The sequence below is a fragment of the Sphingobacterium sp. MAE genome, assembly GCF_056711605.1.
Genome location: NZ_CM160044.1, coordinates 288,358 through 749,730, shown reverse-complemented (window position 1 = coordinate 749,730; position 461,373 = coordinate 288,358). Strand labels below are relative to the sequence as shown.

The following is a 461,373-nucleotide window of genomic DNA, read 5'->3' as shown; positions in this document are numbered from 1 at the left end:
TATCGAGATCTTTTCCAAAATTGTATACGGTTTCAAAATCGCTCAAAGAGCCACACTCAAAACGATTGCATAATTTACGGCAAGGAGCATTCTTATCTGGATCAAGAATATGAACATTAACATTATAATTAATGGCCTCTTGAATCAACATTCGGCCCAATTGACCACCGCCAAGAACACCTAATTGCAAATCACCATAAAAATCTTTTCCCATGTCTATTTTTCTATATCTATTCTATTAAGCTTTCTGATTGAACAACTGTTCTCCCAGTAAACTTTCTTTTTCAATTTTCTTTTGTAATTCTAAAAAAGCACCGATCAATGCTTCGGGCCTTGGGGGACATCCTTGCACGTATACATCGACGGGTATAACGCGATCAACACCTTTGACTACGTGATAACCGTGTTGCCAATAAGGTCCTCCGCAATTTGAGCATGATCCCATGGAGATCACATATTTTGGCTCGGGCATCTGTTCATATAGCTTGCGGATACGATCTGCCATTTTGAACGTTACTGTACCCGCTATAATCATCACATCTGACTGCCTCGGAGAAGGACGAGGAAATACACCTAAACGATCCAAATCATAATTTGCAGCCATGGCTCCCATCATCTCAATAGCGCAACAGGCTATTCCAAAACTGATTGGCCACATCGATGATAATCTTGCCCAATTGAGTAGGTCATCCAATTTGGCAACAATAACACCATTATTCTGTATTTGACTTTCTAAACTCATGATGTTGCTCCTGGTTTTTTAAATCTCGGCTTAAAAGCTACTTTTGGAGAAGCGGATACGACATCACTCTTTGCTATAACTGCTTCTTCCTGCAGATCTTCTCTATGATTTCGCAATTGATAGGTTGCTTGGTTCAGCATATCATAAGCTGTACTTGGAATATTTACTTTTACATGTGGACGTTGATGAATCGGTTTTACCCATTCTAGATCACCTTTTACCCAAACAAAGATCAATCCTATGATCAATATACCGACAAATAATGCCATTTCAATTAATGTAAACCAACCCCACCTCCCATCGGCTGCGATGTATTCAGCTTGTCCAAAAACGGTCGCCCAAGGAAAAATAAAAATTAATTCGACATCAAAGAGTAAAAATATGAGTGCAATAACATAGAACCTAGGGTTGAATTGTACCCAAGAAGAGCCTACGGCATCTTCACCACATTCATATGTACTCAATTTTTGGGGTGTAGGTTTATTAACAGACAGTAATCGTGCTGCCATAATGGTCATCGCGACTAAAAATATCCCTATCAAAATTATGATAAGTATCTTTCCGTATTCCGATAATTGCCCGGGGTCATCCATTGTGTTACAAAGTTAAAAAATAATTCTATTACAATTAGTACTAAGTCTAAAATACAAAAAATAAATACGATTTGTAAAAGCCTAAAATTATAAATTTCATGTTTTTATGATTTCTGCATCTTCCCTTATCAGATCTGCAGAACTAAATTGGATATCTTTTTAGAATTTTACTAAATGACATTTAAAAAAATACCCTAAAAATTGTCAATTTTTAGGGTACAATGATTTAATAAATATGTTCTATCTTATTTCCCTGGCATTTTAGGCATATTTTTCATAAGTTTTGCTGCCATTGCAGGATTTGACATTTGTTTCATCACTTTACGCATGTCACCAAATTGTTTCATCAACTTATTTACTTCATTGATATCAGTACCTGATCCCTTTGCGATACGAATGCGTCTTTTTTGATCAATAGCATCCGGATTTTCTCTTTCAAATGGTGTCATGGAATCAATAATTGCTTCAATTGGTCTAAATGCATTATCATCTACTTCAATGTCTTTCATCGCTTTACCCACACCTGGTATCATTCCCATCAAATCTTTCATGTTACCCATTTTTTTGATTTGTTGGATTTGTGATTTAAAGTCATTGAAGTCAAATTTATTCTTGCGGATTTTCTTTTGAAGTTCAGCAGCTTGTTTTTCGTCAAATTGCTGTTGTGCGCGTTCTACTAAAGATACGACGTCACCCATACCCAATATACGGGAAGCCATACGTTCTGGATAAAACACGTCTAATGCATCCATTTTCTCGCCCGTACCTATAAATTTAATTGGCTTGTTGACAACAGATTTAATTGACAATGCGGCACCACCACGGGTATCACCATCTAATTTTGTCAAAACAACACCAGTGAAATCTAATCGATCATTGAAGGTTTTTGCAGTATTAACAGCATCTTGTCCTGTCATCGAATCGACAACAAAAAGAATTTCATGCGGTTGTGTAGCTTCTTTTACAGCTGTGATCTCCACCATCAAGGGTTCGTCAATAGCCAAACGCCCTGCTGTATCAATAATAACAACATTGTGTCCACTTCTCTTTGCTTCTTCAACACCTGCTTTTGCAATCGCAATAGGATCTGTTGAATGACGATCTACATATACAGGAACACCAACTTGGCTAGCTAACACTTCCAATTGGTCAATAGCTGCTGGACGATAAACATCACCAGCTACCAATAATGGTTTCTTTCCTTTTTTATCTTTTAGATATAGCGCTAACTTTCCCGAGAATGTCGTTTTACCTGCTCCATTTAAACCAGCAATGAGTATAACTGTCGGATTTTTAGAAACTTCTAACTCGGTAACAGTGCCTCCCATTAATGCTGTCAACTCATCATTCATGATCTTAGTCAACAATTGTCCAGGTGAAATGCTTGTTAGTACGTTTTCTCCTAATGCTTTTTGTTTAACATCGTCAGTAAATGTCTTTGCAGTTTTATAATTCACATCGGCATCCAATAATGCCTTACGAATTTCTTTCATCGTTTCTGCAACGTTGATCTCGGTAATACTACCTTGGCCCTTTAAAACCTTAAAGGCCCTATCTAATTTATCCTGTAAGTTTTGAAACATGATAATTGTAAGTCTATGCTAATATAAAAAGCAAAGTTAAAAAAATTGTCGGAAGCTGAAGCATATAGAATTCAATTCCAAGCGTTAAACATAAAAAAAAGCGAATATTGATAAAAATATTCACTTTTTTATGCTGTAAGTATACTTAAAACAATTAATCTCTTCTTCCAAATAATAGGGAAGCATAATATAATAGAGTAACTAACGCACTTAATGCTGCTACTACGTAGGTCATAGCTGCCCATTTTAAGGCATCTCTGACACCTTCATCTTCTGCCGCACTATGTGTTACACCGTTGTTACTCAACCAAGCTTTTGCACGATTTGACGCATCAAATTCTACAGGTAGCGTCACGAAACTAAATATTGTTGTAATGGCTAGCGCTGCGACACCTATTGCTAAGACAATATAATTTTGTGAAAAGGCCATTAATATAACACCTAACATCAAAACCCATGATGTCAATTTTGAGGCGAAGCTCACCATTGGTACCATCGCTGATCTAAATCCTAACCATTTATATGCTGTAGCATGTTGCACAGCGTGCCCACATTCATGAGCAGAAACTGCAGCAGCTGCTATACTTCTGCCACTGTACACTTCTGGACTCAAATTTACCGTCTTATCAGCTGGGTTGTAATGATCTCCTAAACGATCGGGAATCGAAACGACTTGCACATCGTAGATCCCATTGTCCGTCAACATTTTTTGAGCAATTTCCCCTCCTGTCAATCCACTTGTCAATGGAATTTCAGAATATTTTTTAAACTTATTTTTAAATCGGGTTTGTACGATCAGGCTCACCACCATGATCCCTATAAATAAAATCCAATACATAATATTTTCCTTGTTTTTGTAAATGCTTAATCAAAATATATTCCACCTTACCATAGTAGACAAAATTTCATACACTAATGTACTAAAATCATCCGCGAATCCATAATGGAACGATAAGTGAAACAAAAATATGACATTATTACAGATAAAGTTAAAATAAATGGGATGAACTTCTGCAGTTCATCCCATTTTACAAATTATTATTTTTTCAGTATGTCTTATCCGATCTGCAACATCAAACTTTGTCCTTCTATCATTTTTCTTAGGTTTGCCAATGCATAACGCATACGACCTAATGCTGTATTGATACTTACCTCAGTAATATCTGCAATATCTTTAAAACTCATATCACAAAAATGTCTCATAATTAAAACTTCTTTTTGATCATCTGGAAGTTTTTGAATCATTTTTTTCAAATCAATATCCCTTTGCTCCTTGAGCATTTTGGACTCTACATTTTCATCACTAAAGTCTAATACATCGAAAATATCAAATCCTTCGGTATTGACAATATTCGGAGCTCTTTTCTCTTTTCTGAAATGATCAATAATCATATTGTGTGCAATGCGCATAACCCAAGGTAAAAACTTACCTTCATCGTTATACTTACCGCCTTTTAATGTATTGATTACTTTTATAAAAGTTTCTTGAAAAATATCTTCTGCAAGATATTCATCTTTTACTTTCATATAAATGGAGGTATATATTTTAGATTTATAACGTTCTAACAAAGCTGCTAACGCTGTTTCTTTACCATCTAAATATATATGGATTAATTCTTGATCCGTTTTTTTATTTAAAACACTCATACTTCACCTATTTTTAGCAGTTACCAAATTAATTTAACTAAAACCTGTTCAAAAAAGTAAATGTATTCCGTATAGTAAGATATTTATGAAGTGATCAATTTTTGTATACTCAAAACAAGAGAAAATTATCGAGTAATCAAATTATTACAATATTATTTAAGACTTTTTAACATTTGCACAAAAAAAAGTGCCTTGATTCAACTCTAAGGCACTTTTCCACATAGCAATATGTTATATTTTATTTGTAAAGAGGGAATGCTGCCATCAATTCTTTTACTTTAGAATGGATTTTAGCAAGCTCTGAATCATTTGATGCATTTACAATAGCTGCATCAATTAGTTCTCCAATTTGGATAATCTCTGTTTCTTTGATACCACGTGTCGTGATCGCAGCTGTACCGAAACGAACACCTGAAGTAACAAATGGAGAACGAGAATCAAATGGAACCATATTTTTGTTTGTAGTAATACCTGCTTTTCCTAAAACAGCTTCTGCTTCTTTACCAGAAATATCTTTATTTCGTAGGTCTACCAACATCAAATGATTATCTGTACCACCAGAAATAATTTTATAATCTCTTTCGACGAAGAATTGTGCTAGAGTAGCCGCATTTTTCTTAACTTGAACAATGTATTCCATATATTCGTCAGAAAGCGCTTCACCATAAGCAATTGCTTTAGCTGCGATGGTATGCTCCAAAGGTCCTCCTTGTGTACCAGGGAAAACAGCTAGATCCAACAATTGTGTAATAGTACGAGTTTCGCCTTTTGGTGTTTTTACTCCCCAAGTATTTTCAAAATCTTTGCCAACCATAATCATACCACCACGAGGTCCGCGAAGGGTTTTATGTGTAGTTGTAGTTACGATATGACAGTGAGGAAGTGGATCATTTAATAATCCTCTTGCGATAAGTCCCGCTGGATGAGAAATATCGGCTAAAACTAAAGCACCAATTTCATCAGCAACTTTGCGGATTCGTGCATAGTCCCAGTCACGAGAATAAGCTGAAGCACCACAGATAATCATTTTCGGTTTTTCACGAAGTGCCGTTTCTTCTAATTGTTCATAATCAATTAGACCAGTTTCTTCTTTTACACCGTAAAACAAAGGTTGGTAAATTTTACCTGATAAATTCGCTGGAGAACCGTGCGTCAAGTGACCGCCATGAGATAAGTCAAGACCTAAGATTTTATCACCAGGTTTGATCGTTGCTAAAAACACAGCGGCATTTGCCTGTGCTCCTGAATGTGGTTGTACATTTACCCATTCAGCACCAAATAATTGTTTTGCACGATTAATTGCAATAGTTTCGATTTCATCGACTACCTCGCAACCACCATAGTAACGTTTTCCCGGTAAGCCTTCAGCATATTTATTTGTCAAAACTGAACCTGCAGCTTCCATAACTTGTTTTGAAACGAAGTTTTCTGATGCAATTAATTCGATACCTTCTTCTTGGCGTTTAAGCTCATCAGCTATCAAATTGAAAATGGCTTGATCTCTTTCCATTGTTTTAATCTAGTATAAAATATGAATATTATGATTTTAGTCTACAAAGATAGTATAATACTTAAAAAAGGCTTCACAAAACGCCCTTTATTATTACAAAATATCATAAAATCACCTTATTTATTAAAATATGACAAAATCAATATTCTTAATTCGTAACGAATTACTTCAACGTCATCAACAAGAAGACTTGAAGAAGCGACACAAGTTGTATAATAAAGATTATCGATATTGACATGTTAGGTCATCACAAATTTTTTGTCTGCTCGTTAAGTCCTGTTGCACAAAAGGTAAGGATCAGAATTATAGCAGTGTATAATCAATGTCATAAATTTGTAGCTCTCTTATTTTCTATTAAAATTATGTAATTTTGTTTAAGTTGGTTAAAATATTATCACGATGAGTACAGAGACTATAACAGAGAAAGCTCCTTTAACATTAACTGATGGAGCAATAAAGGAATTAAAAAAGCTGAAAGATCAACAAGAAATTTCAGATGATTTTGGATTACGTATTGGTGTTGAAGGTGGTGGTTGTTCTGGAATGAGCTATATTTTAGGTTTCGACCAGAAAAAAGAAGGGGATAGCGAATACAGTATTGCAGGAATTAGAGTTTTTATGAATAAAGCACACGGCTTATATCTGGCAGGAATGGAGGTTGACTTCAGAAATGGCCTGGATGCGCGTGGATTTACTTTCAATAATCCCAATGCCTCAAGTACATGTGGCTGCGGAAGCTCTTTCTCCGCATAAAAAATTAAAGATATAATCCAAAGCCCAATATTCGCTGGATATTGGGCTTTGTTGGTTTTACAAAAACGTACCTTCTGATCAATATCGAATGCTACAAATGTAGTTTTTTTGACTAAAAAGTACATTAACTCTGCGTCAAAGAGGAATACATATGCCTTAAAACTGTTCATTTTTTAACTTTCAGCTTTCAGCTTAATTGATTAAATTAGCGACCTTTAGAAAAAGATTACGAGACACCGATGTATAAAGAATATAAGCAGCTTAATTTGCCGGAAATAGGCAAAGAAATATTGACCCGTTGGGAACAGGAAAAAATATTCGAAAAAAGTATCACAAACCGTCCAGGAAATAAACCTTACACATTTTATGAAGGCCCTCCTTCGGCTAATGGTATGCCTGGTATTCACCATGTGATGGGTCGTACGATTAAGGATATCTTCTGCCGTTACAAAACTCTAAAAGGATTTCAAGTAAAACGTAAGGGTGGATGGGATACTCATGGGCTTCCAATCGAACTTGCTGTCGAAAAGAAATTGGGGATTACAAAAGAAGACATCGGTAAAAAAATAACTGTAGAAGAATACAATGATGCCTGTCGTACAGAGGTCATGAAATATACTGATGTATGGAATGATCTGACTACTAAAATGGGTTATTGGGTAGATCTTGAAAACCCATATGTGACATATGAAAATGAGTATATCGAAACACTCTGGTACCTTTTAAAAGAATTTTACAAAAAAGGCCTTCTCTATAAAGGGTACACTATACAGCCTTACTCCCCTGCTGCAGGTACAGGATTGAGTTCGCATGAATTAAATCAGCCCGGTACTTACAAAGATGTGAAGGATACTACTATTGTTGCTCAATTTAGACTCATCAACAATCAATTACATCCAGCAATCGGTACTCTGGTAGAAGATACAGCCGAGGATGTAGCTTTCATCGCATGGACGACTACACCTTGGACACTTCCGTCCAATACTGCTTTGATTGTTGGGAAAAAAATCTCTTACGTAAAAATTAAAACTTTCAATCAATATACAGGTGCACCAGTTTCTGTTATACTGGCAAAAGATTTAATTTCAAAACATTTCAAAGCTGAAGGAAAAGACGCTTCGTTTCAAGATTATAAATTAGGGGATAAAGTTATCCCTTGGGAAGTGGCCGCAACTGTTACAGGTGAGGAGCTTGTTGGTTTACGTTATGAGCAATTAATGCCCTATATTACTTCAGATGAACTGCAAGAAAGGGCTTTCCGTGTAATCCCAGGTGATTTTGTAACTACAGAAGATGGTACGGGTATCGTACATGCTGCTCCTACTTATGGTGCAGATGACTTTAGAGTAGCTAAAGAACAAGGTGTACCCGGAATTTTGATTAAGGATGAAAATGGAAAAGAGGTTCCAACAGTAGATCGTACTGGTCGTTTTGTAAAAGAAATTACTGACTTTGCTGGTCGTTTTGTGAAAGAAGAATATTATTCGGATGCTGAACGTGCTGATAAAGATTTCCGTCCTACTGATGTACTCATTGCAATTAAACTAAAAGAAGACAACAAGGCTTTTGATGTCAAAAAATATGAACATACATACCCACACTGCTGGCGTACAGATAAACCGGTTCTATACTATCCATTGGATAGCTGGTTTATTAAATCTACAGCAGTTAAAAATGATCTAGTTGCTCTTAATAAAACTATTAATTGGAAACCTGAGGCAACTGGCACAGGGCGTTTTGGTAATTGGTTAGAAAATTTAGTTGACTGGAATTTATCACGTTCTCGTTACTGGGGTACTCCACTTCCAATCTGGCGTTCTGAAGATGAAAATGAAGAAATATGTGTAGGCTCTATGCCTGAATTAAAGGCTTTATTAGAGGCTTCTTTATTGTCAGATGTTTTAACAGAAAAAGAAAAAGAAACAAACAAATCATACTTAGATAAATTCGGAACGGAACAACTTGACTTACACCGTCCGTATGTAGATGATATCATCTTTGTATCCGATGCGGGTCAAAAATTATTCCGTGAACCTGACTTAATCGACGTTTGGTTTGATTCTGGTGCTATGCCATATGCACAATGGGGTCTAGATTACGAAAAATTAGCAAAAGGAGAAGCGTTACCATTCAAAGATGGATATAAAGAAGCATTTCCTGCAGATTTTATTGCAGAAGGAGTAGATCAAACACGTGGTTGGTTCTTCACACTGCATGCGATATCAACGATGCTTCAAAAATCAGTTGCTTTTAAGAATGTCGTATCTAATGGTTTAGTTTTAGATAAGAATGGAAATAAAATGTCTAAACGTCTTGGTAATGGTATTGATCCATTTGCAACGTTAGATAAATATAGTGCTGATGCTACTCGTTGGTATATGATCAGTAATGCATCTCCGTGGGATAACTTAAAGTTTAACGAAGAGGGATTGGACGAGGTACGTCGTAAGTTTTTTGGTACTTTATATAATACATATGCTTTCTTTGCTTTATATGCGAATATTGATAAATTCAGTTATGCGGAAGCAGATATCGAGCTAGCGAATCGTCCTGAAATCGATCGTTGGGTAATTTCATTATTAAATAGTTTAACGAAAGAGGTAGATGAGTATTATGCAGAATTCGAACCTACAAAAGCCGCTCGTGCAATACAAAATTTTGTTGATGAGCATCTAAGTAATTGGTATGTTCGTCTTTGCAGACGTCGCTTTTGGAAGGGCGAATATTCGGAAGATAAAATATCTGCCTACCAAACACTTTTTACTTGTCTGGATACCATTGCAAAGTTAATGTCTCCGATATCTCCTTTCTTTTCAGATCAATTATACTTGGATCTGAATAACGCAACAGGAAAAGAAACTTTTGAATCTGTACATTTAGCTAATTTCCCAATATATCACGAGCAATTGGTTGATAAAGATTTGGAAGAACGCATGTCCTTGGCTCAAGATATCTCATCATTGACGCTGTCACTGCGCAAAAAAGTAGGCATCAATGTTAGACAGCCCTTAAATAAAATATTACTTCCAGTATTGGATAATAGTTTCCAAGAGCGGGTTGAAAAGGTAAAAGATTTGATACTTTCGGAGACTAATATCAAAGATATTCAATTCATTACGGATACTACAGGTATCATCAAGAAAAAAATAAAGCCAAATTTCAAAGCTCTTGGCTCGAAAGTTGGTAAAGACATGAAGTTAGTGTCTGCAAAAATCAATGCGCTTTCTATGGAAGAGGTTGCGAAATTGGAACGTGATGGCGAAATAATGTTAGCCGATACGCCGTATACGATCCAATTAACTGATGTAGAAATTATAGCAGAAGATGTTGCGGGATGGCAGGTCGCTAATTTAGCTAAATTAACCGTTGCGCTAGATATTCATATTTCTGACGAATTAAGACAAGAAGGATTGTCTCGAGAGTTGGTTAACCGTATCCAAAACCTAAGAAAAGATAAGGGTTTTGAAGTTACTGATCGTATCGTTGTTTTCGTTAGTAAAGATGCTGATATTGAGCAAGCCACGAATAAAAATTTATCTTATATTTGTACCGAAATTCTAGCGGATTCATTGAAATTCGAAGAATCACTAACCACTGGAGATAACATTGATATCGATGGTAAGGAATTGAATGTTTTAATCGAAAAAATTTAAATTATGGCAACTAATAACGAAAAGACACGCTATAGCGATTCAGAGCTACAAGAATTTAAAAGCATTATTTTAGAAAAATTAAGAATAGCAAAAGAAGAACTTTCAGCATTGACTGCCTCACTTAACAATAGTGATGCAAATGGTACAGATGATACTGCAGGAACCTATAAAACACTAGAAGATGGTTCTGCGACTTTGGAAAAAGAACAAACAAATCAATTAGCAGCGCGTCAACGAAAATTTATAGACAATTTGGATGCAGCTTTAGTGCGTATTGAAAATAAAACATATGGTATCTGTAGAGAGACCGGAAAATTGATTCAAAAGGAAAGATTGAAAGCTGTCCCGCACACTACATTAAGTATTGAAGCTAAGAATAAGCAATATTAATATTATTTAAATACAAAAAGATAATGGTCTTTACTGTCGGTAAAGACCATTTTTACAACTATGAAAGGCTATACTAAACCCGTAATTTTAATAATTCTAGTTCTTTTAATTGACCAAATATCAAAACTATGGGTTAAATTAAATATGACCATCGGTCAAAGCTATGAAGTGATTGGTAAATTTGTACAAATTCATTTCATAGAAAACAATGGGATGGCGTATGGAATGGAATTTGGTGGAGAATTTGGAAAACTCATGCTTACTCTTTTTCGTATTATCGCTGTTGGAGCAATCGGCTATGGTCTACATTACATGGTTCAAAAGAAATATAATAGAGGATTTATTCTCAATATTGCTTTAATATTTGCAGGAGCACTTGGGAATATAATTGATTCTACTTTCTACGGTTTAATCTTTAGTGAAAGTACTTGGTATGACAAAGCGACCTTATTCCCTTCGGGTGGTGGTTATGCAACTATTTTTCATGGAAAAGTAGTGGACATGCTTTATTTTCCGCTTATTGAAGGTACCTTTCCCTCTTGGCTACCAATTTGGGGTGGTCAGGAATTTTTATTTTTCCGACCTGTATTTAACATCGCTGATTCTGCAATATCGGTGGGCGTAATTCTGATTCTACTTTTTCAAAAAAAATACTTTAAAGAAGAAAAAGAAGAAAAAACAAGTATCCATAGTGAAATTGTAGAAGATTAAAAATGACTTCCTTAAGTCTTGAAAATTCAAGGCTTTTTTTATTCAATAACAATAGTTAAGACAATGAAATTAGAAATGAAATGGGCAATATTGGCACTTCTAACTATTTTTAGTTTACCCAGCATTGCTCAATATAGCAATCCAGATTTAGTAAAAAAACATATTCATTACCTTGCAAGTGATAAAATGAAAGGTCGAGGTACAGGTAGTAAAGAAGTCTTTAAGGCAGCTGACTATATCGAAAAATATTTTAAAAAACTTAAACTACAACCGCTAGGTGAAAAAGGATTTCGTCAATCGTTTGAAGCTAAAGTCTGGAAAGTTAAAGTGAGTGACAGCATTCGTAAGGCAGATAATATCATTGCATTTTTAGATAATGGTGCACCGCTTACTATTGTTATTGGCGCTCATTATGATCATTTAGGAACTGGTCATCAAGGAAGTTCAAAAGATTCATTAGGTGTTGGTAAAATACATAACGGAGCTGATGATAATGCTTCTGGAGTAGCTGGTTTATTGGAGTTAGCACGCTACTATAGCACAAATAATATAAAGGAAAGTCATAATTTTCTATTTATTGCATTCGGTGCAGAAGAATTAGGATTAATAGGATCCAAATATTTTACCGAACACCCTACCCTACCCTTAGATAAGATAACTGGCATGTTGAACATGGATATGATCGGAAGATTAAATCCTGAACAGGGTGTTGCTGTAATCGGATATGGTACAAGTAAAAAGTGGCCAGAAATATTTGAAGGCATTGCTCCAAAGATTAAGTTCTATACAGGTCATGACGGAAATGGTGGTTCAGATCAAACCTCTTTCTACAAAAAAAATATTCCTGTTTTGTTTTTCCACACCGGTGGTCACCCAGATTATCATATGCCAACAGATGACCCAGATAAAATTAATTACACTGGATTGAATGGTATCATTGATTTCGAAGTCATGGTTATCAACAATATGTTAAAACAAAGTGGAAAACTAGAATTTCAATTCACAAATTAATGATGGTTTCCAACAAAGTGTTAATAACGGGTTCTAATGGTTTTTTAGGACAAAAACTGATTGATCGTCTTAGTAAAGACAGTAGCTACGATACTTTTGCAATCTCTATGCATGAAAATGAGAATCCAAATAAGGAAAATTATCATTTTCAACAATTGGATTTAATGAATTCGGAACTTCTAAATAACTATTTATCAGAATTTAAACCTAACTATATCATACATACTGCGGCTATCACAAGTGTTGAAGCATGTGAAGCTGATCAGGCTAAGTGCCAGAAGATGAATGTTGATGTTGTCGAACAGCTAGCCCAATACTGCAAGCAATCAAATGCTTTTTTAGTACAGTTATCCACAGACTTTGTGTTTGATGGAAAAAATGGTCCTTATAAAGAGGAGGATTTGGCTCATCCATTGAGTGAATATGGGAAGAGCAAGTTACGTTCTGAACAAGTTATCCACAATACGGGATGCGCCTATGCAATTTTAAGAACTATACTAGTATATGGAATAAATGCAAACCCAAAACGCTCTAATTTAGTACTTTGGGCAAAAGAAAAACTATCTAGTAAAGAATCAATAAATGTAGTAAAAGATCAGTGGCGTATGCCAACTTTTGTTGATGACTTGGCAGAGGCATGTATTTTAGCAATTAAAAAACGTGTAACTGGGGTTTTCCACATTAGCGGAGAAGAAATGTTTACAATTGCAGAAGCTGTTTACCAAATTGCGGATTTTTGGAAACTGGATAAATCTTTAATTTTTGAATTAACAGCTTCAGAAATCAATCAATCCGAAAATCGTCCTCAGAAAACTGGTTTTATATTATCAAAAGCAAAATCAATCTTAGGTTATGAACCGACTCCCTTCAAAGTGAGTTTAGAAATAATTGATCAACAATACGGAATCTTCCGTTAATAATAAAAAAGAGATGAAGGATAAATGTGCAAAAGAATCGACTACAGTAATGAATGAATTGGTATTGCCAAACGATACCAACACTTTTGGAAATTTGATGGGTGGTAGGTTGTTGTATTGGATGGATATCTGTTCGGCTATGGCTGCTCAGAAACATTGTAACAGTCCAGTAGTGACGGTATCTGTTGATAACGTATCGTTCAAAAGATCTATTCGATTAGGAGAAGTGGTTACTATTGAGGCTAAAGTGACACGTGCTTTTAATACTTCAATAGAAGTAAGAATGGAAGTATTTGCTCAAAACTTACCTTTGGGTACTAAAGAGAAATCCAACGAAGCATATTACACTTTTGTAGCTATAGATGAACATGCGAAACCGCAACCTATTCCAAAAGTTATTCCTGAAACGGAATTGGAACATAGGCTCTATGACGAAGCCATGAGACGCCGTGAGTTGCGCTTAATCTTAAGTGGTAAACTAGACCCCAATAAAGCGACAGAATTGAAAAACCTAGTCAATCTATTTGATCATAAAGGTTAATTGAAAAAGCCTCAAATTTATCATTTGAGGCTTTTTCAATCTAATTGGGAGTCACTTATTACTCACTCCCTAATGCGACTATACGATCAAACTCTTCGGCTTTTAGTGGCATCACTGATAATCTTCCTTGACGAACTAAAGCAACATCTTGAAGAAATTCATCAGCTTTTATCTGTTCAAGAGTGACCGATTTTTTGAATGTTTCGACTGGAGCTAAATCAACAACAACCCATTTCGGATCTTCAGTTGTGGGATCCTGATAATATTCTTTTACAACTTTTGCTATACCTACTACTTCTTTGCCCTCATTACTATGGTAGAATAAAACAAGATCACCTTCTTTCATTGCTTTGAGATTATTACGTGCCTGATAATTACGTACACCATCCCAAAAGGTTTGACCATCCTTGTTAAATTGTTCCCAACTGTATTTAAAGGGTTCTGATTTGACCAAAAAGTAATTCATATTAAAAAATTAGTTTTGTTGCTCTAATACTTCCATTTTATCCGCAAAATGTGCACAGTAGTCACGTAAATCAGCGATTACTTTCTCTGCCATAGGATCTCCTCCAGAAGAACGAAGAAATGAATCACCTAATGTTTGTAATGTCTCGTAAAAAAACCGTTTCATTTCATCATAAGGCATATCTTTTGTCCACAAATCGATACGCATTGAATTTTTATATGCTGAATCCCATAATGCTAAAAACATGGCTTTTGCAGGTAGTTCATCAGAAGATTCACCATCATTTGAAGACCAAGTTATTGTATTTGGCACATTGGTTTCGTCCAATTCAATCTGTAATTTTATTTCTGCTTTTTTCATTATAATATTGTTTGTTTTAATAATGAGTGAATGCTGATCGCTGTATTTAACAGCTCTTTTCACTCGGTTTTAAAGCCTATGAATCTATTAAAAGTATATCCATTTATAAATGCTATGTATAAATGGGATTATGTTATTTTTATGATCAAAGTCAATATCGCTACTGCTACTATAAAAAATAATTCATAAAGCCATAACTTCTTATCTTGTTTGACAATAACACGAAAGAAAATATCCACGAATAGAAGTACAACAAGTAAGCTGATGAGTGCTGTAATAGTTAGCAACGGATTTCCGTCTGCCATATCTTCTACAAAATACCAAGCTATCAGGCATGCCGATACAATATTAATGGGTGTTAGTCTCACTATTTCGTTCTATAATTTCTTTTAGTCGAAGTTTTAGGACCCTTTTTATTGGATTTAAACCCTGAAGCACGTTGTGATGCTTTTGCTTCTTTCTGTTTAATCACAAATTTCTTTTCGTGAAAAGCTCCTTTAAAATCTGGATCATCTTTTCGCTTTTGATTGTCAATTTCTTTAGCAATGATTTGACGTTCGAAATAAGGAGTTTCTTCTACAAAAACTTCATCTGGTAAAGGTGCAACATCTACAGATTGGCGCATTAACTTTTCAATTTTTCTGAAATAATGCTTTTCTGCATCATTACAAAAAGTAATAGCATCGCCAGAATTAAATGCACGTCCGGTACGTCCGATACGATGAACATAATCTTCTGTAACAATGGGTACTTCGAAATTAATAACATGGGACACATTGGTTACATCTAATCCACGGGCAGCTACATCTGTGGCTACTAAGATCCTAATATTTCCTTCTTTAAACGCATTAATAGAGTTAATTCGAGTATTCTGACCTTTGTTGGCATGGATGACACGTACTTGATCTTTTCCATATTTACGTTCTAAAAAAGCGAAAACATTATCTGCAACTGTCCTCGTTTTACAAAAAACAATTAAACGGTGAAATGACTCATCATCTTTCAATAAATGTTGTAGTAAATTTAACTTTGTCTTTTGATTAGGAACAAAATAGACCCTTTGACTTACTGTGGAGGCTGGTGTTGCTTGTTCAGAAACTTCCACAATAGTAGGGAAAGCTAAAAAATCACCAGCAATTTTACGAACCAGTTCGCTCATTGTTGCTGAAAACAATAAATTCTGTCTTTTACGGGGTACGACTTCTAAAATACGGTGAAGTTTAGAAATAAACCCCATATCCATCATTTTATCGGCTTCATCCATTACAAGAAATTTCAACGATTTTACGTTGATATGTCCCTCTAAGTATAAGTCCAAAAATCGACCTGGTGTAGCTACAATGATATCTACTCCTTTTTCAAGATTTTCAATTTGGGTTTTAGGTCCTAATCCGCCGTATAATACTACCGTACGTAAATCAAGGTATTTAGAAAATGTTTGAATATTTTCCTCGATTTGCATCGCAAGTTCTCGTGTTGGCGACAAAATCAATGCACGTGCATCTTGCCCCTGTGCATATTTCAATTTCATTAATATAGGTAAGACAAATGCAGCAGTCTTCCCAGTGCCAGTTTGTGCTACTCCCATGATATCTTGACCAGCAAGAATTGGTGTAATCGTTTTTTCTTGTATTTCTGTTGGAACCGAATAACCTGCCTCTTCAATTGCGTTCAAAAGCTGCTTATTCAATTTAAAATTTTCAAATGTTTGCTGCATTTTACAAAGGTAATGAAAAGCATTCACTTGCTTATCCTATGCTTTAAATGATTCTGAGATTGACGTAAAATTGACATAACTATTTCATTATTATTCAAAAGTAGCTGTTGCATAAGCTACATTTTGAATTCAAGCAGAATTAAACCACCTTTGTAGTAAATAACTAAACTTTTTTATCAAGTTTGTATGAAAAAATTATGGATCTTATTGCTGCTTATTACAGCAAGTTTGACCACATTTGCTGATGAAGGAATGTGGTTCTTAATGCATTTGAAGCGCCTGAATGAGGCTGATATGCAAAAGAAAGGATTGAAATTGACTGCTGAAGAAATTTACAGTATCAACAATTCTAGTTTAAAAGACGCAATCGTACAATTCAATGGTGGTTGTACTGCTGAAATTGTTTCTGATCAGGGATTAGTATTCACAAACCATCACTGTGGTTATGGAGCTATCGCCGAACTTTCGACTCCTGAAAATGACCACTTAACCAATGGTTTTTGGGCGAAAACAAAATCAGAAGAGCTCAAACCTAAGTCGTTATTCGTTCGTTTCTTTGTTCGTATGGATGATGTTTCAAAAAGAATCTTATCGTTAGTAAATGATAAGATGTCTGAATCTGAACGTCAAAAAATCATTAATCAAGAAATTGCTAAAATCGAAAAAGAGAACAGCGAAAATGGGAAGTACATCGTGAACGTAAAATCATTTTACAATGGAAATGAATATTACTATTTCGTTTATCAAGATTTTAACGATGTTCGATTGGTGGGCACTCCTCCTAACAGTATTGGTAAATTTGGTGGTGACACAGACAACTGGGAGTGGCCACGTCACACTGGAGATTTTTCTATTTTCCGTGTTTATGGTGACAAAAATGGCAATCCAGCAGAATATGCTAAGGACAACGTTCCTTTGAAACCAAAGCATTTTTTACCAATCAGTTTAAAGGGCTTTAAAGAGGGTGACTTTGCTATGATTTTAGGTTACCCTGGTCGCACAAACCGTTGGATGCCTGCTGGTGGAATTGATCAGAATGTAAAATTTGCATATCCTGCTTGGGTTGAAGCTTCTAAAACAGGAATGGATGCCATGAAAAAATACATGGACAAAGATCAAGCAGTTAAAATTAACTATGCTTCTAAATATTCTCAAGTCGCCAATTACTGGAAAAATCGTCAAGGAATGATCGATGCTTTAACTTTACATAAAACTGCCATTACTAAAGCGCAGGATGAAGCAAAATTCAATAAATGGGCTAATAAAAAAGAAAATAAAGAACAATATGGCGACGTTATTGCTACAATCAATGCTTATTATGCCGCAACCAACGAGAAGGCACGTCATGACAACTATTTAAGTGGCATGCTCCGTTCTAGTACCTTGGCAGCATTGCCGTACTCTATAGGTAGTGGTCTAGATATGTATGTGAAGTCGAATGAAGCAAAACGTAAAGAATTGTTACCAAGATTACAAGCAGCTATTGCATCTGGCTACGAAAAAATGTACTTGCCTCTTGAGGAAGATGTTTTAATTGATGAACTAAACCTATATGCAAAAAAAGCTGGTAACATCGCGCCTTACGTTTCAGAATTGGCAAGCAAAAACAATAATGATTTAACTTCGTACATTCGTGAGGCTATCAAAAATAGTATTTTTGCATCTGAAGAGCGTTTGAATAACTTTTTAAGTAATCCTACAGCCATTGCATTAGACAATGACCCACTCTACAAATTATCTTCAGCTTTATTAAATAAATATCGTGAATCTGCAATTGCGGATAAAGATGCTACAGATAAATTTGAAGCAGCACATCGTAAATATGTAGCTGGTGTATTGGCTTCAAATCCAAAAGGTAAATTTTATCCTGATGCAAACAGCACGTTACGTTTAACGTATGGTTCTATTAAATCACTACCTGCAGATAAACGTAATGACGCGGCAGAAAACTACTATACGACTTTAAAAGGTACAATTGCGAAGTACAAAAAAGGAGACGAAGAGTTTGATTTACCGCAGCGATTGATCGATCTACAGAATAATAAAGATTATGGCCGTTACGCTGATAAAGCTGGTTATCTCCCTGTTAACTTCCTAAGTGATAATGATATTACTGGTGGAAATTCGGGATCTCCTGTAATAAATGGAAATGGTGAATTAATTGGCTTGGCTTTTGATGGTAATATCGAAGCAATGGCAGGTGACGTCATTTTTGATCACAAATTGCAACGCACAATATCTGTTGATATTCGATATGTTCTTTTTGTTATTGACAAATTTGCTGGAGCGACCAATATCATAAATGAATTAAAAATTGTAGAATAATAATATTTTACAATTTTTAACAGATTTTTTTCAGAAAAAATATTTTCTATTAAATTGGTTTTTGTATATTTATTGTGTTAATTAGAGTAATAAACAGGACCATAAAACTAAAATTATAATTATTAAAATGGAAAACTACGTAAAATTAAAAGAGTTAGTAGCATCAATCGAAGCAGATGCAGACAAATTTTTCAACAATGGTAACTCTGCTGCTGGTACTCGTGTACGCAAAGGATTACAGGACATTAAAACATTAGCACAAGAAATTCGTAACGAAGTTACTGCTAAGAAAAATGATGGTAAATAATTATTATTTATCTTAATCAAAATAAAAGGCGCTTTAAAAGCGCCTTTTATTTTGATATTATTTTTTTATATTAATAAAGCCCTTAAATATAATATTTAAGGGCTTTTTAAATTATACACAGCTTGGTTTTACAATTACAATAAAAGTAGCTGCATAATATATTTAACCATATCCTTTGTCATCATTCCTGACGAAAGAGTCTGTGTAAATTGCTTATCGACCTCAGCTCTTGTTAATACTTTAACTTTTTTGGCTTCAAATACTTTCTTATCCATTACTGGAGCACTAGAAAGTTCAACTTTAGAGGCAAAATAGGAAACATGTTGATTAGGAACCACAAGCCCTAAAATCATTCCTGGAAGACCATTTATTGATTCAGGACCACCGTATACAGGTATTTCATTTGCATAAAACCCAATCACATAAATTGAATCTGAAGTAACACCATTGGCCCTTCTGCAGTTAAATCCAGCAATTTCACGATATTCATCTGTAATTTTCCATTTAATTTTCTTCAAGGAATCTTGAATTACTATCTTTTCTCCAAATATGTCATTGAATCTTTTATAGCTATTTTGTTCAAGATTAGAAGATGTAACCCCGTCAAAATCTAATGCTAATTGCATCATGTAACGTGATGATGCTGGATCAAGCTCCTTCTTAACAGGCTCAAAAAGAGTTTCACTACCATTAAATTTCAATGTTTTTTGAATTGTAACACTTTGAGGCGCTGTTGTCACCATTTCTTGAAACCAATGACGAGAATTTTCATCTGCTTTTGCTACAAATTGCTTAGCAATGATGTTTTTAATATACATTGTCTTATCAAATGTAATTGTTCCGGTCTTTGAAAAAAGGGTATACTGTGCTTTACTCTCCCCTACTACAAACAGTAAGAATAGAACTGCTATAAATTTTAATACTTTCATAAATTATTTTTAATTCATAAACATTTTTGTGAAATCCCAGCTCAATTTCAACATGTAATAACGTTGGATCGTATCATAACGACGCTGTGTGAAAACTGAGTTATTTTGACTACGTTCAAATCCTTTGTTTTGATTCAGGATATCATTTACTGTAAAATCCAACTCTAATGATTCATTTTTTAAGAACTTTTTACTTACCCCCGGGTGAATCAAAAATTGATCAAGCTTTGTCGCAAAGGCGTCAGTAGAGGCTTCATAGGTATAATCATAGTTGACATAAACTTTAAATTTCTTAGGAAAATAATAGCTCATCCCTCCGTTTGATCCAAAGGTGAAACCATTACTATTTACATCAGGCTGTAAAGAAGAGCTCATAGTTTTGTAACCAGGTGTCAAATTGATATCGAAATCAAATCCCTTTTTCATATTCCTAGAAATGGCATATGTAAAATTATAATTTAATACATCAACTTTATTTAATGCCTTATTGACCATATTATAATTCTTTGACCCATAAACTGCTATCCTAGGAGAGTTTTCAATTCCCAATTCTTTATTCAATTTAAAATGAAAACCACCATATACATTTATTGATTGATTCGTTTTATCTGTTAAATTCTCCCAACGATAAGTACTTTTACCATTATTATCAGTTGTAATATTCTGAACAAATGCGTCATTCTGATTACTATAATTTGCACCCAAATAGGTATAAGAGCCTGAAAGAATTTTAAAAGAATTATAATTTACATTAAAACTATTGCTAAATGAGGGTTTTAAATTCTCATTACCAATCACGAAGTTTAATTGATCGGTATTATCAAGAATGGGCTGAATCTGATTCAAAGATGGCAATTGATTTCTTCCTGAATAACTAAAATAAATTCCTTTCCCTTTTGTAATATTATAGCTAATATTCAAATTAGGATTGTAAGTTAAAAACGAACGTTGAACTTGTTCTTTCGAATGGTTATTAGATTGCTTTAATTGATCATCATTTATACTGTTCGTGAAATTGGCTCGAAGTTTTTCATCTTTATAAGTTAGTGCAACCTTATAATTATTAGAAAACCTATCGTAACTATAATCATTACTAAAACGATTATCTAAGACATTATAATTACCTGCTTGATCTCTGTTATAAGAGAACTGCGATGAATTATTATCATTTTTATTCAAACCATAATTTAGAGAAAGATTCAATTTCTTCGTTAGTGGTTCAGTATAAGTTAATGTAGCACCTTTACTTGTATTATTACCATTATTTAATTTATACTGATCGGTTATTGTATCTCTTGACAATACATTTTTTTCATAATACTTAATTTTTGAAAGTAAATATCCATCACCATCATTTTCAGCTCTATTGATATTCATATTCAAAGAGATCGAACGACCGGCTTTTTTAAATTTCTTTGTTAGGAAAGCGTTAAGACCAAAAGATTGCGCATTCGAATTTCGACTATTATTCGTCGAATCAGAATTTAATGAATCACCATTCTTATTTGTCATTTTTGAAAAAGACCGATCGTCAGTCCAATTTTTACTTTTTGAGGCATTACCTTGAATGGTTAACGTTGTCAACGAATCAAACTTCAAGTCATACTTCAAATTCATTCTTTGTTTCGTTAAATCAGATTTAGCGTTTCTTACTTTATCTGTAAATTGAATACCGTCCTCGAGATTATTTTGTTTATTTGTCGTCTCGTTACCATCACTTTCAATTTTTCCGTATTTGTAACTTAAATTTAATTTATGTTTATCTGTTTTCCATTTATCAAAAAAGTTGACACCTGTATTGATGACTTTAGGTATTCCTATAGAGCCAGATCCTGAGAAATCATCTCCTCCTGAACTGAAATACATTCCATCATCATTGTAACTAACTCCTGAATCCGAGCCGTATTTCTGAGCATCTTCCCAAGACAATGATGTACCACCGTTATTTCCAAATAATCCGTAAGCGGATATCTTTTGTGAACCTTTAAATTTGTTTAGCATTAGCTGTCCATTGTAGTAATCATCAGTTCCCGCTCCGGCAACAGCTTTACCAAAGACTCCGTTTTTAGAACCTTCTTTTAGCTTTACATTGATCGTTTGTTCTTTATTTCCATCATCGACTCCAGTACGTTCCGCTTGTTCAGACTGCTTTTCATAGACCTGCACTTTGTCGACCATGTCCGAACGAATATTACGAGTTACTAATTTTGGATCATCCCCGAAGAACTCTTCACCGTCAACTAGAACTCTTTTCACAGTTTTACCTTGGGCAGTAATCTTTCCTGATGCATCAACCGTAATACCCGGCAATACTTTCAATAAATCTTCGACTTTTGCATTTTTTTCCACTTTAAAGCTACCTGCATCATACTCCGTAGTATCTCCTTTAATAGTGATCGGAATGCGACCTGTCACGATAACTTCTTGTAAAAGCTGTGCTGTATTTGTCAAACCAACTTTTAATGCTAAATAATCTTGATTTGGTAAAATTTCGGTATAATAGTCTCCATATTTGGGATAACTTACAATAAGTACTGCTTCACTGTGTATGGGTGTACTTAACGAAAAATTACCATTTTCATCAGATCTGGTAAAATCTAAAAGAATAGAGTCTTTGGCACTCAAAAGCATGACTGTTGCATTTGACAACTTCTGCTGATCTTTGGCATCACTAATTTTACCTTGAATTTTACTCTGAGCAAAGCAAAAGCTCACAAGCATCGGTAATAGCAACAGCAAATGGAAAATCGTTTTTCTTTTCATCTAAAAACTATAATTATCACGTTGGTTAATAAAACTGTGCAAATATATTGTATTGTTGTTCTTATTAGATGAGCAATGCATGGAAATGTTACAACAATTTTAATCTTTTTTTTAAATCCTTTAATAATGATTTTAAAACCATAATTCTCAAAGTGAAATTATAATGTTTTACCTATTTTTGTTATAAATACATTCATACTATGCAAACGATACAAGAATATGTTGAGGCAAACAAACAACGATTTTTAGATGAGTTGTTTGATTTATTACGCCTCCCATCAGTAAGCGCTGATCCAAAATTCAAAGGAGATGTTGAAAAGACTGCGGAATTTGTCGCACAAAAGTTAAAGGAAGCTGGCGCAGATCAGGTAGAAATCTGTCAAACTGCTGGTAATCCTATTGTATACGGAGAAAAGATCATTGACCCTTCACTTCCTACAGTATTGACTTATGGACATTATGATGTGCAACCTGCAGATCCATATGAATTGTGGGATACCCCGCCCTTTGAACCAACTATTCGTGATGGTAAAATCTATGCGCGCGGCTCTGCTGATGACAAAGGACAATTCTACATGCATGTGAAGGCATTTGAATACATGATGAAAAATAATGCACTTGCTTGCAATATTAAATTCATGATAGAGGGTGAAGAAGAAGTTGGATCTGTTAATCTTGGAACTTTTGTCAAGGAAAATAAGGAAAAATTAAAAGCTGATGTCATTGTTATTTCTGACACCTCTATGATTAGTCTAGAAACTCCATCATTAGAAACAGGACTAAGAGGACTATCATATGTAGAAGTAGAAGTAACCGGTCCAAATAGAGATTTACACTCTGGCGTTTACGGGGGTGCTGTTGCAAATCCTGCTACCGTATTAGCAAAATTAATTGCATCATTGCATGATGAGAATAATCATATCGCAATTCCTGGATTTTACGACGATGTGGTCGAACTCTCTCAGGAAGAGCGTAATGAATTGAATAAAGCTCCATTTGAAATCGAAGAATATAAAAAAGATCTAGGTGTAGAAGCATTATGGGGTGAAGAAGGCTATTCTACCATAGAGCGTACAGGTACTCGTCCGACATTGGAAGTAAATGGTATATGGGGTGGCTATATTGGTGAAGGTGCAAAAACTGTACTACCTTCTAAAGCATTTGCTAAAATCTCCATGCGTTTGGTTCCAAATCAAAATTCACAACGTATCACTGATTTATTCAAAAAACATTTTGAAGCAATTGCTCCAAAATATGTCCATGTAGAAGTTAAACCGCATCATGGTGGTGAACCAGTCGTCACTCCTACAGACAGTGTAGCCTATAAAGCTGCTGAAAAAGCACTCACGGAAACATTTGGAGTAAAACCTATTCCTACTCGTGGTGGTGGTTCTATTCCTATTGTTGCTTTATTTGAAGAAGTTTTAGGATTAAAAACGGTTTTGTTAGGTTTCGGGCTCAACAGTGACAACTTGCACTCTCCAAATGAAAAGTACGGGATTGAAAATTATTTGAAAGGTATTTCGACGATTCCTCTATTTCATAAATACTATGCTGAATTAAGTAAGTAAAACTTACGATAAATGTACAAAAGGGGGATTTATATCCCCCTTTTTATAATATATTAGCCCAAAATTAAGACACCTTACTATTTGATGATTATATTCTTAAAGAAACTGCACAGCTACTTTTACTTCGCAAGTGTTTTTATCATTTTCTGCTTTCTTTTTCCTGCCATTTGGTTGTATGCAAGAAATCCAATAAAGAATTATACTAAAATAGCTTTTCTTAGGAGATGGATGAGTTTACTCGGGTCGTATTGTGCAGGTATTTTTTATCGCGTCAAGTTTGAGGAAAAGATTGACTGGTCTAAGCCCTATATCCTTTGTGCTAATCATACTTCGGTTCTAGATATTACAGCGATGACCTATATTTCACCCAGAGCGATCACCTTTCTTGGAAAAGCTGAATTATTAAAAAATCCTGTGACCCGAATTTTCTTCAAAACAATCGATATACCTGTTGATCGTAAAAGTAAAATGTCATCTTTTAGATCATTCAAAAAAGCTAACGACATGTTAAAAGAAGGAAAGACGCTCGTTATATTTCCTGAGGGAAAAATTGATAAACAATATCCTCCGACAATACATCCATTTAAATCCGGAGCATTCCGTATGGCAATCGAAAATAATATTCCGATCATACCTATTGTGATCGAAAATGCATGGGAAATCTTATGGGATGATGGTCATAAATTAGGTTCACACCCCGGCACAGTAAACATACAAGTATTTGCACCAATAAACACGCGAGAATACACTGAAAAGAATGCTTCGGATTTAGAAGATCACGTTTATAATAAAATGCTATTACATTGGAAATTGCAGAATAAATTGTAATTTAATAACCAAATAAAAAAATGTTCGTTATGGCTTCCTCAACATTAATTGAAATTCAAGAAATTGCCCGACAGTATACAATTGGAACAGAAACAATACATGCATTAACATCTGTTTCTTTAAATATAAAGAAGGGTGAGTTTGTTGCATTGATGGGACCATCTGGATCTGGAAAATCAACATTAATGAATATTTTAGGCTGCTTGGACACTCCTAATCATGGCGCATATATTTTAAATGGTATTAATGTTAGTGAAATGTCTGATGATGAATTGGCTGAAGTCCGAAATAAAGAGATAGGTTTTGTTTTTCAGACTTTCAATTTATTACCCAAAAGCACAGCATTGGAAAATGTTGCTCTTCCTTTGATATATGCTGGTATTAAACAAAGTGTACGAGAAGAAAAAGCTACTCAAGCTTTAAATAGTGTTGGCTTAGGTAATCGTATAGATCACCGTCCCAATGAGCTTTCGGGCGGGCAACGCCAGCGTGTAGCAGTTGCACGTGCATTGATCAACAATCCTTCTATCATTCTTGCTGATGAACCGACAGGAAATTTGGACACCAAGACTTCTATTGAAATTATGGGACTTTTAGAAGAAATTCATTCGAAAGGAAATACGATTATCTTGGTAACGCATGAGGAGGATATCGCACAACATGCACATCGAATCGTCCGAATGAGAGATGGTCTAATAGAAGCTGATTATCCTAATACTGATATCAAATCAGTTTCTCCTCGATTATCTGCTTTAGAAGAAAAAGGTGACGATTTTGAAAATATTTAGCATATTAACGATAACTTCATGATATTTTTTTCAACTGAATATCAACACATTAATATCATTCATGAAAAATAAATAACAAATAACTTGCTAAAGACAAATTAAATTATATTTTTGCGAAAATTGAAAACTTAATCTGTTTTTATTATGTATTGGACATTAGAGTTAGCTTCGCATTTAGAAGATGCCCCTTGGCCGGCAACAAAAGATGAATTAATCGACTATGGTATTCGTTCTGGTGCTCCTGTTGAAGTAATCGAAAATTTACAAGATTTAGAGGACGACGGTGAGCCTTATGAAAATATAGAAGAAATTTGGCCAGATTATCCTACTAAGGATGATTTCTTCTTTAACGAGGACGAGTATTAATAAAAAATGCCTTACAATGATTTGTAAGGCATTTTTTATACCTATTAATCCTTTTAACTATATTTTAGTCTTAATTATTATGATGACATACTTAAAAGGTATATGTTTGCTTCTACTACTCATAGCACCAAAGATTAATTTTGGTCACGAATATGAAACTGCTGACACGAATTTAGTTTTTATAAAGAAATTTGTCGCGGCACTTTATGATCAATCTCTGGCCACTGACGTCATATTGAGTCAATATATAACGATCAACAAGGAACTAACAGATGAATATTTTGAATATCTCGAAGCAAGTTTGAATGAAGTAAGACTTAATATTCAGATGAAAGACAGCAGTCAGATACACTATATCAACTACTTTCAACTTCCTAAGAAAGAAACAAAAGATATCGATCTAGAAGGAAAAAATGCAAATCATATTTACTTCCTAAAAGTAAAGAATAAGTTGGTTGTATCACTTTACTTAGATTCGGGGAAAATTGGATCTTTTACATTGGTTTCGAAAGGAAATAATTTAGCTCATTTTGTGACATATTAAAATAATTCACTAAATCCTTGTTTTTTTTAAAATAATCAACCATATTTGCTATAACAATAATAAAATGAATATAAACGTATTAAATAAGTCTTGGTGGTGGCATAACAGTTAAACTGTTGTGGCAAAAAACTATTGCTTAGATTTATCTATACATCAAAATAGTAGGCTTGCCTTTTTAGGTAAGCCTTTTTTTATTTTAATAGCAGCATGAAAAAAATATTAGCGCATTTATTCGAATATAAATCATTCAGCAGAAAAGAGGCTTATGACATCCTGATCAATATTACAGAGGGAAAATATGATAGCCATCAAATCGCAGCATTCATGACCGCATATGGCATGCGGAGCATCCGTGTGGAAGAACTAGGTGGATTTAGAGATGCCATGTATGACCTATGCCTTAAAGTAGATTTTGACGGTTATAATTTAATCGATTTATGTGGTACAGGAGGCGATGGCAAGAATACATTTAACATTTCTACATTAGCCTCATTTATTGTAGCTGGAGCAGGTTACCATGTCGCTAAACATGGTAATATTGGTGTTTCTTCAGGCTGTGGTTCTTCCAACGTCATGGAGTATTTAGGTTATCAATTTACAAATGACAAGGGCGAACTCTCCAGACAACTTGAAGAAGCAAATATTTGCTTTCTACACGCACCATTGTTTCATCCTGCAATGAAAACTGTTGCCCCTATTCGAAAGGCACTAGGAGTAAAAACTTTTTTTAACATGTTAGGTCCATTAACGAATCCTGCAAATCCGAAATTTCAATCTGTTGGTGTTTTCAGTCTCGAGCTAGCAAGATTGTATGGTTACCTATATCAGGAGTCGGAGAAACAATATTCGATTATACATGCACTCGATGGCTATGATGAAATATCTTTAACGGGCGACTTTAAAGTCATCACAAACGCTGGTGAACAGTATTACAGTATCCCTCAGTTGGGATTTAATATTGTACCCCCAGCATCATTAGCGAGTGGAGAGACGATCAATGAGGCCGCAGATACATTTTTAACCATTATCAGCAATAAGGGCAATGATATTCAAAACAATGTCGTACTTACAAACGCAGCATTTGCAATTAAAACATTTGATCCTGAGAAGACCTTTGCTGATTGCTTTAATGAAGCTGAAGAATCATTACGGAGTGGAAGAGCATTAAATAGTTTCAAAAAACTTATAAATAAATAACATGAGCTTAAAAATCAAAGTTTGTGGTATGAAAGATCTAGACAATATGCTTGATCTGATTAAATTACCGATAGACTATATGGGTTTGATCTTTTATGAGCAATCAAAAAGATATGTTAGTAGCCTAGATGCCCATTTTATAAAATCCATCCAAGGGATAAAGAAAATTGGTGTTTTTGTCAATGCGACTGAACAAGAAATTTTAGAAAAAATAGATACTTTCGGATTAACTGGAATACAACTTCATGGACATGAAGATCCAAATTTTTGTTTAGAATTTAAATCACGTAGCATCATGATCATCAAGTCTTTTGGAATTGATGAAAAGTTTGACTGGCAATCATTGAAGAAATACGATGACGCAGTTGATTATTTTTTATTTGATACCAAAAGCGTCAATCACGGTGGTACGGGAATACAATTTGATTGGAACCTATTAAAAAACTACACGCTCGAAAAACCATACTTCTTGAGTGGGGGCTTGAGTGCTGAAAATGTGATAGCAGCAAGCCAATTTCCTGATCATCGTTTATATGGTCTCGATTTAAATTCAAAATTTGAATTTAAATCGGGGATAAAAAATGTAGAATTATTAGAACAGACATTGAAAAACATGAGTTATGAGCAAATATCAGGTTAATGAAAAAGGATACTATGGGCAGTTTGGTGGTGCTTACATTCCAGGAAATGCTATATCCAAATGTAGAAGAACTGCGTGAGCAATATTTAGATATCATTCAAGAACCGAGTTTTCAGCAAGAGTTTAATCAACTTTTGAGAGATTACGTTGGAAGACCATCACCGCTATACTATGCAAGCCGTCTTTCAGAAAAATATGGGAGTAATATCTACTTAAAAAGAGAGGATCTCAATCATACGGGTGCGCATAAAATAAACAACACCATCGGTCAAATCTTATTAGCACAACGATTAGGTAAGAAAAGAATTATTGCTGAGACAGGCGCCGGACAACATGGAGTGGCAACTGCTACGGTATGTGCTTTAAAAGGTTTACAATGTGTCGTGTATATGGGCGCGATCGATATTGAAAGACAAGCACCGAATGTTGCTCGTATGAAAATGATGGGAGCTGAAGTTATCCCTGCAGAGTCGGGAAGTAAAACACTAAAAGACGCTACTAATGAAGCCCTTAGAGATTGGATAAATAATCCTGTAGATACACATTACATTATTGGTTCTGTTGTAGGCCCACACCCCTACCCCGATATGGTTGCGCGCTTTCAGTCGATCATATCAGAAGAAACAAAAAAACAGTTGTTTGAAAAAACTGGTAAATACAATCCTGATTATGCGATAGCATGTGTAGGAGGAGGCTCCAACGCAGCAGGTATGTTTTACCATTTCGTAGACGAAGAATCCGTCAAACTGATTGCTGTAGAAGCTGCAGGATTAGGTGTAGACTCTGGCGAGTCTGCCGCAACAACAGCACTTGGAAAAGAGGGTGTGCTACATGGAAGCCGATCGCTTCTGATGCAGACCCCAGATGGACAAGTCATAGAACCATACTCCATATCTGCAGGTTTGGATTATCCGGGAATTGGTCCACAGCACGCCTGGTTATTTAAATCTGGCCGTGGCAACTATGTGAGCGTAACTGATAAAGAAGCAATGGAAGCTGGACTGTTATTGACAAGACTTGAAGGGATCATACCAGCCATCGAAAGTGCTCATGCGCTAGCATATTTAGAAAAGATGGAATTGAAACCAGAAGAAACTGTGGTCATTTGTCTTTCAGGTCGTGGAGACAAGGATTTGGACAATTATATGAAATATTTCGGTTTTTAATACAATGAGAAAAATACAAAAAAAAGGAGATCAGGGTCTCCTATCTATATATTTTACGGCCGGATATCCGACGCTGGACAGTACAGTGGCTATCGCTAAGAAATTGGAAGAATCAGGAGCTGATTTTTTAGAAATAGGGTTTCCATACTCTGATCCTGTTGCTGATGGTCCTACCATCCAACATAGTTCAGAGATAGCACTAAAAAACGGCATGACCGTAGAGACTCTTTTTGAACAGTTAAAAGAGCTCCGTAAACATGTCACTATTCCTGTATTTCTAATGGGATATGTGAATCCTTTGTTACAATATGGCGTAGAGCGATTTTGTGCCGACTGTAAAAAAGTTGGTGTTGATGGCATTATCGTACCGGATTTACCCATGTATGAATATGAGGAACTGTATAAAAATGTTTTTGAACAAAATGATGTTGCCAATATTTTTATCGTTACTCCACAGACTTCTGAAGAGCGAATTAGAAAGATCGACAACCTTTCTAACAGTTTTATCTATTTACTATCTTCTAATGCAACAACAGGAACAGAATTAAGCGTAGGAGATAAGACAACTGCCTATTTTCAACGCATAAAAGATATGGATCTAAAAAGTCCTTTAGCAATTGGCTTTGGAATTTCTAATAGACAATCTTTTGAACAAGCAACAACTTATGCAACAGGAGCAATTATTGGAACTGCATTTGTCAAACTATTGGCTAAAGAAAATTATTTGGACGAAATTCCAAATTTTATTAAATCAATAAAAGGTTAATAAAAAAGTCCTTGCCTGCGCAAGGATTTTTTTATTTTTACTTATGAAATTCTTTAAGATCAATATTGTAGCAATAATATGACAACTAGAATTTTTTAGAGCGCTAGTTGTTTATTAGCTTTGTAGAAATGAAACAGTTGATCATACTTATCTTGATTTTTCACTATTCTCTTACAGCGACTAGTGCAACTGTGTATTTTCATTTTTGCCACGGAGAGACACAATCTATCTCTCTGAATAAAGACGAGTCATCACATGCAGAATGTACATTATGCAAAAAAAACGACTCCTGCCATAAAAGTCCTATTTCGGAAGAGCATAAATCCACTGATGATAATAAATGTAAAAATGTTTCTGTCGATTTAAAAAACGTTGATGACAATCATTTTTCATCAGATAGTGCAAAGGTTTATCCAGTTATCAGTCCTGCTATTCTAGTATTAAACTGGATTATTATAAATCAAAACTACTTCGAAAACATTGCCAATTCCAAATGTGTTTTCGTGTCAAATAAACCGATGTCAGCATCTGATATCTCTCCTTATTTGATAAACTGTAACTTCAGAATCTGATTTTTAAATTTTTTAATAGGTCTTTAAAGACAACCAAGGTCACACTTTAGCTATAAAAGCTGAAGTATACTACTATTTCAAAATTTTAAAAAAATCATGAAACAATTATTAAAATACGCACTTATACCTTTATTTATTTTTCTTGCAAATACTTCGCTGAAAGCTACATCTAATATTGCTAAACAAGACAGTACGGTAACATTACATGTCGCTGGAAACTGCGGTATGTGTAAAAAACGTATTGAAAAAGCAGCCAATCTTCCGGGGGTGTCGAACGCCGTATGGAGTGAAGATACCCAGAAGCTGGCATTAACTTATAGTGCTAAAAAATCAACATTAGAAACGATTAAAAAAAGCATTGCGGCTGTCGGACATGATGTTGAGAATGTACGAGGAAACGATCAAGCATATGCCGAATTGCATGAATGCTGCTTATATCCTAGATTAGAAAAAGTTCAAGCTTCGCCATTAACAGTTAGTGCTACAACAAACAATAGTAGTGCTACAACAACCGTTTCTGTTGATAGCACAACCACTATGCATGTAGCAGGAAACTGTGCTCTATGTAAAAAAAGAATCGAAACTGCGGCAATTATTAATGGTGTTACATCAGCAATCTGGGATGTAAACACAAAAGAGCTGGTAGTAAAACATAATCATCAAAAAGCACCTTTAGAAGAAATAAAAAAAGGCATTGCTGCCGTTGGACACGATGTAGACAATGTACGTGCCGATGATCAAGTATATGAACAATTACATGAATGTTGTTTATATCCGAGAATGGAAAACGGTAAAATTACGGCTGTAAAAGCAAAGAAAGATGATCATCATGACCACAACCACATTCTAACGGGCGTAGTTGTTGAAGAAAATGAAAAAGGAGACCTCAATCCAATCACAGGTGTTAATATCCATTGGTTAGAAGATAAAAGCAAAAATGCAAGAACAAATGAAAATGGTGTTTTCAAATTACAGCATCATGGAAATTTTAAGAAGATCGTTGTGAGTTTTGCAGGTATGCAATCAGATACGATTACGATAAAAGACTTGCATGAAGTATTGATGATAAATGCAAAAAGCAATGTCTTATCTGAGGTGGTCGTAACAGGAAGCAGAAGATCAAACTTCATCAATCGAATGAATCCTGCGCGAGTAGAGGTATTAACAACTAAAGAACTATTTAAAGCAGCATGTTGTGATTTAAGTGAAAGTTTCGAAACAAATGCTTCTGTTGATGTCGTAAGTAATGATGCTGTAACAGGTTCTAAACAGATTCAAATGCTAGGATTAAGCGGTATATATACACAGCTTACTGTAGAAAACTTACCAGGCCCTAGGGGGTTAGCAGCTCCACTAGGTCTAAACTCGATATCTGGAAGCTGGATCGAATCTATTCAAATTGCAAAAGGTATTGGTTCCGTTGCAAATGGATATGAAAACATGGCTGGACAGATTAATGTTGAACTTAAAAAAACTCAAAATTCGGACAGACTTTACTTCAATGCCTATGCTAACAACATGGGAAGAACAGATGTAAACTTAAATTTGGCTCAAAAAATTAACAACAACTGGTCTACCTCTGTTCTATTACATGATAATTTCATGTATAATAAAACCATGAACTTCAGTGATAACGGTTTTCGTGATATCCCTGTTGGAAACCTCTTTTCGGGTGTAAATCGTTGGAACTATGAAAACGGAAAAGGCTTCATGGCACAGTTTGGAATAAAATATTTAAATGATGACCGTACAGGTGGTCAAACAGATTTTAACAAAAAAACAGATAAAGGAACAACTAACAGATATGGTTTAGGTTTTGATATTGAAAGAATCGAAGGTTTTGCTAAAATCGGATATGTATTTCCAGAAAACAGACACCGAAGTATAGGTCTACAACTAGCAGGTTCAAACTACAATCAAAAAAGCTATTTTGGTTTGAAGAATTATAATGGTGAACAGCAGAATGGATATGCCAATCTAATTTTTCAAGATGTACTCGGAACTGTAGCACACAAATACCGAGTAGGGGCTTCGGTTAATTATGATAACTATGATGAGCTATATTTGGATGTTCAAAATTTCAAAAGAAAAGAAACTGTCTCAGGTGCTTTTGTAGAATATACTTTTAGTCCGAATGAAAAGTTTGATGCCGTAGTCGGTTTAAGACAAGATTATAACTCACTATATGGTTGGTTTACTACACCTCGCTTAAATTTACGTTATGCACCTTTTACAGGCAATACAATGCGCTTAAGTGCTGGTAGAGGGCAAAGAACGGCTAACATTATTGCAGAAAATATGTCTGCACTAGCAAGTAGCCGTACATTAATTATAAAATCTCCAGACAATTTTAAAAATGCCTACGGATTAGATCCTGAAGTTTCTTGGAATACTGGCTTTACAATTGATCAAAGTTTCAGATTGTTCAACAGAGAAGCATCTGCATCAGTTGAGCTATTTAGAAATAGTTTTGAAAATCAGGTTGTGGTCGACTATGAAAACCCTAGAGAAATATCTTTTTATAACTTAACAGGTAAATCATATTCAAATAGCCTTCAGGCAGAATTACGCTTCAATCCTTTACCTCGGTTAGAAACAAGACTCGCATATCGTTTACTCGATGTTCAAACTGACTTTGAAAGTGGCAGAAAAAGTAAACCGCTACTGGCTAAACACAGAGGTTTTACCAATCTAGCTTATACATTACCTTCATCAGGATGGAGCTTTGACTATACCCTAAATATTGTAGGAGACAAAAGAATACCTTCCACAACACAAAACCCAGTTGAATATCAGGTAGCAACAAAATCAAATGCTTATGTGACGATGAACGCACAGGTAAGTAAAGATTTTGGAAAAAATAAAAATTTCACAATTTATGTCGGCGGTGAAAACCTAACAAATTATTTCCAACATAATCCAATTTTAGGGGCTGATGATCCATTTGGTTCTTACTTTGACACGTCTCTATTATGGGGACCACTAACGGGAAGAATGTTCTATACCGGTGTAAGATTTCATATCAACTAAAATAAAAAAGGGAACTAACGTTCCTTTTTTTATTTTAGTTTTTAATTCCTGATAAAGCCGAGCTGTCGGCAACCCCACTACATTCGTATATTCTCCTTTTATACTTTTAATCCCTATACGTCCTATCCATTCTTGTATACCATAAGAACCCGCTTTGTCATAAGGTTCATACCTATCGATGTAATACATAATTTCTTCATCACTTAATGGATAAAATTCGACTTCAGTTGATTCCGAAAAAGTAGTTATTTTACCCTTATTCAAAATGCAGACGGCAGTAATCACTTCATGAATATCTCCGGACATTATTTTCAATACTTGAAACGCTTCATCTCTACTTTTTGGTTTCCCCAATATATCCTGTGCTGAAGTAACAACAATCGTATCTGCTGTAATAACATATGCATCAATAAAATCATTTCCAAAAGCTTCTGCCTTCTTTTGTGCAATTGCACAAACTACATCTCGAGCATTTAATTTAGAGTCGACGACTTCATCCGTTTCGCGAACTATTATCTCAAAGTTCAAACCTAATTCCTTTAATAGTTGACTTCTTCTCGGAGATTGAGAACCCAATATTATATTTTTTTGTTTTAAATCGATCATACCTAATTACTTTTGACAGTGGTGTCAATCTGCCATTTTCCTTGTATTTTCATTACCTTTTCAATTACATCGCGAACGGCTCCGTCTCCACCAATTTTTGGAGAAATATAGTGGCAAATAGCTTTGATCTCTTCCACAGCATCAGCTGGACAAGCTGCTAAACCTGCAAGTTGCATGCATTCAAGATCTGGCATATCATCGCCCATATACAGAATGTCACCAAAAGTCAAGTCGTAACAAATCAAAATTTCTTTCAACTTTTCAATTTTATTAACAATTCCTGAATGAATTTCTTTAATCCCAAGCCCCGCAAGCCTTTTCACAACTCCTGTAGAATTGCCACCTGTAATAATGATGATTGGATAATCTCGTTTAACGGCTAGTTGCATGATATAACCATCCTTAATATTAAAAGTACGCATCTGATCTCCAGCTTCGTTAACAAGTACACGACCGTCCGTCAATACCCCATCCACATCCAATACAAAAGCTTTCACGCTTTTTAGATTATCAAAAATCATAGTTCTTTTTTTTCAAAAATAAGTAATATATAATTTGAAATGCTATAGATCAATCTTAAATTTTTCTTAATAAAAGACAAGTAATTATCACAATTAGACAAAAAATCATTTTAATGTCATAACAGTTGTTGCGCTAACAACTTTCTTTCAAAAACATTTGGTAGAAACAGCTATTTAGGTGTATCTTTGTAGAAGATAATTAAGGTTATCTATTACAAAAAAGTAATGTAGCATGTCATTAATAAATAGTTCAAATGACATTCATATAACATTAAATCAAATGTTTATCATTAATTTTGTAGTATCAAATCACCCTTAAAGATGGTGGTTTATTTAAAATGTCTTTTCATAATTTAGGTTTATAATTGGTTAGTAACAAACCCTGATGCCCATCATCAGGGTTTTGTTTTTTAAACAACTAGCAATCAAAAAAAAATAGCTGCAAACAGTTGTTAACAGCTATCAATTAGTATTCTAATTTCTTATTTAAGTGGTAGCGATTTAATATCAATCTTTGGTTTCTCACCAGTAACTTTTCTAGTGAACTTACTATCAGCAGGTACATAATTATTAAAAAAACCAAAATTTTTCAAATAAAATCCTTTATCATTGACACCTCCAGAGTAATCCATCCGATACCCCTTTCGTCCTGTGTTATCAACAGTAAATCGACCTTCCGTGCAAGGGTACCAATTTCCTTGATTATCAGCTACCCATTGATTAGAAAAGTGTACTTCTCTTTGATAAATGCCTTGTTCAGGACTAAAGTTTTCGAGGAATGAATGAAATCCCGTTAAATATTGACTCGTTTGCGGACGTTCAAATTCGGCGATAATTTGCCACTTTCCTACTTCTGGAGCATAAAACCATGCCGTATACGCAGTATAGTTATTCTCGACAGGTCTGCCTCGCAACAAAAATTTATAGGTATTTCCAGCTATCCAATTAAATTTCAAATAACTTTGCCCACCAGACCCCTCGTTTCCAAATTCACCAGTATGAACGCTGTTTCCTTTGGTCTTCAGTATGATTTTATGATCGTCAGGTATTTGTTTAGGATCATCTGTTGTGAAAGGACTCCACACAGAAAATAAAATACGACGTTCGGTGCTACTATTGACTTGCATGCCAAAATAACCTACATTAAATCCATTAGACATAAAATATGAACCCTCAACATCATTTCCTTTAGGAACAGTTACTTCATTATAATAATATTCAATTTGTTTATCTTTTGGCTGTTGATATCCCATATGCGTAGATGGACCACGTCTTCCCCAATAAAAAAAGTTGTCTTCATTATTTCGCACAAAATTCATATGACCTTCTGAAGCAGTCCCAGTCAAAACATACCCTGCTACAGTTGGATACAACGAAGCATCCGAGGTTGCTTTTAATTCCATCGAATAGTAACCCGTATCTGCAATTGTAAAATCAGCAATAGATATTGATCCTTTTTGATTTGGTTTGATATTTAACTTGGCACTTTTGTCTCCTAATGTAAAAATAAATTCACCACCCTCATTTGCTGCAGAGACTTGAATAGCAACATGTACTTGACCTGTCTTGCCAAAACGAACAAATGTTTTGACCGAACGGTTTTTATCTTTCCAATTCTCGATATTTCCAGTTTTCAAGATCGATTCTTTATGGTTGTTTTTTGGGTATTCCCAACTATTACCACCTATGGGTACAAAACTCTCTTTTTTTATATCAGTCGTCTGCCCATATACAAATGCTAAATTTAAAAAGAGAAATAGAGTTAATAACTTTTTCATTGATTTCATGTCTATAACAATTAATTATAGCATTAAATATACTGATAGGAATAAGAAAATAGAACTGTGAAAAACGCTCAGAAAAAAAACAACCGATTGCATTGTAACTGCAATCGGTTGTTAAATCGTATAAAAAAACTGTTACATCAGATTTTAATCCTTCTGATGACCTCTCGTATCATGACCTGGTTTGGAAATAGAAGTCCGCATATCTGTATCTGCCTGAATATTCTGCATCTTATAATAGTCCATCACGCCTAAATTTCCATTTCTAAAAGCTTCGGCCATCGCTAATGGCAACTGTGCTTCGGCCTCAATAACTTTCGCTCTTGCTTCTTGCGCCTTAGCACGCATCTCTTGTTCGTTTGCAACAGCCATAGCCCTGCGCTCTTCAGCTCTTGCATTAGCAACTTTTAAATCAGCTTCAGCTTGATCGGTTTGTAATTTAGCACCTACGTTTTCACCGATATCAATGTCTGCAATATCGATAGATAATATTTCAAAAGCTGTCCCACTATCTAGTCCTTTTGATAGAACAGTTTTTGAGATACGATCTGGGTTTTCGAGAACCTGTTTGTGGCTTTCCGAAGATCCGATTGTTGTGACAATCCCTTCACCAACGCGAGCTAAAATCGTTTCTTCACCTGCACCTCCAACCAATTGATTAATATTTGCCCGAACCGTAACCCTTGCTTTTGCTATTAATTGGATTCCGTCTTTTGCAACAGCAGCTACTGGAGGTGTATTAATTACTTGCGGATTAACCGATAATTGAACAGCGTCAAAAACATCTCGACCAGCCAAATCAATCGCTGTAGCAAGTTTAAAGTTTAAAGGAATATTAGCTTTATCTGCTGAGATTAAAGCTTTAATCACTTTATTAACATTTCCACCAGCCAAATAGTGAGTTTCAATTTCATTTGATGTAATATTTAAACCCGCTTTTGTTGAAGTGATCATTGCATTTGTCACCAAAGATGGTGGTACCTTACGCAACCTCATCAAGACCAAATTCAATAAACTTATTTTTACATTAGAAAGTTGAGCCGTAAACCAAAGATTGACAGGTAATAAATAAAGCAAAAGAAATAAGGCCACGACACAGCCTACAATCATTAAAGCAAAAGAAAAATTTGGATCCATTTGATTAGATTAATTAAATAGTAATTTTCTTAAAGATATTAAATAATGATCAAAAATATACTATAGTAGATCGAAAAGTGAAGATAAATAATCAAAAAGTAATAAGTTATAATACAGCAAGCATTCATATATACTGGAAAAATTAACAATAAAATCTACGATTACTTACTCATTTTTTTTACTACTTTTACTTATCATATATAATCATTTTAATTTGTGAGATTTCAATAAAGATTTTCTAAAAACCGCTAAATATTAAGCATATATAAGTATTCAAAAAAAGAATACTTGCAAAATAGCAAGTAAAAAAAACAAATAATAATTACCTCATCTCTAATATCAATTAGAGATCTATTTAATGCATTTTCAACATATTAATCGCTATACCAGAATGAAAAAGCTACGTTTTCAGCAACAACTTATCATTGGAATTATATTTTCATTTCTCATCATACTATCCGCATCACTTTTTCTTTTTGTTCAATTGGAAAAACACTCAACTTACGAAAGAGATGTTATTCAGAATGCTGAAGCCAAATTTGATCTGATCGATAAAGTCAAAAACAGTATTGCGAAAGTTAATCATGCAAAACTTGAATACCATACTGAAGAAAAAGAAAGTGCACTTATGCCCTATGTCAATGAAATCAACCTACCCTTAGAAGTTATAAAAAACTTAAGCAAAAAAGATACATATTTTATTTTTGACAGCAACAAATTAAATAACCTAAAAAACTCACTGCTAGAATTTTATGATTTCGACCGTGATATTGAACTCAGTAAAAAGAACAAGTATCATGTCTTAAATATTAACAATAAGCGATCAGATATTCAAAATCAAATATCTATAATTTCTAAAGAACTCATTGATAAAAGAAAAGAATTAATACAAAAGTCAACAGATCAATTAGAAAAGACCATGTTTATCACTTACTTTTTAATATTCGTTGGTCTTGCTATTATGGTCTATATTTTCATTGTTGTACTTAATGTCTTTAAGACATTAAAAAAGAGCATTGTAGATCAAAAAGAATCAAATGCTGCATTATTAAAACTTTCAACGGAAGTCGAACAGAATAATGCCATTTTAAACAACATTAATATATTAGACGAAGATTTAAGAGGTGATTTTAATGAAAAAGAGATTGCCACTATTGGTTTAAATAATATTTGTAAAACGACTAATGCATTAGCCGGTACAGTATATGTAAAAAAAGAAAATAGCACTAATTTCTATCTTTTAGCAAAAAAGGGTATTCCGGCAGAGACTAACATAAAAAATATAATCTTAGAAGGTGATGGCATATTGAGTGATGTCATGAAAGACAAAAAACTTCAGATAATTCGTGATGTCAATGCGGATAAATATCACGTTGCTTCTTCTTTGATCAATAAATTTGAAGCACACTTATATCTTATTCCTATTGTATATGAAAATGAATCCATCGGCATCATCGAGTTAATCTGTCAAATGGAAAGCAAAAAGGAAGAACAACTGATCGAATATCTAAATAGTGTAAGCAAAATACTTGCGATCAGTTTAACAGTTGCACAAGCACATACAAAAATGGCAGAGCTGTATGAAGAATTACAACAACAAACGGAAGAGCTCGAAGCACAGCAAGAGGAATTAAGAACAACAAATGAGGAACTTGGTTACAAAACCAACTTACTTGAAGCTTCAGAAGAGGAACTAAGAGTACAACAAGAAGAGTTAGTACAAACAAATAATGAATTGGATGAAAAAGCGAAATTACTCCAAGAACAAAATAATGAATTGGAGAAAGCTAAAGACAAAATCGCTCTAAAAATTCGCGAAGTAGAATTAGCTTCCAATTACAAGTCTGAATTTATGGCCAACATGAGCCACGAGCTCCGTACTCCGCTAAATAGTATCTTAATTTTGGCCAAATTATTACAAGATAATAAACAAGAAAATCTGACAACCGAACAGATTAAATATTCCAATGTGATTCACAATGCAGGAACAGATCTTTTGCATCTCATCAATGACCTCCTTGATTTAGCAAAAATTGAGTCTGGTAAAGTTGAGTTATCTCAAGAAAATATCGACACGAAAGATCTAATCGATTATATTGAAGTTTTTTTTAAAAATACAGCAGAAGATAAAAAGATAAATTTTAAAATAAAAACATCTTCCAATGTCCCTATTCACTTTTTCTCAGATGAATATCGAATACAACAAATTTTGAAAAACCTACTTTCTAATGCGTTCAAATTTACGCATGCAAACGGAGATGTAATCATGGAAATCGACTTGGATGGTGATGGCGGCCTGTCTTTCAAAGTGACAGATACAGGTATTGGTATCGCTGCAGACAAACAAAAATTAATTTTCGAAGCGTTTAAACAAGAAGATGGTTCTACAAGCCGCAAATATGGTGGTACGGGATTAGGTTTGTCAATTTGTAGAGAAACAGCAAAATTATTAGGAGGAAAAATTTCTTTAACAAGTAAAGTTGGAGCAGGTAGTTCTTTCACATTTACGTTGCCGTTAAATGAATCGACAACTATCGCAAAAATGAAAGAAATTGTGATTGAAGAACCGCGGGAAATAATAAAAACTTCCACTTCCCCAATAATTAGTAAAAATGAATCTACAATTCATAGTGATGAAAATTCAAATACATTACTCATTATTGAAGATGATCTCATATTCGCCGATATACTAAAAGACTATGCCGAAGCGCACCATTATGAGGTCATATTAGCACATGATGGTGAAGAAGGGCTAGAAAAAGCATTTTTTCTAAAACCAAAAGCGATCATTTTAGATATTATGCTACCCAAAATAGATGGGTGGAATGTACTTAAATCTTTAAAGGCCAATCCAAATACATCTGCCATTCCAGTACATATGATGTCTGCTGGTACATATTTGGCAAATGAACCTATTATCGCCGGAGCAATTGGCTTTATGGCTAAGCCAGTATCTGAAGAAACATTAGAAAAAACGTTTAAAAAAATTCAAGCAATGCTTGAAAACTCAGTAAAAAAAGTGTTATTAATTGAAGATCAACACATCCAAAGTGACTTTATAAAACATGGACTTAAAGAAGAAAAAATAATAGTTGATCAAGCTTACGACGCCAACAAAGCTCTTGAATTATTAGCAAATAAAGCGAATAAATATGACTGCATTATTTTAGATCTAAACTTACCAGATAAATCAGGTGTTGAATTACTGGATGAAATAAAATCAGATGAAACGTACAGAGAAACACCAATTATAATCAATACCGCGATGGAATTGACTTCTGAACAAACAGCCAGAATTTTGAAACATTCACAAGCTATGGTTCTTAAATCAGCCAAATCCAATGATCGACTCATCGATGAAGTTCGCTTATTCTTAAATAAAATAAATCAGGAACCAGAAGATAAGGGCCGTATTACAAATAAAATAAAAGATTTTAAGCTTGAAAAAACTTTAGAAAATAAAACTATTTTATTGGCAGACGATGATATGAGAAATATTTTTGCATTGACTAGTGCATTTGAAAGCTATAATATTCAAGTAGAAATTGCCAACAATGGACAAGAAGCATTAGATATCCTTAATGAAGATAATGCGATTGATCTGGTCCTTATGGACATTATGATGCCTGTAATGGATGGTTACGAAGCTATTGAACAAATTCGTAAAAATAGAAAATATATTGATTTACCAATTATTGCTATTACAGCCAAAGCGATGAAAGGTGATAAAGAAAAAGCAATCGAGGCTGGGGCTAATGACTATGTCAGTAAGCCAATAGATATTGATAAATTAATTTCATTAATCCGTGTTTGGGTTAGTTAAATAAATTAAATATGCTAAACTATACCGAATTAGACGAAATAATAGAAATCATTAAAAATTTTCATGGTTTGGATATATCTGGATATTCAAAAGCATCTTTAAAAAGACGAATAACTAGAATTATGGATCTTAATAAATTGGATCTTGTCGGTTTAAAATCAAATTTAATAAATCAAGAAGGTTTCCTGAATTACTTTATACCTGAAATGACTGTTAACGTCACAGAGATGTTCCGAGATCCAGAATTTTATATTGCTGTAAAAACGAAGCTCTTTCCGTACCTGGAGACTTATCCTCACATAAAAATTTGGAGTGCAGGATGTTCAACGGGCGAAGAAGTTTACTCATTAGCTATTTTATTAAAAGAATGCAATTTACTAAGCCGTTCCTTCATATATGGCACTGATATTAACCATCTCGTTATAGATAAAGCCAAACAAGGCATTTATAGTTTAACGAAGTTAAAAGAATATTCAGAAAACTTTATTAAAACAAAAGCTGAGCATTCATTATCAGAATATTATACGGCCATGTATGACGCAGCAACCATTCAAAATGATGTAAAGAAACACCTCTTATTTTCAATTCATAATCTGATTACAGATGGTATTTTCAATGAGTTTCAAGTCATTACTTGCCGCAACGTTTTAATATATTTTGATATCCAATTGCAAGAAAAAGTATTTGATCTATTTTATGACTCACTTTGCAAATTAGGATTTCTATGTTTGGGCTCAAAGGAATCATTGATTAACTATAAACGTGCGCATCTATTTAAATTAATTGATAAAAAAAACAATATTTATCAAAAAATAGCGTAATGAAAACATCATGAATAAAATATTCGTAATGGTCACATCGCTGATAAAAACAATTCAACCTGATGAAAAAGGGAAATAAAATATTGCTATTGGGGGGGTCTGCAGGAGGTTTTGGGGTGATCTTAAACTTATTAAAATCAATTCCTAAAAATTTCCCAATCCCAATAGTTGTAATTGTCCATCGAAATCCAAAATTTGAATCTAATTTTGAGTATGTTTTAAAAAATACATTTGCCATACAAATTAAATCCGCAGAGGACAAAGAAACAATTGAAGGGGGAAAAGTTTACTTTGCTCCTCCAGGCTATCATTTATTAATAGAACCAGATTTCAAACTCTCATTGGACAATTCTGAACCAGTTCAATTCTCAAGACCTTCCATAGATGTTACCATGGAATCGGCTTCTGAAGTTTATCAAGAAAACTGTATTGCAATCCTCTTTTCTGGAGCAAATCAAGATGGAGCAAAAGGATTATTAGCGATTAAAAATAATGGGGGAATAAGTATCGTACAGCATCCCGATTCTGCAGAAGTTGCAACAATGCCTCAAGCAGCAATAGACATAAATGCCCAGCATCATATTTATACGACTGAAGAAATTGTCAAGTACATTCATCAATTAAATTGATTAATAAATGAAAAACATAAACTTATTAATAGTTGATGATAAAATCGAAAATATCATTAGTTTAACAGCGCTTTTAAATGATATTGAAAATATCAATATTATAAGTAGCCAGGATCCTAATGAAGCTCTTCGCTTATGTTATAAGCAAAATATTGACATTGCTTTGGTAGATGTACAGATGCCTGAAATCAACGGTTTTGAATTTGTATCCCTCATAAAACATAACCCTAAGACCAGTCACATTATTGCGATTATGGTCACAGCTATCTCTAAAGAGGAAAAGTACCTCATTCAAGGATTAAATAGTGGTGCTGTAGATTATTTATATAAACCACTAAGCCCAGAAATAACAATTGCTAAGGTAAAATCTTTCGTGCAGCAGGTACAGACTCAAAATGAAATCAAAGAAAAAAATAATGCCTTAGAAAAGTCTAAAGAAGAATTAATACGGGCAAAAGAAGAAGCTGAATTAGCTCGAAAATCTAAAGAAACATTTCTAGCCAATATGAGCCACGAAATACGCACTCCTATCAATGGGGTAATGGGTATCGCACAAATGCTCAAAAACTCCCCCCTATCTATAGAACAACAAGATTGGGTCAACAAATTAAACAGTGCGTCACTGAATTTACTTAATATCGTTAATGATATTTTAGATCTGTCAAAATTTGATTCGGGTATGATGAAACTCGAACTCGAACCGACCTCAGTACATGATATTACAGACGATTTAAAAAATCTATTTGTACACAAAGCAATACATAAAGGATTAAATTTCTCTATCAAAATAGATGATAAAATCGATAGTTTCTTCTTAGCGGATCCTCTGAGACTTAAACAAATTCTTACGAATTTTATATCAAACAGTTTCAAGTTCACTGCCCATGGTCGTATTGATCTATGCATTAATCTTATTGATAGCAATACATCCAAATTATATCTACAGTTTATCGTCATTGATACAGGTATAGGGATACCAGAGCAATCATTGGAAAAAATATTTTTTGCCTTTGAACAGGGAGAAGACGGTATAACCAAAAAATTTGGTGGAACAGGACTAGGATTAGCCATTGTAAAAAAGCTCGCTACATTACTTGGAGGAAAAGTCATAGCTTCGAGCGAATATGGAAAAGGTAGCACATTTACTTTTGAATGTTGGTTCGATCGAACAACAGCGGTCAAAAAAACGAAACCCGAAAAGATATTATATTCAGAATTAAGCAGTTTTGACAATTTAAAAATTTTAGTTGCAGAAGATAATGAACTAAACAGTTTCATGTTAGCCAATATTCTAAGAACTTGGAATTGTCAGATTGAAACGGCAAGTAATGGGAAAATAGCATTAGAAAAAGTGGAAGAGAAAACATTCGATATTATTTTCATGGATTCTCATATGCCTATTATGAGTGGTTTTGAAACGATTAGAAGGATACGAGAGCATAGTAATCCTGATATCGCTAATATTCTCATTATATCAATTTCAGCATCCGTATTAGAAGCAGAACAACAAGAAGCGCTTGAGGCAGGAGCAAACAAAGTGATCGGAAAACCATTTGATCCAAACCATCTACATGCCATGATTGAAAAATTATTACGCAAAAGAAACAATTAAAAGCAATATTTTGCCTATTTTTAGTAAAAAATATAATAACATAATGAAAAAATTATTTGTTTTACCAGCCATTGCTTTAGCAATATCTTTTGCTTCTTGCGGAGGCAATTCAACAACAAAAGAAAACAGTGCAACAACTGAGCAAACGCCTGCAGATGCCACAGTAGCAGAAACGATCCCTGGAATTGAAAATGTTGAACTTTCTAACACACTAGCATTAGAAGGAAATGATGCAATGAAATTTGACAAAAATTTATTCCGCGTTAAAGCAGGAGAACCTGTAGAATTAACATTTAAAAATGTAGGATCAATGCCTAAAGAATCGATGGGGCATAATGTCGTTATCTTAAAACCAGGAACTGATCTAGCTACATTTGGTGGTGAAGCTGCTGGAGCAAAAGCGGATGAATATGTACCAAAATCGGCTCTTTCCTCTGTAATTGCACACACAAAATTATTAGGACCTGGTGAAACAGACAAAATTACTTTTACATTGGAAAAAGGAAATTATGATTTCATCTGTAGCTTCCCTGGACACTATGGTGTAATGCAAGGAAAAATTGTTGCAGAATAATCAATAAGAAATATGACTTTAAAGGCATTCCTAAAACAAGGGGTGCCTTTTTTATGACCTTACATTTTTAATGAAATTAACAACAGGTCTTTATTTCAAATTTATACATGATTTTAACAAAAATAGGTTTCCTATAAAGTTAATTATAACTAAATTTGCTGAAACATTTAAAACGTAATCGATGCAATACGACGTAATAGTAATTGGAAGTGGACCAGGCGGATATGTAGCAGCAATCCGTTGTGCACAATTAGGGTTAAAAACTGCTGTCATTGAGAAGTATAGCACTTTTGGAGGAACTTGTTTAAATGTAGGCTGTATCCCTTCAAAAGCTTTGTTAGATTCATCAGAACATTACCACAATGCTGCACATTCCTTCGAAGCACATGGTATCAGCTTAAGTAATTTAAAGGTTGATATGAAAAAAATGATTGCTCGCAAAGATGATGTTATCAACCAAAATACCGCAGGTATTACATATCTTTTTAAAAAGAACAAAGTTGAAAGCTTTCAAGGAATTGGTTCATTTGTAGATAAAAACACCATTAAAATCACAAAAGAAGACGGTACTTCTGAGCAAATCACAGGTAAAAATGTAATTATTGCAACAGGTTCAAAACCGACCTCTTTACCATTCTTACCAGTAGATAAAAAGAGAATTATTACTTCTACAGAAGCGTTAAATTTGACAGAGATCCCTAAGCACTTAATCGTTATTGGAGGTGGTGTAATTGGGCTTGAATTAGGTTCTGTTTACGCTCGTCTAGGTTCTAAAGTTTCCGTTGTGGAATTTGCAAAGTCGATCATCGGTACAATGGATGGTGGCTTAGGCAAAGAATTACAACGTGTTTTGAAAAAATCTGTAGGAATGGAATTCTATACTGGTCACAAAGTAACAGGTGCTACTGCAAAAGGTAAAACAGTTACCGTTACAGCTGAGAATCCAAAAGGAGAAATCATTTCTTTAGAAGGTGATTATTGTATTGTAGCCGTTGGACGTACAGCATATACTGAAAACCTAGGTTTAGAAAACATAGGTATTACGGTTGAAGAAAGAGGTAAAAAAATTACTGTAAATGATCATTTAGAAACAATTGTTCCAGGTGTTTATGCAATTGGAGATGTTGTAAAAGGTGCTATGCTTGCACACAAAGCAGAAGACGAAGGTATCTTCGTAGCAGAACGCATTGTAGGTCAAAAACCACATATCGACTATAATTTAATCCCTGGTGTTGTTTACACTTGGCCTGAAGTTGCCTCAGTTGGTAAAACTGAAGAGCAATTAAAAGAAGCGGGTGTTAAATACAAAACTGGTTCATTCTCATTTAAAGCTTCTGGTCGTGCCAAAGCTTCAATGGATACAGATGGTTTTGTAAAAATATTAGCCGATGCCGAAACTGATGAAGTTATTGGAGTACATATGATTGGTCCAAGAGCTGCAGACATGATAGCAGAAGCAGTAGTCGCTATGGAATACCGCGCATCAGCAGAAGATATAGGCCGCATATGCCACGCACATCCGACCTACACTGAAGCAATAAAAGAAGCTGCTTTAGCGGCAACCGCAAATAGAGCAATTCACGCTTAAAAAATATAAAAGGGGGAAATTAACATTTTCCCCTTTTTTAAGTTCTTACATCGCTTAAAAAAACACATGAACTTCTATACAAGAAAATGGGTAAAACCAGAAGATTTAAATCCTAATGGTTCGCTATTTGGAGGAACACTGCTGAGATGGATCGACGAAGAAGCTGTTATTTATGCTATCGTACAACTTTCAAATTCATATGTAGTCACAAAATACATCTCTGAAATCAATTTTGTAAGCTCCGCACAACAAGGTGATATCATAGAACTAGGAATAGAAGCAATTAATTTTGGAACAACATCGATCACTATGCGTTGTGAGGTCCGAAATAAAATTACACGAAAAACGATACTCTCCATTGACAAATTAGTATTCGTCAATCTCAATAAGGAGGGAGTACCGACCCCACACGGACGGACAGAAATTACTTATGCTTACGTAGGTATTGATAAAATAAAAAAGGATGACAGTTAAATCATCCTTTTTTTATGATTTATTTCTTTTGACCTGTTATTATCTTTTTCACATCCAGCTCCACCCAAAAACCTACTATGGGGATCAGGGAAGCTAATAAATAAACCAATGGACGTCTCCAATTCCATTTATACTCCACGGTACACATAATCAACATAATGACAAAAATAACCACAAAAAATCCATGAATTGAACCAGCGATCTTTACCGCTTCAGGAGTTTCAAAAAAGTATTTCAGTGGCATAGCCAAAAAAAACAAACAAATAGTTGAAATCGCTTCCCAAAGTGCAATTTGTCTAAAAATACGGAGCATAAAAACTTGATTTAAAAATGTCTAATCTCAAAAATAGAATTATTTAATGAGATGAATATTTTATAATTAATGGTTTGACCCTCCTTTGACATAATTAAAATTTTTATCGCATTTGTTTATTAGAATCTGCCAATTTAATGTCGATGTAATTTATAACATTCAGAAAAAATGCGTACTTTTGAAACAAGCTTTGCTATTTTGAATATCTTGAAATTCAAAATAGATTGAGCATTCAACTACACAATAATTATTTTATGAATTACGACATCATTGTAATTGGTAGTGGTCCTGGTGGATATGTTGCTGCCATTAGAGCCTCACAATTAGGTTTCAAAACTGCTATCATCGAGCGCGAATCTTTAGGAGGTATTTGTCTAAATTGGGGCTGTATACCAACTAAAGCTCTATTAAAAAGTGCACAAGTTTTTGAATATTTAAATCATGCTGCTGAATATGGTATCAATGTACAAGGCGGTGAGCCTGACTTTGATGCAATTATTAAAAGAAGTCGTGGCGTAGCTGATGGAATGAGCAAAGGTATTCAATTCTTAATGAAGAAGAATAAAATTGACGTCATCAATGGTACTGCAAAGATCAAAAAAGGTGGTAAAATCGATGTAAAAGCTGCAGATGGTTCATCAAAAGAATACACAGCCAAACACACGATTTTAGCGACTGGAGCACGTTCACGTGAATTACCTAACCTGCCTCAGGATGGTAAAAAAATTATCGGATATAGACAAGCACTAGTTCTTCCAAAACAACCAAAATCTCTTGTTATCGTTGGCTCTGGAGCTATCGGAATCGAATTTGCATATTTCTATAATGCCATTGGCACGAAAGTAACAGTTGTAGAATTCATGGACAGAATTGTTCCAGTTGAAGATGAAGAAATATCAAAGCAATTAGAAAAAAGCTTAAAGAAACAAGGCATTAACATTTTAACTTCATCCGAAGTACAGTCTGTTGATACATCAGGTACTTTAAGCAAAGTAAATATCAAGTCTGCAAAAGGTATGGAAGTGATCGAAGCTGAAGTAGTCCTATCAGCAGTAGGTATCATGCCAAATATTGAAAATTTAGGTCTTGAAGAAGTTGGAGTAAATACAGATCGTGGTCGCGTTGTGGTTGACGATTATTATAAAACAAACATTGATGGTGTCTATGCTATCGGTGATATTGTAAAAGGACAAGCGTTGGCGCACGTAGCATCAGCAGAAGGAATTTTATGTATAGAAGCGATCAAAGGTCTTCATGTAGAACCAATCGATTATAACAACATCCCAGGATGTACTTACTGTTCTCCTGAAATTGCCTCTGTAGGCTATACAGAGAAAGCAGCAAAAGAAGCTGGTTACGATATTAAAGTTGGTAAATTCCCTTTCTCAGCCTCTGGCAAAGCGTCAGCTTCTGGAGCGAAAGATGGTTTTGTAAAAGTTATATTTGATGCAAAATACGGTGAATTCTTAGGAGCCCATATGATTGGTGCAAATGTTACTGAAATGATTGCCGAAATTGTGGTAGCAAGAAAATTAGAAACAACTGGTCATGAAATGATTAAAGCGATCCATCCTCACCCTACAATGAGTGAAGCGATCATGGAAGCTTGTGCTGATGCTTATGATGAAGTGATTCATTTATAACATCAACACGATTAATATAAAATAGAAAGAGCTTATCATATGATAAGCTCTTTCTATTTTATATTAAAAAAAGAAGGATTACATAATCAATCTTGATTTGAAAACAATCTGTTGTGGAGCCAAGTCTGCATTATTTATTTTCTCAAATAAAATCTCTGCAGCCTTTTTGGCTTGATTTCCTGGAAATTGTTCGATACAACCCATTGGAGGATTTTCCATATATTTCCATAAAGGATAATTAGCATAGCTAATAAAATGAATATCATGATTTAAAACCAGTCCCCTGTTTCGAGCTGCCTTCATAACATCCAAAGTCACAAAATCATTGAAAGAAACAACAGCAGTTGGCCTTTCCGGTAGAGCATACAGTTTTTCCATAGCTGCCTCATTCCCTTCAGTAGTCAGATCTGTATTTACTATATATTTTTCATCATAATCCAAACCATTACGCTTTAATGCAGACAAGAAAGAATTTTTGCGCTCTTCACTTGCAGGAAGCAATTGGGGGCCATTGATAAGTGCTATTTTAACATGACCTCGAGCAACAAAAGCATCAATTGCCTCATTCATACCAGTTGCAAGATCACTCTCCACTTTATTGATTTTAGGAATATCAGGAACGCAGTCAAAAAATACAATAGGAGTTCCAGAGTTTTCTAATTTCTCTAGAAACTCTAAGTTTGTTGTATTCTTTCCTACTGACATCAAAACCCCGTCAACACGATGACTCTTAAATGTTTTCAATATCCTTTCTTCCCTTTCAGCATCATCCAATGATTGGCCCATGATTACGGTATACTTACGATCATTAGACACATTTTCAATTTCACTAATTGCAGAAGAAAAGAATGGTTCAGAAAGGCTTGGTAATAAAACACCGATCGTAAACGTTTTTCGTTGCTTAAAAAATATAGCCGTTTGATTTGGCTCGTAATTCAATTCCTCAGCCACTTTTTTCACACGCATGGTCGTCACTAACCCAATACTTGGATGATCATTCAATGCTCGAGATACAGTAGATGGCGAAATTTTTAGCTTCTTAGCTATTTCTTTGATTGTGGTTGGTTTATCCCCTTGCATACTCATAGTCGAATCTCACTAAATTTACATTCCGATAAATATAACATTTTTTAGCATATTTTTAGAATAAGAGTTTTATTTAAGAAAAAACAGATTTAAATGCAAATTATAAACAATTGACTATCAATAGCTAAATCGAAAAACTACCGATCAATATGTACAAATTCACTTTTAGCTATTTGAAGTTCTTCAGCGATAAAATCCAAGGGTTCCAGATTACGAAACTGCAACTCATCGACAAAATATACCCTTAATTTAGAAGCCAATGCACCCCATTCAATATGCTTTATTTTATTCAATTGCATTAACGGATTACCTTTTGTCAAAATACAAATCTGTTTACCATCAGTAACAATAGCGTTCAACAATTCTATGATACCTTCCTTCATCAATAATTTAACTGGTAGTACCGCGTTGACAAATAGTCGCTCAAAATGCTCTTTATACTTCAGATCAAAGTGAAAATTATCTGCCGCATGCTCAAAAATTAGCTCTTCACCCTGATGCTCCAAATGATCTTTAAAGAAAGAAACCAAATCAGCTTGAGGCGGAAAAGTCTCCGTAAACTCCAAAAAGTTAGCAAAGAGATAATACACCTGTAATACATAATCTCGCTTTGGATAAATAACGTCATCCAATTCAAAAATAAAAACTTTTTTATCTGAAGGAAAGTCCTGATATTTTAACATAAAAATTAATCTTTTGCCACAGCACACAGAGCGAAATCATCGCCCGAGTCAGAAATAATAAACAAACCGTCCATGGATGAATCAACCGTTTCAAAATCATTAAGTAAAGATTTACCAGCAATTAATAAAACCAAAGACAATTCTTTGCTCGGATTCTCAATTACAAAGTAGTCTTGCAATACATCATGCGAGGGTACAATTACTTTAATATCATATTCTTCAAATAAAACTTTAGCCTCAGATAAAGGTTCAAATTCATAACTCCCCAAAGGCAAAACGTAATCAATATGTTGGTCTAAACTTATTTTTAGTACTTCATGCGCATATGTCGGCATTAGCCCAGCTGGAATTTTAAAATATTTTCCAGAATTTAATAACAGCGATGGAATTTCTTCCGAACTCGCAAAAAAAACATCAAATTCATGCTCTAATAGCTTAGCAATACGCTGTCCTAACGCTCTAGTACCAAAGGTTATCAGTATTCTTTTCTTCATCAGAATAATTATTTAATTAATGAGTGTTAGCTATGTAGATATTATTGAGCCCGTTTCACTCGATTTTAAAAACGTTGAAGCTATCATAAACACGAGATACCACGTAAAAGTATGCCAACAGTATTCATGATGCTCAACATATATTATAATGCAATCACATTCCCGTCGCGCATATGAATGGTGCGATCAGAGATACGAGCCAACTCCTCATTATGAGTAACGATAACAAAAGTTTGTTGAAATTTATCTCTAAGATCAAAAAACAATTGATGTAGTGCCGTAGCATTTTCCGAATCCAAATTACCAGAAGGTTCATCAGCAAGGATAATAAATGGATTATTAATCAGCGCACGCGCAACCGACACCCGCTGTTGTTCTCCTCCGGACATATGTGTAGGTTTATGGCTGGCACGATGTGCTACACCAAGCAAATCCAATATCTCCAGGGCACGAATCTCTGCCTCTTTACGTCCTACACCTTTGATAAAAGCAGGTATACATACATTCTCTAATGCCGTAAATTCAGGCAGTAAATGATGAAACTGAAACACAAAACCGATGTGTTCATTGCGAAATGCACTGAGTTTTTTTGCGCTCAAACCACTAATATTAGTCCCATTAATATACAATTCACCTTTATCAGCCAAATCCAAAGTCCCGATAATGTGAAGAAGCGTACTTTTTCCAGCCCCAGAGGCGCCAACAATACTCACGATTTCACCTTTTGCAACTTCGATATCCACACCTTTTAAAATAGGCAAAGGACCATATGATTTGAAAATACTTTTGGCTTGTAACATCATATGACAAAGTTAAATATTTTTTACGAACAAACCCTTTGAATAAATCAAGACCTTTTAACTCCATATCCGCCAATTAGTATATAATAAAAGTCAATTTAAGCTAAATTTATGCTCCAGAACTTGACCATTCACTTAAAAAATAATACTTTTACAACACAAACATTTTTGCAATGAACATTCACGAATATCAAGGAAAAGAAATACTTAAAAGTTTTGGCGTAAGAGTACAAGAAGGTATTGTTGCTGAAACTCCAGAGCAAGCTGTAGAAGCTGCTAAAAAATTGAAAGAAGAATACAATTCGGACTGGGTTGTAATCAAGGCTCAAATTCATGCTGGTGGTCGCGGTAAAGGTGGTGGCGTTAAATTAGCTAAAAACCTAGAAGAAGTATCACAACGTGCTACAGATATCATCGGTATGCAATTAGTAACTCCTCAAACTGGTGCTGAAGGTAAAAAAGTAAATAAAGTATTAGTTGCTCAAGATGTTTACTATCCTGGTGAAAGTGAAACTAAAGAATTTTATGTATCTGTGTTATTAGACCGTACAAAAGGTCGTAATATCATTATGTATTCTACAGAAGGTGGAATGGATATTGAAGAAGTAGCAGAGAAAACTCCAAATTTAATCTTCAAAGAAGAAATCGACCCTAAAGTTGGTTTACAAGGTTTCCAAGCACGTAAAATTGCTTTCAACTTAGGTTTAACAGGTGCTGCACACAAAGAAATGGTGAAGTTCGTTGCTGCTTTATACAAAGCATACGATTCAACAGATTCTTCGATGTTCGAAATCAACCCTGTATTAAAAACATCTGACGATAAAATCTTAGCTGTAGATGCGAAAGTAGATTTAGATGAAAACGCATTATACCGTCACCCAGATTATGCAGCATTACGCGATGTAACTGAAGAAGATCCTACAGAAGTCGAAGCTGGTAAATCTAACTTAAACTACGTAAAACTTGATGGTAACGTAGGTTGTATGGTAAATGGTGCCGGTCTTGCAATGGCAACCATGGACATCATCAAAATTGCTGGTGGTGAGCCTGCAAATTTCTTAGATGTAGGTGGTACTGCAAATGCTGAAACTGTAAAAGCTGGTTTTAATATTATTTTATCAGATCCAAATGTAAAAGCAATCTTAATTAACATTTTCGGTGGTATCGTTCGTTGTGACCGTGTAGCACAAGGTGTAATTGATGCTTACAATGAAATCGGTAATATCCCTGTACCAATTATCGTACGTCTTCAAGGTACTAATGCTGCTGAAGCAAAAAAACTAATTGATGATTCAGGCTTACAAGTTTATTCTGCAATTCAATTACATGAAGCTGCTGAATTAGTAACAAAAGTATTAAAAGGTTAATTTCCCTTTAAAAACAATATCAAAAGCCTCTGGAAATTTTCAGAGGCTTTTTTAATTGAATAAATACATACAATTTCTAAATAAATCACTGATTTTTATAAATTATACGCTATTTTTGAATCTCGTATAAAAAAATAAGATCCTGATCTAATATTTAGACCTTATTTGAAATGCTACAATAAAAATGGAACATACTCGTATAAAAGAATTATTAAATGCCACTGATTTTGGGCATGAAGTTATTGTTAAAGGTTGGGTTAAAACTTTCCGTAACAATCAATTTATAGCAATTAATGATGGATCTTCCGTTCACAATATCCAAGCAGTAGTTGATTTTGAAAACACACCAGAAGCTTTGTTAAAAAGAATCACAACTGGTGCTGCATTACGTGTAAAGGGAAATTTAGTTGAATCACAAGGTAAAGGTCAAAAAGTTGAGATCAAAGTAAACGAATTGACGATTTTAGGTGATTCAGATGCAGAAAAATATCCTTTACAACCCAAAAAGCACAGTTTAGAGTTTTTACGTGAAATCGCTCATTTACGTTTTCGCACAACAACTTTTAATGCCGTATTTAAAGTTCGTAACGCCTTGGCATTTGCAGTACACAAGTTTTTCAATGATAAAGATTTTGTATATATGCATACTCCAATTATCACAGGATCTGATGCCGAAGGTGCAGGAGAAATGTTCCGTGTAACAGCACTAGATCTCAATAATCTTCCACGTACAGAAAGTGGTGACATTGACTTTAAAGAAGATTTTTTCGGCAAATCAACAAACTTAACAGTTTCTGGACAATTAGAAGGTGAACTAGCTGCAATGGCATTTGGCAACATCTATACATTTGGACCAACATTTCGTGCTGAAAATTCAAATACGACACGTCACTTAGCAGAATTCTGGATGATTGAACCAGAGATGGCGTTTTACGAATTAGAAGATAACATGGATCTTGCAGAAGATTTGCTCAAATATGTGATCAAATATGCACTGGATACATGCCCCGAAGAAATTGAATTCTTAAAAACACGTTTATTAGAAGAAGAAAAAAATAAACCTGCTGCAGAAAGAGCAGAGCTAAATCTAATCGACAAATTAACATTTGTACTCAACAATGATTTCGAACGTGTAACCTATACAGAAGCCATTGATATATTAAAACGTAGCAAACCAAATCAAAAGAAGCAATTCAAATACTTAATTGACGAATGGGGAGCTGATTTACAATCCGAGCACGAACGTTATTTAGTTGAAAAACACTATAAAAAACCAGTCATACTCATTGATTATCCAGCGGAGATCAAATCATTTTATATGAAGCAAAATGATATTGATGCCAACGGGCACAAAACAGTACGTGCTATGGATATACTTTTCCCTGGTATCGGTGAGATGGTAGGCGGATCCCAACGCGAAGAAAATCTGGACAAGTTATTAACCAGAATGGCTGAAGTTAATATCCCAGCAGAAGAAATGGAATGGTTTTTAGATACACGTCGTTATGGTTCGGCACCTCACTCAGGATTTGGATTAGGATTTGAGCGTTTAGTATTATTCGTAACAGGTATGACCAACATTAGAGATGTCATCCCATTTCCGCGCACGCCAAACAACGCAGAATTTTAATCAATAGCAAACACATAAAAAGCGGTCAAAACCCATTCAGTTTTGGCCGCTTTTCTTTTATCTACAAATAATTTGTAATTTAGCAATATATCAAAATCTTATGTTAGTCCGAATATACCATAATAATCCAAATGAGAAATCAATACAACAAGTAGTTGATATTCTAAAAAAAGGTGGAGTTATCATCTACCCCACCGATACGGTTTACGGCATCGGATGCGACATTACGAATCAGAAAGCTATTGAAAAAGTTTGTGAGATTCGAGGGTTAAAAGCAGACAAGGCCAATCTATCCTTTATTTGCTATGACCTGACAGATATATCACTATATACCAAACCTTTCGATACAACAGTCTTTAGGGTATTAAAAAAAGCTCTACCTGGACCATTCACTTTTATATTCAATGCCAGTAGCCAAGTTCCAAAATTATTAAGTTCAAAAAAGAAAACTGTAGGTATCCGGGTTCCTGATAATAATATCGTACGTGAAATAGTTCGTGTACTGGGCAACCCCATTGTCACAGCCTCCATTCGTGATGAAGACGACATTTTAGAATATTCGACAGATCCTGAACTCATTCACGAAAAATATGAAAACTTGGTCGATTTAGTTATTGATGGCGGTTACGGTGATAATGTTGCCTCAACAGTTGTAGATCTGACAGAAGGTGAATTTGAAATCATCAGAGCTGGTAAAGGAAATTTAGAGGAATATCTATAAGATATTCCTATTCTCCACCTGTTCTTTTAAAGCCACATTAAAAGACTTAAAATCATTGTAGGTTACACCATAGATCATCTTTCGAAAAAAATAAATCAACACTCACGAAAAGTATTCTCCTTGAGTCAAGACTGTTTCATGATCAGATTTTTTCTCGAGTATAAAATAATGTTCACCATCAAACAATCCTGGTACAATAAGACTACCCTTCCAACGAAGTTCCTTCAAAGGAGTAATGTTTAGAAACAGAGGATTCATAGTCATACTGGACCCCTTAGACTGTTCTAATCTAACCTTAGATCTTTGTCCAACACTTGGAATAGAAAAAAACTGCTTTATTGTAGGACTCCAGTCCGGATATTTATTAAAATCAGACAATACGATCCAAACCGATTCGATTGAAGCTTTAATAGTGATTGAATTTTCGATATGTGCTTTCATATACCAAAACTAGTATATTCAAACAACCATGCCCTTGACTTTTATCAAGAATTTATCTTCGCTCTAATACGGCTCAAAGTTTCAGGAGACATACCCAATACAGAAGCTATATATTGAAGAGGAACACGATTAAACAGCGCTTTATTCTGTTCAAAATACAAATGGTAACGTTCTTCAGCCGTATGAGCTATAAAATTATAAATACGATCTTCTAATTGTAAAAAACACTTGGCAATAAATCGCTTCTCTAAACGATTCCAGTCAGGTATATGTATTTCAAATTGAAGATAATCCTTTTTAGAAATGGAAAGCAATTTAGTATCTGTCAACATCTGGATGCTCCAACGCGCAGGTTGATCAAAAAGAAATGAAGATAGATCCGTAACAAAGTACCCCTCCTGTCCTATCCATTGTGTAACCTCGCCTGAGGCCGTTTCTTTAAAAACCCTTACGATCCCAGATTGAATAAAACTCAATCGCTCACAACGATTATACTGTTCTAAAAAATAGGTGTCTTTTGAGAGATTTTCTTCCAAGAAAGAAGATAATATAGGTGTTAGGTTCTTTGGAGAAATATCAAAAAGTTGGATGATTTGGGATTCAAAAAATGTATTCATCTATTGAAGATAATCATTTCAAATTAAATTATAGGACCACTAGCTCCTCGACAATAACACGGCCCACATGCTCATTGACACGCCCGAGTATCTGTTTACGCATTAAAACCAGTTCATTTTTAATAACTGCAGATTCGACTTTCACAAATAGCTTTTTATCTTTGATATAAATTTGCTTTGTACGGTTAGCAATAGCTTTACCAATCAATGTCGGCCACACTGCCAAAATAGAAGTTTCCTCAAATTTACGTTTTAATTTGTATGCATCAAGAAGACGTTCAATAGCTTCCTTTATGGTGATATCATCACTAGAACGAATATATTCCAATGCACCTTTATACTTCTTATCATACATAAACTTCACCTCCTGCTATGTCAAAGATACGTACTGGACTAGCAATCGCATCAAAAATTCGCTTAATTCTTTTTGCATCTGTATCTGTCAGAAAAATTTGACCAAATTCATCATCCGAAACCATCTGCATCAACTTGTGGGTACGCTTATCATCCAATTTATCAAAGATATCATCCAAAAGCAAAAGAGGTTTAAACCCTTTCTTTTGTTGAAAGAAAGAATATTGGGCTAGTTTTAATGCGATTAAAAAAGATTTTTGTTGTCCTTGAGACCCAAATTTTTTCAAAGGCATGCCTCCGTGAATCGTAAAAATCAAATCATCTTTATGGATACCAACCGAAGTTCTCTCCAACGCGCGATCCCGATCAAGATTTTTCTCTAAAATATTCAAAAACGAATCCTCCATTAAAGGAGACTCATAGACAAGCTGAACAGTCTCAGCATTCTCAGTAAGATATAGATAATGACGATCAAACTCCGGCTGAAATTCAGTCATAAAAGCAACACGTTTACCATATATTACTGTACCAACTTCTTCAAGTTGCATATTTAAAACCTCAACAAGCCCCAAATCCAATACACCACTTTGCTTAGCCTGCTTCAACAGCATATTACGTTGGGCAATGATCTTATTATAAATGATAAGTGTATCCAGGTATTTATTATCAGTCTGAGAAATGACATTATCAATAAATTTACGGCGTTCTTCACTACCATCCGTAATAATCATACTGTCATTAGGAGAAATCATCACTAAAGGAAATTGACCGATATGATCAGCCAATCTAGGATAATCTTTTTTATTCTTCTTGAACTGTTTCTTTTGATTACGTTTGATGCTACAGGAGATCACATCATGAAGCTGATCCTTTTCAAAAGACCCCTGCAACATAAACCAATCTTGGCCCTGTTTAATATGTTGCGAGTCAATGGGATTAAAATAACTTTTACACAAAGAAAGATAGTGGATAGCATCCAACAGATTTGTCTTACCAACACCATTATCCCCGGCAAAAGCATTTACCTCTGGCAAGAATTCTAAAGAAGATTCTGAATAATTTTTAAAATTTAAAACTGAAAGCTGTCGCAACCACATAGCACAAAGATACGCTATTTTGAACAGGAAGTCATTTATTTTATTTCCTCAAAATCTACAAATTCACCAGCATCGTCAGCCACTTTTCTTTTATGTTCCTGTTTAGGTGGAACATAATCTACCGAAATACGTCCATCGTTTTTTGGTGCCGATTGTGAGCGGTTATCACCTTGACCAAATGTCTCATAATGGAAAGACCCCCCTCCATTGGTATAAGTAGAGCCACCTTGCTGCTGCGCTTTTTTCATAAGCTTTTCCGCAGCCTTACGCATCGCAAATGGTAATAATAATCGTATTAAGAATTTAACTAAATACCATACAGCGAAAGCAATCAATAAAAATTTTAATAATCCTGCCATAACTTTATATTCGTTGTCATTTTATCAAAAATAATGAAACTCTTTTAAATCACTTGTCTTACAAATGTCAGTAAATTTTGATTTAACAATTTTTAAGTATTTCTAAGTACAAGACTTTGCTTGTTCGATAGCGCGAAATAGTTCATCTTGACGTTGTGTACCGATCACATATACCAGACCATCCTTGTCCGTAAGCCAAACAGCATCTTTACCACCTGCATAAAATTTGATTTTCCCATTGATATGAAGATTATATACCGGATTATTAAAGAAAAATTTACTAAATGGCTTCTTTTCAATCTTGACAATCGAACTTAATTCGATTTTAACCAAGCGAGTTGTCCATAATCCGCTTAACATGACCTTACCCTCAAATACCTCAATACGGTACAATAAAAGATACATCATAACCACAGATGTAATGATGATCGCGATACCAACAAGCATAAATAATTGGCTAGAAAGTAATTGATCAATATTTAGATACACTGCTGTAAAACAAAACAAAGCAAGAACCAAACGCACACTTATCCACACGCGGTCTCGTCCCAAATATTGGTTCTCAGTATATAGAAGTCCCTCTTTCATCATACTATTTACAAATTAAAACAAACACTTTTTTAGTATTTCCACTTATTTTATATCGATTATCGAGTTGATAAGTCGCTACCCAGATGATGTCCCCGTTACCATTTACTAAAATCGGAATATTTTCCTTCTCAAAAACATTCACCTTATAATTTGTAAAAAGATCACTCAACTTCTTTCTTCCCGTCATTCCCAAAGGATAGAAAAAATCACCAGTTTTCCAAGCACGCAACGTCAATGGAAAAACCAACAATTCGGCATCTATTTTTGCCATCTGCTTATCTGGCACTATAGACAAATCAAAACTATAATCACATGTGACATTATAATTCCTCCAAGATACAGATTTAGTTTCTGAAGTAATAACAGTTTCATTATCCTGCTTATACTCCTTTTCACGAATGATCAAAAAATCGCGATCTAATAATAAATCATAGCACTCCGACTGAAAAAGTCGACCAGATTCTTTATCAAAACAAGTTTGAAGATCTGCCAATACATTTTTACTAAAACAAAATGGGGAAAACAGTTCATATAGCAGAGGCAAATCCGTTATATGTTTGCGAAGCACTTCTTTTTCGATAATCCACTCATCATGCTCTTTAGAAAAAATAGAATCCCGAAGAGGAGCAATAAACTGCTGCAGTAACGTATAGCTTTCCTTAAAATGAGCGATGTTCTGCTCAAATACCCGCTCAAAATCAGGCTGTATTTTCTTAAATTGAGGAATAATATCGATACGTACTTTGTTACGAGCATATTTCGTTGAAAAATTTGATTGATCATCACGATATGGGATTTGGTATTCCTGAACATAATGCAATACCTCCTCAGCTTTAAGAAACAGTAAAGGACGAATCAACCGGTCACGTTTTGCCTGAATTCCCTGCAGACCTTGAAGACCTGTTCCACGGGAGAGGTTTAGGAGTACTGTTTCTATATGATCATTCAAGTGCTGTGCAACAGCTATCTTGTCAAAACTTAAAGCTTCTCTTAATTCCTCAAACCAAGAATAACGCAGTTCACGGGCAGCCATCTGTATAGAGATTCCTCTCTTTGAAGCCACCTGTTCTGTATCGAAATGCTTAACATAAAAAGGAATACCATGTGCTTCAGCAAAATCCCGAACCAGGCACTCATCCAGATCAGATTCTGCACCACGTAATCCAAAATTACAATGAGCAATAGCTATCTGATAACCGGCCTTTGCCAATAAAAAGGTCAAAAGCATCGAATCGCGTCCACCGCTCACTGTTAACAAGATCTTATCATGAGCCTCAAAAAGACTGTTATCCTTGATAAAAAATGTTAATCTTTCCAGCAAATTCATATATCAAAGATAATGTATATTTATTGAGCATATATTTGTTTAAATGAAAAATTACCATTAATCAACAAGTTCAATTAAAATACATATTTTTGTCTCTGTGAAACAATACTTTCTGTCCTTTATATTTATGGCCCTCGGCCTCATGCTAGCATCTGCACAACAGCAAGATGAACTCCGTTTATTGTCGTCCTCAAACATGATCACTGGTATGTCTAATAATGCAATGTTTTATCGACCAGTATTTGAGCATAAAGGATCGACACTCTCAGCCGATAGTGGATACTTACATAAAGACGAAATTGGTAGACAATTTTTTGAAGCTTATAGCAATGTCATCATAACACAACCAACCGGAACGCAAATATTTGCCGATAAACTTCACTATGATGCAGCATCACAAAATGCAACACTAACGCAAAACGTCCGTATGGTCAGTCGATCTTCCATCTTGACTACCAATCATTTGCAGTATAATATGAGGAGTAGTGTGGGTAATTATTACGGAGGCGGACGTATTACAAGCGGTACCGATACCATCACAAGTACCAATGCCACTTATTTCGAAAATACGCAAGATGCCTTTTTTAATAAAAAAGTGGTGGTGCGAACACCCAATGTCAAAATATATACCGATTCCATGAAGTATAATTCGCCTAGCAGTATGACTTACTTCTATACCCCGACCAATATCAAAGGGAATAAAGGCGAAAATCTATACACAGAAAAAGGAGATTATAATACAAACACCGGTGTTGCCAATTTCACCAAGAAAAACCTATATACCGAAGGTAGTAAAATGCTTAAAGGTGATACTTTACACTATGACAGACGTACAGGGGAAGGACAAGCGATTCGCAACGTTGTTTTTATTGATACTACAGACAAATTTTACGCGTACGGGAACAAAGGATTATACCGCCAATCCGACGAATCCATTACCATGACCGACAAACCTTTGATCATCTCTGTCGTAAAAAAAGATAGTACTCAGCGAGATTCAACAGATAGACCTACATCCAAAAACACATCTAACAAAGAAATCAAGAAAAAAGATAAAAACGAGAAAAAAGAAGAAGTTGTTGCCAAAGAAGAAAATCAATCAAATGGCAATAAACCTATTAAAATAGACGCAGTAACATTGCCAAAAGACTCTGTTCAGATGGATTCTATTTTTATGACCGCAGATACACTCTTCTCGAAAATGATTCTACGTAGCGCATACATACCAAAAAATTTCAAACTAAGTCGTGATGGAGGAGAGTTAGATGTAGAAGTCGATGAAGACTATGGTGACGATGAAGATAGCACAAGTACCAATTTTACAGAAGGTCTAGATTCACTTCAGTTGAAAGGTGATACCTTAGCAAAAAAAGAAGTAAAATTACAGGTAAACCCCAAAAATACAAAAGACAAATCCACCATTCTGAAAGAATCGACGAAACAAAATACTAAAAAAGAAAATTCAACATCCAGTAAGGCACCTGCAAAACCTGTTATTAAAGATTTAAATCGATTTGAGTTAGAAAAAAACAGCAAAGCAGATAGTCTACTAAGAAAAAATGCAGTCGTCCCAAAAGCAGATTTTAGTGATCAAATCTTTAATAAAGCCCTACGATCTGCAAAAAATAATACGGGGCAGTCCGCAAGTCCACCCGACACGGCAAAAACCCGTATTGTAAAAGCATATCATAATGTACGGATGTTTAAATCAGATTTTCAAGCTGTTGCAGATTCAGTTTATTATGGCATGGCAGATTCCATGTTCAGATTAATGGGAAAACCAATGATTTGGGCCGAAAAATCACAAATATCCGGAGATACAATTTTTTTACAATTTGTCAATCAAAAATTGGACAACACCTTGATTGTAGGCAATGCCTTCATGGTAAATGCTACATTAGATTCTGTCAAATATAACCAATTAAAAGGACGTAAAATAACAGGATTCTTTGATAAAAATAGTTTAGAGCGCATGTTTGTTGATGGAAATGCCGAAAATATCATCTATGTCGTTAATGAAGAAACCAATGTCGCCACAGAGTTATTCCACGACAGAAGTAGTCGTATTAAGATTTACATGGAAAATAATAAATTAAAAGAATATGTTTCCATACGAAAGGTAGATGGCAAAGTTTACCCAATTGCCCAGTTGACACAAGAAAAAGAATTCCTTCCAGGATTTATTTGGAAACCAGAAGACAGACCAAAGTCAAAACAAGACTTACTCAATCGAAAACGATCAGTTGCCAAAGAAGAAATAAAAGCACCGCAAGCTGAAAGCAAAGAAGGAAAACCGAAAGAAAAAATATTAAAAAATATAGACAAAGAGATTGAAGATAACGTTCCAGAAACGATGAAAAAACAAATTGAAGTAAAGGAACAAATCAAACAAGTTGAACCGAGACCCGTCTCCCCAACTCAGACACCGATCAAAAGATAATTAAAATCTGATTTAAACAGAATTTACAAAATTCATCTCCTGATTGAAGTTATTACATAAAAAAGGTCTGATTACTCTTATCAGACCTTTTTTATGTAATAGGAATAGTCTTCCTCATCAGTAAGTAAACACCACACCAGCTCCCAAACCCATATCACTATCATAGTGAGCTCCCAATGAAATGTATTTTGTCCATACATAACGAGAACCAACAGTATATTCTTTATCCGTATTAACCATCCAATTCATTCGTAGACGTGGAGTTAACGGAATATCTTCCCTTCCCAATTGAAAACGTAGTTTACCATTAGTATCCACGCGCATATCAGCTATCACCAACCAAGGTAAAGTATAAGCAACACCGAATACAGGAACTTTACGATTACTTTTGTTCGCCTTCTGACCAAACATATTACGTTCAGGATCCCCAAACAAGTTTTTTTCATGACCAGTTAGTTTTTTATAATGATAATCAAAACCAACATAAGGCATCACATACTGCATTTTATCAATGAACCGTCCCACCGTTGTTTCGCTCTCGTATCCCTGGGAAGCTTTATAACCCACATTCCACATTTGAGAAATCTGCCAACGTGTGTTTGAATAAGTAACCAATCCCTCAGTACCATTACTCTGTACACTAGCTTCACCAGATAAAGTAAACATACGATCATCCATTTGCACCATCTTATAGGCTTTTACTGGATCATGAATTTCTGGATTTGGTTCAGAATTTTCATACGTAAATATCCTCCCCATACCACTCATCATATGGTAAAGAATGTGGCAATGAAAAAACCAATCTCCGTCCTCAGTTGCTGCAAACTCCAGTGTCAATGTTTCCATAGGCATAATATCCACCACATTTTTAAGAGGCGAACGCTCACCATATTGATTGACCAATCGAAAATCATGTCCATGGAGATGCATAGGGTGTCGCATCATAGAATTATTATAGAGTTTAATTCGAACATTTTCTCCACGTTTGATCAAAATTTTATCTGATTCCGAAACCGTCTTATTATTCAAAGTCCATACGTAACGGTTCATATTACCAGTCAACTCGAAACTTAGATCTTTCCAGGGCCCATTAGGAAGCGTTGTGACCTCTACCGATTGCAACATGTTATAGTTTAAGGTTAGTAAATCGCCCTTCCCTGTATGATTGTGGTCATGCTCTAATTGTTTTCCCTCAATGCCTTTCGTCAACTCCAGATCCATTCCACATTTGGGACAGGTACCTGGCTTATCAGAAACAACATCAGGATGCATAGGACATACATACACTTTTTTGTTAGTTAAATGATCAGCAACATTTGAACTCGACTTCTTCAACTCAGGATACATAACAGCATTCATATCGACCTGCTGTAAACTCATTTCATGCCCCATGGGTTTCATATCACCGTTCATCTTCATCATACCATTCATCATCTTCATTCCCGCAAAATAATCCAGTTTAGGCAATTTATCAGCAGGCATATCCATACCCGACCCAAGCCATAATGAAGCATGGTTAGTACGATCTTCAGCAGTAGCTAAAAATTCATACTTCATATTCTCAGGAATAGTAACCACCACATCATAAGTTTCTGAAGGAGCGATGAGCATACGATCCACCTCTACAGGCCTTACATCATTAGCATCATTGGCGATAACTTTGAGTTTACCACCAGCAAAACTAAGCCAAAAATAAGTAGATGCACTACCATTAACAATTCTTAATCGAACTTGATCACCCGCCTTGAATTGTGATAAATGTTGTGTTGGAGCACCATTCAATAAAAATTTTTCATAGTACACATCACTCACATCCATCGCGGTCATTCGCTTCCATTCATTAGTCAATTTAACGCCCAATCGCCCCGCTTTAATAGCTTCACTATAACTTTGTGTTGTTTTCTTTTTAATAGCGAACCAATCATTACCCGCGTGCAACCGTCGATTGATTTCATGCGGATTCATATCACTCCAATCACTTAACACAACTGGTATTGTAGGGATATCAGGTTCAGTCCTTTTGTTAAAAATCAACGCACCATACAGCCCGATTTGTTCTTGAAGAGAAAAATGACTATGATACCAAAAAGTGCCATCTTGCAGTACCGGAAATTTATAGACATAAGTCTTGTGAGGAGGTATAGGATGTTGTGTCAAATGTGCTACACCATCCATGCGATTAGGTAAAAATATACCATGCCAATGCACACTAGTCGGTTCATCACTTTGATTGTGTACATAAATAAGTGCCGTATCACCAACTGTAAAAACTAAGGTAGGAGCAGGAAGACTGCCATTTACAGCAATAGCTTGACGCTTTTTACCAGTAAAATTCACAATTGAATCAGTAACGAATAAATCATAACGAATAGTTTTAACATCAGCAGATCCTTGAGGTAGGTGCAAACCTGCACGAGCCCCCGAGATGGCTTTCGTTTCAATATCTTTTTCAAGATTCGATATAGTGAATCCAGGGATTTTAGATGGATCTGTAGTAGGATGTGCTACTGGAACAGCAAAATTTTTAAAAGGGGTGTAACGATCATTAGTTCCCAAATATGGATTAACAGCAACAGTATCATGAGGATTCGAATCTTGCTGGTCGATATTCTTTTTGACTAGTTCCATTCCACATTTTGGACATTTTCCCGCTTTCGAAGAGGTCACTTCAGGGTGCATCGGACATACATACGAAACAGTCGATTTACTAACTTGTTCGTGATGATGTTGAGCATAAGAATGAGAAAAGAAAACAAATAAACCAACGAAGAGAGTTATGTATTTTAAAATCATAGCGCATTTTTTAATGATAAGTTCAACATATCTGAAAAATTTCTAGACTTCAAAAAGAGAAGCAATTGATTAAATCTGCATGACAAAAATAACACTTTATTGACACCTTAGAATTATAACATTTCAGGTTAAATTTACACAATTTAAGCAGAATATCAACGACTTACAGATAGCATGATTCTTCTTGCACTATCTGCTAAAAAGATAAGTCCAGAACCTAACATAATAATATCCTTAATAACCAATCGTCCAGATGCTGATAAATAAGGAAACCCGAAATAAGGTGTCGGAAAATCACCACCTAGATTTGACACAAATGTTTCTGGGGTTGTTATCAAAAATGATAACGTCACCAAGGACATCCCAAATGTCAAAATACCACTAAGCAATCCTATTTTCGGGAACCATATACCCAATAAAACACAAAGTCCAATACCTACAATAACAGCTCCTAAACCATAGGAAAATAAATAAGTGCCATTTACATGGTGCCAATCTACATTTGTTTGAATTGTTTTGCCTTCCGGATTTTTATACTGTTGATATTCTGGCGCCTTCTTGCTGTAAAAAAAAGACATAACGGGACTATTGGCTACAAAAGGAACAATACCATCAGCTTCGTACTGAAATGCCTTTAAACCTCCTATCCACACCATCACAAGAAAGACGGTAAAACGCAAAAAATTAATAAACTGATTTTGTAATCCTGCTAAAAAAGAAATAAGTCGGTACATAGTTGTCTATATTTGATATATGTACAAATTTCCAATTAATAAAGCAGCTATAGCATGGACAAATCCGTAAATTTAATAGATTATTTAGCCACAATGGAGATACCCACACGCTCTCGAAATGAAGAAGGAGAAATCCCGACATTCTTCTTGAAATATCGACTAAAATAAAACTCATCTTCAAACCCAAGTTTTGCAGCAATCTCTTTAATCGATAAATAGGTTAAGTGCAGCAGTTTTTTTGCTTCTAACACCACACGGTCTTGAATAAATTGCGAAGGAGATTTTCCCAACTCTCTCTTAATTTTTTTACTAAATGAATCCAATCCCAAAGCAAGTTCATGAGCATAAAATTGTACGGATCGCTCTATCAAAAAAAATGCTTCCAGCAATTTTTGAAATTTTAACCCAACCGTTAATTCATCCTGATAAACATGCGTATTAATCAATTGTGGAGACTTCACTTTACTGCACAAAGCCAATATCAATTGTAAGTATGACTTGAGTACAGATTCAGAAAAAGGACTATCATCGGCCTTTTCGATGCATATTTTACAAAAAATTGATTCTATTTCCTCAAATAAAGCAGGCGTAACTGTCACAAAAGGGGACAAATAAATATTATTAAATAATAGACCGTTACAGGCAACCTCTTTCTTGTGATATTCTATACAATAAAAATCACCATGAAACTCTAGCTTCTTGATCAATCTTGAATCTAGATCGTACAAGTCAAAATGTTGATAAGGCGACAAAAAAACTAAAGAATAATGCGGACAAATATAATTTGTAAAATCAACAGCAAAATTACGCTGCTCTTTAAGCATAATAATTTGGTAAAAAGGAGATTGAAAATCGTCCTCAAAAGCACTAGAATTAAGATATTGAATATCAATTAACATGGAGCAATGGTTTTGATCACCTATTAAATATCGCTAAAACTAATTCCCTAATAATACTATCGCTTTGAGCAGCATCGAAAACTAGAATAGTAATTAAAGTAAAGATCGTTGACCAGTCTGCTCAAAAAACTTATCAAGGACCATGATAGAAATTAGATCTTCCCTGTGTTTATTTTTAAACTGTTGAACAAATTTCTGTGCAGACACAATAATTTCCTCCGCTTTTTCAGGATGCGAAATATAATAATTTAGTTTTTCCTCCAAATCGCTATAGTCATCCCTAATATGTATGTAATGTACATCAGGTAGTAATAAACCTTCCATAAACCAAGTTTCAAATTTTGGCGTCGGCATCACTGCGATTGAATTAGAAGACATGATCCATTTTAAATTTGTCGCAACATCATTACCCTCCAATGCCAATAAATTTATAATGCAAATGCTCAGATATCGACATCGTTGGCTTAAACCAGCGCATACCCCTATTCCTTTTGGCGACATCTCCAAGATCACACATAGGATGATCAAAATAAAGATTAAAAAAAGCTTTTCTATGCTCCTGATAAACTGTAGCACGTCCGAGTAACATATTCTTTTTATCCCGAAATGCAATTTCATCGTTGATAAAATTAAAATGCCTCACTTTATCCAAATTCAGAAGAACAGCATTGTTATTACCGCTTCTAATAGGTCTACTCTTAACAATTGCAGGAGTTTCAGGCACATGAACAACATCTCCTGGAATCATATCAATCATCAGGTCACCTTTAAAATACCTTAGATATTGCTTCAAATCAAAGTAATAAACAGAACCACGATCTGGGCGTTTCAGATCTTTCAGTCTACACCCAGCAGATCCTATTATTTGTTCATGATCCAATTGATTATAATAATTTAAACGAGCACAAAAATTTTGATCAGATAATATCAAATCACGGTTGAGCACTTTTCTTTTATACCGGTACCAGGGTAGAAAAGAAAATTCACGAAAAAATGCTCTTAAATAATACCCGAATTTAAAGTTCTTATTTTTAAAAAATACACGCTTGGTATTCATCATTATTTGCTCAAAAATTCAACCATTTTTTCAATAGCAATAGCACGATGACTAATTTTATTTTTCTCATCCGCTGTCATTTCAGCAAATGTATGAGCATAACCATGAGGTACAAAAATAGGATCGTAACCAAATCCATCAATACCTTTGCGTTTATCGATAATATGACCTTCAACGCTACCCTCAAAAAAGTATTGCTCTCCATTTAAATATAAAGAAATCACTGTTTTAAAACGAGCATTACGGTCATCCGCGTCTTGTAATTTTTCCAGCACCAAATTGATGTTTTGCTCCATATCCCGTGTACCCGAATAACGTGCAGAATACACTCCAGGTTCACCATCTAAAGCATCAATCTCTAAACCAGAATCATCTCCAAAGCAATTTAGTTTATATTTATTGACCAGATAATCCGTTTTTTGTTTCGCATTTTCATAAAAAGTAACTCCAGTCTCTGGAATATCGTCATGACAATTGATATCAGCCAAAGACTTAAGTAAAAATTGCTCTCCCACCATAGCTTGCACCTCTTCCAATTTGTGGGCATTATTAGTAGCAAAAATAAGTTCAATCATTTGAATAGGATTTTATTTAAATGTAGAAATATAAAAGGAAAATAGCTAATGATAGACGAGAAAGACTATCCTTGATGCTGAATTAAAGATTTAAACTCCACCCAAAAAGACTTTTTCTTAACCATATCAGCAAACATCTCTTCAAAACTATAAGTATTAAATACAGTAGCTATGCGCCCATGCATATAAGAATTATGTGCGATTTCAGGCAATTTCAAAGATTTAGGATCAACACCCAATAGAATAATCTTTTTAGGCGCGAAAAAAGTCATGATTCTTTTAAAGTCATTTGGATTATGAGTATTAGCCAAATTCACAACAGCAACATCATCAGATGTCAATTTTAAGGCTCCAATTGTTTTGATAAAAGCATCCTCAGCCTCAGGTGAAAAATAAGGAAAACTTGGATATCTTAAAATAAACAAGATTCCTTTCGTTTTAGAACCTTGATAGATAAATTCCTCCACAGCTTCCTGATGAGCAGGAACCTGCGAAGGAATTAAAGAAGAAGATACAGACTCCGTTTCTACCGAAAGATTACCGATAGCATCAGCTGTCGCGAAAATAGTCTCGGACATAAATGCCTGTAAAGCAATCGGATCTGAAGTCAATAAATTCGACATATTTTATTATTTACCCAAAATGTAAGAAAAAATCAGGGGAGCAACAATAGTCGCATCGGATTCAACCACAAATTTTGGAGTATCAATATCTAATTTACCCCAAGTGATCTTTTCATTCGGAACAGCGCCCGAGTAAGAACCATAAGAAGTTGTTGAATCAGAGATTTGACAGAAGTAAGACCAAAAAGGAACATCTTCCCACTCTAAATCTTGATACATCATCGGAACAACACAAATTGGGAAGTCACCAGAGATACCACCACCTATTTGGAAGAAACCAACACCCTTACCAGAAGAGTTAGCACGGTACCACTCTGTCAAGTAAATCATATATTCAATACCTGATTTCACAGTATGAACATTCAATTTACCTTTGATTACATTAGAAGTAAAGATATTACCAGTCGTTGAATCCTCCCATCCTGGGCAAACAATAGGTAAATTCTTCTCTGCTGCTGCAACAATCCAAGAGTTTTTAGGATCAATCTCATAATATTGCTCCAATACACCAGAGTTTACAACTTGATATAAAAATTCATGTGGCAAATAACGCTCGCCCTTTGCCTCAGCAGCATGCCATACATCTTCCAAGTGTTTTTGCAGACGGCGGAAAGCTTCTTCTTCAGGAATACAAGTATCTGTAACACGATTATAATGTTGATCTAATAATTCTCTTTCTTGCTCTGGAGTCAAGTCACGATAGTTAGGTACACGTTTATAATGTGAGTGTGCCACTAAATTCATCACATCCTCTTCCAGGTTAGCACCCGTACATGAAATGATATGTACTTTATCTTGACGGATCATTTCAGCCAAAGAAATTCCCAATTCAGCAGTACTCATTGCACCACCCAAAGAAATTAACATTTTACCACCTTCCAATAGATGAGCCTCATAACCTTTAGCTGCATCCACCAATGCCGCAGCATTGAAGTGAAGGTAATTTTCCTCAATAAACTGAGAAATAGGACCTTTTTGTGTACTCATAATATTTCGCTACTTTTAATACAATAATAAGTGCTACAAAGGTACTGAATATTATTTATTTTAAGCCCAGAGGACTGGCAAACAGCAAACTCTTCCATCATTTTTTAACAAATGTTAAAAATTTAAGATCATCAAATCACCCAACGTTCACAACGATCTAAAAATTCTTGTTTAATATCCGCACCAATCCCTATATGATCAGAAATATGGATATGATAACCGTTGTATTGAATCCCACCACTAACAGGATCTTCCAAATGTCCGACCATACAAGTGTCCAAATCATAAAACTTCACATTCGGCGTTGCATAAGCAAAATGAACTTTCGCGGCTAAAGCCAATCGACTTTCAAGCATCCCCCCTATCATACAGGGAATATTAAACTCAGCAGCCACCGCAGCAATTTTTAATGCCTCATGAATACCACCAGATTTTGAAAATTTGATGTTGATATAATCACAAGCGTCAGCACGGCAAAGGCGCTCAGCATCATCATGTGAATACACCGATTCATCAGCCATAATTAAAACAGTAGTTTCAGTACGAAGTGCAGGTAGCAAATGATCCAGATAAGTGCGCATGGGCTGTTCACAAAACTGAATCTTAAATGGTTCAAGCCCTTGCAGCGCCTCCACCGCTCCCTCGTAAGACCATCCCTGATTGGCATCAATCCGAATAGGAATATCAAAACCAACAGCTTTACGTATTTCTCGAATACGTGCGACATCCGTTTTAGGATCCTTTCCTAATTTTATTTTTAACATAGCAGCCCCAGCATTGTAAAGTTCTTTTGCCTTAGCTGCCATTTCTTCTGGACTCGCAATACCTAACGTAATATCAGTTACGATTTCCCTTGGACTTCCTTTCAGAAATTGATAAAGAGGAACGCCAGCATTTTTAGAAGCAATATCATACAATGCCATGTCAAAAGCCGATTTAATGGTTGTATTATTGGCGATATACAAATTTAACTCAGCAAGACGAGCTTCAAGCTCCAAAGGATCTTTCCCCTTCCAGATTTTAGCAAAATCACGAGCTATGACTAAACAAGTATCTTGTGTTTCGCCAACAATCATTGGAAAAGCAGAACATTCTCCAACACCAAATATCCCAGTATCAGTATGAACACGAATAAAAGTATTCTGGGCAAAATCCATTGTACCCGTTGCAATGACAAAAGGTTCCATAGGAATACTTAATCTATAAATTTCTATTTCAGTGATCTTCATGGCTAAAAATATCTTATATGATCACCTCACAAGGTGATCATAATAAAGCTAAGATAGATAAAGTATATCAAAAAATAGAGACACTAAAAACTAGATTAAGGCTAACTCCACATACAAATACAAAGAGTAACCCTGACAGGTGACCCAAAAAACGAACTACAGCGTATCAAAAACTTGAATACAAATCACATAAAAATGCAATATCAGCAACAAAAACAGTTAAATTTATAAATAACATAATCTATTTTAAAATAATTTATAAATTCTATAAAATTTTAATGATTTTGTTCATATATTAGCAAAGTAATAATTGAATAAGGAAGATGATTGAAAGTAACACAAATCAGCAAGGGCTATACGACCCGAGTTTTGAGCACGATGCATGTGGGGTTGGTTTTGTCGCACACATAAAAGGAATAAAATCACATGCACAGGTAAGAGATGCCTTGACCATGTTAGAAAATATGGAGCATCGTGGTGCTTGTGGCTGTGATCCAGAGAGTGGAGATGGCGCAGGTATCATGATTCAATTACCACATGAGTTTCTTTGGGAAGAATGTATCAACCTCGGTATACAACTTAAAGAACCAGGATATTATGGAGTAGGAATGGTTTTCCTTCCCAAAGAACCTGAAATGAACAAAATTTGCAGAACAGTTATACAAGAAGCAGCAACCGAAAGGGATATGAAATTCCTTGGATTTCGGGATGTGCCAGTAAGTAGAGCAGGTATAGGCCCGACAGCATTAAGCGCTGAACCAGAAATAGTTCAATTCTTTATCGACAGACCCGAGACAGTACATAACACGGAAGAATTTGAACGCAAATTATTTGTCCTAAGACGTTTGATTATCCAAAAAATCAAACAGTATCAAGAATACCCACTACCGCTTTACTTCGCTTCCCTATCTTGCAAAACAATTATTTATAAAGGTCAGCTCACCACCTACCAAGTTGGCACATATTTCAAAGACCTACGCGATCCAAGAGTTGTTTCTGCATTTGGATTAGTACACTCACGATTTTCAACCAATACCTTCCCTTCCTGGTCATTAGCACAGCCCTTCCGTATGTTAGCGCATAATGGTGAGATCAACACATTAACAGGAAATCTCAACTGGTTTTACGCAGGCATGCGTGCCCTTTCCTCTCCTTATTTTACAGAAGAAGAGATGGAGATACTCCTACCTGTTGTCGATCGTGGTCAATCTGACTCAGCATGTTTAGACAATGTAGCAGAACTTTTATTACACAGTGGCCGTAGCCTTTCCCATGTCATGCTCATGCTAGTACCCGAGGCTTGGGATGGCAACACACAAATGGACCCATTAAAGCGAGCATTTTACGAATACCACGCCACATTAATGGAACCTTGGGATGGTCCAGCAGCACTTTGTTTTACCGATGGAAAATCTATAGGAGCCACCTTAGACCGTAACGGGTTACGTCCATTACGATATGCAATTACTTCAGATCATCGTGTTATCGTTGCTTCAGAGGCAGGAGCACTTCCAATCGATGAATCAACAATTATCAAAAAAGGAAGACAGCAAGCTGGTAAAATTTTCTTAGTCGATATGGAACAGGGTAAAATTTTATCCGACGAAGAAGTAAAAGGCGACCTAGTACGTCAACAACCTTATGGCGATTGGTTAGACAGTTATAAAATCAAATTAACAGAATTAGCTGAGCCACGTGTTACATACACGTATCTATCCAAAGAATCAGTCTTTAAGTATCAACAAACTTTCGGATATTCGAGAGAAGACTTAGAAACAATCTTAACGCCAATGGCGCTGACCGGCTATGAGCCAACAGGCTCGATGGGCTCTGATGTACCATTAGCTATACTGTCCGATCAGCCACAACATCTATCCAGTTACTTTAAGCAGTTTTTTGCGCAAGTAACCAACCCTCCTATTGATCCAATAAGAGAGCGCCTAGTCATGAGTCTGGCAACATTCATTGGAAATGCAGGCAACATACTTATTGAAGACAAAAAATTCTGTCACTGCGTAACCCTAGAACATCCCATCTTAACATCAAAAGAATTAGAAAAACTAAGATCAATAGACACGGGTGTATTTCAGGCAAAAACCCTACAATCATATTTCAGAGCAGATGGACAAAGTGGATCCCTTGAAGCCGGATTAGAACGTCTTTGTCGCTATGCAGATGATGCTGTCCGTGATGGATTCGAGGTATTAATACTTTCAGATCGCGCTATTGACTCACAACATGCACCTATTCCATCCATACTAGCTGTATCCGCAGTACATCACCATTTAATCAAAACAGGAAACCGAGGCGCAGTTGGTCTTGTTGTAGAAGCTGGAGATGCTTGGGAAGTTCATCATTTTGCCTGTTTACTTGCATTCGGAGCAACAGCCATTAATCCATATATGGCCTTAGCAAGTATCCGGACGATGAAAGAACAAAGTAAAATCGAAACCGAATTAACTTGGCCCGAACTTTCTAAAAACTATGTAAAAGCAGTAAATGCAGGATTATTAAAGATATTTTCAAAAATGGGAATATCGACACTACAGTCCTACCATGGTGCACAGATCTTTGAAGTATTGGGTTTAGACAAAACTGTCGTAGACAAATATTTTTGCGGTGCTGTATCCCGTATCGGCGGCTTAAATCTTGACGATATAGCACAAGAAGTACTGACAAAGCACTGGGTGAATTTCAAAGAAAGCCGTACTCCACAAACGTTACTTCCAGAAGGTGGTCTATACCAATGGAAACGAAGAGGAGAAGGACACCTTTGGAACCCAGATACCGTACATCTTCTACAACAAGCTTGTCGAAATGACGATTATGCAACTTATAAAAGATATGCAGAAAAAATAAACAACCAAAAAGAACAGATGTTCACCTTACGTGGTTTATTAGATTTTGCAAGACACAGAACCGCAATCCCTTTAGAAGAAGTAGAACCAGCTAGTGATATTTTAAAACGCTTTGCCACAGGTGCGATGTCATTTGGTTCCATTTCACATGAAGCACACAGCACATTAGCAATTGCAATGAACCGCATCGGTGCAAAATCAAATACAGGCGAAGGAGGTGAAGATGAACTTCGTTATCAACCCCTTCCAAATGGTGATTCCATGCGTTCCGCAATTAAGCAAGTTGCATCAGCACGTTTTGGTGTAACATCCAACTATCTAACACAGGCAGACGAAATACAAATCAAAATGGCTCAAGGTGCCAAACCTGGAGAAGGCGGTCAGCTACCAGGATCTAAGGTTAATGAGTGGATCGCCAAAACAAGACATTCAACACCAGGTGTAGGCCTAATTTCGCCCCCTCCACATCATGACATCTATTCCATTGAAGATTTGGCACAATTGATCTTTGATCTAAAAAATGCAAACCGCGCTGCACGTATCAATGTAAAACTAGTCTCAAAAGCCGGTGTAGGAACCATTGCTGCCGGTGTTGCAAAAGCACATGCAGACGTTATTCTTATTGCAGGATTTGACGGAGGAACAGGAGCTTCACCAATCAGTTCTACAAAGCATGCTGGTCTACCTTGGGAATTGGGATTAGCAGAAGCACACCAAACTTTAGTAAAAAACAAACTGAGAAGCCGTATTGTACTACAAGCAGATGGTCAGGTAAAAACTGGACGTGACATAGTCGTAGCAACCTTATTAGGAGCTGAAGAATGGGGCGTATCAACAGCTGCACTTATTGCTGGCGGATGTATTATGATGCGGAAGTGTCACTTAAATACATGTCCGGTAGGTGTAGCTACGCAAGATCCAGAATTAAGAAAGCTATTCACAGGCAAACCTGAAGATATTGTTAACCTATTCCGCTTCATGGCCGAAGAAATCAGAGAGACCATGGCAGAATTAGGCTTCCGTACCATCAATGAAATGGTAGGAAAAGCACAGTTCCTTAAAAAACGTGAGAACATAGATCATTGGAAAGCTTCTAAAATTGATTTCTCAGGTATATTATATGTGGAGCCCAACGACCCTGATCAGTCACTTTACAATACCGAAGAGCAAGATCACGGCATGGGTATGATCTTAGACTGGGGATTATTAAAGCAAGCAAAACAGGCTCTAGAAAACAAAACTCCTGTATTTGGAACCTTTATTGTCAAAAATACAGATCGTACTATCGGAACTTTACTATCCAATGAAATCTCTAAACTCTATGGATCCGAGGGCTTACCTGACAATACCATAAATTACAAATTTGAAGGTTCAGCAGGACAAAGCTTTGGTGCATTCTCAACAAAAGGACTATCATTTGAATTAGAAGGTGAAGCAAATGATTATGTTGGTAAAGGTTTATCTGGCGCACAATTAGCGATCTATCCAAAAGCAGAAAGTAAATTGATTCCACATGAAAATATCATCATCGGTAATGTTGCCCTATTTGGTGCCACATCGGGGCATCTCTTTATCAATGGACAAGCTGGCGAACGTTTTGCAGTTCGTAACTCAGGCGCAACAGCAGTAGTAGAAGGCCTTGGTGACCACGGATGTGAATACATGACCGGGGGGCGTGCGCTTATCTTAGGACCTACAGGAAGAAATTTCGGAGCAGGTATGAGCGGTGGTATTGCCTGGATTTACGATAAACAAGGAACATTTAGAGACAATTGCAATACCGAAATGGTGGATCTTGATCCATTGGAGCAAGAAGATGAAACAGCAATTATTGCATTGCTAAAAAGACATATTTTACTCACAAACAGCAAAATTGCACAACATATCCTCGAAAACTGGACTGCTGAGAAAAACAGCTTTATCAAAGTATTCCCTAAAGAATACAAACAGGTATTACGTACAAAATTAGTTGAGGCATAATCAGGAGGAAAAATCATGGGAAAAATAACAGGATTTAAAGAATACGATCGTGAGCTTCCGCAAAAAGAACCGGTAGCTTACAGAATACAGAATTTTCAGGAATTCAATAAAGGATACACAGATAGTCAACTCAATACACAGGCAGCACGTTGTATGGACTGCGGTATTCCATTTTGTCACTCAGGATGTCCTCTGGGCAATGTAATACCTGAATTTAATGATGCCGTTTACGATGGAAAATGGGAAGATGCATACAACATATTGACCTCAACCAACAACTTTCCAGAATTTACAGGAAGAATTTGTCCGGCACCATGTGAATCAGCATGCGTACTAGGCATACACAGTTCTCCTATTACCATAGAAGAAATTGAAAAACATATTATTGAAATTGCTTTCAATAAAGGCTACGTAAAACCTAACAAAAGTTATATCAAAACAGATAAACGAATTGCTATTGTTGGATCAGGACCTGCGGGTTTAGCTGCAGCCGCACAACTCAATAAAGCTGGACATGAAGTTGTCGTTTTTGAACGTGATGATCAACTTGGAGGTTTACTCCGTTATGGCATACCAGATTTTAAATTAGATAAAAAAATAATTGATCGTCGTATTGCCATTATGCAAGAATCTGGCATTAAATTCAACGTAAATGCAGAAGTCGGAAAAAATATTTCAACCCATGAGCTATTAGCTTTTGACGCAGTTATACTTGCAACAGGATCAACAGTACCATGGTATCTCGACATTCCTGGGAAAGACCTAAAAGGTGTTCATTACGCTATGGACTTTTTAAAACAACAGAACAAAAAAGTAAGTGGCATAGATTATACAGATGAACCTATCATAGCACAAGGCAAACATGTTGTTATTATAGGAGATGGCGATACAGGATCCGATTGTATCGGAACTTCCAATCGCCAGCTAGCACAAAGCATCACACAAATCGCACGCAAACCAATTCCAGCCAAACAAAGATTAAAAAATAATCCGTGGCCACTGGATCAAGTTACATTTAGCACGTCATCTTCTCAAGAAGAAGGATGTGAGCGACTTTGGGCAACCGAAACCAAAGCATTCCTCAGTGATGAGCACGGGAATGTCAAAGCTGTTCAAATCATAGAAGTCGAGTATCAAGTCGATGATTATGGAAAAAGAACACAATTGGGCCAATCAGAACCAAAAGAGATTCCCGCAGACCTCGTATTACTTGCAGTCGGTTATCAACATACAGAACAGCAGTTGCCACAACAATTAGGCGTCAAAGTCGATGCCAGAGGCAATATAGTAGCGACTGAAAAAGATTATCAAACTTCCGTCGATCATATCTTCACTGCTGGAGATTGCAGAAAAGGACAGTCCTTAGTTGTGTGGGCAATATCAGAAGGTCGAGAATGCGCCAGAAAAGTAGACGAGTTCCTAATGGGCCAGTCAGAACTTGAAAGCAAGGAAGCTATTCATACTTACGCTTAATACCAATCCTAAATAGAAAAGAATGAGCCCTGTAAATTTATTTACGGGGTTTATTCTTTCATCATATTTCTACACATCACGTCCCTAAATGCGATTATTTAAGCAGAGTCTCTCAAAAAAATAATGATCAAAAAACAAGATTGATAAGCACAGATGATCACGTTAGTATAACTATCCATCAAGTATAGCTGGACACAAAAATCACTATCGCATGATGACAAGAAATTCCTATTAATAAATCTTTCTGATCACCAGATCCTGCTTCCGTTTCTCGATCTTTGTTTTTAAGTAAGGATAAAAGAAGACTGCACCTAAAACAATAGCAGCACCTCCATAAAAACCTAAACTCATCGTCTCTTTTTGACCGAAAATCAGCATGGCCAATAAAATACCATATACAGGTTCCAGATTAGTCGTCAATGCTACTGTAAACGCACTCAATTCTTTCATCACAGCAACACCTAACACATAAGCAACGGCAGTACACAATACACCTAAGATCAATAGATAAATTAAATCCGACTGATTGAGAACCATCTTTTCATTAAAATCTCCACTGAATAACATAAAAACTGACACCCAGAAAAAAGCACCTAGCATTTCATAAAAAGTGATTAATGTAGCACTCGATTTTTTTACCATTCTTGCATTTGCAATAGAAAAAATACTCGCACAAAATGCACAAGCCAAACCCGCAACAATACCCTCAATATAATTAGATTCAAATTGAAATATCATATATATACCCATGATAATCACTACTCCAACGATCATATCCATCATGGCTATCTTTTTCCTATTGATCAGAGGCTCCAAAATAGAAGTATACAATGTCAAAGAAGATAAAGTAACCAAAGCAACCGACACCGTAGATACCTTAATGGCATAAAAAAACAGAACCCAGTGTAATCCCACTATACCTCCCACCATCATGAAAGAAATAAAATCTTTTCGCGATACAAGAATCTGTTGCTTACTAACGATAAGATAGATAAACAAAGAAATAGCAGCGATGAGAACGCGATACCACACAAGATGTATCGCAGAAATAGAGATCAAATTTCCTAGAATACCAGTAAAACCCCATATTAGGATCGTTAAATGCAGAATGAGAACATTCTGATTAATTTTTATTTTAGACATATAGGGACTTGTTTATTTTGGCGCTCTTATGGCCAGATAGATTGCAATAATTAAAAACGTTACATTGGGGATCAATACCGCAATCAATGGTGGAAGCCCACCTTTTAACGAGAACATATTGGCAAATTGAATAAATACAATATAAGTAAAACTCAATCCGATACCCACACCCAGACTCAATCCAATACCTCCTCTTACTTTCTTTGACGACAGGGCAACACCCATTAACGTCAATACAAATGCTGAAAATGGATATACATAACGCTTATACTTTTCCAGTTTAAGATCCGTCATCATACCAGTCCCCCTAATTTCTTCTTTATAGATACGCTCATTAAGCTCCTTGGTATCCATAGCAGTGAAAATATTATCATAAAGTTCAAAATCACTAGGTTTCATATCCAAGGTCGTATCTTTCACCGTACCTTTATCCATGCGTTCATGCAGACCATTAATGATACGATTCGAATAATCATGTATTTTCCATTTCGTCGTCACCGAATCCCATGTAATACGTTCAGCAATTAACTTTTCCAATAAAGTATCACCCTTAAATTTCTCTAAGACAAATTTATAGCCAACCTTAGCATTATTATCAAAGTTATCGATATAAACATAACTGTTTTTATCAATTTGCATATGAGTCGATACCTTTGTATTATCCTTCAAGGGCTTGACATACACATTTTCAAACCCGATCTTGATCTTATTCGTTCGAGGAATAATATATAAGTTGAATATAAATGAGACAGCAAATATCAGCGTAGCAGAAAAAGCATAAGGTCTTAAAAGGCGGTTGAAACTATATCCAGCACTTAATATTGGGACAATTTCTGTTTGATCTGCCATCTTTGAAGTAAAAAAGATGACAGCAATAAAGTTGATCAAAGGACATAAGAAATTCAAATAAAACGGAATAAATCCAGCATAATATTCAAATATAATTTTGTCCATAGGAGCATTATATTTCAAGAAATCATCCAACCGCTCAGAAATATCAAAAATAACCATGACGACCGTAAAGATAGCCATCGTGAACACAAAGGTGCTCAGGTACTTTTTAATAATATAACGATCGATTATAGAAAACATAATACTACTAAGATGCAAAAATTACAAACGTTGACCCAATACTTTAACCATTTTATTTTTCCAATCGTAGAATGTACCGTCTACAATTTTCTCACGAGCCTCGTTGACCAACCATAAATAAAAGTGTAAGTTATGTAGAGAAGCAATCTGTGCACCTAAAAGTTCTTGTGAACGGATCAAATGACGTAAATATGCTTTTGTATATACTTGATCGGAGTACAGATCACTATCAGGATCAATTGGCGAAAAATCGTCCTTCCATTTTTCATTTTTGATATTGATCGTTCCATGACGTGTAAAAAGCATACCATTACGTGCATTACGCGTTGGCATGACACAGTCAAACATATCAATACCCAAAGCGATATTTTCAAGTAGATTGATTGGCGTACCCACACCCATCAAGTAACGAGGTTTATCTTCGGGAAGAATATGACACACAACTTCGGTCATCGCATACATTTCCTCAGCAGGTTCTCCTACCGATAAACCTCCGATTGCATTTCCTTCACGATTGAAAGAAGCAATTTTCTCAGCAGACCTTTCGCGTAAGTCTTTATACACAGATCCTTGAACAATTGGGAACAAAGTCTGGTCATATCCATATAAGGGTTCTGTACTGTCAAAACGATCACAACATCTTTTTAACCAACGGTGAGTCATTTCAATAGAACGACGCGCATAGCCATAGTCGCAAGGATAAGGCGTACACTCATCAAAAGCCATAATAATATCTGCACCGATCACCCGCTGCGTATCCATTACATTTTCCGGAGTGAATAAATGCTTTGAACCATCAATATGTGACCGGAACGTTACACCTTCTTCTCGTATCTTACGGTTGTCTGACAAAGAGTAAACTTGATAACCTCCAGAATCTGTTAAAATTGGGCGATCCCAACCATTAAATTTATGAAGACCACCAGCCTTATTCAAAACATCCAGTCCCGGTCGTAAATATAAATGATAAGTATTTCCCAAAATGATTTGAGCTTTAATATCATTTCTCAGCTCATGCTGATGAACACCTTTGACCGTACCTGCTGTACCAACAGGCATGAAAATAGGAGTTTGAATTTTTCCGTGAGCTGTCTCAACAACACCTGCACGCGCTTTAGAAAATTTATCTTGTACTTGAAGGGTGAATTTCATTAATATTTAATTTTTGGGGACTCTAATTTGATGATTTTTACTATTTCAGAAAACAAATTCCCCAGCTTGTTTTTTTAAAAATCTTTGCAAAAATACTATAAAAACCAATGCAAAGACTGTCCTTTTACAAGATTTTAACATTTACACTAGAAAAAACATTATTAAAGCAAATATCCTTCTAACATACTATCTTTGCAAACTATGTCCATCATACAACAATACGCCATCTATTACCCCTATATCGCCTTTGGCGTCATCTGTTTATTACTGCTCATCCAGCTGTACTATATTATATTTGTGTACGGAAAACTAAGTCTTCATAAAGTGCGCTCTTATCAAGAACAAGATCAATTTGATCCCATCTCTGTTATCATCTGTGCACATAACGAACAGAAAAACCTCCAACAATTTTTAACCTCCATTTTAGAGCAAGACTATCCTCAATTTGAAGTCATTGTTGTCAATGATTATTCGACTGATGAAACCAAATGGGTTTTAAAAGATTTTCAAGAAAAATATGAAAACCTTAAAATTGTTGATATAAAAGAACATATTCGTCTTAAACACGGAAAGAAATTCGCTGTTACACTCGGTATCAAATCAGCCATTTACGAAAAACTGGTCTTCACCGATGCCGATTGTAGTCCAAACTCCAACAATTGGTTAAAAGAAACAGCAGGAGCGCTAAGCCAGCCCAACAAAGAAATTGTCATCGGGTATTCGCCATATTTCAAATATAAAGGCTTCTTAAATAAACTCATCCGCTTTGAGACAACCCATACAGCAATGAGTTATCTATCCTATGCCTTAAAGAAAGACGCATACATGGCCGTTGGAAGAAATATGGGATACACAAAAAAACTATTTTTCGGTAAAAAAGGATTTGCTTCCCACATGCATATCAAATCTGGAGATGATGATCTTTTCGTCAATGAAAATGCAACCAAAAAAAATGTAGCCCTATCCATACATCCTGATGCCATAGTGTATTCTGAACCTAAAACAACTTGGAAAACCTATTACAAACAAAAAGCGAGGCACTCAGGAGCATCCGTCATTTACAAAAAAAGACATCAGCGCATGTTGGGCACGCAGCTCATCACGTCCTTTTTATTCTACTGTGCACTAATTCTTACGGCAATTATTTTTCCACACTATTGGTATATACCACTAGCCGCATACCTCATCAGATTAATAACACAGATTTTAGTTTTCAGATCAATATATCGAAAATTAGCAGTTTTTGATCTCATTTGGTGGTTGCCATTATTAGACATCATCTACTATTTCTATATTTGCATCAACGGTTTATTCAACCGAAAAAAGAAATCCATCAGCTGGAAATAATATTCATTTTTAAAACAATCACATTGAATCCTACAGTAGACATTATATATCAGTATTTTCCAAACTTAACAGAAGTTCAGAAAACACAATTTGCACAACTAGCAGAACTTTACCCGTTTTGGAATAATCAGATCAACGTTATTTCACGTAAAGATGTTGAAAGCCTGTACTTACACCACGTGTTACATTCCTTAGGTATCGCAAAATACGCCATGACCTTTGCACCAGGCACACGTATCCTTGATGTAGGCACTGGTGGAGGTTTCCCAGGAATACCATTAGCTATATTATTCCCCGAAGTACAATTTCACTTAGTAGATTCTATCGGCAAAAAAATTAAAGTAGTTCGCGAAGTAGCAGCAGCACTAGGACTTCAAAATGTAGAAGCAGATCATATTCGTGCCGAGCAATTGGATGACAAATACGATTTTATTGTGTCACGAGCGGTAACACGATTAGCAGATTTTGCTCCTTGGATTCGCAATAAGTTCTTGAAACAAGATAAAAATGGAATTCCAAACGGTATTTTATACCTCAAAGGTGGAGATTTAGCAGAAGAAATTAAAGAATCTCGCTTAAAGGCCGAGCTGCACCCACTATCTAATTATTTCAAAGAAGATTTTTTTGAAACAAAATTTGTGGTTTACGTACCGATGTAATTTAGGGATTTAAAATCTCTAATTTAGGGAGACTCAGACGTTGATGAATAATTTCGACAGAATCAAGGTAGTTCTTTAAACTGTGTTGCACATAAGCAATCTGGTCGTAATGATCTGCCTTGCGCAACCATCTAGAGGAAGGTTCATAATAAGCACGAAACTTAACCAAAGAGTCTCCCGTTAGAACAGTGTATGCTTGAGTTAAAGCAGTCCATTTTGCTAAGACCTTGTCCTGTTCAAACTCACGTTCAAACTGCTTCTGAAGCCGTCGAGAAGCACGACCTTGCCTGCTCAAAAGATTATAAAACTTATTGAGATTAACTGCCAAACCACCCTGATGGGGTAAGGTCACCATGTTTTTCGTATCTCCCCAAAAGTATATCGACCTATACGTAACCAGCTTTTCGGCCATTTTCTCTTCCGCTGATGATTTTTCCCCGACTATTTGTGCAGTATCCAATATGGTGGTATCCTGCTTAATTATTTTTGTACTCCGAACACTGGTATCTTGAAAGGAAAAGACAAAACAAGCAGATGAAGGCAACGCACCGCTAACAGATAAAAGTAGACAGATAGACAGCAAAAAAAATAAGCGACCTGTATTCATTTCTTTATAATTAGTTATTTAAAAATAATAACAAAAGAAAGCTAATTGGCGATTTTAACTTTGTTTAACTGTCTATCAATCTTTAATGACTAACCCAATTCCTCAATAATTTTCTTACCGATCGCATTGATCTCTTCGTCCATACCAAACATCGGTAAGCCCGTCTCAGGATTAGTTTTCAACCACACATTCTCTGTATCTTTAATAATCTGCACATACTCTACCCCCTCTTTAAAAATAACATAAGTATCTTCTTCTTCCGGGAATACCGAGTAAACAACATTTTCAATTTCTATATCAAAAGGCTCTTTCATTTCCATATTGCAAAAATTTAATGGACAAAGTTATTGGTTTTCTTGAGTAATTCAATACCTCTCTCCATTTCCTCTTTCAGAGGACCATGTTCAGCCATAATATAATCAAGTAGTACAATAAATCAATAATGCCATCAGCTGAAATATACTAGAATATATCAATTTTTAGTTTTAAATCACAGAACTAAAGCCTATCTTTAAAATACCAACTATGAACTTTTACCATCAAATAGCACTTACCAAAATTAAGGGGGTAGGACCTAAAACTGCGCGCATTTTACTCGCTCACTGTGGTTCTGTGCAAGAGATTTTGGAGACTAAAGCAAGCACATTAGCAAAAATTCCGGGAGTAAGCAGTAGAACAGCAAACGAAATAGCAGCAAAAAACTATCAAGAAGCAACCGAAAAAGAACTTGCATTTGTTGAAAAACATCATATACAAGTGCTGTGGATCGACAATTTAGATTATCCACAGAAATTAAAAAACTGCGAAGATGCACCTCTTGTTCTATATTACAAAGGCAATACTCATCTCAATAAACAACGGATCGTTAGTATCGTTGGTACAAGAAACGCTACAAATTATGGTCGTAAAATTTGTGACAAGCTTATTGAACAAATGCAACCATTGAATACAACAATTGTCAGCGGGCTCGCCTATGGCATTGATATCATGGCCCATCGAGCTGCACTTCATCATCAGATACCTACAATAGCCGTATTAGGTCATGGGCTAGACCGCATATATCCTCCTAGTCATAGAGAAACGGCAACAGCCATGCTGCAGCACGGAGGTCTACTGACCGAATTCCCTTCCGACAGCAATCTCGACCGCCAAAACTTTCCTATGCGCAATCGTATTATTGCAGGAATGTCCGACGTAACAATCGTGATCGAAGCCGCTATAAAAGGAGGTGCCCTCATCACTGCTGAAATAGCCAATAGCTACAACCGAGATGTATGCGCCTTTCCAGGTGCTATAGATCAAGCCTACTCAGCTGGATGCAATTATTTGATCAAGACAAACCGTGCTCATCTAATTCGAGATGCCAAAGACCTCTGTTATCTCATGAATTGGGAACCTCAGCAAGAACAAATCGGTGTACAATTACCACTGATACCCAAAGATTTAAATCGTGATCAACTTTATCTCTATACTTTCTTACAAGATAAACAGCAAGCTGGAATTGATGAGATCACGCATTACTGCAAGTGGCCTCAAAGTAAGCTCGCGATGATCCTACTCGAAATGGAGATGAATGGTCATATCACCTCTTTACCTGGCAAAATATATAAAATTTAAACCTAAACAACCTTATAAAACTAAATGAAAGAAAATACAAACACCAAAACAATTTGGAAGGTAATTGGAGCCTCTTCCATGGGAACCCTCATCGAATGGTATGACTTCTTTATTTTCGGAAGTCTCTCCATCGTTATTTCAACCAAATTTTTTCCAGCAGACAATCCCACTGCTGCATTCCTTTCCACCCTAGCCACATTTGCAGCAGGCTTTGTCGTACGACCATTTGGCGCACTCTTTTTCGGCCGATTAGGAGACCTGATTGGGAGAAAATACACATTTATGGTTACATTATTATTAATGGGAGGTGCGACATTCCTCATCGGCTGCATCCCAAGTTATGAAAGCATCGGTTTTTTCGCACCCTTATTAGTACTGATTTTACGTTTATTACAAGGGCTTGCGCTTGGAGGTGAATATGGTGGAGCAGCAACATATGTTGCCGAGCATGCACCAGAAGGCCAACGTGGCTACTGGACATCCTGGATACAAACAACAGCAACTTTCGGTTTATTTATCTCTTTAGTTGTTATACTGGTAACAAAATACATCTTAACCGAACAACAATTTGACGCATGGGGATGGCGTGTTCCCTTTATTCTATCCATACTCATGGTCTATGTATCTTATCTCATCCGTAAAAACATGAGCGAATCACCCGAGTTCGCCAAAGCCAAACAAGAAGGTACAACCAGTAAAAATCCCTTAAAAGAAAGCTTCGGTAATCGTTACAATCTTAAATTTGTACTACTAGCTTTATTTGGCGCCGCAATGGGACAGGGAGTAGTATGGTACACCGGGCAATTCTACTCCATGAGTTACATGAAAACCGTTATGCATCTCAATTCTGACGAAGCAGATATGATCTTAGGAACAGCATTGCTGATCGGAACACCATTTTTCATTCTTTTTGGTTGGTTAAGTGATAAAGTCGGAAGAAAGTGGATTATGCTTTTAGGGATGCTATTCGCACTTTGTACCTACCGACCTATTTACAAAGCGATGTACCAACTAGCAGATACCACAACAAAAGAAATAAGTTTCAGTAAAATCCAAAAATTAAATAATAATCAACAACTTACCATAAAGGAATACACAGATGGAACTCAAATGCAAGAAACAAGTGAACTAACAAACACAAAACAAACCATTATCAAGAAGAATATCACAGTACATGGCAAAAACCGCATATGGTTAACCGCATTAATATTCATCCAGATTATTTACATAACCATGGTCTATGGTCCAATTGCAGCTTTTTTAGTCGAAATGTTTCCAGTCAAGATACGTTACACATCGATGTCACTTCCCTACCATGTCGGAAATGGTATTTTCGGAGGCCTATTACCCGCAATTTCGACTTACCTGACCACCAATGCACAAGTCGCACAAGATCCTGAATTTTATCTAGCAGGACTATGGTATCCCATCATTATTGCAGCCGTATGCTTCATAATCGGATCACTATATATAAAAAATAAACCTAATCATCTCAACAATGGATAATCTAAAAAAAATATTAGGCATTCTATGGATTGCCCTAGCCCTTTTCACCGCATACTTTTGCCTTTTTGAGCTCGCAATTCCCAAAATAAAGATCGGTCACCAAGAAGATTTAGTATTCGGAATCATCATTATGTTTATTTTGACCCCGATTATATCACTAGGATTAGGGCTTTTTGGCTATTATTCCCTTTGTGGAGAGTATGCAAAAGACAAAACTTAAAATTATTGTAGCTGACTATCAATACAGTAAGCACAAATAGCAAAAAATCTTTCTTTAGAAGGATTTTTTTTCTACTTTTGTGACGGGTAAGTCTTTTACGACCAGCTCCCATTGACTCCCCCAGGTTGGGAACAAAGCAAGGGTATTTGGTTGAGCGGTGCGATAAAAGGAGCTTACCCATTTTTTATGCCCAAAATTTCGGGTAGCTTCCTTTCACAAATCGTAAATACACAGCAATTTTAAGGAATACTTCTACTAAACAAAATAATTTTGTTTATTTGTAACTGAATTAGAACTATCGTATGAGTTGGTTTAAAAGAGATAAAGCCGGAATAAACACGGCAACAGAAAATAAAAAAGAGGCGCCAGACGGATTGTGGAACAAATGTCCTTCATGTAAAAAACCGTTGTTGAACCTTGAACAAATCGAAAACAATTACGTTTGTCAATACTGTGGATACCACCTTAGAATTGGTTCTGCAGCTTATTTTTCAATCATTTTTGATAATAATGAGTTTACTGAATTATTCCCTACACTAAGCTCAGGAGATCCAATAAATTTCTTCGATTCAAAGCCCTACACAGAACGTTTAAAAGAAAGCCAAGCAAAAACTGGATTGGTAGATGCTATTCGATCTGGTCATGGCAAGATTGATGGTCAAGAATTAGTGATTGCCTGTATGGACTTTACCTTCATCGGAGGATCAATGGGATCTGTAGTAGGTGAAAAGATTGCACGCTCCATAGATTATTGTATCGAACATAAACTTCCTTTTATGTTGATCTCAAAATCAGGTGGTGCACGTATGATGGAAGCTGCATTTTCATTGATGCAGATGGCAAAAACTGCCGCAAAATTAGCATTGTTAGCTAAAGCAGGCTTACCATATGTATGTTTACTTACAGATCCAACAACAGGAGGAGTAACTGCTTCTTACGCAATGTTAGGTGATATTAATATCGCTGAACCTGGAGCTCTAATTGGCTTCGCAGGACCTCGTGTAATCAAAGAAACGATTAAAAAAGATCTTCCAAAAGGATTCCAAACATCAGAATTTATTCTAGAACATGGTTTCTTGGATTTTATCGTGGATAGAAGACAATTGAAAGATAAAGTATCGACCTATTTAAGATTGGTAAAGTAATCCAAATCTATTCAATAAAAAATATACCTGGCAGACATGCTAGCTTTAAAATAAGAGCGCTATCGGTAGCGCTCTTATTTTTTGTAATATTGTCCAAAAGCCCAAAACTTTCGCTGCGACAAGTAATCAAAATTAGCCTCATTAGCATAAGCTTCACGCTCGTAAGAAATATTTAAATAAGCAGTATGAAAATCACGGTATTGTACATATCGAAATAAAAATTCAAGTAGATAGCTCATATAAAAAAATATAATCAACAACTCAGCAGCCTGCCTGATATGAATCCGCTCATGATTGATCAATTGTTTATTCTCTTTAAACATACGCTTTTTCAGAAAAATAAAAGGATAAATAGTAATGGCATCAGCCTTCCCAAATGAAAATATTTTTGTCCAAAAACGACTAACCAAAATCATAACTCTTCAAATTTAAAAATTCAATTTTACTAAAATGCGATAGATCAATATCGCCCCCCACTAAGACAGATCTGCAACAAACAGTTCAACAGAGAGTATAAAAATAACAAAGCATGACATAAAAAATATGAATAGATATGAAAACGAATAAATTTGTCTTAGATACACAATACAATTGCTTATCTAAGTAAATTTATCTAAGTTTGTTATATAAAACTTAGTAAATCAGTATGCCTTACAAAGAGCGCGAAATTAATAAATTGTATTATACGATGGGTGAAGTGACAGCAATGTTTAATGTCAATGCATCCCAAATTCGTTTTTATGAGCGTGAATTTGATATTATTCAACCCAAAAAGAATAAAAAAGGAAATCGTCTGTTTACACAAGATGATATTGCTAATTTGAAAATTATTTTCAACTTAGTCAAAGATAAAGGATATACACTCCAAGGTGCTCGAGAGTATCTACGCACCAATAAATCAGAAGCAAAAGAAAATCAACGCGTTGTTGATTCCTTAGAAAAATTAAAAAGCTTTTTATTGGAAGTGCGCGATAGCTTATAAATTTTAGCCTTATCTTCCAGCGAGCTCAATAATTTCTAAATGCTCGATTTTACTCCCATTAATTTCAAATCGCATCAGTGTTCTCACCTTATGCCATCCCTGTTTACCAGCAGCACCAGGATTCAGATGTAGACATTTTAATTTCTGATCATACATCACCTTCAAAATATGTGAATGACCTGTAATAAATAATTGAGGCGGATCTTCGGATATCTTTTTCTTAATTCTCGGAGCATATTTACCAGGGTACCCTCCAATATGCGTCAACCACACATCAACCCCCTCACAGGAAAATCTCAAATCTTCAGGAAACCGAAGCCGTAACGCTTGATCGTCGATATTACCGTAGACACCACGCAGAGGTTTAAAGCCCTCCAGCTGATCAGCAACATTGCTATTACCAAAATCACCAATATGCCATATCTCATCACAATGCTCGAAATGTTTAAATACAGCTTCATCTAAATAAGAATGCGTGTCAGAAATCAATCCAATCTTTGTCATACTAAAAAGCTAAAAAATAAGGTTTCAAAGCAGTTTTATACATATCCGAATAAACACCCTTTGCTTGATAAATAATAAAATCAGAGACTACAGCCTCACCACAATAACCCTTCTGATAAATAACAATTTTTCGAATGACCACATCATTTTCAAAAGATCGGATCAAGATCTCCCGTTCTAATCTCAAATCCAATTTTTCGGCTATTACTTTCAAGTCATCCGCCAATAACGTAGGTAAGATCAAAGCCAAGCACCCATTTGGAGATAGAGATTGAGCCGAAAATTGCAATAATTCATTAAAAAATTCTAAATTGGTATGTCTAGCCAATTTCTTTCTTGCATCTGGATTATGCAAAGAATCCGTGTAAAAAGGTGGATTAGAAATAATAAAATCAAACGGCTTAGTATCATCCAAATCTTGAAATGAACAAGCATGCATCACCATACGATCACTAAAGATAGAATTTCTAAAATTTAATACCGCCCGGTGAGCGGCCTCTGGATCAATCTCTACAGCGACCACCTCACTTTTAACATAGCGCTGTGCCAACATCAAAGCGATTACCCCGGTTCCTGTACCAATATCCAATATACGGGATGAAGAATCAATCTGAACCAATGCAGCCAGTAATACACCATCTGTATTAATTTTCATCGCACAATCCGACTGATCCACCGCAAACTCTTTAAATTGAAATATAGAAGCCATCCCCACAAAGATAATTGTTTTAGAGCCGTTGTGTTGGTCAGATCAATATAAAAATTAAATAAATTTTCGTTACTTTATACGATCAACTAAAGTCCATATGAATCGTTATATATTTGTCATACTCTTCAGTATCATTTCATTAATCAGTAATTTCACATACTGTGCAGCACAAGAAACATGTGAATCTACCATAAAAAATTCTCTTGAGGCAATAACCAAATTATTAAATACAAATCAATATGCTCAATTAACACCAATAGTGGCACAAATCGAGCAAAGCTGTGGTCCCACCGAATTAGGCCAACGGATCAAAATTATAAATTTAATTATAGCAAAGCAGCAGAGTAGCAATTCGATAGAAAAATATATAGAAAATGGTTTTGATGAACAATTAATCATTCGATTTCGGAATGCCGAAAGAGAAGATTACATTTACCAATATGAGTCCAATAAACAGCAATATAATTATTTCCCATTAAGGCACCCCATTGACCTATTGATCAAAACACGGTCAAAAGCATTATTGCAATCACAATCCTATGTCCTGTCAGAAGCCGAAGTCGATATCTTAAACCTTTTTTCTAACAACGAATTATTAAAAAACCAACAAGGAGCAATCCAGGATACTGGGCAAAACAATAGCCAGACAATCATAAAAGATCATACCGAAAACACGATCAAAGAAGAACAAGAAGACCCAATAGCCATAGCAGATTACTACAACAAGTCAAGAATCGGTTTTCTACCATATATAGGAGTATATGGACCACTAGGAGGTTCAAATACAACATTTGGTCCAAACATGTCACTCGGATTTTCCATCATGAGTTCTTTAGCCAAATCATTTATTTTTGAAGGAGGATTTAAAGTGCGGATCAATAGCAATGATAAAAATTTTGATTACAATTATTACGGTACGACAGAATCTGTAAATGCTGACTTTGGTCTTTTTTTCGGAGGTGCTCTTGGATATAAAATCTACGATAACACCAAATTTATTGTCATCCCGAAACTTAATTTAGGAATAGACATGGTAGATACTGGAATATCCGAAGACATTTATACCGATGGATACTACGATTCTTTTGGGGATTATATATACGGAGGAAATTCAAAAAAATTGTACACCGTTAATACCATGCATCTTGGACTAAGTATAGCCGGCATGCGACAATTAAAAGGAAAAAATTATATTGGATTAGAAGCTGGATACCACTATACACCATACCAATGGGATAGTAAACTCATGAGCAACATCTATAATCACTACGGAAGCGTAGAATTATTTTTTCGCTTTTAATTCTTTAGTAGACGTTGGATCTCGTCCAACTTCATAAGAGCCTCGACAGGAGTCAACGTATTTACATCCAAATTATTCAGCATATCACGGATTTTCTCAAGCACTGGATCATCAATTGAGAACATCTGCAATTGATAAGCCTGCTTTTGAATTTTCCGCATACTATCCTTGATCTGTTCCCCACCTGTTCGCTCCTGTTCCAATCGTTTCAATATTTCATTGGCCCGAGAAAGCAATTTCGGAGGCATACCAGCCAATTTAGCAACATGAATACCAAAACTATGCTCTGACCCGCCATGAACTAACTTACGCAAGAATATCACCTTATTATTGACCTCCTTAACCGTCACATTATAATTTTTAATACGCGGCATAGAATTCGTCAATTCGTTTAATTCATGATAATGAGTCGCAAATAAAGTTTTGGCTTTAGCAGTAGGATGATTATGTAAAAACTCAGCAATAGCCCAAGCAATAGAAATACCATCATAAGTACTTGTACCACGACCGATCTCATCCAGTAAAATTAAACTACGGTCCGAAAGGTTGTTCATGATACTCGCAGTCTCATTCATCTCAACCATAAAAGTCGATTCACCAGAAGACAAATTATCCGAAGCACCTACACGCGTAAAAATCTTATCAACAAGACCAATTTTAGCTTCCTTTACAGGCACAAAAGAACCAATCTGAGCCATCAGCACAATCAGAGCAGTCTGACGTAAAAGCGCAGACTTACCCGCCATATTCGGCCCTGTAATGATGATGACCTGTTGCGTGTCGTTATCCAAATAGACATCATTCGTGATATAATCCTCACCAATAGCCATTTTCTTTTCAATAACTGGGTGTCGCCCCCCTTTAATATCCAAGACCTTACTTTCAGAAATCTCCGGTTGAACATAATAATTCTTTTCTGCAATAACAGAAAAGTTCAAGAGTACATCCAATTTTGCAAGCAGTTGGGCATTCAACTGGATCGGTTTGATATAAGCAGCAATAGCGACCAGCAATTCAGCATAAAGACGATTTTCGATAACCTGAATCTTTTCTTCCGCTCCCAAGATTTGATCCTCATATTCCTTAAGCTCCTCCGTAATATAGCGTTCAGCATTGACAAGCGTCTGTTTACGAATCCATTCAGAAGGCACCTTATCGCGATGCGTATTGGTCACCTCCAAATAATACCCAAATACATTATTAAAAGCGATCTTTAGAGAAGGAATACCAGTAGCCTCCGCTTCTCTTTTTTGGATTTCAATTAAATAATCTTTACCACCAAAAGCTATTTTACGCAGACGATCCAATTCATCATCAACCCCATCAGCAATGACATTACCCTTATTGAGAGCCACCGGAGGTTCAGCAAAAACTTCTTTCTCGATCTTATCACGGATGATCCCACATACATTCAACTGTTCAGCAATGACGCGCAACGCCTCCGAATTTTCCTGATTGGTCAACTCCTTTAATTTCTCAATAGCATACAAAGCACGTTTCAACTGCACAATCTCTCTAGGCGAAGCTTTCTGAAGACCAATTTTAGAAATTAACCTTTCCAGATCGCCCACATATTTGATCTCTTGAATCAAAGCATCACGCAATTCTTTATGCTCCGTGAAATACGCAACAACATCCAACCTTTCCTGAATAGACTTACGATCTTTCAACGGCATCACAATCCATCTTTTCAATAAACGAGCACCCATCGGAGAAGCCGTTTGATCCAATACATCTGACAACGTCGTTGCATTTTCGTTAACAGACCCGATCAATTCCAAATTTCGCACCGTAAAACGGTCTAACCACATATGGCGATCTTCTTCGATACGTGCAATATTTGAAATATGCTGTAAGTTGCGATGTTCAGTTTCATTTAGATAATGCAAGGCAACACCAGCAGCAACAATTCCAACAGGCATCCGATCAATACCAAAGCCTTTCATCGAATTAACTTCGAAGTGCTTCAATAAACTCTCCGATGCGTAATCACCAGTATAAGGCCATTCATCAAGTGTATAAGTATAATATTGGTTACCAAAAAGATCTAAAAACTCTTTAGACTGCTTGCGTGACATAATAACTTCAGTAGGTTTAAAACCCTGCAAAAGCTTATCAATATAAGATTGAGTACCTTGCGCCACCAAAAATTCTCCTGTAGAAATATCCAAGAAAGAAATTCCAATTTGCGTTTTATCAATAAAAATCGATGCGAGATAATTATTCGATTTCTGCTGAACAATATTATCATTATAAGACACACCAGGTGTAACCAATTCTGTTACGCCACGTTTAACAATGGTTTTAGTTTGCTTAGGATCCTCCAACTGATCGCAGATTGCCACACGTTGACCCGCACGAACAAGTTTCGGTAGATAGGTCTCCAAAGAATGGTGAGGAAAACCTGCCAAAGCCGTTTCAGATTCAGTTCCATTTCCCCTTTTGGTTTGTACAATACCTAAAATACTGGCGGCCTTAATCGCATCTTCACCAAATGTTTCATAAAAATCGCCTACACGGAACAACAACAAAGCACCAGGATATTTAACCTTGATTGCATTATATTGTTGCATTAATGGAGTTACCTTTTTTTCTGCCTTTGCCAATTGGATTTCGTTTATGATAATAAGCCGTAAAAATAACATAATCTACCTGATTAGACAAACGATCAAAGAGAATATGAAAACTTAATCCACTTTTTTAACTTCTAACACATCTTTCATCGCTCCTATCCTCAACTAAACGATCATACCATACACCTAAGCCTAGACGAAAAAACATGTTATTGAAAAAAAGCAGCGTACAAACCAGATCTACCAAAACAATTAGACAAAATATTTCGTTCCTTTGCATAGTTTTTCAAAAGATATGGCAATTAAGAGAACGAATCAGGTTAAGAAAAAAAAGATTCAAACAAGCTGGAAAAAAAAGTTAAAAATTTGGTCATTACGTATCATTGGAGGTTTCTTTGCAATAACAATATTTTGGGTATTGGCACTTAAATTTATCAATCCACCCATCACGTGGCTCATGATTCAACGAGGTTTTGAGCTTCAGGCCGCAGACAAAGGATTTAAGCTAGAGAAAGACTGGTTAAATTACGAAAAGCTTTCAGACAACTTAAAACATGCTGCAATAGCTGGAGAAGATGCACACTTTATGACGCATTGGGGATTTGATACCGATGCCATTCAAAAAGCAATAGAAAAGAACAAAGATGGAAAAAACCTCCGTGGAGGAAGTACCATTAGTCAGCAGGTCGCAAAAAATGTGTTCCTGTGGCCAAAAAGATCATGGCTTAGAAAAGGTTTAGAAACCTATTTTACAGTTTTGATCGAAACATTCTGGAGTAAAAAACGAATTTTGGAAGTCTATCTCAATGTCATCGAAATGGGACAGGGAGTATATGGTGCAGAGGCAGCATCTCAATACTATTACAAAAAATCAGGATCAACATTATCAAAAAAGCAAGCTGCGCTAATCATTGCCATTTTGCCTAATCCAAGACAGTGGGATGCCCGAAATCCATCTACATATGTCAATCGTAGAGCAAATAGCATAGTTCGGTATATGGATCATTATCAAATACCCGAGTAATCCAAACAGCCACTTAATCTAAGGAATTGATCATAATGAGATAAAAAAAGCGATGACCAATTCATCGCTTTTTTTATCTCATTATCCAAATACACGCTTATGCCAACTTTGACCAAAAGGTATTTCCCATTTATCATCAAGAGAAGCCAAAGAAGTAATGGTATTATCATATACCACCGTATCATCATTAATGTGCCCCATCTTAACTAACTCTTCAAATTCACTTCTAGAAGCAGCATAAAGTTGATCACCGACTTTGTAAGCAACACGCATACGATCAAATAACTGAATATTAAAATCCTGTTCCAAAGTTTTTAAAAAACGTACAGAACTATCGATCGAACAACCAGAAGCGGCAGCAATTTGCTCATCAACCGAAAGAACAATAAATAAGTTAGACTTAACCTCGGCCTGAGCTGACAAAGGTTCGCCATGAACTTTCCATCCCGCAGCAAAATCAGCCAATCTTTTTTGAATCAAGATCGCTTCTTCATCTGTAAAAAAACGATTAGATTGATACACCCATGCACTAGTCATACTCATAAAATTAATTAGTGAACATAATAAGGTGAAATCATCAAATAAACGATCACACCCGTTACCGCTACATACAACCACATTGGATAGGTAATACGCGCAATTTTTTTATGCCTTTCATACGATCCAGCAATACCTCTTACATAAGTAATCAATACAAAAGGGATAATAATCACAGACAAAACAATATGGGTTATTAAAATAAAAAAGTAAATAGGACGTAAAATACCTTCCCCACCATAAGATGTCGAGTTAGAAGTCATATGATAAGCAACGTACATGCCTAGAAAAGCTACAGAGCAACAAACACAAACTTTGATTAATCGCTCGTGCAATTTTTTATTTCCCTTTTTTATCGCAGCCACAGCCCAAAATAACAAAATAGCAGTAATACCATTTATAGTAGCATAAATTGGAGGTAAAAACCCTAACGGTTCAACATCATAGCCCAATTTACGCAAATTAACACCAAACAAAGCGGCCACCAAAAGTGGGATAACTACCGATAAAACGATAATCCACTTGTTATATTTTTTTTCTTCTGCAGTCTGTCCCATTTTATTTCGTTTCAATCTTAGGTGGATTATTTCTGATCTCCTCCACCGCCAACAATTTAATCTCATCACTCAGGCGTTCCACTTCCTTCTTCATCGTGATATCGTAGAATCCCCTTATTCTTCTTTTTGAATCAATTAAGATATAAGAAGAACCAATTACAAAAGGTTTATTCGGATCACCCGTAGCCAAAGCATCCTGCAACAAACCAGTTTGAGCAAATTTAAAAATATCCGAAGAAGGATGAGTCACAAAGTACCAACTTTTATCAGACGGATCGATATTCTTAATGTAATTTTTTAAAACCTCTGGAGTATCATATAGTGTATCCACAGTAATAGAATAAAACTTAATTCTTCTATTATTTCTAAAATCACCAGAAACTTTATTTAGGCTATTAATAAGAGTTGTTGAAAATGATTTATCTCTTGAATAGAAAAGATGTACAATAGATATTGCACTGTCATTTTCAAAAAGGTGGACCGGTTTACCATCGTAGTTCTTAAAAGAAATTTTTGGTACTTCATGATATAACGTATCCATGATATCCCTTCCCCATTTACGATGTGTCGTACCCGGCACTACTTTATCGCCAAAGATAGGTAGCGTAGCGTACGAATTGGCCATACCACTTTTATTTAGTACTACATACAAAAAACCTGGCAATAATAGAATTATTGCCAGGATCATGATCGTTTGAATACCTTTATTTTTTCCAGTATTTTTGCTCATTTTTGTTATTTATTTTCCCACAATTGGTGAGGGTGCAAGTCATTCAACAAGAAGTTACCTTCTGTAAGCATTAAAATGATAAAATAAATAATGAAAATAAATACAATACTTACAGTAACGATGAAACTAGATTTCTCAAATTTCAAGTGCATGAAGTAAGCAACGATATAATAAGCTTTTACTAATGTTAATACAATATAGATTGTATTAACCAAAGCACCTTTTGCTAAGATTTGCCAGTGATGAACAAATCCCAATGCGATTAAGAACTCTAGAGCAGTTAGTGCTAAAAGGACGAAGAAAATTCTCCAGATACCTTTTTTATCCATTCCTTCTGCGTGTCCATGCTCATCGTGAGCAATATTATCGTGATGTTGTGACATAGCTTTTCTAAAATTAAAAACTTATAATTATACTAAATAGAAGAATGTAAATACAAACACCCAAACTAAATCCACAAAGTGCCAGTATAAACCTACTTTTTCAATCATCAAATACGATCCACGGTTCTGGAAAGTATTATTTAAAGTCATGCACAATACAATAATATTTAAGATAATACCTACTGTAACGTGAAAACCGTGGAAACCCGTGATTGTAAAGAACAAATTAGCAAATTGTAGTGCTGACGTATACGAGATATCATGTGTAAAGTAAGGCTGTAAAGCATCCTTTATGGCATCACCTTCTAAGCCCGTACCTGGATTCTGACCAAACCAAAAACCAGCGTGGTGTAAGTGAGTCCATTCGATAGCTTGACATCCTACGAAACAGATACCACCCAATATAGTCCAAAGCATCCACTTAACGACTTCATTTTTTGAATTACGATGACCTGCCTCTACAGCTAATACCATAGTAACAGAAGACATAATTAAAATAAAAGTCATGATACCCACGAAAACTAAAGGTTGTCCGTGTTCAGCAATACCTGGTATAGATTGGAAGATCTTATCCGCATCTGGCCATGTACTATGTGCAAATCGTTGCGTTCCGTAATAAACCAAAAACGCAGAAAATGTAAAGGCATCCCCAACCAAGAAAAACCACATCATGATTTTTCCGTATTCCAAATTCCAAGGTGACTTTCCACCATTCCATGGACCGGTTTTTACCTTATCCAATTGTGATACAGTTGTACTCATTGTTTACTATTATTGATTCAAAAGTAAGAAAACATATATATAAATCCATAAAAGATCGAGAAAATGCCAAAAAATACTGGCTAGATTCATGCGGAATTGATTGCCGTCTGCAGGAAGTGGTTTATACACTCCTACCAAAGCGGTAATCAATACGATCACTCCCGCAATAATGTGCGCTAGGTGCATTCCAGTAAAGATATAGACAAAAGACTGCGATGCATTATTATTTACAAAATAAACACCTCGTCCGGCCAATACTTCCCACGAATGAACTTGAAGCACGAAAAATAAAATACCCAAAATTAGGGTTACAAAAAGTAAAACTTTCTGTCTTGATAAATTACCCACTTGCGCCGCTTTATAAGCCAAATGGATAGTAATACTACTCAAGACAATAACTAGCGTACTATAGATAAAAGTATCGGGCAGCAATGTTTTGAGCCCCTTATCAACGCCACTCGCCGTATAGACGATAAAGCCACTTGACAGTGCAGCAAACATCATAAACATACCCAACATCCCTAACCACAAGCTAAATTTTTGAGCTTTACGTGATACTAACTTCTCGTCAGTCGGTTGTTCTCCTTGATTTAACATTATTTCAAAGGTATAAAGTCAAATAATAAAATCAGTTGTGTAATTGGCAGATAAAAAAATGAAGTAAACATCACCTTTCTAGCAGAAGGTATGTCCTGATTCTTAAAAAGCATAAAGCCATAATAAGCAAACACAATACCTCCAATTACGGAAACAGTTGTAAAGATCCACCCTCCAAAACCATAATACATCGGAAGAAATGCCGCAGGTATCATCAGCAATGCTGAAAAGAAAACCATAAATGCAGAAATCTTATCACGCTTTGTCGTTGGCAGTAATCTAAAACCAGCCTGTTTATAATCATCATCAATCACCCAGGCCAAAGACCAAAAATGTGGAAATTGCCACAAAAACTGTATACCAAATAAGATAAATGGAATCATCACGATTGCACTCTCATTTGTTTGGCTATAGATGGCTAAATCATCCTGGCTAAACGCTGCAAAATAACCAATTAATGGCGGTAATGCACCAGGGAAAGCTCCTACAAATACAGCTATTGGTGATTTTCTTTTTAATGGTGTATACAGAAAAGCGTATAACAAAATGGAAAATACTGATAATAACCCAGCCACAAAATTCAAACGTACTAGTACCAAAGTACCTAAGATTCCCATAAATAAACTGAGAATCAAGGCCTGACCTGTCGTCATCCTTCCAGAAGGTAGGGGACGGTCGGCAGTACGGGTCATTAATTTGTCCAAATCCTTTTCAATAATCTCATTGAATCCATTTGCTGCACCAGTCACTAAGAATCCTCCCAATGTCAGTAACAACCAATTCATCCATAGAATATCTCCACCAAGCTGCTTAGCACCAATCAAAAAAGAGATAGATGCCGAAAAAACAACCGTTAATGTCAGTCTTAACTTAACTAATTTCTTGAAATCAGAAATAAATTCTTTCATAGCGACAAATGTCCTCTTTTTATTTGAGTGTACAAAGTAAAACTACCTTACCAGTACATTCATTTCATTCATTCAATTAACGTTGTGATTTTCCTAGTAACAACATCAGATAATATTGACATCCAAATAAGAGGCTACCAATAACTAAGTGAGTTGTCTGTGCGAAAGCCGGAAGAGCAAATCGTGCCAAAATAATTCCTGACAACATTTGAATACCAACTAAAATAAAAAGTATAGTAGCATATTTTGCTTGGACTGTACTCCCACTAAATTTTGTACGCACTAAAAAGAACAATACAATTACTAAAATCAAAGAACTATATGCAAGCCAACGATGTATTTCAAAATGTTGGCCAATACGTTGTATAAAATCTTCTCGAGCAACACCCGAAGCTGTCAATGAATCAACAATTTCACGTACTTCCGTTCCGAAGACAACTTGCACCACCATTAAAACTAAAGAAATGGCTGCAAGCAATTTTAATCCCTTAGAATCACGATTTATCAATATACCCTTATCGCGTAATGTCGTCGCCTTAAAATAAGTATAGATGGAAATAGCCACAATGACCAATGCTAAAAGCATATGCACAGTGATTACCCAAGGAGTTAAATTAGTCGAAACGACAATAGAACCCAACCAAGCCTGAACAACAACAACAAATACGTTAATCACGGACCAAATAAAAATTGATCGCTTAGATTTAATATAAGTAAAAGAATAAACAGCAGTAAACAGTAAACAAAAACCAGCAACAACACCTACCAAACGATTGATGTACTCTGTCCAAGTCTTTGCTACATTAAATTCCTCATGTTCAAGGATACTTTTGTCATGACGAATTTTATTTGCTAAATCACGATAACCGAAAAAATCGATCATATTAGCAAATCGCTCATTTTTCTTAGCTCTACCTGTGATGTAATGCTCTTCATAACCAACCGGTAACTGCGCAATATCTGTAGGAGGTATAATTCGATTAAAACACTTTGGCCAATCGGGACATCCCATTCCAGAACCAGTACTACGCACCACACCTCCAGCAACAATCACTAAAAACAAAACAATAATGGTAATGAAATTAGATCTAATATAACGCTTTTCAGCAGCTGGAAACATATTTTTACCGTTTTATGTTACAAATAATATTTGGAATAAATCATTTCGCACAACTTACTCCAAATACCATATTTAATTATTTTTTATTTTGAGCATCCCATTCTGTCTGGATACGCTCAGCTTCTTCATTACCTTCAAAATCATGAAGGAAGTTAGAATTCATAGTTTCAGAGAAAGGAACATTCTGAGGAATAAAATCTTCATGATGTCCTGGCTTACTGTAGTCATATGGCCAACGGTGTACTGTTGGGATCTCTCCTGGCCAGTTACCGTGGATATGTTCCACAGGAGTAGTCCACTCTAAAGTATTTGAATTCCATGGGTTTTGCGGTGCTCTTTCTCCAAAGAAAATCGAATAGAAGAAGTTGAATAAGAAAGCCACTTGACCCAAACCAGCTACGATAGCAGCCCAAGTAATCAACATGTTTACAGAAACCCATTTCTCCATGAAAGCAAATTCTGTAAAAGCATAATAACGACGAGGAACACCATCTATACCCATAAAGTGCATTGGAAAGAATACCAAATAAGCACCAATGAAAGTCATCCAGAAATGTAAGTAACCCAATTTCGTGTTCATCATACGACCAAACATTTTAGGATACCAGTGATAAACACCACATAACATACCGAAAATAGAAGCAGATCCCATTACCAAGTGGAAGTGGGCTACAACAAAGTACGTATCATGTAAGTTGATATCTAAAGCAGCATTACCTAAAAACAATCCAGTAAGACCACCAGAGATGAAGAATGACACTAAACCAATCGCAAACATCATAGCTGGAGTGAAACGAATATTACCTCTCCATAATGTCGCCATATAGTTAAATGCTTTTACCGCAGAAGGGACTGCGATAATCAATGTTGTGATCATAAATACTCCACCTAAGAAAGGATTCATACCTGTCACAAACATATGGTGACCCCAAACGATAAATGATAAAACTGTAATACCAATTAGCGAGTAAACCATTGCATGATAACCAAAGATTGGTTTACGAGAGTTTGTTGAGATAACCTCCGAAGTAAGACCCAATGCAGGCATAACAACGATATATACCTCAGGGTGACCTAAAAACCAGAATAAGTGTTGGAACAAGATTGGAGAACCACCTTCATTCGGTAAGATCTGACCTTGAACAACTAAATCTGACAAATAAAATGACGTACCGAATGAACGGTCAAAAATCAATAGAACAACAGCAGATACTAATACTGGAAAGGATAACATACCTACGATAGCAGTCAAGAAGAATGCCCAGATTGTTAAAGGCATTTTCCAAAGATCCATACCTTTAGTACGCATATTCAAAATTGTACTCACGTAGTTGATACCACCGATTAATTGTGATGCTACAAATAACACCATACTGACCAACCACAAAGTCATACCTGTAGCCGAACCAGCAATTGCCGTTGGCACTGCAGATAGTGGAGGATAGATCGTCCATCCAGCAGAAGCAGGTCCACTTTCAACAAAGAAAGAAGCAATCATAATAACTGAAGCTACAAAGAACATCCAGTATGACAACATATTCATGAAAGGAGACGCCATATCGCGTGCACCAATTTGATAAGGAATCAATAGATTACTAAAAGTACCCGATAGACCCGCTGTTAAAACGAAGAATACCATGATGGTACCGTGAATGGTGACCAAAGAAAGGAAAAAATCAGGAGCAATACGACCACCTGCAGCCCATTTACCTAAGAATACTTCCAAAATTGGAAATTCTTTATCCGGCCAAGCAAGTTGGATACGGAATAAGATGGATAAGATCATAGCAAATACCGCCATGAAAATACCTGTGATCAAAAATTGCTTAGCAATCATCTTGTGGTCACCACTGAAGATATACTTCGAGATGAATGACTCTTGATGATGATGTCCGTGCGAATCGTGATGCTCAGCGCTATGAGAAATAACTGTACTTGACATATTCGTTTTTAAAATTCAATTATTCTAATTAATTTAATGAAGCCGTAACGTGTACGCTATCTTTTAACTGCGGAGTTTTAGCATCTTTAGCGGCAAACTCTTTCTGTAAATCCTCAGTAAAATATTTGTTTTGCGTTGCTAACCACTCTTTATATTCAGCCTCAGTAACAACGACAACCTTTTTCTGCATATTATAGTGACCTGAACCACAGATTTTGTTACATAACATAACATAATCATATTTGTAGTCATTCATACGCTCACGCATTTCTTCTGTAGTTACCGTAGGAGTAAATTGGAAGTAATTTGTCATTCCCGGTACAGCATTGATTTGAACGCGGAAGTCAGGAATATAGAACGAGTGAATAATATCCTTTGAAACAATATGAAAACGAACAGACTTATTAACTGGAATTACAATGTCCGAACCTTGAATATCATCCCAAGAGTTTTTATCATTGAAATCAATACCATAAGGATTAGTCGGAGTTGTCATTTTATAATTACGTTTACCGATCACACCATCAGCTCCTGGATAACGTACACTCCAAGCAAATTGCTCACCTAATACTTCAATCTGAAGAGCAGATTTCTGTAAATCTTCCGGAACATTGGTAATTGACCTCCAAGTAAAGAAACCGAATAATACCAATACAGTCAAAACAACAGCAGGAACGATCGTCCAGATTTTTTCAATAGTATTGTTATGCGGCAAATAGTATGCTTTACCATTTTTCTTCATTCTATAGATGAACGTGAACGTCAATAATAAAATGTGAGTAATCACCAATACAAAAGTTGTGATAACAGTAGTAATGATAAACATGGTATCAATTTTAGCCCCATGCTCAGTCACAGCATCCCTCCACGCCATGCCACCATGGTGCGAGTAAGAATAATAAACACCTCCTAAGAAAACAAATAAGAAGATGAATAATAACGATGCTTGAAACGTATTTGAAGCTAAAGGATTATGTCTTTTATTCATCTTATTTGTTAACTCATAGATCGAGATAACTTTACCAATAACAGCAACTACTGTACAGATAACTAAAAATAATAAAACATAATAAATGAAGTTTTTATAAACCTGAGGGTCTATTTTTTTCTCTTCCTTAGCAGCGTCAACCTTTGTTGTAGACGCATCTGCGGACGCAGCTACTTCTGTCTTCGCAGTCGTTGCCGAATCAACAACATTTGCTCCAGTAGCTGTTGCATCAACTGCAACAGCTTCCGTAGCTTTAGTCGTATCTACCACTACAGTATCTTGACTTGCGAATGATGGGACTGCAAAGAACAATCCGATTGCAAGTACAAAACCCGAGATGGATTTGAATCTATTATTTAATTTAAAGCTCATTTCTTTATAACGATTTTACGTAATATCCCTTTAAAAGCGAAACTATATTTGGTGATGTAAACTCTCATCCAAGAAAGGATGATTTTTAGCAACTAAACCTTGTTTACTCAATTTATTCATTACTAAGAATGTAAACAAACCAACAAAGCCAAGAGCTGTACCAATTTCTACAATACCAAATCCGCGGTGTGATTCAACTGTACCAGGCATGATCATGATATAATAATCCAACCAGTGACCCGCCAATAATAAGATGGCAACAAACAACATAGCATTTTGCTTACGTTTGGCATCACGATCTACCAATAATAATAAAGGAGCAAGGAAATTGATGATAATATTTAACCAAAACCATGGTTTATATTCTGGCTCCCAACGTTTATAGAAATATACAGTCTCCTCAGGCATGTTAGCATACCAGATTAAGATAAACTGTGCAAACCAAACATATGTCCAGAAGATAGAGAAACCAAAGATCAATTTACCTAAATCATGTAAATGATTTTCGTTTACCCAACTCATATAACCAGCTTTCTTTAATACAATTAAGATGATTGTAATAACACAAAGACCACTTACCCACATTGCTGCGAAGTTGTACCAACCAAACATAGTCGAGAACCAGTGTGCCTCTAATGACATGATGGTATCAAATGACCAAATTGGAGTTGTAAAACCAAATATAACTAAAAATATAGCCGACAATTTGAAACTCTTTTTATAAGAATTCAAACCACCCTCTAAATCTTCTTTGTATGATAATTTTGCCAAGATAATAGCAAAAATACTATAAAGTCCCATGAAAATTACTTGGCGACTTAAAAAACCTGAAAAATTCAAATACCAAGACTTACCAGCGATGATACTATCATAATTAGGACTATTAGGATCTGTAAGACCCTCTGCATACCAATGATGGTATAAATTGTGAGTGCTTAATCCTAATCCAACAATCACTAGTAAAATGATTGATGCAATAGGCAAAATACCTGCCATTGCCTGTGGTATACGAACGAGACCAGCTGACCAAGCAGATTGTGTTACATATTGTAAGGCTACGAAAAAAGCTCCGGCAGCACATACACATGTAAAATAATAACCCATCAATAATAAGTTAGCATAAGTACGCTCTACTAGAATATGATCGCCCATAAGCATTCCGTAGGCTACTGCAGCTATACCAACAACGATTGCGATAATACTGAATGTTTTTGCTTTACCAGCAAACTCGTATCGCTCGTTGAAATTATAATCGTGATGATGATTGTGAGTTCCCATTTATTTGTCTGATGTTAGATTATTTCTTTTGTAATTCATGAACGTACATAACGACTTCCCAACGTTCTTCAGGAGACAACTGCGATGCATGCGATCCCATTGAGTTGTGACCGTAATAAATCGTATGGTAAATCTTACCATCTGTCAAATCAGCCATCATACCACCACGTGAAGAGCTCGCGCCATCAGTTTTGTGATAAGATGGTGGATTAGGAAAATTCTCCAGCTTACGAGTGCCTTTAGAATCTGTAATTTCACGGTCTTTCGTAATAGAACCATCACCTTTACCTTCAGGACCGTGACAAACAGCACAGTAAGTAGTAAATAAAGCTTGACCTTTTTCAAGTCTTGCTTGTGATAACTCTAACGGATTAGTAAACTCACGACCCGCACGTTCATAATCTTCTAAAGTATTGGCATATTCAAATCTGGTAAAACCAATTGGATCTGTACCCTTTGGTGGTGTTTGCGCAGTTTGTTTATTTTTAAAATTCTCGTTTGGTTGATCAGGATTGTACGCAATCGGATCATACATGTTGCGAGAAAACTCCCAACCTGTACTACGAGTAGTCTTGTCACCACAAGAAGAAACGACTGCTGTCAACGACAGAGCTGCACATACTGTAACTAGTAAATTCTTCTTATTCATAACTAACATATTTTCTATCATTGTACTTAACTTCTACAGCACCTGTTTCCTTCAATATAGTATCGATCAAAGCATGGTCTGTGTTTTCACGAGCATCTATAGCGATGATAAAACGATCATCAGTAGCTCTTAAATCCATAACACGAGGAGTACGTCCCGGGAATAAGTGATTGCGATAAAAGAAAGTCGCCACCATACCCAAGGCACAAATTAAAATAGTAACCTCAAATGTCACAGGAACAAAGTTCGGAATTGCGAATGAAGGTTTACCACCAATATTCATTGGCCAGTCATGTACCATTGTATAATACAATAAACTAAATCCCAATAAGGTTCCTAACGCTCCAAAGCAAAATGCTGCAATTGGCAAACGCGAAGGTTTAACGCCCAATTTAGCTTCAATACCGTGAATTGGCATTGGAGTAAAGCAATCATAGATGCTTACATTATTTTTCTGCAATTTGTCGATCCCATGCATCATATCATCTGGATCAGCAAAACTACCTAATATATATTTTGTATTGCCCATTGCTATTATTTTAACTCTTTAATTTCTTGTTCTGTTACCGAATCATATTTGCCTAAAGAATCTCTAAAGTATTCCACTTGTTCTGCTGGGAATGCACCTTCTTTAACCAATTTAGTTTTATGTTGTAAACTTGAGCTTTTCAACAATAACTTCACTTCCGCAATTGCGATACCCGGTAAGAAGCGTAAGAACAATAAGAACAACGTAAAGAATAAACCGATAGATCCAACGAAGATACCAACGTCTGTCCATGTTGGGTAAAACATCGCCCAAGATGATGGTAAATAATCACGGTGTAATGAAGTCACGATAATTACGAAACGCTCGAACCACATACCAATATTTACCACAATAGATAATATCCAGGAAATGGGAATACTTGTACGAATTTTCTTAAACCAGAATAACTGTGGTGAGATTACGTTACACGTCATCATCGACCAGTAAGCCCAAGCATAAGGACCAAACATACGGTTTTCAAAAGCGTACATCTCGTATTCAGATTGAGAGTACATCGCAATGAACAACTCCGTTAAGTAAGCAATACCAACGATAGAACCTGTCGTCATGATAATTTTGTTCATGGCTTCAATATGGAACATCGTGATATAGTTCTCAAAATTCATGACTTTACGTAAGATCAACAATAAAGTTTGCACCATCGCAAAACCAGAGAAGATCGCACCAGCAACGAAATATGGAGGGAAGATTGTTGTATGCCATCCTGGGATAACAGAAGTTGCAAAGTCAAAAGATACAATCGTGTGTACCGAAAGTACCAATGGCGTAGAGATACCTGCCAAAATTAATGACACAATCTCAAAACGTTGCCAAGTCTTTACAGATCCATTCCATCCAAAAGATAGCACAGAGTAAATTTTTTGTCTAAGGCCAGTAGCACGGTCACGGATAGTCGCGATATCAGGTAACAAACCACAGTACCAGAATACCAAGGATACCGTGAAATAAGTAGAGATCGCAAATGCATCCCATACTAATGGCGAGTTAAAGTTAACCCATAGAGATCCAAACTGATTTGGCAATGGAAAAATCCAATAAGCCAACCAAGGACGACCCATGTGGGCAACGACATATGTTGCAGCACAGATAACGGCGAAGATCGTCATGGCCTCTGCTGAACGGTTAATGGAGTTACGCCAGTTTTGACGGAAAATTAATAATACGGCCGAAATTAACGTACCAGCGTGACCGATACCAACCCACCATACAAAGTCGGTGATATCCCAAGCCCAGCCTACAGTTTTATTTAGACCCCAAGCGCCGATACCTGTCCAAAAGGTATAACTAACGCTGACTACCCATAATAAAGCACCTAATACGGCTACAGTGAAACCGATCCACCATGCTTTATTCGGTTTATTTTCAACCGGTAGTAAGATATCATCCGTAATTTTAGCATACGTAATGTCCTTACCGGTCATTAATGGTTCTCTTAATATTGATTCGTTATGCGATGACATAGTATTTTTATTTCAAATAATGAACAAGATTACGCCTCAAAAGTGTTTCTAACTTTTGTCATATAACCGATACCCGGTTGTACATTGATTTCCTCAAGTACGTAATAAACACGCTCATTGCGTAATGCTTTAGATACTTCCGATTCTGGATCATTAGCATCACCAAAGATAATTGCATTTGCAGAACATGCTTGTTGACATGCCATTTGGATATCACCGTCTTTTACTTTACGGTTCTCCATTTTCGCATGTAACTTACCAGCTTGAATACGTTGGATACACATTGAACATTTTTCCATAACCCCACGTGAACGTGTTGTTACATCTGGGTTCAATACCAATTGCGTAAACTCATTATTCAAGTAGTTGTCAAAACGTGAATCATTCCAATAGTTGAACCAGTTAAAACGACGTACTTTATATGGACAGTTATTCGCACAGTAACGTGTTCCGAAACATCTGTTGTAAGCCATATGGTTTAGACCCTCTGATGAGTGTACAGTAGCTAATACTGGACATACAGTCTCACAAGGTGCATGAGCACAATGTTGACATAACATCGGTTGGTGAACAACAGTTACATTTTCGAAATCATTGATATGTTGAATTTCTTTTTCCTTAGTATACTCTTTACCATCCTCTTCAATAGTGTAGTAACGGTCAATACGTAACCAGTGCATCTCACGACGACGACGAACCTCATCACGACCTACAACAGGAATATTATTCTCTACGTTACAAGCAACAATACAAGAGCCACAACCAGTACAAGCATTCAAATCGATTGCCATTACCCATTTATGACCTGGTTGCTCATACTTGTTCCACAAATCGTATGTTTTGTGTTTATCCGTAAAGCGACCTGACTCAGAGTTAGGATCTTTTAAATATTTAGCGAAAGTAGTTTCACGCACAATGTTACGACCCTCAATAGTATGATGCGTCTGAGTTTGTGCTAACTGGTATATCGTATTCGATTTTGCAAGAGTTGCTTTCGCTACAAATTGAATAGTACCATTTACTAAGCTTGCAAAAGGGTAAGCATTTTTACCTACATGATTACCAGCTTTACCAACTTTAGTACGTCCGTAACCGATAGCTACTGAAACAGTACCCAAAGCTTGTCCCGGTTGTTGAACAACTGGTAACTCAACTTTGTAACCATTTGCTTCAACAGTAATTGTTGCATCTTCACCCAATCCCAATTTCTCAGCATCTTTAGGATTTAAAGCAGCATAGTTATCCCAAGTTACTTTAGAAACTGGATCTGGAACCTCTTGTAAGTAAGCATTGTTTGCATATCGACCATCACGCAAAGCACTTGGTTCATATAATTTCAATTCGAAATCACCGACTACTGTTTTTGCAGCAGCGATAGCAGCACTAGCGGCAGCCTCTACATTACCAGAGAATGAATAAGCAGCTGCTGTTTTAGCACCCTTATATTCAAAACCAGTTTGTAAAACGCTATTCCAGTTCTTCGTACTACCAACTAAAATTGTAGAAGTCCAAAGATTTTTAACAAATGTATAGATATCAGTCGTATCACCAGCCCAAACCAATAAAGATTGATCTGCCTGACGAGTGTTGAATACCGGATTGATTGCTGGCTGAACTATAGAGAATAGACCTTCTTTTGGAGAAGCATCACCCCATGACTCTAAGAATGTATTCGTTGGAGCGATAGCCGTCAATTCCGAAGCTGTTTCATCAGCACGTTGAGAGAAAGATAATGTAAAATCAACTTTCTTCAATGCAGCTTTCACATCTTCAGATTTGAAATAATCATAAACAGGGTTACTGTTTAAGAACATCGCAACACCAACTTGACCAGCCTTAGCGTTTGTCAGGAATTGTGCAAATGCCGCATCAGAACCTTGATGTTGTTTAGAGAAATTATCTAAATCAATTGTAGATCCATATGAAGCCAAAGCACTGTTAATTGCATTTGCTAAAGTCTGAATGTTAATATCATTCGAACCAGCCACTACAACTGCAGCACCTTTATTATTTAACAATTCTTTTGCTGCTAGCGTAACAGCAGTTTGTGCTCTTTTAGCAGTAATACCACCAGCTAAAGAAGAACCTGTAACCGCATTATATAAAGAGATTAATACAGCAGCTTCTTCCGAAGGTTTAATCGCAATACGCACATCCGCATTTGAACCCGTCATACTAAGACCAGACTCAAATTGAATATGACGTGACATCTTACCATTTTTCAATGATTTATAGTCACGATTTTTAACATATTGTTGTGTATGTTCTTCTCCCGCTAACCAAGTTCCTAAGAAATCAGCAGCTACAGAGACAACAACATTTGCTTTATCAAAATTATAAGAAGGAACGACCGCTTTACCAAAAGCATTTTTGTTCGCTTCAATAATTGCGCTGTAAGAAACAGCATCTACTTGAACTAAATTAGTTGTAGGATACTTAGCCGTTAATTTGGCAATAGCAGCTAACGTAGTAGGACTATTTACTGTACTAGAAACAATAGTAATTTGTTTACCAGCAGTAGCAGCTGCGTTTAATGCAGCGATAACAGTGCTATCCAATTTAGACCATTCAACATCCTGCCCTTTTAATTGAGCAGTTTTTAATTTAGACTCATCATATAAATCTAAAACTGATGCTGCAGTTCCTGAATCTGTACCTTGATTTAAACCAATTGCATTCGGGTTAGCCTCTACATTAATAGGACGACCTTCACGTGTTCTCACTAAGATACTCTGACCATTAAAAGTCGAAGTATAAAAGTTAGGAATACCAGGAGTAATCTCCTCAGGTTTAATTAAATAAGGAACTGCTTTATGCACAGGTGTGCTGTTACATGCTGCCAAAGTAACAGCCCCAACACCAAAACCTAATGCTTTTAAGAAGTCACGGCGTGGAGTTTTTGTACTCAACCCTGCTTCATTTAAGACATCTTCTACAGGAATAGATTCGGCAAACTCACCCTTACTCTTTTCAACAAAAGCAGGTGTTTGTTTCAATTCTTCCAAACCTTTCCAATATTTTTTATTGCTATCCATTTAAGCTGTATATAAGATTGCGTATTTCTGAATAATTATTAATAGTGACATTTACCACACTCAAGACCACCGATCATCGCCGCTGTCATTTTCTCACCTTTTTTGATGCTTTCATGCGCCTTGATCAAGTCTTCGTAGTATTTGTTATCTGATTTCACATCTGTTGCCTTATGACAATCCACACACCATTTCATCGTCAAAGGAGAGTATTGGTATACTTCTTCCATGGTTTCAATTGGACCGTGACAAGTCTGACACTCCACTCCTGCCACTGTAACGTGCTGTGAGTGATTAAAGTAAGCAAAATCTGGCAAGTTATGAATGCGAACCCACTGAATCGGCTTAGGGTTGTTACCATAAGTACGAGTCTCTGGATTCCAATCCAATGCACGATAGATTTTAGCAATCTCTGGCGAAGTCTCACCATCATAATGCTCAGAACCTGTGATCGTATTGTGACAGTTCATACAAACATTCGCTGAAGGAATAGATGCATTTTTAGATTTAAAAGCACCACCATGACAATACTGACATTCAATCTTATTGACACCAGCGTGCAATTGGTGAGAGAATTTAATCGGTTGAACGGGCTGATAACCTGTATGAACACCAACATTCCACATGGTTTTCCAACCACCAACAGCCAACAACGCAACCAACATCAACACAGCAAATCCGACCAATTTCTTGTTCTTAACAAAACCCTGTGCAAATGCCAAGAATTTCTTGTTAGTCTTAGGCTCTTCCTCAGCTTCAACAGCAGCCTGATTAGTTGCGATCACCCTTTCCAGAGTACGGATTACACGGTTTAAAACAACGATAACAACAATGGCCAAAACAACTATACCTAATAACCCGAAGATCATAAATAAATTAGCATTGTCATCTTTCGCAGCCGCACCACCTGCCGCACCCTCTTCTTTAGGTTTCTCAGCAGATTCAGCTTTAATGTAAGCCAATACAGACTTAATCTGATCATCAGATAAATCTGTAAAAGAAGTCATCACGGATTTATTATACTCCTCAAAAATGGCAATTGCATCTTTATCACCAGAAGCAATTAGCGCTTGAGAGTTTTTGATCCATTTAATCAACCACTCCTCAGACTTTGTCTCAGTAATACCCTTTAGGGCAGGACCGACGACCTTTCTATCAACTTTGTGACAGCTCGTACATTTAGCTTTGAAGATTTTTTCACCTTCCTTGACATCTTGCGCATGCAGCGTCGCAACGGCAAACAACAGCACCAAACTCATTGATACTACCCTCGCAAGTTTTCCCAAAACGGATGAGATATTTCTCATATTTAACACTTTATACTATTTATTTGTGAATATAAAAATTTAAACACCATTCTAGACAAAGCACACTCTGCCTAGTAATGCCACAAAAGTATAACTTATTAATAAATCCCTGACAATTTTGTGACGTTATTTATCAATTTATAATCGTTCTAAATTATTTCAAAACGACTATTTAAGGCAGATTTAAACCACCTCTTGTACTTCGAGGCGGAAATCGATAAACTTCAAATATAAGACTTCAATATGACATAAAAAAAGCGCCACTACTTTAAATTTATTGGGATCCAAATTCTTCCTAACAGTACATTGACAAAGAATTGATTAGAGAATTGTAACTTTACAGATAGGAATATAAGATGAGAAAATCATTAATTTTATATAGCATAATGGTTTTAATGACCTCATGCAATAAACACCAAACTCCAGCTCAAAAACAAACAGCAATTTTTAAAATAATGGAAGAGTCAGCAAAATATAACCAGTTAAGTCCCGAAGAAGAATATGTCATTCTTCATAAAGGCACAGAACGTCCCTATACGGGCACCTTATTAGATAATAAGGCAATGGGGACATACATTTGTAAAAGATGCGAAGCCCCCTTATATCGATCCGAAGACAAATTCGATTCGCATTGTGGATGGCCAAGCTTTGACGATGAGATTTCAGGCGCCGTTCGTAAAGAAACAGATGCCGACGGAAGAAGAACTGAAATTCTATGCAATGCATGCGGGGCACACTTAGGACATGTTTTTATCGGAGAAAGATTAACCGATAAAAACATACGCCACTGTGTTAATTCAATTTCTATGAAATTTGTCGCAGATACTACGCCTTTAAAATAGAAGATTCGCGCACTTTTAGCTCGCAGGGTAATGTCAAGTGTTTAATCGCTTTGGCCTTACCCTGCAATTTTAGCAGTAAAATATTAATAATATGATCCGCGATTTCTTCGATAGGTTGCGAAACTACCGTAATAGCAGGTTCATGCAATTTAAAGACAGTATGGTCATCAAACGCAATCAATGCAGGAAGTTTGTAATTATGCTTCTTACCAGATTTAAGGCCCGTAATCGCTAGATAATTGGTCGCAAACAAAACAGCATCCAATCTATTGTCAACAACAAACTCATGCAATTCATCTATCGCCTCTGATTCTGATGCATCCAATTGTATTTTTTTAATATAAGCCTGCTTTTTAAACTGATCCATTGCTTTCATATAACCGCCCAAACGATCACGCATCTGTGTTTGATCGGAATAAAGAGAAACTAGACCGATCCGCTTATACCCCTGCTCATTGAAATGGACAGTCGCATCAAAAGCCCCTTGAAAATTATCAGCAATAACATAATCCGTCTCCACATCAGGCAGGTATCGATCAAACAAAACAACAGGTACATTTGATTGGATCAAATTAGAAATCGTATCCTCAATTCCCTCCGAAGGCGTAATGATAAAACCGTCCACCTGTCGATCGTTAAACATCCCGATTAACTCCTTAGTCTTTTCACTATCATTGTTCGTACTACAGTAAATAATACGATACCCCTGTTCATAGACTTTTGTTTCAATAAGGCGTGCAATATTTCCAAAAAAAGGATTTGAGATATCTTCGATAATCAAACCTATAATTTTGGTTTTACCAGTACGTAAACTCTTAGCAAGTTCATTAGGCTTATAGCCTACCTTTTTCACATAATCAAGAACACGCTTGGTCAACGACTCACTGATGCGCTTTTCTTTGGCTTTGTCATTCAATATAAAAGATACTGTAGTAACCGAAACCCCTAAAGCTTTTGCGATGTCACTGATCAAAATTCTCTTCTTCATTAAGTCGTATATGTTTATAAATTTGAGTTACTAATCTAAAAAAAAATAAAGTAATAAAGCTATTTATTGTAAAAATATTTAAGCTAAAAGGATTTATTAAGCAAAAAAAATACTATATTTCGCCCCTAAATAAGACCAAACTAATTACTTATGATTCGATTGAATTACAATAAAATTTTACTAAGTATTCTTGCATTCACACCATTAGGTTTAGCAGCACAACAAAATTTGACACCATTTGTCAATCCTTTCATCGGTTCCGAAGATCATGGACATGTCTTTGTAGGCGCTAATGTACCGCTAGGAGCAGTACAATTAGGTCCCTCGCAAATAGCACAGACATGGGATCAATTTAATGGCTGGGACTGGTGCAGTGGTTATAATTACAAAAGTAAAGAAATATTAGGCTTTACCCATACCCACCTTAGCGGAACTGGAATTGGAGATCTCAATGACATTATGATTGTACCCGCTACAGGCAAGGTACAATTGCAACAAGCCGAATTCAACAAAATGAATACAGGATACGGTTCGAGCTTCAAAAAAGAAAATGAAATTGCGCAACCTGGATTTTACAGTGTGCTATTAGACGATTACCAAGTACAAGCAAATTTGACAGCTACAGAGCGCGTAGGTTATCATCAATACGTATACAATAAATCGGACAATGCCCACTTATTCATTGATCTTTCTTTTAGGATGAACTGGGACAAAACAACCGATTCTTATATCAAGCAGATCAATGATAGTACGTTTGTTGGTTATCGATTTTCTTCAGGATGGGCAAGTGATCAAAAAGTTTATTTTGCCTTAAAAACATCTGTACCTATTCAAAAGGTACAATTTTACGATGATAAAGATCAAAAATTTGGTACTTCAACAGTAAAAGGTCAAGCAATAAAAGCTGCCCTATTTTTTGATGCAATTAAAAATAAAACCATTGAAATTAAAGTTGGTATCTCAGCTGTCAGTACGACAAACGCTTTAGAAAACATACAGGTTGAAACTCCAACATGGGATTTCGCCCAAGTAAAAAAACAAGCAAACGACAAATGGAACAGCACTCTGAATAAAATTCAATTTGAAGGAGATGCGGACACAAAGACCATTTTTTATACCGCCTTGTACCATACTTATTTTGCACCAACAATCTTTAACGACGTCAATGGTGATTATTTAGGGACAGACAAACAAGTTTACGAAAAACAAGACTTTACCAATCATACCGTATTTTCATTATGGGATACCTACCGTGCATTACATCCATTGATGAATTTGCTAGAAGACCGTAAAATCAATCAAGATTTTATCAAAACGATGCTTGCCATCTATCAGCAACAAGGGAAATTACCGGTTTGGCATTTACAAGGTAATGAAACGAACACCATGGTAGGTCTACCAGCGATACCAGTAGTAGCAGATGCAGTCATAAAAGGTATCTTGGATGAAAAAGACTATGAATTGGCTTGGGAAGCAGTAAAAACAACAGCCATGGGCTATGAAAATGGCTTAAAGTATGTACGCGATCTCAAATACATTCCCATCGACAGCATGGATCATGAGTCAGTAGCTTGGGCATTAGAATATGCAATTGCAGATTATAGTGCATTCAAAATGGCAGAAAAATTAGGAAAAAAAGAAGATGCCATTTACTTTGAGAAAAGATATAAACTTTATGAACAATACTTCGATAAAGAAGTCGGACACTTTGTAGGTAGAAAAGTAAACGGTGAATTTAGACGACCATTCAATCCATTAATGGCAAAACATCGTGAAAATGACTACTGTGAAGGAAATGCATGGCAATATACTTGGTTGGTACCGCAAGATGTTAAAGGATTGATCAATCTTTTTGGAGGAGATAAAAACTTTTTAAAGAAATTAGACGAATTTACAACGATGTCATCTGAGTTAGGTGAAGAAGCATCCAATGATATTACAGGTTTGATTGGTCAATATGCACAAGGTAACGAACCGAATCACCATGTACCATATCTATATGCATATGCAGGAGAAGCATGGAAAGGCTCAGCACTTGTGCGCAAAGCAATGATGGAGTTCTACACAAGCAAACCGAATGGTTTATGTGGAAATGACGACGCCGGACAGATGAGTGCATGGTACGTGTTTTCAGCAATGGGGATGTATCCTCTAAATCCGATCAGTGGAGTGTATGTATTCGGTTCACCAATGATGGAAAAAGCAACCATTACACTTCCTAATGCAAAACAATTAACCATAAAAGTTAAAAATCAAGCCAAGAAAAATAGTTACATCAAAAGTATCAAACGTGATGGAGTAGCCTACTCAAAATCGTTTATCACATATGACGAAATACTAAAAGGTGGAAACATTGAAATCGAAATGAGCAGCACTCCAAATAAAAATTGGGGAAAAGCACCACAAGATAGACCCATTGCCGTAGACAATTAGACTGCAAGTCTGTCAGGCAACTATTTATGGAATAGCTTTTGATAATAATCAACAAAAGGAGATTAAAAATGTCAGAATTAAACAACAACATCAATATCCAAGATATTGAAGACGGAAATAATCAGCAAGATTTCTATACAAATTTCAAGGAAAAATTGATTGCTGTAGAACAGTTTCCATCCTTGTATAAATTCAAATTCATTGTTAAAGCCGATTTGGAGAAAATAGAGCAGGTAAAACAGGTATTTACACATGCGAGCACCAAATACGCTGAAAAAGAATCATCAGGTGGTAAATATAAATCCATCACTGTAGAGACTTTTGTGAATAATGCCGATGAAGTAATTGATTATTACAAAGAAGTATCAAAAATAGAATCCGTTATCATGTTATAACAAAACGAAAACAGGCTGTCAATTAGACAGCCTGTTTTTGTTAAAAACAAAAAAGCTCACTTTTCAGTGAGCTTTTGTATATGATTAAGTTTTTTTAAAAACTTATGCTTGTGGTGCATCAGTTTTTGGAGCATCTGTAGCAGGTTTATCTTCACGAGGAGGACGAGGCAACAAAGCTTTACGAGAAAGTTTCAATTTACCTTGTTTGTCGATATCCAACAATTTAACCGTTACTTGATCACCTTCTTTGAATATACCATCCATGGTCTCAAAACGTTTCCAATCAATCTCAGAGATGTGTAATAAACCATCTTTTCCTGGCATGATTTCAACGAAAGCACCAAAAGGCATAATAGACTTCACCTTACCTTCGTAAGTAGCACCAACTTCAGGTTTAGCCGCAATATTCTTAATACGTGTACTTGCATCATCAATCGCAGCTTTATTATCCGCAAAAATCTGCACGATACCTTTACCATCCACCTCTTCTATCGAAATAGTCGCGCCAGTTTCACGTTGCATTTCTTGGATAATTTTACCTCCAGGGCCGATGATAGCACCAATAAATTCTTTATCAATGATAATCTGAACGATACGAGGAGCATGAGGTTTGTAATCTTCACGAGGTTCAGCAATCGTTTTCTTCATCTCACCTAAGATATGAAGACGAGCCTCTTTCGCTTGATCCAAAGCCTGCGTTAACACTTCCCATTTCAAACCGTTGATCTTTAAGTCCATTTGACAAGCTACGATACCTTTTTCAGTACCTGTTACCTTAAAGTCCATATCTCCTAAGTGATCTTCATCACCTAAAATATCCGAAAGAATAGCATACTTACCTGTTTTCTCATCCGAGATTAATCCCATAGCAATACCAGAAACCGGTGCTTTCAATTTAACACCTGCGTCTAACAAAGCCAAAGTACCAGCACAAACAGTTGCCATCGAAGAAGAACCATTAGATTCTAAGATATCAGAAACAACGCGGATCGTATAAGGGTTTTCAGCTACCGGAGGCAGTACCTGTCTCAATGAACGTAATGCTAAATTACCGTGACCTACTTCACGACGACCAGGACCTCTATTAGGTCTAGCCTCACCTGTAGAGAATGCCGGGAAATTGTAGTGAAGGATAAATTTGTTATAACCGTTGATGAATGCACCATCGATCATTTGCTCTGCATCTTTAGCACCTAAAGTAACAGAAGTCAATGATTGCGTTTCACCACGTGTAAATACAGCAGAACCGTGAGCTGCAGGTAAATAATTTACTTCTGACCAGATAGGACGTACAGTACGTACATCGCGACCATCAAGACGTTTTCCTTCATCCAATACTAAATTACGAACAGCATCGTATTGTACATCGTGAAAATATTTTTTGAATAAAAATTTCGTATCCTCATCCAATTCTTCAGGAAGTGTCGCTCTAAATTCTTCAGCAATCTTTGCGAAAGCTTCAGTACGATCATGTTTAGCAGATGCCGAAGCAGCAACAGCATAAACCTTATCGTAAGTAGCGCTGAAAATTTCAGCTCTCAATGTTTCATTTGTCGGTTCGTGGTTGTACTCACGTTTTACATGCTTACCGACCAAGTTTGCTAATTCAACTTGAGCAGCAACTTGTTTTTTTATTGCCTCATGAGCAAAAGCAATAGCTTCTACCATTTCAGCCTCAGAGATTTCACTACATTCACCTTCAACCATACCAATATCTTGAGCAGAACCAGCAACAATAAATTCTAAAGTTGCTCTTTCTAATTCAGACATTTTTGGATTGATCACCAATTGACCATCGATTTTCGCAACGCGAACTTCAGAAATAGGACCATTGAAAGGAATATCAGAAACTGCAATCGCAGCAGAGGCAGCTAAACCAGCCAATGCATCTGGCATAATATCTTTATCAGCAGAGATCAAAGAGATCATTACTTGCGTATCTGCGTGATAGTTTTCAGGGAATAATGGACGTAAAGCTCTGTCGACTAAACGAGAGATTAAGATCTCGTAATCTGACAAACGTGCCTCACGACGTAAAAAGCCACCAGGAATACGACCTGTAGCCGCGTATTTCTCTTGGTAGTCAACAGATAAAGGCAAAAAGTCAACCCCAGATTTCGCTTCCTTAGCAGAAACTACTGTCGCAAGAAGCATCGTGTCACCTTGTTTTAATACTACTGCACCATCAGCCTGTTTAGCCAATTTACCAGTAGAAAGCTCGATCTGGGAGCCATTGCCCATATCAATTACTGTTTTGATTTCGTTATAACTCATTCGTTGTTATTTGCGATACGCTTTTCATCTTTTGGCAGCGTACCTAATATATAAAAATATTTAATTTCTCCGCAAAGATAAGGTAAAATATTCATAATCAAACTCAGATCAGTTGCTTTTCTATGCAATTATAATTGATCAATAACAGCAAAGATCTCCTGTTATCCTAGTGTAGAAAATCTACATTAAAAAAACAAATATATCAAAAATCGGAATTTAGAAAAAAAAGAGCAAAAAAAAGCCGTCTCCAAAGAAGACGGCTTTTCTAAAGTTTTATACTAAAAGCTTATTTGATGATATCACGTAGACCTAGACCTTTGATGATCGCACGGTAACGGTTGATGTCAGTTTTGTACAGGTAAGCTAATAATGAACGACGTTTACCTACTAACATTTGTAGTGCACGTTGTGTGTTAAAATCTTTTCTGTTTTTTTTCAAATGCTCAGTTAGGTGAGCAATTCTCTTAGTGAATAAAGCTACTTGTCCTTCTGTAGAACCTGTGTTCGTTGCCGAACCTGCAAATTCTGCGAAGATATCTGCTTTGTACTCTTTACTTAAATACATCTCTGAAATAATATTAAAGCGTTAAAAATTTTTGTTAATTGACTGCAAAGGTAGTACTTAAACTTTACTTTGCAAATTAAATGCAGATTAAAAATCAAGTAGCCCTTCAGAATAGATGACGCAGATTTGCTAAATTTAGCTCAAAGTATCCTTAAATCCTATGATTCAAAGGCAATCATAAACCGCAGTATAACCATTAAACCTTAACGTATATTTTCTTTTTGTCCAAATAGTAACAGATCACCCACATAAAAGCAAGAAAACATAAAGAATAAAAAAATGACCCCACTTCAGGAGGTCCTGGCAATGGTTTACAAATATGAGTATAAAACCATGTAAAACCACTCGTATATACCTGCGTTCCATCCTCACCAACGCCATTTGGAATGCGGATGAGTCCAACCAAACGAGGTAGTACACCACTCAAAACAAATATGAAGAGCGGGTTTTTACCAAAAACATCAAAAAACTTGGTTAAACCATTTTTCACTCCTTGCACCTCAATAAACCAAATCATCCCTCCTATCGTCATGATACCTAGCCCTGTAGTATATAGTACATACGAGCTTGTCCATATTTTTTTATTGATCGGAAATCCTAATGACCAGATCCACGCCAAGACAACCAATATAAAACCAGTAACAAATAAACCCGAAAGCAATTTAAAATGAGGCTCATTACTCGTAGGAACTTTAGACCATAACCAATCCACCTGTCCCTGCTTTTTAATAAATGTACCAGCCAAATAACCAAATACCACTTGCACAATCGCTGGCAAAGTACTCATCAGCCCCTCCGGATCAAAAGGCACACCCTCCCCTTTATAGATATGTGCGATTCCCAATAATTTGATATCAATAGAAGTTCCAAACCAGCCCGCTAAACTATAAGGATCACCAGGCTGTCCTGCAAAAGCACAGATAGCCCAATAAGACAATAAGATAATTGTTGAAATCCAGATCAACGCTTTCTCTTTAAAATAATAAGCTAATATAGAAGCAAAACAATACGCCAAAGCAATGCGTTGCAAAACCCCAAAAATTCGAATTCCTTTTTCTGGATTTTCCGGATTGACCCAATGCTTAAACCCCAGTGTATCCCCACTCCATTGAATAAAAGGAGCCCAGTTCAAAAATAAACCAATGGCAAATATTAAAATAGTTCTTTTGATTACCTTTTTCCAAAACATAGCATCACCAGCCTCCTGAAGACGAGGGATGACAAAAGACATCGCATTACCGACAGCAAATAAGAAAAAAGGAAAAACCAAATCAGTAGGTGTACAACCGTGCCAGCTGGCATGTTGTAAAGGAGCGAACATATGTGCCCATGTTCCGGGATTGTTGACCATAATCATCAGAGCAACTGTCGCTCCTCGAAATACATCAAGTGAATAATAACGTTGTTTCATAATCTAGATTGTTTAAGCCAAAGATATTCTTTTTAGAACAGAAAAAAAGCCTCGTTTTACTTTGTAAATATTAAAAATTGAGGCATATTGATTGGTAAGACCAAAATAGTTGGTAAGATCTCATAAACACCATCCAAATTGCTTTATTAAGATTTACATTCATTAGAAACTTTTGAAAATTATGGAAACAAAAAAGATTTTTACCATCATAAAAATAAATAAGGGTAGTATACTTATTAAAAATAATTATAAAGTCTTGGCTTTTTGAAAAAATTTTTATTTCTTTACTAATTCAAAATAATCACACGAGTATATAAAGATAATGAATAGTCAAATTTTAAAAGCACTTTACTTCCATCAAACACAATCGATTGCACAACTAAGTAAAACTTTTAATAAAAGCATACCACTTGTTACTAAAGGCATAAATAGCCTATTGGACATGAATTTGATAGAAGAGAGTGGTTTTGCAGTATCTACAGGTGGAAGACGTGCTATTCAATTTAAACTTAACAATAACCTTTCGCATCACGTGTTGATTATCGCTCTTGATCAATTCTACACATCCATTTATATATTCAATCTCGAAAACAACGTTATTGCACAGATCACAGATCAGTATAACCCATTATCTCGCCACACAATCGCTTTACAAAATATCATTGAACATACGGAGAAATTGATCACCAAATCTCAAATTCCATTAGATGATTTCATCGCAATGGGTATCAGTATGCCTGGATTTGTAGATAATGAGAAAGGGATAAATGACTCATACGATAAGAACTGTAATCTTCATCATATAAAAAAACATATTGAAGAGCATTTTAAGATTCCTACCATGATTGAAAATGACTCCACCTGCATTGCATTTGCAGAACATATGTTTGGTGCTGCTAAAGATATGAAAAGCGCATTAGTGATTAATTTAAATTGGGGAGTAGGATTAGGTATGATCGTAAATGGGCACCTATTTAAAGGATCCAGTGGTTATGCTGGGGAATTCAGCCATATCCCCCTTAGCAATAGTAACGCACTTTGCTCATGTGGAAAAAAAGGCTGTTTAGAAGTCGAGGCATCACTCACCGCAGCAGTAAAACATGTAGAAATCGCCTTAGATTCGGGAGAAAAATCAAGTTTAGAAACCGAAAAATATCAAGACTTATTAGCAAAGGGGGATGCTTTGTTAGAAAATGCCATTCAAGGCGATCAATTGGCTATCGCAAGCCTTGGAAAAATTGGTTATATGCTAGGAAAGGGCATCGCCACTTTAATTCATATACTCAATCCCGAAGCAATTATTATCAGTGGAAGGGGCGCTAAGGCAGGTCACATCCTTATGCCACAAATTCAGACAGCAATTAATGAATTTTGCATTCCTCGTTTGGCCAGTACCGCACAATTAAAAATATCCGAAACAAATAAACATGCCCAAAGCTTAGGCACCGCGGCATTTATCATAGAAAACACATTACAAACCCTTATAAAAACAGACTAAATTAAAATTATCAACAGATTCGTATGAGTTATTTTTACAAAAAAAGTGCGGGACTAGCATTATGCACCTTATTTAGTGCAACATCCTTATTCGCACAACAAACCATTACAGGAAAGGTCATCGATGCTAAAGGAGCTCTCTCCGGTGTAACAGTTTCAGTCATCGGAACATCTCGCGCTGCACAAACTAATACCAATGGAACTTTCACAATTCAAGCCTCACAAGGTGAAACTTTACGATTTACGATTATTGGATACAAAGCATCAGAAATTATTGTTGGCTCAACTAAAACGATTAATGTTACGTTAAATGAAGATGCTTCAGCATTAGAAGAAGTCGTGGTGACAGCAATGGGGATTAAAAGAGATGCCAAAGCTTTAGGATATGCTTCCACTACCATCGGTTCCAAAGAACTAACACAAGCTGGAACAACCAATATCGGTTCGGCACTATACGGTAAAGCACCAGGTGTACAAATCAACTCTGCACCTGGAGGAGCGTCAAGCGCTGTTAACATACAGATACGCGGTATCAACTCACTTGCAAATAACAGACAGCCTTTATATGTTGTAGATGGAGTCATGATCAGAAATGATCAACAAGCTGGTTCAAAAGGTTTAAACAATACTGGAGGTATAACAGATCCAGGATCACAAGCCATCTGGGGAGATAATCGTATACGTGGGAATGGGATGTTAGACTTAAATCCTAACGATATCGAGTCCATGACGATTTTAAAAGGAGCTAGTGCAACAGCACTTTATGGTTCCGATGCCGCGAGCGGTGTAATTGTAATCACAACAAAAAAAGGAATCAAAGGTAAAGGACTTGGTATCGACTTTAACTATACTGGTTCTATTGAAACAGCAGCTTTCCTACCGCGACTACAATATGAATACGGTCCAGGATATGATGCAGCTACAAATGTGCAAGCAGGAGGAACTGAAGAAGGTTGGATGACAAATGCACTATTTCCTGGAGATAGACTATTAAATTATAATGCTTGGGGACAATTTGGACCAAAATATGACGGACAAGATGTACGATGGTGGGATGGTTCTTTAAGAAAATATTCAGCCAACAAAGGTAATTATGGAGATATATTTGACACTGGACACAATAATAATTTCAATTTAAGCCTTTCCAATCAATCTGAGAAAATCAATTATAGACTATCTGCTTCCAATATGGACTACAAGGCAATTGTTCCTGGAAGCAAAATGAATAAAAGTACCTTCAACTTAAACAGCACGATAAAACTTGCCGATCGCGTAGATTTAGATGTAGTAGCATCCTATATCAGCACGGTTACTAAAAACAGACCCGGTCTAATGGGTGATGTATTAGCCTCATATGGTGGTTTTTTCAGTGGCGCAGAAGATGTCGAAAAAATGAAGAATCAATTGTATCAAACTTCTGATGGCTTCCGGTACAATCCATTTGGATCAAATAGACCAGAATCTTTCCCAGTCAATTATCGAGGTGTGAATTTACTTAACTATTTCTGGCAGCAAAAAAGAAATATTTATGAAGAAAAAGAAAATCGATTCTTAGGAAGCACAACATTAAATTGGGGTATATTAGACAAACTCAAATTTAGAGGTCGTCTGGGAACAGATTTTACAGGATTAAATATCGAAAATAAAGAGCATAACGAATATGCTGTACAGTACAATGCGACAAATAGTACAGGTAAATTTGAAGTTTCTAAAGGAATATATAAAATCATCTACGGAGACGCCTTACTAACCTATGCAGATAAAATTTCAGATGATTTTGATTTTAGTGTGAGCGGAGGTTTTCAGTCACGTATGGAAAATTATGATGATCAGATGTCTAGAACAGAAGGAGGACTTGTATCCGCCAACTGGTTCAGTCTAAATAATACATTTGGTCAAGCAGTAACAACACACGTGAGAAAAGAGCTGGTCAAATATGCATACTTTGGATTACTGAATCTTTCTTATAAAAACTACCTATTCTTAGAAGGTACAGGACGTAAAGAATATTCATCGACCTTACCATCAAAAAATAACCCATATCACTACGGGTCAGTAAACACAAGTTTCGTCTTTTCAGAAGCATTTGACCTGCCAGATTTCTTTAACTACGGAAAAATTAGGGCATCTTATGGAGTTGTAGGTAACGACGCACCTATCTATGCCTCTAATTTAGCATTTAAACAAACTTCATTAATCACCGTAAATGGACCTGTGCCAGCATTGGCTCCAAATTCTTCTTATGGAAATGAAGACTTAAGACCTGAGAAAAAAACGGAAAAAGAAATCGGTTTAGATTTAAAATTCTTTAAGAGCAGACTTGGTTTAGACATCAGCTATTATGCAAATGCTATCGATGATCAGATCATGCCATTATCAACGGCTTACACCACTGGAGCTTCCACACAATTCCTCAATGTGGGTAAGATATCCAATAAAGGTTGGGAAGTTGCATTAAGTGGTACTCCTATCAGAAATGATAATTTCTCTTGGAACACAAGATTAAATTTCTCAAACAACAAATCAAAATTAGACAGACTTATTGATCAAGTACCAAAACTAGTTTTCTACGATGCAGATCAAAGTTCTATCCGTATGGAAGCGAGACCAGGTGAAACCTTAGGAAACATTTACGTTTTTCCTCGTGCGACAAATGAAAAAGGTGAGTTACTAATATCTGATGATGGAAATTATGTAATTGACAAATCAACCTATGTAAAAGCAGGAAACATCATGCCAAAAGCAATTGGTGGTTTGACCAATACATTTAACTACAAAAGTTTCAGCTTAGATTTTACAGCTGACTATAGATTTGGTGGTCAAATGATCTCAACACCACATAAATATGCATATGGAGCCGGAAGATTAGAGAGCACATTGGAATATCGTGAATCGGGTATTACATTAGACGGAGTCAATGTCAACACAGGAGCAAAAAATGAAGTCAAGCTTTCTGGAGCAGAATATTACATGAATAACTTTTATTGGGGAAACAATGCTTGGAATGAAAAAGCAGCAGTACTTGACAATAATTTCATCAAATTAAGAGAAGTGGTCATCGGATATAATATACCGGAATCAGTAACTCAAAAATTGAAATTAAATAGTTTACGCGTGTCTCTGATCGGTCGAAATCTATTCTACTTTTACAGATCTATCAAAGACATAGATCCAGAAGCACCTGTTGGAAACTACTGGTATTCACAAGGCATTGATATCGGTTCAAATGCAGCTACTAGAAGTTTCGGTTTCTCTTTAAATGCTAAATTTTAATACAAAAAGAAATGAAAAAAATTAATCATATCCTGTTATTTGCAAGTCTTCTATTAACCTTATTCAGTTTTCAATCTTGTAAAACCGAATTAGAAGACCGATACACGGATCCCGAACAAACGACAGAACCAAATATTGCTGCTTTTTTAACGCAGATTTTAAATAACTCCCGTCTCAGATCAGAATACTGGCACTACCGTACCTTTATTTTCACGCACCATGCAAGATATACACAAACAGCATATTTTGAAAATGAGAATACCATGTATCAGCAAAGTGATTCTTATACAAATGATTATTGGAGAGATTTCTATGCCCCTGGAATGATAGGTGTCTACCGAGCTATGGAAAGATCATACAATGGATTAACAGCTGAAGAGAAAGTTAGCCGTGATTTATTTATGAACGCAGCTAAGGTCGTATTATACGATCAAGCATCAAAACTGGTTGATAATTTTGGTGACATTCCATTTTCAGAGGCAGGAAGCTTGCCTCTTACAGATGTCATTAAACTTGGTAAATTTGACGATCAAAAAGAATTATACAATACTTTTTTAAATGGATTAAAAGAAGTCAATACCTATTTCAAAACTGCAACAAGCACAAATGAATTTAATCGTGCAGATATTTTAAACTCCGGAAATCTGATTAAATGGCGTAAGTATACAAATTCATTGCGTTTACGTTTATTAATGCGAATTTCAAATGTAGATGAAAATAGAGCAAAAACAGAAATTATGGAAATACTCAATAATCCCAATGAGTATCCTATAGTTGATGGATCCAATAACGGCGAGTACAATGCTGGATCTGATGATATTTTATTACAACCTCTTACCACATATACCTCAAGTCTAATAGACGCGGTGAGAGAATTACCAAGTCACTATGCACCAGACTATATGTTAAATACAGTCTTAAAAACAGCAGATGATCCGAGAATGGAAGTATTATTTGATAAGTTTGGAGAAACAGTACAAGGTAAATTTGTTGCTAACAAAACATTCCAAGCAATGCCTATTACTTTTACTGCAGCTCAAGCAAATGCACAGTACACGAAATATGCGGTGGTTGATTCTGCTACAGCGTGGATAAACTCAAAATTACCAGGAGTTTTGATGACTGCTTCTGAAACCAATTTAATCAAAGCAGAAGCACAGGAAAGATGGGGTACAGATGTTGCTGCAAAAACAGCTTATGAAACAGCAGTAAAACAATCAATATCATTCTATTATTACTTAAATGCAAACAGCTCCCATCAAGTGAAGCTGACTAAACCAAGCAGCGAAGTAATAAATAAATTGATTACAGAATCAAATATTGCATTTTCAGGTGATAAAATCACGAAATTAAAGCTTATTGGTACACAAAAATGGTTGCATTTTGGATGGTTACAAGCAGAACAGGCGTGGTCAGAATACCGTAGAACAGGATACCCTACTCTACCCGCATTCCCAGCCTCGACCTTAAATGGTTTACAAGCTCCACCAGTAAGACTCACGTATCCTTCATCAGAAATGACCAACAATTCAGAAAACTATCAAGCAGTGCGTGCAAAAGATACGCGCGATACCAAGATTTTCTGGGATGTAAACTAATACCTAATATTCAAAAACAGCTCATAAAGAAAGCCACTTAAAGTGGCTTTCTTTATGAGCATTTTATTTATATTTAAACATGCAAAAACTCAACACGATCATAACAGCTGTGCTCATGGCGACAACCTCCACCTTAGCACTTGGTCAAGCACATAATGTATCTTCAGGCTATCAAAAGCCAACCGACCCCATCGTCATCGAAAATCTGGAACAATGGCAAGACATGAAATTCGGTCTTTTCATGCATTGGGGTACATATAGTCAATGGGGTATTGTCGAAAGCTGGAGCTTATGTCCCGAAGACGAAGGCTGGACACAGCGCAAACCTGAACATGGAAAAAACTATTTCGATTATGTGAAGAATTACGAAAATCTACAAAAAACATTTAATCCAACAGATTTCAATCCTCAAAAATGGGCCGATGCAGCCAAAGCAGCAGGAATGAAATATGTAGTATTCACGACTAAACATCACGATGGATTTGCCATGTTCGATACAAAAGAATCTGATTACAAAGTCACATCTCCCAATACACCATTTTCAACAAATCCAAAAGCAAATATCACCAAAGAAATATTCAGCACATTCAGAAATGATGGTTTTAAAATAGGGGCTTATTTTTCCAAACCAGATTGGCATACCGATTTTTATTGGTGGAATTATTTCCCGCCTAAAGATCGTAACGTAAATTACGACCCCGCAAAACACCCAGAAAGATGGGAGAAATTTAAAAACTATACATACAATCAACTTAATGAACTTACTTCAGAATACGGAAAAGTAGATATCCTATGGTTAGATGGCGGATGGGTACGACCATTTAAAACCATTGACCCATCTGTCGAATGGCAGCGTACCATTAAAGTGGAGCAGGATATTGATATGGATCGCATAGGTACTATGGCTCGTAAAAATCAACCCGGCATTATTGTCGTTGATCGCACTGTACCTGGTAAATGGGAAAATTATGTTACTCCAGAACAGGCGATCCCCGAACACACCCTAGACATACCTTGGGAAAGTTGTATTACCATGGGAGATTCTTTTAGTTATGTTCCCAATGATCAATATAAACCAACCAAGAAAATTGTAGAAACGCTCATCAAAATTATTGCAAGAGGAGGTAATTACCTGCTGAACATTGCCCCAGGACCAAATGGAGACTATGATCAAGCAGCTTACGATCGATTAAAAGAATTGGCAGCATGGATACAGATTAATCAAGGAGCCGTATATGCGACCCGACCAATTGCACCTTTCCATGATGGAGACTATTATTATACTAGAAGTAAGGATAGTAAAACGGTCAATGTATTTCATATCGTAGAAGGTGAGCGTTACCAACAACCCGCGCAATATGTCTTTAATCTACCTGATCAATTCAAAATTAAAGATATAGCCATACTGGGTCATAAAGGAAAAGTAAAATGGTCACAAAAAGATAATCAAATAACAGTGATAAACCCAAATACTAAATTGAATTATGCAACCGTAATTCAAATAAAGAGTAAGTAAATTTTAATTCCAAAATCATTTTCAAAGCCTACTGTTAGAAATCACAGTAGGTTTTTTTGTTTAATAAGCACTCGTTTTTCACCATCTATCCATTTAATTCATAAAAAATTATTACCAAAATAATATTTTGAAAAACCTAGCTAATACCTCTCTTCATGCATTACGTTGAGTCAAATCTTAATCTAAATATTTCTATAATATTTAAATCATATTAATTCCCGTACACAAGAAAATTAACTTCTTAAAAAAAAGTAAAAAGTTATTGCATCTTTTAATAATATTGTTGTAACTTTACTATTACGGAAAACCAATCCAAATTATGAACGATCAAATTATAAAAGCCATTTACTTTCAGAAGCTGCAATCGATTGCACAGCTCAGTAAAACTTTTAACAAAAGTATACCCCTGATTACCAAGTCCGTAAACTCATTATTAGAGATGAATTTAATTGAGGGGAATGATCTTGCTGCCTCAACCGGAGGCAGAAGAGCTATTCAATTTAAGATCAATAATAATTTATTAAAGTATACTTTAGTTATAGCCTTAGATCAGTATTACACGTCCATTTATATCTTTGATTTAGAGAACAATATCATAGCAGAAATCGTTGACATTTACAATCCACTAAAAAATAAAGACAAAGCCCTAGATATCATTATCGGTCTAACAGAAGAATTGATCACTTCGTCTAACATACCTACATCAAACTTCTTAGGCATCGGCATTAGTATGCCCGGTTTTGTAGATACGGAAAAGGGAATCAATGATTCTTTTGATAAACAATCAAAATTATACCACATAAAAAAACATATCAGCGAGCATTTTAATATGCCAACGATTATTGAAAACGATTCTACTTGTATCGCTTTTGCAGAACAAAAATTTGGTGCGGCCAAAAATATAAAAAGTTCATTAGTCATCAATTTAAATTGGGGTGTTGGACTAGGTATGATCGTAAATGGACAAATATTCAAAGGATCTAGTGGTTATGCTGGAGAATTTAGCCACATACCACTTAGTGATAGCAACGAGTTATGTTCCTGTGGAAAAAAAGGTTGTTTAGAAGTCGAAGCATCATTAACTGCAGCGGTGAAAAATGTCCAAGCAGCACTTAACGCTGGGGAAAAATCCAGTTTAGAATCCGAACAACAGAACAATCTTTTGGCGCAAGGAGACGCATTATTAGAAAGTGCCATCAATGGCGATCAACTTGCTGTTGCCAACTTAGGTAAAATTGGTTATATGTTAGGAAAAGGGATAGCTACATTAATCCATATTCTCAATCCAGAAGTTATTATCATTAGCGGAAGAGGCGCCAAAGCAGGAACCATTCTGATGCCTCAGATTCAAACAGCGATCAATGAATTTTGCATACCACGATTGGCACAAGCAACGCAAATCAGAATATCGGAGACGAATAAACAAGCTCAAAGCGTAGGAACAGCAGCCTTTATTATCGAAAACTTAATACAAACACTAATAAAAACCAACTAATTAAATTATTCAACCAATTCGTATGAGTTATTTTTACACAAAAAGTGCGGGATTAGCATTATGCACCTTATTTAGTGCCTCTACCCTATTCGCACAGCAATCTGTTACAGGAAAGGTAACAGATGCTACAGGACCTGTTTCCGGCGTAACGGTTTCCGTAAAAGGGACTTCACGCGGAACACAAACAGCAGCAGATGGTAGTTTTACCATTCAGGCTGCGCAAGGAGAAACACTACGTTTTTCTAACATTGGATACAAAGCAACAGAAATTATTGTTGGCTCAACTAAAACGATTAATGTTACTTTAACAGGTGATGCTTCAGCATTAGATGAAGTAGTCGTAACAGCGATGGGGATTAAAAGAGCTCCAAAAGAATTAGGGTATGCAATGAGTACAGTAGGCGCAGAAGAACTGACCAAAACAGGTAGCCCGAACTTTGCAGGAGCATTATACGGCAAAGCACCAGGGGTACGGATTTCAGCAGCGCCAGGAGGGGCAACTTCCGGTATCAACATTAATATTCGTGGGACAAACTCAATCACCGGTACATCACAACCTCTCGTCATTATTGATGGGGTTCCCATGCGTCAAACAACATTTAACAACTCTGATTATTGGGGTGATCAAAGATCTAGAGGTAATGGCTTAGAAGATTTAAATCCAGAGGATATTGAAAATATCACAATTCTCAAAGGGGCGTCTGCTGCTGCTTTATATGGTTCGGAAGCACTCAATGGTGTTGTTATGGTAACTACCAAATCTGGAAAAGGTGGCAAAGGTTTCTCTATAGACTTCAATGCAACTTACACCCATGATCAAATTGCCTATTTACCGAGATTTCAAGATGTAAGAGGACCGGGATATGGTATAGATTATTCTCCCCAAGGACAAGCAGAAGATAAATTTTTTTATTATGGAGCTGATCGTGCAGTTGATGGCGTTACAAGAGGAGTATTACCTACATCTATCAACTTTGGTCCAAAATTCGATGGCCAACCTATTATTTCATGGGATGGAAAAGTTCGACCGTATGTTGCTCAAAACTCTTATAATAAATTATTCAATAATCCCAATAATTCAACAGTAAACCTTGCATTAGGCCATTCAACGGACAACTCGAATATTCGTTTCTCATTGACACGCCAAGATAATCAAATGACTTCACTGGATTCTTATAATAAAAAGAATATCGCTAACCTTGGAGCAAGTTTTAAACTATGGCAAAAACTATCTACAGACGTTACAGTTAACTTTATTAATCAACATACACATAATAGACCATTACTTACTGATCGCCTCATCAACAACTTTACAGGAATGATCTCCACATTCGACAATCCTGACTGGTATTTAGACAAATATCGAACTAGTTTAGGTTATAAGTATGTTGTCGACGGTCCTAATGCACAAAGCTTAACACCTGATGAAAATCTAAGATACAACGGTTACAAAGCGGATGTATTGGATTACATGTGGAACGTAAAAGCAAAACAATATGATGAATATTCAAATCGTCTCATCGGATCCTTCACCAACACCTATCAAATAACTGACGATCTATTCCTAAGAGCTCGCTTTTCTGCAGATATTACAGGAGGAAGGATTGAAGATAAACAACCAAACGAACGTCCACTTGCTTTTGAAAACACGGGTTATTACTCGTTAAAAAATCAAAATGCAAACATTTATTATGCTGATTTCCTAGCTTCCTATAGTAAGCAAGTGACTCAAGATATTAAATTAGGAGCAATACTTGGCTATACTGCCACAAAATCCTTAAGTACCGATGTTGAAGCAGCTACAAGTGGAGGACTCAGCGTAAGAAATTGGTTTGACGTAAATTCCTCGGTAAATCTAAGCAGAGGTTATAGCGTTAAACGAAACAGACTACAAGATGCTGTTTTTGGAACATTAAATTTTAATTTCAAAGATTACTGGTTTGTTGAAGGAACATTAAGGAGAGAAGTTGTATCAACAATGCACCCAGATCGCAACATATTGTATTACCCTTCCGTAAATTCAAGTTTAATCTTGTCAGAAGCCTTTGATCTTCCGGAGTTTTTTAATTATGCTAAATTAAGAGGATCGTTTGGTATAGTGGGTAAATATCCAGATATATACAGAAGTGCATTAAGCTTTACACAAAATTCTTTAGGAATTCAAACTGGCTCATTGCCTACGCTCTACACCAACATACCCACATCAAGCTTCGGTAACGAGCTCATTAAACCAGAGAATAAGCACGAATTTGAATTTGGTATAGAAACGAAAATGTTTAAAAATAGATTAGGTATCGATCTTACTTATTATAATGGAAAAATAGTAAACCAAATTCTTGATTTTACACTTCCGATTTCATCGGGTTCTTCATCAATCCTAGCAAATGTTGGTACACTTAGAAATAAAGGTTGGGAATTTGCTATTACCGGGGTACCAATTCAAAACGAAAACTTTAGATGGAACTCTGTCTTAAACTTTGCATCAAATAAAAATGTTGTTGAAGAACTTCCCGGAAATGGTTCTTTCTTGAGACTTAAAAATTACGACGGCGATGCCGCAGAATTAATCGCAGTTGTTGGACAATCTATGGGTGATATCATGGTACATCCGTATGCAACAGATCCAAATGGGAACAAAATTGTTTCTGACAATGGACTCTACAAATTAGAAGCAGATAAATGGATCAAAGCGGGTAACGCAATGCCAAAGGTTACAGGCGGTTTTATTAATACATTTACGTACAAAAACTTTACGCTTGATGCCCTAATTGACTTCCGTTGGGGTGGACAGGTTATGCCAACAGGTATTAATTGGATGATTAGTAGAGGATTGTTAGAAGAAAGTTTAAATGGTATGGATGCAGAACACGGTGGCTTAAGTTATTATAAGGTAGGCACACAAGGTATAGCAACAAATGGAACACAAGGTCCCAATGGAGAAAAAGTATATAATGATGGAATGCTAATGCCAGGAGTATTAATTGATGGTTCGACAAATAATAATATCATTTCCCAAGCTTATTACTATGCCCAAACCTACAATTGGGGCGGTCCTCAATATTCAAACTCCAATTATGCGCTGTATGTAAAGGATAACAACTATATTAAAATGCGCGAACTTTCATTCGGGTACAGACTTCCTTCTTCCGTTACATCTAAATTAAAAGCAAAAAACATTCAAATTTCAGCTTTCGGGCGTAATCTATTCTTTATCTACCGGAGTATTAAAGATCTTGATCCTGAACAAATGACAGGAGGATCTTACTGGGTTAATCAGGTATCAAATGCAGGTACAAGTCCAGCAACAAGAACATATGGTTTAATGTTAAGAGCAAGTTTCTAATTATGAAAATTAATAAATACTTTGTGATCGCTGGGTTATGCACAGCTTCACTTTCTACAATAATATCTTGTAAGAAATCATCGTTTGATGAACTATATCGAGATCCTTCAAAGGTGACCGAAACAACAATAGAGAAACAATTCACTGGAATATTATATACTTATCGTGAATTAGTTATCCCAACATATCGTAACTATTTTGTAACACTAGCACCTACAATTCATCGCTCTATCCAAACAATTGGCTGGCAAAATGCCGATGAACAATTGACTCCAGGGGCAGCCGCAATCACAGACCGTTGGGAAAGATACTATCAAGGTTTAGCACAGTTTAGAGAATTTGAAAAAATTTATAATGCTGCACCTGAATTAGAAAAAAATGATAAAAAAATATTTTATCTGGCTGCTAAGATATTTTTCTATGATATGACCCAGCAACAAGTTGATTTGCATGGTGATATTCCTTGGTCAGAAGCAGGCAAACTAAGTACAAATGGAGGTGACTATACAATTTCCTACCCTAAATATGATAAAGCAAGCGACATCTATACAAGCATGCTAGATGATCTGAAAGCGATCAACACTGAACTTGCGAATATAAATGTTGCCAAGGGTATTTTAACCGGGTTCAAAACCCAGGATTTAGTAAACGCAGGATCTGTTGATTTATGGAGAAAATATTGCAATTCATTACGTCTCCGTATGTTGACCCGAGTTGGACAAGTACAAGCTTTTTCTGCGAGAACCAATCAAGAAATTGCTGACATTATTACCAATGCGCCATTAGTATTAGAGAACAAAGACAATATCCAGGTAGATATTTTTGATCTAGCTACAGACATTAATTCCAAAGGATTTAGAGACGCTCTTGAAAGCTGGAACAATAATATCGCTGGTAAGATTATGATTGATGATATGGTGGCCAAAGCTGACCCAAGATTACCGTATATGTTCGAACCTGGACCTGGAGCAAATGGAAAATATATGGGGTTAGACCCTGCTCTACCTGCTGCTTCACAAGCTGAATTGTTAATTAATACGACACTAAACCCTAGTAAAATCACTACTTATAATAGGTCGACATATTCTAGAAATGAAAAGTTCCCTGGCATCTTGATGACAGCTTCTGAAGTCAAATTTTTAATTTCAGAATTTAGATTACGTGGTGGAAACGATGCTGCGGCAAAAACTTCATTCGAGGATGGTATTAAAGCTTCGATTGAAATGCAACAAAACATCCGCACACTAAGTAATAATAATGATGTTACAGCTCCTTCCATTCCTACAGCAGAACAAATAAATCAATACATTTCCAATGTGGGATGGGCTGGAAATAAATTACAACTTATTGGAATGCAAAAATGGTTACATTTTAATATTATTCAATCTATAGAAAACTGGTCAGAAGTAAGGAGGTTAGACTATCCTATTTTCGCTTTTCGAATTGCACCGTCAGACAGACAGAAGACCGTACCAGTTAAATGGAACATAGCACAATCAGAATTGTCTAATAACAGAACAAATTACGATGTTATAAAAGACCAAGATAACGTTAATACCAAAATTTTCTGGGACGTTAATTAGAAAGACAAACCACTAGAAGAAAGCCACTCACGTGGCTTTCTTCATTTTAGACTTTTGATCAAAAGTCTAAAATGAAGAATCACAATAACTGAGATACAGCTCCTATATCCCTAAATTAAAAATAACCATCGAAAGATAGAGAAGCAATCAACTTGATAAACGATAAAAATAAATCGAACAAAAAGCATAGATAAATTTGGATATAAGACTCAAATTGCAAAGCTTTACAATTTGAATACATCAAATGCCAACATACATTAACTTTTTATGAATAAACTAGCCCTAACGATTGTCATCCTACTTATACTCTCTTCATGTCGCAGCTATCAACCCGTATTATTAACATCATCACAAATTTTCAAAGAAGGTCAGGTTTCTTTCAAACAATGCCATGCTTCGACAATTCAATCGATAGGTAAAGATAGCTTAATTGCCTCCTGGTTTGGAGGAACACACGAGTCCAATCCAGATGTCGTCATATGGACATCGCGCTATACAAATGGAAAATGGGAAACACCAGTTCAGGTTGCAGATGGTCATCTTAATGAAAAAAGGTATCCAACATGGAATCCAGTGTTATATCAGCATCCACAATCTGACACGCTATATCTCTATTATAAAATAGGACCAAACCCAAGAGAATGGAAAGGATATGTTAAATATTCGCTCGACAAAGGAAATACTTGGTCAACAGCAAAAGCCTTACCAGCAGGAGTTCTTGGGCCAATCAAAAATAAACCAATCACTTTAGACAACGGAATAATATTATCACCGTCAAGCACCGAGTCAAAAGATGAAATTTGGAAAGCACATATAGAGATCAGCAAAGATCGTGGAACCACTTGGACGATAGCTAAAATTAATCATGAAAGTCCAGTTCAGGTCATACAACCTAGTATTTTACAACATAAGGATCGAAAAATTCAAGTTTTATGCCGAAGTAAAGAAAACAAAGTCATGAGTTCCTTTTCCAATGATCATGGAAAAACATGGCAACCTTGGCAAGCTACAAATTTGCTTAATCCAAATGCTGCAACAGATGCCATACGTTTAAAAAATGGTCAGTTTATGATCGTTTATAATCCAGATCTTGCCGGAAAAGATTGGTGGGAGGGGCGTACAAAGCTTCGAGTAGCATTATCAAAAGATGGTCTCAAGTGGAGAGACGTATTGATATTAGAAGACGGCCAAACTGGCGATGAATACTCCTACCCGACCATCATACAAGACCCACAAGGTTTGATACACATCACCTATACTTGGAACAGAAAAAGTATAAAGCACATCGTTTTAAAATAAAAAAGTAAGTGTGGCCAAAAGTGCCACACTTACTTCATCGAAAAGAAGCAAAGTATTTAGGCAGTTCTTTAAAATACCCTTGCCATTTCGAAACATCTTTTTTTTATTACAAATAATCTTTCTTCAATTCAAGAACCCCTTCAAGGCGCACATCATCCGAAGCAGACCCGATCAATAATTTAAATTTTCCCTTCTCCGTTTTCCACCTGTTATCCACAGCCCATAATTTTAGATCCTCTTTCGTGAGCTGAAAAGAAATTTGCTCACGCTTTCCCGCTCCAATATTCTTACGCTCAAAACGTTTCAATTGCTTTACAGCAGTAACAACAGAACTAACTTCGTCAACCACATACAATTGAGCCACCTCATCACCCTTCAGTAGCCCTTTGTTTTCCACATCAAAAGAAACCGTGCACACAAAATCACTAGCTCCCTCTTTCACATCAACCAAAAGGTTAGAATATTCAAATTTACTGTAGCTCAATCCATAGCCAAAAGCATATAAAGGTTTAGCCGTCATCTCGACATAATCATGATGTTTTGGTTTATTATGATTATAATGAACCGGTAACTGTCCTACAGAACGAGGAATAGACACGGGTAGGCGCCCTGCTGGATTGTAATCTCCAAAGAGCACATCAGCAATCGCCAATCCGCCTTCTTGCCCAGGATACCAAGCATTCACAATAGCAGGCACATGAGCCGAAGCCCAATTGAGATTCAAAGGTCTACCCATGATCGTAACCAAAACCACAGGTTTACCTAATTTTTCTAATTCTTGGATCAATCGCAATTGATCACCCATCATATCCAATGATACGCGATCAAAACCTTCACCACTTTCCATATCACTCACCGCATTGATATCCACATTAGCAGCACCAGTCGCCTGATAAGAAGTTTTAAAATCCCGAGCACTAGAACCACCTAGCACAACGACCACAACATCAGACAATTTAGCTGCTGCAACTGCCTCCTGAATATGACTATTCGAAGTGTCCCGAATAGCGCATCCTTTCACATAATCAATCTGAGTACCTTTTCCCACCGCAGCACGAATACCATCCAATACGGTCTTGACCTTATCATCCGCTTGAGGCGCAGTATAATCCCCCAACTGATTATAGACATTATCGGCATTAGGCCCTACAACAGCGATACGCTTAATTGTTTTTTTAAGCGGCAAAAGATTACCTTCATTCTTAAGCAGTACAATAGATTCTTGCGCAACTTTTCGAGCCATAGCCCGATTCACTTCCGTTCCCACCTTCTTAACAACCAATTTTTCATCCACAAAAGGACGATCAAATAAGCCTAAATTAAATTTCATTCGCAGTACCCGAGCTACGGCAGTATCGAGCACAGCACCCTCAACAAGTCCATTCTTTATTGCCTGCTGCAGGTTAGCACCATACCCAGTACCACTCAAATCAACATCTAAACCCGCATGTAAACTCTGTGAAGCAGCTTCAGCACCATTAGAGGCAGTAGCATGTCCACCATTCAATCCCGAAATACTCAATAAATCCGAAACAACAAATCCATTAAATCCCCATTCCTCACGTAATATATCTTTCAGAAGCCAAGGATTTGACGAACAAGGAATACCATCAATACTATTATAAGCAGTCATGACCGAACCAGCACCAGATTTTACAGCCTGTTCAAAAGGATATAAATAATGTTGTCTTAAGGCCCTTTCCCCAATAGAAACAGCCTCACCATTATGCCCTCCCTCAGGAACAGCATAGGCCACAAAATGCTTAAGTGTCCCAATGATCTTATCCTCTTGACCAAGCATATCACCCTGAAATCCTTTTATCATTGACTTTCCCATCTGACCAATCAGGTAAGCATCCTCACCATACGTTTCCTCGGTACGTGACCAGCGCGGATCGCGAGCGAGATCCAAGACAGGACCATAGCCATTTTTACCCCCCACCGCATAGGTTTCCTGTGCGATAGTAGCCGCCATCTGTTGAATCAAATTCGGATTCCAAGTACTTGCCTGTCCAATAGCTGTTGGAAAAACAGTAGCACCTATAGCCATATGACCATGTGGAGCCTCCTCCGATAACAACAAAGGAATACCCAAACGTGTGCTATCCAACATATAACGTTGAATCGCATTCGTAGCACGAGCAGCTTCAACTGGACTCAATCCATTTGAAAGAGTCTTCTGTGTCCAAGGGTCAGCACGAAATGTTGCCCATAGCATACCAATATGTTGATCCTTTACCGCTTTTTTTAATTTAGCACTTACCGATATACCATCAGTTCCCTTATCATACATTTCCCAGCCCAATAATTTAGACAACTGACCAACTTTTTCATCAGTTGTCATTCTGCCCAAAAGATCTTCAACCCGTTTCTCAACAGGGATTTTACTATTTTTATAAGGGATTTGCTGTGCCTGTAGATTAGGAATGGTCAAAAATATCATTCCACTAAAAAAAATGCTGCTAAGTTTCATTCTAAATGTATAAAAACAATAAGTAGTCGGTTTGTAAACTACTAAAATAACGTTTTAGCTTTAAAAAAAAGCAGTCTTGTGAAATAATATCAACAAAAATACACGACATAAAAAAGATGATAGTTCTACACGACCTTCAAACAATTTCTAACTTTTTAGAGCAGTTTACACAAAATCCTTTTTATGCCATATTATCTGGCTAAGCCAGTATTTCTTATACAATACGGTCCTAATCGATTCAACTACTTTTTTACACCTTTAAAATAATATTTTACAGGAACAACAAACGCAGCCGGATTATTATTTTGAGAGGTAATGATCAATCGATTTCCCTCAAACGCTACGAGATAAGAAGAATACGGATCGCTATCAGAAAATTTGATGGTAGCTTTCTCTTTGTTGAAAGTAAAACCATTTGTATTTTTTCCTTTAAAAATACCTAGTTCAAACATACCCTCTTGCGCCGTACAACTTTTAGCACCTTTATCCAACCGCATTTCATTGGATTCGTCCTGAAATAAAAAGAGATAGCTATTGTCCATTTCACAGTCATCCGGTTTATAGTTGACCAGCTGGTTTTCAGACCCCTCATTGACATGTATGGGTTGCCAGATATAGGTAGATAATATTTTTTGAAAGTCTTTCGGATCATCATAAATTGGCGTACCCTTATCTTTTGCACAATTTGTCAATAAAGAGAAGAGAACAATCGCATAGATCATTTTTTTTATCATAGTTTATCGTGTTAGTCCTATGATAACGTCACTCTTGCACAAATTGCTACAAAAAAGATGGCTAAGCACAAAAGTACCTGCTTATGAAGCTACAATAGCAAGACGCAGAATTTCATTGATCATCATCCAACTCACCATTCATAATCTTGTTAATACGATCCTCCAAAACAGATTGATGCCAATCCTCTAAAAGTTTTTTAGTATGCGCAACGACATCACTACCTCCAGCTTCCATTATCCTCACCCACTTTTCACCAAATTCACCGTATGCTCTCAACGTATCTTCCGAATCTGTATACTTCAGAAGATATTCCATCATAAATAGATTAGCCCATCGATCAGGATCCAAGGGAAAACACATATACTGTGCAATATCCACCTGATCGATAAATGCCTGAAGCACCTCTTGCGGAGTAAAATTAAAAATATCGCAAAATTGCTTAAACTCTTGTGTAAGCTTAATAGTTTCTAAGTTTTTCATAAGAATAAATTTTAAAAGAGGTTATAATTTCAACGATATACTACAAAATTCGTATAGTCCAGCGGCAAACAAATGGAGACTTATCAACCATTAAAGGCTAGTAAACTGAAGCATTAATTTTCACATAGTGATCTAACCATTCTTGATAAAAAACAGTTCGTTGCTGTAAATCACGACAAAAGAAATAACGCTTATCCAATTCCTGAATTTCCATAATAAGTAATCGACATTTCGGAGACTTTTGATATTGTTGATCACAGATATGACCATAACCGTCATAAACACGCATATACACTCCTAAAACTGGATTATATACAGCTTTATTTAGATGTAATCTTGCCAAATGCTCAGGTATAGCCACACATTCCATGATTCGGTTCAAAAACTGCGTCACTGAAATGCCGGTAAGAATAGATTTAAACAGTAAATCTTTATTCAACGTAATCGTATTCTCCTCATCAAGATAAATAACTTCCTTTAATTCAAGACCTTTCGAAAAGATATCATAAAGTCGATGAGTCAACAACTTACCTTTGCTTCTCTTTTGCGCATTGCTGTAATTTTTGTTTATGGACAATTTGATTTGACTTTGAATGAGCTTCACACCCTTATCTTGATCTTCTTTATTCAGTTTAATCTGTAGGACTTGATTTTGACCTTCATCTTCCTGACGCACATATTCAAAAGATTTAGTAACCAAATTATAAACCGAATGATCATGGAAATTTTGATCCATATAAGAAAAATGATTCACATATAGTTGCAAAAAATCCGGTACCGCAATACCAAAAAGTTCACAAGCATATCTAAAACTTGTTGGTATTACGATAGTTTCCGAATCCGTATTTTTCATCATGCTTTGATTTTATGTAATAAGAATTTTAGTGATACAGGATCTACCAATAAACAAAAACTCCTTGCGCTACTACGTCTTAATGAAACAGCTCCTAAGCATGTCAAATACTTTTGAGATATATAATAGATACAAAGCAACTATGCATCGATCCCGGCTATACGTATTTACGCCAACAGGCTTTGGTTTCTTGAAATAACAAGTTCCCATTTATCCTTATATAATAAGGTTCCTCAAAACGCTTTTTCCCTAGCGAAAATCTTCAAAAAATTTAAATTAATATTCTCGAAAAATTATCGCAGTCCCTAACTTGCTTCCACAATTCGTTGTTCAATAGATAAAACGACACCTTTAAGCAGTCTTTCGTACAGCTCAACAATAGCACGGGCCTGATTTATGATCAACGTTTTGTGCTTTTCATCCATATCCATAGCAGCACTTTTCCACCATATATCTTTAGGTTTTAAAATAATTGACAGAATCAGCTTATTCAGATCATGAGTATTCATAATGCCATCTATAACATCTGTACTTGCAACAGCAGACCAGTCCATCAGATCCGACAGATCCATATTTTTAGGAATATATCCAATGGCGCACTGCACATAAGTTTGTATACCGATAATATAAAGTTCACGTAGCAATAGCAAAGCCGTGTCAGGCATCAATTGAGGCGCATCTGTCATCGTCATCAACAAATTGCGCATAACAGAACCAGCATTTTCAGAACAGCTTTTAACGTGCTCCAGTTGATCGCTCCAATCTATCTCTTGAGCTTTCAAATGCGTATGGAAAGTAGACTTTTGCCTTAAAATCCAAGATTTTTCCCAAACGATATTCACAAACCGACTTCCGAGTGCCAGATGCTTTTCCACATGAGGTAAATCCAAAAACACCATAGAAGCTCCAACATCACCAAAATTTCGCTGTCGAAAAGAAAATGGCAAGTTCTTCTTAGTCAGGACGACCAGATAAAGCTGAATTTTGACACCATCAGATTGATGAACTTCCTCGTTTTGAAAAGGGTTGCCTTTTGATAATCCAGCACTTTGATAGTTAACCAATAAAATTTGTTCGGGCCGATAGCTCGAAAAGATCTTATCGATAATGATATGAGCATCATCTTTGTACTTTTGCGGCCAAGGAAAACCAGAAAAATCTTTTAAAATAGGAGAATCTACAGCTACATTGTTATTCTGCTTGCGATCTACAACAGAGATTTTATCAACACTACCCCCCAACTGAGTAACCTGTGCGATGCGATCACTTTGCTTTTTACGATAGGCAGCTACACCATCATTCATAAAATCAACCATGTCATCCATAGCTTTTCCTAAAGCTTGACATTGTACCAATAAAAACTCAAATTCCTCTTCCAAAATATCGATACGATCCTTTTTTTTCGAATATAGATAACTGCTATCCAGCAGTCTGAGCAGACGTGTACTATGGACATCATAAGTAAAAATTTCGAAAAGTCCGGGCACTGCTCCGCGCATCACTTTCAGCAGATGTTCCAGATTTTGTGACTTCCCAATAGCCCCTCCTACCATGCTTTGAAACCCCTTTAACCGCAACATAACAAACTGATGCAACATGACAGTCGCCTGAAAAAAGTCCATCTTTGATCTAAAAGAATAACAAGCAACCATAAACTCCTCGGCCACCTTTTTTCCTTGAGCATAGTCCAACACAAACATCTCCATTAAACTATTTACAAGCTTATTGGATACCGTTGGATAACCTTTCTTTCCCGATTGATAAAGCTGATGCGAAGGCAGCGAAGCATAAGTATAATATAAACTTCCCTTTTTCAATTGACTGACCCAATCACTAGTCCAAATAACAGTAAAAGGAATCTCTGGCATATCCGCCATACAAAGATGAATAATAGGCGAAACGCTTCTGACAGAAACACCTTTGATAGGGTTGACAACTAACAGTAGATGGGGGCTTTTACGGCCCTCATCTAAGAATTGAAACAAAAAAATGCGATCGACGTCCATCCGCTGAACCAATCGATCAACTAAAAACTGAGTGTTAAGTTCCATAATCAAGTTTTATAAAAATTATTAAAATGTACAGATATTCTATACAAATGTAAAAATAATATTGAAAATAAAAAATATATGATATAGATTTAGCATACATTTGTTCATTTATTAAACCAAAATACACATCAATTATTTACATAAAACGATTTAAACTATATCACATCCGTGTCTTATGCACATATTCAGTACATGTTTATCATAAGACCAATGATAGTATATGTCCTCTTGGTATGTAACAGTAGGTATTTGAATCTTGACAGAATGATGTAAACATATTATTTCCATGTTTAACTCGGACTTACCACGGATCTAACACGCATATACAACGGAGGGACCTTGCGTGTCTAATGATTAGATCGTACTTTTCCCTAGTATCATGATCATATTACCCCGACATACGATACCGATATGCAGCAATATTGGCCTATAGGGATATCCGCTAATTGCATTTGCTCTAACTAACAATAAAAAGGAGCTCCATTAACAATTTTATAATGGACAGAACTCTCTATTTATAAATTTAAAAATGATTAATACTTCACCATTTCAATTTTTATAAAAAAAATTAAAAGTCTGATTTTTAATTATTTATTTCATTAACTTCATCAATATGAATCATTTTATTAGCTATAATTATGGGATATATTGACGACGGCTATCTACGTGGGTCACTTGGAGGACTCGTACATCGCAAAGTAAATAACAAAAATATCGTCCAAACTAAAAGCAGCTCCAAAACCAGGCAAAGCAGGTGGACAGTAGCAGCTTCCATTGACTTTGGAAAAGCCAGCAAAGCCGGTTCATTAATAAGACGCACATTTAATGGCCTCCATCTGGGATTCCATGACAGTACGATGCATAATCGCCTCATCACTTATCTTAAACGTGTCATGCGGGCAAATGGGCAATACCTGGGGCAAAAAACTATACATCTTGGAAAACTAGACCGTTTGCTGAACTTCCAATTTAATGAAAAGTGCCATATGCATGATTTTCTCTACTTTGATCCCACCTTGAATATGCAAGTTGATCAACAGCTACAGATACAATTTCCGAGCTTTAATATAAAAAATGATCTGTATAGGCCTCCCTACACCCATTCCATTCGTATCAAAATAGGAGTAGGGATCTATAATTTCGATACCCATACGGTCTTTAATATCGTCGAAAAGCATTTGGATCTTGATCTTGTTAACGGACCAAAAGTACAGGACAAACATCAATTTTTAATTGACTGCACTGCAAGACAAGCCCAGTCCGCTATTGTAGCGATGAGTATTGAATATTATGGAGTGATCGCGGACAGATTTATATTGCTAAATCATAAAGAATTACATCCAACGGCCATCATAGGCGCATTTGCAGTCTAAAATTTGGACTAGCAACTAAACATATAACATGATAATGGATTTGTATCAGCATGAAAGTCATCATCGACCAGACACCATGAGCGATGATCGCTAAAGCACAGCTATCATCGCTAAATTTAAGGAGCAGATCAATCCCTAGTAAGTATTCCTTAGATGATGATGTAGACATACAAATTGAGATCTTAATCTAATATAAATTTCGTATCTCGCCCCATTCTCATATCAAAATTTATGCTGAAACTTAATTCATTCACCTATTATGATATAAAATAACTTAAAAACTGTTTTGCGCTACATGGAATATTTTTACTATCTTACGTCTATCTTAAGACCGTAACCGCTATGATGAAGTCCTTGAAAAGAATTCTATTTGCTTTTTGTCTATTTTTCATATTTACGACTGCACTTTTTGCACAGCAGAATTCAAAAACACAATGGTTTACCCACGACCGTTTTGGCATGTTTATTCATTGGGGACTTTATAGTGCAGCCGAAGGCTTGTGGAAAGGTGAAAAACTGCGCTATGCAAACAATTATGCAGAATGGCTACGCTATCGTAATCGGGTCTCCAAAGAGGAATATGGTGAACTGGCAAAGCGATTTGTATGGGATCAGATCAATCCAGAAAAATGGGTACTACTCGCCAAAAAAGCTGGAATGAAGTATATCATCATGACGGCCAAACATCATGATGGAGTAGCCATATGGGATACTAAGATCGGTGATTACAGCCTCAGTAGATTAAGCGGAACCAATCGAGATATCATCAAAGAATTAGCTGTAGCATGCAAGAAGCATGATATGAAACTTGGGTTTTACTATTCACATTGGATCGATTGGGAACATCCATATGCATGGAATCATAACCAAGAATTGACAGGACATGTTACCGACCAACAATATAATCAATACTGGCAGGAAAAAGTAATCCCACAATTGCGCGAGCTGTTAACCAACTATGGCGATATCGCACTGATGTGGTTTGATATGTGGATTCCATATGAAAAATCAATTATTAAAAAGCAACAGCTGCAACAAGTCGTTCAACTCATTCATACCCTGCAACCGAAGTGCTTGATCAATTCCAGACTAGGTTTACCAACAGACGAAAAAAATATAGATTTTGAAACATTCGGTGACAATCAGTTTGGAACTACCTATGTTGACCATCCATGGGAAACTCCCGGTACAATCGCTCACTCTTGGGGATACAATGGACAAGAGAACGAGTGGAAATCGACAAGCCAGATCTTCAATTCATTGATATCAAATGTCAGTCTCAACGGTGGCTATACTTTAAATATCGGACCACGGGCAGATGGAACACTACCCTATGAGAGCATCTCCAGACTTGAAGATATAGGCAAATGGCTCCAACGACAAGGAGAGAGCATTTATGGTGCCACTGGATTGGATTTAAGAGTCAATCAGCACGATTGGGGCTACCTCACAACAAAAACACATGGCAAGCAAACACAGGTGTATGCACAGGTTTTTAATTGGCCCCTTGATCGGATATTGCGGATATCTGGAATAAAATCAAAACCTTCACAAGTCTCCGTTCGAATTGGTGCATCTGAAACCTCTTTAAAGTTTAAACAGAAGAGTGGATTATTACATATACAATTGCCAGCAAAACAACCTGATCCTTTTGTATCGACTATTTCGCTGACCTACAACGAACCCTTACAGCTCGATAAAGAGATCGTAGCGGAATCAACATTTGGAGGCTTTGCTTTAAATAGTACAAATGCACTTCATCAAGATAAATTACAAATAACCAAATATGACGGCAAGAGGCCACAGCATATTCAGACTAACAATGAGACGATCGAATGGATGATTGATTTTCCTGAAGTAGGTGTTTATAAAGTGGATATATCTGCACATAATCCGAATAAAATCTTCTCGACTATTTCAATTCAAATAGGGACACAATCCGTAACTGAAAAACTAGATTCAAATGGAAAAATGGTCGTTGAACCCAATGAAAACAACTATACAGACGAGTTTGTCAATACCAGTTTAGGGTCTATTAAGATCGATCATACGGGCCCGCAAAAGATATCATTCAAGAAAGAAGGAAGTGAACATCTTTGGCTGAATAGCATCTGGATAGAAAAGAAAAATTAAAAAAAATCAATACATCATCTAAATATAATACCTAAATGCTCAATTTTAATCATTAAATTGAATAAAATGTGCACTTTTGCATGCTTCAATATTAAAAGGCTTTCTAACTTGATCCACGAATGGAACCTGACTACCACGCATTGAACGAACAGTACTCCTACCCGATAACTTTAGGGATTGAGGGCTTATTAGCGCTTGATAAAGATGGTTATATGCTATCCTACAATGAGCAAGTCAAGCTTTTATTACCTATAGACAAAATTGGCAATAAAAAATTTCAAGAGGCCTTGATTTTTTATGCTGTAGAAGATCAGCGTATCATCCCTACTGAAGAACTCTCTTTTTATAATACATTACAAACCGGTGAAAAACAGATTGATCATAATTATGGCATAATGACAGAAGAAGGACATCTTAAATGGCTCTCTTTTAGCTCTAAAATAGTACCCGAAAGATCTGACATGCATATGATTATCGCCATTTGCGATGTGACCAGATTAATAACAGAAAATAAAGATCTGCTCGAGAAAAAAAAGCATCTTCAGCTTCTTGTCGCTTCGCTCGACGATCTTGTATTTGAAGTAACGAAAGAAGGTGTTTTTACAAACTATTGGACGAGTAATTCAGATCTATTATTTTACAAACCCGATGAATTTTTAAACAAAAACCTAAAGGATTTATTTCCACTACCGATTTCTAAGAGAGCCTTAGAATTGATTGACAAAGCACTTACCTTAAATAAGGTTTGCAAAATGGAGTTCATATCCAACTTCGACACCCATAAGGGGAAGTGGTACAAAATGAAAGTAATGCCTATTCATTTAACCAAAGACCGTGTTGCCATTGTGGTATCCGACATTTCTGAAAAAGTAGAATCACTAGAAAAAATAAGATTTAACCAGCATAAATTTAATCAAGCATTTCATTTCTCCGGCCTAGGCATTTCTCTGACCAATTTACAAGGCAATTGCATTGAAGCAAATAAAACCCTAAGCAAAATCTTGGGATTTTCACAAGAGGAATTGTCTACCATTAATTTTTTAGATTATACACATCCCGACGATCTTGAATTTGACTATAAACAAAGACAAAGACTTGCCAGAGGAGAAATTGATAGCTTTACTTTAGAAAAACGCTATCAACACAAGCTAGGGCATTACATTTGGTGTTCTGTTACAATTTCAGCGGTTCACAATCAATTTAACGAGCTCTCTTTTTTTATCGTTCAGCTACAGGATATATCCGATGCTAAAAAGAACCGCGAGATTCTCGAACGACAAAAACATGAACTTGAGCTGGTAAAAATTGAATTGGAAACAAAAGTTAAACAGCTGGAAGATTTCAATCAGATTGTTGCCCATAACTTAAGAGGACCTGTTAGCAATATACATATGCTCCTTAGCGAATTGAAAGATGAAAGTAACATTGATGTTAAAAATGAATATTTAGATCTTTTAAAAACCAGCAATGATAGCTTGACCGATACATTAGAAGAATTATCGGAGATATTGGAATTACGAGAAAATACAAATATTTTAAAAGATAACTGTAATTTTTCTTTGATTTACACAAAGATCTACAGTCAATTTATCGGCGAGATCCAAAGTAAAAACGCCCAACTAACAGCCGATTTCCAAGTTGAAAACATCCACTATCCTACAAAGTATTTGGAAAGTATTTTCAATAATTTACTCAGTAATGCTTTAAAATTTACAGATCCAAATATAGCACCTCAGATTCATATCAGAACATACATTGAAGATAACACCCCCATTTTCAGCATAGAAGACAATGGCATAGGAATTGACTTACCTAAATATAAGTCACAACTTTTCATGTTTCGAAAAGTATTTCATCGTGGTTTTGATAGTAAAGGTATCGGTCTATTTATCACAAGGTATCAAGTTGAAGCCCTAGGTGGTAAAATAGACATTAAAAGCGCTCCAGGTAAAGGCACTACTTTTTTAGTGAGATTTCTAAAAACAACAACATGAAAACTTCTAATTCCACAAAAAAGAGCATGATAACGGTAGTAGACGATAATGCCATTCTACGTGTTATTTTTAACAACATGATTAAAAGCTTTCCAGATTTCCCACTTGAGATCAACCTATTTGAAAATGCACTCGATGCATTGGATTATTTTGAAAATAAAAAACAACAGCAAGATATGACTCCAGAAATCATATTCGTCGATATCAACATGCCATTTATGACAGGTTGGGAAATGATGGATAAATTAGAACATTATGGTTCGGATTTTTTAAGTCAAATGAACATATATATTATCAGTTCATCAACCAGTAGAAGCGATCAGGAACAGATAGCACATTATCCTTTTATCGATGGGTATTTATTGAAGCCGATAGATAAATCGAAACTGTACGAATTGATTCGTCAACTAAATTCCGAAGTATAGGAAAACGTTACTCATCAGAATCAGCTGCCCCCAAAAAAATGCATCACAAAATAGTTTTTGTTGATGTTAGATTGATATATCCACCAGCTTAATAAGCTCAAAAAAGAGACCAGAAAAATAATTTTTCTGGTCTCTTTTTTAACTAGCTGACGCTCGACTAGGTATCAGTGTTATACCAACTTACACGCTTCAGTACCAACTGATGCGCACAAAACGTACATTAATAAACCGACAATTCATCAACAAATAACCAAGCTGCAGATCCCGCACCTGTTGATCCTGATGGGATTTGATTCAAATGCTGAACTTCAATCTTTACATATTTTGCCGTCTGCTGATCAAACTGTAATTTGATGGTTCCTTTCGATTCGGAAATCACCTCTTTTCCCACCTCTTTTACAAGCGTAAAATTTTGATTGTCGTTGGATACATAAACTTTTACCGACTGCGGATAATAAATCCAGCTCGCATTTTGATCTACGACATTCAGTTCAACATTTGAAAATGTCGTTGCTGTACCAAGATCAATCGTTGCTACTAAATCTTTGGCATTAAAACCTAGCCAATTTTTTTTGAAATATTGCTTGTTTCCATAAACACCATCGACCAAGGTCGCACCACCGCTTCCATAATACGCTTCACTTGGTTCATGCAGCAATTGGATCGATTTTCCAGTCGATTTACTGATAACAAAATCCTGTTTCAATACCGATCCAATCATCCGATCAACAGCAAAGTTTGCCGCATTGATGGTTACTGTTTTATCGACTAAAATTGGACTTTTGTAAATTGGACTTTGGATATTCGGCTCAGTTCCATCTGTTGTATAACGTATCGTTCCATCGTTCTTTATTGTCGACAATTCGTAGTACATCTTTCCCTCCTTAGAAACAATGCTGCCATTTAGTTCAAAAATAGCCTTACTATAATTGATGCTCTTACGATCAAGATAATTAAACTCATGGATGACTCTTTTCTCAAAAGATTTATATTGGTCAGGATTGGATGTACCCCAAGCCACTTCGGATAAAGCTAGCAATCGAGGAAAAAGCATGTACTCGACGTGCTTAAAATTTGTAATATATTCGGTCCACATATTCGCCTGTGGCCCCAAAATATGTTTCGCTTCTTGCGCACTCAATTCTTTAGGAACTGGATTAAAAGAATATACTTTATCCAAACGCAGTTCTGCATTAAAAGCTAACGGTTCAGATTGTGGATTTCCTTGATAATAGTCCAAATACATATGACTTACAGGAGTCATTATCGCATCATGTCCCGTCTTAGCAGCATGAATACCACCTTCGATACCTGTCCAACTCATCACCGTAGCATTGGGAGCCAAGCCGCCTTCTAAAATTTCATCCCAACCGATGATACTTTTACCTTTTGCATTGATATATTTCTCCATCCGTTTGATGAAGTACGATTGCAATTCAAATTCATCTTTCAATCCCTCCTTCTTAATGAGATCTTGACAGTGTGCACAAGCCTTCCATCGTGTTTTCGGAGCCTCATCACCACCGATATGGATATAATGACTCGGGAACAAAGTAACGACTTCATCGATTACATCTTCCAATAAGGAAAAGGTTTCTTCCTTTGGACAGTAGATATCATCCATGACACCCCAAGATGTTCCTACTTTAAACGGTCCACCGGTACAAGAAAGTTCAGGATAGGCCGCCAAAGCTGCTAGCGCATGACCTGGCATCTCGATTTCAGGAATGACTTCGATATGCAGCTTTTTTGCATAGGCCACCACATCTTTTACCTGTTCCTGTGTATAAAATCCGCCATAGCGACCATCTTTTGTCAATTTGGAATCTTTCACATCTTGTGTTACCGCTCGAAAAGCACCAATTTCTGTTAGCTTTGGATGACTTTTAATTTCGATACGCCATCCCTGATCATCGGTTAGGTGCCAATGAAATTTATTCATTTTATAGCGCGATAAATAATCCAAGAATGATTTGACCTCATTGGCAGTAAAGAAGTGTCTGCTCACATCAAGATGAACCCCTCTATACGTAAATTTAGCATAATCCTTGATTTCCAATGCCGGTATACTACCTTTTGCCCGATGCTCCTCTACAAGCTGTAGTAAGGACTGCACAGCATAAAAAGCTGCATCTTCTGTAGATGCAGAAATGACAATACCTTTAGCATCGATTTTTAATTCATAATAATCGTGCTGACCTGCCACCTGATGATTTATTTTCTGAAAACGTATCGTTCCCGATTTTTTAAGATTAACTTTTGATCGCAATAGACCTTCCAGTTGATTAGCTAAATATTTAGCCTGTGTTTCAAATGAGCCCGTTCCGATCACAAGATTACCTTGCAAAGAAAATGAAGGCTGTTGTAGTACTTCCACATGTTGCGGCATCGGAATGATATATTGCTGTCCGAATGAAGATAAAGAACAGAAGAAGATAAAACTTAAAAATAGGATTTTACGCATGATATGATTTGGTCTTTCAACAAAAATAGGATTATTTTCAAACAATTAAAACGTTATAGCACATCTATTTTATAACAAAAAAGGAGATCATATAATCTCCTTTTTTATGCTAGTAGTTATGCCGACCTATTAAATCGCTGCCGTTTTATCTTTTAACCATGCTTGCTCTTCCTCATTTAATCGACTCTTCAGTTTATCGAAAACCCATTGATTATACTGGTTCAACCAGTTGATATGCTGTTGGTCTAATAAGGTTTTATCAACTAGATCTGTAGCGATATAACAGATAGTCAGCGTCTCAAAATCCATAAAATCACCAAATATAGAAGACTCCGCATTTCGCGATAAAACCAAATTTTCGATACGGATACCATGCTTTCCTTCGCGGTATAAACCAGGTTCAATAGAGCTGATCATCCCCGATTCTATAGCAACATCAATATTTGCAGAGTTGAAAGTTTGCGGTCCTTCGTGCACATTCAAGAAAAATCCTACACCATGTCCAGTTCCATGTCCATAATTGCGAAGTGTGGCCCAAATCGGGCGACGGGTGATCGCATCAATCTGATAACCTTTAGATCCTTGCGGAAATATGGCCTGACTACCTTCTATAGTTCCTTTTAATACGATGGTATAATCTTCTTTTTCTTCCTGCGTGATCTCACCCAACGACACGACACGTGTGATATCTGTCGTACCCGTTTGGTATTGGCCTCCAGAGTCCACGAGTAACAATCCTTTTGATTTTAACGTATAGTTGCTCTCAATAGTTGCAGAATAATGTGGCAATGCACCATGGTCTAAATAACCAGCGATGGTATTGAAACTAATATCATTAAAACCAGGTTGTTCCTCTCTAAACTCCTGTAATCTTGCTGCAATAGATATTTCAGATTGATCACCTTGTGGTACCGCCGTTTCCAACCATTTAAAAAATTTGGTCAGCGCAACGCCATCATTGATCATGGTTTCACGCGTATGTGCAATTTCCACTTCATTCTTCACTGCTTTTAAAGACGTCGAAGGATTGATTTTTTCAATAATATTAACCGCAGCAGGTATAGCGTCGTAGATCGCAAAACAGGTTCTCTTCGGATCGATCAATATGGAATCGACCGCTAAATGGCTAACCTGAGTATATACGTCTTCATAAGGTTTCACCTGCACCCCCGAAGATTGTAAACTTATTCTTGTAGCCTCATCCAATTTAACAGGCTCAATGTATAAGATAGCTTCATCAGCTGTTATATAAACAAAACCTAAAACAACTGGATTACAAGGAACATCACGACCACGGATATTGAGCAGCCAAGCGAGATCATCTAGAGAAGATATAAGATGCGCCTGCGCTCTATTCTTGACCATGACAGCACGTACTGCAGCTAATTTAGATGCTGTTGATTGTCCTGTTGTTGTATCAGCCAATAAATATGCTTTTGCAGTAGGTAAAGAAGGTCTTCCCTCCCAAAGCGATGATAATAAATCAACGTGACCGTCAACAATAATATCAATAGGTTTTAATATATCTTTTACCGATTGTGCGACTAATAAAGAAGCTAAATTTCCATCAAATGCAACCTTTGCTCCTTTCGCTAATTGTTCACCCAACCATTCTGCATATTCGGCATTGCCCTGAACTTTTAATTTTACCAATTCAAATCCAGTCCCAGCCAATTGTTCATTTGCTTGAACAAAATAACGGGCATCCGTCCATAAACCTGCAAAATCTTGTGTAATAACTAACGTACCTGCTGAACCCGTAAAACCCGAAGTCCATGCAATACATTTATAACGATCTGGTAAATATTCACTTATATGCGGATCAGAAGAAGGGATAATGTAACCATCAACACCTTGATCTTTCATCAGACTTCTTATTGCCGCTAGTTTTTTCTGAATGCGTCATTGTTTCTCTAATTTGATCATGCAAGTTAGGAAAATTTGAAGAAGTAAACCACTAATCGATATTTTTACGTTTATGGTTATTTTGTCAAAATAAGCTATTATATCCCGCATCACCGTACCAAGCTAGCGTCCTGTAAAAGGGAAAAAGATAACTTTCTTCGGGGGCAGGTATATAGCTTGACAGCCCTGAAAAATTAGTGATGGGTTTACCTAAGAAAGTGCGGGTATTCGCTTTAAATATAATGGCCTTGTCGATCGCAGACTTAAAAGACAATAACTGGTCCGATGGAAGATGTTTCTCAAATAGATCTAAAAAATCATATGCTTTGACAGGAGTATTAGGATCTAGATCTAAGCGCTGTACATTATTTCTGTTTATCCCCGACAAGAACTGTGGATTTTGCGACAACAATTGCGCGGTCTTGTGTGCCAGCCCGGGCAATTGCTTAGTATCTACCAGCGAAAAGGTAGCAGACTGCTCCAAACCTATTTTTTGTTGATAATACCCGACATATGCTTTTGCGATTGCGGTCAATCCATGTTTAACATCACGATCAAATAATAAGGAGTTGATCTGATGGTATGGCATGCCGACACTCAATACTTCAGTTGGCGATGCGAGGATATAGGGTGCAGCCTCACGAAGTTCATATAACACTTCTACAGATGCCATAGAACAAGCATCAAAAATAAGAAAATCCAACCCTTGAGGTAAAGCTGATTGAAGCTGCTGTACATCCATACGGCTAAAATGATCATCGCCAAAAGACCTAGTACCCAATTTACCAAGATTCGCAGGAACCCAGTTGGTTGCATGAGACCATAAAATAGCTCCATACGAATGCGACGGAGAGAGACCCTTCATATCCGCAAATATGATTTTCATCATCTCTGGATCGGAAGAATCATGATCACTATATGTTTTAAGAACCTTACTTTTAATTTCTGGACTAGTATCGTACTGAATTTCATATATTTTGGGCTGCTGACCAAATAATCTGGCATAGACCAACAATTTACCGTCGATACTCACAAATCCTTCTTCCATCTGATTGAGATTTTGATATGCTTCTGCTGATAAGCTATTGTTTGCAGCCATATAGACCATCACCGTACGAGAAGCTATCGGAGCAATGGTATCATCCTCTTTCTTTGCGCAGCTCGTGACATAAAGTAAAACAATACAACTATATAAATAAATTAAACTACGCATGTGTAACGTTAAAATAAAATCTAATATAAATCTTAAAATAGACCGAGGTAGGAAAAATATTGAGAATACCTAAATTACGGATAAAAAATAAACAAGAAGAGAAAGCGATCCTCTTCTTGTTTACAACTTCATGTATTAATCAACCCTATTATTTTGTACCGACAAGTTTGATGTCATCAATACGGTAACCATTTGTATTGTCTGTTTCTTTGCTATAGAATTCGAGTGTGATGCTGTTACTATTTGCAATGCCTGAGATATCAATAGTTGAAAATGTATTTGCTTCTGCACCCAGTACTCCTGTAGGGACAGCGAGTTCTACACCATTAACACGAACTTTTACCCCTGTCATTGGCAAGCTCACTGCGTTACCAGCTAATTTATAAGATAACTTCAGATTGGTAACGCCGGCAGCATTAATTCCTTCGATTTTAAACCCGGTATCTTTGTTTGCTGGTAGCCACACATGTCCATTTATTGTTGAAGTAGCACGCACATCTGCATATGTAGCTGTGTAGAGATCCGAATATGTCACGCCTGTTGCAGTATAACCTGCATAGGTACCAATTCTATCCTTTTTTGATGCTTTAGGATCAGGATCACCAAAAGTTTCCAAGAAAATTGTCTCTTCTTTTCCTGGATCAGTAGGAGTCTGACTGCCATCGATGTCTACATTTACAGATCCCCCAGGTACAGTTGTCCAGTCTGTAATAGTACCATTGCCGGTTACTGCGACTTGGTTAACTCCATCATTTTTCAACAAAACAATATCGTAAGTATATTTCTTACCTGCTTCAAAGGTCGTATTAGCTGGCAAAGTCCATTTAAAGGTGCCTGATGCTAATGTAAAAACCAACTCTTTAGCAGAAAAATCACCAGGAAGCAGGATTGCTTCCACCAACTGTGCATCCGTTTGTGCTGTAGTTTTTGCTGTAACATTCTGCACAGCAGCAGCTCCGCTCAATATACCGGTCGCTAGATCTAATGCTGCTGTAGTATTGACATTACGGTAGACCACCTGTAGTCCATTTATATCTGTCAAACCATTTCCTGGTTTAACAGCTAATGCGACTTTAGTCAGTTTATGATTAAAAGTAAGATTAGCAGCTCCACTAGCTTTTGTCAAGCCTGTTGCATTGTTGGAGTAGAGCACATCAATAGCAGCTGGAGCACTCTGATCTGCGACGGTGACAGGCAATATCGCTCCTTCAAGATTTGTTGTATATGGATAGTATGCAATAAAATCTACTGATCCTGTCTGTGGATAGTTGATGATATCTGCTCCTTGTCCAGAGAAATTACCATTACCGCCAGTACTATATTTTTTATTGGCGGCTAATGGATTAGACAATCCATCACCTTGTTTCATAAATACACCTACAGCATCGTCAGCATCCCAAGCATTACCTGTGACACGTGTAGCTACGCTACCCGCAATCGAAGAAGTAAATTGCACCTGTGCGTTATCATTTGTTCCCAAATCGCGATAGTCATCGTTCTTACAAGAATGTCCTACAACAATCAGTGCCAGTGCAGCACCTAGAAATTGGTTCTTTTTCATGTTTTTTATATCTGAATAATTGATTTAATAATGTATGATCATATCGCTATTTACGCCATATCTGTGTATTGATAGTCGATTTAGTTTCCTGATCTAATGCAGGGAAAAATGTAAATCCAGTTTCTTTCTCCAGAGATTCAACCGTCACCGTATAGCTCATGTAATCTGTATTAGTCGGCGTCACATTGTTCATACGAAATCCTATAGTATAATAATCGGAACCTTTTTTCATAGCCAATACTTTGTAATAATATTTGGGTTTTGCGACATCTTTCCCAGAATTATCCTTCACATAATCGACGACCTTGTCTGTTGCGGTCGTGACCATCGCACCCGTCACTACATACATGGTATCTACTCCCGACTGGGTAGTCCAGGTACGGACTTTATTTTCAAGATCAGCCCATAAACCTTGATTTAAGGATCTATTCTGCGGCGTCATATTTGTATAATAGAACGTGGATGCATTTTCAGCGAAATCGTATGTCCGGTCTCCGCTCGGTAACTGATGACCACGGTCGAGCAATAACGTCGCATTATTGGGATATCCCTTTTCGAGATTTGCTTGAAAATTTGATGAAAATGCGGGATCGTAGGCCCACACATCTGTCCGTTTCTGACTTCCGAGATAATCCTTGCTTAATGGATAAGCTACCCAATAAGCCACCTTATATTCGGTATCATACAACATGGAGTAATTTCTCTTTGTAGAAGACGACATTTTGAGATTGTACTTGACCGTGGCACTTTCTGATATTACCGGCAGCTCCATATAGGCTGCTGTAGGTTGCGGAGTAACAGTTCCGTCCTTCCCCAGTGTGATGTCATACTGATATCGGTAACCCTTTTCATAGCTTTTACCTTCACCTATGCTCCAAGTGTAAGATTTCCCATCGGCCTTTGTAAATACGATTTTATTTTCTGCCGTAAGTGTACCTGGGTAAATTGTCCATTCGACGATCATTTCATTCGTCGAATTCTGTGACACCCGAGCAGCAATATCTGTGTTTGTATTACCTTTTATCCATTGTCCCGAAGAAAGATTGAAACTCGCTCTCGATGGCAGGGCTATAAAATCAGCTTTTAAACCCTGTAGATCCGCTCCCTTAATTTTAAGTTCCAGTTTACTCATTTGTCTGTCAAACGATAAGGCTACCGGACCTTGCCCCGAAGTCAATCCTGTTGTATTTCGTGCTACCATGAAATCAAGTTGAGCTTGATTCTCCTGATTCGTGATGTCTAGTGAAGGTGTTAATGTACCATGCTCTTGATAAGGATAATATGCAACAAAACTCACTTTACTTCCTCGTGGAAATTCTAGCAAAGCCTGTGCATTTTGAGGTGAAAAATTACCATTACCAGGAGTTGTGTATGGTTGGTTAAAGCCATTGTTTACAATAGAAGCTTCGTTTAAAGCCATACCATGTTGGAACATAAAAATTCCAATGGCATCATGGGCACTCCATTGAGTTCCTTGAACTCTTGTTTGCGGAAGACCCGCAATTTTACTTGAAAAATATACCTGATTGGAGGTATACTTTGAAATTAGGTCAGTTTCCTTACGGCATGAAGAAAACATTAAAGCCACGCACCCTAGCACATAAAGCCAGTTCTTTCTCATCTACTTAAATTAATATAATACCCAATAGGAGGTCGATTACGATGAATCAACACTCAAAATTAACGTTCCAAAAATAACATAAGGTTAATGCATTTTTAATATTTTATTAAGTTTTTTATCAAAAGATTTAATAAAATCAAGCACTGAACATCTGCAATTATCACCTAAATACGAGATCAATCATTAATAATCAACTTATTAGAATCTATCATTCATCACAATTAATGACACGAACATAACTTAGAGCCATTTTTTTTAGATGAAACATATTGATAATAGCGCTGAGCACAGAGCGGAAGATTATGGATTTTTATATTTAGCTAGCAAGAAAAAGAAAAGCATGACAACAACAGTCAAAACTTAACTTATTATTAATTTAAATCCATGATTTACAACGAAATATTATCCGCTTGGGTAAACATTCCAATATGTCATATTGCTTTTAAAAACATAAGGACACGACCGATAAGCCGTTTTTGAGCATGTCGGATCATATTCATTAACAATTCTAAATCAAGGAGCACTTCCATTTTTATGAAAATAGGCATAGATCCTAGTTAGGTTTACAGACAGGCATAGAGGGGTATTAAAGTATTACTTTTTGACTTTCATATTAAACATTTCTGAGCAAACAATAGTATCTTTATGAAAACAGAAAAGATTATCATTAATGAAAACCAGTACAACCTTAACCCTTGTTAGTATTTGCTTATTCCCGTTACTCCATACATCCGCATTCTCACAATCCGCATCAAAATCCAAAATTGAAGCAGCCTATCGACAATTTGAAAATGATCCCTCATTAAAAAATGCAACAGCTTCTTTGACCGTATTAGATGCAAGTACGGGAGCACCTATTTTTGAACACAATCAAGATGTGGGCTTGGCTACTGCGTCAACGATGAAAGTCATTACTTCAGCTACCGCATTTGACATTTTGGGAAAGGATTATAAATTCAAAACACTTTTAACGTACACAGGAACTATTCAGGCAGATGGTGTACTAGAAGGCGATATTATTATTGAAGGATCTGGAGATCCTACTTTAGGAAGTAGCCGCTATCCCGAGTCAACGGAAGAACAGATCATCAACAAATGGATATACGTCATTCAAAATGCAGGTATTAAAGAAATAAAAGGCCGTATCATAGGTGACGACACACGTTATCAAGGGTACAAAGTGCCTGGAGGTTGGATCTGGTCTGATATTGGAAATTATTATGGTGCCGGTGTCTCTTCACTTAACTGGAGAGAGAATGCAGTAGGTGTGGTCTTCTCTCCCAATGATGCGATCGGCAAGCCCGCTCCTATTAAAAATTTGACCGCAGATCTTTCTTATCTCAAAATTATAAATGAGGTGACAACAGGTAAAAACGGATCTGGTGATCAGGTATATGCCTATTCGGGCCCCTATGCTTCTACCATCTACATCCGCGGAACTTATGGCTTAGACCTTAAAAAGACTATTGAGATTTCCGTTCCCGATCCCGCATATGATGTAGCCTTTCAATTAGAAAAAGCACTGGATCATGTCGGGATCAAAACAGCAACATCAGCAAGTAACGGTCAAGTTCTTGCCGGAACAACGATCGTAAAACATCACTTAGACACCCATGAGTCACCTGATCTTGCTACCATTGTTTATTGGTTCAATCAAAAGAGCATCAATCTTTATGGCGAAGCACTCTTAAAGGCAATTGCTTATCAAACTGCACAAAAGACAGAAACAAGCGAAGGTGCATCTTTGATACAGAAATATTGGGAAACTAAATTAAAGATTAACAATAGCGAACTTAACAATCAAGATGGATCAGGTCTTTCTCCTCAAAATAGAGTTACGACAGCAGCAATGACCAAAATCATGCAGTACGCTCAATCGCAATCCTGGTTCCCCGAATTCTATAAAAGTTTACCAGAATATAATAATATGAAGATGAAAAGTGGCACCATCGGAGGTGCATTGGGCTATACTGGCATCCAAAATAACAGTTCAGGAGAGAAATATACCTTTACTCTTTTAGTCAACAATTATTCCGGATCAGCCACCGCCATGCGCAAACGAATGTTCACCCTTCTTGATGTATTAAAATAAATTGACCCTTCAGAATAAATTTTTGACTATTTATCATTTCTTTCTCAAAAAAAGAATGATACATTTGTAACCTTAGTTTAACAAACTAGCACTATATAAAAGAATTAAAATGAGTAATGTAAATCGTAAACAAGCGGCATTAGACTACCATTCCATGGGTAGACCTGGTAAAATAGCTGTTGTGCCAACAAAGCCAACAAATTCTCAAAGAGATTTATCGCTAGCTTATTCACCAGGTGTTGCTGAGCCTTGTTTAGCTATCGCTGCAAATAATGAAGACGCTTACAAATATACCGCAAAAGGTAATTTAGTTGCGGTAATTAGTAATGGTACAGCCGTATTAGGTCTTGGTGATATCGGTGCTGTAGCTGGTAAACCAGTTATGGAAGGTAAAGGTTTATTATTTAAAATCTTCGCTGATATTGATGTTTTTGACATTGAACTTGACACTAAAAATGTAGATGAGTTTGTCAACATTGTGAAAGCAATGGAACCTACATTTGGTGGTATTAATTTAGAAGATATTAAAGCTCCAGAGTGTTTTGAAATTGAAAGACGCTTGAAAGCTGAAATGAATATCCCAGTGATGCACGATGATCAACATGGTACAGCTATTATCTCTTGTGCTGCTCTGATCAACGCTTGTGAACTAATCAATAAAAAAATTGAGGATGTAAAAATCGTTGTAAATGGTGCTGGTGCTGCTGCTATTTCCTGTACTGGAATGTACGTATCTGCTGGTGCTAGAAAAGAAAATATTGTCATGTTAGACAGTAAAGGTGTGATCCGTCGTGATCGTGAAACATTGGATGCGATGAAAGCAACTTATGCCACTGATCGTGATATCCATACCCTTGCTGATGCTGTAAATGGTGCTGATGTATTTATCGGACTTTCAGCTGCAGACGTATTGACAGCAGAAATGTTATTGACCATGGCTGATCAGCCGATTGTATTAGCTATGGCTAATCCTAACCCAGAGATCGCTTACGATTTAGCAGTTGCCACGCGTAACGATGTGATTATGGGTACAGGACGTTCAGATTACCCGAACCAGGTAAACAACGTATTAGGCTTCCCTTATATCTTCCGTGGTGCTTTAGACGTACGTGCTACTGCTATCAATGAAGAAATGAAAGTGGCTGCGACAAAAGCGATCGCTGATCTAGCTAAACAACCCGTTCCTGAAGAAGTTAATCTAGCTTATAACACCAACAACCTAAAATTCTCTGCGGATTATATTATTCCAAAACCTAATGATCCACGTTTGATCACTGAGGTTTCTGTGGCTGTAGCGAAAGCGGCAATTGCATCGGGTGTTGCAAAACATATCATCGAAGACTGGGATAAATACAGAGAAACACTTCGCAAGAGATTAGGTCAGGATGATGCGATCATGCGCAATCTGACCATGGCAGCAAAACGGAATCCGAAACGTGTTGTATTTGCTGAAGCAGATAATTACAAAACGCTTCGTGCGGCACAAATCGTAAAAGAAGAAGGTATTGCAGTTCCTATTTTATTGGGTAAAAAAGGAAAAATCAATGCGTTAATTAACGAATTCGGTTTTGAATTGGCTGATGTACAAATCATTGATCCATTGGAAGAAATGGAGTCAGAACGTGTCAATGAATATGTTGAACATTTATTTGTAAAAAGACAACGTCGTGGTCTTTCTAAATTAGATGCTAAAAAACTTCTAATTGATCGCAATTACTTTGGAGCAAGTATGGTTCAATTTGGAGATGCTGATACATTGATCTCAGGATTAACAAAGAACTATGCCAATACCATCAAACCTGCGATCCATGTTATCGGCGCTAAAGAAGGTAGCCGTATCGCTGGTATGTATATGATGTTGACAAAAAAAGGTCCGATCTTCTTAGGTGATACTACGGTCAATAAAGAGCCTTCTGCAAAAGAGTTGGCAGATATTACCGTATTATTGGACAAAGCTGTTAGAAAAATGAATGTAAGCCCTCGTATTGCTTTACTTTCTTATTCTAACTTTGGTTCTAACGAAGGAAATACACCAACTAAAGTACGTGAAGCCATTAAAATCGTTCACAAAGATCATCCAGAAATTGTTGCTGACGGCGATTTACAAGCAAACTTTGCTCTGAATAGTGATTTGTTAGAAGCAAATTTCCCGTTCAGTACATTGAAAGGACAGCCAGCAAATACATTGGTATTCCCAAATTTAGAATCAGGTAATATTGCCTACAAATTGTTACAAGAAGTGGGCAATGCAGAAGCTGTGGGACCAATCTTACTGGGTATGAACAAACCTGTTCACGTATTACAATTAGATAGTTCAGTTCGCGAAATCGTGAATATGGTTACTATTGCTGTAGTCGATGTACAGTCACATGAAAAACAAGGTAATTAATTCTTTTTCCGTATCGCTATGTATGCATATTTTAACGGGAAATTAGCACATAAAGCCCCCACTCACGTCGTTCTCGATGTGGGTGGAATTGGCTATTATATCCACATTTCCTTAAATACATTTTCCTTAATAAAAGACCAGGAGCAGTGTAAGCTATTCATCTCTTTTCAGGTAAGGGAAGATGCACATACGCTCTACGGGTTTGCAACTGAAGGAGAAAAGAAGTTATTTGAAAATCTGATTTCGGTATCTGGCATCGGTCCAAATACAGGACGTATGATTCTTTCATCCAATACTCCAGAAGAAATTCAATCTGCCATTGTCAATGGTCAGGTTACGCTCATTCAGAAAATAAAAGGTATTGGTCCTAAAACAGCACAACGCTTGATTTTAGAATTGCAAGATAAATTGAAAAAACAAGGTGTAGAATCCCTTTCAACGATTCCGATGGCACAGTCTCTACCAGACGAAGCACTATCTGCTTTGGTCATGTTAGGTTTCAACAAAGCCACTTCTGAGAAAGTATTGAATGCTGTGATTCAAACAGATCCAAATCTGACAGTAGAGGGTATGATCAAATTGGCCTTAAAAAAATTGTAATCTGTTAAGGAAAGAATTTTTATATTTTACAAGCGCTATTATTCTGTTAACTTTGAGCAGCATAATAGCGCTTTTTTTATGGCAGAAGATTTAACAATAAACAAAGGAACGAAGAAAGATCAATACATAGGCTTAGTTCCTCAAATCAGAGGTTTGGTTACAGGTGAGACCAATCAAATAGCTAATCTTGCAAATATTGCTGCGGCACTGAAAGAACAGTTCAATTTCTTTTGGGTGGGTTTTTACTTAATCGAGGGTGAACAGCTGGTGCTCGGTCCATTTCAAGGACCTGTAGCCTGTACACGTATTCAATATGGTCGTGGAGTGTGCGGCACTTCCTGGAAAGAAAACAAAACCATAATCGTACCTAATGTGGAGGAATTCCCTGGACATATTGCTTGTAGTTCCCTATCAAAATCAGAAATCGTCATTCCGATATATCAAGACAATAGCATCATTGGCATATTGGATGTCGATAGCGATGAGCTAAACGCTTTCGATGAAATTGATGCTCAATATTTAACTGAAATCGTTTCTTTACTGTCATAGACAGGTTTGACATCATTTTAATGCCCAAACCTTGATCAATTTATCATCTCCTGCTGTCAAGAAATATTGACCTCCATCAATCCAAAGTCCTGTATTGATGGATAGCGTATGGGAGTCATAAAATTTATCACGGTTGATCACTTTAAGCAAAGAAAATGTTTCCTCATCCCAAATTTTGAATGATTTGTCACGGCTTACTGTTGCAAAAACAGGATAATTGGGGTGCGGATAGATGCCATATACGGTAAACATATGGGGCACAAAACTGTATTGCTCTTTTAAACTCGCAACATCAGATATTTTAACAGCAGCATCTCTTGCCCCACTAATGAGCTTAAGGTTATTACGCGAAAAGATAAGACTTGTAATGGGCATGCTGTGCTTTTGATTGGCAAGCAAGAAATGATAGTCTTCTGCAGAAAATAAAAATATATCACCGTTCTTATCTCCAAATGCAATTTTCTTTTGATCATGCGATAAGGCAATGGTCCGAATGGTATTTGATGAAATGGCAAATTCATATATTTTTTTATAATCCTTCAGGCACCATACACTCGCGACACCATCCTCTCCTACGGCTACCAATTCATTTTTAGCAGGAATACTCTGAAGCGCAAAAATAGCTTTATCGGAGACCATCAGATTGGCTATTAATGTCTGATTTTCCACATCAACAATCATCACCTTCCCCTCACGAAGTGCGATGGCAAGATAAGATGTATTGGGTATTAAATGCAATGCATAAATCGAAGAACTAACTGCACATAAAATGCGTTTGAATGTTCTGTTTTGAGAATCCCATTCAACCACACCTTTATCATTGCCCCCAGAAAAAAATGTATGCGCAAAATATCCTTTTTCTAAAGCGAAGATGGGATTTTGATGTCCTGTTAATGTTGCTGCTAGCTCTATTTCGAATTTATCCATAATAAAAAATTGCCGTATACAAACTTAGATAAATTTACTTTTATATCATGATTATGCTATAAAAGTAAATTTATCTGCTATTTTCTGAAAGCAACCTCAGTGCATCTTTATTATCTTCAGCTTCCACCAATTCTTGGAGTAAAATCGCATGGAATATAATTCATGTGACCCTAATTTTATGCTGTATTTTAAAATTAGCGTATTATTGATGTCTGCTTTCTAAATTTTTAGCAATGGTCTCCAAAGAAATACCTTTCTCACGTAGTAGAACCAACAGATGGAATAATAAATCTGAAGTTTCATTGATAAAATCATGCTCAGTCTCTGTCAATGCTGCGATAACAGTTTCAACAGCCTCTTCACCTACTTTTTGCGCGATCTTGTTAATTCCTTTTGAACGTAAACGATTGACATAAGACTCGTCAGAAGGAAATTCATAACGATGCTTAATAATACGTTCGAGCTCCAATACGAAATTTTGATTAAATTCTGTATTGAAACAGCTGCGACTACCGGTATGACAAGTCGGGCCTGCTGGTCTTGCTTTAATTAATACCGTATCTTGATCACAATCAATATGCAATCCTACCACTTCTAGAAAGTTTCCACTTTCTTCACCCTTAGTCCACAATCGATTTTTACTTCTTGAAAAAAAAGTAACGCGCTTTTCGGCTTGTGTTTTTTGCCATGCTTCTTCATTCATATAGCCGAGCATCAACACTTCCAATGTTTGGGCGTCTTGTACAATCACTGGGACAAGTCCGTCACTTTTTGAAAAATCTAACATTTCTATTTTTATATTGTATGGAAGTCTTGAGTAGGTTAACTTCATAGCACTCACGCTCTAACCTACTAACGATCTAACTTCCCTAACTATCTAACCTGCTCACCTTATCTTACCACAATCCCATTGCTCCTTAGCGTATCTTTTAATGCTGGGATCAGTATTTCCCCATAATGAAATACCGAAGCTGCTAAAGCGGCATCAACATTGGCTTGTTGAAATACATCCACAAAATGCTGTTGATTTCCCGCTCCACCAGATGCAATTAAAGGAATCGTAATCGAATCATTGATTTTTTTCAATAATCCATTATCAAATCCATTTTTTGTACCATCATGGTCCATAGATGTCAGTAAAATTTCACCTGCACCCCGCTCTTGCGCTTCGCGAACCCAATCTTCAGTCTTTAGTTCTGTTTGGATACGCCCCCCACTTAAATGAACAAAATTTTGTCCTTCTAGGTACCGCGTATCAATTGCGACAACAACAAATTGCGCTCCAAAAGCTGCAGCGAGATCATTAATTAACTGGGGATTACGCACTGCTGCCGAATTGATCGAAATCTTATCAGCACCAGAATTTAACAGTATCTCAGCATCCTTCATTTCGTTAATTCCACCCCCGATTGTAAATGGAATATTAACTTGACGAGCCACTGCTTTCACCAAATCGATCGTTGTTTTACGGCCTTCATGTGTGGCCGCAATATCTAGAAAGACCAATTCGTCTGCTCCTTGTTGGGAATATTGCCAAGCCAATTCAACAGGGTCACCTGCATCACGTAAGTCAACAAAATTGACTCCCTTTACTGTTCGACCATCTTTAACATCAAGACACGGAATTATACGCTTTGCTAACATCCTTAGAAGTTAATTAACGATTTCAGATTCCAATCTTTGATTTCTTCAATGGTAATCCTATTCTCATAGATTGCTTTACCAACCACAACAGATTCCATCGTTCCCAATGCGTTTAAATTGCTAATATCTTCCATAGAACTAATACCTCCAGATCCTATTAATTTGATAATTGGGGAGTGATCTAATAATTTCTTATACAACTCAACTCCTGCACCACCTAATTTACCATCTTTACTGATATCAGTACATAAGAATCTATAAAAACCTAATGCAAGACATTTATCGATATACTCAATTAATTTGATCGGAGATGACTCTAACCAACCGGAATACTTAATCACCTCGTCCAATACATCAATAGCGATCACGATATGATCAGCATATTTTACTTTGCCTTCGTTCAAGGTACTCAACTCTTCCAAAAATGATGGATTAGTAATTGCTTGCGTACCTACAATAACACGGTAGATACCAGCATCCACTAATTCCTTAACTTTATCAATACTGCGAACACCGCCACCGTACTGAATTTTCATTTCTGTTTTTTGAATGATGTCAAATAAATATTCTTGGTTACTAAAATCACCTTTTGCACCGTTAAGATCAATGATATGTACCAATTCTGTACCATTTGCATGATATTTCTCAATCTGCTCTTCTAAACTGATCTCATAAGTAGTGACGTCATTATAGTTTCCTTCTCTCAAACGAACAACTTTCTTATCTAATACGTCAATAGCGGGTATAATATACATTGTAAACTTTTTTTATTTGCTAACTTAATTTTGAAAAATTCAATAATAACTGCTCCCCTACTTTTCCGGATTTTTCGGGGTGAAATTGTACACCGTAGAAATTGTCCTTCGCTATAGCGGCCGAAAATGGTAGTCCATATGCACACATCGCAGCAGTGTATGCTGTATCATATTCAATGAAATAGGAATGTACAAAGTAAAAATAAGCATTATCTTCTATATTGCTGAATAATGGATTGTCATTTCTAATGGATACGCTATTCCATCCCATATGGGGAACTTTCTCTTTAATTTTTTGATCAAAGTGCAAAGTCTTTAAAGGAATGATGGAGAGTAGGTCTGCATTTCCTTCCTCTGAAAAATCGGTCAGCAACTGCATTCCCACACAAATACCCAATACTGGTTTTTTAATCGTATGAATACATTCTGCCAATCCAGAAGCACGAAGTTTTTGCATTGCTGCCCCCGCATGTCCTACTCCAGGAATGATGATGCGGTCGTACTGATCTAACTCCTCTTCCTGATTGACCATACCATAGGTAAGGCCCACGCGCTCTAAAGCTGCTGTCAATGAAAAAATATTACCAGCTCCGTAATTTATAATTCCTATCATTTTTATTGTTTTTAGATCTGAGATACCAGACCGCCAATAAGAGACAATAGCTAAACTATTCCCCTCTCCTCTATTTCTACAAAACTCCTTTAGTACTCGGCAGCTCCATATAATCAGCATCACGTCGTACTGCTTTCTTTATTGATTTGGCAAATGCCTTAAAGATCGCTTCTATTTTATGATGCTCATTGTCGCCTTCAGCTTTAATATTCAAATTGGACTTTGAAGCATCGGAGAATGATTTGAAAAAATGGAAAAACATTTCTGTTGGCATATCTCCAATTTTCTCACGCTTAAATTCAGCTTCCCATACAATCCAGTTACGTCCACCAAAATCCAGTGCGACTTGTGCAAGACAATCATCCATAGGTAAAGTGTAAGAATAGCGCTCGATACCGCGTTTATCACCCAATACCTTCAAAAATATTTCTCCTAACGCTATACCTGTATCTTCTATGGTATGATGCTCATCAATATGTAGATCTCCTTTTGCTTTAACAGTCAAATCGATCGCACCGTGACGTGCTATTTGATCTAACATGTGATCAAAAAAAGGTAAACCTGTTTCTATATCTGCTTTACCCGAACCATCTAAATTCAATTTGATATAAATATCGGTTTCATTCGTCTTACGATGATGTTCACCGGTACGTGTACCCAACTTCAAATATTCATAGATAGACTTCCAATCGGTTGTTTCCAAACCTATTGTTTCACTGTCGATCAGTACATTTTCCAAAACACCAAGATCATCATTATTGCGTAACCAAATGGCTTTGGCACCTAAATTTTGAGCCAATTTCACATCATTTACACGATCACCAATAACAAAAGACTGCGCTAAATTGTACTTTGAAGGATCAAAATAATCCAAGAGCATGCCAATACCAGGTTTACGCGTTGCCGCATTTTCATGAGGAAATGTGCGATCGATATGTTCTTTCGAAAAAACAACTCCTTCTGCTGCAAATGTGTCTATAATAAATTGATGGACAGGCCAAAAATTTTCCTCTGTATGCACTTCAGTACCTAGACCATCTTGATTGGATACTAATACTAATTCGAAATCTAATTCTTTCGCGATGCGTGGAAGGTATTGCAATGCACCAGGGTAAAACTTAAGTTTAGCAAAAGAATCAATTTGTTGATCCTCTGGTTCCAAAATTAAAGTACCATCACGGTCGATAAACAATACACGTTTGAGCTGATTAGGCATTATTTTAAATATTGAATGTGGTTAATTTTTCTAATAATATTTGGTTTTCTTCTGGTGTGCCAATGGTAATGCGCAGACACCCTGCACACAGTTCTACCTTCGAACGGTCACGAACAATAATACCGCGCTCCACCAAATGCGTGTAAACACCTCTTGGATCGTTCATTTTTACTAAAATAAAATTTGCATCTGAAGGGGTGATATGTTGCACCATTTCAAGTTGCTGCAAAGCTTGCATCAATTTCTCGCGCTCTTCAACGGTTTGCTTGATCCAGCCATTGACTTGATCGACATGTTCCAACGCTTCTAGTACGATGTCTTGTGTCGCTTGATTAATGTTATAAGGTGGCTTTATTTTATTGAATACCGCTATAATTTCGGAACTGGCAAAAGCCATTCCCAAACGTAAAGCAGCTAGTCCCCAAGCTTTCGAAAGTGTTTGCAAAACAACCAAATTTTGATATTCAGCAAGTTCTTGAGTGAATGATTTTATTGGAGAGAAATTGATATATGCCTCATCCACTACAACCAAACCATCAAAATTATTCAAGACCGTTTCGATATCATGACGGTTGATACTGTTTCCTGTAGGATTATTTGGTGAACAAATAAAAATCAATTTAGTATGTTCATCAATTGCATCTGCTATCGCTGGAAGATCTAATTGATAATCAGGTGTCAAATTGACCTTGCGAAAAGCAACATCGTTGATGTTAGCTGAGACCTCATACATACCATATGTAGGTGGCACTAAAATCACATTATCGATCCCCGGATTACAGAATGCACGAAACAGGATATCGATGGCTTCATCACTTCCATTACCTAAAAACATATTCGCTGCAGGAACACCTTTGATCTGTGACAACTTATGCTTTACTTGATGTTGAAGAGGATCTGGATAACGGTTGTAGTTATGCGCTAAAGGAGAACCAAAAGCGTTTTCATTGGCATCAATTAATATTGATGCTTCCCCCTTGAATTCATCTCTAGCAGAAGAATAAGGTACGAGATTTTTAATATTTTCCCGTAATAGTTTCGTTAAGTTGAATGGAGTATCCATTAATTTATTAAATTTTAAATCGTAAACTTAGATAAATTTGCTTAGATACACAATCATATTTGCGGATGTAAGCAAAATTATTCGGTAGCATAGCTCTTTAATGTATCTTCTAATAGGTGCTGTGACGACCAGTTTCCCCTAGGTTTTTGAGTTTTTTTAATAAAAAGAAAATCGACCGATATCATTATACGCTAAACCATTTTCCTTCTTGAGATAACATGGTATCCGGGAATATGGATTGCGCTTCTACTAATAAGGGTTGTAAATCTTTATATCGTGCAGAATAATGCCCGAGTAACAATTTACTGGCATGTACTTCTTTTGCAATTTCTCCTGCCTCTAAAGCCGTGGTGTGAAATGTTTCCTTTGCGCGATCAACCATTTCATGGAGAAAGGTAGATTCGTGATAAATCAATGTCGCATGCTGAATATAAGGCAGGTAGTTCGCTGTACGAACGGTGTCAGAACAATATACATAACTTCTGGATAATGGTGCTGGTAAAGTAAAAGCATCAGCTTTGAATACCTGTCCATCTTCACGGACATAGTCTACTCCATTCTTTAACAATTGATAATAGGCTACCGGTATTTTTGCTTTTTCGATCTCCTCTACGAGAAGGTGCCGCGAACGCGGTCCTTCATCAAAACGAAATCCCGTACATGCAATACGGTGTGTCAGCGGAAAAGTGCTTACTTTAATGGATCGATTTTCAAAAATTACCTGCGGTTCTTCAGCCGAAGTTTCATGAAAGATCAGATCGTAACGAAGTATAGTCTCCGAGTATTTGAATTGGACTGCAAGAATCTCATCTAGACCCTTTGGCCCATATAAATGAAGATCACTCTTGCGTCCTATCAGGTGCATGGAGGACAATAGCCCGACTAAACCGAGATAGTGATCCCCATGCAAGTGACTGATAAAAATATGATTAATCTTATTGCTTTTAATTCCATAGCGCGTCAATTGCATCTGAGTACCTTCTCCACAATCAACTAAAAACAATTGTTCATTGAAGTTTATGACTTGACTTGTTGGATGCCTATCGTACATAGGCGTAGCGGAGCTATTACCTAAAATCAAAACTTCAAATCGCATATTACTTTTCTTTCTCGCCTCTATAATCCAGTTCTAACTCATGTGCAAAAACACGATCTTCGGCATCCTTAACCGAATTAACAATGATAAATCGGGTTTGCAAATGTGTCATTTCCAATACATCGAGAACTTCAGAGTCTAAATTTGCAAGAATAAAAAGTCCACCACTTGAATCACAAAGGCGATTCGCCAATAGCGCTAGACGAATACTGCTTTCATCTATTTTTCGCACATTGGATAGATCTAAAATGATATTACGCTGACCAACCGTATTTCTCAGCAGAAATTCACCTTTCAGTTTTACGGCTTTTTCTGCATCAAGGTTATCACAAAGCGGTTCTATCACAATATAACGGTCATGCTTATCAATCGTATATTTCATAATTTAGATTCTTTCAATTAATACTTTAATTGTTTTAAAGCCTGTGCAACATGACGTTCAACACGGTTTAAAACGTCTTCCTCATTTGGATAGACAAACTTTTCGCCTACAATATGCTCATAAAGTTCGATATATCGTTCAGAAATTGATTTTATTATTTCATCTGTCATCTCCGGCACTTGTTGTCCATCTTTACCTTGAAATCCATTTTCAATTAACCATTTACGAACAAATTCTTTGGACAACTGTTTTTGCGGTTCACCACTTTCTTGACGTTCGGCATAACCTTCTGCATAAAAATAACGTGAAGAGTCTGGTGTATGAATTTCGTCAATCAAGATGATTTCGCCATCTTTTTTTCCAAATTCATATTTCGTATCGACCAAGATCAATCCTCTTTCCGCTGCGATTTCTGTACCACGTTGAAATAACGCTTTTGTATATTTTTCCAACTGGATATAGTCCGCTTCGCTAACGATTCCTTGAGCTAAAATAGCGTCTCTTGAAATATCCTCATCGTGACCTACAGCAGCTTTGGTAGTCGGAGTGATAATAGGTTCAGGTAATTTATCATTTTCTTTCAGCCCTTCTGGCAATGATTCACCACATACGGAACGCTTACCCGCACTGTACTCACGCCACGCATGCCCCGATAAATAGCCGCGAATCACCATCTCTACTTTAAACGGCTCACACATGCGACCAATAGTCACACTTGGATCTGGAACAGAAACTACCCAATTTGGAATAATATCTTCAGTTGCTTTCAAAAATTTAGCTGCGATTTGGTTCAAGACCTGACCCTTGTAAGGAATAGGCCTTGGCAACACGACATCAAATGCCGATATACGGTCGGAAGCAACCATCGCCAAATATTCATGTGCAATGGTGTACACATCACGTACTTTACCTCTATAAAAAGCGGTTTGATTTTCGAAATTAAAATTTGTTTCTTGTATTGCGTTCATATTATGAGTGGATAGTCTTTCACTATCTCCATTTTATTATTGACTATTAAATATCTCCGTATGCTTCTAAAATACGTTTTACCAATTTATGACGTACGACATCTGCTCCACTTAAATGAACAATATCGATTCCTTCAATATTATCCAGCAACCTGACAGCTGTTGCTAGTCCAGATTGGTTTTTTCTCGGTAAATCAATTTGCGTTACATCGCCAGTGACAATAAATTTTGCAGTTGGCCCCATTCGGGTCAAAAACATTTTCAATTGCATATCTGTCGCATTTTGAGCCTCATCCAGGATCACAAAACAGTTGTCCAAAGTACGCCCACGCATAAATGCCAATGGGGCAACTTCAATTGTTCTATTTTCCAAATATCCTTTCAATTTTTCAGGAGGAATCATATCGTCGAGTGCGTCATACAATGGACGAAGATAGGGATCCACTTTTTCCTTCAAATCTCCAGGTAGAAATCCTAAATTTTCACCAGCTTCTACCGCCGGTCGTGTTAGGATGATACGTTTGATTTCTTTGTTGCGCAACGCACGGACAGCTAAGGCCACAGCTGTATAAGTCTTGCCTGTACCTGCAGGACCAATTGCAAATAGGATATCACTTTTAGAAATGCTATCCACCATCTTTCTTTGATTTGGTGTACGGGCACGGACGATAATCCCATTTGGACCATATACGATAGGTTCCGCACCGATCGAGGCCGCTTTTTCTGCTAACAACTTTTCCTCTTGTTCTGCAGACCCAGAGGCTGCCTGCATCAAATTTTCCAAATCCATCAAAGAAAGTTTGTTGTACTTTTCCAAATGGCTGATAACATCGTCAAAGGAATTTTTAAAAGATTCGAGTTGTTTTTCATCACCCAGCACTTTCATTTCATTGCCTCTAGCGACAATTCTCAATTTGGGATATTGCTTTTTTATATAGTCAAAGTGCTCATTTTGAGCACCCCAAAGTATCGCTAGATTGACATCATCCAATGTAATTTGCAATTCGTTCAAATCATTCAATTTAAGGTGAATTATTTCCGTAATGGTAACATATTAACAACCATCAACCAATATTCAAAAATACAGTATTAATATGAATTCTGACAGCAGAATATACAATAAAAATAAAAAAAAGAGTTCATTATTTATTTTTATATTGGTGGCTATCAAGATTAAAAAGTCAGTTCGTAATCGGAGCGTATGGAATATGATGATTGTATTTATTTTTATCAGAAGACATTACGTACTTTTGTGTACCTTTTCTTTTTTTTGAGTTAATTTTACATTAATTTTGAGGTTTTGGTTGATAGATTAAATCCATAACAAAAAGAAATACAGGGTATATCATAAAGGGAAATAAACAAGAATGGGAGTTATTACATTAACAACAGATTTAGGACATAAAGATTTCTATCAGGCAGCATTAAAAGGCAGTTTGATATCGGAACTCCCCGATGTCCGAATTGTTGATATTACGCATGAAATACCTGCCTTCAATATTCCGAGAGCGGCATTTGTATTGGCTAACGCCTATCATTATTTCCCAAAAAAAACGGTTCACATTATCGGGATAAACACATTATTTCACGAAGGCTCGCGCTACGTAGCAATGCGCTATAACGATCATTTCTTTGTCGGAGCTGATAATGGGATATTCAGCTTGCTTTTAAATGGAGAACAACCTCAGGAGCTTGTCGAAATAAACCTGATTCAGGATCTTCGATACCTGCATTTCCCGCTGGCGGATATATTGACCAAATCGGCCTGCCATATCGCAAAAGGAGGTAAATTGACTGACATTGGCAATAGCATTGACCAAACAGTAGAAAAAGTGACCTTACAACCGATATTCGACAACGACACGATTCGTGGCAATGTCGTTTATGTAGATGCATTTGGAAACGCAATCACAAATATCTCTAAAGAACTTTTCAATCGGGTTCAAAAAGGAAGAAGTTTCACCTTATATTTTAAAAGAAGTGAAACCATCACCAATCTTTCTTGGAATTATAATGAAGTAACCGAAGGAGAAAAGCTATGCTTGTTTGGAATTAGCAATTTTTTGGAAATCGCCATGAATAAAGCCAATGCAAGTCAACTATTGGGCTTGTTTGACGATGAGTCACATATCATCCGGATCGAATTTCACAATTAGTTGCTCCATGGATTATTAAACTTTTTCACGATTCATCTGTCTTACACGAAGGTTTTAAAAATATCTTAATATGCAGTCATTAAAGCGACTTTCTGTTCTTTTTCTCTTTTTAATAAGCTTATCTGCCTCTGCTCAAAATGCAGACTCCACTTCCTTTGAAGCACAACGAATGCGTGTCAATAAGCTCATTGAAGACCGAAAGGTAAAATTTGGAGAATATGATATGAGTTTGGAGAAGAAAACAGGAATATTTGGACTGTTTAAATCAAAAGATGATATGCAGAAGACCATCGATATTTTAAAAAATATCGTCATCACCGACAATAATATCTTTCTTGAAACACGCAGGCTTATCAGCATCAAAGATGATGAAAAACAAAAATTTCAAAACTTAGCTTCGGAATATGATAAGCAGGTTTCAGCCTATATGGCGACCATCAACAAACTGCAAAAAGAGAACGAAAAGCTCAAAAAAGAACGTGATAACATAGATTCCAGCGATAAAAGCACAAATATTTTTCTATATATCGCCCTAGGTATCATAGCTGTACTGGGTTATTTGCTGTATCAAAACCAAAAAATTACTAAAGGATGATAAGTGATTGACCTAGAGTGCTTATTTTTGCAGGTCTCAATATTAAATTGATGGTCTATGGCAAGAGGATTTAACAGCGGAAATAAACAAGAAGAAGAACTACCAAAACCGAAACTTAATAAGGAATTATTTAAAAAAGCGGCACAAATTCTTTCATATCTAAAACCTTTTAGAACGAAGTTTTTGTTAGGTATGCTTTTTTTAGCTCTTTCTAGTTTAGCTATGCTGACGTTCCCAGCACTTTTGGGTGCTATGATCGACGCCGCGGAAGGAAGACAAACCTATAAATGGCTCCCTGCAAACGTATTCGAAATCGGCTCTATCGCTTTCGCCATCCTCACCTTTACTTCAATCGTATCCTTTTTTAGAATTCGCATTTTTGTTGAAATAGCAGAAAAATCTCTTGCTTGTATACGTCGAGATTCTTACCAAAAATTAATGTCTCTTCCGATGGAGTTTTTTGCAAATAGGCGCGTTGGAGAACTAAACAGTAGACTGTCTGCAGATTTAGCACAGATACAGGATACCATGACCACTACATTAGCTGAAATCTTGAGACAATGCATCAGTTTATCATTTGGCGTAGCTTTATTGGTTTTTGTGTCGCCAAAATTGGCTTTAATGAATCTTTGTATACTGCCGATACTCGTTGTTACAGCCATCGTTTTTGGTAAATTTATCCGTAATCTCTCCCGTCAAGCTCAAGATAAATTAGCAGAATCAAATACCATCGTTCAAGAGACCTTACAGGGTATTAGCAATGTTAAAGCTTTTGTAAATGAATATTATGAGACCAAGCGTTATTCAAATAAGCTCGACGCAGTTGTCAAATTAGCAGTGCGAGGGGCGACTTACCGTGGCGCATTTGCTTCTTTTATCATCTTCTGCATATTTGGAGCTGTCATTGCCGTCATTTGGTATGGTTCGACGCTCGTGTTTCTGGGAGAAATGTCTGTTGGAGATCTGACCACTTATATCTTATATTCGATGTTTGTTGCCGGTTCGATGGGAAGTTTTCCAGAGCTATACGCCAATATTCAAAAAGCTTTGGGCTCCAGTGAACGCGTTTTGGAAATCTTAAGTGAGGAACAAGAGCCCATCACGATTGATGAAACTTCTAAGGAAATCAGAAAACACTTTCATGGTGACCTGACATTCAATAATGTATCCTTTTCTTATCCAAGTAGACCAGATATTAAAATTTTAAAAAATATCACTTTTCATGCTAAAGCGGGACAAAAGATTGCTATCGTCGGTCCAAGTGGTATCGGAAAGTCGACCATAGCTTCTTTGGTGTTGCAGTTTTATAAGCCCGATGGCGGCGAAATACTTTATGATGGCATGAGCAGTGAAGAATATTTACTGACCGACATCCGCAATCAAGTCGCTATTGTACCTCAAGACGTTCTTCTTTTTGGAGGCACCATTCGTGAAAATATTGCTTATGGCCGATTGGATGCCGAAGCAGATCATATTATTACTGCTTCAAAACGAGCTAATGCCCACGAGTTCATCATGAACTTTCCCGAGGGCTATGATACACTGGTTGGTGAAAGAGGCGTCAAATTATCTGGTGGTCAACGCCAACGTATCGCTATTGCCCGTGCTTTATTAAAAGATCCAGCCATATTAATCTTAGATGAAGCAACTTCATCACTGGATTCTGAATCTGAGAGACAAGTTCAGATGGCATTGGAAGAACTGATGAAAGGCAGAACTTCAATTATAATCGCACATCGACTGTCTACAATTGTAGACTCTGATCAAATTATGGTGATCGAGAATGGTACCGTATCTGAATCGGGTAATCATATCGAACTGATGAGCAAAGGCAGTGGGCTCTACCATCATCTATACTCCTTGCAGTCAAAACAAAAGGTTCAAATGTAAAAATTTGTTAATTAAGTATCACTCTCAAAACTTTTCTCTTACTCAGCTGTTTATTTGGTATCATAGTTGAATGAACTACATTAGAGAATATAAAATATGAGCGATATGAAAAATAAAAATGGATTAGTAGCATTTGCGTTAGTAGGTTTAGCAGCAGGTGCTGCAGCATGGTATTTATTAGGTACTGATGACGGTAAAAAACAATTAAGTCGTGCTAATGACGGTATTAAAGATCTAACTCGTTCTTTAAAAGACGTATCAAAGAGAGAAGCAAAGAGAGCACGTAAATTAGCAAATCAGGCTTCTGAAGAATTACATGCTTTAAAAAACAAAGCTACAGAAGGTTTGGGATCATTAAAAGATAAAGCTTCTGATGAATTTGATGCTTTAAAATATAAAGCTAAAGAAGCAGGCAAAGAAGCGTTGAACAATACCAATGGAGCGGCGCATAAATTAGCTGATCACGTTGATGATGCTGTTGATGCAGCAAAAAGCAAAGTTGATAAAGCATAATACTTTTTAAATTTACTTCCCCGTTGCACTATTCACTCAGCATATTACAATTCATTTGTATCTTTGTGCTGTATGAATTTACTACAACAGGTAAAAACTTTAGTCTATAAAGATGCTATTCTAGAATGGCGGTCTAAATATGCCATCAATAGCATTTTACTATATGTAATATCTACAGTATTTGTTTGCTACCAAGCATTCAAATCTGTAGATGCTACCATATGGAATGCACTCTTTTGGATCATTATGTTATTTGCATCTGTCAATGCAATAAATAAAAGCTTTATCCAAGAAAGCCAACAACGCCAGCTCTATTATTATTCCATCGTAAACCCCAGAGCAATCATTCTTTCTAAGATTTTCTACAACATGTGCTTAATGGCGTTTTTAGCTATAATAGCATTTGTAACGTATTCCATTATTTTCCGAAATCCTTTAGGAGATCCTTCCTTGTATTTTTTTACGGTTATCCTCGGCAGCATTAGTTTTGCTTCGGTTTTCACGATGGTATCTGGCATAACGTCAAAAGCGGGCAACAATAGTACACTGATGGCCATCTTAAGTTTTCCCGTGATCATCCCTTTATTAATTGTATTGATTAAGCTGTCACAAAATGCCATGCAAGGAATAGATCGGGCACAAAGTATAAATGAAATCGTCGTTTTAATTGCAATTAATATCATCACAATAACTGTTTCTTTATTGTTATTTCCTTACCTTTGGCGTGATTAATTTCACAATTACAATTTTTAAATATTCATTATAATGAGAAAAAGTTGGTGGAAAATTTTGGCAGTAGTCTTAATTTCCTTAGTCATCATTGCAGGGCTGCTTGGTCCGGTACCTGCTTTATTCCTTCTTCATGAAACCATCCGAAATGTTTATTTCCATGTCCCAATGTGGTTCGCGATGCTATTTCTATATTTAATATCTGTTATATACAGCATCAAATACCTGAATACGGGTAAGCAAGAGTATGATTTCATGGCTGTAGAAGCCGTCAATACAGGTATTACCTTTTGTTTTATGGGTTTGGCTACCGGTATGCTCTGGGCTAATATAACATGGGGAGATCCTTGGCCCAATGACCCTCAACTCAATGGGGCAGCGATTGCGACACTAATGTATTTGGCCTATCTGGTATTAAGAAATGCCCTTGAAGAGGAACAAAAAAGAGCAAAAATATCTGCTGTTTATAATATTTTCTCTTTCCCGATTATGGTCGTATTACTTTATGTACTACCAAAATTGACCGATTCTTTACATCCTGGAAGTGGAGGAAACAACGCTTTTAGCACCCTAGATATGAACAACCAATTACGACCAGTATTTTACACAGCTGTTATTGGTTGGATTTTGATCGGTACATGGATGCTTTCCTTGCGCTACCGCATGCGCCTCATCGAGAGCAAACAAAATGAAATTAATTAGTTTTTTAAAATTTATTACACTGGATATGAAAAAGTTATCACTGTCAATCGCTTTAGTTTTAATGTCAACATTGAATATATTTGCGCAAAGCGATATTGATATGGCTACTGGGCTAAGAAGTTCAGGTAAAATATATGTGGTTGTTTTGGTTATGCTCGTTCTATTTTTAGGAGTGGCTAGTTATTTGTTTATCTTGGATAGAAAAATAACAAAATTGGAGAAGAAACAAGATCAGAAATAATTGCCATTTAAGATGTTTTAAGCAATGCTATCATAGGAAAAATATGATGGCATTGTTGGTTATTACAATACCAATTCGAAATTAAAATAGTAATATTGTAGGTAATAAATGAAAAAGGGTATACATGATTATCAGTCAATTTAGGAAATACACACCCATTAATATTGTTCTTCTTATCCTTATCGGGTTTTTCTTATGCTTTGGCGTATTCATTCACCTACCTGAAAAACTTACTCCTATTCTATTTGAACCCGCTTTGGGCAATTTATTAGGGAAAGATGGGATCAATGCCCTATCTCCTCAAATGAATGTGCTGGTCACATTAGGTTTGACAATTATTCAGGCGACCATACTCAATCGTATCATCGGCCATTTCAACTTGTTGGGTAAACCTAGTTTTTTGGTGGCTCTTATGTACTTGACTCTGGCCAGTTTATTTTTACCTTTCCTGGTCATATCCCCTACGCTAATCTGTAATTTCATTTCCGTGTGGATGTTAAGCAAATTATTGAGCTTATACCGCCAACAAGATATTAAAGCACTCATGTTTGATCTGGGTATGATCGTAGCAATCGGAAGCTTAATTTATTTCCCATTCATTATTATGTTTCTCTTGCTGTGGATCAGTCTGATCATATTCAGACCGTTCAATTGGCGAGAGTGGGTCTCACCTTTATTAGGTTTTGCTACCATTTATTTTATTCTTGCGGTGATTTATCTGTGGTTAGGAAGAATACAGGACTTTTATAGCATCTGGCTCCCCTTGACCAAGACATTTCCGACAACCGTTCAAATGGAAATCCATGATTATTTTGTGTTGATTCCCATTCTATTTAACCTGATTCTTTTTCTATTCATTCTAAAAGATAATTTTTTCAAGAGTGTTGTCCATATTCGTAAATCATTTCAGCTCTTATTTTTTATGTTAATACTAGCCTTAGGTTCATTCTATTGGAACAAGCAAATAACAGAAACGCATTTTCTATTATGTGCTCCACCTTTAGCGATTTATATGGCTTACTATTTCACACATGCGAAGAAGAAGTGGGTTTTTGAGAGTGTATATGCGATCATTATTTTAACAATCTTGTATTTTCAGTTTTTCTAAAATTTTAGGAATCAGTAGTTTAACCTTTTTTAACAAAATCAACTCTACAAGGTCGCAAAAATTAAATAGTTTTGTATGCTGAGAAGATCATCATAAATTATAAATTGGATTCGATTTTTGACCCATTATTACGGTCTTTTCGCATATATTTAGAATCTTTGAACACAAAAAATTAATATCATTTAAATAAAATATAAGTTTCGCAACTTTAATCTATAATCATGCAGAAACGCTTTTTAAGCTCCATTACAAATAAAGTACCTCAAGTGTTATTGACTTTAGGCTTATTATACAGCTCGTCAGCAGCATTTGCGCAGAAGTCGACGTCTGCATCTCCCTATTCACAGTTTGGCTTTGGCCAAATGCGTGAAGATCTACTTCCACAGCAACGTGCTATGGGTGGTTTATCAACTGCTATTCGTTATTTTGGATCAGTTTACAATACCAATCCAAGCAATCCAGCTTCTTACTCTGCAGCTCAGTTCAGTACTTTCGATGCCGGATTATATGGCAACTTTACGCAATTGAGCAGTAGTAACAAGACTGATAATACCGCAGATTTTGCTTTCAGTCATATCACCATGACTTTTCCAATGAAAAAAGCGGGTGGTATTAGTATGGGTATTTTACCTTATTCTGATCTGGGATACAACTCGAACAGCGTACAAAAATTAGACTCCATCAATTATAGAAAAGTATTCACAGGAGAAGGTGGTCTTACAAAAGCATATTTCGGATATGGTGTTAATGTGACGAAAAACTTGAGCGTGGGTGCCAATATTTCTTATTTATTCGGAACATTAAATGATTTTAGGCGAACAGAATTCCCGTACAATTATGGTGCGCTAAATGTACAGCAGCAAGATAAACGTGAGATTCAAGGTATGAGTTTTGACTATGGTGCACAGTATTATGCAACCATTAAAAAAGAGTACTCTTTGACGATCGGTTACTCCGGATCACTTAACAATGCTATCCATGACCGTACGACATCTTATACCACTCGTATAGCTCCTTCGGCAAATAGCGATGACTCCAATATTGCACTAGATACTATTTATAAGACAGATCGCGTGAGAAGGGATCTAAACCTTCCTTTGAAACACAATGTCGGGATTACATTTGCAAAAACGAACCGTTGGTTAGTTGGTGCTGAATTTAAATATGCGGATTGGTCTAAGTTTCAAGTCAGAAAAGATGAAGCAAACCTAAAAACAAACTATGGTTTTGCTATTGGTGGACAGATCACACCCGATCCAACTTCATTTAAATATACCAACTTGATGGATTATCGTATCGGTTTCCGTTATAATAAAACACAATATTATATCAATAAACAGGATATCAATGATATGGCGATCACCTTTGGTGTCGGCCTTCCTTTAGCAAGAAACCCATATTCAGGGGCTTTTTCTAAAATTAATATCTCGGCAGAATTGGGACAGATGGGTACTATCAACAACAGCTTGATCAGAGAAAGATACGTAAACTTAAATGTTGGTTTTACCTTGAATGACCGTTGGTTTAGAAAGAATTCAATTGATTAATCAAGATATCGTTATGGCAACGCATACAATTGCCTCAAAAAAGCATGATACATTGCCTCTACTGCTCCTTCTTGCAGTAGGGGCAATATTCTTTACGGCATGTGAACCCGATCTTAAGGAAGTGGACCGCATTGCCAATCTTAAAAAAGAAGAGGCCGTGGATATTTCTCGTCATGTCAATGTGATCTACAGTGATTCTTCTGTCGTAAAAGCAGAAATGAGTGCCCCCGAAATGCGGATCAAACACGATAGTACACAGGTCTATGAGTTCCCGCAGGGAATAAAAATCATATTCTACGATAAGGATGTACGCGAGACGCAACGGATCACCTCGGATTATGCCATTCAGCACGAAGCTGCAAAGACCACAACTTTTAAAAAGAATGTTGTGGTAACCATGGCTGATGGATCAATTATCAAAACGGATGAAATCGTATACGACGAAGCTCATGAATCCTTTTATAATCATATGCCTATAACAGCCTATTTCAAAGACAATAGAGGAAATCTACAAGGCTCTTCATTCACTTCAGATAAGGATTTTAAGAAAATAAATATTCAAAATTCGACCGGAGTGATGATCGTAAAAGACAATAGTATGTTTCCCTCATTTGGTCAGTAGAAACCGTTCAAAACAAATTTGAATGAAATAAGTTTCGCTTAATCAGAAATTATTACTCTTTTTTTTATAAAAATTGTATCTTGCACCGCATTTAGGCATACTATTTCCTAAATAATGGTATTAACAAGTATTTAAACAATAATAAACACAATAAACAGACTATGGGATTAATGAGCTTTTTGCGCAACCGAGCTGGTTTCATATTAACAGGAGCTATGGCTGTGGCAATTCTAGCATTTTTATTAGGAGATGTTGTCAAATCTGGAACTCCGTTTTGGGCTAAAAACCAAAATCGCGTAGGAGAAATAAACGGAGAGAAAATCGATGTACAAGAATTCAACCAACAAGTTGATCAAACAGCTGAAATGTTTAAACAACAAATGGGTGGAAACTTGACTCCTCAAATGAAATCATACGCTGTACAACAGGTATGGAATCAATTGTTGCAAAAAGAAATCCTAAAAGGTGAAATCGAAAAAATCGGTTTAGAGGTTGGTAAAAATGAATTAAATGATTTGGTAACAGGTCAAAATCCTTCGAATCAAATCGTTCAAGCTTTTACAGATCCACAAACAGGTCAATTTAATCGTAACCAGCTTGTCACATTCATCTCACAAGTGAACAGCTCAGGCAATGCTCAAGCTGCTCAACAATGGGAAATGTTATTAGCTGCTGTTAAAGAAGAACGTTTGAACAACAAATACACAAGTTTATTAAATAATAGTGTGTATGTTACTTCATTAGAAGCTAACGATGAATACCAACAACGTAACAAATTAGCAAATTTCAAATACGTATTATTGGATTATGCATCGGTTAAAGATAGTGAAATCAAAATCACAGATGCCGATTACCAAGCGTATTACGATGAGCATAAAAACTCATTTAAAAATCAAGAAGAAACGCGCACTGTAGAATACGTTGTTGTAGATGCTCGTCCAACAGCTAAAGACATCAACTTTGCAAAAGAGACAATCAACAAGTTAAAAACAGAATTAGCGACTTCTACTAACGATTCCTTATTTGCTTCTATCAACTCCGACAATAAATACCCATATACTTTTGTTAAGAAAGGTCAATTAAGTCCTGCTTTAGACTCTGTGCTTTTCAATGTTCCTGCTGGAACAATAGTAGGTCCTTATGAGTCTAATGGTTTATTTGAAATTGCAAAAGTAACTCAAACAACCGTAGGTCCTGATTCAGTAAAAGCGAGCCACATCCTATTAAATGCAACTGCAGAAGGTGGTGTTCAGAAAGCATTAGCAAAAGCTGACTCGATCAAAGGTTTGTTGGCTAAAGGGGAGAGCTTCGCTTCACTAGCTGTTCAATTTAGTACTGACGAGGGCAGTAAAATTAATGGTGGAGAATTAGGAACTTTTGCACGTGGTCGTATGGTCCCTGTTTTTGATAATGCAGTTTTCAATGGAAAAACGGGTGATATCAAAGTAGTGGAATCACAATATGGTGTGCATATCATCAAAATCGAAAATCAAATTGGTTCTGCAAAATATGTTAAAGCTGCCATCGTAGATAAAGCAATCATTAGTGGTAAAGAGACATTAAGCAATGCACATAGCAAAGCGAATGCCTTCTTAACCGTTGCTACAGCACAGAACTTCGCTCAAGAAGCTCAAAAATTAGGTTTAAAAGCAGCAACAGCTTCTCGTGTATTAGCTATGGATAATACATTGGATGGCAATGAAGCTCCTAGAGAATTGATCAAATGGGCTTTCGACGCTAAAAAAGGAGAGATCTCGGATCGCGTTTTCGAAACAGAACAATCTTATATCTTAGCACATCTTGTGGATGTTCAACCTAAAGGTGTTTTACCGTTGACAGCTGTGAAAAAAGATATTGAGCCTGCTGTTAAGAATGCTGTTAAAGCAAAATTATTGACAGAGAAAATGAATGCTGCATTAAGTGGTGCCGCTTCGCTTGATCAAGTAGGTCAAAAATTAGGTAAAACTCCAGTAGCAGTTGAGAATATCGTTTTGGCAAATCCTGTAATCCCTGGTGTATCTTTGGAAAATAAAGTAGTGGGTACCGTATTTGGTTTACAGCCGAATAAACCTTCTAAAGCAATTGAAGGAGCACAAGGGGTGTATGCTGTTCAAGTAAATGGTTTTGTTAATCCTGCAGCTATTCCTGACTTAAATGCACAGAAAAAACAAATATTAGCTTCAAAAATTCAACGTTCATGGGCTTCTATTTTCAAAGCGCTTCAAGATAAATCAGAAATCACTGACAATCGCGTGAAATTCTTTTAGAATATTTTTAATTAACTTTGTAGCCGGACGAGTATATCGTCCGGCTTTTTTATTATTTGATATGGATATTCAAACTGACATTGTAAATAAAGTTGCTCAAAGTGGTATCATCACTGTAGATCTGGCTAAATTCAAACCGACAGGTGAACTTGTGGAGTACGATATCAAGGATAATCTTTTTCATGGCTTGATCTTAAAAGAGAAGGACTTTAGAGACTTTATTAAAAACCATGACTGGTCAGCCTATACAGGCAAACATGTGGCGATTACATGTTCTTCTGATGCGATCGTTCAAACTTGGGCCTATATGCTATTGGCAACCAAATTAGAGCCATTTGCAGCAACTGTTGTATTTGGAGATCTTGCAGAGCTAGAACGCATTCTCTATGCCAAAGCTATTGCTGAAATCGATATGGCAGCATATACAGACCAGCGGGTGGTCGTGAAAGGTTGCGGCGATATCAAAATTCCTGAATCTGCCTTTGTACAATTCTCGACGAGCTTGGCCAAAGTAGCTAAAAGTATCATGTATGGGGAACCATGTTCTACCGTTCCCGTGTTTAAACGTAAATAGCGGTATTCGTAATTTCAAAATATTTTTGTATTCTTACGTATATGAAAAAGCTAGTCTCGTTAACACTATTAATACTCAGTTTCTGCGGTCAGATATTTGCTCAAGAACTCCCTCATTTAAAAGAATCTGCATTTAAAGGCGGTGAAAAATTGCAATATAAGTTGAAATACGGATTTTTATCTGCAGCCACAGGTTTATTAACGGTCACCGACACTAAAAATGGAAACGGTGCCTCTGCATTCAGATTGTATGCGACGGGAAAAACTGCAGGGGCTTTTGCTCTCTATACTGTAAAAAACGAATACAATTCATATATTGATGGGAAATCTTACCTTCCTTATTACTATACCGAAAATATCAGAGAAGGTGGATACAGGCGTAATGATAAGGTAACATTTGATCAAAAAAGCAGATCAGTAAGCGGAAATAAGGGCAATTTTAAAAGTACAGTTTCACAAACTTTTGATTTATTATCAGCGTACTATTTTGCAAGAAACTTAGATCTTTCATCAGTCAAACCTGGAGAGTCGTTTAAATTAACCTATTTCCTAAATGACGAGATTGCGACGTTAGGGATTACTTATATTGGTGTAGAAACCATAAAAACAGATTTAGGATCTTTAGAATGTCTTAAATTCAGTCCGGAGATAAAGCCAGGCAGAATTTTCAAGAAAAACAGTAAGCTCTATCTTTGGGTAACCAATGATGGCAACCGTATTCCGGTGAAAGCTAATGTAGACATTTTGATCGGTTCTGTAACATTAGAACTTATACAAGCCGATGGCTTGAAACATAAACTTGGCCAAAGGGCGAGTTATTCAAAATAAATAATATCATGATAGAAGTAGGAAATGTATTAGTGCACGAAGATTTGATTAACAATGATTTCGTATGCAATCTTTCCAAATGCAAAGGCATTTGCTGTATAGAAGGGGATTCCGGCGCTCCATTGAAACAAAATGAGCTGGCTATACTAGAGGAGATCTATCCAAAAGTAAAACCTTACATGACAGCTAAAGGCATAGAAGCAATAGAAGAGCAAGGGACACATGTAGTCGATATGGACGGTGATCTAACGACGCCCTGTGTAGATGGCAATAAAGAGTGTGCGTATGTAACCTGGGAAAACGGAATCACAAAATGTGCGATCGAAAAAGCCTATGAGCTAGGAGATATCAATTGGAAAAAACCAATTTCATGTCACCTCTACCCTATCCGTACGACAAACTACCCAGAATTTGATGTGCTTCACTATGACCGATGGCATATTTGCAAAGATGCTTGTACATTTGGCAAAGAGCTACAGGTCCCTGTGTACAAGTTCCTTAAAGATCCATTGATCCGAGAGTATGGTGACGAATGGTACCAAAAATTAGAGAATGCCGTAGATTCATTATAATCTATTGCTTATATTTATAGACATTTAAGGAGATAATAGTGGTTTTTAACCATCTTTCATGCTGAAATTAAAAGAAATACAACGTCCCATCCTCAAGGAATTGGCAACTTTTGAAACTGAATTTAAAGCTTCAATGAAAAGTTCCATTCCTCTGTTAGATCGTATCACAGGATATATTGTTAAAACCAAAGGAAAACAGATGCGTCCCATGTTTGTTTTCTTTTCGGCGGGTCTATGTAATGGTATAAAAGACTCAACCTATCGTGGTGCTTCGTTAGTCGAATTGCTACATACAGCCTCTTTGGTACACGATGATGTCGTGGACAATGCCAATGAGCGTAGGGGCTTCTTTTCGGTAAACGCACTTTGGAAAAATAAAGTCTCTGTTTTGGTTGGTGATTTTTTACTTTCCAAAGGATTGCTGCTTTCAGTGAAACACCAGGAATATGATTTACTGAAAATTGTTTCTGAAGCTGTGGAACAAATGAGTGAAGGCGAGTTATTACAGATTGAAAAAGCGCGCAAACTAGACATTGAAGAGTCGATTTATTTTGAAGTGATCCGTAAAAAGACCGCCTCATTGATTGCCTCTTGCTGTGCATGTGGCGCCTCTTCATCCGGTGCCAACGAGCTAACAGTGAAAAAACTGCATGCTTTTGGTGAAAAAATCGGCATCGCCTTTCAGATAAAAGATGATTTGTTTGATTTTGGAATAGATGATGTCGGCAAACCACTTGGTAATGATATCAAAGAAAAGAAAATGACCTTGCCTTTGATATATGCCTTAAGCCAATCCGATAAGTCGGAGAAAAGAAGAATCATCAATTTGGTTAAAAACCATAGTGAAGACAACAAAAAAGTAGCAGAAGTCATTGCATTCGTTAGACAAAGTGGCGGGTTGGAGTATGCAACTGAAAAAATGTTAGCTTACCAAAAAGATGCTTTTAAAATATTAGATGAATTTCCTGATAATGAATATAAAAACAGGATTGCTAGAGCTTGTCAAATTTACAACTGAAAGAAAAAAATAGAAAATGAGTCACGAGATCATGTTTTTTGGAGGATTTTTAATCTTCATTATTTTAATGTTAGCTATCGATTTAGGTGTGTTTTCAAAAGGAGACAAAACTGTATCCCTAAAAAGTGCTGCCATCATGAGTATCATATGGGTACTTTTAGCGTTAGGCTTTTACTGGGTATTACGGCACTATGGCCACGAATTGCACAATATCCATGATCTAGATCACCTACAACAAGTCATCAAAGCCCATCTGCATGATGTTAAAATCATTCCTGGCGATCTAGAGGGGAGCATCGCATTATATAATAATAACCTTGCCTTAGAATTTATCACAGGCTATGTGGTCGAATATGCCCTATCTGTTGATAATATCTTCGTGATGGTACTCTTATTTTCTTCTTTCGGTATTCCAGAGCGTTACTACCATAAAGTATTGGTATGGGGAGTTATTGGAGCTGTGCTCATGCGCTTTATCTTCATTTTCCTTGGAGCTGCCTTGATTACAAAATTTGGATGGATTCTTTATATATTCGGTGGATTTTTATTGATAACGGGTGTTAAAATGTTCTTAAATAGAAATCAAGAAGATGAAGTAGATCCGCAAAATCACCCTGTCGTAAAATTTGCCTCTAAATATTTTAAAGTAACACCAAAACTTGACGGAGGACACTTCTTCCATGTTGAAAACGGCGTCAAATACATGACTCCTTTATTCTTGGTTTTACTGGTGATCGAATTTACAGATTTAATCTTCGCGGTAGATTCAATTCCTGCCATCTTCTCTGTGACAAAAGATGCTTATGTCGTGTTTTTCTCTAATATCTTTGCGGTATTAGGTTTACGCTCCATGTTCTTCTTATTGGTCAATATCATCCACAAGTTCCATTACTTAAAGGTGGGATTAGCATTTTTATTAATATTTATCGGTTTAAAAATGTTGCTTCACCACTGGCTGGTACAAATCGGATTTTCAACGTCCCATTCGTTGATTATCATCGTCAGCATTCTAGTGATTAGCGTCGTTGCATCCTTAATGTTTCCGAAGAAACAGGATCTCAAAATAGAAAACTAAAAAACAACGGGGCTTTAAAAGCCCCGTTGTTCGTTCAACACAATTTTATTACAATCATTTTCAACGATTGGCACACTGATAACTGAATTTATTTTTAATTTAGCATTATAAAATCATTAACTTTTTAAAAATGAATTGGAATAAATCACTCGTATTAGCGGCATCCTTATTTGCAGCTTCTTTACAAGTAGTACAGGCTCAGGACAATTTAATTAATGCCCTAAAAACAAATCAAAATGATAACAGTAAAGCTGGATTTACTTTTACTGAGGTCATTAATTTAAAAAATACTTCTGTTAAAAATCAAGGTTCTTCTGGTACATGTTGGTCTTACTCTGGTAACTCATTTTTAGAGTCAGAAATGATCAGAATGGGAAAAGAACCCGTTGAGATTTCACAAATTTTCTCTGCTCGTAATACCTACTTAGGCAAAGCCAAAAATTACGTTCGCTTACACGGTGGATTGTCTTTAGGTGAAGGTGGTCAATTTCATGATGTTTTAAATGCATTCCGCCACTACGGTGCTTTGCCACAAACGGAGTACACAGGTTTACACTATGGATCTGATAAAAATAATTTTGGCGAGATGACCAACATGTTGGATGCGATGTTAGCTACTTTTGTAAAGAGCAAAACATTAACGCCAAACTGGGAAAAAGCATATACTGCTGCAATGGATTCATATTTAGGTGAGGTACCTAAAAGCTTCCAATACAAAGGTAAAAGCTACACCCCTCGTACATTCGCTGATCAAGTGATTGGAATTAAACCTGATGAATATGTGGGTATTGCATCTGTTACTGATCAACCTTACTACAGCAAATTTGTATTATTGATTCCAGATAACTGGTCTTTTGATAGTTTTTACAATGTTCAGATCAATGATTTGACTGATATCATTGACAATGCCTTGAATAATGGATATACAGTAGCTTGGGCAACGGATGTTTCTGAGAAAAGCTTCAGCTGGAAAAATGGAGTAGCATACGTACCTGCAAAACCATTCGAGCAAATGACACCACAGGAACAACAAGAAATGTTTGTTGGTCCTAAACCTGAAGCAAAAATTACAGCAGAAGAAAGACAAAAAGCTTTTGACAACTACCAAACAACAGATGATCATGGTATGCACATCGTTGGATTGGCTAAAGATCAAACAGGTAAAGAATACTACATCGTTAAAAACTCTTGGGGTGTTACAAATGACTACAAAGGTTATTTATATGTAACAAAAGAATTTGTTCGTTACAAAACAACATCACTTTTGGTTCATAAAGACGGTATTCAAAAAGATTTAAAGTCTAAAATGAAGATCTAATCCTACATAAACAAGGATTATAAAAATGGGTTACAGAAATAAATTTCTGTAACCCATTTTTTTTACAATTTTATTACATAACTTTAGTTGAATTACAAATTAATTAATGACACTATCTACGAATTGGTTATGAAAAAGATATTATTATTCCTCCTAATTTTACCTTTCATCGCGATCGGGCAAGAGAAAGGGATAACATTCGAGCGGGGACTGAATTGGAACCAAATTAAAGAAAAGGCAAAGAAAGAGAATAAGTATATTTTCGTTGATATATTTACCACTTGGTGTGGACCTTGCAAGTACATGTCATCGACTGTATTCCCTCAAAAAAAAGTTGGCGATTTTTTCAATACAAAATTCGTCAGCACTAAAATTCAAATGGATAAAACAGATACGGACAACGAAGAGGTCAAAAGCTGGTATGAAGAAGCTGAGCGCTTTGCTAAAGATTATAAAATAGCGGCGTATCCCACTTTTCTGATTTTCAATCCACAGGGAGAACTTGTCCACCGTATGGTCGGTGGCGGAGAAGCTGATGAATTTATTGAACGTACTAAAGACGCTCTACATCCAGAAACACAATATTATGCCTTATTAAAAGATTTTGAAAATAATCCAACGGATCTATCTTTAGCACATCGCATGATTAAAGCTGCAAATACAGCTTACGATGAAAGCACTGCCATAAAAGCAGAGGATGTGATCATTTCGCAAACAAAATCCCAAGATCTAACTAAAGAGTGTGCATCTTATTTAATCGCTAATACACGTACAACACAATCTAAAGCTTTTGAATTACTCCGAAATAACCCTGAAAAAATAGATTCGCTATTAGGCAAATATGGTGAAGCAAACCGTGTTGTTGCCTCGGTTGCGATCAATGAAGTTTTAGGAACTAAAATCGATTTTAACAACGAGCCTAATTGGGAAGCCTTAAAAAGCGAGATCAATGAAAAATATAGCAACATCAATTTTGAACCTATTTTCAAACTGATGAAAGCGCAGTATTATGTACAGTCCCGCAATTGGACATCGCTAAGAGATATCATCGACAGCTACTTGACATCTGAAGATTTAAGCTCTAATCAATTAAACAGCTTTGCTTGGGAGGTATTTGAAAATAGTAATGATGCAGCATGTCTGGATGCAGCTCTAAAATGGAGTAAAAAAGCTGTTGAGCAAGATGCCAGAAGTGCCTATTTAGATACTTATGCCAATTTATTATATAAAAAAGGCGATAAAACGAATGCGATCAAGTGGCAAGAACAAGCATTATCACTTGCTAATGATGACGAACAAGAGAATTACTCGGATACGCTATCGAAAATGAAGAGTGATCTTCCTACTTGGGAATTATAATAGTAGAGCATGGTCAATAATCATAAAAAAGGGTTGAAAACGATGCGTTTTCAACCCTTTTTTATGATTAGCCGATAAGGGCTAACTATTTTTTAAAGATTTCATATCGATTACGAATCGATATTTCACATCAGACTTGATCATACGTTCGTATGCTGTATTGATATCTTGGATATTAATCACTTCTACATCCGAAACAATTCCGTGTTCACCGCAGAAGTCTAACATCTCTTGTGTCTCTTGAATACCACCGATCAATGATCCCGCTAAGTTTCTACGCTTGCCGATCAATAAACCACCATGTACAGCAGGAAGAGGTTCAACCGCTCCGACAATACACATCGTTTTATCCAATTTCAATAAATTCAAATAAGGATTGACATCATGTCCAACCGGAATGGTATTTAATAAGAAGTCAAAGCTATTGGTATGTGCTTTTAGCTGTTCTGCATCTTTAGAAATCAAAACCTCATCAGCGCCTAGTTTTTTTGCATCTTCTCCTTTTTCAGGTGATGTCGTGATCATCACAACATGAGCTCCTATCGCTTTAGCAAATTTAACACCCATGTGTCCCAATCCTCCAAGACCAATAACCCCAACTTTATCTCCTTTTTTCACATTCCAATGGCGTAAAGGTGACCATGTTGTTATACCTGCACATAAGAGAGGTGCAGCTGCTTGTACATCAATATTTGTCGGAATACGCAAGACGAAATCTTCTTCCACCACAATGTTCTCCGAATATCCACCATAAGTAATACCACCATATTTGGATTTAGAGCTATTATAGGTACCGATCATACCACTTTCGCAGTATTGCTCCAATCCTTCATCACATGGATGACAATGCTTACAAGACTCGACCATACAGCCAACACCAACAAGATCGCCGACCTTATACTTGGTTACCTTTGGACCAACCTCCAATACACGACCTATGATCTCGTGTCCTGGAACCACTGGGTAATGTGGTTGTCCCCATTCTGCCCTTGCTGTGTGAATATCACTATGGCAAACACCACAATATTCAATATCAATAAAAACATCTTTATCCTGCAGATCGCGACGTTGGATTTGATGTGGTTTTAAATCTTCAGCCTCTGAAAAGGCTGCATATGCTTTTGTACTCATGCTCTTCTATTTTAAGTAAAAATAAAGCTTTTCATAAAAAATCCACTCTTGTTGGGAGTGGATTTACTTTGATATGATATTTATTTCAGTGTTTTGATACCCATATTCCACAGGGTAAATGCATATTTATCGGCAGTTTCATTAATCACCACCTCTGTGGAGCGTCCTGCACCATGTCCAGCCTTGGTTTCAATCCGGATCAACACAGGACGGTCACATTTTTGTTTTGCCTGTAGTTCGGAGACAAATTTATAAGAATGAGCAGGTACTACACGGTCATCATGGTCTCCCGTAGTAACCATTGTAGCAGGATAACAAACCCCATCTCTCACATTGTGGACAGGCGAATAACCTTTTAAGTAATCAAACATCTCTTTACTATCCTGAGCAGTCCCGTAATCATATCCCCATCCTGCACCTGCAGTAAAAGTATGGTAACGAAGCATATCCAATACCCCTACTGCCGGTAAGGCTACTTTTGCAATCGTAGGATTGAGTGTTATCGTAGCACCGACAAGCAATCCGCCATTTGATCCGCCAGATAAAGCGGTATAATCTGGTGATGTATAACCATTACTTTGCAGATATTGAGCTGCTGCAATGAAATCATTGAATACATTTAACTTGTTGAACTGGCGGCCACCATCATGCCATTTTTGTCCATATTCACCACCACCACGTAAATTAGCAACAGCATAGACACCACCATTTTGAATCCAGTTGGCTGTAGACACACTAAACGCAGGACTCAAACTGATATTAAACCCGCCGTAACCATAGACGATAGTTGGATTTTTACCATCCAGTTTCAGACCTTTTTTATAAGTGATGATCATCGGTATCTTCGTGCCATCTTTTGACGTATAGAACACTTGTTTCGATTCAAATTCATCTGAATTAAACTTTACTTTTGGCTTAATGTAAACCTCAGATTGCCCATTGTCGACATTAAATTTGAAGCTTGTAGTTGGGGTGATATAGTTAGAAAAACCGTAATAAATCGTTTTCTCTTTTTTCTTACCTGAAAATCCTCCGGCACTACCAACACCAGGTAATTGAATCTCACGAATCTTTTTACCTGTATAGTCATATTGTTCAATAACAGAAATGGCATCTTTCAGGTAATTGGCAAATAAATATCCACCTCCGGTCGACACATTCAATACATGCTCCGTCTCCGGAATCACATCAACCCAATTTTTAGATTCAGGTTGACGAATATTCATTTTCACCAATTTATTGTTAGGTGCATTTAAATTTGTCTGTACATAAAAGGTGTCACCGTCATTATCGATGATATTGGTACTGCTCGCAAAACCACTTAAAATATTCACAATTTTACTACCTGGCTTAGACAGGTCCTGTACATACAGCTCATTGCCTGTAGTCGTATTGGCAGCAGAAATAATCAAAAATTTCTCGTCGTCCGTGAGATAAGCGCCAATATAACGGCGAGGAACTGCAGTACCTCCAAAAATCATTTTGTCAGTAGACTGTGCCGTTCCCAGTTGATGGAAGTAAACCTTATGCTGATCTGTTTTTTCAGATAATTCTGAGCCTTTCGGTTTATCGTAACTAGAATAATAGAAACCGGTATTTCCTTTCCAAGCGATACCTGAAAATTTAATATCGATCAAAGTCTCCCCGATCTGTTTTTTATCTGCGGTATTCAAGATGATGACTTTTCTCCAATCCGAACCACCTTCCGAGATCGAATAGGCCATCAAGCTTCCATCTTTTGAAAAGCTCACATCTGATAAAGATGTTGACCCATCTTTAGAAAATGTATTCGGATTTAAGAATACTTCTTCTTGTCCACCTTTATTCGATTTTCTATATAAGACAGCATGCTGCTGTAAACCATCATTTTTATAGAAATAGGTATAATCCCCCTCTACAAATGGTGTTCCCACTTTTTCGTAATTCCAGATATCTGTCAATTGTTTTTTCAACTGATCACGATACGGAATCTGAGCTAAATAATCATAGGTCAATTTATTCTGTGCAACAACCCAAGATTTGGTGTCACTCGCTAAATCATCTTCTAACCAACGGTAGGGATCAGGAACTGATTCTCCAAAATACTGATCCACTACTTGACCCTTCTTTGTTTCTGGATATTTCAATTCTTGGGCATTTCCTACATGTGCGGACGACATAGCGATTACTGTTAAAATTAAACTCAGTTTTTTATTCATATTTTTTGAAATGAGGTTATAAACAAATTTAATAAATTTATCAGATGTTTAGCCTGATTAAAAAAGAATTAGATTGTTCAAGATTTTTACAATCTAAATTCGTTTATTGCAAAAAATACCCGATTTTACGGAAGCAAAAACGAAATACCGAATGATACATAAATTATTTTTTACGCTGAGCGTATGGGCTAGTATCCAAGTCACGACAACATATGCACAAATTCATGCAGCTTTACCCATCCAGCAGTACCGAGTGACAGAAACAAAAATAAATGATCTGATTCACACCAAACTGGATGTAAAGTTTGACTATGCCAAGCGTTACCTCTATGGACAAGAATGGGTAACACTAAAACCGCACTTTTATCCCACAGACTCTCTCCGCTTGGATGCAAAAGGAATGGATATTAAAGAAGTTTCTTTACTACATGATCAGCAAAAAACAGCCTTAAAATATAACTATGATGGTGAGTCGATGCTGATCAATCTGGGAAAAACATTTCAATCCACAGATCAATACACGATCTACATATCATATGTAGCTAAACCGGATGAACTAAAAGCAAAAGGAAGTGCCGCCATTAGTGATGCCAAAGGTCTTTACTTTATCAATCCAGATGGAAAAGATCCAAATAAACCGATCCAGATATGGACACAAGGAGAAACAGAAGCTTCATCCGCATGGTTCCCTACAATAGATAAGCCGGCTCAAAAAACGACATCGGATATTTCGATTACTGTCCAAGATCAATATACCACATTATCCAATGGTGCATTAACAAACCAACAGAAGCATGCGGATGGAACACGAACAGATACGTGGAAAATGACACAAGCTCATGCTCCATACTTGTTTATGATGGCTGTTGGTGATTTTAAAATCACGCACGATCATTACAAATCGATTCCTGTAGACTATTATTTGGAGCCAACGTATGCTCCATATGCTAAAGAAATATTTGGAAAAACACCAGCGATGATGGCCTACTACAGCCAAGTTTTAGGTGTAGAATACCCATGGAATAAATATGCACAAGTAGTCGCTCGGGACTATGTATCTGGAGCGATGGAAAATACAACCGCAACATTGCATGGTGAACCTGTGCAAAAGACTTCCCGCGAACTATTGGATGATAATGAGGAAGGAACCATTGCACATGAACTCTTTCATCAATGGTTTGGTGATCTTGTGACAGCTGAGTCCTGGTCCAATTTAACGATGAATGAATCCTTTGCAACCTTTGGTGAAGTCATCTGGCATGGTCATGATGGCGGACAGGATAAAGAAGATAAATCTCGTTTTGAAAAACTTCAAAGCTATTTAAGATCTACTAAAAATGGTAAAAGTCAAACACTGGCGCGTTTTTATTATCATGATAAAGAAGATATGTTTGATAATGTATCCTATTCCAAGGGTTCTGTAATTTTATATGCATTAAAAAATCAAATGGGTGATGCTGCTTTTTACCAATCGTTACAAAAATATCTGACAGACAATGCACATAAAACCGGTGAAACCCATCAGCTCAGGCTAGCTATGGAGGAAATCACAGGAAAAGATTGGAGCCCCTATTTCAATCAGTGGTATTATCAAGGTGGGCACCCCATCCTTGATATTCAATATACCTATGAACAAGGAATGCAAAAAATAGTAATTAAACAGGTACAAGATAGTACGGTACAAACCTTCAGTTTACCTTTAAATATTGATTTTTATACCGCAAATGGTAAAGAGACCAAGGCTATAGTGATTAATCAACGTAGTCAGGAATTTAGCTTTCCCTTTGCTCAGAAACCAAATTTTATAGATTTTGACCCTGCAAAGATCTTAGTAGGAGAAGTTCGGGACAATAAAACACAAACTGATTATAGCTATCAATATAAATATGCACCTAGCTACTCTAACCGCAATCAAGCTGTTAGTTATGCCCTGTACAATAAAAACAAGGAAACGACTCAACTTTTAGTGGCTGCATTAGATGATCAAGAGGAGGAGCTTCGAGCAATTGCTATTCAAGGATTGGATTTATCTGACCCTATCATCAAGAAAATGGTGGAATCAAAAATTATAGCCATGGCTCAGCAAGATGTTAAAACAAAAGTTCGTGCCTCAGCAATATTTGCTTTAGGAAATAGTGGTGATCAAAAAAATCTACCTATAATTGAGAAGGGGTTAAAAGAACAGTCTTATGCCGTCATCAGTGCTTCCTTGTATGCGATTAAAAGATTAGCACCCTCAAAATTAGACCGTTCCATTGCTGCTCTCGATTCTGAAGCAAAAACATATTTAGCTACCTTGATTAAAAAACTTAAAAACAACTCGTAAAAAGAAGAGTTACAATTCGGTACTTCCACAGCAAACGACGTCTGCATAGTCAGGATAGATGGATCGCACCTATAGCCTTGTGAGGTATCGAGTAAAAAAACTAAAACGAATGCACGTGTTTTCACAGACCCTGTCACGTCAATTGTAAATAAACAGACAGATCTAAGTTTGAAATCCGAAGTGATTTAGGTAGTTTTGACCACATGTCAACAGCAAAAAATATCTATTTCGCTTCGGATTTTCATTTAGGTTCTTATCCTCAAAGTAAATCCAAAGAAAGAGAACGTCTGATCATATCCTGGCTCGACCATATTAAAGCAGATGCATCAGAACTTTATCTGGTGGGCGATATTTTTGATTTTTGGTTTGAATACAAGACCGTCGTTCCAAAAGGGTATGTACGTTTTCTTGGCAAACTGGCCGAATTGGTTGATCTAGGAGTCAAATTGACCATTTTTAAAGGTAATCATGATATGTGGATGTTCGATTATTTTAAGGAAGAGCTACAAGCGACCATCATTGATGACGAACTCCTGATAACACGAGATCATAAATCATTCTATATTCATCATGGCGACGGTCTAGGAGCAGGTGACTATAAGTATAAAATCTTAAAAAAATTTTTCCGCAGCAGCATCTGTCAATGGCTTTTTGCCCGTTTACATCCCAATTTAGGTATTGGTATCGCTTCCCGTTGGTCAAAGCACAGCCGACTCGCTAATCACGAAGATGAACAATTTTTAGGTGAAGATAAGGAATGGTTGATTGGTTACGCGAAGGAACTGGAAGCTAAAGAACATCATGATTTTTATATCTTTGGTCACCGTCATTTATCTTATGACCGGAAACTTTCTGAAGGAAGCCGTATTGTAAATCTGGGCGAATGGATGAATGAGCATACATATGCGATCTGGAATGGTCACGAACTCCTACTTGAAAAATGGACGGATTAAAAAAAAGTTTACGCGATTGTTTATTGAATTATTATCCACTGGAGGAAGAGGATATCCTTGCTATTGAAGCAATTACCACCGAGGTAAATATCCCACGCAATACGATTATCATCGAACAAGACAAACTACAACATGATATCTACATCCTCTCATCTGGATTAGCCCGTGTGTACTATGAAGTACCCAATAGAGAGATAACATTAGATTTTAATGATGCTGGATGCATGCTCATGTCCATCAACACCTACGCAAGGAATGAACCCGGCTATGAGAATATCGCTATAGTGGAAGATGCAACTTTATTCAAAATAAATTCTACAGCGTTATTTAAGTTGTATGAAGAAAATATTCGAATCGCTAATCTGGGAAGAAAAATCGCCGAATATGAATTCATCAAAATCGAACAGAGAGCGATGTCCAAACTTTTCAATACTGCGCAAAGTAGATATATGGATCTCCTATCCAAATACCCGACTTATATCAACCGCATCAAATTAGGTTATATCGCTTCCTATTTAGGGATTTCTCAAGTTACATTAAGTCGTATTCGTGCCAGCATTCGCTAATTTTTTAACATAGGTAAAAAATAATTTCATGAATTGTAGCCATCTTTGCAAAAAAATAAGGTTATGAATTGGATATTATTAGTATTGGGCGGACTATTCGAAATTGGATTTACGACTTGCTTAGGAAAAGCGAAACAAAGTGAAGGCTCTGCCATGTATCTGTGGTACTTTGGATTTGTCGTTTCTTTATTTTTAAGTATGGGTTTATTGATCAAGGCAACTCAAACCTTGCCATTGGGTACCGCTTATGCGGTATGGACAGGAATTGGCGCCGTAGGTACGGTTTTGATCGGTATTTTTTTCTTTAAAGAACCTGCAGATTTCTGGCGCATATTCTTCATTTTCACTCTTATCGCATCTATTGTAGGTTTGAAGGCAGTTTCTTCACATTAAGCAATAGAACTATTATAAAAACGACAAAATTTCTTTACTTTTGTAAGCTTAAAAGCTCATGCGCATGTCGCGGAGTTTGAATAATGTGAATTATGTTAGAAAAATTACAGGCGATAAAAGAAAGATGGGAAGAAGTGGAGGCTGAATTAGGCAATCCAGAGACCATCAAAGATATGAAGCGTTTTGCCAAATTAAATAAAGAATACAAAGATTTAGGCAAAATTGTAGATCAATACCATATTTACCGAAATATGGTGAGCAATATCGAAACCAACAAAGATATCATCAGCAATGAGAAAGATCAAGAGCTTCGCGATATGGCGAAAGAAGAGCTTGATGAATTATTAGGTGCAAAAGAAGAGAAGGAAGACGAAATCCGCATGATGCTTGTTCCTAAGGATCCTGAGGATGATAAGAATGCGATTATCGAGATCCGTGGTGGTACAGGTGGTGATGAAGCCGCATTATTTGCTGGAGATTTGTACCGTATGTATACCCGTTTCTTTGAGACAAAAGGCTGGAGAGTTGAGGTAATGGATGTTACTGAAGGAACTTCAGGCGGTTACAAAGAGGTGATCTTGAAAGTTATTGGGGAAGATACTTACGGGCAGTTGAAATATGAGTCTGGTGTACACCGTGTACAACGTGTTCCTGATACAGAAACGCAAGGGCGTGTACACACTTCAGCGGCATCTGTTGCTGTTCTTCCTGAGGCTGAAGAAGTGGATGTTGACATTAACCCAGGTGATGTCGAGATGCATACTTCTCGTTCTGGTGGTGCAGGTGGACAAAACGTAAATAAAGTAGAAACAAAAGTACAATTGACTCATAAGCCTTCGGGTATTGTTGTCGTTTGTCAGGTAGAACGTTCACAATTAGCAAACCGTGAGTTGGCTATGGAAATGCTTCGTACTAAACTTTACGAGATCGAATTGAACAAAAAGAACGGTGATATTGCTGCAAAAAGAAAAACTTTGGTCTCTACAGGTGATCGTTCTGCAAAAATCCGTACTTATAACTACCCTCAAGGAAGATTTACAGAGCATCGTATTGGTATGACAACATATAATTTGCCAGCTATTTTGGACGGTGATATTCAGCCAATTATCGACGCATTACAGTTTGCTGAGAATGCCGAAAAGATGAAAGACGGAGCCGTAGAGTAGTTTTTTTTTAAAATAATATTAGCAAATAAAGAAATAAACGCTATATTTGCACACCTTCAAGAGAGAAGGTAAACGGTCTGGTAGTTCAGCTGGTTAGAATACATGCCTGTCACGCATGGGGTCGCGGGTTCGAGTCCCGTCCAGACCGCTAAAAATAGAGAGTAATCTCGAATAGTTCTTTAACAACATTTAAAATTTGGTCCGGTAGTTCAGCTGGTTAGAATACATGCCTGTCACGCATGGGGTCGCGGGTTCGAGTCCCGTCCGGACCGCCAATTTTAAATAAATCTTTACATTTTTCGGTCTGGTAGTTCAGCTGGTTAGAATACATGCCTGTCACGCATGGGGTCGCGGGTTCGAGTCCCGTCCAGACCGCCAAAAAATAGTAAAAACGGTCCGGTAGTTCAGCTGGTTAGAATACATGCCTGTCACGCATGGGGTCGCGGGTTCGAGTCCCGTCCGGACCGCTGGAAAAAAAAGCTTTCAATGCAAATTGAAGGCTTTTTTGTTTATATCCAGGTTACACGTCCGCACAAGCTGATGGCCCCCTACCCGATCTACAGCCAGCACCTCAACTTATGATAACAGCCTGACCTATTTTTTGATTTTCGAATCAATCGTAGTCAGACCTATCACATGTCGCCAGTTCCACTTATGTTTATTCAATAGCTGAATACCAACATGATCCCATATCCAGATAAATTCTTACTATTTCGATCAAAGCAATCACGATCCTTTCGTATCTATACTTGTCTATAAAAGAGAAGCCCTGGTATACGCGATATACCAAGGCTTCTCTACTGTTATAGCTCAAGCTATTATTCTGCGCTCACAGCGAATTCTGCTGCCGCAGCAAAGTCTTGTCCATTTTGAGAACTCAAGGCTGTAAAACGAATAAAACGTCCCTTAACTGGCTTTGCTAAAGTTATCGTCTTCGGTTTTCCATTATTCTCAAAATTTCCTTCCGCTACAGGATCACTCCAATTTTTACCATCGGTGCTCACCTGCAATTTATATCCTTTGATGGCACCATTACCACCACCTTGACGCGGCGTATAGGTAAACGCTTTGATGGTTTTAATGGTATTTGCGTCAAAATCTACCCAATGAGGATATTGGGCAACTGTAACGGAATACATCGAGTGCCATATGGTACTCGGATCTCCATCTAATAAATGAGACGCTTCGCCCTCTCCTGTTTCTTGACTAGAAGCAAAAATCACCTGCATCGGGATACTTTCAATCTTAGGAAATTCAAAAGAAGCTTTCAATTTTTCATATCCCTGAGCCCAAGCAGTTACGATACCGCCCTCACGCAAGTTGACAGGAGCTTTGTATAGCTGTGGTTTTCCTTTACCAATTGTGTAGTATAATGCTGCCGATGCCTGCTCACTTGCAATATGTAAATCACCGTTACGACTTCTCGAAACTGAGATGGGCATATCGCCAGCTGGAGCGACTTGAGATTTTTGACTATAATCTTGATCGGAAATAGGGCGAATGATAAATCCAAATGATGTCGATTTGGCTTTGACACGATCTTGCTCTAATGGAGGTCCTTGTCCACAACTATTTCCACCTAAACCCGTAACTGCAGCATCGATATGCACATGTGTGCCCGAGCTTTTTGGTAATTTATGGGGGTGACTCGCTAACGTTAATTCCATCTCACTCCAAGGTAATGCCGAAGTTGACATATGGTCTTTAGCAATAAAGACCACACCACTTCCTGCTGCATCAGTTAAAGCAGTCCAGCGCACCTCTTCATTATTGCTCATACTTTGTGGATTGGGCCATGGCACAAACTGATCTTTAACAGTGCTCTTGTGCAGTTCAATATTCTGTGCAGTTTTACGATCTGCATAGTTATTGATAGGACCTCTGCCGTAATAGGTGTAGTTGTTATACTGCTCCGGCAACTGCATACTATATCCTAATCGCGCCAATGCAAGTGTTTCATCATTAGAAGTAACATTTGCCGCTAATTCGAGGGAACCATCTTGATAGACCGTCCAAACCTGATTGGTTATGAACTTAAAGTCATGGGCACCAAATGGTCTATCTTTATGCTCTTCTACTGTATATGTACCTGAAGTACCACCCTTGATAGTCGACGCATGAGGAGCTTGCGATTCTACCATAAATGATAGGACGATCGCTCCATCTGCTCTTGTGTAGATCGAATTGGATAACGCTTTATGTTTTAGATCATGTAATCCTTTTTGAAACCACTGTTGATAAGCCCAATTGTCATTGTCCACAGGTGCACGATAGGCATCTAATTTAGGACCCTCCCCATCACGGATAACTTGTTTGCCGGCATAAGTCAGACTATATATACTTCCATTTTCAGTATCAAATTTGATAACGAAATCAGTGCCTTTAACAACTTTTAGGTTTTGCTCGTCAGCGATCTTCAATAGCGCTTTTGTTTGAACCTGTGCAATAGATGATCTCTGTGCTGCTGTTTTTACCAACAACTGCTCTTCCATTTGTACATATCCTTTAGCAGCCCACAATTGATCTTTTGCTAATAAAAACTGTACTTTAACAAAGTATTCAGACTGTTTGTTGAATTTTTGAATATCAAAAGGTAGGGTAATCACCCTTTTCTCACGTGCAGCGATTGCACCAGCTATGGCTACTGCGACAGGTTTTTGTACTTCTACCCCATTTTCATATAAAGACCAGACGATATCATAATCAGCCAAAGAAGTAAAATAGTTCTTATTAAAGATTTCTATTTTACCCTGTGCTATATCAAGAGCTTGTACACCTACATTCTGATAGACTTTCTTCACTTCATAATATTGCGGCTTAGGTTTCATATCAGCGAAAACCAATCCGTTATTGACAAATGTGCCATCATTTGGCTTATCTCCAAAATCACCACCATAAGCCAGGAATTTTTCCCCAGATTGCTTATCATAATAATACATGGCTTGATCGATCCAATCCCACGTAGCTCCTCCCATAAAGAAATTAGTGGACTCTATAGCTTCCCAATAATCGATCAGATTACCTGATGCATTTCCCATTGAATGGGCATATTCAGAAATGTGGAATGGATATTTCATTTTGAATTGACCCTTTACAGCCTGACGCACCCATTCTATGGAAGGATATTGGTTAGAACCGATATCAACAATGCTATTATTTCGTTCATATTGAACAGGACGCGAAGTATCAAACTTTTTAATCGCATCATATGCCGCTACAAAATTCTTTCCGGGACCAGCCTCATTTCCTAATGACCATAATACAATGGACGGATGATTTACATTAGCGTGGACCATCTCCAGATTGCGCGCGACGTGAGCATTCTTCCATTCTGGGGGATGTGATAGAGAAGCATCACCATAATAGTATTCATGGCTTTCAATATTAGCTTCATCTTCCAAGTATATACCATACTTATCACAGAGATAATACCAATATGGATCATCTGGATAGTGCGAATTACGAACATGATTAATATTCGCTTGTTTCATCAAGATGATTTCTTTTTCCATCTGTTCATGGGTCACGACTTTTCCTTTCTCCGGATTAGACTCATGGCGGTTGACACCTTTAAGTTTTACAGTCTTACCGTTTACATAAAAATAGCGACCAGCTAAACCAAACTCATCATCCGACGCTTTTGTATCTTTGATTTCTACCTTACGGAATCCAACATATGTTGAAGATGTTTCTAGTGTTTTATTTTTACTATCCTTCAATTCGGCCACCAAAGTGTAACGGTATGGACGCTCGGCTGACCATTTGTTTGGATTTGCAATCTGCAAAGTAGCATGGACAAGAGATGAGCTATTGGGATTGACATCGACAACATTACTCGAAACCAGATTGGATTGAACAGCCTTATTGACGTCGCTATACAACTCATTTGCATACAAGCTATAGGTTATTTTCAATCCTTTCGCAATCTTTTTGTCTTTATTCAGAATTTCAGACTTGATCGTCAACGTTCCATCCTGATAATGGGCGTCCAGATCAGGAATAGCAACTAAATCACGGATTTGAACTTTCGGTTTTGATGTCAATGCCACCGTTCTAAATATTCCCGGTAGGCGAAACATATCCTGTGCTTCTATAAAAGAAGCATCTGAATTACGATATACTTCAACAGCAACTATATTTTCTCCTTTTTTATTCAAGTAATCCGTGATATTGAAAGAAGCTACATTGCGTGAGTTTTTTGAAAAGCCCACATATTTACCATTGATCCAGAGGTAGAAAAATGAATCCACACCATCAAAATTGATATAGATATCACGGCCATCCCAATTTGTAGGTACGGTAAATGAGCGTCTGTATGATCCAACTTCATTGCGATATATATAAGTTGTCCAATGCTGTGGAGGGGTACGCATCACCCCGCCGCGCCAATCATCTACTTTGACCTGATGCTGAAATATGACAGGTTGATTCACATAAATAGGCACACCGTATTTGAGTGTACCATCCTTTTGAATACCGGCAATGTTCCAACTCATCGGAACTCCGACATTATCCCAAGAAGAAACGTCAGTGTTAGGATCAGAAAAATTTTTAGGTCTTTCTTCTGGAGTCTTTACCCAATTAAATTTCCAAGTACCGTTAAGGGATTGCCAATATGAGCTATTTTCGGGTAATACCTGACGTGCACTATGCGCATCTTGAAAGGAGAAAAAATAAGCATGTGGCTGCTCTTTATTGAGCGCTAGATCTTGTGGTGATTCCCATTCTTTTCCTGTGGGAACAGTTTCGGCCCCGTAACGAAAGCCCGCGACGGGATCTCCGATTTGCGCGTTCGATTGGAAGGTCGATGCCAATAAAACTGCCATGAGACAGCTTATCCGCATAGATAATGATTTGATCATATTGAATTATTAAATAGAGGTTGTATACAAAAATATAAGCAATATAATGAAATACAAGTCGCGACAATTAATCATTCGATTGCGTAATATTTCCATATATAAATGAAACTGTTTCAGTTACTTCAAAAAAAAAGCTAGAATATACGGATCAAAGTAAAAGAGCTTGCTATCCAATGTAATCTTCACGCATACCAAAACGCTCTTTTTTTCGTTTAAAAAATTTACGCTTATCAAAAAAAAAGAGTAGGTTTGGCCTGAAGTAGAATAGTTTTTTCTACGAAACATCATAAATATTAAACTCGTTGGGTTACTATTAGTTATATTAAGGTATTAATAGGTGAGTAAGATCAGTAAATCAAATAAGCTCGAGAATGATGAGCAAATCATAGCCGGTATTCAATCGGGTAGTCGTATTGCACTTGATGCAATATATGACTTGTACTACCCGTCTATTGCCCATATGATTGCTCAAAATAACGGAAGCGAAGATGAGGCAAAAGATATCTTTCAAGAGGCCGTTATCGTGCTTTATGATAAGATTTCAAAAGGTAATTTTGAATTAAGCAGTAAGCTTAAAACTTATCTTTATTCGATTTGCAGAAGACTTTGGCTTAAGCAGTTAAATCGTGCAGGCTTTGGTTCAGTAGATATCCGGGGTTACGAAGATTCACTACCGGATAACGATGATATCGAGCAACATCAGGAGCTTGATAAAAAGTTTGATCAAATGGAACATGCGATGTCCCTTTTAGGAGAACCTTGCAAAACCATCCTTCATGATTTTTATATTCAAAACCACTCGATGCAGGATATCTGCGAGAAGTTTGGATATACCAATACAGATAATGCCAAAACTCAAAAGTATAAATGCCTGCAAAGATTGAAAAAACTATTTTTCACGCAATAACGAAATAGCATAACAAACAATGAGTATGATGAGTCAACAAGAATTTTTTGAATTAGCAGATCGCTATCTCAGAGATGAAATGGTAAAAGAAGAACGTTCTTCTTTTGAATCTTTCTGTGCAGAAAATCCTTCTTTCTCGGCGCAATTAACGCAGCACCGTGAATTTGTTAATAATTTGAAAGCAACTCAAGCTCGTGTAGATTTTAAACAGCAACTAGCACAAGTTGCTAAAGGATATCACAAATCCCACCATCAAGCTCAGGTGATCCCGATGAAACAAACAAAAATTGTTTCTTTATGGGCCAAATTGAAAGCAAGTTCACTCGTGGCAGCAGCTGTGGCTGTGGTAGCCGTATTTTCTACTTTATGGATTTCAGGTTACTATAAAAACATTGATAAAGCCAACACAGATTATAGTGCATTAAAACGCGATATGAACAATGTGAAGAAAGATGTCAATGAACATAATGCTGCACTTAAAAATATCAACAATAAATCTACAAAAGCAAATGAAGCCTCAGCTAGCCAATTTGGAGCCACAGGTTTTATGGTTTCCAATAACGGTTATGTGGTGACAAATTACCACGTAGTAAGCGGTGCCGATTCTATTTATTTGCAAAATAATAAGGGAGAATCGTATAAAGCACAAGTGATCCATTCAGATGCAGCCAATGATTTAGCGATCCTATTGATAGAAGATGCTAGCTTTAAAAAAGGCAAGGCACTCCCTTATACGTTTAAAACCGGAGCATCTGATTTAGGTGAAGATATTTACACTATCGGTTTCCCTCGTGATGAAGCCGTATATGGCCAAGGATATTTGAGTTCTGCAACAGGATATGCAGGAGATACTATCGCGTATCAAATCTCAATTCCGGTGAATCCAGGAAATAGTGGCGGTCCAGTGATGGATACAAAAGGTAATGTTATCGGAATTATCTCTGGTAAACAGAGAGGTATCGACGGAGCTGCTTTTGCGATCAAAACAAAATCAATCTTAAAAGCATTGGATGAAATTCCGGCAGACTCCCTACAGGGTCAGGTAAAATTGAATAAGAAAAACATGCTTTCTGGACTTTCACGAACAGAACAGATCAAGCGAATACAAGATTATATATACATGGTAAAGGTGTATTAATTTACGATCAGGAATATAAAACAGAAGGGATCAATATAAATATTGATCCCTTTTTTTATGACAATTTCTGATAAGCCCTATAAGTTTGGTTGCGGTGTCGTTCTCAGATACGGTTTGATTTCTTTAAAACCCTTTGGAAATTTTGCAGGAATGTCTTCCGTTTTTATTGCCGGAACCACAATCACATCCTCCCCATGTTTCCAATCAGCTGGTGTCGCCACTGAATAATCTGCTGTTAACTGTAGGGAATCGATCACACGTAAGATCTCATCAAAATTACGTCCCGTAGATGCAGGATAAGTTAATGTCAATTTGATCTTTTTATCTGGGCCAATTATAAATACAGAACGTACCGTTACCGTAGCAGATGCATTGGGATGAATCATATCATACAATTCAGATACATGTCGATCTTCGTCGGCAATGATGGGAAAATTAACCGTTGTATCCTGTGTTTCGTTAATATCTTCAATCCAAGCAAAGTGATCCTTTAGAGGATCAACACTTAGAGCAATGGCTTTCACACCTCTTTTATCAAACTCTGATTTTAATTTTGCGGTACGCCCAAGTTCAGTGGTACATACAGGTGTATAGTCTGAAGGGTGAGAAAAAAACACAACCCAACTATCTTGAATATACTCATGGAAATCAATATCTCCTATGGTTGTTTGCGCTTTAAAATTTGGCGCTTCATCTCCTAATCTTAAACTCATATCTATTTTTTTTAAGTTATACACTATATACTCTACAAATATAGTAGATTTTTATTCATAACAAAGTCAAAGCTTATTTTTTTACAATTGTTAACAAAAATTTATAATATTTTATTATGCAAGCATAATAAAAAATAAGTATATTTACTTACAAACCATTACCAATGTACGCATTATGAATTTTGAATTAAGCGAAGAATATAAAATGATTCAGGAAGCTGCACGAGATTTTGCGCAGCACGATTTAAAACCTGGTGTAATCGAAAGGGATGAAAAAGCAGTATTTCCTTATGAGCAGGTCAAGAAAATGGGCGAATTAGGTTTCATGGGCATGATGGTATCCACCCAGTACGGGGGTGCCGGCTTAGATACGCTAGCTTATACCCTCGTGCTGGAAGAAATTGCAAAAATCGATGCTTCTGCTGCTGTAATTATGTCTGTTAATAATTCACTGGTGTGTTATGGACTGGAAGCTTACGGCACAGAGGAGCAAAAAGAAAAATACTTAAAACCACTGGCCAGCGGCCAAAAATTGGGCGCATTTGCCCTATCTGAGCCCGAAGCAGGATCCGATGCAACCTCCCAACATACAACAGCAATAGATCAAGGAGATCACTATCTATTAAATGGAACTAAAAATTGGATTACCAATGGCGGAAATGCCGATATCTATCTCATCATAGCACAGACCCATCCAGAAAAAGCACATCGCGGTATCAATGTCTTGATTGTAGAAAAAGGTATGCCTGGTTTTACCATTGGACCAAAAGAAAATAAATTAGGAATCCGTAGTTCGGACACACATTCGCTTTTATTTACAGATGTCAAAGTCCCCAAAGAAAATCGGATAGGAGAAGATGGATTTGGATTCAAATTTGCGATGAAAACTTTAGATGGTGGCAGGATTGGTATCGCAGCACAAGCACTGGGTATAGCGGCTGGTGCGTATGATCTCGCTCTCGCATATGCCCAAGAACGTAAAACTTTTGGTAAACCGATTTCTGATCATCAGGCGATCCAATTTAAACTCGCGGATATGGAGGTTGAAATAGAGGCAGCACGGCTACTCACTTATAAAGCAGCTTGGACCAAAGATCAGGAATTGCCTTACAGTAAAGAGGCTGCGATGGCCAAGCTTCATGCCTCAGAAGTAGCGATGAAAACAAGTATTGAAGCGGTACAAATCCATGGAGGTTACGGATACGTAAAGGAATACCATGTGGAACGCATGATGCGCGACGCAAAAATAACCCAAATCTACGAAGGAACTTCTGAAATACAGCGATTGGTCATCGCGAGAGAAATCTTAAAATAAATAAAACAAAAGGGAACAAAATTGTTCCCTTTTGTTTTACAGAGACTGGATAGAAAAGATCAGCCAATGTATGGCACTTTATTGAGAAAGTTTACTGTCTATTGTTGCCAAGTACCCATAATCCTCAAAAGCAAAACTAGATGTCTCTTTCATCACATAATTTAATAACAGCTTAGCTTTCGAAAGCAATTCATGCTGCTGTTCTTTAGCTGGACTTCTCAGGCCATCATGCATCAAGACCAATGCTAAAGGTCTGATCTGCTCCACATCCAATTCCTCTTTTGCATATTGCAACATTTCTATCCCACTTATTTTAAGAAAATTATCGCGGTTATTTTTAAAAAACTCACCATAGGCTTTATCAAATACGAGGGAAGATGGTTCATCAAACACATGCTGCTCATCGACAAGTAATCTCAAAAACTTACCCATTTCATTTGTCCAATTCAACAATGAATTACTTTCAAATCTTATTCCCATATTATCTTATTTGTCCATTACCTGTTACATACCACTTTTCAGTCACTAATTTCTCCAAAGCAAAAGGTCCTCTCGCGTGAAGCTTTTGTGTAGAAATACCAATTTCTGCTCCTAAACCAAATTCTCCACCATCTGTAAATCTGGTAGAAGCATTTGCATATACAGCAGCGGCATCCACAGCATTCATAAATCGTTCCAATTTTTCAGCATCATTAGAAACGATACATTCTGAATGTCTGGAAGAATAAGTCGCAATATGCTCCAAGGCAGCATCAAGCCCATCTAATACTTTTATGGAACATTTTAAATCCAAAAATTCACGTCCAAAATCAGCAGCATCCGCTTTTTGCAAATAAGGATAGCGCAGTTGTTTCAAAATGTCATAACTCTTTTCGTCTGCAAAAATCTCCACCTGTTCTTCGAGAAAAGGGACAATAATATGCTGAAGAAATAAATCCGCAATTGGCGCATCCAATAATACCGTATCCAGGGCATTACATACTGATGGTCTTGATATTTTTGCATTAGCAACAATAGCAACTGCTTTATCAATGGTAGCAGATTGCTCCACATACGTATGGCACACCCCTGCTCCTGTCTCGATAACGGGAACTTTAGCATGAGCGCGAACAAAATCAATCAACGATTGTGAACCGCGAGGTATAATGATATCGACATACTTCGTTGCCGTAAGCAATTCCTGCACAAACTTGCGATCTGTTGGAAGCAGTTGGACAATGTTTGGATTTAGCTGATTTTTAAGCAATACCTGCTGAATGATTTCAATCAATACAGTATTGGTATGAAAAGCATCGGTCCCTCCCCTTAACAAACAGACATTGCCCGATCGTAGACAAAGCGCCGCAACATCGATCGTGACATTGGGCCTTGATTCATAAATAACCGCAACAACTCCTAAAGGAACAGCCTTTTTTTCCAACAACAATCCATTTTCCAATACCTGCTTGCTTAATAGCTGACCGGATGGATCAGGAAGCTGAGCGACATCGAGCACACTTTTAGCTAATGCCTTTATCCGATCCTCATTTAAAATCAAACGGTCCCTTTTGGGATCATCGATATCTACTAATTGCACATCCTTTTCATTTTCTGTAAGAATAGCACCAACATTATTCAACAAAGCATCTGCTAGATCCTGTAAGATCATTTCCTTTTTACCCGAATCCAATTGATTGATATCCCGGGTAGCAGCCCGTGCTGCTTCTAATTGTCTTGTGATATTTTCCATACTATAACAATACGATATCATCGGCATGCGCCAATACAATATCTGTCCGCTTCTCTTTATCTATTAAATCTCCAGCATCCCATTTTGATTTGGCAACGGCAACAATATTTTCTGCCTCATCAAAAACCTGAAAAACCTCTCCTGCTTCAAATTGCTGTACCACGTCCTTGACACCGACCAGCAGCAGACTTTTCCGTTGTAACAACGCTTCCACTGCACCCTGATCGATGATGACTTTTCCTTTAATTAAACTACCGCTGGCCAGCCACTTATTGCGCGAAGAGACTTTCTTTGGTTGAGCCAAACAGATAGTACCCGTTTCACCTTTTATGGCTTTCAGCAGTGCATTTTCCGTTTGCATACTAAAGATAACGGCCCGAATTCCCATCTGATTGGCCAAACGGGCAAAATTTAATTTAGAAGTCATACCCCCCAGACCTACTGAAGATTTATCTGTACGCGCTAATGAAAGCGCGGCCTTATCAATCACTTTCAATTCTGGTATAACGTTGCCCTCTGCGTCCAAAACCCCAAGTACTGAAGTACTAAATAAAATTTGTTCAGCACCAAATCCAACCGCAATTAAGGTTGCAAGTTCATCATTATCAGAAAACTTCAATTCTTTATTACTCACCACATCATTCTCATTAGCTACTGGAATAATGTTATTTTTCCATAACGTCTCATACGTGCTTTTCAATTGCACAAATTGGTTCCTATTGGCAAAATGCTGACGCTCACATAAACTTTGGGCCAATGCAATTTTAAAAGGTTTAAAATAAGTGCTATACAGTTGTAGTAATAGCGGATTTCCAATCGCTGCAGCCGCTTTACGCTCTGACAGTGTTCCCGCATAACGGGTTAAAAACTTTTTACCGGCTGCAACAGCACCTGATGAGACCAGAACGATGTTATAATAGGGCTGTAGTTGAGCTACTTGTCTTGCAATTTCTAATAGGGTTCGTTCATCTACTTCGCCATCCGAAGTAGTAATGGAAGCCGAGCCAAACTTGATGACAATTATTGGCTTTTTCATGTATCTATTTTGTTTAGTTGATTAGGTATTAACTTATTCTTATAAAAATAATGAAGCCTTTTGACAAAAGAAAGGTTTATAAAAAAAATCGACCAAATAAGTATATTTTATATGGTACAGTTTATGTAGAAATACCTGAAATACAAACACCAACATATGAAACATTTACTTAATATGGTCATGGTTGCTTCGATTATGTTTATGTCTTGTCAATCCAAGAACAAACAAGCATCACAATCTCCAGACACTCCCTTAGTTGGAGCAGACAAAGATGCTCACGGTTGTATAGCAAGTGCAGGCTACACGTGGTCAACCTTAAAAGATAGCTGCGTACGTCCTTTCGAACAAATACAACTCGACGTTATCGATAATAAAGAAAGTTATCAAACAGCAGCTTTCCTAATCGTTGACGAAAAGAAACAAGCGGCAGAAGTTTTTGTAAAAGAAAGCCCTGAAAGTATTGTGCTCAAACATGTCCGTGCATATGAGTATGAAAACAAAGATTATAAATTAATGCAGGATCAGCATTGCTGGACGCTGATAAAAGGCAATACCGTTTTATATAAAGAAAAAGAATAATAGAAAAAATAATAAGGAGTGCCCTATACAGCATATGATGCTACAGGCACTCCTTAAATGCTATGTTTATTTAAATCGTTCATCAAATGTTTTCTCTAGCGAGAACATTTCATCCCTGAGTTTGGCAGCTTCTAAAAAGTCCATTTCTTTGGCTGCTTTCTCCATTTTCTTACGAACGGTATCAATCGCTTTTTTAAGCTCTTTCTCTCCCAGATATTGCAATACCGGATCAGCAGCAACGGTTACAGTAGGATCTGGTTCAACATAGATCTGTTGTTCTAGACCATTAAAGTCTGCAACAGAAGTTTGCTCCATAATTTCTGCTTTCGTTTTACCGACAGTGCGCGGAGTGATATGATGCTCTTCATTATATTTCATTTGTTTCTCTCGTCTACGATTGGTTTCATCAATCGTCAAGGTCATACTATCAGTCATCCGATCGGCATACATGATCACCCGTCCTTTATCATTACGGGCAGCACGACCAATCGTTTGAATCAATGATCGTTGAGAACGTAAAAAACCTTCCTTATCAGCATCTAATATCGCGACAAGAGTTACTTCAGGCAAATCGAGTCCTTCCCTTAACAAGTTTACGCCCACCAGCACGTCAAACTCGCCGAGGCGTAATCCACGTAAAATTTCGACCCGTTCTAATGTCTTGACTTCAGAGTGGATATAACGAACTTTGATATTCAACTTCGTCATATACTTGGTCAACTCTTCAGCCATCCGTTTCGTTAACGTAGTAGCCAGTACACGACCACCTGCCTTAATGGCCTTGTCAGCCTCTTCCAGAAAATCATCCACCTGATTGATTGCCGGATGTACTTCAATGATCGGATCTAGCAAACCAGTAGGACGAATCACCTGCTCCACAAAAACACCCTCTGTTTGTTGCAATTCGTAGTCGCCCGGAGTTGCAGAAACATAGATGGTTTGATTGGTCAAGGATTCAAATTCCGGAAAATTCAGAGGTCTATTATCCAACGCCGCAGGTAATCTGAAACCATGTTCTACCAAAGCAATTTTGCGAGATCGGTCACCACCATACATCGCCCGTAACTGCGGAATCGTGACATGGCTTTCATCGATAACAAGTAAATAATCTTCGGGAAAATAATCCAATAAACAGAACGGGCGCATCCCAGGTTCACGACCATCAAAAAATCGGGAGTAGTTTTCAATTCCAGAACAATAACCAAGCTCGCGCATCATTTCCAGATCATAGTTCACCCGTTCTTCCAGACGTTTTGCTTCCAGCATCTTCCCTTCATCTTCCAGTTGTGTTCTGCGTTGCACCATCTCTTCTTGGATAGCCCAGATCGTCGAGGTGAACTTTTCCTTTGGTGTAACAAATAGTGTGGCGGGGAAAAGAGCAAGTTCCTCCATTTTATTTAAGGTCTTTCCCGACAACGGATCTATCTCACTTAACTCATCAATCTCATCCCCGAAAAATGAAACACGGATGGCAAAATCTAGATATGCAGGGTAAATATCAACCGTATCTCCTTTCACCCGAAAAGTTCCTCTTTTAAATTCCGTAGTCGTACGCGCATATAAAATCTCCACTAAACGATGTAAAAAAGCATTTCGAGAAATAACAGTGCCTATTGCAAAGCGAAATATGGACCTTGAAAAATCTTCTGGATTACCCATACCATAGATACAGGAAACAGAAGAAACCACAATAACATCACGCCGTCCGGACATCAAGGCTGTAGTCGTAGCTAAACGCAGTTTCTCGATTTCCTCATTAATGGCCAGATCCTTTTCAATATAGGTATTGGATGAGGCTATAAATGCCTCAGGTTGGTAATAATCGTAATACGAGACAAAGTAATTGACAGCATTATCAGGAAAAAATTGTTTAAATTCTCCGTAGAGCTGCGCTGCTAAGGTTTTATTATGGCTGAGTATTAAAGTCGGCTTTTGGGTTTGCTGGATGACATTGGCAACTGTAAAAGTTTTTCCCGATCCCGTCACCCCTAAAAGTGTTTGGTATTGTTCCCCTTCATTCAAACCTTGTACTAATTCTTTGATAGCAGTAGGCTGATCTCCAGTTGGTTTATATTCAGATGTAAGTTGAAACTTCATAAAATCCTATTCAAGTATGACAAATTTAATCAAAATAAATGAGGCATTTGTATAATAACGTAGGGGACAAAATACCTGAACTATTTTATCATTAATCAAACAGTAAATTGAGATTATTTGTGTAAATTGCTATGATCACTATAATCTACACCATATGCTAAACATCCTAAGTACGCAAAACAGCATCGCCAATCAATACATTGCAGAATTACGTGATGTTACTATTCAGAAAGATCGTATGCGTTTCCGTCGCAATCTCGAACGCCTAGGAGAAATATTCGCTTATGAGATCAGTAAAACATTGACTTACGCTCCCGCAGATGTGGAAACTCCTTTAGGTATCGCGAATACACAGATGCTCCTTGAACACCCCGTTTTAGCGACAATTCTTCGAGCTGGTCTGCCTTTACATCAGGGATTATTAAATGTTTTCGACCGATCAGACAGTGCCTTTATCGCGGCATATCGCCATACCAAGAAGAGCGGTGAATTTGAAATACATAAACAGTATGTCAATACTCCGGATCTTGACAACAAAGTGGTTATTGTCGCAGATCCGATGCTTGCTACTGGCAAAAGTGCCGTATTATGTTGCAAAGACCTATTGGCTGATTATGCGATCAAAGAATTGCATATTGTTGTTGCCATCGCTTCAGAAGAAGGAATAAGACATGTTCAAGCATTTTTACCCAAAGCAATCATTTGGGTAGGAGCAGTGGATAATGAATTGACAAGCAAAGCTTATATCGTACCAGGATTAGGAGATGCAGGAGATCTTGCTTACGGGAGTAAGCACTAATCTTTATAATTTAGTAGTAAAAACTTAATACGGAGCATTGCTCTTAACACATTATATATCAGTAAATTTAATCAACAAAATGAAATACGCACATACACAAACTAACTTATTTTTATATGACTTGGCAGAAATACAATGGCGAAAGCATCAAGACATCTATATGGGATGCTGTTGAAACCAATATCTTAAAAGAAATAGATCTGGGCAATAAACTCAAAGTCTATATCGGAACAGATTCACAAATAAAAAGAGGAACTATCGATTTTGCTACAGTCATTGTTTTCCTCCGAGAACACCGAGGTGGCTTTATGTTTGTTCATAAAGACAAAAGAACTCACCTGATGGGCATTAAAGAGCGCATGCTACTGGAAGTTCAAAAATCAATCGAAGTTGCTTACGAACTATGCCCACTTCTAGAACAGTACCAAGTCGATCTAGAAGTTCACGCCGACATCAACACCAATCCTAATTTCCAGTCAAATGTTGCATTAAAAGAGGCGATGGGTTACATTATGGGAATGGGTTTTGTATTTAAGGCAAAGCCGGAATCTTTTGCCAGTACTACTTGTGCCAATAAGCAAGTGCAGTAAGTGGAATTGGGACTGGAACCTGCTATGAAACCCATACTGTAACGTTGCGAATAGTCCTATTAACATACTGATGCCCTAAAATTATTTTGGGCAAATGAACGCTTTTGCTAAATTCGTATCTTTACCTGCTAAAGACACGAAAGCTATGCCTGCAATTATACAGCAGATTTTTCAACAATTTGCCCAGACCACCATGCTCGAATGGATTGGCACCATCACCGGTTTTCTATGTGTCTATCTCGCAGCCAAACAACATATCCTGAATTGGCCCATCAGTGTGATCAGCGTGCTGACCTATGCCTATATTTTCTATCATAGTAAACTATATGGTGACGCAGTACTACAACTCTATTTTTTAAGTACAGCCATTTATGGTTGGTATTATTGGTCTAAAAAAATCAAAGAAGATGATAAACCGATTGTCTCGTTTACAAATCGTGAAATGCTCTTCACCCTTATTATTATCGTCATCCTAACCGTTTTGCTTGGCACTTTTCTACAGAAAATGACCGACTCGGACGTTCCTTACGCAGATGGCTTTTGTACAGCAGTCAGCTTTGTTGCCCAATTCCTAATGACTCGAAAAGTACTCCAAAATTGGCTCCTGTGGATTTTTGTTGATATATGCTATATTCCCCTCTATTTTCATAAGGGTCTACTACTCACCGCAATTCTATACTTCGCATTTGCCATCATCGCGTGGATGGGCTATAAGGATTGGAGAGTCACTTATCGTACTTTTATGCTATAATGTCCAAACAAGATGCCTAACTTTATACCCACGAATGAGTACATCAAATCCAGACTTAATAAAAATCGCCGTTGTAGGACCTGAATCAACAGGAAAATCTACTATAGCACAAGCAGTAGCACGACATTTTGATACTGTCTGTGTCCCAGAATACGCACGAGAATATTGCAAAAACTTACATAATGAATATACCTTGCAGGATGAGGTCAATATGTACTATGGGCAGATAGCACTGGAAAATACGCTGATCCCACTAGCAAAAAATAATTTGCTTATTTGTGATACGACCATCATGACCATTAAAATATGGTGTGATTATTTATTTGGCGATACGCCTCAAGACGTGAAGGAGGAGATTAACAATCGCCATTATGACCTCTATCTCCTGATGGATATTGATCTTCCGTGGGAAGAAGATCCATTGCGCGACTTCCCTGAGCATCGCGAACACTTTATGGGCGTGTGGGAATCCGAACTAAAATCCTTGAAGGCGAACTATATCATCATATCCGGATTAGGTGATGAAAGACTTAAAAATGCACTAGAAGCTATTAACAGAAAATAAGATTTTCGAAATACATGAAAACTTAACATTAACTTCACATTAGAACGGTAAATTTGTACCGTTGTTATAGCGCGTTTATGACAACAAAATGCTTACTAATGAGCACAATTCTTTGAAATTTACAAATCCCAATCTGTAAAGAGATACAATTAATTGTACCGCTTACTCTTCGTCTTTTGCAAAGTACAACCTATTGCCCTCATGAATGTTTAGCTTAAAAATTAGTACATTCATAAATAACAAAAAAATGATTACATTATTTAATTCATTGCATTTAGACCTGACTGTTACAGCCATTATTTCTTTTATTTATATATTAGCTTGTGTGGCTATATATCAGATGCACAGTACCAAAGACGGTATCCTTTTCTTTCTTTACATCACAGCATCAGCATTCATTATATTTCTGTTTATCAATTTTACCATGATATCCGCAGGTATTGTATTTCTATACATCATGCGATTAGTTTACCGAAATTTAAGAATGGATATTTAAATATATCCGGCTAATAATCATTATTATACAAAAACGCCTCAATTGCTTTCAATTGAGGCGTTTTTTATTTTTAAATATTTGATGTTAGTAACGGTAAGCTTCAGCTTTAAACGGACCATCAACAGTAACACCAATATAAGCAGCTTGCTCTTCGGTCAATACGTCTAATTCAACACCGATATGCGCTAAATGTAAACGTGCTACTTTTTCATCCAAATATTTTGGAAGGGTATATACTTTATTTTCATAAGCAGCAGTATTTGTCCATAATTCCAATTGCGCTAACGTTTGGTTAGTGAATGAATTAGACATCACAAATGAAGGGTGTCCAGTAGCACAGCCTAAATTCACCAATCTACCTTCTGCCAATAAAATAATATCCACGCCATCGATCGTGTATTTATCCACTTGAGGTTTGATCTCAATTTTAGTATTACCGTAATTGCTATTTAACCAAGCTACATCAATCTCGTTATCAAAGTGACCAATATTACAAACAACTGTTTTATCTTTCATTGTTTTGAAATGCTCAGCACGAACGATATCTTTATTACCCGTAGTCGTCACAACGATGTTTGCTTCTTTCACTGCATCAGCAAATTTTTTCACTTCAAAGCCTTCCATTGCTGCTTGTAGTGCACAGATTGGATCGATTTCTGTCACGATAACACGTACACCAGCCGAACGTAATGATTCAGCAGAACCTTTACCTACATCACCAAAACCAGCCACTACAGCTACTTTACCTGCTAACATCAAATCGGTAGCACGGCGGATCGCATCAACTAATGACTCGCGGCAACCATATTTATTATCAAATTTAGATTTCGTAACCGAATCATTGACATTGATCGCAGGTAAATGAAGTGTACCATTTTTCATACGCTCATATAAACGGTGAACACCTGTTGTTGTTTCTTCCGATAAACCTTTGATTTCAGCAATCAATTCCGGGTATTTATCAAACACCATATTTGTCAAATCACCACCATCATCTAAGATCATGTTTAAGGGTTGACGATCTTCACCAAAGAATAACGTTTGCTCGATGCACCAGTTAAATTCCTCTTCATTCATACCTTTCCAAGCATAAACAGGAATACCTGCAGCGGCAATAGCAGCAGCAGCATGATCTTGAGTAGAAAAGATATTACAAGATGACCAAGTTACATCAGCACCCAATTCAACCAAAGTTTCTATAAGCACCGCAGTTTGGATAGTCATGTGAAGACAACCAGCAATACGCGCACCTTTTAATGGTTTTGCTGCACCAAACTCAGCACGAAGGCTCATTAAGCCAGGCATTTCAGCTTCCGCTAATTCTATTTCTTTACGACCCCATTCTGCAAGGCTGATATCCTTAACTTTGTATGGTACGTATGTACTTGCTACTGATGACATATATTCTTCTTTTTAAGTTTTAAATTTATTAGCAAAAATACCAATCAATACCTTTAAATCAAAACGTTGAATTTGAAAGCTTTCAAATTCTGACATTGTTTTGAGACTAATGTCTTGACTTAGCTCCTAACAACCCTTATATTTGTAGTATTAAATTTAAAAAAGAAGATTATGTATCCAGAATATTTAGTAGAACCAATGCGTAAGGAGCTTACAGATGTAGGTTTCGAAGAGTTAAAATCTGCAGAGCAAGTTGATGCAGCTATCGCTACTGAAGGTACAGTATTTGTCGTTGTAAACTCAGTATGTGGTTGTGCAGCAGCAAATGCCCGTCCTGCAGCTAAAGCGGCAGTAAAAAATGAAAAACGTCCTACTAAATTTGTAACGGTATTTGCAGGTATGGAAAAAGACGCCGTTGATAAAGCTAGAAACTATATGTTGCCTTATCCTCCATCTTCTCCTGCAATGGCTCTGTTCAAAGATGGTAAATTAGTTCATATGATAGAAAGACATATGATTGAGGGTCGCTCTGCACAAATGATTGCTGACAATTTAGTTGCAGCATTTGACGAGTACTGCTAATCATTTATTTTGATTTTTGAAAAAGAAAAAGGCTGTTCGAGTTATTCGAATAGCCTTTTTTGATGTGTTAAAAATCAACTTTTTCAGCTGTCAAGAGACAAACACCTGGATCTGTCTCCTATAAAAAACAATATTAATTTCTTGGTATATATGTTTTATTACCATTGCTATTGATATAATATTTGCCACCTTCTGGACCGATATATACAGCATGTCCATTATATTTCTCTGATGATAGCTTATCCGTACCCGATTTTTTAGTTGCTGAAACGCTATTTTTCATTTTAACAGTAGAAACCGAAGCATTACTTTTTGCTTTCTCTACAGCTTTATTAGCCTCTGCTTTTGAAATTTCATTTTCTTTTTTTACAGTTTGCTTTGTTAACTCCCTTGTTTTAGCGGCATCAGACTTGGCTTTTTCCGCTGACTTCACAGCTTTGTCAGCTTCTGTTTTTGCAGCAGCACTTTCTTTTCTAGCAGATTGTTTTGCTGTTTCCTTGGTCACGGTTGTATTATCCTTAACCGTCTTCTCTGCTTTTTTAACTGCCTTATGATGTGGAGGTGTTTCTTGTGCACTGCTTGTTGCAATTCCAAACATAGAAACCAATGCAGCTACTGCTGCCCATTTTTTAAAATAATTTAAGGTATTCATAACCCAATATTTTTAAGTGTAAAACTAGTTACATAAATTCAAAACAAATGCCAATAACAACTAGACTTCAAGCAATTAACACACATTTAACACAACAGATAAATGATAAAAAAGGTTTGACATGTATCCATGCCAAACCTGCTCTTCTTTGTATCGTTTTACTTAAACCTATTTACCCGGAGGTTTAGGTTTAGGCATCATTTTGTTCATTTTTCTATCCATTACTTTTTTTTCCGAAGTAGAATCTTTTGCCACTTCTGGATTTTGTTTTACAGGAATGGCTGGAGCCATCTTTTGCTCTGTTTTTTTGACCATCTTTTCTGGCTGCTTTTGCTGAGCTGAGACGAATGTCAGACTGAACACTGTGAGTATAGCAACCCAAGTGGCTACCAATACCGAAAATTTCATTGTTTTCATAATCAAGATATTTAGTGTCGTTTGGTATGAAGTGCTCAAACCAAGTGCCACAAAGCATACTTTAAAACAATTAACAAACTTATTTACAATACATTAAGAGTCAATAAAATTAATTATTGACTCTTAATAATTTAATGTGCTAAAGCTTCAATAGGACACCCATAAAATGAAACTTGGATAAAACTGTATACGCAAACACGCATCCTAAAAGGACATTATCCATCTATTCCTACCCATTAGATATCACTTGTAGCAGGTGCTCTCCCCTCTTTCTTTGTTTTTTTCACTTTCAGATATAATAAAACAAATGAAAGAATAAAGCAAATCACAGTCGTCCATGCAAGTGCAGCAATAGATGACCGCACATTTTCCACTGTACCTTGTTCAATCACCAGAACCCTAAATATTTCCAAATAATGTGTCAGAGGTATCAATTTTGAAATATGGACGACCCAATCCGGCATTTGACTTAAAGGCCAAGTAAAACCGCTCAAGATAAAACTTGGTGTAGCGATCACCATCAGGATCTCAGTCGCTTTAAGCTGGCTAGGGATTATGATGCTGACCAATATGCCAATAAAGCTGACAGCAAGTAGAAATAGTATGGTCCCAAAGAGAAAAGGTGCCATAGGTATATGCAATGGCATCCGGTAAAAAATTGAAAAACCATAATAGAGGATATATATCCCAATAGACATCAATAAGAAAGGGGCTATCTTAACCAATATCAATAAGAGTACATTCGACGATTTTGAGACTAAATCTTTAAATGTTCCCTTTTCAAATTCAGAAGCAAAACTTAATGCTAAGGCAAGCATCATGACTTGTTGTAGTACAGTCAAAAGAACACCAGGTAGCATAAAATACAAATAATTGCCACTTTTAATATTCTGCCGTATGATAGTCGTTTTAAAAGGTTCATATTGCTGAGTTGCGACATATTCAGGAACACCTTTTTTCTGTTGCGCTTTTATTTGAATTCCTGCCTTTAGCGTTGCAGCGCAAACATTTGCAGCCATACTTGCATAGTTGGATGTCAAGGTATTGGCAGCATTGACAAAAAATGTTAATTCTGTGCTTCTATTATAGTTCACATCCGAATCAAAATTTTTAGGAATTTGAACCACTACCGTAGCTTCATGTTTCAGTGCCTCTTGTTTTGCATTAAACGCATCAGGCAAAATCGCAGCTACATAAATGACTTCACTTTCATTAAACATCGTGATCAGTTGTTTACTCAGCGGGCTTCGGTCTTGATCCACCACGATTATAGGCAAATGGGTTACTTTACCCTTTTGATAGACAGCACCAATTAAAACACCGTATAAAATAGGCGCTCCCACGAAAAGCATGAGCAACACTTTATTTTGGAAAAAGAGTTGAAATTCTCGCTTTAATAAGGATAGGAATGTACGCATAATACTTATTTTGTAGTATCGAGGTGAAGGATAAACGTCGCTTTTGTCAACAATTGCTGCGCATCATCTTTTTGAACCGGTTTCAATTTCACTTCAAATAATGATTCTTGCTGTTCAAAATCAGGATACGCAGTCGCAATATTAGCATATGAACTCAAAGCTTTAATCGAAACCACCTCTGCCGCTATTTTTTTATCCTTGAGATAAGGAAAAGATAGCGTCTGTTTACTGCCAACAGTCAGATTATGCAATTGTTTTTCAGGAATTGTTACCCTAAAGAATGTACCATCGATGAGATATCCCGAAACTAAACTATACCCTGCCAAAGCAAGTTCACCAATTTTCAAATTGATTGTTTCTACCGTCATATTTTGAGGTGCGATGATAAAACGCTCTTTAGTGGCAACATCGACCTCAGAAACAGCACCAATAGCGCGCTCCTTTTGTCCCAAAGCCATCTTCTGCTGTTCTATACGCGCACCGTTTTCCGCATCGGCCAACTCCGCTTGTACTGCTAAGTATTGATTCTTTGCCCCTTGAAATTTCATGTAAACTTCATCATACTGTTGCTGCGCCACCAAAGAATCTTTAATGAGGTTTTGCATTCTTGTCAATGATTTCTCTGCAAATTGATATTGCTCTCGCAGTCCATCCCGTTTAGCACGCAATTGCTTCAACTGGTTATCAGTTGCTCCTTTTACAGCCATATTATATTGCGCCTCAGCAGACTCAAGCGCACCCTTTGCTTGAATGGACTTAGCCTCCACTTCTGGAAATTCGAGAATCATCAAGGTGTCGCCAGCTTGTACAACATCTCCTTCACTCACCAATATTTGATGTACTTTTCCCGGAATCTTAGTGGTGACAGCAATTTGATCCCGCTCAATCTTTCCTTCAAAAGAATTTTTGAGAGGTGCATCATGACCACACCCCTGTATAAATGCTGCGATGACTAGGATATATATATATTTTCTCATAATTATTTGACTAGTGATTGATAAAGACTTCCTTGTGATTTTAATAATTCTAAAACAGCCATACGCTGAACCAACAGTTGATTGTAAAAACTAAGCGATTGCTTATATAATTCGTTTTCCGCACTTAATCTTTCTGTCACATCGATTAAGCCTGCCTCAAATTGCTTTGATGCTAGAACAAGATTATTATTGGCAATTTTAATCTGCTGCTCATGGACAGCCATCTTTTTCATGGACAACTGATAATCCGAATTTGTTTTACGCTGTAAAAGCAATAGCTTATCTTTCGTATCATTCCATTTGTTCTGGTTCATAACCAGATCAAGGTTTGCTTTTTTGATATTATTGCGATGTTGATTACCATCAAATACATCCCATTTAACCCCTACACCTACAGCAAAACCTGGAGCCAGTTGAAAATGATTGGCACTCAGATTTACATCTCCCATAAGCGGTACATCTTTGAATTTAAATTTGGTATCAAATGCATTGAAGTAAAAAGCACTACCAAATGCAAAGATTTGGGGCAATCGTGCACCCTTTTCTTTTTTCAGCACATATTCATAAGCGCGCTGAGAACTCGCCAAAGCTTGCATCTCTTTCCTGTTCTCCACAGCTGGCTGTACAGGATCTACTACAACCAACTCAAGCGGATAACTAACGAGCTTAAGACTATCGACTGGCATCTTGGTCAGTTCTTCTAATTTAAAATATAAAAGCTCACGGTTATTTTGGGATTCTGCTTTTTTACTTTCTAACTCCAACATCGCCAGTTTGATTTTATCACGATCATAGGGTATAGCTAAACCATTTTCAATTGCTTTTATAACCTTGAGATGTTCTTTATTCAATCTTCTTTCCGAATCAGCAATCAACGCATCCACTTCTTTTAATAACATGATCTGATCAAATGTCTGAACCACCTCCTGTGCCAATCCTTCATAACCTGCCTCTGTCATCAATTGCTGTGCTTTATATTTTTCATCTAAAGCTTTTTTGCCATTAGTGATCTGTAATCCGCTAAAAATTACTTGAGTGGCATTTACCCCTGCAAATCCTATCTGAGATGAGGCATTGAATTTCTGAGCACCTTCAAAAAGATTAAGACCGAGCAATGGTAAAGTTTTCGTTGGGAGATCCAATTCACCAGTGCCATGGAGATAACCATACATGCCCATAGCAGTCACATGGGGCAATAATTTTCCGCTAACAGTATGCTGATCTAAAAGCGTCTTCTGATTTTCTAAATAACTATTTTTAATATCGCTATTATTCTGAATTGCCTTTTGTATAGGTTCTTTCAACTGCGGACTTATACCTTGCTGCGCATAGGAAATCCCTTGATGAAAGAATGGCAATAACAATATTAAGCATGAAATTTTTTTAACTAACATATTCATAACTCTTTTAAAGGGTCGATTAGTATCACTATTAACAATACAAAGGTGCGTATGTTTTACGGTTTAATTTTTAAGATATCTTAAAAAGGAAAAATTATACTAACTGCCCTCTAATAACCGATAGCGTTTGTTGAGATATACCTAGATAAGAGGCAATATGGCCTAAAGAAGCATTTTGAAAAAGCTCAGGATTTTCTGTCAACAGCAGTTGATAACGCTCCAGTGCAGTCTGAAATTGCGTATTGTAAAATCGGTTAGAATAGCTGATCACTGAACCCAATAACACTTTTTGTATGATCTGACTTACAATAATATTTGTTTTTGACAACTCATATATCGTTTGAAAAGGTATAAGCGAAATTTTACAGTTGGTGAGTGCCTGAAAACCGAAGATAGATGGTTTTTGATAAAAAACACTTTCTATACCGGTACTAAATGTATTCGATCCAAAAAAAGAATGGGTGATATCTCTGTTATTTTTGAAATAGAATATACGACTAAAACCCGATTCTATAAAATAGATATACCTCAAATAGCTACCCGGTTCAAAGATTATATCTCCCTTATGAAATTCTTTGGTTTCAATAATTTGGGAAAACAATAACGTTAAGTCATCATCAATCGAATATAGGCTTTTGAAATGTTCCAATGCAGTCATATCGTTAAATATGCCAATTAAAAATCATTATTTCATAAAAAAGCCCTAAATATTCACATATTTAGGGCTTTTATAACGTATATATACACCACTATTGCATATCAAACAAATGTTTCTCTGCGTGGTATGAAGATCTTACTAGGGGACCTGACTCCACATATTTGAATCCCATTTTTAAACCAATTTCTTTGTATACATCAAATTGAGCTGGTGTTATCCACTCCACTACCGGATGATGCGCTTTGGTAGGTTGGAGGTACTGACCAATGGTTAAAATATCAACACCTACATTAAATAAGTCCTGCATAGTTTCGATAACATCTGCTTCAGTTTCTCCAAAACCAAGCATAATACCTGATTTTGTACGCAGACCTGCTTCAGAAATACGGCGGAGACATTCTAATGAGCGATCATATTTTGCCTGTATACGTACTTCACGAGTCAAACGTCTAACCGTTTCAATATTATGAGAGACAACCTCTGGACGAACAGCAAGTACACGATCAAGATTTTCCCATTGTCCCTTGAAATCAGGGATTAAAGTTTCTAATGTCGTTGTAGGACTTTCTTGGCGAATAGCGTTAATGGTTTCTGCCCAGATGATAGAACCACCATCCTTCAGGTCATCACGATCAACAGATGTAATGACGCAATGCTTCACTTGCATCAATTTAACAGAATTGGCAACACGCGCAGGTTCATCCAATTCAACTGCTTTGGGACGACCCGTCGCTACAGCACAAAATGAACAAGAACGCGTACAGATATTTCCTAAAATCATAAATGTAGCGGTTCCCGCACCCCAACATTCACCCATATTCGGGCAATTACCACTCTCACAAATCGTATGTAGCTTATGCTCATCTACAAGGCCTCTTACATGTCTGTATTCTTTACCAACTGGCAATTTTACACGCAACCAATCTGGCTTACGCTGTGTTTGTGTTGCAGGAATAACTGGAAGTTCAATCATAAGGCAAAGTTAATGATTATAAATGTAATTTTTAATTGCCAATTTGTTTGAATACTATCATAATATCCGTTTCTAGTTGTACGCATTAGTATTAAACATATTGTTTTTTTTATGATATTTGTGAAACATCACATTTAATCCCAATGCATATGCGATTTAGCCATTCAATAACTTTGGTACTATTAGCGGGGTTGTTGCCTCTGAATATATTTGCACAACAAAATTTCGACTTAATCCCTAAACCGGCAAGTCTGACCTTAGCGGTAGGAACCTATCACATACCGACTCATCCCAAAATCTTTGTTTCACAAGATTTTGTAAGTGCGAGTCAATTATTAGCCGAACATCCTGCAATTGCATCCTTAACCACTGAAATTGTAAAAAAGATCAAGAAAGCACCTAAGGAAGGTATTCGTATCTTAAAAGCTGAAGACTCCGATAAATTGGACAAATCAGCATATCGTATCGCCATCAGCGAAAAAGGAATCGTCGTACTAGCGCATGACGTTGCTCCAGTTATCAATGCAATCTACACATTAGTCCAATTGGGTTATTTACAAGACGATCCAACACAAATTGCTGCACTAGATATAGAAGACAAGCCTACTTTTTCTTATCGCGGACTTCATTTAGACCCATCTCGACACTTTATTCCTTTCAATATCATGAAGAAATTTGTGGACATTATGGCGATCTACAAATTCAATAATTTACACTGGCACCTCACCGATGGTGCAGGATGGAGATTAGAAATCAAACAATATCCAGAACTGACCAAGAAAGCAGCGTGGCGTACACATGTCAAATGGAAAGATTGGTGGAATAATGGCCGTCAATATGTTGATGCAGGAACGCCAAATGCCAGCGGTGGATTTTACACACAAGAACAAGCGCGCGAGCTAGTAGAATATGCGGCTAAAAAAGGAATAAATATTATTCCGGAAATCGAGATGCCTGGACATTCAGAAGAAGTGTTGGCAATTTATCCCGAATTATCGTGTTCGGGCAAACCCTATACCCAATCAGAATTTTGTATAGGCAATGAAAAAACTTTTGAATTTTTAAAAAATGTACTGGATGAAGTCATTGCAATATTCCCTTCCCCTTATATTCACATTGGTGGCGATGAGGCCGATAAAAAACATTGGAAAACTTGTCCTAAATGTCAAGCATTAAAAACAAAAGAAGGCTTAAAATCTGAAGAAGAATTACAAAGTTATCTCATTAAACAAATTGATGAATATGTTCAATCCAAAGGTCGCAAGATCATTGGTTGGGACGAGATTTTAGAAGGCGGTTTGACAAAAGGTGCGACGGTCATGAGCTGGAGAGGTGAATCTGGCGGAATCAACTCAGCCAATGCAGGTCATGATGTGATCATGACTCCAGGATCTCACCTTTATTTTGACTCCTACCAGACAGATCCGAGAACACAACCCGAGACCATAGGTGGATATCTTCCGATCAGCAAAGTCTACGAATATAACCCCATCCCAAGTGGTATTCAAGAAGATAAAATAAAACATGTATTAGGAGCTCAAGGTAACTTATGGGCAGAATATATGCCTAACTATTTTCAACTCGAATACATGGCTTTTCCCAGAGCATTAGCTTTATCGGAAGTGGTATGGACAAAATCGGATCTTAAAAATTGGCCAAATTTTCATAAGCGACTGCAATCGCACTACAAAATCTTACAGCACTTTGATATCAACTACTATCGACCATCCTACAATGTTAAAGGAACTGTCGTATTTGACGAAAAGAAGGGATCTAATAACGTTACCTTAAGTACCGAGCAATTGCATGCCAGCAATATCCGCTACACGATAGATGGATCAAAACCGACCTACCAGGCGACTCCTTATAACAACTCGTTTGATCTATCTGTACCAGCAATTATAAAAGCGGCTTATTTCTTGGACTCTACTCAAGTCGGACCGATCGAAACGATTCAATTGGATGTGCATAAAGCGATCGGAAAAACGGTTACCAACAATAACAAATGGAGTGATGGTTATCCTGCACAACAGGAATTGACGTTAACAAATGGAATCAAAGGCGGACTGACCTACCAAGATGGTCAATGGCAGGGATTTTTGAAAGATCTCGATGTAGTTGTTGATTTTGAGCGCCGTGAAGAAATCAGTAGTGTGGCGATGAACTTCATGCAAATTACCGGCCCAGGAGTATATATGCCGGGAGAATTTAAAGTATTATTATCCGAAAATGGTCGTACATTTAGAGAAGTAGGTATCGTTCAAAATGATGTCTCAGACCAAGATCCGACATTAACATTTAAACGGTTTGAACTTAAATTGGCAAAGCCGCAGCATGCACGTTATGTTCGTGTTGTAGCGACAAATCCTAAAAAAGGATTTCTGTTTGCAGATGAACTGATTGTGTATTAAATACAGCATCAAAATGATGGAGAAGCGCGATTTCAAAACAAGTTGCTTCTCCATTTTTTGTTTCCCTATTTTGTTTAAATGATTTATCTGAAAATAAATTCCAAAAAATCAAATAAAATAATGTAATTTTGCACTCCGACAAAGCGGTCGGAATATACCCTTCTCGAAGCGCATTTTTGATTGTCTTTGTTCATACTTTGAAATTTTATTTTTTGAACTAGATATAATGCCAAGAAACACCTCCATTAAATCGGTTTTAATCATTGGATCAGGTCCAATTGTAATTGGTCAAGCCTGTGAATTTGATTATTCGGGATCTCAAGCAGCCCTTTCTTTAAAAGAAGAAGGCATTGAAGTTTCCATCATCAACTCGAACCCTGCAACGATCATGACTGATAAAGTCATTGCAGACCACGTTTATTTACTTCCTTTAACTGTAGAAAGTATTGAAGAAATTCTTAAAGAACAGCAGATTGACGCCGTGTTGCCTACTATGGGTGGTCAGACAGCGTTAAACTTATGTATCGAAGCTTCAAACATCGGACTATGGGAAAAATACGACGTTAAAGTTATCGGTGTTGATGTTGCTGCAATTGAAAAAACAGAAAACCGTGAAGAGTTCCGTCAATTAATGATTGATATCGGTGTAGGTGTAGCACCTTCCAAAATCGCGAACTCTTTCTTAGAAGGTAAAGAAGCAGCACAAGAAATTGGTTATCCATTAGTCATTCGTCCTTCTTACACATTAGCAGGTACTGGAGGTGGATTCGTACACTCGAAAGATGAGTTCGATGCCGCTTTAAGTAGAGGTTTAAGCGCTTCTCCTACACACGAGGTATTAGTAGAGAAAGCAGTTTTAGGCTGGAAAGAATTCGAATTAGAGTTGCTACGTGATACAAATGATAATGTAATCATCATATGTACGATTGAAAACTTTGATCCAATGGGCATCCATACAGGTGACTCGATCACAGTTGCACCAGGTATGACTTTATCTGACAAATGCTACCAAAGCATGCGTAATCAAGCCATCTTAATGATGCGCTCGATTGGTAATTTCGCGGGAGGTTGTAACGTTCAGTTCTCCGTTAACCCAGAGAATGAAGATATTATCGCTATCGAAATCAACCCACGTGTATCGCGCTCTTCAGCTTTGGCATCTAAAGCAACGGGGTACCCAATTGCTAAAATCGCTGCAAAATTAGCAATCGGCTACAATTTGGATGAGTTACAGAACCAAATTACCAAAACAACTTCAGCTTATTTCGAACCTACTTTAGATTATGTAATCGTCAAAGTACCTCGTTTTAACTTTGATAAATTCAAAGGAGCAAACAAAGAATTAGGCTTACAAATGAAAGCAGTAGGTGAAGTAATGGCAATTGGCCGTACGTTTATCGAGGCATTACAAAAAGCATGTCAATCATTAGAGACAAACCGTGCTGGTTTAGGAGCTGATGGTCGTCAACTACGCAATTTAGAAGAGATCATGGATAGCCTTGAGCATCCAAGTGGTGATCGTCTTTTCCATATCAAAGATGCTTTCGAATTAGGTGTTCCTTTGGAATCTATCCGTAAAGCAACACGTATCGATAAATGGTACTTACTTCAAATTCAAGAATTAGTAGCATTAGAAACTGAACTTCGCCGTTACCAGTTGAATAATATTCCTAAAGACTTCTTTATGACCTTGAAACAAAAAGGTTATTCTGATATTCAAATCTCTTGGTTATTAGGCAACGTTACTGAAGATGAGGTTTATGATCGCCGTAAGGAACTAGGCATTAGCCGCGTGTATAAAATGGTTGATACATGTGCTGCAGAATTCCCTGCACAAACACCATACTACTACTCTACTTTTGAAGAGGAAAACGAATCCGTAGCTTCTGACAAGAAAAAAATCGTCGTATTAGGTTCAGGTCCTAACCGTATCGGTCAAGGTATTGAATTTGATTATTCTTGTGTACACGGTTTATTAGCAGCTAAAGAAGCTGGTTTCGAAGCCATCATGGTTAACTGTAACCCAGAGACTGTTTCCACAGATTTCAACATGGCTGATAAATTATACTTTGAGCCTGTATTCTGGGAGCATGTTCGCGAAATCATTGAATTAGAGAAACCAGTAGGTGTTATCGTTCAGTTAGGTGGTCAGACAGCTCTTAAAATGGCTGATCAGCTAGAAGCTCTTGGTGTTAAGATCATCGGAACAGATTTCCAAAACATGGATTTAGCTGAAGATCGCGGTCGCTTCTCTGATTTATTAAAATCATTAGATATTCCTTATCCAAGATACGGTGTTGCTGAATCTGCAGAAGAAGCAATCCAAGTTGCAAATGAAGTTGGATATCCAGTTCTTGTTCGTCCGTCTTACGTATTAGGTGGTCAAGGCATGAGCATCGTGATCAACGATGATGATCTAGAGAAAGCAGTAGTGAACTTACTGAAAAACCTTCCCGGAAACCGTGTCTTAATTGACCATTTCTTGGATCGTGCTGAAGAAGCAGAATCTGATTCCATCTGTGATGGTGAAGATGTACACATCATAGGTATGATGGAGCATATCGAGCCTGCAGGTATTCACTCGGGTGACTCTTATGCTGTATTACCTCCGTTCAGCTTAACACAAGCTGTACAAGATAAAATGGCGGAGTATTCGGTTAAACTAGCAAAAGCATTAAATGTAAGTGGTTTACTGAATATACAATTTGCTGTAAAAGGTGAAAATGTATATGTCATCGAAGCAAATCCACGTGCATCACGTACGGTTCCATTTATCGCTAAAGCATATGACGTGCCTTATATCAACATCGCAACAAAAATTATGTTAGGTGTAAACAAATTAAAAGATTTCAAAATCGAGCGCAAGTTGCAAGGCTGGGCAATCAAAGAACCAGTATTCTCGTTCTCTAAATTCCCTGAAGTTGATAAACAATTAGGTCCAGAAATGAAATCTACAGGTGAAGCTATCCGTTTCATCAAAGATTTAAATGATCCTTACTTTAGAGATTTAGTGGCTAAAAAATCGATGTTCTTATCGAAATAAGCTTAAAACTCTGATCCAATAAAAAAGCCTTCTTTCTTTTAAGAAGGCTTTTTTATTGGATCAAATTGTTCGAGATCTAAATATCTTTCACACATCTAAATCCGACATTATTCGTCGGACTATTCACTTCTCCCTTGCCCCTGCTTCCTGCTTTATAACGTTCACAATATTGATCATTACACAAAAATGAACCACCACGCTGTACACGTTTAACAGCCCCTGGCTCATCTGGATCGTAAGCATCAGCTGGCCCCTTAGGATTAGCGGAAGAACTTTTAGCATAATAATCAGGACGATAATAATCCGCACACCATTCCCAGACATTCCCCTCCATATCATAAAGACCGATTGAATTTGCTGGAAAAGCTTTAACTGGTGACGTACCGATGTAACCATCTAACTTCGTATTGAGAACAGGAAACTGTCCCTGAAAAATATTTGCCAGATAGCGATCATTATCCAACAATTCATTTCCCCAATAATAGGTCATCGGATTTGATGTACGAGCACGTGCAGCGTATTCCCATTCGGCTTCTGTTGGTAAACGTTTTCCTGCCCACCTTGCATAGGCTTCAGCATCTTGATAAGCAATATGTACAACAGGAAAGTCCTCTTTACCCTTAATATTGGTATTCGGACCTTCAGGATGCTTCCAATTAGCCCCTACGACATAAGACCACCATTGCAGATGATTGGTTAAACCTTGAACCTCTTTTGGTGGTGAAAAAATAGCAGATCCTGGCTTTAACATCGCCGGATCTACACCTGGAAATTCCTTTGGATCTAACGGTCTTTCAGCCACAGTTACATAACCGGTCGCTTTTACAAATGCTTCAAATTGACCATTTGTTACTTCATGTTCATCAATTAAAAAATCATTGATTTTAACTTCATGAACAGGCTTAGCATCCGCAAATTGATCAGACCCCATTAAGAAATAACCTCCAGCAACCTTGATCATATTGACCTGATCAATACCTGAGCCTTCCACAATGTGAAGCGTAGTATCCGCATTAGAAAACCGAGAGGGTATAGTTGTTGCCATATAGCAACGTGAAGAATCTGGAGAAACAAAAAGATCAGCAGTATGGCCTTTTGGTTCACTGTTACTAAAGCATGAAGTCAACAAGACAAAACATGGTATAAAAAGAAATGAATTCTTGCACATAGGTTGGGTCGATAATAAATAAAGATACAATTTAGATATTTTTCAACAAGAATTGAAAATATCGTTAAATAAAAAAAGAGAACAGTTAACTGTTCTCTTTTTTTATATCGCTTACAAAAAGATTATACGTCTAGTTGAACACCACTAACTTTTCCCTCTTTTGAGCGAATTTTTGTTGTACCACCACCGTTTAAAGTAATATCAACCGGTTTATTTGTCTTCCATGCTCCTTTTGTAAAGTCAGGAATGTCGACTGTTCTGGAGTCGCGTTTAACAGAATCAAAACTTAATGGAACGATGCAACTCCAAGAGGCACCATCATAAACATCCTGATCCAATGGAAGACCATTGCGCAAACAATCAATCAATCTCCAGTCCATCATGAAATCCATTCCACCGTGTCCACCAACTTGTTTTGCTTGTTCGCCAATAAATTTCACCAATTCAGGTGTATATTTGGTATATAATTCTTTTAATTTATCTTGTGTAATGAAGCTATGTCCAAAAGCTATGTTTTCAGTAGGATATTTCTGAGCAAAGCCTTTTGTTCCACTTAGCGTATGCAATCTCGAATAAGGTCTAGGCGAAGTAACATCATGTTGCAACATAATCGTTTTGCCCAGCTCTGTACGAATCAACGTCGTATTCATATTACCACGGAAACTCTTACCAACAAATTCTTGATAGAAAGAATCTTTAGCGGCCAATTCTTTTGCCTTAGCCCCCATTTGAAAGTCATTTGTAGACATCGCAACCAAGTGGTTCATTTTATCACCACGATTGATATTCATACACTGTGCCACAGGTCCCAGACCATGTGTTGGATACAAATTGCCATTCAACTTGATGTTTTCACGCAATCTCCACATATTATCATAACCATTTTTTGCAAAATTCAAGTCTAATAAATCGTGGATATAAGCGCCTTCACCATGCAAAATCTCACCAAATAAACCTTGGCGAGTCATGTTCAATGTCAACATTTCAAAGAAATCGTAACAGCAGTTTTCCAACATCATACAATGCTTTTTTGTTTCTTCTGAAACTCTTACGACTTCCCAACAATCTTTTAGTGTCAATGCAATCGGCACCTCACAGGCAACGTGAGCACCAGCTTTCATCGCACCAATACTCATTGGAGTATGATAATCCCAAGGCGAACAAATATATACTAAATCTAGCTTCTCATTTTTTAGCATATCTTTCCAACCGTCCTCACCAGAGTAAGATTTAGCATCTTTTAATGATTTTTTACGTAAGATACCTTGAGCACGTTCTACACGATCTGCATGTTTATCACATAAAGCCACAATTTCCACTCCATCAATGTAAGATAAACGATCCACAGCACCAGGGCCACGCATTCCTAAACCAATAACCGCTACACGCACTTTATCAATTTTAGGAGCGGCATAACCTGACATGTTGAATTTTGTCGCTGCCAATACATTGGAATTTAAAGTTGGTAATGTCACCGCTACAGATGATAAGATACCCGCTTTCTTCAAGAAATCTCTTCTATTAGAATTCATATTTGATAGATATAATTTACATACAAAATTAAAGGGGCTATAGAAAGCCCCTCTAAAATCACCTATTTTAAAACAAACTAAACAGTCTTTGTAATGATTATCAAAACTAATGATAGCAATAGTTCAATAATTAGTTATAGAATCGGTCGTATACCTTTTCTATAACAAGAATACACTACATATTTGATAATAAAAAATAAATAAACAAAGCAATCGTTTGCTTAAAATAAACAACCGTTTGCAAAATGGCATCCCTTACTTATGATATCATGTAAATCTAGTAACCAATTAGTTACATAAAAGTAATTGCACGACACGATGAATATAAAACTTGAGCACATTATTGTGTTACATCATCATCTTGAGTTATAATTCTCTATTTGAGCTCACCATACCTGAACTAACCAAACGAGAGACAAAGATGCATATCTACTTTTAATAAGGATTGTTTCAACAATCTATTAGGCATTAAAATATATGATGCATGGCAAACCATCATCTCTCAATTCGATATCCAAAGATTATACGATTTTAGAAAACCTGTATAAAACGAATTTAATTTTTTCAAAGCCAAAAAGCTCCTATTGAGTATATCATTGAAGAATAACAGGATAGATCAGCTAGATGAATAGAAAGCAGGATATCACCGATTCTACGGCAGTTCACCGGTTGAGCTATAAGCGTATTTCAAAAGCAGGAGTTGCCTGCCGTGGATATGGAGGATGAGCTTGAAGTGGAACCGTGCCGCCAATAGCCATATATAGAACCAGGTCGGACATGAAGGAGAAGAAATGTAAGTGTGCTGCGTCTGCAGTACTGCCGTAGCAAGTCGATATCTTTGGCTGTGAAATGGGTTATCTGCGGCAGCAGGATTGTTAATTGCTGCGTCAGCGGTATTGATTATACTGCAGCCGCGGAATGGCTTGTTCTAAAGCACCGGTACTGGGATATGCTGCATCCGAAAGACAGAAAAAGTTTAGCGCACAAAAAAGCCCCTGCTGCTTAGCAAGGGCTTCTGTATAAAAAAAGGCACCGACCTACTCTCCCACCTGTTACGGCAATACCATCGGCTCTGGCGGGCTTGACTGCTCTGTTCGGAATGGGAAGAGGTAGACACCGCCGATATAGGCACCTAAAATGTTTTTATTAGTCATACAAATGAGATACAATATCCCATCCAACATACCAATCTATAGACAATTGAAAGAAAAACTAAAAGAGGAAGACAACAGTGTCTGCGTTGCTTGAGAAAGCTTCGGGTGATTAGTATTGCTCAGCTATGATATCTCTACCTTTACACCTGCAACCTATCAACGTAGTAGTCTACTACGGCCCTATAAGGAAGTCTCATCTCGTGGCTAGTTTCGCACTTAGATGCTTTCAGCGCTTATCTATTCCCGACGTAGCTACCCAGCCGTACACCTGGCGGCATAACTGGTTTACCAGCGGTCAGTCCATCCCGGTCCTCTCGTACTAAGGACAGATCCACTCAAACTTCCAACGCCCACAACAGATAGGGACCGAACTGTCTCGCGACGTTCTGAACCCAGCTCGCGTGCCACTTTAATGGGCGAACAGCCCAACCCTTGGGACCTTCTCCAGCCCCAGGATGTGACGAGCCGACATCGAGGTGCCAAACCTCCCCGTCGATATGAGCTCTTGGGGGAGATCAGCCTGTTATCCCCAGCGTACCTTTTATCCTTTGAGCGATGGCCCTTCCATACAGAACCACCGGATCACTATGTCCGTCTTTCGACCCTGTTCGACTTGTTGGTCTCACAGTCAAGCAAGCTTATGCCATTGCACTCCACGTACGGTTACCAAGCGTACTGAGCTTACCTTTGAAAGCCTCCGTTACCTTTTTGGAGGCGACCACCCCAGTCAAACTACCCACCAAACAATGTCCTCGGCATGACCGAGTTAGAAACCGAATACAGAAAGGGCGGTATTTCAAGGTTGATTCCATGACTCCTGGCGAAGCCACTTCAACATCTCCCGCCTATCCTACACATCCTGTACCCAATTCCAATGTTAAGCTATAGTGAAGGTGCATGGGGTCTTTCCGTCCCGTTGCGGGTAATCGGCGTCTTCACCGATACCACAATTTCACCGAGCTCATGGCTGAGACAGCGCCCAGATCGTTACACCATTCGTGCAGGTCGGAACTTACCCGACAAGGAATTTCGCTACCTTAGGACCGTTATAGTTACGGCCGCCGTTTACTGGGGCTTCGATTCAATGCTTCTCTTGCGATGACATCCCCTCTTAACCTTCCAGCACCGGGCAGGTGTCAGGCCTTATACCTCATCTTTCGATTTTGCAAAGCCATATGTTTTTGTTAAACAGTCGCCTGGGCCTTTTCACTGCGGCTTCTCCATTGCTGGAGGAAGCGCCCCTTCTCCCGAAGTTACAGGGCCATTTTGCCGAGTTCCTTAGCCATGATTCACTCGAGCACCTTAGGATTCTCTCCTCGACTACCTGTGTCGGTTTACGGTACGGGTTTTTATAACCTGAAGCTTAGCGGGTTTTCTTGGAAGTCTGTTTACCTGCTCTATCAGCGCCGCCGAAGCTTTGCTGTACTATTGGGTTTCAGCAGGGTCGGCGGATTTGCCTACCGTCCCTATACCTACGCCTTTCAACGAACTATTCCGTCAGTTCGCGGCAGTGTCACTACTCCGTCACCACATCGCAGTTATAAAAAGTACTGGAATATTAACCAGTTGTCCATCGGCTTACTCCCTTCGGATGCGCCTTAGGCCCCGACTAACCCTGATCCGATTAGCGTTGATCAGGAAACCTTAGTCTTTCGGTGGGCGGGTTTCTCACCCGCCTTATCGTTACTTATGCCTACATTTGCTTTTCTATCCACTCCACGGCCCATTACCAGACCGCTTCGCCGTAAATAGAATGCTCCCCTACCAGACATACATATTTCAGTATGAATCCATAGCTTCGGTAATACACTTGATGCCCGTTTATTATCCACGCCCGATCGCTCGACTAGTGAGCTGTTACGCACTCTTTAAATGAATGGCTGCTTCCAAGCCAACATCCTAGCTGTCTAGGCAATCGGACCTCGTTAGTTCAACTTAGCGTATATTTAGGGACCTTAGCTGATGGTCTGGGTTCTTTCCCTCTCGGCCTTGGACCTTAGCACCCAAAGCCTCACTGCCGGCCATATCTTATAGCATTCGGAGTTCGTCTGGATTTGGTAGGATTTGACTCCCCCGCACCCAATCGGTAGCTCTACCTCTATAAGACTCCATGCCGACGCTGTTCCTAAAAACATTTCGGGGAGTACGAGCTATTTCCCAGTTTGATTAGCCTTTCACCCCTACCCTCAGGTCATCCGGAAACTTTTCAACGTTTATCGGTTCGGTCCTCCATTACATGTTACTGCAACTTCAACCTGCCCAAGGGTAGATCACAAGGTTTCGCGTCTACCTCATCTGACTATGCGCCCTATTAAGACTCGCTTTCGCTTCGGATACGTGGCTGAACCACTTAACCTTGCCAGACAAGAGTAACTCGTAGGCTCATTATGCAAAAGGCACGCCGTCACTGGACCTGCCAGCTCCGACCGCTTGTAAGCACACGGTTTCAGGTTCTTTTCACTCCTCTGTTCGAGGTTCTTTTCACCTTTCCCTCACGGTACTAGTTCACTATCGGTCTCTCAGGAGTATTTAGCCTTATCAGATGGTGCTGACAGATTCCCACAGGGCGTCTCCGACCCCGCGGTACTCAGGGTACTGCTAGGCTAGCATTCTATACGTGTACAGGGCTATCACCGTGTATCGCTGGGCTTCCCATCCCATTCCACTTCTGTTTGCTAATGCCACATTGCAGCCCTACAACCCCAACCATGCCGTAACAAAGTTGGTTTGGGCTCTTTCCCGTTCGCTCGCCACTACTTGGGAAATCATTATTATTTTCTTCTCCTACGCCTACTTAGATGTTTCAGTTCAGCGCGTTCGCGTATTTTACAGCATACCTTCAGTATGCTAGGTTGCCCCATTCGGAAATCTTCGGATCAAACTCACATTTGCTAATCCCCGAAGCTTATCGCAGCTTATCACGTCCTTCATCGCCTCTGAGAGCCTAGGCATCCCCCGTGTGCCCTTATTTACTTTCTTCACCTCATAGCCCTTTTGCTACTATGGGTTGCGTTTTGATATATATAACCATGGTGCTACGCATTAATCCGTTCGGCCTTGACCGAGGGTCTTCATAATACATCAAGCACACCACAGTATTGTCTCTACTGTTGTCTTCTCTTGTAATTTTTTTTCTTTCAATATGTCAAAGAACTCTTTGTTTCCGCTTTATGTGCCGTAAATATCTTATACGGCGCGGATACCTGTGGAGAATATCGGAGTCGAACCGATGACCCCCTGCGTGCAAGGCAGGTGCTCTAGCCAGCTGAGCTAATTCCCCGTGTATTTTTGGTAGTCCCGAGCAGATTTGAACTGCTGACCCCTACATTATCAGTGTAGTGCTCTAACCAACTGAGCTACGGGACTAGCTTATCTTTCTATCTCTCTGGACCATCCAATCAGGGATGGGCACATTTCTTCAAATGTTTTGTCTCTTGTTTGTTTCTTATATAAACCATGTGTGTACGTAACGAGCTTCAATCCTGAATGCTCTAGAAAGGAGGTATTCCAGCCGCACCTTCCGGTACGGCTACCTTGTTACGACTTAGCCCCAATTATCGGTTTTACCCTAACACGCTCCTTGCGGTTACATGCTTTAGGTACCCCCAACTTTCATGGCTTGACGGGCGGTGTGTACAAGGCCCGGGAACGTATTCACCGCGTCATTGCTGATACGCGATTACTAGCGAATCCAACTTCATGAGGTCGAGTTGCAGACCTCAATCCGAACTGTGAATGGCTTTTAGAGATTAGCACCATATTGCTATGTAGCTGCCCGCTGTACCATCCATTGTAGCACGTGTGTAGCCCCGGACGTAAGGGCCATGATGACTTGACGTCGTCCCCACCTTCCTCACAGCTTACGCTGGCAGTCTGTTTAGAGTCCCCACCTTAATGTGCTGGCAACTAAACATAGGGGTTGCGCTCGTTGCGGGACTTAACCCAACACCTCACGGCACGAGCTGACGACAGCCATGCAGCACCTAGTTTCGTGTCCCGAAGGACTGATCCGTCTCTGGATCATTCACTAACTTTCAAGCCCGGGTAAGGTTCCTCGCGTATCATCGAATTAAACCACATGCTCCTCCGCTTGTGCGGGCCCCCGTCAATTCCTTTGAGTTTCAATCTTGCGACCGTACTCCCCAGGTGGATAACTTAACGCTTTCGCTTGGACGCTTACTGTGTATCGCAAACATCGAGTTATCATCGTTTAGGGCGTGGACTACCAGGGTATCTAATCCTGTTTGATCCCCACGCTTTCGTGCATCAGCGTCAATACTAACTTAGTGAGCTGCCTTCGCAATCGGAGTTCTAAGACATATCTATGCATTTCACCGCTACTTGTCTTATTCCGCCCACTTCAAATAGATTCAAGTCCTACAGTATCAAAGGCACTGCGACAGTTAAGCTGCCGTCTTTCACCACTGACTTATAGGACCGCCTACGCACCCTTTAAACCCAATAAATCCGGATAACGCTTGGATCCTCCGTATTACCGCGGCTGCTGGCACGGAGTTAGCCGATCCTTATTCTTCAGGTACATTCAGCTTCCCACACGTGGAAAGGTTTATTCCCTGACAAAAGCAGTTTACAACCCATAGGGCAGTCATCCTGCACGCGGCATGGCTGGTTCAGAGTTCCCTCCATTGACCAATATTCCTTACTGCTGCCTCCCGTAGGAGTCTGGTCCGTGTCTCAGTACCAGTGTGGGGGATTCTCCTCTCAGAGCCCCTAGACATCGTAGCCTTGGTGGGCCGTTACCCCTCCAACTAGCTAATGTCACGCGAGCCCATCCATATCCTATAAATATTTGATCATAATCCGATGCCGGTAAATGATGTTATGCGGTGTTAATCTCTCTTTCGAGAGGCTATCCCCCTGATATGGGTAGGTTGCTCACGCGTTACGCACCCGTGCGCCACTCTCATGAAATTAAAGCAAGCTTTAATTTCAATCCCGTCCGACTTGCATGTATTAGGCCTGCCGCTAGCGTTCATCCTGAGCCAGGATCAAACTCTCCATTGTAAAATGAAGTGTAAGATCAAGACTATTTATAATAAATAGAATTGTCTTGTATTTTATTTCTAATTCTAAAATTGAACAGGTTGATTTTTTTAACTTTCGTTGTTTCTCAACACTACTCGTTACGTTACATGATTATATTTTTAAAGAACTTTCTTCGCCCCCGCATCTCGCTTCGGCTTTATATGATGTCGGCATTGCGCCGGTATCGGTCTTGTTTGTTTTCCCTTCGTTTCCGTTGGGACTGCAAAGGTAGAAATCTTTTTGGTATCTCCAAAATAAATGTGAAAATTTATTTTTTTGTTTTCCTTTCGTTTCTGCGTTTAAACTAAATTAAACCCTTCTTTTTTCAGTGCTTCCCCTCTCGGATCAGCCGTTCCTCCCTTGCGGAGTGGTGCAAAGATAGGAACTTTTATCCTTCACTTCCTAATGTTTTTTTGCTTATTTCTGAATAATAAGGTTAACTAACTGTGACATTGTGTGATTGATTTGTAAGCAGCGTTCCCAGAGTGTGCCTTATCCTGCAATATTGGGAGGCTAATTGCAGATCGGTGAGGTTTTGGACAACTGTTGTTTAGGCCTTGTTTGCTGTTCAATTTTTTTGACTTTACTGTATCTGCCTATTTGGTGCTGCAAAAAAAACACGGTGTCCGACAGAAATAATAAAGACATCGAACTGTTTTTGGATCTTATCCGTCATCAGCAAGGGCTAATCTTTTATTCACATTGGGCGGTAAGCAGGAAGATGCTCCGCGCCTGCTTTCCACTTTCATGATGTGCCATCCAGCTGGGCAGACTGAAAATAGCAGCAGGATCAATCTGCTTGTATAAGCAAATCTCCCTATACAGGTCAAGCGTCCTTATTATGGTAGATCTTGGACTTCGACTGATTCATCGAAAATCTTTTGGCAGCAAATAGCCTACAATTAGGATCTGATACCACATAGATACCTATACACAGCAATAAGGTTTAGATGCTTCTGAAATAAAATATCTCTCCTGCACGACAGCTGTGTTATTTCAGATTCCTATTGCTCGTGATCAGATTGAAACTTCAGAATGGCATATGTATACTCCCATATTAGTAGATGAAACATAATAAGTAGATAATCAATCGTTATTTAAAAAAATAAACGGTATTATCAATACGATGACATAAAGTAAGCGTACCTAATTAATAGGAAAAGCTTTTTTCCGCCAAAACAAAACCAATATATTCTTTTAAAAGAAAAATGATCTTTCATCATCTGCAATTCCTTCATCATGATTGAAAATAATACAACGGTATTATCTAAGGATGGGACAAAATTAAAAGTAATATTCTACCGCCTATCAGGAACTGTCTCTTCCTGAAAAAGGTTTACAAAAACCGAATATTAAAACCTTAAATTTAATATTATGAAACAGCGTATGACAAAACGTAAATCAGGGGGACAACAAGTTTACAGCGACAGCTTCAAGATCTTAGTTTCCAGGGAGTACCTAACAGGCAAGTTTAGTTATTCCCAACTTGCAGAGAAATACAATCTTCCGGGAGAAGCGACTCCTCGTTATTTTATGAAATGGTACCAGCAGTGGGAAAGCAATCTAGATCTGGAAGTTCCACAGGTTGTAGATTCGGAAGATCCCGGGATAAAAAATGAACAAGAGCTCAGGGATGAGCTTTTTGAGGCAAACCTCAAGATTACCGCCCTGGAGATACTGATCAAAAAAGCGGAGGAGCTCCATGGGGCTGGGTTGGTAAAAAAGTCTGGGGCCAAATCGTCCAAGAAATGAAGTCGTGTTACCAGAATATTTCGGTCACCAGACTTTGTGGACTATTTGGCAGAACTAGGCAGTCCTATTATAAATATATGGGCAGAGAGCAGGAATATTCCGTTCGCAGCGGACTTGTATTGGCCAGGGTACGAGAAATACGGAAGGACTCCCATCGCATGGGTGCCCTTAAGCTTCGCAGCATACTGACCAAAGAAATGGGCAGCGCGATGATTGGACTGGGAAGAGACGCTTTCTTTAGGCTGTTGCGTGAGAATGACCTTTTGGTCAAGTGCAAACGCAGGTATGCCATCACGACCCAATCAGACCACCGTTTCAAAAAGTGGCCCGATCTTGTGCAGCGTAGGCAAGCCCTGCATCCCGAACAGATATGGGTGAGTGACATCACCTACATACGCATCCGGGACAAATGGATCTACCTGTGCCTGATCACAGATGCCTATTCCAGAAAGATCGTGGGCTACAAACTTACCCACAGACCAACAGCCCAGGCCTGTATATCAGCACTCCGGATGGCGATAGCGCATAGGATGTACCCACAGAACATTCTGACCCACCATTCGGATCGAGGTATCCAATATTGCAGCACAAATTATATCAATATATTGCAAGAAAATGGTATTGCCATAAGCATGACACAGTCCGGAAGTCCATACGACAATGCTGTGGCAGAAAGGTTAAATGGTATCCTAAAAAACGAATATCGGATGGGCGAAACTTTTCCAGACTACAAAACTGCGCTTAACCAGCTGGTCAAAGCAGTCAACATATACAATCATTTTAGGCCACATATGGCCTGCAACATGATGTCTCCACAGCAGGCACATCAGGAATGGAAGAACCAAAATGTTCCTGGACTCTTTCAGCGACGTAGTCCGGATGCAAAAAAGTTCCGCATCAAAATGAGGGAAACAGTGGCTAGGCAACGGACAACTGATAACAGTAAGAAAAAAGACAATGACAACCATATGCAGTAGAAAGAAATAGGATGTAAAATATATATAGTAATCTGTTCGGTATATGTAAACCTATTTCAGTATAAGACAAACAGTTTTCTACTTGACTCATTACGGACTATTTAGATCCTTCTCCCTATTCTATCTTCAATAATTATTCGATTGTACAAAACTTATAAAAAGCGAATTCGTTTTTTCAAAAAGGGTAAAGCTACTATCAAGTGGTTAGTTGAAGATCATATGTAAGAGAAATGAGCTAGATCATTTCCCAAAAAAGCGATAGGAAATCTATTCCTATAATCCTACCCTTTAACAGCAAAATATCAACATCTGATACCAGATTGCCACCAAACTGAGAAGCTAAACCGATCCTATTACAAGTCAAGTTCATCGGAAACAGATCCACATACAGAATCATGGAGAGATGGGGAAAGGATATTGAGGTGCATGGCATCATTGCGGCAGCAGTGGGATGGATATCCGAAAGCACCGGTACTGGGATATGCTGCATCCGAAAGACAGAAAAAGTTTAGCGCACAAAAAAGCCCCTGCTGCTTAGCAAGGGCTTCTGTATAAAAAAAGGCACCGACCTACTCTCCCACCTGTTACGGCAATACCATCGGCTCTGGCGGGCTTGACTGCTCTGTTCGGAATGGGAAGAGGTAGACACCGCCGATATAGGCACCTAAAATGTTTTTATTAGTCATACAAATGAGATACAATATCCCATCCAACATACCAATCTATAGACAATTGAAAGAAAAACTAAAAGAGGAAGACAACAGTGTCTGCGTTGCTTGAGAAAGCTTCGGGTGATTAGTATTGCTCAGCTATGATATCTCTACCTTTACACCTGCAACCTATCAACGTAGTAGTCTACTACGGCCCTATAAGGAAGTCTCATCTCGTGGCTAGTTTCGCACTTAGATGCTTTCAGCGCTTATCTATTCCCGACGTAGCTACCCAGCCGTACACCTGGCGGCATAACTGGTTTACCAGCGGTCAGTCCATCCCGGTCCTCTCGTACTAAGGACAGATCCACTCAAACTTCCAACGCCCACAACAGATAGGGACCGAACTGTCTCGCGACGTTCTGAACCCAGCTCGCGTGCCACTTTAATGGGCGAACAGCCCAACCCTTGGGACCTTCTCCAGCCCCAGGATGTGACGAGCCGACATCGAGGTGCCAAACCTCCCCGTCGATATGAGCTCTTGGGGGAGATCAGCCTGTTATCCCCAGCGTACCTTTTATCCTTTGAGCGATGGCCCTTCCATACAGAACCACCGGATCACTATGTCCGTCTTTCGACCCTGTTCGACTTGTTGGTCTCACAGTCAAGCAAGCTTATGCCATTGCACTCCACGTACGGTTACCAAGCGTACTGAGCTTACCTTTGAAAGCCTCCGTTACCTTTTTGGAGGCGACCACCCCAGTCAAACTACCCACCAAACAATGTCCTCGGCATGACCGAGTTAGAAACCGAATACAGAAAGGGCGGTATTTCAAGGTTGATTCCATGACTCCTGGCGAAGCCACTTCAACATCTCCCGCCTATCCTACACATCCTGTACCCAATTCCAATGTTAAGCTATAGTGAAGGTGCATGGGGTCTTTCCGTCCCGTTGCGGGTAATCGGCGTCTTCACCGATACCACAATTTCACCGAGCTCATGGCTGAGACAGCGCCCAGATCGTTACACCATTCGTGCAGGTCGGAACTTACCCGACAAGGAATTTCGCTACCTTAGGACCGTTATAGTTACGGCCGCCGTTTACTGGGGCTTCGATTCAATGCTTCTCTTGCGATGACATCCCCTCTTAACCTTCCAGCACCGGGCAGGTGTCAGGCCTTATACTTCATCTTTCGATTTTGCAAAGCCATATGTTTTTGTTAAACAGTCGCCTGGGCCTTTTCACTGCGGCTTCTCCATTGCTGGAGGAAGCGCCCCTTCTCCCGAAGTTACAGGGCCATTTTGCCGAGTTCCTTAGCCATGATTCACTCGAGCACCTTAGGATTCTCTCCTCGACTACCTGTGTCGGTTTACGGTACGGGTTTTTATAACCTGAAGCTTAGCGGGTTTTCTTGGAAGTCTGTTTACCTGCTCTATCAGCGCCGCCGAAGCTTTGCTGTACTATTGGGTTTCAGCAGGGTCGGCGGATTTGCCTACCGTCCCTATACCTACGCCTTTTAACGAACTATTCCGTCAGTTCGCGGCAGTGTCACTACTCCGTCACCACATCGCAGTTATAAAAAGTACTGGAATATTAACCAGTTGTCCATCGGCTTGCTCCCTTCGGATGCGCCTTAGGCCCCGACTAACCCTGATCCGATTAGCGTTGATCAGGAAACCTTAGTCTTTCGGTGGGCGGGTTTCTCACCCGCCTTATCGTTACTTATGCCTACATTTGCTTTTCTATCCACTCCACGGACCATTACCAGACCGCTTCGCCGTAAATAGAATGCTCCCCTACCAGACATACATCTTTCAGTATGAATCCATAGCTTCGGTAATACACTTGATGCCCGTTTATTATCCACGCCCGATCGCTCGACTAGTGAGCTGTTACGCACTCTTTAAATGAATGGCTGCTTCCAAGCCAACATCCTAGCTGTCTAGGCAATCGGACCTCGTTAGTTCAACTTAGCGTATATTTAGGGACCTTAGCTGATGGTCTGGGTTCTTTCCCTCTCGGCCTTGGACCTTAGCACCCAAAGCCTCACTGCCGGCCATATCTTATAGCATTCGGAGTTCGTCTGGATTTGGTAGGATTTGACTCCCCCGCACCCAATCGGTAGCTCTACCTCTATAAGACTCCATGCCGACGCTGTTCCTAAAAACATTTCGGGGAGTACGAGCTATTTCCCAGTTTGATTAGCCTTTCACCCCTACCCTCAGGTCATCCGGAAACTTTTCAACGTTTATCGGTTCGGTCCTCCATTACATGTTACTGCAACTTCAACCTGCCCAAGGGTAGATCACAAGGTTTCGCGTCTACCTCATCTGACTATGCGCCCTATTAAGACTCGCTTTCGCTTCGGATACGTGGCTGAACCACTTAACCTTGCCAGACAAGAGTAACTCGTAGGCTCATTATGCAAAAGGCACGCCGTCACTGGACCTGCCAGCTCCGACCGCTTGTAAGCACACGGTTTCAGGTTCTTTTCACTCCTCTGTTCGAGGTTCTTTTCACCTTTCCCTCACGGTACTAGTTCACTATCGGTCTCTCAGGAGTATTTAGCCTTATCAGATGGTGCTGACAGATTCCCACAGGGCGTCTCCGACCCCGCGGTACTCAGGGTACTGCTAGGCTAGCATTCTATACGTGTACAGGGCTATCACCGTGTATCGCTGGGCTTCCCATCCCATTCCACTTCTGTTTGCTAATGCCACTTCGCAGCCCTACAACCCCAACCATGCCGTAACAAAGTTGGTTTGGGCTCTTTCCCGTTCGCTCGCCACTACTTGGGAAATCATTATTATTTTCTTCTCCTACGCCTACTTAGATGTTTCAGTTCAGCGCGTTCGCGTATTTTACAGCATACCTTCAGTATGCTAGGTTGCCCCATTCGGAAATCTTCGGATCAATCTCACATTTGCTAATCCCCGAAGCTTATCGCAGCTTATCACGTCCTTCATCGCCTCTGAGAGCCTAGGCATCCCCCGTGTGCCCTTATTTACTTTCTTCACCTCATAGCCCTTTTGCTACTATGGGTTGCGTTTTGATATATAACCATGGTGCTACGCATTAATCCGTTCGGCCTTGACCGAGGGTCTTCATAATACATCAAGCACACCACAGTATTGTCTCTACTGTTGTCTTCTCTTGTAATTTTTTTTCTTTCAATATGTCAAAGAACTCTTTGTTTCCGCTTTATGTGCCGTAAATATCTTATACGGCGCGGATACCTGTGGAGAATATCGGAGTCGAACCGATGACCCCCTGCGTGCAAGGCAGGTGCTCTAGCCAGCTGAGCTAATTCCCCGTGTATTTTTGGTAGTCCCGAGCAGATTTGAACTGCTGACCCCTACATTATCAGTGTAGTGCTCTAACCAACTGAGCTACGGGACTAGCTTATCTTTCTATCTCTCTGGACCATCCAATCAGGGATGGGCACATTTCTTCAAATGTTTTGTCTCTTGTTTGTTTCTTATATAAATCATGTGTGTACGTAACGAGCTTCAATCTTGAATGCTCTAGAAAGGAGGTATTCCAGCCGCACCTTCCGGTACGGCTACCTTGTTACGACTTAGCCCCAATTATCGGTTTTACCCTAACACGCTCCTTGCGGTTACATGCTTTAGGTACCCCCAACTTTCATGGCTTGACGGGCGGTGTGTACAAGGCCCGGGAACGTATTCACCGCGTCATTGCTGATACGCGATTACTAGCGAATCCAACTTCATGAGGTCGAGTTGCAGACCTCAATCCGAACTGTGAATGGCTTTTAGAGATTAGCACCATATTGCTATGTAGCTGCCCGCTGTACCATCCATTGTAGCACGTGTGTAGCCCCGGACGTAAGGGCCATGATGACTTGACGTCGTCCCCACCTTCCTCACAGCTTACGCTGGCAGTCTGTTTAGAGTCCCCACCTTAATGTGCTGGCAACTAAACATAGGGGTTGCGCTCGTTGCGGGACTTAACCCAACACCTCACGGCACGAGCTGACGACAGCCATGCAGCACCTAGTTTCGTGTCCCGAAGGACTGATCCGTCTCTGGATCATTCACTAACTTTCAAGCCCGGGTAAGGTTCCTCGCGTATCATCGAATTAAACCACATGCTCCTCCGCTTGTGCGGGCCCCCGTCAATTCCTTTGAGTTTCAATCTTGCGACCGTACTCCCCAGGTGGATAACTTAACGCTTTCGCTTGGACGCTTACTGTGTATCGCAAACATCGAGTTATCATCGTTTAGGGCGTGGACTACCAGGGTATCTAATCCTGTTTGATCCCCACGCTTTCGTGCATCAGCGTCAATACTAACTTAGTGAGCTGCCTTCGCAATCGGAGTTCTAAGACATATCTATGCATTTCACCGCTACTTGTCTTATTCCGCCCACTTCAAATAGATTCAAGTCCTACAGTATCAAAGGCACTGCGACAGTTAAGCTGCCGTCTTTCACCACTGACTTATAGGACCGCCTACGCACCCTTTAAACCCAATAAATCCGGATAACGCTTGGATCCTCCGTATTACCGCGGCTGCTGGCACGGAGTTAGCCGATCCTTATTCTTCAGGTACATTCAGCTTCCCACACGTGGAAAGGTTTATTCCCTGACAAAAGCAGTTTACAACCCATAGGGCAGTCATCCTGCACGCGGCATGGCTGGTTCAGAGTTCCCTCCATTGACCAATATTCCTTACTGCTGCCTCCCGTAGGAGTCTGGTCCGTGTCTCAGTACCAGTGTGGGGGATTCTCCTCTCAGAGCCCCTAGACATCGTAGCCTTGGTGGGCCGTTACCCCTCCAACTAGCTAATGTCACGCGAGCCCATCCATATCCTATAAATATTTGATCATAATCCGATGCCGGTAAATGATGTTATGCGGTGTTAATCTCTCTTTCGAGAGGCTATCCCCCTGATATGGGTAGGTTGCTCACGCGTTACGCACCCGTGCGCCACTCTCATCAGTTTGTAGCAAGCTACTCCCTGAATCCCGTCCGACTTGCATGTATTAGGCCTGCCGCTAGCGTTCATCCTGAGCCAGGATCAAACTCTCCATTGTAAAATGAAGTGTAAGATCAAGACTATTTATAATAAATAGAATTGTCTTGTATTTTATTTCTAATTCTAAAATTGAACAGGTTGATTTTTTTAACTTTCGTTGTTTCTCAACACTACTCGTTACGTTACATGATTATATTTTTAAAGAACTTTCTTCGCTCCCGCATCTCGCTTCGGCTTTATATGATGTCGGCATTGCGCCGGTATCGGTCTTGTTTGTTTTCCCTTCGTTTCCGTTGGGACTGCAAAGGTAGAAATCTTTTTGGTATCTCCAAAATAAATGTGAAAATTTATTTTTTTGTTTTCCTTAAGTTTCTGCGTTTAAACTAAATTAAACCCTTCTTTTTTCAGTGCTTCCCCTCTCGGATCGGCCGTTCCTCCCTTGCGGAGTGGTGCAAAGATAGGAACTTTTATACTTCACTTCCTAATGTTTTCCGGAAATAGTTTACCGCGACACGGTAAAGGGCTAGAAATGTGACCGATAATTTATCTGGATGCCACCTGATGAGCATGCTGGGTCGGATATGGATTACCTTTTGCTATGGATCACATTGTTAGTTGGTCTGGGGCCATCTGTGTGCGGACACGCCCGTCACCCGTTCATATATGGGTTCTTCACACAAATACTGCGTTACTCGGTTACTAGGTTACTATGTCACTTGATCACTCCGTCACTATGTTACTTAATTAATGCGTCACATCACCCGATCCCTCCGTTAGTTTACAATATATATATAAGATCTTAAAGACAAATTCTGACCAACTACATACCAACTTCACTATTAAATGGGGAATACACCAGACATTACTTAGGGTTTATAGGGAGTTAGTAGGGATATACCCCTACTAACCCCCTATAAACCCCCTGTTATCCCCCTACTATACCGGTATTAAATACGAAGTTGGTCAGAATTTAGTATGCTTTTATAGTAGAACACTATACAGGTACATTGACTCTTATATAGCGTATCAAATTTTCATTGAAATATGATCGATATAAAAAACATACTATTAAATAACTCACACCTAGTTCTACAGGAATGAGGCCAGGGTGAATACAGCAAGATGCATCATCATATTGCTATTAAATGAAAAATAAGGATGGACAAAAATGAAATCGGTATGTAAATCAACATTCAACTGATCTTGTGATAATATCGGGATAATATAAAAACCATCATTTGTTCATCTAGGCTTATTCATAAGGAAACATAGAGCTCTTTACTTTGAATAAATAATTCACCATGATAAGAGTTGCTTTTTTTGCCGAAATCATGATTCCAGATTTTGATGGAGCTGCACGTACAATTTTTCAGCTTGTCGACCGCATCGATAAAAATAGATTTGAGTTTTTGTTTATTTATGGCACAGGACCAGATCAAATACAAGATTTTGAATGTATGAAAATACCGTCTTTAAGTATTCCCATACAGCAAAACTATACTATGGCTATTCCAGCCTTGGTAGATCAACGTATTCGGAAAAGACTACAAGATTTCAATCCTGACATTATTCATATCGCCACACCTTCACTTTTAGGATTTTATGCACAGCGCTATGCTCTAAAAAACCAAAAACCGGTGATCAGTATTTACCACACACACTTCGTAAGCTATATTGATTATTATCTTAAACATTTTTCTTTCTTAGTCGGCCCAACAAAGAAAAGGATTATTCAAACACAGAATAAATTCTATAATAACTGTGACAAGGTCTATGTACCTACAACTAGTATTGTATCTGAACTCACAAAAATGGGTATCAACCCGACCTTGATGCAGATCTGGAAACGAGGAATTGACAACACCTTGTTTTCACCTAATAAAAAGGATGAAAATTGGATGGCAGAAATAACGGGAAACAATTATCCAACAATACTATTTGCCAGTCGTCTTGTATGGGAAAAGAACTTAAAAACACTGATCGACATCTACAGCTTATTAAAGCAACAATCTATTCCCTTAAATTTTATTGTTGCGGGTGATGGTTCGGCGATGGATGCATGTCGTCAAAGTATGCCCGATGCACTTTTTTTAGGTAAACTAAATCATGATGATCTCGCGAAGTTATATGCTTCCTCAACTTTATTTGTTTTTCCTTCTCATTCAGAAACTTACGGCAATGTTGTGATTGAGGCTATGGCATCGGCTCTTCCTTGTGTTATTGCAGATGGCGGTGGTTCTGCAGACCTCGTAACTGAAGGTGTTAACGGTTTTAAGTGTAAATCTAAAGATGCCGCGGCGTTTGTCAAACGCATTATACAATTATTAAGAGATAAACAACTTAGAAATGACATTGGAAATGCTGGATTGCAATTTAGTAAATCAATGGATTGGAATTCATTAGCAGCTGTATATTTTGAGGAACTCGAACAAATGAGTATGGATGCGGCAGATTCCATGATTAAATTTCAGGCAGGTTGATACGGATAAAAATTTTAAAATCAATACTTGTTCTGCTCCTTATTATTTCTTTATCTGTTTTCATTAGCCATATCGATCTGGGAGCAGTATTAAAGGAAGTTGCTCATATGGGTTGGAACTTGGTTTGGATTATCGTTATTACTGGTCTGGCTTATCTTTTTGGAACTGCTGGATGGCAAAACTGCTTTATTGAAAAACCAAAAAGATTATCTTTATGGCAGCTATTTTGTATTCGGCACATTGGTGAAACGATAGGCTTATTCAATCCAACCAGTATAATAGGTGGTGATTATATTAAAACCGTTCTCCTAAAACCTACGGGTACCTCTCCACAAGAGATTGTCAATTCTGTGCTCATATCCCGCTTTTTAGCCATTACAACACAATTTTCATTATTTGGCATTACCGGTTTTTGGTTCTTAACCAGCTCTTTTAATAAAAATATACCTGACCAAACGCTTGTGATCTTATGGATATTGGTCATCGCACTCTTTTCAATTCCTCTGATTATCTTTTTTCTACTCAAAAGGTCTAAAAAACTACAGGTTGCATCGGCATTATCATGCAAATTTTTCAGAAGGCTCAGTATACGCCTTCAGCTCGTGCTCAATGCGGTTTTGGTATTTCATCAAAGTCAACCTTATAAATGTTATCGGGCTTATCTTTATTTTTTTCTGCACTGGGTTGTTGGAGCTTTTGAGCTTTTCCTTATTATATATTTTTCTGGAATTACGATTCCGATTGTACTGAGTCAATTTATGGACATGGGTATTGTGATTATCAAAAGTTTTGGTGCTTTTATTCCAGCTCAAATCGGTATTGAGGAATTTGGCAATAGGTTACTATTGACTAGTGCTGGTATTTATACGATTCAAGTATGGTTGATCATCGCTTTAATCAGGCGTTCACGACAAGTTTTTTGGATCATTTTTGGTTTTTTTGCTTATCTCGGACTTAAAAAAAGGTTGTCGACATCCTAAAATGGAAATTCTCTTCATCAGTCACAAGTTTCCTCCAGCTATCGGAGGTATGGAAAAACAGAGCTTTGAGCTCATTAATGGGATGAGCTCTCTCACTCCAGTTCATCAAATCGTTTATCAAGGGAATGAATCTATTCTGCGATTCTTTTTTCTACTGAATAAACGAATTTTAGCAGTTTTGGATAGACATCCGAACGTCCGACTTATACACTTTAATGATGGCTTAGTTGCGAGCTTGTCTTTACGGCACCGAGGGTATGATCACTTAAAAAAAGTCGTGACGATTCATGGTCTTGATGTAGTGTTTCCTTTGAGGCATTTCCAGAAGAAAATTATTCCTCAGTTCAATCGTTTTGATAAAATTATTGCTGTCAGTCAAGCGACAAAACAAGCTGCTATTGATCGGGGAATTGACCCAAACAAAATTGATGTTATTGCAAATGGTGTGGACCATCATCTCGTTATGGATCCTCACATTGCGATTGATGTTATTTTAAAGAAATATAAGATTGACAAGGATGCGAATAAATTGATCATTGCACTTGGAAGACCTGTAAAACGGAAAGGCATTTCTTGGTTTATAAAACATGTTCTTCCACAATTACCTGCCGGCTATAAACTTATTTTAATCGGTCCTTTTACTATGACCGCAACATGGAAAGAGAAATTACTCTATGCCTTACCCCACCCTGTGCAACATCTTGTATTTTTATTCCTGGGATTTCCATCAGACCAGAAGGTCATACGTCAATATTTAAGAAATCCTGATTATCAAGATCGATTACAGCATATCGGAAAAATTCCCCTTGTAGATGTACAGTCTTTGCTTTGTCATTCTGGACTTTTTATCATGCCTAATATCAAAGTTGATGGCGATATGGAAGGTTTTGGTTTAGTATGCCTGGAGGCAAGTATCTGCGGGGCGACCGTATTTGCTTCGGATCTTGAAGGTATCTCTGATGCTATTGTTCATCAGAAAAATGGATTCCTACTTCCTACAGGGGAGGCTGATCGCTGGATTTCGGAAATCAAAGATGCCCTTGATGATCCTTTGCTTCTACAGAATAGAAGCAAAGAATTTCAAGCGTATTCATTACAGCATTATAGCTGGGAGAAAATGTCTAAAGCTTATTTCACTTTGTTTCAAGATATCATTCAATGTGGATAGATCATCTATTATGAGGTGACATCTTATCATCGCTCATTAGGCGTGGTATTACAATCTTAATCCTATTATTAAATCCAACTTAAAAAGCACTTAATCCCGTGATATCATTGCCTGTGATCAATAGGTGGATATCATGTGTTCCTTCATAAGTAATGACAGATTCTAAATTCATCATGTGCCGCATCATCGGAAAATCACCGACAATCCCCATCGCTCCTAGTATCTGTCTTGATTCTCTAGCGATTTCTAATGCCATATGTACATTATTCCGTTTTGCCATCGAGATCTGTGCCGGCGTAGCTTTTCCTTCATTTTTCAGTACGCCCAAGCGCCATGCTAATAATTGGGCTTTTGTTATTTCTGTCAGAAATTCTGCGAGTTTTTTTTGCTGTAATTGATAAGAGGCTATTGGCTTGCCAAACTGTTCTCTTTCCAAAGCATATTTTACTGCGGTTTGATAACAATCAATTGCTGCTCCAATGACTCCCCATGAAATGCCGTAACGAGCAGAGTTTAAACAGGAAAATGGACCACGGAGTGAATTTACTTCGGGTAAGATATTTTCTAAAGGTATTTCTACGTTTTGAAAAATCAACTCGCCTGTCTTCGATGCACGTAGCGACCATTTATTCGCTGTTTCAGGAGTCGTGAATCCTTCCATATTGCGCTCGACGATACATCCTCTTATTTTATCCTGTTCGTCTCTTGCCCATACGATCGCGATATCACATATTGGGGCATTTGTAATCCACATCTTGGCGCCATTGAGGATATATTTTCCATCCTTTTTGAGCAATCGCGTTTCCATCGCTGCAGGGTCTGATCCGTGATTGGGCTCAGTCAAGCCGAAGCTACCGATGTAGGTTCCGCTGGCTAGTTTTGGGAGATAGTTTTGCTTTTGTGCTTCACTTCCAAATGTAAAGATAGGATACATGACTAAGGATGATTGTACAGATGCTGCCGATCGGATGGCTGAATCACCTGCCTCCAATTCCTGCATGATGATCCCATAAGCTATCTGATCTAAACCTGCTCCACCGTATTGTTGTGGAATATATGGTCCTAATGCTCCAATAGCTCCAAGTTTCAACATCAAATTGGGAATATCATGATGATGTTGAGCCGCATCGTTTATGACTGGTTTTATTTCCGTGCTGACGAAATCGCGAATGGACTGGCGAATGAGCTTGTTTTCGTCTGATAAGAGCTCATCTATATTGAAATAATCGCATGTTAAGTTCATACTAATCATAATTTAATATCTAAATATAGCCAATATTTCGAATATAATTCACTATATTTAAAATATTAACGAACAATATAAACCAATATGATAATACAAGAATTAAAAGAATTGGGTATCCTATCGACCAATTTGGGTTCGTCTACAGGCCAAAATTGGTTTGCAACTGGTCAAAATATTATTTCCAGTTCTCCTGTCGATGCGCAGGCAATTGCTACAGTGACTTGTTCTTCTCATGATGATTATAATCAAATATGTGCACAAGCACAACAAGCGTATGCCACTTGGCGATTAGTACCTGCTCCACAGAGAGGAGAAGTGATCCGATTATTTGGCGAGAAATTGAGAGCGCTAAAGCCTGCTCTTGGTAAACTTGTTTCTTATGAAATGGGTAAATCCCTGCAAGAAGGTATGGGTGAGGTACAGGAAATGATTGACATCTGTGATTTTGCTGTTGGTTTATCGCGTCAGCTCTACGGTTCAACGATTCATTCGGAGCGCCCCTCTCATCGGATGTATGATCAATACCATCCTTTAGGGATTGTGGGTATTATTTCTGCTTTCAACTTTCCTGTTGCTGTTTGGGCATGGAATACGGCTCTAGCCTTAATTTGTGGAGATGTCGTGATTTGGAAACCCAGCGAAAAAACACCTTTATGTGCAATCGCGTGCCAACGGATTCTAGCGGATGTGCTCAAACATAAAAATTTACCAGAAGGTATTTCGAATTTAGTAATTGGTGATAAGGTCGTCGGAGAATGGATGGTCAATGATCGCCATATCCCCTTAATATCGGCTACTGGCTCTACGCGAATGGGTAAAATAGTTGCTCAACAGGTTGCTGGAAGGTTAGGAAAAACTATTTTAGAACTCGGCGGCAACAATGCCATTATCATTACGCCTGATGCGGATCTGAATATGACCACCATTGGAGCTCTGTTTGGCGCCGTTGGTACAGCAGGCCAGCGCTGTACTTCTACCCGTAGACTCATTATTCATGAACATGTCTATGAACAGGTGAAAGCTTCATTGGTAAAGGCTTACGCTCAACTTAAGATTGGGGATCCGCTACTTCCTGAAAATCATGTCGGTCCACTGATTGATAAGATGGCGGTTGAACATTATTTGGATGCACTTTCGGAAATCGAGAAACAGGGCGGTAAACTTATTGTTGCAGGCGGAGTGTTAACAGGCAAAGGTTTTGAAAGTGGCTGTTATGTTAAGCCTGCTATTGCAGAGGTCGAAAATCATTATGAAATCGTCCAAAAAGAAACTTTTGCTCCTATTCTTTATTTAATCAAATATAAAGGGGATGTTTTGGATGCTATCGCCATTCAAAATGATGTCAAACAAGGGTTATCCTCAGCCATTATGACCAACAATCTGCGAGAAGCTGAGCTGTTTTTAAGTGCGCAGGGTTCGGATTGCGGTATTGCGAATGTCAATATCGGAACTTCTGGAGCTGAGATTGGTGGTGCTTTTGGTGGTGAAAAAGACACTGGAGGTGGACGGGAGTCGGGTTCAGATGCTTGGAAAGCATATATGCGCAGACAGACCAACACCATTAATTATAGCACGGAGCTCCCCTTAGCACAAGGGATTACGTTTAATCTTTAATATTGACTTTTTAATTGATAACAGTATGAGTACAGTTCACGAAATATTATCCAAACATTTACTAGCCGATGGCTTTCCAATTGTCATGGATATGGAAAAATCACACGGCTCTTATTTAGTTGATCAAAAAGGAGATGCATATCTCGACTTATTTAGCATGTTTGCTTCGGTCGCCATTGGTTATAACCATCCTCATCTCTTAGCACAAAAGGAATTTTTAGGTAAAATGGCGATTAATAAACCTGCGTTATCCGATATCTATCCTAAAGAGTTCGCTGATTTTATGGAAGTCTTCGAACGTGTGGCTATGCCCAAAGAATTACAGTATTGCTTTTTTATTGCTGGAGGAACTTTGGCTGTAGAAAACACGTTAAAAGCTGCATTTGATTGGAAAACAAGATTAAATTTGGCACAAGGTATCGAAAAAGAGGCTTCTCAGGTTATTCACTTTAAAGAAGCATTTCATGGCAGATCGGGTTATACCCTTTCGTTGACCAATACGAAAGACCCAAGAAAATACATGTATTTTCCAAAATTTAACTGGCCAAGGATTACCAATCCAAAATTGACATTTCCGGTTACGGAAACAGTATTACAAGGAGTCATTGAAAAAGAAAAAATGGCCATTCGAGAAATCAGAAATGCACTTGTTCAATATCCGAATGATATCGCCTGTATCATTATCGAGCCGATCCAAGCGGAAGGTGGTGATAATCATTTTAGAAAAGAATTTTTTCAGTCCTTACGCGATATTTGTGATGAGCATGATATTCTATTGATTTTTGATGAAGTCCAAACAGGGATTGGTTTGACCGGTTCGATGTGGGCCTATCAGCATATTGGAGTTGTTCCCGATTTAGTTGCATTTGGCAAGAAAACTCAGGTCTGTGGATTACTTGCTAATAAGGACAAGTTTGATCGAGTAGAAAAACATGTTTTTCAAGAATCTTCGCGCATCAATTCAACATTTGGAGGGGACTTTACGGATATGATGCGTTTTAAACTGATATTAGAAGTCATAGAGCAGGAAAACTTAATTGAACTTATCACGCAGAAGGGAGCCTATTTTATGCAACAGCTCGAAACGTTAGCGATTCATCATCCGCAGATCAGTAATATTAGGGGACAAGGTTTATTTATTGCTTTCGATTTTGAAAATGAACAGGTAAGAGATCAATTTATTAAAGATGCATTTGCAGAAAAACTGATCTTATTGGGGTGTGGAAAGCTTTCTATTCGTTTTAGACCGCATCTGAATATCCTTATGGAGGAAATTGATGCAGCCATTGCGATTATGAATCGCATCTTATAACAGGTTCTTCTGTATAAAGCTTCGCCATATTCAATGAATCTCTTTACATTTGCGTTTATTATCAATATAACATATGGATGCAGGTAGATTAGCTTTGGTTCAATTGGTGACTATTATTCATTTTGCTTTAATGGCCATTGCGTTATTCCGATTATTTAGACTCAAGGATGTAACTGGAGGATTTGTTATCTTATCCATCTTGGGATTATGTGTTCCCATACTTGGCCCTTTTGCACTGATTTTGATTGTCAATAAGAAGAAAAAGGAGGCAGATCTGGAAGAAGCTAAAAAAAGAAGCTCTCCAGTACAAAAAAAGAAAAAAGCCCGTAAATAATCTTTAAGGGCTTTTTCTTTTTATCCTAATGGGAGTTCAATTGCTTCACGTGGAACGAAATTTCCATTTTCATCCGTAATAAAACTCATGGGTTCATCTGGGTTCTTAATGATTTCAAATAAAAGAAATCCCCAAGGTTTCCAAAAATTCTCTAATACTTGTCCATAGACCTTTACCTGCCAATGATCAAAGATTGGTTTCATCGACATATCTGCCAGGGGCATCGGTTCGACATAAATCATCTTTGGTGTATTCAAATAGGTGTATTCGGGAAGGCGATTAAACAAATAAACAGAATAAAAATAGCGCGCTGCCAGTTCTTCAAATTGAATGGGATGCAATGTTTGATTATCGACCAATCTTAATACATCTTCGTGATAGATATTATTGGTCGCATTGTCTTGCAAACAAGCCACGATTCCAAAATCCTTCATTCTCAACGAGAATATCAAGGTGTTGATTTCATCGCGATAATTGAAGGTCTCTAGCGGATTGTCCACTTGGCTGATGAAGATCGAAAATGGATATGTTCCTTCAAATTCCATGGGTTGCAATAGCGATTGCAACATGGCATGTAGGTTTTTGAATTTTTGAGCTAGAACTTGTGAAAAATTCATTTCCTCTCCCGTCAAGGTTTGTTGACGAATACCGGTTTGAATTTCATTGAAAACTACGCCGTACAATATTTTCGACATCCACTGAAATAAGGTGATTTGAGGTAATGCACGCACGGCATCGTAGCCTGCTGCAAAAGCACGCTCTACTTCAGATTCCATTTTTTCAATGGCTAATGCGGCATCTATTGAACAAGGAAGCTTTAAACTTTTATAAGTAACGATGGATTCGTCCAACATCTTAAAAGGTTTTTCCTCGAGATCAAAAGCACGCATCATCCATACGGGGAAAACCTGAATTTGTTCGTCTAAAGAGGAAAGCTCCTGCCCTGTCAAAAAACAGGTTTTATTATCAAACTTAAATGTTTTAAATGGATTGTATAGTGATGTTGACATATAGTGGACAAAGGTACAGGTTTTATAAAAAGTTAAGTCATCACAAAATAAAAATTCAAATTATGAAAAAATGATTTGATATAAATTGACCTACTGTACTCCTACTTTGAAATTTTCAAAGATTAAGGTTCCTTCAATAGTATTTCCTTCTTTGGTCTTAATCCCTTTTAAGGTTGATGTTCTCCCTTTTTCTAATAGATTTTTCATCTCCTTTTCTTCCAATAAAACACCATTTAACGTACGCCATATTTTAAAATCACAGCCTCTGGCATAATGGTCACATTGCGCAACTTTGTCAAATAATTGAATTTGTCCTGCTGCACATTTTGGGCATTTTATCTTTCCTTTTTGCAGGGGCTTGATCTCTTCATGTGCGATAGAGATGCGCAGTTGGAGTAATTCTTTTGTGATGCGTTCGGTATAGTCTTTTATATGCTTCATAAAGACTTCGTATGAAACCTTATTAGCACGCATTTCTTCTAATTTCTGTTCCCATTTACCTGTTAAGGTTACTTTGGCAATGGAACGATCTTTGACCAAATTGTAAACGGTCAATCCCTTATCTGTGGGGATGAGTTTCTTTTTATCGCGTTTAATGTAGTCTCTTTGAAATAAGGTTTCGATTGTTGCTGCACGTGTAGCTGGTGTACCCAATCCACAATCTTTCATGGCTTGACGCATCTCATCGTCATCAATTTCTTTACCTGAAGTTTCCATTGCTTTTAGCAACGATGCTTCCGTATGTATGGGTTTTGCTTTGGTAAATCTTTCGGATAATTCCAGCGATAAGATTTCCAATAGCTCATTGGCTATCAATTTGGGCAATTGCGCGTTTTCATTATCTTGATCTTCGGTGTTTTTATCTTCGTCCGGCAATTCAACCTGATCTGCAGAGAGTCTCCATCCGTACTGCTTGATTACAGTTCCTTTTGCAATCAATTCGACCCCTGCTGCGTTGATCACAACTGTGGTAATATCTTTTAAGCATACATCAGAAAAACTTTCAACCATACGCTTAGCGATCATATTGTAGATATTCCGCTGTTCTTGTACTAAAGCCCCTGGTTTTTCGTCTGTTACCAAAAGGGCATGGTGATCGGTTACTTTCTTTTCATCTACGGATCTTTTATTCAACTTTGCTCCAATGAGATTTCGCGAAATCGTTGCGATACCCTCTTCCGCTGTATCGGCTAAATGCTGGAATAATTCTTCAATCTGTTCGAACACATCTTCTCCTATATAACGTGATCCAGTACGTGGATAAGTAATTACTTTTTTCTCATAAAGTGCCTGTGCTATATTCAGAGTTTGATCTGCAGAATATCCATACTTTTTATTGGCGTCCTGCTGTAAGGATGTTAAATCAAATAGTAACGGTGGTTGTTCTTTGGTTTCTTTTGCTTCAACTTTAGTTACTAAGGCTTCTGAGCCAACTGTAATTTTAGCAATCGATTCTTCTGCTAGCTCTTTTTTATCTATTTTTTCGGAAGTGGCTTTGAACTTGATATTTTCTTTTTCAAAGCCAGCTTGAATTTTATAAAATGTTTGAGGTTTAAAATCTTTATTTTCTAGATAGCGGGAACAGATCATGGCCAATGTCGGCGTCTGCACTCGACCTAGAGAAAGTAAGCCGCGATTTCCGGCAGCAAGCGTGATAGCCTGAGTGGCATTGATACCAATAAGCCAATCTGATTCTGAACGGGAACGCGCCGACATATACAAACTATCATATTCTGTTCCTTCCTTCAGATTTGCGAACCCTTCTTTAATTGCTTTGTCCGTCTGCGAGGAAATCCATAAGCGCTTAAAGGGAACTGTTGCTCCGAGGTAATAGTAAATATTCCGGAAAATCAATTCTCCTTCTCGTCCAGCATCGGTTGCTACGATCACTTCTTCTGCTTTATCTAACAAATATTTAATGGTATTCAGCTGTTTTAATGCACCGGCATCATCGATTTGCTTACCATCGCGTTTTAGCTTTTTAGATTCCAATTTAAATTCTGTTGGAATAATAGGCAAGTTAGCGATTGACCAATTATGAAATCCATAAGCTTGTGGTGTGCATAATTGCACCAGATGTCCAAAAGCATAGGTGAAAGCATAACCATTTCCTGAAATATAACCATCATTGGTTTCTTTTGCTCCCATAACTCGGGCCAAATCTCGTGCAACGGATGGTTTTTCGGCAATAACGACTTTCATATTTTATGTTTAGATAAAAAACAAGATTGCAAAAACAGATGTTTTTACAATCCTGCTATTTTTAATATTGTATTGTATTAAGCTTAGTCTATGGAAGGAATAATGATTCCTGTTATCTTACGATATAAATCTATCGCATAGACATCTGTCATTCCTGACACAAAATCCAAAACGGATCTAATTTTAGAATAAGAATCCTCTTGGTCTGTATAAAATTGATGAGGGATTAGTGCGACTAATTTTTCATCATAACTGTTTTTATTTTTTTTGAGATAAGCTGGAACAAATTCAGACAACAAAGCATTCATGACTTTATAACCTGCGACCTCAATCTGTACCACTGTAGGCGCATTGTAAATCTTCGCTACTGATATTTTATTAATCTTTTTAAGATGTGCTACAACTTCTGCATCTAACGCATCCATCAAGGCACTAGGAAAAGTTCCTTTTAATAATTGATCTTGCTCATTATAAAATACTTCAACACATGCTCTAGTTAAAGTATTGATTGCTTTTGCTCTCAAAAGCGCTACTCGGCTAGCGGTGTCGTAAAGTGAATCCAAACGAGCTCGTAGATCTTCTCCTCCACAAAGGGGGAGTAATAAATCTTCGACCTCGGGATATGATAATATTTTCAAATGATGTGCATCTTCCAGATCAATGATATTATAACAAATATCATCTGCAGCCTCTACCAAATAGACTAAAGGATGGCGTAAGTAGCCTTTGGTATTGGTAGGATCTTCCAATAGTCCTAACTCAGCTGCTATTGTTTCAAATGTTTCCCGCTCGGATGCAAAGTAGCCATATTTTTTACGATGATGATTTTTTTTAATGTGTCCATCAATCGCGGCGCATGGATATTTCACAATAGATGCTAATGAGGTATATGTTAAAGCGAATCCTTTATCATCTTTGCCATTAAAAGGATGGGTCAATATCCGCAATGCATTGGCATTACCTTCGAAGTGTGTCAAATCTGCCCACTCTTCTTTGGTTACTTGCTCTTGGTACTTACGACCGTCCCCCTCTGTAAAATAAGTTGAAATAGCCGCTTCTCCCGAGTGTCCAAATGCGGGGTTGCCCAAATCATGTGAGAGACATGCTGCAGAGACCATATTTCCGACTTCTTGAAGGTAGGGATAGTGTTCATCGATTTCAGGATCTGCATCTTTCATCTTGGTATAGAACAGACGCCCCAGAGATCGACCGACACTGGCTACTTCTAAACTATGGGTCAATCTATTGTGTACAAATACAGCGCCTGGTAAAGGAAAAACTTGTGTTTTATTCTGCAATCTTCTAAATGGTGAAGAAAAAATCAATCTATCGTAATCACGTTGAAATTCTGACCGTGCTATTAAATGACTATCGCTAACACGATGCTCATAACCCCAACGTTTTGCGGATAGTAATTGTTTCCAATTCATACTTGTATTTACAGACATATTGCAAATATACATTTTTTGATTTTCTAACTGCTGTGGGTTTTTGCAAATTGATTTTTTATAAATATCCAGAATCGTTTTTTAAAAAGTTAATAATCTTTATCTTTAACAAGGAATCAAAAACAATCACCATCATGAGTCATTATCATTTGCCTTCAATCCATAATTTCACCAGTACTTTAAACGAAAAAAACACCCATCTCATTATTTTGAAAAATACAAGGGGCATGCAAGTTGCTTTGAGCGATTATGGTGCTCGAATTGTCAGTATTCTTGTTCCTGATAACACAGGCAAACTTAGAGATGTTGCTTTGGGATTTAGCAATATAGGACTTTATTATCGGGCTGACGAGCAATTTCACGGCGTGACAGCTGGTCGATTTGCGAATCGGATCGCTCATGGAAAGTTTGAGTTAAATGGACAGGTTTATCATCTTCCTATAAATAATGGAATCAACTGTTTACATGGTGGTCCGAATGGATTTCACACCAAAATATGGGACCGTCGTGTGGGTTATGAATCTGAGGCAGAATTTTACCTGGTCTCGAAAGACGGTGAAGAGGGATTTCCTGGCAACCTGAACGTATCTGTCACGTATACCTTAACAAATGATAATGAAATCATCATAAAATACCGAGCGGATAGTGATCAGGATACGGTGATCAATCTCACGAATCATACTTATTTTAATTTAAATGGTGAAGGTTCGGGTGACATATTGAGTCATCAGTTAAAAATAGATGCTGATGCTTACCTTGCTGTCGATGAAAATCAAATTCCGATTGCGACTATTCCTGTAGAGGGAACACCATTCGATTTTAAAGAATTTAAATCAATAGCTCAGGATATCATTGCCGATGATGAACAACTGATTGGAGCGAAGGGTTATGACCATTGTTTTATCAACAATAACCCCATCTCTATGGCTTGTGCAACTGCCTATTCACCGAAATCGGGTATTCGTTTAGATGTTTTTACGACAGAACCGGGTGTACAGTTGTATACTGGAAATTGGATGACTGGAAATGATATTGGAAAATCGGGAACAGCTTATCTTCCTTATGCTGGTTTTTGTTTGGAAACACAGCATTTTCCGGATAGTCCAAATCAGCCTGAGTTCCCATCCACCTTGCTAAAAGCGGGATCAGAATTTACATCGGAGACACATTTCAAATTTTCTATCGAAAAATAGTATTAATTTGGTTAGAAAGTTAAATGGATAGAAAGTTAGATCACTTTTTAGCTTACTAACTTTCTAACCGACTAACTGTTTACGACTTCACCAACTGGCTTAGAGCATTTTCCACTTTTTCAAATCCAAATGCAGATTTTACTTCATCAAACATCCGCTGGATCTGGTCATTACCCAAGTTGCCGATACTTCCTTCGTGGGTATGGTTTACTTCTTTGGATGGTTGAAATTCGCCAGCGTCAATAGCAATTCCAATATTTTTATAGGCTTCACGGAAAGGGACACCTTTGAGCACTTCATTATTGACAACTTCTACGGAGAATAAATAATCGTATTTAGGGTCGTCTAACACATCTTTTTTTACTGATATATGCTCGAGCATAAAAGTTGCTATTTCTAAGCAATCGTTTAATGACTTGAATGCTGGAAAAAGATTCTCTTTGAGCAGTTGCAAATCACGATGATACCCTGATGGAAGATTTGTTGTCATCAATGCAATTTCATTGGGCAATGCCTGAATTTTATTACAACGAGAACGGATCAATTCGAAAACATCAGGATTCTTTTTATGAGGCATAATACTTGATCCTGTTGTCAAATGTGCAGGAAATGAGATAAAACCAAAATTTTGATTGATATATAGCGTTACATCCATCGCAAACTTTGCCAATGTTGCCGCGATAGAACTCATCGCTTGTGCTAAAATACGTTCGGTCTTCCCTCTCCCCATTTGTGCATAAACGACATTGTAATTTAAGTCATCGAATCCTAAAAGGTTGGTAGTCATGGTCCGATTTAGTGGAAAAGAAGAACCATAGCCTGCTGCTGAACCTAATGGATTTTTATTGCACACCTTCCATGCTGCCTTCATCAATTCTAAATCATCTACTAAGCTTTCGGCATATGCTCCAAACCATAATCCAAATGAGGAAGGCATCGCAATCTGCAAATGGGTATATCCGGGAATAAGAACATCTTTATATTGCTCGCTTAGGGAGATCAATTGTTGAAAAAACACCTCTGTGTTGCCAACCATATTTTGAATTTCGGTTCTGAAATACAATTTTAAATCGACCAGTACTTGATCATTTCTAGAACGTCCTGAATGAATTTTCTTTCCTGCTTCTCCAATGCGTTGGGTCAACAGCATTTCTACTTGAGAATGGACATCTTCTACAGAATCTTCGATCTCAAATTTTCCAGCACTTATTTCTTGATAGATGTTTTTCAATTCTTTTTGTACAACAGCAAGATCTTCATCGGTCATCAGTGCGATACTATTTAACATACGAGTATGGGCCAAAGAACCTAATACGTCTGCTGCTGCTAATTGTAAATCCATCACGCGATCATTACCTACAGTAAAGGATTCGACAAATGAATCAACATCTATATTTTTTTGCCAGATTTTCATTTTTTCAATACGTTATTTAAGTGCATGACAAAAATACCATTTGCAAACAAATAAAACAATTGAACTTCGGATCATCGTGCATATCGCAGTGTTTGATATGTAGATTGTAGACATTCATTTGATAGATGAGGAGGTGAAAACGTGAAAATAAAAAATATTTTTATGTTAAATGTTTGTTAAAACTCTTCAAACCGCGATAGTGAGTAAGTAGTTACTTTGTTTTTTGTTTACCCATTGTAGCAACAATTTAATTTTTATATGTTTGTATCATAAGGGAGAGTGAAAGATAAAAATATACGTTTTAAAGTTAGCAAACACTTACTTTTAAAACCGCACAAAAAACCAAACTATGATAGACCATAAAAGTCTTTAAACTTTAAGAAATTTAACCTTAACTAATTATAAACCACAATTATATAGGCATATCCATCCAAGGTATGCCTTTATTCTTTTTTATATTTATCTTTGTACCATAATAGTGTGAATTTTCACTAAACAAAAAACTAATACGATGGGAACAGAAAGTAAAAGACAACAACGTTTTGCTGGAGTATTGCAACAGGACTTGGCCGAATTACTCCAACGTGAAGGCAACAGTTGGGCTCCTGGTGCATTTATTACGGTAACACGTGTACGCGTAACGCCAGACTTAGCTATAGCGCGAGTATATTTAAGTTTTTTCAATACCAAAACGGCTCCTGAGGATTTAAAAGCCATTCGCACTAAAACAACAGAGATTCGATACAAATTGGGTTCTAAAATTAAAAATCAGGTTCGTATCGTGCCACAACTGGATTTCTTCTTGGATGATACCAATGAGTATGTAGAGCATATGGACAAAATATTTGATGAAATCAGCAAAGAAACAAGACAACCAGATTAAACAATCTGGTTTTTTTGTCTATTTTTAAAAATGGTTTTCAATTTAGATTTTGACAGTAGCCGTGTTAGCTTTCCTCATCCAAAGCTAGCTGATGAGGATGGATTGCTTGCAATTGGGGGAGACTTAAGTGTGGATCGCTTAATCTTAGCTTATGAAAATGGCATATTTCCTTGGTTTAGTGATGATAGTCCAATTATGTGGTATGCGCCGCATGAACGATTTGTCATCTTTCCTGAAAACCTTAAGATCAGTAAGAGCATGCGTCAGACCTTGAGAAGTAATAAATTTAATATTACTGTTGACCAAGCTTTTGGGGAGGTTATCGAAAATTGCGCTAAAATAAACCGCAAAGATCAAGATGGAACCTGGATCACAGCAGATATGATCCATGCGTATAGCGAATTGAATAAAATCAATTACGCTCATTCGATAGAGGTCTGGCAAAGCAATGAATTGGTCGGTGGACTTTATGGTGTTTATATCAACGAAGTTTTCTGTGGCGAAAGTATGTTTTCTATCGTATCTGATGCTTCAAAGGCAGCTCTTATTTATTTACTCACTCATTTTAAATTGAAATTTGTAGATTGTCAATTCCATACGCCGCATTTAGCTTCTATGGGAGGAACAAGCATTTCTCAACAAGAATATTTGTCTATTTTAACTGAACAGCATGCAAGTAAATTATAAATCATATTTTGATATTCCGGATGATGTTTGCTATTTAACGACGCCAGGATCAGGTCTATTACCGACAGCTTCCAAAGATTGGCGAAAAGAAAGAGATGCTGAATTTTTCAGTGCGATGACCGATTTACGGGAAAAACAAGGTGAATTTAATCAAGCTGTAAAAAAGAGCATTGGCGATTTTTTCACCATTGCGCCTGACCATGTTTATAACACGTCTAACTTCTCTACAGGTTTTAATGCTTTACTGGGAAGACTCCCGCAACAGGCAAAAGTGCTGCTACTTGAAGGTGATTATCCTTCGGTCAATTTCTCCGTCATCTTGAGAGGTTTTGAATATGTTACTGCTCAAATTGACGAACAATTGGAGGATAATATCATTGCAGCAATAAAAAAACATCAACCTAGCATATTTATCTTCAGCATCGTACAATATATTTCAGGTATTAAAATCAATCTTGAATTTATTAAACAGTTGAAAAGCCAATTTCCTGAATTGCTTATTATTGGTGATGGCACGCAATATTTTGGCACTGAAGTGTTTGACTTTTCCCAATCTGGATTTGATATGGTGGGGGCTAGTGGCTATAAATGGCTACTAGGGGGATATGGAAATGGTTTTATTCTTGCTAGTGACTACGCAAAACATATGCTTTTTCCGGATCTATCAACAGAGAACATTGAAATCGACAGCATGTGGGTGGGTAAAAATATCGATCAGCTGTATTTTGAGCCTGGACATATCGATACACTTGCACAGGGAACCTTACAGAAGGGATTGCAATTTCTTACTGAACTAGGCCTGGAAAATACAACTGCTTATACGCATCGATTGGTACAGCTGGCGAAGGACGAATTGAGCAAAAGAGGGATACTGAGCCAAACTGTCATAAACAGAGCTGAGACGAGCACCATCTTTAATTTACAGATCGATCAGGGACATTTTAATATGTTAATGGAACATCAAATCAAATGTTTCCCACGAGGCAATGGCATTAGAATCGGTTTTCATCTCTACAATGATGAGTCTGATTTAGAAAAATTATTAAAAATTATTGACACTAAAATTTTAAAATAACATGGGTTTCAAAATAGGAGATTTAGTCCGGTTTGTAGATGAACCAATTGAAGGTCATATTACATCCTTTCAATCCAATGACCTGATTGGTGTAACAGATGATACGGGGTTTGAAATACCTGTACTGGCAAGTAAATTGACATTGGTACATGGCAACATGCGTCGTGATGATGACGAACTTGCTGAGCATGCAGAGGAAGTTCCCTCAAAATTTATTGAAAAGGGTATACTATTGGCTATCTCCGGTGATCACAAAGATGGTTTAGCGAAACTGCACATCATCAATGAAACATCTTACGAACTGTTGGTGAGTATTACCGATACGAATATCAATAAAGCTAAGGGCATATTTGCCGAGAAGGTTAGCAAACATGATTCTGTCCAATTTTATTCTGGAAATTTTGCTACTGTTGGTAAATGGCCTACATTTCGTTTTCAAATCATCAAGCACAGCAATACGTTACAATCCATACAGAATCCTATTGTGAAAGAACAACGTGTTCGCCCGGTTGATCTGACCAACCCCAAGGAGGTCAACAATATTCTGGGTGAAAAAGTATGGATCTACGAACTTGATAAAGAAGAGGAGGATCTAGGTCTAGATAAATTAAAATCTCATTTTATTTCGCATCGTCCGAATAAAAAATAAGCTTGGAAAATTTCCAAGCTTATTTTTTTATTCCTCCATTTGCTTGAGCTTCTTAATACTAAGCAATAAGAGGATAATGCCGACTAAATAAACAATCCATCCCCAACGCATGTGCAAAGATTTGGATAGTAAACGATCTGCAAATCCCCATCCGAAGTAATTATTGATTTTAAAATATACTGCGGATATACTGATCAAGTACCAAATGCCTAAGACACGTGTCATCCAACTGTACGCTACTAACTGCCTTACAAAAAAAAGCAAACCCGTCACTCCTATCAGCATATAGGTAATAAAAAACAAGGCGGCATCGGTCTGATAGAGATTCCAATTTCCTTTAATAGGGACTTTCAGCATGGGTAGCATTCCTGCTAAAAGACACAATATCAAACCAGATAATGCTAGGTTTTTCCTTATAATAATCATAATATACAAATTAATATCAGCAAAAATAATCATCTGCTCGTTCAGTTTTAATATTTATTTGCTAAAAATTAATGTGTTAAAGACATCATCACATTGCCTATCCCTGCTATCATGTCAAGCCTAAGATCAACTTCTCATTTATTCCATTGTATTTTCATCCTACTTAGATAATTTCGACTGAAAAAAGCGAAGATACCTTACACAGACCTCTAATCTGATGCTGCCTATACCGTTTTTATTGTGTGATCTTGCGCATATATGCAGAGGTTAAATATGATATTCATCACATAATTTTTGAGCTATCCTTATAAGTGAATACAAATCAGATATTTAACATTAATTTAACACTATTTGTAATCGTTCTAAATTCAGCTGTTTGACAGATTTTTGACATATAGCAAAAGCTTTTAAACTACATTTGCAGAGTTAAAATTAATCGAGGGTATTGCTTTGAAGAATCTTAAGGTATTAGCATTCACACACAAACACGTAGAACTTAAAGACTTAGGTAATCTAGTTATTTGTAATGAGGAATTAGAGAGTAGACTAATGAATCTAAAACATAACTTAGATATTCCTGAGGTTTTTTATATTGGTACTTGTAATCGTGTTGAATTTGTGTTTTATGGTGCTCATGACCTGACAAATGAATTCATTGCACAGTTTATGGAAAAACTCAATTTCTGTGTACCCCAAGAGAGATTGCAATGCTATTTAGGTCAAGTTAACAAATATGAGGGCATGGATGCTTTAAACCATCTTCTTCGTATGTCTTGTTCACTAGAAAGCCTAGTCGTTGGTGAAAAAGAAATTCTAGCGCAAGTACGTCGCGCTTATGAACGTTGTAAAGAAGCTGGTTTTACAGGTGATTTTCTTCGTTTATTGATGGATCGCCTCGTGAAAACTGCGAAAGAAGTTTATACGCATACAAAAATTTCTAGAAACCCTATTTCTGTTGTTTCTTTGGCTTACCGCAAATTAAAGGAAATAAAATCTGTTGAAAATCCAAGGATCTTGATTATTGGTTCTGGCGAAACAAATCAAAATTTAGCGAAGTATTTTCAAAAGAAACAGTCCAGCAATTTTGTAATTTTCAATCGCACGGTTGAAAATGCTGAAAAATTAGCTACTGAATTAAATGCGCAAGCTTTCCCATTATCAGAACTGATCAACTATAAAGGTGGATTTGATATCTTGATTACTTGTACTGGCGCTACAACAGCCATTATTGACAATACCTTGTATCAATCATTATTAAATGGAGAAGTCGATAAGAAGATCATTATAGATCTCGCTATTCCAAATGATATCGATGCTGAAGTTTTGGCTAAAAATGCTGTTCATTATATTGAAGTAAGTTCACTGCAAGCTATTGCAAATAAAAATATTGAGGATCGTTATAGTGAATTGTCTAATGCTGAAAAAATCATAGCGGATAATATTCAAGAATTTTTACCGATCATCAAACAAAGACGTGTTGAAGTCGCCATGCGTCAAGTTCCACAAAAAATTAAAGAAATCAAATCTGTTGCATTAAATGAAGTTTTTGCTTCTGAGGTTCAGGCCTTAGATCCAGAGGCACGTGATGTACTTGAAAAGATTATTAATTACATGGAAAAAAAATACATCAAGGTTCCCATGGTCATGGCTAAAGAGATATTAGTCAAGGTCAATGAGAATGGTGTAAATTAACTTCTCTTTACTCTTAAGGCTCTTTTTTTCATTACTTTCGGATTTATTCTGACAGTTACGTGTCATCTAATCGATACTATTTATTTATTTTTGCTTATCTTAATTAATAAAATAAGGTAAAGTATATAGATTGTGAATAGAAAACTTATCATTGGTACTCGTGGAAGTGCACTTGCGTTATGGCAAGCAAACTTCATCAAAGATCGTCTCGCTGAAATTGGCATAGAATCTGAATTAAAAATCATCAAAACTCAAGGTGATATCATTCAACATCTTCGTTTAGATAAACTGGAAGGTAAAGGTTTTTTTACTAAAGAATTAGAAGAGGAATTACTTCAGGGAACTATTGATTTAGCTGTTCACTCTCATAAAGATTTACCTACAGTCAATCCTCCAGGATTGATTATTGCAGCCGTTTCTGATCGCGAAAATCCCGCTGAATTATTAATCATTCATAAAGATTGTGTTGACATTAAGAAACGTCTTTCATTAAAACATAATGCTACGGTTGGCACTTCTTCTAACAGACGTAAAGCACAACTTTCTGCTATAAGACCTGACCTTGAATTTGCTGATCTACGTGGAAACTTACAGACGCGGATGCAGAAATTGAGAGATGAGCAATATGATGCTATCATGTTAGCAAAAGCTGGTATTTCTCGTATTGATATGGATATTTCAGATTTTCATATTGAAGAGATACCTCCTGTAGAATTGGTCCCTGCTCCTGCTCAAGGTGTATTGGCTGTTCAAATTCGTGAACTAGATGTGGAATTATTTCAGGCATTGCAACCTATCAATAATGAAGAAGTTCAAAGAACAATTGCGGTTGAACGTAAAGTTTTAAATCTCTTTGATGCAGGTTGTCACGCTCCATTGGGGGCTTATTGTCGTAAGGTTGGTGATACATACGAAGCTTGGACTTCCATCGCTGATACGAGTGATGATTTTCCTGATCGTTTTTACGTGAAAGGAAATGACCCTGCACTATTGCCTGAAATTATATTTTCTAAGTACGCTAAAGACAGAAAGCTTCCAAGTTCGGTTTTCATTAGTCGCGATTTGGATGAAAACTCTTATCTATCTCGTTTCTTTGCTAAACATAATATTCAGGCAGATGCACGTTCTTTAATTAAAATATTCCCCATTATCAATAAATTGGATCCATATATCCTAAAGCATGTAGATTGGATCTTTTTCGGAAGTAAAAATGGTATCGAGCATTTTTTTAGCTTAGAACCTCGCTTAAGTAAAAAGACAAAAATTGCTGTTGTTGGTCGTGGTTCGGAAGAAACATTGCGCAAATTTGATCGTGTAGCTGATTTTTCGGGTGAACAGTTCGGGATTAATATGGAGGAAATCGGTGCTAATTTTGCTGCAGTGGCAAATGGTGGTACCGTTTTAATTCCTCGTGCTAAAGGATCTTTAGAAACAATTCAGAAAGCGCTTAGTCCAGAAACTAAGGTGATCAATATGCCTGTGTATGAAACTGTACTTGAGGACAATGTCAATGCTACAAGCGCTGAGGTCTTAATATTTACAAGTCCGAGCAATGCTGAGGCCTATTTTGTCGACAATTTAATTGAACCTGAACAACAAGTCATTTGTATCGGCCGCTCTACTGCTGCGATATTTGATGAAATGGGACTTTCCTATACACTTCCTTACTCACCCGATGAGATCGGATTGGCGGAGGCTATATTTGGATTAGATTATTCTTCATAATACGATTGGAAGAACTTGATGTTCTTCCAATCTTCTTTAAATACATATATCATGTTACAACGTCCGAGAAGAAATCGTAAATCTGCTGTGATTCGCGATATGATTCAAGAAAACCGTCTAAGTACGGGTAATTTAATCTTTCCACTCTTTATTGTAGAAGGGCAAAATCAAAAAACAGCAATTTCATCTATGCCTGGTATCTATCGCTATTCGATTGATAACTTATTGCGTGAAATTGAAAGTTGCATGAAACTGGGATTAAATTCATTTGATCTGTTTCCTGCTGTTGAGGAGTCTTTGAAAGATAAGTTCGCCACTGAAAGTTATAGAAAGGGTACTTTATATCTTCAAGCCATTGAAGAGGTTAAGAAAAACTTTCCTGAAGCTTGTGTGATTACTGATGTTGCGATGGATCCTTACAGTTCGGACGGTCACGATGGTATCGTCGAAAATGGTGAAATCTTAAATGACGAAACATTAGTTGTTTTAGGAAAAATGGCTTTGGCTCATGCACACGCTGGTGCAGATATTATTGCTCCCTCTGACATGATGGATGGCCGCATTGGCTATATCCGTAATATCTTGGATGAAAATGGATTTACAAATGTGTCCTTGATGTCCTATACGGCAAAATATGCTTCATCATTTTATGGTCCATTTCGTGATGCCTTGGGTTCTGCTCCTAAAAAGGGAGACAAAAAGAGCTATCAAATGAACTATGCTAACAGTAGAGAGGCATTGATCGAAGCTCAACTTGATCTGGAAGAAGGTGCGGACTTCTTAATGGTAAAACCTGGTTTGCCTTATCTGGATATCATTAAATCACTGCATGATAACTTTGATCTACCCATTGCCGCTTATAATGTTTCTGGCGAATATGCGATGATCAAAGCCGCTATCGGTAACGGCTGGCTGCAAGAGACGGCTATACTGGAAACGTTAATGAGTTTCCGCCGTGCAGGTGCTACAGCAATTTTAACCTACCATGCCAAAGAAGCAATAGAAAAAGGTTGGATTAAATAAGCAACTTTAGATATAACAAATAAAGCCCAAGTGCAATGCTCTTGGGCTTTATTTGTTATATAAGCATAGCGGATTATAATGACCTTTATCGTGTTTATTATTATGCTATTCCTTACACTGAAATGAGAGATTTTAGTAAATAATTGGATACTTTTGTAGTGTAAAAATGAATCAATATGACACAACAAAATAGCGCTCACACGAAAACTGCTGATATTTCTAGAGAAAAGTCTGCTCAACTTTTTGAAAAAGCGAAACAATATTTTCCTGGTGGAGTAAATTCTCCTGTCCGTGCTTTCAAATCTGTATATGGTACTCCTTTATTTATTGAAAGAGGAGATAAAGCTCATATCTGGGATGCGGATGAAAATGAGTTTATCGATTTTTGTTGTTCTTGGGGTCCTCTTATTCTAGGCCACAACAATGATCAAATTCGTGAGGCTGTAACGGCACAGTTGAGCAAAGGCTTAAGTTTTGGAGCGCCTACTGCTTTGGAAAATGAATTGGCAGAATTGATTATTTCCAATAATAGATTTATCGAGAAAATTCGTTTTGTAAGTTCTGGAACGGAAGCTGTCATGTCGGCAATACGTTTGGCCAGAGGTTATACTAAACGTGATAAAATTGTAAAATTTGAAGGTTGCTATCATGGTCACTCGGATTCCCTTTTGGTAAAGGCTGGATCTGGATTGGTTACTTTTGGTGAGACTTCTTCTGCTGGTGTACCTAAAGCATTTGCGGATGAAACTATTGTGATAGCATTAAATGATGAGGAGGCTTTGGCAGCTGTTTTTGAACAATTTAAAGATCAGATTGCTGCTGTTATTATTGAGGGAGTCCCTGCCAATAATGGTCTTTTACTTCAAACAAAAGAATATATTCATTATTTAAGGGATATCACCAAACAAAATGGGGCTTTACTCATCTTTGATGAGGTTATCACGGGTTTTCGTTTGGGTTTTGAGGGCGCCGCAGCTTATTATGAGGTGAAACCTGACATCATCACTTATGGTAAAATTATCGGTGGTGGTATGCCGGTAGGTGCCTATGGAGCCTCTCAGGAACTGATGAGTTGTATATCTCCAGATGGTGCCGTATATCAAGCGGGTACTCTTTCTGGCAATCCTGTTGCTATGGCTGCTGGAATAGCAACATGCAAAATCTTAACACAGCCTGATTTTTATAAAAACCTGAATGCAACAACTGCTTCTTTCGTTTCGGATATTCGTAACTACATCGAGGAGAAAAAATATGAAGTAAAAATCTTTACGATAGCTTCTATTTTTTGGTTTGCTTTTACGGATCAAGATGCCATCCTAAAGGCGAGTGAAATCGACCCTAATTCGATGGATTTTTACAAAAAAATGCACCGAGAATTATTAAACCGTGGTATCTATTTTGGTCCTTCAGGTTATGAGGTTGGCTTTATTTCTCATGCGCATACGGATGCTGATTTAGCTACTGCTAAGGAACATATTTTCGCTGCTTTGGATTTAGTTTTTGGATAATTGTAAACTTTTTCACGATTTAACTGTTTATATTTATTGTAAGATCAATACATAATAATTATGAAAAAAAATATCTTAAAGTCTGCTGTAGCTGTTTTAGCTATCACGGGAACACTAGCTTCATGTCAAAATACCGCAACTAAAACAACTACGGGACAAGATTCTATCGTATCACATGATACTACTGCTCATACAGAAATTACAGTTACACCTGTCGCGGACTCAAAAGCATTCCCTGGAGCAGATTTAAAAGTTGCATCAATTACTTCTGAAAAAGTGGGAACAGATTCGGCAAAAGTAATGGTAAAATACACGGTTAGTAATTTTAAACTAACGGAGCAAACGGCTCATGATCATCATATGGCTAATTCACATGATGGTCAGCATATTCACTTTATTTTGGACAATAAGCCATATGCTGCTCTATATAAACCTGAACATACGGTGACTGTAGCATTGAATTCTGAGCACTATCTGATGTCATTCTTATCTCGCTCTTATCATGAGTCGATTAAAACAACTGAGGCATCTAAGTTGGTCAAATTTAAGGTTGATAAAGATGGTAAAGTGGTGCAGGATGCTGCAGTTACGGCTCCTTCGCTATTCTACAGCCGTCCAAAAGGTGAATATAAAGGTGAGGATACAAAAGTATTATTGCTAGATTTTTTCTTAGTTAATACGACTTTAGCTGCTGATGGAAACAAGGTACTAGCGGATGTAAATGGAAAACAATTTACATTGGATAAATGGGGTCCTTACGAAATCAAAGGTTTGCCTCTTGGCGATGCGAAAATAAAATTGTCTTTAGTTGATAAAGATGGTAATGCCATCACGGGAGATAATGTTTCAATAGAAAGAGATATCAAATTGTTAGCGCAATAGACTCTATCCAATAAAATTAAAAAGCTTCGAAATATTTCGAAGCTTTTTTGTTTTTAAGCTGTTTTTTATAATCTAATTTTAAAATAGTTAGTTGAAAAAAAATCAGATGGATTACTTACAACTTCATGATATATCTTCCTTTGATATTTATTCTTTAATTAGCAACTAGATAGCTTGTTCTCTTAAAATCATAAGTATCCACACAATTATTAAGATTTTCATAATTATACCTCTGTAATTGATCTTGCCATCAGCGAATGCTTCAAATAACTAAATAGTCAAAGGGATATTGTAATTTTAACTCTCAAAATTATACTTATAAAGTGTTAAATACTAGATTATTACACCAATCATAATAAGCTAATATTGCAAAAAATATAATAAGTCCACTTAGATTAAATATTTTAACCGCTAAGAACTTAATACAGCATTACTTCAACCTAATCTTTAAAATATCAACATTTTTTAAATAAATATAAAGGAAGATTAGTTATTAGCAATCTATATTATTTCTTTAAAAATTCAACTTCAAACTTGTTCAGATAAGGAATACCATCAAAACCAAAATCCTTCAAAATGGGGATATTCATCCAATACAGTGTTAAAGCAGAAACGTCATAAGCGGTCGATATAATGGAATATTTTTCAACTTTTGCATCAGGCTTCGAGCTTGGCGGAAAATCTTCTCCAAAACTTACCCACTTGTAAGAGCCCGTAATTGGAATATTACTCCCTCCCGGAAGTTTAGTAAAGAATTTATCCTCAAGTCCCTCGTCCATTGGCCAATAACCGATTACATTAGAATAATTTGGATGCTTAGTGATATCTGTGAGTCTAAATGTATTCTTAACCGTTTCGTCACTTAAGGCAGTATTAAAATATGTAAGGTTTGCTCCATGAAAAGATGTAGGAACGTCATTATCACCTGCACGGTGTCCTATTCTAAGGGCTTCGGTAGTACTTAGACTTTTATTTCTGCTGATATTCATACTCTTAGATTGTAACTTACCGTCCATGTAGATCTTTAAAGTACGGGTGTTCGCATCTAGGTAATCGACTGTCATCGTTAACGTATGCCAATCTGTACCTGGTTTATCATCCGCAGTTATATCCGATTTACCTACACCCCCGTTTAATGTTCCGCCTACAGTCACTACCCATCCCCCACCTGGATAATACGCCCATTGCCAACCTGTAATATTACCACCATTTAGATTGGTACTATGGCCGAAAAAAGAAGAATAACCACCAGGAACAGCATTAAATTTAACATCCATCTGCACCGTAAAGCTTTTAGTTTGACCCGCATCAAACAAACCTTTATCATCTGGAATGATTGCTTTTGAAGTTTTCTCTGCAAAAAGAACACCATTAAAACCAGATTTCTTCAATTCATACTCCTGAAATGCTGGATTGTATAGCATAATAAAACCATTTTGACTATCACTTTTTCCTCCTCCATGATTAGTGGTTACGATAATTAACCAATCTTCTTGATCATAATTCTTTCTCGCTTTCACGGCATCTAATAGATTTCCAATATAAGTATCCGTTTGATTAAGCGCCGTAACGAAAGCAGGATTACTCGTATTAAAACCATCCTTAATTCCAGCTTCCTGTACTGCTTTAAAATCTACTACAATGGCTCCTAAACTATTCTGGCTCAAAATCGACACAGCACTATCCTTCACCGCTAAATCTGTAGTAACTATTGGGGCATCATCCGCATTACGAATATAATCCCTTAAATTATCTGACGTAGTAACCATAGCAGTCGTAACTGTTTTATATTGAGTAACATAATCAAGCACATTTCTATAATTGACCACGTCACCATGATCTTCATTATTATCATCTTCTGTACGTTCAAAACTATCATCGCTAATGTGATGTTTCATTAAAGAAGTGCCCGTCAGCATCGACACCCATCCTGAAGTGCTAGTAGATGTTGCCAAAGTATTAAAGGTATACTTTGCATTCTTTTTCATCATCGCCATATTTGCTGGCAATGATTTCTGTAATTCCGCGCCGGGAAGGCCATCAATAGTTATGACCAAGACTTTACGCTGAGCCGTACTCAAATCCTTAATTTCTTCAAATACAGGTGGTGGATTATCGTATTTTTTACATCCTGCAATAATCGAAACACCAATCAAGAGCAAGGTAAGAGTTGTATATAATTTAAAATTTAATTTCATATGAATAGCTATTTTAATTTTATCAATTATGGCTTAATTAAGTTCAATTCACCAAACACAACGTATGGGTTCGTTGTATATCCATCCTTTACAATAACTTTAAAATATTTAGCACTTATATTTCCATTGGGAAATATGTATTCGAATTTACTGTTACTATTTGGTAAAACTGCATTACCGACTTTTTCATAGTTTACATTATCTCGGCTGTAATAAACCTCAATATTTTTACCATCTCCCGCTCTATTGCCACCAGGTCTGTTATAAAAATACATTCCCTTAATTGACTGGGTGGCACCAGCATTTAAAACGAACGTGAATGGATAAGATTCACCTGCTTGAATACCTGAATATTTAGAATGATAGAAAGTATTTAGATCGCCGTCAACCAAATTTGCTATAGATCCCTCCTGTGCAGGACAACTCACATAATCAACCGTTGTCTTATATACAATTGGACTTGTCCCACCTGTTTTAGTCAATGGATTATACGTCCATATCTGCTTTGTTAGCAGTGGAAATCTAGCTGATACAGCTGCTGCTACATTCGGACTATAGTCAATTCCCCACGCATCAAAAAATGGTGCTAAATCTGTTTTAGTATATTCTGATAATTTTTCATAAACCCAGTTATGTTTAGTGATATCAGTGGGGTTGGTTCGACTTGCCCGACGAGCTTCTGTATAAAGATGTGCCATCGCATCATATCCATATACTTCAAAAATCTGTACAAAAGGTGTCATTCTTTTAAATGGATCATCCATTGCGGCATCCTTATCAAAATTTTTAGCAGTCGCAGTAACACTGGGATTACTCGCATATTTAATTGCTTCAGGAAAACCTCCAGTTACACCAGGATGCAACTTAGAATAGTTAGCACCTATACGATTCGCTACTTTGAAATTAAACAAATTGTTTGTAGTTTCACCTAAGGTACTCCAGCTCCAAATGCTTCCCTGTTGACAGTTGTGTCCAAATTCATGATATGAACCCCACATCCCTTCGCTTGTGCTAATCTCTTTTAAGCTTGTCATTCCTCTAAACCATTCGGAATCATTATAGCCCACAAATGGAAAACCGTTGTGACCATAACCAGCAGTTAACTGAATATCCAATACTCCTCTCCATGCACCTTGAGGACTACGATCCTTCTCGTTTAGTGCATCGTCTGAAAGTCCCATCCAACCATTAAAGTCTTTTTCAAAGACATCATTCCAAAGCGTCATTACTTTTGTCGGATCATTAATTGGCTCAGATGAACTGAAAGATTTTATAACACGATCTCTTGGAATTAAAAAAACAACACGTTTTGTCCTAAACTCTAACCAAGGTACATTGGATGCTTTCACTTTAGCGATCCATTCGTCATTGCTCATTTCACCCAGAACAAAATCCGGCGATACACAAGCATTAGTAATCGTAAATTCAACAGGTTTTTCATATGCTCTATTCGGCTGAATATAAATGGTTCCGCCATATAAGTTACGAACGTAGTTTGCGCCAGCATATAGGCGTTGACGCATAAAAATAACTGGATCTCGCAATAATGGATATTTACCACTTAAATTATCCGTATGTCCACCTATTTGGACAGTAAGCCCTTCAATTCCTTCAGGTACGACGATTTTAACAAGCTCTCCTGGAGCGGCATAAAAGCCCGTACTATATTGTGGCTGAGGGGCTACAGATATGCGTAAATTTTGAGTTGTTTGATTTGTAAAATTAAGATCTAATGTAAATTTAGCATCTACTACACGAGGTTCTTTCTGATCAACTAAGCCTGGAAAAACCCTTGCTTTAGCATACATAGATTTATCAATATTTCGCATATTTGTATCGATCTCCCCATCTGCTACATTTTTAGAATCATCAGGATAACCATCTGAAATATTATACCCATATTTCTTGCATGATACAGCGCTGATTAACAACGCCAGGCTACATATTATTGTTATGATTTGATTATTTTTCATCACTTAGTCTCTTGGTAAATTAAAAGAAGGATTATAAAATTTCCCCATTAGTCCCCAGTTTTTAGGTACCGAGATGTTCATCCAATTATAAATCATGACTGGAATATCGACACCGTTTGGCACTACTTTAAAAATTGATTGTGAAATAGTTGGTGTAATATTTGGCGAAAAATCACTGAAGTTAACCCAATTAATTTTATTTTGAATATAAAAGGGTGTTGATTTACCTGTAACGTCATTCAATACCTCTCCTTCACCTTCATTACATTTCCAATAACCCGTTAATTTATTGTAATAAGCATCATTTTCTTCATTCAACGGAGTTGTCTTACTTTTCGCAATTATTACGTCATTAGGAAGAGCCATGTTATAAATTGCAAAGTCACTAATCAAACAATTGACATTCCCATCCCCGATAGAACCCAATCGTAGCGGGCTCGATGTATTCAGGTTTCCAAGATTCGTAATATTCAGATCACCTCCTGGTGCGGGAATCCCATCGATAAACAAAGTCAAATAACGAGTAGTGCCATTTTTCCAAAATTTCGCTGTAATATTATGCCAAATACCATCGGCAATATTTCGCGTATGTACCCGCTGCGTATTAACTTGACCAACTTGACTTAGATTGATACCTACTGTACCTCCAGATTCCATAAAGAAAAGCCAACCAACTACTCCTCCACTAAAACTTGCTCGTTTTGATACAAAAGCGGGATAAATCGTACTACCCTGATCCCATCTGATATTAAAACGAATCGTTGCATCTTGATCAGCTCCAAAATTTGCTAAATCGGCATTACGTTGTTCAGCTCTTGAATTTGCTCCTTGATAGCGTTGCGTTGTACCGACATAAGGCAAAGCATCCATCTGGGGCTTATCATACTTATTGGACGTAAATTTGGGGTTATAGAATGCATAAAAGGCATTTCTTGATCCATCCGCATAGATATTGGATCCAGATTCTCCTCCAGATAGACCTCCACCGCGACTAGAGGCGATAACAATCATCCAATTCTCACCTTCATAGGTTTTACGGGCTTTTAAAGCTTCCAAAATTTCTCCGATATAATTATCTAACGTTTGAATGGCTGCGACATAAGCAGAATTAGACGCTGAAAAATCAGATCCGCCAGCAAGAGCTGCGGCATCAAACTGACCAACTAAAAGGGATGCATTACCTGTCGTCAACTCCTGTACAACTGCTTTTTTGACATCAGCGTCATTCGCTAATGTTTTCGTCTCCGTAGCGTCTTTTGCCAAATTAACATTTATCTCCGAATTGCTAGTAAACGAAACCGTTCGCGCATTTTTCAATTCATCTTTGATACGAGTGAAGATTGTTGGTGTTGCCGCATTATTGAATTCTTCAAAACTACTCGAAGTAACCTGATGTTTTGTGTAATCAACACCAGTCAACATAGTAGTCCACGCAGCGGCTTGTGTATAAGGATGATAATTATAGTCCGCAACACCATCATACGTATATATGGACCGAAGGGTAATTTGTGTCAAATTTTTGGGAGCCAACTCTTGAATCACCGAGCCTTTCACTCCATCTAGAATTAAGTATAATACACGCTTAGAGCCATCTCCTACTCCGAGCGTATCGTTTTTAGATGAGTCAGGTAAACTATTGATAAAATCTTTATTACATGCCCCATTCATGAACAATGCTCCCATAAAAAGGATACAACCCAATACCCTTATGCCGACTCTTGATTTCTTATTTCTTTTCATATCTTTTAAATTTGGGTCTTATTTTTTGATCAGTAAACGTAAAATATTACCTGGTAACGTCGAATTAAATCGTGAAATACTTCCCACCAAGATCACCTTCGATTCGTTTGACATTTCCGTTTCAATCATGTCATATATGCGCCCTTTGAAGCCACCTGTATTATTATATCCAGTAGCTAACTTCCCATTAGCGTCTAAAATCATAAAACCTTGCCTCAGATAATCCCCATAGCGATTAAAGGTTCCTGATACAATAATTTTCCCACTGTTCAACTGTGCTGCGAAAGTCACTGCACCACCGCTTATTTTTTCACTGATAAAAGTATCATCTACGGTACCATCGCTATTTAATACAATAACAGCATTAGCAGATTTACCGTTAAATGAGGTAAACAAACCGCTTAAAACAATCTTTTTTGTTACTTCATTATAACGGATTGAATTGATATCCCCATCGGATCCTTGACCAACATTAAACGACTGGTCGACTGAACCATTCAAATTTAATCGAACAATACGATTAGCTGTGATTCCATTGAAACTTGTAAAATTACCGACCAAAATTAATTTACCATCACTCTGCATCATAGCATCGTTGATCGAACCATTCCCAGCTGTCTCACTTTGTCCTGTAGCAGGATTATAATGAAAAGTAGAATCCATCGAACCATCTAAATTTAATTTAGCTATTTGCAACATACGTGTCACATCATAAACTTTATCATCATAGGATGAATTAGGATAATAAATACGTTTATAGTTTTGGAAATTTCCTATGACATACAGTTTTTCACCAAAGATGAAAGTCTTGCGTACGACACCGTCAACACCTCCATTAAAGGCTGGAATAGTATCTGCATTTTTCCATACTTTTTCTGGGGTAGGATTCACTATATCTAAAGTGCGTATCGTGTCCAAAGATCCATTATCATTCAGTCTTGTAATATTATTTATCGTTTGTCGGGTTGGTCTTTTCGAATCATACGCCGAAAAATTACCCGATACAATAAATTTACCATTGTAAGATCCAGTATTAATTCTGTTGATTGAATATATTGTCTTGCTTGCACCAAATGCACCAATGCCAAACCTCATATAATCATCATCATATCCCCCCTCTGGACCCATTTGCACAATACCCGCTTTGGGTTTCTCTTCCGTTGCTTTCAATTCAAAACTATCAAAAGCCCCACCTAGCCAAAATTTACTATTTGGTAATTGAATAATATCATAAATACTTGCATCTCCACCAGTCCCCAATTTGCTAGTACCATTAATTGCTTTAAATGATACATCGACTGATACCTTGCCTCCAATTTTGATTACTGGGCCAAAGAAAGACTGTTCGTTTGCTGTAACCCATACTGATCCCGTACTTGCCATTGCGGGGACAACAAAATTCAAGGTGGAATCCGTGTAAGTTAATACCTCCGCCTCAAGTTCGTTGACGAAGACCTTAAACTGATCTTTATATTTCAGCAATCCATTAACTTTCAATTCTAAGGATGCTCCTGCATTTACAATATCTGGATCTGTTGTCTTTGAAATAAATTGGATATCTAAAACCTGTTTGCCACCTGCATAAGGATCTTCTGCTAAGTCCTTACTCTTAGAACACGAATTTGTTATGCAGGAAAACCCCAGCCCAACGACCAGCAATAAACCTATTCTATATTTTATTTTATGTAACATTTCTTAAATGATTTATAAATTAGCAAATTCATTAAGGAGTGGCCGGAGAAATGCCTCCAGAGATAACCAGATCTATAAAGCTCTCCGTATCAAACCCTAGGGTATGCTTCACGCGATTAAGAACGTGAACAGCGCCATTGTTCGTTTGAACATCTGACATCGATACCGGTACATTAACTAAACGAACCTGTGGATTTGATAAGTCTGGTATGTAAGCCAAAAATAACTGCCTATAACCCGCATACTGCATACCTCCAGCATTATTGTAAATAACACCGACATTCATCAGCCGTCCATCAAAACTGGTGTAATTTTGACCTGGAAAAGTGGTATAGGCTAACGTATCTCGTTGTGGATAATCCTTTAAAAGATTTGTTCCTTTAAAAATATATTGAGATAATACAGTACGCCATACCGTTGGTTTAATCTGTGTCAATTGCGATACCGTATCCTTACCATTAAATCGCAAAGTTTTATTAAGACGCATAATTGCTTTATTTACAGAACCCCCTGGCGGAACAAAAAAAGTAACATTCTCATTTTGAAGAACATCTTCTAAACCTGCCAATTTAATAATGGTCAATGTACTATCAAATACAGGACCCTCTGACTTCAGAAATTCGATCGTGGTCCCATTAAATTTTGGATCATGAATACCTGAATCGTAATAATATTTTTTACAGCTCGAAGATAATAACACGACTATCGCAACAATCAATAGGGATATTTTATTTTTAACGTTTATCATAATTAGTTCCAAAAAGTATTACTGGTTAAATTAGGGTTTGCTCCACGCTCTTCCGCCGTGATAATTAATGGCCATGTCCATGCCCCACGGTTGAAATCTCCAACGGACATCACGGTTTTCGCAAACTCTGTATCTATCACTCGTTTTGTTCTAACCAAATCGAAATAATAATGACCTTCCCCAATGAGTTCACGACATCTTTCAGCGAAAATATCATTCTTTAAAGCTAAACCAGTACTCAGAATATCTGGAGCACCCGCTGCTTGCCTGACCTGATTCAAATATCTATGTGCTGTTGCCTCATTATTCAATTCTGCAGCCGCTTCTGCTGCGAGCAACAAAGCGTCTGGCAACCTAAAAATAATGGCACTATCATCACTATACATCGTAATATTAGTTCCTGAACCCTTCGAGTAGGTATTGATGAATTTCTTAAATTGAAAAGCACTACTTTCTGTACTCATATTCTCAAACCAAGTCGAGCGTCGAAGATCAGCGTTTGATTCCGGAAATAATTTATCAATGTATTTCTTATCGTAGGTTAAAAAGCTTTTGGTCTTATCTTCTTTTCCTCGATAAGGGTAATGTGAGAAGAAAAAAGAATAATTTGCATAATCAGAGAATGTCTCTCCATAATTAAAGTCCTGCAACAAGCCGAAAAGATTTTCAGCAGAACGACCTTTAAAGATACGTTTCGTATTCTCCGTTGAAATAGTCAACAGCGAATAATCCTGATAGGTCGCCATCTCTTCCGCAAGTGAAAGTACAGCAGTATAATACCCCTCTTTGCTTTGCGTGTCCCAAGCTGCTGCCCACATATTCAAATGCATCAATAAAGCGACTGCACTTGCGCGAGTCGGACGAACACCAATCATATTGGAGGAACTCTGTCTAATCGGCAAATCATCTTTTACGGCCTGCATATCAGCAATACATTTTTTCATCACTACAACTTGATCTTCACGTGGAAGCGCTTTGCTATTATATGCATCAGTGTAATATATAACATCTCCAAACATGCGACATAAAAATAGGTAGCTTAAATTTCTTGTAAATACAGCTTCGGCCTGATATTGCTTTCTGTCTGTTTCTGAAAATCCCGGAGCATCTAAACGGCCCGTTTCGTAATACAAAATATTACTTGCCGCAATGACATCATACCAAGCTTTCCAATTCATATTATCTTTTATTCTATTATGATAAGTTGTCGAGCCATTCATTACAGAAGTCATATTATTGGAGATCAAACTATTAACTGGACCACTACCATCACTATCCAGATTTTCAACCACCTTAACATAATTACCGCGCATATCCAATGACGGAATTAACATAGTTCCTCCAAACTTATTTTTCAATTTCAGGTATATACCATTCGTATAGCCTTCAACATCTTTTTTAGTTTTCCAAAAGTTATTACCCGACAAAGCGTCAATGGGTGTTACATTTAGAAACTTTTCACAGCTTGACATTGACAGCAACAATGTTGATGCTATCAATAAATAGGTTATTTTTTTAAATTTCATGATCTCAAACGTATTAAAACTCGATATTTAAACCCAAAGAAAATAATTTAGGCAAAGGATAGTTGCCCCCAAAGTCACGTCCTAGTGCACTTACAGTTTCCGGATTAGCTCCAGAATATCGTGTAATATATCCTAAATTTGCTGCTGAAAAATTCATGCTCATTCTATTCATGCCATATCTTCTTGTCAAGTTTTGATCGAAGTTATAATAGACTTTTATGGAATTGAGCTTTAAGTATGATCCATCCTCTTGGAATAGAGTTTGATTGTAACGGAATGGATTAATACGACCATTACGCACAAAATCCATCGGATTGCCATAGGTTGCAACATCACCATCCTGCTTCCAATAATCAATCATTGATAAAGGAACGATACTACCCATAGTAGTCGGATTTCCGAAGCGCGAGAATTGGTAAGCTAAAGTATTATTCAGAACGTCCCGTTTTAATGTAAACGAAGCATTCACCTCTACACTCCACTTTTTATATTGTAAAAGAGAAAATAATCCCCCTGTTATTGCCGGTTGCGAATTACCTGCTATAACACGGTCATTATTGTCCAACACATAGTTACCATCCAAATCTGTGAATATAGGATCGCCTCCTTTAAAATAATTTAAGGGATCATTTCCGCCCACCCGGTAAGGTAACCCAGTAACAGGATCCACAGGTACTTGTCCATTGGTTGCGTAAACTCCCTTCGTATTGAACAAGAAATTAGACAATGAATTAATCCCCAGTCTTTGATAAATATCTTGACCATCACTGCCCGTAGAAATTATTTTTTCACGTAAACCATCTGGTAATGCTGCCAAAATCTCTCTATTGATAGCAAAACTTCCGGACATGGTCCACTTAAATGGACTTGTAGGTGCTAACGGACGTCCTGTAACTTGAAACTCCCATCCATAATTCACATTACTGATCTCAGTTGATGCAATTTTGTTAAAAGAATTGGTTGATGAAATGACTTTATCTTGGAAGATATTATCATTTTGCTTGTAATAACTATCCATCGATAATGTAAATCTATTGCTAAATAGTGAGAAGTCTATCCCAGCATTATAAGTGGTCGCCTTTGACGGCTCTAATGATAAATTCGGCAAATAATTTAGATCAGTTACCACAGTTGGGTTATTATTGTAGCGATCAGAACCATAGTATTTACCATAAGTGTAATAGATATTACCATTTGGCGAAATATTAGAACCATAACTTAAACGTACAGAGCCATAATCCAACCAAGTAGCGTCTTCCATAAAACGTTCTTTTTCAATATTCCATTTGATTGCAATAGCAGGATTTTTGATATAACCAGCATTAGGACCATTGGTCGACAAACCATCCGCACGATAGTTTAAGTCTAATACATACCGCTGTTTATAGTTATATGAAAACTGCCCAGCAAAAGCCACCGTACGTAGATCATTATACTCAAGCGTTCCTCCTTTGGAACTTGCATAACCTGTCTGCTTGACAATTGGACCTTGCAATTGATCGTTCACAACGCGATCATTTTTCATCGCATCCGACTTAAAAGCTGAGGCTCTTAATTCTGAGAATGCAAACAATGAAAAATTATGGGCATCTTCACCATGCTCTTTAAAAGAAAAGACATAAGATAATTGATTTCTATTGTAAATAGTTGTCGCACGGTCATTATAGGTATAATACAATGCTTGATTATTATTCAATGCCGCCGGTGTAAAATTATCTTTCGTACCTGACTGACCATTATAATTCAAATACGATGATGCTTTAAAGTTTTTAAAGAAATCATAACTTAAATTAACAGTTGCTGTTGTAATCAATACTTTATTATCATCTTCCGTTTTCAAAGCACTTAAAGCACTGTTCACAGAAGAAAATAGCGTTGGAGCAGGCAACAAAGAAGAAGCATCTGCCGCTGCTGCAACACCTGTATTAAACAATCCATTACCACTACCCATACGTTGCTGTTGGATCGAATTGTTTAATTGCGCTTCCAATTTAAACCGTGGATTTGGATTATAGATCATATTCATGTTCAAATTATACCGACTATAGCCTGTATTTTTTTGAACACCTGTTTCATCATAAATCCCTAATGCTACTTTATAATTAAATTTAACATCACCCCCCGATACGTTCAGATTGTGTGTTTGATTATATGTAGGTTTGTAAAAGTACGATTGCCAATCAGTGGAATTATTATAATAAGGGTTATAGCGATCGGACAAAAATGGTGTATTGGCGATCATATCCAACGCATGATAATAAGAAGTATCGTATTTCATAATTTGATCAATACGTAACAATCTTTCATCCTTCCCTCCTATTACAGTTCGTAATTGTGGGACTGTGGATAGGAATGCTGACCCATTATAACGAACAACCGGAACTTTCGAATTACCACGTTTTGTCGTAATTAGTATAACGCCATAGGCACCTCTAGAACCGTACAGTGCTGTTGCTGCTGCATCCTTTAATACAGTAATGTTCTCAACATCCTCCGGAGGAATCTGTGATGCTGGCGAAACGCCAGGCCCCGCTTGTTGAAATCCATATGAAAAATTAGCATTATCATCCACAGGCACCCCATCGATCACATATAAAGGTGATGTCGGCGTCAGGAAAGCCGCATTACCATCACCTGATACACTAATATTAGAAATACCACGAATCGTCACACTCCCTCGCACACCTGGTGCACCAGAAGTATTCTGAATATTAAGACCAGCTACTTTACCTTGCAGTAAACTCATGATATCCGATGCAGGTACACCTTGGATATCTTTCCCTGAAATTGTAACAGCAGATCCCGTACTTAAAGCTCTATTTTTAGTTTGATAACCTGATGTAACTTTCGCTTCATTCAACATTTGAGTTGTTGCCTGTAAAGTCACTGCGATATAGGTTTTGTTATTAACAGCCACTGCAACCGTTTTATAACCCAGAGATTTAAATGTAATCTCTCCATTATCAGGCACGGTGATTGTAAACTTACCATATCGATCAGAACTTCCTATGGCTTTTCCTCCTAAGGAAATACTTACTCCCGATATTGTCTCATTAGAACTCGAAGAGCCACTCGTCACGACTCCCGTCACCTTGATCTGCTTTTGAGCATAAACAAGACTATGCGAACCTAAAGCCAATATGATACCTATCGTATATATATACTTCATTTGAAATACTTTTAATTTAAGTTTAAATTGATTTATTAATCGTTGGTGAATTTCGGTTGATCTCGTTTAAACCAAAAAGTCAACTCCCAATCACCTTTTTGGTAAATATTAAAATTAAAATTTAGGTAATTATTTTGAAGTATATTTCCAAAAGCCATACGATGAAATTTGAATGCAACTCGAGCTTGTCCTCCTGAGGAAGTTGTATATTTTGTAGGATATGCACTTAAAGGAATTGGATAAGCAACATCATATTTCACCTGAAAATTATCCTTAGTCATATTAAAACCGTGCACCAAATTATTCCAATCCGTATCTGCGAACTTATTGGGATCTATTGGGTTAGATAGTGAATCCACAAACTTAAAGGTCAAACTATTACCGTTACCTGTTTTTTTGAATAATACTTGTATATCAGAGCTCGTATTAAGGGGCTGTCCTCGTTCACCAATGATATTCGTACCTGAAGGATTGACAGATATGTTTGTTCCTTGTCCAGTAATCGGATCCAAATTAGAAGGCTCATAAGGTCTTTCTCTAAATGGAGTTAAGCGCATACCCTGAAAATACCGTCTGCCACCAGAATTGGACATTTCTACGTCAAAAACGTAACCCGAGTCCGGTTGAGCAACCACCATATTAGAGTTCGCTGCAGACCACATAATGAAATCACCTGAACGAGGTCGAATTTCAAATAAAGGATGATTCTCTATTTTACGTTTCGCTTCAATTTCCGCTAGCGATTTTTCAGTACCATCATAAATACCTTGCCATACAAGGACAGGATAAAGCTGTGTCAGTTCTGGTGCGGGATCCCCATTGAACCTCCTCATATTCAATATCTTAAAATCAAGAGGTAATGATGAATTTCCATATTGAAATATATTAGTAAATAAGGTATTTCGGCCTAATACAGGCTGGTAAAGCGTCTGTGTATATTTAGAATTATAAGCGATAGACAAGGTCTCTTCAGGTAGATTTTTTTTACAAGAAGAGAAGATAGCTATACCTAAAAATACAGGCAGACCTATTTTAACTATATTTTTTATTCTTTTCATAATTAAGTCTTAATTGTTTAGTCTTTCCGTAAACTCCTTAAAGCCGAAGTTATGAATGGATTCCAAAATATTAATTGTAGCATTGTTGGTTTTGATATTTACCGTAGTCGCTTTTGTTTTACCCCAATCTTGGGTAAAAACAGATCCAAAAGGATTACTAAAATTTAAGGTACTTGCTCCACCACCGATATAACCAGAAGAACTCTCTTTCGAATATTTAATATGCATGGGGTAATCAAATAAAATAGATTGTGCAATGATGCCATCCGAACTATTAATATACGCATCTGTCGTTCTATTACCACGAATGATGTATTTACATATAATCTCTTCTAATCCTTCAAGATCTAAATCTCTCAAGAATAAAGCATCATTTCCTTCCAACTCACGCTTAATATTCAAATACTTAATGGCTGTTTCAAAGTTTTTATTAACTGGTGCAAACAGTGTTATTTGTTGATTAGTCAATGAGTCTTTTAAATCTGGAAAACGGCCCAATACGACTAATAGGGAATCGAAGGTACCCTGCGGTTGTGCTTGGAGATATCCCAATGCAGACCCATTGAAGGATTGCACCTTGTTTTCATAATTGTAATAAGGTGACTCACTTTTAGTACATGCAAACATCCCTAGTGAGACAAGCATTAAGAAAAAGCGTATGCTATTATTTTTTTTTATACTTTTCATGTTGCTATATCTATTATTTCCAATACGGGTTCTGGGTAATACCTGGATTTGCGGTTATGACGTCTTGAGAGATTGGCCAATAAATACCTCCAGCCTCTTCAAACTCGCGAAAGGTCATTGATTTACCATCTTTATTGGCAAAAATTGTCTTTTGTTTTTTAATCCTATTGTAACGCACGAGATCATACCATTTCCAACCTTCCGCCATTAATTCACGTCTACGTTCTTGAAAAATAGCATCTATGATATCTGGGTTTTTAACGGATGAAAAAGTAATTCCTCTCAAATCAGCGGCTTTATTTAAAGATTCAAAAGCTCCATTTGTATCTCCTAGTACTGCCAAAGCTTCTGCATGCAATAAACTGATCTCCTCCAAACGACTAAATAAAAGTGTCGAACTAAATAAAGTAAGGTTACCTGAAGTACTTTCCGGCGAAATGACCTTAATCTTATTAAAAACAGGCATTTCTGATTCAAAATTATAGAAGTAATTGGTACGATATCGTTTGGTTTTTGGGTCAATTCCAAAACGAAGATCTTTAGGATCAGTAAAGATATTCATGATACTATCTTTATTGACAAACATCTCAGGTTTTGATTTCGGAATAAATGGTAACGCAAGAGTCAAACCCTCAATATGCCCATTATTGGTTGCTAATCCATTTCCTGATTCAAAAGGAAATCCAATTAATACTGTTGCGCGTTTAAAAGCGAATGGACTGTAACCATTATCGTTTTCTGTCAGATGAGCCATATTTAGATAAGTAGTACCAAAAGAACCATCGCCATTCAATTTCGTGTGGTTATCAAGTATAAACTTCGTATATGCTGCAACATCTACATAATTACCTTGCCATGCGGCAATATGCGCTAAAATACCATATACGGAAAGACGTGTAAATATGTTACCATTCCAAGAAGCCCATCCTTCGTTATAATAATCTCCAGGTAAGATCGGATCGGTACCACCATATCGAAATGGAACCAACTGAGCTGCGGTCAATAATTCTTTGGTTGCAAATTCAAGAACTTTATTTTGCGATGTTCTATTTTTAGCCTCAAAACTACCATCATGAGAAGAGGTCAGTAAAGGTACATCACCCCATATACGTGTCATATAGAAATAGGCAAAAGCGCGTAAAATTCTTGCTTGTGCGACATCCACATTATTATTGGTTTTAGTGTATCGTACATCCTCATTCATAATTTCTGAAGATCGCTCAATAAAAAGACTCGCGGCACTGATGACGGCATAAAATCTTCTCCAATTCGTTATTCTACTTATAATGGGATAAGATGCATTGAGCTGACCATTAACAATTGCTTTTAGATCACTACGATTGGTAATCGTAAAATCCCCCTGTCTAAGGTCGCCCATTAGCCAGTGGCCATTATCAGAAACAGTAGCAGAACGCATCAAACCGTATACAGACATTAAATTGGCTTTGGCATCCTCCAGCGATTTCCAATTTGTTTCTTCTGAAGCCAACCTATTCGAAGAAACATCATTTATTTTATTACAAGAATATGTGCTAGCAACTAATATTATAGTTAAAAGAGCTAGAGACAATTTACCTGTCCATAATTTTATTTTTATTATTACCTTATTCATGTCTAATAATCCTCTCGTTTATAAATCCAATTTAAATCCTACAACAACAGTTTTCGGAATACTTAAATTAGCGCCATCATAATAACCATTGAAATTAATTAACTCCGGGTCAGTTCCTGTAAATTTTGTTATAGTCAAAAGATTCATTGCTGTGACATAAAGATATAATCGTCTGATCGGTTGATCAGATTTTTTAAAAATTGTAGCCTTAGTCAAGTCATATCCTAGTGTTACAGATCGTAACTTCAAATAAGATGCATTCTCTAAAAAGAGATCTTGATCCACACGGTAAGGATCTACATCACTCCAAGGGTTATAGATCGGATAATTCTTTTCATTATTAAAACTTTGCCATGAAGACACTTCGCGTACCGAGTTGATGTCATTACCCGCTTCTCGGTTAATAAATCCATATCGTTTAGCCTCATATTGATTGATTGCTTTATGACCCGCTGCAAAAATGAAATTAAAATTCAAATCAAAATTTTTGTATGCTAAGTTATTATTCCAACCTCCGACAAAACTTGGGAGACGATCTTCCATTTGGACTTTATCATTGTTGTCAATACGATTATCCTTATTATGATCTTTCCAAATTGGATCACCTACTTTTATAGGAATACCATTAAATGTCAAGCCAACAGGGATCTCAGATTCAGAATTATAAATACCTTCATTATTATACAACCAGTAACTCCCAACGGACTTACCAACTTCCAATCTATTATCCCCGTTAATTAACTCCGTATAACCTTGAGGTAAAGACGTTACTTTATTTTTATTGTAACTCACATTAATTGCAGAATTCCAATTAAAACCGTCTTTATTTGCAATAATAGCTCCATTAAGAGTGAACTCTAGACCTTTGTTATTAATATTTAATCCTGATTTATAATTTAAACTATAGCCTGTTTCTGTCGGTACTGGTACTCCAACAACTTGATTTTTATTATTTCTGTTATAGGCAGAGATTGAAGCATTGATACGATTATTAAAAAAAGTTCCATCTAATGAAACGCTTGCGCGTTCTGCAATTGGCATCTTAATATTGTAACCAATAAAACCACTGTCATAAGGTCTATTGATACCTAACACCGGGCCATACCCTGGGATAGTAGGCTCTTCATACCAACCATTTTCCGACCGATATTGTGGTCCAGCTGCGTAACGGTCATCCAAAAATGGACTTACAGTCTTACCCCAACCTCCTACAATATTTAATTTATCGATGTAAGAATAATCCGCTAAAAACTGATTTTTCAAATTATAATTGATATTAAAGGCTGGTGTGGTTACCCATCTGCTATCTGGCTGACCATTTGATGATCCATCTCTTCTCACGATAGCACCAATATCAAGTATGTTTTTGTATTTATATTTCGCCGAACCATAGAAGGAGAGCATATTATGTACCTCTTTATCAATATATCTAAACACATAAAACTCAGTTGCATTCAGATCGGAAAGATTTACTTTATTCAATTTCACATAATCATTTGGTCCATTATAAGCACGAGCATAATTGTATTTATAGGTATCGCCTTGAAAGATCTGTCCAGCCTCTAGTGCTAACTGACTATCATCAGAAAAATCAAATTCATATGATGCTGAATTGTTAAGGATCAGTCGTTGATTATACCCAAAGTAACTAGATATATAACTTACACCATCCAATAACGTAGAGGGAGTAAAATAATCACGAGTGCCTTCATTGTAATCAAACATAAGAGAACTAGACAAAATCAATTTATTGATGTTTGCACTTAGTGTCAAGTTACCACCTAATGTTGTCACACGATTATTGTCAACATTTTTCTTGTTTTCATCTAAGAAACCATTGTAGATTTCTTTGTTGGGAGATAATGGCGTGGATAAATCTGGAATATAGCGTTGCTCCGCAAACCGATCTCTTAAGCTTTTGTTTCTTTTGCGGTCTAAGCGTGTTGCGTTTACGTTACTAGATACAGTCAGCCAGCTAAATGGTGCCATATTAATTCCAAAAAAAACATTATAACGGTTCAAATTTGTGTCATCTGCATTACCAGCATTTTTAGTTCCTGAACCAAAAAATCTAAAATTTGCACGATCATTTCCACCAGTTATACCCATATCAGCTGAATAAGTAGGTGTATTTTTGTAATATGAGTCACTCCAATTTGAAGGGCCAAAATAAGCCGTATTTGTAGAATCTCTTAAATAAGGCGCATAAGCATCAAATCTTTCTTGATTACCATACTTTTCATAAAAAGGTCTTCTGAAGATATTCTCATAAACACCATTTACTGTATTTACCTTAGGCGCTGGTGCAAAACCAAAGTAAGAATTGATACTAATATCTTTTTGGCCCGATTTTGCATTTTTTGTGATGATATAAATTGCACCATTTGCAGCATTTGGTCCCAACTTAGTTAATTCGTAAGGATCTTTAATAACAGAAATAGATTGAATATTACTTACATCAATTTGCGACAATAAATTTGTAGAAGGACCAATCCGGTTATAATCATACTTCTGAACATCGAATGCAAAAGGATTCTCAGCAACTATAGGAACACCATTTACATAAATAGCAGGCTGTAATGCGTAAACATCTCTTTTAGAAAATAAGATTCCAGAAGCACCTTGTACAATGATGCTTTGCTCCGTACCCGGTTCGCCATTTGGCTCTTGTACATAAACTCCTGCAAGATTTCCTTTGATTATCTGTTGAATAGATAAATTAGGTACGGGGGTTGCAGAGCGCATATTGATCGTATCTCTAACAGATTTAAATTTCTGCATGGCCTGCACCATTTGGCCAATTGTGTCAGTTTTCACATTATAATCGGAATCCTCATTTTTTATAGTATCCAGCAAAGTATATGAGCCAATTTGAACGGGGAGTTTAAATGGGCTTTTTTTTGCGTATAAAGATTGAGTCCCAACAATAGATAAAAACAAAGCACATGAAACGCTTGTGTAAATTTTAACCATTATTTTAATTTAATTTAAGTTTATTCATTAATACTGATGCGCATATTTCACCCTAAACTTGTAAAACTGACCTAAATTGAATTAACACAACAAGAATCACCGTAGTATTTGATATGAAATTAATTTTTTTGGCACAGCAAACTACATTTATTAAACTTCAAAAACTGTTCGAAAACGTTGTTAAATGAAATAGAGTTTTTGAAATTCTACCCGCGCTAAAAATTCTATAATATGTCAGTACTAGTAAAAGGCTAGGTTTAAAAAAAATTTAAGAAATAACACTATTGGTTAGGATAGCAGCTATTACTCTTTGATTATTAAAACATTAATAATTATTTGCTTTACAATAATAGGATAATAATTAACATAAGTTTATAGCACACAACAACGAAATCGTTTGCGCAATCTACACAATCGATTGCAGAAAAATTATGTATAACATAACTGATTTATGCTTAAAATTAGCACTTCATATTATCTGAATATGAATTAAAGGTCGATTTAATAGATTTTTGCAACTATCTTGATTCAAGACTTTTATAATCAAACGAATATAAAAATCAGTCGTTCGTGCAAATAGTATATGGACACTGATTAAATAACTTTGTAGAGAATAATGCATCAGCAAGATAATTACTACACAAGATCTAACTACTGCGGGAACAAAGTGAGGAAGTCTTGATTAATAATCGTAATTAAATGAATAAGATTATTATTTAATTGCTTATGCAACAAAAAAAAGCGAAGCCCATGATGGTCTTCGCTTTTCAATTATATAATATTTTGGAATAGATTTAAAACCCTACACTTTTTAAATTTAAGCCCATTCTTTCGTTTAAACCAAACATTAAGTTCATATTTTGTACCGCTTGGCCTGATGCTCCTTTTAACAAATTATCAGTTGCATTTAAGATTAATAATTTGTTGCCGTGTTTTTCTAAATGAATAATACTTTTATTTGTATTGACAACTTGTTTCAGATCGATATTTTCTCGGCTCACATGTGTGAATGAATGTCCTTCATAATAAGTCTCATACAACTCATAAGCTTGTTCTTCAGATAAGTCTGAATCGACATATATCACTGAAAATATTCCTCTTGTAAAATCACCTCGTTGTGGGACAAAGTTGATTTTCGCTGCCGCACGCTCTAATAATGTTTGATCGGACTGAGGAAGGAATCCATCTTGCAACTGTGCTAAAGATTCTGATATTTCCTGTAAATGTTGGTGTTCAAATGATTTATAGGCTGATAGATTATTATTTCTCCATGAGAAGTGTGTAGTTGGTCCAGGTTTCTGACCCGCTCCTGTCGATCCTGTTGTTGCATTGATATGGATCTGCTCTGGTAATAATCCTTTGTATGCCAATGGTAGAAGCGCTAATTGAATATTGGTGGCAAAGCAACCTGGATTGGCAACATATTGTGCCGATTTGATCACTTCTCTATTTAATTCTGGCAATCCATAAACAAATTGTTGACCTTGATAAGAAGTATTCGCTTTTAAGCGAAAATCCTGAGATAAATCAATAATTTTTACCGATGCATCTACTGGATTTGCGTCTAAAAATTTCTTTGCGTCGCCATGACCTACACACAAAAATAACACGTCAATATTGGAATGAAAATCTGAAGAAAAAGTTAATTCGGTATCGCCAAATAGGTCATTGTGCACTTCATAAATTTTATTTCCTGCATTGGAAGCGCTATTTGCAAATACAATTTCAACTTCTGGATGGTATATCAATATCCGTAATAACTCACCTCCTGTATACCCCGCTGATCCTACTATTCCTACTTTTATCATTTTTTAGTATTTAGATTATTAATTGGACTAGGCCATGCATGTACCTAATATCTGCTTTCATTCCATGATCTATCAGTGAAACCAATGGATGTTAAAAATGGATCCCTATCTCAAATGATGAGTTTGGGATCCATTACTTTTTTTAATAGAAAATTAATGACTTCGAATACATTGTATCTATATATCTTTATTTTCCGTTGACTTTATGCCAAATAATGGTTTGATTACCAAATATTTTAGAGAATCCTTTTACATCATCTCCAGTATACCCAGCATTCATCTCTCCATATGTTCCAAATTTATTAGACATCAAATCATGTTCCGATTCAATACCGATCATAATAAAACGATATGGATGCAACTCGACAATTACTTTTCCTGTAACTGCTTCTTGTGTTGATGTTAGGAATGCTTCGATATCACGCATAACGGGATCATGCATCTGTCCTTCGTGCATATAATTGCCATAGAATCCTGCAATCTGGTCTTTCCAAGATAGTTGCCATTTTGTCAAGGTATGCTTTTCTAAAGCATGATGTGCTTTGATCAATACTACTGAAGCAGCAGCCTCAAATCCTACACGACCTTTGATACCAATAATGGTATCTCCTACATGGATATCACGGCCGATACCATAAGGCTGAGCCAATGCTTGCAATTCTTGAATAACACTTACTGCATCTAATGTTTTGCCGTTCAAGGCTGTTGGTTCACCTTTTACAAAATCAATAGTGATCTGTTGAGGTTCTGTCGCGGTAACAGGTGTTGGCCAAGCAGACTCTGGTAAATATTGATTAGAAGTCAATGTTTCTGCCCCTCCTACTGAAGTTCCCCAAAGACCTTTGTTAATGGAATATTTGGCTTTTTCAGCAGAATATTCAACTCCATGTTTATTCAAATATTCGATTTCATCTTCACGTGATAATTGTAAGTCACGTATCGGTGTTATGATCTCGACTCCTGGAATTAATGTATGGAAGATCATATCAAAACGTACTTGATCGTTACCTGCTCCTGTAGAACCGTGTGCTACGCATTCGGCTCCAATTTTCTTTGCATAATTGGCAATAGCTGTGGCCTGACAAACACGTTCTGCTGAAACGGATAATGGATAAGTTGCGTTTTTCAATACATTACCAAAAATTAAATATTTAATAGTTTCGCGGTAATAGTCTTGCGTTTCATCAATAGCTGTGTGCGATTTTACACCTAAAGCATAAGCTCTCGCTTCAATTTGTTTTAATTCCTCCTCTGAGAAACCACCTGTGTTAACTACTACTGAGTGAACTTCTAAACCTAAATCTTGTGTCAAATAAATACAGCAAAATGATGTATCTAACCCGCCACTAAATGCTAAAACTACTTTTTTCATCTTTTTGGATTAATTCGTTGATCAACCTCACACAGAGGCTAAATCAAAAATATAAAAAACTTAAAACTCCTTAACTACTTTTTTACTCTTATGGAAATTGACCGCAACGAACTTTTTTGCTGATTTCCATAATTTTGCTTCTATCCGCTTCAATAGGGATTGTTTTTGCGTAATACGCTCTAATCTTTCTTTTGCTTCTGCCTTTCGCTGAATTTTTTCTTTCAACTCACGTTCTTTATCAACAGGATCCCAAAGCATCGCTGTACACATGCAGTTCTTACGGTCCTTACTCAATAAAATATCGTAATTTACGCAGCTTTGGCAGCCTTTCCAAAACTCCTCATCTTGTGTCAATTCGGAATAGGTCACCGGCTCGTAACCAAGTTCTGAATTGATTTTCATCACCGCCAGACCTGTTGTTAAACCGAATATCTTAGCATGTGGATATTTTTCTCTAGATAATTCGAAAACTCTTTTTTTAATCGCTTTTGCCAAACCTACTTTTCGAAATTCGGGATTGACAATTAATCCGGAATTGGCAACATAGTCGCCATGTCCCCAGGTCTCGATATAGACAAACCCCGCCCATCGACCATCTTTATGTAAAGCAATAACAGCTTTACCTTCAACCATTTTATTGGCAACATACTCTGGTTTGCGACGAGCAATACCAGTCCCCCGAGCTTTTGCAGACTCGAACATTTCATTGCAAATCTGCTCAGCATATGCAACATGCTCAGGCTTTGCTGGAATAATTAAAAATTCTGAAATAGTCATTGACTTACGACCCAAATAATAAAACGAACAATCGAAATTGCGTTTTGCTATGAAAAAACAATTAATAAAATCGTGGAGCGCCATCATCGGACCTGATGATATTACTAAAAAGAAAGATCACTACCTCATATCAAGCCCGAGGTAGTATGGGTCGTCGAAAGCGAAGAACCGGAATCTCCATAAAAATAAAAGAACAATATCCCCTTACGGCAAACTTTTCAAAAGCATGCAGCTGAGAGAACTTATATATATTGTTATTCTTCATTTTCTAGTTATTGTCTTCCTATGTGACGCTGCAAATGTATAAAATAATTTTTTTCTTTTCGGCAATAATACTGCTCATTTTTTATAAAATGACAAAAAACAATAAAAAGAAGAAAATATTGGACATAAAAGCTATAAATCAACTACTTAAATCAATTTACTGCAATGAATATCGGATAAATAAAAAAACCATTATCCTAATAAAAATGAATATTCTTTAATAACTTACCATCAATGTTTTAAAAAAATAAAGAAATAGAAACTTTTAGTATTCTCATTAAAATTAGATAATTTTGTACTTCATCGGTGAATATATAAAGTTTACCATTAGTACACAACGTCATATGAGCACACCTAGTATCATTTTCTATTGCATTTTTGGTATACCGTACTTTATTTTTATGTATTGGTTAGTTAAACAAGATAAACAAAAGTATGCTTGGGGAATAGCACTTATTACTGTAATCGCTGTCCTTGCTATATATGTATCGCAAAAAGCGAGTAAAGTGGCGATCGATAATTATCAACAGCATCAAATTGATTCTAGACAAATAGAACATGATGAAAAAATGGATAGTTTAAACCATAAATAAATCAAGCGCCAAGGGCGCTTGATTTATTTATGGTTTATTTATCAATATGCTCCAAGGCAAACAAAAATGCATAGTTAAGCGCAATATCCTTGAGATAATCAAATCGTCCTGATGCTCCCCCATGACCATATTCCATATCTGTTTTCAGCAATAATACATGATTATCGGTTTTCATCTTTCTCAACTTTGCTACCCATTTTGCTGGTTCAAAGTATTGCACTTGACTATCGTGTAACCCAGTAGTGACTAGCATGTTGGGATATTCTTTTTCTTCTATATTTTCATAGGGAGAATAGCTCTTCATATATTGATAAGCTTCTTTATCATTTGGATTTCCCCATTCATCGTATTCATTAGTCGTCAGGGGGATACCTTCATCGAGCATGGTGTTGACTACATCCACAAAAGGAACTTGTGCAATGATGCCATTCCAAAGTTGGGGTTCCATATTGGCCACAGCTCCCATCAAAAGTCCTCCGGCACTTCCTCCTTGGGCATAAAGGTGCCCTATGCTGGTCAATTTTTGATCAATCAAATAATGACCACAGGCAATAAAATCGGTAAATGTATTGATCTTATTCATCATTTTTCCTTCCTCATACCATTTCCGTCCCATTTCCTCTCCTCCGCGGATGTGAGCGATGGCATAGATAAAACCACGATCTAATAGGCTTAATCTAGCGCTGCTGAATGTCGGGTCAATGGCATATCCATAAGAACCATACGCATATAATAGTAACGGTGCTGAGCCATCTTTCTTGGTGCTATTTTTATAGACAAGTGAAATAGGAATACGTACACCATCTTTTGATATTGCATATAGGCGTTCTGTTGTATACGCACTTACATCATAACCTCCAACTACTTCTTGTTGCTTCAATAAGATTTTTTCCTTAGTTTCTAGATGATATTCATAGGTCGAGGAGGGTGTTACCAATGAAGTATAGCCGTAACGCAATTTATCGGTATGATATTCAACATTGGTACTTGGGTAGACAGTGTAGGCAACTTCTCCAAAATCAAGATAATGCTGCTCTTTGCTTGTCAAATGATGTACAGCAATATGAGATAACCCATCTTTTCGTTCGGAAATGACCAAATAGTTTTTGAATTCATCGACATCAGTTACCAGTACGTCTTCGCGGTGAGGAATAAATGTTGTCCACTGTGCTTTACTTGTATTTTCGAGTGGGCATTGCATAACTTTAAAATTTATGGCATCATCATTTGTTACGATCAGAAAACGGTCTTCTAAAGCCGTAACTTGATAAAGTACATCTTTTATGCGGGGTTGAAATACTTGAAAATCTCCATCTGGATGATCAGACTTTAGGTATAAAACCTCTGATGAAAGTGTTCCTTCTGATTGAATAAATATATATTCACCATTCTTGGATTTGCTGACACCGATGTAATTGGTATTATCTATTTCAGTGTATACAGTGACGTCATCATCTGTCTGGCTTCCCAATGTATGCCTCTTAATTTTTTCACTTAAGAGTGTCACCGGATTTTTTGATGTATAAAATAGCGTTTTATTATCCTTTGCCCAGATGGAACTCCCCGATGTTCTATGTAGTTCATCTTGATAGATCTCCCCTGTAATTAGATTTTTAATGTATATGGTATACTCTCTTCGTGATACAGTATCGACACCAAAAGACATCAGACTGTTGTCAGGGCTTATCGAGAATCCAGTAGCAGAATAATACGCATACCCCTCTGCCATGGCATCTATATCCAGCAGAATCTCTTCTCTGGCACCAGGCTGATCTTTTTTTCTACAAAACTTAAAATATTGCTTACCTTCTTCTGTACGAGTATAATAATAATATCCATTTTTAAGATATGGAACTGATTCATCTTTTTCCTGAATGCGCGCTTTCATCTCCTGAAACAGCTGCTTTTGCAATCCTGTAGTCGGTTCTAGCACTGCATCTGTATAATCATTCTCTTTTTTTAAATAGTCAATGACCAATTCTGCATCTGGTCCTTTCTTAAAAAAATCATTCATCCAATAATATTCATCGACTGTCTGATCATGATGAATATCTCTTATGTGCGGTTTGACCGGCGCTATAGGGGAGGATAACGACTCTTTTTTTGATTCTTTTGCTTCGGACTGTTCTGCTGAAACTGCTCCTATAATGCTATTTAAAATAATCATACCTAATATACTTTTACAGATGAGATAATCCTGAATAATTAAAAAAAATCAGAATTATATAAAAAGTAAAAATAAGGATGTATTCGCATTATTTAATAAAAATTAACATTTTAAGCCCCTTCCTAGCATTATATTTGCAGATCGTAATAAGATCAAAATATCAACAGATGAATTTAAGAAGATTACTTTATGTATTTGCTATAGGACTAATACCAGTTTTGGGATATACTCAAGATAATAAAAGCGTGCCTGAAAATTGGTTTAATTTAGATTATGAGAAAGATGGTGTTCTAGGCATCAGTACAGAGAGGACTTATGAAAGCCTTTTAAAAGGCAAAAAATCAACACCGGTTATTGTTGCGGTGCTGGATGGAGGGGTCGATGTCAATCATGAAGATCTGAAAAATGTGGTGTGGATCAATGTTAAGGATAGCTTATCTAATGGAATTGATAACGACAACAATGGATTTATCAATGATCGATATGGGTGGAATTTTATTGGTAATGCAAAAGGTGAAAATGTACAGTTCGATAATTTAGAGCTAACCAGATTAATTCGTAAGAATGCGCCGAAATATAGTGGGGTAACTGCCGCTACCGTATTAACGGACCAGGAGAAACGAGCTTACAATGCCTACCTGAAAATGGTCGAAACCTATAATGAAAAATTAGATGATGCAAAGTATGGCGCGATGAACTATGTCGCGCTTAAAGAGAATATAGATAATCTGGTAAAAGGTATCAACAAAGATAAATCACAAATCACCACAGCAGATCTGGACAGCCTTAATCCTGCTGGCAATCGTCAAAAAATAGCAATTCGAATTGCTAAAGAAGAGATCGAAAAAGCTGGGGGATTTGCTAAATTTTATCAGGATTTAAAGGAAGGGGCTGATTATTTTGGTAATCAAATTGCTTATCATTTGAACAAAGATTATGATTCTCGTTCTATTGTTGGCGACAACTATGATGATACTAGTGAATATCACTATGGCAATCCAGATGTAACTGGACCCGATGCACTACACGGTACTCATGTTGCTGGTATCATTGCTGCCGATCGTACAAATAGTATTGGTATTAAAGGCGTGGCCGATAATGTCAAGATTTTATCCGTACGTCTTGTTCCTGATGGTGATGAACGTGATAAGGATGTTGCTAATGGTATTCGTTATGCGGTGGATAATGGTGCAAAAGTAATTAATATGAGTTTTGGCAAGAGCTATATATATAATAAAAAAACAGTTGATCAGGCTGTACAATACGCAATGTCAAAAGATGTTTTGCTCGTGCATGCTGCTGGTAATGATAGTGAGAATAATGATTTATCACCTAACTATCCCAATAAGTTTTTCACGGATAGTCTTGGCGCAATAACTGGAGTTGCTGATGCTTGGATCACCGTCGGTGCAACTGGTCCCCGTAAAGATGAGGAACTTCTAGCTAGTTTTTTCTAATTACGGCAAGACGTCGGTGGATGTGTTTGCTCCTGGGCTATACATCAATTCGACTGCACCGCACTCGGAGTATAAAGAGGAACAAGGTACAAGTATGGCCGCTCCCGTTGTAGCGGGACTAGCTGCCATGCTGCGATCTTACTATCCACAATTAACGGCTTTGGAAACTAAAGAAATTATCATGAATTCTGTTACAAAACTAGAAGATACCGTACGTATTAAATTGGAAGATGGATCTTTTAAGACCGTAAATTTATCTGATATATCCCTTTCTGGTGGTATTGTAAATGCATATACGGCAGTGGAAAAAGCAAATGATTATATCACAAAAAAGAAAAAATAAAATATTGACATAATATTTGCATCTTGTTTTACGTTTTACTTATAAATTTAACGATAACAACAAGGATTGCGTATGGTCGAAAACTTTACAACTGAACATGAAGTTAAGAACATCGAAACAGAAGCAAAATTTTCTGATGAAGATGTGGAGCAACAATTAAAACTTCAGCTACCGAATATGATGATGAATCCAAGTGATTCATGCATTGAACATATTTTGAATTATTCAAAATCGGTAGTTACTAAAAAGGCTTAGTCGGGAGATTAAGCCTTTTTTATTTTTTAAAAACTTGACTATCTTTGGTAGATATGTTGAAAAAAGATAGATATAAAGCTTTTGTAGAATACTTTTCTAAAAATAGTCCAGATGCGCAAACAGAATTGAACTATAGTAATCCGTATGAATTATTAGTCGCTGTTATCTTATCTGCACAATGCACAGATAAACGAATCAATCTGGTGACACCTAAACTTTTTCAACAATTTCCCAATGCAGAAGCTTTAGCGAATAGTAGCGTGGATGAAGTATTTTCATATATCCGCTCGGTGAGCTATCCCAATAATAAAGCAAAACATTTGGTTGGCATGGCAAATATGCTTGTCAATGTTTTTGACTCTGTCGTCCCCGAAAAAATAGAGGATCTGATCAAACTGCCTGGTGTGGGCAGGAAAACAGCAAATGTAATCTCATCTGTTGTTTATAATAAACCTGCTATGGCTGTTGATACGCATGTGTTTCGCGTGAGCAACCGGCTCGGATTAACGAGCCGTGCTACGACACCTCTTGCAGTAGAGAAGCAATTGGTAAAATATCTACCTGAACATACTATAGCAATTGCTCACCATTGGTTAATTCTACATGGACGATACATTTGCTTGGCTCGAAAGCCCCAATGTGATAAATGCCCGATTACTTTTATGTGTAAATACTTTGAAAAGACGCATCAAGTAAAGGAAATCAAAGAAAGCATAACTGAAAAAATATAGACTAACTTTTTTAGTAAAAATATTTTGTGAATTAAAAACTATTGTGTACTTTTGAATCAACAATACTAAAAATATGAGCAACCCAGATAAATTAAAAGCGTTACAGCTTACATTAGATAAATTAGAAAAATCATATGGCAAAGGTGCCATTATGAAGTTAGGAGATGCAGCTGTTGATGCTATCGAATCCATCTCTACAGGTTCTTTAGGTCTTGATATTGCATTAGGTATCGGAGGTGTTCCTAAAGGTCGTATTATTGAAATATACGGTCCAGAATCTTCAGGTAAAACAACTCTAGCGACACATATCGTTGCTGAAGCTCAAAAAGCAGGTGGCATTGCTGCATTTATCGATGCGGAACATGCTTTTGATAAATACTATGCACAAAAATTAGGTGTTGACGTAGAAAATCTATTAATTGCCCAGCCTGATAATGGTGAACAAGCTTTAGAGATTGCAGATAACTTAATCCGTTCGGGAGCTATTGACATTATTGTAATTGACTCTGTTGCGGCTTTAGTACCAAAAGCGGAGATTGAAGGTGAAATGGGTGATTCAAAAATGGGTCTTCAGGCACGTTTGATGTCTCAAGCTTTACGTAAATTAACGGGTACGATTTCGAAAACAAACTGCTGTTGTATTTTTATTAACCAACTTCGTGAAAAAATCGGTGTTATGTTTGGTAATCCTGAAACAACGACTGGTGGTAACGCGTTGAAATTTTATGCATCTGTTCGTTTAGATATTCGTCGTACTTCTCAAATCAAAGATTCGGATGAAGTATCGGGTAATCGTGTGAAAGTAAAAATTGTTAAAAACAAAGTAGCTCCTCCGTTTCGTATTGCAGAATTTGATATCATGTTTGGAGAAGGTATTTCTAAAGTTGGTGAAATCATCGATCTAGGTGTTGAATATAATATCATCAAAAAAGCGGGTTCATGGTTTAGCTATGGAGAAACGAAATTAGGTCAAGGTCGTGATGCTGTAAAAAACTTATTGCATGATAATCCAGATCTAGCAGATGAGTTGGAAGCTAAGATCAGAGCGGAAGTTTCAGGTGTAGATCCTAATCTTGTTTTAGAAGAAGATTAATTTTATATTACATAAATAATTTAGGTATAGCCATTCCCAAAAGAATGGCTATATTTATTTTTAAAACCTTTGCCAATGAAAAATCATATTCTTTGTTATTTTATTCTTTCAATTTTATGTTGCAGTGCACTCGGACTTTCGGCACAACAATTAAAAATATTGACTTATAACATTCATCATGCCAATCCTCCCAGTGAGCATGCTAGCGTTACTAACCTAGATACCATCGCTTCCATTATCAAAAAAACAGATGCTGATCTAGTGGGCTTACAAGAAATCGATGTTAACTTGAACCGTTCCCAAAATACGGATCAAGCGAAAAAATTAGCCGAACTTACGGGCATGCACTACTTTTTCTCCAAAGGTATCAATCTTGATCATGGTGAATATGGAACTGTCATCCTCTCAAAATATCCTATTGTGAAAAGTGAACGTTTCGAACTTCCATCACCAATTGAAAGTGAAAAGAGAAGTTTAGGCATCATCCATATTAAATTAAATGGAAGGACAATCAAATTTGCGAATACACACCTTGATCTGAAAAAAGAAAATCGACTAGCACAAACGGCTTTTATCATCGATAAATTTAAAAATGATCAGGAACTTGTTATTTTAGTTGGAGATCTCAATGCACGACCTGAAGAGCAACCTATCCGCAACTTAGAAAAAGTATTTACACGAAGTGAAATCAAAAACGGATTTACAATACCTGAAGTAAATCCTGATCGTGAAATTGATTTTATCATGATAAATAAAGGAAATCAATTTAAATTTAAAAATCATCATGTTTTATCCGAAACCTACGCCAGTGATCACAGACCTGTGTATGTTGAAATTAATGCCCAATAATAGCTCATGAGTATCAACCGAAGAAAATTTTTAGAAGCCTTAACTATTGCAGGTATAACATTACCAAACATAAGCTTTGCAAATAAAAAAATTGAGGCTAGTAATAGCGTAAAATTTGATTTTATCGTCCCCGCATATTTACAGAATCAGATCAATAATAATATAAGCGTATTTTCGATTCTCAATAAACCTGCATTTGCTTGGCTAGAAATCTTAGATGACAACAATCAGATCAAGAGCAAAATATATCAAAGTGAAGATGGTATGTTGGAAGCAAATACTGACTTGTTTAAGTTTACCATAATTGATGCTCCAAGAAGATTTAAATATAGAATTGTAGCTAAGGAAGTTCTTAAATTTGAGGCTTATAAAATTGTTTATGGCGAGGAAATTAAATCGGATATTCTTTCTGCAAAATTAGCGAAAAAAGACCAAGATCAAATCAGTTGCTTGATATACAACGATGTTCATGAAACAAAGAATACATACAAAGATCTGGTGCCTAATCAAAATCTAGATAGATATGATTTTGCGATTCTTAATGGAGATTCTTTTCATTATGTAAGCAACCAAAATGATATCACCGAAAAACTGCTACAACCCTTTTCATTTTTTGAAACGAGTAAACCTTTTATCATGAATCGGGGAAATCATGAAACTAGAGGCTCATTTTCGCGTATTTTCAAGAAGTATTTCGGTTATCCCGAAAATAAATTTTATCAATCTTTCAAATTGGGACCTATTTATTGGATTCTACTAGACAGTGGAGAGGATAAGCCCGATACCCATGAAGTATATGGTGGGACTGTAGATTATGATCATTATCGCAAAGAACAGGCGGTTTGGTTAGAACAAGTATTGCAATCAAAAGAAAGAAAATCAGCTCAACATACGGTAGTGGTCAGCCACATTCCTATTTTCCACGCTGATGATTGGCACGGCACATTACATAACCGATCCACCTTTCATCCATTGTTTCAAAAATATAAAATTGATGTGATGATTACAGGTCATACACACCAATATGGTTATCACCCCCCTGACCAAGACCATAACTATACACTGTTTATTGGCGGTGGACCCAAGACAGGTGAAAGAACGGTGATCGATGTACATGGTGATAAAAGATCTCTGGACATAAAAATGATCAAAGATAATGGCGATATCGTGGGACATCTCAAAAAATAAAAATTCTATTTTATCATAAACAAGACAAGGCGTTTACTATGTAAACGCCTTGTCTTGTTTATGAGTCCTACTCGATTATTCGCCTTCTTCTAAAAATGGATATTTGTAATTTGTATCCGGATTAAAGGTTTCTTTGATCGTACGTGGAGATACCCAACGTAATAGGTTGATCATAGAACCAGCTTTATCATTTGTACCTGAACCACGAGCTCCACCGAATGGCTGTTGACCTACTACAGCTCCAGTACATTTGTCATTGACATAGAAGTTACCAGCTGCATTGCGCAATGCATGTGTTGCTTGTGCTATTGCATAACGATCTTTTGCGATAACTGAACCTGTTAATGCATAGATAGATGTTTTATCAACAATTTCTAACGTCTCTTCCCATTTGTCATCTTCATAAACAAAAATAGTCAAAACTGGCCCGAATAATTCTTCTGACATGGTTTCATAATCTGACTTTTTAGCTAAGATAACTGTTGGTGAAACAAAATATCCTTTAGATTTGTCATATGTACCACCGATTACCACTTCTGCATCATCGGAAGCTTTAGCACGGTCAATATATTTGGCTAATTTATCAAATGATTTTTCGTCAATAACTGCATTGATAAAGTTTGTAAAATCTTCTGTTCCACCAATTTTGAATGAATTTACATCTGCTGTCATTGCATCTTTCAATGCCGGCCACATCGATGCTGGAACATATGCACGGGAAGCTGCCGAGCATTTCTGTCCTTGGTATTCAAATGCACCACGCACTAATGCTGTATTGGTAACTTGTAGATCTGCTGATGGATGTACCACGATAAAATCTTTACCACCTGTTTCACCAACTATTCTAGGGTATGTTTTATAACGGTGAATGTTTTCTCCAATTGTCTTCCAAATATCTTGGAAAACACCTGTAGAACCAGTAAAGTGAATACCTGCAAAATCTGGGTGTTTAAAGATTACCTCACCTGCATCAGGTCCTGATACATATACTAAGTTGATCACACCAGCTGGCAAACCTGCTTCGATAAAGATCTCCATCAACACTTGGGCAGAATAAATCTGTGCATTCGATGGTTTCCATACGACCACATTGCCCATCATAGCAACACATGATGGCAAGTTTCCTGCAATGGCTGTAAAATTAAAAGGTGTCAAAGCAAATACAAAGCCCTCTAATGGACGTTGTTCTAAACGATTCCATACTCCTTTTCCAGATACAGGGGGTTGTTGTGCATAGATTTCGGTCATGTACTGTACGTTGAAACGTAAAAAGTCAGTGAACTCACATGCCGAATCAATTTCTGCTTGGTAAGGATTTTTTGATTGCGCCAACATCGTTGCTGCATTCAATTTGTAACGGTATTTTGTAGATGCTAATTCTGCTGCTTTCAAAAAGATAGCTGCACGATCTTCCCATGGTAAGTTTTCCCAATCGCTTTTAGCTGCTAAAGCTGCATTGATAGCGTATGTTACATGATTTTTTGTACCTTGGTTATAGTGTCCTAAAAGGTGTTGGTGATCGTGTGGTGGGTTGATCGATACTTTATTTTCTGTACGTACTTCTTCTCCGCCAATATACATCGGAACGTCAATTTGCTTAGCACGGGCTTCATCGATAGCTGCTTTTAATAATTTACGTTCCTTAGTACCAACAGCATATGAGTAAACTGGCTCATTTGTGGGTGTAGGTACATTAAAAAATCCTTTTATCATAGTAATAATTTTATGTTTTCAAAAACCTGAATTTCAATGAGTTTATCAAAATTCAGAATAAATTTACAAGATTTTAATCCGAGTTCCAATTATTCAATTAGTCTTTGGCCGTACTGGTAAAAATATGTTTAAACTTTTCCAATTTTGGTTTAATCACATATTGACAATAACGGTCTTCTTGGTTATTTGCATAATAATCCTGATGATAATCTTCTGCTTTGTAGAACGTACTGTAAGGAACGACTTCTGTTACAATCGGACGCTCATAAAGATGTTCTTCTTTCATCTTCTGTAAGTAATAATTGACTTTTGATAATTGTTGTTTATCATGAACAAATATGGCTGAACGATATTGAGTTCCTACATCATTTCCTTGTCTATTTAGCTGTGTTGGATCATGGGCTATAAAAAACGCTTCCAATAAGGTGTCAAACTTAATTTTCTGAGGATCATATAAGACATTGACAGCTTCGGCATGTCCAGTTGCTCCTGTACTTACCTGGACATAAGTCGGGTTATTTGTTTTTCCTCCGGTATATCCCGAAATCACTTGTTGTACTCCTTCCAGTGTTTTGAATTGTGCCTCTACACACCAAAAACAACCTGCTGCAAAAGTAGCGGTATCCAGTTTTCCGGACTGCATATCGGGTAAGTGGTCAAAAGATAGTGCTTGATTTTTTGTAGCGGAGGGCTGGCATGATGACCATAAGCTGCAAATCGCAAATAATGCAAAAAGATGGATGTAACGATTACTGATATTCATACGATTACAAATTAAAAAAGCGGTAAAATGTGATCATTTTACCGCCTTATATGTTTATACAAAAGCTAAAAAATTATTTAGCCGCAGCATAATTTTTTGCTACTGCATCCCAGTTAATCACATTGAAAATTTCTTCTAAGTAAGCTGGGCGTTTATTTTGAAATTTTAAATAATATGCATGTTCCCAAACATCAATTCCTAAAATAGGTGTACCTTTTACTTCAGCAACGTCCATCAATGGATTATCTTGATTTGGAGTAGAAGTAACTTGTAATTTACCTTCAGCATTGACAATTAACCAAGACCAGCCAGATCCAAAACGAGTAGCACCAGCATTTTGCAATTGTGTTTTCAATTCTGAAAAAGATCCAAAAGTTTCATTGATAGCTGTTGCTAATTCTCCTGTAGGTTCGCCGCCAGCATTTGGACCTAATACGGTCCAAAATAATTTGTGATTATAATGTCCACCACCGTTATTACGAACTGCTGCAGGGTATTTACTAATATTTTTAATGATATCTTCTAAAGACAAGTTTTCTGCTTCTGTGCCAGCAATTGCTTTATTTAAGTTATCTACATATGCTTGATGATGTCTATCATGGTGGATTTCCATAGTAGCTTTATCAATATGTGGTTCTAATGCGTCTGACGCGTATGGTAACGCTTCTAATACAAATGCCATAATTATTTATTTTTGTGTTTATTTAAAAGATTGTTATATGCAAATATAACGTTTAATATAGTTTTATGTTTCGTTTCGGGATGAAATAATCTCATGTTTAGTAGCGTTTTTGACGAAAAAATGATTTAACCAGCTCTGCACATTCTTCACCAAGCTTTCCTGATTCAACAATAGTTTTGGGATGCAAAATTTTATCATGAAATTGCGAGTAGCCTCTTTTGTCGTCCTTCGCTCCAAACACAATTCTTGTTATATGTGTCCAATATGCAGCACCAGCGCACATAACACAGGGCTCTACAGTTACATAAAGTGTACAATCTACTAAATACTTGCCTCCTAAATGATTTGCTGCTGCAGTAAATGCCTGCATCTCTGCATGGGCGGTTACATCATTAAGACGTTGTGTCAAATTGTGACCTCTTCCTATTATATTTCCTTTATGAACGATAACAGCACCAATCGGAACCTCCCCCTCTGCCATTGCTATGTGTGCTTCTTTCAATGCTTGTTTCATAAAAAAATCATCTGCATTGTCTACAGAAGTTCCTTCAAAATCGATATATCGCATATTACATTAATCTAGCGCCATTGGGCACTTTCTTTTCTACTGTTGTTAAAATGATATTTCCATCCTCATCAGCAAATCCTGTTACTAAACATTCTGAATAGAAGTTTGCTATTTGTTTTTTTGGAAAATTAACAACTGCTACTACTTGTCTTCCAATTAATTCATCTTTACTATAATGTACGGTTATTTGGGCACTACTTTGTTTAACACCTATTGTTGAACCAAAATCAATGGTCAATTGATAGGCTGGTTTTCGAGCTTTCGGAAAATCTGCTACGGTAAGGATTGTACCTACACGTAAATCAACTTTTTCAAAATCACTCCAAGATATTTCTTCCATTATAAACGATTACTTTCAATATTACTTAATGACTTGGATAGCGTAAATATAATATATTCTCGATCTCTGTTGAGACGAATCATCAGGTGCTTAATCAGTTTTTCTTCATCTCCCTCTTCAAAGGATAAATCTGCATCATGGAGATGATTATATTTTCTTTTTATTTTTTCTTTCGCTATATTCCAATCAGATGTTGTTATTTTGAGCCTTGTCATTTTTTAGGTATAAAATTTGCTTATATTTTTGAAACTTGATGAAAGTTTAGTTAAAGATACAATTTATATAGAAAATAACAGTTATGAAGAAAATTTTACCTGCATTACTATTAATTTGCGGAAGTGTTGCTACTGCTAATGCACAATTGTTGCCTGGATTTGAAATTGGTTTAAAGGGTGCCTTAAACTTTTCTAAATTTAAAAGTGATGGTAAGTATTTCAATTCAGACAACAAAGCTGGATATCAGGCGGGTCTGTATGGACGTGTCGGTGTATTAGGTTTCCATGTACAACCTGAGATTTACATTACTGGCAAAAACACCACTGTCTCAACAGATGGCGGGGAAACAACAGATGTAAAATTTACTTCGGTTGATATCCCTGTGCTATTGGGAAAACGTTTTGGTTTAGGACCTATTGGTGCAAGGATCCAAACTGGACCTATATTTTCTTTTAAGGTTGATGATAAACAAGATAAAATAATTGCTAATCTGGATCCAAATAGTTATAAAAAAACAAATACGGCATGGGCTTTTGGTGTTGGTGCTGATGTTTCTAGTTTACGTGTGGATCTACGTTATGAAATGGGATTGAATAAAGTCAACGATAGTCAAGCAAATCCAAAAATCAACATGTGGAGTATTGGTCTAGGTTATCGTTTATTTAGTCTATAGACTTTTAAAAAACAATTTATAAGGGGCTCGCTATCATAATTAGCGGGCCTTTTTTGCAAAAGATTTAGAATAGTTCTAAATTACTTCTTTTTCTTGTCAAAATTGTATCATATTTAATATCAAATAGTAGATTTGCCTAATTAAATTAAATTACAAAGGATAATGAGTAAATCAAAGCCAGTTTTAAGTTCTTCAATCGGGAAGAAGCTAATCATGAGCTTAACGGGACTTTTTTTATGTATGTTCCTAATCGTTCACTTGATTGGAAACTTGCAGTTATTTAAAGATGACGCGGGTTTAGCGTTCAACAAGTACGCTTATTTCATGACGCATTTTACCCCTATTAAGGTTGTGTCTTATTTATTGTATGCATCAGTAATCATTCACGTGATCTATGCAATCGTGATTTCATTAAAAAATAAGGCTGCACGTCCGATTGGGTATGCATCTTATGATGGAAGCGCAAACAGCAAGTGGAATTCACGTAACATGGGGATTTTAGGTACTGTTATTTTGGTATTCTTGGCGACGCACATGTCAAATTTTTGGTGGAAATACCATAATGACCAAACACCTTACATCGAGTATCGTACAGATCTATCGACAGGTGTTACTACACATCAAGAAATCCAAGCTGCAGATTTTCATGATTATTCTATCGTTTCTGAAAATGGTGTTGAAATTGTGAAAGCACGTGACTTGTATAAACAAGTTGATTATGCTTTCAAGAATGTTGGTTTGGTTGCTTTGTATGTCATTGCGATGGCTGCTTTAGCATTCCACTTAATCCACGGTTTTCAATCTGCTTTCCAAACAGTTGGATTCAATCACAAAAGATACATTGGACTGGTTCAATTTATTGGTGTATGGGTTTTTGGTGTAATTATTCCAATCCTATTTGCAGCAATGCCATTATATTTCTATTTCCGTTAACAATATTTTAGGATAGTGCTATAAGGCACGATCTAATAAATAAAATATAAGATATGTTAGATTCAAAAGTACCTGCGGGGCCATTGGCTCAAAAATGGTCAAAACATAAATTTGAAATGAAGCTGGTTAACCCTGCTAACAAACGTAAATTTACAATTATCGTTGTTGGTACAGGATTGGCAGGAGCTTCTGCAGCTGCCTCTTTAGCAGAATTGGGTTACAATGTAAAAACTTTCTGTTATCAAGATTCACCTCGTCGCGCACACTCTATCGCAGCTCAAGGTGGTATCAATGCGGCAAAAGATTATCAGAATGACGGTGACTCTGTTTTCCGTTTATTCTATGATACGATCAAAGGTGGTGATTACCGTGCTCGCGAAGCAAATGTGTACCGCTTAGCTGAGGTATCTACTAATATCATCGATCAATGTGTTGCGCAGGGTGTTCCTTTCGCTCGCGAATACGGTGGTTTATTGGATAATCGTTCCTTTGGTGGTGCACAAGTATCGCGTACTTTCTACGCTCGTGGTCAAACTGGACAACAATTATTATTAGGTGCATATTCGGCTTTAAACCGTCAGATACATAAAGGTAAAGTGAAATCATACACTCGTCATGAGATGCTTGACCTTGTTAAAATTGATGGACAGGCTCGTGGTATCGTAACTCGTGACTTAGTTACTGGTAAAATCGAATCACATGAAGGTCATGCAGTATTATTATGTACTGGTGGATACGGTAACGTATTCTTCCTTTCTACTAATGCTATGGGATGTAATGTAACGGCTGCTTGGAGAGCGCACAAACGTGGTGCTTTATTTGCAAATCCATGTTATACCCAAATTCACCCAACATGTATTCCTGTTACTGGCGATCACCAGTCCAAATTAACGTTGATGTCAGAATCATTGCGTAATGATGGTCGTGTGTGGGTTCCTAGAACAGTTGAATTGGCACAAAAACTTCAAAAAGGAGAATTAAAGGCTGTTGATATCAAAGAAGAAGATAGAGATTACTTCTTAGAACGTAAGTATCCATCATTTGGTAACTTAGTCCCTCGTGACGTTGCTTCTCGTAATGCTAAAGAAGCAGTTGATGAAGGACGTGGTGTTGGTAAAACAGGTGTTGCTGTATTCTTAGACTTTGCCGAAGCAATCGGTCGTTTGGGAGAAGATACTGTACGTGAAAAATATGGTAACTTATTTGATATGTACTATCAAATTACAGATGAGAATCCTTACAAACAACCGATGCGTATCTACCCTGCTGTTCACTATACAATGGGTGGTGTATGGGTTGATTATAATTTAATGACTACTGTCCCTGGATTATATGCATTAGGAGAGTGTAATTTCTCTGATCACGGAGCTAACCGTTTAGGTGCTTCTGCTTTAATGCAAGGATTATCGGATGGCTACTTTGTGATTCCTTATACTGTTGGAGATTATCTTGCAAACTTAGGTTCTTTTGCTCCTGTTGATAAAAATCATCCTGCATTTGAAGAAACTCGCAAAGAGGTTGAAACACGAATCAATGCATTATTAGCCTTAAATGGTACTAAAACTGTAGATGATCTTCATAAAGAATTAGGTTTGATCATGTGGGAATACTGTGGTATGGCCCGTACTGCTGAAGGTTTAACTAAAGCTAAAGGATTGATTCAAAACTTGAAAAAAGAATTCTGGTCAAATGCAAAGGTACTAGGTGAAAATGAAGAGTTAAACATGTCGCTGGAAAAAGCTGGTCGTGTTGCTGATTTCATCGAATTGGGTGAGTTAATGGTTGATGATGCATTAAACCGCAGAGAATCTTGTGGTGGTCACTTCCGTTTAGAGTCGCAAACAGAAGAGGGTGAGGCTCTACGTATTGACGAAGAGTTTACTTATGTGTCTGCTTGGGAATTTAAAGGTGAAAATCAACCAGAGGTTCTTCATAAAGAAGAGTTAGTTTTCGAAAACGTTAAATTAACACAAAGAAGTTATAAATAATATCATTGACTACTATTATAGTAGTCAATTGATAGACTCAATATTATTATTATGAGTGCACATATGAATTTAACGCTAAAAGTTTGGCGTCAAAAAAACGATAAATCAAAAGGTCAATTCGTAACTGTACAAGCAAATGATATCGCCGATGATATGTCATTCTTAGAAATGCTTGATATCGTAAATGATGAATTGACTCGTAAAGGCGAAGATCCTATTTACTTTGATCATGACTGTCGTGAAGGGATTTGCGGAATGTGTTCATTAGTGATCAACGGACGTCCTCACGGACCGAAATATGGTATCACTACTTGTCAATTGCACATGCGTTCATTTCATGATGGACAAACAATTGTTATTGAACCTTGGAGAGCTGCTGCGTTCCCTGTATTGAAAGATTTAGCGGTAGATCGTACTGCATTTGACCGTATTCAACAAGCTGGTGGTTATACCAATGTAAATACGGGTGGTGCACAGGATGCTAATAACATTTTGATTCCAAAACGTATTGCAGATGAGGCTTTCGAATCAGCGACTTGTATCGGTTGTGGTGCTTGTGTTGCTGCTTGTAAGAATGCATCAGCGATGTTATTCGTTTCAGCAAAGATATCTCAATTCGCTTTATTACCTCAAGGTCAAACGGAACGTTATGAGCGTGCTCAGGCGATGGTTGATCAAATGGATGCAGAAGGTTTTGGTAACTGTACTAATACTGGTGCTTGTGAAGCAGAATGTCCTAAAGGTATCAAATTAACAAATATTGCTCGAATGAATCGTGAGTACTTGGGTGCAAAACTTTTCAGAGAGGAAGATATCCACGGATAATAAAATATCCTTTTATAGATAAGTCCTTACAAATCTTTTTGTAAGGACTTTTTTTATATATTTATATATTCATTCATTCTCAATTTACAGATTATATAGTGCCAGTATCCTCTAAAATAAGACTTTTACTTATACTGCTGACGTTAAGCTTTATCGTTACTGCTATTACTTTACAACAATCGATCTCGAGTAAGGATATTCTAAACTTTGAAACAGCAAACCTTGAATCAAAAATTCATGAAAAGGAAGATTTGATTGAACACTTATTTGCAGATCCTATTGTTTTAAAAACGTTTAAAAATGCGGAGAAATATCCAGAACAATCTTACCATATCCTTGAAAAATATGATAAAGAGGAAGGGATCGCGCTCTTTATATTTAAAAATCATGAATTATTGCTGTGGAGTTCTAATATATTCGTACCGCTCACAGATGGTGGATTAAAAAATACCGTTAATTATATTACAACAAATGATCGAACATTCATTGTTAAGAAAAAGGAGATTGGCAATACGACCGTCTTGGCTTATGTGACGATCAAGAAATATTTTAATATCAATAATGAATATTTCACAAAAGCATTTTCACCCTTAATTTCTAAAAGTAATAATATTGAAATTGCAGATTATAACGATAGTGGAAATATTAAAAATATATACAGCAAGGATAAAACGTATCTGTTTTCCATTAAATTAAAATCGGGACAGGTTCAGAATTTATTTAGTGTCTTAAAAACGTTATCGTGGATTCTGGCAGCCATATGCTTTATAACGCTCATCCATAATATTGCGAATCTACTGGTTAATAATGGTAAAGTAATACTTGGAGTAATTTTATACTTTACAGCACTGGTGACATTACGTTTTATAGATCTTAACTCTGATTGGCTCAGTATTCATGCTAATCTAGGGATTTTCAATCCAAAAAATTATGCATATAACTATTTGTTTCCCAATATCTGGGGTTTACTGGTTACAACTTTCTTTATTTTCCTTTTTACCTTATTTTTATACAATATAAAAAGTAAATTTCTTTTTGCTGAATATATCAAAAGTAAATTTTTAAAGGTATGTTTTACCTTGTTTTCCATACTGAGCATATACTTCTTCTTTACTCTTCTTTATAGAACATTAGGTACCCTGGTTACACATTCTCCCACTACGGCTGTTGATTTTACTAAACTGGTTGAATTAAATACATTCACTTGGATTGATCTTTTTATCATGTGTTTCAGTTTGATGACGCTAACACTGTATATTGATATTGTGATTTCTACGATTAGAAAGCTTAAAATATCAGATACAGTACTTCTCAATATCCATCTGATTTCCCTTATCATATTTATTATCGTAGGCACTGTATTGAGAGAAAATAATGGATTGGTCAATATTTTACTTGCTGTAATTATACTGATACGCTCTTTCAATTCCTTATTAAAATCAAAATTCAAATTAGCAACTCATATCATCGTTATCATCCTTTTATCGATCATCTGCTCCGTTTATCATGGTCACTATTTTAAAATGAAAAAAGTGGATAATATGAAGCTTTTTATTAGTAATCTAGAAGCGGAGGATGACATTAATGCTATATCACTCTATACAGAAATTGAAAAAGATATACTGAAAGATGAACAGTTAAAACATTTATTCAAAATCAGTTTACCTAATACCAATACTCAAACCATAAATGAATATATCGAGCAAAAATATCTTGGTGGATACCTTTCAAGATATGAATTTATGGGATTCTACTATAATAATAATAAAGAACTTGCTCAGTATAAGAATAATAAAGTAGAAGAGTACAGGGAAAAGGTTATAAAAAATTCATTAAAAATAAGTAATAACTTCTATCGCTTGAATAGTGAGTTAGGAACACATGAGTATTTTTCAATCATAAACCTTCCTATAGATACTCACAATACAGTCTCTCTCTACCTCAATCTAAAAAACAGGTCGTTTAATTATGCGTTACCTTATCCCGAAATACTGGTTGATTCGAGATTAAATAATATGGAGGTCGAATCATTTAGTAATAGCTCTATAGCACTCTATAAAGATGGAAATCTAGTCACCCAATATGGAAAATACAATTATCCAAGTCATGATCATGATTATCCTAAAAAAGTTGGTGAATATATTAATATGGATGGTAAGGACAACTATTTTCATGTGTTGTATAGACCTAATAGTCATACAACATTTTTGGTTAGCAATCCAAAAGAGACAGCTTGGGAATATTTGGCGACCGCTTCATTTTTATTTTTGGTCATATTTATCTTTTTTTCAATCTTTAATACGATCACTTATGGTTCAAATATTTTTAAAAACAAGTCGTTTAAAATTCGAAGTATTAAATATCATTATTTATATTTAGTCAATAGCATACAATATAGCTCTAGAATTCAAACGCTATTTATTTCTTCAATTATATTGGCAATTCTGATATCTGGTATCATATCGTTTGTCAGTATTAATATGCAATTAGCCTATAACAATACTTTGGAAAGAGAAAAAACGGTTACAGATATTAGTAAAAGGCTAGAAAGTATCATTAGTACCACAAATTCTGCTGAAGAAAGGGAGAATCGACTAATTTATTATTTGAAGTTATTATCCGAATCGCTATCAAAAGACTTCTCTCTGTACTCTAAATCGGGTCGTTTATTATACAGTTCGCAACCCAAGATTTATGACCTTAATATCTTATCAACCTTCATGAATCCGAATGCATTTAGAAAATTATCACTTTTAAAAAAATCAGAGACGATAGAGAAAGAAGGTGTAGGTGACTTTAGATATGAATCCAGTTATGCCACTATTAGAGATGAAAATTATGCGACTATTGCATACCTGGCTATTCCAAATTTCAATGCTCAAAAGGATGATAACTTAAATAAAAATCTTCTTTTAAATACACTTATCAATATTTATTCGCTGATTATTATTGGTTTTGGATTTTATGCAGCTTTCGTTGCTAATAAAATCACTGAACCACTAAGTTTAATTAGTAAAAAATTGGCGCAAACAAATTTGGGACAACAGAATGAACCTTTATTTTGGCAGCGAAATGATGAAATCGGCGCTCTCATCAAAGAATATAATCTCATGATATTAAAACTAGAGGATTATGCGAATAAAATAAAGGATAATGAAAGGGAATCTACTTGGAGAGAAATGGCACAACAGGTGGCTCATGAAATCAAAAATCCGCTAACTCCTATGAAGCTTGGTATTCAACAGCTAACCAAATCATACTATGACAATGATCCGAAATTTGAAGAACGATTTAAACGTATTTCAGCATCATTCATTGAGCAAATCAATAGTTTGACACATATTGCTAAAGAATTCTCGGCTTTTGCGAAACTGCCAGACACGAAATATGAGAAGATCAATTTATTGGAAAAAATAAATAAATCAATTGGAGTTTATATACAGAATCCGCAAGCTCAAATTAGATTAATGAATCAAACAAATGATGCCTATCTCTTTGTAGAAGGAGATCGAGATCAAATGATGAGAACTTTTAATAATCTTCTGAAAAATGCCATTGAAGCGGGTTTTGGTAAGAGAAAAATAAAAATTGATATTAGTATTACTGATGGTGATCGGGATGATTACATCATTAAAATAAAAGATAATGGATCAGGAATTCCTCAAGAAATGCGTTCTAAAATATTTGAGATTAATTTTACGACCAAGAGTTCTGGTACTGGACTAGGATTGGTGTTTGTTAAAAAAACAATTGAGGCAATGGGGGGAACAGTTCAATTTGAATCTATAGAGGAACATGGAACAACATTTCAAATTTCAATACCTAAATTTAAGCATATCTAATAAGAGGAAGTAAATATGCGCACTCGCTATTACCCTAGTTCAGATAAGCTATGGTTAGAAACAAAAGAGGAGCTCTTGTATTTGAGCTCCTCTTTTATTTCTGACCATATACCATCAAGGTACATCCTTAGATGGTATCTTTATTTTAGCCTATTTTAAGACCACTGTAGACCTTCCCATGATAGCGTTATCACAATATAAGAGTACTGTATAAGCTCCTTTTACAAACTTCTTATCATCATTCCAATACAACGCATATTCTTCTCCATGATTTGTAAATTCTAAATTGTGCTTAAAAGTATATTGAAGTTTCTCACCATGGGCAAAAAAGGTATTATTCTCATCATTAACAATTAAGTTTCCTTGTGGATCGATAACACGGACAAAAACATCTTTATTTCCAATCTTTGCAAGCGTATTGTCTGCAATTGTAAAATTGATGCTTAACTTATCTACTCTCTTTGCACGTTCTTCTACTTCTACTTTATTATTACGCTTTTCTTGAAGGCCAGATACTGAAATATTAGAAACCTTGAGAGCAGCAGCTACATTAACCTTTGAGGCTAATTTGCTATTTGAACTTTCTAGATTTGTAATTTTAGTCGAGGAGGCAGAAACTTCTTTTTGCAATAAACTGTTCTTTTCTGCCAAAATCTTATTTTCTTGGATTAAGCGATTGACATCTAATGTAAAATAGGCAACATCGCTTTTAAGTGATGTAATTGTTGACTGAGCAAAATCAATATCTGATTGAGATAATTCTTTTCTAGCTAATTTGGCTCGTAAATCAACAATTTTATTTCTTGCATCTTGCTCTTTTGCTATTAAAGGTGGAGATAACTGAACATTTTCAATTTTCATTTTATCTAGCTCTGCCTCGATACGATCAATTTCAACCTCAAGATTTTCCTTTTCAACGGTTAGTGCGTACACTTTTTCTCCTGAAGATTTAAACTTAACATAGAAATAAACGTTGGTAACAATAAGCGCAGCTATTGCTATTATAAAAAAATAAACTTTTGAGGTATTTTTCTTTATTTCTTCCTGTTTATTTCCCTTTACTAATTCAGTTTCCATTACACTTGAATTCCATTTTTTATTAGACTTATTGTATCGTCCTGTAGATACCATTGTACCACAAATATTATTCCAATTTCAAATTATGTAGCTATTAAAAAAATAATATGTTCTATTGCGATAGGTAGATAACAAGATCATAAAAATGACAGATGACATTTATCCATTATCTTTATTTCTTCATGATTTCTAAATCTATCATTACCAAGTTTTTAATCAATGTTTCCACATCGTTTTTTTTGGGATCATGAATTGTATAATGTCCTTTTTTAATGTCATTTTTTACTGGGCTTTGAGTAGAAGGTTCAGCATTTCTGTCATAAACTTTAACAACCGTGTGTCCAAATTTGATATTGTCCTTATCCAGCTTCAACAAACTCAACTGTTCCTCATCGATATCAATTACAACACCCTTTTCTAACTGTCCCTTACCACAAAATTCTACTTCTATTCCCAATGCGGCAAAGGTAAGTCTAATAAATTCCCGCACTGTAATGATAGACTCGGTCGCAACGACATCCTTGGTCTCCGTATCGTGATGAATATGTGGCTTCATTCTCTCCAGACTTAGATGAGATGTTAAATCGTATACATACAGTCGATTTTCTAAACCTAGGGCTATTCGAATAGCATCCCTTATAATTCCGTGAAATATAGATATTTCACTTGAATTGCTACTATTAAAATACATAAGATATACTATTTCAAACAAATAAAGCTATAGTTTCCTATAGCTTTAGCAATTTATATAAAAAAAATCTTTTAATTAACTCTAGAAAAAGTGAATACCAAGTAAGCTTCACCACTAGAAATGGTAACTGGCATACGCATCACTAATTTATTTGCATCTGAATAAGATAAATCCAAACGATAACCAGTGACTACATTTTTAGCTTTATCTCCAGCATAGATTTTTTTGAATTGAAATTGTGGTTCTCCATTATTCTTACCGGGATTGTAGATTGACCAAACTATATCTCTAGAAGCTCCTGGAGCACATAATTTACCATCTGCAGAGAAAGAAATATTTCCTTTCCCGTTACTTGGTAAAACCCATGTACTACCGATAAAACATTCTGCCGGTGCCTCTTCAAATACGCTTTTAATCGTATAAGAAGCAGGTAAATTTTCGCGGTCAATAGTATTTAATATCCAAGTTCCTTTAACAGCGCCTTTCCAGTCTGAAGCACTAGGACCTGAAGACATTGCAGTTGATGAAGAACTAGATGTTGCTCCTTTTGGCTGCATACTACAAGCCGAAAAAACAAACAAACTCAGCATAAGAGTTGTGATAGATAAAAGAACTCGATTCATATTCATTAATTTTATAGTTACTTATTGTATTTTTGCTGTAAATATAACAACAAATCATGATTGAGACATCCAAAAATCATACCATTAGTAAGATTGTAGCAAAATCACTATTACGTATCTTTGTTTTGCTTTTAGCTCTTGCATCTGTTCCTATCTTGTCAAATAAAGGAGCTCAATCTAGTTTAGATGCTAAACATATTGCTTTTCCCAATGAAATGGCTATTGTTGCGCCTGCACTACTTTTTATAATTTTCGTCGTACTACTTATATTCATGCTAAAAAACAAATATTTAAGAGTTGATATCAATTGGCAATTCTCTTTATGTACAATATTTCTACTGATATACTTAATTCTTTTATACTCCCGTATATACCCATTAGTAGCTTAATATAAATAATACGATAAGTTTAACCAAATTAATATCTTTGACAACTAATTTAGAAAGTCATTGCGTAGACTTCATAGCTAATGAATAAAAAATTACTCTGGAAAATAGTTAAGAATATCCTTAAAGTTGTTGTCACTATTGCTGCACTTTATTGGGTATTTAGTAAGGTTTCTATTGATGACTTAAAGGATGCAGTGGTCAATTCTAATCCGATTTTTCTTCTCCTCGCATTTTTAGCCTATGGAGCTTCAATTTTAATATCTTCTTCTCGATTACTTAGTTTCCTTAAAGCAATTGGACTAAATGTTTCGGAAAGATATAACCTCAAGCTCTATCAATTAGGCTTATTTTACAACCTATTTTTACCTGGAGGTGTCGGAGGAGATGGTTATAAAATATATTTTCTTCGTAAAAAATATAATATTAAGGGCCGAAAGCTATTAGGAGCATTATTCTTTGATCGTTTAAGTGGTCTTTGGGCGTTATGTCTTATTATTGCTGCACTGGTTATTTTTATGCCACAGCTAAATATCCCTAATTATTTAACGATTTCTGGATTTATCGCGGGTACAATACTCTACTATTTTATTGTTGGGAAATTTTTTCCTGATTTTAAATCAAATTTTATCAAAACGCACTGCAAAGCAATAGGTGTGCAGTCTATGCAGGTGTTGTCTGCGATAATGATTTTATATGCTTTGGGTTTTGAAGGCAAATTTTCGCCCTATTTGTTTCTCTTTCTTGCTTCGTCCTTAGTAGCAATCATCCCATTCTCTGTCGGAGGATTAGGTATGCGGGAGCTTGTATATATGTGGGGAGCCAATTTCTTTCATCTCGACTCGCATTTGGCCGTTTTGATTAGTTTATTGTTTTATATTATATCGGCAATTATGGCCTTTACAGGTTCATATTATATTTTTCATCCCTCGGCTTTAGGAACTGACAAACTGCCGTCTGTTAAAGAGGTAGAAGAATCTCAAAGTGAAGATTAAATTAAGAAATTATGGCAAATATTGTAATAACTGGCGCAAGCAGTGGTATTGGATTTGAAGCAGTATTAGATCTTACAGCTAAAAAAGAAAACAATGTCATCGCCCTAGCTAGATCGGCTGATAAATTAAAGCGATTGCACGAGATTGCATCGGATTTAAACTTTGATGGGGGCAATTTATATCCTGCTCAATTCGATATCGTATTTGATGATTACCAAACTTTGGTACCATTTATCAAATCAAAGTTTGACCATGTTGATATTCTGATCAACAATGCAGGTATATTGATCAATAAACCTTTTATGGATAGTTCACTGAAGGATATTGCATCTATGTTTCAAACGAATGTTCTGGCTCATGCCAATATGATTCAAAACATCGTTCCTTTAATGCCTGCAGGTTCCCATATCCTTAATATTGGAAGTATGGGTGGATTTCAGGGCTCATCCAAATTCAGCGGTTTGGCGGCCTACTCTTCTAGCAAAGCGGCATTGGCGGTATTAACAGAGTGTCTAGCAGAAGAATTTAAGACCATGGGTATCCGAGTCAATTGTCTTGCATTGGGTTCTGCACAAACAGAGATGTTTGAAACCGCTTTTCCTGGCGTAGAGGCGGGAAAACTGGCTTTTGAAATGGGCAGATATATTGCAGAGTTTGCTCAAAATGGACACCAATACTATAATGGTAAAATTTTGCCGGTGTCGTTAATGACGCCTTAAAATAATAAAAGGGTTTTGAAAGCCCTTTTATTATAATCCTATATGTTCATTTTTATTGTCAGTTGGGCCGTCTTTACTAATTGCCTTAGGATTTTGCTTCAAATAATGCCATGTGATTTTATCTTCCAATTGCGCCTCCCCTTTTGATGCCTTCACTTGAACGATATTGTCTCCCTCCCTTAATTTAACATTTTGAAAGATATAATGCACATCTGTTTCTCCCATAACATAGTTTTTGATCTCTACACCATTTACCCATAGCGTTGGTGTTCCGATATTGGAATAAACAGTTATGGGTGTAACCTCATTGGCTCTTTCCACAACACGACGTTGAGTCAGGTAAAGTACCGGTTGTTTGCTCCAGTTAGCTTTATACCAATAAAATGGATCTTTTTTTAATTTTCTATCGAATGTAACTAATCCTTTATAGTTTCTCGGTTCAACATTTAACGCGGTTATTGGTGTAGCAAAATCAAATGTATTCCAGAGATAGGAAGCTAGAAAGATGGGATGCCTCTTTATCGTTCCCCAATGTATTTCATGAAACTTGGTTGAAAATTCTTCAGGAAAAAATGCAGGATTTGCCCATTGGTTACCGACATCTCCAACAACCTCTTGCTGGTGGTTGGGATTTGCTTCGGCTCCATATTCTGAAAAAATTATTTTATAATCTTTAAAATCTTTTGAAATTTGATCCGCCCACTTATTTACATCACGGATAACACCATTGTACCATCCAAAATAATGGTTGATACCCTGTACATCTGCGTTATTGTTTACAGCATGATTAATGACATTATAACCACTCACTTGAACCGTATAGCGATATGGATCTTCTGTTTTAGCCAAGTCATTCAATTTTGTTGTTAATTCTATGGTATAAGCATTGGGTGTATAAACTTCGTTGTGTAATCCCCAGATATAAATAGAGGGATGATTATAATTTTGCCTAATAAGTTCTGTCAACTGCTGCTTAGCATTTGCTTCTTCTAATGTTGTTACACGATTGACAAATGGAATTTCTGCCCAAACAATAAAACCTATACTATCGCATTTTGCATAAAAATAATCCGATTGTTGATAATGAGCTAATCGAATAGTGGTTGCTCCCATTTCTTTTATAATAGCCAAATCTTCATCATGATCTGCATTTGATAGAGCAGAGCCCTTTCCCCATCGATCTTGATGACGTGTCACACCATACATCGGATATTTAACACCGTTTAAAAAGAAGCCTTCTCCTGTACGCAGTTCAAATTTGCGAATTCCCAATGGCTGAACCACTTCATCAAGAATAATATTTCCATCCATAATCTGTGTGACTACCTTATACAAATAGGGATCGTCTAAGCCTTGCCATACGTGTGGATTTGTTATTCTAATATCTTGAACGACCTCTTGTCTTCCCTGCGGAAGTAAGCGATGTTTTTTTACACCTTTTACTTTTACTGCTCCACCCTGCTCAAAAATCGTTGATACGATTTGCACATCTCGCATTTCTGGAGTTTTATTTTCTAATTTAACCTTTAAAGTGATATCAGCACTTTTCTTATTTACTTCCTTTTGACTGATATATATCCCGGAAGAAGCATAATCTGAAACTGCAATATTGATTTTGTCTGTTACAATCAGTTGTACAGGTCTATAGATACCTCCATACATAGGAAATAAAGTATGATTAACAGGAATTACTTGTGGAGTCGCTTCATTGCTTACTTTAACAAGAATCTCATTCTCCACTCCGAATTTCAGCATATTGGTCAACTCCAACACAAAGGCCGAATAACCACCTTGATGCCGACCAACAATTTGATAATTGCCATTAATCACTGAACCATCATACACCATATTACCTTTCTCCTTCTTTACGGGTAATGGTGAATTATTAAGATAAACTTCGGTATTGGTATTGACACCTTCAAATTTTATAAAAACTCGCTTTCCATCCCATGAGGATTCAGGAACAAAAGTTTTGCGATAATAAGCATCTCCCACATAAAATTTTTCATTAGATGTAAATCGATCATTGCGAACCTGCATGTCTTTTGCATTCCATGTATGTGGCACGGTAATAGATTGCCAAGGGCCTGAGAAAATAGTCCCATATTGTAATACATCGCTAGTGAAGGGACCTTTTTTAAAAGCCCATTCCTGATTAAAAGGTATGATTTCTCTTGCAGAAACTATAGCGGCTAAAATTGTTAAGAAAGTTAAAGTAATAACTGCCTTGAAATTCATAATATATTATTAAAGGTTTTTATTAAATCTTTTTCCATCTTATATGGAGCAAGTGTATAGACAAAGATATAAACCTAATTGAATTGCAAAGAAAAGTTATAGAGGCGGAAATATACTAAAATGTATTGTAGAGACCACATAAAGGGGCTTCTATATTCGAAAATAGCAATTTACAACGTTATCGTATTTTTAATAAATTTGATGGGATGTCACTCAAATAATACATTCAGTCGTCCATTAACCTAAACCGTGAATCCATTTTACAATATCTAATAAAACTTCATTATTTATCGTTTCACTGATTTGTTCATATTCAGACACTGCGCCAGTATTTGCTTTTTGAAATAAGTGATTTAAACCTTCATACTCTTTTAAAACAGTTTTCGGATTAGCGGGTAAGTTCGATTTCAAACTCTTTAAATTTTGTTCAGCTGGTACTTGCACATCAAGACTGCCAAATGCGGCATAAACAGGTACTGTGATCTTCTTAATAAAAGGAACCGGATCTATGCGCATGAAATACCGATAAGATGGTAACAAAAGTGTCTCAAGCTCGAATTTGCTCGCGGAGTTCAATTGTGCGGGATCAATTTTCATGTTATCAAGAATCATTGCCATCGCTTCATGGTGAGGTTTCTTACTCTTAACAATTTCAAAATTCTTTCTATTGATTTCCTGCGCATGAGCTAAAGCGAGATCTGTCATACCAGCGACCTTGCCTATACGATATAATTGGGAAATCATCAACGAATCAATTGGTATCGCTGGTCCTGCTAAAGAAACTATAAATGAAAGCGATGGAAGCTTTTGCCCTGCTAATAACTCGGCTATTAAACCTCCTTCACTATGTCCAATAATACCAATTTTACTGGGATCGACATTAGGTCTCTTCTTTAAAAAATCTATCGCAGCCATAGCATCTTTACTGAAATTCTCGATGGTCCCATTTATAAAACTTCCTTTTGAAAGTCCAACACCACGATCATCATATCGAAGTACAACAATATTGTTTTTCGTTAAAAAATCCGATAATATACGAAATGGTTCATGTCCCATTAGCGTCTCATTCCGATCTTGAGGACCACTTCCTGTCACTAAAACAACTGCCGCAAACTTACCTTTCTGCCTTGGAGAGGTCAAAGTACCGCTAAGAAGCACATCATCATATTTATTCCTAAAATTGACATCTACAGTATCATAATCGTAAGGGGGTGTTACGCGTTGTGATTTAATTACCTGAGTAACCGTGGGAGTTTTTCCTGTTTTGGAAAGATCTAATTTGGCTCGAAATGCCCCTTGTTGAAATTCTCCGCCTATCAAATCATCCTTTTCCATTTTACCAATATATGTGATACCGCCTTGAATAATAACTTCGATGCCAGTGCCACTTATATGAGCTTGTGCAGGGATTCCAAAGGCTCCTTGATCGGGACTATCTGCTTTAGCTTTCCATAGACCTCCTTCTTGCGACAAATGAATAACAAAATTCAAATTTGAATTGCCAACTTTTAGAATTCCTGTCCAACTTCCAGCAAAATTTTGAGAATAAACAGTTATTGTACTCAACAATAAAAGCAATAAACTAATTATATTTTTAACCATTCTTTGTAATAAAATATGAATAAAGTAGATGAAACTACTTTTACTAACAGAACTAATACCAAAATCAAGCCATGATAATGCTTTATTAAAATATACGATCAATATGAAATGCTGGGACGGGGAAACGCAAGACCTGTATGAAATAAAAACCACCAATATCAGCGAATTTGGTATAAAATTTATTATGTCGATATACGATCTTCCACGAATCTAAACTGAATATTGACAATCAAATGAGCGAATAGCAATAAGCTCTCCTAGAACAAATAAGCAGCCGGATATAGTAAAATGTTATTCACTGGGATTTTTAAGAAACTCTTGATTTACTTGGATGGCAATACGGATTAATTCATCTTTTTTTTGAGTACCAATTAAAAGTCTAGATCCATCTTTAAATATTAATTGTAAACCGACTGACCCTTTTGTATTGTAAGCTTTGCCCTGGCTACCATTTCGATATCCCCAGCCGCCATAATCGGCGATGGGATTATAATCCTTAACATACAAATCATCTAGTTGCGACCACAGAATCAATTTGGTTTTTAGTAGAAATGGGAAAAACTGGATAGCTATTCCCTCTTCATTTATAGTCGTTTTTAAGTTTATAAAAGAAAATAAAATAATGATACCTACTACGATCCAAAATGCTGGATTGAAATTCATTTTACTAAAATCACCTTTGAATATATTGACTACATCATAATTTACTGTAGATAGTAGCAAAAAAATCATTAAGACGATCATCCACCAACTCCAAAATGTTTGTTTCTCTTGAAATTTCATATCATTCAATACAGTTATAGCGAAAAAATTTACGATAAGATTATCTCCTTCATTGCGAAAAGTTGGATCACTGTTAGTCATTTGATTGGCCTGTTTGCCAAAGGAAGATAGATTTAAATAAAATAGATCAATATAATTCCTTTTACTCTAAACTAAATGTGTTCAATATATTCCAAATCAACTTCTGTGATAATCTGTATAGCAAGAAGTACAGATTACTTTCACAAATACGGTATTTATTAAAATGTTTTAATCTGACCTCCCTAAATATAAACATTATTAAATCAAAAATATATTTTACGAAAGTGAACTTGAATAATATTAAGAACATCTAACCGCAATAATTATTTGTAAACTATATTAATAATTATATTTGCTGTAAATAATAATTAGATTGAAACATGAAGAAGATTATTGGATTTATTCTGACACCTATATTTTATTTCTTTTTTGGCTTATGCCTTTTAATTTTTCATCCCATTCAATGGTTAAGTCTTAAATTAGGAGGATATAATATGCATAAGAAGAGTGTCGATCTACTCAATTTCTTTCTTACTTATTGCAATTGTCTCCTTTTCAATAGCGTAACTTTTATTGATAATAAAAATATCCCTACGGGGCAACCCATAATTTTTGTTGCGAATCATCAAAGTACATTTGATATACCGGCTATGATCTATTTTTTAAGAAGATTTCATGGCAAGTTCATCTCCAAAATAGAATTAGCCAAAGGCATACCCAGTATATCTTTTAATCTAAAACATGGAGGAGCAGCGAATATTGATCGTAAAGATTCAAAACAGTCCATAGGAGAGATTTTAAAACTTGCGAATAATATGAAAACTAAAAATTGGTCTGCTTTTATTTTTCCTGAAGGGACACGTACAAGAAATGGTAAAATGAAATCTTTTCACGTGGGTGGAATCGCTACCATATTGAAAAAAAATCCAGATGCACTTATTGTTCCAATAGCCATTAATGGTTCTTATGAAATGACTAAAAGTGGTTTATTTCCGCTAACACCTTTTGTAAAAATGAGTTGGGAAGTATTGGATCCAATTGATAAAACCGATAAAACTTTAGAAGAAATAGTTTTAGAAGCGGAACAAAAAATTCGTATGAGAGTCAAAAATGGTTAATTATTTGACTTGCCTTCCTTTCCAATCATATTTCCCAATATTACCCAACACCCCTATATACACGAGATAAATAATATGTAGAGAAGACAGAATCGGTAAGTACTTCATTAATTCCTCTCTATTGGAAAATCGCGTCAAAGGTTGTATAAACAAATATTCAACTATTATCTTAGCCACAAGGACGACCAGAAAAGTAAAAAGATAGGTATAATGATAAAATAGACCCGCTAAAAGACAGGCTAGCATACAAAAATTAAATAGCCAAATCGTAATCCCTAGTAAGACGATTGCTTTGTTTTTATATTTAGTACTTTTTGATGCCCAACGCTTGCGTTGGCTGATAAATGATTTCAATGTGGGTTTAGCATCAGTATATACAATTGCGTCAGTAGATTTACAAAAACCTATCTTATGGGGATATTTAGCAGCAACTTTATGTAAAAATAGTTCGTCATCACCCGAAGCCAACTCATCTATTCCTGAAAATCCACCCATTTCATAGAATACATCTTTACGATAAGCTAAATTTGCACCATTACAAGTTGTTGGGTTTTTATTTCCAATACCAGCAGCTCCCAAACCTATTAAATATAAAAACTCAAGTGTTTGAAGTCTTTCAAAAAAGGATTTTTCTTCTGAATAAACAACTGGCGAAGATAACATGTATAAATCTTGAGTTTCAAAATAACTAATGATCGTTGTCAACCAATTCTCATCCATACGACAGTCAGCATCTGTCGTAACGATAGTATCTCCACTACATAAATCAATGGCTTTTGAAATAGCTAATTTCTTATATGAGTTCAATTTATTACTCTCATTGAGCTGAATCAATTGCACTCCTCTGTCCGCATAGGACAATACAACTTCACTTGTACGATCGTTAGAATGATCATCTATCACAATTAACTCGAGCAGTTCCGAAGGAAATCTTTGATGCAAAATAGCTTCGATAGTCCTTGCGATCCCAGACTCCTCATTGCGAGCTGCGATGATAACTGAAACTCGTCTCGTTGGTTTGTAATTGGATATAACGGTCGGTATCTCAAACCAACCCTTACGCATATACAGCACCAATGCAATATAGATCAGTGCTAATAATATTGTTAAAAAACTAAGACTTAGAATCACCAAAAAAATTTATTTTCAAAACAAAAAAAGAACCTAAAAAAGCTGGAAGTATTAGGTTTACAAACCAAATACAGGATACGATTGCCATTACAGCCAGCTCTTGGTTCGTTATATAACTATAAAGATTACCGGCAACAAAACTTCTTACACTAAAATCAAAAATATCCAATGTAGGTAATGCTGCCTGTACGAAGAACAAAATGAATATCATCAAAATCATTGCCATGACTGGCAATTCTGGCAAAATAACCAACATTAAAATAATATATTGCGAAGTAAAAATGATAAATCGAGCTAATGAGATCAAGATGACCACTAACAATTCCTTAAAAGTATATTCTTCCAAAATGGAGAAGAATGGTTTGATACGTTTCAGAAAACCAATTTTTCCAACGATAACATCTACCCAATGAACATTAAAATATAGAACTAAGAAACCTGTAGCATATAGAATTGCTAATAACCAAATACCAAACCCAATAGATAAAGGGGTTTCCATGTAAGTACATGCAAACCAAGCGATGCTTAATGCTCCCGCTATACTAGTCAATACCAATTGAGCAAATAAACCGACACCCATAGCGACAGCACCCTTAGCTCGATTTTCAGGCTTTAAAAACAAAACTCTTCCACCGTATTCACCAATTCTATTTGGAGTAAAGATAGCCCATGTTAATCCACTAAATACGGACTGGAAAGCTTTACCTAAGGATATTCTTTCAATTCTTATCGAGAGATACTGCCATTTAACAACTTCAAGCATCCAATTTACAAACATTAAAAATACAATAAGACTGAAGGTCAACCAAAAATAATGAGGATCAATCCCAGCTATCAGTGTTTTAAATTTCAGCAGATTATTTGGATCTGATAATTGCTTATAAATGTACCAGCCAGCAAAAGCCAAGACTGCGATTTTAATCAATATACCACTATATTTTTTTTGTGCTTTTGTCAGCATTTCTCAATTTTGGAAACAATGTTACTAAATTTTAGTCAAAGCTAAAGCTATTTTATGGCAATTGTAGTATCCTTTCGTCCTTGAATTTATATCCATATCGAATAAAAAATGTAATATTGCACATGCAGAAGGAGAAAGCGAAAGAAAGAATTATTTTAGGCATTGACCCTGGAACAGTTGTTTTGGGCTATGGGGTAATACGAGAACAAGGAAATAACATTAGTCTGATAACAATGGGCGTAGTTAAAATGGGACACCTTGATGATCATGCGCTCAAACTTCAACGCATATTTAAAAAAACGACAGCTCTAATCGAGGAGTATAAACCTGATAGTGTTGCTCTAGAGGCACCATTTTACGGCAAAAACATTCAAGTAATGCTTAAGCTCGGTAGAGCGCAAGGGGTTGCTATGGCCGCAGCGCTTAATTTTGACATACCAATTTTTGAATATGCACCTAGAAAAATTAAACAATCGGTCACTGGCAGTGGCAATGCCACCAAGGAACAGGTGGCAGGGATGCTCAAGTCCCTACTAAAATTCAATGAAACTCCAGAATTTTTAGATGCAACTGATGGACTGGCTGCTGCAGTTTGTCATTCTTTTCAAAAAAATGCGAGCACAGGTAATAGTAAAAGTTACAGTGGATGGAGTGCTTTTGTGAAAGATAATGAGAAAAGAGTCAAATAAGCTTATAGCTGCACTTGTCTAATTACATTTTTCACATTCAATTCTACAATATCAGTCATAGTTTTACATCTCAAATACTGCTCATTCTCATGTGAGATGGCATAAGCTTCGCGTAATTGCTTAATATTCTCCTCTGTAGATAATTGCTGAGTTTTTGATGCATCTCTCAGATCTGCAATTCGATGCCTCTCACTACGTACCCGATGGACAATCGAAGATCGTTCTTCTTGTTGATACTGCGATACTGTTTTATCAGTTAAATGCTCCATAGACAGCTTGACATAAGGAAAATTCTCTTTAAAAAACTGGGGCATATAGACTTTAGGATTGCCTTCATAAAATTGTTGGTCAAAATCAATTGCACGAATTCGAAATTGAAAATCATCAAAATCAGGAGTGATTTGTACAACGAAGTTATAAGCACGCATGTCTCCTAATAAAGATATAATACAACGTTCATTAAATTTGACAAACTCTTTAGAGATTCGAGTAAGATTATAATCAGGTGTATACATTCTTTGTTTGGCAAAAATATCTCCGGGAATACCCACAATATGCTCTTCCACTAATGTCTCATGATCTACCATATAGTTCACTTGGTTAGGAGACAATATCTCTTCCAATTCCAATCCGTAAATACGTGAAGCATCAGCCTGTTTGATATAAAAGTAATCATAAACATCATTCAATCGATTTACAATTCTAATTCGAAATGGTCTGGTATTTCCAAACGCGCAATATTCGACACGATCAATATACTTATGCTGCACAATTCGGGTATTACCAGATGCCTTTAAATTGGCGTAAATTACTTTCAAACCATCGTAAAGTTGATCGATTAGATATGGTGGATATAGTGGCGTTTCCCAAAAAGTATCATTCCCGTATTTGTCCATAACAGGTATGGTCTCAGTAAAGGAGAGTAGATCCTTATAACTGATAGGTAGTTTTGCGTCACGTTGATATAAACGTAAATATTTATGTAAACCCTCTCCCACAGCATAAATGGGTTTTTTTCTTGAAATTTTAACGTCTTCTATTTCCATAAATTTGGCATTCATGACTTAAAGTCAATAATAATCAAAATGATATAAAAAATTGTTATTCAAATATCACATTAATAATATGTATATAAAATTTTTACTAAATTTACAGACATAAACCAACAAATCTTAGTATTTTTGAAAAATTTAAAATTTTAATCTGTGACGATTATAAAAAACAATAGGTCATCGACACTGATTAACTTAATTAATAACAGCACATTTAATGGAAAACAACTATTCTAATTACGATTTAGACAATCTTGATATTCAGATATTATCAATTTTGATGAATGATGCGTCTATTCCTTATACAGAAATAGCAAAAAAATTAATTGTATCTGGAGGTACCATCCATGTTCGCATGAAAAAAATGGAAGAATTGGGTATTATTAAAGGATCCAATCTCATTATAAATCCACAAAAAGTAGGTTTTGATATCACTGCTTTCTTAGGTATTTATCTTGAAAAAGGATCTCAATATTCAGATGCTGTTTCACAATTAAAAGAAATTAAAGAAGTTGTTGAATTACACTACTGTACAGGTCAATATAGTATCTTTGCCAAAATCATCTGTAGAGATACTGTACATCTTCGTAAAGTATTGAATGAAGATATTCAATCGGTACAAGGAATTCAACGTACTGAAACCATTATATCTCTTGAAGAAAGTATAAAAAGACAGATTAGTTTAGTTTAAACTATGAAATCTTATATAAATAAAAAAGCACAAAATATATTTTGTGCTTTTTTATTTATATAATTTTTTCTAACATGCTTATATAATCGTCGATACCATTCCGTATTTCTTCTATAAAAATAAATTCATCTGCCATATGGGAACGCCCGGAAAAACCTGGCCCCAATTTTACTGAAGGAATTCGTAATAACGCTTGGTCACTCATAGTGGGAGATCCATAAGTCTTCTTTCCAAGGCTAATCCCTGATAAAACAAAAGGATGATCTTCTGGAATTGAAGAAGAACTCAATCTAGTCGATCGCGCTGAAACATCCGATAACACGTGCTGTTTTATAATTGCCAATGTTTCTTCATTACTATAAGCATCCGTTGTCCTGACATCAACAACAAAATTGCAAGTCGCTGGTACAACGTTATGTTGTTCTCCACAATGAATCATCGTAACAGACATTTTGATCGGACCCAGTTTATTGGATTCTCGTTCAAATTGGTAAGATTTAAACCACTCAATGTCTCGAATAGCCTTGTAAAGAGCATTTTCACCTTCTTCTCTTGCTGCATGCCCAGCTATACCCTGCGCTGTACAGTCCAATACCATTAAACCCTTTTCGGCAATAGCAAGATCCATTAAAGTTGGCTCTCCGACGATGGCAAAATCCAAAGTTCCTAAATCAGAAATTATTGATTCTATCCCTCCTTTTCCAGATACTTCCTCTTCCGCTGTCGCTGCCAAACAAAAATTATATTGAAGATCAGATCGATCGTAAAAATAAAGAAATGCAGCAATTAGAGAAACCAAACATCCTCCAGCATCATTACTCCCTAATCCAAAAAGCTTACCATCTGCTTCATCGGGCGAAAACGGATTTCTAGTGTAACCAGTATTGGGTTTTACTGTATCATGATGTGAATTTAATAAGATAGTAGGTTTAAGAGGGGAATAATTTTTATTATAAACCCAAATATTATTTCCTTTACGATACGACTTAATTTGTTTTTTATTAAAAAATTGAGCAATTAAATCGGCTGTTTTACCCTCATCCCTACTAAAAGAAGAAATTTTAATCAGTGATTTCAGTAATATTAAACTCTCTTCAAATAATTGAACACGATTATTCATTATATAAACCTCCAGCCTTTTGAGCAGATAATTTAATCCCTTTTATGAAGGCGGAGCTGAAACCATGATGCTCCATTTCATTCAAACCTGCAATAGTACATCCTTTAGGGGAAGTTACCTTATCAATTTCACTTTCTGGATGCGTTTGTGTTTGAAGTAACAAGTCAGCTGCACCCTTAGCTGTTTGAACCGCCATCTTTAGTGCATCATGGGCATGAAAACCGATTTCTACACCTCCTTGTGATGCCGCTCGAATAGCTCTTAAGAAAAAAGCAATTCCACAAGCGCACAGTGCTGTCGCCGAAGTCATTAAATCTTCATTTATGACAACAACTGCTCCAACGGTCTCAAACATCACCTCTACTTCTTTAACGATATGAGCTGCTGCAGTATCCGTAGCAATACAAGTCATTGATTGTCCAATAGCAATTGCCGTATTAGGCATTGCTCTTACGACCGATGTACCTTGTCCTAGCACTTCTTTAATATCCAAACAGCTCACTCCTGAAACAACAGACACAAAAATTTGATCAGAATCCTTCACTATTGGGGCAATTTCTTCCAGAACTTTCCGTAACTGTTGCGGTAAAATTGCAAAAACAATAATATCAGCATCTTGAACGGCCTGTACGTTATTGTCTGTGACGACAAATCCTAACTGGCTTTCATGACTTAATGCTTTAATATTACGTCTTGTTAAAGTAATTTGTTCTGCTTTGCAAAATTTACTCTTAACTAAACCTTTTGCAAGTGACAAACCAATATTTCCTGTTCCGATAATGGTGATTCTTTTCATGATTCAAAATTCTATTTTAAGGTTAAACAAGTTCCAAATTGCCCTTGTTGGAACAAGTGCAAGTTATTGGCATGACCAATATACACATTCCTAACACCTTTTTGTATAGCATCAAAAGCATTTTGCAGTTTTGGTACCATACCATCATGGATTGTACCATCTTCCTTTAATTTTGGAAACTCATCAGCATGAATTGAATTAATGACCGACTGATCATCTGTAACATCTCTTAATACACCATTCTTTTCAAAACAGTAAACTAAAGACGTATCATATAGAGACGATAGACCAACAGCTAAAGCAGAAGCAATTGTGTCTGCATTCGTATTCAATAACTGGCCTAAACCATTATGAGTGATTGCTGAGAATACGGGAACAAATCCCGCTTCTAAGAATTTTTTAATAGAAGCTGTATTTACAGAATCATGTAAAATATCACCAACAAAACCATAATCAATATCCCTAACAGGACGTTTTATGGCTTTAATAGTTCCGCCGTCAGCTCCACTCAGGCCTATCGCATCACATTTTAAAACTTGAAGTTTTGCAACAATATTTTTATTAGTTAACCCTGCATAAACCATGGTTACAATACGTAACATGGCTTCATCTGTGATTCTACGTCCCTCGACCATCTTAGCCTCAATCCCTAGATCACTCGCCATGCGCGTAGCTATTTTACCACCACCATGCACTAAAATCTTTTTGCCTGGTAATGCTGCAAACTTTTCTAAAAATGAATCTAAAAGTAATTCATCATCAATGATATTGCCACCTATCTTTATAATATTCAGGCTACTATTTGACATCTTTCTCTCTAAATCTTCCAAAATAATATATTTACAAGCTTATTTTTATTTCTTTAAGCTCTCTAGCATACGCTTTAATACTACTTGAGCAGCCCAAACACGGTTACTGGCCTCTTTAATGACTAGAGAATTTGGACCATCCAGAACTTCTGATGACAATTCCAAATCTCTTCTAACAGGAAGGCAATGCATAATTTTTGCGTCATTGGTCAACGCTAATTTTTCGTTATCGATTAACCAATTTTCCTTTACAGGATATACCTGTCCATATTCTTCGTAAGAAGACCAATTTTTCACATATACAAAATCGGCCCCTTGAAGGCTATCATTCAAGTTATTCGATACCTTAGCACCATTTGTAAATTCTTCAGATAATTGATATCCATCAGGATGTACAATTGTAAAATCAACTAAACCTTCTGATTGAGCTTGACACATCCATTCCGAAAATGAATTTGGTACTGCTTGCGGTAAAGCTTTTACATGAGGAGCCCAAGCTAAAACAACTTTAGGCTTCTCCGTTTTTTTATATTCTGTGATGGTTATAATATCAGTCAGACTTTGTAAAGGATGACGGGTTGCACTTTCTAAAGAAATGACGGGTACACCACAATATTGAATAAACTTGTTAAATAAATCTTCCGAATAATCTTCTTCTCGATCTTTTAATTTTGGAAAAGAGCGTAAACCCAAAATATCACAATACTCTCCCATAACGGCAGCTGCTTCACGAATATGTTCGACAGTTGCACCATTCATGACAACTCCATCTTGAGTTTCTAGTGCCCAACCATCTTTATCCATATTCATGACCATGACATTCATTCCTAAATTCATAGCAGCTTTTTGAGTACTCAAACGCGTACGCAAACTCGGATTTAAGAACACTAAGCCCAGCGTTTTATATTTTCCTAAAGATTCTAATTCATTGGGATTAGCTTTTAGCTCCAACGCTTCTTTCACTACGTCAGACACATTTGCAACATCCTTAACAGAAAAAAACTTTTTCATATCTATATTTTAATCAAAATTAACCTTTCAAAATTTCAGCAAACGCTGTTAAAAATTGATCAGCCATTTCTTTTGTTGTATTTAATGCAGGTAATAAACGGATAACAGAAGGCTTAGCCTCTCCTGTGAATATATTATAACTATCTAATAAATCTTTTCTTACATGAGCTAATTCACTAGGCAAATCAATACCTATCATCAATCCACGTCCTCTGACTTCGCTGATCTGTTCAAACTTATTCAATTCGCTTATGAGATAAGCTCCAACTTGAGCAGCATTTTGAATTAAATTTTCTTGTTTAATAACTTCCAAAACAGCAACTGCAGCGGCACAAGCCAAATGATTACCACCAAATGTCGTTCCCAACATACCGTAGGTAGCCACAAATTTGGGAGCTATACTAATTGCACCGATAGGAAATCCATTTCCCATTCCCTTTGCCATGGAATATATATCAGCATCAACACCAGCATAATCATGTGCATAAAACTGCCCAGAACGACCGTAACCACACTGTACAGCATCAGCAATAAATACAGAACCATATTGATCACAAAGTGAACGAATTAACTTAAGAAATGCTACAGATGCCTCACGAATACCCCCGACACCTTGTATTCCTTCAATAATTACAGATGAAATTTCATCGCCATAAGATTGGAATGCCTCAACCAAAGCTTCTTCATCGTTAAAAGGTAAAAATATAACATGATCAGTTTCATTGACCGGAGCAACAATACTTGGATTATCTGTACAAGCAACCGCCAAAGAAGTACGTCCATGAAAAGCTTTTGAAAAAGCAATAACCTTTTTTCGCTTATTATAGAAGGATGCCAATTTTAATGCATTTTCATTAGCTTCTGCACCAGAATTACATAAAAACAAATGATAATCCTCTTTCCCTGAAACCTCACCTAATAATCGAGCTAGTTCACGTTGAATAGGAATCTCGACAGAATTAGAATAAAATCCAATTCGATTTAATTGTTCTGTCACACGTTGAACATAATGTGGATGCGTATGACCAATTGAAATCACAGCATGACCACCATATAAATCCAAGTAAGCATTTCCTTCGGCATCCCACACCGTCGAGCCCTGTGCTCTTACAATATTAATTGGATTAATGGGATAAACGTTAAATAAGTCCATTGATAATGAATAAATAATTAAATGAGAAACATAAGTCCGATATGCATTGCAAATATAGCTAAGTCTTCCTAAAAATCAGTTAAAAATAAAAAAGCCTATCATTTTCATGATAGGCCTTATATCTAAAAAAGTTAAAGAACTAGTCTTTGTTTTCTTTTTCTGTAGTAGTAGCATCAGTTTCTGCTGGAGCTTCTTCAGTTCCTTCAGTTTTTTTCTTAGAAGTACCACGACGACGAGTTGCTTTTTTCTCAGTAGTAGCTTTAGCACCGTAGATTTCATTATAGTCAACCAATTCGATGAATGCCATTTCAGCGTTATCACCTAAACGATTTTCCATTTTGATAATACGTGTATAACCACCTGGACGATTAGCTACTTTTTCCGATATTTCACGGAATAATATAGTAACAGCCTCTTTATCTTTTAAGTAAGCGAAAACAGTACGACGAGAGTGAGTCGTATCGTTTTTAGATTTAGTAATCAAAGGCTCAACATATTTACGTAAAGCTTTAGCTTTTGCTAAAGTAGTTGTGATACGTTTATGTTTTACTAATGACGTTGCCATGTTAGCTAACATTGCCTTTCTATGGCTGTCAGTACGGCCTAAGTGATTTACTTTTTTTCCGTGTCTCATTTTTAATTTAATTTTAATGTATATACCGTCTCTACACAGAGGGAATTATATACAAGCCGCTTATTTTAATATATTAATCTTCGTCTAATTTATATTTAGACAAGTTCATTCCGAATGATAAACCTTTCGATTTAACCAATTCTTGAATTTCGCTTAATGATTTCTTACCGAAGTTTCTGAATTTCAACATATCTGCTACGTCATAAGTAACTAATTCAGATAATGAACGAATATCAGCAGCTTTCAAACAGTTCAATGCACGAACTGAAAGATCTAAGTCAACTAATTCCATTTTCAAAATTTTACGCATATGTAAAATTTCTTCATCAACAACTTTAGTTTCTTCCTTAGTTTGAGACTCAAGAAGCATATTCTCATCAGAAAATAAGATAAAGTGTTGAATTAAGATTTTAGCTGCTTCTTTTAAAGCTTCTTCTGGATGAATAGAACCATCAGTAGAAATATCTAACAACAATTTCTCGTAGTCAGTTTTTTGTTCTACACGGTAGTTCTCAATGGTAAATTTAACATTCTTAATCGGAGTAAAGATCGAATCAATCGCGATTAATCCTACAGGACCATCAACGACTTTATTCTCATCAGCATTTACATAACCACGACCTTTAGCTACGCTCAATTCTACTTCAATTGTAACCGAGTTATCCATGTTACAGATAACCAAATCAGGGTTTAATACTGTAAAGTTGTTTGAGAATTTTGTGATATCACCAGCTGAGAATTGCTCTTGACCATTGATTACTACAAATATCTTTTCGCTATCACCTTGATCACCTGTTTTTTGAAAACGAACTTGTTTCAAATTCAAAATAATCTCAGTAACGTCTTCAACTACACCTTTAATAGTTGAAAATTCGTGCGAAACGCCTGAAAACCTTATCGACGTAATTGCATATCCTTCTAATGAGGACAATAAAATACGGCGCAAAGCATTACCAATGGTTACACCAAAACCAGGCTCCAATGGACGAAATTCGAACGTACCATCAAAATCTGTAGATTTTTGCATGATAACTTTATCCGGTCTTTGAAATGCTAAAATTGCCATTTATTTCTTTTTAAAGTTTTTGTAATAATACTTGCAATACAATAGAATATGCATAATCCATGATGGACTATGCATATTACTACTTTATTTATTATTTAGAGTATAACTCTACGATTAAGTTCTCTTTGATGTTCTCAGGAATGTCAGATCTCTCAGGGTAGCTTAAGAAAGTACCTGTAAGTTCTTTAGCATTCCACTCCAACCATGAGTATTTGTTGATAATTCTACCAGCAACTGAATCAGTGATTGTTTCAAGAGTTTGAGAACGCTCACGAACAGCGATTACATCACCTGGACGTAAGCTATATGATGGAATGTTAACTAATTCACCGTTAACAGTAATGTGTTTGTGCGATACTAACTGACGAGCAGCAGAACGAGTAGGAGCGATACCTAAACGGTAAACCGTGTTATCTAAACGAGCTTCTAATAATTTCAAGAAGATCTCCCCTGTAATACCTTGTTTTGAGGCAGCTTTAACAAACAAATTAGCGAATTGACGCTCTAACACCCCGTAAGTGTACTTTGCTTTTTGCTTTTCTAACAACTGAATAGCATATTCAGATTGTTTACCTCTGCGTTTAGATGCTCCATGTTGTCCAGGAGGATAATTCTTTTTTTCTAACGCTTTATCTGGGCCGAAAATCGGCTCTCTAAATTTACGGGCAATTTTGGACTTAGGTCCTGTATATCTAGCCATTTTTTTTCTCTTAAAGTATCTATTAGCCTTTAGCTAATGAATCTTATCTTTAACCTAATTAAACTCTTCTACGTTTTGGAGGACGACAACCGTTGTGAGGAAGTGGTGTAATATCTTTGATAGTAGTTACATCAATTCCAACAGTTTGTAATGTTCTGATAGCCGACTCACGTCCAGCACCAGGTCCTTTTACGAATACCTCTACTTTACGTAGACCTAAATCGTAGGCAACTTTACCACAGTCATTTGCTGCTTGACCCGCTGCGTACGGTGTATTCTTTTTAGAACCTCTAAAACCCATTTTCCCAGCGCTTGACCAAGAAATAGTTTGACCTTGATTATTAGTCAAAGTAACAATGATATTATTAAACGTAGCATTGATGTGTGCTTGACCAACAGGCTCAATTACAACAATACGTTTTTTTGCAGCTTTTTTACTTTTAGCCATTTCTTAATTTTTATTTAGTAGCCTTTTTCTTGTTTGCAACTGTCTTACGTTTACCCTTACGAGTACGAGAGTTGTTTTTAGTGCGTTGACCACGAACTGGTAAATGCTTACGATGACGTAATCCACGGTAACATCCAATATCCATTAAACGTTTGATGTTTAATTGAATTTCTGAACGCAATGCACCTTCAACTTTAATTTCATCAGAAATTAATGTACGAATTGCTGCCAATTGCTCATCATTCCAATCTTGAACTTTAATGTCCTGACTGATTCCCGCCTTATCTAAGATAAGCTCCGCTGTTGTACGACCGATACCAAAAATGTAGGTAAGGCCGATAACACCCCTTTTGTTTTTAGGTAAGTCAATACCTGCTATCCTTGCCATATATGTTTAGCGATTATTTTTAATTAATTAACCCTGACGTTGTTTGTACTTAGGGTTCTTTTTGTTGATTACAAAAACTTTTCCTTTGCGACGAATGATCTTACAATCAGCGCTACGTTTTTTTATTGATGCTCTTACTTTCATGATCTTAATTATTTTCAAAAGCTTGCACTATCAGACAATCAACCCGTTACTTATAACGGTATGTGATACGTCCTTTAGTCAAATCATAAGGAGACATTTCTAATTTAACTTTATCCCCAGGCAGAATTTTGATATAGTGCATACGCATTTTACCAGAAATATGAGCAATAATTTCATGCCCATTTTCCAATTCTACCCTAAACATAGCATTAGAAAGTGCCTCTCTAATTATTCCATCTTGTTCAATTGAGGCTTGTTTAGCCATATATTCTTGATTATTATTTTGTTAAATAGCCTGCAAACAGGAGTGCAAAGATATATAAAATAATTGAAAATCAACTATTTTTCACCTAAAACTTTCTCTACATGTTCAAATGTCAACAACACATCGGGCTCGCCTTTACGAATAGCGACCATTTGTTCGAAGTGCGCTGACAGTTTACCATCAACAGTACTTACTGTCCATCCATCATCCCAAAATCTCACGCCTGCTTTTCCTGCATTGATCATTGGCTCTATACAAATAACTAAGCCCGACTCTAATTTGGCACCAGAACCGCGTTTACCGTAGTTAGGAACTTCTGGTTTTTCATGTAAATGAAGACCAACACCATGTCCAACCAGTTCTCGTACAATACCAAAACCGTATTTAGAAACATGCTCCTGTATAGCTGCACCGATATCACCTACACGTTTTCCAGCCACAGCTTGCTCTATGCCTTTGTACATAGATTCTTTTGTTACATCAAGTAACAGCTGCGCTTCTTCAGTAATATTACCAACACCGAAAGTGTAGGCCGAATCACTAATGAAACCGTTAAGATTTACGCCACCATCAACAGAAACAAGATCTCCATCTTTGATTATATAATCACTAGGAAATCCATGAACGATCTGATCGTTAACAGAAATACATAGTGAGTATGGAAATCCATGATAATTAAGGAACGCAGGCGTCCCACCATTATCATGGATAAACTCGTAAGCTAACTTATCAAGAGATAAAGTGGTTATGCCAGGTTTGATAACCTGAGCAACTTCACCAAGCAATTGCGAAAGCACATTTGCTGACAATCGCACTTGCTCAATTTCTTCCTCTGATTTATAATATACTTTAGACATCTAAAGAATTTAAATTGCCGACTGATCTACACCTTCTACTGCCGCAGGAGTTCTTCCTTTAATGCGTCCAGTTTTCATTAATCCGTCATAATGACGCATTAATAAGTGGCTTTCAATTTGTTGCAAAGTATCCAACACAACACCTACCAAAATCAATAAAGACGTACCTCCATAGAAATGCGCAAATTGATTATTAATACCGAATAAACTTGCAATAGCAGGTAATATAGCAATGATCGCAAGGAAAATTGCACCAGGGAATGTGATATTTGAAATCACACGATCAATAAAGTTACTTGTTTCTAGACCTGGTTTAATACCCGGTACAAATCCTCCATTTTTCTTCATATCATCAGACATTTGCTGAGGATTAACCATAATAGCTGTATAAAAGAATGTAAATGCTATAATCAAAATAGCAAAAGTTACATTATAAGCAACAGATGTATAGTTACTCAAAGACGTTAAAAAATCTGATTGAAGATTAGGGAAAAACTGACCTAGACTCATTGGCACAAACATAATAGCTTGTGCAAAAATGATTGGCATTACACCGGCAGCATTTACCTTAAGAGGAATATACTGTCTAACTCCACCTACCTGTTTATTTCCAACAATTTTCTTTGCATATTGAACCGGGATCTTACGAACACCTTGTACGATTAAAATCGTAAATACAACTACAAAAAATAAAGCTAAAAATTCAAGTAATAATGGAATTGGCCCACCACCACCTTTACTCATACGTGACACCCACTCCGCGGTAATACCACTTGGCAATTGTGCGATAATACCCGTCATAATGATCAAAGAAATACCATTACCAATACCTTTATCAGTAATTTTCTCTCCTAGCCACATTACAAACAAAGTACCCGCTGTCAAAACTATTGCAGTAAGAATAGTGAACATTGGATCTGCTAACGTTTTTGCTGAAGGCTCAATCTGAGTTCTCACATACGCAAACGCTTGAAGCAAAGTAATCGCTAACGTTAGATAGCGCGTAATTTGATTCATTTTAGTACGACCACTTTCACCCTCCTTCTGCATTTTTTGGAAATAAGGTACCGCGATGCCCAATAACTGAACAACAATGGATGCCGAAATATAAGGCATTACCCCTAACGCAAAGATAGCTGAACGAGAGAATGACCCTCCTGCAAACATATCCAATAGACCAAGTAAACCTTCTTTTTGACCAGAGGCCAAAGCTTGGGGATTTACTCCAGGTAATACAATATGACATCCAATACGGTAAATTAGAAGAAATAGCAACGTATTCAAGATACGCGTGCGTAGATCATCAATTTTCCAAATATTGGTTAAGGTTGTGATTAGTTTCTTCATTTATTAAAGTTTAACGATAGAACCGCCTGCTGCTTCAATAGCTTGTTGAGCAGTAGCCGAGAACGCATGCGCTGTAACTTCAACTTTTGCTTTCAACTCACCACGACCTAAGATTTTTACTTTGTCTTTCTTAGATACTAAACCGTGCGCAACCAATTCCTCTAAGTTTACAGTTGTCAAGTTATGTTTCTCTACCAATTCTTGTAAAGCATCTAAGTTTACACCATTATACTCAACACGGTTTAAGTTCTTGAAACCAAATTTAGGTACACGACGTTGCAAAGGCATTTGACCACCTTCGAAACCGATTTTCGTTGAGTGACCTGAACGAGAACCAGCACCTTTATGACCACGTGTAGAAGTACCACCGCGACCAGAACCTGTACCACGACCAATACGTTTACTACTTTTTACGGAACCTTTTGCAGGTCTTAAATTACTTAAGTTCATTTTAAAACTAAATTGTGTTAGGCCTTCGCTTTCACTAAACAGGTCCTAACGATTAAAAAATTGATTATAATAAAGTAATGGAAAGAACTATATTGTTCTTTCCATATGCTCATATTAAATAGTTTCGATAGCTACTAAGTGATTTACTTTTCTCACCATACCAATAATAGCTGGTGTAGCTTCAACTTCTACTGAGTGATTGATTCTTTTCAAACCTAATGCCTCAATAGTTTTCTTTTGGCGCTCGCTTCTGTCGATAACGCTCTTTATCTGGGTGATTTTGATTTTTGCCATGATAATTAACCGTTAAATACTTTGTTTAAATCGACACCACGGTGCTGTGCTACTGTATATGCATCACGCATGTTAGCTAAAGCATCAATAGTTGCCTTTACCACATTATGTGGGTTAGATGAACCTAATGATTTTGCTAATACGTCTTTGATACCAGCAGACTCTAATACTGCACGCATAGCGCCACCTGCTAAAACTCCTGTACCCGCAATTGCTGGTTTAATCAAAACTGAACCTCCAGAATATTTACCATATTGTGAGTGAGGTACAGTACCTTTGATAATAGGAACTTTAACTAAGTTTTTCTTAGCGTCGTCAATTCCTTTCGTAATTGCTTCAGTAACCTCTTTCGCTTTACCTAAACCGAAACCAACGATACCGTTTTCATCACCTACAACCACGATTGCAGAGAAACTGAAAGTACGACCACCTTTAGTAACTTTAGCTACACGTTGGATACTTACTAAGCGATCTTTTAATTCAATCTCGCTTGATTTTACTCTTTTTATATTGCTTAATGCCATTTCGTTCTATGATTAAAAGTCTAAACCGCCTTCGCGAGCACCTTCAGCCAAAGATTTGATACGGCCATGGTATAAGTACCCATTACGGTCAAAAACTACTTTACTAATTCCAGCTGCAACTGCTTTTTCTGCAACTAATTTACCTACCGCTTTTGATTGCTCAACTTTGTTGCCTGCAGCAGCAAAATCTTTTGAAGCACTAGAAGCAGACACTAATGTCTTTCCAGCAACATCATCAATGATTTGAGCGTAGATACCTTTATTACTTCTAAAAACTGACAAGCGTGGACGCTCTGTTGATCCAGCCAGGTGTTTTCTGATTCCTTTTTTGATTCTCTCTCTACGAGATGCTTTATGTCCTGCCATGGTTATTATTTTTTAGCTGATTTACCTGCTTTTCTTCTTAATACTTCACCTACAAACTTAATACCTTTACCTTTATATGGCTCTGGTTTACGGAAGCCGCGGATTTTCGCTGCGATTTGACCGATTAATTGTTTGTCGATAGATTCCAAAGTGATAGTAGGGTTTTTACCCTTATCAGCAGTTGTTGTTGCTGTAATTTCTTTTGGCAACATAAATACAATCTGGTGAGAGAAACCTAAAGTTAACTCTAATACATTACCTGTGCATGTTGCACGGTAACCTACACCGACTAATTCTTGAGTAGTTTTGTAACCTTCAGTTACACCGACAACCATGTTGCTCAATAAAGAGCGGTATAATCCGTGTAATGCTTTGTGTCTTTTTTGATCTGTAGCACGAGTTACTACGATGTTTCCATCTTCTTGAGCAACTGTAATGTCACGATCAACTTGTTGTGTTAATTCACCTTTAGGGCCCTTTACTGTAACTAAATTCTTGTCAGATACAGTCACCGTTACACCAGCAGGCATAGCGATAGGCGCTTTTCCAATTCTTGACATTTCTTTGTGATTTTCCTAGATTAATAAACGTAACATAAAACTTCACCGCCAACATTTTGTAAGCGAGCTTCTTTGTCTGTCATAACTCCTTTAGAAGTTGACAAAACAGCGATACCCAAGCCGTTCAAAACACGAGGCATAGTCTCAACACTTGCATATTTTCTTAAACCAGGTTTACTCACACGTGTCAACGTACGAATAGCCGAGATTTTGCTAATTGGATTGTATTTCAAAGCAATTTTGATTGTGCCTTGAACTCCAGTCTCATCAAATTTGTAATTAGCAATGTAACCTTTGTCAAAAAGAACTTTAGTAATTTCTTTTTTAAGGTTCGATGCAGGAATTTCAACAACCCTGTGGTTGGCCTTAATGGCATTCCTTACTCGTGTAAGGTAATCCGCTATTGGATCTGTATTCATTATATATAAAAGTTGTGACAACGGTTTCCTTTCCAACTTTTGGAGCAGACCTTTTGTCGATTAATAAATTTTAACGTAAAAAACCCTAGCAAATCTGAAAAAAGATTTGCTGGGGCAAAATTACTTATTTTTTTGATATTACCAAGAAGCTTTTTTAACCCCCGGGATTTTACCGTCTAATGCCATCTCTCGGAATGTTACACGAGAGATACCAAATTGACGCATATATCCTTTAGGACGTCCTGTTAATTTACAACGGTTGTGTAAACGAACTGGAGAAGCATTCTTAGGCAATTTATCTAATGCAGCATAATCACCAGCAGCTTTTAACGCAGCACGTTTGTCAGCAAATTTAGCTACTAATTTAGCGCGTTTTACTTCGCGAGCTTTTAATCCTTCCTTAGCCATTGTTATTAGTGTTTTGATTTTTAAATGGTAAACCGAATTGTTTCAACAATTCTAAAGCCTCAACATCATTTCCTGCACTAGTCACGAAAGTAATGTCCATACCTTGAATTTTGTTGATTTTATCAATGTTGATCTCAGGGAAAATGATTTGCTCAGTAATTCCTAAGTTGTAGTTACCTCTACCGTCGAAACCTTTATCGTTGATACCACGGAAGTCACGAATACGTGGAAGTGATACAGCGATTAAACGATCTAAGAACTCATACATGTTGTTATCACGCAAAGTAACACGCGCACCAACAGGCATACCTTTACGTAATTTGAAGTTTGAGATATCTTTTTTCGATTTAGTTGCAACAGCTTGTTGACCAGTAATTAATGTTAACTCTGCAATAGCGTTATCAATTAATTTTTTATCTGAAGTGGCAGCACCTACACCTTGTGAAACAACGATTTTCTCAAGTTTAGGAACCTGCATAACACTTTTATACTGGAATTTTTCTTTAAGTGCAGTACGGATTTCCTCCGCATATTTCACTTTTAATCTTGGTACGTAAGTCATTATTTAATTTCCTCCCCTGATTTTTTTGCTACACGAACAATTTTACCATCTTCGTTAACTTTACGACCTACGCGAGTAGGAGCTCCTGTTTTAGGATCGATTAAAGCTAAGTTAGAAATATGGATAGCTGCTTCTTTTTCAATAATACCACCATTAGGATTAGCCGCACTTGGTTTAGTGTGTTTTTTGATGATATTAGCGCCTTCTACAACAGCTCTATTAGCATCCACTAAAACTTGCAATACTTTTCCTTGAACACCTTTAGAGTTACCAGCGATAACTTTCACTAAATCACCTTTTTTGATTTTGATTTTGTGTGTAGTTGTTGTTGTTTTTTTGTATGCCATAATTATAAAACCTCCGGTGCTAGTGATACAATTTTCATGAACTGTTTCTCACGTAACTCTCTAGCAACTGGGCCAAAGATACGTGTACCACGTGGTTCATCATTATTATTTAATAATACTGCAGCGTTGTCATCAAAACGAATATAAGAACCATCTTTACGACGAATTTCTTTCTTAGTTCTAACAACTACAGCTTTAGAAACAGTACCTTTTTTTACGTTTCCTGAAGGTAAAGCGCTTTTGATGGTAACAACAATTTTATCACCTATCGAAGCATAACGCTTACCTGTGCCACCTAACACACGGATTACTAAAACTTCTTTAGCTCCGCTGTTATCAGCAACATTTAGTCTTGATTCCTGTTGTACCATGTTATTTAGCTCTTTCTAATATTTCTACTAATCTCCAATTCTTAGTCTTACTCAGCGGACGAGTTTCCATAATTAATACCGTATCGCCGATACCACAGGTATTAGTTTCGTCATGAGCTGTAAATTTAGTAGTTTTTTTAACGAATTTACCGTAGATAGGGTGTTTCACTTTACGCTCAACCTTTACTACGATAGATTTCTCCATCTTATTGCTAACTACTAAGCCGATTCTTGTTTTTCTTAATTGTCTTTCCATTTCGACTTCAATTTATGCCTCAGAGGCTGTTTCTTTCTTAGCTGCAGCTTTACGAGCACTCAATTCAGTACTTAAACGAGCGATATCTCTACGAGCTGTTTTGATTACATTAGGGTTCTCAATTGCAGAAACAGCATGTGCAAATTTCAATTTGCTAAGGGCAGCTTTCTCTTCTACTAAACGAGCAGCTAGATCCTCTGTTGATAATTCTAAAATTTCTGAATTTTTCATTTTATTTCAGTTGTTATATTGGGTTATCATTAGTTTATATATAGCCTTAGGAGTAACGGTCCTAAGGCTTAAATAATGACATTACCAACGATTTATGCTTCTACGTAATCTCTACGTATAACAAACTTAGTTTGAACCGGAAGCTTTTGAGCTGCAAGACGTAATGCTTCTTTAGCAATTTCTAAAGATACACCTTCTGCTTCAAATAACATACGGCCTGGGCGTACTACGGCAACCCAGTATTCTGGAGCTCCCTTACCTTTACCCATACGAACCTCTGCAGGTTTTTTAGTAACGGGTTTATCAGGGAAAATACGGATCCAAACTTGACCTTCACGTTTCATGTAACGTGTCACTGCAATACGAGCTGCCTCGATTTGACGGCTTGTGATCCATGCTTCCTCCATTGACTTGATACCGAAAGAACCAAAAGCTAACTCTGCTCCACGAGAAGCGTTACCTTTCATACGTCCTTTCTGCATCTTTCTGAACTTTGTTCTTTTTGGCTGTAACATGTTCGTTATTTATTTTAATCCCGTCAGCGACGGGATATTTTTAAATCTTATTATTAATTAATCTCTTTTTGCACCACGGTTGTTGCCACCACGATTGTTGTTTCCACCACGACGGTCACCACCACGACCACCTTTACGGTTGTCACGACGATCAGCACCGCCTTCGTTTCCACCACGTGTTTTCACACCAGAAGCTTGACCAATGTTTGGAGATAAGTCACGTTTACCGTAAACCTCACCTTTACAGATCCAAACTTTGATACCGATTTTACCGTAAGTAGTAAGTGCCTCAGCTAATGCATAGTCGATATCAGCACGCAATGTATGTAAAGGAGTTCTTCCTTCTTTGTACTGCTCAGAGCGTGCCATTTCAGCACCACCCAAACGACCAGAACACATAATTTTGATACCTTCAGCACCCATACGCATTGTCGATGCAATAGAAGTTTTCATTGCACGACGGAATGAAATACGCGCCTCTAATTGTTTAGCGACACCCTCAGCTACTAATTTAGCATCTAACTCAGGACGTTTAATCTCAAAAATGTTAATTTGAACATCTTTTTTAGTGATTTTCTTTAACTCTTCTTTGATCTTATCAACTTCCTGACCACCTTTACCGATAACGATACCAGGTCTTGCTGTATGGATAGTAACTGTGATACGTTTTAAAGTTCTTTCAATAACAACTTTTGCTACACCACCTTTTGCTATACGAACAGAAAGATATTTTCTAATCTTCTCGTCTTCTACTAATTTATCGGCATAGTTTTTTCCTCCGAACCAATTAGAATCCCAACCTCTGATGATTCCTAATCTGCTACCTATTGGATTTGCTTTTTGTCCCATTTCTCAATAAATTAGTTTTGTTCAACGTTAGATTTACTGTCAACGATCAAAGTAACATGGTTTGAACGCTTACGAATTCTATAACCGCGACCTTGTGGAGCTGGACGTAATCTTTTCAATTGACGACCACCTGCTACTTCGACTTCTTTAACGTATAATTGACTATCTTCAACTGATTTACCTTCGTTTTTAGCTTCCCAGTTTTTAATTGCAGATAATAATAATTTTTCTACACGGATTGCTGCTTCTTTGCTTGTATGCTTTAAAATATATAAAGCATTCTCTACTTTCTCGCCACGAATTAAGTCCACTACTAAACGCATCTTACGAGGTGAAGTAGGGCAATTTAATAATTTGGCAGTAGAAGCTCCTCCTATTTGAGCTTTCTCTTGCTCTTTGCGCTGTTTTATTAAAACAGACTTTTTAAGTTTTTTTGTTGCTTCCATTACCTATTATTTTTTCTTTTCTGCGTGGCCTCTGAATGTACGCGTAGGAGCGAATTCGCCTAATTTGTGACCTACCATGTTTTCCGTTACATAAACAGGGATAAATTTATTCCCGTTGTGCACTGCAAAGGTATGACCAACAAAATCAGGTGAAATCATTGATCTGCGAGACCATGTTTTGATAACTGACTTCTTGTTAGTTTCATTCATAGAAAGAACTTTTCCTTCTAAGTTGTGATCGATATAAGGACCTTTTTTAATTGAACGAGCCATTATTTTTTCCTTCTCTCAATGATGTAACGATTCGATGTTTTCTTCTTGTCGCGTGTTTTGAAGCCTTTAGCTAAAACACCTGTGCGTGAACGAGGCTGACCTCCTGAGGTACGACCCTCACCACCACCCATAGGGTGATCGACAGGGTTCATAGCTACACCACGAACTCTTGGACGACGTCCTAACCAACGGTTACGACCAGCCTTACCTAACACTTCGATTCTTCTATCATGGTTAGATACTGAACCAATTGTAGCTACGCAAGTCAATAAGATCATACGTGTCTCACTTGAAGGTAATTTGATAATAGCATATTTACCATCACGAGCAGACAATTGAGCATATGTACCAGCCGAACGAGCGATTGAACCACCTTGACCAGGATTCAATTCAATGTTATGGATGATAGAACCCAATGGAATGTTTGCTAATGGGATTGTATTACCTACTTCTGGGGCAACTTTTTCTCCTGCTACTACAGTCATTCCAACTTTTAAACCAGCTGGAGCGATGATATAACGTTTCTCACCATCAGCATAATGCAATAATGCAATACGTGCTGTACGGTTTGGATCGTATTCAATTGTAGCTACTGTTGCAGGGATATCTTTTTTATCGCGTTTGAAATCTATTAATCGGTATACTTTCTTGTGTCCCCCACCGATATAACGCATAGTCATTTTACCGGATTTATTACGACCGCCCGATCTTTTGTTGCTTCCAACTACTAATGATTTTTCAGGAACATTAGTTGTTACGTCAGAATAGTCAGCGCCTACTCTGAAACGAGTACCAGGGGTTACCGGTTTGAATCTTTTAACTGCCATCTCTAATTATATAGTACTGTAAAAGTCAATAGTTTCGCCATCTTTAATTGTAATGACAGCTTTTTTATACTTAGGAGCTCTACCAGAAACAAAACCTGCTTTTGTGTAACGGCTTTTTGCTTTACCTGCTACTACTGCAGTATTAACCGCAAGAACAGTAACACCAAACATAGCTTCAACTGCTGTTTTGATCTGAATTTTGTTAGCTCTGTGATCTACTTTGAAAGCATAACGGTTTAATTTTTCCGTTAAAAATGAAGCTTTCTCAGTTAAGATAGGTTTTTTAATAATGTCCATATTACTTAGCTAATGCCTCCTCCAAAGTTTTAAGAGAACCTGTAGTGAACAATAATTTAGTAGCATTCAATACATCATATGTATTCAATTGATCTACCGTAATTACTTTTGCTTTCTTCAAGTTTCTGCTTGATAAATAAACGTTGTTATCTTGCGCTTGTAAAACCAATAAAGTTTTCTCATTCGCTACATTTAAAGCATTTACTAAAGCAACATAATTTTTAGTTCCGATTGAGTCAAATTTAACTTCATCTAATACTAAAACATTGTTGTCAACAGCTTTGTAGCTTAACGCTGATTTACGTGCCAATTGTTTCAATTTTTTATTCAATTTGAAAGAATAGTCACGAGGTTGAGGACCGAATACACGACCACCACCATTAAACAATGGAGATTTGATAGAACCCGCACGAGCACCACCTGTACCTTTTTGTTTGTGTAATTTACGAGTTGATCCCGCGATTTCATTACGTTGTTTAGATTTGTGAGTTCCTTGGCGTTGATTCGCTAAGTATTGCTTCACGTCCAAATAGATCGCATGATCGTTAGGCTCTAACCCAAATACCGACTCAGGAAGTTGCACCTTGGCACCTGTTTCTTTACCTGATAAATTTAAAACTTTAACTTCCATTTCCTATTTGTCTACAACTACATAAGAACCTTTAGCTCCTGGGATGGAACCACTAACAACGATTAGGTTTTGATCAGCATAAACTTTCAAAACTTGTAAGTTCTGAACTTTAATTCTGTCACCACCCATACGACCCGCCATACGCATACCTTTAAATACACGTGAAGGCCAAGAAGCCGCACCAATTGAACCTGGAGCACGTAGTCTGTTGTGCTGACCGTGAGTCGCACCACCTACACCACCAAATCCATGACGTTTCATTACACCTTGAAAACCTTTACCTTTAGAAGTACCGACTACGTCAACATACTCCCCCTCTTCAAAAAGTGTAACGTCAACTACGTCACCAAGTTGTTTTGCATCTGGAAAAGTTTTAAACTCTACCAGCTTACGCTTAGGCGTTGTATTTGCTTTTGCAAAGTGCCCTTTTAAAGAATTCGTTGTGTTCTTTTCTCTTGCTTCATCGAAGCCAAGTTGAACAGCAGCGTAGCCATCTTTCTCTTCCGTACGTATCTGCGTAACCACGCACGGACCAGCTTGAATAACAGTACAAGGAATGTTTTTTCCCTCTGCATCAAACAGGCTTGTCATTCCTACTTTTTTTCCAATAATACCTGACATGTTGTAAATTAATTAATTAAAAGTCCATCGAAGCAGTAGGGCTTCGCTCAAGACGTATTTCTCCCAATAAGGGACTGCAAAAGTAAGAAGAATTTTCTAAGTATCAAATTATTAGCGCATTATTTTTTTATTTTTTTATCCCGATCAAGAAAATAAAAAAATAACCGATTGAATTATTAAAAATTAATCGAATAGCAGACAACTCACGGATACGATAAACATTTAACTTAATTCACCTTTTCTATCCTTAAAAAATCAAACGATGAAATATAAACCAAACGTAATACCGGCTTACTCAGTAAATAATAAATACCAATTTACAACAACCTAATAACAAAAACACCTATACCTAGTTGATAAAGCTAGGTATAGGTCGTTTAATCAGAATATACAGTCAATTTAAATTTTTATGATAGGCTCCCCATCCAATAATCGTTTATATCGAACTAAAGCTTCTACATAATAGTAGTCCGCATACGTCAAAGGAACATCAACCTCCGTCTCATGTGGAATGGACCCTACACTATGTTTTAAGATATACCCTCCCGATTCCTTATAGTCTGCTTTATAAGGTTTAGAAGACAATGATCGCAACATCTGCTCCGCTTTGACGATATATAATTGACTCTCCCCTCCATCGGTATATTGCGCAAGTTCCAACAATGCAGAAGCCATGACTGCGGCAGTTGACACATCACGCAAATCTTTCTGATTGTAATATTTACTAGAAGTCGTTAATTTATTTTGATCCATATCCCAATAAGGAATCAGATCTTGAGGTAAATTGGGATGATTCAAATAAAACTTTGCAATATTTCTTGCCTGCTGTAAATATTTTTGATCATTCGTTTCCCTAAACATCATAGTATAACCATACAAGCCCCAAGCCTGACCTCTGGACCAAGTTGATTCATCAAAAGCACCTTGTGCAGTCTTCCTAGATATAATACTTCCGTCCATACTATTATAATCAACCACATGATATGAACTATAATCTTTTCTGTAATGATTGACCATGGTTGCATCAGCATGTTTAATTGCGATGTCAGCATAACTGGAATTTCCTGTCATCTTAGATACTTCCATTAAAAACTCCAAATTCATCATATTATCTATAATAACGGGATATGTCCAAGATTGCCCATCCCAGTTTTTACCCCCATCCCATGAACGAATAGTCTTTGTAGCATCCTTATAACGTGTCGCCAATGAGGCAGCACCTGTACTCAGTACATATTTATAGGAAGTAGAATCATTTGTCAACCTTAGTGCATTTCCAAAGCTGCAGTAAAGCATAAAACCCAGATCATGCGTACCTTTATTATTCTTTTCTTTCTCCAAATATTTCAATTTTCTTTTGGCCTCATCTAATAATTTCGGATCCTTTGAATACTCATAAAGGTACAATACAGTACCTGGATAAAAACCAGAACACCACCAGCTAGATCCCCAATTCACATATTTACCATTTTGGAAAGTCGTAGGAATATCAGCTTCTTTTACAGAAGAAGCGAGATAACTAATCTGTTTCTTTGCATCTTCCAGGTTTTGATTCACAAAAGCTTGATCAAGGGTTAGCCTATCCTTCACCAACTTTCTTTTACCTTGGCACGAAGCTCCCTGAAGAGCAAATCCTATTATTCCAAACAGGATTAAATAATTTCTCAAGTTCATTTAAAAAGTAATTTTTGTGGTTTTTAATAATTTACATAATAATCTTTTGGAAACTGTTCGGCATCCCAGCATTTTTGCGAAGTCCATTTTTCAGGATTACAAGTCCAAAATTCATCATTAGCCGGTAGCCCAAGAGGAAGAAAAGACAAAGAGGCTACATACATAGAACCAGCATTCGTATAGTAATCTGCCAGATTCTGTTGCAAATCGCCTACCACCCCCATACGAAGCCATCCTGAAGGTGAAAAAGTCTTATCAATATAAATATTTCTCAATACTGCTGTTAAAGCTGCACGTACTTGTCCCTTAGAAATATCCTCCGGCAATTTATTTTCAAGAGCCACCGCAGCCAAAGGCTGAAACGCTGCATTCTTATAAGTTGAAGATCGACCAACCACCATATAATAACCTTCTGGAGAAATCATACGTTCCAGATGATGTGCATAACGTTGCATTCTTTTATAAGCGCGATCAAACATTTCTTTATATCTCTTATCTACGCTTATATTATGACGCAAGGCTTCCACCAGCATATTATGGATCACATAACCATTATAATGATCAAAACTAAAGTGAGCGCCATCGCTGTACCAACCATCACCCACATACCATTCTGTATCAAATTTGTTTACAGCATAATCTATTTTCTCTCTTGCGCACTCCTCCCCGATGTCATATAAAAACGTTTCCGTCATTGCCGCAAATAAAAGCCAATTACTTTCATTTGGTTTAATTTTACGCAAAAGTTTAAATTCTTCTACAACTCGACTTTTAGTAAGGGGATCTAAAGGTGCCCACAGTGCAACAGGAGCACGCAGAAAAGCTAGAGCTAAATGAGCTGCATCAACCAAAGTTTGCGAAGAGGGACCACGCCAGGTAAAATAATCTGGAGATCTAGGATCTACTCCATGTTTTATTCCCAATAAAGCCTGCTCTCTGAATTTTTTACGCACCCTCCCCTCATCCGTTCCATCATCAGGTAAAGCCAACCAAGGGGCCATACCTGCTAATAATCGACCAAAAGCCTCTAGATAACCCACACCAGGATCACGCTTATCAAAAGTCGGACTGACCTCCATCGGCATATTTCTTCGCCATTGCTCCTTACTGATATTGGTTAATATCGGTGATGCCATCTTACTTAATATGGCTACCCAATAAGCACGGTCATTTTCCTTTCCAAAACAATGCAGTGCCTTTTGATGACCAGCCTCTACTTGCATGGGTACAGAAGTCGACAAGGTCCCTAATCCAATTCCACCTAAAAGCTTCAATAACAACCTTCTTTTCATTTTTTTTATATCTATCTATGTGCACTAGATGTTCTTATTTAATAACCTAAAAGTCTAAAAATCAAATTTTTGCATTAAAAAAGCAATCTTAAAAATATCAACCGACTTGTCAAACGATTGCACAGACGGTTGATATCAAAATCTTTACAGAATGATCAAAATTTAACTTAATTATCCCAACCAGGATTTTGAGTAAGATTTGTATTTCTCTCCCTTTCTAACTGTGGTACAGGCCAAGTAAATAAATGGTCTCCCCCCCAAGTATATGGTGAATTCACTCTACCCCAAACTTCTTTAATACCATTTCCCGCATAAAAAGACGTCGCTTTAAGAGTTTTCCAACGCAGTTCATCAAAATAGATAACACCCTCACACATTAATTCACGACGTCGCTCATCACGAATTTCCTTACGCAAATCATCTTCACCGATACCTAAACGAATAGGCTGCACACTCGCACGAGTACGCACCTCATTGGCTTTTATAACGGCCTCTCCAGGCTTATGCAATTCATTCAGAGCCTCTGCCCATAACAATAATATATCGGCATAACGAATCACGATATAATCATAAGCTCCCGCCTCTCTGTTAGGAATACCAGGATTTGCACCCGTATAGACAAATTTTCGAGGATAGTAATAAAAATTTGGAACAATGTCCGTACGCAAATCAAATACACCTCCAAACTCCTGACGATATGGCCATCTCGAAGTAAACACCTGATCAGTTGCACCATTAGCCCCCACAAAAGTCGAATACGGCAAAATAACATTACTTGACAGCCTAGGATCTCGATCAACATAAGCAGCCATAACACGTTGCTCATTGCTCGTAGGAAGATACAAAGACATATCTAAACCCTTTTTCGTCATATTAGCTATTTCCGTAGCTGTTAAGTTATTTCTTAAGAAAAATACCTCACGTTTTATGGGATCCATAGCATTATAACCCGGAATATAATCGTTCCAATTAAATGGTGAACCGTCCTTCTTTTGATAACGGTCCACCGCATCAGGGTGCACCAAGAACGTATTCCAATTAGAACCAAATGCAGATCTAGACCCAAATCTAAATTGATAATTTGACCCATAACCTGGTAAAGCAATATTCTGAATACTGAATATAATTTCAGGACTTTTCTCATTTTCACCTTTAAACAAATTCTCATAATTTCCGAAAAGAGTATGTCCAAGATCCTTCACTTTTTGAAAATCATCTATAGCTTTTTGCCATTCTTTTCTGTACATATACACTTTTCCTCGGAGAGCATAAGCAGCAGATTTTGAAATTCTTCCAAAATTCGAATTTGTAGCTTCATATCGATTTGGAAGATTAGTTTCGTTAATACAATCAGTCAAATCCTGTACAATCAAATTCCACACCTCATCTTCTGTATTTCTAGGCTTATCTACCTTATTCCATTCAATCGGTTCCGTATATATTGGAACACCTTGGTATAGTTGATTTAAACGATAGTAATAAAAAGCACGCAAAAATTTCACTTCCGCAAGCAACCGTGATTTTTTAACCTCCTCAGTTGGAGAAATATTGGTCAATCCATAGACTGCATCATTAGCTCGATGAATCCCCTCATAAAGATTCTGCCATTCGGAAGAAAATATTCCAGAGGACGCTGTTGCAGTACCATTCATTAAAACCGAATTATCTCTTCCCTGCAACGTAACATAAGTATCATATTCATACAGCATCTGTCCATTACGCAAGTTTTGATATACACCCGTTACACCTTGATCAGTTAGGTTGTCCGTTAACCACATATTATTGGTTAATACCTGTGTTTTTGGTACCGTGTCCAAGAGATCATTATCGCAAGAAGATACCGATATTGCTGTCGCCAAGCTAGCAACAAGCATTAATTTTTTACTCCAAAATGTATATTTTATATTTTTATTTTTCATGATCAGTCTATTTTTAGAATCCAAAATTTAAACCCAATGCATACTGCTTCATTGTTGGGTATTCAGCACCTGCTCCCACTTCAGGATCTAACCCAGGGAAATTGGTAAACATCAACAAATTCTCTCCAGAAAAGAATATTCTTAAATTTCTAACCTTAAATTTCTCCGTGAGCTTCTTATCAAACGTATACCCGATTTGCAGATTTCTCAACTTAAAGAAATTTGATTCGTACAACCAATAATCACTAGACTGATTATTAATATTTTCTGCAGAGGTACCATATTTCAACCTTGGAAAATATCCATTTTGATTTGTACGCGGATCATCAGGATTATTTGGATTATAGAAGTAGTGATCGTCAGCAATTCGTGTCGTCACCTGATTTCCAGAAATCAAGACATTGTTATTATACCCATGATCATTCCAGTAATACTGCGCACCAGACTCTCCTGCCCAAATCATAGACATATCCAATCCCTTATACGAAAATCCAAGACTAATACCGTATATATATTTTGGATTGACAGAAGTACCGGTAAAATATTGATCCGCAGTATTTCCATATACACCATCTTGATTAAGATCCGAATAAATTAGATCTCCATAATATAAAGCAGTACTACCGTACACATCACTGATTTTCTGACTCGAGTTTAAGAAGGAATAACCAGTAGCCTTCATCGCTTTTGCCCATTCATAGTCTCCCTCAGTACGAATCATTCCAGTAGTTGGACCTCCATGAATATTAACAGAACCATCCGCATTAAAATAAGAGCCATCCCCTTTATAGACTTTACGCAAATAAAATTCATTTAATTGACTTCCTTCAAGAATACGGTTGAGCCCCCCGCTAGAAACATCTCCTAAGTTTGTTTGCCAAGTCATTTTTCCTGTACCATCATCAACAAATCCTTCTTTCAACTGACCTTCAAATTTGATTACCCTATTCTTATTATAAGAAAAATTACCCCCTATATTATATCTGAAATCTCCAATCTGATCACGCCAATTTAAATTAAACTCAACACCTGTATTACGCATTGCAGCTTGATTAAAAAAAGGAGGAGTCGTCGTACCCGCAGTAATTGGAACCTCTGCAGCACGAATAATATTAGACGTCTTACGGTCATACACATTCAATTCTACAGATGCACGGCGTTTTAAGGTCGCAAATTCTAATCCGATCTCTTTGTTTTCAGCTTCCTCCCACTGCAATAAATCATTGCCAAAACGAGACAACTGTAAACCATTCATTTGTGTACCATTGAAAGAGTAACCAACCAATCCGTAGACACCGTGCCAACCGTATACATTAAGACCATCTCCCCCATCATTCCCCAATTTACCCCATGATCCACGAATTTTCACATCCTGTATGTAAGGATTCACAGCAGCCATAAAAGATTCTTTTGACAGCATATAACCCAAAGAAAAAGAAGGAAAAGTTCCATATTTTCGATTACGGCCAAACTTCGAAGCACCGTCTCTACGAAGACTAAACTCAGCCAAATATTTAGAGTCATAATCATAGTTCACACGACCAAAGAAGGAACGCATCGAATTATCTGATTCATCTCCTCCGATAGATGACATTTCAGTTCCTGTACCAATATTAGTAATGGTTTCATCAATCAAACCTTTCTTAGAAGCACTGAATCCCGAATCATTATAATAAAATTCGTTATGTCCAATTAACGCACCGATTGTATGCTTGCCTATTTCCGTATTATAGCGCAAAACATTATCAAAAGATTTTCTATAAATTTTCCCATAGGATTGACTTGTTGTCAGCTGTGAAGGCACAGTTGGAGTAACCACCATATTCAGGGTAGAGAAATCATATCGAGCTGAAGGATTTTGATATCCGGTAATCTCATCAAAACGCGACTGATAATTAAATTTGGTTTCAAATGTTAAACCTTTCCAAAGTTTAAGATTAGCGAAAAATGTAGAATTCAATCGAGTTCGCTCATTACTCCCTTTATAATCATACAGATACAATAAAACATTATTTAATTGTGAAGACTCCCCTGAATTTAAAACGGCTCCCCCAAACTTGTCTTCATACTTGGGGTAGATACCCGGAGTTGTTTGATGCAAAAAATTGTAAAGATTAGCATCAGAAGCCAATGAACGATGTTCATTAACAACGAACGTTTGTGTTCCTACAGTCAAGAAATCGGTTACATCAGTTTCCAAGTTAACACGTCCTTCGTAACGCTTCATTCCTGTATTGTACATGATACCGGGATTATCTTGAATTCTTCCAGATAAATTAAAACGAATTTTCTCACTTCCTCCCAATACACTCACATTATGATTCTTCAACCAGCCATCTTCATAGATCCAGTCCCCCCAATTGGTATTAGGATAAGCAACATAATTAGGTAAACCAGAAGGAGCTAAACCATTTGGGTCCGCATTGGCTGCAGTCCATGCATCAATTGCAGACTGTGTATACTGTCCAGTAGTACCAATATTTGCAGCTGCTTCATTAAATAAATTCATGTGGCGCACATAATCATTAACAAATACAGGTTTAGCACTGGGTGAGGTCCTTGAAAATAATCCCGAATAATTGATCTGCGGACCTTGTCCAGCTTTACCTTTTTTAGTTGTTATCAAGATAACCCCATTTGCAGCACGTGCACCATATATTGCTGCAGATGATGCATCCTTCAAAACAGAAATACGTTCAATATCTTCGGGATTTACCGCATCCATTACACCTTGTATCCCATCAATGATAACTAGTGCATCATTATTATTCATAGTTCCTACCCCGCGTACTCGAATAGTAGCACCATCACTCCCCGGTTTGCCATTTCCTACTTTTACCTGAACTCCTGCTGCTAAACCCGAGAGTGCAGAGGAAACATTAGTAACTGCACGATTTTCCAGCTGTTTAGCATCAATAGTTGATATGGACCCCAGTAATTTAGCCTTTTTCTGCGTTCCATAACCCACAACGACAACTTCATCAATAGCAGCATTTCCGTCCGCTAAAGTGATTGTAATAGCGGTTTTTCCATCGACAGAAACTTCTTGATTTTGGTAGCCTACATTAGAAATGATCAACGTTGCCTTACTCGGGACAGAAATCGAAAAATTTCCAGATTTGTTAGTCGAAGTCGCTACTGTTCCTCCTTTTTCTTTGATCGTTACGCCAGATAATGCCCCACCTTGACTATCCGTTATTCGTCCAGACACAGAAATCTTTTGCTGAGCCATAGTCGTGCCTACCGTAAATAGCATCATAGCCGATACCCCGACTGTGTAAAACTTTGCCATACTTTTGGATTTAGTTTATATATTAATTAATTGGTTTATGCCTCAAATTTGAAGCATAATCACAATAATAGAGGGTGATTATTATAAATTTTTAGGGGTAAAATCTTAAATTTGACCTATAAACCAGCCAAAATGAATAATCAGCTAAATCTACTACGATGTTTTTTAACCTTGGGATTCTTGATTGCTCATTGCTATGCACAGGATTTTCGATTTGAACAATTAAGTCAGGAGAATATTCTTGACAAACAACCGGTTCTCTCTATTGCACAAGATCAAAAAGGTAGGCTTTGGTTTGGAGGAGCGGACAATCTTTTTGTTTATGATTCAAAAAATGTCTCCAATTTACGGAGATCTGACACCACACTAAATGATATTGAGTATATTATTAAAATTGGAATTAACGCAAAAAATGATCTTTTTATTGCTACCTCTACCCATTTACATCTATATGATATTAATCGACACAGATATATACAAAAAAACAGTAAACCCTTTAAAGAAAAGATAACCGTTCTAGACATTCAAACGCTATCTGGGCAGACTTTTCTTTGTGCTAAAGATGGGCTTTATCGTGCCAGCCCCAGAGCATCTTCTTACAAACTTGAATTATTATTAGCCCGAGATAAAGTTCACACCATTACACAAATAAGTAGTGATACGTACATCATTGCAAGTCTACAGGGCATTGAAATGATACAATACAAGAATAAAAAGCTTTCTATTATATCCAACTTACAGCTGCCGATTCCATTACAAGAAGAACGTATTATAAGTTCGCTATTATATGACAAAGACAACTTATGGGTAGCAACTAAACTTCACGGTATTTATCGATATGAATTTAAGAATAAGACTTGGGTCAACCTTCATATAGGAAATAGCAATTTATTGAGTAATAATGTCCGTAAAATCACTAAAAACCCGCAAGGAAATATTTTAATCGGTACACTCAAGGGGTTATCTGTATTTGAAAAAGAAAATTATTTTAACAATTATCAACATACTACCTTCAACTATTCGCTATCACAAAACTCCATCTACGATATTTTTATAGATAATCAAAAAATTGTCTGGTTAGGCACCTATTTTGGAGGAATAAATGCCATATACCCAAACGTTCTACCTCTTACTATATATGCTACGCGATCAAATAATTTGCATCGTTTAAATAGTGACATAACAAGCAGTTTTGCACAGACAAAAGAGAAGTATTGGATTGGGACAGAGGAAAATGGAATTAATATCATCAACAAAGCAAGCGGAAATAGCATTTCAGTTCCGCATCTAACAAAATCTAATCTCATCAAAGACCTTTACGTCCGAGAAAACAAGATTTATGCTGCTCAGTACGCCGGCGGATATAATGTCATTGATATCCATAGTCATAAAACGAATCATTATTATCTAGATAAAGACTCTTTCGATGTTAAGAATAATATTTTCGCTATTTATGTCGATCCATCTAAAAAAATCTATTTAGGAACAAATAGTGGATTATTTACTGTCGAAAACAATCAGATTCCTGTTCGAGTTGAAGAGATAAGAAGCAGAGAAGTTACAGACATTCAAGAAGACAGCAAATCTCAAATATATCTTTTACAAGAAAGTAAATTATATGTAAAAAATCAAACCTCTATCTTTAAAGTTATTCCCGAACTAAAGTCGCATTCAATAAAAGGTTTTTTCATCGATCCCTTGGATCAACTTTGGTTTACCACTGACAGTGCACTTTATAGTCTGCAAAAAAATGGTGAAGCAACCTTTCACGTCAAGTTCAATAAAAATAATCTCGGTTGGCCCATCATGATCGACAATATGCTCTGGATCACGAGTGAAAATGGCTTAATTTTCTTTAACCCTAAAACGAAGTACACGAATATTTTAAATCAAAATGATGGTTTACCCGTTAAAAATTTGCAAAGTGCAAAACTGTTCCATGGTAAAGAAGGAAAATTATTCTTGACGACTCTAAATGGGTTAGTATCCATAGATACTAAAAAGATAGCCTTCAATCATATTTTACCTACAGTTTTATTAAGAAATATCTATATAAATGAAAGTACACTGCCATTCGACCGAATTCATGCTACAGCAACGAACAATCATTATCAAATAAGATTACAACACCATGAAAACTATTTAACAATCGATTTTTCAAGCTCTAATTTCATCAAGCCACTAAAAAACAAATACAGATACAAGTTAGATGGGATTGACAAAGATTGGATAGAGACCAATTCAGCAAACATTAAATACACCAATATACCCGAAGGAAGACATAAATTAACCATATTTTCTTGCAACAACGATATGATTTGGAGCAAAACTCCTCTAATCTTAGATATTACGGTACTTCCTCCATTTTGGCGCACCTGGTGGGCATATCTTTTTTATGCACTATCATTTGCTTTAGCCATTCATTTCATAATAAAATTCATTGTGGAACGTGAAATTTTAATTAATTCAGAAAAAGAACACGAAAATAAAATTAATTTTTTCACTCAAATTTCACACGAAATTAGAACACCACTTACCTTAATCACAGCTCCGCTTGATGAATTAATAACAGAAGTGGCCAATCTTCCAACTACACAATTTAAATTAATACGCATCAAAAAAAATGCAAACAAACTTCTAACTGTAGTAAATGAATTATTGGACTTTAAAAAATTTGATGATCATAAACAAGAACTCAAATTGACATCAATTTCATTCAGAGAATATATTGAAGATACTTTTTATCTATTTAATGATTTTGCCCAAACAAAAAATTTAAACTATTATATTAAACACATAGATCCCATCGGCATCCAGTCAATTGATACCATACAATTTGATAAAGTGATGTTCAACCTACTGTCCAATGCTATTAAATATACCCCTGAAAATGGCACTGTCTACTTAGAAGTTATTCAAGATGAAAAAAGAATCACCATTCAGATTGTTGATAATGGCATCGGAATTACATCAACCAACCAATTTAAAATATTCGAAGAATATTATAGAGAAGATCAAGTAAATGATACTATCGGCACTGGTATAGGATTAGCCCTAACTAAAAAAATAATCGAACAACATGGTGGAGAAATTCATTGTCAATCCAAGCACGAGCAACAAGAAAATTGGACTATTTTTACCGTGCACTTGCCGAAAACATCAAATCTTGATTACAGTGAGACTGACAATTCCGTTCAAAGCATTTCTCCATTATCCGCTTTCCCCGCTATTGCAGAAGTAGGATTACAAACGACAATCCTCATTGTTGAAGATAATAAAGAGCTATTAGAAATAATTGCCAATATTTTTAAAGATAATTTCAATATTATTCTTGCTCATAATGGCGAGGAGGCATTAAAAAAAGCGGAAAAAATAGTACCTGATCTAATTATTTCTGACTTCATGATGCCCAATATGAATGGAATAGAGTTATGCAGAGCTATCAAGAACAGTATCATTACAAGCCATATTCCATTTATTTTATTAACCGCTTTAACAGACCATCAATTACAAACTGAGACTTTACAAAGTGGTGCAAACATTTATTTAACAAAACCATTTGATAACAGTCAACTCTTTTATTCTGTACAAAATCTCTTAAATATAAGTAAAAAGCGAAGCCAGAACTTTCAAATAAAAGCGACCATTAGTGATAACGAACAAGACAACAAATTCATTCAATCCTTAAACAGGCTTATCGAACATCACCTACTATCAGATTCATTTGACGTCAATTTTATTTCTCGTGCTATGGGAATGAGTGCTCCAGTACTTTACCGTAAATTAAATGCCATTACAAACCTTTCTCTTAATAACTATGTTAAAAACTATAGACTAAATAAAGCAAAAGATCTATTGCTTTCTGCTCTCAATATAAGTGAAGTAGCTTATGCTGTGGGATTTTCAGACAGAAAATACTTTAGTAAAGAATTTAAAAAACTCTTTGGACAAAATCCTTCTGAATTTATTATTAAAGAACAGCGTAATTCAAATGAATAATAACGTGTTAGTAGTTAGCATGCTAAATTGTTTATGTATTAATTGTACAACATAGTAATAATGGGGCAATAGTAGGATTACTTTTTGCCTTCGGCTAGTAATTTGTTAGCAAACTTGAATCCCTATTTCCAAACAAGTGATCGCTTGTTGATCAATGGAACCGTTATTTCCAAAAAAGCTGTCCTGAGTTGATAAACTTAAACTACTATTTCCAAAAAACAGATCCTGTGTTTAGAAATAGTAGTCACTTGTTCCCAGCAATGTACTCCTTAATCCATAAAGTGTTCAATCCTTTTAAATCATCGATTATTTATTTTCAAAAAGGTGATGGTTCTTATGAACAATGGAACACAGTTTTAGAAAACGTGATTTTCTTTTTAAAAGATTGGATTCCTTTGCCAGAGGATGGATTCCTTTTTCGAAAATAGGAACTACTCTTAGTCAAAGAGCGATTGCTCAGAGCCAAAAAGTAGTTGCAGAAAGGTTCACATGAGCTCCTAAAACGGATAATTTAAGCTTTAAAAAGTGTTTTTACACAACAGTCCCATATAGTGAAGCTATACTTGATTAAGGTTGCAATATGGTTGTTCCACCAACTATATCCATTCTTACCGTATAGTCTACTTATCCTAGAGCTCCAAAAAATTCAATTTTACAATCAGCTCGATCATGATCGCTTGGCATATAGAATTGCAACTCACATTGTCCAAAATAATAAAGAACTGTTAGAGAAGTAAAAAATGTCATTTAGCGATCTCCTGAATAATAGCATTTCCCTCTAGAAGTCTTTTGTATCTAATCAATGCTTCAACATAGTAATAATCAGCATACGTCAATGGTACATCTATTTCAGAATTCAAAGGTAGTGCCCCTACACTATGTTTTAATAAATAACCGCCATTCTTTCCATACTCGGCCTTATAAGGAGCCTTAGATAAATTTGTGAGCATGGTCTCCGCCTTAGTAAGATAAAGCGTCGACTCCTTACCTACTGTATATTGCGCCAATTCGAGTAAAGCAGATGCATACAATGCCGCTGCTGAAACATCACGTAGATCTTTCTTAGCATACATTTTACTAGATTGATCAATCTTATCCTTATCAAAATCCCAATAAGGAATTAAATCTTGCGGTAAATTGGGATGATTTAATATATACTTTGCAATATGTCGAGCCTGATTTAAAAATTCCTTCTTCTTGGTCTCGCGATACATCATGGTATAACCATAGAGTGCCCAACCTTGCCCTCTAGACCATGCAGATTCGTCAAAGGCACCCTGATGTGTTTTTTTGGCAATAACTTTACCCGTGTTCACATCATAATCAATAACATGATATGAGCTATAATCTTTTCTAAAATGGTTTCTCAATGTTGTCTCGGCATGTATTACCGCCAAATCATAATACCTTTTATTTCCAGTCATTTTTGAAACCTGCGTCAAAAACTCCAAATTCATCATATTATCAATGATGACAGGATAATGCCAAGGCTTGTGATCCCAAGACCGAATAGTCTTTGTTGTCTCATTGAAACGAGAAGCGAGCGAAGCTGCGCCAGTAACTAATACATCTTTATATTTCACAGAATCACCTGTTAGACGTAAGCCATTTCCAAAACTGCAAAACAACATAAAACCTAGATCATGTGTCCCTATATTATATTTTTCTTTCTCCAAATAAGGTAACTTCTCTTCCACCTTTTGTAATAACCCTCGATCTTGAGTTCCTTCATATAAGTACCACAGTGTTCCTGGATAGAATCCAGAACACCACCAGCTCGATGATGAAAAGACTTCTTTATTATTTTCAAAAGTTTTAGGAAATTTTTCGTTTGGGATCTCATTTGCCAAGACTTTAATTTGTCGAGCGGCATCATTCAAATTCTGCTGGATAAACTCTTTCGATAATTTCAGATCGCTGGACTGGCCTTGCACAGTACATATTCCTAAAGCAGAACATAATACCATGAGAATCTGTTTTTTCATTTTCATCATAATTGCTATCGTCTTAATTTGCTACTATTTTATACATCACTTGATTCTTTAATTCCTTACTATTTATTGCAACATTTATTTCATAAGCGTTTCTCCCCACACTTTTAGCAATCGTGGATCTTCTATGTTTTTTGTTTCTGAAGAAAAATGAACCGTTCCCCTTTCGAACTATATAAAGCCATTATTCCATTATACGATGTCAGAAGCACGATAAATAATACATAAGATTGGAATAAAAATAATATATGAACTTCTCACAACTTGGGCTCAATTGGACTCTAAAGTGTACTTTTTTTAGTAGACACACAAGGGAAACTTACGAAATCGTTTGAGAAGGGAAGGCATAAAAAAGGGTTATACTGGCTTTTTAAAACCAATATAACCCTTTTTTATGAGTTAAATACGGAATATAAATTCCGATAAAGTATAATTACAATATTTCAGTCTAATACTGTCCTGTACTTAAAAGAACCAGTGTACAAGCATTTTCAGTATCAATACCTAAATTATTAGCAAGTACCGCTAATTCGGGATTTTCAGCACCAGGATTAAAGATAATTCGCTTTGGCTTTGTTGCCAATATGTAATCCATATAGCCCTTCTGATTTGCTTCGCCGACATACATCGTGATCGTATCAATATCCGCATGAATTGGTCCCATTGACTCTATTGCAACACCTGCAACTTCACCCTTCTTAAGACCTACATTCACAATATCATGTCCATATTGCTTCAATTTATGAGCAGCTTTATACGAATACCTTTCTGGATTAGTACTCGCTCCTATTATTAGCGTTTTTTTCATAACTCCTTAATTAAACATCATCAGCCACATTACCAGCATCATTATAAACACCCTTCCTCAAAATAGGCATACCTAAAATTTTATACAATTCATCCAATTTAACTAAACTTCCATTAGTCATATTCGATAACAGTACAATCGTGACATTATTTTTAAGATCCCTCACATACAGATTGCGAAATCCGTGCCACCATCCGGTATGATAGATTATTACATCATTATTTCTATGAAAAGTACGCCATCCCAATCCATATCCAAATATTCCATTTTTAGATTTCGCACGGTCGACATAAGCAGAATCTAATGTTTCTTTCTTTAATAATCTACCTTCATTCAAAGCTAAATCTAATTTATATAGATCCCTTACCGTACTATAAATTCCCTTATCTCCCAGAGGCCCATCTTGAAAATTTTGAACAACAGATCTTCTCCATACTTTATCGTGACCGATAACATCTGTAGGAATTTTTTCATAAATAGCCTTTGACAATGCTGCCGTATTTGTCATGCCTGCCGGATTAAAAACATTTTCCTTCATCCATTCCGCATAACTTTGATTAGTTACCTTTTCAATAATGGCACCTAACACCATGAAATTCGAGTTGTTATAAAAGAATTTACCATCTGGTTTTCCATATCGATTCGGCTTAAATTCTATCAGCATATTCATGACATCTTGATTGGTCATGCCCTTCTTCTTTTCCTTCCAATGCTGCTCCGAAAAATAAACATAATTTGGCAATCCAGATCGGTGAGACAACAATTGTTTAATTGTGATATCTGGATAAGGAAAATTCGGATAAAAATCATTAATGGTTTGATCCAATTTCAATTTCCCCTCCTCGACCAATTTCAAAATACCTATACCTGTGAGGGGTTTTGAAACAGAAGCCAATTCGAATTTTGAATCAATTTTCAAACTATCTTTTAAAAGATAATTGGCCCAACCAAATGAATTTTGATATAAAATCTTTCCATTTTTTGCAATCAGCACATTACCATTAAATCCTGATCTTTTATGCAGATTTTGCATAAATGCCTCAACTTTCGGATCTGCTTCAGATGGATGGTATATGAGTTTTAGACTATCAGTTTTAGCCTGTTCAACTAATGCCTTTTTTTGTTTTTCTTCTTTCGAACTACATGATACTGTTGCTATGATAAGAACAGCAACTAGACTTTTTAATATATATAACTTCACTATTTAACGGATTCTATTTCTTTTCTAATGTATAAATGCTAAAATGCTGATTTTAGTACTAAAAAAAGAAAAAAACAATAAAAAAAGGTCACTTTATATAAAGTGACCTTTTCAATATAAGTATTCGAAGTAAGATTATGCTAATAATCTTACTGGATTTTCTAATAATGCTTTTAACGTTTGTAAGAATTGAGCACCTGTAGCACCATCCACTACACGGTGGTCACAACCTAAAGTCAACTTCATCACATTTCCAGGAACAACCGCACCATTCTTAACAACTGGTACTTGTTGAATTGCACCAACAGATAGGATTGCACCATCAGGAGAGTTGATAATTGATGTAAATTCATCAATACCAAACATACCCAAATTAGAAACTGTAAATGTTGAACCTTCCCAATCTGCTGGAGTTAATTTTTTAGTTTTAGCTTTTTGAGCGAAATCTTTAACTTCTGCAGAAATGTGAGATAATGATTTTCCATCGGCAAAACGTACAACAGGAACTAATAAGCCATCTTCAACAGCCATTGCGACACCAATATTTGTATGTTCATTAAAACGAATCTTATCACCTTTCCATGAAGAATTTACGGCAGGGTGTTTTTTCAAGGCAACTGCAACTGCTTTTACAACGATATCATTGAAAGAAACTTTTACTGGAGCCACTTCATTGATTTGTGTACGAGCAATCATTGCATTTTCCATATCGATACTTACCGTCAAGTAAAAATGTGGAGCAGTAAATAAGCTTTCACCTAAGCGACGCGCAATAGTTTTACGCATTTGAGAAACAGCAACTTCTGTATATCTTTCTTCACCTACAAAAGTTGGTAAAGTGATCGCTTTTGTTTCGGTAGCTACTGGAGCAGACGCAGCAGGAGCAGATTTAGCAGCTGGAACGTAAGATTCAACATCTTTTTTAACAATACGACCACCATCAGCAGATCCTTTAATCTCACTCAGATTGATCCCTTTATCTTTAGCAATTTTACGGGCTAAAGGAGATGCTTTCACTCGAGAATCATCAGCTACATCAGTAGATTTATTTTCAGTAGTTACAGGAGCCTCTTCTTTGGATTCTTCTTTTTTTACTTCTGCAGGAGCAGCTTGAGATGCAGACGCTGGCTTTTGATTTAACAATGGTGTTACATCTGTTCCAGCAGGACCTACAATAGCAATGATATCATTTACTTTAGCAGCTTCACCTGCTTCAAGACCTACATACAACAATGTACCGTCAGCATAAGCTGTCACTTCCATTGTCGCCTTATCAGTCTCTACATCAGCAATAGAATCATCAGATTTGATCGTGTCACCAACTTTAAAATTCCACTGTGCAATCACACCTTCAGTCATCGTATCACTCAACAAAGGCATAGTAATTACGGTAACACCTAAAGATTCCGGAGTCACATTAGATTGTGGAGCTGTTTCAGATGAATTAGAAGTTTCTACTTCCTTTTTCTCTGTTACTTCTTCAGTTTGAGGAGCATCACTTAATAATGCTTGAAAATCTTCTCCTGGTTCTCCAAGAATAGCGATAACAGCATCAATCGCAACTGCTTCACCTTCTTTTGGACCAATATATAAAAGCGTTCCTTCTTGGTATGATTCAAAATCCATCGTTGCTTTATCAGTTTCGATTTCAGCAACTAAATCACCAGAATTAACTTTATCACCAACTTGTTTGTGCCATTTTGCGATAACCCCTTCGGTCATGGTATCGCTCATTTTCGGCATTCTAACTACTTCAGCCATTGTATTTTATTTATCTAGTTAAAGTAACTTATATTAATCTAATATAAATGGATAATCCTCTTGAACGTACACATCTTTGTACAATTCATCAGCTGTAGGGAAAGGAGATTCTTCCGCAAATTTTACAGACTCATCTACAATACTTTTCACTTCAGCATCCACTTCAGCAAACCAAGCTTCATCAGCATAATTGTTTTCAACAATAGCATGCTTTGTCGCTAATAATGGATCACGCCCTTTATATTCTTCTAGTTCTTCTTTCGTACGGTATTTCGCAGGATCGGACATAGAGTGTCCTTTGTAACGGTATGTACGTATTTCTAAGAAAGTAGGTCCTTCACCAGCACGAGCACGTTGAACAGCTTCGTCCATTGCGTTGTGTACCGCTACTACATCCATACCATCTACTGGAGCACAAGGCATATCAAAACCTAAGCCCATTTTATAAATATCTTGCATATTGGTTGTACGTTGTACAGAAGTACCCATTGCGTAACCATTGTTTTCACAAACAAAAATTACTGGTAATTTCCACAACATGGCCATGTTCAAAGTTTCATTGAAAGCACCTTGACGAACAGCACCATCACCCATGTAACATACGTTAACATTATTTGTGCCCAAATATTTCTCAGCAAATGCGATACCAGCTCCTAACGGAATCTGACCACCGACAATACCATGGCCTCCCATCATCTTATGTTCTTTCGAAAAAAAGTGCATAGATCCACCTTTTCCTTTTGAACAACCTGTTGCTTTTCCAAACATCTCAGCCATACATTCATTTGCAGACACTCCTTTTGCTAAAGCATGTGCGTGATCACGGTAGGCTGTAATTAAAGAATCTTCAGGTTTAATTACAGACATGGTACCTGCTACTACTGCCTCTTGTCCAATGTACAAGTGACAGAAACCACGGATTTTTTGCTGTCCATAAAGTTGACCTGTTTTCTCTTCAAACTTACGCATAAGTAGCATAGATCTATACCACTCTAAATATGTCTCTTTTGTTATAGGTGTTGAACTCATTTCAAAGTTTTGAATTTCTTACTAATCTTGACTACAAATCTAATCAATTTGGGTGATATTTTGGTCAGAAAATCAAATTTTCTTCTCGTTTTAGACAGTTCTAAGACATTTGATTTAAACCACATAACAGGAAAGGCAAATAAATGACTGGCTTAATTTAGTAAATTAAAAAAAGAACAAACAAAAAAGCCAAAAGACATAATAATCTTTTGGCTTTTACTATTTTTTAACAAATTTGATTTTAGCTCAATTCAGCAATCAAAGTTGATTCATCAATTTTTCTTTGATCACCTGTTTGCATATCTTTTAATGAAAGCTGTCCAGAAGAAACCTCCTCATCACCGATTAACAAAACATATGGAATCCCTTTACTGTCCGCGTAACTCATTTGTTTTTTCAATTTTGCGGCTGTTGGATAAAGTTCCACAGCAACATTTGCTTGACGTAAGCGATTTAAAAGTGGCAATGTAAAGGACTCGGTCTCTTTATCAAAATTCACAATCAACAGTTTGGTATAATCTCCTTTAGCCTCTGGATAAAGATTCAACTCTTCTAGAACATCATAGATGCGATCGGCACCAAAAGACACACCAACGCCTGTTAACCCTTTTAACCCAAACATACCTGTCAAATCATCGTAGCGTCCTCCGCCTCCGATACTTCCCATAGCTACTTCATTGGTCTTAACCTCAAAAATGCATCCAGTATAATAATTTAAACCACGAGCTAAGGTAATATCCACCTCTACAAACTGCTGTAAAACTTCATTTGAAGAATCCAACTTAGAAATATAATCAAAAGTTTCTTCTATTTCAGCTACGCCCTTCAATCCAATTTCCGAATTTGACAGTACATGTTTTAGCGCCGACAATTTCTCTTCATTTGATCCTTCCAATAAAATAATTGGGCGTAAAATTTCCAAATCAGTTGTTGTAAAACCACGTTCTAATAATTCCTTGTTGACTCCTTCTAAACCGATCTTATCCAATTTATCGATCGCAACTGTCATATCGACAATAAGTTCCGGCTTACCAATAATTTCTGCAATACCTGAAAGAATCTTACGATTGTTGATTTTAATCGTAAAATCTTTCAATCCCAAATTTTTCAGTGCTTCATGATAGATCAACATAAACTCAGCTTCATTGAGTAGACTGGCAGAGCCCACAACATCTACATCACATTGGTAAAATTCACGATAACGACCTCTTTGAGGACGATCTGCACGCCATACAGGTTGAATTTGAAAACGCTTGAAAGGTAAGGAAATATCATTTTGATGCATGACAACGTAACGAGCAAACGGTACAGTAAGGTCATAACGAAGTGCCTTTTCAGAAATATGAGAAATTAATTTAATGGAAGATTTAGATTTAAATAGATCATCAGGAGCTTTACTCAAATAATCTCCCGAATTCAAAATCTTAAAAATTAACTTATCCCCCTCATCACCGTACTTTCCAGTAAGTGTCTGTAAATTTTCAAAAGAAGGAGTTTGAATTTCACTGTAACCATATTTTATAAAAACACGTTTAAGCGTATTGAAAATATAATTACGTTTAAGCATTTCGGCTGGTGAAAAATCACGCGTGCCTTTTGCTAAAGAAGGTTTTACTGTTGCCATTTGGCAAAGTTAATATTTAAGAAGGATTTTTTGAGGCTTCTAAGAAAAAAGCTTAGTCAAGTTCCAAAATTTTCAAATATTCACAAGCTTTTTCAGCAGCAGATTTTTCGGCACTTTTCTTATTGAAATCTTGTCCCAACCCACATACCTCGCCTTGGACAATAGCCTCTACAGAAAACATTTTACTCGATTCTCCTGGTGGATTTTCAATTTGATTGAAAACAACCTCCTTGCCATTATGTTGACACCATTCGATCAATCGGCTTTTAAAATTTGTTTCCGTTTGTTCCAATAAATGAATATCAACATGTGGCTTAATAATGCGATTTAACAGAAAATTTTTAGTAAAAACATAACCTTTATCTAAATAAACAGCACCGATAAGTGCTTCAAAAGCATCTCCTAGCAGAGAGCCTTGTTTATTAGGAAAACTGATCATTCTGGCATCAAACTGAATCAGTTCATTGAATCCCAATTTTCGGGAAAGTTGATTAAGATGGACACGACTAACAATTTTAGATCTCATTTCAGTCAAAAAACCTTCGTCTTTATAGGGATACTTTTTGAAAAGTAATTCAGCAACAACTGAACCCAAAATTGCATCGCCCAAAAATTCCAATCTTTCATTGCTGTTTTTTGAACCTTCCTTAATCACAACAGCTACAGACTTATGCCTAAAAGCCATTTGATAAAGTCGTATGTTTCCAGGGACAAAACCTAACAGGTTCTTGAGCTTTCTAACATAAGCTTTGTCAGCAGAAAAATATAATTTATAAATCCTTGAAAAAGGCATCTTAGTCTAAAAATGGGACAACAGGTATAAAGCACCTGTTGTATCCCAATTATTTTAATAACTTAAATAAAGTAATATTAAGCTTTGTATTTTTTCACAACAATAGTTGCATTGTGACCACCAAAGCCAAAAGTATTACTCATTGCAGCATTTACAATACGCTTTTGAGCTTTATTAAATGTGAAATTTAATCTGTTGTCCAATTCTGGATCATCTGTAAAATGATTAATAGTAGGCGGTACTATATCATTTTGAACAGCTAAAATAGAAGCAATAGTTTCAATCGCGCCAGCTGCACCTAAAAGGTGTCCAGTCATTGATTTTGTAGAACTAATGTTCAATTTATAAGCATGCTCACCAAACAAATCCACAATAGCTTTAGTTTCACTAATATCCCCTACCGGAGTAGAAGTGCCATGCACATTGATATAATCAATATCTGTGAAATCTAGTTCCGCATCATTGACAGCCATTGTCATTGCAAGTTTAGCACCTAAACCCTCTGGATGTGAAGCTGTGATATGATGTGCATCAGCGCTCATACCTCCACCCCCAATTTCAGCATAAATTTTAGCACCACGCGCTAATGCGTGTTCTAAACTTTCTAATATGATCGCACCAGACCCTTCACCAGAAACAAAACCATCACGATCTTTATCAAAAGGACGCGAAGCTGTTTTAGGATCATCATTTCTAGTTGACAATGCATGCATCGCATTAAATCCACCGATTCCAGCTTCATTAATAGTCGCTTCAGATCCACCTGTAACAATCACATCAGCTTTACCCATACGAATATAGTTAAAAGCATCAATCATCGCATTGGTTGCCGAAGCACATGCAGAGACAGCAGAAAAATTAGGTCCACGAAGTCCGTGACGCATAGAAATATGTCCCGGAGCAATATCGACAAGCATCTTTGGAATAAAGAAAGGATTGAAACGCGGTGTTCCATCCCCTTTTGCAAAATTGACAACTTCATCTGTAAAAGTTGTCAATCCCCCAATTCCTGATCCCCAGATTACTCCGATACGATTTGTATCTAAATTTTCAAAAATTAAACCAGCATCCTTGATTGCTTCATCAGATGATGCAATAGCATACTGTACAAAAGGATCTACTTTGCGAGCTTCCTTTCGATCCATAAATTCATGTGGATCGAACCCCTTCACTTCACAAGCGAATTGGGTTTTAAATTTTGACGCATCAAAATGCGTAATGGGAGCAGCACCGCTTACACCATCTAGTAAACTATTCCAATATTCTGAAACGGTATTACCAATTGGTGTAAGTGCGCCTAATCCTGTTACTACTACTCTTTTAAGCTCCATTTATACGATTTGGCCCAATTAAATTAGTTAGTTAACGTTTTTTTCTAAATAAGTGATTGCTTGTCCCACTGTACCAATAGTTTCAGCTTGGTCATCAGGTATTGCAACGTTGAATTCTTTCTCAAATTCCATGATTAACTCTACAGTATCAAGTGAATCTGCACCTAAATCATTAGTGAAAGAAGCTTCTGGTGTTACCTCGTTTTCGTCTACACCTAATTTTTCAACGATAATTGCCTTTACTCTTGAAGCGATATCTGACATGATTTTATAGTTTAATTGTTTAATAAATCTGTGCAAAGAAAAATAAATTTCATCAAATATAAAAATCCAATTGATTTTTAGATTGTCAAATTATTTTCCAGGTAGGTACAGTCATACCCGTAACTCGCTATAAACTAACCTTCTTCAAGTATAACAATAATTCCTAATATGTACAAACAAGAAGTCAATTAATTCAAATTTTACATTAAATTCACAGCATTTGCATCATTTTTTTGTATTTTCGTCAAGAACACAAGCATAAATTTTCACTTTGAATAACAAAACGATACTAAAATGGGACCTAGAATTTGATGCCGAACTTGACTTCGTACTCATCGCCATATCATGTCCTTTAAAAGATTACCGTCTCTGTCATTTTATCAACAAGGTGACCTTACTCGATTTTGTAAGAGGTAAAGAAGATAAGTTTGATCATAATCAAAAATTAAAACAAAAATCTGCTGAAGAATTAGAATATCACATCATTGTCGATCATCATAAAAAATCGATACAGCACTTCACTACTTTTTGGTACATAAACACCAAATTTCAAACTGAGTATTATTTAATCAACAATAAAAGTATTGAGGGAAGCCTGCTTATACCCGAACATGCCAATTTTGATTATTTTATTCTCATCAAAAATTTTATTGATGAAGACGATTTAGATCGGATCATAAAAAACATAAACAAAATACCCGAAGTTGTGTTTGTAAAAGAAATATCACCAAAAATATTGAAATCCAAAGAAAATCTGATATTTTAGCAAACTATTTAATAGTGTACAAGATACACGCCTTAAATCTAAATTATCCTCGTTAGTAAAAACGAGTTTTATAATTTCAAAAAAATGAAATTATATAAAAATAAAAATACATAGTAATAAAAAAATTAGAATGGAAAAAGTTCAAAAAAGGACTAAAATTGTTGCAACATTAGGTCCTGCATCTGCTGACAAACAAGTGTTAACAAATATGATTGCCAAAGGTGTAGACGTTTGTCGTCTTAACTTTTCTCACGGGAGTCAAGAGGATCACCTAAAAGTTATTGAAACCATTAAAGAGATTAATGAAGAAACAAATTTCAATGTCGCTATTTTAGCCGATTTACAAGGTCCTAAGATCCGTATCGGAAAAATGAAAGAAGGTGGTGCTATCCTTGTAAATGGATCACAGGTTGAAATTACTACACATGAATTAATCGGTGATGAAGAGAAAATTTACATCACATACGATAATTTCCCAAATGATGTTGAAGCAAATGAAATCATCCTATTAGATGATGGAAAATTGCAATTACGTGTTATAAACACAAATCATAAAGATACTGTTACTTGTGAAGTTGTACATGGTGGTGTACTTACTTCCCGTAAAGGTGTTAATTTACCAAACACAAAAGTTTCAATCCCTTCTTTAACAGAAGAAGATTTAGATAATTTAAATTTCGCCCTTGATCATGGTGCAGATTGGATCGCTATGTCATTTGTGCGTTCAGCAGAAGACATCTACCAATGTAAAAAAATCATTGCTGAAAAAGGAAGTCATGCACAAGTAATTGCAAAAATTGAAAAGCCTGAGGCTATCGAAAATATTGATGCTATCATTGAAGCTACTGATGCAATCATGGTAGCACGTGGTGACTTAGGTGTTGAAATGCCAATGGAAGAAGTACCAGGACTACAAAAAATTATTGTTCAGAAATGTCGTGATTTATCAAAACCTGTTATCATTGCAACTCAGATGTTAGAAAGTATGATCACAACTCCTCGTGCTACACGTGCGGAAGTTAATGATGTGGCTAACTCGGTTATTGATGGTGCTGATGCAGTGATGCTAAGTGGCGAAACATCTGTAGGTGAATTTCCAGAGATCGTTATCGAAACAATGAGCAAAATCATTATCCACGTGGAACAAACATCTTATCCATATTATAATGAGAAAGTTAGTGAGATTAGTGATGGAACTAAAATTCCTGATGCAATTTGTGCATCTTCAGTATATTTAGCTAAGAAAACAGATGCAGCGGCAATTGCTGTCTTAACATCGTCGGGTGCTACTGCATTTGAAATCGCAAGTTACAGACCTAATGCAGACATTATGGTATTTACAGGAACTAAAAAATTGTTACGTCAATTGAGTTTATTATGGGGTGTTAAAACCTTCATATACGACAAATTTGATAGTACTGACGGTTCTATTCACGATGTCAACAAATTTATTGTGAAAAACAACTATATCGCTCCAGGTTCGATTGTGATCAACACAGCATCGACACCTTTAATCGAAAAAGGAAAAACGAATACCATTCGTGTTTCTCAATTGTAATCAAAACAATATAAAAGATAAAAAAGCTCTCCAATATGGAGCGCTTTTTTTTTGCAATATACCTCAATTCTCTCCAATTCAAAATCTTATTCTTCTCAATTCCAAATACAATTAACACTGACGATCCCAAATAGTCATCAAATTTATTCATGAAGTGAAAGTAAAGTGATTTGAACCTCAATCGTATTCATGTACATCTTGGAAAATGTTATTCACACCTATGATATCCAATTTAATAGGCTAATAAGTAGTTACATAAAGCAGAGATTTTTCATTTTTATTTCAAATAATAAAAAATAAAATGATTTTATTGATAGCAATTTACAATTATCTCCTATTTATGACAATTATATTGATTGAAATAATTGTAAATAAAAATTATTATCATTAATCAACAAAGCAGAACAAAACTTTCATAATCAATAATTTACAAAAAAAACAATTTAATGAGCTTGTTTACTGAAAGATATGCTATTAAGATCTTTCTCTCATAAAAATAACTAGCATCCATGAAAGCATCAAACACTTCCGAAAATTGGCGCTATATAATTCATAAAAAAAGCATAAATTTCACTATAATTAGATTTTGATATTGTTATTAGCTAATTGTAAGTACTGACTATCAATCAGTAACTACCTAAAAGTTCTCAATAATTAGAAAAAGCATTTTAGTAATTACACTTCCCAAAAAAAGCTCACTATGATTAATCATAACATTGACTTCAACAAAGCTAGCTTCAAAGAATTTGAAAATATACCACATTACGATATTGTACAATCTGCAAACGCTTTCCAAGAATTTATAAATTACATGAGCGATCATGATCAAATGAATTTTAGATTTATTACAGCAGGATGTGGTCCAATTGTTCAAGTCAAAACACCATTTATGAAGGTAGCAAAAGAGTGTATCAGCTTAGTGTCCAATGACTACCTCAATTTTACACAACATCCTAAAGTGAAACAGGCTGCGATTGACGGGATTATGAAGTATGGTACAGGAGCCGGAGCATCTCCGCTTATTGGAGGGCACCACGAGTACCATGTGCAACTCGAAGATCAATTATCTAGTTTTTTTAATAGACAACGGGGATCATCAATTGTATATACAACAGGATATTCTGCAAATGCAGCAACTCTACAATGTTTATTAAAGGCGGAGGATTGTGCAATTGTTGACATGGAAGTACATGCAAGTGTTTATGAAGGCTTATTACGTACTAATACTAAACGGTTTCCACATAACAGTATGATTCATTTGGAACGAGCATTGGTCGATGCAGAAAATAAATATAGAACCAAATTAGTGATAATAGATGGCGTATACTCTCAAAATGGGGATTTAGCAAAAATCGACGAAATATATCATTTGTGCGAAAAATATGGTGCTTATTTAATGGTAGATGATGCACATGGGATCGGTGTAATAGGAGAAAACGGAAGGGGCTGTATGGAAATATACAATTTATTAGATAAAGTCCATATTATCTCCGGTACCTTAAGCAAAGCGTTTGGGCACATTGGAGGATTTATTATTTCATCTCCCGAGATCATCAATTATTTACGTCACCAATCCCGCCAACAAGTATTTTCGTCCACCTCCACTCCCGCATCCAATGGGCTTATACAGGCTATAAAACTAATCGATGAAGAACCAGAATGGCGTACAAAATTAGCTGAAAATATTTCATATTTTAAAAAAGGTCTATTATCTTTAAATCTAAACATTGGAACGTCACAGTCTGCAATAATTCCTATAAAAATCGGTGATCCACACAAAACATCTCAAGTTGCAAGAATGCTTTTAGCTGCTGGTGTATATGCAAATTGTATTGTCTATCCTGGTGTTTCAAAAAAAGATGCCCGAATAAGAACAAGCTTAATGGCAACCCATACTAGAGAAAATTTGGACCACGTATTAAATGTACTTGAACAAATTGCGAAAAAAATTAATCTTACAAAGACCACATAAAATCAATCATTAAAGAAAATGATATATTTAAATTAACTTTGAACCTAATGTTTAACCACATACACAACTACCATGGCTAGAAAAACGTATCAGGGGGAGAAAAACGACAAAAGTAGAACAATGAATAAGCTCATTCATTCTGTCGGCATTGTTTTAGAAAAAAAAGGATATACAGGCTTAACAATTGCTAATATCGCCAGTACAGCAGGTGTCGATAGGAAGTTAATCTCTGTATATTTTGGAAGCGTTGAAAACCTAATTGAAACGTACATCAAAGGAAAAGATTATTGGGTAGAAGCGACAGCTGCCGCAGAACAAACATTAGCAAATTCTAAAGATGACAGTACGCGTTATTTTCTAGAAAAAACTGTTATTGGAACAAATTCACTATTTTGCATTAAATGACGAAATGCAAAAAGTTGTTCTGTGGCAGATTAGTGAAAAGTCTGATATTATGTCCCATGTGACGCAATCGAGAGAAAAAATGAGTTCGCTCTTCTTTCCATATTCTGACAAGGAATTAGCAGGTAAAAATGTAGACCTCCGAGCAGTTTCAAGTTTACTTGTAGCAGGTATTTACTATTTAGTATTACATACAAAAATGACTGATAGTACTTTTTGCGAGATCGATCTTACAACCGAAGAAGGTATGAATCGTATTAAGGAGGCTGTTAAGTTTATTTTAAAACAGACTTATGAGGCGGAATAATAATGAGCATTAATTTACGACAATAAAGAATCTAGTAGTGAGTAAGCACCTTTGTTCAACATTATCAATATATATAACCAAAATATCCTATTACTATTAAAATATAGGTAATTCCCATTATCCCTTAAGAACTAAAACAAAACATCACCATTCATATTATTTTGGTGGTGAATGAGTGAGTATGATTTATCATATAGAATAATATCAAATATATGTTCCAAAAGAAAAAATCAGTTACTACTTTTCTTTGGTATCCATTCTATTTTTTAACGGAGAATCCATTCGATGGATCAGACGATCTTGTAAAAATTTGACACTATCTGTTAATCCTTTATTTTTCAACTGAGGAATACTGTTTCGTATTGAAAACTCTGAATGTTCAATAGAATTTGGTATCTTAATTGCAGAATTTTCATCAAGCTTTTTATATTTCAAATGGTAATGAACATTTGAATCTTGCGGAATCTTTAAAAAAGGTGCTTTCGAATGGAATTTACTGTTATTTGAATTAATCTTCCCTTTCAAGGTATCCTTAGACATAATTTGCGCTTGTGCTCGTGTTAAAAAAAAGCAAATAGAAAAACAAAACAAGGTTAATATCTTCTTCATATTTTTCAACTATAAAAAATGTTAATCTAAATTAACCAATAGCATTTTAAAATGAAACAATAAGCTTGTTAAACATTGTTAAATGCCGTTAAATCAAAGAAAGCATTCCTATATTTGTAACAAATGAAGAAAAGTAGCATCGTTTTGATTATTAGCTTGATGACCCTCGCCTTATTGGGCGTTGCGGCTATGCAATTCTATTTTATTAGAGAATCATACCGCCAAAAATCACAGCTTTTTGATGAATCTGTTAATGCGTCTCTAACAGCTGTTGCCGGCAAAATAGAGCGTAGAGAAGTTATTGACTTTGCGAAAGTACAGCAACAAACGAATATTAAAAAATACCAGTTTGAGCAAGAGAAGCAGCGACATCTAGCCGAGCAGCTGAAACTTCAAAGAGAGTTAGAAAATCTCAGATCTGAGCAATATGCTATTAAAGAAAAATTTAAAGAAGCAGAAGATCAATTGAAAGAAACTTTTCCAAGTGTTATTTCAATTGAGAATTCATTTTATGAAACCTACATCAATAGAAAGAATAAAGAGAATGTATTGAGTATTGATGTTATTAAATATAATAGTCCAGACCATGTCGTAAAAGAATATGTTGAAATTGGCGCTACCAAATTTTTACCTCGAGTAAACGCAAAAGATGATAGTGCCCGATTTGTTATTCCAACGATAGACCCTGTCCTAAAGCAAGCTATTGAATACAAAATAGCGACTTTACCCCCAAGATCTAATAAACAAATCTCAAAAAAAATAATTGAACTTGAAGATCAACTCGAAAACATGAGTGGTCAAAATTTAATTGGTAATGGGAAAAATGTATTTGATACCATTGCTGCCATTGGTGGCAAAAAAAGCGGTATTATAGAAGATGTAGCTATCGGTATGGAGTTATCAAAGCGTCCCTTTCGAGAGCGTCTAAATATCAATCTCATTCAAAATTTATTAAAAGAGGAATTATCTGAACGCGATATCCACTACCCTTTCAACATTGAGGTTCGAGATAGCAGTAATATTGTTTTCCGAATACAAACCATCGATAATATTATCAAACCCAATAAAATAACGCGCTATTCAACGGCCCTATTTAAAGGTGATATTGGCTCGCCTCCTGGAAGACTAAGCGTTTATTTCCCGAGAAAGAGTACAATTATTGTCGATAATATGAGTTATTTGCTACTCCCAACTCTAGCTTTACTTTTTCTTTTAATCGGCTGTTTTGCATATACCTTACTCATCATATTCAAACAAAAAAAGGTTTCAGAAATGAAAACTGATTTCATAAACAATATGACGCACGAATTTAAAACTCCTGTCGCTACGATCATGATAGCCAGTGAGTCTCTACGTGATCCCGAAATCATATCAGATGAGCGTCGAGTAAAGCGACTTGCCAATATCATATATGATGAGAATGTTAGATTAGGCAATCATATTGAACGAGTCTTAGATATAGCCCGTCTCGAAAAAGAGACTTTAAAACTAGAAAAAACGCCTATCCATATTAATGATCTATTATCAGCAGTGCTGGATAGTATGCAGCTGCAATTACAAAAAGTAGGTGGTAAATTTGAACATCATTTTGACGCAAAAAACGATGTTGTAGTAGGTGATGAACTTCATTTATCAAATGTATTTTTCAATTTGGTGGACAATGCCATTAAATACAGTAAAGATAATCCACACATAACTGTTAAAACTAAAAATACAAAAGACAGCATTCACATAACAATTATTGATAATGGGATCGGAATGGCAAAGGATCATCTCTTAAAAATATTTGATCAATTTTACCGCATTCCAACAGGAAATGTCCACAATGTGAAAGGCTTTGGGTTAGGACTTTCATATGTGTACGATATCATCAAAAGAATGAATGGCAAAATTCAAGTAAAAAGTGACAAAGACAAGGGAACACAATTTGACATCGTATTACCTATAAAAAATTAAATTTAAATCGATATTAATTTCGTATATTATCATCAATATTCGAACAAAACCATAAGAATATGCAGAAGATATTATTAGCAGAAGACGATCCAAACTTAGGAGACTTATTAAAAGATTATTTAGAGCTTAAGGGAAAATTTGATGTTACCTTATGCACTGATGGTGAAGAGGCCGTCAATCAATTTCGCAAAAGCACATATGATCTATGTATCTTAGACGTCATGATGCCCAAAAAAGATGGCTTTACAGTCGGTAAAGAAATCAGGAAAATAAATACGACAACCCCGATCATATTTGCTACCGCAAAAGGCATGATGGAAGATAAGACAGAAGCTTTTGAACTTGGCGGCGATGATTACATCACAAAACCATTTCGAGTAGAAGAATTACTCCTTCGCATAAATGCGTTGCTCAAACGTGTTATAAGAGAAAAAGATGATCAGGTTGTGAGCGATAAATTTGAAATTGGAGAATACTTCTTTGATTATACCAGTCAGCAAATAGCCCACAAAGGTGTGCAGCAGAAGCTATCGACAAAAGAAGCCGAATTATTAAGGTTACTTTGTTTAAAAAAGAATGATGTACTGACAAGAGAAGAAGCACTTTTAAAAATCTGGCATGATGACAATTATTTCACAGGGAGAAGTATGGACGTTTTCTTAAGTAAACTGAGAAAATATCTACGAGATGATCCAAAAGTTGAGATTGTTAACGTACATGGAAAAGGCTATAAATTATTGGTCAGCTAATATACATTTACTCCGAATAATAAAGAGATGTTAAAACATCTCTTTTTGTTTATCTTGCTACAATGAAAATATCAATAACAATTTTTTTTATCCTTTCTATCTTTTGCTACTCTCCATCTCTTTATGCGCAAAGAGATACTTTACAAAAAAATAATGAAGATTTTGACACCAGTAGGAGTCAAATAAATTATAAACAATTAATAGTACCCGCTGCTTTAATGACTTATGGCATAATCTCCTTAAACAGCCCATACCTCAAAAATAAAGATCAACAGATAAATAATTCCATAAACAATGATCCATCAAAAACATTCAAATTTGATAATGTCAGTGTTTTTATTCCTTCAGCAGCTGTTTACGGTCTCAATTTCCTAGGTGTCCCAAGTAAACATAACTTCAAAGAACGTCTAGCCATTAGTGCGATCGCTCATGCCATCACCTTATCTACGGTATACACGATCAAACAGACCACTCCTACTTGGAGACCAGATCGTGCTGATCATGAATCATTCCCATCCGGACATACTGCTGTCGCATTTACGGGAGCCGAGATGTTATGGCAAGAGTATAAAGATCAATCCATTTGGTACGGTATCGCAGGATACACAATAGCTGCGGGTACAGGGTACCTCAGAATGTACAATCAGAAACATTGGTTTTCGGATGTCGCTATGGGAGCAGGTATTGGTATCATGGGAACAAAAATAGCATACTGGCTATTACCCCTATTTGATAAACATTTGCAATCAAGAAAGACAAGTTACTTAACCATGGCAACTCCATTTTACAATGGGAAACAACTTGGTGTATCTGCTAATTTTCAATTTTAAGCCTTGATTTATTGTCATTTTGATATAAAAGTTACAAAATATTTGTTTTTATAAAACTAATTCCGATATTTACAGCGCTTATAGAGAAAGGCAGAGGGAATAGACCCAATGAAGCCTTAGCAACCTGTCGATTGACAAGGTGCTACATTCTACCCCATCAAAAAGTGGGAATGATAAGCTAGACACAAATATATCTTGTGCCCTCCTCTCTAAAAGCAATCAAAAAATTTAGTAAATAGATTCAAGAATTTTTGATCGTTTTTTATTTCAAATAAAAAAAATCCATCTAATTTCTTGCTTCGTTAAGGTTGAACAAATAAAATAATTTTATATTTATGTTACTAACGAACAACTTAGGTTACCCACGTGTAGGTGCCTTCCGCGAGTTGAAAAAGGCCAATGAAGCATATTGGGCTAAAAAAATCAGCGCGCAAGAATTATTGCAGGCTGGACTGAAAATCCGTGAAGGCAACTGGCAAACTCAAAAAGATGCTGGCATCGATTTGATCCCTTCAAATGATTTTTCATTTTATGACCAAGTATTAGACTTGACTCTAACTGTAGGTGCTATTCCAGCACAATACCAATCACTCTTAAACAACGAAGATAAAGGATACAATTTGGACCTTTACTTTGCAATGGCGCGTGGTTTTCAACAAGATGGCGTTGATGTAACGGCAATGGAAATGACAAAATGGTTTGATACTAACTACCATTACATTGTTCCAGAATTCGTAAAAAATCAAGAATTCAAATTGACTTCAGAGAAATTCTTAAACGAATACAATGAAGCAAAATCTTTAGGTATCGAAACTAAGCCTGTATTAATCGGCCCAATCTCATACTTATTATTAGGTAAAGAAAAAGAATCTGGTTTCAATCGTATCGATCTAATCGATAAGTTGGTTCCCGTATATGAAGAAATCTTAGGCAAATTGGCTGCTGCTGGTGCAAAATATGTACAAATTGACGAGCCATTTTTAGCTTTAGATATCGATGATGCAACACGTGCTTTATACACTAGTGTATTTACTAAATTAGCTGCTGCTGCTCAAGACATCAAAATTATTGTAACGACTTATTTCGAGGCATTACGTGACAACGAAGAAACCGCTCTAAACTTACCAGTTTATGCTGTTCATGTTGATCTAGTAAGAGGTGAAAATCAACTCGACACTATATTAGCTAAAGTTCCTGCTTCATTAACACTTTCATTAGGTGTTGTTGAAGGACGTAACATTTGGAAAAATGATTACGAAAAATCTTTAGCACAAATCAAAAAAGCGGTTGATGCTCTAGGCAAAGACCGTGTATTAGTAGGACCTTCAAGTTCCTTATTACATGTACCTTTTGATTTAGACAATGAGGATAACGAAGAATCATTGCCTAAAGAAGTTAAAAATTGGTTAGCATTTGCTAAGCAAAAATTAGCAGAGGTAAAAGATCTAGCGATCTTAGCTGAAGGTGAAGTAGATGCAAAAACTGCGGAGCGTTTCGAAGCTAATAAAGCTGCTGCAGAAGACCGTCGTACATCTTCTTTAATTCACAAACCGGAAGTCAAAGAGCGTACTGCAAACATCACTGACGACGACGCAAAACGCACATCTTCATTCGCTGCTCGTAAAGAAGCACAGCAAGCTAAATTTAACCTTCCAGCATTCCCAACTACGACAATTGGTTCATTTCCACAAACAAAAGATGTCCGTAAATGGAGAGCTGATTTGAAAAAAGGTGCAATTACTCAAGAACAATATGACAAAGAAATCGCAGCGGAGACAGAAAGAACAATCCGTCTTCAAGAGCAATTAGATATCGATGTATTAGTTCATGGTGAATTCGAACGTAATGACATGGTTGAGTATTTCGGAGAGCAATTAGCGGGTTATGCCTTCACTAAGAATGGTTGGGTACAATCATATGGCTCACGTTGTGTAAAGCCTCCTGTTATTTATGGTGATGTTTACCGTCCTGCTGATATGACTGTTCGTTGGTCTTCATACGCCCAAACTTTGACTAACCGTCCGGTAAAAGGGATGTTAACAGGTCCAGTAACGATCTTACAATGGTCATTCGTACGTAACGATCAACCACGTTCTACCACAACTTATCAGATTGCATTAGCAATTTTGGATGAAGTACAAGCATTAGAAAAAGCAGGTATCAAAATTATTCAAATCGATGAACCAGCAATTCGTGAAGGTCTTCCGTTGCGTAAAGCCGATCATCAACAATATTTAGATTGGGCTGTGCGTTCATTCCGTGTTTCATCTTCTAATGTAGATGACGATACACAGATTCACACACATATGTGCTACTCTGAATTCAATGATATCATCGAAGATATCGCTGCAATGGACGCTGATGTAATTACCATCGAGACTTCTCGCTCACAAATGGAATTATTGGATGCATTTGCGGCTGACTTTAAATATCCAAACGATATTGGACCAGGTGTATATGACATCCACTCTCCTCGTGTACCGAGTACAGAAGAAATGGTTGAGTTATTGCGCAAAGCTAAAGCTGTAGTTCCTGCAGAACAACTTTGGGTGAATCCTGATTGTGGTTTAAAAACACGTGCTTGGCCAGAAACTAAAGCTGCTTTAGAAGCGATGGTTGAAGCTGCCAAAATCTTAAGAGCTGAATAAGTTTAGCGTTTTAGAATTATAAATATAAAAGATCCTGAAGTAAAATTACTTCGGGATCTTTTTTTTACAAAAAAATAATACGCTCTATCTATTTCTTTAACACAGAAAGATTAATTTTACTGTAATCAAAAAAAGTGTATATCATGAAAATTTTAAGCTGGTTTTTCTGTTTGCTGTTTTTTTCATCTATCTATATCTATGCACAAGAAGGTTATCCGATCCCTCCTTTCAAATCTAACACCCTTTTTTATATTCAACATAGCGAAGGCCATAACACTTATGTATATGAAGCCAATATGATTGATAAACAGCATCTCAATGCCAACATTCCTATCAATAACTATCGAATTTTGTATGATAAAGGAGGAGAAATTAAACCTTTAACGAGTATTCAACAAAAATTCGCATACGGAATCATTTCAAAAAATTTAGAGAACAATATAGTTGAGTTTGAGATTGTGTCTTATAAAAATCAACCGCTATATCTTAAGGTCGATAAAGCAGGTAAACCCTATGTAGAAACCACATTAAATGGACACAAATTTAATCTACATCGTATTTTTATCAAACAAAAGGAAGGAACGTCTGGTCTAGGGACACGAGTCGATTATCTCTTGTTTTACGGAATAGACCACAAAGGCAATAAAGTCCGAGAGAAATTAGTGCCGTAATTGATTTTTAGAAAGCAATCTCGTCACCTTATCATACTCAATGCTTTATTGCATCAGACTTTCTATTTTAATGAGTTTGTACCTCTTCAATGAAAAGAAGATAATACGTTTTATATGACGATGATGCATGATGATATTTAAAGCGTATACCCTTCTTTAATTCAATGGAAGGATATACGTCTAGTACTTTTTTTATTATAGTCACAATTTGTTGAATTTGTCCATACATTAGAACGTGCAACCTATCATTTCGTTATTTTTTGTTTACGTCCTATTTTCCGTTTTCCTTTAATTCGATCTTCAATATCTTTGATCGTGGCCAACATCTCAGTATCTACATTTTCCAATCTAACCAATTTTAATACTTTTAAGGCTTTTTTAAATTTTTTAAGTTTTTCCAATATGAGTACTCTTTTTAATAGAAATAATGAAGTTGAAACTCCAGGAATTGTTAGAGCAAACTCAATTGTTTTTTCAGCCTCTTCATATGCATTGGTATCAATCAAAGTCTGTATATAAGGTTGATAAATTTCCAAAGCATATAAATTATGTACTAAAGCTTCTTGAAAATATTTCTTTGCTTGTTCAAAATCAAACAATTGTTCAGCATGAAGCCTCCCCATCAGGCATAGCGCCATCGTATTTGATTCGTCATAAGATAGGGCATATGACAAAGATTCTATCGTATTTTCCAGGTAATATGGATAATTATCCAATGCCTGTAACACATATTTATTCATAAAATATATTGCATCAATTCTCAAAAGATCCTGACATAAACGATGTTTATATCAGAAACAGTAATTAATAAAAGATCATCTTATATACTTCGACTTCCGAAATATATAAGACATCATGAATTACTCGAACATTGTCGAGACCAAAATAAAGTCAAAAGGAGGAGTAACTACGAGAAAAAAGTATTCTGAAGAATATCCCCAAGATCCTTCTTTTGGATTGAAGTCGGGTTATTTAATATAGCAAACATATTCTTCTATTTTTAATTGTGAATACCTAATTAATATGCAAATATTTAAAACAAAATTGAAATTTCAAAATAAATTTTTCAAGAAACTATTTAGGTACGCGTTTTACGATCAACAATAAATTATTTTCCAGTAACAAATAGCCATATTCGTAAATAAAATAATAAGTCTGTCCTTTTACATTGGTGAAATTATGAGTATGATATTTTAAATCAAAGCCCTGCAACAACATCTTTTCCTTGCTTATTTTGAGCATCCCCTCCTCTCCCAGGACTTCTTGTAGAATACGTCTATTCTTACGTAATGTATGATTGATCTTTCTAATCAAGTTAGTGTGATCACTATTTTGCCTATAATTATAGCTATTGCGACAGGCATCATCACAAAATCTTTTATCAGACCTACCTATTAGTGTCTTTTTACATTCTAGACAACTTTTTAAATTAATTTCTTCTTCCATAAATCTCAAAATAAACGACAACAAACGTTTACAAACGACTATAGTCGACTACAAACGTTTAATCACCGACTAAAACTCGCTTTACGTTTCATCTTTGCTTCTGTTCCTCAAGAATAATTCGAAGGAAAGCAAGTATTTAAGTTAAACATTTTTACAAACATTTAAAAGTAAAGTTATGAGTACATTAAGAAACAAAGTCCAACTGATCGGTCATATAGGTGCTGATCCAATTATTAGGACAAGTACGAACGGAACAAAAGTTTCATCGATTCGATTAGCCACAAAAGATCTATTTAAAAACAAAAATGGAGATTGGGTAGACGAAACCCAATGGCATACATTAGTAGTATGGGGTAACATCAATAACATGATTGAAAAGCAGTGTCAGAAAGGAACTCAAATCCTAGCTGAAGGCAAAATTGTCTATCGCGAATATGAAGATAATAATGGTGATAAAAGACAGGTCACTGAAATTAAAGTGGGCAATATTGTGGTGATGAATAAATCCAGATCAGCTCAAGCTAGCAACACAATCATGGTAGAAGAAATCCTCGAAGAAGATTTACCATTTTAAAGAAATAAATAGTAGAAACAAACTTTTTAGTCTTAATAATTGTTCTTTATTAAAATTCAATATATTATGAAAAGAATATTTCCATTCACGTTGATCGTGTTAACTTGCCTTTCTTTATCCAGCTGTTCGGTCATTGAAGGCATTTTTAAAGCAGGAGTTTGGTCAGGTATAATCATCGTTGTTGTTGTTGTAGCTTTAGTAATATGGCTACTTGCTAAACTTTTTGGTGGCGGCAGTAAAAACTAACATAGATTACAAAATATGTCTAAAGGTATCTGTAGGCATATTTTGTAATATGATTATTAAACGACTAAACTTTTTCAAACTTTCCATACAATTTCCAGTAATACTTAATATCAGGTAAGGAAAACAAACTACTTTTCCAAGAATTAAGGATCAGCGATATCTGTTCCCCGTTTTGTTCATACTTTCCGATAAAAACTTCCTCTTTAGACAAGAACAGACCTAAATTATGGTGAAGAAGATGAAGAGATTCTATTTCAATACCTTCAAAAATTAATATACTCTGTTCTTTAACCTCCAATTCCAATGGAGCGGCAATCAATTCTGAAAATTCAATGGCTAAAAACTTATGCTTACTTTGAATAGGAAGTTGAAGTTGCTCTGCACCCTCTATCTGATTTAACAAGTCATTATTATTCATCATAACTTCTCGTGTCAGTAAAGGAATACTTGCTAATTTTTTTATGCCATTTGTTACAATCGCGGGTTCAAAATAATCGCTAAAATTTAAAATTTGATTGACGGAAAGATTCTCCTGAATTAAACTTTGGAGCGGAATGCCAAAATAATTAGCAATTACCATTACAGTTTCGATCTTAGGTTCAGCCCTTAATTCTTCATAAGACGAAATATTACCCCTACTTAGATTAAATAAATCAGCAAATGCCTGTTGACTCAATCCTCTTACCTTTCTTAATTTCTTTATATTATTACCAATATTTGTCATTATCAAAAAAATTAAAATTTTTTGCAAAATATTTTTGCAAAAATATTATCTTTATGCAAAGAATATATGCAATATATAAAAAACTAAATTATGTACTTCTCAAAAATTGAAAATTTTATTAGCAATATCGGATATGATATCTTTTATAAAGATGAAAAAGAAGGTGTTTTCATTATTCAAAATGAATTAGACGGCATTCACAATTTAATTGTAGGCATCGCTAATCCGATTTTAATTTTTGAACAATACTTATTTACTATTTCCAATGAAAGTATGGAATTGTTCAAATCACTACTGATTAAGAATAGGGATATGATCCATGGGGGTTTTGCTCTAACAGAAGATGGTAAAAAAGTAATTTTTAGATATACGCTGCAAATCAGCAATATTGATCAAAATGAATTTGATGCTGCAATCAATTCCTTAAGCTTATTAATAAGTGAGTACTACAATCAATTAATTAACTTCTCAAAATTATAGTAATGATGAATATTTTTAAAAGAATTTTTAGGATTGGTCAAGCGGAAATACACGCTGTGGTTGAAAAAATGGAAGACCCAATCAAAATGACGGAACAAGGTATCCGCGAAATGAAAGATGATTTAGAACAAGCTTTGGAGGCATATGCCAAAGTTAAAGCTTTAGCAATTCGTACTAAAAGCAATTTTGAGAAAAAACAAGAAGAATCAACTGTCTTCGAAGGAAAGGCTATTCTCTTATTGAAAAAAGCACAAAATGGAGAACTTTCAATTGATAAAGCTGAAAACTTAGCAAAAGAAGCTCTAGTATTAAAAAACCAATTCATAGCAGAAGCTACAGAATTAGAAAAACAAAGTATAATCCATCTTCAATCAGCAGATGAATTGCATAAAAATGTAGATATTCTCAAGTTTAACATTTCCAAATGGGAAAGCGAATTGGCGACCTTAAAAGCTCGTGTGAAAGTATCTAATGCCGCTAAAATGGTCAATAAACAATTGGCAAATATTGATTCCAATAGTACCATATCTATGCTAGAACGAATGAAAGTCAAAGTAGAGGAAGATGAAGCTTTAGCAAAAGCATATGGTGAAATTGCACATGCCAACAAATCGATTATTGATGAAATCAACGAAACAATTTCAAATAAGGACTCCGTCAATGACGAATTACAAGCTCTAAAATTAAAACTAAAAAACGATGAGAAGATTTGAATATAAAACTATCAAGATTGAACCCAAAGGTTTTTGGGGGACAAAACTTGACGAAGCTAAAATCGATGAAATACTGAACGAGCTAGGTAGCCAGGGCTGGGAACTGGTATCCATGCAAGATTTGGAATTGGGAGGAAATTCTTGGTCATTTCACTACACATTCAAAAGAGAACTTTAACAAAACTAACCAATTATGAGCGAATTATTTAACCTACTTTTCAATCCAGTATCCAACGGCATTATGACTGTACTGACAGGAATTTCGCTATTATATTGGTTAATTATGTCTTTTGCAGGTGATGGATTACACCTCTTTGATGGTGACGTTGATCTTGATGGCCATATAGACGCAACTGCTGATGTCACAGATGTGGACAGTTCTCAAGATTTACATCATCATTCAGATACACAGACGCATACAGAACCATCTTTTTTCGCAAAAGCAATGGATTTCATTAATGTTGGCAAAGTTCCTATTATGATCATCGTTACACTTTTCAAATTTATTGGATGGATCATTACGATCATTTCTTCCATATTTTTAAATACTGCCACATGGGGTCTGAAATCAATTTTCATTCTAATACCCATATTCTTCATCACATTTATATGCATGCATTTTTTTACCAAACCATTAGTAAAACTATTTAATAACATTGGCTATCATGGGGAAGAACCAATTGATTTTCTTGGAAGAATGGGAAAAATGAAAGCAACAATAGAAGGTAAAAAACTGGGGTCAGCAGAATTTTTGATCGAAAGAGATCCTATTCGTCTTTATGTAGAAAGCTTAAATGGGGAAAAAATCGAATACGGAGATGACGTCATTATTGTTGATGAATCAAAAGACAAAAAAATATATTACGTAACAAAAGAAATAACCATTCACAATATTTAATTATTAAACATGCAGTTACAAACTCTTTTATTTATAGATGGGATAACAGGTCTCATCCTCTTGATTGTAGGAATTATAGTATTATTAATTTTTGCATTTTTCATTGTATTAAGTGCTTTTTACAAAAAGATTCCACAAGGAAAAGCAATAGTAAGAACAGGTATCGGGGGTACCAATGTGGCTTTCAATAAAGGGATGTATGTTATCCCTGTTTTTCACAAAATGGAGATTATGGACATTTCTGTAAAGAAAATCGAAATATCCAGAATGCAACATGATGGTTTAATCTGTAAGGATAATATTCGTGCTGATATCAAAGTAGCATTTTTCGTTCGTGTCAACAAGTCTGTTGATGATGTGATCAGTGTTGCTCAAAATTTGGGATGTGAACGTGCAAGTGATCCCGATACCTTAAAGAGTATTTTTGAATCTAAATTTTCAGAAGCACTAAAGACTGTTGGAAAAAAATTCGACTTCATTGAACTATACGAAGCTCGTCGCGAATTTAGAAATGAAATATTAAACATTATAGGAACAGATTTAAACGGATACATTCTAGACGATTGTGCAATAGATTATCTAGAACAAACAGAACTAAAATTTTTAAGTCCTGATAATATTTTAGATTCACAAGGTATTCGTAAAATCACTGAACTTACTGCCGCACAAAATATTCACGCCAATCTTATACGCCGTGACGAAGAGAAAGTAATTAAAAAACAAAATGTTGAAACTCGTGAGGCAATACTTGAGCTAGATCGCCAATTGGCAGAAAAAGAAGAGAAACAACGTCGTGAAATCGATAACATTAAAGCTCGTGAAGATGCTGAAATAACAAAAGTTAGAGAAGAGGAACGTCTAAAATCAGAAACTGTTCGGATCTCTACTGAAGAGCAATTAGCTATTCAAGAAGAAAATAAGCTTCGCCAGATTATCATTGCAGAGAAAAATAAACTACGTACTGATGCTGTTGAAACTGAACGCGTGGAAAAAGATCGTGCATTAGAAGAAACGGAGAGAATTCGAATTGTCACATTAGCACAAATTGATAAAGAGCGTTCAATTGAAATCGAGAAGAAAAATATTCAAAATGTAATTAAAGAACGTGTTCAACTTGAAAAAGGTGTTGTAGAAGAACAACAAGGAGTCAAAGATATCGAGGTGTTTCGTGAAGTTGAACGTAAAAAACAAGCTGGTGTTATTGCAGCTTCACAAGAGGCCGAAGAACGTTTAATTTCAACTGTTAAAGCGGCTGAGGCAGATAAGATAGCATCTGAACAAAAGGCGGAGCAAGATGTTATATTTGCTGAATCAAGGAGAAAAGTTGCAGAGAAAAAAGCACAAGAATTACTAATAGATGCTGATGCGAAAAAAGAAGCATCCGTAAAAGAAGCAGAAGGCCGGAAGATTATTGCAGAAGCACAAGCAAAAGAAGATGCTGCTTTAGGATTATCGGAGGCTGAAGTAATGATAGCAAAAGCAGAAGCTACCCAAATCCAAGGTACAGCTGAGGCATCTATTATTGAGAAAAAAGCAGAAGCGAACCGTAAGCAAGGCTTAATGGAAGCAGAGGTAACGCGTGAAAAAGCGATTGCTGAAGCTACAGGAATTCAAGAAAAAGCGGAGGCCATGAAAAAATTAGATGGTGTTGGAAAAGATCATGAAGAATTTAAGTTACAATTACAAAAAGAAAAAGATATTGAATTGGCCCACATAGGCATTCAAAAAGATATTGCGGCATCACAAGCATCTGTATTAGCAGAAGCTTTAAAAACTGCAAAAATTGATATTGTGGGCGGTGAGACTATGTTTTTTGAAAATATTGTCCGTCAAGTATCTACTTCCAAAGGTTTTGACCATTTAATCAACAATTCAAAACATGCCATAGACATCAAAAACTCGTTGTTGGGTCCAGATGGAAAAGGTGATCTTGCTGAAAAAGTGCGTGGCTTAGCGGATAAATATGGGATATCCTCCAATGATATCAAAAATCTAACCATCTCTGCTGCTTTGGTACAATTGCAACAAGCAGCCAAAAATGCTGACGATAGTGAAGATAGCAATTTCATCAACTCGCTATTCGGCTTAGCCAAAAACTTAGGGATATCCAATAAAAAGTTGATCTAATTTTTTCTCAAATCTGTCAACTTGAAAACGGATTGTATTCAAGTTGACAATTCAATTGGTATCATGAAATTTGTCTATCATACAGTATTTTTCAAAGATAAATTGGATTTTTAGTGTTATAAATGTACAGTTGACTTCTATATACAACATTCGTAAAGTCAATATAGTAACTTGATATCAAAATAAGTAGAAAACAGAACTCAAAAAAGATTAAAATAGTCCACGATTATTTTCGAATTATGCAAGAAACACAAGCGAACAACGATACTTTAGACTCTGGATCTTACGAAATTATTAGAAAACGTCTTCTAAATCAGAAAGAAACACTTTCTAATAAATTACAATTATTAAATACTTCCAGAAAAGAGGTATTTAATTCGACCAACTTTATATTAAAAGCCAATCAACGCATATCAACAGATAATAACTGTGTATCAAGAGGTATTTTGGCTATTGGTAATATTTGCATATTCGGATATAATGTACATTTTGGATTACGAACCGAAATACAGCTACAGGATGTATTTAGTATCTATTTATTTGAAGATAACCAATTTATTCCACAAGATCTTGATTTCATAAACGATGTAAATTTTGTAAATGATTACCAAAATCTATACAAATATTATAGAGATTCGATTTTTTCCAAATTCAGAAAAACGGAGAACTACTTGTATATGATCTTTCAGACCACCAAGAATGAACAGGATCTAAAAGCGTTTAAATGGTTGATTAAAGATGGGAAATTAATCTACTTAGATGATAGAAGTATACATGAAGTCAAAAAGGCAAATCAACATGAATTTGATTGGATAAAAACTACACTTGAAGATCGAAGATTGGGTCGTTTTCCTCATATCTCAATCTTAGACAAGGTATTTATTGAAGCGATTCATGGTGATATCACATTTAAAATTGAAAACAATACCGAATCTGGTAAAGGTATTTACTCTGAAAAGGTAAGTAATCTAGATCAACAGCTAGATGATGCAGAATACCACTACGCTGATTTAGGCAATATGATTGCTCTAAGGATAAAACCCTTTCAAGAAGAATTTCGTGCTTACATTTTCAACTTAAGGACAAAAGAAGTCGTTAATCTAAAAACGCTGAATGAATCAGCTATTTTGCTACCTGATAATCAAGGTATCATATTCTCTAATGGATATTATCTTCAGAATGGCACACATAAAACCTTCGAGAATAACCTCGAAAATGTTCAGTTTCTAAAAAAAGTAATCTCTCCTAATGGAGAAGACTATCTCTATGTTTTCACACATGAACAGTCGAATACATATATTTTGATGTCTTATAATATCATTCAGCAATCTGTAGAAACCCCAATCGTTTGCAATGGATTTACGATATTTAAAGATGGAAGCTTAATCTATTTTCGTACTGAAAACGAAGCGACGCGACATCATCAAGTGCAGATATGGGAGACTCCTTACATGGCTGTTCTTAAAGAAAATGAATCTCGCAGAGATGATCCTTTGTACAAAATCGGAAATAAAGATATTGTTCAAGCGATGTCTGAGGTTCAAGAAGTCATTCAACTGATCAACAAAGAAGATTCCTATGAGGGGCTCTATGAAGATATTCTTAAAAAATCAAATTCCATTATAGATTCTTACTTCTGGATTAATGATAAAGCGCTTCAAAATCTTGGCGAACCCTTACAACAGATAAAAGAAGTCGCGAACACCGCGATCGACGAGTTCGTTAAAGTACAGATTCAGCGTAAACACGCCGAAGAAATTTTAGCGGCTACGGAGAAAAAAATAGAAGATCTTGTTTTTAAAGTCAATAGTTCGATCTATGAACAGCTAGATCAACTGGTGCACAATTTATCAGATACACGTAAATTACAAGGCGAGGTGATTGACTTACGAAATGTAAAATACATTGATAATAATAGAGTAAATGAATTAGAAGATCAACTTCAACATATAGCATCTCATCTTTCTGAGAAAACAATACAGTTTTTATTACAGGAGGCTGCACTTACATCATATGAGCAAAAAGTTATCATCCAAAAGCAAGAAGTCGAAAAAGTAACAAAAGCTATTGATGCCAAAGCTATTGAAGATGGATGTAAAGCGATCTCCAGTGATCTCGAATTATTGATTGATATACTTCATAGCTTAAAGATTGAAGACACAACACAGACAACAAGAATCATTGAAAAAATATCCGTTATTTTTGCGTCTTTAAATGAGGTTCGAGCTCAATTAACACGGAAATTAAATACACTAAAAAGTTCTGAAGCGATTGCAGAATTTTCGGCTCAACTCACTTTGTTAGAACAATCAATTGTTAACTATCTGGAATTATCCACTTCAGCAGAAAAAGTTGATGAATATTATACTAAGATTGTTGTCAACTTAGAGGAACTTGAAAGTAAGTTTTCTGAATTTGACGAGTTTGCTTTAAAAATTGCTGATAAGCGTGACGAAATTATTAAAGCCTTCAATGGCAAGCGGGAATCTATTATTGAGCAAGTCAATAAACGATCATCTTCTCTGGAACAGATAGCGCTACGCGTCCTTAAAAACATTGAGAATAAGGCAAAATCACTATCCACTAGAGAAGATATTCTAAGTTTTTACTCGACAGATCTCATGGTTGACAAAATTCGTCAAATTATTGCAGAGCTGAAGACAATACAAGATGTATCTAAAGCTGAAAGTCTTGAGAATTTACTAAAAAAATCACAAGAAGATGCACTGCGAGTTTTAAGAGATAAGTCCGAACTATTTGTTGAAGGTGAAAATATAATTAAACTAGGCAAAAACAAATTTACAGTCAATAATCAGCGTTTAGGTTTAACTTTAATCCGTCGACAAGATGAGCTATATTATCATTTGACAGGAACCAGTTTTTATCAAAAAGTGACCGCCCAAGAGATCAATACTTTTCGGGATATATGGGAACAAGAAATTATTTCAGAAAATAAACTGGTATATCGTGCCGAGTATTTAGCATATAAGACCTTCATAGCATCACAATCAGAAGAGAATTTTAATGCTGAAAAATTTATCAATCAAACCGTAGAACAAAATTATGCAGAATCATATATCAAAGGTGTTCATAATTTTGATGCACTTCAGATTTATGAGCAGCTTCATATTCTAGGGAAAAAATTAGATTTATTACAGTTTGATCCTGATACTAGAACATATGCCCATTTTTTTTGGTATCAATTGGATGCATCCGTTCGTTCTAAATTATTAGCTCTTATCCAATCATCTAATCAAATACTTAAGAATTTTCCAAATTCAAATCGTTATCAAAGTATAATAAAGGAAATTCTAGATGAAGTCAGTCACTGGGAGACAAATTTGGATTTATCACAGATAAACGAAGCCAACATGGCCCATTATCTTTTTAAAACATTTAGCAAATTCAACAAATTATCATTGTCCGAATCTGCAGATCATTTAAAACAAGAGTTTACCCGTTATCTACATGATAAAAAGATTTTAAAAGATTTTGAGGCAGATCTGAAAAATGAAGGTTTCAATCTGACAGATCGCTTTTATTTAACTCAAAACTGGTTATATGCTTTTATTGAGAGCACTGATCATGTAATTACATTTGAAAAATACATTAATGAAACAGCAGCGCTCATTTTATTTAATCAGGACGATTATGAACTCATTATAGCCAAGGATCAACTTTCTGTGGCACATTTGAAAGGTAGTCATCCCGTAATTTTAAATGAAAGTTATCAAATAGATTTTCATTCTTTCATTCAAAAATTGACAAAATTTCAACACATCGATGTACCTCGTTTCGAGTCCTTTAATACATTAAAAGAAAAATTAAGCACGGCCTATAAAAAAGAATTAAAGATAAACGAATTCGAGCCTAAAGTACTGAGTTCCTTTGTCCGTAATAAATTGATCAATGATGTTTATTTTCCTCTAATCGGAACAAATTTCGCTAAGCAATTAGGTGTAGCTGGAGAAAATAAACGTACAGCAAAAATGGGCATGCTTCTGCTCATTTCTCCTCCAGGATATGGCAAAACAACATTGATGGAATATCTCGCAAAAACGATGGGCTTACATTTTGTGAAAATCAATGGTCCTACCATCGGTCACTCCATTACCTCCATCGATCCAGCTGAAGCTAAAACTTCTGGTGAACGAGAAGAGCTTAAAAAAATTAATTTAGCATTTGAAATGGCAGACAATGTGATGCTGTATTTAGATGACATTCAGCATCTCAACCCTGAATTTCTTCAAAAATTTATTTCTCTTGCTGATGGACAAAGAAAGATTGATGGTATTTTTGAAGGAGAAAGTAAGACTTACGATCTTCGTGAAAATCGATTTTGTATCGTAATGGCTGGAAATCCTTATACGGAAAGTGGTTCTAAATTTAGAATCCCTGATATGTTAGCGAATCGTGCCGATGTATACAATTTAGGAGATGTTATTGGAGATACAGATTATTTATTTAATTTAAGTTTAATTGAAAATGCTGCAATTGAAAATCCTGCAATTGATAAAATTGCAAGTAAGAGTTTTAATGATTTTTATGCGCTCATCCGATATATAGAAAATAAAGAAGAACAATTACCAGAATTAGAAGGAAACTACCTAAAACAAGACGTTGATGATTTCATCGCAGTTTTGCAGCATCTTTTTAAAATTCGGAATATCGTCGTAAGAGTAAATCAAAACTATATCAACAGTGCTGCTATGCAAGATAATTATCGAACAGAGCCTCCATTTAAATTACAGGGCTCTTATCGTAATATGAGCAAATTAGTAGCTCAGGTCATACCGATGATGAATGACCGAGAAGTTAATCAACTGGTTTTGACGCATTATGAAAGTGAATCACAAACACTTACCACAGATACAGAATCCAATTTATTAAAACTGAAAGAATTAGCACATCTCTTAACAGAAGAGGAAAAAGAACGCTGGGAAACAATCAAAAAGGTTTTTCAAAAAAATAATAAGCATGGTGATCTTGGGAAGGATGATAAGATGTTTGCTCAATTATTGGAATTTAACGAGAACCTACAAGGTATCATCCATGCGATCAGTAAAAAGTAAATACAAGATAAATTGTATTTAAAGATCTTTTTTAGCTATTACTACAATCTGAAATAAAAACAGTGTAATTGTCAATTGATGATTACACTGTTTTCTTTATACAGCTACAACAAGCAAAACATTAATGATCAAATCAGTATCAAATAACATTATCAGCCTGATTGCAGACAAACGATTACCACCTTCCTCCTGCTCCACCACCACCTGAAGATCCTCCACCAAAACTTCCTCCACCGGAGCCACCAGAACGCCCCGATCCACCTCCAGAACTACCAGAAGAAGACCTGACTAGACGAGGCGTATTATGAGTTCCATGAGATATCTCATAGCCACAGTATTTACACAAATCGTACTGCTCTTCCAATCCACCAGAACTATAAGTAGCCTTTGTAATTGTCTTTCGCAAATCTTTTTCAAATGTTTTATAATGGCATTGTGGACATAGTATAATAGTTTTGTCCTCATCCCAGGGAATCAATTTAGTCTCGTTTGTTTTACTATTAACCCAGACTTCATAATCACGGCTATTAATTTTTTCTTCCATTAATTGTCCTGCATCCAGAAAATTTCTCATTTTTGAATCTGCTTGATCTCGATTTATTCTTAACCAGTTTCCGGAATTATCAGGAGCGACTAAACGTCCTGGATGAAGACTTAATCGCTTATTGGATCTTCCAAAATCTATCCATGCCAAAGGACTTATTAATAACGGTAGGAAATTCCATTTCAAAAATTTACGAATAGCTTGCTGAATGTTTTCCTCATCCTTATAAGAATTTGTGACAGCTGTAATACCAGCATTATATTTCATACCTAAAGTAATCACTCCGAAAATGAGAATGAAGTAGGGCAAATTTTTAACTTGATAAACTTGGTCAAAATTTTCAAAAACAAATGCAAAAATAAAGGAAGTAAAAAACATCAGTATTCCCATACAACCACAACCACTGATTAATGGAGGAAAGTAACTGCTTTTTTTTGTTATTTTCCCTTTCGTGATTTTGGTGACCACTGAAATCCAAACATAAAGAAATATAAATACGGCAAGTACTAACAACGAATTTCTTAAATATGGATTTTTAAAATTCCAAAAAGGTATTGCTTCGGGCATTAACCGATCTAATTCAGCTCTTGCATCTGGAGCATTTAAGATTTTTTGGATAAATTTCGATGACTCTAAAACTCCACGATCATAATCATCATTTCGAAAATTAGGAACTAAATATTTTTCACCTATCCGTTTAAGGTAAGCATCTGGCAATATACTTTCCATGCCATAACCCGATATAAATCGGTACTCATGTCTATTTTTGGCAATAAAAAGAAGTAAACCATTATTACTCTCTTTTTTTCCGATTCCCCAAGTATTGAATAACTTTAATGCAAAATCAAAATCGCTATCTCCAACGTAATCATCAACGATAACAATCGCAAATTCACACGCTGTAATCGAGTCGATCCGCCAAGATATAGCGTCAAGTTCATCCATGACACTTGAAGAAATAATATTATCTGGATTTGAAACAAAATAAGCCTGCCCCTTGATTTTAGGATTAGGAAGATCCTCGACTGTATATTGAGCAAATGAAAGCGAAAACCCGTGTATTAAAATAGAGGTAATTAGGGTATAAATAAATATTTTTATTTTCCTTGACATAACTTTTCATTAATCATTCACTCCTCATCTAAAATAATATAGACGATCATTTTTTATAATGCCGTAATAACAGTTCTTAAATTAAATTCTATCCTTTAACCTTTCCCGATGAGACTGTAAAAATACCATAGTCATCAATGAGCATATCCTCTTTCTTAATATGATTAAACGCCATTATTCGATCTAGTTCTTTTTGAGAGCGTCTACGCATTACCCAATCCTTTTTTTGATGACTATTCAGAACAAATGCTATCATTTTCAATTGTGGATGCCAAGGTTGTCCAGTATATAGAATATGACTATTTTCCTCTGAGATAGAAACAATGCCTTGCACAGCTTTATTCGTAAGTTGATTATCTCCGAATAATTCGAAGATTCCAGAAATGATAGTAATATTAGGTTCAAAATTAATGAGCTGATAAGTCTTAGGATCAAAACAGTCAAAATTTGTAAAACGAATATCGCTATAACCTTTTTGATGAATAATTTTTTCGCCCAAGCTGATATTTGATTCCACAAATTCATTGATCACAATTTCTACATCTGGGTACTTCTCCTTGATATCAAAAAGATAATTTCCTGTCCCACCTGCAATATCTAAAATCTTTACCTTTCTTCCAGAAGATTGAATATCTAGAATATTCTTTTCTAATAATGTCAATAGATGTTGTTTTCGAATTCGGATCCCTCTCCAACCAATTGCTTCTAAATATCCTTTATCGATCACTTTACCGATTCCAAACTTTCCCTTTGCTTGATTATGATATACATAGTCTAGCGATATACCAGAATCAAATCCGTATTTTAACCCAAGAGCCATCCCCTCACTTAAAGTACCGATTTTTCCCAAAGACCATTTTTGAAATGCAAAGTTCAACTTTTCCATAGTTGGCATTACTTTGTAATATAAGTTCTCATACTCTTTTACCGAGAACAAGTCCGGAGCTAAGCTCAGCTCATTCGGTTCTACTTCAAATGATTTGACTACAAAAGTTTTAATATATTGATACACTTCATGCCTCCCACTCTCGAACAATATGCCATGAAAAAAATTGGGTAAAGTTCTAAATTCCTTAACTTGAGATTCCAAATTGACATAAAATTTCTTTTGCACACTATTTTTAACCACATAATCTTTTTCAGCAGATAGGATCAAAGTTGGAATATTAATCGCTGCGGCATCCTCCACCAATCTTTTACCTGCACTTTGTAAATCCACTAATAACCTACCATTAATCGACTTTGAAATCAGCGGATCTTGATCATACGCCTCCTGTTGTGCTTTATCGTGAGTTAAAACTTTAGACTTGACATAACTTTGAATCACTAAATCTTTTTTTAGTTTGGTTGTAAAACCAATAAACTCATTAGCAAAAGGAACATATAATTTAATCTCAAATGCAGGAGCTAACAAAGCCATACCTGCAATTGGGGGAGCAAAATCATGAACCCATGACGTCACAATAACTCCAGCTATGCTATTGGCAATTACGAAAATATCTTGTTCATTTATCTGGTATTGCTGATGCAGATATTTAGAAAACATATCCAAATCCCGTACATTATCCATGAAAATTGGTGATACCGGTTCTTTGGTGTAACCATGCCCACGAAGATCATAAGCGAAAACATTATATCCCTCAAACTGAGCATCCGTGGCGATCTCATGTAACCGTTCAGAATGTTCGTGACCACGGTGTATAATGATCAATGTTTTTTGATTGGGTCGAAAATTCCATGCTCTATAAAAAATGTCACTTCCGTCAAAACTTTTAAAATATCCTGTGTTCATCATCTTTTCATTTTAATAAGTCAATTGAAGCGGCATGTAGAATACTATTTTTATTCTTTTCTTGCATCAAAGCAATTGATTGGTTTATGTTTAAATATAATATTTTTTTCAACAATAATACACCTACTAATGTACTTCTGGAATACCCCATGGTACAGTGTATGATCACTCTTGTTTCTGGACATCGTTGCCTATACGCGACCGCTATCTTGCTAACCAGATTTTCCAGATCAACAATTGAAGCTACTCCAATATCCAATATAGGGAATGAATAATACAAACACTGTTCCCTAATGATCCTATTTTCCTCCAACTCTGCTGACAAATCATATACATAATCCTTTTTAGATATCTGACAAGCTATAATTTCTTTATTGGTTAATCGAGCTGTAATAAACATGTTTGGCAATATTTCTAAGAGTATCTTTTCTTGTTTTTTCCTGAAAAAATGCCATATTAAATAATATGAAAACTGATAAGGAAAATAAAATATCTTTTTCAAGATTGAAATATGTCCATGTTTATCTTTTAAAAAATGGTGACGGTTATATTGATATTGTAACCCAACCATAAAGACCATTATACTGACCCATACTGCTACAAAACAATAGATAAGATTTAATTCATAGCATAAGGAAGCCAATAAACATACTATAAAACTGAATAGATAATAAAAACAAGCAATGTATTGATTCCTGCACGTAGCTAATTTTTTACTGGGAAAGGTTAATATCAAAACAATCTGTACAAGTATTAATGCCGTTATTACATCTATGAAGTGATGTTGATAAATAGTCAATGTCGATATTCCTAAAAGAATTAACCAGAATCCAAAAATGAATTTCACAACTCCAAATAAACGTTCTTTTAATACAGACCAAAACAAACAAGCATAACCAATATGTAATGATGGTGCTTGATTGAAGGGAGAATCCCAAGTCTTTAAAAAATCAAAAAAATAATATAACGGAAAAGTATTGACAATTGGTTTTGAATAAGAAAACTGAAGCGGAATAAGGATAAAGAAAATACCAGATGCCACCGTTAATAGCACAACACGTTTTAGATATACCATCAATTGAGATCTAGTACGACATAGAAAACAAAGTGACAAAAAAAACAATCCGCTGGACATATATGGAATAATCATCCAAGGAATAAAAGGAATATATCTTTCAAAACTAAATACAAAAGAAGGTACAACTTCCAAATTAGAAGCATAATAAGCACTACCGTTGTAAATTAATGAAAATATAAACCAGCAGGCCAATGCTGCTTTGATTTTAAGTTGTATCGTCAATCGTTTTTCATCCATTTTGCTTTTTTATACATCATAATATCCAAAAACCGAGCAGGAAAATAAGACAGAAACTTCATCAAGACTTTCATCTTCCAGGGGAAAACATAAAGTTCCTTTTTTTTAACGATAGCGTCAGCAATATAGATGGCAGCTTCTTCTTGTGAAACTAAATAAGGTTTCTTTGATAAATTCTGTTGATTAAGATCGCGCAATTTTTGGGTATCCACATACCCAGGAGCAATAGTCGTGACTGTGATCCCAAATGGTTCTAATGCCTTACGATATGCATCAGCAATTTGAATCACCGCTCTTTTGGATTTACTATATAGACTTGCTTTTGGGTAATGTAGCGTCCCAGAAACGGATGCAATCGTGACTATATGGCCTTGATTGTGTTTACGCATAACTTTTCTTGCTATCTCAAAACAATTAATAGTACCTAAAATATTGATTTGTAACATATCAATGCTTTCATTATATCGGATCTTTCGAGCGACATCATCAGCATAGCTACCTGTTGTATTAATAAAAAGATCCAAAGGCTCCTGTTGCACAAAGTCAAGAACATAAAGCTGCAGCATTTCCACATTTAACACATCAACCTCATATTTCGTTAAATTGCCGTTTTCAATAACAGTTTTTTGTAAGTCTCTTCCACAAATAGCAACAAGATAACCTTTAGCCAGATACAAATTAGCTAATGCCGCACCAATGCCAGATGTTCCGCCTGCAATAAAAACTTTCATCTTTTTAAACTTTCTAATGTCTTCTGATAACCATATTGCCATTGTCGTTCAATATCATCTTGATAATGCTCAATAGTATCTGGTCGTTTTACAACAATCTCTCCCTTGAACCAGTCTACATACTTAGCACAATAATGTCCTTTAAGGATTTGGGGAGCATCTCGAGTATCAATCCAATAATCCGCATGTTGCACTTCTACCTCACGTAATCGTTCATTTCCACTGAATCCTAACACGGCTCTTACTAATGCTTCCTCTACAGGTTTATACGACTGTTTTCGCTCTATAAAAGTATGATCTGCTAAGTATTGTGCTAATTCTATTGGAACCAAATCTATCGCTCCTCCAGCATAATAATTTTGTCCAATCTCTACTGGTGCTACGTAAAACATATCGGATATCGATATGCGCACAGCTTGATGAAGTGGCACTGAGCTTTCGATCAAAATTTCTTTTGAAACCGCGCTATGCAAATAGTTCTCAGATTCAATTTCAATTTGATCGGCAGTGATCTTTTTAGCAGTTTCTACGTCTGTAAACAATACTTTTTGATAGAGCTTCCTATCTCCCCTTTTAAATAAAACCTCAAGAGGTGTAAACAACATCTTAGAACCTACAACAATGATTTTAGGGCTGTTGTTTTCTTGTTGTTTCAATGTCGGTAACAAGACTGTTAAATCTTGAGGCATTTCGACCAAGTATCGATCTAGTACGTCTTCTATATATGGAGCATATTCTTTGTGAAAAGTCTTCAATAAAGAGTAATATCCGATCTTAAAAATACTTTTATGGTCTGTCAATTTTATTTGAGCAACAAAATCATAAAATTCCTTTGACTTAAGATATTCTTTTTGTTCATTAACTTGGGAAAAAGTGTTGATAACAGCCGCAGCAATAGCTCCCCCACAACTAGCAACAATAAGATCAGGAGACATGTTCATGTCTACTAATGCAGCATACATACCCGTATATAATGCAAAGCGCGTTCCTCCTCCAGAGAAGACAATTGCCCTTTCAAATTCCTTCTTAGCCATCATTTTAATAAAATATACTGTACAATAAGAAAGAAGGCTGGCGCATTAAAAGTTAAGCTATCCATCCGATCCAATAGTCCGCCATGTCCCGGAATTAAAGTGCCTGTATCTTTGATATGTGCTTTGCGCTTCATATAAGACATAAGCACATCTCCACCAAATCCCAATATCCCAAGTAATAATCCCATGAACGTAAAATTGAGTAAATCATAAAATGAAAATAATAGATAACCCAATAGATTACTCAGTAGTGTTGTCAGAATAACACCTCCAATTAGCCCTTCCCAAGTTTTATTGGGGCTGATTTGTGGGACAATCGGTTTATTACCGAAGAATTTACCTGATAGGTATTGAAAAACATCGTTTAGCTCTGTGACAACAACAATAAAGATTATTAATCGAAGACCAAAATGAGGTACGATCGGATATTCAATAGATCGTATATATGCCAGGTAAGCAAAACAGATCAACGTGATACAGAGTCCTATTCCAAAAGAAAGCAGAGCTTTAAAAGAAAATTTCCAAACGATGAATAAAATTATTAAGACGATTAATATAGTAATAATAGCATAACGGAGATAAGCAGTATCGGAAATAAAATAAATGAAGTACGCCTGTAAACAAGTTAGCAAAATTAATAAAGGAAGAAAGGAGAAGTTTGGTTTGATCATCCTAAAAATTTCCTTCATCCCCTGAAAGGTAAGCAAGCTGACAAAGATTGTCATCGTTAGGGAATTAATAATACCTAAAGAAAAAAGAATAATAATATATACCCAACTTTTCACACGGATAGGGACATCCGAAAATTTTCCATTAACAGGATCTTGCTCTTTCATATTTAGATTAAAGATTTTTTCAACCTTGTTAACGTACTGATGATTAATAATATATTAATAACCGCAAAAATATATAAAGAACTATGCTGTAAGGACACTTGGCAGAAGGCTAATATTCCATACAAACCCACTAATAAAGCACGGTCACTTTTACCCATTGGCCCGTCGTATAGACGTGCAGTACCCACGACCTTTCCCATCAGACCCGCCATCTCGTTGATTATACTCAATATGATGAAGATAATAATCAGATAGAGACTTTCTGGAAGAAATTTAATCAACGGAAAAAAGACAAAAACATCAGATACGACATCTCCAATTTCATTTAACAATTCTCCTTTTTTGCTAGTTTGATTGTATGTCCTCGCCATCATACCATCCAATGCATTTAAAGCCATACGAATCAGTAAACCTATAGGAAGAGCTAAAAAAAACCAGCTGCAATAATCAGCACTCCAAAATAATAAGCCAATCAGTAATGAAAGTACGATCGAAGCTATGGTTATTTGATTTGCAGTCACATTTCTTTTATAGAAGAAAGCCAATATAGGCTTTAATAGTTGCTGAAATTTTGGCTTTAGTTTATATACAGAAATCATGTGTTAGTATGTGTTATTGTTAAAATAAATAAAAAAGGCACTTTTCGCAATATAGAATCAAATATACTCCACATTTCTTTTAATCGCTCTAAAGTTTTGCGAAACTTTAGAGCGATTAACTAAGGCTAGTTTGAGATCTTCATATCACCCATAATACAAAAAGGTAAGTATTGACGATACTTACCTTTCCTGACTCGATATTCGATTATAATTTACCGTTCGATATCTTTTAAGCTATTCATTTTTTTATATTCAAGAAATCCTTTTATATCTTCAAAATGTTCACGAACGCGTTTATTTCCAAATTCAAATACTTTTTTAGCTAGGCCATCCAAAAAATCACGATCATGCGATACTAAAATCAAAGTTCCATCAAAATCTTGGAGAGCATCTTTAATAATATCTTTCGTTTTCATATCCAAGTGGTTGGTAGGTTCATCCAGAATAAGAACGTTAACCGGCTCTAACAGCAATTTTATCATCGCTAATCGTGTTTTTTCACCGCCAGATAGCACCTTTACCTTTTTCGTCGTATCATCTCCGCTAAACATAAACGCACCCAAAAGATCTTTTATTTTAACTCTAACGTCACCTACAGCAATTTGATCTATCGTATCAAATACGGTTAATTCGCCATCCAAAAGCGCAGCTTGATTTTGTGCAAAATAACCGATTTTAGCATTATGTCCTATTTTCAATGAACCTTCATAATCGATCTCTCCCATGATAGCTTTGATCATAGTTGATTTTCCTTCACCATTCTTACCTACAAAAGCGACTTTTTCACCACGTTCGATGACCATATCAGCTTTTTGAAAAACAACGTGGTCACCGTATTTTTTGGTTAACTCCTCCACGATGACAGGATATTGCCCTGATCGTGGTGAAGGTGGAAATTTCAATCTTAATGCCGATGTATCCACCTCATCAATCTCAATGACATCTAATTTTTCCAACATCTTGACACGAGATTGGACTTGAAGAGTTTTTGAATATGTACCTCTAAATCGATCTATAAATTCCTGATTATCGGCGATGAAACGTTGTTGTTCCTCATAAGCTTTCAGTTGATGCTGACGACGTTCCTTTCTCAATTCCAGATAGTGGCTATATTTTGCCTTATAGTCATAGATACGCCCCATTGTAACCTCTATAGTGCGGTTAGTGATCGTATCAACAAAAGCCCTATCGTGTGAAATAACAATAACAGCCTTCGCTGAATTCAATAGAAAATCCTCTAACCATTGAATACTTTCAATATCCATATGGTTGGTCGGCTCATCCAATAATATTAAATCTGGTTTTTTCAATAAAATTTTTGCCAATTCAATACGCATGCGCCATCCACCCGAAAATTCTGAAGTTTGACGCGTAAAATCCGAACGCTCAAAACCTAAACCTTTTAATACTTTTTCAACCTCTGCATCATAGTTAACTTCCTCAATCGAATAAAATTTCTCACTTAACTCGGATACTCTTTCTATAAGTTTCATGTAATCATCAGTTTCATAATCTGTTCTTACATTTAACTGTTCGTTCAACTGCTCCAGTTCATCACGCATATGATAAGCCTCTTCAAAAGCTTTTGACGTTTCCTCAAAGACTGTCACATTATCTTGCGTTAATAAATGCTGGGGTAAGTATGCAATAACTGCATCTTTTGGACCAGATACATTACCTGTCGTAGGCTTACCTGCGCCAGCAATAATCTTCAATAATGTCGATTTACCCGCTCCATTTTTTCCCATTAGAGCAATTTTATCATTCTCATTAATTGAAAATGATACATCACAGAAAAGAGTTGTTCCACCAAAGGAAACTGAAATATTATTTACGTTAATCACTTTTATTCGCTTTTTTTTTGCGCAAAGATAAGCGAATCAATCTTATAAATGTAGTAAGTATTATTTTTATGGTAAATGCAGAGTTCATTATTGTTAGAAATTATATGAAGCTCATACCTATTTATTTTCGCACGCCCGCGTGACGATGTTTGACATCGTCACGTATAAAAGAAATTAATAATAGTAATTTTCAATTTTGTGTATCTTTGTCACATGCGATTTGATATAATTACCGTACTTCCAAGTTTATTAGAAAGCCCGTTTGCGCATTCTATTTTACAGCGAGCACAGAAAAAAGGTTTGGCTGAAATTGTTGTTCATAATCTTCGTGATTTTGCGACCAATAAGCAAAAAAGTGTTGACGACTATCCATATGGAGGAGGTTCGGGTATGGTGATGCAAATAGAACCTTTTGCTGCATGTATTGAGAAACTTCAGTCTGAGCGAAATTATGATGAAATCATATTTATGTCCCCTGATGGAGAAACTCTCAATCAAGAAATAGCAAATAATCTATCTACGAAGGGCAATATGATGATTCTTTGTGGACATTATAAAGGGATTGATCAGCGTATTCGAGATATTTATGTTACAAAAGAGATTTCTGTCGGTGATTATGTGTTATCTGGAGGAGAATTACCAGCTGCCATTTTAACAGATGCTATCATCAGATTAATACCTGGAGTTTTGTCTGACGAAACATCAGCTTTATCGGATTCCTTTCAAGACGGATTATTAGATGCACCCATTTATACGCGTCCAGCAGATTGGAAAGGCCATAAAGTTCCTGATGTTTTACTCAGCGGACATGAAGCTAAAATTTCAGCTTGGCGAGACGAACAACAACTTATTCGTACCCGAGAAAGACGACCTGATTTATTAAATGACTAATAAATTTCACTTTTTATTGATTATTTATCATAAAAAGTTTGCGTAATCATTTTTTTTTATAAATTTGTGATACAATGACGACAGTTAGAACATATACAAATTGGTGGTGGCCTGAAGCAATAAGCATCGGGGACTAATTGGTATTGTCAAAATATTTCATAATCAACCAAAACCATTTATGGAAGTTCAAACCCGATGCTACTCAGTATCGGGTTTTTTTTATGTTTAAAATTAAAGAATAAAATGAAATACACGTTTAAAACAAATCTTAAAAAATTGCTTGCTGATACGACAACACCAGTTAGCATCTATCTCAGATTACGTGATGTCTTTCCAAATAGCATATTACTTGAAAGCTCTGACTATCATAGCAGAGACAACAATATCAGTTACATCTGTTGCCAATCGATTGCACATATCAAGTTAGATAGTCAGCAATTAGAAATTGCGTATCCAAATGAAATGCTCATTATTAAGAGCAAGGAAGAAATCAATTTAAAAGAAGAGGTTGCTATTTTTAGAAAAGCTTTTGAAGCAACACACTCTACAGAACGTAATATCATATCAAATGGATTATTTGGATATTTCACATTTGATACCATAGAGCATTTCGAAGATATCAAGCTGACAACGACTCCAAGTCCAAATCTAGATATCCCGCATTTACAGTACCATGTGTACAAATACGTAATCGCGATCGACCATTTTCGCAACGAACTGTTTGTATATGAACATTTATTAGATGATGAAGCATCAGAACTGGACAAACTTCAATATTTAATTCAAAATAAAAACTTTCCAGAGTATACCTTTCGCAGAACTGGAGAAGAGACTTCAAACAGATCCGATCAAGAACATCGCGAATTGGTGAAAAAGGTGAAAGAACATATCCAACGAGGCGACGTTTTCCAGATTGTTCCATCACGTGCTTTTTCAACACCTTTTCTAGGTGATGAATTTAATGTATATCGTGCGTTGCGATCTATTAATCCATCTCCCTATTTATTTTATTTTGATTACGGTAATTTCAAATTATTTGGTTCTTCACCCGAAGCGCAGTTGACTATCAAAAATGGTGAAGCTACTATATATCCAATTGCTGGAACTTTCAAACGTACCGGCAATATGGAAGAAGATATTAAAATCGCCGAACAGCTTAAAAACGATCCAAAAGAATCAGCTGAACATGTGATGCTTGTCGATTTAGCAAGAAATGATTTAAGCAGACACTGTAGCCATGTCGAAGTAAAATCATATAAAGAAGCACAGTACTATTCGCATGTCATTCATTTAGTATCCAAAGTATCGGGCAAATTAAAGCCCGGAGTCAATCCCTTTGACGTTGTTGGCGATACTTACCCAGCGGGCACACTAAGCGGCGCCCCAAAGCACATGGCCCTTACACTGATAGACAGATATGAAGGTCAACAACGTTCGTTTTACAGCGGTGCGATTGGCTATATGGGTTTCAATGGTGACTTTAATCATGCCATTATGATCCGTTCATTCTTAAGCAAACAAAATCTACTGAACTACCAAGCGGGCGGTGGTATTGTACTCGACTCAGACCCTGAGATGGAATTACAAGAAGTAAACAATAAAATAGCAGCTTTGAGAAAAGCTTTAGAATTAGCAGAGACGTTATGATTAGACCGTTAGCATATTGTGATAACTTATCACACATACGTAGTTCAATTGATTGTATCGACTACAGAATTATAGAGCTTCTTGCACAGCGCGCTGAATATGTTCAACAAGCCGCTCACTACAAATCGTCACTAGAGGAAGTAAAGGCTGAGCAAAGAGTCATCAACATGCTCGAACAAAGAAACGAATGGGCATACTCCTTTAATATTGAAGGAAAACTAGTTGAAAGTATATTTCAATCTATTATCAATCATTTCATTAATAAAGAAACAGAAATTTTCCATGAGCAATCATAAAATATTAGTAATCGATAATTACGATTCTTTCACGTACAATTTGATACACCTATTACAAGAGTGCGATCAAGAGTATACCGTATGGAGAAATGATAAATTCAAATTAGAAGATGTAGCTGCTTTCGATAAAATTTTATTATCTCCAGGTCCCGGTATTCCTGAAGAAGCGGGCTTATTATTAGATGTCATTCGCGCATATGCTGATACCAAGAGTATTTTGGGTATTTGTTTGGGACAACAAGCAATTGCAGAGGTTTTTGGAGGCAAATTGTATAACATGCCTCGACCACTTCACGGTGTTGCGACAGATTTAATTATCACCGATCCCGCTGAATCATTATTTGAAAATTATAGCAATCACAGCAAAATTGCCAGGTATCACTCTTGGGCAGTCGAAGCTTCCTCCCTACCCGCATCTTTAAAAATAACAGCAACTGATGAAGATGGTGTTATTATGGCACTATCTCACACAACGCTGGACGTAAAGGGGTTACAATTTCATCCCGAATCTGTCTTAACAGAAAATGGGAAACAATTAATTGAAAACTGGTTAAAAAAATAGAAATGACAATTTTAGATAAAATAGTTGAAAGAAAGAGAATTGAAGTCGCTGAATCAAAATCCAAGGTATCAATTGAAGAATTAAGTCAATATCCACTCTTTGATAGAACTTGCTATTCACTAAAAGAATCTGTTCTTGATCCACAGCGTACTGGTATTATTTCAGAATATAAAAGAGCGTCTCCTTCCAAAGGCATAATTAATGACACCAACAGTGTTGCCGAGGTCGTCCAAGGGTATCAAGAAGCTGGAGCATCAGCTATTTCTGTGCTGACAGATGCCGATTTTTTTCAAGGAAGTTTAGACGATTTAAAAGTAGCCAGAGAAGTATTGACCATTCCATTACTGCGTAAAGAATTTATTATTGATAAATATCAAATTACCGAAGCCAAAGCTTATGGGGCTGATATTATATTATTAATAGCCGCATGTTTGAAAGTAGAAGAGATACAAGAACTATCAAGCTATGCAAAATCTTTAGGTCTAAATGTACTTTTAGAAGTTCATAACGAACAAGAATTAAAAGACAATTTATTTGATACAATTGATGCCATAGGTGTTAACAACCGAAATCTAAAAGATTTTTCAGTATCACTTACACATTCTTACGATTTAGTCAACAAAATTCCTGATCATTATATAAAAGTATCTGAAAGCGGGATCTCAGATCCGAGCACAATTCGTGAATTAAAAAATATTGGTTATCAGTCTTTTCTTATTGGTGAAAACTTTATGAAAAGTACCGATCCGGGCAAGGCATTAGCTAAATTTGTACAAGGAATATCAAAATAATTTAAAACGAATCTAAATAAGAGTATATTTGCTATCTTAAATCACAGATTAAGTAGCAGCTTCTTATTTTGGAAACAAATATTTTTATCATAAATAAAGAAAACTTTGAGCAAATATACCTGCAGTACTGGGAGGGTATGTTTGCTTTTTGTTTGAAAAACATTCAAGATGAAGAAGTCGCAAAAGAAATTGTGCAGGAAGTATTTAAGTCTTTATGGGAACGTCGCGATAGCCTTAGACTGAAAGAAGTAGAGCGTTACTTGATACGCGCCGTAAAACTAAAAACATTTGAATACATTCGTAACAAAGTTACTCGTCAGCAACATTTAGAAAATTTCACTAATAATAAACAAAACTATTATGTGGAATATCCATTGATTGCCGAGGAACTGTCACAAAAAATATCAAAATTGGTCAATGAACTGCCTACTCAATGCAAAAAGGTTTTTCAGATGAGCAGAGATCAAGGCCTTACGAATAAAGAAATTGCCACGAAACTGTATATTTCAGAAAGAGCTGTAGAATATCATATTTCCAAGGCTTTAAAAACGTTAAAAATGGAATTAACGGATTATATTAATTAAATGATAAAGAATTCCTGTATTTTTGTCATAAGTAAATATTGCGATGCAAGTTGATCATAAGTTGATAGAAAAATATCATTTGAACCAATGCACTCCAGAAGAACGAAATCTTGTGGAAGAATGGCTTATAGATGATACTTTAGACTTTCCCTCGCTTTCCATTTCTCAAGCAGACAAGTCCCATATCCAGTCAGAAATTTGGGAAAACATCAGTCCGCATCTCACGGAATCTCCCGTAATAAAAAATGAAAACCTGATTAAAAAACGGTTTCGTTATATCGCTATCGCTGCTTCTCTACTTATTATATTTGGTTTCTATATATCTAAAAATAATATAGATAAGGAGATCAGTTATGCCATATTTGACAATAGCACCGGTCCAAATTCAAAATATTTTGATAAGAATAGCTATGAACTTATATTAGGAAAGCATGCTACAGCCAAGATTAATATCGAAACAGGAGAATTTTTCTCATTAGGTACCATGGTGATCATACCTAAGAAAGATTTTGAGTTTAATTTTACAGGTACTAGGGAGAAAAAAGAGCTGAAAAATGGGGAAACTTATTTTATCCTTAATTCTAAAAATACAGGCAAGCAAATTATTCTTTCCCAATCTGAGCTTACTTTCTTAGCGCCTACGATACAAAACCAACTTAGGTTACAGTTTAACATTATATAGTCGCCCATATTAATATCTTCTTTCATGCAATTAAAACCTATTTCTAAATTTCTACTTCTTTTATTAATAGTTGTTTTTATTGGCTGTTCTAGTCGGGATCAAATTAGTCCTCCCCACGACAAATACAGTCTCTATATCATGAATAAGAATTTAGGCAATACAATTGTCACAGTCAATTCTCTTGATTCAGGAATAGTTGATATTCTTAAACAAGGTATCAATTTACCTACGCAATATTTCGATCGCAGCATTATCATTCATGACGGTTATTTCTATCACATAAAAAATGCAAAATTTCGCAAATTTGAAATTAAAGAAAATGCATTATCAGAAATAGCTGCCATCGCAATGCCAGATGAATATATAGAAAATATGAATTGGCAAGGAAAAGACACATTATTGATTTTTACAGTTGATAATAAAACCTACAGCAAACTGCATTATTATAAAATAGATGTTAAGAAGTTTGAAGTTCTACAAAAAGAACAAATAGCGTTACCCCCGGCCCCATCCAATTTTTCAACGGTATCAATTGGATTCAGCACCTTGCATAACAAAAATTTGATCCTCGGATATACCTATAATAAAGTCATCAATGAAACAGACTTTACAACAATTGACACGATGTATTTTGCGACACTAGATCCACAGACATTACAAATAAAGTCCATAAATAAAGATAGTAGATCTACTTATCCAGGCGGCATCAATACCGTACAATCCTATAGCTTCCATGATGAACAAGGCAATTTTTACTTTATGAGCTGTCCTGGAATTGCCCTAGGAAACAATCTGACTAAACCGACAGCAATCTTTAGATTTGAAAAAAACAGTTCCATGATCGATCCTGACTATTGCATCAATTTAACTGCAGCCACAAAAAATCATGCCTATGGCATGTGGTATCTAGGAAATAATGAAGCAATCATCCGCAGTGAAAGAAAAGATCGCTATACTGATTTTAGTGATCATCATTCCACTTATCAATTTGAATATTATCGAGTAGATCTTTTGAAAAATAAGGTCACGAAGTTAGATCTCCCTTTTGATAAAGGCACCCGTAAGGAATCTGTGCTTGTCGAGAATGGCAAAGCTTATATAACCATTGATGACAAAGATGATAATCATCAAATCTGGATATATGATATCAAGACAAAAAAAATCAATAAAGGATTAAAACTGAACCATGAAACCAATTTCATGGTTCGTGTCGATAAATTGAATTAATTTTTATTGACAAAAACAGATCGTTGTAAATTGGTATGCATTTCTATGGTTGACTCTTATTAAATTTAGATTCAGCTGTCAGATGTAGTAAAGTCATTAGATTAAGATTAACCTACTTCTCCGATTTATAGTATATAGCTTCAGAAAAATATCAAGCTATGATTACTACATGACCTAAAATCACAGTAAATAAACTGAACTCCTTCACAGATCTCTCTATCTTCAGAGCGTACTGCTTTTAATTACATCCCTCTAATAAACCATCACTATAACTTATAATATTAGCAATTGATAGTTCCTTAATTCTCTTAGTTACTCCAATATTTATAAAATATGGATTAATTATAGTGCTATCATTTAGGCGACTAACTTTTTTATCCATATTTCTCATACGTTGACCTTCGGTAAATGTAGAGTTACGCAACATCCTTATGTATAATTAATCTAAATAAAGGAATGTTAAAATTAAAAATTATATGGTTAAATCTATTTTTAATCATATCGCTTACTTGTTACGCACAGCAGAAAGGGGAACTTAAGGGAAAGGTAAGCACGAATTCAAATGAACCGATAGAAGGAGCAACTATTACCCTGATAGGAACAAGCCAAGTTACACAAGCAGATAAGAATGGATTATTTTCAATCAAAAATCTTGCTTTTGGCAATCATACGATACGTATTTCAGCTGTTGGGCATCAAGCCAAAGAAAAAGCATTCCACATGAGCCAATTAACAACAGAATTGTCCACGATCCACTTGACCACACAACATACCACAATGGATGAGGTAGAGATTGTTGCACGGTCAGAAGCCCAGGAAGTACAACAACAACCCTTTAATGTTACAGCTATAGATGCCAAGAAATTGTACAATACGACTATGGATATTGGGCAAGCTCTTAATCGAGTTTCTGGCGTGAGATTACGCGAGTCTGGTGGTGTCGGATCAAACATGTCTTTTAGCTTAAATGGATTTTCCGGAAATCAGATTAAGTTATTTTTAGATGGTATACCGATGGATAATTTTGGATCATCTTTCCAATTAAACAATATTCCTATCAATTTTGCTGAACGTGTAGAAGTATACCGAGGAGTCGTCCCCGTATGGTTAGGAGGTGATGCTCTGGGTGGAGCAGTTAATATCGTGACAAAAAACCAACCAGGCAAATATATCGATGCTTCCTATTCATTTGGATCATTCAATACCCATAAATCTTCTGTCAATACCGGTTACGTAGCTGACAACGGATTTACAATGACATTATCTGCATTCCAAAACTATTCGGATAATAATTACTGGGTAAATGTAAGGTCATATAACTTCGATACGGAGAAATATTTTCCTACCGAAAGAAGAAAACGTTTTCACGATACTTACAGAAATGAAACCTTGATCTATAATATAGGAGTTTCAAATAAAAAATATGCAGACCAACTTCTGTTTGGAATTACACTCGGTCAAAATAAAAAAGAAATCCAGACCGGCAATACCATGGAAGATGTATACGGTGGTAGAGAAAGTCTGGGGAATATCGTTCAACCTACATGGAAGTATATCAAGAAAAATTTATGGACAAAAGGTCTTGATGTTACTCTAAATGCACGTTACAATTTCGGTCAGGAACGAAGCTTAGACACTGTGCCAAGAAGATTCACTTGGACAGGAGAAAGCAGACCAAAAAACCCAAAAGACCCAAATGCTCCTGGAGGAGAAAATGACTTAACTGATTACCGCTACAAAAACAACAATGGTAATCTTACAGCCAATATCTCTTATGCCCTCAACGAAAATAATAGTATTATGATCAATCATTTATTAACAACATTTGACCGAAAAGGTAAAGATCATTATTATCCAGATTTAGAAATTAACAAACTTCCTCGCAAGACAACAAAAAATATTACTGGAATCGGATATAGAACCTCGTTAAAGGATCATTGGGACGCCAATCTTTTTATTAAAAACTATAACCAAAACGGAAAATACTTCAATGAAACTGGTGTCGATGTATACGAAGATATAGCTATATCAATAAATAAATTCGGATATGGCTTAGCAACCTCCTATTTTATTAATCCAAATATACAATTAAAAGCTTCTTATGAAAAAGCGTATAGACTTCCAGACAACACCGAATTATTTGGTGATGCCATAAATATAAGTGGCAACCCGACCTTAAGACCCGAGAGCACTGACAATATTAACTTCGGATTGTCTTATGTTCTGAAATGGAAGGAAAGCAATCAACTCATCATCGATGCCAATTACATTTACCGAAATGCTCAAGATTTTATACGCCAATACGTAGGACCACTGACCAGTAATAACAAAAGAGAGCTCAAGAGTGCTAACCTAAGAAGTGTAAAGAATAATAGTATAGATATCAATTTAAAATATTATTTCAAAAATCAGCTTTCTATTGGGGGTAATATAACTTACCAAAACTTGATCAATACAACTAAAGTTGAGCCTGCGCAAATTATACAAAGCAGCATCTATAAAGATCGAATGCCGAATATGCCTTTTCTATATGGCAATGCGGACGCTTCGTACTATTTTCACCATTTAGGCAAACAAAATAATACGCTGACAATAGGATACAATCTACAATATATACAAGAGTTCTTTTTAGATTGGTCAAGTTTAGCGACCCCATCTGAACGATATAGAATCCCAACCCAAGTATCCCATGATGTCAATATCATTTATTCTTTAGCTTCTGGAAAATATAATATTGCTTTAGAATGTAATAACCTCACGGATGCAACGCGTTTTGACAATTTCGAAATGCAAAAACCAAGTAGATCTTTCAATATTAAGTTCAGATACTTTATACGTACAAAATAACAATCACAATTCAATAACAAATACAATGAAAAATTTAAACATTTTAAAAATGCTAACACTGGCATGTGGTGTTTTAGCCATTACTGCATGTTCAAAAGATAATCCTTCAGATGGAGAAGGTGATACTGGAAATTCTGGAAAAAGAGAAAAATTTGTTTTTATAGTGAATGGACAAGGTGCTGGCGAAGGTGGAGCTACAGGCAATTATATCTTAGCAACAGACAATGTAAATGAGGGTTCTATCAGTATAGTAGGCAATGGTATGCCCGCTACAGAATTGTCCTTTATCAACCAAAACAACCATATCTTCGGATTAACATATGGCGGTCAAGGTCCAATAACACCTTATAATATTGATAATAAAGGTGATTTACAAAGACTTAAAAATGAGCAAGTAAATGCAGAAACTGCGGGTATCTATGGTCATTATGGTGACAAAAATATTATTTTAGGTACAACCAATAGAAGTATAGTTAATCCTGTTGCAACACTAAGAAATTACGATGCACAAAACTTCTCTATAGCAAATAAAAACACCGTAGACTTATCTAAAGTACTAGGAGGCACCAGAATGGCCATCTGGACTGGCGTATTTCAAGTTGGAAGTAAAATATATATCCCTTTTCAATCGGCTGATGGTTCAGGCAATTGGGGTGGAAAATTTACGACTACCGACACAACCTATATCGGGATATTCTCTTATCCAGAGTTGAAATTTGAAAAAACCATCAGAGATGGTCGTGGTTCACACATAGGAAACTGGTGGGCCCAGCAAGGTCTTGCTGTTGACGATAAAGGCGATGCATATGTGTGGTTCTCTGCAAATGAAGCATCATTAGCCTCTAAAAACAAATCGGGATTCCTAAGAATCAAGAAAGGAACAGATGAATTTGATAAAGACTATTACTTTGATATCGAATCATTAGGAAATGGAAAAATTGCTAGAGGAAGCTATCTTAAAGATGACAAATTTTTAATGACCATCTATAATAAAGGCCAGCAAGCTGAAGGTGTAGGTGGTGGATTAGTCAAATTATATATTGTAGATATCCAAACAAAAAAGATGACAGAAATCAAAGAAATTCCTGCTCATGAGCAACAAGGCTATAAGGATGTCGTATTTGTTGAAAAAGATGGTAGCAAGGCTTACTATACATGTCAAAACTTAGAAGACAAACAATATTATACTTACACGATTGACATCAAGAATGCAACAGCGAAAAAAGGTTTAAAATTTGTCGGAGTAGCAGGTGTTTCGTCAATGAGTAAAATCAATTATTAAAAAAATCCATTTATTCTGTCAAAGTATCCCTTTGACAGAATAAATTTTATCACTTCATACATATTACTGTAAATCATTATGCTCAGCAAAATTAATGCATGGTTACATCTTTGGTTGGGATTAGCGGCAGGTATACCTGTCGTCATCCTGAGTATTACTGGCTGTGTGCTTGTCTTCGAACATGACATCAAAGAATTAACCACCAACTATATTCGAGTAGAAGCACAAAAGTCCGAGGATCAACTCCCTCCTTCTGCCATATATAAAGCAGTCCAAGCCGCTATTCCAGACAAAGAAATCGCTAGTTCATGGTACTACGGTTTAGACAAATCCGTAAAAGTAAGTTTAGATCACTCTGACAGTTTAGTTTATGTAAACCCTTACACCGCCGAGATACTAGCCGTAGTCAACCACGAAGATTTTTTTCATTTCATGGATGAGGGGCACCGTCACTTATGGATGCCAAACAAGATAGGTCGTCAAGTTGTAGGCTGGAGTACATTTATATTCTTTTCGCTATTAATAACAGGACTTATATTGTGGTGGCCAAAAAAATGGAATAAAAGATCTCGGGAACAAAGTTTCAAAATAAAATGGCGCGCTAAATTTAAACGTGTTAATTATGACCTGCATAATGTTTTAGGTTTTTACGCATTGACAATAGCATTAGTGATGTGCCTTACTGGATTAGTGATGAGTTTTCCTTGGATGCGCAAATCCGTGGTATGGCTTAGTGGAGGATATCCAAACAAACCTAACGTCGAACAAGTGGAAAAAGAAACTCCAGATGACCAACCTTTAAATGATGCATTGCTCGTTGCGGATCAAATCTGGTATAAAGTACGACATGAATACGCTCGTCATAATAAAGAAGCAGTTATCGTACACTACCCTGAGGAAGAAGAAAAAACAGTTTATGCTTGTACGGATATGGCAAACGGAACATGGAGAGATTTAAATTTTGATCGCAATACTTTAGAACTCACCGGTCGAAAACAAGGACCTATCGATGATGCGAACACCACAGAATGGCTCATGCGGTCAAATTATGCCCTACATACAGGATTTATTGGTGGAATGACCACTAAAATCATCTACTTTTTAGCTTCACTCATTTGTGCAACTTTACCCATTACTGGCTTCTATATCTGGTGGGGGAAAAAGAAAAAAACAGTAAAAAAATCCAAAAAAGTTCCATCCATAACCACTTAATCTTGCTGACATGTTTCATCACTGTAGATACTTTATTAGTTTATTTTTAGTTTTCACCTTATTTGCTGCATATGCTCAAAATTCTACTACAATCGTTGGTCGTATCATAGATGAAAATGCAGCACCAATCCCATATGCACAAGTAAGTCTACATCATGCTCCTGATGGACGTGTCTCAAAAATTATAGTAGCAGATAGTATTGGAAATTTTACTTTTCCAAATACATCCAATGGAAATTACTATGTGCATATAAAAAACATGACCCACCAAGATCTCTTAACCCCACATTTTAGATTAAGCGAGCACATCAGCAAACACGATCTTGGAAAAATAATGCTTCAACAAAACAATGCCTATCTGGACGAAGTTGTTATCCATAAACGCAAACAATTTATTGAACAGCACCAAGATAAAACAGTATTTAATATCGAAAACTCAGCACTGGCAGACGGAAATAGTGGTCTAGAATTACTCACCAAGATTCCAGGAATCAGCTTGGATGATAAGGGCAGTTTCAGTTTAAAGGGTAAATCAGGAGCCTCTATCATGATCAATGGTAAACTGACCTATCTTTCTGCAGATCAGCTTGCCAATTTATTAAGAAGTACTTCATCAACAGATATTACCAAGATAGAAGTCATGACCAATCCAAACGCCAAACAAGATGCTGCCGGAACCTCAGGCATTATCAATATTGTCCTTAAAAAAGGGGTAAAGCAAGGATGGAATGGGACTGTCTCTGGTAATTTAGGTGCAGGTCGAGGACTACATCTGGGTGGAAGTTTGGACTTGAATTATAGAACCGATAAAGTAAACATCTTTGGAAATTACAATCAATACTTTCAAAATCTAGAGTATTACAATTCATTAACACGCTATTTTTATAAAGATTCACGAAAAGAACCAGAAACTTTTGCTCAACAGGAAAACAAGATACAGCCGAAACTTCGTTCTAATAATTTCAGAGTTGGGATGGACTTTTACTTAACGTCCAAACAGACTCTCGGCTTTCTAGTAAATGGAGGTTTTGGTAAATATCCTAAATATGAACCAACCACCAATCATTTTAGAAACTATACAACAAAAGATCTCATCTGGTCAGCTTCCACTATAACCGAGGGGAAAGAAAGATGGGAAGATATGCTTTATAACATCAATTATAATTGGAAATTTAATGAAAATGGTCACGAACTAAAAGTAGATGTAGATTTTATTGACCATTATTCCAAAATGGATCAAACACTTACTACCCAATATAGTAATGAAAATCAAAATAATATACGCCCCCTATCGTCACGTATCGGTGATATCCCGTCTGACAGTAAAGTATACGTCGCGAAAATCGATTATACCCTTCAATTTAGTGAAAGTTTTAAATTAGAAACGGGTTGGAAAGCAAGCCATATCCGGACAGAGAATGATCTACAGTATGATACTCTTCAAAACGAAAATTATGTTCCCGATCAATCGACAAGCAATCACTTCATCTATAAAGAGACAATACAAGCAGGTTATGTCAATATCTCAAAAACGTGGAATAAATTTTCAACACAAGTAGGATTACGAGCAGAACACACGTCCACCGATGGAGATCAAATCACTTTAAATGAGCAATTCTCTAAAGATTATTTAAAGTTTTTCCCTTCAGCATTTCTATCCTATAGCATCAATAACAATCACAAGCTGCAATTAAGTTACAGCTATCGTGTTGAACGACCTTCATTTTGGAGCCTAAATCCATTCCGTGTGTATACTGATCCTTTCTCCTATTCAGAAGGAAATTCAAAACTAGATCCCGCTTACGAGCATGCATATGAAGCGAACTACACTCTAGCCAACAAATACATATTTACGTTAAATTATGCAGACAGATCAAATGTCGTAAATGAGATCATTGGATCAGATCCTACCAATAATCAGATTACCTACGAAAGACCGGAAAATATTGGCTCATTCAAAAATTTCGGAATATCATTTATGGCACCTACCCAATTTTTTACTTGGTGGACAGCAACACATTTTGTCAACTACTATAGAAATGAATACGAGATTCCACAGGAAGATGCCTTGATCAAACGTTCAGGAAATACATTATCATTAAATACACAAAATAATTTTAAACTCCCAAAAAATTGGTCAATAGAGATTGGTGGAAACTATAATTCCGGATTGACTATTGGTCTAACTGATATCAAAAGTTATGGGGTTGTTTATTCAGGAATACAAAAGAGTATTTTACAAAAAAAAGCAACCATTAAAGTTGTAGTCAACGATATATTCCATACTAATAATCGTCGCTATGAAACCATTTCAAATGCCGTTAGATTAATAGGAAGATCTAATCCCGATAGCAGAACAGCTATATTATCTTTCAATTATCGATTTGGAGGATCTGAAAATACAACAAAAAAACGATCAACAGGATCTGAAGATATAAAAAATAGATTGTAAAAAGATCTTAAAATAGCACAACAGAAATCTCTAAAGATACACAAAGAGCTATCAAGTTAAAAGTTGATAGCTCTTTGTGTATATCACCTGTTACAATTAGAGCTCATAAAATCATGATATTCCATTCTAATTATCATATGACATTCATATCAACTATAGCATAAATAGAACTATTTCAAATTTACTATCTTTGTAAAAAAATCAAATATGTCTGTTAAGATTGGTGAAAATATAGATTTAGGAGAATTTCCCTTGTTGCTGGCTCCAATGGAAGATGTGAGTGATCCACCATTCCGTTTTGTTTGTAAGCAAAACGGTGTCGATATGATGTATACCGAATTTATTTCTTCCGAAGGATTGATTCGTGATGCTGCAAAATCACGTAAAAAGCTGGACATATTCGAATATGAGAGACCAATAGGCATTCAGATCTTTGGTTCGGAAATCGAACATATGAGACAGTCTTCCGAAATTTGCACCCTAGCAAATCCAGATCTAATCGATATTAATTACGGTTGTCCTGTTAAAAACGTAGCCTGTCGTGGAGCAGGCGCGAGTTTATTACAAGATATCGATCGTATGGTAGCGATGACAAAAGCGGTGGTAGAAGGCACACACTTACCTGTAACTGTAAAAACACGTTTAGGTTGGGATGACAACACAAAGAATGTTTATGAAGTCGCTGAACGTTTACAAGACATCGGTATTAAAGCACTGTCCATTCATGGCCGTACACGAGCCCAAATGTACAAAGGGCAAGCCGATTGGTCAATGATACGCGATATTAAACGTAACCCACGCATCAAAATTCCGATTTTCGGAAATGGTGATGTAGATTCGTTAGAAAAAGCAGTAGCTTGGCGTCAAGAATACGAGGTAGACGGCATTATGATCGGTCGCGCATCTATAGGTTATCCTTGGATTTTTAGAGAAATAAAGCACTTTTTTAAAACAGGTGAACGCCTAGCTGGACCAACGATCGCCGAACGTGTGGAGGTCTGCAGAACACATTTAGTAAAGTCTATTGAATGGAAAGGTCCCAAAACAGGTATTTTTGAAATGCGACGCCATTATTCAAATTACTTCAAAGGGATACCAGATTTTAAAGAATACCGCATGAGATTAGTGAGTCTACAAACTTTCGAAGAGATTCAAGAAGTTTTAGATGAAATTCAACATAAATTTGTAGAAGAAGCGATCTTTTAAAATCGCTTCTTCTAATTTTTGGCCTTCATTATCCTAGCAATTGTTTTTCTCTCAATAAAAGCAGTTCCTATGATGTAAGCCATCAGCATGATATTGCCAATCCAAAAATTACGATCAAAGGCGGTATAATGAATATAAACAATAATTGTACCCACCAGCATATACGCTCCAATTTTTAAAACCTTATACGGTATTGGATAGTTCTTTTGTCCCCAAAAATAAGACAAAAGCACCATTACAAAGTAAGTTATGGATGTAACATAGATTGCACCTATGTAGCTATATTGGGGAATAAGTATATAACAAAGAATGATAGTAATCAAAGCCCCTATACCTGAAATATAAAGCCCATATCTTGTTTGGTCAGAAAGTTTATACCAGACCGACAAATTCATATAAATACCGAGCATAACATAGTTGAATAAAATAACAGGAATAATAAATAGCCCTGACCAATATTCAGCACTTTTGGCAGGAGATCCACCTTCAATAAAATACTTCAGCCATTCTATATTCACAGATAAACCAATCATGACCATCATCATGGCTATCACAAAATATTCCATGATCATTGCATATACCTTTCTAGAATTTTCATTTTTTGCATAGGAAAAGAAAAAAGGTTCGGCACCTAAACGGAAAGCTTGGACAAAAATGCTCAAAAAGACCGCAATTTTTGCGATAGCACCATAAATACCGACATCCCGATCAGCAATATTTTTCGGAAGCAACTCTGGCATCAGCATCTTGTCAAGATTTTCATTGATGATAAATGAAACATTAGCAATCAATATGGGGAAACTATAACGAAACATATCCCCTAGCAATACCTTATCAATTTTAAAATTAAAAGTTTTAATCTCCGGTAGCAACATCACTAAAGTCAGTCCACTAGCGATAAAATTGGATAAGAACACATAGCCGAGCCAAGAATCCACAAACCAAGATGAAAAATAAGGTGCAGTATCAGGAAAATGTTTAAGTAAATAAGGGATAAAAACGATGAATGTTAAGTTTAACAGAACAAAAGTAATGATATTGACTAGTTTCAATACTCCGTACCGCAGTGGTCTACCATTGGCACGCACCTTAGCAAAAGGAACCACAGCTAGGGCATCTACCACAAGCGTTAGACCAACAAAGTAGACGTAGCTCTTATACTCTCCTACAGAGTCTATATTGTCCTTGGCAAACCAAGCAGCAATATCATTAGAAAAGATCAGAATCGTAGATAGAAAAATCAACGAAGTAAAAATCGTCACAATAAAGCTGTTATTAAAAACTTTAGCCTTATCTTTTTCCTCTACTTTTTGTAAATATCTAAAGTACGTCGTCTCCATGCCGAAAGCAAGGAAAGCATTTATCATCGCAGCCCAAGAATACATGTTCGTAAATATTCCATAAGTGGAAGCTTCAAATTTACGAACGAAAATTGGGGTTAAAACAAAATTCAGGAGTCTGGAAACTATGGTACTAAGTCCATAGATCAGGGTTTGTCCAGCAAATTTTTTAAAAACAGACAAGATAATAAGGATTTATTTGGTTGATTTTTTTAACACTTCAAAATTATTAAAGTTCTTCCAACTCCCCTCTTCACAAGTCATTTCTTGTACCTCAGCCCGTTCGGGACCTTCTGCGCAAAAATCTTTCAAGCAATCTAAGGCAAAATCGTCCCCTTCAGCTTCAATATATACAGAGCCATCAGCTAAGTTTCTTACAAAACCCTTTATGCCCAATTGATCCGCAACAGCTTTAGTTGACAATCTAAAATAAACCCCCTGTACCTTTCCTTTAATAGAAATATTTACATGTTTCATATTAACAAAAGTACAGAAGATTTTGAGTAATTTACTATACTAATCGCTGTACAGTAACTTTATCTGTAAGTCTAAAGTGTTCCATATTCTTCAACAGAACAAGTCCTGGTTTTTTACCAACCTCAATAGATCCAAATTCGCGATCGATATTTAAAGCCTGCGCTCCATTAATAGTTGCCCACTGAATAGATTGTTGAAAATCCAGATTATCAAAATGTTTGTGCAACACCTTCAATTCATCTAGAATCGATAAAGTATCATTGGAAGCTAAACTATCTGTACCAATTACTATTTTTTGGTTATCATTTACAAAGTTTAGAACTTTTGGCAATTGATCTTCAATATAAAGATTAGCTTTTGGACATAAACACCATACGATATCACGACCCATCCGATCAACAAAATCTAGATCTTTTAAAGAGGTAAAAGTATTGTGCACGAGAATTAATTTATTCGGATGAGGCAAATACGGTAGATAAGATTGAATCGAATTTCTCGCTTGAGCCTTAAACAAGTCAGGATTTTTGCCAATAGTCTTAAAAAAATCGATAAAACCACCCGTTTTATACCGGAATAACTTATTCTCATCATCACTCTCTTGATTGTGAATACTTATAATATTTACATCAGAAACTGCCTTCTTAAATTTTTTAAGAAGAATTTTTGAACATGAATAAGGTGCGTGCGGCGTCAAAGAAGAGTGAGCAGGATCAAATTCATGAATCAGATCTTTCGCTTCTTGCAGTTTGCCATCTGCTTCTTCAGGCTCTACACCAAAAATTTCGACAAACGTGTGGTAAAGAATTTTACTCGATTCTTTGATTTTAGAAGTGTTATCCGAATTAACGTGATCCCCAACCGCCACAATTCCATTATTATACATCTCTGCGTCAGCCTCGGCCATAGCCTTATCAATAACTTTCAAAGATGCGCTTCTGCTTGTCATTACTGCAGAGAGAAAAGCTGGTAATCCAGTTTTTTGCGGAATCGTACCCTTCATGTGAGACAATTCTAAATGACAATGCGCATTAATAAATCCAGGAACAATTACTCCTTCAAATTTTTCAATGTGCTGGTCCTTCAATTCAGCTGCTTTACTTTCATAAATTGCTAAAATTTCACCTTCATCATTTACTTTTACCACACCATCTTTGATCGGCAAAGATGTAATTGGTAAAATATAGTTAGCGCTAAAATATTTCATTATCATAAAAACTTAAAAAATCACTTCTGCACTACAGGTTAATGCAAAGTAACTGTGGATACTAACGTTAAAATTCGTGCCAAAATATACTAAATATAATTCTGCGATTCAAAATCAAACCATCATAATATAGCATAAAAATTTACACATGATAAAATTTATAAAAACCTTTTAGCTACATTATGCTATAAAAATTTTAAATAAATTTCAAGTTTAATTAAAATTAATTTATTGCTAAATAATAACCGCAAAGAGCTAAATTATTAAATTTTAGCATATTAGTTCAAGGTAATAAATAAGTTTAATTTCAGCCAATTTATTATCAAAAAATTACATTTTTGGATGACTTTTAAAAAATTTGTAGCTATTTGCTGACGTGATGTCAGCGTTTATCGATCAAAATCCAAAATTTACTTATTCAATGGGATTTTGAACGCACAATATGCTAATCCATTTTTACCATTGCCCACCTCATCTGAATAACTATCGAGTATAGAGATCGAACTCCTATTCATTAAGCAAACTTGCCTAATAAATTAATTACAATTTTACTAAAAGATGAAACTGTCTCCTGAAGTATCAACTTAATATAAAGCAATTACATATAATATTTTTAGTCCTAGAAATATTTAATAACTTCGCAACATCAATAGGGGTGCCTTGTTCCAAGAACACGAATAAAGGCTGAGAATATACCCAACAATACCATGTGTATTGTGCACCTGATCCAGATAATGCTGGCGGAGGGAAAAGGTTAGTTAAATATCAATAAAAACTGTTGTAACCCCTTGCAAGAGTTTGTTTAACTCAAAATTCAATTAAAAAATCATGGTTAAAAATTTAATCAGCACAGTAGTACTAGTAGGAATTACACTTTCTGTATCTGCGCAACACCAATTGTCAATCAAAGTACTCGACATTTCAACAAAAAAAACATTGCAGGGTGCTAGCATTATTTTATCAGATCGTGTCAGTAAACATTCGAAATCTGACCAAAACGGCATCGCTAAATTTTCTGATCTATCAACAGGAAAATACGAATTAATGGTTTCCTATTTAGGTTTCAGCACAGAAAAAAAGCAAATTAACCTACTAGACAATCAGTCTTTTGAAATTTATCTTGAACCATCCAAAATAAAAACAGAAGAAGTTATTGTCCAAGCCACCCGCGCAAAAAACAATTCCTCCACAACTTATAAAAATCTAAGCAAAGAAGATATCGCAAAAAATAATTTTGGACAAGACATCCCTTATTTGCTCGATCAAACACCTTCTGTCGTAATCGGATCCGATGCAGGTGCCGGCATCGGATATACAAGTATGAAAATAAGAGGCTCTGATAATGCCCGTATCAATGTCACCTTAAATGGAATACCCTTAAATGATGCTGAAAGTATGGGGTCATTCTTCGTCAACCTTCCAGATTTTGCTTCTTCGACAGAGAGTATTCAGATTCAACGAGGTATCGGCACATCCACAAATGGCGCTGGGTCATTTGGAGCATCATTAAATATCCAATCCAATACATTGGAAAAAGATGCCTATGTGGAATTAAATAACTCTTATGGTTCATATAATTCTTGGAAAAACACGTTAAAAATTGGTTCAGGCCTATTAAACAATAAATTTGCATTTAACGTACGTCTTTCTCGTATTCTAAGCGATGGTTATATTGATCGTGCATCTGCTGATCTCAAATCATTTTATGTAGATGGAGGTTATTACAGTGACAAACAAATTTTAAAAGCGATTGTATTCTCAGGAAAGGAAAAAACTTATCAATCTTGGTACGGCACACCAGAACCAAGATTGAATAATGATATAGCCGGAATGCAAGACTACGCCATCAATGATGGTTATACAGAAGCCGAAACACAGAACCTATTAAATTCAGGCCGTACCTATAACAAATACTTATATAAAAATCAAACTGACAATTATACCCAGACACATCATCAGTTACACTACAGCAATTTTATCAATGATAAACTAACCTTCAATGCAGCCCTACATTACACGAGAGGAGCAGGTTATTATGAAGAGTACAGACCTGAAGATGCTTTTTCAAAATACAATCTGCCGCCAGTCATCATCGGAACAGATACCATCACCAAAACAGACTTAGTCAGAAGGCGATGGTTAGATAACCATTTTTATGGAGCTACCTATTCCTTCAATTACAATCCCTCCCAATCTATTAAATTAACATGGGGTGGAGCTGTAAATCAATATAAAGGAGATCATTACGGAGAAGTAATCTGGGCAAAATATGCATCTACTAGCAACTTGGGCGACAAATATTATTTAAATGATGCAACAAAAAATGATATTAGTACATTTCTAAAAGCAGATTTTGCGTTAGATAATTGGTTATTATTCGCAGATGTGCAGTATCGCAATATCTTTTACAAAGTTAGAGGTGATGATGATAAAATCAAAGGAATGAATTTTGAACGAACATTCAACTTTTTAAATCCCAAAGTTGGCTTCACTTACCTGATCAATGAACAGGCAAATTTGTATGCATCTTATGCTTATGCGAGCAAAGAACCCATACGTAATGATTTTGTGGATGTAAAAGGGAACAATCCCAAGCCAGAAAAAATGCAAGATATCGAGCTCGGCTATCGCTTCCGAAATGATGCTTTTGACATCGGAACCAATTTTTATGGTATGTTCTATAAAGATCAGCTCATCCCAACAGGAGCACTTAATGATGTCGGTTCCGCTCTAAGGATGAACATTCCTGATAGTTACCGCATAGGGTTAGAATTTGACGCTGCTTGGAAAATATCGAATCAATTTGAGTGGAAAGCAACTGCTGGTCTAAGCCAGAATAAAATTAAAAATTATACAGATGAAACGAGCGGCGAATTTATCAAAAAGACAAATATTGCTCTTTCTCCTGCAACAATACTATCAAGTGAATTTTCTTATGCTCCAGTCCCTTCTTTTCAGATCGCGTTACTGTCTAAGTATATTTCAAGACAATACCTAGACAACAGCTCTGCAAAAGAACGAAGTATAGATGCCTCTTTTGTCAACAATGTCAGAGCTAGCTATAGCTTCTCCATACTGGGCGTCAAAAATATAGATCTCGGTTTAACCATTAACAATATTTTAAATGAAAAATATCAAACTAATGGATATACATGGGGTTATATGGACGGAAATTCACGAAAATACTTTAATTTCTACTATCCACAGGCAACAACTAATTATATGCTGAGCCTAAATGTCAAATTCTAATTAGAAAAAATACACGCTCATTAGTAGCGTGTATTTTTTTCCTCAACAAGTATCGACTTCTACGATCAGCAGTATATAAACTGCCATTGACATAAGTGAAATCATTAGTTGACATTTTTTTCTTATAATTGCCCTATGCGCGCAGTAATACAAAGAGTTTCCAGAGCACAATGTTCAGTCGACAATAAGATTACAGGTCAAATTGAAAATGGATTACTAATTCTAATCGGAATTGAGGAAGAAGATACCATAGAGGATATGAAATGGATGGCTCAAAAATTTATCAATCTGAGGATATTCAATGACGAAAACGGATTGATGAACAAATCCGTACAAGATATTGCGGGCAATATTTTATTCATTTCTCAATTTACATTATTCGCACAGACAAAAAAAGGAAATCGACCATCCTTTATTCGTGCAGCCAAACCAGATAAAGCTCAACCCATGTATATCGAAATGGCCGATTATCTCAGTACTTTGCTGCACAAAAAAATTCAGCTCGGCATTTTTGGTGCTGACATGAAAATTGATCTACTAAACGATGGTCCAGTAACCATTATAATGAATACACAGGATAAAGAAAATTTCTAATACGATGACCATAAAAGAAGCACAAGAAACCATTGATAAATGGATTACTACGACAGGCGTTCGTTATTTCAATGAATTGACCAATACTGCAATGCTCATGGAAGAAGTTGGAGAAGTTGCTAGAATAATGGCACGACAATATGGAGAACAATCCTTTAAGAAATCGGACAAAGAAGTAAATTTAGCCGATGAAATGGCAGATGTTCTTTTTGTTTTGATGTGTTTAGCAAATCAAACAGGTATCGACTTGACCGATGCGCTCGAAAAAAATTTAGAAAAAAAATCAATTCGTGATGCTGATCGGCATAAAAACAATGAGAAACTAAAAGAACAATAACAAGGTTGTTAGTGATTTAGGTGGAAAATTATTTTTAAAAATAAATACACTAGTTATCAGGTAGACTTTATATATTTGAGGATATTAACTTAAATATATAAACTTTATGGATAAAAATTCTACACAACGATCAACTCTATATCAAATATTACTAACGAGTGCATTAACCGTAACTAGCCTATATTCCTTCTCTCAAGAAGTCATTAGAGGTAAAGTAAGCAATAATGGCATACCATTAAGCAGTGTTACCATTAGGAACACGAGTAATAATACATCAACTAAATCATTAGAAGATGGGAGTTTTAATATTCCAGCATCATCTGGAATCAATACATTAGTCGTATCTCATATTGGCTTTACCACCCAAACCAAAGAAATTACAATTTCACAGGGTACTGACGGTCTAATCAATTTCGAATTATCAAGCGTTTCCTTGGATGAAGTTGTTGTTATTGGATCAAGAGCTCAAGGAAGATCCAATTTACAGACCGTCGCACCCGTAGATGTTATTGACATTAAAGGATTGACAAAAGATGTGGGTCAAGTATCATTAAACCAAATTCTAAATTACGTCGCACCATCTTTCAACTCCAATACACAAACCATATCCGACGGTACAGATCATATTGACCCCGCATCATTAAGAGGCTTAGGACCCGATCAAGTATTGGTGCTTGTCAATGGAAAACGTCGACATACTACATCATTAGTCAATATAAACGGTTCATTTGGTAAAGGATCAGTTGGGACAGATCTAAATGCCATACCAACATCAGCAATAAAAAGAATAGAAATTCTACGTGATGGTGCCGCCGCTCAGTACGGATCAGATGCCATTGCAGGCGTCATTAATATTGTCATTGAAGATAGTGTCGATGAACTACGTGCTTCCGTCACCTATGGTGGATATTTGTCCAAAAATGCAGAGAACAATTACGATGGGCAAAGTGTGCAAGCAAATGTCAATTACGGAATTCCAGTAACTAAAAACGGTGGATTTATCAATTTCTCTGGTTCATACGATTTCCGGCAGCCGACAAATCGGCAAAAAGAGTTTACAGGAACAATTTTCTCAGATTACAATAATCCAAGTTTATATCCTAACCCAACAGGGGTAGATATCACCAATGATGAACTTGCAAGACTCGGTAAAACACGTGCAGATTATGTTTCAAGAATTGGTCAAGCCGAGACAAAAGGGGGATCTTTATTTTTCAATTCAAAAATTCCCTTATCAGAACATTCAGAATTTTATTCATTCGGAGGATTAAATTACAGAAAAGGTACCTCTGCAGCATTTCGTCGACAACCAGCTCAAATTACCCAAAATATCAGTGAAATATATCCAGACGGTTTCCTACCATTAATCGTCACAGATAACTATGATAAATCATTAGCTACGGGAATAAAATCAGAATTTTCAGGTTGGAAAGTCGATCTATCCAATGCTTATGGATCCAATACAATTGACTTTCAGACCCAAAATTCTCTAAACGCCAGTTTGTTAAAAGCCTCTCCTACTACCTTTGATGATGGAGGATATCGCTTTATTCAAAACACAAGTAATTTAGACTTCACCAAATTCTTCGAGCAACCATTAGCAGGAATAAACGTTGCTTTTGGATTTGAACACCGTTATGAAAATTACCAAATTGTAGCTGGAGAAGAATCCTCCTATGCAGATTATGGAAAAGCAATAAAAATTGGTACTGATGCAAATGGCAATCCAATCTTAATACCCAATATCCAAGGAAATGTACAAACACGATTTGCCCAAAATGGCAAACCATATGCATCAGGAGCACAAGCATTCCCTGGATTTAGACCTGACAACGAAGTCAATGAAACACGCTCTTCAGTAGGTGCATATGCCGATGTAGAAGCCAATATAACCACGAGTTGGCTATTAACAGGAGCGCTACGTTTTGAAAATTACTCTGACTTCGGATCAACACTCAATTGGAAATTGGGGACACGTTATAAAATAGATGACATCTTTACATTTCGTGCAGCTGCAAGTACAGGATTTAGAGCTCCATCACTTCATCAACGTTACTTCAATGCAACCTCAAGCTTATTCAATGATGGTGTCATTACCAATTCTGGAACTTTCACAAACGATAGTAGGCCTGCACAATTACTCGGCATACCTTCATTAAAACAAGAGACTTCCCGTTCCTATAGTGCAGGATTAACAGCCAATTATGGCAAATTCAAGGCCACTGTTGATGGATATTTCATAGCCATAGATAACCGCATTATTTATACAGGAACATTTACAGGAAGCAATGCCTCAAATGCAACCGAACAAGACAAGGAGATATATGATCTATTAGCACAGTCCAATGCAACATCAGCACGTTTTTTTGCCAATGCAATTGATACAGAGACCAAAGGTATAGACGTAGTTTTGACTTACAATGAAGATATAGGAAAAGGTAAACTTCGGACCGACCTTTCAGCCACGTTCGTCAAGACCAATATTATAGGAGATATTCATGCGTCCGAAAAACTTGCTGGCAAAGAAAGTATTTATTTTGACAACCAATCGCGCATTTATTTAGAATCAGCAGTACCACGCACAAAAGTAAATCTGAGTCTGAACTACAGCTTAAATAAATTCAATGTGTTCTTGCGCAATGTTTATTTTGGAGATGTTGACGGTGCGACAAACACAGAAGCTGATTACCAGACCTTCAGAGGCAAAATCATTACAGATCTAAGCCTAGGTTACAGCATCACTAAAAACCTACGGTTCACCTTAGGAGCTAATAATCTTTTAGATATTTATCCCGATGAAACTAGAGAAGGATCCGGATTGAGAGGTGCCGGATATTTTATTTATTCCAGAACAGGACAACAATTCGGTAATAATGGTCGTTATATATTTACCAAATTAGCTTTAACACTTTAATCCATTCGTGGATGTAAAAAGGCTGTATCAAGATATTTGATACAGCCTTTTTATTTCTTTACCTTTAATGCATCATATTAATCCCTTCGGAAATGAATTTTACGAAATACCTACATAAAAGAAAACATTATGTGTTATTTACCATTTTACTTATTGGACTAGCACACGTGTCTGCACAAGACAGGGACAAAGAATTCAAATTTCAATATGATCCCAAAGATCTGGTCATGGAAAGTCTATTTCAAAAAATATACGTACTTGATTCTAGAAAAGACACCACCCATTATGGCATCATCAATAAAGGTTTTTTTGGTCAATCCGCAAAAGTTGTGGCTAATCCCTCTCTGGAAACTCAAATACAAAACTATTTAGAAATCATTACCCTTGAAAGTACGCAAAAAGATACTTTGCTTCTGCAGATTCGCCGACTGTCCTTTTCCGAAATAGGTGGTGGGCTCAAGGAAAAAGGATTTTTTGATTTTAGAGCCAATCTTTATCAAAAAAAAGGAAGCTACTATCACCCCATTAGTCGCATCGACAGCAGCTTTCAAGTATCAGGAATAGATGTTTCCAATAAATTATTAAAAAAAGGAAGCCTAATTATAGATACATTCATTCGGTCAAACCTCAAAACACCGACCATAGGATCTGAGGCTTTGACCATTCAAGATCTTCAGAACATCGATTATAAAGAAAAAGAACAATTACCTTTATATGCTGCAGAGCATCTTGTTGATGGTATCTATATGAACTACGAAAACCTCAAATTTCAAAAACCAGATTATCCACTTTTAGATGAAAAAGATAAAAAAGGAAGAATCAAGTACTATTATTATACGAATGAAAAAGGTAAAAAAGTAAAACTTAAAGATTCACAGATCTATGCTATAGTGGACAATGATGAAACGTTTATCTCCACGACCTATGGATACTATCCACTAGTCATGGAAAATGATGAATACTATTTTTACGGATTAGCGACTGAAAATAGTGCCAACATCTTCGTGTCCGCATCCGTTGGTTCAGGATTTGGAGGAGGAATGATCGGTGTTGGAATGGGTTCAGGACCTGCAAATGTTAGAAAATACAAAATAAAAATTGACCATTTAGACGGAAATTTTGAAAAAATACAACCCGTAAACGATTAAACATGAAAACATCAAGATTATATATATGGATAGTAAGTACAGCTGTAGTCATTCAATCCTGCAGTGTATCGCACCACTTAAACAAGCGATCAGAAACATTTGACAAAGCAGCAGTTGTCTCCGCACATCCATTAGCTTCAAAAGTAGGAGTCGATATTTTAAAAATGGGCGGAAACGCTATTGATGCTGCCGTAGCGGTACAGTTTGCATTAGCAGTCGTATATCCCAATGCTGGCAATATCGGAGGTGGCGGTTTTATGGTCTACCGAAGTAGCAAAGGCGAAATCAATGCCTTAGACTTTAGAGAAAAATCTCCTGAAAAAGGCCATGCCAACATGTATTTGGACAATCAGGGCAATGTGATCGAAAACTTAAGCGTCTATGGACACCTTTCAGCCGGTGTACCAGGTTCAGTAGCCGGAATGGTTGAAGCCCATCGTAAATATGGAAAACTAGATTGGAAAAAATTGCTCGCCCCAGCCATTGCATTAGCACAAAATGGCTTTCAAATAACCAAGCAGCAAGCAGAAGAATTTAACCATTTTAAAGCAAGTTTTGAAAAATACAATCCCCATGGCGCCCCTATCATCAGAGCCGAAACATGGAAAAAAGGTGATGTATTTCAACAACCAGAACTCGCCAGTACCATTACAAGAATCGCTGACCAAGGTCGCGATGGCTTTTATAAAGGCGTTACTGCAGACCTCATTGTTAAAGAGATGAAGAGCGCCAATGGTATTATCAGTCACAGTGATTTAGCCAATTATGATGCCGTATGGCGCAAGCCAATTACAGGATACTATCGTGGACATAAAATCATCTGTATGGCACCTCCATCAAGTGGCGGACCTGCATTAGTAGCACTATTGCAATCTGTGGCGCAGTTTCCATTGTCCAAGTGGGGATTTCAAAGTGATTCCACTATTCGCGTTATGGTTGAAGCAGAGCGCCGTATCTATGCCGATAGAGCAACATATCTCGGAGATCCAGACTTCATTCGCGTACCCGTAAAAGAATTGACAGATTCTATTTTCAATAGTAACAGGTTAAAATCGGTCAATTTCAACAAAGCAACAGCAAGTTCCGATGTAAGAGCAGCAAAATTTCCAGGCTATGAATCAGAAGAGACCACCCATTTCAGCATCGTAGATTCAGAAGGAAATGCCGTATCCATCACCACCACATTAAACAACTCCTATGGCTCTCGCGTTTTTGTATCAGGTGCCGGCTTTATTCTAAACGATGAAATGGACGACTTCTCGGTAAAACCGGGAGTACCCAATATCTACGGTCTTGTTGGTGGCAAAGCCAATGCGATACAACCTAACAAGAGAATGTTAAGCTCCATGACGCCAACCATTGTAGAAAAAGATCATCAACTCTATATGGTGGTCGGAACACCGGGAGGGTCCACCATTATGACCTCGGTTTTCCAGACTATTGTCAATGTCATAGACTTTCATCAAGATGCGCAACAATCCGTCACATCACCACGTTTTCATCACCAATGGTTACCCGATCAAATTGATGTCGAGAAAAAAGCCATTACATCAAAAGTGAGAAAAAGTTTAGTAAACTCCGGATATAAAATTTCTCCACGTGGCAATATTGGTCGAGTAGAAAATATTATAGTATTACCAAACGGAAAACTGCAAACAGGAGCTGATCCTAGAGGAGACGATACCGCTGCAGGATATTAATGTATATCAAAATCATAAAATAAAAAAATCCCGTTACAAGCTGTAACGGGATTTTTTATTTTATTACGTTAAGAAGAATGATCTTACATCATTCCGCCCATGCCACCACCCATTGGAGGAGCACCAGCACCAGCATTTTCTTCTGGCTCATCAGCTAATACACACTCCGTAGTTAATAACATAGAAGCGATAGAAGCAGCATTTTCCAAAGCAACACGAGAAACTTTAGTTGGATCGATTACACCGGCACCAATTAAGTTTTCGAAAACATCTGTACGAGCATTGTAACCAAAATCGCCTGTACCTTCTTTCACTTTCTGAACGATTACGGCACCTTCAATACCAGCATTGAAACAGATCTGACGTAAAGGCTCTTCGATAGCACGTCTGATGATTTCGATACCGATAGTCTCGTCTTCATTAGCACCTTTTAAGCCTTTTAAAGCATCAGTTGCACGAATGAAAGCAACACCACCACCAGCAACGATACCTTCTTCTACAGCTGCACGAGTTGCATGTAAAGCATCATCAACGCGATCTTTCTTCTCTTTCATTTCAACTTCAGTAGTAGCACCAACATAAAGAACAGCAACACCACCAGACAATTTAGCTAAACGCTCTTGTAATTTCTCACGATCGTAATCAGAAGTAGTTGTTTCAATTTGAGAGCGGATTTGAGCAACGCGAGATTTAATATCTTCAGCATTACCAGCACCATTGATGATTGTTGTATTATCTTTATCCACAACAACTTTCTCTGCTTGACCTAAATCTTCTAATGTTGCATTTTCTAATTTGAAACCTCTCTCTTCAGAAATCACAGTACCACCAGTTAAGATAGCGATATCTTCTAACATCGCTTTACGACGATCACCAAATCCTGGAGCTTTAACAGCAGCCACTTTCAGTGAGCCACGGATTTTATTTACAACTAAAGTTGCTAATGCCTCTCCGTCTAAGTCTTCTGCAATGATGATTAATGGTTTACCAGTTTGAACTTGTTTTTCCAAAATCGGCAACAATTCTTTCATGTTACTGATTTTTTTATCATAGATTAAAATGTAAGGATTTTCTAATTCCGCTTCCATTTTATCTGAGTTCGTTACAAAGTATGGAGATAAGTAACCACGGTCAAATTGCATACCTTCTACTGTTTTTACTTCAGTTTCAGTACCTTTAGCCTCTTCTACAGTAATAACACCATCATTACCCACTTTTTCCATTGCTTGTGCAATTAAAGCACCGATAACTTCATCATTATTTGCAGAAATTGATGCTACTTGTTTGATTTTATTATTGTCTTGACCAACAGTTTGAGATTGCGCTTTTAAGTTCGCTACCACTGCTGCTACAGCTTTATCAATACCACGTTTCAAATCCATTGGATTAGCACCTGCTGCTACAGATTTAATACCTGGAGCTACAATAGCTTGAGCCAAAACAGTTGCGGTAGTTGTACCATCACCCGCTTGATCAGCAGTTTTTGATGCAACTTCTTTCACCATCTGAGCACCCATATTTTCCAGAGCATCTTTCAATTCGATTTCTTTAGCTACAGTAACACCATCTTTAGTGATAACTGGTGAACCAAATTTTTTCTCAATGATGACATTACGTCCTTTTGGACCTAAAGTTACCTTTACTGCATTTGCTAATGTATCAACACCTTTTTTAAGTGCCTCACGCGCTTCAACGTTATATTTTACTTGTTTTGCCATTATTTTTAAATTTTTGAAATTAACATTTGATTCTTACTCGATATCAAGTAATCAAATCTGTTTACTTATGAATTCTATCCTTAAAAAATTAAATAACCGCGTAAATATCAGCTTCACGCATAATTAAATACTCTTTACCTTCAACAGTAATTTCAGTTCCAGCATATTTACCATATAAAACTTTATCACCAACTTTTACAGTTAAAGGTTCGTCAACTTTACCTGTTCCAACTGCTACAACGACTCCTTGAGATGGTTTCTCTTTTGCTGTATCAGGGATGTATAATCCTGAAGCTGTTTTTTCTTCTGCCTGAGCAGCTTCAACTACGACTCTGTCACCGATAGGTTTAATGTTTAATGCCATAATATATTTTATTTTTAGTTTTTTTTGAATGATATATAAACTTCATCAGCAATTATGCCAAAGCACCAAGAACAGACTTTTGAGACAAATTTGCATCGAAAAAGAATAGACTGGCAGGTTTCATTCACAATCGCTGTCAGGCTGTCACTTTCCAAAACTGACAGCAAAAAAAAAGCCTCCGATTTCTCGGAGGCTTTCAATTTCTATAGCACAACTTATTTTGTTGAATCTGTAACAGATTTCTGTGCAGGAGCTTGTTGAGCTGGCGCACCAGGCTTTTGTGTATTATTTAAGTTCAAGGGACTTGCTTGTGCAGGAGCCTCAATTTGATTACCCAAACCACCACCTACAGTAGCTGTTGTTGTTGGAGCCACAATATTGAATGCTAAACAAAAAACCATGATCGCAATCACTAATCCCCAAGAACCTTTTTCTAAAAAGTCACCTGTACGTTTTACACCCATAATATTAGTTCCACCAGCAAATCCTGATGATAAACCTCCACCTTTTGGATTTTGTATTAAAACTAAAAATGATAATAAAATACTAGCCAAAATTATTAGAGCAATTAATATTCCTTGCATTTCTTTATATGTATTAAGTTAATTTCTTTTCTAAATTTAAAATTTCCGACGCAAAGTACGCATTTTTTTCTGGATATTTCAAAACTAATTTTTTGTAAACCTCTATAGCTTTAGGATATAATCCCTGTTCAATATAAATACGAGCTAACGTTTCAGTTACCAAAGAGTATTGATCTTCCGAACTTTTACGCGCCTTATTCTCCAGATTAATCTTATCAGCAGGAGGTGGTTTTATCTGAGGATCCTCTTTGATAAATCGTTCAATCAAATGATCCGTATTTTTCTTCCCTACCTGAAAAGGAACTGTATTTTTAAATTCTTCGCTCAATTTTACTTCAGGAGACTGAAGGTGAAATATGTTCTCGCGAATTTGTTGATCCAATACCTGCGCATCAATTTTCTGTTTAAAACGCGTGACCTGCTGTTCTGCAGGTTGACCCTGATAAACTGGAGGTTTCAAAAATGGTTGATACGTCTCCGCATGATCTAAACGTGTTTTATGTAGCCACCAGAGAAAGCTATAAGGCATTAGCTCATCGTCATATACACTGACACGCTCTTCATCCTTCTCTTCTGCTCCTGAAAGTAAACGCTCCTCAGGATCAATAACAGAAACCGTAGCTACTTCCATAACCTCTACTTCATTCGTATCATCCTCTCGGTCAACATCACTATTTTCTAACCGAAAGAAATCATGAGCAACACCAGATTGAATCAGCGCATCCAATTCTTCCTTTCCCGTATCTTCCTTTTCCGCCTCTTCATATACATCGACCACCACCTGATCGTCTAAAACATCCTCAACAGTATCTTCAAAAGCGATATAGTCATCCACAGACTCGATCTCATCAACCATTTCAGCAGGAGCAGCCTTATGCAAATATTCATATAACCAATTGGGATTGGCTGCATATAATAAGGTAGAAGAAATATTATGCACCTCCCTATTTAACAAATAAAGATGTCTTTCGTACGCAAAACGAAGAGACTGCGCATATGGAAATTTGGCAATCAAGGACAATAAATCAGATTCCGAAAGCAACAAAGGATTATTGATTGCTTGATGAAATAAGTTTATATCTTCTGAAATTCGTTTATTTTCCATAGTTTAATCCACTACCAGTTAGCAAATGCCTTATTGTACACATCTTCCGTCAACATCATAATAATTTCTTTATTCAATGTTTCCTCTTGAGCCGATTGCAATTGTCCAGAAAAATCTTTAAATCTGGTGAAAGACTGTTCAAAATTGTCCTTTTCTATGATTTTATTATGATAACTTACTTTAATCGTTATGGAAAGACGATTTAATGCAGCACGGTCCGTTCCTGCTTCAACAGCAGCAGGACTAATGCTATAATCCGTAATAAAACCTTCAAAAGTAGCATCAGCATTATCATTGACCTGACTTAACCGCGATTGATTACGGATACGCTCTTTTAACGCCTCCGTAAAATTTTGACTTAAAGTCGGATAAACCATTGAAGCAATATTCTCAAAGTACAATACGTTCACAGTTTTCATGCCGTCAGGGATTGATCCCCCCGTAAAACTATATTTCACACCACAACTTGTTACAAAAAATAACATCGCTATAGTCATAAAAACAGGCAACAAACTTGATTTAAGTTTCTTCATAAACGCAATTTATAAATCTAAATTTAAGTCTTTAATTTTTCTGTACAAAGTTCTTTCCGAAATACCCAGCTCTTGTGCAGCAGCCTTACGTTTACCACGATGTTTTTTAAGTGCTTTCTTGATTAAATCAGATTCCTTCTCTGTTAAAGATAAAGACTCCTCTACCTCTTCAGCATCTTGGGTATCATAATTTAAATATCCATCTTGACCATTATTGCCTTTCATCACGTTAGGCTGATGAATGGTCAACGTTTGTGGAGAAGCCGCTAGATGATCTTGCAGACGCTCAGTACTTGGTTCCACCTCTTGGTACAGACGATTGATATAAGGCGAATTTTCATCAAAAGTTGCAGGATTTACACCATTTTGAATCAGTTCAACAACCAATTTTTTCAAATCGACCATATCCTTTTTCATATCAAACAGCACCTTATACAAAAGATCACGTTCCGAAAAATCGTCTTTTCCGCTTTGATTAGCAACTACAGCAGGGAGTGTCGAACGACTTTCCGAAGGAAGATAATTTTGCAAAATGCGAGCATCCACAACACGCTCCTTTTCAAGAACAGCAATTTGTTCCGCAATATTCTTCAACTGACGTACGTTACCAGGCCAGCTATAGGTCATCAACAATTTTTGAGCATCTTCTGTTAACTGTATACTAGGCGAACGGTATTTATCAGAAAAATCAACAACAAACTTTCTAAATAACAAATAAATATCTTCAGGTCGTTCACGCAACGATGGTATCCGCAACGGAACCGTATTGAGCCTATAATACAAATCCTCACGGAACTTGCCATTTTGGACCGCATTAAACACCTCAACATTGGTTGCCGCAACAACGCGAACATTCGTTTTTTGCACTTTTGAAGATCCTACACGAATGTATTCACCCGATTCCAAAACCCGTAATAGGCGAGCTTGCGTACCTAAAGGTAACTCTCCTACTTCATCCAAAAAGATAGTACCACCGTCAACAACCTCAAAATATCCCTTTCTTGCCTCATGCGCCCCAGTAAAAGAACCTTTTTCATGACCAAACAATTCAGAATCAATTGTTCCCTCAGGAATAGCACCACAATTTACGGCAATAAAAGCCCCATGTTTACGCGAGCTTAATTGATGAATAATATGTGAAAAAACTTCCTTACCACTACCACTCTCACCCTGTATCAATACCGAAATATCTGTAGGAGCTACTTGTCGCGCAATATCAATAGCCCTATTAAGTAAAGGTGAATTACCTATAATTCCAAATCGATTCTTAATATCTTGATTATCCATCCTCTAAATTTAATAATAAAGAACCTATATTAAATCCTAATTAGTCAACTATTTTACCTAACAACGTAGCAGAAGTACATGACTCAATAAATACAGTAACGTAATCACCAGCCTTAAAGCGTTCATCTACAGGAAAAATAGCCATTGCATTCTGATCATTACGACCAGCAAAATCTTTATCCGAACGTTTTGAAAAACCCTCTATTAAAATCCGTTGGTTTTTACCCACAAATTGTTGTAAACGCTCAAAACTATGTGCACGCTGTTTGGCAACGATTTCCGTTAAACGGCTTTTCTTTACCTCTTCCGGTATATCATCAGCATAACGTTTAGCCGCTAATGTTCCCGGACGCTCTGAGTAAGCAAACATAAAAGCATAATCATACTTAACATAGTCCATCATGCTTACCGTGTCTTGATGCTCCTCTTCCGTTTCTGTACAAAATCCAGTGATGATATCCGTTGAAATACCACAGCCCGGGATGATGCGATTGATCGCATCGATGCGGTTAATATACCACTCCCTATCATATGTACGATTCATTAATTCAAGTACTCTAGAATTTCCAGACTGTACCGGTAAGTGAATGTATTTACATATATTATCATGACTTGCCATCGTATAAAGGACTTCGTCTGTGATATCTTTTGGATGTGAAGTAGAAAACCGTACACGCAACAATGGATTGACCTCTGCTACTAGTGCCAACAGATTTGCAAAATTAACAGGAGCAATCGCATCCTGTCCCTCCACCGTAGGAGCTGTATATTTATACGAATCGACATTCTGACCCAATAGAGTTACCTCACGATATCCAGCATTAAATAGATCCTGCGCTTCTTTCACAATCGATTCAGCATCGCGGCTACGCTCTCTACCTCTTGTAAATGGTACTACACAAAAAGAACACATGTTATCACACCCGCGCATGATCGATATAAATGCAGTAATACCATTTGTATTTAGACGAACAGGATTAATATCAGCATAGGTTTCCTCACGAGATAGTAATACGTTAACAGATCGATTACCACCATCAACCTGAGCAATCAAATTAGGTAGATCACGATAAGCATCAGGTCCGACGACAACATCCACTAATTTTTCCTCTTCCAAAAATTTAGCTTTCAGTCGTTCTGCCATACAGCCCAATACACCGACGATCATCCCTGGATTGCTTTTTTTAGCAAATTCAAACTCTTTCAATCGATTACGTACACGTTGCTCAGCATTTTCGCGAATAGAACAGGTGTTGATAAATACAACATCAGCCTCTTGATAATTCTTAGTCGTCACAAATCCATCTTCAAGTAAAATAGAAGCGACTATCTCACTATCCGAAAAGTTCATTTGACAACCATAACTTTCGATATATAATTTACGTCCATGACCTTTATCAACATTATTTTCAATTAATAATGCTTCACCTTGACGTGCTTCGTCATGTTCCTTAGTTGTATGCGTTAAATCTAACATAGCTCAAAATTCAAAGACTACAAAGTTAGGAATAAATATTGGATTGATGACAGTTTGTCATATTAATATTGCATGTATATGAATATAAAATCCAACAAAAAAGCGCTGATGATACATCAGCGCTTTTATAAAAATATAAATTATTTTGTAGACCTATTTAGCTTGGTTTTTAGCTTCTTGTTTCATTTGGCTACCAGCAACGATCACGATCTCTACACGACGATTGGCAGCACGACCTGATTCAGTATCATTACTCTCCAAAGGCTCAGAGAAATTTCTACCTTCTGTACGGATACGAGATGAAGATAAACCTTGAGAAACAGCGAAAGCACGAACTGCATTGGCACGATTTTCAGAAACTTTTTGATTTGCATCTAAAGATCCAATATTATCCGTGTGACCAATAACTAAAATATCTGTACCTTGTTCTTTATTTAAAGTTGCCACCAAGTTTTTGATATTTTCTCTAGCAGAAGCCTTCAAGTCAGACTTGTTAAAGTCAAATAAGATACCTGAATCAAACTTCACAACGATACCTTCACCTGCTTGTGTTACTTCAGCTCCTTCAACAGTTTTAGCGATTTCAGCAGCTTGCTTATCCATTTTCTTACCAATCAATATACCAGCAGCACCACCGATAGCAGCACCAGCGATAGTACCGATAGCAGTACTTCCTGCTTTATTACCAATTAAAGCTCCTAAAGCACCACCTGCAACACCACCAATTACGCCACCTTTTGTTGTATTATTTGTATTTTGAATTGTTGAACAGCTTCCAAATAACATTGCTGATGTAGCCACCGTAAGACCAAAAACAGCTAATTTCTTATTCATTTTCATAATTTTAATATCTAAAGTAATATTTTCTTGTATTCTATAGCAACAGTAAACAAACCAAATGCCAAAAAACAAATATTGCCCTATAGGAGCGGATATTAGTAACAAAAATATAGACAGAAATCGACAGCTGCACAACTAAACTTCATTATTTCTCTTGTGTTTTCACCTCAATATCTGGCAATGTAAGCCCCTCGGGTCTTCCATTTTTATTAAAATCAGCTAAAGAGCGCTGTACATACTCTAGAAAGTCATAATGTTGCCAATGTTCAACAGTTTCATACGAAGGTCTGTAAATGCGCATAAAAGATTCTAAATCTTTATCATCCAACTTTGTTATTTCTCGAACAGCATCCTTCGAAAAAGCTTTATCAACCTCAAGTTGTCTTTTTTCACTGTCCAAAAAACGACCAAAACGCTTCGCATTCTTTGCTTCACGTCCGAAAAGATTATAGAGAGCAGTAGCAGGACTAGCTAAATAAGTACCGAATTTATTATTACCACCATTATAGACACCCTTTTTCTGATAATCCCGCATCGCTTCATTGAGTTCCGCTTCCTTCGTCTTCCGCTCAATAATAACCGTTTCTAATTTAATTCCCGGCTGGAGTTCTACATAGAAATCTTTCAGATCTCCGATTAAAGTTTTCGCCTCTGAATAGCCTACCTTTGAAAAAGACAAACTATCACCAATAGAAGCCTCAATTAAAAACACACCAAAAGAATTGGAAACAACAGATTTTTTTGTTCTAATATTTAATACATTCACATCAGGAAGACGTAAAGAAGTACCCTTTTCAAACACCATCCCCGAAATGCGCTGTATTTGTTGTGCATAAACATGTGTTCCCGAAAAAAACAAGAACACCAAGCTCAGGATGCTGATATGGCAAATTAATTTTCTATACATATATTAATAAAAGTAATCATTGTTTGACATATCATATGTTAAAAAAGTTTAAATATTTAAGATGCTTACTTATACGGATAGAAGACAAAATTTGCTCCTTCTGGCACCACAACAAACAAACACATGAAATCTTGAGCACGTTTATATTTTTTTATAAAGGCATCCTTTCTATCTTCTTTAATAATGTTTGACTCGACAAACTCTTCAAAAGTTGAAGCATTGATACTCCAGTTTGTTTTAAGTTCCACATGATCAAGAATTAGCTCACCGACATTCACGACATGCTGGTGAGCAATAAAAATGGGATAAGCAGACAATCCCTCAGCCATGATTTCTAGCGATATTTCTTTGATTGAATCACTATAATAATCCAAATCAATCTTTAAACTTTTTAGAGGACTTGATTTTTGGCTTTCATCTTCACTATTTTTCGATGCTCCAAACCATTCTTCCATTTCCATAGTTTATCCCTTTAGTTTTAATAAAACAACATTTTCGACGTGCTGTGTATGCGGAAACATATCAACAGGTTTAATCCGAACCACATCATATTTCTCAGCCAACAATGTCAAATCACGTGCCTGAGTTGCCGCATTACAACTTACATAAACGATTTTTGGCGCCTCCATTTCTAACAATCTTGCCACCACATCAGTATGCATGCCCGCACGAGGAGGATCAGTGATCACCACATCAGGCTTACCATGCTGTGCGATAAAATGAGCTGTTAACACATCCTTCATATCGCCAGCGTAAAATTTGGTATTTTTAACACCATTGATCTCCGAATTGATTTTTGCATCCTCAATAGCTGAAGGCACATATTCCACACCAATTACTTCTTTTGCATATTTAGCAACAAAGTTGGCGATCGTACCCGCACCTGTATACAAATCATAAACAAGCTCGTGACCAGACAATCCTGCAAAATCTCTTGTTATTTTATATAATTCATAAGCTTGCGCCGAATTTGTCTGATAGAATGATTTTGGTCCAACTTTAAACTTAAGGCCTTCCATTTCTTCATAAATAAAATCACGACCGTTGTAGATCTCTATTTCCTGATCGAAAATCGTATCATTCTTTTTCTGATTGATAATATAAAGAAGAGAAGTTATAGACGGAAATTTTTCCTGGATGAATGACATTAACAGTTCCACCTGTCCTTCTTCTGGATAAGCAAATACCACGATCACCATTAATTCTCCTGTTGAAGAAATACGGATGATTAAATTACGCAGTACACCACTATGTCCGCGCAGGTCATAAAAAGAAATATCATTTGCGATCGCAAACTCACGCACACTGTTACGCAGTACATTCGAAGGATCTTCTTGCAAGTAGCAATGATTTACATTTAAAATCTTATCAAATCTGCCCGGTACGTGAAACCCAAGAGCATCCATATTCATACCATCCACATTATCATCAACAGAAGTCAACCATTTCTTATTGGAAAAAGTATATTCCAATTTGTTACGATAATATTCGGTTTGTCCAGAAGCCAATATAGGTTCCATAGACGAAGTATCCACTTTGCCTATACGTGTAAGCGCATTTTCAACAGACTGTTGTTTAAACAATAATTGCGCATCATACGTCATATGCTGCCATTTACATCCACCGCATACTCCAAAATGCTCACAGAAAGGTTCAACACGGTGTTCAGAAGCTTTCTTCAATGTCTGAATACGACCTTCACCAAAACTTTTCTTTTTACGCAGTAACTCCACATCAACCACATCACCCGGAATTGCTTTTTCTACAAACAATACCAAATCATCTGTTTTACCAACACCCTTGCCTTCTTCTGCAATATCAATAATCTCGATATCGTTGAATACTAATCTTTCTTGTGAACTTTTTCTTCTCATATTGGCGCAAAATTACGCTTTTTTGATCAGAATTTTAATGAATAGTTGCGTGAACTAAATAAGGAAGAATTTCCTTTTGGAAAGAAATAAAATTTTTACGCACATCCGCTTCCGTAACAGCTGTAAATGCAAACGAGAAAACAATATTTTTACTTGTTTTAATTAAGAACGTCAGCTTTTTTTCAGGAATAGAAGCCGCAATATTATCATGCTGAATAAATGAGCTAAGTAATAAAAGCTCGAGATCATCAGACAGTGTTTTTAAATATTCTTGCGCGTTGGCAGACTCCCGAATAAATTCCCAGCCCACAAACTCATTACACACCGTATAAGTCAAACGGCTTACTTTTAGAATGGTATTACCAAGAAAAACGGCTAAGTCCTCTTCTCCCACATTCTTTTTTAAGATATCCTTGACATTCTCTTGAATATATTCCATCAAGATCGCATGCAGAATTAATTCTTTACTATCAAAATATTTGTAAAATGTAGCTTTTGCCACATTAGCCCGCTTTGCCAATTCATTCACACTGGTTTTATTATAACCATATTTGCGAAACAGCTCACGAGCAGCTCTTTTGATAGATTCAATAATCTTTTCCGCTTCCATAATATTAGCTTAAAAAATGAAGTGGAGAAACGGGACGATAAGCCACCTGTTGATCTAGGAAAAACATAAAACAATTAGCAAGAATACTTTTAAAAAAAACAATCACATTATCTACACCCTCTGTAAGCACGCGCTTGACAAAGACCGCAAATAATGTGACAAAATAAAGTATTCTTTCTAACATTTAAATGATCTCACTTTCAAATTGAGATAAGAATCGTACATCATTCTCAGAGAACAATCTCAAATCTTTAATCTCATATTTCAAATTGGCCACACGCTCGATACCCATACCAAAGGCAAAACCTGAATATTTTTTACTATCGATACCACAGTTATCTAACACGTTAGGATCCACCATACCGCAACCCAATATTTCTACCCAACCCGAATATTTACACAACTGACAACCTGCACCTTTACAAATTGTACATGAAATATCCATCTCAGCAGAAGGTTCTGTAAAAGGGAAATAAGAAGGGCGGAAGCGCACTTGAGTTCCCTCTCCGTATAATTCTTGAACAAAGTGAAACAATGTTTGTTTCAAATCAGCAAAAGAAACCTGCTCATCAACGTAAAGCCCCTCAACTTGGTGGAAGAAACAATGCGCACGAGAAGATATCGCTTCATTACGATACACACGACCCGGCATGATAGCACGGAAAGGTGGCTTGCCGGCCTCCATTAAACGAACCTGAACAGACGATGTATGTGTTCTTAAAGTAATATCATTGCCTTCTTGTTTCTTAATAAAGAACGTATCTTGCATATCACGAGCAGGATGTTCCGGCGGAAAATTCAAAGCCGAAAAATTATGCCAGTCATCCTCAATCTCAGGACCTTCCGAAACAATAAAGCCTAGTTTCTTAAAGATCTCAACGATCTCTTTGCGAACCAAAGAAAGCGGATGACGAGATCCCAATTTAAGACCCTGACCAGGCAAAGTAAGATCACCTTCACTTTTTTGAACCTGCGCTTTACTTGCTCCAAATTTTTCTTGAGCTTCTTGGTATGTTCGTTCAGCAAACTGTTTAAACTCATTCAATACCATACCTAAAACACGTTTCTCTTCTACTGAAACCGTTTTAAATTCATCAAACAAATTTTTAACAATACCTTTTGAAACTAAAAATTTCAATCTGAAATTTTCTACATCAGCTGAAGAAGTTGGGGCAAATTGCTTAATTTCCTCAGTATACTGCGTTATTTTATCTTGCAACATAATTATTCAAAGATACACCAAAATATTATAAAAGATAAACGGTTTTCATAAGAGAGCTTGAAATTTATTCACTCAGCTCAAAAAATAATCATAAAAAAAGAGCATCACTTTTAGGTGATGCTCTTATTAAAAATAAATAATAACGTTAAAACGGTAGCGGATCACTATCGTTTTCATTTTCTGTAAAATCAACCTCAATTTCCTTATTTTCTATTTTTTCAGCATGTGTTTGTGCTGGAGCAGTAGCAGTAGGCTCAAAATCTGATTTACGACCTAACAACGTGAAATTTTCCGCAACAATTTCTGTTGAGTAACGTCTTATGCCTTCTTTATCTTCATAGGAACGCGTCCTGAGTCGTCCCTCAATATATACCAATTTACCTTTTGTCAGATATTTTGCGGCTACATCCGCTAATCCGCGCCATAGAACAACTGTATGCCACTCCGTTTGCTCTACTCTTTTTCCATCTCTATTAAAATTCTCTGATGTTGCTAATGGAAAACTTGCAACAGAGACATTATTATCTAAATATCTAATTTCTGGATCTTTGCCTAAATGGCCTACTAGAATAACTTTGTTGACTCCTGACATAATATTAAAGTTGTTTGGTTATAATTTAGCTGTTTCTAAAAAAGAAAAAATGAGCTTATGTTTAGCTAATTTATCCAAATCTTTTAATAAAACATAATTCCAATTTATTTTTTTTTGTTCCAAACCCCTAGGATCTAATAACCTATAGAAAGTCGCATATATATGCTGATGGCTCAAAATATGTTTTTTATTCGTCTGCAATAAAGTGAGCGCAGCGTCGGATCCAAATACATCCAAAAACTCTTGATGGTCCACGATAGCCATTCCTTCCAGAGGCTCGCTTGTTTCAATCATAGGAAACTCATATAAATTTTCCCAAACATCTGAAGCCCCCCTCTTAGACATCAAAATCTCCTCATCTTTTTGAATGATGAAGTAATGAAAATAGCGACTCCTACTTTTCTTGGCTTTTATTTTCACCGGTAGATCTGCCACAACATCATGCACTCTGGCATAGCAGTCCAATTGAAGTTCACATTGTTGGCACAGAGGCGATTTTGGCTTACAATGTAACGCCCCAAAATCCATAATCGCCTGATTATACAACGCAGGATAAGTTAAGTCTAAATTTTCTTTAGCCAATTGGCTAAAAATCTTTTTACCTGCAGGAGTATTGATAGGTGTATCAATACCGAAATAGCGCGCCAGAACACGAAAAACATTACCATCTAAAACCGCTTGAGGCTCATCATTAGAAAAAGAAGAAATTGCTGCCGCAGTATATTCCCCAACTCCAGGTAGCTTAATCAACTCATCATATGAATTAGGGAATATCCCCTGATATTCATCACGTACTATTCCCGCAGCCTTATACATGTTTCTTCCACGAGAATAGTATCCCAAGCCTTGCCATAAGTACAAAATATCATCTTCCGAAGCATTCGCAAAAGACAATACATCAGGATAGCGCTCCGCAAACCGCAGGTAGTACGGCATCCCCTGCTCTACCCGAGTTTGTTGTAAAATAATTTCCGACAGCCAGATTTTATAAGGATCTCGTGTATTTCGCCATGGCAAATCACGTTGATGTTCGTGATACCACTCGATTATTTTCTTCGCAAATGACATCCTACAAAAATGCGCTTTTTTAACGCATCTATCAAATTATTGCCTCGCAATTATTTACCCATCTCCCGATCCAGGATCAGTTTCAATTCAGCAACTTTTTCAGGATTTCGATCAGCAATATTTGTCCTTTCACCCTTGTCAACATTCAGGTCATATAATTGATCCACATCATCATTCCCAAGTTCAATATTCACAAGGTTATTTTTTTTCGCTCCTTTACTCGCTTTGATAAATTTATAATGACCCTTCAAAACACTTAATGCGCCCGCAGATTTGATCAAATAAGCTCGACCAACCTGATCCCTCCCGATCAAACTCTTCCAGTGATTTTCACTATCGATAGCCTCTCCCCGAGCATACTTGACATTCAAAAAAGAAGCAAAACTACTCAATAAATCCACTTGACAAATAAGGGCATCAGACGTAATACCCTTCTTGATAATTTTTGGCCATGTAATGATAAATGGCACACGAGTTCCAGCCTCAAACGACGAATATTTTCCCCCACTATAAGGGCCAAATGGATTATGTCCATTCAGTTGTGCAACCGCACCATCCTCATAGCCATCATCTAGCACCGGACCATTATCACTTGAAAAAATAATAATAGTATTTTCATAAACATGGTTGTCTTTTAGCGTTTTGACCAATTGTCCAACCGTATAATCAAGTTGCAGAATCGCATCCCCCCGATATCCCAGTCCACTTTTACCTTTAAACATGGTAGCAGGCATACGCGGTACATGAGGTTCAGTAGCATTATAAGTTAAGAAAAAAGGTTGTTGATAATGATCTTGAATAAAACGAATTGCTTTATCAGCAAAAGTCAACGTAAGCTCTTCATCTACCCATTTTGCCTCTTTTCCTCCCGACATCCATCCAATTCTACCAATACCATTCACAATAGTATGATCATGACCATGATTCAATGAATTTTTCATTTTCAACAATTCAGGATGCTCCTTGCCTGTAGGTTCATCACCCACCTTTTGATGATAAGAAACCATGATCGGATCATTTTTGTCTACACCAAGTACACGATGATTTTCCAAAAATACAGTTGGCACACGATCTGCCGTAGCGGGGAAAATAAAAGAATAATCATAGCCGACTTCCAAAGGCCCTGGTTTTATAGTACCATTCCAATCCTTATCCACTTCATCTCCCAGGCCCAAATGCCATTTTCCTATCACAGCAGTTTGATATCCCGCCTTTTTAAAGACCTTGGGCAAAGTAATCCGATCTTGAGGAATGATTAATTTGGCATCGCCAGGCAGAATACCAGTTCCGGACTGACGAAATGGATAGTTGCCCGTCATTAAGGAATATCGAGACGGCGTACAAGTCGCAGCAGTCGCATGCCCATTTGTAAACCGAATACCCTCAGCAGCCAAAGCATCCAAATGCGGTGTCTTGATTTTATCCGCACCATAACTACCAAGATCGCCATAGCCCAGATCATCCACATAGATCAACAGCACATTCGGTTTATCCTGTTGCCCCATGACCGCTGCAAAGGGACTAATTATGGCCAATAGACCAATTAACAAAGCTGTTTTTTTCATGGGATATAAGAGGATTGGTTTGATTGAATCTCAAACTTAGATAAAATTCAGTTTGTATGCAATCATAATCTCATTCAATCTATTTGCTTATTATTTCTTTTATTGAGCAAAATAGTTCTCATAAACCATTCGTCATTTTCGCTATTACTTTAATTTTTCACTAGCTATTTACCCGCTTATATCCCATTAATAGGTTAAAAACGATCGTCGTAAACATCATAAACAAACAGACTCAAATTTAATAGTAGAAAAGAACATTAAAAAACATAATTTCGCAAGAAATTAGTTACTTAAAAATGAAAATAAAAATCTTCAAAGCGCTTATTCTTTTATTTGTTCTTGTCAGCAGCTCTTCTGCACAAGAGAAAATGTTCAAAATCCAATTTGGTTTAAATATTGACAGCACAACAGAAGCAGAGTCTGTCGCAGATATTTATCTGACTAAAGATTATTTAAGAATAGAAAACAAATTTATAGATACAAGTGTCCAAATCTCTGATTTTAAGAAGCAGATCGCATACATATTAGATTACAGCAATAAAAACTATTATGAGCAAGGACTTACGACAGAAGATGCCGTAATTTCTCCCGAAGATTTTCAAATTGAATTCATCGCCAATGCCTCCAAATCAATCGCTGGATATGCCTGTAAAAAAGCAATTATTAAGATCCCGATTGGAACAGAAGACGAAAAACCATTTATTGAAGTCTGGTATACCACAGCACTGCCAAAAATGTATTGGGGAGAATACACCTACTTAGAGAAAATACCAGGAGCAGCACTGTCCATTTCAGCTTATGAAATGGAAATGAAAGCCATCCATGTGACAGCATCGGTGGTCAACCCTGCCCTATTTGAAGTACCCCAAGATTTTGAACAAGTTGAGGAAGAAGCTTTCACATTTGAGACGACAGAGCTAGGAGAAAACAGGCAGTCTTATTACGATGAAGACACCGAACTTATTGGAGTAGCAGACACGATTGGCAATGCAATAACTCCTGCAAAATATAGTTTAATCAATTCCTTTATAGCAGGCTACGCAGTCGTAGCCGACGGAAGCAATCACTATGGACTTATCAACAATGACGGCAAAGAAATTATTCCCTGTCAGTATGAACATTTAGCACGTACTGAAGATGGACTATTTCTATTTTCGAAAAATGATCGATATGGCTACATGAATATCCAAGCACAAGTAGTGATTCCCGCAACCTACACTTATGCACGGGAATTTGAAAACGGTCATGCTGTAGTCACTACAGACCAAGGATCTGGCGTCATTGACAGCAGTGGAAAGATTATTATTCCAATCAAATTTGAACTCATCCACGAATTTTCAGCCAATACTGCTGTGATCTCAGAGCAAGATAAATACTATTTAATTGATCAACAAGGAAAGAAAATAAGCGAAGCATATGATTTCTTGTCCAATGGCGGAGAAAATTTATGGCTCACTATGCGATCAGAAAAATATGGATTTATAGATACAAAAGGAAAGCAGGTCATCCCGTCAAAATACATATATGCTGCCCCATTTGATGCAGGACTCTCCTTAGTTTCCGAAAATGGGGAAGATTTTTTCTATATCGATAGCAAAGGTAAGTTTGTCCAAAAAATGGACAGTGAGTAAAAATACTAAAGTGAGACCTGTAGCTGTCTCATTTTTGTTTTAGCAGAGGTTTCTGTTTATTTGTAGCAAAATCACAACATGGAAAAATTGAGCTTTAAAATCGCAACATTACATCGAGGAAGATATATGTTGCTCATGATGCTGTTTGTGTTGATGCTTGTTTACATCGTATCAAGACTCCCTTTATCAGAAGTCGTGAAAATAATGGGCTCTTTATTTTCATTGCCCTTGGTCCTTTTCATCGCTGTAAAATGCTCCAAACAACATTCCATTTGGACCATTTATAATGGTGAATTAATAATGGAAAACAGCAGTTCCAGTCAAACGATCGCATTGGACGCCATTGACTATGTGCGCAATCTAAGAAGATCAGGAGGCAATTTGATCATTATAAAATTAAAATCAGGCAGTCATATTAGAGCCTGGCGCAACAAGCTGTTCGAATCTGAAGATGATCTCAAAAGTCTCTGCCAAACGCTAAAAGACAATGAAATAGAATATTACGATATGTAGTCAACAATTAAAAAAGAGAAATAGTGTAACTCAGGTTACACTATTTCTCTTTTTTGTTGCTTTACTTTGTATCACATTAGAAAGATCATTATGCTGGAAATAATTCAAAAACCCTGGCCCTGGTATATATCAGGTCCTTTGATTGCACTTATCATGTTCCTATTGCTCAAGCAAGGTA

The 461,373-nt window shown here is 36.5% G+C and carries 393 protein-coding genes, 8 tRNA genes, 6 rRNA genes, 1 other RNA gene, 2 pseudogenes and 1 riboswitch (2 of these 411 cut by a window edge); of the genes and pseudogenes, 179 read left to right on the top strand and 231 right to left on the bottom strand.

Annotation, left to right across the window (positions count from 1 at the left end; genetic code table 11):
• From AC06G9_RS03245 to glyA, 7 genes are all read right to left on the bottom strand, one after another.
• A protein-coding gene (locus AC06G9_RS03245) for a 5-(carboxyamino)imidazole ribonucleotide synthase (RefSeq protein ID WP_045753621.1) crosses the window boundary here: on the bottom strand, positions 1-214 show its 5' end (the start). The gene continues 929 nt to the left of window position 1, outside the view; only the first 214 of its 1,143 coding nucleotides appear in the window; the start codon lies at positions 212-214; the stop codon falls past the left edge of the window.
• Positions 215-238: 24 nt separating this feature from the next.
• Positions 239-742, bottom strand: a complete 504-nt coding sequence (locus AC06G9_RS03240) for an NADH-quinone oxidoreductase subunit B (RefSeq protein ID WP_021188837.1) — start codon at positions 740-742, stop codon at positions 239-241.
• Positions 739-1,284 (bottom strand): NADH-quinone oxidoreductase subunit A, encoded by a 546-nt coding sequence (locus AC06G9_RS03235; protein WP_293925555.1) that lies wholly within the window; start codon positions 1,282-1,284, stop codon positions 739-741. Before AC06G9_RS03235 ends, AC06G9_RS03240 begins: the two co-directional genes overlap by 4 nt.
• Positions 1,285-1,580: 296 nt before the next feature.
• Positions 1,581-2,918: a signal recognition particle protein gene (gene ffh / locus AC06G9_RS03230; protein ID WP_045753619.1), complete on the bottom strand. Its 1,338-nt coding sequence runs from the start codon at positions 2,916-2,918 to the stop codon at positions 1,581-1,583.
• Positions 2,919-3,072: 154 nt separating this feature from the next.
• On the bottom strand, positions 3,073-3,756 hold the full coding sequence (locus AC06G9_RS03225) for a zinc metallopeptidase (protein ID WP_045753618.1): 684 nt from the start codon (positions 3,754-3,756) through the stop codon (positions 3,073-3,075).
• A gap of 218 nt (positions 3,757-3,974) precedes the next feature.
• Entirely contained in the window at positions 3,975-4,565 is a 591-nt protein-coding gene (locus tag AC06G9_RS03220) for an RNA polymerase sigma factor (RefSeq protein WP_045753617.1), read from the bottom strand.
• A 238-nt stretch (positions 4,566-4,803) separates the two neighbouring features.
• Entirely contained in the window at positions 4,804-6,075 is a 1,272-nt protein-coding gene (glyA, locus tag AC06G9_RS03215; protein ID WP_045753616.1) for a serine hydroxymethyltransferase, read from the bottom strand.
• A gap of 399 nt (positions 6,076-6,474) precedes the next feature.
• Between glyA and AC06G9_RS03210 the strand changes: the two genes are divergently transcribed.
• From AC06G9_RS03210 to AC06G9_RS03180, 7 genes are all read left to right on the top strand, one after another.
• Positions 6,475-6,828: a HesB/IscA family protein gene (locus AC06G9_RS03210; RefSeq protein ID WP_248754777.1), complete on the top strand. Its 354-nt coding sequence runs from the start codon at positions 6,475-6,477 to the stop codon at positions 6,826-6,828.
• 239 nt (positions 6,829-7,067) lie between these two features.
• A complete protein-coding gene (gene ileS, locus AC06G9_RS03205; protein ID WP_480957506.1) occupies positions 7,068-10,481 on the top strand; it encodes an isoleucine--tRNA ligase in 3,414 nt (1,137 codons plus the stop codon).
• Positions 10,482-10,484: 3 nt separating this feature from the next.
• The gene (locus AC06G9_RS03200; RefSeq protein WP_045753613.1) at positions 10,485-10,871 is read left to right on the top strand and encodes a TraR/DksA family transcriptional regulator; all 387 of its coding nucleotides are present in this window, start codon (positions 10,485-10,487) and stop codon (positions 10,869-10,871) included.
• 60 nt (positions 10,872-10,931) lie between these two features.
• Entirely contained in the window at positions 10,932-11,582 is a 651-nt protein-coding gene (locus AC06G9_RS03195; protein WP_248754779.1) for a lipoprotein signal peptidase, read from the top strand.
• Positions 11,583-11,645: 63 nt separating this feature from the next.
• Positions 11,646-12,593: a M20/M25/M40 family metallo-hydrolase gene (locus AC06G9_RS03190; protein ID WP_094771784.1), complete on the top strand. Its 948-nt coding sequence runs from the start codon at positions 11,646-11,648 to the stop codon at positions 12,591-12,593.
• Positions 12,593-13,510 (top strand): SDR family oxidoreductase, encoded by a 918-nt coding sequence (locus AC06G9_RS03185; RefSeq protein WP_248754781.1) that lies wholly within the window; start codon positions 12,593-12,595, stop codon positions 13,508-13,510. The genes AC06G9_RS03190 and AC06G9_RS03185 overlap by 1 nt, the downstream gene beginning before the upstream one ends.
• 13 nt (positions 13,511-13,523) lie before the next feature.
• On the top strand, positions 13,524-14,051 hold the full coding sequence (locus tag AC06G9_RS03180) for an acyl-CoA thioesterase (RefSeq protein WP_293925569.1): 528 nt from the start codon (positions 13,524-13,526) through the stop codon (positions 14,049-14,051).
• Between the two features lie 58 nt (positions 14,052-14,109).
• Here AC06G9_RS03180 and AC06G9_RS03175 read toward each other — a convergent pair whose 3' ends face one another.
• The 4 genes from AC06G9_RS03175 to AC06G9_RS03160 form a co-directional block, all read right to left on the bottom strand.
• On the bottom strand, positions 14,110-14,517 hold the full coding sequence (locus AC06G9_RS03175; RefSeq protein WP_021188830.1) for an EVE domain-containing protein: 408 nt from the start codon (positions 14,515-14,517) through the stop codon (positions 14,110-14,112).
• A 9-nt stretch (positions 14,518-14,526) separates the two neighbouring features.
• Positions 14,527-14,877, bottom strand: coding sequence for a gliding motility protein GldC (gldC, locus tag AC06G9_RS03170; RefSeq protein WP_045753610.1), 351 nt, complete (start codon positions 14,875-14,877; stop codon positions 14,527-14,529).
• A 128-nt stretch (positions 14,878-15,005) separates the two neighbouring features.
• Positions 15,006-15,245, bottom strand: coding sequence for a hypothetical protein (locus AC06G9_RS03165; protein ID WP_094771783.1), 240 nt, complete (start codon positions 15,243-15,245; stop codon positions 15,006-15,008).
• Complete coding sequence (locus AC06G9_RS03160; RefSeq protein WP_045753608.1) at positions 15,245-16,594, bottom strand: DEAD/DEAH box helicase; 1,350 nt, start codon at positions 16,592-16,594, stop codon at positions 15,245-15,247. The genes AC06G9_RS03165 and AC06G9_RS03160 overlap by 1 nt, the downstream gene beginning before the upstream one ends.
• A gap of 186 nt (positions 16,595-16,780) precedes the next feature.
• Between AC06G9_RS03160 and AC06G9_RS03155 the strand changes: the two genes are divergently transcribed.
• The gene (locus AC06G9_RS03155) at positions 16,781-18,919 is read left to right on the top strand and encodes a S46 family peptidase (protein ID WP_045753607.1); all 2,139 of its coding nucleotides are present in this window, start codon (positions 16,781-16,783) and stop codon (positions 18,917-18,919) included.
• Between the two features lie 127 nt (positions 18,920-19,046).
• Positions 19,047-19,226 (top strand): hypothetical protein, encoded by a 180-nt coding sequence (locus tag AC06G9_RS03150; RefSeq protein WP_045753606.1) that lies wholly within the window; start codon positions 19,047-19,049, stop codon positions 19,224-19,226.
• A gap of 134 nt (positions 19,227-19,360) precedes the next feature.
• Here the strand turns inward: AC06G9_RS03150 and AC06G9_RS03145 are convergent, their stop codons facing one another.
• Together AC06G9_RS03145 and AC06G9_RS03140 are read right to left on the bottom strand one after the other, a co-directional pair.
• On the bottom strand, positions 19,361-20,155 hold the full coding sequence (locus AC06G9_RS03145; RefSeq protein WP_293926333.1) for a GLPGLI family protein: 795 nt from the start codon (positions 20,153-20,155) through the stop codon (positions 19,361-19,363).
• Positions 20,156-20,164: 9 nt separating this feature from the next.
• The gene (locus AC06G9_RS03140) at positions 20,165-22,918 is read right to left on the bottom strand and encodes an outer membrane beta-barrel protein (RefSeq protein WP_480957505.1); all 2,754 of its coding nucleotides are present in this window, start codon (positions 22,916-22,918) and stop codon (positions 20,165-20,167) included.
• Between the two features lie 200 nt (positions 22,919-23,118).
• On the opposite strand from AC06G9_RS03140, the gene AC06G9_RS03135 reads away from it, so the two are divergent.
• The 11 genes and pseudogenes from AC06G9_RS03135 to AC06G9_RS03085 all read left to right on the top strand — a co-directional run bounded on the left by AC06G9_RS03135 (position 23,119) and on the right by AC06G9_RS03085 (position 34,386).
• Positions 23,119-24,489, top strand: coding sequence for a dipeptidase (locus AC06G9_RS03135; RefSeq protein ID WP_293926328.1), 1,371 nt, complete (start codon positions 23,119-23,121; stop codon positions 24,487-24,489).
• 228 nt (positions 24,490-24,717) lie between these two features.
• Positions 24,718-25,317 carry a lysophospholipid acyltransferase family protein gene (locus tag AC06G9_RS03130; protein WP_293926326.1) on the top strand — a complete coding sequence of 200 codons (600 nt, stop codon included), beginning with the start codon at positions 24,718-24,720 and terminating at the stop codon, positions 25,315-25,317.
• 29 nt (positions 25,318-25,346) lie between these two features.
• Positions 25,347-26,105, top strand: a complete 759-nt coding sequence (locus AC06G9_RS03125; RefSeq protein ID WP_045755420.1) for an ABC transporter ATP-binding protein — start codon at positions 25,347-25,349, stop codon at positions 26,103-26,105.
• Positions 26,106-26,249: 144 nt separating this feature from the next.
• Entirely contained in the window at positions 26,250-26,471 is a 222-nt protein-coding gene (locus AC06G9_RS03120; RefSeq protein WP_021188822.1) for a DUF2795 domain-containing protein, read from the top strand.
• Between the two features lie 79 nt (positions 26,472-26,550).
• The gene (locus AC06G9_RS03115; RefSeq protein WP_293926317.1) at positions 26,551-27,015 is read left to right on the top strand and encodes a hypothetical protein; all 465 of its coding nucleotides are present in this window, start codon (positions 26,551-26,553) and stop codon (positions 27,013-27,015) included.
• A gap of 207 nt (positions 27,016-27,222) precedes the next feature.
• A complete protein-coding gene (gene trpD / locus AC06G9_RS03110; protein WP_045753602.1) occupies positions 27,223-28,212 on the top strand; it encodes an anthranilate phosphoribosyltransferase in 990 nt (329 codons plus the stop codon).
• Position 28,213: 1 nt separating this feature from the next.
• On the top strand, positions 28,214-28,852 hold the full coding sequence (locus AC06G9_RS03105; protein WP_480957504.1) for a phosphoribosylanthranilate isomerase: 639 nt from the start codon (positions 28,214-28,216) through the stop codon (positions 28,850-28,852).
• Positions 28,833-30,018 (top strand): annotated as a pseudogene (gene trpB / locus AC06G9_RS03100) (tryptophan synthase subunit beta). The gene AC06G9_RS03105 and the pseudogene trpB overlap by 20 nt, the downstream one beginning before the upstream one ends.
• Before the next feature lie 4 nt (positions 30,019-30,022).
• Positions 30,023-30,784, top strand: a complete 762-nt coding sequence (gene trpA, locus AC06G9_RS03095; RefSeq protein WP_045753599.1) for a tryptophan synthase subunit alpha — start codon at positions 30,023-30,025, stop codon at positions 30,782-30,784.
• A 128-nt stretch (positions 30,785-30,912) separates the two neighbouring features.
• Complete coding sequence (locus AC06G9_RS03090; RefSeq protein WP_480957503.1) at positions 30,913-31,356, top strand: HYC_CC_PP family protein; 444 nt, start codon at positions 30,913-30,915, stop codon at positions 31,354-31,356.
• 96 nt (positions 31,357-31,452) lie between these two features.
• Positions 31,453-34,386 (top strand): TonB-dependent receptor domain-containing protein, encoded by a 2,934-nt coding sequence (locus AC06G9_RS03085; RefSeq protein ID WP_480957502.1) that lies wholly within the window; start codon positions 31,453-31,455, stop codon positions 34,384-34,386.
• Here AC06G9_RS03085 and AC06G9_RS03080 read toward each other — a convergent pair.
• The 4 genes from AC06G9_RS03080 to floA all read right to left on the bottom strand — a co-directional run bounded on the left by AC06G9_RS03080 (position 34,339) and on the right by floA (position 38,434).
• Complete coding sequence (locus tag AC06G9_RS03080; protein ID WP_480957501.1) at positions 34,339-34,992, bottom strand: Maf family protein; 654 nt, start codon at positions 34,990-34,992, stop codon at positions 34,339-34,341. The genes AC06G9_RS03085 and AC06G9_RS03080 overlap by 48 nt on opposite strands.
• Before the next feature lie 2 nt (positions 34,993-34,994).
• Positions 34,995-35,513 carry a KdsC family phosphatase gene (locus AC06G9_RS03075; protein ID WP_480957500.1) on the bottom strand — a complete coding sequence of 173 codons (519 nt, stop codon included), beginning with the start codon at positions 35,511-35,513 and terminating at the stop codon, positions 34,995-34,997.
• A 482-nt stretch (positions 35,514-35,995) separates the two neighbouring features.
• Positions 35,996-37,291 carry a DUF3472 domain-containing protein gene (locus AC06G9_RS03070; RefSeq protein ID WP_480957499.1) on the bottom strand — a complete coding sequence of 432 codons (1,296 nt, stop codon included), beginning with the start codon at positions 37,289-37,291 and terminating at the stop codon, positions 35,996-35,998.
• 153 nt (positions 37,292-37,444) lie between these two features.
• Positions 37,445-38,434: a flotillin-like protein FloA gene (floA, locus tag AC06G9_RS03065; RefSeq protein ID WP_045753594.1), complete on the bottom strand. Its 990-nt coding sequence runs from the start codon at positions 38,432-38,434 to the stop codon at positions 37,445-37,447.
• 391 nt (positions 38,435-38,825) lie between these two features.
• On the opposite strand from floA, the gene AC06G9_RS03060 reads away from it, so the two are divergent.
• The 7 genes from AC06G9_RS03060 to AC06G9_RS03030 all read left to right on the top strand — a co-directional run bounded on the left by AC06G9_RS03060 (position 38,826) and on the right by AC06G9_RS03030 (position 47,955).
• The gene (locus AC06G9_RS03060; RefSeq protein ID WP_248754793.1) at positions 38,826-42,257 is read left to right on the top strand and encodes a response regulator; all 3,432 of its coding nucleotides are present in this window, start codon (positions 38,826-38,828) and stop codon (positions 42,255-42,257) included.
• Positions 42,258-42,268: 11 nt separating this feature from the next.
• Positions 42,269-43,078, top strand: coding sequence for a CheR family methyltransferase (locus AC06G9_RS03055; protein ID WP_480957498.1), 810 nt, complete (start codon positions 42,269-42,271; stop codon positions 43,076-43,078).
• A 62-nt stretch (positions 43,079-43,140) separates the two neighbouring features.
• A complete protein-coding gene (locus AC06G9_RS03050; protein WP_293926294.1) occupies positions 43,141-43,707 on the top strand; it encodes a chemotaxis protein CheB in 567 nt (188 codons plus the stop codon).
• A 7-nt stretch (positions 43,708-43,714) separates the two neighbouring features.
• Positions 43,715-45,319, top strand: a complete 1,605-nt coding sequence (locus tag AC06G9_RS03045) for a response regulator (RefSeq protein WP_094771778.1) — start codon at positions 43,715-43,717, stop codon at positions 45,317-45,319.
• Positions 45,288-45,893: a plastocyanin/azurin family copper-binding protein gene (locus AC06G9_RS03040; RefSeq protein WP_281047618.1), complete on the top strand. Its 606-nt coding sequence runs from the start codon at positions 45,288-45,290 to the stop codon at positions 45,891-45,893. Before AC06G9_RS03045 ends, AC06G9_RS03040 begins: the two co-directional genes overlap by 32 nt.
• A gap of 181 nt (positions 45,894-46,074) precedes the next feature.
• Positions 46,075-47,481, top strand: coding sequence for a dihydrolipoyl dehydrogenase (lpdA, locus tag AC06G9_RS03035; RefSeq protein WP_045753589.1), 1,407 nt, complete (start codon positions 46,075-46,077; stop codon positions 47,479-47,481).
• A gap of 66 nt (positions 47,482-47,547) precedes the next feature.
• Entirely contained in the window at positions 47,548-47,955 is a 408-nt protein-coding gene (locus tag AC06G9_RS03030; RefSeq protein WP_045753588.1) for an acyl-CoA thioesterase, read from the top strand.
• Positions 47,956-47,974: 19 nt separating this feature from the next.
• Here AC06G9_RS03030 and AC06G9_RS03025 read toward each other — a convergent pair whose 3' ends face one another.
• Positions 47,975-48,268 (bottom strand): DUF3817 domain-containing protein, encoded by a 294-nt coding sequence (locus tag AC06G9_RS03025; RefSeq protein ID WP_045753587.1) that lies wholly within the window; start codon positions 48,266-48,268, stop codon positions 47,975-47,977.
• Between the two features lie 254 nt (positions 48,269-48,522).
• Between AC06G9_RS03025 and lpdA (AC06G9_RS03020) the strand changes: the two genes are divergently transcribed.
• On the top strand, positions 48,523-49,911 hold the full coding sequence (gene lpdA, locus AC06G9_RS03020) for a dihydrolipoyl dehydrogenase (protein ID WP_045753586.1): 1,389 nt from the start codon (positions 48,523-48,525) through the stop codon (positions 49,909-49,911).
• A gap of 78 nt (positions 49,912-49,989) precedes the next feature.
• On the opposite strand, the gene AC06G9_RS03015 is transcribed toward lpdA (AC06G9_RS03020), so the two are convergent.
• The 4 genes from AC06G9_RS03015 to AC06G9_RS03000 all read right to left on the bottom strand — a co-directional run bounded on the left by AC06G9_RS03015 (position 49,990) and on the right by AC06G9_RS03000 (position 52,974).
• Positions 49,990-50,997: a LacI family DNA-binding transcriptional regulator gene (locus AC06G9_RS03015; RefSeq protein ID WP_094771777.1), complete on the bottom strand. Its 1,008-nt coding sequence runs from the start codon at positions 50,995-50,997 to the stop codon at positions 49,990-49,992.
• A 137-nt stretch (positions 50,998-51,134) separates the two neighbouring features.
• Positions 51,135-51,680, bottom strand: coding sequence for an HAD family hydrolase (locus AC06G9_RS03010; protein ID WP_045752527.1), 546 nt, complete (start codon positions 51,678-51,680; stop codon positions 51,135-51,137).
• A 5-nt stretch (positions 51,681-51,685) separates the two neighbouring features.
• A complete protein-coding gene (locus tag AC06G9_RS03005; RefSeq protein WP_293926276.1) occupies positions 51,686-52,174 on the bottom strand; it encodes an ATP-grasp domain-containing protein in 489 nt (162 codons plus the stop codon).
• Positions 52,175-52,317: 143 nt separating this feature from the next.
• Positions 52,318-52,974 carry an ABC transporter ATP-binding protein gene (locus AC06G9_RS03000; protein ID WP_480958171.1) on the bottom strand — a complete coding sequence of 219 codons (657 nt, stop codon included), beginning with the start codon at positions 52,972-52,974 and terminating at the stop codon, positions 52,318-52,320.
• Between the two features lie 173 nt (positions 52,975-53,147).
• Between AC06G9_RS03000 and sucC the strand changes: the two genes are divergently transcribed.
• The 3 genes from sucC (at position 53,148) to AC06G9_RS02985 (ending at position 56,692) form a co-directional block, all read left to right on the top strand.
• On the top strand, positions 53,148-54,341 hold the full coding sequence (sucC, locus tag AC06G9_RS02995; RefSeq protein WP_045752524.1) for an ADP-forming succinate--CoA ligase subunit beta: 1,194 nt from the start codon (positions 53,148-53,150) through the stop codon (positions 54,339-54,341).
• Positions 54,342-54,525: 184 nt separating this feature from the next.
• Positions 54,526-55,971: an asparagine--tRNA ligase gene (asnS, locus tag AC06G9_RS02990; protein WP_045752523.1), complete on the top strand. Its 1,446-nt coding sequence runs from the start codon at positions 54,526-54,528 to the stop codon at positions 55,969-55,971.
• Positions 55,972-56,071: 100 nt separating this feature from the next.
• Complete coding sequence (locus tag AC06G9_RS02985) at positions 56,072-56,692, top strand: L-threonylcarbamoyladenylate synthase (protein WP_480957497.1); 621 nt, start codon at positions 56,072-56,074, stop codon at positions 56,690-56,692.
• A 102-nt stretch (positions 56,693-56,794) separates the two neighbouring features.
• Here AC06G9_RS02985 and AC06G9_RS02980 read toward each other — a convergent pair whose 3' ends face one another.
• The 7 genes from AC06G9_RS02980 to tilS form a co-directional block, all read right to left on the bottom strand.
• On the bottom strand, positions 56,795-57,133 hold the full coding sequence (locus tag AC06G9_RS02980) for an SRPBCC family protein (RefSeq protein WP_480957496.1): 339 nt from the start codon (positions 57,131-57,133) through the stop codon (positions 56,795-56,797).
• Positions 57,134-57,177: 44 nt separating this feature from the next.
• Positions 57,178-57,750 (bottom strand): Crp/Fnr family transcriptional regulator, encoded by a 573-nt coding sequence (locus tag AC06G9_RS02975; RefSeq protein ID WP_480957495.1) that lies wholly within the window; start codon positions 57,748-57,750, stop codon positions 57,178-57,180.
• A 28-nt stretch (positions 57,751-57,778) separates the two neighbouring features.
• Complete coding sequence (locus AC06G9_RS02970) at positions 57,779-58,105, bottom strand: DciA family protein (protein WP_084405271.1); 327 nt, start codon at positions 58,103-58,105, stop codon at positions 57,779-57,781.
• Positions 58,098-59,201, bottom strand: coding sequence for a DNA replication/repair protein RecF (recF, locus tag AC06G9_RS02965; protein WP_045752519.1), 1,104 nt, complete (start codon positions 59,199-59,201; stop codon positions 58,098-58,100). Before recF ends, AC06G9_RS02970 begins: the two co-directional genes overlap by 8 nt.
• A gap of 35 nt (positions 59,202-59,236) precedes the next feature.
• Positions 59,237-59,560: a DUF4834 family protein gene (locus AC06G9_RS02960; protein ID WP_045752518.1), complete on the bottom strand. Its 324-nt coding sequence runs from the start codon at positions 59,558-59,560 to the stop codon at positions 59,237-59,239.
• Between the two features lie 102 nt (positions 59,561-59,662).
• The gene (locus tag AC06G9_RS02955; RefSeq protein ID WP_084405270.1) at positions 59,663-60,151 is read right to left on the bottom strand and encodes a hypothetical protein; all 489 of its coding nucleotides are present in this window, start codon (positions 60,149-60,151) and stop codon (positions 59,663-59,665) included.
• A 1-nt stretch (position 60,152) separates the two neighbouring features.
• Positions 60,153-61,478: a tRNA lysidine(34) synthetase TilS gene (gene tilS / locus AC06G9_RS02950; protein ID WP_094771775.1), complete on the bottom strand. Its 1,326-nt coding sequence runs from the start codon at positions 61,476-61,478 to the stop codon at positions 60,153-60,155.
• A 142-nt stretch (positions 61,479-61,620) separates the two neighbouring features.
• Between tilS and AC06G9_RS02945 the strand changes: the two genes are divergently transcribed.
• A complete protein-coding gene (locus AC06G9_RS02945; protein ID WP_480957494.1) occupies positions 61,621-63,918 on the top strand; it encodes an OstA-like protein in 2,298 nt (765 codons plus the stop codon).
• A gap of 117 nt (positions 63,919-64,035) precedes the next feature.
• On the opposite strand, the gene AC06G9_RS02940 is transcribed toward AC06G9_RS02945, so the two are convergent.
• The 9 genes from AC06G9_RS02940 to AC06G9_RS02900 all read right to left on the bottom strand — a co-directional run bounded on the left by AC06G9_RS02940 (position 64,036) and on the right by AC06G9_RS02900 (position 72,815).
• Positions 64,036-66,711: a multicopper oxidase domain-containing protein gene (locus AC06G9_RS02940; RefSeq protein ID WP_434442691.1), complete on the bottom strand. Its 2,676-nt coding sequence runs from the start codon at positions 66,709-66,711 to the stop codon at positions 64,036-64,038.
• Positions 66,712-66,866: 155 nt separating this feature from the next.
• Complete coding sequence (locus AC06G9_RS02935) at positions 66,867-67,445, bottom strand: DUF417 family protein (RefSeq protein WP_480957493.1); 579 nt, start codon at positions 67,443-67,445, stop codon at positions 66,867-66,869.
• Positions 67,446-67,525: 80 nt separating this feature from the next.
• Positions 67,526-68,344: a helix-turn-helix domain-containing protein gene (locus AC06G9_RS02930; protein WP_293926255.1), complete on the bottom strand. Its 819-nt coding sequence runs from the start codon at positions 68,342-68,344 to the stop codon at positions 67,526-67,528.
• 93 nt (positions 68,345-68,437) lie between these two features.
• Positions 68,438-68,722: a glycosyl transferase family 90 gene (locus AC06G9_RS02925; RefSeq protein ID WP_293926252.1), complete on the bottom strand. Its 285-nt coding sequence runs from the start codon at positions 68,720-68,722 to the stop codon at positions 68,438-68,440.
• 28 nt (positions 68,723-68,750) lie between these two features.
• Complete coding sequence (locus AC06G9_RS02920; protein WP_480957492.1) at positions 68,751-69,404, bottom strand: hypothetical protein; 654 nt, start codon at positions 69,402-69,404, stop codon at positions 68,751-68,753.
• On the bottom strand, positions 69,404-69,976 hold the full coding sequence (rdgB, locus tag AC06G9_RS02915) for an RdgB/HAM1 family non-canonical purine NTP pyrophosphatase (RefSeq protein WP_248754805.1): 573 nt from the start codon (positions 69,974-69,976) through the stop codon (positions 69,404-69,406). The genes AC06G9_RS02920 and rdgB overlap by 1 nt, the downstream gene beginning before the upstream one ends.
• A gap of 65 nt (positions 69,977-70,041) precedes the next feature.
• On the bottom strand, positions 70,042-70,599 hold the full coding sequence (locus AC06G9_RS02910) for a hypothetical protein (protein ID WP_045752511.1): 558 nt from the start codon (positions 70,597-70,599) through the stop codon (positions 70,042-70,044).
• A 6-nt stretch (positions 70,600-70,605) separates the two neighbouring features.
• A complete protein-coding gene (locus AC06G9_RS02905) occupies positions 70,606-71,586 on the bottom strand; it encodes a deoxyhypusine synthase family protein (RefSeq protein WP_021188785.1) in 981 nt (326 codons plus the stop codon).
• Positions 71,587-71,717: 131 nt separating this feature from the next.
• Positions 71,718-72,815, bottom strand: a complete 1,098-nt coding sequence (locus tag AC06G9_RS02900; RefSeq protein WP_480957491.1) for a mandelate racemase/muconate lactonizing enzyme family protein — start codon at positions 72,813-72,815, stop codon at positions 71,718-71,720.
• 323 nt (positions 72,816-73,138) lie between these two features.
• On the opposite strand from AC06G9_RS02900, the gene gltB reads away from it, so the two are divergent.
• Together gltB and AC06G9_RS02890 are read left to right on the top strand one after the other, a co-directional pair.
• Positions 73,139-77,653, top strand: coding sequence for a glutamate synthase large subunit (gene gltB, locus AC06G9_RS02895; protein ID WP_346570212.1), 4,515 nt, complete (start codon positions 73,139-73,141; stop codon positions 77,651-77,653).
• Between the two features lie 15 nt (positions 77,654-77,668).
• Positions 77,669-79,126: a glutamate synthase subunit beta gene (locus AC06G9_RS02890; RefSeq protein WP_045752508.1), complete on the top strand. Its 1,458-nt coding sequence runs from the start codon at positions 77,669-77,671 to the stop codon at positions 79,124-79,126.
• A 231-nt stretch (positions 79,127-79,357) separates the two neighbouring features.
• On the opposite strand, the gene AC06G9_RS02885 is transcribed toward AC06G9_RS02890, so the two are convergent.
• Genes AC06G9_RS02885 through tgt form a run of 3 tightly spaced genes read right to left on the bottom strand, consistent with a single transcriptional unit; the run spans position 79,358 to position 82,513 of the window.
• Positions 79,358-80,269: a DMT family transporter gene (locus AC06G9_RS02885; protein WP_346570209.1), complete on the bottom strand. Its 912-nt coding sequence runs from the start codon at positions 80,267-80,269 to the stop codon at positions 79,358-79,360.
• Positions 80,270-80,281: 12 nt separating this feature from the next.
• Positions 80,282-81,361 carry an LptF/LptG family permease gene (locus tag AC06G9_RS02880; RefSeq protein WP_248754810.1) on the bottom strand — a complete coding sequence of 360 codons (1,080 nt, stop codon included), beginning with the start codon at positions 81,359-81,361 and terminating at the stop codon, positions 80,282-80,284.
• Between the two features lie 21 nt (positions 81,362-81,382).
• Entirely contained in the window at positions 81,383-82,513 is a 1,131-nt protein-coding gene (tgt, locus tag AC06G9_RS02875) for a tRNA guanosine(34) transglycosylase Tgt (protein WP_094771771.1), read from the bottom strand.
• Between the two features lie 201 nt (positions 82,514-82,714).
• On the opposite strand from tgt, the gene AC06G9_RS02870 reads away from it, so the two are divergent.
• Both AC06G9_RS02870 and rsmG read left to right on the top strand, forming a co-directional pair.
• Positions 82,715-83,860 carry a glycosyltransferase gene (locus tag AC06G9_RS02870; RefSeq protein WP_480957490.1) on the top strand — a complete coding sequence of 382 codons (1,146 nt, stop codon included), beginning with the start codon at positions 82,715-82,717 and terminating at the stop codon, positions 83,858-83,860.
• Between the two features lie 23 nt (positions 83,861-83,883).
• A complete protein-coding gene (gene rsmG, locus AC06G9_RS02865; protein ID WP_346570208.1) occupies positions 83,884-84,519 on the top strand; it encodes a 16S rRNA (guanine(527)-N(7))-methyltransferase RsmG in 636 nt (211 codons plus the stop codon).
• 1 nt (position 84,520) lies between these two features.
• On the opposite strand, the gene AC06G9_RS02860 is transcribed toward rsmG, so the two are convergent.
• Both AC06G9_RS02860 and AC06G9_RS02855 read right to left on the bottom strand, forming a co-directional pair.
• Positions 84,521-85,126, bottom strand: coding sequence for a hypothetical protein (locus AC06G9_RS02860; protein ID WP_480957489.1), 606 nt, complete (start codon positions 85,124-85,126; stop codon positions 84,521-84,523).
• 89 nt (positions 85,127-85,215) lie between these two features.
• Entirely contained in the window at positions 85,216-85,446 is a 231-nt protein-coding gene (locus AC06G9_RS02855; RefSeq protein ID WP_045752501.1) for a hypothetical protein, read from the bottom strand.
• Positions 85,447-85,651: 205 nt separating this feature from the next.
• Between AC06G9_RS02855 and dprA the strand changes: the two genes are divergently transcribed.
• The 5 genes from dprA (at position 85,652) to accD (ending at position 89,614) form a co-directional block, all read left to right on the top strand.
• Positions 85,652-86,743 (top strand): DNA-processing protein DprA, encoded by a 1,092-nt coding sequence (gene dprA / locus AC06G9_RS02850; RefSeq protein ID WP_480957488.1) that lies wholly within the window; start codon positions 85,652-85,654, stop codon positions 86,741-86,743.
• A 24-nt stretch (positions 86,744-86,767) separates the two neighbouring features.
• The gene (locus AC06G9_RS02845; RefSeq protein ID WP_480957487.1) at positions 86,768-88,249 is read left to right on the top strand and encodes an MFS transporter; all 1,482 of its coding nucleotides are present in this window, start codon (positions 86,768-86,770) and stop codon (positions 88,247-88,249) included.
• Positions 88,242-88,469, top strand: coding sequence for a DUF6814 family protein (locus AC06G9_RS02840; protein WP_045752498.1), 228 nt, complete (start codon positions 88,242-88,244; stop codon positions 88,467-88,469). The genes AC06G9_RS02845 and AC06G9_RS02840 overlap by 8 nt, the downstream gene beginning before the upstream one ends.
• A gap of 84 nt (positions 88,470-88,553) precedes the next feature.
• Positions 88,554-88,651: signal recognition particle sRNA small type (ffs, locus tag AC06G9_RS02835), an RNA gene on the top strand.
• A 120-nt stretch (positions 88,652-88,771) separates the two neighbouring features.
• Complete coding sequence (accD, locus tag AC06G9_RS02830) at positions 88,772-89,614, top strand: acetyl-CoA carboxylase, carboxyltransferase subunit beta (RefSeq protein ID WP_045752497.1); 843 nt, start codon at positions 88,772-88,774, stop codon at positions 89,612-89,614.
• Positions 89,615-89,688: 74 nt separating this feature from the next.
• Here the strand turns inward: accD and AC06G9_RS02825 are convergent, their stop codons facing one another.
• A complete protein-coding gene (locus tag AC06G9_RS02825; RefSeq protein ID WP_045752496.1) occupies positions 89,689-90,030 on the bottom strand; it encodes a hypothetical protein in 342 nt (113 codons plus the stop codon).
• A 230-nt stretch (positions 90,031-90,260) separates the two neighbouring features.
• On the opposite strand from AC06G9_RS02825, the gene AC06G9_RS02820 reads away from it, so the two are divergent.
• A complete protein-coding gene (locus AC06G9_RS02820; RefSeq protein WP_045752495.1) occupies positions 90,261-90,596 on the top strand; it encodes a MerR family transcriptional regulator in 336 nt (111 codons plus the stop codon).
• A gap of 9 nt (positions 90,597-90,605) precedes the next feature.
• Here AC06G9_RS02820 and AC06G9_RS02815 read toward each other — a convergent pair whose 3' ends face one another.
• Entirely contained in the window at positions 90,606-91,100 is a 495-nt protein-coding gene (locus tag AC06G9_RS02815; protein ID WP_248754814.1) for a metallophosphoesterase family protein, read from the bottom strand.
• 1 nt (position 91,101) lies between these two features.
• A complete protein-coding gene (locus AC06G9_RS02810) occupies positions 91,102-91,809 on the bottom strand; it encodes a tRNA1(Val) (adenine(37)-N6)-methyltransferase (protein WP_480957486.1) in 708 nt (235 codons plus the stop codon).
• Positions 91,810-91,906: 97 nt separating this feature from the next.
• On the opposite strand from AC06G9_RS02810, the gene AC06G9_RS02805 reads away from it, so the two are divergent.
• Positions 91,907-93,109 carry a hypothetical protein gene (locus AC06G9_RS02805; RefSeq protein WP_480957485.1) on the top strand — a complete coding sequence of 401 codons (1,203 nt, stop codon included), beginning with the start codon at positions 91,907-91,909 and terminating at the stop codon, positions 93,107-93,109.
• Here AC06G9_RS02805 and mutS read toward each other — a convergent pair.
• Positions 93,106-95,715, bottom strand: a complete 2,610-nt coding sequence (gene mutS, locus AC06G9_RS02800; RefSeq protein ID WP_480957484.1) for a DNA mismatch repair protein MutS — start codon at positions 95,713-95,715, stop codon at positions 93,106-93,108. The two genes, AC06G9_RS02805 and mutS, sit on opposite strands and share 4 nt — an antisense overlap.
• Before the next feature lie 262 nt (positions 95,716-95,977).
• Between mutS and mtgA the strand changes: the two genes are divergently transcribed.
• Positions 95,978-96,706, top strand: a complete 729-nt coding sequence (mtgA, locus tag AC06G9_RS02795; protein WP_045754992.1) for a monofunctional biosynthetic peptidoglycan transglycosylase — start codon at positions 95,978-95,980, stop codon at positions 96,704-96,706.
• 81 nt (positions 96,707-96,787) lie between these two features.
• On the opposite strand, the gene AC06G9_RS02790 is transcribed toward mtgA, so the two are convergent.
• The 16 genes from AC06G9_RS02790 to AC06G9_RS02715 form a co-directional block, all read right to left on the bottom strand.
• Complete coding sequence (locus tag AC06G9_RS02790) at positions 96,788-97,249, bottom strand: hypothetical protein (RefSeq protein ID WP_052627703.1); 462 nt, start codon at positions 97,247-97,249, stop codon at positions 96,788-96,790.
• A gap of 8 nt (positions 97,250-97,257) precedes the next feature.
• Complete coding sequence (locus tag AC06G9_RS02785; protein WP_045754993.1) at positions 97,258-97,800, bottom strand: DUF420 domain-containing protein; 543 nt, start codon at positions 97,798-97,800, stop codon at positions 97,258-97,260.
• Between the two features lies 1 nt (position 97,801).
• On the bottom strand, positions 97,802-98,530 hold the full coding sequence (locus AC06G9_RS02780) for an SCO family protein (protein ID WP_480957483.1): 729 nt from the start codon (positions 98,528-98,530) through the stop codon (positions 97,802-97,804).
• A 5-nt stretch (positions 98,531-98,535) separates the two neighbouring features.
• Positions 98,536-98,913, bottom strand: coding sequence for a cytochrome C oxidase subunit IV family protein (locus AC06G9_RS02775; protein ID WP_045754995.1), 378 nt, complete (start codon positions 98,911-98,913; stop codon positions 98,536-98,538).
• Between the two features lie 27 nt (positions 98,914-98,940).
• On the bottom strand, positions 98,941-99,675 hold the full coding sequence (locus tag AC06G9_RS02770; protein ID WP_045754996.1) for a cytochrome c oxidase subunit 3: 735 nt from the start codon (positions 99,673-99,675) through the stop codon (positions 98,941-98,943).
• Positions 99,676-99,684: 9 nt separating this feature from the next.
• Positions 99,685-100,272, bottom strand: a complete 588-nt coding sequence (locus tag AC06G9_RS02765; protein ID WP_045754997.1) for a cytochrome c oxidase subunit 3 — start codon at positions 100,270-100,272, stop codon at positions 99,685-99,687.
• Positions 100,272-101,180 carry a heme o synthase gene (gene cyoE, locus AC06G9_RS02760; protein ID WP_094771764.1) on the bottom strand — a complete coding sequence of 303 codons (909 nt, stop codon included), beginning with the start codon at positions 101,178-101,180 and terminating at the stop codon, positions 100,272-100,274. The genes AC06G9_RS02765 and cyoE overlap by 1 nt, the downstream gene beginning before the upstream one ends.
• Positions 101,181-101,256: 76 nt before the next feature.
• A complete protein-coding gene (locus tag AC06G9_RS02755) occupies positions 101,257-102,300 on the bottom strand; it encodes a COX15/CtaA family protein (RefSeq protein WP_045754999.1) in 1,044 nt (347 codons plus the stop codon).
• Positions 102,301-102,376: 76 nt separating this feature from the next.
• Positions 102,377-104,242: a cytochrome c oxidase subunit I gene (locus AC06G9_RS02750; RefSeq protein ID WP_346570197.1), complete on the bottom strand. Its 1,866-nt coding sequence runs from the start codon at positions 104,240-104,242 to the stop codon at positions 102,377-102,379.
• Between the two features lie 28 nt (positions 104,243-104,270).
• Positions 104,271-105,602, bottom strand: coding sequence for a cytochrome c oxidase subunit II (locus tag AC06G9_RS02745; RefSeq protein ID WP_346570196.1), 1,332 nt, complete (start codon positions 105,600-105,602; stop codon positions 104,271-104,273).
• A gap of 42 nt (positions 105,603-105,644) precedes the next feature.
• Positions 105,645-106,880, bottom strand: a complete 1,236-nt coding sequence (locus AC06G9_RS02740) for a hypothetical protein (RefSeq protein ID WP_045755001.1) — start codon at positions 106,878-106,880, stop codon at positions 105,645-105,647.
• Positions 106,881-106,899: 19 nt separating this feature from the next.
• Entirely contained in the window at positions 106,900-107,538 is a 639-nt protein-coding gene (locus tag AC06G9_RS02735) for a c-type cytochrome (RefSeq protein WP_411028115.1), read from the bottom strand.
• Entirely contained in the window at positions 107,522-108,058 is a 537-nt protein-coding gene (locus AC06G9_RS02730; RefSeq protein ID WP_045755003.1) for a DUF3341 domain-containing protein, read from the bottom strand. The genes AC06G9_RS02735 and AC06G9_RS02730 overlap by 17 nt, the downstream gene beginning before the upstream one ends.
• A gap of 5 nt (positions 108,059-108,063) precedes the next feature.
• Entirely contained in the window at positions 108,064-109,539 is a 1,476-nt protein-coding gene (nrfD, locus tag AC06G9_RS02725; protein WP_045755004.1) for an NrfD/PsrC family molybdoenzyme membrane anchor subunit, read from the bottom strand.
• 29 nt (positions 109,540-109,568) lie between these two features.
• Entirely contained in the window at positions 109,569-112,574 is a 3,006-nt protein-coding gene (locus AC06G9_RS02720; protein ID WP_094771762.1) for a TAT-variant-translocated molybdopterin oxidoreductase, read from the bottom strand.
• A 38-nt stretch (positions 112,575-112,612) separates the two neighbouring features.
• The gene (locus AC06G9_RS02715; RefSeq protein ID WP_045755006.1) at positions 112,613-113,878 is read right to left on the bottom strand and encodes a c-type cytochrome; all 1,266 of its coding nucleotides are present in this window, start codon (positions 113,876-113,878) and stop codon (positions 112,613-112,615) included.
• A gap of 395 nt (positions 113,879-114,273) precedes the next feature.
• On the opposite strand from AC06G9_RS02715, the gene AC06G9_RS02710 reads away from it, so the two are divergent.
• The gene (locus tag AC06G9_RS02710; RefSeq protein ID WP_248754822.1) at positions 114,274-114,720 is read left to right on the top strand and encodes a methionine-R-sulfoxide reductase; all 447 of its coding nucleotides are present in this window, start codon (positions 114,274-114,276) and stop codon (positions 114,718-114,720) included.
• Here AC06G9_RS02710 and AC06G9_RS02705 read toward each other — a convergent pair.
• The gene (locus AC06G9_RS02705; RefSeq protein WP_045755008.1) at positions 114,704-115,708 is read right to left on the bottom strand and encodes a LacI family DNA-binding transcriptional regulator; all 1,005 of its coding nucleotides are present in this window, start codon (positions 115,706-115,708) and stop codon (positions 114,704-114,706) included. The genes AC06G9_RS02710 and AC06G9_RS02705 overlap by 17 nt on opposite strands.
• Before the next feature lie 150 nt (positions 115,709-115,858).
• Between AC06G9_RS02705 and AC06G9_RS02700 the strand changes: the two genes are divergently transcribed.
• Both AC06G9_RS02700 and AC06G9_RS02695 read left to right on the top strand, forming a co-directional pair.
• The gene (locus AC06G9_RS02700; protein WP_094771761.1) at positions 115,859-118,141 is read left to right on the top strand and encodes a GH92 family glycosyl hydrolase; all 2,283 of its coding nucleotides are present in this window, start codon (positions 115,859-115,861) and stop codon (positions 118,139-118,141) included.
• Between the two features lie 68 nt (positions 118,142-118,209).
• Positions 118,210-118,536: a DUF493 domain-containing protein gene (locus AC06G9_RS02695; protein ID WP_021190954.1), complete on the top strand. Its 327-nt coding sequence runs from the start codon at positions 118,210-118,212 to the stop codon at positions 118,534-118,536.
• Between the two features lie 102 nt (positions 118,537-118,638).
• Here the strand turns inward: AC06G9_RS02695 and pnp are convergent, their stop codons facing one another.
• The 3 genes from pnp to AC06G9_RS02680 form a co-directional block, all read right to left on the bottom strand.
• Entirely contained in the window at positions 118,639-120,810 is a 2,172-nt protein-coding gene (gene pnp / locus AC06G9_RS02690) for a polyribonucleotide nucleotidyltransferase (protein WP_045755169.1), read from the bottom strand.
• Positions 120,811-121,096: 286 nt separating this feature from the next.
• On the bottom strand, positions 121,097-121,375 hold the full coding sequence (gene rpsO, locus AC06G9_RS02685) for a 30S ribosomal protein S15 (protein WP_021191167.1): 279 nt from the start codon (positions 121,373-121,375) through the stop codon (positions 121,097-121,099).
• Between the two features lie 196 nt (positions 121,376-121,571).
• Positions 121,572-122,786, bottom strand: coding sequence for an acyltransferase family protein (locus tag AC06G9_RS02680; protein WP_480957482.1), 1,215 nt, complete (start codon positions 122,784-122,786; stop codon positions 121,572-121,574).
• A gap of 322 nt (positions 122,787-123,108) precedes the next feature.
• Here AC06G9_RS02680 and AC06G9_RS02675 point away from each other — a divergent pair, with 322 nt between their 5' ends.
• The 8 genes from AC06G9_RS02675 to AC06G9_RS02640 all read left to right on the top strand — a co-directional run bounded on the left by AC06G9_RS02675 (position 123,109) and on the right by AC06G9_RS02640 (position 138,390).
• Positions 123,109-124,284 (top strand): ROK family protein, encoded by a 1,176-nt coding sequence (locus AC06G9_RS02675; protein WP_447766571.1) that lies wholly within the window; start codon positions 123,109-123,111, stop codon positions 124,282-124,284.
• A 23-nt stretch (positions 124,285-124,307) separates the two neighbouring features.
• A complete protein-coding gene (locus AC06G9_RS02670) occupies positions 124,308-127,556 on the top strand; it encodes a SusC/RagA family TonB-linked outer membrane protein (RefSeq protein WP_447766570.1) in 3,249 nt (1,082 codons plus the stop codon).
• Between the two features lie 11 nt (positions 127,557-127,567).
• Positions 127,568-129,154 carry a SusD/RagB family nutrient-binding outer membrane lipoprotein gene (locus AC06G9_RS02665; RefSeq protein WP_480957481.1) on the top strand — a complete coding sequence of 529 codons (1,587 nt, stop codon included), beginning with the start codon at positions 127,568-127,570 and terminating at the stop codon, positions 129,152-129,154.
• A 79-nt stretch (positions 129,155-129,233) separates the two neighbouring features.
• Positions 129,234-130,670 (top strand): alpha-L-fucosidase, encoded by a 1,437-nt coding sequence (locus tag AC06G9_RS02660; RefSeq protein WP_480957480.1) that lies wholly within the window; start codon positions 129,234-129,236, stop codon positions 130,668-130,670.
• A 319-nt stretch (positions 130,671-130,989) separates the two neighbouring features.
• A complete protein-coding gene (locus AC06G9_RS02655) occupies positions 130,990-132,165 on the top strand; it encodes an ROK family protein (RefSeq protein ID WP_480957479.1) in 1,176 nt (391 codons plus the stop codon).
• A 22-nt stretch (positions 132,166-132,187) separates the two neighbouring features.
• On the top strand, positions 132,188-135,508 hold the full coding sequence (locus AC06G9_RS02650; protein ID WP_480957478.1) for a SusC/RagA family TonB-linked outer membrane protein: 3,321 nt from the start codon (positions 132,188-132,190) through the stop codon (positions 135,506-135,508).
• A gap of 2 nt (positions 135,509-135,510) precedes the next feature.
• Complete coding sequence (locus AC06G9_RS02645; RefSeq protein ID WP_480957477.1) at positions 135,511-137,091, top strand: SusD/RagB family nutrient-binding outer membrane lipoprotein; 1,581 nt, start codon at positions 135,511-135,513, stop codon at positions 137,089-137,091.
• A 267-nt stretch (positions 137,092-137,358) separates the two neighbouring features.
• Positions 137,359-138,390 (top strand): sialidase family protein, encoded by a 1,032-nt coding sequence (locus tag AC06G9_RS02640; protein ID WP_480957476.1) that lies wholly within the window; start codon positions 137,359-137,361, stop codon positions 138,388-138,390.
• 106 nt (positions 138,391-138,496) lie between these two features.
• Here the strand turns inward: AC06G9_RS02640 and AC06G9_RS02635 are convergent, their stop codons facing one another.
• The 5 genes from AC06G9_RS02635 to AC06G9_RS02615 all read right to left on the bottom strand — a co-directional run bounded on the left by AC06G9_RS02635 (position 138,497) and on the right by AC06G9_RS02615 (position 144,982).
• On the bottom strand, positions 138,497-140,863 hold the full coding sequence (locus tag AC06G9_RS02635; RefSeq protein WP_480957475.1) for a glycoside hydrolase family 3 N-terminal domain-containing protein: 2,367 nt from the start codon (positions 140,861-140,863) through the stop codon (positions 138,497-138,499).
• A gap of 242 nt (positions 140,864-141,105) precedes the next feature.
• Positions 141,106-141,597, bottom strand: a complete 492-nt coding sequence (locus AC06G9_RS02630) for a hypothetical protein (RefSeq protein ID WP_346570184.1) — start codon at positions 141,595-141,597, stop codon at positions 141,106-141,108.
• A gap of 112 nt (positions 141,598-141,709) precedes the next feature.
• A complete protein-coding gene (locus AC06G9_RS02625; protein ID WP_248754834.1) occupies positions 141,710-142,078 on the bottom strand; it encodes a hypothetical protein in 369 nt (122 codons plus the stop codon).
• A gap of 97 nt (positions 142,079-142,175) precedes the next feature.
• Positions 142,176-142,934 (bottom strand): hypothetical protein, encoded by a 759-nt coding sequence (locus tag AC06G9_RS02620; protein ID WP_094771749.1) that lies wholly within the window; start codon positions 142,932-142,934, stop codon positions 142,176-142,178.
• 302 nt (positions 142,935-143,236) lie between these two features.
• Positions 143,237-144,982 carry a hypothetical protein gene (locus AC06G9_RS02615; RefSeq protein ID WP_480957474.1) on the bottom strand — a complete coding sequence of 582 codons (1,746 nt, stop codon included), beginning with the start codon at positions 144,980-144,982 and terminating at the stop codon, positions 143,237-143,239.
• 638 nt (positions 144,983-145,620) lie between these two features.
• Here AC06G9_RS02615 and AC06G9_RS02610 point away from each other — a divergent pair.
• The 4 genes from AC06G9_RS02610 (at position 145,621) to AC06G9_RS02595 (ending at position 150,907) form a co-directional block, all read left to right on the top strand.
• On the top strand, positions 145,621-146,355 hold the full coding sequence (locus AC06G9_RS02610; RefSeq protein WP_248754837.1) for a hypothetical protein: 735 nt from the start codon (positions 145,621-145,623) through the stop codon (positions 146,353-146,355).
• Positions 146,356-146,697: 342 nt separating this feature from the next.
• On the top strand, positions 146,698-148,488 hold the full coding sequence (locus tag AC06G9_RS02605) for an alpha-L-fucosidase (RefSeq protein ID WP_480957473.1): 1,791 nt from the start codon (positions 146,698-146,700) through the stop codon (positions 148,486-148,488).
• A gap of 119 nt (positions 148,489-148,607) precedes the next feature.
• The gene (locus AC06G9_RS02600) at positions 148,608-150,482 is read left to right on the top strand and encodes a PAS domain-containing sensor histidine kinase (RefSeq protein WP_346570178.1); all 1,875 of its coding nucleotides are present in this window, start codon (positions 148,608-148,610) and stop codon (positions 150,480-150,482) included.
• Positions 150,479-150,907 (top strand): response regulator, encoded by a 429-nt coding sequence (locus tag AC06G9_RS02595; protein ID WP_052627472.1) that lies wholly within the window; start codon positions 150,479-150,481, stop codon positions 150,905-150,907. Before AC06G9_RS02600 ends, AC06G9_RS02595 begins: the two co-directional genes overlap by 4 nt.
• A gap of 220 nt (positions 150,908-151,127) precedes the next feature.
• On the opposite strand, the gene AC06G9_RS02590 is transcribed toward AC06G9_RS02595, so the two are convergent.
• The 5 genes from AC06G9_RS02590 to AC06G9_RS02570 all read right to left on the bottom strand — a co-directional run bounded on the left by AC06G9_RS02590 (position 151,128) and on the right by AC06G9_RS02570 (position 159,671).
• A complete protein-coding gene (locus tag AC06G9_RS02590) occupies positions 151,128-153,371 on the bottom strand; it encodes a glycoside hydrolase family 20 protein (protein ID WP_480957472.1) in 2,244 nt (747 codons plus the stop codon).
• 129 nt (positions 153,372-153,500) lie between these two features.
• A complete protein-coding gene (locus AC06G9_RS02585; protein WP_480958170.1) occupies positions 153,501-155,249 on the bottom strand; it encodes an aminopeptidase P family protein in 1,749 nt (582 codons plus the stop codon).
• Positions 155,250-155,361: 112 nt separating this feature from the next.
• Positions 155,362-156,489 (bottom strand): clostripain-related cysteine peptidase, encoded by a 1,128-nt coding sequence (locus AC06G9_RS02580; protein ID WP_480957471.1) that lies wholly within the window; start codon positions 156,487-156,489, stop codon positions 155,362-155,364.
• A gap of 148 nt (positions 156,490-156,637) precedes the next feature.
• Positions 156,638-158,050 carry a fimbrillin family protein gene (locus tag AC06G9_RS02575; RefSeq protein ID WP_480957470.1) on the bottom strand — a complete coding sequence of 471 codons (1,413 nt, stop codon included), beginning with the start codon at positions 158,048-158,050 and terminating at the stop codon, positions 156,638-156,640.
• A gap of 46 nt (positions 158,051-158,096) precedes the next feature.
• Positions 158,097-159,671: a DNA/RNA non-specific endonuclease gene (locus AC06G9_RS02570; RefSeq protein ID WP_480957469.1), complete on the bottom strand. Its 1,575-nt coding sequence runs from the start codon at positions 159,669-159,671 to the stop codon at positions 158,097-158,099.
• Between the two features lie 670 nt (positions 159,672-160,341).
• On the opposite strand from AC06G9_RS02570, the gene dacB reads away from it, so the two are divergent.
• The 4 genes from dacB to AC06G9_RS02550 all read left to right on the top strand — a co-directional run bounded on the left by dacB (position 160,342) and on the right by AC06G9_RS02550 (position 165,301).
• Positions 160,342-161,763 carry a D-alanyl-D-alanine carboxypeptidase/D-alanyl-D-alanine endopeptidase gene (gene dacB, locus AC06G9_RS02565; RefSeq protein ID WP_480957468.1) on the top strand — a complete coding sequence of 474 codons (1,422 nt, stop codon included), beginning with the start codon at positions 160,342-160,344 and terminating at the stop codon, positions 161,761-161,763.
• Positions 161,764-161,872: 109 nt separating this feature from the next.
• Positions 161,873-164,152: an NADP-dependent malic enzyme gene (locus AC06G9_RS02560; RefSeq protein WP_248754845.1), complete on the top strand. Its 2,280-nt coding sequence runs from the start codon at positions 161,873-161,875 to the stop codon at positions 164,150-164,152.
• An 18-nt stretch (positions 164,153-164,170) separates the two neighbouring features.
• Positions 164,171-164,752, top strand: coding sequence for a Holliday junction branch migration protein RuvA (gene ruvA / locus AC06G9_RS02555; RefSeq protein ID WP_045752642.1), 582 nt, complete (start codon positions 164,171-164,173; stop codon positions 164,750-164,752).
• A gap of 78 nt (positions 164,753-164,830) precedes the next feature.
• Complete coding sequence (locus AC06G9_RS02550) at positions 164,831-165,301, top strand: GAF domain-containing protein (RefSeq protein ID WP_045752641.1); 471 nt, start codon at positions 164,831-164,833, stop codon at positions 165,299-165,301.
• Positions 165,302-165,313: 12 nt separating this feature from the next.
• Here the strand turns inward: AC06G9_RS02550 and AC06G9_RS02545 are convergent, their stop codons facing one another.
• From AC06G9_RS02545 to AC06G9_RS02495, 11 genes are all read right to left on the bottom strand, one after another.
• On the bottom strand, positions 165,314-166,228 hold the full coding sequence (locus AC06G9_RS02545; RefSeq protein WP_480957467.1) for a WD40 repeat domain-containing protein: 915 nt from the start codon (positions 166,226-166,228) through the stop codon (positions 165,314-165,316).
• A 202-nt stretch (positions 166,229-166,430) separates the two neighbouring features.
• Positions 166,431-167,015: a bifunctional phosphoribosyl-AMP cyclohydrolase/phosphoribosyl-ATP diphosphatase HisIE gene (gene hisIE, locus AC06G9_RS02540; protein WP_094771737.1), complete on the bottom strand. Its 585-nt coding sequence runs from the start codon at positions 167,013-167,015 to the stop codon at positions 166,431-166,433.
• 104 nt (positions 167,016-167,119) lie between these two features.
• Positions 167,120-167,872, bottom strand: a complete 753-nt coding sequence (gene hisF / locus AC06G9_RS02535; RefSeq protein WP_248754848.1) for an imidazole glycerol phosphate synthase subunit HisF — start codon at positions 167,870-167,872, stop codon at positions 167,120-167,122.
• Between the two features lie 2 nt (positions 167,873-167,874).
• On the bottom strand, positions 167,875-168,627 hold the full coding sequence (locus tag AC06G9_RS02530) for a 1-(5-phosphoribosyl)-5-[(5-phosphoribosylamino)methylideneamino]imidazole-4-carboxamide isomerase (protein WP_045752638.1): 753 nt from the start codon (positions 168,625-168,627) through the stop codon (positions 167,875-167,877).
• A 19-nt stretch (positions 168,628-168,646) separates the two neighbouring features.
• Positions 168,647-169,240, bottom strand: a complete 594-nt coding sequence (hisH, locus tag AC06G9_RS02525) for an imidazole glycerol phosphate synthase subunit HisH (RefSeq protein WP_045752637.1) — start codon at positions 169,238-169,240, stop codon at positions 168,647-168,649.
• A gap of 76 nt (positions 169,241-169,316) precedes the next feature.
• Positions 169,317-170,456, bottom strand: coding sequence for a bifunctional histidinol-phosphatase/imidazoleglycerol-phosphate dehydratase HisB (gene hisB / locus AC06G9_RS02520; protein ID WP_045752636.1), 1,140 nt, complete (start codon positions 170,454-170,456; stop codon positions 169,317-169,319).
• Between the two features lie 4 nt (positions 170,457-170,460).
• Entirely contained in the window at positions 170,461-171,519 is a 1,059-nt protein-coding gene (gene hisC / locus AC06G9_RS02515; RefSeq protein ID WP_480957466.1) for a histidinol-phosphate transaminase, read from the bottom strand.
• Positions 171,520-171,703: 184 nt separating this feature from the next.
• On the bottom strand, positions 171,704-172,615 hold the full coding sequence (locus AC06G9_RS02510; RefSeq protein WP_045755769.1) for a ribonuclease Z: 912 nt from the start codon (positions 172,613-172,615) through the stop codon (positions 171,704-171,706).
• Position 172,616: 1 nt separating this feature from the next.
• Entirely contained in the window at positions 172,617-172,997 is a 381-nt protein-coding gene (locus AC06G9_RS02505) for an STAS domain-containing protein (RefSeq protein WP_045755770.1), read from the bottom strand.
• A 17-nt stretch (positions 172,998-173,014) separates the two neighbouring features.
• Positions 173,015-173,965, bottom strand: a complete 951-nt coding sequence (locus AC06G9_RS02500; RefSeq protein ID WP_045755771.1) for a phosphoribosylaminoimidazolesuccinocarboxamide synthase — start codon at positions 173,963-173,965, stop codon at positions 173,015-173,017.
• A 46-nt stretch (positions 173,966-174,011) separates the two neighbouring features.
• Complete coding sequence (locus tag AC06G9_RS02495; RefSeq protein ID WP_045755884.1) at positions 174,012-174,977, bottom strand: PhoH family protein; 966 nt, start codon at positions 174,975-174,977, stop codon at positions 174,012-174,014.
• A 355-nt stretch (positions 174,978-175,332) separates the two neighbouring features.
• Here AC06G9_RS02495 and AC06G9_RS02490 point away from each other — a divergent pair, with 355 nt between their 5' ends.
• The 18 genes and pseudogenes from AC06G9_RS02490 to AC06G9_RS02405 all read left to right on the top strand — a co-directional run bounded on the left by AC06G9_RS02490 (position 175,333) and on the right by AC06G9_RS02405 (position 193,078).
• Entirely contained in the window at positions 175,333-176,121 is a 789-nt protein-coding gene (locus tag AC06G9_RS02490) for an SAM hydrolase/SAM-dependent halogenase family protein (protein ID WP_045755772.1), read from the top strand.
• Positions 176,122-176,191: 70 nt separating this feature from the next.
• Positions 176,192-176,716 (top strand): hypothetical protein, encoded by a 525-nt coding sequence (locus AC06G9_RS02485; RefSeq protein ID WP_045755773.1) that lies wholly within the window; start codon positions 176,192-176,194, stop codon positions 176,714-176,716.
• Between the two features lie 57 nt (positions 176,717-176,773).
• Positions 176,774-178,606, top strand: a complete 1,833-nt coding sequence (locus AC06G9_RS02480) for an ABC transporter ATP-binding protein (protein ID WP_248754851.1) — start codon at positions 176,774-176,776, stop codon at positions 178,604-178,606.
• Between the two features lie 105 nt (positions 178,607-178,711).
• Entirely contained in the window at positions 178,712-179,119 is a 408-nt protein-coding gene (locus AC06G9_RS02475; protein ID WP_045755885.1) for a hypothetical protein, read from the top strand.
• 72 nt (positions 179,120-179,191) lie between these two features.
• Positions 179,192-179,851: a heme exporter protein CcmB gene (locus tag AC06G9_RS02470; RefSeq protein WP_480957465.1), complete on the top strand. Its 660-nt coding sequence runs from the start codon at positions 179,192-179,194 to the stop codon at positions 179,849-179,851.
• Between the two features lie 33 nt (positions 179,852-179,884).
• Positions 179,885-180,550: a cytochrome c biogenesis protein CcsA gene (locus AC06G9_RS02465; RefSeq protein WP_346570165.1), complete on the top strand. Its 666-nt coding sequence runs from the start codon at positions 179,885-179,887 to the stop codon at positions 180,548-180,550.
• A 25-nt stretch (positions 180,551-180,575) separates the two neighbouring features.
• On the top strand, positions 180,576-180,791 hold the full coding sequence (locus tag AC06G9_RS02460) for a CcmD family protein (RefSeq protein ID WP_045755886.1): 216 nt from the start codon (positions 180,576-180,578) through the stop codon (positions 180,789-180,791).
• Between the two features lie 124 nt (positions 180,792-180,915).
• On the top strand, positions 180,916-181,899 hold the full coding sequence (locus tag AC06G9_RS02455) for a DUF6427 family protein (RefSeq protein WP_480957464.1): 984 nt from the start codon (positions 180,916-180,918) through the stop codon (positions 181,897-181,899).
• A gap of 221 nt (positions 181,900-182,120) precedes the next feature.
• Complete coding sequence (bamG, locus tag AC06G9_RS02450) at positions 182,121-183,446, top strand: BamG family beta-barrel-assembly machinery protein (RefSeq protein WP_480957463.1); 1,326 nt, start codon at positions 182,121-182,123, stop codon at positions 183,444-183,446.
• Positions 183,447-183,459: 13 nt separating this feature from the next.
• Positions 183,460-184,068 (top strand): LPS export ABC transporter periplasmic protein LptC, encoded by a 609-nt coding sequence (gene lptC / locus AC06G9_RS02445; protein ID WP_045755887.1) that lies wholly within the window; start codon positions 183,460-183,462, stop codon positions 184,066-184,068.
• 161 nt (positions 184,069-184,229) lie between these two features.
• Positions 184,230-186,335, top strand: coding sequence for a peptidylprolyl isomerase (locus AC06G9_RS02440; protein WP_045755779.1), 2,106 nt, complete (start codon positions 184,230-184,232; stop codon positions 186,333-186,335).
• Positions 186,336-186,396: 61 nt separating this feature from the next.
• Positions 186,397-186,909, top strand: a complete 513-nt coding sequence (locus tag AC06G9_RS02435) for a DUF2480 family protein (RefSeq protein WP_045755780.1) — start codon at positions 186,397-186,399, stop codon at positions 186,907-186,909.
• 41 nt (positions 186,910-186,950) lie between these two features.
• Positions 186,951-187,736: a DUF3108 domain-containing protein gene (locus AC06G9_RS02430; protein WP_045755781.1), complete on the top strand. Its 786-nt coding sequence runs from the start codon at positions 186,951-186,953 to the stop codon at positions 187,734-187,736.
• Between the two features lie 8 nt (positions 187,737-187,744).
• Positions 187,745-188,308 (top strand): DUF3109 family protein, encoded by a 564-nt coding sequence (locus AC06G9_RS02425; protein ID WP_045755782.1) that lies wholly within the window; start codon positions 187,745-187,747, stop codon positions 188,306-188,308.
• Positions 188,309-188,366: 58 nt separating this feature from the next.
• Positions 188,367-189,339 (top strand): annotated as a pseudogene (locus tag AC06G9_RS02420) (polyprenyl synthetase family protein).
• Positions 189,340-189,342: 3 nt separating this feature from the next.
• The gene (locus AC06G9_RS02415; RefSeq protein ID WP_045755760.1) at positions 189,343-190,401 is read left to right on the top strand and encodes a TerC/Alx family metal homeostasis membrane protein; all 1,059 of its coding nucleotides are present in this window, start codon (positions 189,343-189,345) and stop codon (positions 190,399-190,401) included.
• Positions 190,402-190,531: 130 nt separating this feature from the next.
• Positions 190,532-191,719: a C1 family peptidase gene (locus AC06G9_RS02410; RefSeq protein ID WP_045755761.1), complete on the top strand. Its 1,188-nt coding sequence runs from the start codon at positions 190,532-190,534 to the stop codon at positions 191,717-191,719.
• Between the two features lie 129 nt (positions 191,720-191,848).
• Complete coding sequence (locus AC06G9_RS02405; protein ID WP_045755762.1) at positions 191,849-193,078, top strand: thioredoxin family protein; 1,230 nt, start codon at positions 191,849-191,851, stop codon at positions 193,076-193,078.
• 81 nt (positions 193,079-193,159) lie between these two features.
• On the opposite strand, the gene AC06G9_RS02400 is transcribed toward AC06G9_RS02405, so the two are convergent.
• Positions 193,160-194,209: an NAD(P)-dependent alcohol dehydrogenase gene (locus AC06G9_RS02400; RefSeq protein ID WP_045755763.1), complete on the bottom strand. Its 1,050-nt coding sequence runs from the start codon at positions 194,207-194,209 to the stop codon at positions 193,160-193,162.
• Positions 194,210-194,289: 80 nt separating this feature from the next.
• The gene (locus tag AC06G9_RS02395) at positions 194,290-196,407 is read right to left on the bottom strand and encodes a prolyl oligopeptidase family serine peptidase (protein ID WP_346574277.1); all 2,118 of its coding nucleotides are present in this window, start codon (positions 196,405-196,407) and stop codon (positions 194,290-194,292) included.
• A 151-nt stretch (positions 196,408-196,558) separates the two neighbouring features.
• On the opposite strand from AC06G9_RS02395, the gene AC06G9_RS02390 reads away from it, so the two are divergent.
• The 9 genes from AC06G9_RS02390 to AC06G9_RS02350 all read left to right on the top strand — a co-directional run bounded on the left by AC06G9_RS02390 (position 196,559) and on the right by AC06G9_RS02350 (position 202,278).
• Positions 196,559-198,733 carry a M1 family aminopeptidase gene (locus AC06G9_RS02390; RefSeq protein ID WP_480957462.1) on the top strand — a complete coding sequence of 725 codons (2,175 nt, stop codon included), beginning with the start codon at positions 196,559-196,561 and terminating at the stop codon, positions 198,731-198,733.
• A 203-nt stretch (positions 198,734-198,936) separates the two neighbouring features.
• Positions 198,937-199,686 carry a UDP-2,3-diacylglucosamine diphosphatase gene (locus AC06G9_RS02385; RefSeq protein WP_293926080.1) on the top strand — a complete coding sequence of 250 codons (750 nt, stop codon included), beginning with the start codon at positions 198,937-198,939 and terminating at the stop codon, positions 199,684-199,686.
• The gene (locus AC06G9_RS02380) at positions 199,674-200,252 is read left to right on the top strand and encodes a Crp/Fnr family transcriptional regulator (RefSeq protein ID WP_045755766.1); all 579 of its coding nucleotides are present in this window, start codon (positions 199,674-199,676) and stop codon (positions 200,250-200,252) included. Before AC06G9_RS02385 ends, AC06G9_RS02380 begins: the two co-directional genes overlap by 13 nt.
• A 63-nt stretch (positions 200,253-200,315) precedes the next feature.
• Positions 200,316-200,645: a DMT family transporter gene (locus tag AC06G9_RS02375; protein ID WP_045755767.1), complete on the top strand. Its 330-nt coding sequence runs from the start codon at positions 200,316-200,318 to the stop codon at positions 200,643-200,645.
• A gap of 92 nt (positions 200,646-200,737) precedes the next feature.
• A complete protein-coding gene (prfA, locus tag AC06G9_RS02370; protein WP_045755768.1) occupies positions 200,738-201,811 on the top strand; it encodes a peptide chain release factor 1 in 1,074 nt (357 codons plus the stop codon).
• Between the two features lie 74 nt (positions 201,812-201,885).
• Positions 201,886-201,959: transfer RNA gene (locus tag AC06G9_RS02365), tRNA-Asp, on the top strand.
• A 50-nt stretch (positions 201,960-202,009) separates the two neighbouring features.
• Positions 202,010-202,086: transfer RNA gene (locus AC06G9_RS02360), tRNA-Asp, on the top strand.
• A gap of 26 nt (positions 202,087-202,112) precedes the next feature.
• Positions 202,113-202,189, top strand: a tRNA-Asp gene (locus tag AC06G9_RS02355).
• Between the two features lie 15 nt (positions 202,190-202,204).
• Positions 202,205-202,278 (top strand) — tRNA-Asp (locus AC06G9_RS02350).
• Between the two features lie 351 nt (positions 202,279-202,629).
• Here AC06G9_RS02350 and AC06G9_RS02345 read toward each other — a convergent pair.
• Positions 202,630-206,673 (bottom strand): glycoside hydrolase family 2 TIM barrel-domain containing protein, encoded by a 4,044-nt coding sequence (locus tag AC06G9_RS02345; protein WP_480957461.1) that lies wholly within the window; start codon positions 206,671-206,673, stop codon positions 202,630-202,632.
• Positions 206,674-207,010: 337 nt separating this feature from the next.
• On the opposite strand from AC06G9_RS02345, the gene AC06G9_RS02340 reads away from it, so the two are divergent.
• Entirely contained in the window at positions 207,011-207,580 is a 570-nt protein-coding gene (locus AC06G9_RS02340) for an RNA polymerase sigma factor (RefSeq protein ID WP_045756072.1), read from the top strand.
• Positions 207,581-207,605: 25 nt separating this feature from the next.
• Positions 207,606-208,718, top strand: a complete 1,113-nt coding sequence (locus tag AC06G9_RS02335; protein WP_248754860.1) for a trypsin-like peptidase domain-containing protein — start codon at positions 207,606-207,608, stop codon at positions 208,716-208,718.
• Positions 208,719-208,795: 77 nt separating this feature from the next.
• Here the strand turns inward: AC06G9_RS02335 and AC06G9_RS02330 are convergent, their stop codons facing one another.
• Entirely contained in the window at positions 208,796-209,431 is a 636-nt protein-coding gene (locus AC06G9_RS02330) for a peroxiredoxin (protein ID WP_248754861.1), read from the bottom strand.
• Positions 209,432-209,606: 175 nt separating this feature from the next.
• On the opposite strand from AC06G9_RS02330, the gene AC06G9_RS02325 reads away from it, so the two are divergent.
• Positions 209,607-210,746 carry an acyl-CoA dehydrogenase gene (locus tag AC06G9_RS02325; protein WP_094771724.1) on the top strand — a complete coding sequence of 380 codons (1,140 nt, stop codon included), beginning with the start codon at positions 209,607-209,609 and terminating at the stop codon, positions 210,744-210,746.
• 78 nt (positions 210,747-210,824) lie between these two features.
• Here the strand turns inward: AC06G9_RS02325 and AC06G9_RS02320 are convergent, their stop codons facing one another.
• From AC06G9_RS02320 to proB, 3 genes are read right to left on the bottom strand one after another with little or no spacing between them, the layout of a single operon-like run.
• Positions 210,825-211,226: a hypothetical protein gene (locus tag AC06G9_RS02320; protein WP_094771723.1), complete on the bottom strand. Its 402-nt coding sequence runs from the start codon at positions 211,224-211,226 to the stop codon at positions 210,825-210,827.
• A gap of 1 nt (position 211,227) precedes the next feature.
• Positions 211,228-212,475 carry a glutamate-5-semialdehyde dehydrogenase gene (locus AC06G9_RS02315; RefSeq protein ID WP_480957460.1) on the bottom strand — a complete coding sequence of 416 codons (1,248 nt, stop codon included), beginning with the start codon at positions 212,473-212,475 and terminating at the stop codon, positions 211,228-211,230.
• Between the two features lies 1 nt (position 212,476).
• A complete protein-coding gene (proB, locus tag AC06G9_RS02310) occupies positions 212,477-213,511 on the bottom strand; it encodes a glutamate 5-kinase (protein ID WP_480957459.1) in 1,035 nt (344 codons plus the stop codon).
• A 156-nt stretch (positions 213,512-213,667) separates the two neighbouring features.
• On the opposite strand from proB, the gene AC06G9_RS02305 reads away from it, so the two are divergent.
• Complete coding sequence (locus AC06G9_RS02305; RefSeq protein WP_480957458.1) at positions 213,668-214,090, top strand: hypothetical protein; 423 nt, start codon at positions 213,668-213,670, stop codon at positions 214,088-214,090.
• Positions 214,091-214,156: 66 nt separating this feature from the next.
• Here the strand turns inward: AC06G9_RS02305 and uvrB are convergent, their stop codons facing one another.
• Positions 214,157-216,187, bottom strand: coding sequence for an excinuclease ABC subunit UvrB (gene uvrB / locus AC06G9_RS02300; protein ID WP_480957457.1), 2,031 nt, complete (start codon positions 216,185-216,187; stop codon positions 214,157-214,159).
• 154 nt (positions 216,188-216,341) lie between these two features.
• Between uvrB and upp the strand changes: the two genes are divergently transcribed.
• The 5 genes from upp to AC06G9_RS02275 all read left to right on the top strand — a co-directional run bounded on the left by upp (position 216,342) and on the right by AC06G9_RS02275 (position 219,388).
• Complete coding sequence (gene upp, locus AC06G9_RS02295; RefSeq protein ID WP_045754075.1) at positions 216,342-216,986, top strand: uracil phosphoribosyltransferase; 645 nt, start codon at positions 216,342-216,344, stop codon at positions 216,984-216,986.
• Between the two features lie 116 nt (positions 216,987-217,102).
• Positions 217,103-217,576, top strand: a complete 474-nt coding sequence (locus AC06G9_RS02290) for a ribonuclease H-like YkuK family protein (protein ID WP_045754074.1) — start codon at positions 217,103-217,105, stop codon at positions 217,574-217,576.
• A 94-nt stretch (positions 217,577-217,670) separates the two neighbouring features.
• The gene (gene pnuC / locus AC06G9_RS02285) at positions 217,671-218,327 is read left to right on the top strand and encodes a nicotinamide riboside transporter PnuC (protein WP_480957456.1); all 657 of its coding nucleotides are present in this window, start codon (positions 217,671-217,673) and stop codon (positions 218,325-218,327) included.
• Between the two features lie 34 nt (positions 218,328-218,361).
• The gene (locus tag AC06G9_RS02280) at positions 218,362-218,892 is read left to right on the top strand and encodes an AAA family ATPase (protein WP_248754867.1); all 531 of its coding nucleotides are present in this window, start codon (positions 218,362-218,364) and stop codon (positions 218,890-218,892) included.
• Between the two features lie 247 nt (positions 218,893-219,139).
• The gene (locus AC06G9_RS02275; RefSeq protein WP_146171112.1) at positions 219,140-219,388 is read left to right on the top strand and encodes a hypothetical protein; all 249 of its coding nucleotides are present in this window, start codon (positions 219,140-219,142) and stop codon (positions 219,386-219,388) included.
• A gap of 84 nt (positions 219,389-219,472) precedes the next feature.
• Here AC06G9_RS02275 and ahcY read toward each other — a convergent pair whose 3' ends face one another.
• Positions 219,473-220,789 carry an adenosylhomocysteinase gene (gene ahcY / locus AC06G9_RS02270; protein ID WP_045754071.1) on the bottom strand — a complete coding sequence of 439 codons (1,317 nt, stop codon included), beginning with the start codon at positions 220,787-220,789 and terminating at the stop codon, positions 219,473-219,475.
• Between the two features lie 171 nt (positions 220,790-220,960).
• On the opposite strand from ahcY, the gene AC06G9_RS02265 reads away from it, so the two are divergent.
• Positions 220,961-221,371 (top strand): BrxA/BrxB family bacilliredoxin, encoded by a 411-nt coding sequence (locus AC06G9_RS02265; protein ID WP_045754070.1) that lies wholly within the window; start codon positions 220,961-220,963, stop codon positions 221,369-221,371.
• A gap of 133 nt (positions 221,372-221,504) precedes the next feature.
• Here the strand turns inward: AC06G9_RS02265 and AC06G9_RS02260 are convergent, their stop codons facing one another.
• From AC06G9_RS02260 to lipA, 7 genes are all read right to left on the bottom strand, one after another.
• Positions 221,505-222,023: a hypothetical protein gene (locus AC06G9_RS02260; RefSeq protein WP_346570154.1), complete on the bottom strand. Its 519-nt coding sequence runs from the start codon at positions 222,021-222,023 to the stop codon at positions 221,505-221,507.
• Positions 222,024-222,191: 168 nt separating this feature from the next.
• Entirely contained in the window at positions 222,192-222,440 is a 249-nt protein-coding gene (locus tag AC06G9_RS02255; RefSeq protein WP_094771721.1) for a hypothetical protein, read from the bottom strand.
• 236 nt (positions 222,441-222,676) lie between these two features.
• Positions 222,677-223,858 (bottom strand): ABC transporter permease, encoded by a 1,182-nt coding sequence (locus AC06G9_RS02250; RefSeq protein WP_248754869.1) that lies wholly within the window; start codon positions 223,856-223,858, stop codon positions 222,677-222,679.
• A 5-nt stretch (positions 223,859-223,863) separates the two neighbouring features.
• Complete coding sequence (locus AC06G9_RS02245; RefSeq protein WP_346570152.1) at positions 223,864-224,835, bottom strand: HlyD family secretion protein; 972 nt, start codon at positions 224,833-224,835, stop codon at positions 223,864-223,866.
• A gap of 2 nt (positions 224,836-224,837) precedes the next feature.
• On the bottom strand, positions 224,838-226,229 hold the full coding sequence (locus tag AC06G9_RS02240) for a TolC family protein (protein ID WP_346570151.1): 1,392 nt from the start codon (positions 226,227-226,229) through the stop codon (positions 224,838-224,840).
• Positions 226,230-226,329: 100 nt separating this feature from the next.
• A complete protein-coding gene (locus tag AC06G9_RS02235; protein ID WP_045754065.1) occupies positions 226,330-226,893 on the bottom strand; it encodes a Crp/Fnr family transcriptional regulator in 564 nt (187 codons plus the stop codon).
• A gap of 91 nt (positions 226,894-226,984) precedes the next feature.
• The gene (gene lipA, locus AC06G9_RS02230; RefSeq protein ID WP_045754064.1) at positions 226,985-227,866 is read right to left on the bottom strand and encodes a lipoyl synthase; all 882 of its coding nucleotides are present in this window, start codon (positions 227,864-227,866) and stop codon (positions 226,985-226,987) included.
• A 149-nt stretch (positions 227,867-228,015) separates the two neighbouring features.
• On the opposite strand from lipA, the gene AC06G9_RS02225 reads away from it, so the two are divergent.
• Both AC06G9_RS02225 and carB read left to right on the top strand, forming a co-directional pair.
• The gene (locus AC06G9_RS02225) at positions 228,016-230,277 is read left to right on the top strand and encodes a glycoside hydrolase family 20 protein (protein WP_480957455.1); all 2,262 of its coding nucleotides are present in this window, start codon (positions 228,016-228,018) and stop codon (positions 230,275-230,277) included.
• Between the two features lie 226 nt (positions 230,278-230,503).
• On the top strand, positions 230,504-233,320 hold the full coding sequence (gene carB / locus AC06G9_RS02220; protein WP_108160528.1) for a carbamoyl-phosphate synthase large subunit: 2,817 nt from the start codon (positions 230,504-230,506) through the stop codon (positions 233,318-233,320).
• Positions 233,321-233,396: 76 nt separating this feature from the next.
• On the opposite strand, the gene AC06G9_RS02215 is transcribed toward carB, so the two are convergent.
• The 7 genes from AC06G9_RS02215 to AC06G9_RS02185 all read right to left on the bottom strand — a co-directional run bounded on the left by AC06G9_RS02215 (position 233,397) and on the right by AC06G9_RS02185 (position 242,199).
• Positions 233,397-234,365, bottom strand: coding sequence for a formylglycine-generating enzyme family protein (locus tag AC06G9_RS02215; protein WP_480957454.1), 969 nt, complete (start codon positions 234,363-234,365; stop codon positions 233,397-233,399).
• A 245-nt stretch (positions 234,366-234,610) separates the two neighbouring features.
• Complete coding sequence (locus tag AC06G9_RS02210; protein ID WP_248754874.1) at positions 234,611-236,020, bottom strand: Gfo/Idh/MocA family protein; 1,410 nt, start codon at positions 236,018-236,020, stop codon at positions 234,611-234,613.
• Positions 236,021-237,044: 1,024 nt separating this feature from the next.
• Positions 237,045-237,156: ribosomal RNA gene (rrf, locus tag AC06G9_RS02205) — 5S ribosomal RNA — on the bottom strand.
• Positions 237,157-237,264: 108 nt separating this feature from the next.
• Positions 237,265-240,153 (bottom strand): 23S ribosomal RNA (locus AC06G9_RS02200).
• Positions 240,154-240,380: 227 nt separating this feature from the next.
• Positions 240,381-240,454 (bottom strand) — tRNA-Ala (locus AC06G9_RS02195).
• 9 nt (positions 240,455-240,463) lie between these two features.
• Positions 240,464-240,540, bottom strand: a tRNA-Ile gene (locus AC06G9_RS02190).
• Between the two features lie 129 nt (positions 240,541-240,669).
• Positions 240,670-242,199 (bottom strand): 16S ribosomal RNA (locus AC06G9_RS02185).
• The 16S, 23S and 5S rRNA genes sit together here with 2 tRNA genes alongside, the layout of an rRNA operon.
• A 1,395-nt stretch (positions 242,200-243,594) precedes the next feature.
• On the opposite strand from AC06G9_RS02185, the gene AC06G9_RS02180 reads away from it, so the two are divergent.
• A complete protein-coding gene (locus AC06G9_RS02180; RefSeq protein ID WP_480957453.1) occupies positions 243,595-243,972 on the top strand; it encodes a transposase in 378 nt (125 codons plus the stop codon).
• A complete protein-coding gene (locus AC06G9_RS02175) occupies positions 243,969-244,949 on the top strand; it encodes an IS3 family transposase (protein ID WP_480956466.1) in 981 nt (326 codons plus the stop codon). Before AC06G9_RS02180 ends, AC06G9_RS02175 begins: the two co-directional genes overlap by 4 nt.
• Before the next feature lie 235 nt (positions 244,950-245,184).
• On the opposite strand, the gene AC06G9_RS02170 is transcribed toward AC06G9_RS02175, so the two are convergent.
• The 6 genes from AC06G9_RS02170 to AC06G9_RS02145 all read right to left on the bottom strand — a co-directional run bounded on the left by AC06G9_RS02170 (position 245,185) and on the right by AC06G9_RS02145 (position 250,658).
• On the bottom strand, positions 245,185-245,439 hold the full coding sequence (locus tag AC06G9_RS02170; protein ID WP_480957452.1) for a hypothetical protein: 255 nt from the start codon (positions 245,437-245,439) through the stop codon (positions 245,185-245,187).
• Between the two features lie 66 nt (positions 245,440-245,505).
• Positions 245,506-245,617, bottom strand: a 5S ribosomal RNA gene (gene rrf, locus AC06G9_RS02165).
• 108 nt (positions 245,618-245,725) lie between these two features.
• Positions 245,726-248,614: ribosomal RNA gene (locus AC06G9_RS02160) — 23S ribosomal RNA — on the bottom strand.
• Positions 248,615-248,839: 225 nt separating this feature from the next.
• A tRNA-Ala gene (locus AC06G9_RS02155) sits at positions 248,840-248,913 on the bottom strand.
• A 9-nt stretch (positions 248,914-248,922) separates the two neighbouring features.
• Positions 248,923-248,999 (bottom strand) — tRNA-Ile (locus AC06G9_RS02150).
• 129 nt (positions 249,000-249,128) lie between these two features.
• Positions 249,129-250,658, bottom strand: a 16S ribosomal RNA gene (locus AC06G9_RS02145).
• A 1,243-nt stretch (positions 250,659-251,901) separates the two neighbouring features.
• Between AC06G9_RS02145 and AC06G9_RS02140 the strand changes: the two genes are divergently transcribed.
• From AC06G9_RS02140 to AC06G9_RS02130, 3 genes are read left to right on the top strand one after another with little or no spacing between them, the layout of a single operon-like run.
• Positions 251,902-253,080, top strand: coding sequence for a glycosyltransferase family 4 protein (locus tag AC06G9_RS02140; protein WP_480957451.1), 1,179 nt, complete (start codon positions 251,902-251,904; stop codon positions 253,078-253,080).
• A complete protein-coding gene (locus tag AC06G9_RS02135) occupies positions 253,077-254,060 on the top strand; it encodes a lysylphosphatidylglycerol synthase transmembrane domain-containing protein (RefSeq protein ID WP_346569197.1) in 984 nt (327 codons plus the stop codon). The genes AC06G9_RS02140 and AC06G9_RS02135 overlap by 4 nt, the downstream gene beginning before the upstream one ends.
• A gap of 1 nt (position 254,061) precedes the next feature.
• On the top strand, positions 254,062-255,228 hold the full coding sequence (locus tag AC06G9_RS02130; RefSeq protein WP_480957450.1) for a glycosyltransferase family 4 protein: 1,167 nt from the start codon (positions 254,062-254,064) through the stop codon (positions 255,226-255,228).
• 79 nt (positions 255,229-255,307) lie between these two features.
• Here AC06G9_RS02130 and AC06G9_RS02125 read toward each other — a convergent pair whose 3' ends face one another.
• Positions 255,308-256,471 carry an acyl-CoA dehydrogenase family protein gene (locus AC06G9_RS02125; RefSeq protein ID WP_346569199.1) on the bottom strand — a complete coding sequence of 388 codons (1,164 nt, stop codon included), beginning with the start codon at positions 256,469-256,471 and terminating at the stop codon, positions 255,308-255,310.
• 87 nt (positions 256,472-256,558) lie between these two features.
• Here AC06G9_RS02125 and amaB point away from each other — a divergent pair, with 87 nt between their 5' ends.
• The 3 genes from amaB (at position 256,559) to AC06G9_RS02110 (ending at position 259,734) form a co-directional block, all read left to right on the top strand.
• A complete protein-coding gene (gene amaB, locus AC06G9_RS02120; RefSeq protein WP_480957449.1) occupies positions 256,559-258,088 on the top strand; it encodes an L-piperidine-6-carboxylate dehydrogenase in 1,530 nt (509 codons plus the stop codon).
• A gap of 25 nt (positions 258,089-258,113) precedes the next feature.
• Positions 258,114-259,400: an L-lysine 6-transaminase gene (gene lat / locus AC06G9_RS02115; protein WP_480957448.1), complete on the top strand. Its 1,287-nt coding sequence runs from the start codon at positions 258,114-258,116 to the stop codon at positions 259,398-259,400.
• A gap of 73 nt (positions 259,401-259,473) precedes the next feature.
• Positions 259,474-259,734, top strand: coding sequence for a hypothetical protein (locus AC06G9_RS02110; RefSeq protein WP_346569202.1), 261 nt, complete (start codon positions 259,474-259,476; stop codon positions 259,732-259,734).
• 20 nt (positions 259,735-259,754) lie between these two features.
• On the opposite strand, the gene AC06G9_RS02105 is transcribed toward AC06G9_RS02110, so the two are convergent.
• The 3 genes from AC06G9_RS02105 to AC06G9_RS02095 all read right to left on the bottom strand — a co-directional run bounded on the left by AC06G9_RS02105 (position 259,755) and on the right by AC06G9_RS02095 (position 264,394).
• Complete coding sequence (locus AC06G9_RS02105; protein ID WP_480957447.1) at positions 259,755-260,744, bottom strand: hypothetical protein; 990 nt, start codon at positions 260,742-260,744, stop codon at positions 259,755-259,757.
• 90 nt (positions 260,745-260,834) lie between these two features.
• The gene (locus AC06G9_RS02100) at positions 260,835-262,946 is read right to left on the bottom strand and encodes a type IA DNA topoisomerase (RefSeq protein WP_248754882.1); all 2,112 of its coding nucleotides are present in this window, start codon (positions 262,944-262,946) and stop codon (positions 260,835-260,837) included.
• Positions 262,947-263,029: 83 nt separating this feature from the next.
• Positions 263,030-264,394 carry a deoxyguanosinetriphosphate triphosphohydrolase gene (locus AC06G9_RS02095; protein WP_045754927.1) on the bottom strand — a complete coding sequence of 455 codons (1,365 nt, stop codon included), beginning with the start codon at positions 264,392-264,394 and terminating at the stop codon, positions 263,030-263,032.
• 134 nt (positions 264,395-264,528) lie between these two features.
• Between AC06G9_RS02095 and AC06G9_RS02090 the strand changes: the two genes are divergently transcribed.
• On the top strand, positions 264,529-265,587 hold the full coding sequence (locus AC06G9_RS02090; protein WP_248754883.1) for an aldose epimerase family protein: 1,059 nt from the start codon (positions 264,529-264,531) through the stop codon (positions 265,585-265,587).
• A gap of 79 nt (positions 265,588-265,666) precedes the next feature.
• On the opposite strand, the gene argH is transcribed toward AC06G9_RS02090, so the two are convergent.
• Entirely contained in the window at positions 265,667-267,001 is a 1,335-nt protein-coding gene (gene argH, locus AC06G9_RS02085) for an argininosuccinate lyase (RefSeq protein ID WP_153194253.1), read from the bottom strand.
• A 511-nt stretch (positions 267,002-267,512) separates the two neighbouring features.
• On the opposite strand from argH, the gene rbfA reads away from it, so the two are divergent.
• From rbfA to AC06G9_RS02065, 4 genes are read left to right on the top strand one after another with little or no spacing between them, the layout of a single operon-like run.
• Positions 267,513-267,884, top strand: coding sequence for a 30S ribosome-binding factor RbfA (gene rbfA, locus AC06G9_RS02080; protein ID WP_045754929.1), 372 nt, complete (start codon positions 267,513-267,515; stop codon positions 267,882-267,884).
• 30 nt (positions 267,885-267,914) lie between these two features.
• On the top strand, positions 267,915-268,571 hold the full coding sequence (gene aat / locus AC06G9_RS02075) for a leucyl/phenylalanyl-tRNA--protein transferase (RefSeq protein ID WP_293928347.1): 657 nt from the start codon (positions 267,915-267,917) through the stop codon (positions 268,569-268,571).
• Positions 268,555-269,646, top strand: coding sequence for an aminotransferase class V-fold PLP-dependent enzyme (locus tag AC06G9_RS02070; protein WP_480957446.1), 1,092 nt, complete (start codon positions 268,555-268,557; stop codon positions 269,644-269,646). Before aat ends, AC06G9_RS02070 begins: the two co-directional genes overlap by 17 nt.
• A 1-nt stretch (position 269,647) precedes the next feature.
• Complete coding sequence (locus tag AC06G9_RS02065; protein ID WP_045754932.1) at positions 269,648-270,295, top strand: hypothetical protein; 648 nt, start codon at positions 269,648-269,650, stop codon at positions 270,293-270,295.
• Positions 270,296-270,322: 27 nt separating this feature from the next.
• Here the strand turns inward: AC06G9_RS02065 and AC06G9_RS02060 are convergent, their stop codons facing one another.
• Positions 270,323-270,721, bottom strand: a complete 399-nt coding sequence (locus tag AC06G9_RS02060; protein ID WP_045755671.1) for a hypothetical protein — start codon at positions 270,719-270,721, stop codon at positions 270,323-270,325.
• 450 nt (positions 270,722-271,171) lie between these two features.
• Between AC06G9_RS02060 and hemA the strand changes: the two genes are divergently transcribed.
• From hemA to AC06G9_RS02035, 5 genes are all read left to right on the top strand, one after another.
• Positions 271,172-272,413, top strand: coding sequence for a glutamyl-tRNA reductase (hemA, locus tag AC06G9_RS02055; protein ID WP_260947230.1), 1,242 nt, complete (start codon positions 271,172-271,174; stop codon positions 272,411-272,413).
• 132 nt (positions 272,414-272,545) lie between these two features.
• A complete protein-coding gene (hemC, locus tag AC06G9_RS02050; protein ID WP_248754888.1) occupies positions 272,546-274,138 on the top strand; it encodes a hydroxymethylbilane synthase in 1,593 nt (530 codons plus the stop codon).
• 51 nt (positions 274,139-274,189) lie between these two features.
• On the top strand, positions 274,190-275,161 hold the full coding sequence (hemB, locus tag AC06G9_RS02045) for a porphobilinogen synthase (protein WP_293928355.1): 972 nt from the start codon (positions 274,190-274,192) through the stop codon (positions 275,159-275,161).
• Positions 275,162-275,337: 176 nt separating this feature from the next.
• Complete coding sequence (gene hemL, locus AC06G9_RS02040) at positions 275,338-276,669, top strand: glutamate-1-semialdehyde 2,1-aminomutase (RefSeq protein ID WP_248754890.1); 1,332 nt, start codon at positions 275,338-275,340, stop codon at positions 276,667-276,669.
• Positions 276,670-276,729: 60 nt separating this feature from the next.
• Positions 276,730-277,551 carry a hypothetical protein gene (locus tag AC06G9_RS02035; RefSeq protein WP_045754937.1) on the top strand — a complete coding sequence of 274 codons (822 nt, stop codon included), beginning with the start codon at positions 276,730-276,732 and terminating at the stop codon, positions 277,549-277,551.
• Between the two features lie 506 nt (positions 277,552-278,057).
• Here AC06G9_RS02035 and AC06G9_RS02030 read toward each other — a convergent pair.
• The 14 genes from AC06G9_RS02030 to AC06G9_RS01965 form a co-directional block, all read right to left on the bottom strand.
• A complete protein-coding gene (locus AC06G9_RS02030) occupies positions 278,058-279,749 on the bottom strand; it encodes an alkaline phosphatase family protein (protein ID WP_480957445.1) in 1,692 nt (563 codons plus the stop codon).
• Positions 279,750-279,775: 26 nt separating this feature from the next.
• Complete coding sequence (locus AC06G9_RS02025) at positions 279,776-281,722, bottom strand: M60 family metallopeptidase (protein ID WP_293928360.1); 1,947 nt, start codon at positions 281,720-281,722, stop codon at positions 279,776-279,778.
• Between the two features lie 3 nt (positions 281,723-281,725).
• Complete coding sequence (locus AC06G9_RS02020) at positions 281,726-283,462, bottom strand: LamG-like jellyroll fold domain-containing protein (RefSeq protein ID WP_293928361.1); 1,737 nt, start codon at positions 283,460-283,462, stop codon at positions 281,726-281,728.
• An 18-nt stretch (positions 283,463-283,480) separates the two neighbouring features.
• A complete protein-coding gene (locus AC06G9_RS02015) occupies positions 283,481-285,154 on the bottom strand; it encodes a DUF5008 domain-containing protein (protein ID WP_293928363.1) in 1,674 nt (557 codons plus the stop codon).
• A 31-nt stretch (positions 285,155-285,185) separates the two neighbouring features.
• On the bottom strand, positions 285,186-285,902 hold the full coding sequence (locus AC06G9_RS02010; RefSeq protein WP_293928365.1) for a fasciclin domain-containing protein: 717 nt from the start codon (positions 285,900-285,902) through the stop codon (positions 285,186-285,188).
• A 2-nt stretch (positions 285,903-285,904) separates the two neighbouring features.
• Positions 285,905-287,428: a RagB/SusD family nutrient uptake outer membrane protein gene (locus AC06G9_RS02005; RefSeq protein WP_293928367.1), complete on the bottom strand. Its 1,524-nt coding sequence runs from the start codon at positions 287,426-287,428 to the stop codon at positions 285,905-285,907.
• Between the two features lie 13 nt (positions 287,429-287,441).
• The gene (locus AC06G9_RS02000; protein ID WP_434440188.1) at positions 287,442-290,597 is read right to left on the bottom strand and encodes a SusC/RagA family TonB-linked outer membrane protein; all 3,156 of its coding nucleotides are present in this window, start codon (positions 290,595-290,597) and stop codon (positions 287,442-287,444) included.
• A gap of 35 nt (positions 290,598-290,632) precedes the next feature.
• Positions 290,633-291,655 carry a DUF5007 domain-containing protein gene (locus AC06G9_RS01995; protein ID WP_293928371.1) on the bottom strand — a complete coding sequence of 341 codons (1,023 nt, stop codon included), beginning with the start codon at positions 291,653-291,655 and terminating at the stop codon, positions 290,633-290,635.
• A 9-nt stretch (positions 291,656-291,664) separates the two neighbouring features.
• Entirely contained in the window at positions 291,665-292,342 is a 678-nt protein-coding gene (locus AC06G9_RS01990) for a fasciclin domain-containing protein (RefSeq protein ID WP_293928373.1), read from the bottom strand.
• Between the two features lie 13 nt (positions 292,343-292,355).
• Positions 292,356-293,954: a RagB/SusD family nutrient uptake outer membrane protein gene (locus AC06G9_RS01985; protein ID WP_480957444.1), complete on the bottom strand. Its 1,599-nt coding sequence runs from the start codon at positions 293,952-293,954 to the stop codon at positions 292,356-292,358.
• A gap of 18 nt (positions 293,955-293,972) precedes the next feature.
• Positions 293,973-296,735: a SusC/RagA family TonB-linked outer membrane protein gene (locus AC06G9_RS01980; protein ID WP_480957443.1), complete on the bottom strand. Its 2,763-nt coding sequence runs from the start codon at positions 296,733-296,735 to the stop codon at positions 293,973-293,975.
• 986 nt (positions 296,736-297,721) lie between these two features.
• Positions 297,722-298,735: an N-acetyl-gamma-glutamyl-phosphate reductase gene (gene argC, locus AC06G9_RS01975; protein ID WP_045752467.1), complete on the bottom strand. Its 1,014-nt coding sequence runs from the start codon at positions 298,733-298,735 to the stop codon at positions 297,722-297,724.
• Positions 298,736-298,922: 187 nt separating this feature from the next.
• Positions 298,923-300,107 (bottom strand): argininosuccinate synthase, encoded by a 1,185-nt coding sequence (gene argG / locus AC06G9_RS01970; protein WP_293928381.1) that lies wholly within the window; start codon positions 300,105-300,107, stop codon positions 298,923-298,925.
• A 60-nt stretch (positions 300,108-300,167) separates the two neighbouring features.
• Positions 300,168-300,884, bottom strand: a complete 717-nt coding sequence (locus tag AC06G9_RS01965) for a GNAT family N-acetyltransferase (protein ID WP_045754610.1) — start codon at positions 300,882-300,884, stop codon at positions 300,168-300,170.
• A gap of 665 nt (positions 300,885-301,549) precedes the next feature.
• On the opposite strand from AC06G9_RS01965, the gene AC06G9_RS01960 reads away from it, so the two are divergent.
• Entirely contained in the window at positions 301,550-301,741 is a 192-nt protein-coding gene (locus tag AC06G9_RS01960) for a hypothetical protein (protein WP_248754904.1), read from the top strand.
• A gap of 34 nt (positions 301,742-301,775) precedes the next feature.
• Here AC06G9_RS01960 and AC06G9_RS01955 read toward each other — a convergent pair whose 3' ends face one another.
• Entirely contained in the window at positions 301,776-303,908 is a 2,133-nt protein-coding gene (locus tag AC06G9_RS01955) for a S9 family peptidase (protein WP_480957442.1), read from the bottom strand.
• A gap of 167 nt (positions 303,909-304,075) precedes the next feature.
• On the opposite strand from AC06G9_RS01955, the gene AC06G9_RS01950 reads away from it, so the two are divergent.
• The 7 genes from AC06G9_RS01950 (at position 304,076) to AC06G9_RS01920 (ending at position 309,824) form a co-directional block, all read left to right on the top strand.
• Complete coding sequence (locus AC06G9_RS01950; protein ID WP_480957441.1) at positions 304,076-305,365, top strand: S8 family serine peptidase; 1,290 nt, start codon at positions 304,076-304,078, stop codon at positions 305,363-305,365.
• A gap of 22 nt (positions 305,366-305,387) precedes the next feature.
• A complete protein-coding gene (locus AC06G9_RS01945) occupies positions 305,388-305,708 on the top strand; it encodes a S8 family serine peptidase (protein ID WP_480957440.1) in 321 nt (106 codons plus the stop codon).
• Between the two features lie 72 nt (positions 305,709-305,780).
• Positions 305,781-305,963, top strand: coding sequence for a hypothetical protein (locus AC06G9_RS01940; RefSeq protein ID WP_094771510.1), 183 nt, complete (start codon positions 305,781-305,783; stop codon positions 305,961-305,963).
• 53 nt (positions 305,964-306,016) lie between these two features.
• Entirely contained in the window at positions 306,017-306,694 is a 678-nt protein-coding gene (nth, locus tag AC06G9_RS01935) for an endonuclease III (RefSeq protein WP_094771511.1), read from the top strand.
• A gap of 73 nt (positions 306,695-306,767) precedes the next feature.
• Complete coding sequence (gene recA / locus AC06G9_RS01930) at positions 306,768-307,787, top strand: recombinase RecA (protein ID WP_094771512.1); 1,020 nt, start codon at positions 306,768-306,770, stop codon at positions 307,785-307,787.
• Positions 307,788-307,862: 75 nt separating this feature from the next.
• Positions 307,863-308,636: an endonuclease/exonuclease/phosphatase family protein gene (locus AC06G9_RS01925; RefSeq protein WP_293928394.1), complete on the top strand. Its 774-nt coding sequence runs from the start codon at positions 307,863-307,865 to the stop codon at positions 308,634-308,636.
• Between the two features lie 6 nt (positions 308,637-308,642).
• On the top strand, positions 308,643-309,824 hold the full coding sequence (locus tag AC06G9_RS01920; protein WP_480957439.1) for a metallophosphoesterase family protein: 1,182 nt from the start codon (positions 308,643-308,645) through the stop codon (positions 309,822-309,824).
• Positions 309,825-309,899: 75 nt separating this feature from the next.
• Here AC06G9_RS01920 and pruA read toward each other — a convergent pair whose 3' ends face one another.
• The 6 genes from pruA to AC06G9_RS01890 form a co-directional block, all read right to left on the bottom strand.
• Positions 309,900-311,537 carry an L-glutamate gamma-semialdehyde dehydrogenase gene (pruA, locus tag AC06G9_RS01915; RefSeq protein ID WP_480957438.1) on the bottom strand — a complete coding sequence of 546 codons (1,638 nt, stop codon included), beginning with the start codon at positions 311,535-311,537 and terminating at the stop codon, positions 309,900-309,902.
• A 97-nt stretch (positions 311,538-311,634) separates the two neighbouring features.
• A complete protein-coding gene (msrA, locus tag AC06G9_RS01910; protein ID WP_346575192.1) occupies positions 311,635-312,300 on the bottom strand; it encodes a peptide-methionine (S)-S-oxide reductase MsrA in 666 nt (221 codons plus the stop codon).
• A 73-nt stretch (positions 312,301-312,373) separates the two neighbouring features.
• Positions 312,374-312,982: a superoxide dismutase gene (locus AC06G9_RS01905; protein WP_045754620.1), complete on the bottom strand. Its 609-nt coding sequence runs from the start codon at positions 312,980-312,982 to the stop codon at positions 312,374-312,376.
• A gap of 97 nt (positions 312,983-313,079) precedes the next feature.
• A complete protein-coding gene (locus AC06G9_RS01900) occupies positions 313,080-313,550 on the bottom strand; it encodes a nucleoside deaminase (RefSeq protein WP_045754621.1) in 471 nt (156 codons plus the stop codon).
• Between the two features lies 1 nt (position 313,551).
• Positions 313,552-313,890, bottom strand: coding sequence for a tRNA-binding protein (locus tag AC06G9_RS01895; RefSeq protein ID WP_045754622.1), 339 nt, complete (start codon positions 313,888-313,890; stop codon positions 313,552-313,554).
• The gene (locus AC06G9_RS01890; RefSeq protein ID WP_045754623.1) at positions 313,890-314,105 is read right to left on the bottom strand and encodes a hypothetical protein; all 216 of its coding nucleotides are present in this window, start codon (positions 314,103-314,105) and stop codon (positions 313,890-313,892) included. The genes AC06G9_RS01895 and AC06G9_RS01890 overlap by 1 nt, the downstream gene beginning before the upstream one ends.
• A gap of 83 nt (positions 314,106-314,188) precedes the next feature.
• Between AC06G9_RS01890 and AC06G9_RS01885 the strand changes: the two genes are divergently transcribed.
• From AC06G9_RS01885 to AC06G9_RS01865, 5 genes are all read left to right on the top strand, one after another.
• Positions 314,189-314,779: a porin family protein gene (locus AC06G9_RS01885; RefSeq protein WP_045754624.1), complete on the top strand. Its 591-nt coding sequence runs from the start codon at positions 314,189-314,191 to the stop codon at positions 314,777-314,779.
• Positions 314,780-314,941: 162 nt separating this feature from the next.
• Positions 314,942-315,712, top strand: a complete 771-nt coding sequence (locus tag AC06G9_RS01880) for a succinate dehydrogenase cytochrome b subunit (RefSeq protein WP_045754625.1) — start codon at positions 314,942-314,944, stop codon at positions 315,710-315,712.
• A gap of 53 nt (positions 315,713-315,765) precedes the next feature.
• Complete coding sequence (locus AC06G9_RS01875) at positions 315,766-317,700, top strand: fumarate reductase/succinate dehydrogenase flavoprotein subunit (RefSeq protein WP_045754626.1); 1,935 nt, start codon at positions 315,766-315,768, stop codon at positions 317,698-317,700.
• A 51-nt stretch (positions 317,701-317,751) separates the two neighbouring features.
• On the top strand, positions 317,752-318,525 hold the full coding sequence (locus tag AC06G9_RS01870) for a succinate dehydrogenase/fumarate reductase iron-sulfur subunit (RefSeq protein WP_248754911.1): 774 nt from the start codon (positions 317,752-317,754) through the stop codon (positions 318,523-318,525).
• A gap of 98 nt (positions 318,526-318,623) precedes the next feature.
• Positions 318,624-322,367, top strand: a complete 3,744-nt coding sequence (locus AC06G9_RS01865; protein WP_480957437.1) for an ATP-binding protein — start codon at positions 318,624-318,626, stop codon at positions 322,365-322,367.
• 150 nt (positions 322,368-322,517) lie between these two features.
• Here the strand turns inward: AC06G9_RS01865 and AC06G9_RS01860 are convergent, their stop codons facing one another.
• The 3 genes from AC06G9_RS01860 to AC06G9_RS01850 form a co-directional block, all read right to left on the bottom strand.
• A complete protein-coding gene (locus AC06G9_RS01860; RefSeq protein WP_045755612.1) occupies positions 322,518-323,444 on the bottom strand; it encodes a hypothetical protein in 927 nt (308 codons plus the stop codon).
• 172 nt (positions 323,445-323,616) lie between these two features.
• The gene (locus tag AC06G9_RS01855; RefSeq protein ID WP_293928398.1) at positions 323,617-324,000 is read right to left on the bottom strand and encodes a hypothetical protein; all 384 of its coding nucleotides are present in this window, start codon (positions 323,998-324,000) and stop codon (positions 323,617-323,619) included.
• A 206-nt stretch (positions 324,001-324,206) separates the two neighbouring features.
• Positions 324,207-324,758 (bottom strand): lipocalin family protein, encoded by a 552-nt coding sequence (locus AC06G9_RS01850; RefSeq protein WP_045755613.1) that lies wholly within the window; start codon positions 324,756-324,758, stop codon positions 324,207-324,209.
• Between the two features lie 469 nt (positions 324,759-325,227).
• On the opposite strand from AC06G9_RS01850, the gene AC06G9_RS01845 reads away from it, so the two are divergent.
• Positions 325,228-326,139 (top strand): lysylphosphatidylglycerol synthase transmembrane domain-containing protein, encoded by a 912-nt coding sequence (locus AC06G9_RS01845; RefSeq protein ID WP_045754629.1) that lies wholly within the window; start codon positions 325,228-325,230, stop codon positions 326,137-326,139.
• Positions 326,140-326,150: 11 nt separating this feature from the next.
• On the top strand, positions 326,151-326,858 hold the full coding sequence (locus AC06G9_RS01840) for an SDR family NAD(P)-dependent oxidoreductase (RefSeq protein WP_293928399.1): 708 nt from the start codon (positions 326,151-326,153) through the stop codon (positions 326,856-326,858).
• Between the two features lie 30 nt (positions 326,859-326,888).
• Here AC06G9_RS01840 and AC06G9_RS01835 read toward each other — a convergent pair whose 3' ends face one another.
• The 3 genes from AC06G9_RS01835 to AC06G9_RS01825 form a co-directional block, all read right to left on the bottom strand.
• On the bottom strand, positions 326,889-329,096 hold the full coding sequence (locus AC06G9_RS01835; RefSeq protein WP_248754916.1) for a glycoside hydrolase family 2 protein: 2,208 nt from the start codon (positions 329,094-329,096) through the stop codon (positions 326,889-326,891).
• A 237-nt stretch (positions 329,097-329,333) separates the two neighbouring features.
• The gene (locus AC06G9_RS01830; RefSeq protein ID WP_281047640.1) at positions 329,334-330,698 is read right to left on the bottom strand and encodes an alpha/beta hydrolase family protein; all 1,365 of its coding nucleotides are present in this window, start codon (positions 330,696-330,698) and stop codon (positions 329,334-329,336) included.
• 291 nt (positions 330,699-330,989) lie between these two features.
• On the bottom strand, positions 330,990-331,562 hold the full coding sequence (locus AC06G9_RS01825) for a hypothetical protein (protein WP_260947296.1): 573 nt from the start codon (positions 331,560-331,562) through the stop codon (positions 330,990-330,992).
• Positions 331,563-331,882: 320 nt separating this feature from the next.
• On the opposite strand from AC06G9_RS01825, the gene AC06G9_RS01820 reads away from it, so the two are divergent.
• Positions 331,883-332,620, top strand: coding sequence for a lysophospholipid acyltransferase family protein (locus AC06G9_RS01820; protein WP_094771526.1), 738 nt, complete (start codon positions 331,883-331,885; stop codon positions 332,618-332,620).
• Here the strand turns inward: AC06G9_RS01820 and AC06G9_RS01815 are convergent, their stop codons facing one another.
• Together AC06G9_RS01815 and AC06G9_RS01810 are read right to left on the bottom strand one after the other, a co-directional pair.
• The gene (locus AC06G9_RS01815) at positions 332,621-333,751 is read right to left on the bottom strand and encodes a glycosyltransferase family 2 protein (RefSeq protein WP_346575208.1); all 1,131 of its coding nucleotides are present in this window, start codon (positions 333,749-333,751) and stop codon (positions 332,621-332,623) included.
• Complete coding sequence (locus tag AC06G9_RS01810) at positions 333,735-334,712, bottom strand: flippase-like domain-containing protein (RefSeq protein ID WP_248754919.1); 978 nt, start codon at positions 334,710-334,712, stop codon at positions 333,735-333,737. Before AC06G9_RS01810 ends, AC06G9_RS01815 begins: the two co-directional genes overlap by 17 nt.
• A 122-nt stretch (positions 334,713-334,834) precedes the next feature.
• Here AC06G9_RS01810 and ruvC point away from each other — a divergent pair, with 122 nt between their 5' ends.
• On the top strand, positions 334,835-335,401 hold the full coding sequence (ruvC, locus tag AC06G9_RS01805) for a crossover junction endodeoxyribonuclease RuvC (RefSeq protein ID WP_045754636.1): 567 nt from the start codon (positions 334,835-334,837) through the stop codon (positions 335,399-335,401).
• A 2-nt stretch (positions 335,402-335,403) separates the two neighbouring features.
• On the opposite strand, the gene AC06G9_RS01800 is transcribed toward ruvC, so the two are convergent.
• Positions 335,404-336,447 (bottom strand): hypothetical protein, encoded by a 1,044-nt coding sequence (locus tag AC06G9_RS01800; RefSeq protein WP_045755616.1) that lies wholly within the window; start codon positions 336,445-336,447, stop codon positions 335,404-335,406.
• A gap of 223 nt (positions 336,448-336,670) precedes the next feature.
• Between AC06G9_RS01800 and AC06G9_RS01795 the strand changes: the two genes are divergently transcribed.
• Positions 336,671-337,144, top strand: a complete 474-nt coding sequence (locus AC06G9_RS01795) for an Lrp/AsnC ligand binding domain-containing protein (protein ID WP_045754637.1) — start codon at positions 336,671-336,673, stop codon at positions 337,142-337,144.
• A gap of 55 nt (positions 337,145-337,199) precedes the next feature.
• Here the strand turns inward: AC06G9_RS01795 and AC06G9_RS01790 are convergent, their stop codons facing one another.
• The 38 genes from AC06G9_RS01790 to AC06G9_RS01605 all read right to left on the bottom strand — a co-directional run bounded on the left by AC06G9_RS01790 (position 337,200) and on the right by AC06G9_RS01605 (position 365,306).
• Complete coding sequence (locus tag AC06G9_RS01790) at positions 337,200-338,264, bottom strand: M20 family metallo-hydrolase (RefSeq protein WP_480957436.1); 1,065 nt, start codon at positions 338,262-338,264, stop codon at positions 337,200-337,202.
• Positions 338,257-339,060, bottom strand: a complete 804-nt coding sequence (gene proC, locus AC06G9_RS01785; protein ID WP_281047643.1) for a pyrroline-5-carboxylate reductase — start codon at positions 339,058-339,060, stop codon at positions 338,257-338,259. Before proC ends, AC06G9_RS01790 begins: the two co-directional genes overlap by 8 nt.
• Positions 339,061-339,071: 11 nt before the next feature.
• Positions 339,072-339,869 carry an acetylglutamate kinase gene (gene argB / locus AC06G9_RS01780; RefSeq protein ID WP_045754640.1) on the bottom strand — a complete coding sequence of 266 codons (798 nt, stop codon included), beginning with the start codon at positions 339,867-339,869 and terminating at the stop codon, positions 339,072-339,074.
• 45 nt (positions 339,870-339,914) lie between these two features.
• Positions 339,915-340,880 (bottom strand): Rossmann-fold NAD(P)-binding domain-containing protein, encoded by a 966-nt coding sequence (locus AC06G9_RS01775; protein WP_260947310.1) that lies wholly within the window; start codon positions 340,878-340,880, stop codon positions 339,915-339,917.
• A gap of 19 nt (positions 340,881-340,899) precedes the next feature.
• The gene (locus AC06G9_RS01770; RefSeq protein ID WP_293928405.1) at positions 340,900-342,033 is read right to left on the bottom strand and encodes an aspartate aminotransferase family protein; all 1,134 of its coding nucleotides are present in this window, start codon (positions 342,031-342,033) and stop codon (positions 340,900-340,902) included.
• Between the two features lie 139 nt (positions 342,034-342,172).
• A complete protein-coding gene (rplQ, locus tag AC06G9_RS01765; protein ID WP_480957435.1) occupies positions 342,173-342,667 on the bottom strand; it encodes a 50S ribosomal protein L17 in 495 nt (164 codons plus the stop codon).
• A 73-nt stretch (positions 342,668-342,740) separates the two neighbouring features.
• Positions 342,741-343,733: a DNA-directed RNA polymerase subunit alpha gene (locus tag AC06G9_RS01760; RefSeq protein ID WP_045753992.1), complete on the bottom strand. Its 993-nt coding sequence runs from the start codon at positions 343,731-343,733 to the stop codon at positions 342,741-342,743.
• 91 nt (positions 343,734-343,824) lie between these two features.
• Entirely contained in the window at positions 343,825-344,433 is a 609-nt protein-coding gene (rpsD, locus tag AC06G9_RS01755; protein WP_045753991.1) for a 30S ribosomal protein S4, read from the bottom strand.
• Positions 344,434-344,491: 58 nt separating this feature from the next.
• Positions 344,492-344,881, bottom strand: a complete 390-nt coding sequence (gene rpsK, locus AC06G9_RS01750) for a 30S ribosomal protein S11 (RefSeq protein WP_045753990.1) — start codon at positions 344,879-344,881, stop codon at positions 344,492-344,494.
• Between the two features lie 10 nt (positions 344,882-344,891).
• A complete protein-coding gene (gene rpsM / locus AC06G9_RS01745) occupies positions 344,892-345,269 on the bottom strand; it encodes a 30S ribosomal protein S13 (protein WP_045753989.1) in 378 nt (125 codons plus the stop codon).
• Between the two features lie 27 nt (positions 345,270-345,296).
• Complete coding sequence (gene rpmJ / locus AC06G9_RS01740; protein WP_038702005.1) at positions 345,297-345,413, bottom strand: 50S ribosomal protein L36; 117 nt, start codon at positions 345,411-345,413, stop codon at positions 345,297-345,299.
• A gap of 46 nt (positions 345,414-345,459) precedes the next feature.
• Positions 345,460-345,678: a translation initiation factor IF-1 gene (infA, locus tag AC06G9_RS01735; protein WP_002997456.1), complete on the bottom strand. Its 219-nt coding sequence runs from the start codon at positions 345,676-345,678 to the stop codon at positions 345,460-345,462.
• Between the two features lie 74 nt (positions 345,679-345,752).
• Positions 345,753-346,535 carry a type I methionyl aminopeptidase gene (gene map, locus AC06G9_RS01730; RefSeq protein WP_045753988.1) on the bottom strand — a complete coding sequence of 261 codons (783 nt, stop codon included), beginning with the start codon at positions 346,533-346,535 and terminating at the stop codon, positions 345,753-345,755.
• A gap of 9 nt (positions 346,536-346,544) precedes the next feature.
• Positions 346,545-347,882: a preprotein translocase subunit SecY gene (gene secY / locus AC06G9_RS01725; protein ID WP_045753987.1), complete on the bottom strand. Its 1,338-nt coding sequence runs from the start codon at positions 347,880-347,882 to the stop codon at positions 346,545-346,547.
• Positions 347,883-347,885: 3 nt separating this feature from the next.
• Positions 347,886-348,332 (bottom strand): 50S ribosomal protein L15, encoded by a 447-nt coding sequence (gene rplO / locus AC06G9_RS01720; protein WP_045753986.1) that lies wholly within the window; start codon positions 348,330-348,332, stop codon positions 347,886-347,888.
• A gap of 114 nt (positions 348,333-348,446) precedes the next feature.
• A complete protein-coding gene (gene rpmD / locus AC06G9_RS01715; RefSeq protein WP_045753985.1) occupies positions 348,447-348,626 on the bottom strand; it encodes a 50S ribosomal protein L30 in 180 nt (59 codons plus the stop codon).
• A 5-nt stretch (positions 348,627-348,631) separates the two neighbouring features.
• Positions 348,632-349,150, bottom strand: a complete 519-nt coding sequence (gene rpsE / locus AC06G9_RS01710) for a 30S ribosomal protein S5 (protein WP_038695504.1) — start codon at positions 349,148-349,150, stop codon at positions 348,632-348,634.
• Between the two features lie 12 nt (positions 349,151-349,162).
• Complete coding sequence (gene rplR, locus AC06G9_RS01705) at positions 349,163-349,516, bottom strand: 50S ribosomal protein L18 (RefSeq protein WP_045753984.1); 354 nt, start codon at positions 349,514-349,516, stop codon at positions 349,163-349,165.
• Between the two features lie 5 nt (positions 349,517-349,521).
• On the bottom strand, positions 349,522-350,076 hold the full coding sequence (gene rplF, locus AC06G9_RS01700) for a 50S ribosomal protein L6 (protein WP_045753983.1): 555 nt from the start codon (positions 350,074-350,076) through the stop codon (positions 349,522-349,524).
• Between the two features lie 20 nt (positions 350,077-350,096).
• Positions 350,097-350,495, bottom strand: a complete 399-nt coding sequence (rpsH, locus tag AC06G9_RS01695) for a 30S ribosomal protein S8 (RefSeq protein ID WP_045753982.1) — start codon at positions 350,493-350,495, stop codon at positions 350,097-350,099.
• Between the two features lie 138 nt (positions 350,496-350,633).
• The gene (gene rpsN / locus AC06G9_RS01690; protein ID WP_021190937.1) at positions 350,634-350,903 is read right to left on the bottom strand and encodes a 30S ribosomal protein S14; all 270 of its coding nucleotides are present in this window, start codon (positions 350,901-350,903) and stop codon (positions 350,634-350,636) included.
• The gene (gene rplE / locus AC06G9_RS01685) at positions 350,896-351,465 is read right to left on the bottom strand and encodes a 50S ribosomal protein L5 (RefSeq protein ID WP_045753981.1); all 570 of its coding nucleotides are present in this window, start codon (positions 351,463-351,465) and stop codon (positions 350,896-350,898) included. The genes rpsN and rplE overlap by 8 nt, the downstream gene beginning before the upstream one ends.
• Positions 351,465-351,812, bottom strand: a complete 348-nt coding sequence (gene rplX, locus AC06G9_RS01680; RefSeq protein ID WP_045753980.1) for a 50S ribosomal protein L24 — start codon at positions 351,810-351,812, stop codon at positions 351,465-351,467. The genes rplE and rplX overlap by 1 nt, the downstream gene beginning before the upstream one ends.
• Positions 351,813-351,814: 2 nt before the next feature.
• Positions 351,815-352,183 (bottom strand): 50S ribosomal protein L14, encoded by a 369-nt coding sequence (gene rplN / locus AC06G9_RS01675; RefSeq protein WP_021189647.1) that lies wholly within the window; start codon positions 352,181-352,183, stop codon positions 351,815-351,817.
• Between the two features lies 1 nt (position 352,184).
• The gene (gene rpsQ / locus AC06G9_RS01670) at positions 352,185-352,439 is read right to left on the bottom strand and encodes a 30S ribosomal protein S17 (protein ID WP_021189648.1); all 255 of its coding nucleotides are present in this window, start codon (positions 352,437-352,439) and stop codon (positions 352,185-352,187) included.
• Between the two features lie 12 nt (positions 352,440-352,451).
• Positions 352,452-352,670 carry a 50S ribosomal protein L29 gene (gene rpmC / locus AC06G9_RS01665; protein ID WP_045753979.1) on the bottom strand — a complete coding sequence of 73 codons (219 nt, stop codon included), beginning with the start codon at positions 352,668-352,670 and terminating at the stop codon, positions 352,452-352,454.
• 92 nt (positions 352,671-352,762) lie between these two features.
• Complete coding sequence (gene rplP, locus AC06G9_RS01660) at positions 352,763-353,185, bottom strand: 50S ribosomal protein L16 (RefSeq protein ID WP_045753978.1); 423 nt, start codon at positions 353,183-353,185, stop codon at positions 352,763-352,765.
• A gap of 57 nt (positions 353,186-353,242) precedes the next feature.
• A complete protein-coding gene (gene rpsC, locus AC06G9_RS01655; protein ID WP_045753977.1) occupies positions 353,243-354,034 on the bottom strand; it encodes a 30S ribosomal protein S3 in 792 nt (263 codons plus the stop codon).
• An 11-nt stretch (positions 354,035-354,045) separates the two neighbouring features.
• Positions 354,046-354,480 carry a 50S ribosomal protein L22 gene (gene rplV, locus AC06G9_RS01650; RefSeq protein WP_045753976.1) on the bottom strand — a complete coding sequence of 145 codons (435 nt, stop codon included), beginning with the start codon at positions 354,478-354,480 and terminating at the stop codon, positions 354,046-354,048.
• Positions 354,481-354,486: 6 nt separating this feature from the next.
• Positions 354,487-354,753 carry a 30S ribosomal protein S19 gene (gene rpsS, locus AC06G9_RS01645; protein WP_021189653.1) on the bottom strand — a complete coding sequence of 89 codons (267 nt, stop codon included), beginning with the start codon at positions 354,751-354,753 and terminating at the stop codon, positions 354,487-354,489.
• Positions 354,753-355,580 carry a 50S ribosomal protein L2 gene (rplB, locus tag AC06G9_RS01640; protein WP_021189654.1) on the bottom strand — a complete coding sequence of 276 codons (828 nt, stop codon included), beginning with the start codon at positions 355,578-355,580 and terminating at the stop codon, positions 354,753-354,755. The genes rpsS and rplB overlap by 1 nt, the downstream gene beginning before the upstream one ends.
• A gap of 6 nt (positions 355,581-355,586) precedes the next feature.
• Entirely contained in the window at positions 355,587-355,877 is a 291-nt protein-coding gene (gene rplW / locus AC06G9_RS01635; RefSeq protein ID WP_045753975.1) for a 50S ribosomal protein L23, read from the bottom strand.
• Position 355,878: 1 nt separating this feature from the next.
• Positions 355,879-356,508, bottom strand: a complete 630-nt coding sequence (gene rplD / locus AC06G9_RS01630) for a 50S ribosomal protein L4 (RefSeq protein WP_045753974.1) — start codon at positions 356,506-356,508, stop codon at positions 355,879-355,881.
• A gap of 3 nt (positions 356,509-356,511) precedes the next feature.
• The gene (gene rplC, locus AC06G9_RS01625; protein ID WP_045753973.1) at positions 356,512-357,129 is read right to left on the bottom strand and encodes a 50S ribosomal protein L3; all 618 of its coding nucleotides are present in this window, start codon (positions 357,127-357,129) and stop codon (positions 356,512-356,514) included.
• A 399-nt stretch (positions 357,130-357,528) separates the two neighbouring features.
• Entirely contained in the window at positions 357,529-358,803 is a 1,275-nt protein-coding gene (locus AC06G9_RS01620) for a glycoside hydrolase family 88 protein (RefSeq protein ID WP_045753972.1), read from the bottom strand.
• Between the two features lie 23 nt (positions 358,804-358,826).
• The gene (locus tag AC06G9_RS01615; protein WP_480957434.1) at positions 358,827-360,095 is read right to left on the bottom strand and encodes a DUF2264 domain-containing protein; all 1,269 of its coding nucleotides are present in this window, start codon (positions 360,093-360,095) and stop codon (positions 358,827-358,829) included.
• A gap of 167 nt (positions 360,096-360,262) precedes the next feature.
• Positions 360,263-362,014 carry a RagB/SusD family nutrient uptake outer membrane protein gene (locus tag AC06G9_RS01610; RefSeq protein WP_480957433.1) on the bottom strand — a complete coding sequence of 584 codons (1,752 nt, stop codon included), beginning with the start codon at positions 362,012-362,014 and terminating at the stop codon, positions 360,263-360,265.
• A gap of 13 nt (positions 362,015-362,027) precedes the next feature.
• Positions 362,028-365,306, bottom strand: coding sequence for a SusC/RagA family TonB-linked outer membrane protein (locus AC06G9_RS01605; RefSeq protein ID WP_480957432.1), 3,279 nt, complete (start codon positions 365,304-365,306; stop codon positions 362,028-362,030).
• A gap of 132 nt (positions 365,307-365,438) precedes the next feature.
• Between AC06G9_RS01605 and AC06G9_RS01600 the strand changes: the two genes are divergently transcribed.
• Entirely contained in the window at positions 365,439-369,305 is a 3,867-nt protein-coding gene (locus AC06G9_RS01600; RefSeq protein WP_480957431.1) for a hybrid sensor histidine kinase/response regulator transcription factor, read from the top strand.
• A gap of 743 nt (positions 369,306-370,048) precedes the next feature.
• Here the strand turns inward: AC06G9_RS01600 and AC06G9_RS01595 are convergent.
• The 9 genes from AC06G9_RS01595 to AC06G9_RS01555 form a co-directional block, all read right to left on the bottom strand.
• The gene (locus AC06G9_RS01595; protein ID WP_480958169.1) at positions 370,049-371,296 is read right to left on the bottom strand and encodes a glycoside hydrolase family 88 protein; all 1,248 of its coding nucleotides are present in this window, start codon (positions 371,294-371,296) and stop codon (positions 370,049-370,051) included.
• Between the two features lie 448 nt (positions 371,297-371,744).
• Positions 371,745-372,104, bottom strand: a complete 360-nt coding sequence (locus tag AC06G9_RS01590; protein WP_480957430.1) for a CoA-binding protein — start codon at positions 372,102-372,104, stop codon at positions 371,745-371,747.
• 10 nt (positions 372,105-372,114) lie between these two features.
• Positions 372,115-373,305, bottom strand: coding sequence for a serine hydrolase domain-containing protein (locus AC06G9_RS01585; RefSeq protein ID WP_045753968.1), 1,191 nt, complete (start codon positions 373,303-373,305; stop codon positions 372,115-372,117).
• A gap of 135 nt (positions 373,306-373,440) precedes the next feature.
• Positions 373,441-375,066 (bottom strand): 2-oxo acid dehydrogenase subunit E2, encoded by a 1,626-nt coding sequence (locus tag AC06G9_RS01580; protein WP_480957429.1) that lies wholly within the window; start codon positions 375,064-375,066, stop codon positions 373,441-373,443.
• A gap of 33 nt (positions 375,067-375,099) precedes the next feature.
• The gene (pdhA, locus tag AC06G9_RS01575; protein WP_045753966.1) at positions 375,100-376,095 is read right to left on the bottom strand and encodes a pyruvate dehydrogenase (acetyl-transferring) E1 component subunit alpha; all 996 of its coding nucleotides are present in this window, start codon (positions 376,093-376,095) and stop codon (positions 375,100-375,102) included.
• Between the two features lie 241 nt (positions 376,096-376,336).
• Positions 376,337-377,719: a histidine--tRNA ligase gene (hisS, locus tag AC06G9_RS01570; RefSeq protein WP_480957428.1), complete on the bottom strand. Its 1,383-nt coding sequence runs from the start codon at positions 377,717-377,719 to the stop codon at positions 376,337-376,339.
• 52 nt (positions 377,720-377,771) lie between these two features.
• Positions 377,772-378,512: a ribonuclease III gene (gene rnc / locus AC06G9_RS01565; RefSeq protein WP_045753964.1), complete on the bottom strand. Its 741-nt coding sequence runs from the start codon at positions 378,510-378,512 to the stop codon at positions 377,772-377,774.
• Between the two features lie 77 nt (positions 378,513-378,589).
• Complete coding sequence (gene fabF / locus AC06G9_RS01560; RefSeq protein WP_021192393.1) at positions 378,590-379,843, bottom strand: beta-ketoacyl-ACP synthase II; 1,254 nt, start codon at positions 379,841-379,843, stop codon at positions 378,590-378,592.
• A gap of 27 nt (positions 379,844-379,870) precedes the next feature.
• Positions 379,871-380,107: an acyl carrier protein gene (locus AC06G9_RS01555; protein ID WP_021192392.1), complete on the bottom strand. Its 237-nt coding sequence runs from the start codon at positions 380,105-380,107 to the stop codon at positions 379,871-379,873.
• Between the two features lie 271 nt (positions 380,108-380,378).
• Between AC06G9_RS01555 and AC06G9_RS01550 the strand changes: the two genes are divergently transcribed.
• From AC06G9_RS01550 to AC06G9_RS01530, 5 genes are all read left to right on the top strand, one after another.
• Complete coding sequence (locus AC06G9_RS01550) at positions 380,379-380,873, top strand: IPExxxVDY family protein (protein ID WP_045753963.1); 495 nt, start codon at positions 380,379-380,381, stop codon at positions 380,871-380,873.
• Between the two features lie 130 nt (positions 380,874-381,003).
• The gene (pyk, locus tag AC06G9_RS01545) at positions 381,004-382,431 is read left to right on the top strand and encodes a pyruvate kinase (RefSeq protein ID WP_045753962.1); all 1,428 of its coding nucleotides are present in this window, start codon (positions 381,004-381,006) and stop codon (positions 382,429-382,431) included.
• A gap of 700 nt (positions 382,432-383,131) precedes the next feature.
• A complete protein-coding gene (locus tag AC06G9_RS01540; RefSeq protein WP_480957427.1) occupies positions 383,132-384,403 on the top strand; it encodes an aminotransferase class I/II-fold pyridoxal phosphate-dependent enzyme in 1,272 nt (423 codons plus the stop codon).
• A gap of 72 nt (positions 384,404-384,475) precedes the next feature.
• On the top strand, positions 384,476-384,808 hold the full coding sequence (locus AC06G9_RS01535) for a TetR/AcrR family transcriptional regulator (RefSeq protein ID WP_480957426.1): 333 nt from the start codon (positions 384,476-384,478) through the stop codon (positions 384,806-384,808).
• A complete protein-coding gene (locus AC06G9_RS01530; RefSeq protein ID WP_480957425.1) occupies positions 384,777-385,112 on the top strand; it encodes a hypothetical protein in 336 nt (111 codons plus the stop codon). The genes AC06G9_RS01535 and AC06G9_RS01530 overlap by 32 nt, the downstream gene beginning before the upstream one ends.
• Before the next feature lie 237 nt (positions 385,113-385,349).
• On the opposite strand, the gene AC06G9_RS01525 is transcribed toward AC06G9_RS01530, so the two are convergent.
• A complete protein-coding gene (locus AC06G9_RS01525; protein WP_480957424.1) occupies positions 385,350-385,721 on the bottom strand; it encodes a hypothetical protein in 372 nt (123 codons plus the stop codon).
• A gap of 123 nt (positions 385,722-385,844) precedes the next feature.
• On the opposite strand from AC06G9_RS01525, the gene AC06G9_RS01520 reads away from it, so the two are divergent.
• The 5 genes from AC06G9_RS01520 (at position 385,845) to AC06G9_RS01500 (ending at position 392,575) form a co-directional block, all read left to right on the top strand.
• Positions 385,845-387,677: a sensor histidine kinase gene (locus tag AC06G9_RS01520; RefSeq protein WP_045752578.1), complete on the top strand. Its 1,833-nt coding sequence runs from the start codon at positions 385,845-385,847 to the stop codon at positions 387,675-387,677.
• A 59-nt stretch (positions 387,678-387,736) separates the two neighbouring features.
• On the top strand, positions 387,737-388,426 hold the full coding sequence (locus AC06G9_RS01515) for a response regulator transcription factor (protein ID WP_045752579.1): 690 nt from the start codon (positions 387,737-387,739) through the stop codon (positions 388,424-388,426).
• A gap of 62 nt (positions 388,427-388,488) precedes the next feature.
• Entirely contained in the window at positions 388,489-389,256 is a 768-nt protein-coding gene (locus AC06G9_RS01510; protein WP_045752580.1) for a phosphatase PAP2 family protein, read from the top strand.
• A gap of 75 nt (positions 389,257-389,331) precedes the next feature.
• Positions 389,332-389,436: riboswitch (SAM riboswitch) on the top strand.
• 155 nt (positions 389,437-389,591) lie between these two features.
• Positions 389,592-391,904 (top strand): 5-methyltetrahydropteroyltriglutamate--homocysteine S-methyltransferase, encoded by a 2,313-nt coding sequence (gene metE / locus AC06G9_RS01505; protein ID WP_480957423.1) that lies wholly within the window; start codon positions 389,592-389,594, stop codon positions 391,902-391,904.
• A 143-nt stretch (positions 391,905-392,047) separates the two neighbouring features.
• On the top strand, positions 392,048-392,575 hold the full coding sequence (locus AC06G9_RS01500; protein WP_045752582.1) for a DUF4833 domain-containing protein: 528 nt from the start codon (positions 392,048-392,050) through the stop codon (positions 392,573-392,575).
• A 245-nt stretch (positions 392,576-392,820) separates the two neighbouring features.
• Here the strand turns inward: AC06G9_RS01500 and AC06G9_RS01495 are convergent, their stop codons facing one another.
• Both AC06G9_RS01495 and AC06G9_RS01490 read right to left on the bottom strand, forming a co-directional pair.
• The gene (locus AC06G9_RS01495) at positions 392,821-393,315 is read right to left on the bottom strand and encodes a hypothetical protein (protein ID WP_260947435.1); all 495 of its coding nucleotides are present in this window, start codon (positions 393,313-393,315) and stop codon (positions 392,821-392,823) included.
• A gap of 334 nt (positions 393,316-393,649) precedes the next feature.
• A complete protein-coding gene (locus AC06G9_RS01490; protein ID WP_045752584.1) occupies positions 393,650-394,021 on the bottom strand; it encodes a hypothetical protein in 372 nt (123 codons plus the stop codon).
• Positions 394,022-394,196: 175 nt separating this feature from the next.
• Here AC06G9_RS01490 and AC06G9_RS01485 point away from each other — a divergent pair, with 175 nt between their 5' ends.
• Together AC06G9_RS01485 and AC06G9_RS01480 are read left to right on the top strand one after the other, a co-directional pair.
• A complete protein-coding gene (locus AC06G9_RS01485) occupies positions 394,197-394,595 on the top strand; it encodes a single-stranded DNA-binding protein (RefSeq protein ID WP_260947437.1) in 399 nt (132 codons plus the stop codon).
• Positions 394,596-394,661: 66 nt separating this feature from the next.
• Positions 394,662-394,841, top strand: a complete 180-nt coding sequence (locus AC06G9_RS01480) for a hypothetical protein (protein ID WP_045752586.1) — start codon at positions 394,662-394,664, stop codon at positions 394,839-394,841.
• Positions 394,842-394,905: 64 nt separating this feature from the next.
• Here AC06G9_RS01480 and AC06G9_RS01475 read toward each other — a convergent pair whose 3' ends face one another.
• Positions 394,906-395,565, bottom strand: coding sequence for a helix-turn-helix domain-containing protein (locus AC06G9_RS01475; RefSeq protein WP_045752587.1), 660 nt, complete (start codon positions 395,563-395,565; stop codon positions 394,906-394,908).
• Positions 395,566-395,655: 90 nt separating this feature from the next.
• Here AC06G9_RS01475 and AC06G9_RS01470 point away from each other — a divergent pair, with 90 nt between their 5' ends.
• The 6 genes from AC06G9_RS01470 (at position 395,656) to AC06G9_RS01445 (ending at position 404,855) form a co-directional block, all read left to right on the top strand.
• Positions 395,656-396,045, top strand: a complete 390-nt coding sequence (locus AC06G9_RS01470; protein ID WP_021192378.1) for a YbjN domain-containing protein — start codon at positions 395,656-395,658, stop codon at positions 396,043-396,045.
• A 2-nt stretch (positions 396,046-396,047) separates the two neighbouring features.
• A complete protein-coding gene (locus AC06G9_RS01465) occupies positions 396,048-396,758 on the top strand; it encodes a PspA/IM30 family protein (RefSeq protein WP_248754938.1) in 711 nt (236 codons plus the stop codon).
• A complete protein-coding gene (locus AC06G9_RS01460; RefSeq protein ID WP_045752588.1) occupies positions 396,745-396,936 on the top strand; it encodes a DUF4177 domain-containing protein in 192 nt (63 codons plus the stop codon). The genes AC06G9_RS01465 and AC06G9_RS01460 overlap by 14 nt, the downstream gene beginning before the upstream one ends.
• A gap of 15 nt (positions 396,937-396,951) precedes the next feature.
• Positions 396,952-397,656, top strand: a complete 705-nt coding sequence (locus AC06G9_RS01455) for an OB-fold-containig protein (protein ID WP_045752589.1) — start codon at positions 396,952-396,954, stop codon at positions 397,654-397,656.
• 60 nt (positions 397,657-397,716) lie between these two features.
• Positions 397,717-399,783: a flotillin family protein gene (locus AC06G9_RS01450; protein WP_346569245.1), complete on the top strand. Its 2,067-nt coding sequence runs from the start codon at positions 397,717-397,719 to the stop codon at positions 399,781-399,783.
• A gap of 239 nt (positions 399,784-400,022) precedes the next feature.
• Entirely contained in the window at positions 400,023-404,855 is a 4,833-nt protein-coding gene (locus AC06G9_RS01445) for a DNA repair ATPase (protein WP_260947446.1), read from the top strand.
• A 175-nt stretch (positions 404,856-405,030) separates the two neighbouring features.
• On the opposite strand, the gene AC06G9_RS01440 is transcribed toward AC06G9_RS01445, so the two are convergent.
• From AC06G9_RS01440 to AC06G9_RS01405, 8 genes are all read right to left on the bottom strand, one after another.
• Complete coding sequence (locus AC06G9_RS01440) at positions 405,031-406,512, bottom strand: TPM domain-containing protein (protein ID WP_480957422.1); 1,482 nt, start codon at positions 406,510-406,512, stop codon at positions 405,031-405,033.
• Positions 406,513-406,600: 88 nt separating this feature from the next.
• Complete coding sequence (locus AC06G9_RS01435; RefSeq protein WP_248754941.1) at positions 406,601-408,307, bottom strand: bifunctional alpha/beta hydrolase/class I SAM-dependent methyltransferase; 1,707 nt, start codon at positions 408,305-408,307, stop codon at positions 406,601-406,603.
• Positions 408,308-408,311: 4 nt separating this feature from the next.
• Positions 408,312-409,619 carry a phosphatase PAP2 family protein gene (locus tag AC06G9_RS01430; protein WP_480957421.1) on the bottom strand — a complete coding sequence of 436 codons (1,308 nt, stop codon included), beginning with the start codon at positions 409,617-409,619 and terminating at the stop codon, positions 408,312-408,314.
• Positions 409,601-410,350 (bottom strand): SDR family NAD(P)-dependent oxidoreductase, encoded by a 750-nt coding sequence (locus AC06G9_RS01425; RefSeq protein ID WP_108159180.1) that lies wholly within the window; start codon positions 410,348-410,350, stop codon positions 409,601-409,603. Before AC06G9_RS01425 ends, AC06G9_RS01430 begins: the two co-directional genes overlap by 19 nt.
• Positions 410,347-411,384 (bottom strand): patatin-like phospholipase family protein, encoded by a 1,038-nt coding sequence (locus AC06G9_RS01420; protein WP_480957420.1) that lies wholly within the window; start codon positions 411,382-411,384, stop codon positions 410,347-410,349. Before AC06G9_RS01420 ends, AC06G9_RS01425 begins: the two co-directional genes overlap by 4 nt.
• Complete coding sequence (locus AC06G9_RS01415; RefSeq protein WP_480957419.1) at positions 411,384-412,220, bottom strand: phosphatidate cytidylyltransferase; 837 nt, start codon at positions 412,218-412,220, stop codon at positions 411,384-411,386. Before AC06G9_RS01415 ends, AC06G9_RS01420 begins: the two co-directional genes overlap by 1 nt.
• 2 nt (positions 412,221-412,222) lie before the next feature.
• Positions 412,223-412,819: a CDP-alcohol phosphatidyltransferase family protein gene (locus tag AC06G9_RS01410; protein WP_480957418.1), complete on the bottom strand. Its 597-nt coding sequence runs from the start codon at positions 412,817-412,819 to the stop codon at positions 412,223-412,225.
• A 212-nt stretch (positions 412,820-413,031) separates the two neighbouring features.
• Positions 413,032-414,663 carry an ABC-F family ATP-binding cassette domain-containing protein gene (locus tag AC06G9_RS01405; protein ID WP_480957417.1) on the bottom strand — a complete coding sequence of 544 codons (1,632 nt, stop codon included), beginning with the start codon at positions 414,661-414,663 and terminating at the stop codon, positions 413,032-413,034.
• 213 nt (positions 414,664-414,876) lie between these two features.
• Between AC06G9_RS01405 and trmD the strand changes: the two genes are divergently transcribed.
• From trmD to dusB, 13 genes are all read left to right on the top strand, one after another.
• Complete coding sequence (gene trmD / locus AC06G9_RS01400) at positions 414,877-415,554, top strand: tRNA (guanosine(37)-N1)-methyltransferase TrmD (RefSeq protein WP_480957416.1); 678 nt, start codon at positions 414,877-414,879, stop codon at positions 415,552-415,554.
• A 243-nt stretch (positions 415,555-415,797) separates the two neighbouring features.
• On the top strand, positions 415,798-417,201 hold the full coding sequence (locus tag AC06G9_RS01395; protein WP_094771484.1) for an anthranilate synthase component I family protein: 1,404 nt from the start codon (positions 415,798-415,800) through the stop codon (positions 417,199-417,201).
• On the top strand, positions 417,198-417,497 hold the full coding sequence (locus AC06G9_RS01390) for a chorismate mutase (RefSeq protein ID WP_045754375.1): 300 nt from the start codon (positions 417,198-417,200) through the stop codon (positions 417,495-417,497). The genes AC06G9_RS01395 and AC06G9_RS01390 overlap by 4 nt, the downstream gene beginning before the upstream one ends.
• A complete protein-coding gene (locus AC06G9_RS01385; RefSeq protein ID WP_480957415.1) occupies positions 417,484-418,059 on the top strand; it encodes an anthranilate synthase component II in 576 nt (191 codons plus the stop codon). Before AC06G9_RS01390 ends, AC06G9_RS01385 begins: the two co-directional genes overlap by 14 nt.
• A gap of 2 nt (positions 418,060-418,061) precedes the next feature.
• On the top strand, positions 418,062-418,850 hold the full coding sequence (trpC, locus tag AC06G9_RS01380) for an indole-3-glycerol phosphate synthase TrpC (RefSeq protein ID WP_480957414.1): 789 nt from the start codon (positions 418,062-418,064) through the stop codon (positions 418,848-418,850).
• Positions 418,851-418,918: 68 nt separating this feature from the next.
• Positions 418,919-419,434, top strand: a complete 516-nt coding sequence (locus tag AC06G9_RS01375) for an RNA polymerase sigma-70 factor (protein WP_248754946.1) — start codon at positions 418,919-418,921, stop codon at positions 419,432-419,434.
• A 43-nt stretch (positions 419,435-419,477) separates the two neighbouring features.
• Positions 419,478-420,116 carry a hypothetical protein gene (locus AC06G9_RS01370; RefSeq protein ID WP_480957413.1) on the top strand — a complete coding sequence of 213 codons (639 nt, stop codon included), beginning with the start codon at positions 419,478-419,480 and terminating at the stop codon, positions 420,114-420,116.
• A 138-nt stretch (positions 420,117-420,254) separates the two neighbouring features.
• A complete protein-coding gene (locus tag AC06G9_RS01365) occupies positions 420,255-421,343 on the top strand; it encodes a hypothetical protein (protein WP_480957412.1) in 1,089 nt (362 codons plus the stop codon).
• A gap of 456 nt (positions 421,344-421,799) precedes the next feature.
• The gene (locus AC06G9_RS01360) at positions 421,800-424,190 is read left to right on the top strand and encodes a TonB-dependent receptor (RefSeq protein WP_480957411.1); all 2,391 of its coding nucleotides are present in this window, start codon (positions 421,800-421,802) and stop codon (positions 424,188-424,190) included.
• A gap of 25 nt (positions 424,191-424,215) precedes the next feature.
• The gene (locus AC06G9_RS01355) at positions 424,216-425,472 is read left to right on the top strand and encodes a DUF4374 domain-containing protein (protein WP_434440085.1); all 1,257 of its coding nucleotides are present in this window, start codon (positions 424,216-424,218) and stop codon (positions 425,470-425,472) included.
• 78 nt (positions 425,473-425,550) lie between these two features.
• Positions 425,551-426,684 carry a PepSY-associated TM helix domain-containing protein gene (locus AC06G9_RS01350; RefSeq protein ID WP_045754366.1) on the top strand — a complete coding sequence of 378 codons (1,134 nt, stop codon included), beginning with the start codon at positions 425,551-425,553 and terminating at the stop codon, positions 426,682-426,684.
• Positions 426,685-426,694: 10 nt separating this feature from the next.
• Positions 426,695-429,136 (top strand): TonB-dependent receptor domain-containing protein, encoded by a 2,442-nt coding sequence (locus AC06G9_RS01345; protein WP_480957410.1) that lies wholly within the window; start codon positions 426,695-426,697, stop codon positions 429,134-429,136.
• 207 nt (positions 429,137-429,343) lie between these two features.
• Complete coding sequence (dusB, locus tag AC06G9_RS01340) at positions 429,344-430,342, top strand: tRNA dihydrouridine synthase DusB (RefSeq protein WP_293928449.1); 999 nt, start codon at positions 429,344-429,346, stop codon at positions 430,340-430,342.
• 11 nt (positions 430,343-430,353) lie between these two features.
• Here the strand turns inward: dusB and AC06G9_RS01335 are convergent, their stop codons facing one another.
• From AC06G9_RS01335 to AC06G9_RS01325, 3 genes are read right to left on the bottom strand one after another with little or no spacing between them, the layout of a single operon-like run.
• Complete coding sequence (locus tag AC06G9_RS01335; protein ID WP_480957409.1) at positions 430,354-431,865, bottom strand: oligosaccharide flippase family protein; 1,512 nt, start codon at positions 431,863-431,865, stop codon at positions 430,354-430,356.
• A gap of 12 nt (positions 431,866-431,877) precedes the next feature.
• Positions 431,878-432,159: an acylphosphatase gene (locus AC06G9_RS01330; protein ID WP_045754362.1), complete on the bottom strand. Its 282-nt coding sequence runs from the start codon at positions 432,157-432,159 to the stop codon at positions 431,878-431,880.
• A gap of 34 nt (positions 432,160-432,193) precedes the next feature.
• Positions 432,194-433,363, bottom strand: coding sequence for an amidohydrolase family protein (locus AC06G9_RS01325; protein ID WP_248754955.1), 1,170 nt, complete (start codon positions 433,361-433,363; stop codon positions 432,194-432,196).
• 828 nt (positions 433,364-434,191) lie between these two features.
• Between AC06G9_RS01325 and AC06G9_RS01320 the strand changes: the two genes are divergently transcribed.
• The 6 genes from AC06G9_RS01320 to ggt all read left to right on the top strand — a co-directional run bounded on the left by AC06G9_RS01320 (position 434,192) and on the right by ggt (position 443,305).
• Positions 434,192-436,612, top strand: coding sequence for a TonB-dependent receptor (locus AC06G9_RS01320; RefSeq protein WP_480957408.1), 2,421 nt, complete (start codon positions 434,192-434,194; stop codon positions 436,610-436,612).
• A 135-nt stretch (positions 436,613-436,747) separates the two neighbouring features.
• Entirely contained in the window at positions 436,748-437,206 is a 459-nt protein-coding gene (dtd, locus tag AC06G9_RS01315) for a D-aminoacyl-tRNA deacylase (protein WP_293928457.1), read from the top strand.
• 4 nt (positions 437,207-437,210) lie between these two features.
• The gene (locus AC06G9_RS01310; RefSeq protein ID WP_108159201.1) at positions 437,211-437,543 is read left to right on the top strand and encodes a nucleotide pyrophosphohydrolase; all 333 of its coding nucleotides are present in this window, start codon (positions 437,211-437,213) and stop codon (positions 437,541-437,543) included.
• 106 nt (positions 437,544-437,649) lie between these two features.
• Positions 437,650-440,457: a TonB-dependent receptor gene (locus AC06G9_RS01305; RefSeq protein ID WP_346569257.1), complete on the top strand. Its 2,808-nt coding sequence runs from the start codon at positions 437,650-437,652 to the stop codon at positions 440,455-440,457.
• A 92-nt stretch (positions 440,458-440,549) separates the two neighbouring features.
• Complete coding sequence (locus tag AC06G9_RS01300; protein WP_045754357.1) at positions 440,550-441,605, top strand: hypothetical protein; 1,056 nt, start codon at positions 440,550-440,552, stop codon at positions 441,603-441,605.
• A 2-nt stretch (positions 441,606-441,607) separates the two neighbouring features.
• Positions 441,608-443,305: a gamma-glutamyltransferase gene (ggt, locus tag AC06G9_RS01295; protein ID WP_293928463.1), complete on the top strand. Its 1,698-nt coding sequence runs from the start codon at positions 441,608-441,610 to the stop codon at positions 443,303-443,305.
• Positions 443,306-443,388: 83 nt separating this feature from the next.
• Here the strand turns inward: ggt and groL are convergent, their stop codons facing one another.
• The 16 genes from groL to AC06G9_RS01215 all read right to left on the bottom strand — a co-directional run bounded on the left by groL (position 443,389) and on the right by AC06G9_RS01215 (position 459,051).
• The gene (groL, locus tag AC06G9_RS01290; RefSeq protein WP_045754355.1) at positions 443,389-445,023 is read right to left on the bottom strand and encodes a chaperonin GroEL; all 1,635 of its coding nucleotides are present in this window, start codon (positions 445,021-445,023) and stop codon (positions 443,389-443,391) included.
• An 88-nt stretch (positions 445,024-445,111) separates the two neighbouring features.
• Positions 445,112-445,387: a co-chaperone GroES gene (locus AC06G9_RS01285; protein WP_045754354.1), complete on the bottom strand. Its 276-nt coding sequence runs from the start codon at positions 445,385-445,387 to the stop codon at positions 445,112-445,114.
• Between the two features lie 215 nt (positions 445,388-445,602).
• A complete protein-coding gene (gene secG, locus AC06G9_RS01280) occupies positions 445,603-445,971 on the bottom strand; it encodes a preprotein translocase subunit SecG (protein ID WP_045752853.1) in 369 nt (122 codons plus the stop codon).
• A 13-nt stretch (positions 445,972-445,984) separates the two neighbouring features.
• Positions 445,985-447,076 (bottom strand): hypothetical protein, encoded by a 1,092-nt coding sequence (locus tag AC06G9_RS01275; protein ID WP_480957407.1) that lies wholly within the window; start codon positions 447,074-447,076, stop codon positions 445,985-445,987.
• Positions 447,077-447,087: 11 nt separating this feature from the next.
• The gene (locus AC06G9_RS01270; protein WP_045752851.1) at positions 447,088-447,609 is read right to left on the bottom strand and encodes an LptE family protein; all 522 of its coding nucleotides are present in this window, start codon (positions 447,607-447,609) and stop codon (positions 447,088-447,090) included.
• A 9-nt stretch (positions 447,610-447,618) separates the two neighbouring features.
• Positions 447,619-448,896, bottom strand: a complete 1,278-nt coding sequence (locus AC06G9_RS01265; RefSeq protein ID WP_045752850.1) for a sigma-54 interaction domain-containing protein — start codon at positions 448,894-448,896, stop codon at positions 447,619-447,621.
• Between the two features lie 40 nt (positions 448,897-448,936).
• Positions 448,937-450,373: a tRNA (N6-isopentenyl adenosine(37)-C2)-methylthiotransferase MiaB gene (gene miaB / locus AC06G9_RS01260; protein WP_045752849.1), complete on the bottom strand. Its 1,437-nt coding sequence runs from the start codon at positions 450,371-450,373 to the stop codon at positions 448,937-448,939.
• A gap of 153 nt (positions 450,374-450,526) precedes the next feature.
• Complete coding sequence (locus AC06G9_RS01255) at positions 450,527-451,213, bottom strand: YiaD family glycine zipper/OmpA-like lipoprotein (RefSeq protein ID WP_045755297.1); 687 nt, start codon at positions 451,211-451,213, stop codon at positions 450,527-450,529.
• 145 nt (positions 451,214-451,358) lie between these two features.
• Entirely contained in the window at positions 451,359-452,120 is a 762-nt protein-coding gene (locus tag AC06G9_RS01250; protein WP_045752848.1) for a hypothetical protein, read from the bottom strand.
• A gap of 65 nt (positions 452,121-452,185) precedes the next feature.
• The gene (locus tag AC06G9_RS01245; RefSeq protein ID WP_045752847.1) at positions 452,186-452,581 is read right to left on the bottom strand and encodes a hypothetical protein; all 396 of its coding nucleotides are present in this window, start codon (positions 452,579-452,581) and stop codon (positions 452,186-452,188) included.
• 3 nt (positions 452,582-452,584) lie between these two features.
• Positions 452,585-453,994 carry a 23S rRNA (uracil(1939)-C(5))-methyltransferase RlmD gene (rlmD, locus tag AC06G9_RS01240; protein WP_094771460.1) on the bottom strand — a complete coding sequence of 470 codons (1,410 nt, stop codon included), beginning with the start codon at positions 453,992-453,994 and terminating at the stop codon, positions 452,585-452,587.
• Positions 453,995-454,028: 34 nt separating this feature from the next.
• Positions 454,029-454,604 (bottom strand): TetR/AcrR family transcriptional regulator, encoded by a 576-nt coding sequence (locus AC06G9_RS01235; protein WP_045752845.1) that lies wholly within the window; start codon positions 454,602-454,604, stop codon positions 454,029-454,031.
• 184 nt (positions 454,605-454,788) lie between these two features.
• A complete protein-coding gene (gene pheS / locus AC06G9_RS01230; protein ID WP_045752843.1) occupies positions 454,789-455,826 on the bottom strand; it encodes a phenylalanine--tRNA ligase subunit alpha in 1,038 nt (345 codons plus the stop codon).
• Between the two features lie 145 nt (positions 455,827-455,971).
• The gene (locus AC06G9_RS01225) at positions 455,972-456,418 is read right to left on the bottom strand and encodes a single-stranded DNA-binding protein (RefSeq protein ID WP_480957406.1); all 447 of its coding nucleotides are present in this window, start codon (positions 456,416-456,418) and stop codon (positions 455,972-455,974) included.
• An 18-nt stretch (positions 456,419-456,436) separates the two neighbouring features.
• Positions 456,437-457,486: an A/G-specific adenine glycosylase gene (gene mutY, locus AC06G9_RS01220; RefSeq protein WP_094771462.1), complete on the bottom strand. Its 1,050-nt coding sequence runs from the start codon at positions 457,484-457,486 to the stop codon at positions 456,437-456,439.
• Between the two features lie 50 nt (positions 457,487-457,536).
• Positions 457,537-459,051, bottom strand: coding sequence for a sulfatase family protein (locus AC06G9_RS01215; protein ID WP_480957405.1), 1,515 nt, complete (start codon positions 459,049-459,051; stop codon positions 457,537-457,539).
• A 296-nt stretch (positions 459,052-459,347) separates the two neighbouring features.
• Between AC06G9_RS01215 and AC06G9_RS01210 the strand changes: the two genes are divergently transcribed.
• From AC06G9_RS01210 to AC06G9_RS01200, 3 genes are all read left to right on the top strand, one after another.
• Entirely contained in the window at positions 459,348-460,682 is a 1,335-nt protein-coding gene (locus AC06G9_RS01210) for a WG repeat-containing protein (RefSeq protein ID WP_480957404.1), read from the top strand.
• A 78-nt stretch (positions 460,683-460,760) separates the two neighbouring features.
• Positions 460,761-461,195: a hypothetical protein gene (locus AC06G9_RS01205; RefSeq protein WP_480957403.1), complete on the top strand. Its 435-nt coding sequence runs from the start codon at positions 460,761-460,763 to the stop codon at positions 461,193-461,195.
• 90 nt (positions 461,196-461,285) lie between these two features.
• Positions 461,286-461,373 carry the 5' end (the start) of a YeeE/YedE family protein gene (locus tag AC06G9_RS01200; RefSeq protein ID WP_480957402.1) on the top strand. The gene runs 467 nt beyond the window's last position, so the window shows 88 of its 555 coding nt (coding positions 1-88); the start codon lies at positions 461,286-461,288; its stop codon lies off the right edge, out of view.

Bases quoted from the DNA above. Each gene is read 5' to 3' on its own strand.
- AC06G9_RS02605 (WP_480957473.1), top strand. From the start codon at position 146,698: ATGATGAAGTCCTTGAAAAGAATTCTATTTGCTTTTTGTCTATTTTTC.
- AC06G9_RS01440 (WP_480957422.1), bottom strand. From the start codon at position 406,512: ATGTCAAGGAAAATAAAAATATTTATTTATACCCTAATTACCTCTATT.
- hisS (WP_480957428.1), bottom strand. From the start codon at position 377,719: ATGGCAACAGTAAAACCTTCTTTAGCAAAAGGCACGCGTGATTTTTCA.
- AC06G9_RS02010 (WP_293928365.1), bottom strand. From the start codon at position 285,902: ATGATAAACGTTAAAAATAAAATATCCCTATTGATTGTTGCGATAGTC.
- AC06G9_RS01555 (WP_021192392.1), bottom strand. From the start codon at position 380,107: ATGTCAGATATCGCTTCAAGAGTAAAGGCAATTATCGTTGAAAAATTA.
- AC06G9_RS02860 (WP_480957489.1), bottom strand. From the start codon at position 85,126: ATGAATACAGGTCGCTTATTTTTTTTGCTGTCTATCTGTCTACTTTTA.
- infA (WP_002997456.1), bottom strand. From the start codon at position 345,678: ATGGCTAAACAAGCCTCAATTGAACAAGATGGAATAATTAGAGAGGCA.
- rpsN (WP_021190937.1), bottom strand. From the start codon at position 350,903: ATGGCTAAGGAAGGATTAAAAGCTCGCGAAGTAAAACGCGCTAAATTA.
- AC06G9_RS01775 (WP_260947310.1), bottom strand. From the start codon at position 340,880: ATGAAAAAGTTTTTTTCTGTTAAGGATGTTGCAAATGTGTCTGACGTA.
- AC06G9_RS02305 (WP_480957458.1), top strand. From the start codon at position 213,668: ATGAAACATTTACTTAATATGGTCATGGTTGCTTCGATTATGTTTATG.
- AC06G9_RS02390 (WP_480957462.1), top strand. From the start codon at position 196,559: ATGATACATAAATTATTTTTTACGCTGAGCGTATGGGCTAGTATCCAA.
- AC06G9_RS01525 (WP_480957424.1), bottom strand. From the start codon at position 385,721: ATGAAGAAGATATTAACCTTGTTTTGTTTTTCTATTTGCTTTTTTTTA.
- recF (WP_045752519.1), bottom strand. From the start codon at position 59,201: ATGTGGTTGCGACAGCTTTCAGTTTTAAATTTTAAAAATTATTCAGAA.
- AC06G9_RS01490 (WP_045752584.1), bottom strand. From the start codon at position 394,021: ATGGAAGAAGAAATTAATTTAAAAAGTTGTCTAGAATGTAAAAAGACA.
- argG (WP_293928381.1), bottom strand. From the start codon at position 300,107: ATGAAAAAAGTAGTTTTAGCATTTAGTGGCGGGTTAGATACATCATTT.
- hisF (WP_248754848.1), bottom strand. From the start codon at position 167,872: ATGTTAGCAAAGCGTATAATTCCGTGTCTTGATGTTAAAGATGGTCGA.
- AC06G9_RS03220 (WP_045753617.1), bottom strand. From the start codon at position 4,565: ATGAGTGTTTTAAATAAAAAAACGGATCAAGAATTAATCCATATATAT.
- rpmC (WP_045753979.1), bottom strand. From the start codon at position 352,670: ATGAAAAATTCAGAAATTTTAGAATTATCAACAGAGGATCTAGCTGCT.
- AC06G9_RS02960 (WP_045752518.1), bottom strand. From the start codon at position 59,560: ATGGCAGGATTATTAAAATTTTTATTGATTGCTTTCGCTGTATGGTAT.
- AC06G9_RS02005 (WP_293928367.1), bottom strand. From the start codon at position 287,428: ATGAAATTTAAAAAAATAACCTATTTATTGATAGCATCAACATTGTTG.
- AC06G9_RS01365 (WP_480957412.1), top strand. From the start codon at position 420,255: ATGAATAAGAATTTAGGCAATACAATTGTCACAGTCAATTCTCTTGAT.
- AC06G9_RS03145 (WP_293926333.1), bottom strand. From the start codon at position 20,155: ATGAAAGTATTAAAATTTATAGCAGTTCTATTCTTACTGTTTGTAGTA.
- AC06G9_RS02645 (WP_480957477.1), top strand. From the start codon at position 135,511: ATGAAAATTAATAAATACTTTGTGATCGCTGGGTTATGCACAGCTTCA.
- AC06G9_RS01250 (WP_045752848.1), bottom strand. From the start codon at position 452,120: ATGTATAGAAAATTAATTTGCCATATCAGCATCCTGAGCTTGGTGTTC.
- AC06G9_RS01840 (WP_293928399.1), top strand. From the start codon at position 326,151: ATGGCAAATATTGTAATAACTGGCGCAAGCAGTGGTATTGGATTTGAA.
- AC06G9_RS02375 (WP_045755767.1), top strand. From the start codon at position 200,316: ATGAATTGGATATTATTAGTATTGGGCGGACTATTCGAAATTGGATTT.
- AC06G9_RS03000 (WP_480958171.1), bottom strand. From the start codon at position 52,974: ATGTTACAAGCCAAAAGTATTTTCAAATCATATGGTCCTTTGCCTATT.
- AC06G9_RS02825 (WP_045752496.1), bottom strand. From the start codon at position 90,030: ATGATTTTGGTTAGTCGTTTTTGGACAAAAATATTTTCATTTGGGAAG.
- AC06G9_RS02910 (WP_045752511.1), bottom strand. From the start codon at position 70,599: ATGTCGAATTTATTGACTTCAGATCCGATTGCTTTACAGGCATTTATG.
- AC06G9_RS02900 (WP_480957491.1), bottom strand. From the start codon at position 72,815: ATGAAGATCACTGAAATAGAAATTTATAGATTAAGTATTCCTATGGAA.
- AC06G9_RS01810 (WP_248754919.1), bottom strand. From the start codon at position 334,712: ATGCTGACAAAAGCACAAAAAAAATATAGTGGTATATTGATTAAAATC.
- amaB (WP_480957449.1), top strand. From the start codon at position 256,559: ATGATAATACAAGAATTAAAAGAATTGGGTATCCTATCGACCAATTTG.
- AC06G9_RS02790 (WP_052627703.1), bottom strand. From the start codon at position 97,249: ATGAGTATGACTAGTGCATGGGTGTATCAATCTAATCGTTTTTTTACA.
- AC06G9_RS01245 (WP_045752847.1), bottom strand. From the start codon at position 452,581: ATGGAAATGGAAGAATGGTTTGGAGCATCGAAAAATAGTGAAGATGAA.
- AC06G9_RS03085 (WP_480957502.1), top strand. From the start codon at position 31,453: ATGAAACAATTATTAAAATACGCACTTATACCTTTATTTATTTTTCTT.
- AC06G9_RS02275 (WP_146171112.1), top strand. From the start codon at position 219,140: ATGATTACATTATTTAATTCATTGCATTTAGACCTGACTGTTACAGCC.
- AC06G9_RS02425 (WP_045755782.1), top strand. From the start codon at position 187,745: ATGATAGAAGTAGGAAATGTATTAGTGCACGAAGATTTGATTAACAAT.
- AC06G9_RS02680 (WP_480957482.1), bottom strand. From the start codon at position 122,786: ATGAAACAACGTTATTATTCACTTGATGTATTTCGAGGAGCGACAGTT.
- AC06G9_RS02070 (WP_480957446.1), top strand. From the start codon at position 268,555: ATGCAAGTAAATTATAAATCATATTTTGATATTCCGGATGATGTTTGC.
- AC06G9_RS02780 (WP_480957483.1), bottom strand. From the start codon at position 98,530: ATGAGCAAAAATACTGGAAAAAATAAAGGTATTCAAACGATCATGATC.
- AC06G9_RS02140 (WP_480957451.1), top strand. From the start codon at position 251,902: ATGATAAGAGTTGCTTTTTTTGCCGAAATCATGATTCCAGATTTTGAT.
- AC06G9_RS01285 (WP_045754354.1), bottom strand. From the start codon at position 445,387: ATGGCATTAAACATTAAACCTATCGGTGACAGAGTCGTAGTTGAAGCT.
- AC06G9_RS02750 (WP_346570197.1), bottom strand. From the start codon at position 104,242: ATGTCAAGTACAGTTATTTCTCATAGCGCTGAGCATCACGATTCGCAC.
- AC06G9_RS03105 (WP_480957504.1), top strand. From the start codon at position 28,214: ATGAGCTTAAAAATCAAAGTTTGTGGTATGAAAGATCTAGACAATATG.
- lpdA (WP_045753589.1), top strand. From the start codon at position 46,075: ATGCAATACGACGTAATAGTAATTGGAAGTGGACCAGGCGGATATGTA.
- AC06G9_RS02870 (WP_480957490.1), top strand. From the start codon at position 82,715: ATGTCCATCATACAACAATACGCCATCTATTACCCCTATATCGCCTTT.
- lat (WP_480957448.1), top strand. From the start codon at position 258,114: ATGAGTACAGTTCACGAAATATTATCCAAACATTTACTAGCCGATGGC.
- nrfD (WP_045755004.1), bottom strand. From the start codon at position 109,539: ATGTCATCGCATAACGAATCAATATTAAGAGAACCATTAATGACCGGT.
- AC06G9_RS02785 (WP_045754993.1), bottom strand. From the start codon at position 97,800: ATGGGACAGACTGCAGAAGAAAAAAAATATAACAAGTGGATTATCGTT.
- rplN (WP_021189647.1), bottom strand. From the start codon at position 352,183: ATGGTACAACAGGAATCAAGACTAAATGTTGCTGATAACAGCGGAGCT.
- ahcY (WP_045754071.1), bottom strand. From the start codon at position 220,789: ATGTCATCAGTAGCAAGTACATACGTACCATACAAAGTTAAGGATATC.
- proB (WP_480957459.1), bottom strand. From the start codon at position 213,511: ATGAAAAAGCCAATAATTGTCATCAAGTTTGGCTCGGCTTCCATTACT.
- AC06G9_RS01445 (WP_260947446.1), top strand. From the start codon at position 400,023: ATGCAAGAAACACAAGCGAACAACGATACTTTAGACTCTGGATCTTAC.
- recA (WP_094771512.1), top strand. From the start codon at position 306,768: ATGAGCAACCCAGATAAATTAAAAGCGTTACAGCTTACATTAGATAAA.
- AC06G9_RS02170 (WP_480957452.1), bottom strand. From the start codon at position 245,439: ATGCAGCATATCCCAGTACCGGTGCTTTCGGATATCCATCCCACTGCT.
- AC06G9_RS02630 (WP_346570184.1), bottom strand. From the start codon at position 141,597: ATGATAAAAAAAATGATCTATGCGATTGTTCTCTTCTCTTTATTGACA.
- AC06G9_RS02590 (WP_480957472.1), bottom strand. From the start codon at position 153,371: ATGCGTAAAATCCTATTTTTAAGTTTTATCTTCTTCTGTTCTTTATCT.
- pnuC (WP_480957456.1), top strand. From the start codon at position 217,671: ATGAACGCTTTTGCTAAATTCGTATCTTTACCTGCTAAAGACACGAAA.
- AC06G9_RS02620 (WP_094771749.1), bottom strand. From the start codon at position 142,934: ATGATGAAAAATACGGATTCGGAAACTATCGTAATACCAACAAGTTTT.
- asnS (WP_045752523.1), top strand. From the start codon at position 54,526: ATGGAACATACTCGTATAAAAGAATTATTAAATGCCACTGATTTTGGG.
- AC06G9_RS02315 (WP_480957460.1), bottom strand. From the start codon at position 212,475: ATGGAAAATATCACAAGACAATTAGAAGCAGCACGGGCTGCTACCCGG.
- hemB (WP_293928355.1), top strand. From the start codon at position 274,190: ATGTTACAACGTCCGAGAAGAAATCGTAAATCTGCTGTGATTCGCGAT.
- dprA (WP_480957488.1), top strand. From the start codon at position 85,652: ATGAACTTTTACCATCAAATAGCACTTACCAAAATTAAGGGGGTAGGA.
- AC06G9_RS02665 (WP_480957481.1), top strand. From the start codon at position 127,568: ATGAAAAAAATTAATCATATCCTGTTATTTGCAAGTCTTCTATTAACC.
- AC06G9_RS01390 (WP_045754375.1), top strand. From the start codon at position 417,198: ATGATTAGACCGTTAGCATATTGTGATAACTTATCACACATACGTAGT.
- AC06G9_RS02840 (WP_045752498.1), top strand. From the start codon at position 88,242: ATGGATAATCTAAAAAAAATATTAGGCATTCTATGGATTGCCCTAGCC.
- AC06G9_RS02655 (WP_480957479.1), top strand. From the start codon at position 130,990: ATGAACGATCAAATTATAAAAGCCATTTACTTTCAGAAGCTGCAATCG.
- rpmD (WP_045753985.1), bottom strand. From the start codon at position 348,626: ATGGCAAAAATCAAAATCACCCAGATAAAGAGCGTTATCGACAGAAGC.
- AC06G9_RS02935 (WP_480957493.1), bottom strand. From the start codon at position 67,445: ATGTACCGACTTATTTCTTTTTTAGCAGGATTACAAAATCAGTTTATT.
- AC06G9_RS03180 (WP_293925569.1), top strand. From the start codon at position 13,524: ATGAAGGATAAATGTGCAAAAGAATCGACTACAGTAATGAATGAATTG.
- hisC (WP_480957466.1), bottom strand. From the start codon at position 171,519: ATGGATACTCCATTCAACTTAACGAAACTATTACGGGAAAATATTAAA.
- AC06G9_RS02105 (WP_480957447.1), bottom strand. From the start codon at position 260,744: ATGTCAACATCACTATACAATCCATTTAAAACATTTAAGTTTGATAAT.
- AC06G9_RS02735 (WP_411028115.1), bottom strand. From the start codon at position 107,538: ATGTTAGTTATGAATAAGAAGAATTTACTAGTTACAGTATGTGCAGCT.
- AC06G9_RS01270 (WP_045752851.1), bottom strand. From the start codon at position 447,609: ATGAAGAAACTTAAATCAAGTTTGTTGCCTGTTTTTATGACTATAGCG.
- AC06G9_RS01510 (WP_045752580.1), top strand. From the start codon at position 388,489: ATGAAAATATCAATAACAATTTTTTTTATCCTTTCTATCTTTTGCTAC.
- AC06G9_RS01535 (WP_480957426.1), top strand. From the start codon at position 384,476: ATGGCTAGAAAAACGTATCAGGGGGAGAAAAACGACAAAAGTAGAACA.
- argB (WP_045754640.1), bottom strand. From the start codon at position 339,869: ATGTCAAATAGTAGCCTGAATATTATAAAGATAGGTGGCAATATCATT.
- msrA (WP_346575192.1), bottom strand. From the start codon at position 312,300: ATGAATATCAGTAATCGTTACATCCATCTTTTTGCATTATTTGCGATT.
- AC06G9_RS03120 (WP_021188822.1), top strand. From the start codon at position 26,250: ATGTATTGGACATTAGAGTTAGCTTCGCATTTAGAAGATGCCCCTTGG.
- AC06G9_RS01210 (WP_480957404.1), top strand. From the start codon at position 459,348: ATGAAAATAAAAATCTTCAAAGCGCTTATTCTTTTATTTGTTCTTGTC.
- AC06G9_RS01895 (WP_045754622.1), bottom strand. From the start codon at position 313,890: ATGGAAGAAATATCTTGGAGTGATTTTGAAAAAGTTGATTTACGTGTA.
- AC06G9_RS01350 (WP_045754366.1), top strand. From the start codon at position 425,551: ATGCTCAGCAAAATTAATGCATGGTTACATCTTTGGTTGGGATTAGCG.
- AC06G9_RS03150 (WP_045753606.1), top strand. From the start codon at position 19,047: ATGGAAAACTACGTAAAATTAAAAGAGTTAGTAGCATCAATCGAAGCA.
- AC06G9_RS01800 (WP_045755616.1), bottom strand. From the start codon at position 336,447: ATGGAAATAGAAGACGTTAAAATTTCAAGAAAAAAACCCATTTATGCT.
- rplX (WP_045753980.1), bottom strand. From the start codon at position 351,812: ATGGCATACAAAAAAACAACAACAACTACACACAAAATCAAAATCAAA.
- pdhA (WP_045753966.1), bottom strand. From the start codon at position 376,095: ATGAGTTCAACACCTATAACAAAAGAGACATATTTAGAGTGGTATAGA.
- AC06G9_RS01385 (WP_480957415.1), top strand. From the start codon at position 417,484: ATGAGCAATCATAAAATATTAGTAATCGATAATTACGATTCTTTCACG.
- AC06G9_RS02740 (WP_045755001.1), bottom strand. From the start codon at position 106,880: ATGGGAACTCACAATCATCATCACGATTATAATTTCAACGAGCGATAC.
- AC06G9_RS03060 (WP_248754793.1), top strand. From the start codon at position 38,826: ATGAAAAAGCTACGTTTTCAGCAACAACTTATCATTGGAATTATATTT.
- AC06G9_RS01205 (WP_480957403.1), top strand. From the start codon at position 460,761: ATGGAAAAATTGAGCTTTAAAATCGCAACATTACATCGAGGAAGATAT.
- sucC (WP_045752524.1), top strand. From the start codon at position 53,148: ATGAACATTCACGAATATCAAGGAAAAGAAATACTTAAAAGTTTTGGC.
- AC06G9_RS01845 (WP_045754629.1), top strand. From the start codon at position 325,228: ATGAATAAAAAATTACTCTGGAAAATAGTTAAGAATATCCTTAAAGTT.
- trmD (WP_480957416.1), top strand. From the start codon at position 414,877: ATGCGATTTGATATAATTACCGTACTTCCAAGTTTATTAGAAAGCCCG.
- AC06G9_RS01330 (WP_045754362.1), bottom strand. From the start codon at position 432,159: ATGAAACATGTAAATATTTCTATTAAAGGAAAGGTACAGGGGGTTTAT.
- AC06G9_RS02925 (WP_293926252.1), bottom strand. From the start codon at position 68,722: ATGTCTTCTAATTCAATCGCAGTGATGCCGACGCCAAAATTTGAAACT.
- ruvA (WP_045752642.1), top strand. From the start codon at position 164,171: ATGTATGCATATTTTAACGGGAAATTAGCACATAAAGCCCCCACTCAC.
- AC06G9_RS02805 (WP_480957485.1), top strand. From the start codon at position 91,907: ATGAATCGTTATATATTTGTCATACTCTTCAGTATCATTTCATTAATC.
- rpsQ (WP_021189648.1), bottom strand. From the start codon at position 352,439: ATGGAAAGACAATTAAGAAAAACAAGAATCGGCTTAGTAGTTAGCAAT.
- AC06G9_RS01860 (WP_045755612.1), bottom strand. From the start codon at position 323,444: ATGGAAACTGAATTAGTAAAGGGAAATAAACAGGAAGAAATAAAGAAA.
- AC06G9_RS01435 (WP_248754941.1), bottom strand. From the start codon at position 408,307: ATGATGAACACAGGATATTTTAAAAGTTTTGACGGAAGTGACATTTTT.
- gltB (WP_346570212.1), top strand. From the start codon at position 73,139: ATGATTGAAAGTAACACAAATCAGCAAGGGCTATACGACCCGAGTTTT.
- AC06G9_RS01430 (WP_480957421.1), bottom strand. From the start codon at position 409,619: ATGGATGAAAAACGATTGACGATACAACTTAAAATCAAAGCAGCATTG.
- AC06G9_RS01520 (WP_045752578.1), top strand. From the start codon at position 385,845: ATGAAGAAAAGTAGCATCGTTTTGATTATTAGCTTGATGACCCTCGCC.
- AC06G9_RS01425 (WP_108159180.1), bottom strand. From the start codon at position 410,350: ATGAAAGTTTTTATTGCAGGCGGAACATCTGGCATTGGTGCGGCATTA.
- AC06G9_RS01830 (WP_281047640.1), bottom strand. From the start codon at position 330,698: ATGGTTAAAAATATAATTAGTTTATTGCTTTTATTGTTGAGTACAATA.
- lipA (WP_045754064.1), bottom strand. From the start codon at position 227,866: ATGATTGAACTTCCAGTTATTCCTGCAACACAAACACAGCGTAAGCCA.
- AC06G9_RS02920 (WP_480957492.1), bottom strand. From the start codon at position 69,404: ATGATGAATACCAAGCGTGTATTTTTTAAAAATAAGAACTTTAAATTC.
- AC06G9_RS01920 (WP_480957439.1), top strand. From the start codon at position 308,643: ATGAGTATCAACCGAAGAAAATTTTTAGAAGCCTTAACTATTGCAGGT.
- AC06G9_RS01465 (WP_248754938.1), top strand. From the start codon at position 396,048: ATGATGAATATTTTTAAAAGAATTTTTAGGATTGGTCAAGCGGAAATA.
- AC06G9_RS02810 (WP_480957486.1), bottom strand. From the start codon at position 91,809: ATGGCTTCTATATTTCAATTTAAAGAGTTTGCGGTGGATCAGTCGGAT.
- AC06G9_RS01885 (WP_045754624.1), top strand. From the start codon at position 314,189: ATGAAGAAAATTTTACCTGCATTACTATTAATTTGCGGAAGTGTTGCT.
- AC06G9_RS01985 (WP_480957444.1), bottom strand. From the start codon at position 293,954: ATGAATAAGGTAATAATAAAAATAAAATTATGGACAGGTAAATTGTCT.
- AC06G9_RS02280 (WP_248754867.1), top strand. From the start codon at position 218,362: ATGAGTACATCAAATCCAGACTTAATAAAAATCGCCGTTGTAGGACCT.
- rplR (WP_045753984.1), bottom strand. From the start codon at position 349,516: ATGGCAGGACATAAAGCATCTCGTAGAGAGAGAATCAAAAAAGGAATC.
- AC06G9_RS01925 (WP_293928394.1), top strand. From the start codon at position 307,863: ATGAAAAATCATATTCTTTGTTATTTTATTCTTTCAATTTTATGTTGC.
- AC06G9_RS01420 (WP_480957420.1), bottom strand. From the start codon at position 411,384: ATGGCTAAGAAGGAATTTGAAAGGGCAATTGTCTTCTCTGGAGGAGGA.
- AC06G9_RS03090 (WP_480957503.1), top strand. From the start codon at position 30,913: ATGAAACAGTTGATCATACTTATCTTGATTTTTCACTATTCTCTTACA.
- tilS (WP_094771775.1), bottom strand. From the start codon at position 61,478: ATGAATTTGCTGGAAAGATTAACATTTTTTATCAAGGATAACAGTCTT.
- AC06G9_RS02485 (WP_045755773.1), top strand. From the start codon at position 176,192: ATGCAGTCATTAAAGCGACTTTCTGTTCTTTTTCTCTTTTTAATAAGC.
- AC06G9_RS01870 (WP_248754911.1), top strand. From the start codon at position 317,752: ATGAGTGCACATATGAATTTAACGCTAAAAGTTTGGCGTCAAAAAAAC.
- AC06G9_RS01410 (WP_480957418.1), bottom strand. From the start codon at position 412,819: ATGATTTCTGTATATAAACTAAAGCCAAAATTTCAGCAACTATTAAAG.
- AC06G9_RS01485 (WP_260947437.1), top strand. From the start codon at position 394,197: ATGAGTACATTAAGAAACAAAGTCCAACTGATCGGTCATATAGGTGCT.
- AC06G9_RS02460 (WP_045755886.1), top strand. From the start codon at position 180,576: ATGAAAAAGTTATCACTGTCAATCGCTTTAGTTTTAATGTCAACATTG.
- floA (WP_045753594.1), bottom strand. From the start codon at position 38,434: ATGGATCCAAATTTTTCTTTTGCTTTAATGATTGTAGGCTGTGTCGTG.
- AC06G9_RS02090 (WP_248754883.1), top strand. From the start codon at position 264,529: ATGAGTCATTATCATTTGCCTTCAATCCATAATTTCACCAGTACTTTA.
- AC06G9_RS01310 (WP_108159201.1), top strand. From the start codon at position 437,211: ATGACCATAAAAGAAGCACAAGAAACCATTGATAAATGGATTACTACG.
- AC06G9_RS02615 (WP_480957474.1), bottom strand. From the start codon at position 144,982: ATGGAACTTAACACTCAGTTTTTAGTTGATCGATTGGTTCAGCGGATG.
- rplE (WP_045753981.1), bottom strand. From the start codon at position 351,465: ATGACTTACGTACCAAGATTAAAAGTGAAATATGCGGAGGAAATCCGT.
- AC06G9_RS02530 (WP_045752638.1), bottom strand. From the start codon at position 168,627: ATGTATATTATACCCGCTATTGACGTATTAGATAAGAAAGTTGTTCGT.
- AC06G9_RS02470 (WP_480957465.1), top strand. From the start codon at position 179,192: ATGAATTTACTACAACAGGTAAAAACTTTAGTCTATAAAGATGCTATT.
- AC06G9_RS01265 (WP_045752850.1), bottom strand. From the start codon at position 448,896: ATGGATAATCAAGATATTAAGAATCGATTTGGAATTATAGGTAATTCA.
- rplD (WP_045753974.1), bottom strand. From the start codon at position 356,508: ATGGAAGTTAAAGTTTTAAATTTATCAGGTAAAGAAACAGGTGCCAAG.
- rplQ (WP_480957435.1), bottom strand. From the start codon at position 342,667: ATGAGACACGGAAAAAAAGTAAATCACTTAGGCCGTACTGACAGCCAT.
- AC06G9_RS01455 (WP_045752589.1), top strand. From the start codon at position 396,952: ATGAGCGAATTATTTAACCTACTTTTCAATCCAGTATCCAACGGCATT.
- AC06G9_RS02455 (WP_480957464.1), top strand. From the start codon at position 180,916: ATGATTATCAGTCAATTTAGGAAATACACACCCATTAATATTGTTCTT.
- AC06G9_RS02215 (WP_480957454.1), bottom strand. From the start codon at position 234,365: ATGGCAACAACTATACCCTCTCGGTTTTCTAATGCGGATACTACGCTT.
- AC06G9_RS02130 (WP_480957450.1), top strand. From the start codon at position 254,062: ATGGAAATTCTCTTCATCAGTCACAAGTTTCCTCCAGCTATCGGAGGT.
- AC06G9_RS02625 (WP_248754834.1), bottom strand. From the start codon at position 142,078: ATGAAAAACTTAGAAACTATTAAGCTTACACAAGAGTTTAAGCAATTT.
- AC06G9_RS01320 (WP_480957408.1), top strand. From the start codon at position 434,192: ATGGTTAAAAATTTAATCAGCACAGTAGTACTAGTAGGAATTACACTT.
- AC06G9_RS02405 (WP_045755762.1), top strand. From the start codon at position 191,849: ATGAAAAAGATATTATTATTCCTCCTAATTTTACCTTTCATCGCGATC.
- AC06G9_RS02580 (WP_480957471.1), bottom strand. From the start codon at position 156,489: ATGCGTAGTTTAATTTATTTATATAGTTGTATTGTTTTACTTTATGTC.
- AC06G9_RS03195 (WP_248754779.1), top strand. From the start codon at position 10,932: ATGAAAGGCTATACTAAACCCGTAATTTTAATAATTCTAGTTCTTTTA.
- AC06G9_RS01395 (WP_094771484.1), top strand. From the start codon at position 415,798: ATGAAATACACGTTTAAAACAAATCTTAAAAAATTGCTTGCTGATACG.
- AC06G9_RS02250 (WP_248754869.1), bottom strand. From the start codon at position 223,858: ATGCGTACATTCCTATCCTTATTAAAGCGAGAATTTCAACTCTTTTTC.
- AC06G9_RS02065 (WP_045754932.1), top strand. From the start codon at position 269,648: ATGGGTTTCAAAATAGGAGATTTAGTCCGGTTTGTAGATGAACCAATT.
- AC06G9_RS01835 (WP_248754916.1), bottom strand. From the start codon at position 329,096: ATGAATTTCAAGGCAGTTATTACTTTAACTTTCTTAACAATTTTAGCC.
- trpD (WP_045753602.1), top strand. From the start codon at position 27,223: ATGAAAAAAATATTAGCGCATTTATTCGAATATAAATCATTCAGCAGA.
- AC06G9_RS03010 (WP_045752527.1), bottom strand. From the start codon at position 51,680: ATGTTAAAATATCAGGACTTTCCTTCAGATAAAAAAGTTTTTATTTTT.
- rpsO (WP_021191167.1), bottom strand. From the start codon at position 121,375: ATGTATTTAAGTAAAGAGTACAAAGCAGATATCTTCGCAGAATTTGCA.
- pyk (WP_045753962.1), top strand. From the start codon at position 381,004: ATGGAAAAAGTTCAAAAAAGGACTAAAATTGTTGCAACATTAGGTCCT.
- ileS (WP_480957506.1), top strand. From the start codon at position 7,068: ATGTATAAAGAATATAAGCAGCTTAATTTGCCGGAAATAGGCAAAGAA.
- AC06G9_RS01620 (WP_045753972.1), bottom strand. From the start codon at position 358,803: ATGAACTTGAGAAATTATTTAATCCTGTTTGGAATAATAGGATTTGCT.
- AC06G9_RS01850 (WP_045755613.1), bottom strand. From the start codon at position 324,758: ATGAATCGAGTTCTTTTATCTATCACAACTCTTATGCTGAGTTTGTTT.
- AC06G9_RS03185 (WP_248754781.1), top strand. From the start codon at position 12,593: ATGATGGTTTCCAACAAAGTGTTAATAACGGGTTCTAATGGTTTTTTA.
- AC06G9_RS01610 (WP_480957433.1), bottom strand. From the start codon at position 362,014: ATGAAAAATAAAAATATAAAATATACATTTTGGAGTAAAAAATTAATG.
- AC06G9_RS01590 (WP_480957430.1), bottom strand. From the start codon at position 372,104: ATGAAAAAAACGCTAATAATAGGAGCGAGTACTAATCCAGAAAGGTAT.
- AC06G9_RS02710 (WP_248754822.1), top strand. From the start codon at position 114,274: ATGACCTCATGCAATAAACACCAAACTCCAGCTCAAAAACAAACAGCA.
- AC06G9_RS02345 (WP_480957461.1), bottom strand. From the start codon at position 206,673: ATGATCAAATCATTATCTATGCGGATAAGCTGTCTCATGGCAGTTTTA.
- AC06G9_RS02480 (WP_248754851.1), top strand. From the start codon at position 176,774: ATGGCAAGAGGATTTAACAGCGGAAATAAACAAGAAGAAGAACTACCA.
- AC06G9_RS01415 (WP_480957419.1), bottom strand. From the start codon at position 412,220: ATGAAAGAGCAAGATCCTGTTAATGGAAAATTTTCGGATGTCCCTATC.
- AC06G9_RS02775 (WP_045754995.1), bottom strand. From the start codon at position 98,913: ATGTCACAACATCACGATAATATTGCTCACGATGAGCATGGACACGCA.
- prfA (WP_045755768.1), top strand. From the start codon at position 200,738: ATGTTAGAAAAATTACAGGCGATAAAAGAAAGATGGGAAGAAGTGGAG.
- AC06G9_RS02500 (WP_045755771.1), bottom strand. From the start codon at position 173,965: ATGAACGCAATACAAGAAACAAATTTTAATTTCGAAAATCAAACCGCT.
- aat (WP_293928347.1), top strand. From the start codon at position 267,915: ATGGTTTTCAATTTAGATTTTGACAGTAGCCGTGTTAGCTTTCCTCAT.
- AC06G9_RS01890 (WP_045754623.1), bottom strand. From the start codon at position 314,105: ATGACAAGGCTCAAAATAACAACATCTGATTGGAATATAGCGAAAGAA.
- AC06G9_RS02610 (WP_248754837.1), top strand. From the start codon at position 145,621: ATGGGATATATTGACGACGGCTATCTACGTGGGTCACTTGGAGGACTC.
- carB (WP_108160528.1), top strand. From the start codon at position 230,504: ATGCCAAGAAACACCTCCATTAAATCGGTTTTAATCATTGGATCAGGT.
- AC06G9_RS01990 (WP_293928373.1), bottom strand. From the start codon at position 292,342: ATGAAAAGTATAAAAAAAAATAATAGCATACGCTTTTTCTTAATGCTT.
- AC06G9_RS02435 (WP_045755780.1), top strand. From the start codon at position 186,397: ATGGATATTCAAACTGACATTGTAAATAAAGTTGCTCAAAGTGGTATC.
- AC06G9_RS01955 (WP_480957442.1), bottom strand. From the start codon at position 303,908: ATGATTATTTTAAATAGCATTATAGGAGCAGTTTCAGCAGAACAGTCC.
- lptC (WP_045755887.1), top strand. From the start codon at position 183,460: ATGGCAACGCATACAATTGCCTCAAAAAAGCATGATACATTGCCTCTA.
- rnc (WP_045753964.1), bottom strand. From the start codon at position 378,512: ATGCCTTTTTCAAGGATTTATAAATTATATTTTTCTGCTGACAAAGCT.
- AC06G9_RS01235 (WP_045752845.1), bottom strand. From the start codon at position 454,604: ATGGAAGCGGAAAAGATTATTGAATCTATCAAAAGAGCTGCTCGTGAG.
- cyoE (WP_094771764.1), bottom strand. From the start codon at position 101,180: ATGAAAGAATTTATTTCTGATTTCAAGAAATTAGTTAAGTTAAGACTG.
- AC06G9_RS02905 (WP_021188785.1), bottom strand. From the start codon at position 71,586: ATGAGTACACAAAAAGGTCCTATTTCTCAGTTTATTGAGGAAAATTAC.
- rbfA (WP_045754929.1), top strand. From the start codon at position 267,513: ATGGGAACAGAAAGTAAAAGACAACAACGTTTTGCTGGAGTATTGCAA.
- AC06G9_RS02985 (WP_480957497.1), top strand. From the start codon at position 56,072: ATGTTAGTCCGAATATACCATAATAATCCAAATGAGAAATCAATACAA.
- AC06G9_RS01460 (WP_045752588.1), top strand. From the start codon at position 396,745: ATGAGAAGATTTGAATATAAAACTATCAAGATTGAACCCAAAGGTTTT.
- AC06G9_RS02025 (WP_293928360.1), bottom strand. From the start codon at position 281,722: ATGAAAAATAATCAAATCATAACAATAATATGTAGCCTGGCGTTGTTA.
- AC06G9_RS02550 (WP_045752641.1), top strand. From the start codon at position 164,831: ATGGCAGAAGATTTAACAATAAACAAAGGAACGAAGAAAGATCAATAC.
- AC06G9_RS01615 (WP_480957434.1), bottom strand. From the start codon at position 360,095: ATGAAAAGAAGGTTGTTATTGAAGCTTTTAGGTGGAATTGGATTAGGG.
- AC06G9_RS02945 (WP_480957494.1), top strand. From the start codon at position 61,621: ATGCTAGCATCTGCACAACAGCAAGATGAACTCCGTTTATTGTCGTCC.
- AC06G9_RS01950 (WP_480957441.1), top strand. From the start codon at position 304,076: ATGAATTTAAGAAGATTACTTTATGTATTTGCTATAGGACTAATACCA.
- AC06G9_RS02440 (WP_045755779.1), top strand. From the start codon at position 184,230: ATGGGATTAATGAGCTTTTTGCGCAACCGAGCTGGTTTCATATTAACA.
- AC06G9_RS02975 (WP_480957495.1), bottom strand. From the start codon at position 57,750: ATGAATACATTTTTTGAATCCCAAATCATCCAACTTTTTGATATTTCT.
- AC06G9_RS02210 (WP_248754874.1), bottom strand. From the start codon at position 236,020: ATGAATTCTAATAGAAGAGATTTCTTGAAGAAAGCGGGTATCTTATCA.
- AC06G9_RS03130 (WP_293926326.1), top strand. From the start codon at position 24,718: ATGAGTTTACTCGGGTCGTATTGTGCAGGTATTTTTTATCGCGTCAAG.
- AC06G9_RS01495 (WP_260947435.1), bottom strand. From the start codon at position 393,315: ATGAATAAATATGTGTTACAGGCATTGGATAATTATCCATATTACCTG.
- rpsC (WP_045753977.1), bottom strand. From the start codon at position 354,034: ATGGGACAAAAAGCAAATCCAATAGGTAGCAGATTAGGAATCATCAGA.
- AC06G9_RS03200 (WP_045753613.1), top strand. From the start codon at position 10,485: ATGGCAACTAATAACGAAAAGACACGCTATAGCGATTCAGAGCTACAA.
- AC06G9_RS02700 (WP_094771761.1), top strand. From the start codon at position 115,859: ATGATTCGATTGAATTACAATAAAATTTTACTAAGTATTCTTGCATTC.
- rpsS (WP_021189653.1), bottom strand. From the start codon at position 354,753: ATGGCTCGTTCAATTAAAAAAGGTCCTTATATCGATCACAACTTAGAA.
- AC06G9_RS01605 (WP_480957432.1), bottom strand. From the start codon at position 365,306: ATGGCAAAGTTTTACACAGTCGGGGTATCGGCTATGATGCTATTTACG.
- AC06G9_RS01300 (WP_045754357.1), top strand. From the start codon at position 440,550: ATGAATTTTACGAAATACCTACATAAAAGAAAACATTATGTGTTATTT.
- AC06G9_RS02940 (WP_434442691.1), bottom strand. From the start codon at position 66,711: ATGATTTTAAAATACATAACTCTCTTCGTTGGTTTATTTGTTTTCTTT.
- hisIE (WP_094771737.1), bottom strand. From the start codon at position 167,015: ATGTTAGATTTTTCAAAAAGTGACGGACTTGTCCCAGTGATTGTACAA.
- AC06G9_RS01795 (WP_045754637.1), top strand. From the start codon at position 336,671: ATGGAAAACAACTATTCTAATTACGATTTAGACAATCTTGATATTCAG.
- AC06G9_RS01595 (WP_480958169.1), bottom strand. From the start codon at position 371,296: ATGAAAATGAAAAAACAGATTCTCATGGTATTATGTTCTGCTTTAGGA.
- AC06G9_RS01355 (WP_434440085.1), top strand. From the start codon at position 424,216: ATGAAAAATTTAAACATTTTAAAAATGCTAACACTGGCATGTGGTGTT.
- AC06G9_RS01940 (WP_094771510.1), top strand. From the start codon at position 305,781: ATGGTCGAAAACTTTACAACTGAACATGAAGTTAAGAACATCGAAACA.
- AC06G9_RS02765 (WP_045754997.1), bottom strand. From the start codon at position 100,272: ATGTTAAATCAAGGAGAACAACCGACTGACGAGAAGTTAGTATCACGT.
- AC06G9_RS02235 (WP_045754065.1), bottom strand. From the start codon at position 226,893: ATGACTGCATTGGAACATTTCAAAAGCCTATATTCGATTGATGATGAC.
- AC06G9_RS02955 (WP_084405270.1), bottom strand. From the start codon at position 60,151: ATGATGAAAGAGGGACTTCTATATACTGAGAACCAATATTTGGGACGA.
- dacB (WP_480957468.1), top strand. From the start codon at position 160,342: ATGAAAACCAGTACAACCTTAACCCTTGTTAGTATTTGCTTATTCCCG.
- AC06G9_RS01255 (WP_045755297.1), bottom strand. From the start codon at position 451,213: ATGAAAATGAATAAGAAATTAGCTGTTTTTGGTCTTACGGTGGCTACA.
- AC06G9_RS02255 (WP_094771721.1), bottom strand. From the start codon at position 222,440: ATGAAAACAATGAAATTTTCGGTATTGGTAGCCACTTGGGTTGCTATA.
- rplC (WP_045753973.1), bottom strand. From the start codon at position 357,129: ATGTCAGGTATTATTGGAAAAAAAGTAGGAATGACAAGCCTGTTTGAT.
- AC06G9_RS01500 (WP_045752582.1), top strand. From the start codon at position 392,048: ATGAAAATTTTAAGCTGGTTTTTCTGTTTGCTGTTTTTTTCATCTATC.
- AC06G9_RS02505 (WP_045755770.1), bottom strand. From the start codon at position 172,997: ATGAAATATACGATTGATAAGCATGACCGTTATATTGTGATAGAACCG.
- AC06G9_RS01600 (WP_480957431.1), top strand. From the start codon at position 365,439: ATGAATAATCAGCTAAATCTACTACGATGTTTTTTAACCTTGGGATTC.
- AC06G9_RS03240 (WP_021188837.1), bottom strand. From the start codon at position 742: ATGAGTTTAGAAAGTCAAATACAGAATAATGGTGTTATTGTTGCCAAA.
- AC06G9_RS02980 (WP_480957496.1), bottom strand. From the start codon at position 57,133: ATGAAAGCACATATCGAAAATTCAATCACTATTAAAGCTTCAATCGAA.
- hisB (WP_045752636.1), bottom strand. From the start codon at position 170,456: ATGCCTAATCAGCTCAAACGTGTATTGTTTATCGACCGTGATGGTACT.
- AC06G9_RS03075 (WP_480957500.1), bottom strand. From the start codon at position 35,513: ATGATTTTTGATAATCTAAAAAGCGTGAAAGCTTTTGTATTGGATGTG.
- AC06G9_RS02430 (WP_045755781.1), top strand. From the start codon at position 186,951: ATGAAAAAGCTAGTCTCGTTAACACTATTAATACTCAGTTTCTGCGGT.
- mtgA (WP_045754992.1), top strand. From the start codon at position 95,978: ATGGCAATTAAGAGAACGAATCAGGTTAAGAAAAAAAAGATTCAAACA.
- AC06G9_RS01875 (WP_045754626.1), top strand. From the start codon at position 315,766: ATGTTAGATTCAAAAGTACCTGCGGGGCCATTGGCTCAAAAATGGTCA.
- AC06G9_RS02660 (WP_480957480.1), top strand. From the start codon at position 129,234: ATGCAAAAACTCAACACGATCATAACAGCTGTGCTCATGGCGACAACC.
- AC06G9_RS03160 (WP_045753608.1), bottom strand. From the start codon at position 16,594: ATGCAGCAAACATTTGAAAATTTTAAATTGAATAAGCAGCTTTTGAAC.
- AC06G9_RS03155 (WP_045753607.1), top strand. From the start codon at position 16,781: ATGAAAAAATTATGGATCTTATTGCTGCTTATTACAGCAAGTTTGACC.
- AC06G9_RS01475 (WP_045752587.1), bottom strand. From the start codon at position 395,565: ATGACAAATATTGGTAATAATATAAAGAAATTAAGAAAGGTAAGAGGA.
- AC06G9_RS02225 (WP_480957455.1), top strand. From the start codon at position 228,016: ATGCGATTTAGCCATTCAATAACTTTGGTACTATTAGCGGGGTTGTTG.
- AC06G9_RS03125 (WP_045755420.1), top strand. From the start codon at position 25,347: ATGGCTTCCTCAACATTAATTGAAATTCAAGAAATTGCCCGACAGTAT.
- AC06G9_RS02845 (WP_480957487.1), top strand. From the start codon at position 86,768: ATGAAAGAAAATACAAACACCAAAACAATTTGGAAGGTAATTGGAGCC.
- AC06G9_RS02745 (WP_346570196.1), bottom strand. From the start codon at position 105,602: ATGAGCTTTAAATTAAATAATAGATTCAAATCCATCTCGGGTTTTGTA.
- accD (WP_045752497.1), top strand. From the start codon at position 88,772: ATGAGTTGGTTTAAAAGAGATAAAGCCGGAATAAACACGGCAACAGAA.
- rpsH (WP_045753982.1), bottom strand. From the start codon at position 350,495: ATGAATACAGATCCAATAGCGGATTACCTTACACGAGTAAGGAATGCC.
- AC06G9_RS02290 (WP_045754074.1), top strand. From the start codon at position 217,103: ATGACTTGGCAGAAATACAATGGCGAAAGCATCAAGACATCTATATGG.
- AC06G9_RS01980 (WP_480957443.1), bottom strand. From the start codon at position 296,735: ATGCAGAAATTTAAATCTGTTAGAGATACGATCAATATGCGCTCTGCA.
- AC06G9_RS02670 (WP_447766570.1), top strand. From the start codon at position 124,308: ATGAGTTATTTTTACAAAAAAAGTGCGGGACTAGCATTATGCACCTTA.
- AC06G9_RS01470 (WP_021192378.1), top strand. From the start codon at position 395,656: ATGTACTTCTCAAAAATTGAAAATTTTATTAGCAATATCGGATATGAT.
- AC06G9_RS03005 (WP_293926276.1), bottom strand. From the start codon at position 52,174: ATGAAGAAAAGAATACTGATAACCTTTGGTACTAGAGCGTTAGGACAG.
- AC06G9_RS02755 (WP_045754999.1), bottom strand. From the start codon at position 102,300: ATGTTTCCAGCTGCTGAAAAGCGTTATATTAGATCTAATTTCATTACC.
- AC06G9_RS02600 (WP_346570178.1), top strand. From the start codon at position 148,608: ATGGAACCTGACTACCACGCATTGAACGAACAGTACTCCTACCCGATA.
- AC06G9_RS01790 (WP_480957436.1), bottom strand. From the start codon at position 338,264: ATGAATAATCGTGTTCAATTATTTGAAGAGAGTTTAATATTACTGAAA.
- AC06G9_RS02330 (WP_248754861.1), bottom strand. From the start codon at position 209,431: ATGAGTTTAAGATTAGGAGATGAAGCGCCAAATTTTAAAGCGCAAACA.
- AC06G9_RS02415 (WP_045755760.1), top strand. From the start codon at position 189,343: ATGAGTCACGAGATCATGTTTTTTGGAGGATTTTTAATCTTCATTATT.
- miaB (WP_045752849.1), bottom strand. From the start codon at position 450,373: ATGTTAGATTTAACGCATACAACTAAGGAACATGACGAAGCACGTCAA.
- pheS (WP_045752843.1), bottom strand. From the start codon at position 455,826: ATGTTGCAAGATAAAATAACGCAGTATACTGAGGAAATTAAGCAATTT.
- secG (WP_045752853.1), bottom strand. From the start codon at position 445,971: ATGCAAGGAATATTAATTGCTCTAATAATTTTGGCTAGTATTTTATTA.
- AC06G9_RS03030 (WP_045753588.1), top strand. From the start codon at position 47,548: ATGAACTTCTATACAAGAAAATGGGTAAAACCAGAAGATTTAAATCCT.
- AC06G9_RS02110 (WP_346569202.1), top strand. From the start codon at position 259,474: ATGGATGCAGGTAGATTAGCTTTGGTTCAATTGGTGACTATTATTCAT.
- argC (WP_045752467.1), bottom strand. From the start codon at position 298,735: ATGATAAAAGTAGGAATAGTAGGATCAGCGGGGTATACAGGAGGTGAG.
- AC06G9_RS02465 (WP_346570165.1), top strand. From the start codon at position 179,885: ATGAGAAAAAGTTGGTGGAAAATTTTGGCAGTAGTCTTAATTTCCTTA.
- rplW (WP_045753975.1), bottom strand. From the start codon at position 355,877: ATGGACATTATTAAAAAACCTATCTTAACTGAGAAAGCTTCATTTTTA.
- upp (WP_045754075.1), top strand. From the start codon at position 216,342: ATGCTAAACATCCTAAGTACGCAAAACAGCATCGCCAATCAATACATT.
- AC06G9_RS02720 (WP_094771762.1), bottom strand. From the start codon at position 112,574: ATGGATAGCAATAAAAAATATTGGAAAGGTTTGGAAGAATTGAAACAA.
- AC06G9_RS02475 (WP_045755885.1), top strand. From the start codon at position 178,712: ATGAAAAATAAAAATGGATTAGTAGCATTTGCGTTAGTAGGTTTAGCA.
- AC06G9_RS01760 (WP_045753992.1), bottom strand. From the start codon at position 343,733: ATGGCAATTTTAGCATTTCAAAGACCGGATAAAGTTATCATGCAAAAA.
- AC06G9_RS02705 (WP_045755008.1), bottom strand. From the start codon at position 115,708: ATGAAGAAGAGAATTTTGATCAGTGACATCGCAAAAGCTTTAGGGGTT.
- AC06G9_RS02260 (WP_346570154.1), bottom strand. From the start codon at position 222,023: ATGAATACCTTAAATTATTTTAAAAAATGGGCAGCAGTAGCTGCATTG.
- rplB (WP_021189654.1), bottom strand. From the start codon at position 355,580: ATGGCAGTTAAAAGATTCAAACCGGTAACCCCTGGTACTCGTTTCAGA.
- trpA (WP_045753599.1), top strand. From the start codon at position 30,023: ATGAGAAAAATACAAAAAAAAGGAGATCAGGGTCTCCTATCTATATAT.
- AC06G9_RS01965 (WP_045754610.1), bottom strand. From the start codon at position 300,884: ATGACTATTTCAGAATTTTTAATTATTCCAGCAAAGCCTGAGCATGTT.
- AC06G9_RS01540 (WP_480957427.1), top strand. From the start codon at position 383,132: ATGATTAATCATAACATTGACTTCAACAAAGCTAGCTTCAAAGAATTT.
- AC06G9_RS03115 (WP_293926317.1), top strand. From the start codon at position 26,551: ATGATGACATACTTAAAAGGTATATGTTTGCTTCTACTACTCATAGCA.
- argH (WP_153194253.1), bottom strand. From the start codon at position 267,001: ATGAAAATCTGGCAAAAAAATATAGATGTTGATTCATTTGTCGAATCC.
- ggt (WP_293928463.1), top strand. From the start codon at position 441,608: ATGAAAACATCAAGATTATATATATGGATAGTAAGTACAGCTGTAGTC.
- AC06G9_RS03080 (WP_480957501.1), bottom strand. From the start codon at position 34,992: ATGATCGATTTAAAACAAAAAAATATAATATTGGGTTCTCAATCTCCG.
- AC06G9_RS02400 (WP_045755763.1), bottom strand. From the start codon at position 194,209: ATGAGTACAAAAGCATATGCAGCCTTTTCAGAGGCTGAAGATTTAAAA.
- AC06G9_RS02325 (WP_094771724.1), top strand. From the start codon at position 209,607: ATGAATTTTGAATTAAGCGAAGAATATAAAATGATTCAGGAAGCTGCA.
- rplF (WP_045753983.1), bottom strand. From the start codon at position 350,076: ATGTCAAGAATTGGAAAAGCGCCTATCGCTATGCCTGCTGGTGTAACG.
- AC06G9_RS02000 (WP_434440188.1), bottom strand. From the start codon at position 290,597: ATGAAGTATATATATACGATAGGTATCATATTGGCTTTAGGTTCGCAT.
- AC06G9_RS03225 (WP_045753618.1), bottom strand. From the start codon at position 3,756: ATGTATTGGATTTTATTTATAGGGATCATGGTGGTGAGCCTGATCGTA.
- rpsK (WP_045753990.1), bottom strand. From the start codon at position 344,881: ATGGCTAAAAGTAAAAAAGCTGCAAAAAAACGTATTGTTGTAATTGAG.
- ruvC (WP_045754636.1), top strand. From the start codon at position 334,835: ATGCAGAAGGAGAAAGCGAAAGAAAGAATTATTTTAGGCATTGACCCT.
- AC06G9_RS03140 (WP_480957505.1), bottom strand. From the start codon at position 22,918: ATGAAAAGAAAAACGATTTTCCATTTGCTGTTGCTATTACCGATGCTT.
- lpdA (WP_045753586.1), top strand. From the start codon at position 48,523: ATGAATTACGACATCATTGTAATTGGTAGTGGTCCTGGTGGATATGTT.
- rlmD (WP_094771460.1), bottom strand. From the start codon at position 453,994: ATGAGAAGAAAAAGTTCACAAGAAAGATTAGTATTCAACGATATCGAG.
- AC06G9_RS01325 (WP_248754955.1), bottom strand. From the start codon at position 433,363: ATGAAATATTTTAGCGCTAACTATATTTTACCAATTACATCTTTGCCG.
- AC06G9_RS02410 (WP_045755761.1), top strand. From the start codon at position 190,532: ATGAATTGGAATAAATCACTCGTATTAGCGGCATCCTTATTTGCAGCT.
- pruA (WP_480957438.1), bottom strand. From the start codon at position 311,537: ATGATAAAAGGATTTTTTAATGTACCTACACCCACAAATGAGCCAGTT.
- AC06G9_RS02970 (WP_084405271.1), bottom strand. From the start codon at position 58,105: ATGTATGATAAGAAGTATAAAGGTGCATTGGAATATATTCGTTCTAGT.
- hemL (WP_248754890.1), top strand. From the start codon at position 275,338: ATGACACAACAAAATAGCGCTCACACGAAAACTGCTGATATTTCTAGA.
- AC06G9_RS02695 (WP_021190954.1), top strand. From the start codon at position 118,210: ATGTCAGAATTAAACAACAACATCAATATCCAAGATATTGAAGACGGA.
- rpmJ (WP_038702005.1), bottom strand. From the start codon at position 345,413: ATGAAAGTAAGAGCATCAATAAAAAAACGTAGCGCTGATTGTAAGATC.
- AC06G9_RS02015 (WP_293928363.1), bottom strand. From the start codon at position 285,154: ATGTTACATAAAATAAAATATAGAATAGGTTTATTGCTGGTCGTTGGG.
- rpsD (WP_045753991.1), bottom strand. From the start codon at position 344,433: ATGGCTAGATATACAGGACCTAAGTCCAAAATTGCCCGTAAATTTAGA.
- AC06G9_RS02030 (WP_480957445.1), bottom strand. From the start codon at position 279,749: ATGAAATTAAATTTTAAATTATATACAACTCTTACCTTGCTCTTGATT.
- rplO (WP_045753986.1), bottom strand. From the start codon at position 348,332: ATGAACTTAAGTAATTTAAGACCTGCAAAAGGTTCCGTAAAAAGTAGT.
- metE (WP_480957423.1), top strand. From the start codon at position 389,592: ATGTTACTAACGAACAACTTAGGTTACCCACGTGTAGGTGCCTTCCGC.
- AC06G9_RS02265 (WP_045754070.1), top strand. From the start codon at position 220,961: ATGTATCCAGAATATTTAGTAGAACCAATGCGTAAGGAGCTTACAGAT.
- AC06G9_RS02930 (WP_293926255.1), bottom strand. From the start codon at position 68,344: ATGTTAATTGATATTCAATATCTTAATTCTAGTGCTTTTGAGGACGAT.
- AC06G9_RS03210 (WP_248754777.1), top strand. From the start codon at position 6,475: ATGAGTACAGAGACTATAACAGAGAAAGCTCCTTTAACATTAACTGAT.
- trpC (WP_480957414.1), top strand. From the start codon at position 418,062: ATGACAATTTTAGATAAAATAGTTGAAAGAAAGAGAATTGAAGTCGCT.
- AC06G9_RS03025 (WP_045753587.1), bottom strand. From the start codon at position 48,268: ATGCTCCGTATTTTTAGACAAATTGCACTTTGGGAAGCGATTTCAACT.
- AC06G9_RS02595 (WP_052627472.1), top strand. From the start codon at position 150,479: ATGAAAACTTCTAATTCCACAAAAAAGAGCATGATAACGGTAGTAGAC.
- AC06G9_RS02715 (WP_045755006.1), bottom strand. From the start codon at position 113,878: ATGAGAAATATCTCATCCGTTTTGGGAAAACTTGCGAGGGTAGTATCA.
- AC06G9_RS02545 (WP_480957467.1), bottom strand. From the start codon at position 166,228: ATGGATAAATTCGAAATAGAGCTAGCAGCAACATTAACAGGACATCAA.
- AC06G9_RS02675 (WP_447766571.1), top strand. From the start codon at position 123,109: ATGAATAGTCAAATTTTAAAAGCACTTTACTTCCATCAAACACAATCG.
- AC06G9_RS01825 (WP_260947296.1), bottom strand. From the start codon at position 331,562: ATGACTAACAGTGATCCAACTTTTCGCAATGAAGGAGATAATCTTATC.
- dtd (WP_293928457.1), top strand. From the start codon at position 436,748: ATGCGCGCAGTAATACAAAGAGTTTCCAGAGCACAATGTTCAGTCGAC.
- AC06G9_RS02385 (WP_293926080.1), top strand. From the start codon at position 198,937: ATGTCAACAGCAAAAAATATCTATTTCGCTTCGGATTTTCATTTAGGT.
- AC06G9_RS01880 (WP_045754625.1), top strand. From the start codon at position 314,942: ATGAGTAAATCAAAGCCAGTTTTAAGTTCTTCAATCGGGAAGAAGCTA.
- AC06G9_RS03190 (WP_094771784.1), top strand. From the start codon at position 11,646: ATGAAATTAGAAATGAAATGGGCAATATTGGCACTTCTAACTATTTTT.
- AC06G9_RS02560 (WP_248754845.1), top strand. From the start codon at position 161,873: ATGAGTAATGTAAATCGTAAACAAGCGGCATTAGACTACCATTCCATG.
- AC06G9_RS01515 (WP_045752579.1), top strand. From the start codon at position 387,737: ATGCAGAAGATATTATTAGCAGAAGACGATCCAAACTTAGGAGACTTA.
- AC06G9_RS02855 (WP_045752501.1), bottom strand. From the start codon at position 85,446: ATGGAAATGAAAGAGCCTTTTGATATAGAAATTGAAAATGTTGTTTAC.
- AC06G9_RS03050 (WP_293926294.1), top strand. From the start codon at position 43,141: ATGAAAAAGGGAAATAAAATATTGCTATTGGGGGGGTCTGCAGGAGGT.
- AC06G9_RS02575 (WP_480957470.1), bottom strand. From the start codon at position 158,050: ATGAAAAAGAACCAATTTCTAGGTGCTGCACTGGCACTGATTGTTGTA.
- AC06G9_RS02640 (WP_480957476.1), top strand. From the start codon at position 137,359: ATGAATAAACTAGCCCTAACGATTGTCATCCTACTTATACTCTCTTCA.
- glyA (WP_045753616.1), bottom strand. From the start codon at position 6,075: ATGGAAAGAGATCAAGCCATTTTCAATTTGATAGCTGATGAGCTTAAA.
- AC06G9_RS02395 (WP_346574277.1), bottom strand. From the start codon at position 196,407: ATGAATAAAAAACTGAGTTTAATTTTAACAGTAATCGCTATGTCGTCC.
- AC06G9_RS01225 (WP_480957406.1), bottom strand. From the start codon at position 456,418: ATGTCAGGAGTCAACAAAGTTATTCTAGTAGGCCATTTAGGCAAAGAT.
- AC06G9_RS02240 (WP_346570151.1), bottom strand. From the start codon at position 226,229: ATGTTAGTTAAAAAAATTTCATGCTTAATATTGTTATTGCCATTCTTT.
- AC06G9_RS01360 (WP_480957411.1), top strand. From the start codon at position 421,800: ATGTTAAAATTAAAAATTATATGGTTAAATCTATTTTTAATCATATCG.
- AC06G9_RS03015 (WP_094771777.1), bottom strand. From the start codon at position 50,997: ATGAGTATGCAAGGGGATAAACCAACCACAATCAAAGAAATAGCTAAG.
- AC06G9_RS03045 (WP_094771778.1), top strand. From the start codon at position 43,715: ATGAAAAACATAAACTTATTAATAGTTGATGATAAAATCGAAAATATC.
- gldC (WP_045753610.1), bottom strand. From the start codon at position 14,877: ATGAAAAAAGCAGAAATAAAATTACAGATTGAATTGGACGAAACCAAT.
- AC06G9_RS01370 (WP_480957413.1), top strand. From the start codon at position 419,478: ATGCAAGTTGATCATAAGTTGATAGAAAAATATCATTTGAACCAATGC.
- AC06G9_RS01215 (WP_480957405.1), bottom strand. From the start codon at position 459,051: ATGAAAAAAACAGCTTTGTTAATTGGTCTATTGGCCATAATTAGTCCC.
- AC06G9_RS02175 (WP_480956466.1), top strand. From the start codon at position 243,969: ATGAAGTCGTGTTACCAGAATATTTCGGTCACCAGACTTTGTGGACTA.
- rplP (WP_045753978.1), bottom strand. From the start codon at position 353,185: ATGTTACAGCCAAAAAGAACAAAGTTCAGAAAGATGCAGAAAGGACGT.
- dusB (WP_293928449.1), top strand. From the start codon at position 429,344: ATGTCTGTTAAGATTGGTGAAAATATAGATTTAGGAGAATTTCCCTTG.
- bamG (WP_480957463.1), top strand. From the start codon at position 182,121: ATGCAGAAACGCTTTTTAAGCTCCATTACAAATAAAGTACCTCAAGTG.
- AC06G9_RS01820 (WP_094771526.1), top strand. From the start codon at position 331,883: ATGAAGAAGATTATTGGATTTATTCTGACACCTATATTTTATTTCTTT.
- AC06G9_RS03055 (WP_480957498.1), top strand. From the start codon at position 42,269: ATGCTAAACTATACCGAATTAGACGAAATAATAGAAATCATTAAAAAT.
- AC06G9_RS01770 (WP_293928405.1), bottom strand. From the start codon at position 342,033: ATGGACTTATTTAACGTTTATCCCATTAATCCAATTAATATTGTAAGA.
- AC06G9_RS02035 (WP_045754937.1), top strand. From the start codon at position 276,730: ATGAAAAAAAATATCTTAAAGTCTGCTGTAGCTGTTTTAGCTATCACG.
- pnp (WP_045755169.1), bottom strand. From the start codon at position 120,810: ATGAGTTATAACGAAATCAAAACAGTAATTGATATGGGCAATGGCTCC.
- AC06G9_RS02885 (WP_346570209.1), bottom strand. From the start codon at position 80,269: ATGTCTAAAATAAAAATTAATCAGAATGTTCTCATTCTGCATTTAACG.
- AC06G9_RS01995 (WP_293928371.1), bottom strand. From the start codon at position 291,655: ATGAAAAGAATAAAAAATATAGTTAAAATAGGTCTGCCTGTATTTTTA.
- AC06G9_RS02490 (WP_045755772.1), top strand. From the start codon at position 175,333: ATGGGAGTTATTACATTAACAACAGATTTAGGACATAAAGATTTCTAT.
- AC06G9_RS02125 (WP_346569199.1), bottom strand. From the start codon at position 256,471: ATGAACTTAACATGCGATTATTTCAATATAGATGAGCTCTTATCAGAC.
- AC06G9_RS01305 (WP_346569257.1), top strand. From the start codon at position 437,650: ATGGATAAAAATTCTACACAACGATCAACTCTATATCAAATATTACTA.
- groL (WP_045754355.1), bottom strand. From the start codon at position 445,023: ATGGCAAAACAAGTAAAATATAACGTTGAAGCGCGTGAGGCACTTAAA.
- AC06G9_RS01580 (WP_480957429.1), bottom strand. From the start codon at position 375,066: ATGGCTGAAGTAGTTAGAATGCCGAAAATGAGCGATACCATGACCGAA.
- secY (WP_045753987.1), bottom strand. From the start codon at position 347,882: ATGAAGAAACTAATCACAACCTTAACCAATATTTGGAAAATTGATGAT.
- ffh (WP_045753619.1), bottom strand. From the start codon at position 2,918: ATGTTTCAAAACTTACAGGATAAATTAGATAGGGCCTTTAAGGTTTTA.
- AC06G9_RS03070 (WP_480957499.1), bottom strand. From the start codon at position 37,291: ATGAAAAAGTTATTAACTCTATTTCTCTTTTTAAATTTAGCATTTGTA.
- AC06G9_RS02180 (WP_480957453.1), top strand. From the start codon at position 243,595: ATGAAACAGCGTATGACAAAACGTAAATCAGGGGGACAACAAGTTTAC.
- AC06G9_RS02770 (WP_045754996.1), bottom strand. From the start codon at position 99,675: ATGAGTACAACTGTATCACAATTGGATAAGGTAAAAACCGGTCCATGG.
- AC06G9_RS02635 (WP_480957475.1), bottom strand. From the start codon at position 140,863: ATGAAACTTAGCAGCATTTTTTTTAGTGGAATGATATTTTTGACCATT.
- tgt (WP_094771771.1), bottom strand. From the start codon at position 82,513: ATGAAATTCACCCTTCAAGTACAAGATAAATTTTCTAAAGCGCGTGCA.
- AC06G9_RS01855 (WP_293928398.1), bottom strand. From the start codon at position 324,000: ATGAAGCCACATATTCATCACGATACGGAGACCAAGGATGTCGTTGCG.
- AC06G9_RS02245 (WP_346570152.1), bottom strand. From the start codon at position 224,835: ATGAGAAAATATATATATATCCTAGTCATCGCAGCATTTATACAGGGG.
- map (WP_045753988.1), bottom strand. From the start codon at position 346,535: ATGTCTAAAGTATATTATAAATCAGAGGAAGAAATTGAGCAAGTGCGA.
- AC06G9_RS02100 (WP_248754882.1), bottom strand. From the start codon at position 262,946: ATGAAAGTCGTTATTGCCGAAAAACCATCCGTTGCACGAGATTTGGCC.
- proC (WP_281047643.1), bottom strand. From the start codon at position 339,060: ATGAAAAGAATCACCATTATCGGAACAGGAAATATTGGTTTGTCACTT.
- AC06G9_RS03175 (WP_021188830.1), bottom strand. From the start codon at position 14,517: ATGAATTACTTTTTGGTCAAATCAGAACCCTTTAAATACAGTTGGGAA.
- AC06G9_RS02890 (WP_045752508.1), top strand. From the start codon at position 77,669: ATGGGAAAAATAACAGGATTTAAAGAATACGATCGTGAGCTTCCGCAA.
- AC06G9_RS01345 (WP_480957410.1), top strand. From the start codon at position 426,695: ATGTTTCATCACTGTAGATACTTTATTAGTTTATTTTTAGTTTTCACC.
- AC06G9_RS01480 (WP_045752586.1), top strand. From the start codon at position 394,662: ATGAAAAGAATATTTCCATTCACGTTGATCGTGTTAACTTGCCTTTCT.
- AC06G9_RS02820 (WP_045752495.1), top strand. From the start codon at position 90,261: ATGCCTTACAAAGAGCGCGAAATTAATAAATTGTATTATACGATGGGT.
- rdgB (WP_248754805.1), bottom strand. From the start codon at position 69,976: ATGATTGAACTTATTTTTGCTACTAATAATGCCCACAAATTGGAAGAG.
- AC06G9_RS01960 (WP_248754904.1), top strand. From the start codon at position 301,550: ATGTATTGGTTAGTTAAACAAGATAAACAAAAGTATGCTTGGGGAATA.
- AC06G9_RS02020 (WP_293928361.1), bottom strand. From the start codon at position 283,462: ATGAAAAGAAATAAGAAATCAAGAGTCGGCATAAGGGTATTGGGTTGT.
- mutY (WP_094771462.1), bottom strand. From the start codon at position 457,486: ATGTCATTTGCGAAGAAAATAATCGAGTGGTATCACGAACATCAACGT.
- AC06G9_RS01900 (WP_045754621.1), bottom strand. From the start codon at position 313,550: ATGCGATATATCGATTTTGAAGGAACTTCTGTAGACAATGCAGATGAT.
- AC06G9_RS01905 (WP_045754620.1), bottom strand. From the start codon at position 312,982: ATGGCATTTGTATTAGAAGCGTTACCATACGCGTCAGACGCATTAGAA.
- AC06G9_RS02335 (WP_248754860.1), top strand. From the start codon at position 207,606: ATGATGAGTCAACAAGAATTTTTTGAATTAGCAGATCGCTATCTCAGA.
- nth (WP_094771511.1), top strand. From the start codon at position 306,017: ATGTTGAAAAAAGATAGATATAAAGCTTTTGTAGAATACTTTTCTAAA.
- AC06G9_RS02815 (WP_248754814.1), bottom strand. From the start codon at position 91,100: ATGACAAAGATTGGATTGATTTCTGACACGCATTCTTATTTAGATGAA.
- uvrB (WP_480957457.1), bottom strand. From the start codon at position 216,187: ATGAAGTTTCAACTTACATCTGAATATAAACCAACTGGAGATCAGCCT.
- rpsM (WP_045753989.1), bottom strand. From the start codon at position 345,269: ATGGCAAGGATAGCAGGTATTGACTTACCTAAAAACAAAAGGGGTGTT.
- AC06G9_RS02730 (WP_045755003.1), bottom strand. From the start codon at position 108,058: ATGGGCAATACAAAATATATATTAGGTAGTTTTGCTGATCCAGATGAT.
- AC06G9_RS02320 (WP_094771723.1), bottom strand. From the start codon at position 211,226: ATGGGAATAAGATTTGAAAGTAATTCATTGTTGAATTGGACAAATGAA.
- hisH (WP_045752637.1), bottom strand. From the start codon at position 169,240: ATGATAGGAATTATAAATTACGGAGCTGGTAATATTTTTTCATTGACA.
- AC06G9_RS01275 (WP_480957407.1), bottom strand. From the start codon at position 447,076: ATGGAAAATAAACGAATTTCAGAAGATATAAACTTATTTCATCAAGCA.
- rplV (WP_045753976.1), bottom strand. From the start codon at position 354,480: ATGGAAGCAACAAAAAAACTTAAAAAGTCTGTTTTAATAAAACAGCGC.
- AC06G9_RS02570 (WP_480957469.1), bottom strand. From the start codon at position 159,671: ATGAGAAAGAACTGGCTTTATGTGCTAGGGTGCGTGGCTTTAATGTTT.
- AC06G9_RS02650 (WP_480957478.1), top strand. From the start codon at position 132,188: ATGAGTTATTTTTACACAAAAAGTGCGGGATTAGCATTATGCACCTTA.
- fabF (WP_021192393.1), bottom strand. From the start codon at position 379,843: ATGGAGCTTAAAAGAGTAGTAGTAACAGGATTAGGCGCACTTACACCA.
- AC06G9_RS02095 (WP_045754927.1), bottom strand. From the start codon at position 264,394: ATGTCTGTAAATACAAGTATGAATTGGAAACAATTACTATCCGCAAAA.
- AC06G9_RS02060 (WP_045755671.1), bottom strand. From the start codon at position 270,721: ATGATTATTATAAGGAAAAACCTAGCATTATCTGGTTTGATATTGTGT.
- AC06G9_RS02880 (WP_248754810.1), bottom strand. From the start codon at position 81,361: ATGTTTTCTATAATCGATCGTTATATTATTAAAAAGTACCTGAGCACC.
- AC06G9_RS03135 (WP_293926328.1), top strand. From the start codon at position 23,119: ATGCAAACGATACAAGAATATGTTGAGGCAAACAAACAACGATTTTTA.
- AC06G9_RS02380 (WP_045755766.1), top strand. From the start codon at position 199,674: ATGGACGGATTAAAAAAAAGTTTACGCGATTGTTTATTGAATTATTAT.
- AC06G9_RS02510 (WP_045755769.1), bottom strand. From the start codon at position 172,615: ATGCGATTTGAAGTTTTGATTTTAGGTAATAGCTCCGCTACGCCTATG.
- rpsE (WP_038695504.1), bottom strand. From the start codon at position 349,150: ATGGCATTAAGCAATATAAAAAGAGTAAAATCAAGCGAGATTGAATTA.